Source organism: Marinomonas sp. 15G6-16, assembly GCF_055809555.1.
Genome location: NZ_CM147916.1, coordinates 57,672 through 519,044 on the forward strand (window position 1 = coordinate 57,672; position 461,373 = coordinate 519,044).

Annotated in this window: 408 protein-coding genes, 31 tRNA genes, 4 rRNA genes, 2 other RNA genes and 3 pseudogenes (2 of these 448 running past the window's edge); 164 read left to right on the forward strand and 284 right to left on the reverse strand. The window is 42.3% G+C overall.

Going from position 1 to position 461,373, the window contains the following annotated elements:
- Nucleotides 1-270: the 3' portion of an AI-2E family transporter gene (locus AC0L46_RS00275; RefSeq protein ID WP_473504905.1), read on the forward strand. It extends 789 nt beyond the left edge of the window; 270 of the gene's 1,059 nt are visible here — the last part of the coding sequence; the start codon falls outside the window, past its left edge; it ends in the stop codon at nt 268-270.
- A 152-nt stretch (nt 271-422) separates the two neighbouring features.
- Nucleotides 423-1,574: an MFS transporter gene (locus tag AC0L46_RS00280; RefSeq protein ID WP_473504907.1), complete on the forward strand. Its 1,152-nt coding sequence runs from the start codon at nt 423-425 to the stop codon at nt 1,572-1,574.
- 10 nt (nt 1,575-1,584) lie between these two features.
- Here the strand turns inward: AC0L46_RS00280 and AC0L46_RS00285 are convergent, their stop codons facing one another.
- On the reverse strand, nt 1,585-2,463 hold the full coding sequence (locus tag AC0L46_RS00285; protein ID WP_414681802.1) for a LysR family transcriptional regulator: 879 nt from the start codon (nt 2,461-2,463) through the stop codon (nt 1,585-1,587).
- A 93-nt stretch (nt 2,464-2,556) separates the two neighbouring features.
- Between AC0L46_RS00285 and leuC the strand changes: the two genes are divergently transcribed.
- The 5 genes from leuC (at nt 2,557) to hpf (ending at nt 7,636) form a co-directional block, all read left to right on the forward strand.
- A complete protein-coding gene (leuC, locus tag AC0L46_RS00290; RefSeq protein ID WP_473504909.1) occupies nt 2,557-3,984 on the forward strand; it encodes a 3-isopropylmalate dehydratase large subunit in 1,428 nt (475 codons plus the stop codon).
- Nucleotides 3,985-3,995: 11 nt separating this feature from the next.
- Nucleotides 3,996-4,646, forward strand: a complete 651-nt coding sequence (gene leuD / locus AC0L46_RS00295; RefSeq protein ID WP_473504911.1) for a 3-isopropylmalate dehydratase small subunit — start codon at nt 3,996-3,998, stop codon at nt 4,644-4,646.
- A gap of 30 nt (nt 4,647-4,676) precedes the next feature.
- Nucleotides 4,677-5,756, forward strand: coding sequence for a 3-isopropylmalate dehydrogenase (leuB, locus tag AC0L46_RS00300; protein ID WP_473504913.1), 1,080 nt, complete (start codon nt 4,677-4,679; stop codon nt 5,754-5,756).
- A gap of 80 nt (nt 5,757-5,836) precedes the next feature.
- Nucleotides 5,837-6,955, forward strand: coding sequence for an aspartate-semialdehyde dehydrogenase (gene asd, locus AC0L46_RS00305; RefSeq protein ID WP_473504915.1), 1,119 nt, complete (start codon nt 5,837-5,839; stop codon nt 6,953-6,955).
- Nucleotides 6,956-7,243: 288 nt separating this feature from the next.
- On the forward strand, nt 7,244-7,636 hold the full coding sequence (hpf, locus tag AC0L46_RS00310) for a ribosome hibernation-promoting factor, HPF/YfiA family (RefSeq protein ID WP_414681797.1): 393 nt from the start codon (nt 7,244-7,246) through the stop codon (nt 7,634-7,636).
- Between the two features lie 66 nt (nt 7,637-7,702).
- Here hpf and AC0L46_RS00315 read toward each other — a convergent pair whose 3' ends face one another.
- A complete protein-coding gene (locus AC0L46_RS00315; RefSeq protein ID WP_473504917.1) occupies nt 7,703-9,349 on the reverse strand; it encodes a SulP family inorganic anion transporter in 1,647 nt (548 codons plus the stop codon).
- A gap of 115 nt (nt 9,350-9,464) precedes the next feature.
- Complete coding sequence (gene rne / locus AC0L46_RS00320; protein WP_473504919.1) at nt 9,465-12,659, reverse strand: ribonuclease E; 3,195 nt, start codon at nt 12,657-12,659, stop codon at nt 9,465-9,467.
- A gap of 476 nt (nt 12,660-13,135) precedes the next feature.
- Here rne and rluC point away from each other — a divergent pair, with 476 nt between their 5' ends.
- The 6 genes from rluC to AC0L46_RS00350 all read left to right on the forward strand — a co-directional run bounded on the left by rluC (nt 13,136) and on the right by AC0L46_RS00350 (nt 17,908).
- On the forward strand, nt 13,136-14,104 hold the full coding sequence (gene rluC, locus AC0L46_RS00325; RefSeq protein ID WP_473504921.1) for a 23S rRNA pseudouridine(955/2504/2580) synthase RluC: 969 nt from the start codon (nt 13,136-13,138) through the stop codon (nt 14,102-14,104).
- Between the two features lie 213 nt (nt 14,105-14,317).
- Nucleotides 14,318-15,784, forward strand: a complete 1,467-nt coding sequence (locus AC0L46_RS00330) for an anion permease (protein WP_473504923.1) — start codon at nt 14,318-14,320, stop codon at nt 15,782-15,784.
- A gap of 109 nt (nt 15,785-15,893) precedes the next feature.
- Nucleotides 15,894-16,355, forward strand: a complete 462-nt coding sequence (locus tag AC0L46_RS00335; protein ID WP_473504924.1) for a hypothetical protein — start codon at nt 15,894-15,896, stop codon at nt 16,353-16,355.
- A 44-nt stretch (nt 16,356-16,399) separates the two neighbouring features.
- A complete protein-coding gene (locus tag AC0L46_RS00340) occupies nt 16,400-17,149 on the forward strand; it encodes a CLCA_X family protein (RefSeq protein WP_473504926.1) in 750 nt (249 codons plus the stop codon).
- 148 nt (nt 17,150-17,297) lie between these two features.
- Nucleotides 17,298-17,480: a type II toxin-antitoxin system HicA family toxin gene (locus AC0L46_RS00345; RefSeq protein ID WP_473504928.1), complete on the forward strand. Its 183-nt coding sequence runs from the start codon at nt 17,298-17,300 to the stop codon at nt 17,478-17,480.
- Between the two features lie 23 nt (nt 17,481-17,503).
- Nucleotides 17,504-17,908 carry a type II toxin-antitoxin system HicB family antitoxin gene (locus tag AC0L46_RS00350; RefSeq protein WP_473504930.1) on the forward strand — a complete coding sequence of 135 codons (405 nt, stop codon included), beginning with the start codon at nt 17,504-17,506 and terminating at the stop codon, nt 17,906-17,908.
- A gap of 32 nt (nt 17,909-17,940) precedes the next feature.
- Here AC0L46_RS00350 and AC0L46_RS00355 read toward each other — a convergent pair whose 3' ends face one another.
- The 4 genes from AC0L46_RS00355 to glyA form a co-directional block, all read right to left on the reverse strand.
- A complete protein-coding gene (locus AC0L46_RS00355; protein WP_473504932.1) occupies nt 17,941-19,203 on the reverse strand; it encodes a hypothetical protein in 1,263 nt (420 codons plus the stop codon).
- A gap of 124 nt (nt 19,204-19,327) precedes the next feature.
- A complete protein-coding gene (gene gcvP, locus AC0L46_RS00360; RefSeq protein WP_473504934.1) occupies nt 19,328-22,192 on the reverse strand; it encodes an aminomethyl-transferring glycine dehydrogenase in 2,865 nt (954 codons plus the stop codon).
- Between the two features lie 81 nt (nt 22,193-22,273).
- The gene (gcvH, locus tag AC0L46_RS00365) at nt 22,274-22,657 is read right to left on the reverse strand and encodes a glycine cleavage system protein GcvH (protein ID WP_317004045.1); all 384 of its coding nucleotides are present in this window, start codon (nt 22,655-22,657) and stop codon (nt 22,274-22,276) included.
- A 58-nt stretch (nt 22,658-22,715) separates the two neighbouring features.
- Nucleotides 22,716-23,993 carry a serine hydroxymethyltransferase gene (gene glyA, locus AC0L46_RS00370; protein ID WP_414682773.1) on the reverse strand — a complete coding sequence of 426 codons (1,278 nt, stop codon included), beginning with the start codon at nt 23,991-23,993 and terminating at the stop codon, nt 22,716-22,718.
- 368 nt (nt 23,994-24,361) lie between these two features.
- Here glyA and gcvT point away from each other — a divergent pair, with 368 nt between their 5' ends.
- The 4 genes from gcvT (at nt 24,362) to AC0L46_RS00390 (ending at nt 28,003) form a co-directional block, all read left to right on the forward strand.
- Nucleotides 24,362-25,462, forward strand: coding sequence for a glycine cleavage system aminomethyltransferase GcvT (gcvT, locus tag AC0L46_RS00375; protein WP_473504936.1), 1,101 nt, complete (start codon nt 24,362-24,364; stop codon nt 25,460-25,462).
- A 140-nt stretch (nt 25,463-25,602) separates the two neighbouring features.
- Nucleotides 25,603-26,142, forward strand: coding sequence for an elongation factor P hydroxylase (locus AC0L46_RS00380; RefSeq protein ID WP_414682775.1), 540 nt, complete (start codon nt 25,603-25,605; stop codon nt 26,140-26,142).
- Entirely contained in the window at nt 26,123-27,259 is a 1,137-nt protein-coding gene (locus AC0L46_RS00385; protein WP_473504939.1) for a 4-phosphoerythronate dehydrogenase, read from the forward strand. The genes AC0L46_RS00380 and AC0L46_RS00385 overlap by 20 nt, the downstream gene beginning before the upstream one ends.
- Nucleotides 27,260-27,280: 21 nt before the next feature.
- The gene (locus tag AC0L46_RS00390; protein ID WP_414682777.1) at nt 27,281-28,003 is read left to right on the forward strand and encodes a flagellar brake protein; all 723 of its coding nucleotides are present in this window, start codon (nt 27,281-27,283) and stop codon (nt 28,001-28,003) included.
- Nucleotides 28,004-28,083: 80 nt separating this feature from the next.
- Here AC0L46_RS00390 and htpX read toward each other — a convergent pair whose 3' ends face one another.
- The 3 genes from htpX to AC0L46_RS00405 all read right to left on the reverse strand — a co-directional run bounded on the left by htpX (nt 28,084) and on the right by AC0L46_RS00405 (nt 31,233).
- Nucleotides 28,084-28,962, reverse strand: coding sequence for a protease HtpX (htpX, locus tag AC0L46_RS00395; RefSeq protein WP_473504941.1), 879 nt, complete (start codon nt 28,960-28,962; stop codon nt 28,084-28,086).
- Nucleotides 28,963-29,306: 344 nt separating this feature from the next.
- On the reverse strand, nt 29,307-30,527 hold the full coding sequence (locus tag AC0L46_RS00400) for a pyridoxal phosphate-dependent aminotransferase (RefSeq protein ID WP_414682779.1): 1,221 nt from the start codon (nt 30,525-30,527) through the stop codon (nt 29,307-29,309).
- A gap of 136 nt (nt 30,528-30,663) precedes the next feature.
- Nucleotides 30,664-31,233 carry a YajG family lipoprotein gene (locus AC0L46_RS00405; RefSeq protein WP_473504943.1) on the reverse strand — a complete coding sequence of 190 codons (570 nt, stop codon included), beginning with the start codon at nt 31,231-31,233 and terminating at the stop codon, nt 30,664-30,666.
- A 131-nt stretch (nt 31,234-31,364) separates the two neighbouring features.
- Between AC0L46_RS00405 and AC0L46_RS00410 the strand changes: the two genes are divergently transcribed.
- The 27 genes from AC0L46_RS00410 to AC0L46_RS00540 all read left to right on the forward strand — a co-directional run bounded on the left by AC0L46_RS00410 (nt 31,365) and on the right by AC0L46_RS00540 (nt 51,124).
- A tRNA-Glu gene (locus AC0L46_RS00410) sits at nt 31,365-31,440 on the forward strand.
- A 76-nt stretch (nt 31,441-31,516) separates the two neighbouring features.
- Nucleotides 31,517-31,591: transfer RNA gene (locus AC0L46_RS00415), tRNA-Gly, on the forward strand.
- Between the two features lie 61 nt (nt 31,592-31,652).
- Nucleotides 31,653-31,728 (forward strand) — tRNA-Glu (locus AC0L46_RS00420).
- 67 nt (nt 31,729-31,795) lie between these two features.
- Nucleotides 31,796-31,870 (forward strand) — tRNA-Gly (locus tag AC0L46_RS00425).
- Nucleotides 31,871-31,931: 61 nt separating this feature from the next.
- Nucleotides 31,932-32,007, forward strand: a tRNA-Glu gene (locus AC0L46_RS00430).
- 67 nt (nt 32,008-32,074) lie between these two features.
- Nucleotides 32,075-32,149: transfer RNA gene (locus tag AC0L46_RS00435), tRNA-Gly, on the forward strand.
- A 61-nt stretch (nt 32,150-32,210) separates the two neighbouring features.
- Nucleotides 32,211-32,286: transfer RNA gene (locus AC0L46_RS00440), tRNA-Glu, on the forward strand.
- A gap of 67 nt (nt 32,287-32,353) precedes the next feature.
- Nucleotides 32,354-32,428 (forward strand) — tRNA-Gly (locus AC0L46_RS00445).
- Nucleotides 32,429-32,489: 61 nt separating this feature from the next.
- Nucleotides 32,490-32,565: transfer RNA gene (locus AC0L46_RS00450), tRNA-Glu, on the forward strand.
- Nucleotides 32,566-32,631: 66 nt separating this feature from the next.
- Nucleotides 32,632-32,707, forward strand: a tRNA-Glu gene (locus tag AC0L46_RS00455).
- Nucleotides 32,708-32,775: 68 nt separating this feature from the next.
- Nucleotides 32,776-32,850 (forward strand) — tRNA-Gly (locus AC0L46_RS00460).
- Between the two features lie 18 nt (nt 32,851-32,868).
- Nucleotides 32,869-32,944: transfer RNA gene (locus AC0L46_RS00465), tRNA-Glu, on the forward strand.
- A gap of 70 nt (nt 32,945-33,014) precedes the next feature.
- Nucleotides 33,015-33,815 (forward strand): aminodeoxychorismate lyase, encoded by an 801-nt coding sequence (gene pabC, locus AC0L46_RS00470; protein WP_473504945.1) that lies wholly within the window; start codon nt 33,015-33,017, stop codon nt 33,813-33,815.
- A gap of 13 nt (nt 33,816-33,828) precedes the next feature.
- Nucleotides 33,829-34,860, forward strand: a complete 1,032-nt coding sequence (mltG, locus tag AC0L46_RS00475) for an endolytic transglycosylase MltG (protein ID WP_473504947.1) — start codon at nt 33,829-33,831, stop codon at nt 34,858-34,860.
- 11 nt (nt 34,861-34,871) lie between these two features.
- On the forward strand, nt 34,872-35,513 hold the full coding sequence (gene tmk, locus AC0L46_RS00480) for a dTMP kinase (RefSeq protein WP_473504949.1): 642 nt from the start codon (nt 34,872-34,874) through the stop codon (nt 35,511-35,513).
- On the forward strand, nt 35,510-36,448 hold the full coding sequence (holB, locus tag AC0L46_RS00485) for a DNA polymerase III subunit delta' (protein WP_473504951.1): 939 nt from the start codon (nt 35,510-35,512) through the stop codon (nt 36,446-36,448). The genes tmk and holB overlap by 4 nt, the downstream gene beginning before the upstream one ends.
- A 7-nt stretch (nt 36,449-36,455) precedes the next feature.
- A complete protein-coding gene (locus tag AC0L46_RS00490; RefSeq protein ID WP_473504953.1) occupies nt 36,456-37,262 on the forward strand; it encodes a TatD family hydrolase in 807 nt (268 codons plus the stop codon).
- 192 nt (nt 37,263-37,454) lie between these two features.
- The gene (locus AC0L46_RS00495) at nt 37,455-39,893 is read left to right on the forward strand and encodes a Lon protease family protein (RefSeq protein WP_473504955.1); all 2,439 of its coding nucleotides are present in this window, start codon (nt 37,455-37,457) and stop codon (nt 39,891-39,893) included.
- Nucleotides 39,894-40,460: 567 nt separating this feature from the next.
- Nucleotides 40,461-40,892 carry a cytochrome b562 gene (locus AC0L46_RS00500; RefSeq protein ID WP_414682787.1) on the forward strand — a complete coding sequence of 144 codons (432 nt, stop codon included), beginning with the start codon at nt 40,461-40,463 and terminating at the stop codon, nt 40,890-40,892.
- 61 nt (nt 40,893-40,953) lie between these two features.
- Complete coding sequence (locus AC0L46_RS00505; RefSeq protein ID WP_473504957.1) at nt 40,954-41,319, forward strand: hypothetical protein; 366 nt, start codon at nt 40,954-40,956, stop codon at nt 41,317-41,319.
- A 107-nt stretch (nt 41,320-41,426) separates the two neighbouring features.
- The gene (locus AC0L46_RS00510) at nt 41,427-42,488 is read left to right on the forward strand and encodes an AraC family transcriptional regulator (protein ID WP_414682789.1); all 1,062 of its coding nucleotides are present in this window, start codon (nt 41,427-41,429) and stop codon (nt 42,486-42,488) included.
- A gap of 157 nt (nt 42,489-42,645) precedes the next feature.
- Nucleotides 42,646-44,406 carry an acyl-CoA dehydrogenase gene (locus tag AC0L46_RS00515; protein WP_473504960.1) on the forward strand — a complete coding sequence of 587 codons (1,761 nt, stop codon included), beginning with the start codon at nt 42,646-42,648 and terminating at the stop codon, nt 44,404-44,406.
- A 50-nt stretch (nt 44,407-44,456) separates the two neighbouring features.
- Nucleotides 44,457-46,106 carry an electron transfer flavoprotein-ubiquinone oxidoreductase gene (locus AC0L46_RS00520; protein WP_473504962.1) on the forward strand — a complete coding sequence of 550 codons (1,650 nt, stop codon included), beginning with the start codon at nt 44,457-44,459 and terminating at the stop codon, nt 46,104-46,106.
- A 186-nt stretch (nt 46,107-46,292) separates the two neighbouring features.
- The gene (locus tag AC0L46_RS00525) at nt 46,293-46,742 is read left to right on the forward strand and encodes a YaiI/YqxD family protein (RefSeq protein ID WP_317004020.1); all 450 of its coding nucleotides are present in this window, start codon (nt 46,293-46,295) and stop codon (nt 46,740-46,742) included.
- A gap of 90 nt (nt 46,743-46,832) precedes the next feature.
- Nucleotides 46,833-48,122, forward strand: a complete 1,290-nt coding sequence (locus AC0L46_RS00530; RefSeq protein WP_473504964.1) for an NAD(P)/FAD-dependent oxidoreductase — start codon at nt 46,833-46,835, stop codon at nt 48,120-48,122.
- Between the two features lie 210 nt (nt 48,123-48,332).
- The gene (locus AC0L46_RS00535) at nt 48,333-49,478 is read left to right on the forward strand and encodes an MFS transporter (RefSeq protein WP_473504966.1); all 1,146 of its coding nucleotides are present in this window, start codon (nt 48,333-48,335) and stop codon (nt 49,476-49,478) included.
- A gap of 80 nt (nt 49,479-49,558) precedes the next feature.
- Nucleotides 49,559-51,124, forward strand: a complete 1,566-nt coding sequence (locus AC0L46_RS00540; RefSeq protein WP_473504968.1) for a sensor domain-containing diguanylate cyclase — start codon at nt 49,559-49,561, stop codon at nt 51,122-51,124.
- Nucleotides 51,125-51,319: 195 nt separating this feature from the next.
- On the opposite strand, the gene yjjG is transcribed toward AC0L46_RS00540, so the two are convergent.
- From yjjG to AC0L46_RS00575, 7 genes and pseudogenes are all read right to left on the reverse strand, one after another.
- Nucleotides 51,320-52,000, reverse strand: coding sequence for a pyrimidine 5'-nucleotidase (gene yjjG, locus AC0L46_RS00545; protein ID WP_473504970.1), 681 nt, complete (start codon nt 51,998-52,000; stop codon nt 51,320-51,322).
- 32 nt (nt 52,001-52,032) lie between these two features.
- Nucleotides 52,033-52,581, reverse strand: coding sequence for an inosine/xanthosine triphosphatase (gene yjjX / locus AC0L46_RS00550; protein WP_473504972.1), 549 nt, complete (start codon nt 52,579-52,581; stop codon nt 52,033-52,035).
- Nucleotides 52,582-52,667: 86 nt separating this feature from the next.
- Nucleotides 52,668-53,768, reverse strand: a complete 1,101-nt coding sequence (gene aroC, locus AC0L46_RS00555; protein WP_414682797.1) for a chorismate synthase — start codon at nt 53,766-53,768, stop codon at nt 52,668-52,670.
- Between the two features lie 3 nt (nt 53,769-53,771).
- A pseudogene (prmB, locus tag AC0L46_RS00560) lies at nt 53,772-54,685 on the reverse strand (50S ribosomal protein L3 N(5)-glutamine methyltransferase).
- 65 nt (nt 54,686-54,750) lie between these two features.
- Nucleotides 54,751-55,530, reverse strand: coding sequence for a hypothetical protein (locus AC0L46_RS00565; protein ID WP_473504974.1), 780 nt, complete (start codon nt 55,528-55,530; stop codon nt 54,751-54,753).
- A gap of 196 nt (nt 55,531-55,726) precedes the next feature.
- Nucleotides 55,727-56,509, reverse strand: coding sequence for a signal peptide peptidase SppA (gene sppA / locus AC0L46_RS00570; RefSeq protein WP_473504976.1), 783 nt, complete (start codon nt 56,507-56,509; stop codon nt 55,727-55,729).
- Nucleotides 56,510-56,769: 260 nt separating this feature from the next.
- Nucleotides 56,770-57,414 carry an HAD-IIIA family hydrolase gene (locus tag AC0L46_RS00575; protein ID WP_473504978.1) on the reverse strand — a complete coding sequence of 215 codons (645 nt, stop codon included), beginning with the start codon at nt 57,412-57,414 and terminating at the stop codon, nt 56,770-56,772.
- 67 nt (nt 57,415-57,481) lie between these two features.
- On the opposite strand from AC0L46_RS00575, the gene AC0L46_RS00580 reads away from it, so the two are divergent.
- Complete coding sequence (locus AC0L46_RS00580) at nt 57,482-57,901, forward strand: MaoC family dehydratase (protein ID WP_414682802.1); 420 nt, start codon at nt 57,482-57,484, stop codon at nt 57,899-57,901.
- A 549-nt stretch (nt 57,902-58,450) separates the two neighbouring features.
- A complete protein-coding gene (locus AC0L46_RS00585; protein ID WP_414682804.1) occupies nt 58,451-59,044 on the forward strand; it encodes a CBS domain-containing protein in 594 nt (197 codons plus the stop codon).
- A 326-nt stretch (nt 59,045-59,370) separates the two neighbouring features.
- Here AC0L46_RS00585 and tusA read toward each other — a convergent pair whose 3' ends face one another.
- Both tusA and AC0L46_RS00595 read right to left on the reverse strand, forming a co-directional pair.
- On the reverse strand, nt 59,371-59,604 hold the full coding sequence (gene tusA / locus AC0L46_RS00590; RefSeq protein WP_473504981.1) for a sulfurtransferase TusA: 234 nt from the start codon (nt 59,602-59,604) through the stop codon (nt 59,371-59,373).
- 50 nt (nt 59,605-59,654) lie between these two features.
- A complete protein-coding gene (locus tag AC0L46_RS00595; RefSeq protein ID WP_473504983.1) occupies nt 59,655-60,239 on the reverse strand; it encodes an alpha/beta family hydrolase in 585 nt (194 codons plus the stop codon).
- 174 nt (nt 60,240-60,413) lie between these two features.
- Between AC0L46_RS00595 and hemN the strand changes: the two genes are divergently transcribed.
- The 3 genes from hemN to AC0L46_RS00610 are packed head-to-tail and all read left to right on the forward strand — an operon-like array spanning nt 60,414 to nt 63,135.
- Nucleotides 60,414-61,784 carry an oxygen-independent coproporphyrinogen III oxidase gene (gene hemN, locus AC0L46_RS00600; RefSeq protein WP_473504985.1) on the forward strand — a complete coding sequence of 457 codons (1,371 nt, stop codon included), beginning with the start codon at nt 60,414-60,416 and terminating at the stop codon, nt 61,782-61,784.
- A 21-nt stretch (nt 61,785-61,805) separates the two neighbouring features.
- Nucleotides 61,806-62,567: a fumarate/nitrate reduction transcriptional regulator Fnr gene (gene fnr / locus AC0L46_RS00605; RefSeq protein WP_414682808.1), complete on the forward strand. Its 762-nt coding sequence runs from the start codon at nt 61,806-61,808 to the stop codon at nt 62,565-62,567.
- A gap of 25 nt (nt 62,568-62,592) precedes the next feature.
- Nucleotides 62,593-63,135, forward strand: coding sequence for an adenine phosphoribosyltransferase (locus tag AC0L46_RS00610; RefSeq protein ID WP_317003995.1), 543 nt, complete (start codon nt 62,593-62,595; stop codon nt 63,133-63,135).
- Between the two features lie 70 nt (nt 63,136-63,205).
- Here the strand turns inward: AC0L46_RS00610 and AC0L46_RS00615 are convergent, their stop codons facing one another.
- From AC0L46_RS00615 to AC0L46_RS00630, 4 genes are all read right to left on the reverse strand, one after another.
- Entirely contained in the window at nt 63,206-63,772 is a 567-nt protein-coding gene (locus tag AC0L46_RS00615) for a YfaZ family outer membrane protein (protein WP_473504987.1), read from the reverse strand.
- Nucleotides 63,773-63,782: 10 nt separating this feature from the next.
- Entirely contained in the window at nt 63,783-64,622 is an 840-nt protein-coding gene (gene ttcA, locus AC0L46_RS00620) for a tRNA 2-thiocytidine(32) synthetase TtcA (RefSeq protein WP_414682338.1), read from the reverse strand.
- Between the two features lie 111 nt (nt 64,623-64,733).
- Nucleotides 64,734-65,246, reverse strand: coding sequence for a SprT family zinc-dependent metalloprotease (locus AC0L46_RS00625; RefSeq protein WP_473504990.1), 513 nt, complete (start codon nt 65,244-65,246; stop codon nt 64,734-64,736).
- Nucleotides 65,237-67,003 carry a RecQ family ATP-dependent DNA helicase gene (locus tag AC0L46_RS00630; RefSeq protein ID WP_473504992.1) on the reverse strand — a complete coding sequence of 589 codons (1,767 nt, stop codon included), beginning with the start codon at nt 67,001-67,003 and terminating at the stop codon, nt 65,237-65,239. The genes AC0L46_RS00625 and AC0L46_RS00630 overlap by 10 nt, the downstream gene beginning before the upstream one ends.
- Before the next feature lie 96 nt (nt 67,004-67,099).
- Here AC0L46_RS00630 and AC0L46_RS00635 point away from each other — a divergent pair, with 96 nt between their 5' ends.
- The gene (locus tag AC0L46_RS00635; protein WP_317003989.1) at nt 67,100-67,741 is read left to right on the forward strand and encodes a YecA/YgfB family protein; all 642 of its coding nucleotides are present in this window, start codon (nt 67,100-67,102) and stop codon (nt 67,739-67,741) included.
- A 43-nt stretch (nt 67,742-67,784) separates the two neighbouring features.
- Here the strand turns inward: AC0L46_RS00635 and AC0L46_RS00640 are convergent, their stop codons facing one another.
- The 7 genes from AC0L46_RS00640 to AC0L46_RS00670 form a co-directional block, all read right to left on the reverse strand.
- Nucleotides 67,785-68,930, reverse strand: coding sequence for a SpoIIE family protein phosphatase (locus AC0L46_RS00640; protein WP_473504994.1), 1,146 nt, complete (start codon nt 68,928-68,930; stop codon nt 67,785-67,787).
- Nucleotides 68,931-68,942: 12 nt separating this feature from the next.
- Nucleotides 68,943-69,245, reverse strand: a complete 303-nt coding sequence (locus AC0L46_RS00645) for an STAS domain-containing protein (RefSeq protein ID WP_473504996.1) — start codon at nt 69,243-69,245, stop codon at nt 68,943-68,945.
- Nucleotides 69,246-69,266: 21 nt separating this feature from the next.
- Entirely contained in the window at nt 69,267-69,491 is a 225-nt protein-coding gene (locus AC0L46_RS00650; RefSeq protein WP_473504998.1) for a BolA/IbaG family iron-sulfur metabolism protein, read from the reverse strand.
- A 97-nt stretch (nt 69,492-69,588) separates the two neighbouring features.
- Nucleotides 69,589-73,008, reverse strand: coding sequence for an SbcC/MukB-like Walker B domain-containing protein (locus AC0L46_RS00655; protein ID WP_473505000.1), 3,420 nt, complete (start codon nt 73,006-73,008; stop codon nt 69,589-69,591).
- Nucleotides 73,009-73,017: 9 nt separating this feature from the next.
- A complete protein-coding gene (locus AC0L46_RS00660) occupies nt 73,018-73,662 on the reverse strand; it encodes a DUF4194 domain-containing protein (RefSeq protein ID WP_317003981.1) in 645 nt (214 codons plus the stop codon).
- Nucleotides 73,655-75,052, reverse strand: a complete 1,398-nt coding sequence (locus AC0L46_RS00665; protein WP_473505002.1) for a Wadjet anti-phage system protein JetA family protein — start codon at nt 75,050-75,052, stop codon at nt 73,655-73,657. The genes AC0L46_RS00660 and AC0L46_RS00665 overlap by 8 nt, the downstream gene beginning before the upstream one ends.
- A gap of 38 nt (nt 75,053-75,090) precedes the next feature.
- Complete coding sequence (locus AC0L46_RS00670; protein WP_473505004.1) at nt 75,091-75,498, reverse strand: sirohydrochlorin chelatase; 408 nt, start codon at nt 75,496-75,498, stop codon at nt 75,091-75,093.
- 179 nt (nt 75,499-75,677) lie between these two features.
- On the opposite strand from AC0L46_RS00670, the gene AC0L46_RS00675 reads away from it, so the two are divergent.
- Nucleotides 75,678-76,571 carry a TIGR01777 family oxidoreductase gene (locus tag AC0L46_RS00675; protein WP_473505006.1) on the forward strand — a complete coding sequence of 298 codons (894 nt, stop codon included), beginning with the start codon at nt 75,678-75,680 and terminating at the stop codon, nt 76,569-76,571.
- 45 nt (nt 76,572-76,616) lie between these two features.
- Here the strand turns inward: AC0L46_RS00675 and AC0L46_RS00680 are convergent, their stop codons facing one another.
- The 5 genes from AC0L46_RS00680 to AC0L46_RS00700 form a co-directional block, all read right to left on the reverse strand.
- Nucleotides 76,617-77,084: a DNA topoisomerase family protein gene (locus AC0L46_RS00680; RefSeq protein ID WP_473505008.1), complete on the reverse strand. Its 468-nt coding sequence runs from the start codon at nt 77,082-77,084 to the stop codon at nt 76,617-76,619.
- Between the two features lie 5 nt (nt 77,085-77,089).
- The gene (locus tag AC0L46_RS00685; protein WP_414682350.1) at nt 77,090-77,434 is read right to left on the reverse strand and encodes a hypothetical protein; all 345 of its coding nucleotides are present in this window, start codon (nt 77,432-77,434) and stop codon (nt 77,090-77,092) included.
- Nucleotides 77,435-77,480: 46 nt separating this feature from the next.
- Complete coding sequence (hemH, locus tag AC0L46_RS00690; protein ID WP_473505010.1) at nt 77,481-79,190, reverse strand: ferrochelatase; 1,710 nt, start codon at nt 79,188-79,190, stop codon at nt 77,481-77,483.
- 96 nt (nt 79,191-79,286) lie between these two features.
- Entirely contained in the window at nt 79,287-80,087 is an 801-nt protein-coding gene (locus tag AC0L46_RS00695; RefSeq protein ID WP_473505012.1) for a TSUP family transporter, read from the reverse strand.
- A 97-nt stretch (nt 80,088-80,184) separates the two neighbouring features.
- Nucleotides 80,185-81,120 (reverse strand): chemotaxis protein CheV, encoded by a 936-nt coding sequence (locus AC0L46_RS00700; RefSeq protein ID WP_414682354.1) that lies wholly within the window; start codon nt 81,118-81,120, stop codon nt 80,185-80,187.
- 252 nt (nt 81,121-81,372) lie between these two features.
- Here AC0L46_RS00700 and AC0L46_RS00705 point away from each other — a divergent pair, with 252 nt between their 5' ends.
- Complete coding sequence (locus AC0L46_RS00705; protein WP_473505014.1) at nt 81,373-82,158, forward strand: TatD family hydrolase; 786 nt, start codon at nt 81,373-81,375, stop codon at nt 82,156-82,158.
- Between the two features lie 26 nt (nt 82,159-82,184).
- On the opposite strand, the gene AC0L46_RS00710 is transcribed toward AC0L46_RS00705, so the two are convergent.
- Genes AC0L46_RS00710 through AC0L46_RS00720 form a run of 3 tightly spaced genes read right to left on the reverse strand, consistent with a single transcriptional unit; the run spans nt 82,185 to nt 87,703 of the window.
- Nucleotides 82,185-84,530: a DNA polymerase II gene (locus tag AC0L46_RS00710; RefSeq protein WP_473505016.1), complete on the reverse strand. Its 2,346-nt coding sequence runs from the start codon at nt 84,528-84,530 to the stop codon at nt 82,185-82,187.
- A 33-nt stretch (nt 84,531-84,563) separates the two neighbouring features.
- Nucleotides 84,564-87,023 (reverse strand): ABC transporter permease, encoded by a 2,460-nt coding sequence (locus AC0L46_RS00715; RefSeq protein WP_473505018.1) that lies wholly within the window; start codon nt 87,021-87,023, stop codon nt 84,564-84,566.
- Nucleotides 87,020-87,703, reverse strand: coding sequence for an ABC transporter ATP-binding protein (locus AC0L46_RS00720; protein ID WP_473505021.1), 684 nt, complete (start codon nt 87,701-87,703; stop codon nt 87,020-87,022). The genes AC0L46_RS00715 and AC0L46_RS00720 overlap by 4 nt, the downstream gene beginning before the upstream one ends.
- Before the next feature lie 112 nt (nt 87,704-87,815).
- Here AC0L46_RS00720 and AC0L46_RS00725 point away from each other — a divergent pair, with 112 nt between their 5' ends.
- The 3 genes from AC0L46_RS00725 to AC0L46_RS00735 are packed head-to-tail and all read left to right on the forward strand — an operon-like array spanning nt 87,816 to nt 90,040.
- Nucleotides 87,816-88,358 (forward strand): arylesterase, encoded by a 543-nt coding sequence (locus tag AC0L46_RS00725; protein ID WP_473505023.1) that lies wholly within the window; start codon nt 87,816-87,818, stop codon nt 88,356-88,358.
- Between the two features lie 3 nt (nt 88,359-88,361).
- A complete protein-coding gene (locus tag AC0L46_RS00730; protein ID WP_473505025.1) occupies nt 88,362-89,300 on the forward strand; it encodes a D-2-hydroxyacid dehydrogenase in 939 nt (312 codons plus the stop codon).
- Nucleotides 89,301-89,308: 8 nt separating this feature from the next.
- Entirely contained in the window at nt 89,309-90,040 is a 732-nt protein-coding gene (locus tag AC0L46_RS00735) for a pseudouridine synthase (protein WP_473505027.1), read from the forward strand.
- Here the strand turns inward: AC0L46_RS00735 and AC0L46_RS00740 are convergent.
- Nucleotides 90,006-90,560 carry a GNAT family N-acetyltransferase gene (locus tag AC0L46_RS00740; protein WP_473505029.1) on the reverse strand — a complete coding sequence of 185 codons (555 nt, stop codon included), beginning with the start codon at nt 90,558-90,560 and terminating at the stop codon, nt 90,006-90,008. The two genes, AC0L46_RS00735 and AC0L46_RS00740, sit on opposite strands and share 35 nt — an antisense overlap.
- A 146-nt stretch (nt 90,561-90,706) precedes the next feature.
- Between AC0L46_RS00740 and AC0L46_RS00745 the strand changes: the two genes are divergently transcribed.
- From AC0L46_RS00745 to AC0L46_RS00755, 3 genes are all read left to right on the forward strand, one after another.
- Nucleotides 90,707-91,051 carry an SUI1 family translation initiation factor gene (locus AC0L46_RS00745; RefSeq protein ID WP_473505031.1) on the forward strand — a complete coding sequence of 115 codons (345 nt, stop codon included), beginning with the start codon at nt 90,707-90,709 and terminating at the stop codon, nt 91,049-91,051.
- Between the two features lie 131 nt (nt 91,052-91,182).
- The gene (locus tag AC0L46_RS00750; protein WP_414682364.1) at nt 91,183-92,193 is read left to right on the forward strand and encodes a GGDEF domain-containing protein; all 1,011 of its coding nucleotides are present in this window, start codon (nt 91,183-91,185) and stop codon (nt 92,191-92,193) included.
- Nucleotides 92,194-92,217: 24 nt separating this feature from the next.
- Nucleotides 92,218-92,628 (forward strand): acyl-CoA thioesterase, encoded by a 411-nt coding sequence (locus AC0L46_RS00755; RefSeq protein WP_473505034.1) that lies wholly within the window; start codon nt 92,218-92,220, stop codon nt 92,626-92,628.
- A 200-nt stretch (nt 92,629-92,828) separates the two neighbouring features.
- On the opposite strand, the gene AC0L46_RS00760 is transcribed toward AC0L46_RS00755, so the two are convergent.
- A tRNA-Ser gene (locus AC0L46_RS00760) sits at nt 92,829-92,916 on the reverse strand.
- 93 nt (nt 92,917-93,009) lie between these two features.
- Nucleotides 93,010-93,576 carry a nitroreductase family protein gene (locus AC0L46_RS00765; RefSeq protein ID WP_473505036.1) on the reverse strand — a complete coding sequence of 189 codons (567 nt, stop codon included), beginning with the start codon at nt 93,574-93,576 and terminating at the stop codon, nt 93,010-93,012.
- 112 nt (nt 93,577-93,688) lie between these two features.
- Between AC0L46_RS00765 and AC0L46_RS00770 the strand changes: the two genes are divergently transcribed.
- Entirely contained in the window at nt 93,689-95,215 is a 1,527-nt protein-coding gene (locus AC0L46_RS00770; protein WP_473505038.1) for a hypothetical protein, read from the forward strand.
- Between the two features lie 32 nt (nt 95,216-95,247).
- Here the strand turns inward: AC0L46_RS00770 and nadA are convergent, their stop codons facing one another.
- The 14 genes from nadA to AC0L46_RS00840 form a co-directional block, all read right to left on the reverse strand.
- Nucleotides 95,248-96,291, reverse strand: a complete 1,044-nt coding sequence (gene nadA, locus AC0L46_RS00775) for a quinolinate synthase NadA (RefSeq protein ID WP_473505040.1) — start codon at nt 96,289-96,291, stop codon at nt 95,248-95,250.
- 41 nt (nt 96,292-96,332) lie between these two features.
- A tRNA-Lys gene (locus AC0L46_RS00780) sits at nt 96,333-96,408 on the reverse strand.
- A 26-nt stretch (nt 96,409-96,434) separates the two neighbouring features.
- A tRNA-Lys gene (locus AC0L46_RS00785) sits at nt 96,435-96,510 on the reverse strand.
- Between the two features lie 41 nt (nt 96,511-96,551).
- A complete protein-coding gene (gene ybgF / locus AC0L46_RS00790; RefSeq protein ID WP_473505042.1) occupies nt 96,552-97,337 on the reverse strand; it encodes a tol-pal system protein YbgF in 786 nt (261 codons plus the stop codon).
- Nucleotides 97,334-97,930, reverse strand: a complete 597-nt coding sequence (pal, locus tag AC0L46_RS00795) for a peptidoglycan-associated lipoprotein Pal (protein WP_473505044.1) — start codon at nt 97,928-97,930, stop codon at nt 97,334-97,336. Before pal ends, ybgF begins: the two co-directional genes overlap by 4 nt.
- A gap of 19 nt (nt 97,931-97,949) precedes the next feature.
- Nucleotides 97,950-99,248, reverse strand: coding sequence for a Tol-Pal system beta propeller repeat protein TolB (gene tolB / locus AC0L46_RS00800; protein ID WP_473505046.1), 1,299 nt, complete (start codon nt 99,246-99,248; stop codon nt 97,950-97,952).
- Nucleotides 99,249-100,211, reverse strand: coding sequence for a cell envelope integrity protein TolA (gene tolA / locus AC0L46_RS00805; RefSeq protein ID WP_473505048.1), 963 nt, complete (start codon nt 100,209-100,211; stop codon nt 99,249-99,251).
- The gene (gene tolR / locus AC0L46_RS00810; protein WP_414682373.1) at nt 100,211-100,639 is read right to left on the reverse strand and encodes a protein TolR; all 429 of its coding nucleotides are present in this window, start codon (nt 100,637-100,639) and stop codon (nt 100,211-100,213) included. The genes tolA and tolR overlap by 1 nt, the downstream gene beginning before the upstream one ends.
- Nucleotides 100,639-101,319, reverse strand: coding sequence for a protein TolQ (gene tolQ, locus AC0L46_RS00815; RefSeq protein WP_473505050.1), 681 nt, complete (start codon nt 101,317-101,319; stop codon nt 100,639-100,641). Before tolQ ends, tolR begins: the two co-directional genes overlap by 1 nt.
- 9 nt (nt 101,320-101,328) lie before the next feature.
- Entirely contained in the window at nt 101,329-102,342 is a 1,014-nt protein-coding gene (gene ruvB, locus AC0L46_RS00820) for a Holliday junction branch migration DNA helicase RuvB (protein ID WP_414682375.1), read from the reverse strand.
- A 3-nt stretch (nt 102,343-102,345) separates the two neighbouring features.
- Nucleotides 102,346-102,948, reverse strand: a complete 603-nt coding sequence (gene ruvA, locus AC0L46_RS00825) for a Holliday junction branch migration protein RuvA (protein ID WP_473505052.1) — start codon at nt 102,946-102,948, stop codon at nt 102,346-102,348.
- Entirely contained in the window at nt 102,945-103,502 is a 558-nt protein-coding gene (ruvC, locus tag AC0L46_RS00830; RefSeq protein ID WP_473505054.1) for a crossover junction endodeoxyribonuclease RuvC, read from the reverse strand. Before ruvC ends, ruvA begins: the two co-directional genes overlap by 4 nt.
- Before the next feature lie 160 nt (nt 103,503-103,662).
- Nucleotides 103,663-105,432, reverse strand: a complete 1,770-nt coding sequence (aspS, locus tag AC0L46_RS00835; RefSeq protein WP_473505056.1) for an aspartate--tRNA ligase — start codon at nt 105,430-105,432, stop codon at nt 103,663-103,665.
- A 214-nt stretch (nt 105,433-105,646) separates the two neighbouring features.
- Nucleotides 105,647-106,132 (reverse strand): GreA/GreB family elongation factor, encoded by a 486-nt coding sequence (locus AC0L46_RS00840; protein WP_473505058.1) that lies wholly within the window; start codon nt 106,130-106,132, stop codon nt 105,647-105,649.
- 185 nt (nt 106,133-106,317) lie between these two features.
- On the opposite strand from AC0L46_RS00840, the gene AC0L46_RS00845 reads away from it, so the two are divergent.
- Together AC0L46_RS00845 and AC0L46_RS00850 are read left to right on the forward strand one after the other, a co-directional pair.
- On the forward strand, nt 106,318-106,755 hold the full coding sequence (locus AC0L46_RS00845) for a MarR family winged helix-turn-helix transcriptional regulator (RefSeq protein WP_473505060.1): 438 nt from the start codon (nt 106,318-106,320) through the stop codon (nt 106,753-106,755).
- A gap of 10 nt (nt 106,756-106,765) precedes the next feature.
- Nucleotides 106,766-107,509 carry a siderophore-interacting protein gene (locus AC0L46_RS00850; protein ID WP_473505062.1) on the forward strand — a complete coding sequence of 248 codons (744 nt, stop codon included), beginning with the start codon at nt 106,766-106,768 and terminating at the stop codon, nt 107,507-107,509.
- 89 nt (nt 107,510-107,598) lie between these two features.
- On the opposite strand, the gene cysN is transcribed toward AC0L46_RS00850, so the two are convergent.
- From cysN to AC0L46_RS00865, 3 genes are all read right to left on the reverse strand, one after another.
- A complete protein-coding gene (gene cysN, locus AC0L46_RS00855) occupies nt 107,599-109,212 on the reverse strand; it encodes a sulfate adenylyltransferase subunit CysN (protein ID WP_473505064.1) in 1,614 nt (537 codons plus the stop codon).
- Between the two features lie 14 nt (nt 109,213-109,226).
- On the reverse strand, nt 109,227-110,132 hold the full coding sequence (cysD, locus tag AC0L46_RS00860) for a sulfate adenylyltransferase subunit CysD (protein WP_347983226.1): 906 nt from the start codon (nt 110,130-110,132) through the stop codon (nt 109,227-109,229).
- Nucleotides 110,133-110,365: 233 nt separating this feature from the next.
- Nucleotides 110,366-111,307, reverse strand: a complete 942-nt coding sequence (locus tag AC0L46_RS00865) for a hypothetical protein (RefSeq protein ID WP_473505066.1) — start codon at nt 111,305-111,307, stop codon at nt 110,366-110,368.
- Between the two features lie 157 nt (nt 111,308-111,464).
- Here AC0L46_RS00865 and AC0L46_RS00870 point away from each other — a divergent pair, with 157 nt between their 5' ends.
- Entirely contained in the window at nt 111,465-112,049 is a 585-nt protein-coding gene (locus AC0L46_RS00870) for a superoxide dismutase (protein WP_414682384.1), read from the forward strand.
- A 97-nt stretch (nt 112,050-112,146) separates the two neighbouring features.
- Here AC0L46_RS00870 and efpL read toward each other — a convergent pair whose 3' ends face one another.
- Nucleotides 112,147-112,713: an elongation factor P-like protein EfpL gene (gene efpL / locus AC0L46_RS00875; protein WP_414682385.1), complete on the reverse strand. Its 567-nt coding sequence runs from the start codon at nt 112,711-112,713 to the stop codon at nt 112,147-112,149.
- Nucleotides 112,714-112,818: 105 nt separating this feature from the next.
- A complete protein-coding gene (locus AC0L46_RS00880; protein ID WP_414682386.1) occupies nt 112,819-113,973 on the reverse strand; it encodes a M14 family metallopeptidase in 1,155 nt (384 codons plus the stop codon).
- Nucleotides 113,974-114,010: 37 nt separating this feature from the next.
- Here AC0L46_RS00880 and AC0L46_RS00885 point away from each other — a divergent pair, with 37 nt between their 5' ends.
- A complete protein-coding gene (locus AC0L46_RS00885) occupies nt 114,011-114,523 on the forward strand; it encodes a hypothetical protein (protein WP_473505068.1) in 513 nt (170 codons plus the stop codon).
- Here AC0L46_RS00885 and AC0L46_RS00890 read toward each other — a convergent pair.
- The 3 genes from AC0L46_RS00890 to AC0L46_RS00900 all read right to left on the reverse strand — a co-directional run bounded on the left by AC0L46_RS00890 (nt 114,520) and on the right by AC0L46_RS00900 (nt 118,100).
- Complete coding sequence (locus AC0L46_RS00890) at nt 114,520-115,131, reverse strand: MarC family protein (RefSeq protein WP_414682388.1); 612 nt, start codon at nt 115,129-115,131, stop codon at nt 114,520-114,522. The two genes, AC0L46_RS00885 and AC0L46_RS00890, sit on opposite strands and share 4 nt — an antisense overlap.
- A 77-nt stretch (nt 115,132-115,208) precedes the next feature.
- Nucleotides 115,209-115,733 (reverse strand): peroxiredoxin family protein, encoded by a 525-nt coding sequence (locus AC0L46_RS00895; protein ID WP_473505070.1) that lies wholly within the window; start codon nt 115,731-115,733, stop codon nt 115,209-115,211.
- A 450-nt stretch (nt 115,734-116,183) separates the two neighbouring features.
- Nucleotides 116,184-118,100: an ATP-binding cassette domain-containing protein gene (locus AC0L46_RS00900; protein WP_473505072.1), complete on the reverse strand. Its 1,917-nt coding sequence runs from the start codon at nt 118,098-118,100 to the stop codon at nt 116,184-116,186.
- Between the two features lie 250 nt (nt 118,101-118,350).
- On the opposite strand from AC0L46_RS00900, the gene AC0L46_RS00905 reads away from it, so the two are divergent.
- The gene (locus AC0L46_RS00905; RefSeq protein WP_473505074.1) at nt 118,351-119,445 is read left to right on the forward strand and encodes an efflux RND transporter periplasmic adaptor subunit; all 1,095 of its coding nucleotides are present in this window, start codon (nt 118,351-118,353) and stop codon (nt 119,443-119,445) included.
- A 12-nt stretch (nt 119,446-119,457) separates the two neighbouring features.
- Nucleotides 119,458-122,619: an efflux RND transporter permease subunit gene (locus tag AC0L46_RS00910; protein ID WP_473505076.1), complete on the forward strand. Its 3,162-nt coding sequence runs from the start codon at nt 119,458-119,460 to the stop codon at nt 122,617-122,619.
- Nucleotides 122,620-122,684: 65 nt separating this feature from the next.
- Here AC0L46_RS00910 and purF read toward each other — a convergent pair whose 3' ends face one another.
- From purF to AC0L46_RS00980, 14 genes are all read right to left on the reverse strand, one after another.
- Nucleotides 122,685-124,193: an amidophosphoribosyltransferase gene (gene purF, locus AC0L46_RS00915; RefSeq protein ID WP_414682393.1), complete on the reverse strand. Its 1,509-nt coding sequence runs from the start codon at nt 124,191-124,193 to the stop codon at nt 122,685-122,687.
- 76 nt (nt 124,194-124,269) lie between these two features.
- Entirely contained in the window at nt 124,270-124,803 is a 534-nt protein-coding gene (locus tag AC0L46_RS00920; protein ID WP_414682394.1) for a CvpA family protein, read from the reverse strand.
- Nucleotides 124,804-124,877: 74 nt separating this feature from the next.
- Nucleotides 124,878-125,459 carry an SPOR domain-containing protein gene (locus AC0L46_RS00925; protein ID WP_473505078.1) on the reverse strand — a complete coding sequence of 194 codons (582 nt, stop codon included), beginning with the start codon at nt 125,457-125,459 and terminating at the stop codon, nt 124,878-124,880.
- Nucleotides 125,460-125,462: 3 nt separating this feature from the next.
- A complete protein-coding gene (folC, locus tag AC0L46_RS00930) occupies nt 125,463-126,719 on the reverse strand; it encodes a bifunctional tetrahydrofolate synthase/dihydrofolate synthase (protein WP_473505080.1) in 1,257 nt (418 codons plus the stop codon).
- Nucleotides 126,720-126,723: 4 nt separating this feature from the next.
- Nucleotides 126,724-127,590, reverse strand: coding sequence for an acetyl-CoA carboxylase, carboxyltransferase subunit beta (gene accD / locus AC0L46_RS00935; RefSeq protein ID WP_473505082.1), 867 nt, complete (start codon nt 127,588-127,590; stop codon nt 126,724-126,726).
- Between the two features lie 31 nt (nt 127,591-127,621).
- Complete coding sequence (gene trpA, locus AC0L46_RS00940) at nt 127,622-128,428, reverse strand: tryptophan synthase subunit alpha (RefSeq protein ID WP_473505084.1); 807 nt, start codon at nt 128,426-128,428, stop codon at nt 127,622-127,624.
- On the reverse strand, nt 128,425-129,636 hold the full coding sequence (trpB, locus tag AC0L46_RS00945; RefSeq protein WP_473505086.1) for a tryptophan synthase subunit beta: 1,212 nt from the start codon (nt 129,634-129,636) through the stop codon (nt 128,425-128,427). The genes trpA and trpB overlap by 4 nt, the downstream gene beginning before the upstream one ends.
- Complete coding sequence (locus AC0L46_RS00950; RefSeq protein WP_473505088.1) at nt 129,629-130,246, reverse strand: phosphoribosylanthranilate isomerase; 618 nt, start codon at nt 130,244-130,246, stop codon at nt 129,629-129,631. Before AC0L46_RS00950 ends, trpB begins: the two co-directional genes overlap by 8 nt.
- The gene (truA, locus tag AC0L46_RS00955) at nt 130,230-131,054 is read right to left on the reverse strand and encodes a tRNA pseudouridine(38-40) synthase TruA (RefSeq protein ID WP_473505090.1); all 825 of its coding nucleotides are present in this window, start codon (nt 131,052-131,054) and stop codon (nt 130,230-130,232) included. Before truA ends, AC0L46_RS00950 begins: the two co-directional genes overlap by 17 nt.
- Nucleotides 131,047-133,254: a motility hub landmark protein FimV gene (locus AC0L46_RS00960; protein ID WP_473505092.1), complete on the reverse strand. Its 2,208-nt coding sequence runs from the start codon at nt 133,252-133,254 to the stop codon at nt 131,047-131,049. Before AC0L46_RS00960 ends, truA begins: the two co-directional genes overlap by 8 nt.
- A gap of 148 nt (nt 133,255-133,402) precedes the next feature.
- The gene (locus tag AC0L46_RS00965) at nt 133,403-134,137 is read right to left on the reverse strand and encodes an EAL domain-containing protein (protein WP_473505094.1); all 735 of its coding nucleotides are present in this window, start codon (nt 134,135-134,137) and stop codon (nt 133,403-133,405) included.
- Nucleotides 134,138-134,295: 158 nt separating this feature from the next.
- A complete protein-coding gene (groL, locus tag AC0L46_RS00970) occupies nt 134,296-135,942 on the reverse strand; it encodes a chaperonin GroEL (RefSeq protein ID WP_414682404.1) in 1,647 nt (548 codons plus the stop codon).
- Nucleotides 135,943-136,002: 60 nt separating this feature from the next.
- Complete coding sequence (locus AC0L46_RS00975) at nt 136,003-136,293, reverse strand: co-chaperone GroES (RefSeq protein ID WP_317005984.1); 291 nt, start codon at nt 136,291-136,293, stop codon at nt 136,003-136,005.
- 129 nt (nt 136,294-136,422) lie between these two features.
- Nucleotides 136,423-136,893 (reverse strand): FxsA family protein, encoded by a 471-nt coding sequence (locus AC0L46_RS00980; RefSeq protein ID WP_317003875.1) that lies wholly within the window; start codon nt 136,891-136,893, stop codon nt 136,423-136,425.
- 60 nt (nt 136,894-136,953) lie between these two features.
- On the opposite strand from AC0L46_RS00980, the gene AC0L46_RS00985 reads away from it, so the two are divergent.
- Nucleotides 136,954-137,274 (forward strand): MGMT family protein, encoded by a 321-nt coding sequence (locus AC0L46_RS00985; RefSeq protein ID WP_473505097.1) that lies wholly within the window; start codon nt 136,954-136,956, stop codon nt 137,272-137,274.
- A 61-nt stretch (nt 137,275-137,335) separates the two neighbouring features.
- On the opposite strand, the gene AC0L46_RS00990 is transcribed toward AC0L46_RS00985, so the two are convergent.
- Nucleotides 137,336-137,821, reverse strand: a complete 486-nt coding sequence (locus AC0L46_RS00990; RefSeq protein WP_317003872.1) for a YajQ family cyclic di-GMP-binding protein — start codon at nt 137,819-137,821, stop codon at nt 137,336-137,338.
- Nucleotides 137,822-137,905: 84 nt separating this feature from the next.
- Here AC0L46_RS00990 and AC0L46_RS00995 point away from each other — a divergent pair, with 84 nt between their 5' ends.
- A complete protein-coding gene (locus AC0L46_RS00995; RefSeq protein ID WP_473505099.1) occupies nt 137,906-138,856 on the forward strand; it encodes a ketopantoate reductase family protein in 951 nt (316 codons plus the stop codon).
- Nucleotides 138,857-138,922: 66 nt separating this feature from the next.
- On the opposite strand, the gene AC0L46_RS01000 is transcribed toward AC0L46_RS00995, so the two are convergent.
- The 3 genes from AC0L46_RS01000 to AC0L46_RS01010 form a co-directional block, all read right to left on the reverse strand.
- On the reverse strand, nt 138,923-139,756 hold the full coding sequence (locus tag AC0L46_RS01000) for a CvfB family protein (RefSeq protein WP_473505101.1): 834 nt from the start codon (nt 139,754-139,756) through the stop codon (nt 138,923-138,925).
- A gap of 79 nt (nt 139,757-139,835) precedes the next feature.
- Nucleotides 139,836-140,396, reverse strand: a complete 561-nt coding sequence (locus tag AC0L46_RS01005; RefSeq protein WP_317003869.1) for a DUF1415 domain-containing protein — start codon at nt 140,394-140,396, stop codon at nt 139,836-139,838.
- Nucleotides 140,397-140,565: 169 nt separating this feature from the next.
- Complete coding sequence (locus AC0L46_RS01010) at nt 140,566-141,411, reverse strand: polysaccharide lyase family 7 protein (RefSeq protein WP_473505103.1); 846 nt, start codon at nt 141,409-141,411, stop codon at nt 140,566-140,568.
- A 254-nt stretch (nt 141,412-141,665) separates the two neighbouring features.
- Here AC0L46_RS01010 and AC0L46_RS01015 point away from each other — a divergent pair, with 254 nt between their 5' ends.
- The gene (locus AC0L46_RS01015) at nt 141,666-142,889 is read left to right on the forward strand and encodes a DEAD/DEAH box helicase (RefSeq protein ID WP_473505105.1); all 1,224 of its coding nucleotides are present in this window, start codon (nt 141,666-141,668) and stop codon (nt 142,887-142,889) included.
- A gap of 109 nt (nt 142,890-142,998) precedes the next feature.
- On the opposite strand, the gene ribA is transcribed toward AC0L46_RS01015, so the two are convergent.
- Together ribA and AC0L46_RS01025 are read right to left on the reverse strand one after the other, a co-directional pair.
- A complete protein-coding gene (gene ribA, locus AC0L46_RS01020) occupies nt 142,999-143,607 on the reverse strand; it encodes a GTP cyclohydrolase II (protein ID WP_414682411.1) in 609 nt (202 codons plus the stop codon).
- A 96-nt stretch (nt 143,608-143,703) separates the two neighbouring features.
- On the reverse strand, nt 143,704-144,177 hold the full coding sequence (locus AC0L46_RS01025) for an Lrp/AsnC family transcriptional regulator (protein ID WP_414682412.1): 474 nt from the start codon (nt 144,175-144,177) through the stop codon (nt 143,704-143,706).
- Between the two features lie 194 nt (nt 144,178-144,371).
- On the opposite strand from AC0L46_RS01025, the gene leuA reads away from it, so the two are divergent.
- Nucleotides 144,372-146,021 (forward strand): 2-isopropylmalate synthase, encoded by a 1,650-nt coding sequence (gene leuA, locus AC0L46_RS01030; protein WP_473505107.1) that lies wholly within the window; start codon nt 144,372-144,374, stop codon nt 146,019-146,021.
- A gap of 96 nt (nt 146,022-146,117) precedes the next feature.
- On the opposite strand, the gene AC0L46_RS01035 is transcribed toward leuA, so the two are convergent.
- From AC0L46_RS01035 to AC0L46_RS01045, 3 genes are all read right to left on the reverse strand, one after another.
- Complete coding sequence (locus AC0L46_RS01035; RefSeq protein ID WP_473505109.1) at nt 146,118-147,041, reverse strand: GGDEF domain-containing response regulator; 924 nt, start codon at nt 147,039-147,041, stop codon at nt 146,118-146,120.
- A complete protein-coding gene (locus tag AC0L46_RS01040) occupies nt 147,038-151,513 on the reverse strand; it encodes a PAS domain S-box protein (protein ID WP_473505111.1) in 4,476 nt (1,491 codons plus the stop codon). The genes AC0L46_RS01035 and AC0L46_RS01040 overlap by 4 nt, the downstream gene beginning before the upstream one ends.
- Nucleotides 151,514-151,646: 133 nt before the next feature.
- A complete protein-coding gene (locus AC0L46_RS01045; RefSeq protein ID WP_473505113.1) occupies nt 151,647-151,898 on the reverse strand; it encodes a hypothetical protein in 252 nt (83 codons plus the stop codon).
- Nucleotides 151,899-152,161: 263 nt separating this feature from the next.
- On the opposite strand from AC0L46_RS01045, the gene AC0L46_RS01050 reads away from it, so the two are divergent.
- The 4 genes from AC0L46_RS01050 (at nt 152,162) to AC0L46_RS01065 (ending at nt 156,437) form a co-directional block, all read left to right on the forward strand.
- Nucleotides 152,162-152,563, forward strand: coding sequence for a GFA family protein (locus AC0L46_RS01050; RefSeq protein ID WP_414682417.1), 402 nt, complete (start codon nt 152,162-152,164; stop codon nt 152,561-152,563).
- A gap of 58 nt (nt 152,564-152,621) precedes the next feature.
- Nucleotides 152,622-152,993, forward strand: coding sequence for a methionine-R-sulfoxide reductase (locus AC0L46_RS01055; RefSeq protein ID WP_473505115.1), 372 nt, complete (start codon nt 152,622-152,624; stop codon nt 152,991-152,993).
- A 479-nt stretch (nt 152,994-153,472) separates the two neighbouring features.
- Nucleotides 153,473-153,922, forward strand: a complete 450-nt coding sequence (locus AC0L46_RS01060) for a MerR family transcriptional regulator (RefSeq protein WP_414682419.1) — start codon at nt 153,473-153,475, stop codon at nt 153,920-153,922.
- Nucleotides 153,909-156,437 (forward strand): heavy metal translocating P-type ATPase, encoded by a 2,529-nt coding sequence (locus AC0L46_RS01065; protein WP_473505117.1) that lies wholly within the window; start codon nt 153,909-153,911, stop codon nt 156,435-156,437. Before AC0L46_RS01060 ends, AC0L46_RS01065 begins: the two co-directional genes overlap by 14 nt.
- Before the next feature lie 136 nt (nt 156,438-156,573).
- Here the strand turns inward: AC0L46_RS01065 and AC0L46_RS01070 are convergent, their stop codons facing one another.
- From AC0L46_RS01070 to ffs, 7 genes are all read right to left on the reverse strand, one after another.
- Nucleotides 156,574-157,017 (reverse strand): DUF411 domain-containing protein, encoded by a 444-nt coding sequence (locus AC0L46_RS01070; RefSeq protein ID WP_473505119.1) that lies wholly within the window; start codon nt 157,015-157,017, stop codon nt 156,574-156,576.
- Nucleotides 157,018-157,291: 274 nt separating this feature from the next.
- Nucleotides 157,292-157,639 (reverse strand): copper resistance CopC family protein, encoded by a 348-nt coding sequence (locus AC0L46_RS01075; protein WP_473505121.1) that lies wholly within the window; start codon nt 157,637-157,639, stop codon nt 157,292-157,294.
- Nucleotides 157,640-157,650: 11 nt separating this feature from the next.
- Nucleotides 157,651-160,785: an efflux RND transporter permease subunit gene (locus AC0L46_RS01080; RefSeq protein ID WP_473505123.1), complete on the reverse strand. Its 3,135-nt coding sequence runs from the start codon at nt 160,783-160,785 to the stop codon at nt 157,651-157,653.
- A gap of 3 nt (nt 160,786-160,788) precedes the next feature.
- On the reverse strand, nt 160,789-162,336 hold the full coding sequence (locus AC0L46_RS01085; RefSeq protein WP_473505125.1) for an efflux RND transporter periplasmic adaptor subunit: 1,548 nt from the start codon (nt 162,334-162,336) through the stop codon (nt 160,789-160,791).
- On the reverse strand, nt 162,333-163,718 hold the full coding sequence (locus AC0L46_RS01090; RefSeq protein ID WP_473505127.1) for a TolC family protein: 1,386 nt from the start codon (nt 163,716-163,718) through the stop codon (nt 162,333-162,335). The genes AC0L46_RS01085 and AC0L46_RS01090 overlap by 4 nt, the downstream gene beginning before the upstream one ends.
- A gap of 91 nt (nt 163,719-163,809) precedes the next feature.
- Nucleotides 163,810-164,223, reverse strand: a complete 414-nt coding sequence (locus AC0L46_RS01095) for a hypothetical protein (protein WP_473505129.1) — start codon at nt 164,221-164,223, stop codon at nt 163,810-163,812.
- A gap of 338 nt (nt 164,224-164,561) precedes the next feature.
- Nucleotides 164,562-164,658, reverse strand: an RNA gene (gene ffs, locus AC0L46_RS01100) — signal recognition particle sRNA small type.
- Nucleotides 164,659-164,902: 244 nt separating this feature from the next.
- Here ffs and hisI point away from each other — a divergent pair.
- The 3 genes from hisI (at nt 164,903) to AC0L46_RS01115 (ending at nt 168,079) form a co-directional block, all read left to right on the forward strand.
- Nucleotides 164,903-165,310: a phosphoribosyl-AMP cyclohydrolase gene (gene hisI, locus AC0L46_RS01105; RefSeq protein WP_473505131.1), complete on the forward strand. Its 408-nt coding sequence runs from the start codon at nt 164,903-164,905 to the stop codon at nt 165,308-165,310.
- A 269-nt stretch (nt 165,311-165,579) separates the two neighbouring features.
- Entirely contained in the window at nt 165,580-167,247 is a 1,668-nt protein-coding gene (locus AC0L46_RS01110) for a methyl-accepting chemotaxis protein (RefSeq protein WP_473505133.1), read from the forward strand.
- Nucleotides 167,248-167,326: 79 nt separating this feature from the next.
- Nucleotides 167,327-168,079 (forward strand): class II glutamine amidotransferase, encoded by a 753-nt coding sequence (locus tag AC0L46_RS01115; RefSeq protein ID WP_473505135.1) that lies wholly within the window; start codon nt 167,327-167,329, stop codon nt 168,077-168,079.
- Here the strand turns inward: AC0L46_RS01115 and AC0L46_RS01120 are convergent.
- The 9 genes from AC0L46_RS01120 to AC0L46_RS01160 form a co-directional block, all read right to left on the reverse strand.
- Entirely contained in the window at nt 168,076-168,342 is a 267-nt protein-coding gene (locus AC0L46_RS01120; protein WP_473505137.1) for an amphi-Trp domain-containing protein, read from the reverse strand. The two genes, AC0L46_RS01115 and AC0L46_RS01120, sit on opposite strands and share 4 nt — an antisense overlap.
- A gap of 5 nt (nt 168,343-168,347) precedes the next feature.
- Nucleotides 168,348-169,673, reverse strand: a complete 1,326-nt coding sequence (locus tag AC0L46_RS01125) for a metallophosphoesterase (RefSeq protein ID WP_473505139.1) — start codon at nt 169,671-169,673, stop codon at nt 168,348-168,350.
- Nucleotides 169,674-169,699: 26 nt separating this feature from the next.
- Nucleotides 169,700-170,383, reverse strand: a complete 684-nt coding sequence (locus AC0L46_RS01130; RefSeq protein ID WP_473505141.1) for a histidine phosphatase family protein — start codon at nt 170,381-170,383, stop codon at nt 169,700-169,702.
- Entirely contained in the window at nt 170,380-171,492 is a 1,113-nt protein-coding gene (locus tag AC0L46_RS01135) for an HprK-related kinase B (RefSeq protein WP_473505143.1), read from the reverse strand. The genes AC0L46_RS01130 and AC0L46_RS01135 overlap by 4 nt, the downstream gene beginning before the upstream one ends.
- Nucleotides 171,493-171,495: 3 nt before the next feature.
- Nucleotides 171,496-172,404, reverse strand: a complete 909-nt coding sequence (locus tag AC0L46_RS01140) for a GAK system ATP-grasp enzyme (protein ID WP_473505145.1) — start codon at nt 172,402-172,404, stop codon at nt 171,496-171,498.
- Nucleotides 172,394-174,031, reverse strand: a complete 1,638-nt coding sequence (locus tag AC0L46_RS01145; protein ID WP_473505147.1) for a phosphotransferase — start codon at nt 174,029-174,031, stop codon at nt 172,394-172,396. Before AC0L46_RS01145 ends, AC0L46_RS01140 begins: the two co-directional genes overlap by 11 nt.
- 111 nt (nt 174,032-174,142) lie before the next feature.
- Nucleotides 174,143-175,105, reverse strand: coding sequence for an isopenicillin N synthase family dioxygenase (locus AC0L46_RS01150; protein ID WP_473505149.1), 963 nt, complete (start codon nt 175,103-175,105; stop codon nt 174,143-174,145).
- Between the two features lie 18 nt (nt 175,106-175,123).
- The gene (locus AC0L46_RS01155; RefSeq protein WP_473505151.1) at nt 175,124-177,433 is read right to left on the reverse strand and encodes an ATP-dependent helicase; all 2,310 of its coding nucleotides are present in this window, start codon (nt 177,431-177,433) and stop codon (nt 175,124-175,126) included.
- Between the two features lie 11 nt (nt 177,434-177,444).
- Nucleotides 177,445-178,587, reverse strand: a complete 1,143-nt coding sequence (locus AC0L46_RS01160) for a succinylglutamate desuccinylase/aspartoacylase family protein (RefSeq protein WP_473505153.1) — start codon at nt 178,585-178,587, stop codon at nt 177,445-177,447.
- 171 nt (nt 178,588-178,758) lie between these two features.
- Here AC0L46_RS01160 and AC0L46_RS01165 point away from each other — a divergent pair, with 171 nt between their 5' ends.
- The 3 genes from AC0L46_RS01165 (at nt 178,759) to AC0L46_RS01175 (ending at nt 182,396) form a co-directional block, all read left to right on the forward strand.
- The gene (locus tag AC0L46_RS01165; RefSeq protein ID WP_473505155.1) at nt 178,759-179,955 is read left to right on the forward strand and encodes an ABC transporter substrate-binding protein; all 1,197 of its coding nucleotides are present in this window, start codon (nt 178,759-178,761) and stop codon (nt 179,953-179,955) included.
- 85 nt (nt 179,956-180,040) lie between these two features.
- Entirely contained in the window at nt 180,041-181,813 is a 1,773-nt protein-coding gene (locus AC0L46_RS01170) for an ABC transporter permease (protein WP_473505157.1), read from the forward strand.
- Nucleotides 181,761-182,396, forward strand: coding sequence for an ATP-binding cassette domain-containing protein (locus AC0L46_RS01175; protein WP_473505159.1), 636 nt, complete (start codon nt 181,761-181,763; stop codon nt 182,394-182,396). Before AC0L46_RS01170 ends, AC0L46_RS01175 begins: the two co-directional genes overlap by 53 nt.
- Nucleotides 182,397-182,669: 273 nt before the next feature.
- Here the strand turns inward: AC0L46_RS01175 and rrf (AC0L46_RS01180) are convergent.
- The 7 genes from rrf (AC0L46_RS01180) to AC0L46_RS01210 all read right to left on the reverse strand — a co-directional run bounded on the left by rrf (AC0L46_RS01180) (nt 182,670) and on the right by AC0L46_RS01210 (nt 192,062).
- Nucleotides 182,670-182,784 (reverse strand): 5S ribosomal RNA (gene rrf, locus AC0L46_RS01180).
- Nucleotides 182,785-182,863: 79 nt separating this feature from the next.
- Nucleotides 182,864-182,978, reverse strand: a 5S ribosomal RNA gene (rrf, locus tag AC0L46_RS01185).
- A gap of 130 nt (nt 182,979-183,108) precedes the next feature.
- Nucleotides 183,109-185,992 (reverse strand): 23S ribosomal RNA (locus AC0L46_RS01190).
- A 398-nt stretch (nt 185,993-186,390) separates the two neighbouring features.
- Nucleotides 186,391-187,929: ribosomal RNA gene (locus tag AC0L46_RS01195) — 16S ribosomal RNA — on the reverse strand.
- Together the 16S, 23S and 5S rRNA genes form the textbook arrangement of a ribosomal RNA operon.
- A gap of 323 nt (nt 187,930-188,252) precedes the next feature.
- On the reverse strand, nt 188,253-189,770 hold the full coding sequence (locus AC0L46_RS01200; RefSeq protein ID WP_473505161.1) for a fumarate hydratase: 1,518 nt from the start codon (nt 189,768-189,770) through the stop codon (nt 188,253-188,255).
- Between the two features lie 161 nt (nt 189,771-189,931).
- Nucleotides 189,932-191,512 carry a DUF2786 domain-containing protein gene (locus tag AC0L46_RS01205; RefSeq protein ID WP_473505163.1) on the reverse strand — a complete coding sequence of 527 codons (1,581 nt, stop codon included), beginning with the start codon at nt 191,510-191,512 and terminating at the stop codon, nt 189,932-189,934.
- A 226-nt stretch (nt 191,513-191,738) separates the two neighbouring features.
- Nucleotides 191,739-192,062, reverse strand: coding sequence for an HIT domain-containing protein (locus AC0L46_RS01210; protein WP_473505165.1), 324 nt, complete (start codon nt 192,060-192,062; stop codon nt 191,739-191,741).
- A gap of 87 nt (nt 192,063-192,149) precedes the next feature.
- Between AC0L46_RS01210 and AC0L46_RS01215 the strand changes: the two genes are divergently transcribed.
- The 4 genes from AC0L46_RS01215 to wrbA all read left to right on the forward strand — a co-directional run bounded on the left by AC0L46_RS01215 (nt 192,150) and on the right by wrbA (nt 195,834).
- On the forward strand, nt 192,150-193,019 hold the full coding sequence (locus tag AC0L46_RS01215) for an SMP-30/gluconolactonase/LRE family protein (protein WP_473505167.1): 870 nt from the start codon (nt 192,150-192,152) through the stop codon (nt 193,017-193,019).
- 31 nt (nt 193,020-193,050) lie between these two features.
- Nucleotides 193,051-194,775 carry a proline--tRNA ligase gene (locus AC0L46_RS01220; RefSeq protein ID WP_473505169.1) on the forward strand — a complete coding sequence of 575 codons (1,725 nt, stop codon included), beginning with the start codon at nt 193,051-193,053 and terminating at the stop codon, nt 194,773-194,775.
- Between the two features lie 115 nt (nt 194,776-194,890).
- Entirely contained in the window at nt 194,891-195,235 is a 345-nt protein-coding gene (gene arsC, locus AC0L46_RS01225) for an arsenate reductase (glutaredoxin) (RefSeq protein WP_414682103.1), read from the forward strand.
- Nucleotides 195,232-195,834 carry an NAD(P)H:quinone oxidoreductase gene (gene wrbA / locus AC0L46_RS01230; RefSeq protein ID WP_473505172.1) on the forward strand — a complete coding sequence of 201 codons (603 nt, stop codon included), beginning with the start codon at nt 195,232-195,234 and terminating at the stop codon, nt 195,832-195,834. The genes arsC and wrbA overlap by 4 nt, the downstream gene beginning before the upstream one ends.
- A 90-nt stretch (nt 195,835-195,924) precedes the next feature.
- Here wrbA and cysB read toward each other — a convergent pair whose 3' ends face one another.
- A complete protein-coding gene (cysB, locus tag AC0L46_RS01235; protein WP_473505174.1) occupies nt 195,925-196,899 on the reverse strand; it encodes an HTH-type transcriptional regulator CysB in 975 nt (324 codons plus the stop codon).
- Between the two features lie 108 nt (nt 196,900-197,007).
- Between cysB and AC0L46_RS01240 the strand changes: the two genes are divergently transcribed.
- Both AC0L46_RS01240 and AC0L46_RS01245 read left to right on the forward strand, forming a co-directional pair.
- Entirely contained in the window at nt 197,008-197,769 is a 762-nt protein-coding gene (locus AC0L46_RS01240; RefSeq protein ID WP_473505176.1) for a sulfite exporter TauE/SafE family protein, read from the forward strand.
- Between the two features lie 95 nt (nt 197,770-197,864).
- Nucleotides 197,865-198,941: a 3-deoxy-7-phosphoheptulonate synthase gene (locus AC0L46_RS01245; RefSeq protein WP_414682099.1), complete on the forward strand. Its 1,077-nt coding sequence runs from the start codon at nt 197,865-197,867 to the stop codon at nt 198,939-198,941.
- An 81-nt stretch (nt 198,942-199,022) separates the two neighbouring features.
- On the opposite strand, the gene nfuA is transcribed toward AC0L46_RS01245, so the two are convergent.
- Nucleotides 199,023-199,604 carry a Fe-S biogenesis protein NfuA gene (nfuA, locus tag AC0L46_RS01250; protein WP_414682098.1) on the reverse strand — a complete coding sequence of 194 codons (582 nt, stop codon included), beginning with the start codon at nt 199,602-199,604 and terminating at the stop codon, nt 199,023-199,025.
- A gap of 244 nt (nt 199,605-199,848) precedes the next feature.
- Between nfuA and AC0L46_RS01255 the strand changes: the two genes are divergently transcribed.
- From AC0L46_RS01255 to fusA, 4 genes and pseudogenes are all read left to right on the forward strand, one after another.
- Nucleotides 199,849-201,510: a nitrite/sulfite reductase gene (locus AC0L46_RS01255; protein WP_473505179.1), complete on the forward strand. Its 1,662-nt coding sequence runs from the start codon at nt 199,849-199,851 to the stop codon at nt 201,508-201,510.
- On the forward strand, nt 201,494-201,970 hold the full coding sequence (locus tag AC0L46_RS01260; protein WP_317003813.1) for a DUF934 domain-containing protein: 477 nt from the start codon (nt 201,494-201,496) through the stop codon (nt 201,968-201,970). Before AC0L46_RS01255 ends, AC0L46_RS01260 begins: the two co-directional genes overlap by 17 nt.
- Before the next feature lie 149 nt (nt 201,971-202,119).
- Nucleotides 202,120-202,785, forward strand: coding sequence for a TIGR04211 family SH3 domain-containing protein (locus AC0L46_RS01265; RefSeq protein WP_473505181.1), 666 nt, complete (start codon nt 202,120-202,122; stop codon nt 202,783-202,785).
- 327 nt (nt 202,786-203,112) lie between these two features.
- Nucleotides 203,113-205,204 (forward strand): annotated as a pseudogene (gene fusA / locus AC0L46_RS01270) (elongation factor G).
- A gap of 149 nt (nt 205,205-205,353) precedes the next feature.
- Here fusA and AC0L46_RS01275 read toward each other — a convergent pair.
- The 10 genes and pseudogenes from AC0L46_RS01275 to AC0L46_RS01320 all read right to left on the reverse strand — a co-directional run bounded on the left by AC0L46_RS01275 (nt 205,354) and on the right by AC0L46_RS01320 (nt 216,827).
- Entirely contained in the window at nt 205,354-206,409 is a 1,056-nt protein-coding gene (locus tag AC0L46_RS01275; RefSeq protein ID WP_473505183.1) for an aldo/keto reductase, read from the reverse strand.
- Between the two features lie 120 nt (nt 206,410-206,529).
- Complete coding sequence (locus tag AC0L46_RS01280; RefSeq protein ID WP_473505185.1) at nt 206,530-207,717, reverse strand: cytochrome-c peroxidase; 1,188 nt, start codon at nt 207,715-207,717, stop codon at nt 206,530-206,532.
- Between the two features lie 163 nt (nt 207,718-207,880).
- Nucleotides 207,881-208,138 (reverse strand): cell division topological specificity factor MinE, encoded by a 258-nt coding sequence (minE, locus tag AC0L46_RS01285; RefSeq protein ID WP_414682092.1) that lies wholly within the window; start codon nt 208,136-208,138, stop codon nt 207,881-207,883.
- Between the two features lies 1 nt (nt 208,139).
- Nucleotides 208,140-208,948 (reverse strand): annotated as a pseudogene (minD, locus tag AC0L46_RS01290) (septum site-determining protein MinD).
- Nucleotides 208,949-209,002: 54 nt separating this feature from the next.
- Nucleotides 209,003-209,614, reverse strand: a complete 612-nt coding sequence (gene minC / locus AC0L46_RS01295; RefSeq protein WP_473505187.1) for a septum site-determining protein MinC — start codon at nt 209,612-209,614, stop codon at nt 209,003-209,005.
- A gap of 423 nt (nt 209,615-210,037) precedes the next feature.
- Nucleotides 210,038-213,733: an AAA family ATPase gene (locus tag AC0L46_RS01300; protein WP_473505189.1), complete on the reverse strand. Its 3,696-nt coding sequence runs from the start codon at nt 213,731-213,733 to the stop codon at nt 210,038-210,040.
- The gene (locus AC0L46_RS01305) at nt 213,730-215,130 is read right to left on the reverse strand and encodes an exonuclease SbcCD subunit D C-terminal domain-containing protein (RefSeq protein WP_473505191.1); all 1,401 of its coding nucleotides are present in this window, start codon (nt 215,128-215,130) and stop codon (nt 213,730-213,732) included. The genes AC0L46_RS01300 and AC0L46_RS01305 overlap by 4 nt, the downstream gene beginning before the upstream one ends.
- Nucleotides 215,131-215,255: 125 nt before the next feature.
- Nucleotides 215,256-215,846: a YrbL family protein gene (locus AC0L46_RS01310; protein WP_414682086.1), complete on the reverse strand. Its 591-nt coding sequence runs from the start codon at nt 215,844-215,846 to the stop codon at nt 215,256-215,258.
- A gap of 151 nt (nt 215,847-215,997) precedes the next feature.
- Nucleotides 215,998-216,381: a hypothetical protein gene (locus AC0L46_RS01315; protein WP_473505193.1), complete on the reverse strand. Its 384-nt coding sequence runs from the start codon at nt 216,379-216,381 to the stop codon at nt 215,998-216,000.
- The gene (locus tag AC0L46_RS01320) at nt 216,378-216,827 is read right to left on the reverse strand and encodes a 2Fe-2S iron-sulfur cluster binding domain-containing protein (RefSeq protein ID WP_473505195.1); all 450 of its coding nucleotides are present in this window, start codon (nt 216,825-216,827) and stop codon (nt 216,378-216,380) included. The genes AC0L46_RS01315 and AC0L46_RS01320 overlap by 4 nt, the downstream gene beginning before the upstream one ends.
- A 171-nt stretch (nt 216,828-216,998) precedes the next feature.
- Here AC0L46_RS01320 and gloA point away from each other — a divergent pair, with 171 nt between their 5' ends.
- Entirely contained in the window at nt 216,999-217,526 is a 528-nt protein-coding gene (gloA, locus tag AC0L46_RS01325; protein WP_473505197.1) for a lactoylglutathione lyase, read from the forward strand.
- Nucleotides 217,527-217,625: 99 nt separating this feature from the next.
- Here the strand turns inward: gloA and AC0L46_RS01330 are convergent, their stop codons facing one another.
- The 3 genes from AC0L46_RS01330 to gorA all read right to left on the reverse strand — a co-directional run bounded on the left by AC0L46_RS01330 (nt 217,626) and on the right by gorA (nt 221,919).
- On the reverse strand, nt 217,626-219,101 hold the full coding sequence (locus AC0L46_RS01330) for an aminoacyl-histidine dipeptidase (protein WP_473505199.1): 1,476 nt from the start codon (nt 219,099-219,101) through the stop codon (nt 217,626-217,628).
- Between the two features lie 183 nt (nt 219,102-219,284).
- Nucleotides 219,285-220,307: a polysaccharide lyase family 7 protein gene (locus AC0L46_RS01335; RefSeq protein ID WP_473505201.1), complete on the reverse strand. Its 1,023-nt coding sequence runs from the start codon at nt 220,305-220,307 to the stop codon at nt 219,285-219,287.
- Between the two features lie 235 nt (nt 220,308-220,542).
- Nucleotides 220,543-221,919 carry a glutathione-disulfide reductase gene (gorA, locus tag AC0L46_RS01340; RefSeq protein WP_473505203.1) on the reverse strand — a complete coding sequence of 459 codons (1,377 nt, stop codon included), beginning with the start codon at nt 221,917-221,919 and terminating at the stop codon, nt 220,543-220,545.
- 183 nt (nt 221,920-222,102) lie between these two features.
- Here gorA and xthA point away from each other — a divergent pair, with 183 nt between their 5' ends.
- Both xthA and AC0L46_RS01350 read left to right on the forward strand, forming a co-directional pair.
- Complete coding sequence (xthA, locus tag AC0L46_RS01345; protein ID WP_473505205.1) at nt 222,103-222,915, forward strand: exodeoxyribonuclease III; 813 nt, start codon at nt 222,103-222,105, stop codon at nt 222,913-222,915.
- A 180-nt stretch (nt 222,916-223,095) separates the two neighbouring features.
- Nucleotides 223,096-223,410, forward strand: a complete 315-nt coding sequence (locus AC0L46_RS01350; protein WP_414681924.1) for an ArsR/SmtB family transcription factor — start codon at nt 223,096-223,098, stop codon at nt 223,408-223,410.
- A 64-nt stretch (nt 223,411-223,474) separates the two neighbouring features.
- Here AC0L46_RS01350 and AC0L46_RS01355 read toward each other — a convergent pair whose 3' ends face one another.
- The 8 genes from AC0L46_RS01355 to sbcB form a co-directional block, all read right to left on the reverse strand.
- On the reverse strand, nt 223,475-224,314 hold the full coding sequence (locus AC0L46_RS01355) for a DNA ligase (protein ID WP_473505207.1): 840 nt from the start codon (nt 224,312-224,314) through the stop codon (nt 223,475-223,477).
- A 196-nt stretch (nt 224,315-224,510) separates the two neighbouring features.
- Nucleotides 224,511-226,439, reverse strand: a complete 1,929-nt coding sequence (gene htpG / locus AC0L46_RS01360) for a molecular chaperone HtpG (RefSeq protein WP_473505209.1) — start codon at nt 226,437-226,439, stop codon at nt 224,511-224,513.
- Nucleotides 226,440-226,612: 173 nt separating this feature from the next.
- Nucleotides 226,613-227,314, reverse strand: coding sequence for an O-methyltransferase (locus tag AC0L46_RS01365; protein WP_473505211.1), 702 nt, complete (start codon nt 227,312-227,314; stop codon nt 226,613-226,615).
- A complete protein-coding gene (locus AC0L46_RS01370; protein WP_414681928.1) occupies nt 227,304-228,035 on the reverse strand; it encodes a DUF599 domain-containing protein in 732 nt (243 codons plus the stop codon). The genes AC0L46_RS01365 and AC0L46_RS01370 overlap by 11 nt, the downstream gene beginning before the upstream one ends.
- 268 nt (nt 228,036-228,303) lie before the next feature.
- A complete protein-coding gene (pyrC, locus tag AC0L46_RS01375) occupies nt 228,304-229,341 on the reverse strand; it encodes a dihydroorotase (RefSeq protein WP_473507075.1) in 1,038 nt (345 codons plus the stop codon).
- A gap of 154 nt (nt 229,342-229,495) precedes the next feature.
- Nucleotides 229,496-231,340 (reverse strand): DEAD/DEAH box helicase, encoded by a 1,845-nt coding sequence (locus AC0L46_RS01380; RefSeq protein ID WP_414681929.1) that lies wholly within the window; start codon nt 231,338-231,340, stop codon nt 229,496-229,498.
- A 174-nt stretch (nt 231,341-231,514) separates the two neighbouring features.
- Entirely contained in the window at nt 231,515-232,552 is a 1,038-nt protein-coding gene (locus AC0L46_RS01385; RefSeq protein ID WP_473505213.1) for an AI-2E family transporter, read from the reverse strand.
- 9 nt (nt 232,553-232,561) lie between these two features.
- Nucleotides 232,562-234,016, reverse strand: coding sequence for an exodeoxyribonuclease I (gene sbcB / locus AC0L46_RS01390; protein ID WP_473505215.1), 1,455 nt, complete (start codon nt 234,014-234,016; stop codon nt 232,562-232,564).
- A gap of 93 nt (nt 234,017-234,109) precedes the next feature.
- Between sbcB and AC0L46_RS01395 the strand changes: the two genes are divergently transcribed.
- Nucleotides 234,110-234,622, forward strand: a complete 513-nt coding sequence (locus tag AC0L46_RS01395) for a YchJ family protein (protein WP_317003785.1) — start codon at nt 234,110-234,112, stop codon at nt 234,620-234,622.
- 1 nt (nt 234,623) lies between these two features.
- On the opposite strand, the gene AC0L46_RS01400 is transcribed toward AC0L46_RS01395, so the two are convergent.
- From AC0L46_RS01400 to AC0L46_RS01410, 3 genes are read right to left on the reverse strand one after another with little or no spacing between them, the layout of a single operon-like run.
- Nucleotides 234,624-235,670: an HD domain-containing phosphohydrolase gene (locus AC0L46_RS01400; RefSeq protein ID WP_473507077.1), complete on the reverse strand. Its 1,047-nt coding sequence runs from the start codon at nt 235,668-235,670 to the stop codon at nt 234,624-234,626.
- Between the two features lie 21 nt (nt 235,671-235,691).
- Nucleotides 235,692-238,052, reverse strand: a complete 2,361-nt coding sequence (locus AC0L46_RS01405) for an ATP-binding protein (RefSeq protein ID WP_473505217.1) — start codon at nt 238,050-238,052, stop codon at nt 235,692-235,694.
- Between the two features lie 6 nt (nt 238,053-238,058).
- The gene (locus AC0L46_RS01410; protein WP_473505219.1) at nt 238,059-238,562 is read right to left on the reverse strand and encodes a putative pterin-binding protein; all 504 of its coding nucleotides are present in this window, start codon (nt 238,560-238,562) and stop codon (nt 238,059-238,061) included.
- Between the two features lie 308 nt (nt 238,563-238,870).
- Between AC0L46_RS01410 and dusA the strand changes: the two genes are divergently transcribed.
- From dusA to AC0L46_RS01430, 4 genes are all read left to right on the forward strand, one after another.
- Nucleotides 238,871-239,908 (forward strand): tRNA dihydrouridine(20/20a) synthase DusA, encoded by a 1,038-nt coding sequence (gene dusA / locus AC0L46_RS01415; protein ID WP_473505221.1) that lies wholly within the window; start codon nt 238,871-238,873, stop codon nt 239,906-239,908.
- A 4-nt stretch (nt 239,909-239,912) separates the two neighbouring features.
- Nucleotides 239,913-240,863: a transaldolase gene (tal, locus tag AC0L46_RS01420; protein WP_473505223.1), complete on the forward strand. Its 951-nt coding sequence runs from the start codon at nt 239,913-239,915 to the stop codon at nt 240,861-240,863.
- 113 nt (nt 240,864-240,976) lie between these two features.
- Nucleotides 240,977-241,489 carry a sugar O-acetyltransferase gene (locus AC0L46_RS01425; RefSeq protein WP_473505225.1) on the forward strand — a complete coding sequence of 171 codons (513 nt, stop codon included), beginning with the start codon at nt 240,977-240,979 and terminating at the stop codon, nt 241,487-241,489.
- A 174-nt stretch (nt 241,490-241,663) separates the two neighbouring features.
- On the forward strand, nt 241,664-242,782 hold the full coding sequence (locus tag AC0L46_RS01430) for a PQQ-dependent sugar dehydrogenase (RefSeq protein ID WP_473505227.1): 1,119 nt from the start codon (nt 241,664-241,666) through the stop codon (nt 242,780-242,782).
- A gap of 104 nt (nt 242,783-242,886) precedes the next feature.
- Here AC0L46_RS01430 and AC0L46_RS01435 read toward each other — a convergent pair whose 3' ends face one another.
- Nucleotides 242,887-243,699 (reverse strand): MlaA family lipoprotein, encoded by an 813-nt coding sequence (locus tag AC0L46_RS01435; RefSeq protein ID WP_473505229.1) that lies wholly within the window; start codon nt 243,697-243,699, stop codon nt 242,887-242,889.
- Between the two features lie 65 nt (nt 243,700-243,764).
- Nucleotides 243,765-247,622, reverse strand: a complete 3,858-nt coding sequence (gene hrpA, locus AC0L46_RS01440; RefSeq protein WP_473507079.1) for an ATP-dependent RNA helicase HrpA — start codon at nt 247,620-247,622, stop codon at nt 243,765-243,767.
- A gap of 246 nt (nt 247,623-247,868) precedes the next feature.
- Between hrpA and cysK the strand changes: the two genes are divergently transcribed.
- Nucleotides 247,869-248,834 carry a cysteine synthase A gene (gene cysK, locus AC0L46_RS01445; RefSeq protein WP_473505231.1) on the forward strand — a complete coding sequence of 322 codons (966 nt, stop codon included), beginning with the start codon at nt 247,869-247,871 and terminating at the stop codon, nt 248,832-248,834.
- Nucleotides 248,835-248,921: 87 nt separating this feature from the next.
- Here the strand turns inward: cysK and AC0L46_RS01450 are convergent, their stop codons facing one another.
- The 4 genes from AC0L46_RS01450 to AC0L46_RS01465 all read right to left on the reverse strand — a co-directional run bounded on the left by AC0L46_RS01450 (nt 248,922) and on the right by AC0L46_RS01465 (nt 250,687).
- Nucleotides 248,922-249,170 carry a hypothetical protein gene (locus AC0L46_RS01450; RefSeq protein ID WP_317004114.1) on the reverse strand — a complete coding sequence of 83 codons (249 nt, stop codon included), beginning with the start codon at nt 249,168-249,170 and terminating at the stop codon, nt 248,922-248,924.
- An 84-nt stretch (nt 249,171-249,254) separates the two neighbouring features.
- On the reverse strand, nt 249,255-249,791 hold the full coding sequence (locus AC0L46_RS01455; RefSeq protein WP_473505233.1) for a DUF924 family protein: 537 nt from the start codon (nt 249,789-249,791) through the stop codon (nt 249,255-249,257).
- Nucleotides 249,773-250,366, reverse strand: coding sequence for a cysteine hydrolase family protein (locus AC0L46_RS01460; RefSeq protein WP_473505235.1), 594 nt, complete (start codon nt 250,364-250,366; stop codon nt 249,773-249,775). Before AC0L46_RS01460 ends, AC0L46_RS01455 begins: the two co-directional genes overlap by 19 nt.
- 138 nt (nt 250,367-250,504) lie before the next feature.
- Nucleotides 250,505-250,687, reverse strand: a complete 183-nt coding sequence (locus AC0L46_RS01465; RefSeq protein WP_414682071.1) for an SEC-C metal-binding domain-containing protein — start codon at nt 250,685-250,687, stop codon at nt 250,505-250,507.
- Between the two features lie 344 nt (nt 250,688-251,031).
- On the opposite strand from AC0L46_RS01465, the gene AC0L46_RS01470 reads away from it, so the two are divergent.
- Genes AC0L46_RS01470 through AC0L46_RS01480 form a run of 3 tightly spaced genes read left to right on the forward strand, consistent with a single transcriptional unit; the run spans nt 251,032 to nt 253,881 of the window.
- Entirely contained in the window at nt 251,032-252,051 is a 1,020-nt protein-coding gene (locus AC0L46_RS01470; RefSeq protein WP_473505237.1) for an ABC transporter substrate-binding protein, read from the forward strand.
- A 9-nt stretch (nt 252,052-252,060) separates the two neighbouring features.
- On the forward strand, nt 252,061-253,560 hold the full coding sequence (locus tag AC0L46_RS01475) for an ATP-binding cassette domain-containing protein (protein WP_473505239.1): 1,500 nt from the start codon (nt 252,061-252,063) through the stop codon (nt 253,558-253,560).
- A gap of 18 nt (nt 253,561-253,578) precedes the next feature.
- Nucleotides 253,579-253,881, forward strand: a complete 303-nt coding sequence (locus AC0L46_RS01480; RefSeq protein ID WP_473505241.1) for a hypothetical protein — start codon at nt 253,579-253,581, stop codon at nt 253,879-253,881.
- Nucleotides 253,882-253,942: 61 nt separating this feature from the next.
- On the opposite strand, the gene AC0L46_RS01485 is transcribed toward AC0L46_RS01480, so the two are convergent.
- The 13 genes from AC0L46_RS01485 to AC0L46_RS01545 form a co-directional block, all read right to left on the reverse strand.
- Complete coding sequence (locus AC0L46_RS01485; protein WP_473505243.1) at nt 253,943-254,287, reverse strand: type II toxin-antitoxin system HicB family antitoxin; 345 nt, start codon at nt 254,285-254,287, stop codon at nt 253,943-253,945.
- A complete protein-coding gene (locus AC0L46_RS01490; RefSeq protein ID WP_473505245.1) occupies nt 254,284-254,532 on the reverse strand; it encodes a type II toxin-antitoxin system HicA family toxin in 249 nt (82 codons plus the stop codon). The genes AC0L46_RS01485 and AC0L46_RS01490 overlap by 4 nt, the downstream gene beginning before the upstream one ends.
- A gap of 259 nt (nt 254,533-254,791) precedes the next feature.
- Nucleotides 254,792-257,206, reverse strand: coding sequence for an AAA family ATPase (locus AC0L46_RS01495; RefSeq protein WP_473505247.1), 2,415 nt, complete (start codon nt 257,204-257,206; stop codon nt 254,792-254,794).
- Between the two features lie 221 nt (nt 257,207-257,427).
- Entirely contained in the window at nt 257,428-258,213 is a 786-nt protein-coding gene (locus AC0L46_RS01500; RefSeq protein ID WP_473505249.1) for a class II glutamine amidotransferase, read from the reverse strand.
- On the reverse strand, nt 258,206-260,083 hold the full coding sequence (locus AC0L46_RS01505; protein ID WP_473505251.1) for a VWA domain-containing protein: 1,878 nt from the start codon (nt 260,081-260,083) through the stop codon (nt 258,206-258,208). Before AC0L46_RS01505 ends, AC0L46_RS01500 begins: the two co-directional genes overlap by 8 nt.
- Before the next feature lie 50 nt (nt 260,084-260,133).
- A complete protein-coding gene (locus tag AC0L46_RS01510) occupies nt 260,134-260,613 on the reverse strand; it encodes a YcgN family cysteine cluster protein (RefSeq protein WP_473505253.1) in 480 nt (159 codons plus the stop codon).
- Between the two features lie 34 nt (nt 260,614-260,647).
- The gene (locus tag AC0L46_RS01515; protein ID WP_414682062.1) at nt 260,648-260,941 is read right to left on the reverse strand and encodes a YcgL domain-containing protein; all 294 of its coding nucleotides are present in this window, start codon (nt 260,939-260,941) and stop codon (nt 260,648-260,650) included.
- Between the two features lie 27 nt (nt 260,942-260,968).
- Nucleotides 260,969-262,111 carry a ribonuclease D gene (gene rnd / locus AC0L46_RS01520; protein WP_473505255.1) on the reverse strand — a complete coding sequence of 381 codons (1,143 nt, stop codon included), beginning with the start codon at nt 262,109-262,111 and terminating at the stop codon, nt 260,969-260,971.
- A gap of 1 nt (nt 262,112) precedes the next feature.
- The gene (gene recR / locus AC0L46_RS01525) at nt 262,113-262,706 is read right to left on the reverse strand and encodes a recombination mediator RecR (RefSeq protein ID WP_414682060.1); all 594 of its coding nucleotides are present in this window, start codon (nt 262,704-262,706) and stop codon (nt 262,113-262,115) included.
- 9 nt (nt 262,707-262,715) lie between these two features.
- Nucleotides 262,716-263,042: a YbaB/EbfC family nucleoid-associated protein gene (locus AC0L46_RS01530; protein WP_317004130.1), complete on the reverse strand. Its 327-nt coding sequence runs from the start codon at nt 263,040-263,042 to the stop codon at nt 262,716-262,718.
- Nucleotides 263,043-263,056: 14 nt separating this feature from the next.
- A complete protein-coding gene (gene dnaX, locus AC0L46_RS01535) occupies nt 263,057-265,333 on the reverse strand; it encodes a DNA polymerase III subunit gamma/tau (RefSeq protein ID WP_473505258.1) in 2,277 nt (758 codons plus the stop codon).
- A 182-nt stretch (nt 265,334-265,515) separates the two neighbouring features.
- The gene (gene trhO, locus AC0L46_RS01540; protein ID WP_473505260.1) at nt 265,516-266,511 is read right to left on the reverse strand and encodes an oxygen-dependent tRNA uridine(34) hydroxylase TrhO; all 996 of its coding nucleotides are present in this window, start codon (nt 266,509-266,511) and stop codon (nt 265,516-265,518) included.
- Between the two features lie 136 nt (nt 266,512-266,647).
- Entirely contained in the window at nt 266,648-267,340 is a 693-nt protein-coding gene (locus AC0L46_RS01545; protein WP_473505262.1) for a 2OG-Fe(II) oxygenase, read from the reverse strand.
- 90 nt (nt 267,341-267,430) lie between these two features.
- Between AC0L46_RS01545 and radD the strand changes: the two genes are divergently transcribed.
- Nucleotides 267,431-269,188, forward strand: coding sequence for a DNA repair helicase RadD (radD, locus tag AC0L46_RS01550; protein WP_473505264.1), 1,758 nt, complete (start codon nt 267,431-267,433; stop codon nt 269,186-269,188).
- On the opposite strand, the gene AC0L46_RS01555 is transcribed toward radD, so the two are convergent.
- Together AC0L46_RS01555 and AC0L46_RS01560 are read right to left on the reverse strand one after the other, a co-directional pair.
- A complete protein-coding gene (locus AC0L46_RS01555) occupies nt 269,181-269,780 on the reverse strand; it encodes a TetR/AcrR family transcriptional regulator (RefSeq protein ID WP_473505265.1) in 600 nt (199 codons plus the stop codon). The two genes, radD and AC0L46_RS01555, sit on opposite strands and share 8 nt — an antisense overlap.
- A gap of 85 nt (nt 269,781-269,865) precedes the next feature.
- Complete coding sequence (locus tag AC0L46_RS01560; RefSeq protein WP_473505267.1) at nt 269,866-270,630, reverse strand: DUF1499 domain-containing protein; 765 nt, start codon at nt 270,628-270,630, stop codon at nt 269,866-269,868.
- Between the two features lie 407 nt (nt 270,631-271,037).
- Between AC0L46_RS01560 and AC0L46_RS01565 the strand changes: the two genes are divergently transcribed.
- Nucleotides 271,038-271,622, forward strand: a complete 585-nt coding sequence (locus tag AC0L46_RS01565) for a tRNA-uridine aminocarboxypropyltransferase (RefSeq protein ID WP_473505269.1) — start codon at nt 271,038-271,040, stop codon at nt 271,620-271,622.
- Between the two features lie 70 nt (nt 271,623-271,692).
- Here the strand turns inward: AC0L46_RS01565 and AC0L46_RS01570 are convergent, their stop codons facing one another.
- Nucleotides 271,693-272,151, reverse strand: a complete 459-nt coding sequence (locus tag AC0L46_RS01570; protein WP_473505271.1) for a DUF2947 family protein — start codon at nt 272,149-272,151, stop codon at nt 271,693-271,695.
- A 143-nt stretch (nt 272,152-272,294) separates the two neighbouring features.
- On the opposite strand from AC0L46_RS01570, the gene AC0L46_RS01575 reads away from it, so the two are divergent.
- Together AC0L46_RS01575 and AC0L46_RS01580 are read left to right on the forward strand one after the other, a co-directional pair.
- Entirely contained in the window at nt 272,295-272,486 is a 192-nt protein-coding gene (locus tag AC0L46_RS01575; protein ID WP_473505273.1) for a hypothetical protein, read from the forward strand.
- Nucleotides 272,487-272,624: 138 nt separating this feature from the next.
- Entirely contained in the window at nt 272,625-273,272 is a 648-nt protein-coding gene (locus tag AC0L46_RS01580; protein WP_473505275.1) for an HAD family hydrolase, read from the forward strand.
- On the opposite strand, the gene AC0L46_RS01585 is transcribed toward AC0L46_RS01580, so the two are convergent.
- Entirely contained in the window at nt 273,265-274,293 is a 1,029-nt protein-coding gene (locus tag AC0L46_RS01585; RefSeq protein ID WP_414682048.1) for a nucleoid-associated protein, read from the reverse strand. The two genes, AC0L46_RS01580 and AC0L46_RS01585, sit on opposite strands and share 8 nt — an antisense overlap.
- Nucleotides 274,294-274,381: 88 nt before the next feature.
- Here AC0L46_RS01585 and AC0L46_RS01590 point away from each other — a divergent pair, with 88 nt between their 5' ends.
- From AC0L46_RS01590 to AC0L46_RS01600, 3 genes are all read left to right on the forward strand, one after another.
- Nucleotides 274,382-274,696, forward strand: coding sequence for a hypothetical protein (locus tag AC0L46_RS01590; protein ID WP_473505277.1), 315 nt, complete (start codon nt 274,382-274,384; stop codon nt 274,694-274,696).
- Between the two features lie 90 nt (nt 274,697-274,786).
- Nucleotides 274,787-275,209: a VOC family protein gene (locus AC0L46_RS01595; protein ID WP_473505279.1), complete on the forward strand. Its 423-nt coding sequence runs from the start codon at nt 274,787-274,789 to the stop codon at nt 275,207-275,209.
- 122 nt (nt 275,210-275,331) lie between these two features.
- Nucleotides 275,332-275,955 (forward strand): OmpA family protein, encoded by a 624-nt coding sequence (locus AC0L46_RS01600; protein WP_473505281.1) that lies wholly within the window; start codon nt 275,332-275,334, stop codon nt 275,953-275,955.
- A 56-nt stretch (nt 275,956-276,011) separates the two neighbouring features.
- On the opposite strand, the gene AC0L46_RS01605 is transcribed toward AC0L46_RS01600, so the two are convergent.
- Nucleotides 276,012-276,794, reverse strand: coding sequence for an SDR family NAD(P)-dependent oxidoreductase (locus AC0L46_RS01605; protein ID WP_473505283.1), 783 nt, complete (start codon nt 276,792-276,794; stop codon nt 276,012-276,014).
- Nucleotides 276,795-277,008: 214 nt separating this feature from the next.
- On the opposite strand from AC0L46_RS01605, the gene AC0L46_RS01610 reads away from it, so the two are divergent.
- Nucleotides 277,009-277,812 carry a FadR/GntR family transcriptional regulator gene (locus tag AC0L46_RS01610; protein ID WP_473505285.1) on the forward strand — a complete coding sequence of 268 codons (804 nt, stop codon included), beginning with the start codon at nt 277,009-277,011 and terminating at the stop codon, nt 277,810-277,812.
- A 290-nt stretch (nt 277,813-278,102) separates the two neighbouring features.
- Here the strand turns inward: AC0L46_RS01610 and AC0L46_RS01615 are convergent, their stop codons facing one another.
- From AC0L46_RS01615 to AC0L46_RS01645, 7 genes are all read right to left on the reverse strand, one after another.
- On the reverse strand, nt 278,103-279,857 hold the full coding sequence (locus AC0L46_RS01615; protein WP_414682043.1) for a sodium:solute symporter family transporter: 1,755 nt from the start codon (nt 279,855-279,857) through the stop codon (nt 278,103-278,105).
- Nucleotides 279,858-280,315: 458 nt separating this feature from the next.
- A complete protein-coding gene (locus AC0L46_RS01620) occupies nt 280,316-282,469 on the reverse strand; it encodes a heparinase II/III domain-containing protein (RefSeq protein WP_473505287.1) in 2,154 nt (717 codons plus the stop codon).
- Nucleotides 282,470-282,473: 4 nt separating this feature from the next.
- Complete coding sequence (locus tag AC0L46_RS01625) at nt 282,474-284,618, reverse strand: heparinase II/III domain-containing protein (RefSeq protein WP_473505289.1); 2,145 nt, start codon at nt 284,616-284,618, stop codon at nt 282,474-282,476.
- 347 nt (nt 284,619-284,965) lie between these two features.
- Complete coding sequence (locus AC0L46_RS01630; RefSeq protein WP_473507081.1) at nt 284,966-286,168, reverse strand: GGDEF domain-containing protein; 1,203 nt, start codon at nt 286,166-286,168, stop codon at nt 284,966-284,968.
- Between the two features lie 128 nt (nt 286,169-286,296).
- The gene (locus tag AC0L46_RS01635) at nt 286,297-286,929 is read right to left on the reverse strand and encodes a hypothetical protein (protein ID WP_414682039.1); all 633 of its coding nucleotides are present in this window, start codon (nt 286,927-286,929) and stop codon (nt 286,297-286,299) included.
- The gene (locus AC0L46_RS01640; protein WP_414682038.1) at nt 286,930-287,283 is read right to left on the reverse strand and encodes a response regulator; all 354 of its coding nucleotides are present in this window, start codon (nt 287,281-287,283) and stop codon (nt 286,930-286,932) included. It lies immediately after the preceding gene.
- 183 nt (nt 287,284-287,466) lie between these two features.
- Entirely contained in the window at nt 287,467-288,597 is a 1,131-nt protein-coding gene (locus tag AC0L46_RS01645) for a BaiN/RdsA family NAD(P)/FAD-dependent oxidoreductase (protein ID WP_473507083.1), read from the reverse strand.
- Between the two features lie 398 nt (nt 288,598-288,995).
- On the opposite strand from AC0L46_RS01645, the gene AC0L46_RS01650 reads away from it, so the two are divergent.
- The 6 genes from AC0L46_RS01650 to AC0L46_RS01675 all read left to right on the forward strand — a co-directional run bounded on the left by AC0L46_RS01650 (nt 288,996) and on the right by AC0L46_RS01675 (nt 296,995).
- On the forward strand, nt 288,996-289,577 hold the full coding sequence (locus tag AC0L46_RS01650) for a hypothetical protein (RefSeq protein ID WP_473505292.1): 582 nt from the start codon (nt 288,996-288,998) through the stop codon (nt 289,575-289,577).
- A 125-nt stretch (nt 289,578-289,702) separates the two neighbouring features.
- Nucleotides 289,703-290,998 (forward strand): imelysin family protein, encoded by a 1,296-nt coding sequence (locus tag AC0L46_RS01655; RefSeq protein WP_473505294.1) that lies wholly within the window; start codon nt 289,703-289,705, stop codon nt 290,996-290,998.
- An 80-nt stretch (nt 290,999-291,078) separates the two neighbouring features.
- Nucleotides 291,079-292,461, forward strand: coding sequence for a di-heme oxidoreductase family protein (locus AC0L46_RS01660; RefSeq protein ID WP_473505296.1), 1,383 nt, complete (start codon nt 291,079-291,081; stop codon nt 292,459-292,461).
- Nucleotides 292,461-293,519: an imelysin family protein gene (locus AC0L46_RS01665; RefSeq protein ID WP_473505297.1), complete on the forward strand. Its 1,059-nt coding sequence runs from the start codon at nt 292,461-292,463 to the stop codon at nt 293,517-293,519. Before AC0L46_RS01660 ends, AC0L46_RS01665 begins: the two co-directional genes overlap by 1 nt.
- 2 nt (nt 293,520-293,521) lie before the next feature.
- Nucleotides 293,522-294,631 (forward strand): DUF1513 domain-containing protein, encoded by a 1,110-nt coding sequence (locus tag AC0L46_RS01670; protein ID WP_473505299.1) that lies wholly within the window; start codon nt 293,522-293,524, stop codon nt 294,629-294,631.
- A gap of 279 nt (nt 294,632-294,910) precedes the next feature.
- Nucleotides 294,911-296,995 carry an EAL domain-containing protein gene (locus tag AC0L46_RS01675; RefSeq protein ID WP_473505301.1) on the forward strand — a complete coding sequence of 695 codons (2,085 nt, stop codon included), beginning with the start codon at nt 294,911-294,913 and terminating at the stop codon, nt 296,993-296,995.
- A gap of 94 nt (nt 296,996-297,089) precedes the next feature.
- On the opposite strand, the gene AC0L46_RS01680 is transcribed toward AC0L46_RS01675, so the two are convergent.
- The 4 genes from AC0L46_RS01680 to AC0L46_RS01695 form a co-directional block, all read right to left on the reverse strand.
- Entirely contained in the window at nt 297,090-298,382 is a 1,293-nt protein-coding gene (locus tag AC0L46_RS01680; RefSeq protein ID WP_473505303.1) for an OmpP1/FadL family transporter, read from the reverse strand.
- 263 nt (nt 298,383-298,645) lie between these two features.
- Nucleotides 298,646-298,722: transfer RNA gene (locus AC0L46_RS01685), tRNA-Asp, on the reverse strand.
- Between the two features lie 267 nt (nt 298,723-298,989).
- Nucleotides 298,990-299,850, reverse strand: coding sequence for a formyltetrahydrofolate deformylase (gene purU, locus AC0L46_RS01690; protein WP_414682028.1), 861 nt, complete (start codon nt 299,848-299,850; stop codon nt 298,990-298,992).
- A 102-nt stretch (nt 299,851-299,952) separates the two neighbouring features.
- Nucleotides 299,953-302,250: a DUF1989 domain-containing protein gene (locus tag AC0L46_RS01695; protein WP_473505305.1), complete on the reverse strand. Its 2,298-nt coding sequence runs from the start codon at nt 302,248-302,250 to the stop codon at nt 299,953-299,955.
- A 288-nt stretch (nt 302,251-302,538) separates the two neighbouring features.
- On the opposite strand from AC0L46_RS01695, the gene AC0L46_RS01700 reads away from it, so the two are divergent.
- The 5 genes from AC0L46_RS01700 to AC0L46_RS01720 all read left to right on the forward strand — a co-directional run bounded on the left by AC0L46_RS01700 (nt 302,539) and on the right by AC0L46_RS01720 (nt 307,917).
- Nucleotides 302,539-303,696 (forward strand): sensor histidine kinase, encoded by a 1,158-nt coding sequence (locus tag AC0L46_RS01700; RefSeq protein ID WP_473505307.1) that lies wholly within the window; start codon nt 302,539-302,541, stop codon nt 303,694-303,696.
- Complete coding sequence (locus tag AC0L46_RS01705; protein ID WP_473505310.1) at nt 303,693-304,367, forward strand: response regulator; 675 nt, start codon at nt 303,693-303,695, stop codon at nt 304,365-304,367. Before AC0L46_RS01700 ends, AC0L46_RS01705 begins: the two co-directional genes overlap by 4 nt.
- 72 nt (nt 304,368-304,439) lie before the next feature.
- Entirely contained in the window at nt 304,440-305,156 is a 717-nt protein-coding gene (locus AC0L46_RS01710; protein ID WP_473505312.1) for a PAS domain-containing protein, read from the forward strand.
- A 268-nt stretch (nt 305,157-305,424) separates the two neighbouring features.
- On the forward strand, nt 305,425-306,771 hold the full coding sequence (locus AC0L46_RS01715; protein WP_473505314.1) for a flavin-containing monooxygenase: 1,347 nt from the start codon (nt 305,425-305,427) through the stop codon (nt 306,769-306,771).
- A gap of 120 nt (nt 306,772-306,891) precedes the next feature.
- On the forward strand, nt 306,892-307,917 hold the full coding sequence (locus AC0L46_RS01720) for a methyl-accepting chemotaxis protein (protein WP_414682022.1): 1,026 nt from the start codon (nt 306,892-306,894) through the stop codon (nt 307,915-307,917).
- Between the two features lie 97 nt (nt 307,918-308,014).
- Here AC0L46_RS01720 and AC0L46_RS01725 read toward each other — a convergent pair whose 3' ends face one another.
- The 10 genes from AC0L46_RS01725 to purU (AC0L46_RS01770) all read right to left on the reverse strand — a co-directional run bounded on the left by AC0L46_RS01725 (nt 308,015) and on the right by purU (AC0L46_RS01770) (nt 318,906).
- Nucleotides 308,015-309,028, reverse strand: a complete 1,014-nt coding sequence (locus AC0L46_RS01725; RefSeq protein WP_414682021.1) for a heme-dependent oxidative N-demethylase family protein — start codon at nt 309,026-309,028, stop codon at nt 308,015-308,017.
- A 10-nt stretch (nt 309,029-309,038) separates the two neighbouring features.
- On the reverse strand, nt 309,039-309,992 hold the full coding sequence (locus AC0L46_RS01730; protein ID WP_473505317.1) for a PDR/VanB family oxidoreductase: 954 nt from the start codon (nt 309,990-309,992) through the stop codon (nt 309,039-309,041).
- The gene (locus AC0L46_RS01735) at nt 309,992-310,519 is read right to left on the reverse strand and encodes a dimethylamine monooxygenase subunit DmmA family protein (protein WP_473505319.1); all 528 of its coding nucleotides are present in this window, start codon (nt 310,517-310,519) and stop codon (nt 309,992-309,994) included. The genes AC0L46_RS01730 and AC0L46_RS01735 overlap by 1 nt, the downstream gene beginning before the upstream one ends.
- Nucleotides 310,520-310,578: 59 nt before the next feature.
- Nucleotides 310,579-311,709, reverse strand: coding sequence for an aminomethyl transferase family protein (locus tag AC0L46_RS01740; RefSeq protein WP_414682018.1), 1,131 nt, complete (start codon nt 311,707-311,709; stop codon nt 310,579-310,581).
- Nucleotides 311,710-312,048: 339 nt separating this feature from the next.
- Nucleotides 312,049-312,642 carry a sarcosine oxidase subunit gamma gene (locus tag AC0L46_RS01745; protein ID WP_473505321.1) on the reverse strand — a complete coding sequence of 198 codons (594 nt, stop codon included), beginning with the start codon at nt 312,640-312,642 and terminating at the stop codon, nt 312,049-312,051.
- A gap of 1 nt (nt 312,643) precedes the next feature.
- Complete coding sequence (locus AC0L46_RS01750) at nt 312,644-315,559, reverse strand: FAD-dependent oxidoreductase (protein ID WP_473505323.1); 2,916 nt, start codon at nt 315,557-315,559, stop codon at nt 312,644-312,646.
- A complete protein-coding gene (locus tag AC0L46_RS01755; protein ID WP_473505325.1) occupies nt 315,556-315,864 on the reverse strand; it encodes a sarcosine oxidase subunit delta in 309 nt (102 codons plus the stop codon). Before AC0L46_RS01755 ends, AC0L46_RS01750 begins: the two co-directional genes overlap by 4 nt.
- A 10-nt stretch (nt 315,865-315,874) precedes the next feature.
- Nucleotides 315,875-317,122: an FAD-dependent oxidoreductase gene (locus AC0L46_RS01760; RefSeq protein ID WP_317004198.1), complete on the reverse strand. Its 1,248-nt coding sequence runs from the start codon at nt 317,120-317,122 to the stop codon at nt 315,875-315,877.
- Nucleotides 317,123-317,157: 35 nt separating this feature from the next.
- Nucleotides 317,158-318,030: a bifunctional methylenetetrahydrofolate dehydrogenase/methenyltetrahydrofolate cyclohydrolase FolD gene (gene folD / locus AC0L46_RS01765; RefSeq protein WP_317004199.1), complete on the reverse strand. Its 873-nt coding sequence runs from the start codon at nt 318,028-318,030 to the stop codon at nt 317,158-317,160.
- Nucleotides 318,031-318,045: 15 nt separating this feature from the next.
- Nucleotides 318,046-318,906 carry a formyltetrahydrofolate deformylase gene (gene purU / locus AC0L46_RS01770; protein WP_414682014.1) on the reverse strand — a complete coding sequence of 287 codons (861 nt, stop codon included), beginning with the start codon at nt 318,904-318,906 and terminating at the stop codon, nt 318,046-318,048.
- 173 nt (nt 318,907-319,079) lie between these two features.
- Here purU (AC0L46_RS01770) and AC0L46_RS01775 point away from each other — a divergent pair, with 173 nt between their 5' ends.
- Nucleotides 319,080-319,838, forward strand: a complete 759-nt coding sequence (locus AC0L46_RS01775) for an IclR family transcriptional regulator (RefSeq protein ID WP_414682013.1) — start codon at nt 319,080-319,082, stop codon at nt 319,836-319,838.
- 41 nt (nt 319,839-319,879) lie between these two features.
- On the opposite strand, the gene AC0L46_RS01780 is transcribed toward AC0L46_RS01775, so the two are convergent.
- The 6 genes from AC0L46_RS01780 to AC0L46_RS01805 form a co-directional block, all read right to left on the reverse strand.
- Complete coding sequence (locus AC0L46_RS01780; RefSeq protein WP_473507085.1) at nt 319,880-321,346, reverse strand: NAD-dependent succinate-semialdehyde dehydrogenase; 1,467 nt, start codon at nt 321,344-321,346, stop codon at nt 319,880-319,882.
- Between the two features lie 250 nt (nt 321,347-321,596).
- Complete coding sequence (locus tag AC0L46_RS01785; protein ID WP_473505328.1) at nt 321,597-323,087, reverse strand: aldehyde dehydrogenase; 1,491 nt, start codon at nt 323,085-323,087, stop codon at nt 321,597-321,599.
- A 21-nt stretch (nt 323,088-323,108) separates the two neighbouring features.
- Nucleotides 323,109-324,143 (reverse strand): LLM class flavin-dependent oxidoreductase, encoded by a 1,035-nt coding sequence (locus AC0L46_RS01790; protein ID WP_414682011.1) that lies wholly within the window; start codon nt 324,141-324,143, stop codon nt 323,109-323,111.
- Nucleotides 324,140-325,048 carry a flavin reductase family protein gene (locus tag AC0L46_RS01795; RefSeq protein WP_473505331.1) on the reverse strand — a complete coding sequence of 303 codons (909 nt, stop codon included), beginning with the start codon at nt 325,046-325,048 and terminating at the stop codon, nt 324,140-324,142. The genes AC0L46_RS01790 and AC0L46_RS01795 overlap by 4 nt, the downstream gene beginning before the upstream one ends.
- Nucleotides 325,035-325,874: an alpha/beta fold hydrolase gene (locus tag AC0L46_RS01800; RefSeq protein WP_473505333.1), complete on the reverse strand. Its 840-nt coding sequence runs from the start codon at nt 325,872-325,874 to the stop codon at nt 325,035-325,037. Before AC0L46_RS01800 ends, AC0L46_RS01795 begins: the two co-directional genes overlap by 14 nt.
- Complete coding sequence (locus AC0L46_RS01805; protein WP_414682008.1) at nt 325,846-326,445, reverse strand: amino acid synthesis family protein; 600 nt, start codon at nt 326,443-326,445, stop codon at nt 325,846-325,848. The genes AC0L46_RS01800 and AC0L46_RS01805 overlap by 29 nt, the downstream gene beginning before the upstream one ends.
- Before the next feature lie 154 nt (nt 326,446-326,599).
- Between AC0L46_RS01805 and AC0L46_RS01810 the strand changes: the two genes are divergently transcribed.
- The 8 genes from AC0L46_RS01810 (at nt 326,600) to AC0L46_RS01845 (ending at nt 333,545) form a co-directional block, all read left to right on the forward strand.
- Nucleotides 326,600-327,262: a GntR family transcriptional regulator gene (locus AC0L46_RS01810; RefSeq protein WP_414682007.1), complete on the forward strand. Its 663-nt coding sequence runs from the start codon at nt 326,600-326,602 to the stop codon at nt 327,260-327,262.
- Nucleotides 327,259-327,651 (forward strand): carboxymuconolactone decarboxylase family protein, encoded by a 393-nt coding sequence (locus AC0L46_RS01815; RefSeq protein WP_414682006.1) that lies wholly within the window; start codon nt 327,259-327,261, stop codon nt 327,649-327,651. Before AC0L46_RS01810 ends, AC0L46_RS01815 begins: the two co-directional genes overlap by 4 nt.
- Before the next feature lie 16 nt (nt 327,652-327,667).
- The gene (locus tag AC0L46_RS01820) at nt 327,668-327,967 is read left to right on the forward strand and encodes a DUF1330 domain-containing protein (protein ID WP_414682005.1); all 300 of its coding nucleotides are present in this window, start codon (nt 327,668-327,670) and stop codon (nt 327,965-327,967) included.
- A 328-nt stretch (nt 327,968-328,295) separates the two neighbouring features.
- Nucleotides 328,296-329,312 (forward strand): ABC transporter substrate-binding protein, encoded by a 1,017-nt coding sequence (locus tag AC0L46_RS01825; RefSeq protein WP_473505337.1) that lies wholly within the window; start codon nt 328,296-328,298, stop codon nt 329,310-329,312.
- 75 nt (nt 329,313-329,387) lie between these two features.
- Nucleotides 329,388-330,239: an ABC transporter permease gene (locus tag AC0L46_RS01830; protein ID WP_473505339.1), complete on the forward strand. Its 852-nt coding sequence runs from the start codon at nt 329,388-329,390 to the stop codon at nt 330,237-330,239.
- Between the two features lies 1 nt (nt 330,240).
- The gene (locus AC0L46_RS01835; protein ID WP_473505341.1) at nt 330,241-331,047 is read left to right on the forward strand and encodes an ABC transporter permease; all 807 of its coding nucleotides are present in this window, start codon (nt 330,241-330,243) and stop codon (nt 331,045-331,047) included.
- A gap of 20 nt (nt 331,048-331,067) precedes the next feature.
- Nucleotides 331,068-332,198: an ABC transporter ATP-binding protein gene (locus AC0L46_RS01840; RefSeq protein WP_473505343.1), complete on the forward strand. Its 1,131-nt coding sequence runs from the start codon at nt 331,068-331,070 to the stop codon at nt 332,196-332,198.
- A gap of 258 nt (nt 332,199-332,456) precedes the next feature.
- Nucleotides 332,457-333,545: a hypothetical protein gene (locus tag AC0L46_RS01845; RefSeq protein WP_473505345.1), complete on the forward strand. Its 1,089-nt coding sequence runs from the start codon at nt 332,457-332,459 to the stop codon at nt 333,543-333,545.
- A 119-nt stretch (nt 333,546-333,664) separates the two neighbouring features.
- Here AC0L46_RS01845 and AC0L46_RS01850 read toward each other — a convergent pair whose 3' ends face one another.
- From AC0L46_RS01850 to glnT, 5 genes are all read right to left on the reverse strand, one after another.
- On the reverse strand, nt 333,665-334,918 hold the full coding sequence (locus AC0L46_RS01850) for an ammonium transporter (RefSeq protein ID WP_473505347.1): 1,254 nt from the start codon (nt 334,916-334,918) through the stop codon (nt 333,665-333,667).
- A 99-nt stretch (nt 334,919-335,017) separates the two neighbouring features.
- Entirely contained in the window at nt 335,018-336,346 is a 1,329-nt protein-coding gene (locus AC0L46_RS01855) for an FMN-binding glutamate synthase family protein (protein WP_414681998.1), read from the reverse strand.
- Between the two features lie 18 nt (nt 336,347-336,364).
- Complete coding sequence (locus AC0L46_RS01860) at nt 336,365-337,048, reverse strand: GltB/FmdC/FwdC-like GXGXG domain-containing protein (RefSeq protein ID WP_317004203.1); 684 nt, start codon at nt 337,046-337,048, stop codon at nt 336,365-336,367.
- 14 nt (nt 337,049-337,062) lie between these two features.
- Nucleotides 337,063-337,962 carry a class II glutamine amidotransferase gene (locus AC0L46_RS01865; RefSeq protein WP_414681996.1) on the reverse strand — a complete coding sequence of 300 codons (900 nt, stop codon included), beginning with the start codon at nt 337,960-337,962 and terminating at the stop codon, nt 337,063-337,065.
- 44 nt (nt 337,963-338,006) lie between these two features.
- On the reverse strand, nt 338,007-339,341 hold the full coding sequence (glnT, locus tag AC0L46_RS01870; protein WP_414681995.1) for a type III glutamate--ammonia ligase: 1,335 nt from the start codon (nt 339,339-339,341) through the stop codon (nt 338,007-338,009).
- A gap of 240 nt (nt 339,342-339,581) precedes the next feature.
- On the opposite strand from glnT, the gene AC0L46_RS01875 reads away from it, so the two are divergent.
- The 8 genes from AC0L46_RS01875 (at nt 339,582) to AC0L46_RS01910 (ending at nt 347,037) form a co-directional block, all read left to right on the forward strand.
- Nucleotides 339,582-340,238 carry a helix-turn-helix domain-containing protein gene (locus AC0L46_RS01875; protein WP_414681994.1) on the forward strand — a complete coding sequence of 219 codons (657 nt, stop codon included), beginning with the start codon at nt 339,582-339,584 and terminating at the stop codon, nt 340,236-340,238.
- Nucleotides 340,239-340,524: 286 nt separating this feature from the next.
- A complete protein-coding gene (locus tag AC0L46_RS01880) occupies nt 340,525-341,313 on the forward strand; it encodes a DeoR/GlpR family DNA-binding transcription regulator (protein ID WP_473505350.1) in 789 nt (262 codons plus the stop codon).
- Nucleotides 341,310-342,311, forward strand: a complete 1,002-nt coding sequence (locus tag AC0L46_RS01885) for an ABC transporter ATP-binding protein (RefSeq protein ID WP_473505352.1) — start codon at nt 341,310-341,312, stop codon at nt 342,309-342,311. The genes AC0L46_RS01880 and AC0L46_RS01885 overlap by 4 nt, the downstream gene beginning before the upstream one ends.
- Nucleotides 342,312-342,345: 34 nt before the next feature.
- Nucleotides 342,346-343,629: an ABC transporter substrate-binding protein gene (locus AC0L46_RS01890; RefSeq protein ID WP_473505354.1), complete on the forward strand. Its 1,284-nt coding sequence runs from the start codon at nt 342,346-342,348 to the stop codon at nt 343,627-343,629.
- A 100-nt stretch (nt 343,630-343,729) separates the two neighbouring features.
- Complete coding sequence (locus AC0L46_RS01895; RefSeq protein ID WP_414681990.1) at nt 343,730-344,593, forward strand: carbohydrate ABC transporter permease; 864 nt, start codon at nt 343,730-343,732, stop codon at nt 344,591-344,593.
- A 23-nt stretch (nt 344,594-344,616) separates the two neighbouring features.
- The gene (locus tag AC0L46_RS01900; RefSeq protein ID WP_414681989.1) at nt 344,617-345,426 is read left to right on the forward strand and encodes a carbohydrate ABC transporter permease; all 810 of its coding nucleotides are present in this window, start codon (nt 344,617-344,619) and stop codon (nt 345,424-345,426) included.
- Entirely contained in the window at nt 345,426-346,262 is an 837-nt protein-coding gene (locus AC0L46_RS01905; RefSeq protein WP_473505357.1) for an endonuclease/exonuclease/phosphatase family protein, read from the forward strand. Before AC0L46_RS01900 ends, AC0L46_RS01905 begins: the two co-directional genes overlap by 1 nt.
- A gap of 4 nt (nt 346,263-346,266) precedes the next feature.
- Nucleotides 346,267-347,037 carry an HAD-IIB family hydrolase gene (locus AC0L46_RS01910; RefSeq protein WP_414681986.1) on the forward strand — a complete coding sequence of 257 codons (771 nt, stop codon included), beginning with the start codon at nt 346,267-346,269 and terminating at the stop codon, nt 347,035-347,037.
- A 70-nt stretch (nt 347,038-347,107) separates the two neighbouring features.
- Here AC0L46_RS01910 and AC0L46_RS01915 read toward each other — a convergent pair whose 3' ends face one another.
- Together AC0L46_RS01915 and AC0L46_RS01920 are read right to left on the reverse strand one after the other, a co-directional pair.
- Nucleotides 347,108-347,980 carry a DMT family transporter gene (locus AC0L46_RS01915; RefSeq protein WP_414681985.1) on the reverse strand — a complete coding sequence of 291 codons (873 nt, stop codon included), beginning with the start codon at nt 347,978-347,980 and terminating at the stop codon, nt 347,108-347,110.
- A gap of 169 nt (nt 347,981-348,149) precedes the next feature.
- On the reverse strand, nt 348,150-348,755 hold the full coding sequence (locus AC0L46_RS01920; protein ID WP_473505361.1) for a TetR/AcrR family transcriptional regulator: 606 nt from the start codon (nt 348,753-348,755) through the stop codon (nt 348,150-348,152).
- Nucleotides 348,756-349,028: 273 nt separating this feature from the next.
- Between AC0L46_RS01920 and AC0L46_RS01925 the strand changes: the two genes are divergently transcribed.
- From AC0L46_RS01925 to AC0L46_RS01935, 3 genes are read left to right on the forward strand one after another with little or no spacing between them, the layout of a single operon-like run.
- A complete protein-coding gene (locus AC0L46_RS01925; protein ID WP_473505363.1) occupies nt 349,029-350,252 on the forward strand; it encodes an efflux RND transporter periplasmic adaptor subunit in 1,224 nt (407 codons plus the stop codon).
- 3 nt (nt 350,253-350,255) lie between these two features.
- Complete coding sequence (locus tag AC0L46_RS01930; RefSeq protein ID WP_473505365.1) at nt 350,256-353,369, forward strand: multidrug efflux RND transporter permease subunit; 3,114 nt, start codon at nt 350,256-350,258, stop codon at nt 353,367-353,369.
- A complete protein-coding gene (locus tag AC0L46_RS01935) occupies nt 353,366-354,763 on the forward strand; it encodes an efflux transporter outer membrane subunit (protein WP_473505367.1) in 1,398 nt (465 codons plus the stop codon). The genes AC0L46_RS01930 and AC0L46_RS01935 overlap by 4 nt, the downstream gene beginning before the upstream one ends.
- 374 nt (nt 354,764-355,137) lie before the next feature.
- Here AC0L46_RS01935 and AC0L46_RS01940 read toward each other — a convergent pair.
- From AC0L46_RS01940 to thrS, 21 genes are all read right to left on the reverse strand, one after another.
- Nucleotides 355,138-355,213, reverse strand: a tRNA-Val gene (locus AC0L46_RS01940).
- A 137-nt stretch (nt 355,214-355,350) separates the two neighbouring features.
- A tRNA-Asp gene (locus tag AC0L46_RS01945) sits at nt 355,351-355,427 on the reverse strand.
- Nucleotides 355,428-355,462: 35 nt separating this feature from the next.
- Nucleotides 355,463-355,538, reverse strand: a tRNA-Val gene (locus AC0L46_RS01950).
- A gap of 138 nt (nt 355,539-355,676) precedes the next feature.
- Nucleotides 355,677-355,753, reverse strand: a tRNA-Asp gene (locus AC0L46_RS01955).
- 52 nt (nt 355,754-355,805) lie between these two features.
- Nucleotides 355,806-355,881 (reverse strand) — tRNA-Val (locus AC0L46_RS01960).
- Nucleotides 355,882-355,934: 53 nt separating this feature from the next.
- Nucleotides 355,935-356,011: transfer RNA gene (locus AC0L46_RS01965), tRNA-Asp, on the reverse strand.
- 52 nt (nt 356,012-356,063) lie between these two features.
- Nucleotides 356,064-356,139: transfer RNA gene (locus AC0L46_RS01970), tRNA-Val, on the reverse strand.
- Nucleotides 356,140-356,184: 45 nt separating this feature from the next.
- Nucleotides 356,185-356,261, reverse strand: a tRNA-Asp gene (locus AC0L46_RS01975).
- Between the two features lie 52 nt (nt 356,262-356,313).
- Nucleotides 356,314-356,389: transfer RNA gene (locus AC0L46_RS01980), tRNA-Val, on the reverse strand.
- Nucleotides 356,390-356,408: 19 nt separating this feature from the next.
- Nucleotides 356,409-356,484, reverse strand: a tRNA-Thr gene (locus AC0L46_RS01985).
- Between the two features lie 41 nt (nt 356,485-356,525).
- Nucleotides 356,526-356,601, reverse strand: a tRNA-Thr gene (locus AC0L46_RS01990).
- Between the two features lie 46 nt (nt 356,602-356,647).
- Nucleotides 356,648-356,723: transfer RNA gene (locus AC0L46_RS01995), tRNA-Thr, on the reverse strand.
- Nucleotides 356,724-356,788: 65 nt separating this feature from the next.
- Nucleotides 356,789-356,864, reverse strand: a tRNA-Thr gene (locus AC0L46_RS02000).
- 13 nt (nt 356,865-356,877) lie between these two features.
- Nucleotides 356,878-356,954, reverse strand: a tRNA-Pro gene (locus tag AC0L46_RS02005).
- 302 nt (nt 356,955-357,256) lie between these two features.
- On the reverse strand, nt 357,257-357,553 hold the full coding sequence (locus AC0L46_RS02010; RefSeq protein WP_414682539.1) for an integration host factor subunit alpha: 297 nt from the start codon (nt 357,551-357,553) through the stop codon (nt 357,257-357,259).
- 4 nt (nt 357,554-357,557) lie between these two features.
- The gene (gene pheT, locus AC0L46_RS02015; RefSeq protein WP_473505369.1) at nt 357,558-359,942 is read right to left on the reverse strand and encodes a phenylalanine--tRNA ligase subunit beta; all 2,385 of its coding nucleotides are present in this window, start codon (nt 359,940-359,942) and stop codon (nt 357,558-357,560) included.
- Nucleotides 359,943-359,964: 22 nt separating this feature from the next.
- Complete coding sequence (pheS, locus tag AC0L46_RS02020) at nt 359,965-360,960, reverse strand: phenylalanine--tRNA ligase subunit alpha (RefSeq protein WP_414682537.1); 996 nt, start codon at nt 360,958-360,960, stop codon at nt 359,965-359,967.
- A gap of 128 nt (nt 360,961-361,088) precedes the next feature.
- Nucleotides 361,089-361,445 carry a 50S ribosomal protein L20 gene (rplT, locus tag AC0L46_RS02025; RefSeq protein ID WP_024023333.1) on the reverse strand — a complete coding sequence of 119 codons (357 nt, stop codon included), beginning with the start codon at nt 361,443-361,445 and terminating at the stop codon, nt 361,089-361,091.
- Nucleotides 361,446-361,491: 46 nt separating this feature from the next.
- Nucleotides 361,492-361,686: a 50S ribosomal protein L35 gene (gene rpmI, locus AC0L46_RS02030; protein ID WP_317004231.1), complete on the reverse strand. Its 195-nt coding sequence runs from the start codon at nt 361,684-361,686 to the stop codon at nt 361,492-361,494.
- Nucleotides 361,687-361,749: 63 nt separating this feature from the next.
- On the reverse strand, nt 361,750-362,295 hold the full coding sequence (infC, locus tag AC0L46_RS02035) for a translation initiation factor IF-3 (protein ID WP_414682544.1): 546 nt from the start codon (nt 362,293-362,295) through the stop codon (nt 361,750-361,752).
- On the reverse strand, nt 362,292-364,229 hold the full coding sequence (gene thrS, locus AC0L46_RS02040) for a threonine--tRNA ligase (RefSeq protein ID WP_473505372.1): 1,938 nt from the start codon (nt 364,227-364,229) through the stop codon (nt 362,292-362,294). The genes infC and thrS overlap by 4 nt, the downstream gene beginning before the upstream one ends.
- A gap of 239 nt (nt 364,230-364,468) precedes the next feature.
- On the opposite strand from thrS, the gene AC0L46_RS02045 reads away from it, so the two are divergent.
- From AC0L46_RS02045 to AC0L46_RS02055, 3 genes are all read left to right on the forward strand, one after another.
- Complete coding sequence (locus AC0L46_RS02045; RefSeq protein WP_473505374.1) at nt 364,469-365,095, forward strand: O-methyltransferase; 627 nt, start codon at nt 364,469-364,471, stop codon at nt 365,093-365,095.
- 94 nt (nt 365,096-365,189) lie between these two features.
- On the forward strand, nt 365,190-365,657 hold the full coding sequence (locus AC0L46_RS02050; RefSeq protein WP_473505376.1) for a GIY-YIG nuclease family protein: 468 nt from the start codon (nt 365,190-365,192) through the stop codon (nt 365,655-365,657).
- A gap of 74 nt (nt 365,658-365,731) precedes the next feature.
- On the forward strand, nt 365,732-365,887 hold the full coding sequence (locus AC0L46_RS02055; RefSeq protein WP_473505378.1) for a hypothetical protein: 156 nt from the start codon (nt 365,732-365,734) through the stop codon (nt 365,885-365,887).
- An 86-nt stretch (nt 365,888-365,973) separates the two neighbouring features.
- Here AC0L46_RS02055 and AC0L46_RS02060 read toward each other — a convergent pair whose 3' ends face one another.
- The 5 genes from AC0L46_RS02060 to AC0L46_RS02080 all read right to left on the reverse strand — a co-directional run bounded on the left by AC0L46_RS02060 (nt 365,974) and on the right by AC0L46_RS02080 (nt 368,776).
- Entirely contained in the window at nt 365,974-367,152 is a 1,179-nt protein-coding gene (locus AC0L46_RS02060) for a class II 3-deoxy-7-phosphoheptulonate synthase (protein ID WP_473505380.1), read from the reverse strand.
- Nucleotides 367,121-367,321, reverse strand: a complete 201-nt coding sequence (locus tag AC0L46_RS02065) for a 3-deoxy-7-phosphoheptulonate synthase (protein WP_473505382.1) — start codon at nt 367,319-367,321, stop codon at nt 367,121-367,123. The genes AC0L46_RS02060 and AC0L46_RS02065 overlap by 32 nt, the downstream gene beginning before the upstream one ends.
- A 40-nt stretch (nt 367,322-367,361) precedes the next feature.
- Nucleotides 367,362-367,973 (reverse strand): helix-turn-helix domain-containing protein, encoded by a 612-nt coding sequence (locus AC0L46_RS02070; RefSeq protein ID WP_414682533.1) that lies wholly within the window; start codon nt 367,971-367,973, stop codon nt 367,362-367,364.
- Between the two features lie 71 nt (nt 367,974-368,044).
- Nucleotides 368,045-368,473 carry a protein tyrosine phosphatase family protein gene (locus tag AC0L46_RS02075; RefSeq protein ID WP_473505384.1) on the reverse strand — a complete coding sequence of 143 codons (429 nt, stop codon included), beginning with the start codon at nt 368,471-368,473 and terminating at the stop codon, nt 368,045-368,047.
- Between the two features lie 24 nt (nt 368,474-368,497).
- Nucleotides 368,498-368,776 carry a peptidylprolyl isomerase gene (locus AC0L46_RS02080; RefSeq protein WP_414682531.1) on the reverse strand — a complete coding sequence of 93 codons (279 nt, stop codon included), beginning with the start codon at nt 368,774-368,776 and terminating at the stop codon, nt 368,498-368,500.
- A gap of 127 nt (nt 368,777-368,903) precedes the next feature.
- On the opposite strand from AC0L46_RS02080, the gene AC0L46_RS02085 reads away from it, so the two are divergent.
- The gene (locus AC0L46_RS02085) at nt 368,904-369,701 is read left to right on the forward strand and encodes a response regulator transcription factor (protein ID WP_414682530.1); all 798 of its coding nucleotides are present in this window, start codon (nt 368,904-368,906) and stop codon (nt 369,699-369,701) included.
- 43 nt (nt 369,702-369,744) lie between these two features.
- Here the strand turns inward: AC0L46_RS02085 and mutT are convergent, their stop codons facing one another.
- The 33 genes from mutT to tsaE form a co-directional block, all read right to left on the reverse strand.
- Complete coding sequence (gene mutT / locus AC0L46_RS02090; RefSeq protein ID WP_473505387.1) at nt 369,745-370,131, reverse strand: 8-oxo-dGTP diphosphatase MutT; 387 nt, start codon at nt 370,129-370,131, stop codon at nt 369,745-369,747.
- Nucleotides 370,131-371,351, reverse strand: coding sequence for a bifunctional glutamate N-acetyltransferase/amino-acid acetyltransferase ArgJ (gene argJ / locus AC0L46_RS02095; RefSeq protein ID WP_473505389.1), 1,221 nt, complete (start codon nt 371,349-371,351; stop codon nt 370,131-370,133). Before argJ ends, mutT begins: the two co-directional genes overlap by 1 nt.
- Before the next feature lie 15 nt (nt 371,352-371,366).
- Nucleotides 371,367-374,069 carry a preprotein translocase subunit SecA gene (secA, locus tag AC0L46_RS02100; protein WP_473505391.1) on the reverse strand — a complete coding sequence of 901 codons (2,703 nt, stop codon included), beginning with the start codon at nt 374,067-374,069 and terminating at the stop codon, nt 371,367-371,369.
- 146 nt (nt 374,070-374,215) lie between these two features.
- On the reverse strand, nt 374,216-375,133 hold the full coding sequence (gene lpxC / locus AC0L46_RS02105) for a UDP-3-O-acyl-N-acetylglucosamine deacetylase (RefSeq protein WP_414682526.1): 918 nt from the start codon (nt 375,131-375,133) through the stop codon (nt 374,216-374,218).
- Between the two features lie 106 nt (nt 375,134-375,239).
- Nucleotides 375,240-376,472: a cell division protein FtsZ gene (gene ftsZ / locus AC0L46_RS02110; RefSeq protein ID WP_473505394.1), complete on the reverse strand. Its 1,233-nt coding sequence runs from the start codon at nt 376,470-376,472 to the stop codon at nt 375,240-375,242.
- A gap of 40 nt (nt 376,473-376,512) precedes the next feature.
- A complete protein-coding gene (gene ftsA, locus AC0L46_RS02115) occupies nt 376,513-377,784 on the reverse strand; it encodes a cell division protein FtsA (protein WP_414682524.1) in 1,272 nt (423 codons plus the stop codon).
- 73 nt (nt 377,785-377,857) lie between these two features.
- Nucleotides 377,858-378,505 (reverse strand): cell division protein FtsQ/DivIB, encoded by a 648-nt coding sequence (locus tag AC0L46_RS02120; protein WP_473505396.1) that lies wholly within the window; start codon nt 378,503-378,505, stop codon nt 377,858-377,860.
- 36 nt (nt 378,506-378,541) lie between these two features.
- Nucleotides 378,542-379,495 (reverse strand): D-alanine--D-alanine ligase, encoded by a 954-nt coding sequence (locus tag AC0L46_RS02125; RefSeq protein WP_473505398.1) that lies wholly within the window; start codon nt 379,493-379,495, stop codon nt 378,542-378,544.
- A gap of 1 nt (nt 379,496) precedes the next feature.
- On the reverse strand, nt 379,497-380,918 hold the full coding sequence (gene murC, locus AC0L46_RS02130) for a UDP-N-acetylmuramate--L-alanine ligase (RefSeq protein ID WP_473507087.1): 1,422 nt from the start codon (nt 380,916-380,918) through the stop codon (nt 379,497-379,499).
- Nucleotides 380,918-381,988 (reverse strand): undecaprenyldiphospho-muramoylpentapeptide beta-N-acetylglucosaminyltransferase, encoded by a 1,071-nt coding sequence (gene murG / locus AC0L46_RS02135; protein WP_473505400.1) that lies wholly within the window; start codon nt 381,986-381,988, stop codon nt 380,918-380,920. Before murG ends, murC begins: the two co-directional genes overlap by 1 nt.
- Entirely contained in the window at nt 381,985-383,190 is a 1,206-nt protein-coding gene (gene ftsW, locus AC0L46_RS02140; RefSeq protein ID WP_414682520.1) for a putative lipid II flippase FtsW, read from the reverse strand. The genes murG and ftsW overlap by 4 nt, the downstream gene beginning before the upstream one ends.
- Entirely contained in the window at nt 383,187-384,536 is a 1,350-nt protein-coding gene (gene murD / locus AC0L46_RS02145; RefSeq protein ID WP_473505402.1) for a UDP-N-acetylmuramoyl-L-alanine--D-glutamate ligase, read from the reverse strand. Before murD ends, ftsW begins: the two co-directional genes overlap by 4 nt.
- Nucleotides 384,537-384,545: 9 nt before the next feature.
- Nucleotides 384,546-385,628: a phospho-N-acetylmuramoyl-pentapeptide-transferase gene (gene mraY / locus AC0L46_RS02150; RefSeq protein ID WP_414682518.1), complete on the reverse strand. Its 1,083-nt coding sequence runs from the start codon at nt 385,626-385,628 to the stop codon at nt 384,546-384,548.
- An 18-nt stretch (nt 385,629-385,646) separates the two neighbouring features.
- Nucleotides 385,647-386,990: a UDP-N-acetylmuramoyl-tripeptide--D-alanyl-D-alanine ligase gene (locus AC0L46_RS02155; protein ID WP_473505404.1), complete on the reverse strand. Its 1,344-nt coding sequence runs from the start codon at nt 386,988-386,990 to the stop codon at nt 385,647-385,649.
- A complete protein-coding gene (locus AC0L46_RS02160) occupies nt 386,980-388,449 on the reverse strand; it encodes a UDP-N-acetylmuramoyl-L-alanyl-D-glutamate--2,6-diaminopimelate ligase (protein ID WP_473505406.1) in 1,470 nt (489 codons plus the stop codon). Before AC0L46_RS02160 ends, AC0L46_RS02155 begins: the two co-directional genes overlap by 11 nt.
- Nucleotides 388,450-390,216, reverse strand: a complete 1,767-nt coding sequence (locus AC0L46_RS02165; protein ID WP_473505408.1) for a peptidoglycan D,D-transpeptidase FtsI family protein — start codon at nt 390,214-390,216, stop codon at nt 388,450-388,452.
- A complete protein-coding gene (ftsL, locus tag AC0L46_RS02170) occupies nt 390,213-390,491 on the reverse strand; it encodes a cell division protein FtsL (protein WP_473505410.1) in 279 nt (92 codons plus the stop codon). Before ftsL ends, AC0L46_RS02165 begins: the two co-directional genes overlap by 4 nt.
- Nucleotides 390,484-391,422, reverse strand: a complete 939-nt coding sequence (gene rsmH / locus AC0L46_RS02175; RefSeq protein ID WP_414682513.1) for a 16S rRNA (cytosine(1402)-N(4))-methyltransferase RsmH — start codon at nt 391,420-391,422, stop codon at nt 390,484-390,486. Before rsmH ends, ftsL begins: the two co-directional genes overlap by 8 nt.
- On the reverse strand, nt 391,419-391,874 hold the full coding sequence (gene mraZ / locus AC0L46_RS02180; RefSeq protein ID WP_317004256.1) for a division/cell wall cluster transcriptional repressor MraZ: 456 nt from the start codon (nt 391,872-391,874) through the stop codon (nt 391,419-391,421). Before mraZ ends, rsmH begins: the two co-directional genes overlap by 4 nt.
- Before the next feature lie 295 nt (nt 391,875-392,169).
- An RNA gene (rnpB, locus tag AC0L46_RS02185) (RNase P RNA component class A) lies at nt 392,170-392,518 on the reverse strand.
- Nucleotides 392,519-392,592: 74 nt separating this feature from the next.
- Nucleotides 392,593-393,900, reverse strand: coding sequence for a HAMP domain-containing sensor histidine kinase (locus AC0L46_RS02190; RefSeq protein ID WP_414682512.1), 1,308 nt, complete (start codon nt 393,898-393,900; stop codon nt 392,593-392,595).
- 6 nt (nt 393,901-393,906) lie between these two features.
- On the reverse strand, nt 393,907-394,605 hold the full coding sequence (locus tag AC0L46_RS02195; protein ID WP_414682511.1) for a response regulator transcription factor: 699 nt from the start codon (nt 394,603-394,605) through the stop codon (nt 393,907-393,909).
- A 211-nt stretch (nt 394,606-394,816) separates the two neighbouring features.
- Nucleotides 394,817-396,115 (reverse strand): adenylosuccinate synthase, encoded by a 1,299-nt coding sequence (locus AC0L46_RS02200; protein ID WP_473507089.1) that lies wholly within the window; start codon nt 396,113-396,115, stop codon nt 394,817-394,819.
- Between the two features lie 38 nt (nt 396,116-396,153).
- Nucleotides 396,154-397,329 (reverse strand): ATP phosphoribosyltransferase regulatory subunit, encoded by a 1,176-nt coding sequence (locus AC0L46_RS02205; protein WP_473505413.1) that lies wholly within the window; start codon nt 397,327-397,329, stop codon nt 396,154-396,156.
- Between the two features lie 12 nt (nt 397,330-397,341).
- Complete coding sequence (locus AC0L46_RS02210; RefSeq protein ID WP_473505415.1) at nt 397,342-397,539, reverse strand: DUF2065 family protein; 198 nt, start codon at nt 397,537-397,539, stop codon at nt 397,342-397,344.
- 115 nt (nt 397,540-397,654) lie between these two features.
- Nucleotides 397,655-398,536, reverse strand: a complete 882-nt coding sequence (gene hflC / locus AC0L46_RS02215; RefSeq protein WP_317004260.1) for a protease modulator HflC — start codon at nt 398,534-398,536, stop codon at nt 397,655-397,657.
- Nucleotides 398,536-399,783 carry an FtsH protease activity modulator HflK gene (gene hflK, locus AC0L46_RS02220; protein WP_473505417.1) on the reverse strand — a complete coding sequence of 416 codons (1,248 nt, stop codon included), beginning with the start codon at nt 399,781-399,783 and terminating at the stop codon, nt 398,536-398,538. The genes hflC and hflK overlap by 1 nt, the downstream gene beginning before the upstream one ends.
- 39 nt (nt 399,784-399,822) lie before the next feature.
- Nucleotides 399,823-401,112, reverse strand: a complete 1,290-nt coding sequence (gene hflX, locus AC0L46_RS02225; RefSeq protein ID WP_414682507.1) for a ribosome rescue GTPase HflX — start codon at nt 401,110-401,112, stop codon at nt 399,823-399,825.
- Between the two features lie 35 nt (nt 401,113-401,147).
- Complete coding sequence (gene hfq, locus AC0L46_RS02230; protein WP_317004263.1) at nt 401,148-401,393, reverse strand: RNA chaperone Hfq; 246 nt, start codon at nt 401,391-401,393, stop codon at nt 401,148-401,150.
- 89 nt (nt 401,394-401,482) lie between these two features.
- Complete coding sequence (gene miaA / locus AC0L46_RS02235) at nt 401,483-402,415, reverse strand: tRNA (adenosine(37)-N6)-dimethylallyltransferase MiaA (protein WP_473505420.1); 933 nt, start codon at nt 402,413-402,415, stop codon at nt 401,483-401,485.
- Between the two features lies 1 nt (nt 402,416).
- Nucleotides 402,417-404,342 carry a DNA mismatch repair endonuclease MutL gene (mutL, locus tag AC0L46_RS02240; RefSeq protein ID WP_473505422.1) on the reverse strand — a complete coding sequence of 642 codons (1,926 nt, stop codon included), beginning with the start codon at nt 404,340-404,342 and terminating at the stop codon, nt 402,417-402,419.
- A 54-nt stretch (nt 404,343-404,396) separates the two neighbouring features.
- A complete protein-coding gene (locus tag AC0L46_RS02245; protein WP_414682504.1) occupies nt 404,397-405,725 on the reverse strand; it encodes an N-acetylmuramoyl-L-alanine amidase in 1,329 nt (442 codons plus the stop codon).
- Nucleotides 405,726-405,829: 104 nt separating this feature from the next.
- Nucleotides 405,830-406,282, reverse strand: a complete 453-nt coding sequence (gene tsaE, locus AC0L46_RS02250; RefSeq protein WP_473505424.1) for a tRNA (adenosine(37)-N6)-threonylcarbamoyltransferase complex ATPase subunit type 1 TsaE — start codon at nt 406,280-406,282, stop codon at nt 405,830-405,832.
- 155 nt (nt 406,283-406,437) lie between these two features.
- On the opposite strand from tsaE, the gene AC0L46_RS02255 reads away from it, so the two are divergent.
- Nucleotides 406,438-407,187 carry a sulfite exporter TauE/SafE family protein gene (locus AC0L46_RS02255; protein ID WP_473505425.1) on the forward strand — a complete coding sequence of 250 codons (750 nt, stop codon included), beginning with the start codon at nt 406,438-406,440 and terminating at the stop codon, nt 407,185-407,187.
- Between the two features lie 11 nt (nt 407,188-407,198).
- On the opposite strand, the gene orn is transcribed toward AC0L46_RS02255, so the two are convergent.
- The gene (gene orn / locus AC0L46_RS02260) at nt 407,199-407,753 is read right to left on the reverse strand and encodes an oligoribonuclease (RefSeq protein ID WP_414682501.1); all 555 of its coding nucleotides are present in this window, start codon (nt 407,751-407,753) and stop codon (nt 407,199-407,201) included.
- Nucleotides 407,754-407,827: 74 nt separating this feature from the next.
- Between orn and rsgA the strand changes: the two genes are divergently transcribed.
- Nucleotides 407,828-408,862, forward strand: a complete 1,035-nt coding sequence (gene rsgA / locus AC0L46_RS02265; protein ID WP_473505427.1) for a small ribosomal subunit biogenesis GTPase RsgA — start codon at nt 407,828-407,830, stop codon at nt 408,860-408,862.
- Here rsgA and AC0L46_RS02270 read toward each other — a convergent pair.
- Both AC0L46_RS02270 and motA read right to left on the reverse strand, forming a co-directional pair.
- Nucleotides 408,859-409,767, reverse strand: a complete 909-nt coding sequence (locus AC0L46_RS02270; RefSeq protein WP_414682499.1) for a flagellar motor protein MotB — start codon at nt 409,765-409,767, stop codon at nt 408,859-408,861. The genes rsgA and AC0L46_RS02270 overlap by 4 nt on opposite strands.
- 33 nt (nt 409,768-409,800) lie before the next feature.
- The gene (motA, locus tag AC0L46_RS02275; RefSeq protein WP_473505429.1) at nt 409,801-410,655 is read right to left on the reverse strand and encodes a flagellar motor stator protein MotA; all 855 of its coding nucleotides are present in this window, start codon (nt 410,653-410,655) and stop codon (nt 409,801-409,803) included.
- Between the two features lie 252 nt (nt 410,656-410,907).
- Here motA and AC0L46_RS02280 point away from each other — a divergent pair, with 252 nt between their 5' ends.
- Entirely contained in the window at nt 410,908-412,257 is a 1,350-nt protein-coding gene (locus AC0L46_RS02280) for an HDOD domain-containing protein (protein WP_473505431.1), read from the forward strand.
- A gap of 24 nt (nt 412,258-412,281) precedes the next feature.
- Nucleotides 412,282-413,166, forward strand: coding sequence for an archaetidylserine decarboxylase (asd, locus tag AC0L46_RS02285; RefSeq protein WP_473505433.1), 885 nt, complete (start codon nt 412,282-412,284; stop codon nt 413,164-413,166).
- Between the two features lie 49 nt (nt 413,167-413,215).
- On the opposite strand, the gene AC0L46_RS02290 is transcribed toward asd (AC0L46_RS02285), so the two are convergent.
- The 7 genes from AC0L46_RS02290 to queA form a co-directional block, all read right to left on the reverse strand.
- Nucleotides 413,216-414,432 (reverse strand): IS3 family transposase gene (locus tag AC0L46_RS02290; RefSeq protein WP_473503218.1). Its coding sequence is split into 2 segments (ribosomal slippage): nt 413,216-414,087 and nt 414,087-414,432, totalling 1,218 coding nucleotides; the frame shifts between segments, so codons are not numbered across the junction.
- A 114-nt stretch (nt 414,433-414,546) separates the two neighbouring features.
- The gene (locus AC0L46_RS02295) at nt 414,547-415,560 is read right to left on the reverse strand and encodes a serine hydrolase domain-containing protein (RefSeq protein ID WP_473507091.1); all 1,014 of its coding nucleotides are present in this window, start codon (nt 415,558-415,560) and stop codon (nt 414,547-414,549) included.
- 75 nt (nt 415,561-415,635) lie between these two features.
- Nucleotides 415,636-416,550 (reverse strand): protein translocase subunit SecF, encoded by a 915-nt coding sequence (gene secF / locus AC0L46_RS02300; protein ID WP_414682495.1) that lies wholly within the window; start codon nt 416,548-416,550, stop codon nt 415,636-415,638.
- Nucleotides 416,551-416,559: 9 nt separating this feature from the next.
- A complete protein-coding gene (secD, locus tag AC0L46_RS02305) occupies nt 416,560-418,413 on the reverse strand; it encodes a protein translocase subunit SecD (RefSeq protein ID WP_473505435.1) in 1,854 nt (617 codons plus the stop codon).
- Nucleotides 418,414-418,503: 90 nt separating this feature from the next.
- Nucleotides 418,504-418,830 carry a preprotein translocase subunit YajC gene (gene yajC / locus AC0L46_RS02310; RefSeq protein ID WP_012070335.1) on the reverse strand — a complete coding sequence of 109 codons (327 nt, stop codon included), beginning with the start codon at nt 418,828-418,830 and terminating at the stop codon, nt 418,504-418,506.
- A gap of 76 nt (nt 418,831-418,906) precedes the next feature.
- Complete coding sequence (gene tgt / locus AC0L46_RS02315; RefSeq protein WP_473507093.1) at nt 418,907-420,025, reverse strand: tRNA guanosine(34) transglycosylase Tgt; 1,119 nt, start codon at nt 420,023-420,025, stop codon at nt 418,907-418,909.
- A gap of 32 nt (nt 420,026-420,057) precedes the next feature.
- A complete protein-coding gene (gene queA, locus AC0L46_RS02320; RefSeq protein ID WP_414682493.1) occupies nt 420,058-421,119 on the reverse strand; it encodes a tRNA preQ1(34) S-adenosylmethionine ribosyltransferase-isomerase QueA in 1,062 nt (353 codons plus the stop codon).
- Nucleotides 421,120-421,276: 157 nt separating this feature from the next.
- Here queA and AC0L46_RS02325 point away from each other — a divergent pair.
- A tRNA-Leu gene (locus AC0L46_RS02325) sits at nt 421,277-421,361 on the forward strand.
- A gap of 100 nt (nt 421,362-421,461) precedes the next feature.
- The gene (locus AC0L46_RS02330) at nt 421,462-421,650 is read left to right on the forward strand and encodes a DUF2986 domain-containing protein (protein WP_414682492.1); all 189 of its coding nucleotides are present in this window, start codon (nt 421,462-421,464) and stop codon (nt 421,648-421,650) included.
- A gap of 35 nt (nt 421,651-421,685) precedes the next feature.
- Here the strand turns inward: AC0L46_RS02330 and AC0L46_RS02335 are convergent, their stop codons facing one another.
- The 5 genes from AC0L46_RS02335 to AC0L46_RS02355 form a co-directional block, all read right to left on the reverse strand.
- Nucleotides 421,686-422,039, reverse strand: coding sequence for a VOC family protein (locus tag AC0L46_RS02335; protein ID WP_473505438.1), 354 nt, complete (start codon nt 422,037-422,039; stop codon nt 421,686-421,688).
- Between the two features lie 7 nt (nt 422,040-422,046).
- Nucleotides 422,047-422,934 carry an EamA family transporter gene (locus AC0L46_RS02340; RefSeq protein ID WP_473505440.1) on the reverse strand — a complete coding sequence of 296 codons (888 nt, stop codon included), beginning with the start codon at nt 422,932-422,934 and terminating at the stop codon, nt 422,047-422,049.
- Nucleotides 422,935-423,075: 141 nt separating this feature from the next.
- A complete protein-coding gene (locus tag AC0L46_RS02345; RefSeq protein WP_473505442.1) occupies nt 423,076-424,077 on the reverse strand; it encodes a pirin family protein in 1,002 nt (333 codons plus the stop codon).
- 166 nt (nt 424,078-424,243) lie between these two features.
- Nucleotides 424,244-425,356 (reverse strand): choline metabolism transcriptional regulator GbdR, encoded by a 1,113-nt coding sequence (gene gbdR, locus AC0L46_RS02350; RefSeq protein ID WP_473505444.1) that lies wholly within the window; start codon nt 425,354-425,356, stop codon nt 424,244-424,246.
- Between the two features lie 297 nt (nt 425,357-425,653).
- A complete protein-coding gene (locus AC0L46_RS02355; protein ID WP_414682487.1) occupies nt 425,654-426,781 on the reverse strand; it encodes an FAD-binding oxidoreductase in 1,128 nt (375 codons plus the stop codon).
- A gap of 264 nt (nt 426,782-427,045) precedes the next feature.
- Here AC0L46_RS02355 and AC0L46_RS02360 point away from each other — a divergent pair, with 264 nt between their 5' ends.
- Entirely contained in the window at nt 427,046-428,320 is a 1,275-nt protein-coding gene (locus AC0L46_RS02360; RefSeq protein ID WP_414682486.1) for an aromatic ring-hydroxylating oxygenase subunit alpha, read from the forward strand.
- Between the two features lie 109 nt (nt 428,321-428,429).
- Here AC0L46_RS02360 and pssA read toward each other — a convergent pair whose 3' ends face one another.
- Nucleotides 428,430-429,767: a CDP-diacylglycerol--serine O-phosphatidyltransferase gene (gene pssA, locus AC0L46_RS02365; RefSeq protein WP_473505447.1), complete on the reverse strand. Its 1,338-nt coding sequence runs from the start codon at nt 429,765-429,767 to the stop codon at nt 428,430-428,432.
- Between the two features lie 404 nt (nt 429,768-430,171).
- Between pssA and AC0L46_RS02370 the strand changes: the two genes are divergently transcribed.
- The 3 genes from AC0L46_RS02370 to AC0L46_RS02380 all read left to right on the forward strand — a co-directional run bounded on the left by AC0L46_RS02370 (nt 430,172) and on the right by AC0L46_RS02380 (nt 434,999).
- Nucleotides 430,172-431,875 carry a transporter substrate-binding domain-containing protein gene (locus AC0L46_RS02370; RefSeq protein WP_473505449.1) on the forward strand — a complete coding sequence of 568 codons (1,704 nt, stop codon included), beginning with the start codon at nt 430,172-430,174 and terminating at the stop codon, nt 431,873-431,875.
- On the forward strand, nt 431,872-433,287 hold the full coding sequence (locus tag AC0L46_RS02375; protein ID WP_473505451.1) for a sigma-54-dependent transcriptional regulator: 1,416 nt from the start codon (nt 431,872-431,874) through the stop codon (nt 433,285-433,287). Before AC0L46_RS02370 ends, AC0L46_RS02375 begins: the two co-directional genes overlap by 4 nt.
- Before the next feature lie 458 nt (nt 433,288-433,745).
- On the forward strand, nt 433,746-434,999 hold the full coding sequence (locus AC0L46_RS02380) for a dicarboxylate/amino acid:cation symporter (protein ID WP_414682482.1): 1,254 nt from the start codon (nt 433,746-433,748) through the stop codon (nt 434,997-434,999).
- A 112-nt stretch (nt 435,000-435,111) separates the two neighbouring features.
- Here the strand turns inward: AC0L46_RS02380 and AC0L46_RS02385 are convergent, their stop codons facing one another.
- Nucleotides 435,112-435,477, reverse strand: a complete 366-nt coding sequence (locus AC0L46_RS02385; protein WP_473505453.1) for an MmcQ/YjbR family DNA-binding protein — start codon at nt 435,475-435,477, stop codon at nt 435,112-435,114.
- A 30-nt stretch (nt 435,478-435,507) separates the two neighbouring features.
- Nucleotides 435,508-436,557: a hypothetical protein gene (locus AC0L46_RS02390; protein WP_473505455.1), complete on the reverse strand. Its 1,050-nt coding sequence runs from the start codon at nt 436,555-436,557 to the stop codon at nt 435,508-435,510.
- Nucleotides 436,558-436,734: 177 nt separating this feature from the next.
- Here AC0L46_RS02390 and AC0L46_RS02395 point away from each other — a divergent pair, with 177 nt between their 5' ends.
- Entirely contained in the window at nt 436,735-436,995 is a 261-nt protein-coding gene (locus tag AC0L46_RS02395; RefSeq protein ID WP_473505457.1) for a YrhK family protein, read from the forward strand.
- A 6-nt stretch (nt 436,996-437,001) separates the two neighbouring features.
- Here the strand turns inward: AC0L46_RS02395 and AC0L46_RS02400 are convergent, their stop codons facing one another.
- The 4 genes from AC0L46_RS02400 to AC0L46_RS02415 all read right to left on the reverse strand — a co-directional run bounded on the left by AC0L46_RS02400 (nt 437,002) and on the right by AC0L46_RS02415 (nt 441,021).
- Nucleotides 437,002-437,520: a DUF2867 domain-containing protein gene (locus AC0L46_RS02400; RefSeq protein WP_473505459.1), complete on the reverse strand. Its 519-nt coding sequence runs from the start codon at nt 437,518-437,520 to the stop codon at nt 437,002-437,004.
- Between the two features lie 62 nt (nt 437,521-437,582).
- A complete protein-coding gene (locus AC0L46_RS02405) occupies nt 437,583-438,488 on the reverse strand; it encodes a DMT family transporter (protein WP_414682477.1) in 906 nt (301 codons plus the stop codon).
- Nucleotides 438,489-438,713: 225 nt separating this feature from the next.
- Nucleotides 438,714-440,228 (reverse strand): alanine/glycine:cation symporter family protein, encoded by a 1,515-nt coding sequence (locus AC0L46_RS02410; protein ID WP_473505461.1) that lies wholly within the window; start codon nt 440,226-440,228, stop codon nt 438,714-438,716.
- Between the two features lie 313 nt (nt 440,229-440,541).
- Nucleotides 440,542-441,021, reverse strand: coding sequence for a DUF2798 domain-containing protein (locus AC0L46_RS02415; RefSeq protein ID WP_473505463.1), 480 nt, complete (start codon nt 441,019-441,021; stop codon nt 440,542-440,544).
- 102 nt (nt 441,022-441,123) lie between these two features.
- Between AC0L46_RS02415 and AC0L46_RS02420 the strand changes: the two genes are divergently transcribed.
- Nucleotides 441,124-441,555, forward strand: a complete 432-nt coding sequence (locus AC0L46_RS02420; RefSeq protein ID WP_473505465.1) for a MarR family winged helix-turn-helix transcriptional regulator — start codon at nt 441,124-441,126, stop codon at nt 441,553-441,555.
- 102 nt (nt 441,556-441,657) lie between these two features.
- Here the strand turns inward: AC0L46_RS02420 and AC0L46_RS02425 are convergent, their stop codons facing one another.
- Together AC0L46_RS02425 and AC0L46_RS02430 are read right to left on the reverse strand one after the other, a co-directional pair.
- The gene (locus AC0L46_RS02425; RefSeq protein WP_473505467.1) at nt 441,658-442,668 is read right to left on the reverse strand and encodes a hypothetical protein; all 1,011 of its coding nucleotides are present in this window, start codon (nt 442,666-442,668) and stop codon (nt 441,658-441,660) included.
- A 68-nt stretch (nt 442,669-442,736) separates the two neighbouring features.
- Nucleotides 442,737-443,636, reverse strand: a complete 900-nt coding sequence (locus tag AC0L46_RS02430) for a LysR family transcriptional regulator (protein ID WP_473505469.1) — start codon at nt 443,634-443,636, stop codon at nt 442,737-442,739.
- Nucleotides 443,637-443,756: 120 nt separating this feature from the next.
- On the opposite strand from AC0L46_RS02430, the gene AC0L46_RS02435 reads away from it, so the two are divergent.
- Nucleotides 443,757-444,827: an NAD(P)/FAD-dependent oxidoreductase gene (locus AC0L46_RS02435; RefSeq protein WP_473505471.1), complete on the forward strand. Its 1,071-nt coding sequence runs from the start codon at nt 443,757-443,759 to the stop codon at nt 444,825-444,827.
- Between the two features lie 147 nt (nt 444,828-444,974).
- On the opposite strand, the gene AC0L46_RS02440 is transcribed toward AC0L46_RS02435, so the two are convergent.
- Nucleotides 444,975-446,579 (reverse strand): amidohydrolase, encoded by a 1,605-nt coding sequence (locus AC0L46_RS02440; protein ID WP_473505473.1) that lies wholly within the window; start codon nt 446,577-446,579, stop codon nt 444,975-444,977.
- Between the two features lie 257 nt (nt 446,580-446,836).
- The gene (locus AC0L46_RS02445) at nt 446,837-447,628 is read right to left on the reverse strand and encodes a C-type lectin-like domain-containing protein (protein WP_473505475.1); all 792 of its coding nucleotides are present in this window, start codon (nt 447,626-447,628) and stop codon (nt 446,837-446,839) included.
- A gap of 469 nt (nt 447,629-448,097) precedes the next feature.
- On the opposite strand from AC0L46_RS02445, the gene AC0L46_RS02450 reads away from it, so the two are divergent.
- Nucleotides 448,098-448,760, forward strand: a complete 663-nt coding sequence (locus AC0L46_RS02450) for a TetR/AcrR family transcriptional regulator (RefSeq protein WP_473505477.1) — start codon at nt 448,098-448,100, stop codon at nt 448,758-448,760.
- Between the two features lie 215 nt (nt 448,761-448,975).
- On the forward strand, nt 448,976-449,746 hold the full coding sequence (locus AC0L46_RS02455) for a carotenoid biosynthesis protein (RefSeq protein WP_473505479.1): 771 nt from the start codon (nt 448,976-448,978) through the stop codon (nt 449,744-449,746).
- A 302-nt stretch (nt 449,747-450,048) separates the two neighbouring features.
- On the opposite strand, the gene AC0L46_RS02460 is transcribed toward AC0L46_RS02455, so the two are convergent.
- From AC0L46_RS02460 to xdhA, 4 genes are all read right to left on the reverse strand, one after another.
- On the reverse strand, nt 450,049-450,696 hold the full coding sequence (locus AC0L46_RS02460; RefSeq protein ID WP_473505481.1) for a hypothetical protein: 648 nt from the start codon (nt 450,694-450,696) through the stop codon (nt 450,049-450,051).
- 339 nt (nt 450,697-451,035) lie between these two features.
- On the reverse strand, nt 451,036-451,932 hold the full coding sequence (xdhC, locus tag AC0L46_RS02465; protein ID WP_473505483.1) for a xanthine dehydrogenase accessory protein XdhC: 897 nt from the start codon (nt 451,930-451,932) through the stop codon (nt 451,036-451,038).
- 11 nt (nt 451,933-451,943) lie between these two features.
- Complete coding sequence (xdhB, locus tag AC0L46_RS02470; protein ID WP_473505485.1) at nt 451,944-454,334, reverse strand: xanthine dehydrogenase molybdopterin binding subunit; 2,391 nt, start codon at nt 454,332-454,334, stop codon at nt 451,944-451,946.
- Nucleotides 454,327-455,847: a xanthine dehydrogenase small subunit gene (gene xdhA, locus AC0L46_RS02475; protein WP_473505487.1), complete on the reverse strand. Its 1,521-nt coding sequence runs from the start codon at nt 455,845-455,847 to the stop codon at nt 454,327-454,329. The genes xdhB and xdhA overlap by 8 nt, the downstream gene beginning before the upstream one ends.
- A gap of 252 nt (nt 455,848-456,099) precedes the next feature.
- On the opposite strand from xdhA, the gene AC0L46_RS02480 reads away from it, so the two are divergent.
- Nucleotides 456,100-456,351, forward strand: a complete 252-nt coding sequence (locus tag AC0L46_RS02480) for a type II toxin-antitoxin system Phd/YefM family antitoxin (RefSeq protein WP_473505489.1) — start codon at nt 456,100-456,102, stop codon at nt 456,349-456,351.
- The gene (locus AC0L46_RS02485) at nt 456,341-456,628 is read left to right on the forward strand and encodes a type II toxin-antitoxin system RelE family toxin (RefSeq protein WP_473505491.1); all 288 of its coding nucleotides are present in this window, start codon (nt 456,341-456,343) and stop codon (nt 456,626-456,628) included. Before AC0L46_RS02480 ends, AC0L46_RS02485 begins: the two co-directional genes overlap by 11 nt.
- 9 nt (nt 456,629-456,637) lie before the next feature.
- Here AC0L46_RS02485 and AC0L46_RS02490 read toward each other — a convergent pair whose 3' ends face one another.
- Together AC0L46_RS02490 and AC0L46_RS02495 are read right to left on the reverse strand one after the other, a co-directional pair.
- The gene (locus AC0L46_RS02490) at nt 456,638-457,519 is read right to left on the reverse strand and encodes a hypothetical protein (protein WP_473505493.1); all 882 of its coding nucleotides are present in this window, start codon (nt 457,517-457,519) and stop codon (nt 456,638-456,640) included.
- 37 nt (nt 457,520-457,556) lie between these two features.
- Complete coding sequence (locus AC0L46_RS02495; protein WP_473505495.1) at nt 457,557-458,780, reverse strand: MFS transporter; 1,224 nt, start codon at nt 458,778-458,780, stop codon at nt 457,557-457,559.
- A gap of 239 nt (nt 458,781-459,019) precedes the next feature.
- Here AC0L46_RS02495 and AC0L46_RS02500 point away from each other — a divergent pair, with 239 nt between their 5' ends.
- From AC0L46_RS02500 to AC0L46_RS02510, 3 genes are all read left to right on the forward strand, one after another.
- Entirely contained in the window at nt 459,020-459,571 is a 552-nt protein-coding gene (locus AC0L46_RS02500) for a ricin-type beta-trefoil lectin domain protein (RefSeq protein WP_473505497.1), read from the forward strand.
- Nucleotides 459,572-459,891: 320 nt separating this feature from the next.
- Nucleotides 459,892-460,887 carry an ABC transporter substrate-binding protein gene (locus AC0L46_RS02505; RefSeq protein WP_473505499.1) on the forward strand — a complete coding sequence of 332 codons (996 nt, stop codon included), beginning with the start codon at nt 459,892-459,894 and terminating at the stop codon, nt 460,885-460,887.
- Between the two features lie 5 nt (nt 460,888-460,892).
- Nucleotides 460,893-461,373: the 5' portion of an ABC transporter ATP-binding protein gene (locus AC0L46_RS02510; protein ID WP_473505501.1), read on the forward strand. 329 nt of this gene lie beyond the right edge of the window; 481 of the gene's 810 nt are visible here — the first part of the coding sequence; its start codon is at nt 460,893-460,895; its stop codon lies off the right edge, out of view.

Genomic DNA, 461,373 nt, shown 5'->3' on the forward strand with positions numbered 1-461,373 from the left:
GTGGTGTTAGTAGCATTTTATCAATATGGAACAGGCAATGAATTTCTCTATGTTGTTGCTGCATATCTAGTTGTTCAGGCATTAGATGGTAACGTATTGGTGCCTTTGCTATTTTCTGAAGCGGTGAATCTTCACCCACTGGCGATTATTGTGGCGGTTTTGTTTTTCGGTGGTGTATGGGGGTTCTGGGGGATTTTCTTCGCAATTCCTTTAGCAACCTTGGTGAAAGCCATTATTAATGCTTGGCCAGATCAAGAAGCACTCAACTAGATCAAAATGTTCGCTCAATATGCCTGCTTGAAATAAAGAATGAAATAGCAGGCATTTAGTTTTGGTATCTAGCATACTGAAATTTTCTTGTTTTCCTGTAATCTGTATTATCAGCTTTTGCACCTATCGTATGTACTTTCTCGGAGCCACTCATGTTTGCTAAGAATGCACGCCCAATCGCTTGGCCATTGTTTTTCTTTTATTTTTTCTTTTGTGCTCTGATTGGGGTAATGATGCCTTATATTTCGGTTTACTATAAATCGATAGGGCTAACGGCATCGGAAATCGGTCGTTTAATGTCTACTTTTACCTTGTCTGGTATTCTCATTCCTCACTTTTGGGGCTGGTTGACCACTAAAGTCGGTTTGCCGAAACGTGTGCTTCAAATTGCAGTGTTAGGGTGCTTTTTTGCTGTTATTCCCTTTAATTGGAGTGATCAATTTACTACTCTATGGTTGCTAACATGTTTGATGGCCCTGTTCTATTCTGCTTTGTTACCGATGACAGACTCTCTTGCTGTAAGAAGTATTCGACATCTGGATGTTCCATATACTCGACTGCGCGTGGGTGGTTCTATTGGGTATCTGCTTGCCGTCGCAGGTGCGGGCTTTTTAATCGGGCATTTTGGTGTTTTGGTTGTTATTCCTTTGATGTGTACTTTTATTGGTTTGGCCGCAGCAACCACCTTTTTTGTTAAAGAGCAGGCTTATGAAGTCAATACTCAAAAAGAGACAACTTCTTTTCTAACTCTGCTTAAAGGGCGTGAGTCAATTCTGTTTTTTGTGTTGGCTTTTTTAGCTTTTATGTCACACGCGCCATTTAATGTTTTCTTTGCTGTGCATTTATCGGATGTTGGTTATAGCGGTGAACATATTGGTTTGTTGATTGCATTAGGTGTGATTATTGAAATCATCCTATTTCTATTCTTCGGAAATGCCATCAAGCGATTAGATGTGGTTCATCTGGTGATTATATGCTTCGTTTTCGGCATTATTCGTTGGTTTTTGGTCGGTTGGTTTGCTTCTGTTTTATGGATTCTGATTTTTACTCAACTTCTCCATTGTATTACGTTCGCTTTATTTCACATGGTGTCGATTGAGCAAATTCGTCGTCTTTTCCCAGAACGCTATTCAGGGCAAGGCCAAGCCATGTACAGTGCTTTCGCCATCGGTTTAGGTGGTGGATTGGGTATGGTAATAGCAGGGTACTTATGGGAATGGGCTGGCGGCGCATGGGTATTTACTGCAGCGTCTGGCATCAGTGCATTAGCTCTAGTTATCTTGTTGCTTCATCAGCGTCGTTAACGAGTTACAGTCAGCGAATGACCTCGTTCTTGAGTAGCTCGATAAAAGCAAGGGCTGCTCGGCTTAAGGTTTTTTGCTTGTGATGAATGACTCCAAGCTTTCTTTCCACGTTTAAGTCAGGAAGGTTTAATACCGCCAGTTTATCATCAACAAGTGTGGAAGGTAGTAATGACCACCCCCAGCCGATACCCACAAGCATGGCCAGAGTCTCTAGGTTGTTTGTGTTCATCCTCACTTGTGGCTTTAAGCCTTGCTTGCCAAAAACTTGCTCGGCAATCTGTCTTGTGAAGGTGTTTTTATTTGGTAGTACGCAGGCATGTTGCGCCAGTTCCATTAAACTCAGGTTTTTTATTTTGGCCAAAGGGTGATCTTTGCTAACCACACAGGTTAGAGGGTCAGACCAAATCGGCAAAGATTCAATTAACGGGTTTTCTTTATGGGAAAGGGTAATGATGCCTAATTCCGCTCGGCCTTTTAGAACATCTTGATAGGCTTCTTCAGATTGAGAGAAATCAATTTCTAGTTGTGCGCTTGGAAAGTCTTCTTGGAAGCGCTTTAGTGATTTTGGTAAACGTCGTAAGCCAACATGGTGGCTGGTGGAAATTCTAAGCTCACCACTGACATCTTGCATTTGTAGTGACATGCTGCGTTTGATGTCTTGAAGGTCTTCAGCCATTTTTCTGGCTTTAGGCAATAAACGTATGCCTGCTTCGGTCAATTGGACTTGGCGTCCAATCCTGTCAAAGAGTTGCACTCCTAAATTACTTTCCAGTGCCGCGACGCGCTTACTAATAGCGGGCTGTGTCACGAAAAGCTGTGATGCAGCATGAGAAAAAGAGCCTGTTTCGGCCACTTTAATGAAGGTAATGAGTTCAGCGATGTCTATCATTCCAAAAAATTATCCAAAATATGAAAAATATGAATTTGAGTAATTTAAGCCAAAGATTTAGGATAGCGCAATAAGATTTTTAGGAGAGAACTTATGTCAGGTAAAACCCTTTATGACAAGTTGTGGGATAGCCACCTTGTGCAACAACGAGATGACGGCAGTGCCTTAATCTATATCGATTTACAATTACTTCATGAAGTGACGTCACCTCAAGCATTTGAAGGTTTACGCTTAGCTGGGCGTAAGCCTTGGAGAATCTCTTCAAGCTTAGCAACACCAGACCATAACGTACCAACCACTAAAGTTGAACGTGTGTCAGGTGTGGACGGAATTGAAGATCCTGTGTCTAAAATTCAGGTGACAACGTTAGATGACAACTGTAACGAATTCGGCATCACCGAATTTGATATGAAAGACATTCGCCAAGGGATCGTACACGTTGTTGGGCCAGAACAAGGTGCGACGCTTCCTGGCATGACAGTTGTTTGTGGTGACTCTCATACTTCGACTCACGGTGCTTTTGGTGCCTTGGCGCATGGTATTGGTACTTCTGAGGTGGAGCACGTATTAGCGACTCAGTGTTTGGTACAAAAGAAAAGCCGTAACATGTTAGTTCGTGTCGACGGTGAATTGTCGCCTTGGGTTTCGGCTAAAGACGTTGTACTTGCGATTATCGGTGCAATCGGTACAGCGGGCGGTACAGGTTATGCGATTGAGTTTGGTGGTACTGGTATTCAATCTTTGTCTATGGAAGGCCGTATGACGGTTTGTAATATGGCGATTGAAGCGGGTGCTCGCGTGGGCTTGATTGCGGTGGATGATACCACTATCAACTATGTTAAAGGTCGTCCTTACGCGCCAAAAGGTGAACAGTGGGAAATGGCTGTTGAAGCATGGAAAGACCTTGTTTCTGATAAAGACGCGCAATTTGATGAAGTGGTTATTATCAAAGCAGAAGACATTAAACCTCAAGTGACTTGGGGAACCTCTCCAGAAATGGTGATTGCGATTGATGAAGCCATTCCCCGCCCTGAAGATCAAGCCGATCCAGTGAAAAAAGAAGGTTATGCTCGAGCTTGGAAGTACATGGGCTTAGAAGGCAAAACAACATTGGCTGACGTGACACTTGACCGAGTCTTTATCGGGTCTTGTACGAACTCTCGTATTGAAGATTTGCGCATTGCGGCAGATGTAGTCAAAGGACGCAAAGTGGCTTCTACGCTTAAGCAAGCGATTGTTGTGCCTGGTTCCGGCTTGGTAAAAGCACAAGCTGAAAAAGAAGGCTTACATCATATATTTGAAGAAGCTGGATTAGAGTGGCGTGAGCCTGGTTGTTCTATGTGTTTGGCAATGAATGCAGACAAGTTGGGAGCAGGTGAGCATTGTGCGTCTACTTCCAACCGAAACTTTGAAGGTCGTCAAGGTTTTGGTGGTCGCACTCATTTGGTTAGCCCTGCAATGGCTGCCGCAGCGGCAATCGCTGGTCATTTCGTTGATGTTAACGAGTTTGTTAAACACTAAAAGGAGAAAGTATGCGTCCATTTACTCAGCACACAGGTTTAGCCGCTCCTTTGGATTTGGCAAACGTCGATACAGACATGATTATCCCAAAGCAGTTCTTGAAATCCATCAAGCGCACAGGCTTTGGGAAGAACTTATTTGATGAACTTCGCTACCAAGATGAAGGTCAGCCAGATCAATCTTGTGAAGGCCGACCTTTGCGAGAAGAATTTGTATTAAATCAGCCTCGTTATTCTGGCTCGAGTGTTTTGTTGGCTCGCCAGAACTTTGGATGTGGCTCTAGTCGTGAACATGCGCCTTGGGCTTTAGATGATTACGGCTTCCGTTCTATTATTGCGCCAAGTTTTGCCGATATTTTTTACAACAACTGTTTCAAGAATGGCTTGCTTCCTATTGTGTTGCAAGCAGAAGAGATTGATCAGTTATTTGCTGAAGTGGCGGCAAAAGAAGGCGCTCAAATAACGATTGATTTGGAAAAACAAACAGTAACGTCGCCATCGGGTGCAAGTTTTGAATTTCCAGTAGATAACTTCCGTAAGCACTGTTTGTTGAACGGTCTGGACGATATCGGTTTAACGTTGCAGCAAGATTCCGCTATTCGTCGTTACGAAGAAAAACGCATGAATGAAGCGCCGTGGCTTTTCTTGTCACGAGAGAAATAACAATTAAGACATTAGCTTGAAGGATTTGAGATGAGTAAGAACGTATTAGTGTTACCTGGTGATGGTATTGGTCCAGAGATTGTTGCACAAGCTGTGCGTGTATTGGATGCAGTGAACGAGCAGTATTCTTTGGATATTAAGCATGAAAGCGCTTTGGTTGGTGGTTCTGCTTACGATGAAACGGGTTCACCATTACCTGAGGCAACGCTAGACAAAGCAAAAGCTGCGGATGCTATTTTGCTTGGTGCTGTTGGCGGCCCTAAATGGGACGGTTTAGACATGGCGGTTCGTCCAGAAAAAGGTCTATTAGGTTTACGCTCTAACCTAGAGCTTTTCTCTAACCTTCGCCCAGCTATTTTGTACCCACAATTGGCGGAAGCGTCGAGCCTGAAACCAGAAATTGTTGCGGGTTTGGACATCTTGATTGTTCGTGAATTAACAGGCGGTATTTACTTTGGCCAACCTCGTGGTATTCGCACATTGGAAAATGGCGAGCGCGAAGGATTCAATACCTATGTTTATAACGAATCTGAAATTCGCCGTATTGGTCGTTCCGCATTTGAAGCGGCTCGCCAACGTGGTAAGCGTGTGTGTTCTATTGACAAATCTAACGTACTGGAAGTGACCGTACTTTGGAAAGAAATCATGGAAGAAGTGGCGAAAGAGTATCCTGATGTCGAATTGACTCATATGCTAGTAGATAATGCTGCAATGCAGCTTGTTCGTGCGCCAAAACAGTTTGATGTAATGGTTACTGGCAACATGTTTGGTGATATCCTATCTGACGCTGCCGCAATGCTAACAGGCTCTATTGGTATGTTGCCGTCGGCTTCTTTAAATGCAGAAGGTCGTGGTATGTACGAACCTTGTCATGGTTCTGCGCCAGACATTGCAGGTAAAGGTATTGCGAACCCATTGGCGACGATTTTATCGGTTGCCATGATGTTGCGTTATTCTTTGGATGCCAAAGAAGCAGCTGATGCCATCGAAGCAGCGGTAAGCAAGGTTCTAGATTTAGGTTTAAGAACAGCAGATATTGCATCAGATGGATGCGAAACAGTCAGTACGCAAGCCATGGGCGACGCGGTATTGGCAGCATTAAAAGCTTAATATTAAAACAATATTAGGTGTTTTCACTCGGGATATTGCTCTTGGTATGAGTGACCCCACAAAAAAAGGTAGAGATAACCATGTCAAAACAAACTGTAGGTTTAGTCGGCTGGCGCGGAATGGTTGGTTCCGTGTTGATGCAACGTATGCGAGAAGAAAACGACTTTGATCATATTGATCCAGTCTTTTTCACTACTTCTCAAACGGGGCAGAAAGGGCCAGAAATTGGTAAAGATATTCCATTACTTCAAGATGCAACAGATATTGAAGCCTTGAAAAAGATGGACATTATTATTACCTGCCAAGGTGGCGATTATACCAAGGCGATTTACCCACAGTTACGTTCTGCTGGTTGGAATGGTTACTGGATTGATGCGGCATCTTCATTGCGTATGGATAAAGACGCAATCATCGTTCTTGACCCAGTTAACCAAAACGTCATCAAGCAAGGCTTGAAAGATGGCGTAAAAACCTTTGCTGGTGGTAACTGTACCGTAAGTTTGATGATGTTGGCTCTCGGCGGCTTATTTGAAAAAGGCCATATTGAGTGGATGACGTCTATGACGTACCAAGCGGCTTCTGGCGGCGGTGCACGTCACATGCGCGAACTCATTAATCAAATGGGTATGTTGCAAGGATCAGTGGCTTCTGAGCTTGCTGATCCTGCTAGCGCTATTTTAGATATCGACCGCAAAGTAGCGGAACAAATGCGTTCTAATACGATGCCGGTTGATCAATTTGGTGTGCCTTTAGCCGGTAGCTTGATTCCATACATTGATTCTCAGTTAGACAATGGTCAAAGCCGAGAAGAGTGGAAAGCACAAGCGGAAACTAACAAGATCCTTGGTAATACAGGTTCTATTATCCCTGTTGATGGTTTGTGTGTGCGTATCGGTGCCATGCGTTGCCATAGCCAAGCCTTCACTATCAAATTGAATAAAGACATTCCAGTTGCAGATATCGAAGGAATTCTTGCTCAACATAACGATTGGGTGAGTGTGGTTCCTAATGATAAAGAAGCAACCATGGCGCGTTTAACGCCAACAGCAGCAACAGGCACTTTGGACATTCCAGTTGGTCGTATTCGTAAATTGAATATGGGGCCTGAATACATCAGTGCTTTCTCTGTGGGTGATCAGCTATTATGGGGCGCAGCAGAGCCTCTGCGTCGTATGCTAAAAATTCTACTAGAAGATTAATTCTCTAGTTATTTTTTACTTTAAAAAGCACCTTTCGGGGTGCTTTTTTTTGCCTGAAAACTTTTAAAATTAATCTGTGCAAATTATGAAAAGCTTTGCTAACTTGAATAAGGTAAGTCTTTGTTAACTTTTCCTAAAGATAACGTAAGGTTTTATGATTTCGAACAATATTTTACGCACTTACCATTGAAAAGCCTTCAAAAGGGCCATAGATTATTTATATAGACTTAGCAGGAGGAACATTAATTTATTTAGCAAAACAACTGACTCAATAAAAGGAAACTTTCTATGTATACATTGAACATTAGTGGTCATCACGTACAATCTGGTGAAGAAGTCCAAGCAGTCGTTAAAGAAAAAATGGATCATTTATCTCGTATCAACAATCAAATTACGAGTATCAAAGTGATTCTAAATACCGAAAAACATGAGATTCATGAATTAATTGTCGAAGCCAGTGTGCATATTCCTGGTCATGATCTTTTTGCAACAGTTAAAACGGATAAACAGCTTAAACCGGCACTTGATCTTTTAGTTGGTAAATTGGAGAAGCAACTGATTAAGCACAAAGCTAAACACTCCGGCCGCCAGCATCATATTAACGCCCATGATGTTGAAACACCTTTTGAGCGTCAGCAGCAAGCAGAGTTTGATGAGCTGGTAGAGCGCGAAGTTATTTAAATTTTTTGATCTAGGATAAGCCTCGCATTGCGAGGCTTTTTTGTGTCCAGTGTTTTTAGGGGGTTATTAAGAAAGGTTATTAACGGCAAGTAGTAGAGCTGAGTGTCTAGAATCACAAAAAGCATTATGTGGTAGACGTTTTGATACGCCTAATTTTTCTAAGCGTTCTGTGGTTTGTCCGTTAGGGCTGAAGATATAAACAGCACAGTTGGCTTCTACTGCATCTTTAATGGCATTTTCCAATGCTAAGCTGATGGTGAGGTCCATCATAGGAACCGCACTTAGGTCTAATACCACAGCTTTATAATTGTGGATTCTATTATGATGTTTAGCGATTGCTTTACTTGCCCCAAAGATCATTGGGCCAGAGAGATAAAATAGCAAAACACGACCATCGGCTTGATCCAGTAATTCCCTTTCTTCTTCTGTGAGCAAAATGTCATCATCAGCATCGCTAATGGCTTTGACGTTACCAGATTGAAGGCGACTTAATTTCTCAATAGTCATGATGTTGGCAATAAAGACGCCAATACCCACAGCAACCATAAGGTCAACGAACACGGTTAATGCCATCACACCATACATGATGATAGTAGGGGAGAGAGCCACCTTATGGGCGCGTTTTAAGAAGCTCCAGTCAAGAATGTTAAGACCAACATAAAGTGCAATGCCCGCCAAAACAGCCATTGGAATTGGGCTGATTAATTGAGAAGCCCCAAGTACGACAAGCAATAATATAAACGCACGTGTGATGGCGGCAAGAGGAGATTTACCTCCTGTTTGGATATTCACAACCGTACCCATCGTTGCCCCAGCACCAGGTAGGCCGCCTAAAAAGCCTGATGTTAAGTTTGCTATTCCTTGGCCAATCAATTCACGATTAGAATCGTGCTCTTTACGAGTCAGGCTGTCTGCTATGACGGCAGTTAATAGAGTATCGATACAACCTAGTGTTCCTAGAACCAAGCCATCAATGATCATTTCAACTAGGACGGAAGTTTCAAAATGTGGCCATTGAATAGAAGGTAAGCCGGATGGGATCAAACCAATTCGTCGAACATCATCGTTATCAAATAAAATAATTGAAACAAGCGTAATGGCTACTAAGGCAACCAGTTGTGGGGGAACATAACGACGCCACTTTTTAGGTAGATAAAACAATACGCCAAGGGTTAATAGACCTAAGAATAACTCTGAAAAATGCAGGTTCAAAATTAAGCTTGGTAGTGCGCTTATTGTTCCCATAACACCACCTGCTGGAGAAGGGTGCCCTAAGAAAGGCGCTAACTGCAATACGATGAGAATAACGCCAATCCCAGACATAAAGCCTGAAATTACACTATAGGGCATTAAAGTGATGTATTTTCCGAGTTTCAAATAACCAAGTGTTATTTGAAATAATCCTGCAATCATGACAACCGTAAAAGCCATTGCCAGCCCGCCTTCTGGGCTGTTGGCGATCATGCTGGTTAGCACGGCTGTCATAATAACTGTCATCGGGCCGGTTGGTTCCGAGATTAAGCTAGTTGAGCCACCAAAAACAGCAGCAAAGAAACCAACCAGAATGGCACCCCATAATCCGGCTTCTGCACCTGCACCTGACGCTACACCAAAAGCGAGAGCAAGCGGGAGGGAGACGATGGCTGTTGTGGCACCGCCAAACAAATCACCAACTAGGTTCCAATCTTTAAATCGAGAAAAATCAATGACCATTAGGTTTTACCTGTGCATTCTGTATGTTCATATGAATACATTGAAGTATCTATTTTCAGTTGCTAAAGAGCCCGCATGGGCGGGCTCTTTACTCAGTCTAAGTAGATAAAGAAAATTATTCTACATTAGAGTCTGAGGCAGTTTCTGCACCGTTATCTTCGCGGGCTAATCTTGGGTCGTTTTTCACTCGACCAGTATTAGCACGTCGACGAGAGGTGTTTGCCTTACGCTTTTCTTCTTGCTCTAAGCGTAGCTTTTCTTGCTGTGCAAGAATAGCTGCTGGTAGTTCAACAGGTGCTTTCACTTCTGCTGTAGGTGTTACTGCTGGTTTTCCGCGACCACGACGAGGTGTGCGAACAGGCTTCTTAGTTTCAGAAGCTGTAACAGTGTTTTCTACAGGAGCAGTAGCGCTGTCTGCCATTTCGGCTGGCTCACTTGCTGCATTTTTTACAGGAGCTTCTTCAGTTACTTCAACGGCAGGCGTCTCAGCTTTTGGTGCTTCTGTTTCTACTGTTTCGACAACAGGTGCTTCTTCCTTGACAGCTTCTACTTTAGGCTCTTCAGCTTTTTGAGCTTCAACTACTGGGGCTTCTTTAGTAACCTCTACCTTTGCCTCTTCCGCTTTTGAAGCTTCAGGCGCTGGTATTTCTTCCTTGGTAGTTTCCGCTTTTGAAGCTTCAGGCGCTGGTATTTCTTCCTTGGTAGTTTCTGCTTTTGGCTCTTCTACTTTTGGAGTTTCGATCACAGCATCTGCAGCTTCTTTAGGTGCTTCAGTTTCTGTTGTCTCTTCGCTGTGTTGCTGAGTGGCTTCCACTTTACTCATTTGAGCTTTAACCGACATTTTAGGTTTAGTCGCTTTGGCTTGAGGCTTAGCTTCTGGCTCAGGTGCGGATTCTTCAATCGTTTTTTCTGATGCAACAGCTTCTTCTACTGTAGCTTCTACAGTCGAAGTGGGTTCTGATTTTTGCGTTACGTTATCCGCTTCTTTCTCAACTTTCTCGTTTGTATTCTCAGTTGTTTCTTGAGTGTTTACTTCGTCTTTTTGTGGACGACGAGAGCGACGAGAACGGCGAGAGCGACGTTGTGGCTCATCAGTGCTTTCATTGTTTTCTGTTAATGTGTTTTTAGCGGCTTCCACTAGAGCGGCATCTTCTTGCTCTTGTAGTTTTGCTGCTTCTAAAGCTTCATCTTTTAACTTGCCACTGCGACGACGGTTATCGTTGCGTTCACGTTTGCGCTCTTTTACTTCGGGAACGTCTTTCGCCTTAGGTTGCTGACGAGGAGTTTTAACCGCTGCTTCTTGCTTTTCAACTTTTGAATCTAAGTTGTCTTGCTTATTGTTGCGGTTATTTCGACGGTTGTTTCCTTTCGTGCCAGCTTCTGCCTGTTCTCTGCGAGATTGGCGAGTAGAGCGGTTTTGGCTCTTTTCTGTCGCGTTATTATCACGATCAGAGTTTTGGTGCTTCACGTTACGCTTATTGCGGTTGCTACGATTGCCAGTAGTTTTACTTGTAGTGCGATCATTTTGTGATGAAGACGTTTTTGTATTTGCTTTTGGCGAGCTTGTTTTGCTCTTCTGTTTAGGTGATTGCTTGCTAGAAGCATCCCCGAACAAAGCTGTCAAAATACGAGTGAAAAGACCTGGCTTTTTCGCTTTAGGAGCACTGCTTTGTGTCGCTGCAGGTGTTTCTGTATGCGCTGGAGCCGGTGACTTCGGTGCAATACTTGTTACTGCAGCTTGTGGGCGAACGTTTTCACTTGTTTGGCGAGGCTCATACGGTGGCTGCTCTGGTGTTTCAACCAATGTGTAGCTGTTCTCATTCTGAGAAACAACTGTACTGTCATCACGAATACGCTCTACTTCAAAGTGCGGTGTTTCCATGTGCGGATTCGGCACAAGAATGATATGCACGTGATTACGTTTTTCGATCTTCGCGATGTTAGTACGTTTCTCGTTTAGCAAGAAAGTAGCAACAGAAACAGGCAATACGGCGCGGATTTGAGCTGTGCGCTCTTTTGCACACTCTTCTTCGATAAGACGTAAAACAGAAAGGGCAAGAGATTCAACATCACGAATGAAGCCTTGACCGTTACAGCGTGGACAAACGATACCGCTGGTTTCACCAAGAGAAGGGCGCAAGCGTTGGCGAGACATTTCAAGTAAGCCAAAGCGAGAAATGCGGCCAATCTGAACGCGTGCGCGATCGGCTTCAAGCGCGTTCTTCATGCGGTTTTCAACTTCTTTTTGGTTACGCACTGGCGTCATATCGATAAAGTCGATAACCACCAAGCCACCAATATCTCGTAGACGCAATTGGCGAGCAATTTCGTCTGCGGCTTCTAAGTTGGTTTGTAGTGCTGTTTCTTCAATGTCTCCGCCTTTGGTTGCGCGAGCGGAGTTGATGTCGATAGAAACCAAGGCTTCGGTTGGGTCAATAACGATTGAGCCACCAGAAGGTAGGCGTACTTCACGTTGGAAAGCTGTTTCGATCTGAGTTTCGATCTGGAAACGGTTAAACAAAGGCGTGGAGTCTGTGTACATTTTGATGCGCGACTTAAAGTGCGGCATAACTTGCATAACGAAGTTAATGGCATCTTGATAAGCGTCTTTTTCATCAATCAGTACTTCACCAATGTCTTCGCGCAAGTAATCACGAATGGCGCGGATAACAATGTTACTTTCTTGATAAATTAAAAATGGTGCAGGCTTTTCTGAAGCGGCTTTGGTGATGGAGTTCCAAAGTGTATCAAGGTAGTCCAAATCCCATTGTAGTTCTTCAGTAGAGCGACCAACGCCAGCCGTACGAACAATCAAACCACCGTTTTCTGGTGTATTAAGGCCGGACATTGCTTCTTTTAGATGAGATCTGTCATCACCATCGATGCGACGAGAAATGCCACCAGCACGAGGATTATTCGGCATCAAAACTAGGTAACGACCTGCTAGGCTAACAAAAGTCGTTAGTGCAGCGCCTTTGTTGCCACGCTCTTCTTTATCCACTTGCACGATAACTTCTTGACCTTCGCTTAACACATCTTTGATGTTAACTCGGCCTTCGTGATTGGATTTTTTAGAGAAGTAAGTTTTGGAGATTTCTTTAAGAGGAAGGAAGCCATGACGTTCTGCGCCAAAATCAACAAATGCCGCTTCAAGACTCGGTTCGATACGAGTAATTCGGCCTTTATAAATGTTGGATTTCTTTTGTTCGCGAGAACCGGATTCGATATCTAGATCGTATAGACGTTGACCGTCTACAAGGGCGACGCGCAACTCTTCTTGTTGAGTTGCATTTATTAACATTCTAATCATTGTATGTGTGAACTCTGTTAGCGCTGATACGAAAAGAGTCACTGCAGCGATAGGTAACCATTAATCAATCTGACTCAGCTTTAGAGCAAGTCATTCAGTCTTTTCTGGCAAGAGGAGTACGCGATTCGTTTATTTTTTTGGATTAAACGCTTTGTGCGGTTCGCTGCCTTGATGAATACTAAATAGTCTCTTTTAACCGGTCTCGTTTCTTTGCTTTTATGAAACAACGCGAACGCGCGGTCGAGCAATATAATGAGAATTCCTTCCACTGAAGCGGATTTTTCCGAATCATGCGGTTTATTATTTAAGATTAACTGTTACAGAGGTAAGATAGGGGCCAAAGTGTCGCTTCGGCAGTGTTCATTCAATTCTTGCATCTTATCTTCGAGGTGTTTTGTTGCCTCTTACCCTTTGCGAATGTGAATATAACAGTAAAAACTAAGTGCTTCAATTATAAAGGAAACCAATCTTTGATTATGTCGGACTCAGAACAGAATTTAGCAGAGCGTCCCGCAGTTCGCTACGTCACAATTGACGATAATAATGAGGGCCAACGAATTGATAATTTTTTGGTGACCTTTTTGAAAGGTGTACCGAAAGGGAAAATCTACAACTTGCTTAGAAAAGGCGAAATTCGTGTTAACAAAAAGCGAACTAAGCCAGATTACCGTCTTCAAAATGAAGATATAGTTCGTATCGCGCCGATTGTGATTGCGCCAGAGTCAGAAAAGCCTGTTTTGTCGGAACGACTAAAAAGCGAAATTGAGTCACGAATTGTTTATGAAGACAAAGGGTTAATTGTCGTTAATAAACCATCGGGCTTGGCTGTTCATGGTGGTAGTGGTTTGAGTTTTGGGCTAGTTGAAGTCATTCGACAAATGCGACCTTTAGAAAAGTTCGTTGAGCTTGTTCATCGACTGGACCGTGATACGTCTGGTCTTATCATGATTGCAAAAAAGCGAGCGGTATTGAAAGAGCTGCATACTGCTTTGCGAGAAAAAGAAGGCGTGCAAAAAACATATCTCGCTTTGGTATATGGCAGTTGGCCAAAACGTAAACTTCAGGTGAATGCGCCACTACTAAAGAACGAGCTAAAATCTGGCGAACGTATTGTGAAAGTTCACACTGATGGCAAAGAGAGTCTGACGCGGTTTAAGCTGGTTCGTCAGTTTGAAGGCTACAGCTTAGTTGAGTGTGAGCCTGTGACAGGTCGAACTCATCAAATTCGAGTACACACATTGCATGCGGGCTATCCAATTGTGGGTGACGACAAGTATTCGCCAGCCGAGTCATTAAAAGAAACAAAGGTGCTTGGCTTTAAGCGTTTATGCCTACATGCAACGCGATTAGACATTATGTTGAATGGCGAACGCATGTTGTTCGAAGCGCCGCTTGATAAAGAATGGCAAGACTTGATGAGCAATAAACTCGTTTCAGCTTTCTAAAAAAACATATCCGCTAGACCTATCTATAATTCAATAAAGAAGACTTGCTCAATGCAGGTCTTTTTTTGTGCAACTCAACCCCTTTGGTTTTCCATGATATAGGTCATCACTGATTAAAAAACGGAAGAGTAACATGGTAGTCAGGCTATTTAAGGCGTGTTTTCTTGTGCTTTAAATAAGTAAGAGAATCGTTTAATGACTAGGATGATTAAAATGAAAGTCTCTGATGTTCGTGCTGTTCCTGGGTTTATTTCTGTTGCTACTATTTTACTTATTTGGTTTGTCGTTCCAGTACCTGATGGTGTGACCGAGAATGCTTGGCATTTATTGGCTTTATTTGTTGGAACTGTGGTCGCCATTATTGGCAAGGCCATGCCGATTGGCGCTATTGCTGTTCTCGCCATTACGCTTGTTGCATTCACTGGCGTAACCAATGACAACCCGTCTGGAGCGATCAAAGATGCTTTAAGTGGTTTTTCCAATTCTCTTATCTGGTTAATTGGTATTGCCATCATTATTTCCAGAGGCTTAGTCAAAACAGGCTTAGGGAATCGGATTGGCTATTACTTCATTACCTTATTTGGCAAGAAAACCATTGGGATTGGTTATGCGTTGGCTTTATCTGAGTTAGTTATTGCGCCAGTGACACCGAGCAATACGGCGCGCGGTGGCGGCATTATTCACCCCATTATGAAATCCATTGCCACAAGCTTTGGTTCTTCTCCTGATGATGGAACATCTCGAAAAATTGGACATTATCTCGCGTTGGTGAGTTACCACATTAACCCAATTACGTCCGCTATGTTCATTACTGCAACGGCACCAAACCCTTTGGTGGTTAAACTTATTGCCGATGCAACAGGTGCAAACATAAGTATCACTTGGGGAACATGGGCGTTGGCCGCTTTATTACCCGGTTTGGTTTGTATCGCTTTGGTGCCTTTGGTTGTGTATGCGATTTACCCACCGGAAATTAAAAGTACACCAGATGCAAAAGATTACGCCTCATCTAAACTGGCCGAAATGGGGCCTATGTCTTATGGCGAGAAAGTCATGGTTGGTGTGTTTTCCTTATTGTTGATTCTCTGGGCTGGCGTGCCTGCTATGTTATTTGGTTCTGATTACGCGGTGAACACAACCGCTGTGGCGTTTTTGGGGTTGTCTATTTTGCTCATAACAGGCGTTTTGAGCTGGGAAGATGTGCTCAAGGAAAAATCTGCTTGGGACACTGTGGTTTGGTTCTCTGCCTTAGTGATGATGGCAACTTTTTTAAATACGCTTGGATTAGTTAGTTGGTTTTCTTCTGTTGTAGAAAGCAATATTGCGCATTTTGGTTTTGATTGGAGCGTGTCTGTGGTGATTCTAGTAGCCGTGTATTTCTACGCCCATTACTTCTTTGCCAGTACGACGGCTCATATTACTGCCATGTTTGCAGCTTTCTATGCCGCAGGTTTGGCGCTTGGCGCGCCGCCTTTGTATTTAGGGTTATTGTTAGCTGGTGCTTCTTCTTTAATGATGTCTCTTACTCATTACGCTACAGGGACGTCACCGATCGTATTTGGTTCAGGTTATGTGTCCATGGAAAACTGGTGGGCAATGGGCTTTATCATGAGTGTTGTTAACTTACTTGTTTGGGGTGTTGTCGGTGGGCTTTGGTGGAAAGTTTTGGGTTATTGGTAAATCCCTAAAGATGAGATTTAAATGTGCATTTTATCGCTCATTGTTGTTCTGACTTTTAGAATGGTTTTAACTAGAGCATATAAAAAGCGAATGAATTAAGACGGAATTTATGAAAAAACTACTCCTAAGAAAACTGCAATCTTTGACCGCTATTTTAGTGTTGAACACATTGCCTGCTGGAGTTGCCCAAGCCAGTGTTAGCTATGAATCCGAAGTGGCTCAAGCACGGGTGTTATCAGATGATCGCAGAAATACCTTAAAACAAGACCTTCAAGAAGACCCATTAAAGTGTTTGTATCTTGAAAATACACTGGCTTATGTTCAAAAACATCAGGATAAGCCCTTGAGCCATCAGCATCAGTTGGCTTTAACTCTTATTGAAGAAGCTTACCAAGATGATTTGGACACCTTGCTAGATCATTATGAATCCGAGTTGGAATCGGCTGTTTCGGCTAACGATGAATCTCGTATCCATAGCGCCAAGAATTGGGCAGAACAAGAAATAGCCGTGCTGAAAGAAATGCGAAGTGCTAAAATTGCGGAATTTAACCAACAATTCAGCGTCTCTTGAGTTTTAAGTAAAGGCTGAGACGGTTATTCACTCCGAGACTTTGCATGTTATCTGATCCACCCAATTTTAGTTTCGTTACGATTCGCCGTCAGTTTGATTTTCGTGGCATCGAGATGGGCCGTTGGGTGACGCCTGAAGAAAGAGATCGCGCGGCGGTCAATTTCCACCAAGCTTTACACGACTTAATGGATGCTTTGCAAGGCCCTGAACATCTTATCTCTCTACGAGGAACACTTGGGCTTCAGTTTGGAAAAGGCGGACAGCGTGGTGTAGCGGCTCACTATATGCCAGCGACTCGACAACTGGCCTTGGCTAAAAATGCTGGCGCAGGGAGCTTGGCCCATGAATGGTTCCACGCTTTCGATCATTACATGGGCGATAAAATGTTTCACTTCGCTTCATCCTCCAGCTTTGCATCCAATAACTGGCTGCAAGAATCCGATTCAAGCAATATCAAATCTCACCCGCTAAATACACTTCTGGCTGACTGCTTCAAAAGCATCTTACTCAGCTCAGATGGAAACGACACCAGCGAACTTTTTCAAGCTTCTAAACGAATCGATGAAAAACACAATATTTTCTACTACTCCAAACCAGAAGAAATGTGCGCCCGCGCGTTTGAAGCCTTTGTAGAAGACGCCAAACCAGCGAGTCGATTTCTCGTAAAAGGCAGCAAATACTCAGAAGAAGCCAAAGCTGGACTTTATCCGCAAGGGCGGCAACGTGAAGCTATTAACCAAGCTTTTAGCAACTATTTTTACCTACTTGGTGGAGCGCTCAACCGAGAAGTATAGAGGCTTATCAAAGTAGAGTTATTGGGGTTATAGTTTTTTTCTTGCGACTATTATTGAATAATAAATAAGTTCAATTGTTGGTTTGGGGTTATTGGGGTTATCTTTATAGTTAGGTTCATGGATGAATAAACAACATAAGGACTTGATCATGAAGAGCCGAGAGGTCATTCAAATGTTAATACAGGATGGCTGGTGCGAAGTTCGAACGAAGGGAAGTCATGTTCAGTTCAAACATCCAACCAAAAAAGGTACGGTAACAGTACCGCATCCTAAAGCAGATATTCCTGTTGGTACGTTTAGAAATATACAAAAGCAAGCTCAATTACCTTAAGCATTCTTTTAGAGGAATACTCCATGAAATATCCAGTTGTTTTGCATACCGATGATGGCGTCAACTATGGTGTTACTGTACCAGATGTTGCAGGATGCTTTACCGCGGGTAAGAATCATGATGAAGCATTAGATATGGCGGTGGAAGCTATTTTTCTCCATTTAGAAAGCTTACTAGAAGAAGGTGAAGATATTCCAAAAGCGAACACCATCACTTTTCATCAAAACAACCCAGACTACAAGGATGGGATTTGGGCCATTGTCGATGTCGATATCACGCCATTATTAGGGAAGAGTGAAAAAATTAACGTCACATTACCACATCTGCTCATTAGCAAAATTGATCGAGCTGTCTCAAGTAACCCAAGGTACAAATCCCGCTCAGGCTTTTTAGCTGAAGCATCAAAAAAAGCATTGGAGCTAGCATAAAAAATGAGCCATTTGGCTCGTTTTTTATCGGACTAACTTTGTTTTCCCTGAATGGCTTTCATCATTAATGCCATTCCGCTAATACTTGGTAAATCTGAGTTAGCAGAGCTTCCATCAATATGATCTGAGAAGATTTTCTCAATAATGATCTTTTCTTGATCTCCTTCAATTTGATTGTTTTGCTTCATAGCGAGGTAAGTCTGAATTTGCATTGCTTTATTTTCAGAGAATTGAGCATACTTAGTTCTTGCAGAAGCTGTAGCCATGCAATACCTAGCAATCCATATACCGGGTAGGGCAGTAATAGTGACCCCCATTAAAATCATGAAAGCTTTTAAGCCTTCTGAAATAGCTTCTCCAGTAATGAGCTTGTTTAATGAAGACCCTGCATCAAAGTATGATTGAACAACGATACTTTCAGCCCAGAAGGTAAGAAGGAGGGCGATAGTTGAAGTGAGGATTAATTTGTATACCGAAGATTTTGCTTCATTTTGCTTGTTTCGCCAATAAACCACGGCTTCTTTACTGGCAATATGCTCCCGGAAGTTGGCGATTGTAGTATCTACAACCTCTTTGCCTTTATCTAGTGCTTGTTGTAATTGCCTTTTATGCTCAGGAATATCTTTACTTTCAAATTCTCTTAAAAGGCGAACAATACGACCTCGAGTACCTAATATCTCATCGTTTTGCTCATTGTGTAGCTCTAATAAATCCTGATAAAAAATCCCTGTTTTTTCTTCAATCTCAGCTTCTATACTAACTTCCTTATTGATTTTTTCTCTTGTGGCAATGCCTTTGCAAAATTGCTTGAAAGAGTCATTCCTTACTGCAGCTGTTTGATGGTGTAAATTAATTTTTAATTGATCTAACCCTGTATAACTGTTTCGATTTTCGCCTAATAGGCCAATTATAAAAGCATTCATTAGATGTTCTTTGTCTAAATCGCATTCCTCTATAGCTTTGGCAAAAGGAGAGTCTGGAGGGAAGAGAAGACCATTTGGGTATAAAGCTCTCTCAAGAAGAGAGCTTAAACTAATAGAAACTTCCTTTTCGATAATAATTTGAGGTCCTTGAAAAGTATTATCTTGTTTTAAGATTTGATGGTTTTTGAGCTCTTCATATATACTTTTTTTTAGATTTTTAGCCAAAAGTAAAAGTTGTTTGGCTGCAGTGGTTTGATATAGGTGTATTAATTCATCACAGAATTCATCAAGCTTTTCAAGTGATCTAAAGATTCGTCTATATCCTTGTAGTTTTAATGAAATTTGCTTTTCTAATTTTAATTGTGTTTCCACTTTTCACATCCTTGCTTAGACATCGACTTTATTTATATGGTCTTTGAATCAAGATATCAAATATTTGAGAGATAAGACAAAAAACGAGCCATTTGGCTCGTTTTTAGTTTCAGCTTATAAAGCTTTAGTCTTCATAGCTGTCTATTGGTGGGCATTCGCAGAACAAGTTGCGGTCGCCGTAGACGTTGTCGATGCGTCCTACAGGTGGCCAGTATTTGCGTGCTTTGATCCAAGGTAATGGGTAAGCAGCGTCTTTACGAGAGTAGCCATGTTCCCAATCGATATCTAAAAGGCTATCCGCTGTGTGCGGTGCGTTTACTAATGGGTTATCTTCTAGCGTCCATTCGCCTGATTGAACCTTGCTGATTTCGTTGCGAATTTGAATCATGGCATCGCAGAAACGATCCAATTCTTCTAAGTTCTCAGACTCTGTTGGTTCTATCATCAAGGTGCCCGCAACAGGGAATGACATGGTTGGCGCATGGAAGCCGAAATCCATTAGACGCTTAGCGATGTCTTCTTCACTGATGCCTGACTCGGCTTTCAATGGGCGAATGTCGATAATACATTCGTGGGCCACTGTGTCGTTTTTGCCTGTGTAAAGCACTGGGTAATGTTCGCCAAGGCGTTTAGCAATGTAGTTAGCGTTCAAAATGGCGTTGTAGGTTGCATCACGCAGACCTTTGTCGCCCATCATTTTGATGTACATCCAAGTGATTACAAGAATGCTTGCGCTACCGTAAGGCGCGGCGGAAACGGCGCCATGTTGTTCTTCCATTCCCATAACAGGTGTAACCGCATGACCCGGTAAGAAAGGCGCAAGATGAGATTTGACACCAATTGGGCCCATGCCAGGGCCACCGCCACCATGAGGAATACAGAATGTTTTATGTAAGTTAAGGTGAGAAACGTCACCACCAAATGCGCCTGGAGGCGCAACGCCTACCAGTGCGTTTAAGTTAGCACCATCGATGTAAACTTGTCCGCCAAATTTGTGAACGATGTCACACACTTCGCGAATATGTTCTTCAAATACACCGTGCGTTGAAGGGTAGGTTGCCATGATGCAGCTAAGTTGCTCTGCGTGTTTTTCTGCTTTTTCAGCCAGATCAACCAAATCAATATTGCCATCTTCATCGCATTTAACGATAACAACTTTCATGCCCGCTAGTGCAGCAGACGCTGGGTTTGTTCCGTGAGCAGAGCTAGGGATCAAGCAGATATTTCGCTCATTGTCGCCGCGAGATTTGTGGTATTTATCAATCGCGATTAGGCCTGCGTATTCACCTTGTGCGCCTGAGTTTGGCTGCAGTGAGATGGTGTCATAGCCAGTTGCTTTCGCCAGCATGTCGATCAATTCTTGTAGCAGAGCATGATAACCGCTTACTTGGTTATTTGGTGCAAATGGGTGAATGCGACCAAATTCCGCCCAAGTGACAGGAATCATTTCTGATGCTGCGTTTAGCTTCATTGTACAAGAGCCAAGCGGAATCATGCTTTGGTTCAAGGCGATGTCTTTTACTTCTAATTGATGCATGTAACGCATCAATTCTGTTTCGCTGTGATGACTGTTGAAAACAGGGTGCGTCAAAATGTCGTCTTGGCGAAGTAGGGAAGTGTCAAAGCCATAAGAAGCATCAGAGCCAATCACGTCTTCTAGTGTTAGTGTTGCACCAAAGCATTCTGCTAAATCGATTAGATCGTTTGGCGTAATGGTTTCATTTAAAGAGACAGAAATTTGCGCATCAGACACTTTATAGAAGTTCATCAACTTGCTTTCGCCTTTGGCGATAATGCTGTCTGTTTGGCTTCCTGTGTTAACAATAACTGTATCGAAGTAGCTAGCGTTGGTTGTTAAGCCTTGTTTCTGAACGGCTTTAGCAAAGCAATCTGTTAGAGCAGCAACGCGGCTTGCAATTTTTTTAAGGCCAGCTGGACCATGATAAACCGCATAGAATCCCGCCATCATGGCCAGTAAGGCTTGAGCGGTACAAATATTCGATGTGGCTTTTTCACGACGAATATGTTGCTCGCGTGTTTGCATCGCCATACGCAATGCTGGTTTGCCGTGGCTGTCTTTAGAGACTCCGATCACTCGACCTGGCATAGAGCGTTTGAATGCGTCTTTTGTTGCTAAGAAAGCAGCGTGTGGACCACCGAATCCCATTGGAACGCCAAAGCGTTGTGCGCTACCGAAAACAATGTCTGCGCCCATGTCGCCTGGGGACTTAAGTAGAACCAATGACAAAAGGTCAACGGCGATACTGACTAATGCGCCTTGTTCGTGAGCTTCGGCAATCACAGAAGATAAATCCGTTACTGCACCGTCGATACCTGGGTATTGGAAAATAGCACCGAATACATCGTGGTTAGCAAAGTTGGCGATGTCATCCACAATCACATCAATGTTGAGTAATTCTGCTCGTGTTTTAATGACATCGATTGTTTGTGGTAAGCAATGATCTGCGACAAACAGGGAATCGTTCTTTTTACGATTCGAGCGCTTCATTAATGTCATGGCTTCTGCTGCCGCAGTAGCTTCGTCCAACAAAGATGCGTTGGAGATTTCCATGCCAGTAAGATCAATAACAACCTGTTGGAAGTTCAATAGTGCTTCCAATCGGCCTTGAGAAATTTCTGGTTGGTAAGGTGTGTAAGCCGTGTACCAGCCTGGGTTTTCTAATAGGTTTCTTAAAATAGGGGAAGGAACGTGCGTATCGTGGTAGCCCATACCGATAAATGAACGTGCAACCTTGTTTTTTTCAGCAATGGCTTTCAGCTGAATAAGAGCATCGCTTTCGCTAACGGGTTCTGCAGATAAATCTAGATTTGCTTGACGAATGGCTTGAGGGACAGTCTTGTCTATTAATTCAGAAAGAGAACTGCGTCCAATGGTTGCGAGTATTTTTTCTTGCTCTGCAGCGTCTGGGCCAATGTGTCTAGCCATAAATTCGTCGTTGTTTAACAAATCGCGGATGCACGAAGTCATAGTTTTACCTATTTAAGAAGCTATATAAAAAACGGGGGAGATATGCTCTCTTACAGAAGGGTAAAAGAGCATACAGAGATACTATTCGATTGAGTCGGCGTAGCCTGTTGCATCAAGCAATTTGTCAAGATCAGCGCTATCGCTCAACTTAACTTTGGCAATCCATGCGCCTTCAAAAGGAGATTCGTTGATTAGCTCAGGGGCATCATCAAGCGCTTCATTTACTTCAATGATTTCACCATTTACTGGTGCGTAAATATCAGAAGCGGCTTTAACTGATTCAACAAGAGAAAATTGCTCTTTTGCTGTTACTTCTGCGCCAACTTCTGGCAGCTCAACATAAACTACGTCGCCAAGTAAGTCTTGTGCATGATCAGTGATACCAATCGTTACTGTGCCGTCACCGTTGTCTAATACCCACTCATGAGAGTCAGCGTATTTTAGATTTTCTGGGATAGTGCTCATTAGATTTCTGCCTCTTATAAAAAAATAGCCAAGAGAGAAGGCTCTTGGCTATATGATTTTAGCGATAAAGTGGGAAGCGCGCGCAAAGCTCTTTTACTTCTGCAAGTACACGAGCTTCAACTTCTGGATTGCCTTCTGGCATAGCAACCAAACCATCTAGAACATCACTGATTAGATGACCAACTTTCTCGAATTCCTCAACACCAAAGCCGCGAGAAGTAGCTGCAGGTGTACCGATACGAATACCAGATGTGATCATTGGTTTTTCAGTATCAAACGGAATGCCGTTTTTGTTACAAGTGATACCAGCACGTTCTAGTGCTTTATCCACTACGTTACCTTTCAAACCTTTTGGACGTAGGTCAACCAACATTAGGTGGTTGTCTGTTCCGCCAGTGACGATGTCGCAGCCACGTTCGATCATGACAGCGGCCAAAGCTTTTGCATTAGCAACAACTTGGTCAATGTACACTTTAAACTCAGGTTTAAGCGCTTCACCGAAAGCCACTGCTTTACCAGCGATAACGTGCATCAACGGGCCACCTTGGTAACCAGGGAAAACCGCTGAGTTGATTTTCTTACCAAGATCTAGATCGTTGGAAAGAATCATACCGCCACGAGGACCGCGCAATGTTTTGTGTGTCGTTGTCGTAACAATGTGTGCGTATGGTAGTGGAGATGGGTGCGCACCAGTGGCAACAAGACCAGCGATGTGAGCCATATCAACAAAAAGATAAGCACCAACTTTGTCAGCGATTTCACGGAAACGTTTGAAATCGATAACACGAGGAATAGCAGAACCACCAGCGATGATCATTTTTGGCTTGCACTCTAGTGCTTGTGCTTCAATGGCATCGTAATCGATCAATAGTGTTTCTGGGTTAACTTGGTATTGTACAGCGTTGAACCATTTACCCGACTGTGCTGGTGGCGCACCGTGAGTTAAGTGACCGCCGGCGTCTAAAGACATACCAAGGATAGTGTCACCTGGCTGAAGCAGTGCAAGCATAACGGCACCGTTTGCTTGAGCGCCAGAGTGTGGTTGAACGTTTGCGAATTCACAGTTAAAAAGCTGCTTAGCACGGTCGATAGCAAGCTGCTCTGTTACATCAACTGCTTCACAACCACCGTAGTAACGACGGTTTGGGTAGCCTTCAGCGTACTTATTAGTAAGTACAGAACCTTGCGCTTCTAAAACCGCTTTAGAGGTAATGTTTTCAGATGCGATTAATTCAATGCCAGTTTCTTGACGTTCTTGCTCTTCAACAATTGTCGCGAAAAGTTCTGGATCTCGTTCAGCTAGGGTTTGGCTGAAAAAGGCTTCGGTGTTGGCCATGGAAAATTCCTCTTAAATAAACATGTATGCCCAAAAGACAATGAGTCGTGCATATAATAACACTATGGCAGTCTAAGGTGATGAAAAAAGATCATCTTTCCACGAGCGTCAGTCATTGTCCGGTTTACGTCATTTTGAGGCTATCATAATAAAAAAGTTTCCAATTGGAAACAGCGCTTCGCATCGAATTGCTAAGTTTTTTATTGGAAATACTTAACCGTTCGATCAGGTTTTGCTTGTATTTGGCCGTATTTTTATTGTTTTCTCTATTAAACTGGGCTCGAATACTTGTCATGTTGGTTTGTTTTTAGATACTCTGTTTCCAATCGGAAACAAACACTATCAATATTCAATTTAAGGTTTTTTCTATGAAACGTACTGCCTTGTATGGTCAGCACCTTGATTCTGGTGCAAGAATGGTTGAATTCGCTGGTTATGAAATGCCTGTTCAATATCCTTTGGGTGTAATGAAAGAGCATTTATGGGTTCGTGAAAATGCTGGCCTATTTGACGTGTCTCACATGGGGCAAGTGATTTTAAAGGGTGAAAACGTTAAAACTGCACTTGAGCAGATTCTGCCTGTTGATGTTTTAGATTTGCCTGTTGGTATGCAACGCTACGGTATGTTCACAACAGCGGAAGGCGGCATTACCGATGACCTTATGTTTGCTAACTGGGGTGATGATGTCTTTATGGTGGTAAACGCTGCTTGTAAAGAACAAGACATTGCCTATTTAAAATCGTCTTTAGGTGGATGTGATATTGAAGTGATTGAAGACAGGGCTTTGTTGGCAATTCAGGGGCCAAAAGCTCGTGATGTTTTTGCTCGACTCGTTCCTGATGCTGCCACAATGACATTTATGCAAAGTCTTAAGTTTGATTGGCAAGGTGTTGAAATTTGGGTGAGTTGTTCTGGCTACACAGGCGAAGATGGTTATGAAGTATCTGTGCCGAATGATAAAGCGGAAGACTTTGCTAAGGCTTTGCTCGCTTTTGACGAAGTAGAGTGGATTGGTCTTGGTGCTCGCGACTCATTAAGACTTGAAGCGGGCTTGTGTTTGTATGGTCACGACATTGATACCAATACAACGCCGATCGAAGCGTCGCTTAATTGGGCAATTCAAAAAGTTCGCCGTTTAGATGGTGAGCGTGCAGGTGGTTTTCCTGGTGCCGACGTTATTTTGCCGCAATTTGCTGATAAACCTAAGAAGAAGCGTGTCGGTTATTTGGTGGAAGGCCGAGCGCCTGTTCGTGAAGGTGTCGAAATTATCGATTCAGAAGGCGAAGTGCAGGGCGTTGTAACAAGCGGCGGATTCTCACCAACCTTGTCTCAACCGATAGTCATGGCTTATGTGTCTACTGAAATTCTAGGCGATGAGAAACCTTTGTTTGCCAGTGTTCGTGGCAAAAGCATTCCTTTGAAGCAAGTGTCTATGCCTTTTGTCCCATCAAGATACTTCCGCGGCTAACACTCTTTTGTTTTCTAGGTGTGGGAAGTTTGCGGCTTCTCACATTTAAAGCTGAATCATAAAAATACGTTATGTAAGTTTTCTTTACATAGCGTATTTTTATTTCTTATGTGATAATTATTTCCTTTTGGAGTCTTTCATTGGCAAGTGCAAAACAGCTTGTGGAGGCTTTTGACGCCTATTTCCTTTCAAGTTTTAATACCTGTCTTGTTGGTGGGGCGGATGAGCCACTTTATGTTCCAGCGAAATCCAATGCTCCCGCTGTTATTTATTTTCGCAGTGATTATGTTTCCAGTGCTTTACATGAAATAAGTCATTGGTGTATCGCCGGTCACGAGAGAAGGCAGTTAGAGGATTACGGATATTGGTATAATCCAGATACCCGAGATCTCTTCTCTCAAAAAGAGTTTGAAAGTGTAGAAGTGAAACCTCAGGCCATTGAGTGTATTTTTCATTGGGTTTTAGGGCTGCGTTTTAGAGTTAGTGTTGATAATTTGTCTTTGCCAGATTATGACGCACAGCATTTTGAGTGTGCTGTTATGGCGCAGGTCGAGCGTTATTTGATTTCTGGTCTACCACAACGAGCTCGCTCATTTTCAATGTACTTATTGTCTCAGCGTTGTCCTGATGCGATTTTTGATGAGTTTTTAAAACAACAATATGAAGATTATTGTAGATGAAAACATGCCTAATGCTGCGCTTTTATTCTCGCACTTAGGAAATGTTGAACTGGTTAATGGTCGTACATTAACTCGTGAACAAGTGAAAGATGTTGATGTATTGTTAGTTCGATCTGTTACCAAGGTCACTAAAGATCTGTTAGAAGGCAGTCGAGTGCAGTTTGTTGGGAGCGCGACCATTGGTGTTGACCATATCGACTTGGATTACTTGCAAGAAGCAGGGATTACCTTCAGTAATGCTCCGGGATGTAATGCAGAAGCTGTTGCAGATTATGTTTTTAGTGGTTTAAGTTATTTGCATTTGTCGAAGAAGCTTAATTGGCTGGGTAAGAAAATCGGTGTCATTGGTTATGGTAATGTAGGCAAAAAAGTCTACAGTCGATTCGCCGCCATGGGATGCCAAGTATGCGTTTATGATCCATTTAAAGAAGAGACAAGTAGCGATATTAACTTTACTTCTTTAGAAGGTGTATTGGCTTGTAATGTTATTTCTTTGCACGCACCGCTCACAAAAAGTGGCTCTCATCCAACTCAAGGAATGTTGGGTGAAGCAGAGCTAAATGCTCTCAATGCAGGTGTCACCATTATTTCTGCGGGGCGAGGCGGTGTCATTGATGAATCCGCTTTATTCAAGCTTCACGAGCGTTTGGATGGCGATTTAAATCTAATACTAGATGTATGGCAAGATGAGCCCAATATTAATCAAGAGCTTATGTCTCTTGTTGATATTGCGACACCACATATTGCTGGCTACAGTAAGCAAGGCCGTGAGAAAGGCTCTTGGATGGTGTATAAAGCGTTATGCGAACATTTAGGTATCGCGGCTGATATCGATGAGAACGACGCCATTAGTTCGGGCTGGTGTGCTTCTCTTGAGGCAGCCACAGGTCGTACAGATGAAGAAGTATTGGCTCGCAGTATGCATGCTATATATGATGTAGCGAGAGACGACGCAAGATTGCGCTTTAAATATCGAGAAGCGAAAGAAAAAAACGTATTTGATTGGTTGCGAAAGTGTTATGTAGAAAGAGACGAGTTCAATACTTGTTCAATTAAACATAGCAATAACGATGTACTTAGCCTTTTGGGCTCAGCCGGTTTTGTGATTAACAATTAATAAAGAATTTAAGGTAGGTGCATGGCTGGAGTAATGCAGGTTGATCTAGGTGAACTAGAGGTACCAATAGGGACAAATGTACAAATAGAGTTCATATCACCACCTGGGCGCTATACGGTAAAAGTTCTTGGCAATATCCCTGGAAACTCATTGATATTGTCTTGCCCTAGAATTAATGGCAAAAACATTCTCGTCCGAGAGAGTCAGATAGTTAATATCAGGCTAATGTTAAGTACCCATGTTTGTGCTTTTGCCAGTAAAATCGCAAAAAGTTATCTTGAGCCTGCTGCTCATATTCATGTTGCTTACCCAAGTTATGTTGAAACTTCGGAAGTTCGTCAGACGGCAAGAGTTGAAACACGCCTTATCTCTAACGTAGAACCTAATAAGACGAAAACCTCCATAAAAGAAGCATCATCCGCCATTCTTGTTGATTTAAGCCTTGGTGGGGCGAAATTAGTTTCTAAAGAGGACTTTGGCGCAGTTAACCAGACTATGAGTTTGGCGTGCAATATGAAGGTTGGTCCTTACAGTCATATTTTGAAGGTTGAATGTGAGATACGCTCTCAAGAAATACAGATGCTTGAGCAAGTTCAGGCAAGTATGGTTGATAATGATTTCTTGGCGCGCATGGGAGTAGAGTATTTTTATGTGTATGGCATTCGTTTCTTGGATGTAGGGAAAGAAGCTGGCATTCCACTAACGGCCTATATTTTGGAAACTATTCGAAATAAAACCAAGTAGTTCTAGTCGTTCATAATCTCTTTAAATAAAAAACGCCAATATCACAGATATTGGCGTTTTTGTTTTTCATAGCGAATCTATTACAAAGCTTGTAGGGCTTTGATTCGATCTTTAATTGGTGGGTGGCTAGAAAATAGCTCGCCTAATGTTGGTGTTTTGCCTCGGCGGATGCCAAAAGCTAACATTGAGTCTGGCATGTGCGTTTGCTCATGCTCTTGTTGTAGGCGCGCTAAGGCTGCAATCATTGCGCCTTTGCCTGCCAGTCTTGCTCCGGCTTCATCGGCTCTAAATTCGCGGTAACGAGAAAACCACATGACAATCATAGAGGCAAGAATGCCGAAAATGACCTCGAAAACAAATGTAGCAATGTAATAGCCCCAGCCTACAGAGCCTTCGTTGTCGTCTTTGCGTAGGAATTGATCGACCGCATAAGCTGCTATGCGAGCAAAAAACATAACGAAAGTGTTTACCACGCCTTGAATCAAAGACAAGGTAATCATGTCGCCGTTTGCTACGTGACCAATTTCGTGACCAAGAACGGCTTTAATCTCGTCTGGTGAGAAACGGTCCATCATGCCGCTAGAAACCGCCACAAGCGCTGCGTTTTTATTCCAGCCTGTCGCAAAAGCATTTGCGTCGTGGGAAGGAAAAATGGCGACCTCAGGCATCTTAATGTTCGCTTTGTCTGAAAGCTCTTTCACTGTATCAAGTAGCCAAACCTCTTTATGGTTTCGTGGTTGTTCGATAACCACAGCGCCAGAGCCTTTTTTGGCCATGAACTTAGAAAGAAGAAGAGAAACAAAGCTTCCAGCAAAACCAAATACACCGCAAAAAATCAATAAAGATGTGAAGTCTAGACCATTGCTGGTCATGTAGCCGTTAACACCTAAAAGACTCAATACAACGCCTGCCACCACCATGATGGCTAAGTTTGTCAGTAAAAACAGAATGATGCGCATAGCTATGCTCCTTAATAAACTGTTAAGGAGCATAGTAGGGCTTTATTGGATTATTTCAAGAGGTGAGAGTGCTAGGGAAGGTGCGAACAAGTCCACTGGCTTCAGCGTGTGGATAAACCTTTATTATTCGAGGCAAGCTTCGCAGTCCAATATGAACATATTGGCAAGAAGCTTAACAAAGAATAAAAAGCGTTTAGCTCACGCCCTTCGGGTCTTTCAGAGAAACGGTCTCTCTGCGTTAAGAGTGATTGAAAGGTATTAACATTCCTGCTCACTCTTGCCTTGATAGACCGTTTCTCAGATAAGACTGAAGTTCAGAAGACTTAATCGCACCTTCCCTAGGTTTAACGCTTCCTTAATCTGCCTAAAAATGCATCAAAGCGCTCCATAGCAGGAGCCAGTTCTTCTATATGAGGCAAGAAGACAAATCGTACGTGATCAGGTGTCGGCCAGTTAAATCCTGTGCCTTGTACAATAAGAACTTTTTCTTCCTGTAAGAATTGCAGTACCAGATCCATGTCGTTTTGTATTTGATAGACTTTTGGGTCTAGTCTAGGAAACAGATAAAGAGCGCCTTCTGGTTTGTGGCAGTGGACACCAGGAATGGCATCTAGAGCTTCCCACGCTACTTTGCGTTGTTCATAGAAGCGGCCGCCAGGAACGATAAGCTCATTAATGCTTTGATAGCCACCAAGAGCGGTTTGTACGGCATGTTGAGCCGGAACGTTCGCGCAAAGTCGCATTGAGCTTAGAATATCTAAGCCTTCGATATAATCTTGGATGCCGCTGCGATCACCCGTGATGGTCATCCAGCCAGAACGAAAACCAGCCGTCCGATACACTTTTGATAAGCCGCCAAATGTTACACAAGGTGCTCGGCCTTCGGTGAGTGTGGCTGTTGGAATATGCTGTGCGCCGTCATAAAGTATTTTGTCGTATATTTCATCAGAGAAAATCAGTAAGTTGTGCTCTTCTGCCAAATTAACAATAGACTCTAAAACTTCTTTTTCATAAACCGCGCCAGTAGGGTTGTTCGGGTTGATAATGACAATGGCTTTGGTTTTGTTGGAGATCTTTGCGCGAATGTCGTTGATATCTGGCTGCCAGCCTGCGCCTTCATCACATAGGTAATGTCTTACATAGCCGCCAGACAAAGTTGCCGCAGCAGTCCATAACGGATAGTCAGGAGCAGGGATGAGGATTTCGTCGCCATCATTAAGTAAACCTTGCATCGCCATCACAATCAGTTCACTGACGCCATTGCCCATCCACACATGATTTACATCGACAGATTTGATTCCCAGTGCTTGGTATTTTTGCATGACCGCTTTTCTGGCTGAGAATAATCCTTTTGAATCGCAGTAACCTTGTGATGTTGGTAGGTTGCGAATGACATCTACAAGTATTTCATCAGGAGCTTCAAAACCAAATGGCGCTGGGTTGCCAATGTTGAGCTTTAAAATACGTTGGCCTTCATCTTCCATTCGCATGGCTTCTTTTAAAACAGGTCCGCGGATTTCGTAACAAATATTGGCAAGTTTGTTTGATTTAAGAATTTGCACCATTTAATCCTTATTAAATTTGAGCAGAAGAAGTCGTGTTCAACTGAGTCTGAGTATATTGGAAGTGACTGTTTAAGTTGTAAGTTACAATAATGCCTCTTCACGTCCAATACATGAAGAGGCATTTTAGGTGTGAAGCTTATTTTAGTAAGGTGATGATGTTCGGATCACTTAGAAGGCGGTTAACGGTTTGGCTGGCAAGGTCATTCATATCGTCTTCTATTGCTTGTTGATATGGCATGGTGCCGTATTCTCTAACTTTTTGAGAGCCATAGTTTGCTTTATAAGTTTGACCTTTGGCTGCTAGAGTTGTTTTTAGCTCAAAATCTAAAGTAGCAATGGTTTTTAACGCTTCTACTTTTGTGGTGTAGCTCATCTTTGTAATTTCGATTTGCAAATCAGCTGCAGGCATTACACCTTGATCTGGAGTGAAGCCCAAATCACGTAAACCTTTAAGGACACTTTCTTTTACGCTTGCGGCAACATCATTGTTCGCATATATGTCTGCACGTTCATTAAGACCTGTTTTTATAGAACCCACTGTTGTGGTTAATTTAGTGCTGGTGGAGACGTTGATCACTCGATCGTTGGAGAGGGTGTTTGTACTTATTTCTGGTTGTGGGCTAATGCTTATGTAATGTGTTGTGGAGCACCCAGCTAATAAAAGAGCAGAAAGGGATAAGGTTAAAAAAAGTTGTTTGTTTAGCATACAAGCTCCAATCCAATTGATTTTAAAAGCGACTTTTCTTCTAAGTTGCTTAAATTAATAAAAAAAACTATTGATTTTATGATGAGTAACAGTAATATACGCACCCGCTCACACAGCAAGATTGTTACGTTGTCCCATTCGTCTAGAGGCCTAGGACACCGCCCTTTCACGGCGGTAACAGGGGTTCGAACCCCCTATGGGACGCCATTCTTTCATACGGTTGGTTGTTAGTTTACCTAGTTTTCTCTGAATGAGAAGGTTTTGTGTGAGAAGTATTATTGTTGCGGGAATAGCTCAGTGGTAGAGCACAACCTTGCCAAGGTTGGGGTCGCGAGTTCGAGCCTCGTTTCCCGCTCCATCTTATTAAACGTATTGTTAAATAAGGTGAATGTTTTACAGTTTTCATAAAACTGATTTGCGTCCCATTCGTCTAGAGGTCTAGGACACCGCCCTTTCACGGCGGTAACAGGGGTTCGAACCCCCTATGGGACGCCACTATTTTTGATGTTCTTTTTTGATAAAAGAGCAAGTGTTACCCGAATAGAGTAGGGCAACATGCAATGCGGGAATAGCTCAGTGGTAGAGCACAACCTTGCCAAGGTTGGGGTCGCGAGTTCGAGCCTCGTTTCCCGCTCCATCTTATTCAACCTATTGTTAGATAAGATGATTGTTTTACAGTTTTCACAAAACTGATTTGCGTCCCATTCGTCTAGAGGTCTAGGACACCGCCCTTTCACGGCGGTAACAGGGGTTCGAACCCCCTATGGGACGCCACTATTTTTGATGTTCTTTTTTGATAAAAGAGCAAGTGTTACCCGAATAGAGTAGGGCAACATGCAATGCGGGAATAGCTCAGTGGTAGAGCACAACCTTGCCAAGGTTGGGGTCGCGAGTTCGAGCCTCGTTTCCCGCTCCATCTTATTAAACGTATTGTTAAATAAGGTGATTGTTTTACAGTTTTTATAAAACTGATTTGCGTCCCATTCGTCTAGAGGTCTAGGACACCGCCCTTTCACGGCGGTAACAGGGGTTCGAACCCCCTATGGGACGCCACTATTTTTGATGTTCTTTTTAATAAAAGAACAATATGTTACCTGAATAGAGTAGGGCAGCATGCAATGCGGGAATAGCTCAGTGGTAGAGCACAACCTTGCCAAGGTTGGGGTCGCGAGTTCGAGCCTCGTTTCCCGCTCCATCTTATTTAACTTATTGTTAGGTAAGATGAATAGTTTACAGTTTTCATAAAACTGATTTGCGTCCCATTCGTCTAGAGGTCTAGGACACCGCCCTTTCACGGCGGTAACAGGGGTTCGAACCCCCTATGGGACGCCACTTTCTTTCATTAAGAATGTGCTTGTTATTTGAATTGAGTTTACAGTTTTCACAAAACTGATTTGCGTCCCATTCGTCTAGAGGTCTAGGACACCGCCCTTTCACGGCGGTAACAGGGGTTCGAACCCCCTATGGGACGCCACTATTTTTGATGTTCTTTTATGATAAAAGAGCAATGTGTTACCTGAATAGAGTAGGGCAACATGCAATGCGGGAATAGCTCAGTGGTAGAGCACAACCTTGCCAAGGTTGGGGTCGCGAGTTCGAGCCTCGTTTCCCGCTCCATTTCCGTATTTTGAATACGTCCCATTCGTCTAGAGGTCTAGGACACCGCCCTTTCACGGCGGTAACAGGGGTTCGAACCCCCTATGGGACGCCATCTTCTTTTTGTTTCAAGCATGTCTTTTTTTACGCTATCATAGCTAACCTGTTTTTTTGAGTTTTTAGCCATGATTTGGTTTGTCAATTACAAGTCTGATACCACTCTTACGGTTACTGATCGTGGTTTAGCTTACGGTGATGGTGTTTTTGAAACCATCTCAGCAACGTCCAGGTCTTTATTACACATCGACGATCATCTATCTCGCCTTTATCGTGGTTTAACAAAGCTGGGGATGCCTTTCTCGGAAGATCAAAAGCAAAATCTCTGCACTTTCTTGTACTCTAGTATTCTGCCTTTGATCAAAAGTGACTCTGTTGTCAAAATTATGGTCACACGAGGTGAAGGGGGAAGAGGTTATTTACCTCCTGAAAATTGTCTTCATACTGTTATTATCGGTATCCTTCCTGCGCCAGACTATGAAACCCAGCGGCAAAAAGGGGTTAGCCTATCCGTTTCACCTGTTCCTGTAAGTGAGAACCGTTTTTTAGCCGGAATAAAGCATTTGAATCGCTTAGAAAATGTCATGGCAAAACAGTTTTTAATGAAAAGTGATTTTGAAGCCATCATGCTAAACAATAACGATGAAGTCGTTGAATGCATTCAGAGTAATATATTTTGGCTGAGCCAAGGTGTTCTGTACACGCCGTCGCTTGCGACATCCGGTGTTCAGGGTACTTTTCGCAAATATCTTATTGAAAACCAAGAGCAATATTTAATTCAAATTGGTCAATTTCCACTCTCTGATTTACTAAACGCCGATGAAGTGTTCATCACCAACAGTTTAATGGGCATTGTGCCTGTCACTCATATCGCGGGGAAATCTTTTCCAATTGGAATGGATACCCGAAAATTACAAACTTTAATGTAAGCTAAGGATGGGCATGAAGTTCATTAAATGGTTTTATCGTGTTGTCTTTCTTCTCGTCACCTTAGCTGCTGTCGCAGCGGGCTATTTTTATTCCTCTGTAACCACTCCTATTGGTGAAACATCCATAAAATCGTTTGAAGTAAAGGCAGGGGATACTTTCTATCAATTAGGTTACAAATTGAATGCCAGCGAGTTGATTGAGTATCCTTTTTTAACTCGTATCGTCTCTAAATTGCATCCTGAATGGACTCCAAAGGTTGGGCAATATGCTATTGAACCTGAAATGAACCTGCTTGATATTATGGCTCTGTTTGATTCTGGTAAGTCTATTTTCTATTCGATCACGCTTTTAGAAGGCAAAAACACTCAAGAGTTTCTTGGCGCCATGAAAGCTAAAGGCAATATTAAAATGACGCTGCTTGGTTTATCAAATGAAGAGATTGCAGAAAAAGTTGGTTTAGACGTACCTCATCCAGAAGGACAGTTCTTTGCCAATACTTACCGTTATCATGAAGGTGATACGGATGTCAGTATATTGAAACACTCTCATGCTTTGTTGCGTTCAACACTCAATGAGTTATGGGAGCAAAAAGCAGAAAATTTACCTTATAAAAATGCTTATGAAGCTTTGATTATGGCTTCAATCATTGAAAAAGAAACAGGTGTGCCTGAAGAGCGGAGTTTGATTGCTCAAGTATTCATCAGTCGCTTGGAAAAAGGCATGCGCTTACAAACAGACCCAACGGTAATTTATGGCTTGGGAGATGCTTTTTCGGGCAATTTAACACGCAAAGGCTTACAGGACTCATCGCCTTATAATACATATCGCGTTTATGGTTTACCGCCAACGCCGATTGCCAATGTGGGTCGTGAAGCCATTGCAGCAGCATTAAATCCTGAAGCCACCAAAGCTTTGTACTTTGTTGCTAAAGGAGACGGCACACATGCCTTTTCTAATACACTTCAAGAGCATAATCGTGCCGTTAGAAAATATCAGTTTAAGCGTCGTGAAGACTATCGTTCTACTCCAGAAGCAGTGAAATAGAGGTGTTACAAATGAGAGGCAAATTTATTTCATTAGAAGGTGGAGAAGGCAGCGGTAAAACGACGGCTATCCAATACATTAAAGAATGGCTTGAAGCGCAAGACATTCCCTATTTAATGACTCGCGAACCTGGCGGTACGCCTTTGGCAGAAGATATTCGTCAGCTTATCTTAAGCCCACGAGAGGAAAGCGTGAATGACACGACTGAACTCTTATTGGTTTTTGCTGCAAGAGCCCAGCATTTGGCAGAAAAAATTTGCCCAGCTTTAGAAAAGGGCATTTGGGTTATCAGTGATCGTTTTTTAGATTCTAGCTATGTGTATCAAGGTAAAGCCCGTGGCGGTGATACAAGCGTACTGGATCAACTATCTGAATGGGTGGTTGGAGAGAATAAACCTGATGCCACATTGTTGCTGGATATTTCTGTGGAGCAGGGACAAGAGCGAGTTCAGCAACGTAAGCACCAAGACCGCTTAGATAAAGAATCTATAGATTTTCACCAAAAAGTTCGTGATGGCTTTTTAGAACGTGCGGCAATTGAGCCAGAGCGAGTCAAAATCATTGATGCAAGCCTTCCTTTAGAAGCGGTACAGACGCAAATTGAAACCCAATTAGTTGCATTACAAACAATGTGGTCAGGTGAAAATAAATGACTGACTTGCCGCATTGGTTAAAGCCTTGTTTACAGCAAGTGCAAGTGCTTAAAAAGTCCAAAACTTTATCTCATGCTTTATTGGTTACGGGTGCTGATGGTGTAGGGCAAGAGCAGCTCGCGCAAGAAATTGTAAAAGATTTAATGTGTGAGAGTGACCAAGGCAATGCTTGTGGTTATTGTCATTCTTGTCAGTTGATGGCTGCGGATACACACCCTGACTTTCGTATATTAGACGGTGAAGCTGGTAGCATCAAAGTGGATCAAGTTCGTCAATTGGTCACTCAAATCAGTCAAAAACCTCAGGTTGGAAAGAGTAAAGTCATATTGATTACTCATGCCCAGGCCATGAATATCAACGCGGCGAATGCAGTATTAAAAGCATTGGAAGAGCCTTCCGCCGGTACTTACTTTATTTTGACCAGCTCTCACTCTACGAGCCTTTTACCGACGATTAGAAGTCGATGTTTATTGGTTAATGTGCCAACACCTAGTTTGACAGAAGTGAAGCAGTGGCTCATGTCTCAAGCGGATGGTGAAGAGGCCAGCAGGTTATTTTGGCTGACAACACAACCCTACAGGCTTTTGGCTATTCAACACCAAGGAAAGGTGAAGCTTTATAGTAATTTGCTTGAACAGCTGCAAAACATGTTTGAAAACACCGCTTCAATTAATGATGTCCTAAAGGGGTTAGACAGTAAAAATTTTGAAGACTATTGCAATGGCTTGGCGGCCATTGTGCACCAATGCATTTGCCATTCGACAGGAATGAAGCTTGATGAATCTCTGTCTCAAATTTATTCGATACTGATAGCGAGACTTGGCATTCAAGGCTTAATGACGCGCTATCAAGCATTGCAAAAGTTGAAGTCAGACCTTCAAAAAACAAATTTGAACCCCATAATGCAACTTACACACGAATTAAATCAATGGTAGAACAACTATGCTAATCGACACCCACTGTCATCTTGATATGCTTGATTTGACACCTTATAACAACGACCTTAATGCCGCCATTGATGCTGCTTACGAGAAAGGCGTTAGACAATTATTAAGTATTTCTGTCGACTTAGAAAAAATGGACACTATCCTTGGCTTCACAAAACGCGATGGGGTGTATGCAAGCTGTGGTGTGCACCCTTTACAAACAGAAGGTTTGATTACTGACGATGCGGTTCTAAGAAAATACGCTCAAGACAGCAAGGTGATTGCTATTGGGGAAACAGGTCTTGATTACTTCTATGAAACGTCTGAAGAGGCCCATGAAGCTCAAAAAGTCAGCTTCATGCATCATTTGAAGTTGGCGGGAGAATTAGATCTTCCTGTGATTGTTCATACGCGCAGCGCAAAACAGGATACATTGGATTTAATTAAGCAATATGGCAATCGTAATACTGCTGGGGTTTTGCATTGTTTCACTGAAGATTATGATATGGCCAAAGCAGCGTTAGATGAAAACTACCTTATTTCTATCTCTGGCATAGTGACCTTTAAAACCGCAGAAGACCTAAAAGAAACAGTCAGAAAACTCCCATTGGATTCACTTATTGTTGAAACCGATTCGCCATATCTGGCTCCAGTGCCTTATCGTGGTAAGAAAAACGAGCCTAAGTACGTTTCAGAAGTGGCGCAATACGTCGCGGATTTAAAAGGAATCCGTTATGAAGCTTTGTTGGAAGCAACAGCAGAGAACTTCCAACGTGTTTTCAAAAGAGCGTTACCAGAGAATCAATTAAAAATTCACGCATAATTGGTAGGGACGCAACTAAATAGCTTAATCAATAATGTTTGAGGAATCGCATTTCCAACGTAGGCGAAATGCGATAGGAGTGTTAGTCTCAACATATTGTATTTATTAAATAATATTGAAAGGAGAAAACCCTCCTTTCGCAGGCCGCTTTGTCTTGTCTATGGCTTGTCTAAAATAAAAGGAAACTTATTGATGTCGAACATGGTTACCTCTCTTCCATACCAAGCTCTTTCTGCCAAAGTCCCGAATGACCATTTGCCTTTTAAAACATTAAACGACATTGAACCGCTAAGCGGTATTTTAGGCCAAGAGCGGGCTGTAGAAGCAATACAGTTTGGTGTGGCGATGCAGCGCCCTGGTTATAACATTTTTGCTATGGGCGACTCAGGAACGGGTCGCTCTTCTTATGTGCTCAATTATTTAAAAAGTGAAGCAAAGCGTCGCCCAGCGCCTAATGAATGGGCTTACGTTAATAATTTTACGGAAAGCCATCGCCCTAAAGCCATTGAGTTTGCGCCTGGCCTGGCCAGTGTTTTTGAACAAGAAATTCGCACTTTGATTGATGGCTTAATGGCGACTTTTCCAGCCGCTTTTGAAAACGCTTCGTATCAGCAGCAAAAGAGTGTGATCGATAGAGCGTTCAACGACCAATACGAAGCGGCTATTAATAAGGTTGAGAGAATATCGGGGAAAATTGGCGTGGCCATGTTCCGTGATGCTTCCTCTGTTAGCTTTGCACCAATGAAAGATGGCAAAGCATTGGAAGAGAATGAGTTTGCCGCTTTAACAGATGAAGAGCGAGATGCTTTCCAAGAAGGTGTTTCGACGCTGGAAGGCTTGCTTAACGAAGAGCTATTAGGTCTACCTCAGTGGAAACGTGCGACTTATGAGCAAATTCGTCAGCTTAATTTAGACACAGTCAAAGAAGCATTAGACCCGTTAACCTCTGGTTTATTTGAAAAATACAAAGACGATGCAGAAATCACTGCTTATCTTACAGAGTTTAGAGCGGATTTAGACAAAACGATCATTGATCAGATGGCTGATGATAAAGCGTCGGAAAATCGTGATGAAATTGGTCGTCGCCAGTTTTATGAAGATTTATATTTACCGAATATCGCCATGCGTCATGAGACGGACGGCGGACAACCTGTTGTTTATGAACCTCACCCAACTTATCGAAACCTTTTTGGCCAAGTAGAGCACAGCAGTGACCAAGGTATGCTGATTACCAGTTATCGCTTAATTCGATCTGGAAGTTTGCATGCAGCCAATGGCGGTTATTTGATTTTGGACGCTGAGAAGCTTCTAACAGATCATTATCTATGGGAAGCACTTAAACGTGCGCTTAAGAGTAAAACATTAAAAATTGAGCATCCATATGCTGATATGGGCTTAATGAATACCATGACATTGTCACCACAAGACTTGCCGTTACAGGTGAAAGTGGTCTTGATTGGTGCGCGCGATATTTATTATTTGTTGCAGGATGCAGATCCAGATTTTCAGGAGATGTTTCGTGTTTTAGTGGATTTTGATGATACATTAAAACGCTCTAAAGAATCTGAATTATCCTTTGCTCGCTTAATGAAAGACCGTGTTGATAAAGAAGAGTATGCCAATGTCACTCGTGATGGTGTTGCCGCTCTAATTGAATACAGTAGCCGTTTAGCTGAGCACCAAAGAGAAATGGCCGCAAAGATCGGAGATGTCTTTGAGTTGTTAGGCGAGGCAGATTTTGTCCGTCAAATGGCCAAGGATACTGAAATCACCTCGACTCATATTAGCCGTGCTCTGAAAGCCAAAAAGCATCGTACTGGTCGAGTCAGTGAGAAGATCATCGAAGAGATCATTGAAGGCACGGTTTTGTTAGAAAGCGATGGTTATGCCGTTGGTAAAATCAATGGTTTAACCGTTATGCAGATTGGTGACAGCAGCTTTGGCGCGCCAGCTCGTATTTCAACAACGGTTTATCCAGGTGGCAAAGGCATTATAGATATCGAACGAGAGTCGAATCTAGGGCAAAACATTCACTCTAAAGGTGTTTTGATCTTGTCCGGTTATTTGGGGAATAAATATGCTCAGCGTTTTCCTTTAGATATTTCAGCTTCCATCGCGATGGAGCAAAGCTATGGTTACGTCGATGGTGATAGTGCTTCTACCGCGGAACTTTGCTGTTTGCTTTCAGCCTTGATACAAGTTCCATTACGCCAAGATCTTGCTATCACTGGTTCATTAAACCAATACGGTGAAGTCCAAGCGATTGGTGGTGTGAATGAAAAAATAGAAGGTTTCTTTAATGTGTGTAATGCACGAGGACTAACTGGAAATCAAGGCGTTATTATTCCTAAATCAAATGCCAACAATTTAATGTTAAATGATGAAATTATCGACGCTGTGAAAGCAGGGCAGTTTCATGTTTATGCGATTTCCACAGCGGATGAAGCATTGCATTTATTGACTGGTATTGAGCCTGGTGTGGCAAACGATGAGGGTGAATACCCAGAAGGAAGCTTGTCTGCCAAAGTGATTGAGCGTTTAGAGGAAATTGCCAATCTAGGTGAAGAAGAGGAAGAATCTGAAGAAGACGATTCTGAATCAGAGGCAAAATCAAAACAATCTAAGAAATAAGCTTTACGTTTTAATTCGCTAATTCAAATCCATCAGAGAACCAATGGTATCCATTAATGTTTGCCATTGGTTCTCTTGATTACTTGGGCTTCACAATCTGAGTTTACTAGTGAATAAACCGTGTAATACAAATCACTGGATTTCACGTATACATAACTCGCCACTTCCTTGCGTTTGCTTGGCAAATGCTTTTTCAGTATCAGTGCACTTCGAAACGTCTTACCACCGACATAGCTTTGAGCGCTTTTATCTGACGCCTGTTTTGCATCAAAGTCAGCGCATTCTGCGAATGCGAAGTTAGCAAATCCTAAGCATGTTACGAAAATTAAAATACATTTAGAACTTAAAATACTAAACTCCTGTGAACAACCATTGAATTATTTTATCCTAAGAAAGTCGAAGGATACATGAAACACAATAATCTTGATGGTGTCATAAAAAGTTTCATGCTGGAAAGTAGCTAATAACGACAGTATAAAGTGTATATTTTCTATATCGTGCTACTTTAGATAATATTTTTCCAGATAAATAAGCCATCTTATTTGTATTTTTTATATGGAGTGTTCTATGAATAAAGCTTTCTTTGCAGCAGCGACTTTGTCTCTGGCATTCTCATCAAGCGCTTTTGCTCATGGTGCATGTGGTCATACAGATTTACATGGCTATATGATTGGCATTAAAGATGAATTGAAACTCTTGTCTTCAGATGTGAAAGCAGGAAACAATGATGAAGCGGCAGGTAGAATCGATCATATCGTTGGGTACCTTGAAAAGTCTCATGATGTGATTCCGCATCAATTTAGCAGTGATCACCTTGAAGGTGCTGAGCTTGAAGAGAAGACGGCTGAATACAAAAAAGTGTTAGATGACACAATTGAAGTATTTAATAACTTGGAAGTGGCTTTGGCTTCTAATGATTCAGCGGAAGTTAGAAGGTTATTTGGCCGAATTGGCGAACAAAGAAACATAGGTCATCGGGCCTTTAAAGAAGATTGCTAACGCTGCTAGATGACCTAGCTTAAATTCACTGCTACAATGCGCGCGATAAAGAGAGGATAATATGGCTCGTGTTAAAAAATCGCGCAGTATGCGCGGAAAACTTGGTAAAACTGGCTCAAAAGAGATGATGAAGGAGCAGAATAAAGCTCGAAAAGCTTCTGCCACCCGTCGTTTCGCAACCAAAAAAGCGAAAGAACGCAAAGAGCAAGCTCATAAAAAGCTTGAAAGACTAGGCTTGCTTCCTGCAAAAGAAGAAGCGGCTCCTGCAGTTCGTCCACGTCGATTTGTTTTTGTAAAACCAGTGGATGAACAAGAAGAGAAGGCAAAGAAAGAAGCTGAAGCAATGAAGCTGTCAAACGGCATCAACCCTGATACTGAAGAGTTGTCTGTTAATGAATTATTATCTGCTTTCAGTGAAGAAATCTAAGTAAATAATAGATTATCGAAAAGGCTGCATATGTATGTGGCCTTTTTTTATGTTAAAAAGTACCTGTTATTAAAGATTAATCGATTACGTTATATAAGGTAGTGACTGTGAAAGCATCTGTTCCTATGTCGAGTGTTCGTTATCTGCTTAAGGCTGTTGAAGATCAAGGCTTAGATCGCCAAGCTGTGCTTGATAGCTTGGAAATAACACAAGATGAAATAGAGCAAAACGATTCATTTTCAGCCTATCGATATGGCATGCTTTACCAAAAAATCATGTGGCTAATGCAAGATGAGTCCTTTGGCATGCTAAGTGGCGGTAAGGTGCCAAACGGTACATTTAGAATGATGTGCCTTTGCATTATTCACGCTAAGAGCCTTTCCCATGCCTTATATCGTTGCAGTGACTTTTATGAAATCTGCCGAGGTCCAACCGTTAAGCCCGTATTGATCAAAAAAGGGCGATTTGCTCTGGTGACGTTTGCTCCGATTGATGCATCAGTGGGAGACGTAAATTCTTTAGTTACAGCAGAATCAAAAGAACAGATTCGAACCACGCTTTCTATGTGGCATCACTTTATCTGTTGGCTTATTGGTCGTCGCTTAAGCCTTAAGGCTGCCTACTTCACCAGTGAAAGACCAGACGATGTGGAATATTACAAAACCCTGTTTCAGTCAGAAGTGAAGTTTAACCAACATGCCAACGCGTTGGTTTTCCCTGCAAGTTATTTAGATATGCCCATTGTGCAAACCGAAGACAGTTTAAGGGGCTTTTTAAAAACAGCGCCTTATCAATTGATGGTCATGGTTGAAAATGACAACAGTCTTAAATCACAAGTGATGGCCATGTTAGGGAAAGACTTCTCAAGAGAAATGCCCAGTGCTGATGAAGTCGCCAGTGCTCTGAATATGAGCGTATCAACCTTACGTCGCCGCTTAAATGATGAGGATACGTCTTATCAGCATATCAAAGACGAGTGCCGTAAAGAGGCTGCGATTACTTATATGAACGCACCTAGGCTCAGTATTAATGATATTGCTGCTTTAATGGGGTTTGATGAGCCAAGTGCATTTTTCCGTTCTTTTAAAAAGTGGACGGGGATGACGCCAGGTGAATACCGTAAAAGCGAAGAGTATTTGAAGTTTGGCAAATCCATAAAGCAGTCATAGCTTTGAAGCGTTAACCTCCTCACATTTTTAATCATCAATAATCAGGCCTTGAATGTTTTTGTCAGAAATATAGGCCTGAATTGTTATTGAGAGATACGCTTTATTTTTTCATTCTATAGGTATACATCCGCTCGGATAATTAACCGGAGAATAAAAAATGAGCGAATACCTATACCCTACAAATGACATTTTATTTAGCTTGTCTTCAGTGGCTAACATTCAGCGACTCACTCCTTATTTAGAAGACGCGATTGATACAGACCTTTTGGAAGCCATATTAGGTGAAGCAGGGAAACTTGCTGAACAGGTAATTGCACCTATTAATCGTAGCGGAGACCAAGAAGGTTCACGCGTTGAATCTGGCGAAGTCTACGAAGCTAAAGGTTTTAAAGAGGCCTTTAAAGCATATTCCGAAGGTGGTTGGATTGGTCTTTCTGGCGATCCTCAATATGGCGGACAAGGGCTTCCTTCTTGCATTGCTACAGCGGTTAATGAAGGTGTTCAAGCAGCTAACCTTGCTTTCTCGCTTTGCCCTTTATTGAGCTTGGGGGCGATTGAAGCAATCAGCCTCCATGCTAACGATGAATTAAAAAATCAATACTTACCTAAAATGTTAGCAGGTGAATGGGCTGGAACCATGAACCTTACAGAGCCTGCTGCCGGTTCGGATTTGGCGGTAATTGCGAGTAAAGCGATTCCGGATGGTGATGTGTATCGCATAAAAGGTCAAAAGATATTCATCACTTGGGGTGATCATCAAATGAGCGACAATATCATCCATTTGGTTTTGGCAAGATTACCCAATGCCCCTGAAGGCGTAAAAGGCATTTCCCTTTTTATTGTTCCTAAATTTATCTTGGATAACAACGGTGAACCTGCTCAACGAAACGACGTTCAAGTGGTTTCCGTTGAGCATAAAATGGGGATTCATGCATCGCCAACTTGTGTTATGAGCTTCGGAGAAAAAGAGGGTGCTGTTGGTTACCTTGTTGGTCAAGAGAACGAAGGCATTAAAGCCATGTTTACCATGATGAATAATGCGCGCCAAGGTGTCGGCTTACAAGGTTTGGCAATTGCAGAGCGCGCTTATCAGCAAGCATTGTCTTATGCGAAAGAGCGTAAGCAAGGCATGAAAGCAGATAAGTCAGGAAAAGCAGCGATCATTGAACATCCTGATGTTCTTCGTATGTTAATGACAATGAAGTCACAAATTGATGCGATGCGTTCATTAATTTATGTTGCTGCAGTCGAAAACGATTTATCGCATTTTGCGACAGGTGAGCAGAAGCAAGATTCTATTGAAAGAACGGCTTTGTACACTCCAATCGTAAAAGGCTGGATCACTGAGCAAGCTCAAGAAATTACATCCTTAGCCATTCAAGTTCATGGTGGCATGGGATTTATTGAAGAAACAGGCGTTGCACAGCATGCTCGTGATGCCCGAATTCTGCCTATTTATGAAGGAACCAATGGTATACAGGCGATCGATCTGATTGGAAGAAAACTGTATTCAGACAAAGGTAAGGCCATGGCGTCTTTGCTTGAAGAAATAGAAGCAGAGTTAAAAGAGTCAACCAGTGTTCATGCAGATAAAGTTAAAGCGGTACTGCATCAAGCAAAACGTGCCACTGAATATTGCTTATCCTCTATGCAAAAGAATCCAGTGTTAGGTACAGGCTTGGCTTACTCTTACATGATGTTAATGGGATATTTAATTGGTGCTTGGTTGCAACTACGTGCTGTACAGCTTAGTAAACAGGAAGGAAGCCAATTAGATGACACTCAGAAAAAGTCTTGGGAGCATTCTGTTTCATTTTACTGTGATCATATTTTACCTAGAGCTGGTGCATACTTTGATTCCATTGAGCGTGGTCAGTCATCTATAGATGACTTAGATGAAAACAGTTTCAACAGATAAATAGCACAACACATTATAAAAATAATAATGCCGTTTTTTTAGGAGGCAGTATGACAGACAGAGAAGTAATGGAATTTGATGTTGTGATCGTTGGTGGCGGCCCAGCTGGGTTGTCGGCAGCTTGTCGAATTATGCAAAGAGCAAAAGCCGAAGAGAAAGAAATTAGTGTTTGTCTTGTTGAGAAAGGCTCAGAGATTGGAGCTCACATCTTATCTGGCGCTGTAGTTGATAAAAAAGCCCTTGCTGAGTTATTCCCTGATTGGGAAGCAATGGGAGCGCCTTTGCATACAGCGGTTAATATTGATGAGTTGCATTGGTTAAACTCAGAGTCTGACTCTAAGCAGTTAAGCAATTGGATGATTCCGAAAACATTACATAACGATGGGAATTACATTATTAGTCTTGGAAACCTTTCCCGTTGGTTAGCTGAACAGGCTGAAGAGTTAGGTGTTGAAGTCTTCCCCGGTTTTTCTGCGGCTCACCTCGCTTATGATGAGGAAGGCAATGTTGAAGGCATTATTACTGGTGATATGGGACTTGCAGAAGACGGTTCACAAAAAGACGGCTTTATGCCCGGTATGTTATTAAAAGCAAAATACACTATTTTTTCAGAGGGCTGTCGAGGCCATCTAGGCAAAGAGCTGATTGTTCGCTTTGAATTGGATAAGAATAAAGCGCCACAGCATTATGGGCTTGGAATCAAAGAGCTTTGGGATGTGCCTGAGTCTGAAAGCAAACCTGGCACTGTGATTCATACGGCTGGTTGGCCATTAGGCAAAGAAGCTGGCGGTGGTGGCTTTTTATATCATCTAGAAAATAACCAAGTGGTTGTTGGCTTGATTGTTGATTTGAACTACAAAAACCCACACATCAGCCCGTATGACGAGTTTCAACGTTACAAGCATCATCCACTCATTTCACAGCATTTGAAGGGCGCGAAGCGTGTCTCTTATGGCGCTCGTGCGATTGCCAAAGGTGGTTGGTCATCTTTGCCTAAAATGAGTTTCCCTGGTGGTTTAATTATTGGTTGTGATGCGGGGACGTTAAACCCAGCGAAAATCAAAGGAACGCACACAGCCATGAAAAGCGGTATGTTAGCCGCAGAAACTGTTTTCGAAGCCTTGCAAAAAGAAACACCACCAGCAGAATTGGCTCATTTTGATGAAGTATTACGCAATTCTTGGTTAGGTGAAGAACTAGAACAAGCGCGTAACTTTGTCCCTGTGATGCATAAATTAGGGACTTTCTGGGGCGGAGCCTACAACTGGCTAGACCAAAACCTTTTCTCTGGTCGCTTACCTTTCACCTTTAATGATATGGAACCTGATTATGCTTGTATGGAGTCGACTGAAACACATAAGGCGCCAGAGTATAAAAAGCCAGATGGCTTGTTAAGCTTTGATAAATTGTCTTCTGTGTTTTTATCCAATACAAACCATGAAGAAGATCAGCCTTGTCACTTGCAATTAAAGGATGCAAACATTCCTATTCAAAGTAACTTGGTGAAATTTAATGAGCCTGCTCAACGGTATTGCCCGGCAGGGGTTTATGAAGTTGTTCAGTCGGAAGGTGAATCAATTTTTCAGATTAACTCTCAGAACTGCATTCACTGCAAAACCTGCGACATTAAAGACCCAGCTCAAAATATTACTTGGGTAACACCGGAAGGTTCTGGTGGGCCAAACTATCCAAATATGTAATAAAGGTGTTTGTGTTTGTTCTTGAGTTTTAGCGATGCATCTTAGAAGCTAAAGATGGATAGGAATGACTCAAAATAGTATCTAAAGCAAACAGGTCACGAGCATGTGACCTGTTTGTTCACATTCATCACTGGATTTCAGAATTAGCCTGATTAATAATGATGCCCTACCAAAAAGGGGAACACTATGCGCTTATGGGTTGATGCTGACGCCTGTCCAAATGTGATAAAAACCATTCTTTTTCGCGCAGCCGAACGTACGCAAATTCAATGTATTCTTGTCGCTAACCAAGCGATTTCCATTCCGCCTTCTAAATGGATTGAACGTAGAGTTGTAAGCTCAGGGTTTGATGTGGCAGACGACTATATTGTTGATAATATTGATTCTACTGATTTGGTAGTTACTGCTGATATTCCTTTGGCTTCTGATGTCATAGAAAAGGGCGCTTTAGCCATTAACCCTCGTGGTGAGCTTTATACCAAAGAAAATATTAAGCAGCGTCTTGGAATGCGAGATTTCATGGAGCAGATGCGTTCGTCGGGCGTGCAAATGGGTGGGCCTTCATCTTTCAGTCAACAAGATCGAATGGCATTTGCCAATACATTAGATAAACTATTAGCACAAAGAATAAAGTAGGTTTTAGTTTTCCATTTTTGACGTAGACCTATCTGGAAAGTGTTCTATGAATATTTTCCAGATTATTCAACGTTTATTAGGTGAGTTCATATGAAAAAAATCGTAGTGGTAGGCGGCGGTGCAGGTGGCTTGGAGTTAGTAACCAAGCTAGGACATGCATACGGTAAAAAACGCCAAGCAGAAGTGGTGTTGATTGATAGAAGCCAAACACACATTTGGAAGCCATTATTGCATGAAGTAGCGACAGGTTCTTTAGACATCAATAACGACGGACTCAACTACCGAGCTCATGCTGCTAAACATCATTATCAGTTTCAACTCGGTAATTTGATGGGTGTAGACCCAGAAGCAAGAACCTTAACACTGGATTCTTTGTCAGATGATATGGGGCATATTGTTTTACCTGAACGTACGATCAGTTATGACATTTTAATTATGGCAGTTGGCAGTGTCAGTAATGATTTTGGCACGCCAGGTGTGGTTGATCATTGCTATTTCTTAGACTCTCACAAACAAGCCGAGCGTTTTCAGCAAGCTTTGTTGAATCAGTTCTTGCGAGTTCATCAAGAAGGCTCTGATGCAAAATTAAAGCTTGCGATTGTTGGCGGTGGCGCAACCGGTGTGGAATTGTCAGCCGAACTTTTTCATGTGGCGGATATGTTAAAAGCCTATGGCATGCCAGAAATGTCAGGGAAACGCGTTCATGTTCAACTAATTGAGGCAGGTCCTCGTATTCTGCCTGCTTTGCCTGAGCGCATTGCTTTCTTGGCCACTAAAGAATTGAAACGATTGGGCGTAACTGTCAGCCAAGACACTCGAGTTGTACGAGCTTACGATGGTGGTTTTCAAACAGCTGATGAGAAAACGATTGATGCGGATTTAATGATTTGGGCCGCAGGTGTAAAAGCACCGGACTTTGTTGCCAATATAGAAGGTTTAGAGACAACGAGAACCAACCAAATACTTGTTAAAGGCACTCTGCAATCAACGACGTTTGACAATTTATATGTCATTGGTGATTGCTGTGCATGCAAACAAGCAGATGGTTCTTTTGTTCCACCTCGCGCGCAATCCGCTCACCAAATGGCGTCTTTGGTTTTTGATAACATCAAAGCCTCTTTCTTGAGTGAGCCTTTAAAAGAATACACTTACAAAGATTATGGCTCATTGGTTAACTTGAGCCGTTATAGCACGGTAGGAAACTTAATGGGGAATTTGATGGGAGGCTCTATGTTTATTGAAGGGCGTATTGCCCGTTTTGTTTATGTATCCCTGTATCGACTCCATCTAATCGCTATTCATGGTTGGTTCAAAGCAACGGTCATTATGGCAGCACAGAAGATAGGGAAAGTCGTTAAGCCGAAATTGAAATTGCATTAATCTTTTTGCTAACTGATTAAAAGCCGAGACTTCTATCTCGGCTTTTTTTGGCTTTCTCGTTTTCATCTGCTTTAGCGGCCTTTTAGAAGTAATTCATTCTCAACTGCTGTAATATACCGCCATCAAAATTAGGTCGAAGTTTACTTGTGATTCCATGACTTAAAGCCTCATACAAAATGTTTTTTCCTTTTTTATTATATCGGAGTAATTATGCTTGCTTATCAGTGGGGAGTATTCGCCATTGCCCTTGGTACTTTTGGTATCGGTACAACCGAGTTTATGCCAATGGGCTTACTTCCTGTTATTGCTGATGGTGTTGGCGCGTCGATTCCAACTGCAGGTTTATTAATCAGTGCTTATGCAATCGGTGTCATGTTTGGTGCGCCTTTAGTGACTTTGTTTTTAAGTAGATACAGTCACAAAACGGCATTGCTGGCGCTTATGTCTGTTTTCGTACTGGGTAATGTTTTGTCTGCTTTAGCGATCAATTATGAAACGCTGCTGTTCTCAAGAGTCATTACCAGTCTTGCTCATGGTGCTTTTTTTGGTATTGGCGCGGTTGTTGCTATGAATTTAGCGCCATATCACAAAAAAGGCTCTGCAGTTGCATCTATCTTTTTGGGATTAACCATTGCCAACATTGTGGGCGTTCCTATTACCACGTGGTTAGGTCAAACATTTGATTGGCGTGTGGCTTTTGCTGTCACAGCGGTTTTAGGTTTAGTTGCGATATTTGGTATTAGCCGCAGTTTGCCTGCCATGCCTCCAGCCGAAAAAGTGAATGTGAGAAGTGAGTTAAATGCCATTATGCAACCGGCTGCATTAAGAGCGTTTGCGACAACAGTAATGTGTGCAAGCTCAATGTTCACTCTATATACCTACATCACACCCATTATGCAGACTTTGGCTCAGGCTTCAGATAATGCTGTTGCATCAATGTTGATGCTGACAGGAATCGGTTTCACATTGGGTAATTACATAAGCGGCAAAATTACGGATAAGTCCCCAGATATGGCTTTATTTGTTTTTCTTGGGCTACAAGTCCTTGTACTGCTGATGTTCCGTTTTTCGGCTACGTCGGTAATCGGAGCAGGGATTACCACTTTATTATGGGGAACGGTAATTTTTGGAAGTGGGCCACCATTACAAATGCAAGTAATGAAGATAGCAGAAAAGGCCCCAGGACTAGCGTCATCTATTAATATAGGTGCGTTTAACTTAGGTAATGCTGTTGGTGCTGCGGTAGGTGGCTTAGTCATTAGTATTGGCTTTGGTTATGAATGGTTGCCGATGTTCGCCGCTTTATTATCCTTTTTCGCTTTACTAATGGTTTTCATTAATAGGAAAGTTAGCTAAGGTTGAAAGTATTCTCTTTTCATCTACGTCATGGTTAAGTTAAACCATCATGATACATTTTAAGTTGTATAGGTATTCATGTGACTGCGTTAAAACGAAATTTCTTAAAGCTCAATAGGTTAATACTTTTTACGGCTTTAACCGCCACTGTAATTACCTTCATAAACAGCCTTTATTCGAATTATCAAGTTCAAAAAGAGCAACTCATTCAGCAGACTATGAATGTAAATACGGCATATGCAAAAAAACTGTCTGATACTACAGAGCTTTTCATCAATTCTTCCCAACAACAGCTGACCTATATTGCCAATAGATCTGCAGCTTATATCACAAACAGTGAACGCCTTACTGAAAATGCGCATTTACTAAGAAATCAAACGGATACTTTTGACTCTGTTGTGATTGTAAACAATCAAGGGGTTGTACTTTCAGTTTCCCCAGAAACGCTAAACCTATTAGGGAAGCAACTGAAATCAGTACAAACATTAAAAACGTTACAGGCACAGGCCTCTTCGATCAGCGATCCTTTCGTGTCTCAATCTGATAATTTATTAGTCGTTTTGTCTGAGCCAATTTTTGACTCGGGGCAAAATTACTTAGGCTATGTAGCAGGAACTATTTACCTTAAGACAGATAATCTACTTAGCAAAATATTAGGTCAGCATTACTATCGAAATGGCTCTTATGTTTATGTTGTCGACTCAAATAAGAAATTTCTTTATCACCCAAATAAAGCATTAATTGGAACGTATGCTACGAGCTATCCAGAGATGGATGACATCTTAAATAGTGAAGAGGGTGGTTTGTTGCTTCAAAATTCTCAAGGGCAGACGATGCTAGCTGGGTATGCAAAAATCCCAAGCTCTGGCTGGACTATCATTACTCAAAGCCCCATTGAGTCAACATTACTCCCGCTTACAGGTATTATGAAAAAAGTACTGATGCGTACTTTGCCAATGGCTTTGGCTGTTTTTCTTTTCATTTGGGTATTTGCTAGAGCAATCTCAAGACCACTCCAACAATTGGCAGATAAAACAAAGCAACTTGATAGTCCGTCAGCGGGTAGCGATATTGAAAAAATAAACTCTTGGTATGTTGAGAGTTTGAGCCTTAAAAAAGCCATTTTAAGTGGAATGAAATTACTTAATTCACAAATAGGTCAATTACAGCATGATGTAAAAACGGACCCATTAACTGATGCAAGTAATCGCCGAGCATTTCAATTAAAGCTTGAACAGTTGGCGATATTGGATACGCCATTTTCCATACTGGCTGTAGACATCGATTATTTTAAAAAAATTAACGACAATTATGGTCATAAAGCTGGCGATGACGTTTTGAAAGAAATGGTTCAAATCATGAAATCTGCTTGCAGAGATGGCGATATGGTTGCCAGAACTGGTGGCGAAGAATTTATATTGGTTCTAAAAGACTGCCCAATAAAAGATGCTTTTTCTTATGCGGAGCGTTTACGCATAACGATTGCTGATAAAGCATTTGAAAACATTGGGCATATCACAGTGTCGATTGGTGTGGGCTCTTGGACAACAGAATCAGTATCTATTGAAAAAACACTTTCATCGGCCGATGAAGCGCTGTACAAAGCAAAACGGGAAGGTCGCAACCGTTCAGTTATTGCAGAATAGTCTGTAAACATTTCATCATAGAACCAAGGGCGTCGTTATTTATTAAGATACCTTTGGTTAATTTATCCTAGATTTTAAATAGAAGTTTGCCCATAAAAGGCTATTAACTCTTATTATACTATTTCCGATAATAACATTTATCGGAAGTAAGAGGTCAATACATTCAACTCTTGCTCGCTCAAGTTTCTTAACTGTTTATAGGCTTTTAAAATGCACCAACAAATCGCCTAAACAGCTTACTTCTAGATTTGGTTGGATTTTTTCATCCTGTTCTTTGTTATGAGTGTTCAACCAGCAAGTATCAAAGCCAAAGTTATTTCCCCCTAGGATGTCGGACTCTAATGTATCGCCAACCATGAGCACATTGGATTTAACTGGCAATCCCATTTTCTCATGAGCGTACTGGAAAATATCTCTGTGAGGTTTGGCAACGCCGACTAATTCAGAAATAACCAACAATGAGAAATACGGTTTAAAATGGGTTCGCTCTAAGCGTATTTGCTGTAACTTCGCAAAACCATTAGTGATAATCCCCATTTTAATCTTCTGACTGTCTAAATATTGGACAAGTTCTAATGCACCTTCTAGTGGTTCGCAGATCTCAGCCATAGAGTCCAAAAATTCATTATTGAGTGTGTTTGCGCTCACGCCAAGCTTTTGACTCCAATGCTCAAAGCGTTGTGTTTGAAGCTGGTCGGCTGTGATTTCTTGATTTTGGTATTTCACCCACAATGGCTTATTTATGCTTTGGTAGCTTTCGAAATCGGCTTGAGTGAATCTGATGTCGTACTTCAAAAACATGGCTTGTAGACCGGAGAAATTATCAAAATGAAATAATGTCTCGTCGGCGTCAAATAGAACCCATTGATACGGCATATTAATTATCTCTTTATCATGTGTTGAATCAGTTAAAAGTGTGTTGGGTGTAAGATAGGCGCTAAAGCCAGAATAAGAGCTTGGGTGTAAATACTTTCTCTTGTTGCGGCATTGTTCGTGAGCAAGCCAATGGCCCCCATTTTTTGTCGAATATTTGAGGTATTAAATAACTCATCCATTATGGGGCCCAACTCTTCACCACTTTGCAGGCGCTGGTAAATACTCTGTGGGAGAGGAAGGTTTGCGGAACGGCCTGTAAAGAGTTTACCGCTTGAGTCTACGATAGCCACATAAGCGAAGGTTGCCGCGCCCTCCTCAAATTTATCCACGCCACCTTCCATTGCCACAAAGAAAATACGCTTAGATTCTACGGCGTGATTGCTATGGCAAAACGTTGCACGATTCTGTGCGCCTAATCGTGTTTCCGCTTCAGTTAAAGGTTGCTCAGGCACACCGGATGGCGCAGCTTGGCCCAAGCACTCAATGATTGAGTCTTTAAAAACAGCGCTGAACGCCTGTTTGGCTGCGTTTATTTTAACGGGATTTTGTGAGCCCACAACAATATGGATGGTGTCCGTCATTATCAAAGCCTTTTTAAAACGATTTGTTTAATGAATAAAAAAGCCGCATCCAAATAGATGCGGCTTTGTTTTCAAGCATGATATGTTTAATCAACTTGGCCTTTAATAATAGGCGTTGAGCAAATGACATCTGCGTTTTGTGCTCTGTGTCGCATTAAGTGATCAATCAAGGTAATGGCCAGCATTGCTTCAGCAATAGGCGTTGCGCGAATCCCAACACAAGGATCGTGGCGACCCTTTGTAACTACTTCGATTTGCTCGCCATTGCGATTAATGCTTTTGCCAGGAATCGTAATGCTTGAGGTTGGCTTGAGAGCCATGTTCACAATAATATCTTGGCCTGATGAAATACCACCCAAAATGCCACCTGCATGGTTACTTAAAAAGCCTTCTGGCGTCATTTCGTCACGATGTTCGCTGCCTTTTTGTTCAATGACATCAAAGCCATCACCAATTTCGACACCTTTAACCGCATTGATGCTCATCATGGCTTTCGCAATATCCGCATCTAAACGATCAAAAACTGGTTCGCCCAATCCAGGCATGATGTTTTTTGCAATTACAGTAATTTTTGCACCAACGGAATCTTGTTGGCGACGTAAATTGGTCATGTATTCTTCTAAGGCTGGTACCGCATCTGGATCTGGGCTAAAGAAGCTATTGTTATAAACTTGGCTGAGGTCTTTCACTTCCAGTTTGATGGGACCAAGCTGAGACAGAAACCCTTGAATTTCAATACCAAATTGTTGTTTTAAATATTTCTTAGCGATAGCACCCGCTGCGACTCGCATTGCGGTTTCTCTTGCTGAAGAACGGCCGCCGCCACGATAATCACGAAAACCATATTTCTGGTCGTAAGTGTAATCGGCATGAGCTGGGCGGAAAGTATCTGCAATGTTGCCATAATCTTTTGAGCGCTGATCTGTGTTTTCAATTAACAGACCGATTGGTGTCCCTGTGGTTTTGCCTTCAAAAACACCAGAAAGAATTTTAACCTCGTCAGGCTCACGACGTTGAGTTGTGTGTTTGGACGTACCTGGCTTACGAAGGTCTAAGTCTTTTTGTAGATCCGCTTCTGAAATTTCAATGCCTGGAGGGCAGCCATCAATAATGGCTCCCAATGCTAGACCGTGACTTTCACCAAAGGTGGTAACTTTAAAAAGAGTTCCGAATGTATTGCCTGACATAAGTTATTTTTGCTCTTGTAATAGTTTGCTTAATTCTTCTTTTGTTAGAATGAAAACGCCATTTCCACCCTGCTCTAATTCTACCCACATAAATGGTGTATCCGGGTAGGCTTCTTGTAATGCGTTTTCTGTATTTCCTACTTCGTATACTAATATACCGTCATCTTGCAGATAATTCGCCACTTGAGATAAAAATTTATGAGTAAAATCCAGTCCGTCATGTCCTGATGTTAACGCCAATTCAGGTTCGTTATGAAACTCTTCTGGCGCACTGGCGAAATCATCTGCATCAACATAAGGAGGGTTACAAATAATTAGATCGTATTGCTTATCTGGCAAACCTGTAAACATATCAGAATGAATCGCGCTCACTCTGTCTTCCACCTGATGGCGCACTATATTGTCATTAGCAACAATCAAGGCTTGTTCACTGATGTCTGTAATGTCGACTTGAGCATCCTCGAACGTGAGTGCGGCAGCAATTCCTAAGCAACCAGAACCGGTACACATATCCAAAATATTGAATGGGTACTGTTTTAACCATGGAGAGAACTCACTTTCTAATAACGCCATAATAGGAGAGCGAGGAATTAATGTGTCTTTGGTGACTTTAAATGGCAGTCCCATAAACCAGGCTTCACCTAATATATAAGGCAATGGCTCTCGTTTTGTTATGCGAGTATGCACGCATTTTAAGATGCGTTTTTTTCATCAATAGTGAGTGCGCAATCTAGCATATCGCGATCAAAGTCTAACGGTAGTTTTAGGGTTCCCATGACAAGCTGAACCGCTTCATCCCAAGCGTTGTCTGTACCGTGCCCGTAAAATAAGTTGGCATTCTGAAAACGGCTGAATGTCCACCGGATAAAGTCTTTGATTGTTGATAAATCACGAATGGCTGATTGATTTTTGCTCATGTTCTCTCTTAATAAGAATGCGCTAAATATAAAGGGCGCATTATAGCGACTATTTCTCTGTGCCTCTATCTTTGTGTGCCTCTATCTTTGTGTTCCTCTGCTTGGCTTTGAAGAGCCTGAACAGACGAAGATAAGCTTTTTAATGTGTTCGTGATTTGCGCCCAATTTTGTTCTTCCTGCTTATTAGATTCTTCTTTTAAGCGAGCAATTTCGTTGAATGCGTGCTGTTTCTCTTCCAGTGCTTGGGTCAATTTATTGTCCAGTTTGGCTAGATCTACTTCTCTTTGTGACAAGTTAAGTCGAAGCTCAGTGCTCTCCTCTCTTTCTTGTTCAAGTTGCTTTGTTAGTACTTGATTTTGAGCCACTAGAGTTTGGTTTTTTTGTTCGAGTAATAAAGCTTGCTGTTCTAGTTCAAGGACTTTTCGTTCTGCACTAGCGAGCCGTTCTTCAATTTCTTCATGCGCTTGCTGAAGCTCAACCAAGGCGCTAGATAACGATAAATAACCACCTTCTGTAGCATTTTGTTTTTGTATTTGATGTTTTTCAAGATCTGCGGCTTTTTCATCGAGAAGTATTCTAAAACTCTTGGTTATATTTCTTGATAAGTTCTTAAAGGCTGGCAATAGCAATGCATCTAAATCTTTAAACTCATGTTCTTGCTGCTCTTTGTACATGCCTTCCCATTCAGCAATCGCCTTCATGAGAGTTGTATTGGAACAGCGTCGACCGTCTTTGCTTAAGAAGAAGTCTGCGACCCTTGGAATATTTGGGAAACTGTTTCTTTCAAGAAGCTCCCAGCATGCTTGGTGGATTTCTTCATTCGAAATGTTCGCTTTTCGGGCCATGGAATTGCCTAAATTTAATTAAAATAAATAAGATAATTATTTTATCAAATATATCTTTTAATGGAAACTTACTGACGTTCGCCCTCTGCTTGTCTTTTTCTCTAACAAATTAAACTGACAAACCTGGTACTAGGCATTGGGTAGCAACAGGCAATAAAAAAGCTCCCGAAGGAGCTTTTATGATTACAGCTAGAATTTATTGAATGCTGCTTGTGTTGATTATTTTGGTCGCCATTTCAACGCCCAATTCTTTCGCAAGCTCTTTCCAAGATTCTTGCTTAGGTGCATACACAACAGGTTTGGCATTTGGGAAGCGCTGCTTTAATAAATTCTGCACACTTGCTAGACCATCAATAAGACCAATTTTGACCGCTTGCTGGCCAGTAAACACCATTCCACTAAACACATCGTCTGTGATGGTTAATCTATCACCGCGACCTTCTTTGACCGCATCAATGAACTGTTGATGGGTTTCATCTAACACGGCTTGCCATTTATCCTTTGCTTCCTCTGTCATTGGTACAAAAGGATCAAGGAAAGCTTTGTTTCTACCAGCAGTAAAAGTACGACGCTCAACACCTATTTTTTCAAGCAAGCCACTCGCATCAAAACCAGAAGAAATTACCCCAATAGAACCCACAAGGCTGGCTTTATTTGCATAGATTTCAGTGGCGGCCGCCGCAATGTAATAACCTCCTGACGCAGCCATATCTTCAACAACGACAATGATAGGCGTGTCCGGATAGTTTTCCTTTTTCTCTTGAATAGCATCATAAATGATGCCGGAATGTACAGGGCTGCCGCCAGGGCTGTTCATCTCAATAACCACGGCAGTTAATTGCGGATTGCGATACGCACTATCAATCAAACCTACAAATTCATACGACTCAATATCTGAATCCGCTCCGATCACACCGCGCATGGGAATAACAGCAACGACATCCCCTTCAAATCCAACTTCCGGTAGGTTAGACCGCATAATCCACGTGGATATCACCGTGATCGTAATGGCCAAAGCGAATAATCGAAAAAATATTTTCCAACGTCTCGCTCTTCGTTTTTCAACAATGTTTTCGCTTAAGGTTTTTTCAAGTAGAGACCAAATTTCTTTATTTGGATCGGCCAGGTTTTCAGTAGCCTCTACTGCCTCTTTAGGTTTTTCAGCTTCTTTTTTTGAGCGCTATCTATATCTTGCTCGTGAGATTTTTTTTGATCTTCGTCTTCCGTCCAAGCCATTTTCTATAATCCTAAAATATCTAATAGTTCATCAAAGTTGCTAATTAGCGCATGTGGCCGACAAGCTTGCAAACGAACTGTTTCATGAGCGCCATAAGTGACTCCTACGCTTTTCATCCCAGCATTTGTTGCCATGTTCAGGTCGTATTCTGTATCTCCAACCATGATTGCTTGATCTGGCGTTAACTTAAGTTCTGCCAACAATTCTTCTAGCATTAGAGGATGTGGCTTTGATTGCGTCTCATCTGCGCATCGAGTAGCGATGAAATAATCCTTGGTTCCTGTAAGTCCCATTACTCTCTCTAAGCCTCGACGGCTTTTTCCCGTCGCAACGGCTAACTTAATATTGGCGTTTTGGAGTTTGTTCAAGGTGTCAATAACACCTTCATACGCATTGGGCGGAGTTTGGTCTTTTGCCACATAAGTTTGCTTGTAATGCTCGATAATTGTATTGCGCTCAACAATGGGCAATTCAGGCCAAATAACCTGAACCGCTTTATCAAGTGATAAACCAATGATGTTTTTAACGTCTTCTTTATTGCGATCTGGTGCGCCAGCTAATTGCGCTGCGTGCAGCATACTTTGACAAATTGTGTCGATAGAATCATATAAGGTACCGTCCCAATCAAAAATCACCAACTTAACCATAGATACCTCTTAAGAATAATGTGGCGAAAGTGTACCATAGCGTTAAATTGCAATATAAGGATAGGTAATGACTTCTGGATACACATTAGAACAACTTTCCATTGACCAAAGTGTTGAGTACCGCAAAATTGTCACTCAGGCTGATGTACAAGCTTTTGCAGATGTAACGGGCGACACTAACCCTGTTCACTTGGATGCTGAGTATGCGGCAACAACATCATTTGGGCAGCCCATTGCTCATGGCATGTTAACGGCTGGTTTTATTTCTGCCGCTATTGGCACAAAACTACCTGGGCCAGGCTGTATTTATCTTGAGCAAACACTGAAATTTCGCTCGCCTGTTTTTGTCGGCCAAGAAGTTGTCACTACCGTTACAGTAACAGACATCAATGAGCGTCGACGCCGTGCTACTCTTAAAACAGTTTGTGAATGCGAAGGTAAAGTTGTTGTTACAGGTGAAGCAACGATCATGCTTCCAGCTGCTTAACAAGATATAGATATATGCATTAAAAGAGCCTTTTTGGGCTCTTTTTTCTTTTTATAGCAATAAGAAAGCGTTGAGTTTTAACATTAAAAGTGGAAAGAAAGGTCATTTATAAAAAATAACTAGGATTTAAAAAGCGGCAGGCATATATTAAATGAAGTAGTTTTCTACTTAACATATAAAGGTTTGCCATAACTATGACTGCTCAACTTCTAATGATCATTGCCGTGATTTTATCGTCTTTATTGACGATATCTCAGCGTGCGAATGCTCAGGAAGTAAGCCAGTTGCGATGGTTAGAACCTAGTGTAGAGCAGCGTTTTAATGAAGTCATTGCGCCAGATCAAGAGTTAGACTCTGACAATAATTTTATAGCTTCATCTTTTAGTATTAGAAAACGTTTTTTCGAACTTACTAGTACACTCTCCTCTTACTATTACTTTCCCAACAAAGAAAGCATTAATAGTAATATTAGTCCAAGGGCTCCCCCGTTTTCATTGATATAACTCACCCATATTTCACATTCATTTATTTTTTTAATGGGGTTTTACTATGAAAACACTTACTTATGTTTCTACAAAAAGCGTTAACGACCTTACTTGGCCTGCAGTAATCGAGAATATTACTATTTACTCATCCGCACTATCTGTATTTACAGACTTTGATAAAGCCGGCCCAAGGGTGATTGAAGCAAATACTCGTGCAGATGTACTTGTAAAACTAATGAAGAAAGAACATGTCCGCATGAAAATCGTTGTTGATGAAGACAACCACTTTGTTGGTATTATTAGTTTAGAAGACTTGTCTGAAGACGCTCTCATTAAAATGGTTGCTGAAGGCTATAAACGATCTGAGCTTATGGTTGCTGACTTAATGAGACCAAAAGAAGAGCTACTTGCGTTGTCTTATTCATCCCTAAAAAATTCAGACATAGAGTCTCTTTTGTACAGCCAAAGAGAAAACCCTCTTCAGCACTTGCTGGTTATTGATGAAAACACAAAGACAATTCGTGGTCTGATTTCATCTAATGACATTGTACGTCAGTTGAGATTAGACGTTGATGTTGCTTTTTCTAGCTTCGAGCACACATACCACAGTGCGATTCTAGGGCAAAAGTTTCAAGCAAAAAGACTTAAAGTTGCTTAAGGAAGGTGCGAATAAGTCTTCTAAACTTCAGTCTTATCAGAGAAACGGTCTATCAAGGCAAGAGTGAGTAGGAATGTTAATACCTTTCAATCACTCTTAACGCAGAGAGGGTGTTTCTCTGAAAGACCCGAAGGGCGTGAGCTAAACACTTTTTATTCTTTGTTAAGCTTCTTGCCAATATGTTCATATTGGACTGCGAAACTTGCCTCGAATAATAAAGGTTTATCCACACGCTGAAGCCAGTGGACTTGTTCGTACCTTCCTTAACATTTAAACGTGGTTTTTGCCCTTTAAATGCCTTCATATAAAAATATGAAGGCATTTTTTTAGCTCTGCTTCTTTTCTATCCAGTAGAAAAAGGTGTCACCTTCTTGCTCTTGATTGACCAGCGTATGGCCTAGAAACTGGCAAAACTTTGGGATATCGCGTGTTGTTGATGGATCAGTAGCAATTACTTTAAGTACATCTTTCGCACCTATTTTTCGCATTTCAACATGCAACATCATTACTGGCTCTGGACAAAGTAAGCCTGTTGCATCAAACACTGCTTGGTATTCCATATAAATCCTCTTTTATCGATCTTCTTCAAATAGGTTAAATGTAAAACGGCTTACAGAATATCGATAAGCCAAGTTTGTGTAATATCAGCCATATTCGAAATGGTTTCAGTGGCTGTTTTATTGTATTTCTTTAGCACTTTAAAATCATGGTCAGCACCTTCAATCCAAACAATGTTGACATTTTCAGGCAGTGATTGCTGCTTAACCCAATCATAAGAACCAAGTTGATCTCGTGTTCCTTGGATAATCAAGCAAGGAACTTCCATATTCTCAAGGAAAGAAAGTCTGTGTTTTTCAGGCTTACCAGCTGGATAAAAAGGAAAACCAAAGCAAACAACCGCCTTTACCATAGGCTCTTTCGACAACTGTGCAGCAACACGTCCTCCCATTGATTTCCCAGCAACAACACAAGCAACTTCATTTTTTATACAGTCGGAGAATTCTGGAATAAGGCGCTTAAAAGGTGGCGGCGGCCTTTTCTTTCCCGTGCTTTCCACTTCCTGCATATAAGAAAAAGTGACGGGGATAATGGGCTGATTCATTTTGGCTGAAATCGCGTTACCTAGATCATTTAAGAAGGTATTGCTGTGGCCCGCACCAGCACCATGAGCGAGATATAAAGGTATATTTTTCATGAATTTATGCACTAAAAATTAAGTTATCGTGATTATAAGAGCGCTTGAGGCCTTATCCAATCTTATTTAGAGACTGATTTTATTTTTACAGAGATGGCATATCTTGACCTGTGTCAGAAAAAGCCCCAGACCATAGGAGTAAACTGCTATTAGAAATTTTAATAGGAATACAACATGATTTGGGATTCTTCTCTTATTAATAAATACGATTTGGCAGGACCTAGATACACATCCTACCCAACGGCGCCGCAGTTTGATTCTGGTATCAGTAAGATTGCCTTAATAGACAAGATGATGATGCCTTCAGATAAAGCGTTGAGCCTTTATTTTCATATCCCATTCTGTGCGCATCTTTGTTATTACTGCGCATGTAATAAGATTGTGACGAAGCAGTATGAAAAAGGCGCAGAATATGTCGAACTTCTTGGTGAGGAAATGAGGCTTCGCAGTCTGATGCTCGACCATTCTAAAAAAGTTACACAATTGCACTTTGGAGGAGGCACACCTACCTTTTTGACAGAGGATCTGATTAGAGATTTATTCAAAACAATAAACCAGTATTTCAACCTAGTGAATGATGGCTCACAAGATTACAGCATCGAAATCGACCCAAGAGAAGTGACCTCCTCTAAGTTAAAACTGCTAACTGAAATGGGCATAAATCGAATTAGTATTGGCGTTCAAGACTTTGACAACAAAGTACAAGAGGCGATTCATCGAGTTCAATCTCTTGAAACCGTTTCTCAATTGGTTGAAGACGCCCGTGCAATGAATATTAAATCTATAAACTTTGATTTGATCTATGGTCTTCCCTATCAATCTCTTGATGGTTTCAGAGATACCCTAGATAAAGTCATTGCATTATCGCCTGATCGCATTTCTTTGTTTAATTATGCTCATCTGCCTGAAAGGTTTAGATCACAAAAAAGGATACCTGAAGATAGCCTTCCTATTCCGAGCATCAAAGTGCAGTTGCTAAGAATGAGCATTGAGTATCTTATCGATGCGGGTTATGAGTACATAGGAATGGATCACTTTGCAAAACCTAATGACAGTCTTGCAAAAGCACAAAAGCAGGGCTTATTGCAAAGAAACTTCCAAGGCTATACAACTCACGCTGGAACTGATTTAGTGGCATTTGGTGTGTCTGCCATCAGCGATCTAAGTGGTGTTTACATCCAAAACCATACTGATTTAAGCCTATATCGAAGTAGTATTGAAAAAGGCCAATTGGCGATTAGTCGAGGCTATATCAGTGATTCTGATGACCGTATTCGCCATCAAGTTATTATGACCCTTATTTCTCAATTTGAATTAAATACTACGACAATTGAGCAAAAGAATAATATTAGATTTTTTGAATATTTCTCAAAAGAGGTAGATAATCTTACCTCAATGATTGAAGACGGTATGATTGAAATACAGGACAATGGAATGCAGACCATTATCCGAGTGACAGAACGTGGTAGATTACTTATTCGCTGTATTTGTATGGTTTTCGATAAGTACCTAAACAACAATATAAAATACTCAAAAGTTATATAACATCAGGTCAGGGAGATTCACATGTCAGTAACACACGCACAGACACGATTTAATAGTACACTTACGTCTCAATGTCAGAATTGTAGCCTAAGTGCACTTTGCCTTCCGATCGCTTTAGCTGATGAGGATATCAATAAACTAGATCAAATTATTGAGCGCAAAAAGCCATTAAAAAAAGGTGACTTTTTATTTCGCCAAGGTGAAAAATTTGATTCTGTTTATGCTGTACGTTCAGGTACATTGAAAACTTTCAACATAACGTCCGTTGGTGAAGAGCAGATCACAGGCTTTTATTGCCCTAGTGAGTTGGTTGGCTTAAGTGGCGTGGATTCAGATACCTATCCAGTTTCTGCCAAAGCGCTTGAAACCACAACAGTTTGTGAGATTCCTTTTACTCATTTAGAAGAACTATCTGCCCAAATTCCTTCTTTGAGACATCAGTTATTTAAGGTAATGAGTCGAAAAATATCGGATGATCAACAGATGATGGTCTTACTAGGGAAGAAAAATGCCGATGAAAAAGTCGCATCCTTCTTATTGAATCTGTCCAATCGATTTAAAAAGCGTGGTTACTCTGCCAGTGCGTTTCGACTTTCTATGTCTCGTGGCGAAATCGGAAACTACTTAGGTTTAGCTGTTGAAACCGTAAGTCGAGTGATTACTCGCTTTCAAAAAAATGAGCTAATTCATGTTGATGGTAAAGAGATTGAGATAGTCAATTTCCCTGAAATGCAAAAACTCGTTGGGATTGCGAGTGATTGTGGTAAAATCGCCAACATTTGATAAATAAATTAAGGCGTTACTGAATATGCTCTACGATGATTTTTACGTTAAGTCACTAATCCAAACAGTAGAAGACTGGCCAAAAGAAGGCATCAGCTTCCGTGATATTACTCCTATCTTTAGTGACCCTAAAGGAATGAGAATGGTCGTTGATGCCTACGTTCACCGCTACATGTCCTCTGATATTTCTCATATTGCTTGTATTGATGCTCGTGGTTTTTTGATTGCTGCAGTATTGGCCTATGAGCTGCAAAAGCCTCTTATCCTGATTCGCAAGAAAGGAAAACTCCCAGGTAAAACTGTTTCTCAAGCTTACGCTTTAGAATACGGTGAAGCTGAGCTTGAAATACAAGAAGGCGCGGTAAAAGCTGGCGATAATGTACTTTTGTTCGATGATTTAATTGCAACAGGTGGTACTTTGTTTGCCGCTATTAAATTGCTAACTGGACAAGGTGCGACAATCAAAGAAGTCGCTGCAATTATCGATTTACCAGATTTAGGTGGTAGTGAAAAATTACGTGAAAGTGACGTACCTGTTTTTAGTCTTTGTGCGTACGATGGCGATTGATATAAACGTTTAATCTCCAATAAAAAAGGTGGCTAGAGCCACCTTTTTTATTGCTCAGAAGTCTACTTACTTAAAAGTCGACGTTGGCACCAACAGAGAAGCCTTTGTTAATTTCTGCGCGGCTATTATCGTCGTATACAACCACGGTGTTTGCATAACTAATGTAAGCTCGAGCATTGCGCATTGTCATATACTCAAGACGGAAGTCATATGTGTATGTATGATTTAAGTTAGAAAATGACAATACCTCAGGTGAGTAATATAAGGAGCCGTAAATGCTCAAACGGTTTGCCTGTTGAAGTGTATAGCGGTACCAACCACCTAAGCCTAATGCAATTGAGACCTCATCGTTACTTCCAACATTGGTATCAATAATGGATAAACGGGCACCAACACCGACTTCCAAAGGTCCATTTCCACCTTCTGAGTCTTGAACGGTCAAACCCACATGGGCAGTAGAGCTATCTGTGTCAAGATCATTGGTAACGCCAGCATTTAAACCAAAGGACCCCATATCTAAATTGACATCGCCTTTCACTGTTTCGTTGGTCAAACTCACACCAGCAGTTGAGGCATGAACAAATGAACCACCTAAAAGGCCGACAGTTAATAATAGAGTTTTATATGTAAGATTCATTTCTATCATCCTATAGAGAAATAATGTTTAAGCGGTTCATAGCGTCTTCAGCTTTTTTCAAACCTTTAAAGTCAAATAATTCAGTGTCTGCCATATGTGATGGCACAACATTCTGCATGGCCGTGAACATTGAATCTGTTCTGCCTGGGTATTCTTTTTCCCACTGTTGAAGCATATCTTTCACAACTTGTCGTTGTAAGTTTTCCTGAGAGCCACAAAGGTTACATGGGATAATTGGGTATTCTTTCATTATTGAAAAGGCTTCAATATCCTTTTCTTTGCAATAAGCAAGTGGTCTTATAACAACATGTTTTCCATCATCACTGAGTAACTTTGGTGGCATAGATTTGAGTTTGCCGCCAAAAAACATGTTTAAGAATAAAGTTTCAAGAATGTCATCTCTGTGGTGGCCAAGTGCGATTTTGGTTGCACCAATTTCTTCAGCAAAACCATACAGTGATCCTCGTCTTAAACGAGAGCACAGACCACATGTAGTCTTACCTTCAGGGACAATCTCTTTAACAATACTATAAGTATCTCGTTCTAGAATATGGAAATCTACACCAACCTCTTCTAGATAAGCAGGTAGTATATGCTCTGGAAAGCCAGGTTGTTTTTGATCTAAATTGACCGCAACAATACTAAAGTTGATCGGCGCACTGGCTTGAAGATTTCGAAGGATCTCAAGCATAGTATAAGAGTCTTTACCGCCAGACAAACACACCATAACTTTATCGCCATCTTCAATCATATTGAAATCAGCAATAGCCTGACCTGTCAGCCTGCGAAGGCGTTTTTGGAGCTTGTTAAGCTCGAGCTTTTCTTTAGGTTTAGTCGATAAATCCATCATATATACACTGCAAATAAAACGCCATGATTCTACTATAACAATAGTTTTTTCGCATTAAAAATGAAAGACATAAGCAAAAGTGCATGAAAAATCCTACTTCCTAAGGCAAACCTAGCATTGAACAGATGGACTTTTAAACTCTAATTTGGATTTACAAATTTTACAGATGTATTCCGTGCCTTTTTCAGCTCGATTATGACGACGCTGTGTAAATTGATGCTTACTGCATTTACATATGTATTCATAGCTGACTTTAGGTTTAGGGACTTCGAAAGTGTGTGTCCTACTTGGTTGAATACCAAATACTTTTGACATAACAGCTTGCCACTCTTTGCCATGGGGTCTGACCGTGCTTCCATATATTTGAAACACAATAATGTGAGCTACTTCATGAGGGACTACTGTATCCAGAAACTCAGTAGGATTTTGGGAATACATGAAATAATTGAAACGCACTTCGTTTTTTTGGAGATGCGCCGTACCTGCCGCCCTTCCCCTTTGCTTAAGATTACAGCTAGAGCGTTTAAAATGATGATTGAAAAAATGATCTGCTTTATCAAAGCAGCGGTTCATTTCCTCAATGACAGCATTCAATGCATGAAGGTTTTCAGAGTTTAAGGACATAAGGCATTATCTTTTTCAGCCTCCTCTTGATGAATAATATCAATAAGAGTATCGGCAAATCTCGACACTCGCTCTTTAGAAAGCCCCGTTAAGCGACTTAAAGATGCTACCGTTTTTGGCTTATGTGTGCAGATGAGTCTGAGCTGAGAATCGCTCAAATCGAACGTATCTTGGCCTTGTTTCCAAGCAAGTACCTTATGCCAACGTATATGATCGGCACCTAACTCCGTTTCGTTTAAAGTCGGATAATAATGTTCACTAGGTAGAATTATTTGGGTGTTACCTTTCAAAATATCACGCGCTTTTTCATTAATATGTACAGTAAATACTTGAGACTGTCCTAATGATATGAATTCATAGGCAATCAAATGACGAATCACAGATTTCCATTGGGCTTCTGTTAGTTCTTTGCCTTTGCCAAAAACGCTTAATGATTTAGCATTTGCCGCATTCGTAGATTTATTTGTTTTGCCTAACAAAATACCGATTAAAACAGAGAAACTTTGCAGACCTTTGGTGTGGTAAATCAATGACAACATTTTTTGGCAAGCAATGGTCATATTTTGTTCTGACTTAGACGAAAGACATCGATCACAATGACCACAGGCATCAGAATCTTCGTCGAAATGAGATAAAACATTTTGTCTTCTACAGCCTCTGGCTTCTAACAGCTGAAATAAAGCCACCAAGCTCTGTCTTTCATTTTCAGACACATACGTTTGCTGCGATATTAGCTGTTGAGCCTGTAACATATCTTGCAAACCATAGAGAAGTAGCGCTTTTGCAGGCTTACCATCACGTCCAGCACGACCAACCTCCTGAAAATACGCTTCTGGACTGTTGGGTAAATCTAAATGAATGACAAAACGAACATGAGAAATATCGATTCCCATACCATATGCTGTCGTCGCCACCATGATAGTACCGTGTTGCGTGGCGAAGGCTTGATGATTCCTTTCTTTAGATTCTTCTGCCATTGCAGCATGATAACTTAAACTAGAAAAACCTAGATGATTTAACCATTCTGAAAGCTCTTCTGTTTTCTTTCTGGAACGACAATAAATAATACCGGTTTCTCCCGGCACTTCATGGTGAAGAAAGTAAAGAATTTGCTGCTTAGATTTTCTCTTCTGAGCAATATGGAGGTGAATATTAGAGCGGTCAAAGCTATTTTTCAGAACTAGGCAGTCATTAAGCTGCAATGACTCTTGAATACTCCCAATGGTTTTATTATCCACCGTTCCTGTTAAGGCTATTAAAGGGACATCAGAAAAGTCTGCCTTTAGCTGACCAAGTTGGCTGTATTCAGGTCTAAAAGAGCCACCCCACTGAGAAATACAATGGGCTTCATCAATTGCAAATAAAGAAATATCAAAGCTATGTAGGAAGCCTATTACAGATGGCTGAACGAGTTTTTCGGGTGACAAGTACAATAAATCAATGTGATTGTGACGTAGTGCCCAAATTAAATCGTCTTGCTCACCTGGATTTAAGGTTGAATTTAAAAACCTGGCTTGAATCCCTTTTTTATTCAGTGCTTCAACTTGTTGTGACATAAGCGACAACAAAGGGCTAATAATTACAGCCACGCCTTTTCGCATTAATCCTGCCGCTTGATAGACTAGAGATTTCCCACCGCCAGTAGGAGCGGCAAGCAATACGTCTTGCCCTGAACACAAGGCATCAATCGCCTGTTCCTGCAATGGTCGGAATTCGTTATAGCCTAAGCGAGAAAGGGTTTGCATCTTTAAATTCATTATCGAATTATCTCTTAACTCTGAGTTTTCTGCATCGATTTTTCTGCTTCTTTTCGCTAGAATCAAACACTTAATCTGTATTAGGAATGAATTAACATGGCACACCAACCTCTTGATGATCTTGAATTAGAAACATTAGAAAACTTTTTGGAATCGGATCAAGTTCATGAGGAATGTCAAAACTTTGTTATGGCACATGGCTTTTTGACCGCTTTGGCTATTTGTCCTGCCAATCTTACTGAAGACAAATGGCTTCCAGTTGTATTTGAAGACACGCCTCAGTTTCAGAATGAGAAAGAAGAGAAGCAAATTACCCAATATCTATCCCGTTTGTATTTAGACATTCAGAAAGAGCTTGAGTCAGAAGATGGCTTTTTAGTTCCATGCGAACTTGAAATGGGATCAACACCAGACGAATTAAGTGAATTACAAGAATGGGCCTCTGGGTTTATGGAAGGCGTATTTATGACTGAATCACATTGGTTTGAGTCAGAAAAAGAAGAAGTTGTCGCAGAATTATTATTGCCAGTAATGGTAGCGTCAGATCTTTTTGATGATGAGGAAGTTTCGCAAATACGGGCCAGTGAAAAACTCACAAGCTCATGCATCGCGCAAATTCCTGAGGTAGTCACAGACTTATTTCTTGTACTTCGAACTGAGCCGGAAAAACGCCCATTTCCAAAAGCGTCACCGAAGCCAAAAGGTAATAAAGGTAAAAAGCACAACAATAAAAAGTAATAAGATATAACGAGGTTGAGCCTACCAAATAATATTGTCTTATTTAGTGGGCTCTTCTTAGTGATACCAAAGTAATATCGTCGAATTGCTCAGATTCTCCTAAATGATCAACCAATCTCTTTTCAACTTTCTTTTGTGCTTCAACTAGGTCTTCTTCACCATAAGCCTCAATGATGAGCTCGTTCACTTTCTCTTCGCCTAACATTAGGCTTTGATGATTTTTTAATTCCAAAACACCATCAGACAAGATAACGAGAGTGTCACCTTGGTCTAGTTTCTCGTTTTGCAAAATGGATTCAAACTCAGAAGAAGGCAATACACCTAACGGCATGTGAATAGAGGTTAATGGCTGTATTTCACCTGTCGACCGTCTTATAAGCGCATTAGGCATTCCACCACCCCAATATTGAATCTCACCATTCGGGGAAATAAGCATCAGATATCCCGCACAAAACATATAGTCAGGAAGAATACCTAAAAGTATTTGATTAATACGTAACCCCAACTCGCTAACACTTGTCAGGTTTTCGACTGCATCAAAAAAAGCCTGCATGACAGGTAAGGCACCAATGGAAGCGGGTAAACCATGACCTGTAAAATCGCCGACAAAGACCAATCGAGCATCATCTGAGCGAGTCTTAACTAAGGCCAAATCACCATTAAAAATGGCTGCCGATAATCGCGTAATGGCAAGATGCTCTGAGTTCTTCTCACTTCTCATCTGAATATGGTTCAAGACCTGATGAGCCATTTCATGTTCACGTTCAATAACTTTTTGGAAATACGTAAGTGTTCTGTTTTTGCGGTACATCTCCTTCATCAACTCAACATGACGCATATGAGTTTTAAAGCGAATGTTGAACAAAACTTCATTGAAAGGCTTAGAAAGAAAATCGTCGGCACCAACCTGAAAACACTTATCCATCATGATGTCAGAGGTATGAGAAGCGAGCACAATAATAGGGATAAAGCGGCTTCCTGCCATTTGCTTTAACTGTTGAATTAGATCAAAGCCGCTCCCACCTTTTAAGATAATATCAAGCGTGATTATATCTGGAGCGTATGTTGAAAAGGCGTCAATTGCTTCTTCATAAGTAGCAACTGACTTCACTTGAATATCTAACTTTTCAGCACATAAAGAAACAATTTCACGATAAACGGGTTCACTGTCTACGCATAATAATTTCATCGTGCTTAGCCCTTAATGAATATCAAAGCGCTTATCAAAGCGGGAAATCATTAAAATATTCTTGATAAAGTCATTTGCGCCTTTCAACTCAATGCTGCTTTCTGCATCAATCGAATTTCGCATACTTAACAACATACCTAATGCAGCACTGTCCAAATATTCGACCATGCTCATATCAATAATGTAACTTTTATAGACTTTACCTAAATTCGAGTAAGCGTCTCTAAACTCGTTAAATAAAGAGAAATCAAAACTGCCGACTATGGTAATCGTCACTGTTTCTACAGAATCATTTGTGTGAACTGAAATACTCATAAAATACTAGGGCTATGCGCCCTATTCCCCTCCGTGGCATTTTGGAGATATTGGAGCAACAGATTGACGCTCCTCCCATTCACTGACTGTATAAAGATGCATTGCAAGCGCATGGATTTTTGCCATTTCAGCTTGCAAGGTACCATAAATAAGCTGGTGACGCTGAACCAATCGCTTCCCTTCAAATGCATTACTTACTAAAACAAGCTTAAAGTGAGATTCGCTCCCTTCCGGTACATTATGCATATAACTCTCATTTTCGAGAGTCATATGATAAACATCGAAGTTGTCTCTAATGGACTGGTCAATTTGTGACTGTATTATCATGCTATCTATTTCTCTATTATGCGCTGGTGAGCAAGGTATCATCAGATTGACCGTTTAAGAGAATCTGCCCTTTTTCTTTAGGGTAAGCAACATCAATTGAAACGGCACCGCCTTCTCGCCATACACTGATAATCGTGTCCATATTCGCAGCCATTACAGCTCGTTTATCATCTGGAGCTGCGGCAATCACCTGTAAACCAATATCTTTCATAAAGCCCATACAAGTGGATGTTTTAACCATATCGATTTTGTTGAAAGCTTCATCGAACATAGCCAAAGAGAAGCCACCGACGATTTCACCTTCCATTGTTTCATGCAATCGATAAGTCGTAGACAAAGCAGCCGCAATCGCCAAATAGAATGGGATTTGGTGCTCACCACCAGAACCAGTCTGAATACGCTGGCTTAAGGTGGTCTTCTTGTTACCTTCCAAGTCTAATATATCGACTTCAAAGTTATAGAACTTACGGTAATCCGCTAAATCCTGTTGCTTCTCTTCATCTGAAATCAACTCTTGAATGGCTGATATCGCACGAACATGCTCAGGATCATCACTCATTTTAGGGTCAAATAATCCACCTACATTGGCTTGGTCTTGTGTGCTAAAACGCTCAACAAGATCAAGAATGTCTTTCATATCACCATTTGGATAGTAGCGGAACTGATAAACTTCCTGGTTAAACGGGCGGCGTTTAAGGCTGCCATTTAACTCACGTATAATGTGTGCTACTTGATCCAAAGAGTCTTTCAATTTAGACACATAATCAGAACGGAAGGTTTCTTCTGCTTCTCGACGAGCCAATTCTGCACGTTTAGCGTATTTGGCTAATTCTGTTTCGCTAAGAACATCTATTTGATAAGAAACATAATGTTCAAACTCTTCAAACTTAGACTCTAAGTAATCCAGCTGAGTGTCATTATCAAGATTCGCTTGATGATATTTCGCATAATGATCAGCCACTTCTTTTCGGACCTTCTGATCAAAACTGCGGGCTTTCTCATTGGCTTTTTCAGCTCGGCTAATTGCTTCTTTATAGATAGCAGCACCACTTACCATACTGCTTTCTAGTAACGAATAACGCTCACTCGCGAACTCAGCATCGTAGTTAGGGTGAGAAGTCAGGCGATTACGTTCTTCATCTAACGCTGACAGCGCAGAGCTCAATTGGCTCTTCTGAGAGTTTAACGCACCAAACTGTTCAGAAATTTGCTGACGTTCTCGATCCAGTTTTTTCTGTTCTAATTCGATGACCGCAATGCGCTCTTTTAGCTCATCAATACGTTCTTGAAGATCAGTATCATCATGCTTTTGAAGCTGTTCAATTTCCGCTTCAATGGCTTCTAGTTCTTGGTTCATTCGAGTAATGCTATGTCCCGCATTACCCAAGCTTTCCACATCAAATTGATTGTTCGCCATAACGCGACCAAGTAAGGAATCCGCTTGCTCAAGTCGCTGGTCTGCTTTCAAAAAGCTCATGAGTTCTGAACTTAACGTGGCGAGTTGCTTTTCACGAGAATCGCGCATGCCTTCTGTGTTTATGCCGACCATCATATGAGGGACAGAACGTATAGTAGAAATCGTACCCGCCAACTTCAACATACCATCGGCTGTCATAGCGCTGTCTTCTCTTAACAATTCACGCTCTGTATCAACCGGTTTAATGCCACCTAATCGACGATTTAAATAAGCCTGAGCATGATCATTATTGCAGCGTATAAAGCGCAATGTTGAATTTCTATCGCCACGGCTTAACCACAAACGGGTTTGCGTTGTATCAACAACACGACACCCCATTAATTGGCGACGGTGGGCACGGAAGATACGAATAGATTCTTCCGCGTCTTCAGGTTCTACAATCAATGCTTCACGTTGAGCGCCCAAATACCCTTCGATTGCATCTTGCCACTTTCTGTCTGTGACTTCTGCTAAATGGCTCAAAGGCGTTGCTGTGATATTGGCATCTTTTAGCAAGGCAATAAGGCGTTTAGTATTTTGAGAAAGTGGACTAACGCCACCTTTAAGAGAAGAAACATCTGACTCTAACTGCTTGCACTCATCTTTCAAGTTCAAGATCGTACGATTCAGCTCAGACCTTTGTCCAAACACAAGCGACTTTTCTTTATCCAAAATGGCATTCAGAGAGCTTAACTTTTGCGTGAGAGGTTTTAAGTTACCTTCTATTTTTCCGTTCTCTGAAATCAGCCCCTCAAATGAAGCAAATTCGTCTATTAGAGCAATTGCCTCTTTCGATAAGACATCTTTGAACGCAGTAAGCGAAGATAATAACAAGGTTAATTGACGGGCTTGTAAAACAGCTTTTTGATCTTGCTGGCCCTGCAAAACGAGCAATTTTTTATTTTGCTCCAGTTGCTGCAGTTTTAAACCAACATCAGAGTGTTCATATTGTTGCTCAAATCGAAGTAACTGACTCTGCAGCTGCTTTAACAGACTCGCTTGAGTTGTTAACTCTTCTTCAATCTCTTCTTCACGTTCTTTTTGTAACTCATACTGATCTTGGATTTCGTCTTGTTTACTGCCAAGCTCATCAAAACGTGCTTCGGTTGCAATCCATTGGTAATTGATCGCGCTTTGTTCTTGTTGATGTTTCTTATCGCAGTCTTGCTGAATCAATTTTAAATCATCAATACGCTTAGAAACTTCCAAAGTTTTGGCTTCTAACTGACGATATTCGTTCAAGGATTTTTGGTAAGCACCCACTTGAAGAGGCGCTTCTGCTAGAACAAAATCCTGCACAAAACGTGTTGGTGACGCAATAGGCACAAATTTCAATGCGTTTTTGAAATTCTTTAAGAAGGAGTCGAGCGTAATCAGCTGCTCTGAACTAGGGCTTAACTCTTCAAGGTAGCGATTAATGTACTGCGTTGCCGATGCGCTGCCTGATTTAATGTATGGATCAAGGCAAATCTTTTTAATCGATTCACGCACTTCAATCCAAGGCTTTGCTTTGTAACTTTTCCCTTCCACTACATCAATGAAATCGGTTTTTCTTGCGCCGTAATTTGGCAATACAAAACGACCTAAAATGTCTTCTTCTGGTGAAGCAAGAGAAGCACTTAATGCCAAGCCAACACTGGACTCTTTTCCTGTGATGCTGTCTTCAAAAACAAGGGCAAGATAACAAGTCGCATCTTGTCTTGGTTGTGTACCGAATACCTTTGCATTGGCTTGGCCTGAGTCAATCATACCCAAAATATAGGAGCGAATGCTTCGACCACTTGCCTTACCGTCATTGGCGCTGGCGTTGTAGTTTAAATGGCGTTTACTTGCGCCAGTTAACACAGTTTGAATAGCATCAAGCAAAGAAGACTTACCGGAACCTGTCGGCCCAATGATAGCGGTGTTGCCGCGAATCTCGATCTCTTCTGCACCAAGTAGGTACCAATTCACTAATACGATTCGATTTAGCTTTTTCATATTTAGGCCCTATTCTTGGTTTGCATCTTGTGTTGTTTCAAAATCAGAATCCGAGTCGATATCGTCTTCATCTGGATCCGCACCGTTAAATGATTCTAACTGTCTCAAATAGGCCTCTGTCACGATCAATCGAACAACAGGCGTGATATTAATCATTTGATTTTTACTGTCGTCTTCATAAGATTTGCCTCGTATCAAAACACCATGACGACTAAATAAAGCCAATATTTCTTTAAAGCGAGTTTCACTTGGAATTTCACGTTTAACTAGCTGAACAAAGCGGTCTAAAATCGTATGAGTATTGGTTGCAACAAAACCATTATCGACTTCGAAGTTTTCAATCTTCTCTTCGTAAATTTGACGAAGTACCAATAAAAACAGCGTTTCTTCGGTTTTCAATCGAACAAAGGCTTCTCGTTGAACCGGTAATACACCAGCCAAACGCTCATTTTCATTGATGTAAAGCTTCATACCTAAGGCATCAAACAAGCGATCAAAATACTCTTGATACGCTTCTAGCAATAAATAATGTTTTCGCTGCCCATGCTTATATGCGCTCGCGAATTGGTTCGCCAAAACAAAATTTGCTGTTTGTTGAAACTCTTGAGCGTCTTTCCCAGACTCTTCAACAACCTTTTTTAATTCTTTAAGCATTCGCTTTACTCCTACGTACCACTTTAAATTCGCGACATTCAACGAATTCATGTACATCCAAATACTCGTTGGTGAAGTGTATTTCAAATAAGTCTTCTAGCTTTTTCGCGCTCACACCGAGTGACCCTATGTAACGCAAATGATCAAAACAAACGAAGTCTTCAACGGACTCGATCGTAAACTCAAGAATATGTTTAGTATCCGCCGTAGCCATTTGTTTTTCTAAATAAGTTTGCATCTTAGGCACTGTAACTTGACGTGCCTCATGAAAGCGTCGCTGTTGATCACGTATTTTGATCGCATCAGCCGACACTTCAGCTGGCGTCATCACTCTTGGCGGTGGTGGCTCTCTACGCTTTGTTGGTTGTGCGGCCGAAGCCATTCCAACAAAACGAGCACCCACCACGTTTTTCAAAACGGGTAATGTCTCGAACTTGGCAACGTCTGAAATGATGCCAGAAATTTTGTTCGCCATACCAGGTCGAGAACTATCCATATAGCGTGCCGTATCTGCCGCTCGTTTTTCTAAGCGATAACGGTATTCGTCAATTCTCTCTAAGCGTTGCTCGATATTCGTGAATGTTTGAATAATATCTCGGCAATCTTTTTCAACCATGATTTCCGCTTCTGCCATGCTGATTAATTGCTGATCGGCATAACATTGCGCAACCTGATCCATCGTTTCAGGGTTCGATAAAAAGTCCTGAGTCAATTCTAGAATCTGACGACGGAAGCGAAACGGGTTGTTACTTGTCTTAATGGTTTTGTAGTCGGCAATTAAAATGCCTTCGACAAACAAATCAAAGAAACCAGCGACAATGGTTTTAGGGTCGCGGCTTGCAAAAAGCTCTTTCTGAAGGCTTCTGATACCCAATAATATTTGGTTAAGGTGCGCAGAGAAATCACGAGATGCTTCAGCCGATTGGCGTAAAGTCACACCACGCTCTTTAGGATATTTGGTAACGGATTCTAAGTTACTTAAAATACTTAAAACCGTAGCACCGTAATTGCGCTTGCCATGACGGCTGATTTCAACCAGTGACCGCAATAGCATTGAAATTTGAGGTGTCATTAAAACGCTGACACGATAGAGCTCTTGCTCTTCAACCAACCAGCCGGTATTTACCAGTCTGTGATAAATTCTTAATGCATAATCGTGAATGGTTTTTGGTGAATCAAAAGACTCTTTTTGTTCATCGTGCCATGAGAAGGTATCTACTTTGTGTAATGTATCTTCAATTGATTCAATGATAGTTGATTTATCTTTAATTGGATCTTCTGCATGATCGTAGAAAATTTCAGCAAGATCGGTTAAAACCGCTTCAATTAACGCCCTATTTGAGCCACTTAATGCCTGAAAAATCTCATCAGGAAGATGTTTAAATAACATTAATTCGACTCCATGAATCAATTAAAAGTCTCAACATACTAAGCCTTACCCAAATGCTGAGCAATGGCCGTTTGAATAGCATTTTGCACCAAGGTATCTTCGCCTATGGGAGGAAGCAGTTTGATCTCTAAATCACTGCGCTGCAAAGCTTCAATTTGAGAAGGAACGTCTTTTCTTAAGTGACGACCAACAGCCAAGAAAAGTGGCAATACCGCTACTCGTTTCACATTACTGCTTAATGCTGCAATAGCATCTTCCAATGTCGGAGTCGTCAGCTCCATGTAGGCTAAGCTGGAATTGTCTGCACCGTACATTTGGCTGATTTGTGAATATAATGATTCAAACGGTTCTTTCCAAAGAGGGTCAGGACTTCCATGTGCAAGAAGTATGATGTGATCGTATTCTTTGCGTAGCATTCTGATACCTAAAGTTTTTTGACAATTCATTTTAGCCATCCTATTGCAGAAAAAGAAGGTGCAGATAAAAAAACCTGCAAATCTATTGGATGATTTTGACAAAAAATAGCCAATATTCGTGTTCGGTTAAAAAAATCGAGAAAGCATTGATCTTATTTCGTTTTTTATCCGTATAAATTTAGAAAAACCATCGATGGAGAATGGACACAATGGTAATTCTATTATCTGGTGCAACGGGATTTATCGGACGCGTTTTGCGTCAGCGATTACTAGAAAATAATCACAAGATTTACGCATTAGTTAGAAAGGAAAAATCGGATATCGATTCAGGTATAGAGCAAGTTACGATTGATAGATTAAATTCGATAGACGTTGAATTTGATGTGTTCATTAATCTTGCAGGCGAAAATATTGCCGCTAAACCTTGGACTAAAAAACGAAAACAGGTTCTTTATTCAAGCCGAGTAGATTTGACAGAAGAAATACGAAAAAACCTTAAACACCCGCCAAAACGGGTTATCTCTATGTCTGCCATTGGTTTCTATGGCACAACAAGTACCGGCATTTATGATGAGAACACCACTCCAACCCCAAGTTTTACACATGATTTATGCAAAGCATGGGAAAATGCTGCTTTGCAATTTTCAAGCGACGTAACCAGTGTCGTAATCTTTCGTTTAGGTGTGGTTCTTGGACTTGGCGGCGCACTAGATAAAATGCGCCTTCCTTTCAAACTTGGTTTAGGCGGCCCAATCGCAGGAGGAAAGCAATGGCTGTCTTGGGTTCATATTGACGATGTTCTAAAAGCCATCATGGAAGCAATGACAGACTCTAGTTATAACGGTGTTTACAATCTTGTGTCACCACAATTTACAGATCAAAAATCCTTCGCTTTAAATTATGGACAGTCTCTTAAACGCCCTGCTTTTATACCAACGCCAAAATGGCTGATGACTTTGCTCTTGGGTGAAATGGCGAATCTACTAACAGAGGGCGCAAAAATTACACCTTATAGATTAGAGCAGAAAGGCTTTAAATTTGAATTCAGCCACTTAGACAAAGCATTAAAAGATATTGAGGAAAAATATCAGGCCAGCTCGTAGCTTACACAGACTTCTTACGCAGAACGGGCAAGCCTTTATCGTCATTTAAAGTGTTGGTGCATTTGGGATATTGAATACAGCCCCAAAAGTAACCGTTTTTACTTTTTTTCTAATTAGGTAATGACCACAAGCCCTGCAAGGATATTTCTTTGTGCTAGATGGTACGCCTTTATCGTCTTCGACTGTTACTTGGCAATCGGGGTAGTTTGAGCATCCCCAGAAGATATTGTCTTTAAAGGTTTTTCTTCGTAATGGAGAATGACAGGAGGGGCACAAATAGCGTTTCGCCCTAACCGGTTTTCCATCTTCGTTATTGGCGGTGTAGTCACAACTTGGATAAGACTCACACCCCCAAAACTCCCCTTTGCTACCTTGTTTCAACACCAACAGGCTTTCACATTTAGGGCATCGATAACGAACTTTAGCGGCTTTGATATGTGCGTCACTTTGCTCTAGGAATTCTTGCTCCCAGTTTGTGACTTTGTATGGTTGTTTCTCATCATCATTCCGCACAGATATTACTCTTTGTCCTTAAAACAAAGGACATTATCTTCTTTACAGTTTTCGTCCACTATTTCTTTGATTTTAGCGGCACCGTTACGTGCACCTTCCGCTGCAGCAGTTCCAATTTCCTTCATTGCATCCAGTGCCGCTTTACCCGCTTCTTTTGTTTCGTCTGGTATTTCGTCACTTAACTCAGAGGCTTTATCGGAAACTCCATCCGCTACCTCAGAAGAAGTGCTCTTTGTCTTTTCCCATAAGCTTGAAGCACCGCTTTTCACTTTTTCCCACATTGTTTCTTCTGCATGAGCAACAGACGAAAGAAAAACAAGAGAAATACAGATGATTTTGATTGTTTTCATAATAACCTTCACTTTTAAAAAGCCGCTCATTTTAGTTTTGCAGCGACTACTTTAATGTTTTCAACCAATCAGAAAGTTCATTCACGCCTTTTAAGCTTTGTAATTGCGGATAATTTGACAAAGCATCTTCTGCAACTTGCTCATGCTCCCAGGTGCTATGATAAGGAATATGAACAGCTTGAGCACCTAGATCCAGAATAGGCAAAATATCCGACTTCAATGAATTTCCTACCATTAAAAATTGCTCAGTCGAGATTTTGTGTCGCTCTAATATCTGACGGTACGATTCTTCCGTTTTTTCACTTACTACTTCGATGATATCGAAATAATCAGCAATGCCAGAGCGGGCCAGTTTACTTTCTTGATCAAGAAGATCGCCTTTTGTGATCACAAGCAACTTAAACTTTCCTTTCAACTCTTGAAGCACGGCTTCGATGTTCGGAAGTAACTCAACAGGTGATGCCAACATGCATTTGGCCAGTTGTATGATTTCATGTATCTCACTGCCGGACACTCGGCCTTCGGTTAATTCAATCGCGGTTTCAATCATAGAAAGCGTAAAGCCTTTCACGCCATAACCAAAGTTTTCTAAGTTACTTACTTGGATTTCTGCCAAGTGAGAGCGAATGTAGCTTTCTTCATGATAAGGCAAAAGCAGTTTAATAAACTCGTCCTGAGCATGGATAAAGATGTCTTCATTGCGCCAAAGTGTATCGTCGGCATCAAAAGCAATGGTGTTTATATTGCTATTTATTACGGTCATTTCATGTCCATTGTTGTGTGTTTTTTCAATTAAGTCCATGTATAAAGCGACTTGATCTGGAGACTCATTCAAAGCAGGAATATAGTCAAAAGCCTGACCGCCATTGGTTTCGAAGATTTCGCCTAATTCTAAAGAGACTTCTTCTAGGGTTTCAATACAATCAATTGAAAACGCAGGACTGATCACATTGATTCGCTTGGTCCCCATCGATGGCAAGGCTGTTAAAGTTGCATCGGCATAAGGTTTCAACCACTCTTCACGACCAAATCGAGATTGATAAACATGAGTCCACTCACTGTCTTCAAGCCCTAATTTTTCCGCCACCAGCTTACTGGTCGTTTCACAGCGACGAGCGTAAGGATCGCCATTTGTTACGTAACGCTTTGGAATGCCGTGATATGAAAACACCAAGTGACGACGTTCGCCTTGTTTGCTCCATTGAGCCTTAACTGAATTCGCCAAAGCCTCAATGTATAAAGGGTGATCCGCATAATCATGGATTAGCTGTAACGATGGCCAATGAGGACAGCGCTTTAAGGAAGACATTAATCGATCATAAGCAGCAGCTGTTGTCGTAGCGGAGAACTGAGGATACATTGGCAAGACTAAAATATTGTCTACGCCTTGTTCTCTTAATTTTTGAGCCGCGCTATCCACGCTCGGATTGCCGTAAGTCATTGCTAGTTCAACAGGAACTGATTGTCCTGTTTTTTGCAACAAAGCTGTTTTGAGGTTTTCTTTTAAACGGTCACTTAGCACCAGTAATGGTGAACCCTCTTCCATCCAAACTTGTTGATAAACCTTAGCTACTTTAGGCGGACGCAAAGTCAAAATAATTAGGTTTAAGATTGGCTTCCAAAGTAAAGGGTTTAAGTCAACTACTCGCGGGTCAGATAAAAACGCCTTTAAGAAACGGCGTACTTCTGGCGTTGTTGGCGCATCTGGCGTCCCTAAATTAATCATCAATACGCCATAGTTACTCGTTTTGCTCATGTCATACCTTTCATTCAATTATTTTGATTCAGCAACAGCATTATGTTTGCCATTATAAACTATAAAAACAGAGGTGATATTGAAAAAACTTAGTACTCAACTCACCCACATTCGAACCAGTGAACACACAAGGAATACGATAGTACTGATGTATAAGACCACTCTGTCTAAGTTATTTCCTCGTTTGTAGCAAAACCAGTGAAAAAACCAATAGCTAATTACCAACACAGCGAATGAGGGCAAATGAATGGCTCCTACAAAACCAGATAAACCAAATTGATTAAAAGGCTGGGCTGGGTAAATAAAGCCCACCATGGCAGCAATAGAGGTAAAAATGGCAAAACCTAGAATGGTGCCTTCAATGTTCTTTTCAGGGTTACCGCTATTCATATGAAGAAGCTGCCCCATCACTCGACCACAGTTGCCAGCGAGTAGCGAAATCACACCAAAACCTAAACCAATAGGAATGTAAGCGACTCTATTCATTTGGCGAGGGGCAATTTGGATCGACCGCAAAGTGAAGATCATAAGTAAGATTGCGAAGATAGCGACCAAGAGAAAAAATACATTAAAGGTCACGAAGTTGATCAGAGATAATAACTGAGCCCCGATTATGCCTCCCATAGCGAAACCAGGTGCAAAATTAATCATGTGCTGAAAATCCACCTGCCCTTTTTGCATCGCTCGAATCCAGGCATGTAAATGAGCTGGAATAAAGGCAACGAAGCAAGTGGCAATCACTGGCAGCATTACCTCTTCAAAGGAAACATCAAACAAAGGGAGAAAGAAATAAAAAGAAGGCAAAGCAATAAGAGCAGGAGCACATCGAATAAGGCTGCTAACAGCGCCGGCTACAGAGCCAATTAAAACCAATAACAAACACCATTCTAGTATCATAAAACAGCAAACTCAGCTTAAACACATTTCAAACAATATCGACAAAAATAAAAAAAGCAGACAAAAGCCTGCTTTTCTAATGATTCAAAGAAAGACACTAATCGCGGTATACGACGCTGCGAATCCTTTCTTGAATTAAGGTTGCTAACTTATCAGGCTGAAACTTAGATAAGAAGTCATCACAACCAACCTTCTGAACCATTGCCTTATTAAAACTACCACTTAAAGAAGTATGAAGAACAATATGAAGGTCTTTTAAACGTGGATCTTCACGCACTTCTCTTGTTAGACGATAGCCATCCATTTCTGGCATCTCTGCGTCAGTGATCATCATCAAAAGTTTTTCTGGAACGATTTCCCCACTATCTGCCCATTTCTTGAGCTTCTCGAGGCCTCGTTTACCGTCTGTAGCCGTATGAACCTTGATCCCCATGAAATCCAGAGTAGATTGACACTGAGCCAAACCAACAGAGGAATCATCAACTACTAATACTTCTAAGCCTTTAGCAAGAGAAAGTAAGTCTTCATCAATAACATCATCGCTGACAGTACTATCGTATGGTGCAATTTCAGCCAAAACTTTCTCAACATCAATAATCTCAACAATACGCTCATTAACTCGAGTAATGGCTGTTAAATAATGTTGACGGCCTGTTCCATCTGGCGGTGGTAAGATTTCATTCCAGTTCATGTTAATAATGCGATCAACATCACCTACCATAAAACCTTGGACTGTATTGTTGTACTCTGTAACGATCAGATTAGATGGCTTAGTGCGGTCTATCGGCTTCATACCAATAGACTCAGATAAATCAATAACAGGAATGGTTCTACCTCGAAAATGTGTAACACCCGCAACTGAAGGGTGTCTATGAGGCATAAGATTGAGCCTAGGAAGTTGTACTACTTCTTGAACCTTAAACACGTTGATTGCAAACATTTGCATTCCACCAAGACGGAACATAAGCAGTTCCAATCGGTTTTCGCCTACCAACTTGGTTCTTTGGTCTACAGCTTCTAACATGCTCGCCATATTTTACTCCAAACGTTTTTCTAAATGATGCTTAGATCCATTATAACCATGATATTGCATTCAGCTATGAGTTACAGTATTTTTTTGCGACAAAACAGGTGTTTAGTGTCTTACCAAATAGCTTAAACTCTTAAAGCTTAACATTTATTTATTTTTTATCACCTCAATCTACAAGAAATGCGAGCCTATTTTGCTCTATTTCGTAACACTGACTTTCACTTTAAAAACACAACACAACAAGACGAGTAATTTATGATCGATATCGGCGTCAACATCAACCATAGTTTTCTTCTGGATAACCTAGAGCAGACCCTAACTGAAATGCGAGAAGTTGGCGTTAACGGCATGATTTGTATTGCATCAGATTTAGACGAAAGCAAATTAGTACAAAAATTAGGGCAAAAGCACACTGAAATTTGGAACACCCTTGGTTGTCATCCTCATCAAGCAAAAACCTGGAGCAAAAGCAGTAAAGCGGATTTCTCCAAGCTTATCCAAACAGCAAAGCCTATCGCCATTGGAGAAACAGGGCTCGATTTCAACCGTAATTACTCTACACAAGATGAACAGTTTTATGCTTTTGATGAGCAGATCGAATTGGCACTCGAACATAATTTACCGCTTTATTTGCATGAAAGAGATGCTCATACAGATATGCTTGAACGACTTAGGCGACATCCAGAGTTGGCAAAGAAGTCGATAATCCATTGTTTTACAGGCAACCAAGAAGAGCTGAATAATTATCTAGATTTAGGACTTTATATTGGCATTACTGGTTGGGTATGCGACGAGCGTCGAGGCGCTGACTTGCAGGCTTCAGTTCCACATATTCCATTAGACAAATTGTTAATCGAAACCGACGCACCTTATTTGCTGCCAAGGAATATTCGACCAAGACCTAAGAAAAACCACCCAAAATACTTGCCTTGGGTCGCCATGGAAGTTGCTCGTTTAAAAGGTATAACATTAGAAGAGTTAACCTTAAATACTAATAAAAATACCGAGACTGCCTTTGGTATTGAGCTTAAAAGCACATGAGTTTTTGTGGCTGCTAACAGTAAAAGCTACAAAAGTGAGATTTGCTGAGAAAGAATGCTTTCCATATTAGTGTGGAAGAACGGCAGGATGCTCTCAGCGATTGGCTCAATTTGCTTCTCTATGTAATGTTCATAATCTAAATGCACTAAATCATCCGTGGTTTCATAGGGAATCACGCCTGTTATCTGGTACACATAGTAGACTCGCTTCCGTCCTTTATCATATTCGAGCGGTTGTCCAAGTTCAGACCGCTTCTGATCAATAATCGCAGCGGCTCGGACGTGAGGCGGTTTGTTCTTTGTATAAGAAGACAAGGGGCGGCTTAACTGCTTGCTGTAAACCAAAAGCTCGTCGTACTGCCCTGCTCTTAACTTTTCAATCGTGTCTTGAATGTATGGAATGGGGTTTTCATCGTTAAAGATTTTCTCAAACAAAGTTCGCTGAAACTGTCTCGCTAATGGCGTCCAGTCACTTCTGGCGGCTTCCAACCCTTTAAAGACTAATTTCCCTTTTGAACGTCCAGCGTAACGCTTCTTACTGCCTTCCTCTTGGCCTCGAATTGTGGGCATAAAGAAGCGATCATAAACTTGTTCGAATTCGAGCTCTAAATAAGAGTTTAACTGAGCATAGTCACTGCACCATTGCTGCAAACATGAATTCATGTCTGCACAAAGCTGCTCACCAAATAATTGCGGGTCAACCTGCGTATCATTCAAGGTTACAAATAAAGAATCTGTATCGCCATAAATCACTTTAGCGCCACGCTCTTCAATCCAGGCTTTGGTTCTTGCTAACAACTCATGGCCGCGCATGGTAATAGAGCTGGCTAATTCAGCATGATAAAAACGACAAACGTTGGAACCTAAAACGCCGTAAAAAGAGTTCATTATGATTTTAATGGCGTAACTTAAAATATCATTGTGAGTTCTTTTGGCTTCCTCTCTTGCTTGAGCAAGCTCAGAGATAAGGTCTGGTAGAATGGCTTTTTCTCTATCAAAGCTCGCGCCCAAAAAGCCAGGAACAAATCGGTTGTTAATTGCGTTTGATCCTTTGTTTCCCTCGTGTTGGGCAGAAACTCGCGCTAATGGATCAATATGAAAGGTGCGAATAATACTTGGATACAGACTTTTAAAATCAAACACCAAGACATTCTTATAAAGCCCTGGAATAGAAGACATTACAAAGCCGCCAGGACTGGGTACAAAATCCTCATCGCGCCAAGCCGGAGCAACAAAACCAGCTTTATGTAAACGAGGCAAATAAAGGTTTTCAAACGAAGCAACCGAGCCGCCCGGTTGTTCTAAAGGAATCCCTGTTAGGTCAACACGAGTTTGTTGTAGCTCAATTAATTTGAGTTTTTCAAAGATTCTTAACACCAAATCACAATCTTGCAAGTTATAGGCAACAAAAGCGTTTAAGTCTTCTTTGTGCAAGCGCTCTATTTCTTGCCAACGATCACCACCGTGCAATAGCTTGCTGTCGTCTAAAATTTCTTTGCTGACATTGTTTAGACTGTATGACTCAAAATGATAGCCGCCCACTTTTAGTAAAGTGATGCCATCTAACGCCACTCGCCCCGGAATACTAATAAAATATCGCCCTTGATTATCAGACGATCGAATGTTCCAACTTTCACCATTTACGCCAAATGCTGGTCGAATCCCTAATATCTGACAGCGTTGATCAATAAACTGCAGATCAAAGCCAATTAAATTCCAACCAATAAAAATATCGGGAGAATGGGTTCTCACATATCGCATAAAGGCCAATAGCAAACTTTTTTCGTCGGAAAAAGCATGAACCAACTCGGTATCAACAGGGTTCTTTGTGACAACGAAGGCGATGCGTTGGTCTTTTGCGGTAATACCAATGGATAATAAGGTATTCGTGGAAACCGAGGTTTCAATATCCAAGGACCAAACCTTCCAATCTGGACGCCAATCACCCGCAATAATTTTGGCTTGGCGATAGACTTGATTCGCCGTATCAGGAACACCAATGAACCGAACAGAGCCTCGAATATTACGTTCCATTAAATAGCGATTATGGGCTTTAATGTCTTCTTCAAAAACGGAAAAACCATTTCGCTTCACTAAGTTCACCATTTGCTGGTGGATAGTCAGACTATGGCTTTGAATAATAGTAATGGGGGCATTATCAAAAGATCGAAACTGGGATTCAGTACATTGAACCCCAGCAACGTCATTAGGAAGGCTATCGAATGGTGCATCAGTGAAAAAAACACTTTGTTGCTTGTCCGGTAGAACCTTAACGGTTCCTTCCGGTGTTTTAATAAAGAGGCTCATTTCTATCTGGCCGCCTACTTCACGAGTATGGCGGCTGACGATATAGCCATGCTTTTCTACAAACATTCAAACAACCCAGATTAATGAAAAAGTACCTAATTATAACCCACGCAATAAAAGCATGGGCGGCACTTTTAACACAGTCCTGCTGGCAAATATACCAATGGTTGAAATCACACCAACACCGATTAATGGGCCAAATAGCCACAAAGACAAATGGAAGCTTGGAGCGGTATTAAATACAAACACCTGCAACCCATACAGACAAGCCTCAGCGCCAATGGCGGCTATCAATCCAGAGAAGAAGCCAAGCGCACCAAACTCAACAAACAAGGCTTGTCTTACCAATGAACTTTTCGCCCCCAACACTCGAAGTAATGCGCCTTCTTCCAACCTTTCTTCCAATGTGGATCGCACACTGGCGAGCAGCACCAAAGCGCCAGCACTTAGAATACAAAGTAAAACCAATTGGATCGCTTGAGATAGCTGTCCGATGATCGTTTGTATCTGCTTCAAGATATCGCCTACGTTTAAAATAGACACGGTTGGGAATTGCGACATCGCACGATAGAAAGGCTGAGCAGACTCATCGCTAATAAATAAACTGCTCACAAAGTTCGCTGGATAATCTTCTAAAGCACTTTTAGGTAAAATGAGATAGAAGTTAGGCTGCATAGAACCCCAATCAACCGTGCGAACAGACGTAATCGGCAAGGTAACAACATTACCACCAATGTTGATGGTTAATTCATCTCCAAGGGAAAGGTTCGCTTCTTTAGCCGCTTCCTGTTCAACAGACAATCCTTCTGCGCTGAAATCGCCAGCTACTAATTCATTCCCTTCACCAAGCGTATCAGACCAAGTGAGATTTAACTCACGCTCAAATAATTCTGGCTCACCTCGAGCTTCTGGATAAAGGTCTTGAACCAAGTCTTCATTAACCGCAGTAACGCGGCCACGAACCATAGGGTACCAGTCAGATTTCTCAACATTAAGCTGAGTTGTCTCATTATTGATTTGCTCGATTTGGTTGGCTTGAACATTAAACAAATAATGATTCGGAGCGTCTTCTGGTAACTGTTGCTGCCAATCGGCAATCAAGCTTGATTTAATCCCGATCAAGATCAGAGTCAGCATGATAATTAGAGTGAAAACCAGAAGCTGAAACAAATTTGGAACTAAGCGGCGATACAAAGAAGCCAAGCCAATTTGCCAACCACTGGTTGCACCAGAAGTAAGCGAGCGCCCTAGTCTGAAAGCCAACCAACCAATTCCAGCAACTAACAAACTAATGCCAGCAATCACTACTGTCATAATGCTTGGCAGCAAAATACCATTGGTATAAAGGCACATCAAACCATACATACCAATAAAACCAATGACATAAACAAACAAGGTGTTTTGTTCAATTTTGGCATTGGGTTGCAGCACGGATAATGGCGAGATTTTTATTAGTCTCATCATAAGTGGCAAACAAAATACCAACATGGAAATAAAACCAGTTGCGGCACCTAACCACAAACGATCGACAGAAGGCGCAGGCAAACTGGTTGAAACCAAGCTAGATAACAAGGAAGCGATAATCTCCTGTATTCCCCAACCAATTCCAAGACCAATAAGCGCCCCAACAATTAACAAGGCGAATAATTGCTGAGCAAATATTCGCGTTAATAATTTCGGCGTGGCACCAAGTGTTTTTAGGATCGCAACTTGCATTAGGTGGCGTTTAACAAAACGAGCAGAAGCAAGCGCCATAGCAACACCCGACATAACAACGGCTAACGTACCAGCAAGCAATAAGAAAGATTCTGCACGACCAATAGTGTCGCCAATACGTTCGCCACGCTGAGCAGGAGTTTGCCAACGCTGTCCGTCTTCAAGTTGTGGTTTAACCCATTCTTCGTATTCTGATAAAGCTTCTCTGTCGCCAGCTAGCAATAACGAATAACGAACGCGGCTGCCTGGGATAATGACATTGGTAGCAGCAAGGTCTTGTATATTCATTACCGCACGCGGGGAGATAGCGAAAGCGGATGTGCTGGACCCAGGGTCTCTTACGAGATAATTGGAAACGGTTAATGAAGCTTCACCTACTTCTACTTCATCACCAATGCTGATGTTTAGCAAACTAGCGAGTCTGGATGATACCCAAACTTCGCCTTGCTTAGGGGAATCTGCTGTACTTTTTCCTGTACCGAACAAGGTGTCATCAACAAGATAAGCGCCTCGTAGCGGGTAATTATCACTCACCGCACTAAGCTGAGATAATTGGAGAGAGTCTTTAGCGAACATCATGGTAGTAAAAGAAGTTCGCTCAGCTTGCTCTAACGATAAGCTCCGAGCTTCCTGCTTCCATTCATCTGAAATAAGCTCATCTGATCGAATTAAACGATCGGCCGCCAAAAGGTTGGCAGATTCTTGCTCAAAAGAAAGTTGCAGACGATCAATAAAAAGCCCAATCGAGGTGACTGTGCTCACTGAAATAATAAGCGCCATGAGAAGTGTGATTAAATCCCCACTTCGGATGTCTCTTAACATCAAACGAAACGTAAAACTCATAGCGATTTTTCCGTAAGCTGACCCGCAGACATGACCAATTGACGGTCGCACATTTTCGCAAGCTCATTATCGTGAGTTACCATCACCAGAGTGGTTCCCTGTGATTTGTTTAAATCAAACAAGAGCTCAATAATCAGATTGCCGTTTTCTTCATCAAGGTTCCCTGTTGGTTCATCCGCGAATAGGATTTTAGGCTGAGAAGCAAAGGCTCTTGCAATGGCAACACGCTGTTGCTCACCGCCCGATAATTGATTTGGATAATGAGTTAATCGGTGAGACAAGCCTACTTTCTCTAACAAGGCTTCTGCTTTCTTGCGAGCGTTTTTGTCACCTTTTAATTCTGCTGGCAACATGACGTTTTCTATTGCCTGCAAACTAGGCAAAAGGTGGAAGGATTGGAAGACAAAGCCAACATACTGCCCGCGTATTAATGCTCGCTTTTCTTCGCTTTGGTCAGAGAAAGGTTGATCGTAAAGAGTGATGTCTCCTAATGTATTAACATCTAAACCTGCCAACAATCCTAATAATGTTGATTTACCTGAACCGGAAGAACCTACGATTGCCACAGATTGGCCTTCCATAATTTCCATATTTATTCCTTTCAATATGGTTAAATTCCCTGTATTCGAAGTTACTGTATGCGTTAGATTAGTAACTTTAATCGCGGTACTCTTTGCCATGCTGTTTCACTCTATAAGGTTTAATATGTTTATAAAAAGACACTTCGTACTATTCTGTACAATAACATTTCTCTTCATTAGCTCATTTGCTTCGGCGTCTACGTTATTGGTTATGGGCGATAGTCTTAGTGCAGCCTATAACTTACGACAACAAGATGGTTGGGTTAGTTTACTAGAAAAGCAACTTTCTCAATCAAACCCTGAAATAAAGGTTGTAAACGCTAGTGTCAGTGGAGAAACCACTCAAGGCGGCCTTTCTCGTTTCCCTGCTTTATTAGAAAGCCACAAACCAACATGGATCATTCTTGAGTTGGGTGCTAATGATGCATTACGAGGTTACCCTCTAAATCAGACCACAATCAATCTTGAAACCATGGTTGAGCGGGCTCATCAAGCGAATTCTAGCGTTTTACTCATTGGTAATCAGATTCCTCAGAATTATGGAAAACGCTATACAGAGATGTTTTTTAATTTATACAAAGACATCGCAGAAAAATACAATCTAGCTTATTTACCCTTTATGCTTCAAGATGTTGCGCTGAATAAAGAGCTGATGCAAAACGATGGAATTCACCCAAATGCCAAAGGGCAACCCATCGTACTAAAGAACATATTGCCTCACTTAGAAACACTTTTAGAAAAAAATAAGGAATAGACTATGAAAGCGGTTTTTTTAGACAGAGGTTCATTCCCCGACTCCATCAATATTGAATTGCCAGCGCAAATTAGCGAAGTAGTTGAATACCAAAACACACAACCAGAACAATTAGCAGAGCGCATCAAAGACGCTGATATCGTCTTAACCAACAAAATTGTGCTGAACGCAGACGCGATTCAAAAAGCTTCTAACCTGAAGCTGATTCAAGTTATGGCAACGGGCGTTAACAATGTGGATGCAAACGCCTTTCATGAAAAAGGTATTGCGATACAAAATGTTGAAGGCTACTCAGTTAACAGTGTTCCTGAGCATACATTTTCAATGCTCCTCGCCCTAAGAAGGAACCTTGTTTCGTATATCCAAGATGTGAAAGCGGGCAAGTGGTCGAGCTCTGAACATTTTTGTTTTTTGGATTACCCAATAAAAGATCTACACGATACCAACATGGTTATTATTGGTGGCGGTTCTTTAGGAAAAAGAGTCGGTGAAATAGCAAAAGCGTTTGGCATGAAGGTTACCTTTGCAGAACGCAAAGGAGCGAAAGAGCTTCGGACTGGTTACACAGAGTTTGAAAGCGCTTTAAAAGTAGCTGATGTTATCAGCATAAACTGTCCATTAACCGAAGAGACTAAAAACTTAATCAGCGATGCTGAATTCGCTTTAATGAAACCAAGCGCCCTGCTGCTTAATATCAGTCGTGGTGGAATCGTTGATGAACACGCATTGCTTAACGCATTCAAACAGCAAGCGATTTCCGGTGCCGCTTTTGATGTTGCTACACAAGAGCCGATGCCATTAGAGCACCCGCTACATCAATTAGCTGAGTATCCCAATTTTCTACTGACACCTCATATTGCATGGGCGAGTCATGAAGCCATGGAAACATTGGTTCGTATTGCTGTCCAAAAAATTGCGGCTTTTGTCGAAGCCAATAAGTAGAACATAGAATGACATTAGAGATTTTGTATCAGGATGATTATCTGGTTGCCGTCAACAAACCGGCTGGATTACTGGTTCATCGAACCCATTTAGCCAAAGAGGAAGAAGACGCCGTCGTTCAAAGGTTAAGGGATCAAACGGGGAAATGGGTGTTTCCTGTTCATCGGTTGGATAGAGGAACATCTGGCGTTTTGGTCATGGCATTTAGCCCTGAAATGGCAAGAAATCTATCAGTGCAATTTTCTGAATCTCAAACTAACAAAACATATCATTGTTTAGTTCGTGGTTTTTGTGATCCCGCAGGCACCATAGATTACCCTTTAGCCAAGCTAAATGAGCAAAAAGGTCGTTCTCGATTTAAAATTGAAGGAACAGAAAAGGAGGCTGAGACGAAATTTGTCTGCTTAACACGCTATCAAGCCCCGATTCCGGTTAGTCGATATCAAAGCATGCGTGTAAGTTGGTTGGAAGTGACACCAAAGCAAGGGCGAAAGCATCAGATAAGAAGACATTTTAAACACTTGTTGAATCCATTGGTTGGTGATTCTTGTTACGGTTGTCGACACATTAACAAAGCTCTTAAAGCCGAATGGCCGGAGCACTTTAGATTAATGCTTCATGCGTCGCATCTCGAATTCACTCATCCAGTGACAGAGCAAAAACTTATGATAAGCGCTCCTTTGAGTGATCAAATAATCGATATGCTTAATTTGCTAGCGCCTCATGAAGTTCCACTATAGGCATCAGAGCGTTAACGTCTTCTGATGCAGCCCATTTAAAAACCAAACTATCGTGTATGTCAGGGTCAAAGTTAATGCTGTTTTCTTGTCGTTCACTGACATGAAAGCCACAAGACATTAACACTTTCATTGATGCATTATTATGGTCCGCCACCTGTGCATACACTTCTGTAATTCCATAGCTGGCCCATAACATCAACAAGCGCTTCAATACGAATCTGGCAATTCCTCGATTAGTAAATTCATTGGCAACACGATAAGACACTTCCATAGTCCGCTGTTTTGCATCCAACACTTGGCCACTGAAACGACCAATTAACTCTCCGCTGGGCAAAACCACCAGATACTGTAGATTTTTAAACCTCCCATTGAGTAAATATCTAAAATAGTTCTCTGTTTGCTTACGCAAAACGTGTTTTGGCAAAAACTGAGAAAACCATCTTCTATTTCGAAACTCGAAAAGAAGAATGCTGTTAAGGTCTGCTTCTGTTGCTTGCCGGATAATTAATGATCTTTTCATATCGAAACACATGCCCCACATAAAGGATTACCTTCTAGCTTAGTGCAGATATGCGATAAATGCAGAAGATTACGCCTTTTTAACTGAATCCCCTTCTCCTAAATGGTAAAATCTATAAGACAATACAGTGTTATAAGGTATCATTCATGAAGAAGCGAAATTTAGTCTACTCAACGGATCAAGGGCGCTTATGTCCAGGTTGTGAACATTCAGTAGAAGACTGCCAATGTAAGAATGAGCAAGTCATTGGTGATGGCAAAGTACTCATTTCTTTAGAAACAAAAGGCAGAAAAGGCAAAGGTGTTACTGTTATTAAGGGCCTGCCTATTACACAAGACGAGCTAAAAAAACTGGGCAAAAAACTGAAAACCCAATGCGGCACTGGCGGTGCAGTTAAAGACGGCCAAATAGAAATACAAGGCGATCAACGCCAACAAATTAAAGTCATGCTTGAAAAGGAAGGCTATTCAAGCAAATTCAATGGCGGCTAATGTTGTTTTTCATAATGAAAACCATGGCATCTATAGTAAAGAAACTGAAGTGATACAGACAAATCAAGCGTTATTAACTATGATGGAACTAATCTCCTTTAATAAAAAACAAGGTTACAGCAGAGGCGCGAATGTTCCAGCATAATAAGCAACAAGCAGATCATTTAATGCGGTCAGCCATTCCTTTAATGGAGAAATTGGATATTCCACCAACGCCCTATAATTATGGGATTTGGTATGAGTACGCCTCCAACAGAACACCTGAATTGAACAAAGTTGTTGATACCGCTTTACGTCGATTCGGCAGCTTACCTGCATTTGTTTCTCAGGAGCTATTTAGCGAGTTTTTATTGTCTGAAGAGTTTCAGCACGCCCATCGACAAGGCCCTGTATTAAAACAACTCACGGATAACCTAGAATCTGAATCTGGCCAAGTTACTGATGAATTAACTCAGTTTTCCAAAATGCTTAGCCAGGGAAAGAAGGCCTTAAAAAACACCAAGGACACAAATCAAATTGAACGTATCGCTTCATTGCTCGAATTAAATACGTTCAAAATGAATCGAGTTGTTGAGCACTTCAATGACTCATTGGTATCTGCTCAAGAAGAGCTAGCAACATTGAGAGCAGAACTAGCAGACGCAAAACAAAGCACTGAATTAGATCCTATGACCTTGTTGGCTAATGAAAAAGGCTTTGAGCGCACACTCTTCTCGTTAGTGCCTTATGCCGAAGATGATTTAACTCTATTGATGATTGACATAGATGATCTAGGTAGCATTAATCAGGAATACACTAAAAAAGCCGGTACCTCTCTTATTCGTTACATAGCAAAGCTCTTACGAAGCTTATTACCAGAAGGTGGTTTTCTTGCACGCTTCCAAGGTGGACGATATGCCATGCTACTCAGTGAGACAGAGCTAAGCGAGGCAGCAGAACTGGCTGAGCACATACGTCATCAAGTTTCCATACAGAAAATACGTTACAAACAATCTAAAGTGCCTTTACGTCAGGTTACAGTATCTATTGGTTTGGGAACTCTATTTGGAAATGAAAGCCCTAACGACCTCATTGAGAAAGCTCAACATTACTTAGTATTTGCCAAACGGTCTGGCAAAAACTGCGTTACGCATCACGAATAAAGACTTTTGTTTTAAGGTAACAACATGCCAAAACCCTCAAGCCAAGCACACTGCACTTTGTTTCAAGTGCGTGACTACGAATGTGATATGCAAGGCATAGTAAATAACGCGGTCTATCAAAATTATTTAGAACACGCCCGCCATCAATTTATCAAAACCAAAGGACTAGACTTCGCCGAAATTACCAAACAAGGTATACATCTCGTCCTAATCAAAGCTGAGCTTGACTACAAGCGCTCACTGCAAAGCAGTGATGAGTTTTACATTCAAACCAGCGCAGAAAGAATCTCAAAACTAAAACTGGCTTTTAATCAGAGTGTATACAGAGCAAAAGACGATCAACTTATGCTGCAAGCCAAAATGACAGTGACATCCACCACCAAAGAAGGTCGACCAGTTGTGTTTGAGCAAGCTGACGTGCTGCTGACTAATTAAGTCCGTAGTATCAAAAGATAGTTTTTTAAAAATGAAAGCACCACAACGCCCTACCTTACCCCTTAATTAGATATAAGCAAAACATTGAGTAAGAGAAATAAAAAAGCCGAATAGACATAAATCTATTCGGCTTCTATTGATGTACTTTTTTCAGTACAAGATCAAGACTTAACTCTAACATCTTAATCTTTAAGGAATAATGGCGGTGAGCAAGAGATTCGAACTCTTGATGCCTTTCGACATACACGCTTTCCAGGCGTGCTCCTTCGGCCACTCGGACAGCTCACCAAAACAAATAAATACGCTCTGCGTAATTTGTGCGCGTATTTTAGAGAGCAATACTTTAGATTGCAACTTGTTTTGTAAAATAAACCTTAAGAATTAATCTCTTACCCATTCTAGACGTTCACTGAGCTTTGTGTCGGTAACAATATTACCGGCTTTTTCCGGTGTGCCAGCATAGATCAAGCCAATGATTTGGTCATTTTGCTCTAACCCAAGAAGTTCTTTTGTCTTTTCGGTAAAACAAGCAGATCCGCTACGCCACATCCCACCATAACCGAGCGCACTTAATCCAAGCAGAACTTGTTGAGCCGCTGCAGACGATGCCATAACTTGTTCAACTTCAGGAACTTTCGGATGCTCTTGTATGCGAGCGTAAACCAGTAGAACAGCAGGTGCACGAAAGGCTTTTTTGATAAAAGCCTCTTCTTTACTTTCAGGCATAGATACGACTTCAGATAAAGCATGATGCCAGTATATTTGACCTAACTTTGCTCTCCCTTCACCTTCATAAATACGGAAGCGCCATGGTTTTAAGTTGCCGTGATCTGCTGCACGACTTGCTGCATCAAGAATAGATTCCCATTCACTTTGCGTTGGAGCTGGCGCATTTAGTAGCGGTTGGGATACACGATTACGCATGAATGTTATAAATTCTTTACTCATAAGACATTGAATTCCGTTAATATGATGGGATTGCAGAAAGCAAGTATACTGTTTTATTACGCCTAAACAATAATGGATATCATGCCCATTTTTCTTGGGTCTAGGGGGAATTATGCCAAAGTGGCTTATCTGGACATTGCTAGAGCTCACGACTTTTCTTATGCTGGCTAATTTAACCTTTTTATGGCTTTCTCACCGCCTAAATAAAGACATTCAGAAACAAGAGCAAGAACCTGTAGACTCCAAAGATAGCGAGGCTAATAATACAGCTTCTGCGGATTTATCAGATAATACTAAAGCTTTTAAGCGCTTAGCACACTTCCTTGATCAACAGATAAGCCATGCTGCAGCCATGCTCAGTCCAAAGCAAGAGAATCAGCATGAAACAAATACTTTAAAGTTATGGGGAACCATTTTAAGAGCTGAGCGCGCTATTGTTTTAAATCAAGCCAGTGAGCAGCCAAAACCAATTCTAAACCGCTTTCTTGCTAACTTACTCTATGCGATATCCACCGCAAAGTTACAAACAGCGGACCCAGAGGAGTTACAGCAAAACCTAAAGGACATGGAGGATGAGTTCTTTCAATCTTCCGAGTTGCTCATCACGAAAGAGTCCTTATCAAAGAACCAAATGCTGCTGAACGAAGATTTACGCAACAACATTGATCGGGCTAATAAACGCATTAAGCAAATGGGCATTAAGATTGCGGAACAACAAAGACTGCAAATAGAAATTGATGAATTACAGAGAAAAATAAAAGCCTTAGAAGCCACTCAAAAGTTACATGCAGATGACTTTCCTGAGATTCAGGCTCACTTGCATGAAACACAAAATCAAAAAGCACATACAAAAAGCGCAACCTTCAAGCAAATATCCTCTCTTAACAACCTGTCTAATCGCCAGCAAATGGTAATTGAGCAGCTAAAAATTAAAATTGATCAAGCAAGAAAAAGCCAAGGTTCTGGCGATAGCATTGAGTCGCAAAAAATTGCTATAGCAAAAATGGAAAGATTAGCCGAAGAGTCACAAACAATCATCCTGCAATTAGAAGCGGAAATGGAGACTTCAAACTTATCAATTGCCTCTCTAAGACAAGACATTAATGCTAAGGATGAAAAACTTGCCGAGCTAGAGAAAATGCTCTCGCGCAGCAACGAAACAGCGATTGGAAATCTTCAAAACCTCCATGCCAGTCGGAAAGAGACATTAGGCTCTCTACGTGATGACTTAAATATCGCTCTAGAAAGCAACTCAAGTGAGAACTTAATTGAGCAAGATAAAGACACAAAAATGCTAGAGCGGCTTCTACAAGAGTCTGAGACCTGTGTTACTTTGTTGGCTCAGGAGCTAGAAACTGCCGAAGAAGAAAACAATCAATTAAAAGAAAAAGTGAATGCTCTCGCTAAAACAAACAGCGGAGAAACGCCACAAGAACACAGAGAGCTTCTAGAACAGCGAGAGAAAAATAGAACCCTAGTGGAACAAACAACCAGCCTAAAGAATCAGTTACTAAACTCAAAATCAAGTAAAGACCTTCAAGGGTTACGCGTAGAATATAATAAGAAGAGTTTAGAGTGTGATCGCCTACAATTGGCGTTTGCAGACCTAGAAATGAAATATCTAGGGACTCTTAATTAAGAGCCCCTACTCTAATAATGCATAAGATTGATTTAGGCGTTAAAGTCCAACATGCGCTGTAATGGAATAAGAGCCTTCGCTCTTGTTTCTTCTGGTACGTGGATTTCACCTAAATTGTTTTTAAGCGAATCTCGCAGCATTTCCAAGCTATTAAGCGCCATCCAAGGACAATGAGCACAACTTCTGCAACTTGCACCTGAGCCTGCCGTCGGTGCTTCAACGAAGCGTTTATCCGGAGATGCTTGCTTCATTTTATAGAAAATCCCTCTATCTGTTGCAACGATGAAGGTACTGTTTGTCATTTGCTTAGAGGCATTTAGCAATTGCGAAGTGGAACCTACTACGTCTGCCACCTCTACAACAGATTCTGGTGACTCAGGATGAACAAGTACAGCGGCATCTGGATAAATGGCTTTTAAATCTAAAATACCTTTAGCTTTAAACTCTTCATGAACGATGCAAGCACCATCCCAAAGAATCATATCTGCACCTGTTTCACGTTGAATATATCCACCCAAATGCTGATCAGGTGCCCAAATAATCTTTTCACCCTGCTCAACTAAATGATTAACAACATCAAGTGCAATACTTGAAGTGACAACCCAATCAGCGCGAGCCTTAACCGCGGCTGAAGTATTGGCGTAAACAACGACTTTTCTGTCTGGGTGCTGATCGCAAAAAGCAGAAAACTCATCGATTGGACAACCAATATCTAAAGAGCAAGTTGCTTCTAATGTGGGCATTAAAATAGTTTTTTCAGGGCTTAAAATTTTAGCCGTTTCCCCCATGAATTTAACACCAGCTACCACCAGTGTTTGTGCTTCATGATTAGCGCCAAAGCGAGCCATCTCTAAGGAGTCTGCAATAATACCGCCCGTTTCTTCTGCCAACTCTTGAATCGCATCCTCTGTGTAATAGTGAGCGACTAAGGCAGTATTTTTTTGCTTAAGTAAAAACTTGATCTCATTACGAATTTGTTCATTATCTAAAGACTCTTTCTGCAAGTTCTTCTCAGCAGAAAATAAATGCTTTTGAACGGTTTCGCGCAAGGCAGCTTTATTAAGAAGATCGGACATATCATTACCCCTTAAGAAACTGGGAGTGGAATGAGTGTTTTTGGTGGGTCGTACTGGATTCGAACCAGTGACCAATTGATTAAAAGTCAACTGCTCTACCAACTGAGCTAACGACCCAAAAATCACAAAAAGGAATTAAACGTTGGTGGGTCGTACTGGATTCGAACCAGTGACCAATTGATTAAAAGTCAACTGCTCTACCAACTGAGCTAACGACCCAACGGGTTGCGTATATTACAGAGCCCGTTGAGGATTGCAAGCTATTTAATTTTACTTAAGTAACCTGACGCTAACTTAGCAGCTTTACTTTCAGGAAAACGACCGATGACATCTTGTAAATAAGACCTAGCCTTTGCTGAGTCCCCAAGTTGGTCATTGACTGTTCCAAGCTTATACAAAGAGTCTGGTTCTTTACTGTGACCAGGAAACTTTTGAATGACGGTTGAAAAAGCGTTGATTGCTTCAACTGACTTCCCTTGCACTAATTTGACTTCACCCAACCAATAATAACCATTACCGGTTAATGTGTTATTTGGGTAATCTCGTACAAACTGGGCAAAAGCAGTTTCAGACTCATCAAACTTACGTTCACGAATAAAATTATAAGCTTCGTTGTACGCTTGTTTAGCTTGTTCTGTTGGCGGTTGTAAAACAACAGGGGCTAGTGGCGATATTGGCGCACTAACAGTGGGTCGCTCTTGTGTAACGGGAGTCACTACAGGAGCCGGCGCTGTTTGCTCAACTGGCGAGCTAGAGGCAGCCTGTCTATTGATAGATGATGTCATAAGCAGAGACAAGCGCTTATCAAGATCGATATAACGGTCTCGCTGACTTTCTTTCATCAGTTTTAATTCATGCCCCTGCTCTTCTAACTGGCCTCGTAAACTTTGCACTTCCTGTTGTAATGTTTCCAACTGGAAAAGTAACTCAGCGGCAGCAGCGGGAGATAATGCAGTTCTGGCTTGTTGAGTTTCGGCCATTGCAAATGGCGCTGTAAAACACAGCGCCATTGCAACAGAACGAATCTTTACTTTTCTAAAGATCATTTTTCGTAACGCACTTCAACTCGACGGTTTAACTGCCAAGCATTATCTTCGTGACCAAATGCTACAGGCACTTCTTCACCAAAGCTTACAGTTTCAATTTGAGATGCAGCAACGCCTTGAATAGTCAAATAACGGCTGATTGCTTTAGCACGACGCTCACCAAGAGCCATGTTGTATTCACGAGTACCACGCTCATCAGCATGGCCTTCTAATACGATACGTGCGTCTGGATTAGCAACTAGGAATTCAGCGTGTTTAGCCAAAGCTTCACGAGATTCAGGACGTACGATGGACTTATCAAAATCAAAGTAGAATACAGTTTCAACACCAGCCAAAGAAGCCATAGCATCTACAGCGGCATCAGCTGCAGCTTCCGCATCTTCAACAATAACACTAGTTAGAGCACCGTCTTCACCAGCACCAAACGCTTGATCAGAACTACCTGCTGTAGTGCCGTCAGTTTGTTCAGTTGAACTAGCTGCATCTTCTGCAACAGTTGATGAATCCGTTTCTGTCGCTGTTGTACTACAACCTGCAATCCAAGCTGCAGATAAACCGATAACAGCAAACTTACCTAATTTGTTTACGCTCATTATTAACTCCTCAATGTCTTTATTTGAAATACGGAGACCAAGATGGTTCACGCACATCACCTTCAGCTGATGGTAACCTATATTTAACCAGCCCATCAACGGATACTACAGCTAAGATACCCTTTCCTTGATAGGTTGTGGCATACATCACCATGCTACCGTTTGGCGCAATACTTGGTGATTCGTCTAAGTAAGTCTCTGTGAGAATTTGAACTCGGCCTGTTTTCATATCCTGCAGAGCAATATGATAATTACCGTCGTTCTTCTGAACCGTTACAAGATATCTTCCATCTGGCGTCATACTTGCTCTGGTATTTAGATCACCTTCAAAAGTGACCCTCTCTACACGCTTACTATTTACATCTAGTCGATAAATTTGCGGATTACCGCCTCGATCAGATGTGAATACTATTCCTTTACCATCGGGTTCCCAGCTTGGTTCTGTATCAATAGAGTAATGATTTGTCATTCTCTGTAGTTTCTGGGTTGCGATGTCTAAAGTATAAATCTCTGGGTTATTATCCTTGGATAATACTAAAGCAAGTTTCTTACCATCTGGTGACCATGCTGGTGCACCATTTAAGCCTCTAAACTGTGCAATCTGCTGGCGTTTGCCTGTTGCTAGCTCTTGAATAAAAATATTTGGGCGTCTATTTCTAAACATTACATAAGCAATATTTTTTCCATCACGGCTCCATGACGGTGACAAAATTGGCTCTTTTGACTCTACAACCACTTGAGGTCGGTGTCCATCGGCATCAGCAACTTGCAGTCTAAATAAAGGTGCAGTTTTATCGCCTTCAGCGGTGACATACAAAATTCTGGTACTAAATGCCCCTTTTGTTCCTGTTAACAACTCATAAACTTTGTCACTAATATAATGGGCGGCATCACGAAAGTTTCTTGCCCCAACATCAATGGAAGCATGTTTTTGAACTGGTTTTTGGCTCAATACATTCAGCAATTCAAAACCTATACGATATTGACCATTTGCTAATTTTTGAACTGAACCAATTACAACATAATCACTTTTTAAGAGACGCCAGTCTCTATAATACACATCAGCTTCTTTTGAGGGCATGCTGAGCATACTAGACCTTGGAATAGCCTGAAATAAGCCACTTCGGGTTAAGTCAGCCTCTACAATTTGAGCAATATCTTCTGGTAATGCATCAACACCTTCATAACCAAAAGGCACAACAGCGATAGGCAATAATTGATCCGCTCCGCTGGTAATCTCAATAACAAGTTGTGCTTTAGCGGTATTTATAAAAAGTAAGCAAGTAAATAAAACGCTTAACCATTGTTTTAACATCATTTAATTTCTCAAATCTTGCGGGTTAAAAATTAAGTCTATTTGACGAAAGTTCCGTTCGAATGTATAAGAATCAACATCCGCCAGCTCTTCAATGCGTCCAACTTTGTACACAGCATCTACGGCTCTTTGATCGAATAGAGCATCACCACTGCCTTTTGTTACTTGTGTGTCTCTTACTTCACCGTTCGGTAAAAAGTATATTCTTAATTGGGTTTTCATCCCATTTCTAGCATTCGGTGGACGATTCCACACAGATGTAATTCGGCTATTAATCAAGCTACTAATAGACTGAACCATTTGCGCTTCTTCCGCTGCTCGTAACCGTTCTTGCTCTGCCGCAGCTGCTTGTGCTGCCGCCTCTTCCGCTTGCTTTTTCTCTTCAGCTAACCTAGCGGCTTCTGCTTGTCTTTTTTGTTCTTCATCAGCCAACCTCTCAGCCTCAGCTTGACGTATAAGCTCTTGCTCTTTGCGTTTTCTTTCTTCTTCCGCCTGTTTTTCTAAACGCTGCTTTTCTCGCTCTTTTTCTTGCGCCAGACGCTTTTTCTCATTCTCTTGTTCGAGGCGTTTCTGCTCAGCAGCCTGTTGCCTTTCTTTTTCTTTTCTTACTGCAGCCTCTGCAGCTTCACGCTCTTTAACTCGTTTAGCTTGAGCAAGCTGTTTTTCTCTGGCTTCTAAAGCTTTCTGTTCAGCTTCTTTTTTACGCTTCTGTTCTGCTTCTTGCTTTCTTTTAGCTGCGGCATTTGCAGCTTGTTGCTTAGCTGCTCTTTCTTCCGCTTCACGCTTGCCAATAATCGTATCCGAAATATCAATTACTGTTGCGTTGACAATAACAGGACGCTTAGGCTGTTGCTTTTCATCATCACTAAAATCAACCGCCACGACGCCTGCTACTAAAATAACAGCATGTAAGCCAACAGCTAATAATACCGGAAGCCCGTAGCTATCATCTTTTAGCCATTTCATTATTTTGTATCCGGCTCAGTGACCAAACCAACATTTGGTGCACCTGCCGCCTGCAAAGCGACCATCAACCCAACAACATCACCATACGGCACATTTTTATCACCTCGAACTAACACTGCCATCGTTGGGTTTTGCGACAATACTTTTCGCACTCTATCCTGCAAAAGCTCTAAACCGATTGACTCTTGCTGGCCACCAACATCCAAATAAAACTGTCCCTTTGAATCCACAGAAGCAATCATGACATCACTTTCTGTATCTTGTATAGGCGCCGCATTTGCATTTGGCAATTCAACATCAACACCTTGAGTCAACATTGGTGCAGTAATCATAAAGATAACCAATAACACCAACATGACATCAATGTAGGGTACGACATTGATTTCAGCCATAGGCTTTCTTTTATTTCTTCTTCTAGAGCGAGCCACTATACAGCTCCTCCCTCTCTAACGTGCACTTTACGATGTAATATACTTGTAAATTCATCGGCAAAGTTTTCATAGCTAGACGCCAAAGATTCTGACGTTGCAGAAAAACGGTTATATGCAATCACAGCAGGAATTGCAGCTGCTAGACCAATAGCCGTTGCAATAAGAGCCTCAGCAATACCTGGGGCCACAGTGGCCAATGTTGCTTGCTGAACCTCAGCCAAGCCGATAAAAGAGTGCATAATCCCCCAAACGGTACCAAACAAACCAACATATGGGCTTGTAGAGCCAACTGTTGCTAAAAATGGAAGATGCTGATCAAGCTTCTCTTCTTCCTTATATAAAGCCACTCGCATAACACGTTGAATACCATCCATAACCGCATCTGGATCAACGTTTTGATTCTGTCTTAATCGAGTAAATTCTTTGATACCTGATGTGAAAATAGTCTCAATGCCTTCAACTTTTCTCCCATCCTGCGTCAGCTTTCTGTAAAGCTGACTAAGATCAATACCAGACCAAAATTGATCTTCAAATTCACCACGCACTTTTTTGGCTTTTTTAAGAACACGGACTCGTTGAAATATTACAACCCATGAAAAAATTGAAGCCGATAGTAAAATCAACATAACAAGTTGAACTACGATACTGGCGCTGGCGATAAGTCCCCAAATTGACATTATTAACCTCTATTTAAAGTCCGAAGGTAACTGGTAATTAAAATGTTCGTATGCACGCTTTGTAACTTGACGCCCTCTTGGCGTTCTAATAATAAATCCTTGCTGAATCAAAAATGGCTCAATGACGTCTTCAATTGTATCTTTGTCTTCACCTAAGGCTGCTGACACACTATCCAAACCAACCGGTCTGCCGTCAAATTTTTCTATCATAGTCAACAACATACGTCGGTCTAAATGATCAAAACCTTGATTATCTACACTTAACATATCTAGCGCTCTTTGAGCAACTTTTTGTCCAACTAATGTTTCACCACTCACTTGAGCAACGTCACGCACACGACGCAAAAGTCTATTGGCTATTCGCGGTGTTCCTCGAGAACGTCTTGCCACTTCAAAGCTACCAGAGTCGTCGAGCGTCATCCCCATTTTGCCCGCAGATCGCGTCACAATAGTGGTTAATGACTCAACATCATAAAACTCAAGTCGCTGCACAATCCCAAAACGATCTCGCAAAGGGGATGTAAGCAAACCAGCTCGTGTTGTAGCTCCGACAAGTGTAAAAGGCGGGAGTTCAATTTTTATTGATCTCGCAGCAGGGCCTTCACCTATCATAATATCCAGCTGATAATCTTCCATTGCTGGGTATAAAACTTCTTCTATTGCAGGGCTCAATCGATGAATTTCATCAATAAATAAGATATCACCTTCGTTCAAATTGGTTAGAAGCGCAGCTAAATCTCCTGCTCTTTCTAAAACTGGGCCAGATGTCGTCTTAACTTCAGCTCCCATTTCGTTGCCAATAATATTGGCTAAGGTTGTCTTACCCAATCCAGGAGGCCCAAAAATCAATGTGTGGTCGAGAGGTTCTTCTCTTTGCCTAGCGGCTTGAATAAAAATTTCCATTTGCTCACGAACAACTGGCTGCCCGATATATTCCGATAAAGCCTGAGGCCGAATAGCACGATCTATCTGTTTGTCATTCCCTTTTAGCTCTGCTGAGATGATACGATCTTGTTCAATCATATTTTATTTCCTTAACATCCCTTGCAATGCTGCCTTAATCACCTCTTCACTGCTGGCAGAATCCATTGGAATGCTCGCAATAGCTTTAGCTGCTTCTTGAGGCTTGTAACCAAGAGAAATAAGCGCAGCTTCTGCTTCTTGTCGAGGGTCGGCTTGTACTTGACGCAAAACAGTTGGTGCGGAAAACAAATCGTTTTTAGCTGCTTGGCCGAGTTTATCTCTAAGTTCAATAATCAAACGTTCTGCCGTTTTCTTACCAACGCCAGGAATCTTGGTTAAGGCGGTTACATCTGAATCCTGAACATTGGCAACCAACTCTTCAGACGACATACTAGACAAGATCGCAAGCGCCATCTTAGGGCCAATACCATTCACTTTAATAAGCACTCTAAATAAAGCTCTCTCGCTTTTATCCATAAATCCATAAAGAGTTTGAGAGTCTTCTTTCACCAAAAAGTGCGTAAACAAGGTTACTTGACCACCTAATTGAGGAAGGTCATAAATCGTTGTCATAGAGGCGCTGATTTCATACCCAACGCCATTAACATCAACCAACAACTCTGGTGGTGTTTTTTCTACCAAAGTTCCAACAATTCTTCCTATCACAGAGCTTTCCTTACATCTTGTTCTGTCCAGCGTTTAGAGGAGCGCCCTGCTCGCTTGCCAACGCCATATTCTAGGCCACCAGAGGTTCGAGTGTTTGCATGGCATAACGCAATGGCCAAAGCATCGGCGGCATCGGCTTGGGGCTTTGATGATAATTGCAATAACATTTGAACCATCAACTGAACCTGCTCCTTGTTAGCGTTACCATTACCAACGACAGACTGTTTCACTCGTCGAGCCGCATATTCATGCACATCCAACTCTTGAATGGAAGCGGCAACAATTGCAGCACCTCTAGCTTGACCAAGCTTTAATGCTGAATTTGCGTTCTTTGCTAAAAACACTTCTTCAATCGCAAATTCATTCGGTTTGTATTCATCCAATAAAGCAGAAACATTGTTAAAAATATGCTTAAGCCTAACCGATAAAGCTTCATCAGGAAGACGAATACAACCACTGTTAACATAAACTGTTTTTCCATTCACAACATCAAGGATGCCGAAACCAGTAATGCGAGAACCTGGGTCAATCGCTAATATTCTAGTGACGCTCATGTTTTTCTCTATTCTCTTTGTTACTGTATATTTCAACAGCCCTTTCGTAAGTATGCAATCTATAAATAAAAAAAGGCCGCTAATCAGCGGCCTTTTACGATTTTTTTGCAGTCCTTTAACATAACTGACTGTTTTTAATCAGCTTAAAGAAGAAAAGAGTCTACTCTGCGACTGGTTTTCTTACTCGAATACTCAATTCTTTTAGCTGTTTCTCGCTAACTTCCCCCGGTGCTTGAGTTAACAAACAAGTCGCGCTTTGCGTTTTAGGGAAAGCAATTACATCACGAATAGATTGTGAACCAGTCATCAACATAACCAGACGATCAAGACCGAATGCTAAGCCGCCATGTGGTGGCGCACCAAACTTAAGCGCATCCAATAAGAAGCCAAATTTCTCTTCTTGCTCTTCTTTAGAAATATTTAGCAATTCGAAAACAGACTCTTGCATATCTGATTGGTGAATACGGATAGAACCACCACCAAGCTCAGTACCATTAAGAACCATGTCGTATGCTTGAGACAAAGCCGTCAATGGATTTGCTTTCAACTCTTCTGGAGAGCAAGAAGGCGCTGTAAATGGATGGTGAATCGCTGTAATGCCGCCATCACTTGTTTCTTCAAACATTGGGAAATCAACAACCCAAAGAGGCGCCCACTCGCAAGTGTAAAGATCCATGTCTTCACCCAACTTGCAACGCAACGCACCAAGCGCTTCATTTACAACTTTTTCAGAGTCTGCACCGAAGAAAATCAAATCGCCGTCTTGAGCATCAAGACGAGTCAAAAGTGCTTCACGTACTTCAACTGGCAAGAACTTAACGATCGGAGATTGCAAACCTTCTTCAAGGTTAGACTTATCGTTTACCTTGATGTAAGCCAAGCCTTTCGCGCCATAAATGCCAACAAACTTAGTGTAGTCATCAATTTGCTTACGAGTAAGTGCGTTACCACCAGGCACTTTAAGTGCAGCAACACGACCTTTTGGATCAGTTGCTGGGCCAGAGAAGACTTTGAAATCTACGCCTGCCATCAAATCAGAAACTGTTACGATTGTTAGCGGAATACGAAGGTCTGGCTTATCGCTACCGTATGTTTCCATTGCTTCTGAATAAGGCATACGAGGGAAGGACCCTAGATCGACATTCAATAGCTCTTTAAACAAACCGGTAATCATTTCTTCTGTCATACCCATGATCTGCTCTTCAGACATGAAAGAAGTTTCAATATCAACCTGAGTAAATTCTGGCTGACGATCGGCACGTAAATCTTCGTCACGGAAACATTTTGCGATTTGGTAGTAACGGTCAAAACCAGACACCATCAACAACTGCTTAAACAACTGTGGAGACTGAGGAAGCGCGAAAAAACTACCTTGCTGCGTACGGCTTGGTACCAAATAGTCACGTGCACCTTCAGGTGTCGCACGAGTCAAAATCGGCGTTTCAATATCTAAGAAACCATTATCATCTAAGTAACGACGTAATACAGAGGTCACTTTAGAGCGGAAACGCATTTTAGCTTGAACTTCAGGGCGACGAAGGTCGATAAAGCGGTTTTTCAAACGAACGTCTTCACCAACATTCTGATGATCATCCAATTGAAATGGTGGTGTTTGCGCTACGTTTAAGATTTCTAGTTCAGTACCAAGAACTTCGATTTCACCCGTATTCATATTTGGGTTAACTGTTCCTTCAGGACGAGCACGAACCAAACCTTTTAATTGCACAACAAATTCATTACGCACGCTATCAGCAAGAGCAAAGCTATCAGCACGATCAGGATCAAAAACAACCTGAGTGATACCTTCACGGTCACGAACGTCTAAGAAAATAACACCACCGTGGTCACGACGACGATGAACCCAACCGCATAAGGTAATTTCTTGTGAAATATTAGAAGCATTTAACTCGCCGCAATAATGGCTGCGCATAATTTCTTTCCTATTACTGTCTCAGTAAGAGAGTGATGTGTTCTTAGGGTGTTTTCTGTTAATTCAGCCAATGTTACCGACATCAACTTATGCAATAAACAGAAGAACGGAATATTTTAAGGCAAAGCATTATATGCGAACAGAGTCCGACTCTCTAGGGGTTGCGTAAAATTTGTCTATGACAAGCTTTGCTCATTTGCTTAGCGGTGAAATTTTAATCTATTTGCTCTATTTCATAGGTCATCTTCAGGCCATTTTGAGAAAGAACAACTTCCTCACCGCACTCCTTTCCTATCAAAGCTTTCCCGACAGGACTGGATAAGGTAACTACTAAAACTTTACTGCCGTTTATTTCGACGGAAAGCCCGCCCGCACATGGCGCAACATAAAAACACTTAGCCAATACCAAATCCGCATCAATAGGAATCAGTTTAACCAAGCTCCATAAATCCACATTATCCCGACTTACCGTTACCTCTTTCTTTTCAAATGCCAACCAATCTTTCTCGCACTCAATAACTCGCTGTGATTGCCCATGAGCCAAATAAGATGCTTCCAACCCAAATGTGTCATATTTATTTTCAGCAACACTCTCTTCATTTGTTGCGGCTTCATGAGCCTGCTTTGCCGCCCATTTAGCATTTTCAAAGCGACTTAATAACGCAGATTGAATCGCCTGATGAACCTCAACTTTGTTCATACATTCTCACCTAAATACATTCGCAGACATTGTAGTGATTCAAATTAAGAATAAAAGCCTCTAAAGCGACTTACTGTAATCATGGAAGAAATATGTCTTTTTCAACAAACGATGAAATCTAAGTTGACAGTGTCAACTATAAAAAATTATATTGATAAGCATTCTCATTAAGGAGATATTCAATTATGAAAGAGGCCATTGCAGAAGCATTACATCAGCTCATTCACGGCCACCGAAACCAAATGAGGTCTCTCAACACAAGTTCTGGTATCTCGATTCCCGTCAATCATATTCGATCTTTGAAATGCATCGACAAAATACCTAACTGCAGTGCAAGAGATATTGCTCGTAAGCTCTCTCTTGATAAGTCACAAATCACTCGAGTTTTGAAAGATCTTGTTTTGGAAGGTTACGTCGAAAAACATCCAGATCCAAATAACCATAGAAGCCAATTATTAACGTTAACTAAACATGGAGAAGCTCTGCTCATCAAACTAAGCGACTTGCACCATCAAAGTATAGAAGCAATGACCGCAGGTCTAAACGACCAACAGATAGCAGATTTCATAAAGATTTCAGAAACGATGATAAGCAATCTTCGCAAATCAATCGAAAACAATTAAGGAGACCAAAATGAGCAAGCCACAACCTAGAGAGCTTATCGTTATTAAAAAAGACCAAATCTCGCCTAATATGTTGCGCATTACGTTAGGCGGGCCAAAGATGAGTAACTTCCCCGAAAATCAGGAAAGTGGCTATGTAAAACTCATTTTCCCAAACGGCGATTCAAAACCTTTATTACGAACTTACACCATCCGACATCAACGGAATAACGAAATTGATATCGACTTTATGCTTCATCAAGATGGCGGCCCTGCATCGACTTGGGCACAACAGTCACAAATCAATGATGCCATAATGATTGGAGGCCCAGGCCCAAAGAAAATGATTGCTCAACCCACTGATTGGCACTTGCTCGTTGGAGACATGACCGCCCTTCCAGCAATTAGCGTTAACTTAGAGCAACTGCCTGCTAATGCGAAAGGCTACGCCGTGATTGAAGTTGTGAGTGCCGATGACATACTGGATTTAAAACATCCAAAAGGTGTCGAGATGAAATGGATTATCAATACTCATCCAGGTGAAGACAGCGCCAGTCTATTAAATGAGGTTAAATCACTTCCATGGCTGGATGGAAAAGTCTCCGCATGGGTAGCTTGCGAATTTAGCAGTATGAAATCTTTGCGCCATTTTCTTAAAAAAGAAAAAGCACTTAGCCATGACTCTTTATATATTTCAAGTTATTGGAAATTAGGCAGCAACGAAGACCAGCACAAAATGGTAAAACGCAATGATGCCGAAGAAGAGATGATATAAAACAAAAAACCGGCTTCGCTGCAGGGCTCCACTATAAAAGTGAATTCCTGTCGCTAAGCCGGTTTTTACAACGCTTTTATTTTAAAACGTTATAGTCGAACGCTCTCAATTACCAAATCAACTACGTCATCCAATGAAGTTTCTGTAATCTCAGAATCAGCGATGGATGAATCCGCAACAAGGAAAGCAACACCTGTTTGACGAACTAATTGAGCTTCCGCTTCAGTCGCATCCGCTTTCACTAATGCCACAATACCTTGACGTAAGAGTAATCGCTCTAATGCATCAGATTTAGCCAATACATCAGCAGACAAGGCAATAACCGCTGGTTTCTGACCAAGGCGCGCTGCACGATCTTCCGCACTGACAATAGTATCCGCATCTAGCTCAGCAACAGCCTCTTCAACCATCCCGGCACCAACGGTGACGTTGGTCAGGCGGTCGATAATAACCAACGCACCAGTCAAACGACTGTTTTGGTATTCATCAAACGCAACAGGCGCATCAAATTGAATCACGCAATCGCCAATACCGTTAAGCTCAAGCGAATCAATGTCGCTTTTCTCTAACGTATTTACATCTACGCGGTGGTTAAAGTGATGCACCTTACCCGGAACGGTTTGCGTGCCTAGCTTAAAGTCATAAAGCTTACCAGGAACCAAAGCCTGATCCGCCATCCACACAACGGATGCTCTTAAAGTAGAAGCGATTAGAGGCTCATTTTCTGGGTGTGACAACATATCGCCACGACTGATGTCGATTTCATCTTCCAATGTAATCGTCACGGCTTGACCAGCTTTAGCCGATGCTAAGTTACCGTCGTAAGTTACAATCTCAGCAACTTTGGACTTTTTACCAGAAGGCAAAGCAACAATCTCATCACCCGGTTTCACAACACCAGCTGCGATGGTTCCAGAAAAACCACGGAAATCTAGGTTTGGACGATTCACATATTGAACAGGCAGACGGAAAGAATCTTTCTTAACATTACGGTTAATCTGAACCGTTTCCAAAATCGCCATCAAAGGCAAACCTTTGTACCAAGGCGTGCTTTCAGAAGCATTCACTACGTTATCGCCACGTAATGCAGACATTGGCACAAACTGAATATCTTCAGGTTTGCGATCGCCAAGCTGGTCTACAAACGCAAGGTAGTCTGACTGAATTTCATTGTATTTAGCTTCAGAGAAATCCACCAAATCCATTTTGTTAACCGCCACAACAACATGCTTAATGCCAAGTAAAGCGGCAATATAAGAGTGGCGACGCGTTTGTGTTTGTACACCGTAACGAGCATCAATCAAGATAATAGCAAGGTCACAAGTAGACGCACCGGTTGCCATGTTACGTGTGTATTGCTCGTGTCCCGGTGTATCAGCAATAATGAATTTACGCTTTTCGGTAGAGAAATAACGGTAAGCTACATCGATCGTGATGCCCTGCTCACGCTCAGCTTGAAGACCATCAACCAATAAGGCTAAATCAACTTCTTCACCTTGAGTTCCTGACTTTTTACTGTCACGTTTAACTGCATCCAAATGATCTTCATAAATCAATTTAGAGTCATGTAGCAAACGACCAATTAACGTACTTTTACCGTCGTCTACGTTGCCACAAGTAAGAAGGCGCAGTAGATCTTTTTCTTCATGTTGTTTCAAATAGCCAAGTATGTCTTGGCTGATCAATTCTGACTGGTGAGACATTCTTTACTCCAAACTTAGAAATAGCCCTGTTTCTTCTTCTCTTCCATTGATCCCGAAGAATCATGGTCAATCATGCGCCCTTGGCGTTCTGAACTGGTTGTCAGTAGCATTTCCTGAATGATCTCAGGCAAAGTTGCTGCTTCTGATTCAACCGCTCCAGTTAACGGATAACAGCCAAGTGTACGGAAACGAACAGACTTCATTTCAGGCGTTTCACCATTAAGAGGCATACGTTCATCATCAACCATGATAAGAGTGCCATCACGCTCAACAACAGGACGTTCAGCAGAGAAGTAAAGAGGAACAATTGGAATACTCTCTAGATAAATGTATTGCCAAATATCCAATTCTGTCCAGTTAGACAATGGGAAAACACGAATACTTTCGCCTTTATTTACTTTGCCGTTGTAGATATTCCAAAGCTCTGGGCGTTGGTTTTTAGGGTCCCAACGATGTTGCTTATCACGGAAAGAATAAACACGCTCTTTCGCACGAGATTTTTCTTCATCACGACGAGCGCCACCAAATGCGGCGTCAAAACCGTATTTATCCAAAGCTTGCTTTAAACCTTGAGTTTTCATCACATCGGTATGTTTAGAGCTGCCGTGTGTGAAAGGGCCAATGCCTTGAGCGATACCTTCTTGGTTCTGGTGAACAATAAGCTCTAATCCAAGCTTCGCGACCAACTCATCACGAAACTTAATCATTTCTTTAAATTTCCAGCCAGTATCAACATGCATTAAAGGAAACGGTGGTTTACCTGGATAAAATGCTTTCATAGCAAGATGCAGCATTACCGCTGAATCTTTACCGATAGAATAAAGCATTACTGGATTATCAAATTCTGCAGCCACTTCACGAATAATATGAATACTTTCCGCTTCCAGTTGCTTTAAGTGAGTTAACCTTTCCTCAGTCATAATTCCTCATCTCTGTTGTAAGGATTGTGTATCTGTAAACTATAACATGCCTTTAAGTTATAAAAAGACTCATATTTAGACTTTAGTTGAATATGCATATTAAAAATATGATTAACCAACCGAAAGAACAAAAAATCACACCCAAAGCCACTAATCTTGGACAGAGTTTCTTATTTCAGACACAAAAAAGGCCGAACAATCGGCCTTTAAGAGTTTTTTTAGATAACGCTCACTTATTCAGCATTCAATTGCTGCTCAAGCATGAGTTGATTAATTTGCTTACGCAGACGAATGATTTCACTGTTTACCTGCGTTCTAAATGCATCGCTAGAGTCAATCGCATCCTGATGGCTGGCTAAAGTTTGCTTCACTGTCACCAAGTCTGCATCACTTATATTCGATGCTTTGTCGTCAAATGCGGCCACTTCATTTTGAAGAGCTACTAACTCTTGCTGAATTTTGCTTAGCGCGGCTGTTTGACTAACCACAGCACTATCCAAAGCCTCAACCTGCTCTTCTTGAGCAATTATTTTGCTATCCACTTCATTTAAGGTTGCACCTTGCTGCTCTTGCATTTCCGTTACATTTTTCACTGCACCGTCTAACGAAGCCACATTAGGAACAAGCTTGTTGTAACCTGCTTCGATGTCATTAAAAGTATCAGACTGAATAGCAATACGTTTAGACTGAACAGATAAAGTATCCTTCAATGAGGCGACTTGTTTCTCCAGTTCTTCTAGCGTTTTATTGTTGTTGGCAATCGCTGTGCGATTTCTATCGTAAGCAACAGCCCACAATTTACGAATTTCGCTATCATGCTCTTTTAGGGTTTCTTCTAATGTCTGACCTTGTTTGTTAGCCGAAACATCCGCTGCAAGCAATTGGTGGTCAAGATTCTGTATTTCTGTCTTGGCACCATAAACTTCATTGCGCAATTGCATATTTTGTTGCCACAGCCAAAAACCACCACCTGCGGCGGCCAACAAGACAATCAAAATCAACAAGTAAACGCCTAGTAAATTTGCCTTTTTATGCACAACATTAGGCGCGTGCTTTGGTTGCGCTTGGGTAGGAATAGACCGAGCTTTAGGCGTCGCCATAGTCGGTCTTCTTTCGCTGACTTCATCTTGATCCAGAGTCAGGCTTGGGATCTCAACATCATCATCTCTTCGCATGGAAATCTTATATAGTCGTTATTAACAAAAATTATGGAAAATCGTCCGAGAACAATTCTAAAGAATATTATCTTAACTTGTTCGGTGCTACTATATAAGCACCATTAACTGCTTGATAACAAGCATTTTTCGTTAATATAAAGCAAGGAGAATTGAAATGTCTTTTGAATTACCAGCCCTTCCTTATGCTAAAGATGCTCTTGAGCCTCACATGTCTGTGGAAACTCTTGAATACCATCACGGTAAGCATCACAACACTTATGTTGTGAAATTGAACGGCTTAGTTCCTGGTTCTGAATACGAAAACAAATCACTTGAAGAGATCATTACATCTGCTCCTGCTGGTCCTGTTTTCAATAACGCAGCACAAATCTGGAACCACACTTTTTTCTGGAACAGCTTAAGCCCTAATGGCGGCGGCGAGCCAACTGGCGCTCTTGCAGATGCCATTAACGCTAAATGGGGTTCTTTCGCTAAGTTCCAAGAAGCGTTTAATGACAAAGCAGTCAACAACTTTGGCGCTAGCTGGACTTGGTTGGTTAAGAATGCTGACGGCTCTCTAGATATTATCAACACTAGCAATGCAGAAACACCGCTGACAAGCGACCAAACTGCAATCCTAACTGTTGATCTATGGGAACACGCTTACTACATTGATTACCGCAATGTACGTCCTGACTACCTTAAAGGTTTCTGGGCACTAGCTAACTGGGAATTTGCGGCAGCAAACTTCTCAGCTTAAGGCCTTTCAGACGTTTTATTAAAACGTTCATAAGACCAGTCAAAAAAAACGCGGCTTTTAAGCCGCGTTTTTTTATTCAAATTTAAAGCCTAAGCACTTAAGCACGGCCAGCAAATTTACGCTCTTCAACATTAACCTTAATTAGATCACCCGTAGAAATATGCTCCGGCACCTGAACGGTTGCACCAGTCGACAATTTCGCGGGTTTAGTACGAGAGGTTGCAGAAGCACCTTTGATAGACGGATCTGTTTCAACCACTTCTAACTCAACATTAGTAGGCAATTCAATTGCTACAGGCACATCGTTTACCAAGACTACTTGAATACCTGCAGTACTTTCGTTGAAGAACAATACTTCCTCTTCAATCGACGCTGTATTCAAGTTATAAGGCGTGTAATCTTCATTATCCATGAAGACGTACTCATCGCCATCAGAATAAGAGTACATCACAGGTCTACGAATAAGATCAGCCAGATTGATCATGTCTGAATCTTTAAAGGTTTCATCCAGCTTTCGACCTGATACCACATCGTACATGCGCATGCGGTAAAGACTTCCACCTGCACGACCTTGTGGAACTGAGCGCTCAATAGCTCTTACAATGTATGTTTTACCATCGTAATCAATCGCCATATTTCTTTTAATTTCACTCGCCTTAGGCATCTTCTCTCATCCTAAAAATAACGTTTTATAAAATGTAAAAATGAGTCTTCACTCATCTATTAACGCCCCGAAGGGCTTTAATGCTATTTGTGCTTTTTAGCAGCATTAATCATCTGCTTTCATGTGAGCACTGTTGATCACTTGATGAATAGGATAAAGCACATCCGCTCCTAAAATCTTAGCACGCTCAGGTGACCAACCAACTATTTCGTCTGGTAGATTCTGGTTGTCTTTAAACGGCATTTCCAAAGTAAAAGACAGGCAATTATAAGTTTCACCAACCCACTTCGTTGCCACCGTAAGATTGGCCTCACCAAATTGATCTGGCGTATAACCAATTTCTGTTTGAAAGTCTGGGCTGACAGCAGTAAAGGCGTCTTTAAACAAAGTCTCCATTGCAGCCATCCGATCATCAAAAGATGGAACACCTTGGCAACCGTCTACAAAGTTTACAGGTAAGGCTTCATCACCATGAATGTCTAAAAACATGTCGACACCTGTTTCAGCCATTTTTTTCTGAACAGCCAATACTTCAGGGCTAAATTCTGGCGTTGGATTTTTCCACTCGCGATTCAAGTTCACACCTTTCGAATTCACTCGTAAATTACCTAATACCGCGCCATCTGGGTTCATATTTGGCACAACATAAAAACGACATTGTTTTAGCAAAGAACGCGCAATGGGGTGAGACTCATCAAACAATCGCTCTAACAAGCCCTCGATGAACCATTCCGCCATGGTCTCACCTGGATGCTGACGAGCAATGATCCAAATGTTTTTTGCTAAGCCTTGGGTTTTGCTGACTTCCAACAAAGTAATATCACGCCCTTCTGCGGTTTCACCTAAATGATCGGTAATACAATCTTCATGGCTTGCCGCCCAAGAAATCATGTCTAAGTGACGCTCATAGCTGTAAGGCGCAAAGTAAGCATAATAAACACTATCTTGCTCAGGTTGATGAGAAATCACCAATTTGCCATCAACATATTCTGTAGGAACACGGAACCAGTATTCACGATCATAAGAAGCAACCGCTTCATAATTTACCCAACCATCAGGGTAAGCGGCATCACTGGCATTTTCGAAATGGATCACGCATTGTTCACCCATTCCGCCTTGTAAACGAAAATAAAACCATTGGAGGAATTTAGAGTTTGTATCATTAGGGATCTTTACTCTAATATTGTCCGGCTCCGACGCATTTATAACGGAGATGTTACCGCCATCAAACGCACTACTGATCTTGATTCGGCTGGTCATTTATTCTTCCTTAACAATCAAACATTGGTTCTAAATTATGGCAAGTTTACCTATATTCATGACGGCTGTCGCCAACTCTTCCGACGAGCCCGCTTTCCCATTACTTTTTACTTGGTCTACTCATGGTGCTCAGGTTAAAGAAGTGCTCGTTATTCCAGATGACGAATGGCTAGAAAACCACACTATCGAACCTAACGCCCATGATTTGGACGAGCAGCAACTCCATGAATTTGGTTTTGAAGCCAGCGATATCTTAGCTGAGTGGATTAATGAATTTGATACAGATGTTGTTTACGGACTAGAGCCTGAAGAACTTAACCACCTTATCGAAGCCACTTACGATATAAAAGGTTTAGAGCCGAGCTTTGAGGTTCAAAGCATTCACTCCTGGTTTGAAGAGCGTGACGTAAATCTAAACGATGCCTTTTTAGAACAAGGTCAAACAACGCCACTGCACTTACTACCGCCTGATGAGCTAGTCATACAGCTATTACAAATTGCCGTGGAGCATGGACTTATCGACCAAAACGATATTCCGCCAATCGATTAAAGCGCGGCAACGGTGTGTGTAATCAAACTGCGCACACCGTTCACCAGCATTTGCACAGACATCATCAATAACAACATTCCCATTAACCTTTCTAGTGCAGCCAAGCCTTTTTCTTTTAATAAGCGATTCAGCAAAGGTGCCATGGCTAGAATCACAACCGAAATCCCCCACGCCGCCAAAACAGAAATCAGCAATGAATTCTGTTCTTCAGGGAAACTTTTTACCATAACCAATAGCGTAGCCAAGGTTGACGGCCCAGCTAACATAGGAATAGAAATAGGCACTATGAATGGCTCTACAACATTGGTTTTCTCTTGACTTAACGCAGAAGGAAAAATCATTTTCAACGCGATGACAAACAAGACAACGCCACCAGCAATAGAAATAGACTCTGTTTCAAGGTGCAAGACTTTCAAAAACTCAGCGCCAAAAAATAAGAAAGCCACCAAGATTAAAAGGCCAATCAAACCGTCACGTATCACAATTTGATATTGTCGCTTCTGTGCAACCCCTTTCATAACGGACAATAGAATGGGGATATTTCCAAATGGATCAATTACAAAAAGAAATAATAGGGTTGCAGAAAGGATTGAAAATTCATTCGTCATTAGTATAGCCAGTTAAACTTATTAAAAATAAAACAGTTAGAACAGACAAATAAACGCCTGCTCTAATCAGATTGCTTTTATACCACCGTGCCTCTTGGTGGACGCTCTTTATTGATGGTAAATACCATGCCATCTAATAGTTCTCCAAGATCAGGGCGAGCTGATGGGCCATTAGAAATAGCCACGATTTGAACCGTCCCGTCTGGACGTAAACAAAATACCGCAGGCTCTGCAAACAAACCATCGGCCTCATTTGGGCTCAGTGGTTCACTAATATACAGACCTAATTTACGCATCTCATCTTCTGACAATTCGCAAGCGACAGGAAAGGTCCAACCAAACTCAGCAATATCCGCTTGTGCTTTCTCACGAGAATCCGCCGATACTGTCATAATACTAAAGCCAGCATCATGCCAAGCTGTTTGCATTTGTTCCAGGGTGTTCAGATATTTTTTACATCGGGCACAATGCTTACCACGATACACAATAACTAATTGCCATTTTCCAGACGCGTTTCCAATTTCAACTTTCTCACCACTGTCTACAGACAATGCCGAAAAGGAAGGAAAAGTAACGCCAGCACTCACTTTTGAACCACTCATAAGACATACCTTTTTTATAATAATTTATTGACATGTACAGTCTTTCAAATTTACTGCAGAAAACAACCTAGACAATAGGCTTATTCACTCTTTGCTTGCTTGTTGAAAATCCACCATTGTAAGGTTTAAAGAGCGACTTCCTTGTCGCTCTTTATCAATATCTAAACATTGCTGCTTTGAAGTCTAGGGAAGGTGCGAACAAGTCCACTGGCTTCAGCGTGTGGATAAACCTTTATTATTCGAGGCAAGCTTCGCAGTCCAATATGAACATATTAGCAAGAAGCTTAACAAAGAATAAAAAGTGTTTAGCCCACGCCCTTCGGGTCTTTCAGAGAAACGGCCTCTCTGCGTTAAGAGTGATTGAAAGGTATTAACATTCCTGCTCACTCTTGCCTTGATAGACCGTTTCTCTGATAAGGCTGAAGTTCAGAAGACTTAATCGCACCTTCCCTAGCCGTTTTGCATTTCTTCAAGTTCAAGCCAACGCTCCATTGTGGATTCAAGCTCCTGCTCTTTGTTAGCCATTTCCGCCAAAGTATTCTGAACTTTTTCTTTGTCTCCAGAGTAAAAGTCAGCCGAGCTTGTGATCTCATTTAATGAGGCAATTTCAGCTTCTAGCTTGGCAATGGTTTCCGGCATCAAGTCAAATTCACGCTGCATTTTGTAGCTGAGCTTCGCTTTTGGTTTAGCGGCAGCTTTTGCTTCAACAACAGGTTCTTTTTTTTCAGCCACTTTAGCTTTGCTTTTCGGCTCATCTGTTTGCGATGTTGATTCCGTTGGGAATTTACCGCCTTGGCGAATCCAGTCTTGATAACCACCAACATATTCTTTCACATGACCATCACCCTCAAAGGCAATGACACTGGTGACAACGTTATCAAGGAAAGAACGGTCGTGACTTACCAACAACAAGGTGCCGTCATAATTCATTAACAGTTCTTCCAATAACTCCAATGTTTCCACATCTAAGTCGTTGGTTGGCTCATCCATTACCAATAAGTTAGCTGGTTTAGTAAAAAGCTTTGCTAATAAAACACGGTTACGCTCACCACCCGAAAGCGCTTTGATTGGTGTTCGAGCACGCTCAGGAGGGAATAAGAAATCACCAAGATAGCCAATAACGTGTTTGTTCTGGCCATTAATCTCAATAACATCTTTGCCTTCGCCCACGTTTTCAGCAACCGTTTGCTCAGGATCTAGCTGTTCACGCAACTGGTCGAAGTAAGCGACGTTTAATTTCGTTCCTTGACGCACTTCCCCTGTTGTTGGCTGAAGGTTGCCTAATAAGATTTTTAGGAAGGTACTTTTACCGCAACCATTTGGACCGATCAATCCGATACGGTCACCACGATTCACCATAAAGTCCATTGGGCGTAAAATAACTTTATCCTCAAAGGAGTGACTAACTTGAGTAAACTCTGCCACCAACTTACCGGACTTCTCTTTCGTCTCAATTGCCATTTTGGCATTACCTTGACGATTGATTCTTTGTGACCTTTCTTCACGCAAGGCTTTTAAAGCTCGTACTCGGCCTTCGTTACGGGTACGTCGCGCTTTAATCCCCTGACGAATCCATACTTCTTCTTCAGCAAGACGCTTATCAAATAAAGCATTTGCGCGCTCTTCTTCTTCCAGTAGCTTTTCTTTAAAGACAAGAAACTCATGAATGCTGCCGCTAAAAGAAAGTAAATTACCGCGGTCTAATTCAACGATACGGTTTGCTAATTTTTCGAGGAAACGACGGTCATGGGTAATAAAAAGAATCAAACCACGGAATTGCTGAAGCTGTTGCTCCATCCACTCAATCGTTGGCACATCCAAATGGTTAGTTGGCTCGTCAAGTAGTAAAACATCTGGATTCGAAATCAATGCTTGCGCCAAAATAACACGACGACGCCAACCACCGGATAATTCCGACATCAATTTATCAGCCGGTAAAGCCAATCGTTGAATCATGTGATTCACTCTTTGCTCTAAATCCCAGCCTTGAACTTTATCCAACTCAGTTTGAATTTCACCTAGCTCATCTGAGTGGTCATTTTCCATGTCTTCTAAAAGCTTGAAATAACGAGCCATTAGCTCGTGAGCTTGACCTGCACCCTCACTCACCACTTCTCGAACGGTTTTTTCATTCGCTTCAGGCAGCTCTTGAGGTAGTTGAGCGACCTTCATACCGCCTTCAATTCGAACCACACCTTCGTCTGGAATTTGCTCCCCAGATACAATTTTCAAAAAGGTGGATTTACCAGCGCCATTACGACCGATAATAGCAACACGCTCTCCAGCTTCCGCTGAAAAACTGATTTTTGACAACAGCGGATTATGCCCAAAAGCAACACTGATCTGTTCTAACGACAATAGACTCATATCTATCCATATAATGTAAAAATTTTGTGGCGATATAGTATCACTCTTCTAACAAAAGAATCAGCACATACCCATACCTAGGCATCTAAAAATAGTTAATCTAAAGGCAATAAAATAAACATTTAACAAGCAGCGTCATTAACTCAGATAATAACCTAGATATAATCCTGACAATTCTTGAAGAAAAGCAGATCATTAGCCATTATCTAAGAAAACAATTCATTATAAATTTTCATTTATGGAGCCTTAAATGGAGCTAAAAAATAAAGTAGGACCCATCACTGCTGTTGTTGTAACCGCTATCGCAGTAGGTTGGATGCTCATTGGTGGAAATGGCGTTACGGTTAGCCCTTCCGAATCAAGCCAAACAAACAATACGATTTCCAGCCAAACAGCAGAGTCCAAACTTATTTATTCCGTTCAAGCAAAAACATTGACGGCTCGTACCATTGAAATGCATTTGCCGCTTAGTGGCACAACAGAAGCGGATGAAACCTTATCTTTGATTAATACCTATCCGGGTAGAATCACCAATTTGCCAATCGAAAAAGGTTCCTTTGTCAAAAAAGGAACACCTCTTTTACAAATTGATACTCGAACACTAAAAGCCGAAATCGACCAAGCTAAGCTGCTAGTCAAACAAAGAACATTAGAGCTAGAGGGAGTTAAGCAGTTAGCCGCCAACAATTACTCTTCTAAGGTGAGTTTGGCCCAAGCAGAAACCGAATTAGCCAGCGCGAAGTCAGCAGAGCGTCGACTATTGGTCGATTTAGAGAATGCCACTCTTACTGCGCCCTTCTCCGGTATTTTAAACACATTAGATGTTCAAGAAGGCCAAGTCATTGCCGCTGGTGACGCCATCGGCACATTAGTCTCTTTGAATCCAATTAAGGTGAGCGTGAACATACCTCAGAACAAGATTCAGCAAATCAAACTCGGCACACCCGGAGAGATTCGACTTGAATCAGGCTACGAAGCCGAAGGTTTTGTTTCTTATATAAATACAACTGCCAATGCAGCAAGCCGAACCATTACTGTCGAAATACAAGTAGATAACCCAGATAACGTTATTCCGGCTGGATTAACCGCAGCGGTTGATTTCATCATCGACGAACAAAAGGCGCATGCATTTTCACCTGCATTACTCACGTTAGATGATGCTGGAAATACGGCGATCAAAACCATCGATATTAATAATCGAGTAGTGATTTCTCCAGTGACTATTGTGAAATCTGAGCGAGACCAAGTATGGGTCAGCGGCCTACCTGATAATGTGAATATTATTACTGTTGGACAAGGTTTTGTGTCTGCTGGTGATAAAATTGACGCACATTACAAAGACTAAGGAGTCTCAGCCATGCAAACTTTGATTGAGGCGGCCTTAGCTCGCTCCAGAACCGTAATGATGTTCTTTGTCCTAATACTTGTTATGGGCGTTGTATCTTACATCGAAATAGCCAAAGAAAATGACCCAGACATTACTATTCCCCTTGCCTATGTTTCTGTCTCCTTAGAAGGTATCTCACCAGAAGACGCCGACAGCTTATTAGTCCATCCTTTGGAAAAAGAGCTGAAAGGGCTCGAAGGTTTAAAGGAATTAAAATCGACCGCTTCTGAAGGGCATGCTTCTATTATTTTGGAATTTGAGTCTGGCGTAGACATAGATCAAGCTATTATTGATGCGAAAGACAAAGTCGATCGAGCGAAAAGCGAATTACCTGATGATGCAGAAGAACCCACCGTAACAGAAATCAATTTATCGACGTTTCCCGTATTACGAGTCAACCTATCAGGTAATGTAGATTTCGCGACTTTAAGCCGCACAGCGAAGAACCTTCAAGACGCTATTGAAGCGGTTGATGGTGTTTTGGAAGCGGCTATTAGTGGTGACCGTGATCAGCAAGCGCAAATCATTATTCGCCCAGAACAACTTGAATCCTATAATTTATCTCTCACAGATGTTGCCAATTTTGTCTCAGGCAATAATCGACTTGTCGCTGCAGGTAACCTTGATACTGGCGCGGGCCGCTTTTCTCTAAAAGTCCCAGGCCTGCTTAAAACCAAAGAAGACATTCTCAACTTACCGATTAAAGCAGAAGGCGATCAAGTTGTTCTATTAGGTGATATTGCAACGGGTGAACTCACCTTTGAAGACCCAAGCAGCTATGCTCGAGTTGAAGGTAAACGCAGTATCAGCTTAGCAGTATCAAAACGCGTCGGCGAAAACATTATCGAAACCATTGAAGCGGTAAAAGAGGTTATCGCGTCTGAAAGTGAGCAATGGCCAGAAAATCTTGAATACAACTTAACCGGCGATAAATCGACCGATATAGAAACCTCTTTAAACGATCTGTTCAATAATGTCTTAGCGGCAACGCTCTTGGTGATGATTGTGATTGTCTGGGCTCTCGGTATTCGCAGCGCTCTACTGGTCGGTTTGGCGATTCCTGGTGCTTTTCTATCTGGTATTTTGTTATTGGATTTACAAGGCTACACCATCAATATGGTTGTCTTGTTTGCCTTGATACTCAGTGTCGGCATGTTGGTTGACGGCGCCATTGTAGTTACAGAATACGCGGATCGAAAGTTAGCCGAAGGCGCATCGAAACGACAAGCGTACAGTGAAGCTGCAAAACGTATGGCTTGGCCAATTACGGCTTCGACAGCAACCACGCTTGCTGTTTTTATGCCTTTGCTCTTCTGGCCTGATATTGTTGGCGAGTTCATGAAATTCATGCCAATCACCATTATCGCAACACTGGCCTCCTCACTGGTAATGGCATTGATTGTACTTCCTACCATTGGCTCCATGATTGGTAAGAAAGGCGCTTACAGTGAAAAAACGTTACATGCTATGCGCATTACGGAAAGCGGCGACTTAACTGAACTGACGGGACCGACTGGTTTTTATGGAAGAATGCTAACCCGTTTAGTCGAGCGACCAATTTGGGTATTGATGTTCACCATTACCCTCCTTATTAGTGTGTTCATGATTTATGGAAAGTTTGGTAAAGGAGTTGAATTCTTCCCTAACATAGAACCGGAATCTGCCAACTTGGAAATACGAGCCCGTGGCGATCTATCTCTTGATGAAAAAGACGATTTAGTCAAACAGGTTGAGCTACAACTTATTGGTACTCCTGAATTAAAAAGCATAGTGACAACTTCCTACGCAACACCCGGAAATAACGCATCGCCCGATAGCATAGGCTCGATCAGCTTGGAATTTGTTGATTGGTACCAGCGTGAGCCAGCGAGCATCATCCTGGATCGCATTCGCGAAAGGACGAAGCAAATCCCTGGGATTGAAGTGAGCGCAGAAAAAGAGCAAGGCGGCCCACAATCTGGTGCAGATATTCAATTACAGCTTACTTCTAATTACTCGGAAGCGCTCTATTTAGCAGCAGATGAAATCAGTAAAAAGTTGCTTGAAAGAGAAGAAATCGTCACGGTCAATGACGATCGTTCCTTAGACGGAATTGAATGGCGTATTGATATTAATCGAGCTGAAGCAAGTCGCTATGGTGTTGATGTTAATAGCCTTGGCAATGTTATTAAACTGGTTACCACGGGCATTACATTAAGTGATTTTTTACCAGAAGGCGCGGATGACAAAATAGACATTGTCTTGCGCTATCCAGTCAATCAACGTAGCTTAGATCAACTTGATCAGTTACAGATACCAACGAATCAAGGAAGCATTCCTGCGAGCAATTTCATTACTCGTTATGCCGCTCCAAAACAAGGTGTAATCAATCGTACAGACGGTAAAAAAGCCGTTCAAATTGATGCTGACGTAAAAGACGGTTTAGTCGTTGATGAAATCATTAAAGCCATTAAAGTTGAATTGGACAACGCCAATATCGACAAAACCGTCAGTTATGAATTCCGAGGTAATACCGAAGAACAGCAAAAATCGATGGTCTTTTTGTTGAAAGCTTTTGGGGTTGCCTTCTTCATCATGGCGATCATTCTTGTCACCCAATTTAACAATTTCTTCCAATGCTTATTGATATTGAGTGCGGTTGTCTTTTCAACCATGGGTGTCTTCATCGGGCTCATGCTTAAAGGTCAGCCTTTTGGTGTTGTTATGAGTGGTGTTGGAGTCATCGCCTTAGCCGGTATTGTAGTCAACAACAACATTGTATTGATTGATACCTTTAATGGTTTACGCAAGCAAGGGATGATGGTGCGTGAAGCAGCGATTCGTACGGGAGTTCAACGCCTGCGCCCTGTTATGTTAACTACGATCACAACCGTGCTTGGGCTAATCCCGATGGTGTTTCAGTTAAACATAGACTTAACACATCAATCATTAAGTGTTGGTGCTCCTTCTGCTCAATGGTGGACACAACTTTCTACCGCTATTGCTGGTGGATTGACGTTTGCTACGCCACTGACGCTGATCTTAACACCTTGCTTGTTAGTACTTGGCTATCGTAGAAAAGAAAGAAAACAGCTTGAAGCTCTTCAACAGGAAACTACCTCGAACGTTTCACCTATTAACTCTCTAGAATAAAGCCCTCCCCTAGAAACAACAAAGCCAAGCATAATGCTTGGCTTTGTTTTTAAGCAATAAGAATGTTACATAGGATGCATCATATCACTTGCTTGCACGTCTTCTATCGCAGACTTGTTGGAGTCATTACGAACACCTTCTAGACCTGCCAAATAATCACTGTCTATATTACCAGCAATGTAAGTTGCATCGAATACAGAAGTATCAAACTCACGTACATCAGAGTGCTTTTCGTCAATACATGCATCAATCAAATCAGGTAAGTCTTGGAAAATTAACTTATCTGCGCCAATCAATTCACAAATCTGATCCACATCGCGATTGTGAGCGATTAACTCTTGTGCTGCCGGCATATCAATACCGTAAACATTTGGGTAACGAACTTCAGGAGCAGCCGAAGCAATGTAAACTTTTTTAGCACCTGCTTCACGAGCCATCTCGATAATTTCTTTACTGGTTGTACCGCGAACGATGGAGTCATCAACCAATAAAACTGTTTTGTCTTTAAACTCAAATGGCACTGGGTTTAATTTCTGACGTACCGATTTTTTACGAACTGCCTGACCAGGCATGATAAAGGTACGACCGATATAACGGTTCTTAACCAAACCTTCACGGAAAGGAATGTTTAGCGCTTGTGCGATTTGAAGAGCCGCTGTTCGGCTCGTATCGGGAATAGGAATAACCACATCAATATCATGATTCACCCACTCACGTTGGATTTTCGCAGCTAAACGATCTCCCATGTTAATACGTGCTTTGTAAACTGAAATTGAATCAATGACGGTATCAGGACGAGCAAAATAAACGTATTCAAACAAACAAGGACGCGCAGGTTTCTTCGGTGTGCACTGACGAACATGAACTTTATGGTTCACATCAAAGAAAATCGCCTCACCAGGTAAAACATCGCGCTCAATTTTGAAACCAGCAGCATCAAGAGCAACACTTTCAGATGCCACCATGTACTCAATGCCCGTATCAGTTTGTCGAGAACCATAAATCAACGGGCGAATGCCATCAGGGTCACGGAAAGCTAAAATACCATAGCCTGTGATCAAGGCAACTACCGCATAACCACCTTCAATACGATTGTAAACACGCTCTAAAGCATTAAAGATATCTTCTGGATTAGGAACTAACTTGCCTTCTTCATGAAGTTCATGAGCTAAAACGTTCACCAACACTTCGGAATCAGACGTGGTATTAATGTGACGTAAGTCAGATTCAAATACTTCACGCTTTAATTTCGCTGTGTTTGTTAAGTTGCCGTTATGTGCAAGAGAAATTCCGTAAGGAGAGTTAACGTAGAAAGGTTGTGCTTCTGCTGAACTAGATGTTCCTGCAGTCGGATAGCGAACATGTCCTATGCCGATATTACCTAGCAATTTTTTCATATGGCGAGTACGGAATACTTCACTCACAGGACCATTATCTTTACGCAAAAATAAACGGCCATTGTGACTGGTTACCATGCCCGCAGCATCTTGCCCACGATGCTGAAGAAGCGTTAACGCATCAAAAATTGACTGGTTAACTATGGACGTGCCAACGACACCAACGATACCACACATGTTATAGATCCTCGTGTTGGGGAATTACGGTAAACACCGTAAGAAATCTTAACTTATTTTATTGCCACTAAAGCAACTAACTACCAAGAACACGATCCATGAGAGTCGAATCCATAAGATCCGAACTCTTGCCTAACATTTCACGTGTCCATTCATTCAACTGTCCCAATTGAGGAATCAACTGCGACGATTTCCAAAATTCTGCTTGCTCTATCGCTGGGCTCAAACTGAGCAAAGACACAAAAGCGACAACAATTAAGCTGCCTCGAGCAAAACCAAATAGCATACCCAAAACTCTGTCTGTACTAGACAAGCCAGTCACCTGAATCAATGAACTGAGTAAAAAGCTTACCAATACACCAGAAATCAATGAAGCAATAAACAAAGAAACAAACGAGACGATATAGCGAATGCGGTCATCTTGTACTTGATCAACCAGTAAAACCTGCATTTGATCAGAGAATTTGATTGCCACTACGAAGGCAACAACCCAAGTTAAAAGAGATAAAACCTCCTTCACAAACCCTCTTTTTAAGCTAAGTAGAGTAGAAAGAACCACTACTGCAACAATTAGCCAATCCAGTGTCGACATCGAGTTTACCTGTTCCATGAATACCTCTAAAAATCGCTGCGGAGTTTAACAGAACAGCAATATATTCCAAATACTGAAAACTAAAAGCTTGTTTAATTCGTAGAAAATTTTACAACGATACCGGACAAGCTGAATTTGCTTTTGATCTCGTTTCTAATCTTTTCAGATGTTTCTCTTTTAAACTCTGGCCCGACAAATACCTTATACAAACTATTTGCCGTTGTGCTGTAAGCGTCATAATTTGCCTGTTTAAGCTTTTCAACCAAGCGAGTCGCGTTATCTTTACTCTTAAAACTGGCGATCTGCACAACCCAACGATCCGCGACCACTTTAGGTGCTGGCTTTTCTACAACAACCTTTTGTGCTGGCTTAGCCGTTGCTTTGGGCGCAGCCTGTTTTATTGGTTCATCAACATCTTTTGCTGTTTTCGGAACAGGAATAAGGCTAATTTCTTGAGGCTCTTTCTGATCTTCCGATGATTCAATCGGTAAGGTATCTACAGGTTGAACAGGGGCAATTTTTAACGCAGGAAACTCTGGCGGCTCACTTACTTGAACCTGAACATCTAACTCAGGTGGACGCTCACCGTCTAAAATAAGAGGCAAAATAATCGCAGCTGAAAGCACCATAATACTGGCACCAATAAGTCTGTAGGTTATGGTTCTATCAATCATAAATCACTCTCTTGATTGGCTAATAGCCAAATAATCTGAGACGGTTATAAAGGAGCCAAACACAATGACGGAGCGTTCTTCTAATTTTGCTTTAGCGATAGCTGAATCAAACGCCTCAGCAACCGAAGAAAAAGCTTTAACATGGGACTCAAGATTAGAAGCACTAACAATTACTTGATCAGCAAGTTCCTTACCTTTAGATCCTCTTGGGCCTTCTAAATCACAACAAAACCAACTCGAAAAGCTATTTGATAAATGCTTCACAACACTTGAGATGTCTTTGTCTTTTAGCATGCCACAAACAGCAATCGGAGGCTTAGGGAATTGTTTTATTCTCTGAGCAAGCTCAATGGCTGCTTCCGGATTATGAGCTACATCAATAAAGACATCTGGAATACTTGCTACTTTTTGAAAACGCCCTGTCAACTGCGCTGTTTTGAAAAGCGTAATAAGATCGTCTTGGGAAGGCTTCATTCCCATAAAGACTAATATAGCAAGAACGGTAGCGGCATTTTGTAAAGGAAGCGAAGGAATAGGTAAATCTGTATATTGCAAACTAGAACCATTCCATGACCAGCTTGATTCGCTGGCTAGGAAGTGAAAGTCCTGACCTTTTTGTCGTAAATCAGCACCAACTTGTAAGGCGGTTTTCGCAATGGATTTTGGCGGAGTTAGCACACCACTGATCAACAATTTGTCTTTTCTAGCTATCCCTGCTTTTTCTTGTGCAATAACCTCAAGGTCATTCCCCAACCAATCCGTATGATCCAAAGAAATAGACGTAATAACCGCCACATCTGTGTCTATCATATTGACGGAGTCCAACCTTCCACCTAACCCTACTTCAAGAACCCAGTAATCTAGCTCAGATTGATCGAACACCCATAAAGCGGCAAGAGTACTAAATTCAAAGTAAGTTAAAGGAATGTCCCCTCTTGCTGCCTCAATTACTTCAAACGCCTGACATATCAAGTCGTCTTCACAAGGCGTGTTGTTTAAAGCAATTCGTTCATTGAAGGCTATAAAATGAGGAGAGGTATAGGTTCCGACAGAATGTTTTTGGGAACACAAATACTGAGTTAACATGGCACAAGTTGAACCTTTGCCATTGGTACCAGCCACGGTAATGACTTTGCACTTTGGACGGGAGAGATTTAGGCGAGATAAAACCTCATTCCCTCTATCCAGACCTAACTCAATTTCAGAGGGATGCTGGCTTTCAATATATGAAAGCCAGCTTGATAATGACCTTTGAGTCATTTAATTAAGCAACCTTGTTCGTCAGTATCGATAGGATGTTATGTAAACGATCACGCATTTCTGAACGTTTAATAATCATATCCAATGCGCCCTTATCTAATAAGAACTCACTACGCTGGAAACCTTCAGGTAGTTTTTCACGAACAGTTTGCTCGATAACACGAGGACCTGCGAAACCAATCAAAGCATTTGGCTCGGCAACGTTCAAATCACCCAACATAGCCAAAGAAGCCGACACACCACCAAATACTGGATCTGTCATAACAGAGATATAAGGAATACCTTCTTGCTTCATGCGCTCTAAACCAGCACTGGTTTTCGCCATTTGCATCAAAGAAATCAATGCCTCTTGCATACGAGCACCACCACTTGCAGAGAAGCAAATTAGAGGGATTCGTTTTTCTAAACAAACATTCACAGCTTGAATGAAACGTTCGCCAACAATTGCCCCCATAGAGCCGCCTAAGAAATTAAATTCAAAAGCAACAGCCACAACTGGCATACCATTTAGTGCACCTTGCATGGCGATCAATGCATCTTTTTCGCCTGTTTTCTTTTGAGCATCAGCAAGACGATCTTTATAACGTTTTGAATCTTTGAACTTCAATTTATCTTCAGGCTCAAGATCGGCTGCGATTTCATAGCGGCCTTCTTTATCTAAGAAGATATCTAGACGACGTCGAGCACTAACACGAAGGTGATGCTCACACTTAGGACAAACGTCCAAGTTCTTCTCTAATTCTGGGCGGTACAATACGTTTTCGCATTTTGGGCATTTCTTCCATAAGCCTTCAGGAACAGAGCCTGATGTGCCGCGTTTCGATTCACTGCGCACAATGGAAGGTACAAACTTATCTAGCCAACTACTCATTTTTTTCTCCACATTACTTGTTTGCTGCCGCTTAAGCGTCCATTTCACTACGCATTGGTGCCAAAATAGCGCCTAAAGCGTCAGCTATATATTCTTTTTCTCTGTCTTTATTTTCCGCAATAGCATTTACTAAAACACTGCCAACAATGACGCCATCGGCGCACTTACTAACAGCAGCAGCGGTTTTAGCATCTCGAATTCCGAAACCAACACCAATCGGCAAATCAGTTACGGTGCGCAATGAATCAACATGATTTTTGACGCTATCGACATCTAATTCGGCGGAACCCGTTACACCTTTAACAGAAACGTAATACACATAACCTGATGCTAGATCACAAATTTTCTTAGCGCGTTCAGGTGTCGTTGTCGGTGATAACAAATAAATCAGATCAATTTCATTCTGCTGGAAGCATTCTACTACATCTGCCGCCTCTTCTGGAGTCAGATCGACTAATAAAATGCCATCAACACCAGCTTTATTTGCTGCGTCGGCAAATGCTTGATATCCAAAAAACTCGATTGGATTCAAATACCCCATCAATACAATTGGCGTGTCTTTATCTGTCTCACGAAAATCCGCAATGATCTGCAAAACTTTCTTAACACTTGTGCCAGCAGCTAAGCTACGCTCACACGCCAATTGGATAACTGGACCATCTGCCATTGGATCTGAAAACGGCATTCCGATTTCAATCACATCAGCACCAGAAGCCACTAAAGAATGCATCATTGAAACAGTATAACCCGGTGCTGGATCTCCCGCGGTAATATACGGAATGAGCGCCTTTTTACCAGACTTTTTTAAATTTTCAAAACATTGTTTTATGCGGCTCATACTTCTATCCCATCTAATTCTGCAACAGTAAGAATATCCTTATCACCACGACCAGAAAGGTTAATTACAACAATTTGATCTTTTTCCATTGTCGCAGCCAATTTCATACCGTAAGCAACAGCATGACTTGATTCCAAGGCCGGCATAATTCCTTCTAAGCGAGTTAAATCGCGGAACCCCTCCATTGCTTCATCGTCATTGATCGCCACATAATTTGCACGGCCGATATCTTTCAACCAAGCATGCTCAGGACCAACACCTGGGTAATCCAAGCCTGCAGAAATAGAGTGCGTGCCTATGATTTGACCATCATCGTCTGCCATCACATAAGTTCGATTACCATGCAATACACCTGGACGCCCTGCACTTAAAGGTGCAGCATGTCGACCAGTTTCAATTCCATCACCGCCGGCTTCAACACCGTACATCGCCACACTTTCATCTTCGATAAAAGGATGGAACATACCTATTGCATTTGAACCGCCGCCGACGCAAGCCACAACAGCATCTGGCAGTCGTCCTTCATGCGCAATACACTGAGCTTTTGTTTCACGCCCAATAACTGCCTGAAAGTCTCTAACTAATTTAGGATAAGGATGAGGGCCAGCCGCAGTACCAATAATATAGAAAGTGTCGTCTACATTGCCTACCCAATAACGCATGGCTTCGTTTAATGCATCTTTAAGTGTTTTTGTACCTGACTCAACAGACACCACTTCCGCACCAAGCAATTTCATTCGATAAACATTCAAAGACTGTCGGCGAACGTCTTCAGCCCCCATGAAAACCTTACACTTCAAACCTAAACGCGCAGCAACAGTTGCGGAAGCAACACCATGCTGACCAGCGCCAGTTTCGGCAATAATATTTGGCTTACCCATATGTTTGGCCAATAACGCCTGACCAATTGTGTTGTTTATTTTATGGGCGCCTGTGTGATTTAAATCTTCACGTTTTAGATAAATTTTTGCTCCGCCTGCTTTTTCAGTCAGACGTTCTGCAAAATACAGTGGTGATGGACGACCAACGTAGTGTGCTAAATCATAATCAAACGCAGCTTGAAATTCAGCGTCTTTAGATAAGCGATCGTACATTTTCGCAAGATCATCCAATGCAGACATAAGGGTTTCGGATACAAATACCCCACCATACGCACCAAAGCGACCATGAGAATCAGGTAAATCTAGATTAATATCTTTGCTATCCACATTTTGCTCCACTAATAAATTTTTGAACCTTGCTTTCGCTTTTGATGCCTTTAGATAACTCTACGCCACCACTTACATCAACAGCGTAAGGTGAAACTTGCTCTACTGCTTCGGCAATATTTTCCGGAGTTAAACCGCCAGCTAAGACTATTGGCTTCGATAGTTCTTCTGGAATTAAGCTCCAATCAAACTGCTCCCCTGTACCCCCCGGAACGCCTGGTTTATAGGCATCCAGCAATATAGCCATTGCCGTTGAGTACTGATCAACCAACGCGGCAATGTCATCACCTTCCTTTACTCGCAAAGCTTTCATATAAGGGCGATTATATGAAGCGCATTCTACCTCATTTTCGGAGCCATGAAACTGAATAACCCAGCGAGAGTTTTCACCCACAACAGAATCAATAATGGAGACATCTGCATCAACAAATAATGCAACAGGAGTAACAAATGGAGGTAACTGTGAAACTATGACGTTCGCCACATCAGGAGGAACATATCTTGGGCTCTTTTCATAAAATACAAAACCCAAAGCGTCAGCACCATGTCGACACGCCATTAACGCATCGTCTATGTTTGTAATACCACAAATCTTAACGCGGCAAGTCATAAGGAGGCTCTTCTATGTAAGGTAAAAAATGAGGACCTAAAGGGGCTGTCGGTACATTAAAGGATTCTGGGTATTGTGCATCAACAAAATAAAGCCCATCTGGTGGTGCCGTAATTCCTCCTTGACAACGATCCTTTGCTTCTAAAACATCTTTTGCCCAAGATACAGGTTTTTCTCCTGCACCAATCGTCATGAGCACACCAGCAAAATTTCTAATCATATGATGCAAGAAGGCATTAGCTCGAACATCTAAAACAATGTACTGCCCTAATTTCTGAACATTAAAGTTTAATACTGTTCTAATTGGCGTATTGGCCTGACATCCTACGGCACGAAAAGAAGTGAAATCATGAGTTCCCAAAAACACTTTAGCCGCTTCTTTCATCGCATCGGAATCAAGCTTTTTATAAGTCCAAGTCACGCCTTTTGCCAGAATCGCAGGACGAAGATCTGAGGAATAAATAACATATCGATAACGTCTGCTCACAGCACTAAAGCGAGCATGAAAATCATCTGAGACATTACGAGCAGCAACTACGGAGATATCGGATGGAAGGTAAGTATTAACCCCTAATGTCCATGCTCGCTCATTCCGCTCTACGTCTGTTTCAAAATGAACCACTTGAGCACTTGCATGAACACCAGAATCAGTACGGCCAGCACAAATCACCTTTACCGGATGATTTGTGATAACCGCCAATGCTTTTTCTAAATTCTCTTGAACACTTGGAATACCAAATTTTTGCGCCTGCCAGCCCTTGTAGGCTGAGCCATTATATTCAACAACGAGTACAACTTTTTTAGTCACTTGGGAACATTCGCTCCATCATATTTTGCGCTTCAGCAATTTGTTTTTCATTACCCGACTCAACAACATCTTCTAGGATGACGCGCGCGCCCTCTTCATCTCCCATATCCATATAAGCTCGAGCTAAATCCAATTTAGTTGCCACTTCATCACCACTGGCGTCAAAGAAGTCAAATTCCTCTTCATCATCACTGACTTCTTTATCTTCCGCCGCTTCAGCTTCACCAAAGGCAGGCACTTCAATTTCATCATCAGTTGATTGAGCTTCAGCAAGCGTTTCTTCAATAGAACTAGCAAGAGAATCGTTTGGAATACCACTAAAAATAGCGGACTCATCAACATCTGTTTGCTCAGAATCATCCAGCAGATTAGACACAAAAGACGCTTCTTCACTGCTTATGTCATCATCAGAATCAGTTAAAGCATCAATGTCTTCAGGTTCCATAGTAGGAATATCAGCAACAAACTCTTCTAAGTCACTTTCTTCATTCAGATCTATCGATGGCTCAGGTAAGTCATCAGTCTGTTCAAAAGAAGCGAACACATCTTCGTCAGTTTCTTCTTCCTCTGTAGCACTTTCTAATTCAGTCTCTGGGTCTTCTGAAAAATCTGTATCTTCATTGACAACTAGTTCAGGTTCATCAGCAGAAGAGAAGCCATCATCAAAAGAATCAAAGTGATCGATATCCTCATCTTCATCTGCCACATCAAAATCAAAAGCAAATGGATCTTCTTCTTGCACATCATCTTCTGAATCTGCTGTATCAACCACCTGATCTGCGATTACTGGTGCGGCTACAGCAGCGGAAGCCGTCGCTGTAGAAAGATCAAACTCGTCTTTTTTCGTAGCAGTAGACTCATCTACCACTTTTCCTGAGCGACGCATGATCAAGCCGATTAAAAATCCAAAGAGCAATAAAACCACTGCACCGATGGACACAATAATAGGATTGCCAAATATTTTATTAACTAAAGAATCCGCTTCCGCTTGCTCTTTTTCACGGCGGATCTGATCTGCTTCTAATAACTGATCAACTGTATTTTTCTGCTCTTGTAACGCCTGTTGAGCACTAGCGAATTGTTGCTGTAAATCGGCTAGCTGTTTATCTTTTAGAGTAATCAATCGCTCTAGGGTTGCCAGTTGTTCATTTAACTCACCTAACTGACTAGAAAGCTCACCCTTCTCTCGTTGCTCTTTATCTAACAACTCTTGAGAGGCTGAAAGTTCAGTCTGTAATGCATTGATTGTGGCATCGCTGGCTTCACCAGTATTTGAACTCGCCGTGCTCTCTGACAATAAACTTTGCCCTGAGGACAAGGTCAATTTATCTTCAGATGCTTCAGCTGCCGTCGCTGCCGCTTTGGCATTCGCTTGAGTATTAAGCTGAGCTTGCTCAACACTGCCTGTATTATTAGAGGCTTTTAAAGCCATCCAAGCATCATGTTGACGCTGAAACTCTTCTTGCGAAATGGTTCTGTTGAAGAGTGCTATTTGCTCCTGTGTTGGAAGTCTTAAAATAGCCCCTTCTTTTAAAAGGTTAATATTTTCTGAATAAAACGCATCTTTATTGAGGGCTTGAATCGCCATCATAGTTTGATAGATGGTTAATTGATTGGTAGGACGATTTTGATCAGCAATAGACCAAAGCGTGTTTCCTTTTGCAACGTCTAATTGTCTTGCTGGAGACAGTTTCTCTGCCTCAACTGTAGCGTCTCGAAAAACAGAGCCTGTTCCAGAAGCAGCTTCTGTGACGCTTGAGTCAGAAACTTGTGCTGCTTGAATCACTTCTTCTTGTGATTTTTCAACTAGAGCAGACTGATTGAGTGGTGTTTGATACTCTCTAACGACTTGGCCACTTGGCCAGCGTGCAGCCAAAATAAAGTGCAGCTCATCAGCTTCCAATGGCGTTACTGAAGAAACCTCAACAACAAGCTCTCCATTTTCACGAGCCACTTCAAAACTCAATTGAGATAGTACTCTGGTCGGAGAAAACCCTGCTTGACGGAACTCACTCTCACTACCCAAACGAATCAGAATATCGTCACTTGTTAAGGCGCCGACATCAGAAAGTTCAATTCGACCACGATAAGGTTCATCCAAATTTGATTGAGAGGTTAACTCACCCAACTCCAATGCGTAACTGTTAGAAACATACAAGGCTCCTGAAACAGCAATACTAATGAGGGTTTTTCTGAGCATAATCTTCCCTTTATTTACAAAATATGGACGCGAATATATTAACAAGTATCTTACACAGGTAAGCATTTATCAATAGCTTTAGAATCAATGGTTTGCACTATAGTAAGGTGAAGCACTAAAAAGTCATTTTTAATGGTTAAGAAGCCCATTAATAATTCAAAAAACGATCGCGATAGTAAAAGCCCTGAACAAAATCCGCACCTATCGATCGAGCAAAAAGCACATCTTCTTCACTCTCAATTCCTTCCAAGACTACCTTTTTCCCAGTCACATGAGCAAAATCTATTATCTTAGAAACAAACACCATGAAGTTAACATCTGCACGCTTTTGCAAAACATACCTATCTAGCTTAATCCATTCCACTAATTGCAACACAGAAACCGACAACATTGACTTAGGGTTACACAAATCATCTAACGCAGTTTTTATCTGTAACTTATCGAATACCTCAATCATGGATAGACTCATAATAGCGTCACTCATCTCTGAGTTTTCGATAAGTTCAACCACAACCCTCTCTCGCCCAGTTTGCTCGATCAATTTAATAAAAGGATTATCTTCTTCTTTTTGGCCTGAAGCATAAAATGCATCCTGATCAAGATTAACAAAAACTTTCTGCTGTTTTGATAAATGATCAAATTGAATTTTTTTCTGAGCAAGCTCAACTTGAAACAAGGATAACGGGCTGTCATGCAAAGAAGCATACACATAATCAGGACGAATAAACTTTCCATTAGAATCTTTAAACCGTGACAAAGCCTCGTAAGCAAAAGTATCTCCTGTTTTCAGCTCAACAATAGGCTGATACTCGACACCAAAGCGCTTAGCCTCTAACAGCTCCAATAAAATTTCTTGCGAAACATGCCCCATCAAAACAACCACCTAAAAAAGAATGAATCTCATTAAAGGTTGTAGATTACAAAAAACGCAACCAAATGACTATAATTTTCTTTTATTTCATACAGTTAATAAAAATAAAGCCAAATAAAAAAGCCCCGCTTACGCGAGGCTTTCTTAAGTAGCTCTGGGTTAGAGAGGGATCACATCATCCCGCCCATGCCACCCATACCGCCCATGCCACCCATATCAGGCATGCCAGCAGATTCTTCTTTCGGCAGTTCAGCAATCATTGCTTCAGTTGTGATCATTAGACCAGCAACAGATGCCGCGGCTTGAAGTGCAGAACGTGTCACTTTCGCTGGATCTAGGATACCCATTTCCAACATGTCGCCGTATTCGCCAGTCGCAGCGTTGTAACCATAGTTACCTTCGCCTTGCTTAACTTTATCGACAACAACAGAGGCTTCATCACCTGCGTTAGTTACGATTTGACGCATTGGCGCTTCCATCGCACGTAGAGCAAGAGCGATACCAACATTTTGATCTTCGTTATCACCTTGCAGGTCGATAACTTTTGTCAAAGCGCGAACAAGCGCAACACCACCACCCGCAACAACACCTTCTTCAACCGCTGCACGAGTAGCGTGAAGAGCGTCGTCTACACGAGCTTTTTTCTCTTTCATTGCCACTTCAGTTGCTGCACCAATCTTAATAACAGCAACACCGCCCGCTAATTTAGCAACGCGCTCTTGAAGTTTTTCTTTGTCGTATTCAGAAGAAGAGTTCGCAATTTCTGCACGAATTTGCTCAACACGACCTTTGATGTTTGACTCAACGCCAGCACCATCAACAATCGTTGTACTTTCTTTTGTCAAAGTAACACGCTTAGCCGTACCTAGTTGCTCAAGAGTAGTGCCTTCAAGCGTCATACCTACTTCTTCAGATACAACCGTCGCACCTGTTAGAATTGCGATATCTTCTAACATTGCTTTACGACGATCACCAAAGCCAGGCGCTTTAGCTGCTGCAACTTTAACGATTCCGCGCATGCTGTTAACAACCAAGGTTGCCAATGCTTCGCCCTCAACATCTTCAGCGATGATCAATAATGGGCGAGATGCTTTTGCAACACCTTCCAATACTGGTAGCAAATCACGGATGTTAGAGATTTTTTTGTCAACCAAAAGAATGAATGGGTTTTCTAATTCCGCACTCATAGTTTCTTGGTTATTAATGAAGTAAGGAGATAGGTAGCCGCGATCAAACTGCATACCTTCAACTACTGCAAGCTCATCATCGAAGCCTGAACCTTCTTCAACCGTAATAACACCTTCTTTACCAACACGCTCCATTGCTTCTGCAATGATCTTACCAACAGACGCATCAGAGTTAGCTGAAATAGTACCAACTTGCTCAACTGCTTTGGTATCTGCACAAGGTGTAGACAATGCTGCGATTTCTTTTACAACCGCTTCAGCTGCTTTATCGATACCGCGTTTAAGATCCATTGGGTTACGACCTGCAGCAACAGACTTAAGACCTTCCGTTACTAGCGCTTGAGCCAAAACAGTTGCTGTTGTTGTACCGTCACCTGCTACATCATTTGCTTGTGATGCAACTTCTTTAACCATTTGAGCGCCCATATTTTCGAACTTATTTTCTAGTTCGATTTCTTTCGCTACGGTTACGCCGTCTTTTGTCACAAGTGGTGAACCAAAAGATTTTTCAATAACAACGTTACGGCCTTTAGGCCCAAGAGTCACCTTAACGGCGTCTGCAAGAACGTTTACGCCTTTCAACATTTGTTGACGAGCGCTGTCTCCGAATTTAACTTCTTTAGCTGACATTCTGTAATACCTTTAAACTGTTTTAAATGTTACAAATCGAATATGAACTACAAAGAGAAACTAGGCTTCAACAATGCCGTAGATTTCTTCTTCTTTCATAATAAGTAGTTCTTCACCATTGATCTTCACTGTTTGACCAGAGTATTGACCAAACAACACAGTGTCACCAACGTTAACAGCAAGCGCTCTTACGTCACCGTTGGATTGAATACGACCAGTGCCTACAGCCAAAACCTCGCCTTGCGTAGGTTTTTCTGTTGCAGATCCAGGTAGAACGATACCAGATGCGGTTGTTGTCTCTTCTTCTTTACGGCGAACAACGACACGATCGTGCAAAGGACGAATATTCATCAATCATTTTCTCCAATTTAAAACAATACCAGGAATCCCCTGGCAGGACTTATCTCGCTTACAAGCGAGAATCTCTATCGAGCTTCTATATACGGTTAGTAATTTGGAATTCAACCCACCAAATTAAAATTATTTTTTATCTATTAAATCATTTTCTTCATTCACGTATTCACCCTCAATGATTTCGCCATTTTCTTCTGATGAATAAGCTTGGCCACCTCGCCACTGAGTGCTTTTCGCCATCATGGAACTAATGAATTTCACAATAAGTCCAGCAGCAAACAATTTTCTCAATGGAGGAACTAGCAACAAAGCACCCATAGCATCAGTAACAAATCCAGGAATTAATAAACACAAACCAGCAAAAATAAGCATCAAGCCTTCCGCGACTTCCGATGCAGGCAATTCGCCACGGCGCATTTTCTCTTGAGCTTTTAAGGAGGTTTCTAAACCCTGCTTACGGATCAGTGTCACACCTAAAATAGCAGTAAGGAATACCAAACCAATTGTTGCTAACGCCCCTATTTCACTGCCAACTTGAATTAACACAGTCATTTCAACGATAGGAACCAAAATAAATATTAATAGAGCAAATCTCATGAAAACCTTCTTTGTTTTATGCTTAAATCCAACAATTAACTTCTATCTATGGGCAAACCAGTGACTAATCAAGCAATGGAGCACTTTAAATCTCAAGTACTGCTTATTTTGAGTGAAATCCCCTCAGGAGAATACATCAGCTATGGTGAACTTGCTAAGCAAGCAGGGTTTCCTGGCTACGCAAGACAAGTTGGCAGATTAATGAAACTTTTACCTAAGGACACTAAGCTCCCTTGGTTTCGAGTGGTTAATTCACAAAGAAAAATCAGCTTCGCAGAGAACACTGACGCTTACTTGAGGCAGCGAACAAAACTTGAAGACGAAGGTTGGGTAATCGTTGGAAACAAGCTGATGATCAATGATTTGACCAACCACAAGTAAAAAGAGAGAGGATAAAAGGAGCGCTAATTACAGCCCTCCTTTCGTAACAAGAATTTAGAAATTAATCTCTAAAGTTGGTAAATTGTACTGGCTGAGCAAGATCAGCGCCGCGCAGCAACGCCATAACTTGTTGCAAGTCATCACGTTTTTTTCCAGTCACACGAAGTTGATCGCCTTGAATTTGAGCCTGAACTTTAATCTTGCTCTCTTTAATCATTTTAACGATTTTTTTAGCTTCGTCCGTCTCAAGACCCTCTTTCATTCTTACTGCTTGAGAGGCACGCATGTTGCCTTTTTCCACGGCTTCTTTTTCTAAACTTTTTAAATCTATACCACGCTTAACCAGTTTTTGATTCAAAATGTCAGACATTTGACGAAGTTGAGGCTCAGCCTCTGCTTCCATTACGACACTTGATTTGTCTTTAACTTCGTAACTTGCCTTAACACCTTTGAAATCATAACGTGTTGTAATTTCTCTATTGGCTTGATCAACTGCATTGCTGACTTCGTGCCAATCTAGCTCAGAAACGACATCAAATGATGGCATTTTTTTACTCCTTTGCATTTCCAATCATGTATTTTTGGAGCGATAATAGCAGGGATTGAAACAAAATACCTAATGGAACCTATTATGAAGAATACACCTTGGCTTATCGTAGGTGCCGGTGCTATAGGCCTTTTCTGGGCCTGTAAGCTACAAGCGCTCGGTCACAAAGTACATCTCGTATATCGTTCAGAAAACCCAGGAAAAAAAATCACATTAGATTCCCTACCGGATACCACGGAGCAAAATGAAAGCATTCGATCCGAGCATAAGATCAAAAGCTTTACCGCCCAAAAACTTTTAGAGCAAGACAGCATCGAAAACTACAACAAAGTCATGTTGTGCACTAAATCCTTCGATTTAAAAAGCGCTTTCCTGCAAATCGCATCAAAAGTATCGGAAGACGCCAATATTGCATGCCTATGTAACGGCATAGGCGCACAAGACGAACTACAAAATACCTTATCGGAAAACCAAACTTTATGGGCTGGCGTAACAAGTGAAGGTGTTTTAAAACTAGACTCCAACCACGTAAAACATACTGGCCTTGGGGACACTTACTTTGGTCAATGGACGCCCACCGATCCTGCTCGCATATTTCCATTGAGTCATTTGACTGTCGCTAACATACACCAAAAAATCATCGAAAAACTTGCAGTCAATGCCACCATAAACCCCATGACAGCACTCTTCTCAATGCATAACGGCGACATTTTAAACGAAGAATATAAGCCGTTGCTTGAGGCAATAACCGATGAATTGGCTGGTGTCTTCTCTCATTCCAAATTTGATTATGTGGAACAAAGTCAGCACTTAACTTCCGATAATTTAAAGAATCGCGTGAATACCATCGCCCAACTCACTCGACTCAATCGCTCTTCAATGTACGAAGACATAAGACAAGATCGCCCGACAGAAAATGAGTTTATTTCTGGTTTTTTAATCAAAAACAGCCCCATCGAACTACCCATTCAAGAGTTACTCTACAAGGGTATCGCCTTCCCAGAGCAACGCGAAGAAAGCAAAAAAAGCTACTAAGTCTTACTTAGTAGCTTCTCATTCGCAGACAAAAGCATCTTCGACAGAATCAAACAATAGACCGAACTAGAGTTTGGTTACTTTTTCTTTTGTTAGCAAAATTTTCTTATCTTTATAAAGTGCACCTAAAGCTTTTTTGTATGTTGCTTTACTGACTTTAAACACAGCATAAATGGCTTCTGGTGAAGCTTTATCCGTTAAAGGTGATTCTCCACCTTGTGCATCAAGGTAATCCAGAACATCATCTAAAATGTTACGAACTTTTTTATAGCCTACTTCCTGAAGACTCAAATCTATCTTGCCGTCTTCACGCATTTGCTTAATAAAGCCGGTAGTTTTCTCTCCTTTTCGCAACTGCCTAAAAGCATCTTCAAAAAACAGAACGCCCCAGAATCGATTATCGATAACACACTTGAAACCGATATTGGTTTTATCACCAATCACAATAGACACTTTATCGCCCACACGATAAGGCGCTTCTTCTCTGTTTAGCAGCGCATCGACCTTTGTCGTTGCGACAATTCGATTGGTAATATTATCCAAGTAGATAAAAAGTAAATGGGTTTCGCCCTCTTCTACTCGGTTTTTTTGCTGACTAAAAGGCACAAGTAAATCTTTAGGCAAACCCCAATCAAAAAAAGCGCCTACTTGATTCACTGCCACCGCTGTTAATGCGGCAAACTCACCAACCTGCGCCTTAGGGAAATCGGTTGTTGCAATCAGCTTGTCATCTGAATCCAGATAAACAAAGACTTCAATCTCTTGGTCTAAGGTAATATTTTTAGGAACATAGCGTTTCGGCAATAGAATTTCGCCCAGCTCTTCTGCATCCAGATAAACACCGAAATCTTTCTCTTTAACGACTCTTAATGTGTTTAAGCGCCCAATTTGTGTAGCCATAATTTCTCCGGCAAATATTTTTTTCGCACTATACGCACTTCACAAGTAAGCGCAACAGGAACGCTTTTAGATTCTAAAATCAGTCATCATTCGCTTTCATACAATTTGCAAACATATCATCTAACTTAGCTTTGCCAAGGGATTCCATTTTATCAATATTTTGATTTGGTATTTCAGAGGTATCACCATAAAACTCAATGGCTTTATCTAAGCTATTTTCTCTTAATAGATGCAGCATAGGATAAGGCGAGCGATTTGTATAATTCGATACGTCATCTGGCTCAGCACCAGAAAAACAATAATCAGGGTGAAAAGTAGCAAGCTGATAAACGCCTTCACAACCTTGATCAAACATCAGGTCTTCTGCTGTCTCGACAAAATCCAAATAGCGATGAAATCCTTTAAATAAAGTAGGAAAAATCAGCAAGGTAGTTTCCGTTTCAGGGTGCTCATCCAGCCATTGAACTTCTGCCATTAACTCCTCTAAAGCCACTTCCACTTTTTTGGAGCGAAGCACAACAAAACGAACACTTTCCTTCTCCACTTCGCGCTTGGCAAATGGGCAAACATTCAATGCCACAATAAAATCTTTAACCCAACTCGTCGTTTGAGCAATGACTAATTCATCTGATAGCAACATAGCGCATCTTCTTATTAAATTATTTTAAGGTATTTTAGAGCAAAGCTTAGGGAGGGTCTAACATCAATGCCTGAAAGCATGAGCAAATAAAGAAAAGAAGGTAAAAAAGGCTAAAAAGAAAATGGCTACTTTCATGCGATATGAAAGTAGCCATTACTTAAAACACTAACTATTTGTTCTCGATTTTGTACTCAAGAGACTTGAAGTGAACTTCACTGGTACCGTTTTTAAATTGGTTATACACGCCTGCTTTGAAGTAGCTGTGCAAATGTTTCCAGTAGCTAATGTCATGATTAACTTTCGTTTCACCGTTTACATTTATAAGCATTTTAGAATTACCGACTACGATATCAAAATGCGTTGGCGCTTTAGGATCAACCGGCCCCAAATCTAATTTGATGTAAGCATTCTTACATTCAGTCGTTCCTTTGTTACCACTCTTCGAGCCACAATCTACAGCATTGTTTTTGATAATTGCCCAATAATGGTCTTTTTTACCACTACGTTCAGCTTCATAGACAACACGCATTAGTGGATGAGGTATGTAACCTTCACCGCTCGTTCCGCGAGGACTTTCGCCATTACCACTGTTATGCACTTGCAAGAAAGTCATAGCGTCATTTTTGGATTCACTATTTTTCACAGACTCGCGAGGATTGATTGGCATCAAGTCAGCAGTAAGGTGATAGAAAGTGTTCGGTAAAGACGTATCGAAGTTATCAAGAATGCGAACTTCACTACGGTTTTTATAACCCGTCATGTTAAAAACAAGAGACTCGGTCGCTTTATCCACATAAAAGTGCTCACTCACAACACCCGTAAAATCGCTGTCAGTTGCTACTTCACTCTTATTACCGGATTTACCATTAGGGTCGGATACTTGCAGTTTTGATTCCGCTAGAATTGGCTGATATTGACTGTACTCAACAGGTGCAACACGATCTACAGCGAACGCGGAACCACTAACTAAGATGGCAGTAGCAATGCTACTCATTTTGATTAAATTAAGATTCATTGGGTAATCCCCTATTTATTTTTATTAATTTCTTGTGCCTAGCCATTCATCATACAAATAAATTTGACCGACAACTAGAAGCAATTAAAAAATTTTATGTAGCTTTTTGCATCTTGATGAAGATTTATGGATTCTGGTGGGCTTTCAATTTCGCAAACAAGGAAAACAGGGTATCATTCACAGCTACTTATTTAAGCCCTTTGAAATGACATGCGAACCAAGTCATTTTATTTATCCTGCTACAGAGAACTTACATGTCATTTGCTGAATTAGATCTGGATTTCACCATAGAACAAGCCATTAGCGACTTAGGCTTTGAAGAAGCAACAGAAATCCAAGAACAAGCTATCCCAATTGCACTTGATGGTTCAGACCTTCTTGCAACAGCACCAACAGGAACAGGAAAAACCATCGCTTTTTGCGCACCTGCAGTCCAGCATATTCTTGATCGCGATGAACAATCCACAACTGCGCCAAAAGTACTCATTCTTGCGCCAAGCCGTGAACTTGCTCGTCAGATTTTTAATGTGGTTGAGCAATTAACACAGCACACACGTATAGCCTCACAGCTCATTATTGGTGGCACACCTTATGGTATGCAGCAACAGCAACTTAGTGAGCCGTGCGACATTTTGGTTGCAACACCAGGAAGATTAGTAGAACTCGACGAGAAACAGTGGCTTGATTTAAGTGACGTATCTTACTTTGTTATCGACGAAGCAGATCGCATGCTAGACATGGGCTTTGTTAATGCAATTAATCACTTAGCAAAAGAGCTGCCACAAGAACACCAAACACTGATGTTTTCCGCCACATTGGAAGGCGAAAAAATGGGGCGTTTTGCCAGTGCTTTACTGAAGAGTGACACACAGCAAGTTCGCCTAGGTGAATCTTCTCGCACAGTACCGAACCAAATCCGCCAAATCGCTTATCGTGTGGACAACGAAGAACATAAAGAAGCCGTACTAAAGCACTTATTGACGCAAGAGCGTGTACAGCAAGCCGTATTGTTTGTTTCAAACCGTGAGCACGTAGATGTGTGGGTACAGCGTGTTCGTAACATGAATCTAATGTGTGACGGATTGCATGGCGAAATGAAACAAGGCGATCGCAGCGAACATATGAAGCAAATGAAGCGCGGGCGTTTGCAAGTGTTAGTCGCAACCGATGTTGCCTCTCGTGGTATCGATCTCCCTGAAATCAACACAGTGATTAATTTACGACTACCTCGCAAAGCAGATTCTTACATTCACCGCGCTGGCCGAGCATCTCGCGAAGGCGCACCTGGCGATTGCATATCTTTAATTGATATCAACGATCTACCAATGATTGAAAAGATTCAGCGATTCATGCAAGCCAATATAAAATTTGGTCGAATTGAAGGCCTTGAACCTAAAACAAAAACACGCTCACCAAGTGCTAAGAAAGGCAAAAAGAAGAAAGCGCTGGCTAAGTCAGCCAAGAAAAGCGCCAAGTAATCTTTTGATCATTCAGCGAATAGCTCAAAATTGCTAACATAAAAATCAATAAAAAAGGCAATCTTATGATTGCCTTTTTTATTACTCTAAAACACTGAATTTCAGTGCTTTAATCAAATTTCAAAGTATGCAGTTTACGCTTAGCTTTTGTCTCTAAATACTGACGATTGTGTTGATTAACATGCACTTTCGTTGGCACTAGCTCAGCGACGTCAATACCATTATCCGTCAGCTGTTGAGCTTTATCTGGATTATTCGTCAATAATCTAACTTTAGAAACTCCCAATGCTTCAAGCATCTTGGCAGCAATACCAAAATCGCGGCCATCATCAGGCAAATGCAACATTTCATTCGCTTGATAAGTATCATAACCTTGATCTTGTAGAGCATAGGCTTCTAGCTTGGCATACAAACCAATTCCTCGGCCTTCTTGGCGCAAATACAGAATGTAGCCACCTTCTTCATTAATGCGATCAATCGCCTCATCTAACTGTTCACCACAGTCACAACGACCAGAGCCAAAGATATCGCCAGTCAAACATTCAGAATGCAACCGTACCAATGGAACATAATCTTCTGCTTTAGGCTCTTCACCTTTAAAGTAAATCCCTATATGTTCTTTACCAGAATCATCTCCATCAAAGGAAATAAACTCGGCCATCACGTCTCCCGCCCTCACAGGAATCATTACCTGACGCTTAATTGTTAAATCACTCATACTGCTTCTCTTTATAGGGACTTTTATTCAATCGATCGTCCATTTATTAGGTCATAACTTCATAATTCAATGGGCAGTTATAGTATAACATTTAATTCACAGTAAATGCTTTAGTGGTAAAGCCGTACTTTCTTTTACGCTACGCAACAAAAAACTGGACTGAACACCTGTAACACCAGGGATGCGTGTTAGTTTTCCTAATAGAAAATCATGGTAAGTTTCCATGTCCTCCACCACAACTTCCAATAAATAGTCACAATTCTGCCCCGTCACCAAGTTACAGTTTCGAACTTCAGGGAAATCATTTACTTCTTCTTCAAAAACGCTAAATCGATCAGGCGTGTGTCTATCCATGCTAATTTGAAGAAATGCTGTCAGCTTCAATCCCAAACTAGAGCGTTTTAAAATGGTTACTTTTCGGTCAATTACTCCACTTTCTTCTAATGCCTTCACTCTTCGCAAACAAGGAGAGGCAGAAAGTCCTACACGATCCGCTAACTCCTGATTTGTTAAGCTAGAATCTTGCTGTAATTCTTGCAATATATTCAAATCAATTTTATCAAAGCCCATATCAATAAACCTTAATTACCAAAATTATTAATTTATACGCAATATAATGCCATAAATATTGATTTATTCATAAAAAACGCAATCTTTTACTAAACAAAATTCGTTATGATAGACACATAACAAAGCACTTACCCAAGTGCACTTACATTAAAAAATTGAGCTTATCCGCTCTACCAATGAAGAAGGGAAAGATCATGACATCTTTTGACCATACTAAGTACACGCCATTTAAATCCGTCGATATTAAAAATCGCACTTGGCCAGACCAAGAAATCACAGCCGCTCCAATTTGGTCTAGTGTGGATCTGCGCGACGGTAATCAGGCATTAGTAGAGCCAATGACGGTAGAACAAAAGAAACAATTTTTCGCCCTACTTGTTGATGTTGGTTTTAAAGAAATTGAAGTCGGGTTCCCTGCTGCCTCTCAATTGGATTTTGATTTTGTACGTTGGTTGATTGAAGAAGACCAAGTACCTGACGATGTTTACATTCAAGTATTGACTCAAGCTCGCCCAGAATTGATCGAGCGCACTTATGAGTCGTTGAAAGGTGCGAAAAAAGCCATAGTCCATGTTTATAACTCAACATCTAAAACACAGCGTGAGCAAGTTTTCCGCCTAGACAAAGACGGCATCAAAGACATTGCGGTAAAAGGTGCTCAATGCGTGAAAGATCATGCTGCGAAACACCCTGAAACAGAATGGGTTTTCCAATACTCGCCTGAGAGTTTCACAGGCACTGAGACAGATTATGCTATTGAAGTCGTTGACGCTGTTGCCGACGTTTGGCAACCAACCCCAGAAAACAAGATCATCATCAACTTGCCAGCAACCGTTGAAGTCGCAACACCGAATCGCTTTGCTGATCAAATTGAATACTTCTGCCGCAACGTAAAACAGCGTGACAGCATGATCATCAGTTTGCACACACACAACGACCGAGGTTGTGGTGTCGCAGCGGCAGAGCTTGGGTTGATGGCTGGTGCTGATCGTATCGAAGGTACATTGCTTGGTAATGGCGAGCGTACAGGTAATATGGATGTTGTAACCATGGCTATGAATATGTACAGCCAAGGCATTGATCCTAAATTAGCATTGGGAGATATGGACCGCATCATCAGTGTTGTTCAAGCTTGTACTTTGTTACAAGTTCACCCTCGCCATCCGTACGCAGGTGAATTGGTCTTTACAGCTTTCTCTGGCTCTCACCAAGACGCTATTAAGAAATGTTTGGCAAACCAAACAGACGACAAACCTTGGGATGTGGCTTACTTGCCAATCGACCCTCGTGATGTTGGCCGTAGTTATCAAGAAGTCATCCGTGTAAACAGCCAATCCGGCAAAGGCGGTGTTGCTTATACTCTTGAGCAAGAATATGGCCTAGCATTACCTCGTTGGTTACAGGTTGAATTTAGCCCATTAGTGCAGAAATTTGCTGAAGAAGATGGCGGTGTTGTTGACGCTGAATCAATGAAGAAGTTGTTCGAAACAAGCTTCATGACTGGCGAAACACCATTCAAATTAGGTAAATATGACTTAACCAAAGATGATGTTGATACAGTAAACGCTCAACTTATCGGCAAAAACGGTAACGTGAGTATTTCAGGTGACGGCAATGGTGCTTTGTCTGCTTTCAGTGAGGCATTGGGTAAACACTTTGATATGCGAATTGATATTATCCAATACCAAGAACATGCATTGACAGTGGGCAGTGATTCACAAGCTATCGCCTATGTTCAAGCAAACATCAATGGTGACCGCTTCAACGGCGTAGCAATAGATAACGATATCGTATCCGCTTCTATTCAAGCCTTGTTAGCAACGGTAAACCAAAAAGTAGCTTAGCCTTTACTTTTCTCAATAAACGAAAAGTATCAATAAACAAAAAAGCCGAAACATCATGTTTCGGCTTTTTTATGAGCTGTAAGACACATATTGCTTTTATTGATATTCAACCACTTTGTTTCGACCAGTATTCTTCGCTTCGTATAAAGCCGTATCCGCATGCTTTAAGACTTCCATTTTAGTATCTTTAGAATAATGCCCTTCAAAGATAGTGAAGCCGATACTCGCTGTTACAGAAATAACCATTTCTTCATGCAAAACTGGCTTTTCTTCAACCACATGACGACAACGCTCAAAAATATCAAAAGCCTCATCTTCACTAATATCAGGAAGAATAATACCAAATTCTTCCCCACCTAAACGCCCTACCAGATCCACGTCTCTTAGGTTTTTCTTGATCCGATCAACCACCTCGACTAAAACTTCATCTCCGGCAGCATGCCCGTAGGTGTCATTGATTGCTTTGAACTTGTCTAGATCAAAAATGGCGAACGCTAAGCCATTACTGTTCTCTTCTATTGAAGACATTTCGCTTTCTAATACAGACTCAAAAGCACGACGATTACTAGCACCTGTTAAAAAGTCAGTAGAAGCGATCTTTTCAAGTTTTTCATTCATATCGACTAAACGGCGTCTCATATCTGAAATCCGCTTCATCGCCAGCATTTTAGCTACTAGGATTTTCTGACTAATCGGCTTAATAAGATAATCATCACCACCAGCCCAAATTCCTTGTTCTACGTCGTTGTCATTGGCGCTGGCACTCAGAAATATGATGGGAAACCATTCTTGCTTTTCTTTCTCTTGAATGTCTCGAATGGCTTTTACCGCCTCGAAACCATTCATTTGAGGCATTTGCACATCGATTAAAATCAAATCGAGGTCATGAGAGTGACGTATGTATTGCTCAATTGCTTCTTGCCCATTTTGAGCCTCTACAACTTGATAGCCCAATTTACCCAAATATAACTTTAAAAGTAGACGATCCGTGTTTGTATCATCAACAATCAATACCTTCATAAATCCGCCATCATGCTCTGAAGCTCATTTTTCACCTGCTGATACATTGCACTTAATTCCTGTGTTTTAAGTACAAAATCAGGTACGTCGCCATTACGAGCTTCTTGCTCAAGCTGGGCTGCCATCGTGGACAACGAAATAGCGCCTACGTTTTGACTAATCGACTTAAGACTATGAGACACTTGAGCCACACTCTCGCAATCCATGACCAACATATCGTTTAGAGACACCATAATTGGCTCTGCGTCCCCAAAAAAAGCGTCTATTAGTAAAGTAAAATCATTACCTAGCAATTGTTTTAAATCATTCAGTACTGTCTTATCAATCACAACATCTGATACGGATTCAAAAGCTGAGCTTGCTACAGGAGCATTTTCATTCCCCAGATTACTTAAATCCCGTTTACTATCTGGCAGCCATTTGTTCAACATTTCAATAAACTCCTTCTGCTTGAATGGCTTCGGCACCAAACCATCGCCACCAGCCCGAAAAACTTCTGATAGCGCCTCTTGTTGAACATCTGCCGTCAACGCGAGAATAGGTACTCTTACCTTCTGACTATTTTTTTCTGCTTGCCTAATACTACGCATTGCAGCCAACCCATCCATAACAGGCATGTGTAAATCCATAAAAATCAAATCTGGCTGGTGCTGCTTCCACATAGCAACACCAATAGCACCATTTTCAGCTTCAATAATGTCAAACCCCATCTTGCTCAAAATGCCACAAGCTACTGCCATGTTAGCTTTCATGTCTTCAACAACCAGTATCAAGCCTTGCTTGGTGTTTTTTCTATTGTTGTGAGACTCAACATCACCATCCGCCTCACTCCAATTATCATAAGCAATCTGATGACCGAGCAAATCTTCTGATACGGCTTGAATCAGTCCTTGTTTAAGAACAGATCCACTCATCGGTTTTGGAATACAAACATTCACTCCAGCGGCCGACAAAGCATCTTGAGACAAAAAGTCAGCGGATGAAGTCATTAAAATAGTCGGCTTGTAGTTAGATACACTGATATTCCGAATAAGTTTCGAAAGCATTAAGCCGTCTAACTCGGGCATCATATAATCTAGAACAATAATCTGATACGGCACGCCTATTTTAATTGCTTGCTCTATTCTGGCGAGACCATCTAATGGATCTACTTCTATATCGGCATGAATGTCGCAGGCTTTAAGCTGGTTCTTCAGTATAGTTAAATTAGTTTCATTATCATCTATCACCAAGGTTTTTTTCGCGACCAGCAACGCCTCATCATCCATCTTTTCAATGTTAGAAATAGCATGACTCTCTGGTAAAGATAAGGTTACGGTAAATGTAGAACCAACACCCTCTTCACTAGACAAAGAAATATTCCCTCCCATTAATCCTGCCAGTTGCTTTGTAATAGCTAACCCCAGCCCTGTTCCACCAAATTTACGTGTTGTGGAGCTGTCAGCCTGAACAAAAGCATTGAATAAATGAGGCTGAATCTCTTCGGCAATGCCCACGCCCGTATCAATCACGCTCATACTAATAGCCGCAATACCTTGGGAATCCATATTCCCTTTGATAGACACTAAAACATGGCCCGTGTGAGTAAACTTAATAGCATTACTTACTAAGTTAATGAGAACTTGTTTAATTCGAAATGCATCACCGACAACAAAACGTGGACAACTGTTATCAAACTCGATGAGCAAATCTATGCCTTTCTCTTCTGCTTTCAACATTAAGAGACGCGCCACGTCGTAAACGATTTTCTCTAAGTTGAAGTCTTCTCTTTCAATTGAAAGATGGCCTGCTTCTATTTTCGAAAAGTCCAATATGCCATTAATTAGCTCTAAAAGACTTTCTCCAGAGTCTCTTAATACCGCAAGGTTTTGTCTTTGTTCTGAGTCTAAGGAAGTATCTGCTAATAATTCCGCCATCCCCAATACACCATTAAGAGGCGTTCGGATTTCATGGCTCATGGTGGCAAGGAAGTCGCTCTTAGCTTTACTCGCTGAAATGGCTCGATCACTGGCTTCACGCAATACGACTTCGGTTTCTTTTCGAGAGGTAATATCCATGTTAACCCCAACGATGTGAGAAGGCTCTCCAGCTTTATCATAGATAATGGTCGCATTCGATTTTAAGTAACGTAGCTGGCCATCTTGTCGAATGATTTTGAAGTCCGTATCCAAGTGATCTGATTGATCAAGTGCATTGTCATTATTGATGAAATATCCACCATCTTCCCCCTTATTCACAAAAGCGCTTTTTAAACGTTCTCTATCCTCAGGGTAAACACACTCTGTCCAAACTTGATAAGGCGGCTTCCGCTCTTCTTTATTGAAGCCATACAAACGATACATCCAATCATCCCAGTGAAGAGTATTGTTTTTCAAATCCACTTCCCACACACCGATGCCTGCTGTGTCCGTGGCGATTGATAAACGCAAATGCGTGTCTATCATTTTTTGTTCAACTTCCAATCGCTCACTAACGTCTCTTACATGGCCAATGTAACCGCCAAAGCTCCCATCAGAGTTATGAATCATGCTGCCAATGGTTTCAGAATGAAAAACATTGCCTTCGCTATTTTTGTAACTCACTCTATAACGATTAAGGACATCCTGAGAGGTTTGATCATAAGCCGCTCCCTTTTCAACAAAGTCATTTTCTTCCGCATAGAGCATTTGCGTGCTCTTACCAATAACATCGTCTTCCTGATAACCAAACAACTCAGAAAAAGCAGGGTTGACCATTTTAATTTTACGATCGTTACCAACCAATATGATCGCTTCGGGGGCATGGACAAATAGGGATTCGAACAAAGATTTTTGTTCAACAAGCTCTTTCTCTTTTTGAATTTGCTCTGTTTTGTCTTGGAAAGAGATAACAACCCCTTCCACTTCCCCAGACTCAGAACGCATGGCAACACAAGTGTATTCACAGACAAAAACCGAACCGCCTCGCTTATTAAAATACTCACCTCTTGCCGAACAACTTTTACCATTCAGTAAACTATTCTGGATTGGGTTCTCGTCTAGAGAAAATGGCTGACCGTCTTTGTCACGATGGGAAAGCAATTCAATCACATTACGTGAAAGCAACTCTTCCACAGAGTAGCCTAAAATATGGCAAGCAGCTGAGTTAGCAAATGTAATATTGCCACTTATATCAACGCCAAAAATACCTTCATGTACGGCTTCTAGGATCAGTCGTTGCTGCTGTGTCACAACACTCAGGTTTAATTCGTCTTGATGTCGAGTAATCTCATTGCCAACCCACTGCGATAGCAACTTCATCACTTCATAGTCATCATCACCGAAAGGTTGTGATTTAGGGTCAGGGCTTGAAAAATTCAGCGTTCCCCAACGCTTTCCTGCCACATATACAACAATCCCTATATAGGCTTCTAATCCAAAACTCTTATAGCAAGGGTGTTCTTTGATATCACTTATGGCCGTATGAAAATACGAGGTAGGAGCATCGCTCTTAAGAGTATGAATGCAATATGTTCCATCCAAGTCAAACCTTGCTCCAGGTAAGACTTCACCGCCTGGGGTTTGACTGTATTCAACATAATAATCATCGCCTTCAATGCGACTAATTAAGCCTATGGGTAAAGAGAATTGCTCAACACCCACTTGTAGAATATTTTGCAGCTTTTCATCATGCGACAAGTCAAAATTGGCCGTTACTTCATGGAGCCTTTTTAACGTATTCAAGGTTCGCTTTTGGGAAGTAATATCCTGCATGTACAAATACAGTCCTGTTACTTCCCCATTTTTAATCCTTGGAACATACGAGGCATTGATAAATCTCAACTCACCATCAGCACCTTGCTCTAAGGCATACTCAAATTTAACAGGAACACCAGATAAAGCCTTCCTTACATAATCTTCTGTCGCGCTGCAAATTTCTTCAGGTATAGCGTCTTTTACATAAGTACCAACGGCATCTTTTTTGGACAGTGAAAATCGTTGAGCATAAGCATCGTTAATAAATTCATAGCGTAGCTCTTGATCTACCAATGCAATGTAAGTCGGAATTTTATTATTCAACCTAAGAAGGTCTGTATGGCTCACTTGATCAGGGTCTGACTGCTGATCTGAAGAACCCGTTTTGGAAGAAAGCAATGAAGAAATGATACTAGTAAGAGAAACAAGATGTTTATCAAAGCCCTCTAAATCGAGTGGACACGAACGATCACTTAACACAATTAGGCTTGCATCAACATCTGCTAAAGGCTCTATAACGCAGCAAGATATAGCCTTCCCTTCTAAGGGATAAATTGTTTTCAGAGCAGGATCTTCAGCCTTTAAACAACGAATGGCAGGCAAGGAATACAGGGCTTTGAAAATACCTATTAACTCATCAGATGAAATGTCATGAATGCCACCAGAAAAGACAATAGACTCAGAATTAGAAGCGACTCCCACACAGGAAGCCCCTAAAAGAGACTTTGCAACTTTTAAAGAAGCAACTAAACCTTCCATTTGCTCATCCTTTTATTATTAGTTAACAGGCAATACGCGATACAAAACCCTCTTAAAGCAAGGCTCGCTTTCTGTATTGTTTTCTATAAAACATAACAGAAATCGGAATATTTGCGCCTTAAGACACAATTTTTTACGGAAGTAGTTTATCTACTAAAATGCAATCATTCGTCTCGTTGCGGCTTGCTTTCACCTTATCGATGATCTTTTGAGCCGCCTCCTTCTTACTAGAGCTTATGTATTTGGTATCAACTATTTTTTCAGCCTTCTCCAGATAAGAGTTCAATTCTGGAGTACAGATATCCTCAATCGCTAGAGCATTTGAAGACATCAGAACAGCAAGGCTTGGAAGAAGAACAAAAGAAAAGGAAAATTTAAAACGCATAAGATATACCTAGATAAAAGTCTCAACAAAAATGTACTCGAAAAATTAGATCATAGGCTAAGATAAAGATAAACCTAAAGCGTTCTTTTATAGTGCTTTTTATGGCAATCATAGCTTCTTCTTATAGTAGAAAAGGACGCTATAAAAACAGCAAAAGAAACAAGCTTCATCTTTATTGCACATATCCCTGATACATTTTGAATATTATATCTTTTATAGGTAAGTTTAAGGTTCATAAGAATAATCAGAAAGAGGAATGAATTATGTTAACGGGCAGCTGTTTATGTGGTGGTATTCAATACGAAATTCAAAGTGAACTAGGCGACATCATGCAATGCCATTGTCAAAATTGCCGTAAGGCTAATGGCGCCGCTTTCGCAGCAAATGCAGGCATTCCAACAAATGCATTTAGCTTACTTAAAGGACAAGAATTAGTCAGCGAATATGAATCAACACCAGGTGTTTTCCGTGTATTCTGTCAGCGCTGCGCTTCGCCTTTATACAGTCGTCGACCAAGCATGCCAGACATTCTTCGCTTAAGAATTGGCACACTTGATACCAAAATAGATAAAACACCTTCTTTTCACATTTTTGTTGATTCAAAAGCAGAATGGCACAACATTTGTGACGACATTCCACAACACAAAGAATTTCCCACTAGCTAGTATTAAAAGCAAAACGCTATTAAATACTTTCTAATAATGGAATAAGAGATAGATTCACATGAGCAACTCATACAACAAATTAACCCCTGCTGAGGCCAGTGTTATTCTCGACAAAGGTACCGAACGACCGTTTACAGGGGAATACACTGACACAATGACAAAGGGCTTATACCTTTGCCGCCAATGTGATGCGCCGCTCTATACTTCTGAACACAAGTTCATATCACATTGTGGCTGGCCAAGCTTTGATGATCAGATAGAAAGCGCCGTAAAACGCGTTCCAGATGCAGATGGACGACGTACGGAAATTGTTTGTGCAAACTGCGAAGGTCATCTAGGGCATGTTTTTGAAGGCGAAAGGCTGACTGCCAACAATATCCGTCACTGTGTAAACTCCATTTCAATGAAATTTATAAGTAACGAAACTTAAAACCACCACCATATTTATTGGCGCATTCAAACCCTGAATGCGCCAATTCTGTATAGCTAATCGGTATCTTGATTGAACTATAAGCTGGCCGCTTCCCAGCAATCAATTTTTTACAAGTGCCTTTCAATTCTACTTGCATGAAAGTTATTACAACTGTTCGAACCACTCACCATATTGTCTAACCAAAGTTAAATTGTGCCACTTTACTTTGTGAGCGCCATATTAAACAAACACAAGCCTAACTTGACGTATGTCCTACACACATGTTGTAGACTCTGCTTGGTCATCAATACTTATGATCACTTAAGGAGAGTGAAATGAATTGCTGTAATAAGCCACCTAAGGGCGGCACTACGAACCTCTCCCTTTTTATAAAAATGGTACTGGTCATGCTGGTCGTTATTCTGACCCTTGCCTATCTGTTTGGATAAATTTTCCTGACCCATAAAGCTGATTTCAACTTTATAGAGGAGTACAAGATGTTAACCACAGAAATCGCCAGATTAGTGGGTGTCACCCCGGAGACGGTGCGTTTTTACACGCGCAAGAAACTGCTCCAAGCCAGCAAAAATCCCACTAATGGCTATAAAGAATATGATCAAAGCGCAGTTGAGCGCTTACGCTTTATCAACCATGCCCGCAGCATTGGTTTTAGCCTAAAGCAAATTACCGACATTATAGAGCAGTCGGAACAAGGCACTTCTCCCTGCCCTAAGGTCAGAAGTTTGTTGCAAGAGCAGATCCAGCAAACGAAGCAAAAAATTGCCCAATACCAGCAACATTTAGCCCTAATGGAAGCAACTTACCAAAGCTGGCAAGGTCAGCCAGATACCATTCCTGATGGCAAAGCCATCTGCTGTTTGATTGAAGAATGGTCTGATAAACACCCAGCAGCCATAACAAAGGAGGTGGAAAATGAGCAAGTATAACCATACCTTGGCGCTTGCAGGCGTACGTTGTCAAAACTGTGTTAATAAGCTCACCGCAGCCCTGAAAGCCAGTGACGAGAATGTTGAGCTCAATATTAATGCAGAGAAAACCCTGCTTACACTCACTACAGAATTAGGCATCGACGAGGCCATTGCCATTGTTCAGTCCTGCGGCTATCAGGCAAGTCTTGTTGCGCCCTCAGAACAGCCAGCGCAACAGGACAATACTGATCAAATAATCGATAGCAACCAATCACGCCCTAGCAACACCAGCTCAAGCATCAAGCTTGCGTTATTGAATGTCACTTGTGCAGGCTGTGTTAACACCATAGAAAAAGCCCTGACAAAGCTTTCCGGTGTAGATGAGGTAAGCATCAATTTTGCCGCTCGCACCGCTTCGGTGGATACGCAATTACCAGCCAGCCAACTCATTCAAGCCATTCAAGCAGTGGGTTACGATGGTCACGAAATTATCGATGAAGAGGCAGAAGCCAGCCAAAAAGACAGCCGCGAAGCAGCTCTGTACCAACAAAAGCTTAAACACAGTGTGATGGGCTTAGGAGTCGGTGTACCGCTGATGCTTTACGGGCTTTTAGGCGGCCCCATGTCTGTAGACTCCAGTTTGCAGCAAGGCATTTGGTTCCTGGTCGGGATCATTACCTTTATGATTCTGTGGTTATCGGGCCAACACTTTTATCGTGGCGCTTGGAAAGCGTTTGTCCACCGTAGTGCCAACATGGACTCCCTAATCGCCCTAGGCACAGGTACCGCCTGGCTGTATTCCATGGTCGTGGTTTTGGCATCTAGCCATTTACCCGCTGAAGCCAGACACCTGTATTTTGAAGCGACCGCGATGATCCTTGGCCTCATCAATTTAGGGCAAGCCTTTGAATTAAAAGCTCGAGGACGTACCTCAGACGCCATCAAACGTCTGCTTAACCTGAAAGTAAAAACCGCCACAGTGATACGTGACGGTAAAGAACAAATTCTGCCCGTAGAGCAAGTCATGCTGGGCGATCAGATTCGCGTCAAAGCCGGTGAAAAAATCCCAGTGGATGGTGAAATCATGAGTGGCCATACCAGTGTGGATGAAGCCATGTTAAGTGGCGAACCTATCCCAGTGGAGAAACAAGCGGGCAGTAGAGTTTCTGCAGGCAGCATTAATGGTCAAGGTAGCTTTATTTTTGAGGCGCAAAAAGTTGGCAATGACACCCTGCTCTCACAAATCATTGCCATGGTGTCCAGAGCGCAAAACTCTAAGCCGCCCATTAGCCACCTTGCCGATCGTGTGTCAGCAATCTTCGTCCCCAGCGTGATGATTATAGCCATTATCACGGCCCTCGCTTGGTACAACTTAGGGCCACACCCCGCCTTGGTGTATATGCTGATTGCCGCGACCTCCGTGTTGATCATCGCCTGCCCTTGCGCCCTAGGTTTAGCAACCCCTATTTCCTCCATGATAGGCGTGGGTAAAGCAGCAGAATTTGGCGGCTTAATACGCAATGGTGAAGCCCTGCAAAAGGCCAGCGAGCTTGATGTCATCTTGCTCGATAAAACGGGCACCATTACCCAAGGCAAGCCACAGGTCAGCCATTTTCAGGCTCTGGGTGATGACACGATCATCTTGCCCCTCGTCAAGAGCCTAGAACAAGGAGCTAATCACCCCCTTGCCAATGCCTTGATAGCCTATGTACAAGATACAGCAAGCAACAGTTCCCTCGTGGAACTGAGTGGTTTTGAATCTCATACCGGCTTAGGGGTATCGGCCTTTTACCAACAGCAAAAGCTGCTGTTAGGTAACAACAAAATGATGCGTCAATTTGATATCGACATCTCTGCGGTTGAGACTCAAGCCCAGAGCTGGCAAGCCCAAGCCAATACTTTGGTGTATTTCGCCATGGACCAAAAGCTACAAGCCATATTCGCTATTAATGACCCCATTCGCGATGATTCACTTGAGGCCATCAGCCGCTTTAAGCGCCGTGGTATTCGTGTCGTCATGCTGACCGGTGACAACCCACAAACGGCCGCCGCTGTCGCTAAAAGCGCGAATATAGAAGAGTATTACGCTGAACTAATGCCTGCCGACAAACTCAACTGGCTCAGCCATTTTCAGCAACAACAACTAAAAGTGGCCATGGTCGGAGACGGCATAAACGATGCTCCGGCTTTAGCTCAAGCCGATGTGGGCTTTGCCATTGGCAGCGGAACAGATGTTGCCATTGAAAGTGCCGATATTACTTTGATGAGAAGTTCTTTGCATGGGGTGTCAGACATTATTGATATCAGCCATGCGACGATTAAAAACATTCGCCAAAATCTCTGGGGCGCCTTTGTTTATAATGCCCTCGGTATACCAATTGCGGCAGGGGTGTTATTTCCAATCACAGGTTGGTTATTAAGCCCCATTATTGCAGGTGTTGCCATGTCACTTTCCTCCATCACAGTAGTGAGCAACGCTAACCGCTTACGGCTTTATCAACCCGCTAACCTACAAGCTAGGGTTAAGGAGTAAATTATGTGGATCAATATTTTTGGTGCGCTGTTAATTGTGGCGATTATCTGGTGGTTTTGGGGGAAATAAATCACTTTGCATAATACTAGGCCACTAGATTCAAATGAATCTAGTGGCCTAAATGGTAAGTAAAATCTTAATAGCCTTGATAAAGGCCTATCTTCCCTTGGGAACTAAACTTAACCACATTAAAACCTCGGTAAGCTTCCCCTTGTGGTGCCATACCCGGCGAATACCTTGGCATCGCAGGTACCGCTAAACCCGCTATATCATCGGGCTTTTCAGCCAATAAGCGTACTATCTCTTGGGGTGGCACATGCCCTTCTATCACATAGCCTTGTACCTGTGCCGTATGACAAGACTGCAACTGCATGGGCATACCAGCATCTCGCTTAAGTGATGACCAATCATCGCTATGGTGAATATTAACCTGAAAGCCCTGCTCTTCCATTAATGCGGCCCATTTTACACAGCAACTACAGCTTGGTGACTTATAAATGTCCATCACAGGTTGTGCTAATAAATTAGCGCTCATGAGTGCGAGCGTTGCGACCACGGCAATATTTTTTATCTTTTTCATCATTACTCCTAGTCTTTATTCTTTATTTTAAGGTTAGTTGTAACCGACTTTGCTCACTTGTCAAAAACAGATAACTGCCCTTAACCTGCCAAGTAAAGGCGACGGTTTGATCTGGCACTATTATTGACCTACTGGAGCTGCTTGCTAGCCCCAACAGTCCAGCTAATTAACTCATGGACATTAAGTTGTGCTTAATTCTCAGCCAAGGCTTTTATTTGAATATTTCACCTACTTGTCATAAGTATCAAACCGCCTCTCTACTCACGATCAATCTTTAATGCTGCATGAAACTAAAATCACCTTTCATCACATGCCCATCGCCCCCCAGAGCCTTCCATTCAACTCGGTAGGTATCTGGCTTAATACTCGGCAAAGCTAATTGAAAGTGTTGTTGTGCAGGAGCTTTACGGTCAAGCTTAAGAGGAATTGGGACACCATTAGAGGCAATAACCTTAAGGCTCATCACTCGCATCGGTTGTTTAAAATGTAGCTCTACCTTTTCTGCCTGCGCCATCAGCATGGCGCCATCCTTTGGAACAGTCATCGTCATCATTCCATGAGCTAAAGCATTAACAGAGGATACTAAAGCCACAGAGATCATTAACAGTTTAAATTTATTCATAATCTTTTCCTTTAAAGTGAGTTCGAATGAGTTAGAGAGGATTTTTTCCATAGAAAGTACACAACAGGTAGCACCAGCAGTGTTAACACCACCGCACTGACCATGCCACCGACCATAGGCGCGGCAATGCGACTCATTACTTCTGAGCCCGTACCTGTGCCGTATAAAATGGGCAATAAGCCAATAATGATCGATGCGGCGGTCATCATCACCGGACGCACCCGCATGCCAGCACCATGCAATACCGCATGGTAAAGAGTCTCGATTCTTGGTGATAAACCTTTGTCCGCGCATTTGCCTAGGGTTTCATCCCAGGCTTGATTTAAATACACCAACATAATGACGCCTATTTCTACCGCGACACCGGCCAAGGCGATAAAACCAACCCCAACGGCAACTGAGAAATTAAAGCCAGACAAGTACATCAGCCAAATACTGCCAACCATGGCAAATGGCAGGGTGCCCATAATGATGGCCACTTCCGATAGATTGCGGAAATTGATGTACAGCAACACTATAATGATCAGTAGGGTAAAAGGCACTACATAGGTCAACTTGGCTTTTGCCCGCTGCATGTATTCGTATTGTCCAGACCAGTTCAATGAGTAGCCTGCGGGCAACTGCACTTGCTCAGCGACAATCTGCTGGGCATTTTCTACATAGCGACCGATATCTACGCCTTCAATGTCCACAAAGGTCCAGCCATTTAGCCGCGCATTCTCACTTTTCAGCCCGGGAGGCCCCTCTTCCACATAGACCTCGGCAATATCTCCTAACGCTATCCTTAATCCGTTCGGGGTAACGATAGGCAAAAGGCTAAGCTGCTCTGGGGAGTCGCGATAGGCTTGCGGATAGCGCACATTAACCGGATATCGCTCCAAGCCTTCAACGGTATTGGTCACATTCATACCGCCAACAGCCGATGAAATGATTTGCTGCACATCTTGAATATTCATGCCATAACGTGAAGCTTTCTGACGATTGATATCCACCTTAACGTAGCGTCCACCAGCTACCCGTTCCGAATACACAGATGCTGTGCCCTCGACGGGCTTAAGGATTTTTTCAAGTTGCTGGCCTATACCTTGGATGACAGTTAAGTCTGGACCAGCAATTTTAATCCCCACCGGAGTTTTAATCCCCGTTGCCAGCATATCGATACGAGTTTTAATGGGCATTACCCAAGCATTGGTAATGCCCGGAATCTTCACTATTTCATCCAGCTGCTGCTTGATTTTGTCGCCGGTCATACCTTCTCGCCACTGAGACTGAGGCTTTAACTGGATAAAGGTTTCAATCATGGTCAGGGGGGCAGGGTCGGTTGCGGTTTCCGCACGCCCTACTTTACCAAACGCTGTTTCTACCTCTGGAAGCGTCATAATCAGCTTATTCGTTTGCTGCAACACCTGACGTGCTTGGCCAATGGATATGCCCGGGTAGGCCGTTGGCATGTACATCAAGTCGCCCTCGTCTAAATTAGGAATAAACTCACTGCCTAATTTATTCAATGGCCACATACCAACGAAAAATACCATGATCGCCAACAGCAAGGTGGTTTTGGGATAATGCAAGGCTGCTTTTAAGGCTGGCATATAGACAGCCACCAGAGCACGATTAATCGGATTCTTGTGTTCCGACACGACTTTGCCGCGAACAAAATAGCCCATAAGTACTGGCACCAAGGTAATAGCTAACGCCGCCGACGCTGCCATAGCATAAGTTTTGGTGTAGGCCAGCGGCCCAAACATCCGTCCTTCCTGAGACTCCAACGTAAATACCGGCACAAAACTCACAGTAATAATCAGCAAGCCAAAGAATAAAGCTGGTCCGACTTCCGTTGCTGCCTTAGTGACAATTTGCCAACGGTTTTCCTTGGTCATCTCAACTTTCTCCATATGCTTATGGAGGTTCTCTATCATTACTATGGCACCATCAATCATGGCACCAATGGCAATGGCTATGCCGCCCAGCGACATGATATTGGCGTTAATACCTTGCCAATGCATAACAATGAAGGCCGTTACAATACCAACTGGCAAACTGATAATCGCTACTAAGGAAGAACGCACATGAAATAAAAACACCATGCAGACCAGTGCTACCACGAGAAATTCTTCCAGCAGTTTGGTCCATAAATTATTGACGGCACGGTCGATCAGTCCTGAGCGGTCGTAAACCGTAACCACTTCCACACCGTCCGGTAAGCTCGACTTTAAGCTCTCCAGCTTTGCTTTGACCCCGGCAATGGTTTGTTGTGCGTTTTCGCCAAAGCGCATCACCACAACACCGCCAACCGTTTCACCTTCACCATTCAGTTCCGCTAATCCGCGACGCATTTGCGGGCCAATGCCCACCTCAGCAACATCTTTAATGGTCAACGGCGTGCCACTGGCACTGACCCCTAGCGGAATCGCCTCAATATCTTCAATGCTCTGAATGTACCCAGAGGCACGTACCATATATTCCGCTTCCGCCATCTCAATGACCGAGGCACCCACCTCTTGGTTGCCCCTTTTGATGGCATTTTGGATATGACTTAGGGGCATATTGAGTGCCCGCAGTTTGTCTGGGCTAACACTGACTTGATATTGTTTCACCATGCCGCCGATGGGAGCCACTTCAGAAACTCCCGGCACCGTTTGCAACTCATACTTTAAGAACCAGTCTTGTAACGACCTCAACTGGGCAAGATCAAGGCTGCCTGTCCTATCGATTAAGGCGTACAAATAAACCCAACCGACACCTGTGGCATCTGGGCCTAACTGGGCTTTGGCATTACTCGGTAATGAGGGCGCGACCTGACTCAAGTATTCTAAAACACGGCTACGGGCCCAATACATATCAGTATTTTCATCAAAAATGACGTAAACATACGAATCGCCAAAAAATGAATAACCACGCACAGTTTGCGCGCCAGGCACTGACAGCATTGCTGTGGTTAAAGGGTAAGTAACCTGATCCTCTACAACCTGTGGCGCTTGGCCAGGGTAGCTGGTCTTAATAATGACTTGCACATCAGACAAATCTGGAATGGCATCAACCGGGGTGTTTTTTAAGGAATACAGCCCGACCGCCACCAACATCATACTGGCCAACAACACCATAAAGCGATTATGGATAGACCATCGAATAATTGCAGCTATCATGAATTACTCCTGCTCGCCACTAGCGGTTAAATAGTCACTGACCACAAACTCAACACTGCTCTCTCGAGTGATTTCAAGTTGTAAATCTTTACCAACAGGCAGTTCACTTGGCTCCAGCCAATCCGCCAGTGCAAAGTCCATGGTCATCTTCGGCCAGCCCCAATCCGCTATCGCTGCATGATCAACATTCAGCACACGCTTAGCGACATCAATGTCATTGATTTTCGCTGCCACCCACACCACATCATTGACTGGTGCTGCATGGTTTGCGTCATCATGTTTTGCCGACTTATCAGCCATTGTCATCTGATTATCCGGCATGATATTCATGCGTTTAAAATCTGAGCTTTTGCTGGATTCAGAGTCCAATAGGAACTGAGCCGAGGTGACCACTTCATCGCCTAATGCCAGCCCTTGTAATATCTCTACATAGTCATCCCCGAAGGCGCCGGTTTGTACGGCGATGGATTTAAAACGCCCTTCTCCTAGCGCCAGCACCACGCGATCTTGGACACCACCACGAATTAGTGCAGCTTTTTCAACCAAGAGCTTTGACTCTGACGACACCGCTTTAATACGCACATGAGCAAACATATCGGGTTTCAATAACTGCTCGCTATTATCTAAGCGAATGCGTACCTGAAGGGTGCGATTTTTGGCGTTTAAAGTGGGGTAAATAAAATCAACTTGGCTATGAAAGACGCGCCCTGGTAGGAAGTCCATTTTTGCTTCTACCGACTGACCAACTGAAACCAGCTGTGATTGTCTTTCAAACACTTCAGCTTCTAGCCACACCTCACTGAGGTCGGCGATCGACATTAGCGTGGTACCGGGCTTGATGTAAAAACCATCCTGAATGCCTAAGTTATCTATCACCCCACTTTGTGGGGCATAAAAACGAATGGTTTGCGACACACGACGCTTTGACTTAAGGGTGCGAATAAAATCACTGGGCACATGCAAAGCTTTAAGCCTTTCTTCTGTTGCTTTCATCATGCGTTGATCTTTACGACCTAAGGCAAATAAGTACTCTTCTTGTGCATTCACTAACGTGGGTGAATAGAGATCAAACAATGCTTCTCCCTGCGCCACGTAATCACCATTTGATTTCACAAAGCTTTTCTCTACCCAACCTTCTACCCGCGGATGGATATGAGTGATCTTGTCATTGTTATAGGTTAAATACCCAACTGTGCTGATATTAGGCTTAAGTACCCCTTGAAAGGCCTCACTGGTTCGTACACCTAAATTGTTCACTACTTCTGGCGAGATTGTCACCGTTCCTGGGCTACTCTTAGCACCGGACTCATTCGCGTAAAAAGGGATGAGATCCATACCCATTGGCGATTTACCCGGTTTGTCTCGTCGATAATTTGGGTCCATTGGTGCTACCCAATACAAGGGATCTTCCTCAGTGGCTGAGCCGCTAGAGTCTGAGTCCACGGTATGTTCAGCTATTTTCCCCGACACAACTGAAGGTAAAAAATGGTAACCAGCAACAGAAAGCACACCACCTAAAATAAACACTCCGATAAAATTCATCACTTTCATTTGCTCACCTCTTCTGCAGCGCTCGCCAATACATAGTTCAATTCAGCCAAACGCTTTAAGCGCTCGACTCGGATAGCCAGTAATTCAATTTGGGCATTTAAAATAGCAATGCGCGCCTGAACCACCTCGGTAAAAAAGCCGTCATTACTGGTGTAGGCATTCAGTGTGGTTTGTGCACTTTGCTGATAACTCGGAATGAGTTGGTGCTGGAACAGCTCGACTCGCCCCTGCAATAATTCAATGTCTGAGGTAAGGGTGAGATACTTTGAGCGTAATTCGTTAAGGACTAATTGTTTTTCTGAAACGATAGCCTCGACTTTTAACGCCGCAGCTTTAACTTGAGCGTCTTGATTCCGAGAGGAAAATATTGGCAGGCTGACACTGGCAACCACCGAGGCCAGATCGGCTCGACTATTACCACTTAGGTCATCACCCCGATAGCCATAGCCTAAACTGATACCCCATTGCGGCTCGTATTGTTGTTCAGCAAGGGCTTTGTCTACTTGTGCGATAGACGATCGTGCCTCTACCATTTGCACCATTGGGTGTTGGCTCAAACGTCTCATTAACACTTCAGAGGATGACGTCTGCACAGTGGAAAAAGAACGATTTAGGGACTCAACACTATTAACGTCTAGTCCAATAGGTGTGCTCGCCACTGCGGAGGAGGACGACTGAATATATTGCGATAGCTTGAATAGCGCACTACGTTTACCCTGTTCTAGCTCTGCTAACCTATGATCGAGCTTGATCAATTCTAATTCAGAGCGCACTAAGTCTTGCTGTTTAGCCGCACCATAGGCTGAGCTATAGCTACTTTCCACCACATTATGGAGTTGTTCAAAAAGTTTTTTATTTCTCAATACCAGCTTAATACTTTGCTCATATTGATAAGCCGTTAGCCATAACTTAGACACCTCCATGGTCAAAATGGCTCGGCGATTATCCCGCTCTAGGGGTAACTGATCCCCCTGAACACTATATTTTTCCGCCATTAATCGCAAAGTATCGCCAGCGGGAAAAGTTTGCGAGATCGAGAAACTCAGTTGCGTCATAGCTTCTTGATTAAAATCAAAGCTATCCGTTGGCATATTTAATAAACCAAGATTGACCTTAGGGTCCGGTAAGGCTGTCGCCCCTTGGCTTAGCGCTCGTAACGCCGCTTCTCGATGCAAACTAGAGTCAAGCCATTCATCTTCGCTAATGGCTTTGTTCACAGCTTCTTCCAGCGTTAATTTAGTGCTATCCGCCACTGCAGGAAGTACGGCAATTAAAGGTAACACCAATAAATAGCGTAAATAGCCCAATCTGCTCGCCATTGAGCAAGGCTGATCAGCGCTCTGTGAATCACCCCAGAGAGCCAAAAAATTGTTTTTGGTCATTGTGTTTCATACTCATTTTTAAATTCATAACAACTCAGCGCAAAGTAGCGCAAAGTAGCGCAAAGTAGCGCAATAAGCGTAAACAGAGAATTTAAGAAATGACTATAGGGGGAAAGTAAGGGGTACTTGGGTGGGCAGAAGTATAACTTTGCGTGGGGAGTAAAGTGTGCACCGCAAAGAAGGTATCAGAGGAGTTAATGTAACCTAACAGCAGACCTGAAAAGGCACTACAGTGGCTATCCAAACAGTCTTGATGAGAGTGATCCATTGTCATGGCCGCACAATCAAGCATGTTTTCTGGCTGACATGCGATATCGCCAATGGACATATCATGGTCAGCTTGTGTCATAGTATGAACAGACATAGTGCCCATACTGTCACTGGTCATCATCATGCTATTGGTGGTCATTGCCATAGAAAATAAAGCCAGCATAAGCAGCACTAAGCAGACGAAACCACGCCTTCTTAATGACTTATTGATTTTATGCTCTTGATCTACAAACATGGAAATTCTCTCTGACAAGTAGCCGGACTATATAAAATAGCAAGCGAGTCTGCAAGGGAATTAAACTGACAAACAATTAATCTTAACAATCACGGGGTATTCGATACCTGTAGGGAGTGATTCAAATAGAATAATTGATAAAGAGTGGTTTAGATGAAAACAGCCATCAAGCGCTAACACCCTTCCATACACAATTGCCTCAGCATTTATCTAACACTAAGAATACTTGAATTTTTTTGTTTGAAATTATGAAAGCTATGATTTTATATATATCTATTCTGCAAATTGAAATCTAAAAATATGTCTTTTAATTTACAGGGAGGAAAATTAGGTGGTATCTCCACCAGCCACACCTCGGCACACAAGGCCACCGCTGTGGCTGCTTCCTTCCGGACCTGACCAAATTCACGGTTTATTGTTGCGAGGGGACCAGCAGAGACACCATAAAGGAGGCCTGTTGACCTTGGGGCGCAATTATACGCAGCCTTTTCGTAAAATCAACCAACTTGCCTCTATTTTTCAAATACTTAAAAAAATCTCCTAATCTTGATCAGCAAACTCTCTCTTCAAAAATCAGCTTATATGTTTTCAATGTTAGCATGTAACATTTTAAGTGAGCTTACGGTAAGATACTCGCCATTAACCACATAGACATTCTTCCTGAGAGTAAGGCAACCCAATGAGTTTAAAAGAATACGAAAACCTCCCTAAAGGCGAAAAGCTGCCTTTAGAAACCATTCTAGCTAACCTAAAAACAGATAATTCAGGACTCATCGCAGCCATAGCTCAGCAACATGATACTGGTGAAGTTTTAATGCTTGCTTATATGAACGAGAAATCGATTCGCGAGACATTGGAAACAGGACAGGTATGTTACTGGTCTCGCTCTCGTCAAACCTACTGGCGTAAAGGGGAAAGCTCTGGACATAGGCAATCTTTAGTCTCTATGTCGTTTGATTGTGATGGGGATTGCATACTATTAAAAGTTGATCAAAAAGGGCCTGCCTGCCATACCAATCGACGTAATTGCTTCTTCTTTAAAGTCGAAGAAGGTAATGTTGTCATTGCGACAGAGCCAAACAAATAAACGAAAGCACCAAAATGGCGCCTCAATGCTTCACCTTAGTATTATGGTGCCATTCTAGTGCAAACCAGCCAATTCCCTGTACTATTTCGAAAACTTCCCCTCTAAAAAACGATCAAATATTGTGCATAGCTTTCAGGTATAAGGTATAAATCAAATGAAAGTTGCAATATGTAAAGACATTAAGCAAGTTTGTAACTCTATGTAAATTAGACGGCATAAATATTGCTAGTTAATTAACTCCTATCACAAACCATCCTCTAGGTTTATATATGATTAACATAACAGTACGCACCAAAATTTTATCTCTCATCGCATTGTTTTCTATCGTTATTGTTGGCATGGGAATCAGCTCTGCTTTTTCTAGTAAATCCGTTTCATCCGAGCTGCAAAATCTTTCTTACCAAAGTTTGCAACTTATGAAAAACCTAGAAAAAAGCCGCCAACTACTACTTCAACAGTCAGTTGAGTTTGAACGAGGTTTCTTCCAAGTATCCATTGCCAAATCATTGGGAGGTTATGGCGTTGAGCAAGTGGCCGAGTCTGAAACAAAGTTTAAAACCTACACAGAAGAGCTTTTGATTAGCATCAAAAATGTTAAGAACATCCTCTCGACTATGCCTGAGAATGCAGGCTTAAATAACTTGTTAGAGCAAATTAATGCTCTTGAAGAGCAGCAAGCTGTCTTTCTCGAATCCAGTATAGAAACATACAGCTGGTGGACTAAACTCAAAACCATGCAAGCCAATAAGGCAAGACGCGTAGCAGATGAAAGTTTGCTATCAGTTAATGCCCAAATGGAAACAATCATCACATCTATAGATGAATACAACAGCACAGTTGCTAAAAACCAAAGCAATAAACTGGATCAGACTATTTATACAAGCGGCGCCATTGCAGCCGTTCTCATTTTAGTTGGTATTGTTATTAGCTTAGTGATTGTAAACGGTATTTGTGGCCCACTTATTAAAGCAGTGAAAAGAGCTGAAGACATCGCCTCTGGAGAGCTCATAGATTCAAGTACAAACAGTAACCGTAAAGACGAAATAGGCATGCTTGAAGTTGCTATGGATAAGCTCGTTGTTCAACTAAGAAGCATCCTTCATGATGTGGCACAATCTAGCTCTATGCTGACTAATGCAGCTAACGATTTGAATAAAATCACAGATGAATCATCTAAAATGGTTGATCAACAACAAGAAGAGACAAACTTAATCTCCCAAGCAATCCAAGAAATACAAAGCACAGCGGTTCATGTTTCAGAATCAACAGCCGACGCAAGTTTGGCCGCTCATGACGCAGAAACAGCAGCAAATCAAGGCTCTGACATTGTTACGCAAACCATCAACAGCATAGAGGAACTGGCTGCTGAAATTTCTAGTTCGGCAAATACAATCAATGAACTGCAGTCAAACACCAACGAAATCAGTAATATTTTGAATGTGATTTTAGGCATTGCAGAACAAACAAACCTACTGGCTCTGAATGCTGCAATAGAAGCCGCTCGAGCAGGTGAACAAGGAAGAGGCTTTGCGGTTGTAGCGGACGAAGTTCGTCACCTAGCGAAGAACACGCAAGATGCTACACAAGAAATAGAGAAAATGATTCTTGTCTTACAGAACGGAACATCCTCTGCAGTGGCGGCTATGACATCAAGCCACCAGCGCTCTACTGATGCAGTGAATCAAGTAAAACATGAAGAAGAGTCTCTAAGTAATATCAACCAATCAGTCACAAAAATCCGCGACATGAACGACAGAATATCGGCTACAACAGAAGAACAAGCTTCCGTTACAGCCGAAGTGGGACGCAACATCTCGAACATCACAGATATAACGAAAAAAACAACGCAATCAATTCATTCAATCAGCCAATCTGCAGAACAATTAGCGACTTTAGCGTCTCAGTTATCCTCCAAGATCAGCTATTTCAATGTATAAAACTACCGTATAATTTACTCAACATTAACATTGCAAAAGGAAGCCAAATGCTTCCTTTTTTGTGATTAGGAGAAAAGGCATGTGCCGTTGGATGGCCTATCAAGGTGACAGTGTTTACCTTGAATCACTACTTTTTGAACAAGAACATTCTCTAGTGCATCAAAGCCTCAGTGCAAAGAAATCTGAAGTCACCGTGAATGCCGATGGGTTCGGATTAGGTTGGTACGATGAAAGAGAAGAACCAGGCTTGTATCACGAGATACTACCCGCTTGGAGTGACTGCAATTTAAAAAGTTTAGCACGACATATCCGCAGTGGATTATTCTTTGCTCATGTTCGCGCCTCTACAGGGACAGCAACCAACCGTTCAAATTGCCATCCCTTTAGCTATAAAAATTGGTTGTTTATGCATAATGGCCAAATTGGTGAATATGAATCCTTACGCTGGCAACTAGATCGTTTAATTCCGGAATACTTGTATAACGAGCGACGTGGTGCGACCGATTCAGAAGTGATATTTCTACTCATGATTGCGAACGGTTTGGAAACCAATCCAGAGCAAGCAATTACTGACACACTGGCACAAATCCTCAACATCATGAAGAGCAAAAACATCAAAGAGGCGTTTCGATTCACTTCTGTTCTATCTGATGGCACAGACATGATTGCCGTTCGTTTTTCTAGTGATGAGCAATGCCCTAGCCTTTATTGCAAAAAGTTTGACGATCACATAAAAGAACAGAGATTACCAAATCACCCCTCTTCCAGCTCTATTAAAAATGGCGGTCTAAACCGCCATTTTTTGTTCAAAGGAAAGAATAACCTGTATTAGCTCTCTATTTTGGGGGGCTTTTTACTGAGTGTTTTTGGTGTTTTTTCCCAGCGAACTTTAATATCAAACTGCTGACGATCATCTTCATCTGACGCGGTCACTTTTACGTACAAAAGACCTTGAGGCCCTAAAGACAAAGTTCCCTTGTCATCAGAAAACTCTAGCTTCCCTTTCCCTAACCCTTTTGAGATTGCTTTGAGTAAATCCTGAATGTCCGATGGATTTAATAAAGCCTCATGTTTAAATTCGGTTTTCGATTTCATCTCAGTCACTCATATATTTTTTTAAGTTCGTCAGGGCGCATAATTTTAGCAGTTGGATAATCGCAACTCAGGCCAATCACACCTTGCTTCTTGCTAATTAACGTTGCTCCAATACCAAAACCGTCTAGCCCTTCTTGCTGTCTAGAATGCTCATCCAATGTAATGTCAGCTTCAATATGAATTAACCCTTTTTTAACGGTAATTCGCTGACCGTGTTGGCGGTTAACATGACCTTGAACAACAAAATGAATGCCTGCTTTATGAACCGCGTTCACGCCTCTTTCAGTCAAAGGCAAATCGGCATCACGGTATTTGGTTCTAAAGGTGTTGGCGATGGAACTGTAATAAAAGCCGAATAAATCCATGTGCTTCAAATTACGGTGAAATGCTTTATTGGCGTATGAGATTCCGTTTTTCAGTAACAGCTCTCCCATTGCATCATCCAAGCCAGCATGCAGGAACAAAAACGATCCACGTCGCTCGACCAGTTTCATTTTTTTGAAAAACCAATGAAACTCGCCTTTTTTATGCAAAAACAATTTCTCACACTGTAGAGAAGCCGCATACACATGACGTAGAGTCAAACCCGCCGCTTCACAGTGTTTTTCAAAGCTTTTGGTCTTTGAATGCATTTTATGCACTTCACGTTCGATACCTTCTGCCGTCAAAATACCTGCGGCATGATAAGGAAATTCTTTAAACCATTTATCATCGGGAAACAACGCTTTGCGACAAGTGTCTTCATCAGGGATTTTTTTGTCCCATTTAGTGCCATCTAAATATTGATCAAAAACTTCTTTAAAAAGCGGCACGACTTTTTTCCCCATACGGACAAAAAAGTGCTGATTACCTATGTTTTGTTTCTTGCGTTTTAAGGCCAACAATCCCATAAGCAGACGTAAATCGTGGTTTCCTGCCAACAGAGTCACACGAGCATTCAGCTTATATAAATGCTTAATGCTTCGTAACAAAGAAAGATTACTTGGCCCTTTATCTAAACAATCTCCACCAATAATGATTTCTGCACGGCGACCTTCTTTGGTCAATTTTAAGTGCTGTAAGCCGGGCTTTTTTTGAATCACAACACCAGCAGAAATTAACGACGCTTCAAACGCGTTCGCATCAGCATGAGGATCTGAAATAAAGACAACCGGTCGATTAGGCCATTTTAATTTTCGCTTATTAAACTTCTTAGGCACTTCTGTCGAGAGTCTCGCTGTCGCATTGTATGACGTGTTATCTTGCGGCCAAGCGGACCACTCAGTAGGCAATCTTGAAATAATCTCAGCATGCTCTTTTCGAGCCGAAATTTTAGGTAATTGCGTTTGCATTATAAAAGCCTCCCATTATGGCGCTATTAATCTGGCACATCTTGAATCTGGCGCTGTTTCCAATCCCCAAAGATCTGACGCGGCGCTTGATTCTCGACGAACTCCAAAACCACTGGATGCCCGTAAAACATGCTAAGTTTCTTAATATCATTAAATTGAATCGCATTAAGGTGGCAAGCTGCATGACGAAATGCTGCTCCATGCCCAATAAATAACTTAATGCTTTCCCCTGCTTTTTCTTGCCAAGCCGTGATCTGCTTAGCCACTCTTTCACCCGCTTGATTCAAAGATTCCGCGCCATCAAAAGGCAAACAGTAATAGCTGTCTGATTTCCAATCTTTAGGCGGAACATCAAATCTAGGGTCAAGTGCCAACACTCGTTCGATTTCTTCAATCGTCAAGTTAGCGACAGCTCCCACACTTCGTTCGCACAAATCAAATGTACTTTGGATGCTTGGCGGACTTGTAAAAAAATCTTTTAATTCATCGATATAGATTTCGGCTGTTTGAAAAGCTCGCAACAAGGTAGAAGACGCCACGATAGGCTCAACTGTATGCCCTGTTTCCTTTAACCATTCAGCAAATAATCTAGCCTGACGTCGCACTTCTTCCGCCCCTTCCGCTGTTAAAGGGAAAGGCTGTAACGCGCTTGGCACTTGGCTTAACTGCTCATAAGCACCATGACGAATTAAGGCAAACTTAGCGCTCATAATGCATCCAGATTTTCAATCAGTTCAAAGGCTTTATCAAAATCGATGCCACCAACAAGACGGAAAACACGCACGCCATTTAATGCTGCACAATAAGTTTCTAGGGACTCACAAGCATGCAAGTCAACAAACAAGCCTGAGTTGTCTTGGTAGAAAGGGCCAGGACGCTTGCGCAAGCCTTCAATCACTTCTGGCTCAAGAGTAAGATCAACTAGCTCTAAGCGTGTTTCATCACTTGAAGAGAAAGACCAATCGAGCATGATTAAGTTAGCTAACTTGCCTGACAAAGCCACTCTGTCTGGGCCATATTCATCTTCAATTTGCACATCGTATTTTTCTTCCAATACCCACAAATCAGATGGCGCCATTTCAAGCAATTGTTGCTGGCGATCTTCAGCCAAAATATGACACAACCGATTTTGATGCGAATGCAATAAAGTACCAGGATTAACTCTAGGTAACTTAGCGACACCAACGGCTTCAACTGAGTCCCCAATATTGCGCATTAGAATACGATCATTGGTGATAAACTGACGCGTATTATCTTCTAGACAACGCAGCATTAAAGTAGATTTACCACCGCCAGATCCCGCCGCAATTGCCGTCACGTTACCGTTCACAGAAAAGCCTGACGCATGCCCTAACAAGCTGCCTTCGCGAAGGTGAAGATTGATAAATTGGTTATTAATAAAGTTAATAATTTGCGCCATATTCGCTGAACATGGACCAACAGCCATAGGCTTTTCAACTCTTTGCAATAGAGTCATACCAGTTTTGAATTTCTTGATCCAACGACCGGTAAACACACCCTCGTCAGAAAAAACGTCTAGGTAGCCTTCTTTCTTACCTTGTTTACCTGCTTCTCTTGGCACATCAATCCAAGGAGCTGATTGAGCAATCTCTTCATGCTCAACAGCATAAACATCAACACTGTATTCACCTGTTGAAGGCTGAGTGTAGCTTTTATAATAGGACTTCAGCTCATCCAAAATGTCGGTGTTATTGGTATAAACCCGTACAGTTAAAGCACCAAAAAATAACTTAGCTTGGTTTTCACATTGAGCCATGAGTGTATTCAACAGCTTCTCATTCAATGGTTCATTCATCATCAGTTACTTTCCTTCAATGGTTCTTAACACGTAATTGGCATAAGCTTCTGCAGCATCGAGGTTACAACCATCTAATGCACCTTTAAAACCACCAAACGCCGATACTTCAAATACCACAGGACCTTGGTCTGTTAACGCAATATCAACCGTTGTGAAGCTCATATCGAAACACGCCTGTGCACGTCGCCCAAGCTCAATTAAGTCATCGTCAGCTTCGAACAATTCATAACGTCCACCACTGTGAATTGTTGTATTCCACGCATCAGAATTGGCAACGCGAGCATAAGTACAAAAATACTCACCACCGATGAAAACCATCCCCAAATCACGACCGTTTAAATTCAAGGCTTGCTGAATATAAAAAAGCGACTGAGTTTCTTTGTACTCTTCCAACTGAGCACGAACCGATTCGTCACTGTCTTCTTCGCGTAAAAACACCATGCCACGCGCTTTGGTTGAATAAAGTGGCTTCAAAATAGCCGAACCAAACTCGCGAACAACATCAAATGCCAAATCTACCGATTCTGTGACACGCGTTTTCGGCATTGGGATATTTCCCTGTTGCAATGCCAAAGTACCACTCAAGCGGTTAATCAGTTTCCCCATGCTTGCTGTTGGACTAAACACAGGCACGCCAAGAGATTCCAAATGGGACAACATATGAATTCTGTCTTCTGTACTTGGCGCATAAACCTGACTGATTTTTTTCACAATCAGGCCGTCTAATTCCGTCAGATCCAATCCGTTGCAATAGACTTTATTCGTGTCTAGATGCAGCTCAAAATCGCTCATATCCATAACAGCACGGAACCCTGTTTTGGCTTCTAAACGATCAGCCAACACTTCCGTAGACCATTTACCGGGAACACCTATCACTCCGATTTTCAATCGCTGTTCAGATTTATTCAGCATACAATTCCTTAAAGGGAAGTTTGAAATTAAGTTCTTTTTCTGCAGGCAAATCAGCCAAATGTTCTAGTAAATAACGAGCACGTAAATGCATACGCGATGCCAGTTTTTTATCGAATATAAAACGCGTGGAAGTCGCAAATGAACGAGCCAAACCAGCCGCCAAACGCAATTCGAATGTTTCATCACCTTGTCTTTTGGCAAAGCGTCGACCAAATTGATAGATCTGAATAGCACTTTGCATCATCAGTTTTCGAGTCGATCCACTTAATACTTGCAAGCGGTAAATCGACACCATCAGAACCGATATGTCTTGGACATAATCAAAATAAGAAGCGCGATGAAGGTCGATAAAATAGATACGTCGCTCAATTTCATCATAAATGATGTTATCTAAATTGAAGTCGCCATGAATCAAAACTGAAAAAGGTGCGCGCCATCTCGGCTCTTTTTCTTCAACAACTCGAATCAGTTTTTTAAAGCTCGGCGAAACATAGCCGCAAATGCGACGTTCTGGCGTGAAAAAATCTGGGTGAACAGCCATGCTATCTGCGATGCGCTTATCTAATTGCCGCATAAACTTCGCGTCGCAATGCTCTGCTGTCATCGTTGATTTCCAAGAGCGATTTAATGTTTTGAAAAGAGCCGACAAAGCAACATCAAGTGTGTCCTTTTCTTCATTTAAGAAAAGCTTCTCAAAGGTTTTTCCCGCTAAATGCTCTATCAGAAGCGCAGATGATTGACCGTTTTTAGTTGAATGCGCCAATACATCTGGCGCGATATCAGGATCAACCTCACGCCACGTTTTCACGCCTTCTACTTCTTCCGCTAACTTATCGTGATCGCCCTCCTTGTAAACAGCAAGGATGCCTTTACCAGATTCATTTTTATGGGATATTGCGGCGATTGCGCTGCCTGATCGAGTTAAAGCAAGGCGCTTCACTTTCAAATCATTCAAGCTGTAATTTAAAGAAGATGCGGTGTCTCGTAAGTGATCATAATTCTGCAAACTGACCACTTGACCTAAATCCGCTTTAATCAAAGACTCGCCGACAATAGCAAGCTGCTTAATCGCGCACTTTAAAGCGTAATTCACCAAAATGGAGGACTGTAATTCGGAGTCTTTCAGCGTTTCTTTGGAATCCAATGTCAGTGACTGAATATCATCGTACAAAGCAAGCATTCCCTGTGTGCGACGACCTAACTTAATCCCTGTTCGACGCTGAGATTCTCCCAAACCTAACTTAACAAGGTTCAATGAACGATCAATACGACGGATTAATTTACGACACAAGGAAGCACTAGGATGCTCATAAGACTGATCTAGAGTGCCTTCATGCACACAATCAAAATAACAATGGGAAATATTGTCTAGCGCATCCGCTAATGATCGAATTGCTTCGATACGAACCACATAAGCTGTACCAGATTTACGGCGTTTGATGCTATTAGCACATTCGATCTCAATCTTTTCACGTAAGGTTTGTACATAACCACGACGCGCTTGAATACGAGGCAAAATATTTAACGAAGCCGTTTTAAAAAAGAGGTCAGTCAGGTGATAGTGTTTTTCTACTTCATTGACTAGAAAGTAAAGATTCTCTTGGATAGCCAAGGGATGTGATGACATAAAATTATTTACCGTAAGACTATGTACTTACTGTAGCATTTTTCCGTCATTTTGAAAGTTACCGTTCTATGACATTTTCATGAACACAGAACGGCTAAGCTATTGAAATAATTACGTCTGGTTCGACTCTTTGTCACGATAAGAATACGTTGCATCCAAACGTGCTTTAATCCAATCGCCACTTAATATTGGCTCATACTTGGCTGGATTGGCTTTTGTCGCACAAGTTGGCACGCAAGCCACTTCCGTTTCATAGTCTGGTTCAACAAAGAAAGGGAAAGAGTAACGGTGCACGTCTTCGGCAGATGCACGAACTCGGTGCGCAGTTGAAACGTATTCATCATTCGTCCAATGCTGCATTAGGTCACCAATATTCACCACAATGGCATTTTCAATCGGTGTTGCATCGACCCACTCTCCTTGGCGATTTTTCACCTGTAAACCACCAATGTCATCTTGTAACAACAAGGTGACACAACCATAGTCGGTATGTGCTCCCGCACCATTATCATGATCATTTTGAGGACGTGGTGGATAATGGATCATTCGCAACACTGTCACATGATCTGTAAAACCCTTGGTAAAGAAATTATCTTCAAGAGACAAAGCTTGCGCCATGGCTGTAAGCACTTTATGCGCGACACCAAAAGCTTCCACATAATAATCCTGTAAAACCTCTACCGTTCTAGGATCGCTAGGGTTTTGGTTCGGCCCATACATGCTTGGGTATTTCGCAGCCAATGGATGATCTTCTGGAAACTCCAGCGCCATATCGAACGTTTCTTTCCAGTCTGCATGACCATTTTCATCAAGCTGTTCTTCACCGATCTTGCCGTAGCCTCGGTGATTTTTGCTTTTTGCAATGTCGATGGCTTCTTTTTCAGCTTGAGGTAAAGCAAAGAAACGTTTCGCTTCACGCATCAAGGCTTTCATTAAACTGCTTGGAATGCTGGTGTTTACAAGGTAAAAAAAGCCAATTTCGCGACAAGCTTTGTCTAAAAGTTGGATTTCTTTCTGGCGAATAGAAGGCGTTTCATGAGTTAGTTTTTCTAAATCTATCAATGGAATAGACACAGTGTTCTCCTTTTAAAATCAGGTTCGTGAAGATAGCTTTATCAAGGTCGTGTACTTCGGATTAAAACGTTTTAATCCTTGTTCACCGAAATCCACACAAATCATTTGCTTACCATCTTGCTCCTGCCTTACAACAACGCCTTGACCATATTGATCATGACGCACCTTGTCTCCTGATTTTAAAAGGCTCTCTTCTTCTACACGAGAGCGAAACGCTAGTTTGGGTGATGATAAAACCTTACTTAAATAATGCTGAAAAACACTTCCTTTCGAAGTATCAATCGGCTCAGCATCATTGCAACCATTATGCCAATTTTTATCAATCAATTGAACAACATAGGGCTGAGATTCAAACACAAAACGCGATAAAGACAAACTTTTTAAATTGGCTCTTGGAATGTCTCCTCGCTTTAAAATCGTGGTTTCATCCTTCGTTGGCGTTTCCAATAAAACCAACTTTTGCCGTGCACGAGTAATGGCCACATAGAATAATCTACGTTCTGACGCCATGGCCTGAGCAGCCTGTTTATCAATACTGCTTAAATCCTCATCATAATAAGGAAAACGCCCTTCCCTTAATCCTGATAAAAGCACTTGATCAAATTCCAGACCTTTAGACTTATGAATCGTCATCAAATGAACGCCATGGCTCTCATCTACTTGGCGTTCATTAAGCTGAGATAATTGAGACAAAATACTTTCCGCGTCTCCACCAACACCTCGAACATAAGCCATAAAGGCATCGCAGGTGGCGATTTTCTCTTGTGTCTGGATGTCTTTATTACTGGTGCTTTCAAAGTAACGATAAATACCCAGCTTTTCTAAGGTATGCGCCAAGCCTTGAGCAGGGTCCGATCGATAAATTGTTAAACTGCGTAACCAATCCGCTCGTTCATAAAGCTTCTTCGCCCGCCAGCCATCATTTGAATCTCCCAAATTTTCAATAATCTGAGGAAGTAAATGCGGAGATTGTTTGGCTTGTTGAATCAGTGTTTTTCGCTGCGCAACAGAACCACCTAAACTAGGAACCGTGAGCAAATATTCAATATCGTCAGCATGAAAAAAGGCACTTGGATTTTCTAATCCGCCAGCCATCACAGCAAGGTAAGCCATTAACATGCGAATCTGGCGATTTTCCAATAAAGGAGAATCACCATGCAGTTGATACGGAACGCCTTTATGCATCAATGCCAGTTGAATCGGCACCATATCGCTGTATAAACGCACCAAAACAGCGGTGTCATGGAGTTTTTTTCCTTCTTCCAACCAAGCTTTTAACTCACCAAGCAATGCTTTGCCTATTTTAGGCGCACGAGCAAATGACACTCGTGTTGATGCGCCGGCACCAATTACCATCGCCTTAGAATCATTTTCACTGATCACGCTCGATGCCATTAGGCCAACCGTATGCCCAAAGCGAAAACTGGTACTCAGAGGATAGTGTTCAACTGCTTCAAAATCCGCATCAAATTGAGTCGCCATAATCTCAGGACTGGCGCCACGCCATTCATAAATACATTGCTGCACATCACCCACAATCATCCATTGGCACGGCGTTAGATAAAGCGTTTTAAGCAGCTCATATTGGCAAGGGTTAATGTCCTGAAATTCATCAATCAATAAATAACGAAACTCAGGCACTAAACCTCGAATTTGTATTTTTTGAGACTCATCAAGTCCCTTTAATAAGTCATAAGGATCACTTAATAGATCCGCAAAAAAACGTATGTTGTTACGTTTTCGAAGTGCTTCTAACTCATCGTATAACGCAGGAAAAAACTGGCGCTCTTTTGACCAACCTAAAGCATCAAAAACTTCCTTTGGGGCTTTATCTGAAGCTTTCACCTGATCAATAAAAAGCAGTACATCTTCCAGCCAGTCTTTCTCATCTTGAATGGCAACTTTTTCGCCTTTGCGAATAAGTCGCTGTAATGCCTCACGTAGCATTTTGACTAGACTAAAATCGTCCGTAAGCAATTTGGCTGGCGCCAACCAACCCTGTTGCTCTAGGCGGCGACAAAGCTTCATACCAAACGAATGAAACGTCATTACACTCGGCGAGCGTAAATGCCCCGAATTCATTAAATGCTTACTTAAACGTTCAGAGAACTCTTCTTGGGCGCTTTTGTTGAACATAAAAACGCCAATATGAGAAGGGTCAACACCTTGCGCTAAAAGGTGCTCTATTCGAGAAATTAAAGTGGTTGTTTTCCCTGCACCAGCAACAGCGATCACTTTTGCTGGAGTCATTAAGTCATGTTTCACAACGCGTAGCTGCTCATCGGTCAACGAAGATTGCAGCTCAGATTTGTCCTGTGCTTGAGTCAAAATAATGGAGCCTAATCTTCAAATAAGTGACCAATTTCACGAAAAGCAAGATGTTCTCTACCTGCAATTTTCGCAATAGACTCGCCACAAACGACCAAACGACGCTGTACTCTCGCGAAGAAAACACCATTTGTTCTGGAAACCAGAGGGTAACTGGATGACTCAATATCGTCATCCATTAAATTTACTACCTCACCAATCACTTCACCTTCTTCCACTTCATCGCCAATGGATTTGTGATAACAAACAATTCCAGCGCAAGGTGCTTTTACCAAATCCATCGCATCAAGAGGGTAATATTCCACTTGGCGATCATCAATTTCAGGTTCTTCACCATCAATAACGCCACGCAAAACTAGGTAATCAAATAAAGCGGATGCATCTTGATGAGCAAACTCATTAGAAATATCATTTTCACCACGCAATTCTAATGTTAGTGAACGGCTCCCCCAAGGCATTAGATGCGCATAATGGGCTTTCAATTCACGCCAAACACTGACGTTTGTTTCATCAAAAGAAGAAGCGCCAGTATTTAGCTCAGATAGACCGACTTTGGCACCTAATAACGCCAACAAGGGTTTAAAGTAATCTTCAAATTCTTGTGCCACATAAGCATGCATGGAAGCTTCGCCAGAGCAATGTAAATCAATAATCTCATCAGCATCCATCGACAGGGCCAGCAAGGTTTTCTTCATGCCTTGAAGCTCAGTATTTTCAGGCAATAAAGCAAGCTCTTGATGAATTGCACGACGCACCAATGACACATTTTCTAACGTATCACCTTTGATTTCACCCTTAACACGCTTTTCGACTTTGCTGCCTAACTGAGGCCAATTACGGTTAAAATTCCCACCACCATCGGAAAAAGCAAAACGCCCTGGAATATACCCATGGAAATTCTGGGCTAATCCTATTGGGTTCGCCACAGGAACAATGATGACTTCACCTTTAATCAAACCGGCTTCATCCGCTTTTTTCAGCATCTTAATCAATCGATTTAAAACTAAAAAACCAGGCCATTCATCAGCATGAAGACCTGCTTGAAAATAGACTTTAGGACGAGCACCCGCTTCACCAAAATGATGCGCTTTTAAGGTTCTTTGAGTGCCTGGTGTTGCGCTAGGTAAGACGTGGGAATAAATTTGAGAAGACATAACACTCCGAAAACGATTAAGACCAACTCAGCTTATTTTGAGCTTGCGATATAGTACGCTAAAAAAACACACGAATAAAAAACTTATTAAAAATCATCAAAATACTGTAAGAAATAGAACTATATAGACGTCTAATGTTCTATAGTAAAAGCAAACACAGAAGGAAAAATAATGAAAAGAGCATTAACCTTGGCCTTGTCAGCCATACTCACTGTATCTAGTTTCTCAGCCAATGCCGCTTGGCAAGACACTCTTGACGACGCAAAAGGCCAAACCGTCTACTTCAATGCATGGGGCGGAGCAGATAACATTAATGCATATATTCAGTGGGCCGCCAAACGAATCAAAGATGAATATGACGTCACGTTAAAGCACGTAAAACTGACTGACACTTCCGATGCCGTCAGCCGTGTATTAGCGGAAAAAGCCGCCAACAAGCACAATAAAGGCTCGGTCGATTTAATCTGGATTAATGGCGAAAACTTTCGCGCCATGAAAGACAACGACCTGCTGTTTGGTCCTTTTAGCCAAACATTACCCAACTATTCAGCATTCGTGGATGAAAACGCTCGCCAAAGTTTAACGCAAGATTTCGGCACCCCAGTAGATGGCATGGAATCTCCTTGGGGCATGGCACAAATCGTTTTTATATATGATACAGAAACACTTAAAAATCCACCAAAATCCATGCAGCAGCTTTTAGCCTATGCCAAAGCCAATCCTGGCCGTATTACCTACCCAGAGCCGCCTCAATATTTAGGCGTGACATTTCTAAAACAAGCACTATACGAAACCAGCATTAACAAAAAGGTTCTTTCCCAACCCGTCGACACAGTCGATTTCAATGGGATTACAGAGCCTTTGTGGGCCTATCTTGATGAACTTCATCAGGTAGCTTGGCGTGGCGGTCAGAATTTTCCATCCAGTGCCGAAGAAATGATGCGCTTAGTCGATGATCAAGAAATTGATATCGCGATCAACTTCGATATTTCTGGAGCGTCCGTACAAATTGATCAAGGCAATTTACCTGACACGGTTCGCACCTACGTATTTGAAAATGGCACCATTGGTAATACTCATTTCTTGGCGATCCCTTACAACAGTGGGGTAAAATCAGGCGCACAAGTGGTTGCCAACTTTTTCCTATCTCCTGAAGCACAGATTTACAAACAAACTCCAACGGTTTGGGGCGATTTAAGCGTGTTGTCTTATGATAAATTGTCCGCAGAAGATCAGGCAAAATTTGATAATCTACCAAGGGGTATTGCTACACTAAGCATCGAAGAACTTGGCGACACACTCCCAGAACCCCATAGTAGCTGGGTAGAAGCGCTCGAAAAAGAATGGCGTAAACGCTACGCTAAGTAATCTTTCACAGAGTAGAGTGGCGATTTAAAACCGCTCTACTTTGAAAAATAAATTTCGTTTTAAACGCAAACTATTAAGATCAAAAATGCCACTCAAACACACCAAATGGATTACTGTTTTTATTGCCTTATTTCTGGTCTTACCCATTTTTATGGGACTGATTGGCACCTTGTTACCCGCTTTTCAGTTTTTTCCACCATTAGGCGAATACACATTTTCTCTTGATCCGTGGCGAAATATGCTTTCACAAGGTGAATTTTATGCCAGTTTAAAACTCACCTTAATATCAGGTATTGGCGGACCTCTACTGTCTCTCTGGTTGGCTTTATCATTATTAGCTTGGGGCTACCAACGCCCCTTCTTTAAAAAAATAGAAACACTTTTATCCCCTATCCTTGCCATTCCCCATGCCGCCATTGCCATTGGCTTATTATTTTTACTCAGCCCATCAGGTTGGCTAATACGCCTCTTTAGTCCTTGGCTTACAGGGTTTGAAAGACCACCAAATTGGATCACAGTTCAAGACCCTTACTCTTTATCTCTCGTGTTCGCTCTGGTCATCAAAGAAATGCCTTATTTGCTGTTTGTGATGATGGCAGCTATGAAAAGCATTCAAGCCAGAGAAACAATACAAGCCTGCCAAGCTTTAGGTTACGGGCGCCTCACTTTATGGCGCAAAGTGCTAATACCGCAACTTTACCCCATTATTCGTTTACCTATATTTATTGTGGTTGCTTTTAGCTTAACTGTAGTGGATTTGGCTTTAGTGATTGGGCCAAATACTCCTTCTACCTTAGCGGTGACACTTTACCGTTGGTTCAATGATCCCGATTTATCCATGCGCCTTATGGGCAGCGCGGGCGCTGTGTTCCTTATGCTGGTGATTGTGTTCACTCTGGCAGGCTGGGAAATCATGCATAAATTACTCAGCCATCTCACCCGTTATGAACGCAGTAATGGAAGACGCTGTGGCTTCTCAGACAATTTACTTGGCAGCGGAGTGGTACTTGGTTCAATCACACTATTGAGTGCATTTTCCGCTTTGCTTCTTTTACCATTATGGTCCGTTGCAAAGCGCTGGCGCTTCCCTGATGCACTACCATCCACATGGACATGGGATAACATTGAGCGAGCCGCTCCACTTTTGCTCGAACTAACCAGTAATACACTTATTATTGCAGTAATCGCCACACTCATTGCCAGTGTCTTTAGTCTTGTTATGCTAGAAATTAAACGCTTAAGTTCGGCAAAATCTGCAACACCCTCCGAGTATCACGCCTTTGACTGGCTCATTTATGTGCCCATATTACTGCCACAAATAGGCTTTTTGTTTGGACTCCATGTTTTACTGATTTACCTCGACTTAAATGGCAGCTTATGCGCCATCATCGCCTTGCACCTCATGTATGTTTTACCTTATGTTTATCTCACATTAAAAGGGCCTTATTTAGCCTATAATGAACAATATCTACAACAAGCAAATCGTCTGAATTATCACCCATGGCGACATTATGTAACCATAAAACTGGCCATGCTAAGACCCGCACTATTCACCGCATTTGCCATGGGTTTTTCGGTCAGTATCGCTCAATATCTGCCCACTCTGATTGCTGGCGAAGGACGACACAGCACACTAACCACAGAAGCCGTCGCACTTGCGGCCTCTGGAGATCGTAAAAAAGTCGGCAGCATGGCCCTTTTACAGGCCCTATTTCCAGTTATCGTATTTTGGTTTGCGCAGGTCATCCCTTCTCGATGGACCAAATGGCGACTAACCATAAAATGCTTTTTAGTAAGGATAAAAAATGCTCAGCGTAAACGCTTTTACTCTATCCACAAAAAACAAAGTACTCATTAAAGACTTGAGTTTCACCATTGAAAACGGTCAAGTACTATCGCTAATGGGGCCAAGTGGTATTGGTAAATCGAGCTTATTACATTATCTAAGTGGCACACTGTCGCCAACATTAACCGCCACAGGTGACGTACATTTAGACAGCAAGACATTGCATAAACAAAGTATACAAGCGCGTAAAGTCGGCTTATTACAGCAAATGCCGCTGCTTTTTCCTCATATGAGCATTCTGGAAAACTTACTGTTTGCCATCCCTCCAGAAATCAAAAAGCAAGAGCGACAAGAATTGGCCTACCAAGCGCTGGAAAAGCTGAACATGCCAGATAAAGCCCATTCATTACCTAAGCAACTCTCTGGCGGACAACAAGCCCGTGTTGCTCTATTGCGGACCCTATTAGCCAAGCCTGACTTTTTACTGTTAGACGAGCCTTTCAGTAAACTTGATCCAGCATTAAGACGAGATGTGAGAGCCTTTGTTCTCGCCGAGATAAGACACGCAAACATTCCAGCTCTACTGGTAACTCACGACGCCGAAGACGCCAAAGCCATGGAAGGGAAATGTTTGGAAATAGAAGCCGCAATTTAATTCCCTACATATCGATACAAGCAACCAAAACAGTCTATTAAAACCTTATCTCATGTGATGTTTTTATAGACTACAGCAAAAAAGCCCTGACAACATAAGCTATCAGGGCTTCTCTCAGTTATAAGCTTAACGATGCTTATCCCCTTTGCGGGACGAACCACTCTCACATGCGTATCTGCAATAAAAAAACTCACGTGAATCATTTTAATATCTAGGGTTCTGTAACGAAAAAACCCGCTCTGCGTCAGCAGAGCGGGCTTCTCTTTATTTAAATCTTGATAACGACCTACTCTCACATGGGATCTCCCACACTACCATCGGCGATGGCGCTTTTCACTTCTGAGTTCGGGATGGGATCAGGTGGTTCAACGCCTCTATGATCATCAAGAAAACTGGTTTGTTCCGTTAGAAACTGTCTAATGGAATCAATTTTCTACTAGCCAATATCAGGCCAGATTTAATTATAAACTTGACGACGACCTACTCTCACATGGGATCTCCCACACTACCATCGGCGATGGCGCTTTTCACTTCTGAGTTCGGGATGGGATCAGGTGGTTCAACGCCTCTATGATCGTCAAGCAATTCGGTTGCGTTTTCACGCGAATACGTTGCTTGGATCTTTAACAATTCATTTTGAAATAACGTGTATCAAGGTTAAACCAGCTTTTGGTTTGTATCGTAATATGTGTAAAAACCACTTTGGTGTTATATGGTCAAGCCTCACGAGCAATTAGTATTGGTTAGCTCAATGCCTCACAGCACTTACACACCCAACCTATCAACGTCCTAGTCTCGAACGGCTCTTTAGGGGACTTATGTCCCAGTGAGATCTTATCTTGAGGGAGGCTTCCCGCTTAGATGCTTTCAGCGGTTATCCCGTCCGAACATAGCTACCCGGCAATGCCACTGGCGTGACAACCGGAACACCAGAGGTTCGTCCACTCCGGTCCTCTCGTACTAGGAGCAGCTCCTCTCAAATCTCAAACGTCCACGGCAGATAGGGACCGAACTGTCTCACGACGTTCTAAACCCAGCTCGCGTACCACTTTAAATGGCGAACAGCCATACCCTTGGGACCGGCTTCAGCCCCAGGATGTGATGAGCCGACATCGAGGTGCCAAACACCGCCGTCGATGTGAACTCTTGGGCGGTATCAGCCTGTTATCCCCGGAGTACCTTTTATCCGTTGAGCGATGGCCCTTCCATACAGAACCACCGGATCACTAAGACCTACTTTCGTACCTGCTCGACGTGTCTGTCTCGCAGTTAAGCGTGCTTTTGCCTTTACACTCTATGCATGATTTCCGACCATGCTGAGCACACCTTCGTGCTCCTCCGTTACTCTTTGGGAGGAGACCGCCCCAGTCAAACTACCCACCACACAGTGTCCTCGATCCAGATAATGGACCTGAGTTAGAACCTCAAACATACCAGGGTGGTATTTCAAGATTGGCTCCAATAAGACTGGCGTCCTATCTTCAAAGCCTCCCACCTATCCTACACAAGTAGGTTCAAAGTTCACTGTGAAGCTATAGTAAAGGTTCACGGGGTCTTTCCGTCTAGCCGCGGATACACAGCATCTTCACTGCGATTTCAATTTCACTGAGTCTCGGGTGGAGACAGTGTGGCCATCGTTACGCCATTCGTGCAGGTCGGAACTTACCCGACAAGGAATTTCGCTACCTTAGGACCGTTATAGTTACGGCCGCCGTTTACTTGGGCTTCGATCAAGAGCTTCGCCGAAGCTAACCCCATCAATTAACCTTCAAGCACCGGGCAGGCGTCACACCCTATACGTCCACTTTCGTGTTTGCAGAGTGCTGTGTTTTTAATAAACAGTCGCAGCCACCTGGTATCTTCGACCGATCAATGCTTACGGAGCAAGTCCTTCACACTAACCGGCGTACCTTCTCCCGAAGTTACGGTACCATTTTGCCTAGTTCCTTCACCCGAGTTCTCTCAAGCGCCTTGGTATTCTCTACCTGACCACCTGTGTCGGTTTGGGGTACGGTTCGATCATATCTGAAGCTTAGAAGTTTTTCCTGGAAGCATGGCATCAACCACTTCGCCCAAAAGAGGGCTCGTCGTCAGTTCTCGGTCTTAAAGGGACCCGGATTTGCCTAAGTCCCAAACCTACCGCCTTAAACACAGACAACCATCGCTGTGCTGGCCTAGCCTTCTCCGTCTCTCCATCGCAATATGTACGAGTACAGGAATATTAACCTGTTTCCCATCGACTACGCATTTCTGCCTCGCCTTAGGGGCCGACTCACCCTGCCCTGATTAACATGGGACAGGAAACCTTGGTCTTCCGGCGGGGGAGTTTTTCACTCCCCTTATCGTTACTCATGTCAACATTCGCACTTCTGATACCTCCAGCCTGCCTTACAGCTTGACCTTCAACGGCTTACAGAACGCTCCTCTACCATGCGTATAAATACGCATCCGTAGCTTCGGTGTACAGTTTAGCCCCGTTATATCTTCCGCGCAGGCCGACTCGACTAGTGAGCTATTACGCTTTCTTTAAAGGATGGCTGCTTCTAAGCCAACCTCCTAGCTGTCTAAGCCTTCCCACATCGTTTCCCACTTAACTGTAACTTTGGGACCTTAGCTGACGGTCTGGGTTGTTTCCCTTTCCACGACGGACGTTAGCACCCGCCGTGTGTCTCCCGTAATTGCACTCATTGGTATTCGGAGTTTGCATGGGGTTGGTAAGTCGGGATGACCCCCTAGCCCAAACAGTGCTCTACCCCCAATGGTGAGATACGAGGCGCTACCTAAATAGCTTTCGAGGAGAACCAGCTATCTCCGAGCTTGATTAGCCTTTCACTCCTATCCACAAGTCATCCCCGGACTTTTCAACGTACGTGGGTTCGGTCCTCCAGTTAGTGTTACCCAACCTTCAACCTGCTCATGGATAGATCGCCCGGTTTCGGGTCTATTCCCAGCAACTAAACGCCCTATTAAGACTCGGTTTCCCTACGGCTCCGCTAATCGCTTAACCTTGCTACTGAAAATAAGTCGTTGACCCATTATACAAAAGGTACGCAGTCACGGAACAAGTCCGCTCCCACTGCTTGTACGTACACGGTTTCAGGATCTATTTCACTCCCCTCACAGGGGTTCTTTTCGCCTTTCCCTCACGGTACTGGTTCACTATCGGTCAGTCAGGAGTATTTAGCCTTGGAGGATGGTCCCCCCATATTCAGACAGGATAACACGTGTCCCGTCCTACTCGTTTTCATTGAAATGGCGTTTTCGTATACGGGGCTATCACCCACTATGGCGACCCTTTCCAGAGTCTTCTACTAACACCAAATCAACTTAAGGGCTAATCCCCTTTCGCTCGCCGCTACTTAGGGAATCTCGGTTGATTTCTTTTCCTCCGGGTACTTAGATGTTTCAGTTCCCCGGGTTCGCCTCGTTAAGCTATGTATTCACTTAACGATACCCGCAAGCGGGTGGGTTTCCCCATTCGGAAATCTCGGGATCAAAGTTTGTTTATCAACTCCCCCGAGCTTATCGCAGATTACCACGTCCTTCATCGCCTCTGACTGCCAAGGCATCCACCGTGCACGCTTGGTCACTTGACCATATAACCCAAAATAGTTTCGGATCACATACCTAAGGAGCTTTTGTCTCTCCTAAGGATTTACGATAATAGAAGTCACTAGGTTAAAGTGAGCTTCCACCGGTTTAACGCTTGATTCATCGTTATTTCAAAATTTGAATTGTTAAAGAGCATTCCCAAGCTATCTTAGGAAAAGGAAAAACACCTATAAAAGCAGCTTCCCTCAAATCGTGGAGGCGAATTATAGAGATATAAATCTTCTAGTCAAGCACTTCCAATCAGATTTTTAAGATTATATTTCAGAACAAATGTAAGCCAAAAATATATCTTTAAAACTAAAAAAGGCCGCTATAAGCGACCTTTTTATTTAAAAATAAAATCAGATAATTTGTGTGAACGCTCACCAGAGCTTCTATCGTTTAAGGAGGTGATCCAGCCCCAGGTTCCCCTAGGGCTACCTTGTTACGACTTCACCCCAGTCATTGACCACTCCGTGGTAACCGCCATCCCGAAGGTTAAGCTAGCTACTTCTGGAGCAATCAACTCCCATGGTGTGACGGGCGGTGTGTACAAGGCCCGGGAACGTATTCACCGTGGCATTCTGATCCACGATTACTAGCGATTCCGACTTCATGGAGTCGAGTTGCAGACTCCAATCCGGACTACGACGTACTTTATGGGATTCGCTCACTATCGCTAGCTCGCAGCCCTTTGTATACGCCATTGTAGCACGTGTGTAGCCCTACTCGTAAGGGCCATGATGACTTGACGTCGTCCCCACCTTCCTCCGGTTTGTCACCGGCAGTCTCCTTAAAGTTCTCAGCATAACCTGCTAGCAAGTAAGGATAAGGGTTGCGCTCGTTACGGGACTTAACCCAACATTTCACAACACGAGCTGACGACAGCCATGCAGCACCTGTCTCATAGTTCCCGAAGGCACCAAAGCATCTCTGCTAAGTTCTATGGATGTCAAGAGTAGGTAAGGTTCTTCGCGTTGCTTCGAATTAAACCACATGCTCCACCGCTTGTGCGGGCCCCCGTCAATTCATTTGAGTTTTAACCTTGCGGCCGTACTCCCCAGGCGGTCTACTTATTGCGTTAGCTGCGCCACTAAGTCATTACAACCCAACGGCTAGTAGACATCGTTTACGGCGTGGACTACCAGGGTATCTAATCCTGTTTGCTCCCCACGCTTTCGCACCTCAGTGTCAGTATCAGTCCAGAGTGTCGCCTTCGCCACTGATGTTCCTTCCTATATCTACGCATTTCACCGCTACACAGGAAATTCCACACCCCTCTACCGTACTCTAGCCTGCCAGTATCCGGTGCCATTCCAAGGTTGAGCCCTGGGATTTCACATCAGACTTAACAAACCACCTACGCGCGCTTTACGCCCAGTAATTCCGATTAACGCTTGCACCCTCTGTATTACCGCGGCTGCTGGCACAGAGTTAGCCGGTGCTTCTTCTGGAGCTAACGTCAAAATGATTTGGTATTAACAAATCACCCTTCCTCACTCCTGAAAGTGCTTTACAACCCTAAGGCCTTCTTCACACACGCGGCATGGCTGGATCAGGCTTGCGCCCATTGTCCAATATTCCCCACTGCTGCCTCCCGTAGGAGTCTGGGCCGTGTCTCAGTCCCAGTGTGACTGGTCATCCTCTCAGACCAGTTAGAGATCGTCGCCTTGGTGAGCCTTTACCCCACCAACTAGCTAATCTCACGCAGGCTCATCTAATAGCGGAAGGTCCTAAGATCCCCTCCTTTCCCCCTAAGGGCGTATGCGGTATTAGCATGCGTTTCCACATGTTGTCCCCCTCTACTAGGCAGATTCCTACGCGTTACTCACCCGTCCGCCGCTCGACGCCTGATAGCAAGCTATCATCGTTTCCGCTCGACTTGCATGTGTTAAGCCTGCCGCCAGCGTTCAATCTGAGCCATGATCAAACTCTTCAGTTAAAAAGTTTGCTTACTCAAGTATCGAAACACTAACAATTTACTTATAAAGCGAATTGACGTGTTTGACGTCTCGTAAGACTTCAATTTTTTTGATCAACTTACTAACTAAAAGTCAGCAGCCGATCTTCTGAAGTCTCCAGCGAGCGCCCACACAAATTATCTGTTTAAATTCTTAAAGAGCAGAATCAGGCATATCGCCTGACCGAGGAGCGTATAATACAGATTAAAAATTACGATGCAACACCTTCCCTAGCAAAAAAACAAAAAAAGGCCGCATTTTATATTGCGGCCTTTTAAGATCATTTCTTTTTCAACGGATTCGCTTATTTAATTTCTAGGGCTTGCTCTTCTATACGAGCTTTCCATTCTGCCGGACCTGTAATGTGAACCGAGGTTCCTTCAGAATCAACAGCAACAGTGACAGGCATATCAACGACATCAAATTCGTAGATGGCTTCCATCCCAAGTTCTGGGAAAGCAATTACATCTGCTTTCTTAATCGCTTTTGAAACCAAATACGCAGCCCCACCCACAGCCATAAGATAAACAGCATCGAACTCTTTAATCGCTTCAATCGCAATAGGACCACGCTCAGATTTACCTATCATGCCAAGCAAACCTGTTTCGTCCAAAATAGTACGAGTAAACTTATCCATACGAGTCGCCGTTGTTGGGCCAGCGGGACCAACTGCTTCGTCTCTAACAGGGTCAACAGGCCCTACGTAATAAATAAAGCGTCCTTTTAGGTCAACTGGTAGCTCTTCGCCATTCGCCAGCATCTCTACCATTTTCTTATGGGCTGCATCACGACCTGTTAGCATTTTGCCATTTAACAAAATAGTTTCGCCTGGCTGCCACTCTTTTACCTGCTCTGGTGTGATTTCGTTCAAATTCACTCGACGAACGCTCTCACCCACTTCCCAAGTAATTTCTGGCCAGTCATCCAATGATGGTGGCACCAAGTCCGCAGGACCAGAACCATCCAATACAAAATGCGCATGGCGGGTTGCCGCGCAGTTAGGAATCATTGCAACAGGAAGTGAAGCCGCATGTGTTGGGTAATCCATGATTTTGACATCCAGTACGGTTGTCAAACCACCAAGACCTTGAGCACCAATACCTAAATTGTTTACTTCTTCAAAGATTGCCAAGCGCAATTCTTCTACACGATTTCTTGGACCACGAGCCTTTAGCTCATGGATATCAATTGGCTCCATCAAAGACTCTTTCGCCATGACCATGGCTTTCTCTGCGGTACCGCCAATACCAATACCTAACATACCTGGTGGACACCAGCCCGCGCCCATTGTTGGTACTGTTTTCTTAACCCACTCAACGATATCGTCCGATGGGTTTAACATGGCCAGTTTAGATTTGTTCTCAGAACCGCCACCTTTCGCTGCCACGTGTACTTCTACCGTGTCACCAGGAACGATCTCCATATGAATCACCGCAGGTGTATTGTCTTTGGTGTTTTTACGAGCACCAGCAGGATCATCTAGAATAGAAGCACGCAACACATTGTCTGGATGCAAGTAAGCACGGCGCACACCTTCATTAATCATGTCGGTAACGCTTTTACTACTTTCCCACTGAACATTCATGCCGACCTTAACAAAAACAGTCACAATACCCGTATCCTGACAAATAGGGCGTTTACCTTCGGCACACATTCTTGAGTTAATTAGGATTTGCGCCATAGCATCTTTGGCGGCTTTACTCTCTTCTCTTTCATATGCGTCATGTACCGCATTAACAAAATCCAGAGGGTGATAATAAGATATAAACTGTAACGCATCCGCTACACTGTCAATCAAATCATCTTCTTTAATAATGCTCATACTTCTCTCCTGCTGAGGATTATGATTATCTCGAATGGGAAATGGTAAAAGATGCAGGCAAGCAAAGGAAGTATTAAGGTAGTTTTTAACAAAATATACCCCCTATCAATCAAATGAATAGGAGGTATATATGAAAGCAAAACAAATGATTTGATTAAGTATTAGCGGCTCATTTTTTGCTCATGATTATCAGATTTAGGTTTCTGTACAGAATGTTGAATATACTCTTCCAAAATCTCAGCTGTAAACTTCTCGCGCTCCGACAAAGATGAAATGCGCTCCGCCTCCCAATTAATCAGGCGAATAAAAACAGAGTACTTTTTAATGAAGCCATAGCCAATATCTCGAACACCAACCCCATTAGAATCCATCAGATAAATAACCTGCTCTAAACTCTTCTGAGTTTCAAACTGCCCACCCTCACTCGCTGCGATAAGCAATCGCTGAATTCGCTGGATTGGGTTTTCAGATGGTCTAGCATCTTTTTTCGACGAACTAGACACCAAAAACTTATCCAACATCTTCTCTGTGTGCTCTTCACGCTCATGCACATCCTCGATAAGCGCCGACTCTCTCTCCAGCAACCGAATAAACAGACTCTTGTTTTTAATATCAGAGAATTCCAAGTCTTTAAGAGAAAGACCATTTTCACTCATAATACTAATTACTTTTTCATAAGAAGACATAGCTTCATCACCAACAGAAACAGCTAATGCCAACTCTCGACGAAGCTCATGCATAATTTTCGCCGCACGATAATCTTCTTTACGCTGCAAATGCTGCTGAAGAGACTCTTTCGCTTTCTCTAAATCTTGAGTGATCGCATCGTAACCCTGAACTGCCTCTTGCTCATCTCGTAAGCAAGCCATACGAACATTAGTGCAGCGCGCCTCCCAAGCTTCATAAGACTTCGCTCTCGCCTGAAACGCCCTTTCTATTGCCTCTTCAAAACTTTGTTCAATCCTCGCTCGCTCAGCTCGTTCTTGAACTTCATCTTGCTCATGCTCATAGCGCTTCTGCTTTTTAGATTGTAGATTTTCTTGAGCCAGAGAAAGCTGAGTGTTAAGCGCCTCAATATTAGATTGAACTTTCACTTCATCAAAGTTCGCAAGCTTTTCATAAACCTTGGACCAGTAGCCATCTTCCACAAAAGGAATATTTGGATCGCTGGCAGCGTATTGTGTTTTTAACGTCTCTGTGAATTCAGCATTGTTTGAACGAAAAACTTCTGTTGCATTAATGACATTATCACCAGATGACGAATAATTTACCGTATCAACTTCATCATTGGCTTCTGCCGCACACTCATTTACAACTTCTTCGCTATCCAAAACCGGTTCGTTTTCCATACTTTCGCTACTCGTCAAGTCCACTTCAGAATTCGCATCCAACTCACTCTCTACTTCTGCATTGTCTAATTCGCTTTCAAACAAATCATCAACAGTTTCTTCAAGATCATCGAGAATCGTTCGAGCAGATTCATAAGCTCGACTTGGATCATTATTTTTTTCACTAAAGCGACGTTGGTAAACAGAAGGTTCGGAAGGAGTCTGCACGGAAGTTTGTTTAGCGTATCGAGGAGCTGCACCACCCCAACTAACACGATAAAGTGTAGAACGGTCACACAACTGAAGAATTGGCAGCTCTCGCTGAGCTATTTGATATTGCCTAATCAATGACTCTGCATGGCGTAGCGCCACAGTAGATTCACTCGAGTTGGTCGATGTTGCTAAATTCAGCAATTTAACAACCTTCTGTATAGCCTTCTTCCTTCTGCGTACGCTCATAAAACAGACTTTCCAAATTGACTAAATATCATCCTAATAGAATACCAATCTTAAGCTTATTTCAATAGTAAAGATCAGCGCCGTCACCTAATGAAACCAAATCATCACTTAGTAATGATTGAACCTTTTGCAAAATCTTGGCCAAGTTTTCTTCCGTGTACGCAACAGCAGGAAACTTGCCTCACATAGGCCCCGGCCAACACAAATCAGTTGAGTAACGCACTATATGATGAAGGTGCAATTGAGGCACCTGATTGCCGAGGGCGGCAACATTTAGCTTGGTAGCAGAAAAAGCATCATGCAAAATTTCTGACAGCAAACAACTCTCAGCCATTAATCGCTGACGATCCTCCTCAACAAGCTGATAAATCTCAGTAATATGGTTACGTTGAGGGATCAAAATAAACCAAGGAAACTGAGCATCATTCATTAACCTCAACTGACACAATGAAAAACACCCAACCAACACAGAATCGCGCTCTAAAACTGGATCTAACTCAAACATCTTTATACATTCCCACTTTACAAAAAAGGCTTTCATAAGCACTATAGCACCCTCAATTTTAAAATCACTGAGAGACTTGGAGCTCGCATGACAACAATGCAATGTGTCTTGGATGCACAAGCGAAATTAGCTGAATGCCCACGTTGGGACGAAACAACTCAAACTCTATATTTTGTTGATATCGATTCCTTTAAGCTGCATGCCTACAACACCCAATCAGAAACATTGTCATCACGCACCTTTGATGAAGAAATAGGCTGTTTCTCTTTGAGCAAAAATGGTGGATTTATTGCTGCATTCCGATCAGGTGTTTACACATTCCCTGACTTCGAAGCCCCATTAGAACCTTACTGGCTCGCTACATACGATCAAAAAACAACACGCTTTAATGACGGCCGTTGTGACGCGAAAGGCCGCTTTCTTGCCGGAACAATGTATTCACCAAAAGATGCATTTAAAGGCGCGCTACATCAGTTCAGCCAAGGCCAAGAAAAGCTTATCGACCAAGCTGCCTGGACATCAAATGGACTTGCTTTCTCTCCTGATAGCAAAACCATGTACTATTCTGACACGCCGAATCACGTGGTTTATCAATTTGATTACGACCTTGAAACAGGCTCAGCAACAAATAAACGAGTCTTCATTGAATTTCCTCGCGGCAATGGTCGTCCAGATGGCGCCGCAGTGGATGCTGAAGGAAACTACTGGTCTGCTTTATATCAAGGCCAACGCGTCGTAAAAATAAGCCCCGAAGGGAACATTTTAGAAGAGTATCCCGTACCTGCAACCTACCCAACTATGGTAGCATTTGGCGGCAAAGACATGAGCACCTTATTCGTGACCACATGTCGATCAGCCCAAACAGAAGAAGAATTAAAAGAATTCCCCCAAGCTGGCGGGATCTTTGCCATTACAGTTAATACCAAAGGCCAACACGAAGCAAAATTTGCTGGCTAATCATACAACCTAAAAAATAGACAAGACTATCATGCGCGCAAGCAATTATTTATTTTCTACCCTACGTGATGCTCCAACCGATGCAGTCGTAACCAGCCACCAGCTTATGGTTCGTGCCGGCATGATTCGCCAGCTTTCTAAAGGCTTATACACTTGGCTACCAACGGGACTAAAAGTACTTCGTAAAGTCGAGAACATTGTCCGTGAAGAAATGGAAAAAGCGGGCTCACTGGAAGTCATGATGCCGGGAGTTCAACCTGCTGAATTATGGCAAGAGACTGGCCGCTGGCAGAAATACGGTGCCGAATTACTTCGTCTGCAAGATCGTCATGGTCGCGATTATTGCCTTGGACCAACTCACGAAGAAGTCATCACAGATCTTGCTCGCAATGAACTGACTAGCTACAAGCAACTACCAATGAACTTCTTCCAGATCCAAACAAAGTTCCGCGATGAAGTTCGCCCGCGTTTTGGCGTTATGCGCTCTCGCGAGTTCTGCATGAAAGACGCTTATTCATTCCATGTTAATGAAGAGTCATTGCATGAGACCTACGAGGTAATGCATAAAGCCTACTGCAACGTATTTGATCGAATCGGCCTAGACTACCGTCCAGTACTGGCAGACACAGGCAGCATTGGCGGTGCGTACTCACATGAATTCCATGTACTTGCAGATTCTGGTGAAGATGACATTGCGTTCAGTGATGCTTCTGATTTCGCAGCCAACGTAGAACTTGCAGAGGCAGTTTGCTTAAAGTCAAAAGCCGATGCACCAACACAAGAATTGACTGAAGTTTTAACGCCAGACTGCAAAACAATCCAACAGGTTGCTGAATTCCTTAAGCTAGATGTCACTCAGACAGTGAAAACCATGTTGGTAAAAGGTCTAGATGAAAACGGGCAAGCGACCATTGTTGCTCTTGTATTGCGCGGCGATCACAACATCAATGAATTGAAAGTAGAAAAGCTTGAAGGCATTGTTTCTCCTTTTGAATTTGCCGATGAAGCTGACATCATCAACAAGATTGGTTGCGCACCTGGCTCAATTGGCCCTAAAGACTTAAAAGAGAAAGGCATTCGTATTATTGCTGACCGCTCAGCAGCCGTTATGTCAGATTTCTGTGCTGGCGCAAACAAAGATGACTATCACTTAACTGGCTTAAACTGGGAAAGAGACTGCCCAGATTTTGAAATAGCCGATTTACGCAACGTTGTCGAAGGTGATCCATCTCCAGACGGCAAAGGCACAATCGTCATCAAACGCGGCATCGAAGTCGGTCACATTTTCCAATTGGGCCAACAGTATGCAGAAGCCTTAAAAGCAACCGTACTAGATGAAAACGGCAAAGCCCAAGTAATGCACATGGGCTGTTACGGAATCGGTGTTTCTCGTATTGTTGCTGCAGCCATTGAGCAGAACTTTGATGAGAAAGGTATCTTGTGGCCAGAAAGCATCACGCCTTTTGACATTGTGATTGTTGCCATGAATTACGATAAATCCGAAGCCGTCCGTAACGAATGTGATCGCTTATATTCTGAGCTGAAAGCAAAAGGCCTAGATGTATTGCTGGATGATCGTAAAGAACGCCCTGGTGTGAAATTCGCTGATTGCGAGTTACTTGGCATTCCACATCGCCTTGTTGTCGGTGATAAAGGCTTAGCAAATGGCACACTCGAATACAAGAATCGCACTCAAGGTGAAAACGAAGACGTTGCAACCGCTGACGCTGTCGACTTCATTTTAAACAAAAAATAAACCGCACCACTTTACTCAAGCCACCTCATAAATTGAGACTGGCTTGAGTAAATTTCCATAACGCTCACTTATTCCCTTCATAAGCGGACAAAACCACAATAAATAGGAAGCCAATATGACCACTATTTACCACAACCCGCGATGCTCTAAATCCCGTCAAACTCTGCAACTATTAGAAGAGTACAACATTCAACCTGACGTTCGCCTCTATCTCCAAGAACCACCAAGCGTTGACGAGCTTAAGCGCATTCTAAATCTGCTTGATATGTCACCTTTAGAGCTAATGAGAACAAAAGAAGCCCTCTACAAAGAACTTGGACTCAACAAAGACTCCAGTGATGAAGAACGACTTCAAGCCATGCATCAGAACCCAAAACTCATTGAGCGCCCTATTGTCATTCATAACGATCAAGCCAAACTCGGCCGACCTCCAGAAAATGTTTTGGAATTATTCAAATGAGTGAATCACCTTATGTATTGATTTTATTCTATAGCCGCCATGGTTCCATTGCCGAAATGGCCAAACACATTGCCAGAGGTACCAATAAAGTAAGCAATATAGAAGTAAAAATTCGCCAAGTTCCTGATGTCGCTGTAACAACTCAGACAGCACAACCAGAACTGCCTGACGAAGGCGCTCCATATTGCACATTAGAAGAACTATCTAATTGCTCTGGCCTTGCCCTCGGTTCTCCATCCTACTTTGGTAGCATGGCTGCACCTTTAAAGCATTTCATCGACCAAACCTCTACACTGTGGCTTACAGGACAACTAATAGACAAACCTGCCTGCGGTTTTACCAGCGCAAGCACCATGCATGGCGGTCAAGAACAATGCCTACATAGCATGATGACACCTCTATTGCATCATGGAATGATTTGGGTCGGACTACCCTATAAGAATAAAGAACTGATTAGCACCACCACTGGCGGAACGCCTTATGGTGCAAGCCATTTAGCCAACAACACCAGTGAAGTTAGCCTTTCAGAAGAAGAAAAAGCCTTATGCGAAGCCCAAGGTCAACGCATCGCAGAAATGGCACTTAAACTTAAGAAGTAACACCTTTCTTCTCGCATAAAAAAACTACGACCTTTTCGGAGTCGTAGTTTTTATTCACCAATACCTTGAAGTTAAATAGCGATAAAATGCCTAGTATCTCGGCAACTCAATATCTTTGAACAATAGCTCAACATCTTGGCGATTAGGTGCTTCCATCGCTGCCACAACTAAGTCTTTTGTTAAATGAGGTGCGAAAGACTCAATAAACTTATACATATAGCCGCGGATAAAAGTATTATTTCGAATCCCTATTTTAGTACAACTATCCTCAAATAAATGCGATGCATCTAAGGCTACTAAATCTGAATCTTGTTCTTTGTCATAAGCCATAGAAGCCACAATACCCACACCTAGCCCCAGACGAACATAGGTTTTGATCACATCAGAATCAGCAGCTGTGAAAACCACATTAGGGCTTAAGTCAGCATCTTGGAAAGCCTGATCCAACTGCGAGCGCCCCGTAAAACCAAACACATAAGTTACGATCGGATATTCAGCCAAAGCTTCTAGGGTGAGTTTTTTCGTTTTTGCCAAAGGATGATTTTTTGGCACAACCACAGATCGATTCCACGTATAGCAAGGCAACATGACCAAATTACCAAACTGTTCTAACGCTTCAGTGGCAATCGCAAAATCCACAACACCATCATTCGACATTTCTGCAATCTGCATCGGCGTACCTTGATGCATATGCAAAGTCACATCTGGATAACCTTCGATAAACTGGTTGATCACTTTAGGTAAAGCGTATCTCGCTTGAGTGTGAGTAGTGGCGATATCAAGAGAGCCTTTGCGCTCATCGCTAAACTCTTTTGCAACACGCTTAATGTTTTGCGTTTGATTCAACACTTCACCAGCCAACTCTATGATTTTTTCACCTGCTGGCGTTATATGCGTTAAATGCTTCCCACTACGTGCAAAGACCTCAACACCCAATTCGTCTTCCAACAGACGAATCTGCTTACTAACACCTGGTTGCGAGGTGTATAAGCTTTGCGCTGTCGCCGAGACATTTAAATCGTGACGCGCGACTTCCCATATATACCTAAGCTGTTGTAGTTTCATCGTCTGCCTTATTCTAAAAAGAGTTAAAAACATAATAAAATATTACTTTATAGAATAGTAAAAAACCTCTAATGTTGCCAGCTTAAATAACTTCTATATGGTTTTCGAATGGATTTTCTTTGGTACATTTTTGCTGGTGCAGCTGTCGGTTTAGCAGTGGGCATTACTGGTGTTGGCGGTGGCTCTTTGATGACCCCCCTACTTTTGCTATTTGGCTTTCCTCCTCATATCGCCATCGGTACAGATTTAATGTATGCAGGCATAGCTAAAAGCACAGGCGTTGTCATGCACGCTAAACGAGGCAATGTAAATTGGAGAATTGTCTTTGCAATGGCTGCAGGAAGCATTCCGGCATCTTTTCTTACCATATGGGCTTTGTCAAAATTTGAGAAGCCAGATCACTATCAAGAAATATTAACTGGCCTTTTAGGGTTAATGCTTGTCATGACTGCCATTGTGATTTTGTTTCGATCCAAGCTCACTAAAACACTGAGCTTTGACTTCAGCGCACAACAAAGCTCAAAAATCATTTTTGTATGCGGTATCGCTCTAGGTGCTTTAGTAACACTCACTTCTGTCGGTGCTGGCGCATTAGGCACAGCCATTATGATGATTTTATTCCCCGTGATGCAAGCAAAAAACATTGTCGGAACCGACCTAGCTCACGCCGTCCCTCTTACGCTGGTTGCTGGTATCGGACACTTATTCTTAGGCAATGTGGATTACACTCTGCTCGCTGCTTTATTAATTGGATCTATACCTACTATTTATGTAGGAACACGTATTGCGAGCTATGTGTCGAACCGTATATTGCAACCCGTACTTGCAACTGCCCTTTTTGCTTTTGGCGTTAAGTATCTTTTTTTCTAAAAAGCAAAAAAACTGACCAATTACGGTTCATTCACAGCGAAAAACACGATATTGTAAGCCGCTACAAATAAAAGCGATAAACAGGAAAAACCTCAATGAGTAACGCACGTCTTGAAGACTTAAATATTGCCTCTTTTACTTCCTTGGTTACACCAAGTGAATTGAAAGCTGAGCTGCCCGTTAGCGATAGCATTAGCAGCCATGTTGCAGAATCCCGCGAGATCATCAAAAACATCATGGACGGTAAAGATCACCGCCTAGCAATTGTTATTGGCCCATGCTCTATCCATGACCCTGCAGCAGCACTTGATTATGCGAAGCGCCTAAAAAAATTGGCGGTTGAACTAGACGATACTCTTTATATTATTATGCGTGCTTATTTTGAGAAGCCTCGTACTACTGTTGGCTGGAAAGGTTTGATCAATGATCCAAATCTAGACGGTACATTTGATATTGATAAAGGCATTCGTATTGGTCGCAAATTATTAATTGATTTAGCTGAACTTGGCCTTCCTTTGGCAACAGAAGCTTTGGATCCAATCTCACCACAATACATTCAAGACTTAATCAGCTGGTCTGCTATTGGCGCTCGTACAACTGAATCGCAAACTCACCGTGAAATGGCTTCAGGCCTTTCTGGCCCTGTCGGATTCAAAAACGGCACAGATGGTTCAATGACAGTTGCTGTTAACGCCATGCAATCTGTTTCTCACCCTCACTCTTTCCTTGGTATTAATGAAGTTGGTCAAGTCAGCATTGTTAACACGAAAGGAAATGCATACGGTCACCTTGTTCTACGTGGTGGCAATGGCTTACCAAACTATGACGCCGCTAACATTGCGTTGAGTGAAAAAGCATTAACCGCTGCAAACTTGAAGCACAACATCATGGTCGATTGCTCTCATGAGAACTCGAACAAGAAACCAGAAAAACAAGTTACTGTCGCAGAAGATTCAACACAGCAAATTCTTGATGGTAACAACTCCATCATGGGCTTAATGATTGAAAGCAACATTGGCTGGGGCAACCAAAAAGTGCCTGCCGATCTGAAAGACTTGGAATATGGTGTGTCTATCACTGATGCTTGCATTGACTGGGAAACAACTGAAAAGTCGTTGACCACTATGGCAAACGCTTTACGTGACGTTCTTCCAAAACGTCAGCGTTCGTAAATTTTCTACTTTGCAATAAAAAAGGTAATCGAGAAATCGATTACCTTTTTTTGTTTTAACCATACAGTGTATAGCCAGATATTACATGAAAGCGTTATCTGTCACGGTATGATCAGTAGAATCTTTAACCGCGGTAAGGCCAGGCACTTTCTCAATCAGTGTCTTCTCAACACCTTCTTTCAAAGTCAAATCAACAGCACTACAACCTTGGCAACCACCGCCGAATTTAAGGATTGCCACTTCGCCATCAATCACCTCAACCAAGCTTACTTCGCCACCGTGTGCAGCCAAACCTGGGTTGATTTCTGAATACAATACATAGTTGATTTGATCTTCAATTGGACTGTCTGCCGTTACCTTAGGCATCTTAGCATTTGGCGCTTTGATGGTTAGCTGACCGCCCATTTTTTCTGTTGCGTAATCAACAAAAGCCTCATCTAAGAAGTTTACAGACATTTTTTCTATATAAACTTTCAACTTAGGTAAGTTTAAAATTTCATCTGTTTCATTTACTTCATCTGGTCTGCAATAAGCAAGACAAGTTTCAGCGTAAGGCGTACCCGGTTGCTGAATAAAGATTCGCACAGCGATCCCTTCCACTCCTTGCTTTTCCAGCAATGAAGACAAGTATTCTTGGGCACCATCCGTAATTGTAATATTCATAATAACCCTTTCTAAATCTATATAACGATTGATGCCTGTATATTACCGCAGATGCCCAACAATTCCAAAGACCAAGTAAAAAACTAAGGTATTTTTCCTTTATTTAAAAAGCCAATTGATAACTCTTCACCTCAATAAGCCTTATTAGAAAAACCGCTAAAGATATAGGTAAATATTCATTTTTAGTATAAAGGATGTTTGCTAATATACGTCCATCAAAATTTATCAATCACGGTTCCTAACTATGTATCAATATGACGCCATAGACCAACAGCTTGTTGAAGAACGTGTCGCTCAATTTCGCGACCAAACACGCCGTTATCTTGCGAAAGAATTAAGCGAAGAAGCCTTCTTGCCTTTGCGCCTTCAAAATGGATTGTATGTTCAGCGCTACGCACCAATGTTACGTATCGCTATTCCATATGGCATGCTTTCTAGTACTCAATTACGCAAACTAGCAGATATCAGCTGCCGATATGACAGATCATACGGACACTTTAGTACACGTCAGAACTTGCAATTGAACTGGCCTAAACTAGAAGATGTGCCAGACATTCTAGCAGAGTTAGCCGAAGTACAAATGCATGCGGTACAAACCAGTGGTAACTGTATTCGTAACACCACAACTGACCAATATGCTGGTGTGATTGCTGATGAAGTGGTTGACCCTCGCCCTTACTGTGAGCTAATTCGCCAATGGTCTACATTCCACCCAGAATTTGCTTTCTTACCACGTAAATTCAAAATCGCTGTAAACGCAACAGAATCTGCGGACCGAGCTGCAACACAAGTTCACGACATTGGTTTGCACATTAAGAAAAACGACGCGGGTGAAATTGGTTTCAAAGTAATCGTTGGTGGTGGCTTGGGCCGTACACCAATGGTTGGCGTAACGATTTGCGAATTTATTCCTCGCCAAGACTTATTGACTTACCTCGACGCTATCCTTCGTGTTTATAACCAAACAGGAAACCGTCAGAACAAGTACAAAGCTCGTATTAAAATCTTAGTAAAAGCACTAGGTATTGATGAATTCCGTAAGCGCGTCGATGCTGAATGGGCTCACTTAAAAGGAACAGAAAGCACGGTTCCTATGGCGGAATTTGATCGTTTAGCAAGCTTCTTCTCTGAGCCAGCTTACGAAAACTTAGGAAACAATCCTGCTAGCCTAACAAGCAAATTGTCTGAGAGTGCTGGTTTTGCTCGCTGGTATGAGCGCAATACTTTTGCTCACAAAAAAGCAGGCTACCGAATTGTTACTCTTACGCTGAAAAAGGCAGGCCAAGCACCTGGTGATGCAACAGCAGATCAAATGCAAAAAGCTGCGGATCTTGCCGATAAGTTTAGCTTCGGCGAGCTACGCGTAAGTCACGAACAAAACCTAGTCCTATCGGATGTTCGTCAAGATCAACTTGCTGAATTGTGGGATGCTGCAAAAGAAGCAGGTTTCGCAACGCCGACCTTAGGCTTGTTAACTGACATGATTTGCTGCCCTGGTGGTGACTTCTGTGCTCTTGCCAATGCGAAATCCATCCCGATTGCAGCACAAATTCAAGACACGTTTAACGATCTAGATTACCTTTATGATCTAGGTGAAATTGACCTTAACATTTCAGGCTGTATGAATGCTTGTGGTCACCACCACGTTGGTAATCTAGGCATATTGGGTGTAGATAAAAAAGGCGAAGAGTTCTACCAAGTTTCCATCGGTGGTGCTTCTGGACACGATGCCAGCATAGGTAAAATCTTAGGGCCTTCCTTTGCTCAAGAAGAGATTAGCGGTGTTATTCAAAAGCTAATGGATGTTTATGTTAGCAACCGTTCAGAAGACGAGCGCTTCATCGACACTTATCGCCGTATTGGCATCACACCATTTAAAGAGGCCGCTTATGCCAAAGCTAATTAAAAACGGTGAAATCATCGACAATGCTTATGTTTGGTTAGACAGCAATGAACAAGAAGTGGTACCAAACGGTATCGTTTCTGTTCAAAAATGGCTAGCTGAAAAAGACACCATTGGTTCAGTTGCAGGCATTTGGCTTGATGCTGGCGACGGTGTGGAATGCTTAAGCGACATCAACCTAGATCAATTTGAAGTCATTGGCATCAATTTTCCAGCGTTTGCAGATGGCCGCGGATTCAGCTACGCACGCCTTTTAAAAGAGAGATTGAATTACCAAGGTGAAATTAGAGCCTTAGGTAACTTCATCCCAGATCAATTAGGTTATCTTTTAAGAGTTGGATTCAACAGCTTCCAGTTTAACGAAGATGTAGATTTGGAAAAGGCGTTAGATTTACATCGCCCTTTCTCTGTCGCTTACCAAGGTGACGTTGCTGATCCACGACCTATTTTCTTGCGTCGATAGGCAACTAACTCCGACCTACAAAGCAAAAGCTTTACAATAAAATATCCATAAAAGGCCATTACGATGGCCTTTTTCTATTGCGTATTGCACCACTCCTGATTATCGTTACTAAATAACTCAAAGTGATTGATTTGCTGAAGGAACTTAATGTGTCTAGAAAATGTGTCACTAGCCTATTAGCTGGCCTACTACTCTCCACCTCTGTTTACGCTGAAACTGTCTATGTCTCTGATATTCAATTTGTTGCTATTCGAGAAGGCCTCGATAACAGCACAAGAGCGGTAGAAAGAGGATTAAAAAGCGGAACACCATTAGAAATTCTCGAAAGAAGCGAAGGCTACAGCAAGGTTCGCACTCCTAGCGGTAATGAAGGCTGGGTAGCTGATTACTTCCTTAGTGAAGACACAGTAACTAGAGATAAAATGAGCGCCCTACAGAGCCAAGTTAATCGAGTCACGGAAAGCAGAAACGACATTGCAAACACGCTCAAAGCAAGCCAACAAAAAATCCAAGAGCTCATTCAAGAGAACACTCAGCTAAAAAACAACAACAGCGCATTGGAGCAAGAACTCAGCGACCTTGCAGAGATCTCCGAAAAAGCCAAAGAGATTGTCTCTAAAAATGAAACCATCAGTTACGAAATGGCCAGCCTAAGACAGCGTACTAATGCTGCAGTGACACAAGCGAATCAGCTACAGAAATCCAATGATCAAAGATGGTTTATTATTGGTGCTGGAACCCTCTTTGGCGGACTATTCTTAGGCATCCTACTACCATCCTTACGCCGCAAAAAAGCAGGTACAGGTTCTTGGTAACAAGAACACTTATGAAGTAAAACCTCAGCCTCTTTAGTTACAAATAATCCAACAATTAAAGAGGCTAAAGCCTATTTTTAAATCCAACTCTTGTTTATTCCGCTAAAAACCCAGTACAGCACGGGCAAAAGCAAAGTTTTAGCCTCTCATTTACTCTGTTTTTGGCACTTAAAAAACATTTATGCGTTATTTCTAGAATGCTTTTCACAGCCCCCTTTCTTTAATCCTATAAAATATAATAGAATAGCGCGAAATACTTGGCCACAAATGTAAAAAGCCTTGTATAATAGCGCGCAAATTTCGTCCTCAATTATTTAGAGTAATGTAATGGCTGACTTATCAAAATACAGAAACATCGGTATTTTTGCTCACGTTGACGCGGGTAAAACTACTACCACAGAACGTATTCTTAAACTTACCGGTATGATCCACAAACTCGGTGAAGTACATGAAGGTGAGTCAACTACTGACTTCATGGAACAAGAAGCAGAACGTGGTATTACTATCCAATCAGCAGCAGTAACATGTTTCTGGAAAGACCATCGTTTTAACGTTATCGACACACCTGGACACGTTGACTTCACAGTAGAAGTATACCGCTCCCTTAAAGTTCTTGACGGTGGTGTTGGTGTATTCTGTGGTTCTGGTGGTGTTGAACCACAATCAGAAACAAACTGGCGCTACGCAAACGAGTCAGAAGTAGCTCGTTTGATCTTCGTAAACAAACTAGACCGTCTAGGCGCTAGCTTCTACCGCGTTACTAAACAAGTTGAAGACGTACTAGGTGCGACGCCTCTTATCATGGTATTGCCAATTGGTACTGAAGACGAATTCGTAGGTGTTGTTGACCTTCTAAGCCGTAAAGCTTACGTTTGGGATGATTCTGGCCAGCCAGAAAACTACAGCATCGAAGATGTTCCTGCGAGACATGGTTGATCAGGTAGAAGAATACCGTGAGAAACTAATCGAAACTGCAGTTGAACAAGACGACGACATCATGATGGCCTACATGGATGGCGAAGAGCCTTCTATGGAAGACATCAAACGTTGTATCCGTACTGGTACACGTGATCTTGCTTTCTTCCCTACTTACTGTGGTTCTGCCTTCAAAAACAAAGGCATGCAACTTCTTCTTGACGCAGTAGTTGACTACCTACCTAGCCCAACAGATGTTGTTCCACAAGATCTTACTGACGAAGAAGGTAATCCAAACGGCGAGAAAGCGCTTGTTGACGCTAACGAACCTTTCAAAGCTCTTGCTTTCAAAATCATGGATGACCGTTTCGGTGCCTTGACTTTCGTACGTGTTTACTCTGGTAAACTGAACAAAGGCGATACGATCCTAAACAGCTTCACAGGTAAAACTGAGCGTGTTGGTCGTATGGTGGAAATGCAAGCGGATGACCGTAAAGAAATCAACTCAGCACAAGCTGGTGATATCCTTGCAATCGTTGGTATGAAAAACGTACAAACTGGTCACACTCTTTGTGATCCTAAGCACCCATGTACTCTTGAAGCGATGGTTTTCCCTGAGCCAGTAATCTCTATCTCTGTTACTCCTAAAGATAAAGGTGGTAACGAGAAAATGGGTATCGCGATCGGTAAAATGGTTGCAGAAGATCCAACTTTCCGCGTAGAAACTGACCAAGATTCTGGTGAGACTATCCTTCGCGGTATGGGTGAACTTCACCTAGATATCAAAGTAGACATCTTGAAGCGTACCTACGGCGTAGACCTAATTGTTGGTCAGCCTCAGGTTGCTTACCGTGAAACGATCACGAAAGAAGTTGAAGATACTTACACGCACAAGAAACAATCTGGTGGTTCTGGTCAATTCGGTAAGATCGATTACCGTATCAAACCAGGTGAGCTAGGTTCTGGCTTCACTTTCTCTTCTTCTGTTGTGGGCGGTAACGTACCAAAAGAATTCTTCCCAGCAGTAGAAAAAGGCTTTAAGTCTATGATGGAAGAAGGTGTTCTAGCTGGCTTCCCAGTACTAGACGTTGAAGTTGAGTTGTTCGACGGTGGATTCCACGCAGTTGACTCCTCTGCTATTGCCTTCGAAATCGCTGCTAAAGGCGCTTTCCGTCAGTCTATCCCGAAAGCTGGTCCTCAGTTGATCGAGCCTATCATGAAGGTTGACGTGTTCACTCCTGATGATCACGTTGGTGATGTTATCGGTGACCTTAACCGTCGTCGCGGCATGATCAAAGACCAAGAGAAAGGCGTAACTGGCGTACGCATTAAAGCAGACGTTCCTCTTTCTGAAATGTTTGGTTACATCAGTTCTCTACGTACAATGACATCTGGTCGTGGTCAGTTCTCTATGGAGTTCTCTCACTACCTACCATGTCCTGCAAACGTAGCAGAAACAGTAATCGCAGCTCAAAAAGAGAAGAAAGAAAAAGAAAAGAACTAATTTCTGATTCTCTTTCTCTTCAAAAAAACCCGATGCATCGCATCGGGTTTTTTTATGCTTTCTAAAAATTGGGCACAAAAAAAGAGCACCCAAAAAGCACTCTTTAGTTCTCGAAATAACCTAGGGAAGGTACGAACACGTCCTGGATATTAAAACGGCACAGGATACTCCCGAAATACAGACATAACATCCGCAAGAACCTCATCAGACAAAGCCAAGTCAAAAGCACTCATATCTTCTTTCAACTGTTCTAATGAAGTCGCACCAACAATGGTTGAACTTACACCATCAACCTGATCACACCAAGCCAAAGCCAACTGAGCCGCACTCAAGCCATGCTTCTTGGCAACCTCAACATATCCAGCAACCGCTTTCTCTACTTGTTGAGTATCGCGGAACAGACCATTGCGCTGCGCAAAGCTCCAACGACTACCTTCAGGGCGAGCACCACCAAGATACTTGCCTGTTAACGCACCCGCAGCCAAAGGTGACCAAGGTAAATAGGCAACGTCTTCATGAACGCAATTTTCAATCAAATACGGCCAGTCTTTCGCATGTAATAAGCTAAACTCATTTTGAATCGAAGCCACTCTTGGCAAGTTATACTTATCACTTAAGCGAATGTATTCATTAATTCCCCAAGTGCTGTCATCAGACAAACCAAAATGGCGAATTTTCCCTGCTTTAATGCACTTAGCAATGCCTTGCAAAATATCAAGCATTTGAGCCGAGTGGGCATCACGATCCACATTAGAAAACGAAATATGACCTGGAAAATGCTTCGCAAAATGCGGTGTCGTACGATTTGGCCAATGAAGTTGGTATAAGTCAATGTAATCTGTTTGCAAGCGCTTCAAAGAAGCATCAACAGCAGCGACAACAGCATCACCCGTAATTGGTCCGCCATCACGAATATAGTGTAAACCCGGACCAGCAATTTTCGTTGCCAAGATCATTTCGCCACGACGAGACGCATTACGAGATAGCCAGTCACCAATGATGGTTTCTGTTTTTCCATAGGATTCAGGAGTCGGTGGAACAGAATACATTTCGGCGGTATCAAAGAAATTAATACCGTTTGCTAAGGCATATTCAATTTGAATATCAGCATCAGCCTGATTATTTTGAGTACCCCATGTCATGGTGCCCAAACAAACTCGAGAGACCTCTAAGCCTGTTCGACCAAGTGGCGAATATTTCATCATTTATGTCCTTTATATTTGAGTGACACATTAAAAGCGCCACAAAATAAATCAAAGGATCAATGTAATAAAATTTTCGCCATCAAGCCAGTTTTATCAATGAAAACAATAAGGAGCTTAACTTTAAGGTTTCGATTCCAACAAGGGTTCATATCGCTTGTCTGTTAATGTTTTCAAGAAAGCAACAATGGCATCCACTCTTTGATCTGGTAAAGCTGGGCCTACTTCTAAGTCCGCAAAGTCTATATTCTCTGCCACCTCAGGTTCACCCCAGGGCTTCCCCGTTTCAGGATTAATGGTGCGAGTTGGATTGTTGTATTTATCGTAAAATAGAACCACTGTACGTAAATCCTGAAACACACCGTTATGCATATAAGGCCCTGTGACCGCGACATTCCTCAAGGAAGGCACTTTGAACTTACCTGCTTGAGACGGGTCTGTAATCTCTGGATGATCCAATAACCCTTGATCAATTAAGCCATTATTGTGAGCCGTTAAAGGCGCATTGGCAGGCACACCTATGTTGCGATACTCAAAGTTTGTAAAGGTTTCTTGATCATAAAATGGAGAAGGATTTAATTGATGACAAGCATTGCAATTCGTAAACTGCTGAGAGAAGAATAATGTCTTACCCAACTCTTCTTCTGGTGTAAATTTATCCTCGCCACGCAATACACGGTCGTATTTTGAATCAAAAGGCATAAATAGAGCCGTTTTTTCAAAAGTGGCAATCGCATCCGCAATGGCGACATAACCCTTCTCTGAGTCTTCTAAAATTCCGTCACCGTATAAATCATTAAACAATGACACATATCGCTGATTTTCTTTTACTCTATCAACAACCGCAGCCCCATCAGGCAACGCCATTTCCAGAGAATTCACAAACGGCCCTTGTGCTTGCTCCACTAGATCAGACGATCGGCCATCTAAAAATTGACCACCACGATATTCACCATCTTTCATACGATGAAATGGCGGGGAAAAAGCCGCATAAGCTGCCGTCGGTGTATTACGAGTTCCTACCGATTGGCCATCACTACCCAATGAAACCGCACCAGAAAAAACATCGTTTCTTCTATCGACAAAGCCATTCGCAATATCGTGACAAGTCGCACAGGATTGATTCCTCTCTTTTGATAGATTTGTATCAAAGAACAATTGAGAGCCTAAAAGCGCTTTAGGGTCTGTAAGCGGAATCGGAAGTTCGTGGGTAGCTTTAGTGGCTTTAGGTTGAGGAGCAACCTGCTTAGGTTCACTGCATGCAGAAAGAAATAGAGAAACGGCAATCACACCAAGAGAAAAGCGTAGCATTGTATTTTAGCCATCAAATAAATAAGTCGTGGAATAATACACCCATGCCGAATTTGAGTAAAACGCGGACAATTATTCTCATTAACTTAGACGTAAAAAAAGCGCCCAACTAGATCCAAATCAAGAAAATAGTGAGGCGCTTTCTCAGTGCAAGACGAAAAGTTTAATTCTGATCAGGCAAGGTAACATTCAACTCTAGCACCGAGCAATCGTCAGTGTTATCAAGCTGTATTTGGACATCTTCACTGCCAATTTGCACGTACTTACGGATAACATCAATAATCTCTTGCTGCATCTGAGGTAAGTAATCAGGCTGATGTCGCTTAGTACGCTCGTGAGCCACAATAATTTGCAAACGGTCTTTTGCTACAGAAGCCGAACTAGGTGAATTTTTACTTTTAAAGTAATCAAAAATGCCCACTCTAACCTCCTAACAAACGTTTTATAAAACCTTTCTTCTGAACAGTCAAAAAGCGTAAAGGACGCTCTTCACCCATCAGACGGTCTACTGCATCCATGTACGCTTGGCCCGCTTCAGATTCTGTATCCAAAATAACAGGAGCGCCTTGGTTTGATGCTTTAAGCACGGCTTCCGATTCAGGAATCACACCTAACAAAGGAATCGCTAAAATGTCTTCAACATCAGAAACACTCAACATCTCACCTAGCTCAACACGCTCAGGATGATAACGAGTCAATAATAAGAACTCTTCGATTGGCTCAGCACCCTCTTCTGCTCGTTTAGACTTGCTTTGCAAGATACCAAGAATACGGTCAGAGTCACGAACAGATGACACTTCAGGATTGGTCACTACGATTGCAGCATCAGCAAAATACAAGGCCATTTGAGCGCCTTTTTCGATTCCTGCTGGCGAATCACAGATGATGTAATCAAATTCTTTAGAAAGCTCTTCCAAGACTTCCTGAACACCTTCTATTGTTAAGGCGTCTTTATCACGAGTCTGAGACGCTGGAAGGATATACAAATCCTTAGTGCGTTTATCCTTAATCAGGGCTTGCGTTAAAGTTGCTTCCTTGTTGATGACGTTTACAAAATCATAAACAACACGGCGCTCACACCCCATAATCAAATCAAGATTTCGTAAGCCCACATCAAAATCGATAATGACGGTTTTATGCCCTTTCAACGCAATACCAGTACCAATTGCTGCACTGGATGTTGTCTTGCCGACCCCCCTTTTCCTGAGGTGACCACTATAATTTTTGCCAATGTTATATCCCCCGATAACCCCAAACAGAGTACATCAAAATAATCTAATAAATACTAAAGCGGTGTAATTTCCAAACTATCGTCAACTAATAGCACTTGAGCGCTATCTTTCCAAACAATATCTTGCAACGCATCGCTCAACATAAAATTGCCTGCGATTGAAACCAGTTCAGCCTCCATACTCTTACAAAAAATTCGTGCTTCTGTATCTCCTTTTACACCAGCCAAAGCTCGGCCTCGTAATGGGCCATACACATGAATGTTGCCATCGGCCAAAACCTCTGCCCCTGCACTGACTTGAGCTAAAATAATCAAATCGCCTTCCGCGTAAACTTGTTGACCAGAACGAATTGGCTTAGTGACAACTTTAGTTGCTTGAGGCACTAAACGCTCTTCCACAACTGTTTTTACAACGACATCTGGACTTACTTCTTCTTTTACTTCTGGCACGGTTTGTATCGCCCGCGCTTTGCTGGCAGGCAATAATGGAATGCTAACTGAGCCTTTCCACACAGGTAAATTTTCAGGATGACAACGCCAACCGATAACGCCAAGCCCAAGAGTACTCACCGAGCGAATTAAAGCTTCAAATTCATCTAGGGTAATGCCGCGCTTCATTTTTGAAATATCAATAATGATAGGAGCCTGATTAAAAAAATGTGGCACCTGTTCAATTTTTTCTTTAGGTGAAAAGTAATGTCATCTAGCGAAAATGTCTGAACTTCTAACAATATTGTCGTAACAACACTTCCTTTGAGTTGGAAGCCTGAGTCTGCCATGCAAACAGTCCTTTTTTTAAATTCTTTAGTACGGCTAATTCGTATAAAAGACACGAATCATCTTGATTAGCATACAGAAATCTATTCTATCAAGCTGAATGATTAAAGAAAGACACCAAAACAGAGTCTTTACACTCTCTCAAATATTGGCCTTGCTCTCTAATAGTGCCAAGAATAACGCATAATGCTCAATAATAAACTAAACTTTAACCATTTGATTTGTTTAAATTTTTACAACTTACTTACATACTTGTTCCCATTAATCTGGGGAAAACTTTTGCACCATAAAAAACCGTTGTAAAAATGATGTTTAATCCGCCGAATGTACAGCAAATTCAGGTGCTAAACGACTCACACCTAAGCCACTTTGCTTCGTCAGCTTAATTTGCACAGGAATACGTTCTTTTAATGCACTAATATGGCTGATAATTCCAATGGTCTTCCCTGAGGAATGTAAGTTATCCAAAGCATCTAAAGCAGACTCTAATGTTTCACTGTCCAAAGTGCCAAATCCTTCATCCAAAAACAAAGAGTCGATACTGGTTTTATGGGAAACCAAATCAGAAAGTGCCAACGCTAACGCCAAGCTCACCAAGAAAGATTCTCCGCCAGACAAGGTTTTTGTGTCCCGAGATGCATTTGCTTGCCAAGTATCCACCACGGCCAATGACAAAGCCTCTTCCTGTCTTTTCAGCTGATAACGACGATGTAACACATTCAGATGCTGATTTGCCAAATATACCAAATGATCCAAAGTCAGGCTTTGCGCAAAACGTCGGAATTTCGCACCATCCGAAGAACCTATCAAATGATTTAATCGTTCAAGATGAACCACTTCTTCCCGCAAAATTCGCAATTCTTCTACAGACGCTTTTGCTTGCTCTCGACGCTGCTTTTCCTCTTCAATCTTATTCGCTACTTCCCCCCAATTACGATTAAGCAATTGTCGCTGATTTTCTAATTGCTCAACCAACGCAGATAACTCCTCAAGAGAGTTTGTGTCTATTACATCACTTATGGGTTTGTTATTAATGTGTGACGCTAAAGAAGCTTCCGCCTGCTTTAGCAATGCAGCTTGTCGCGTGTTTACATCCTTTAATTCGCTATAAGTCTGTTGCAAAGCAATAAGCTCATCATGAGATAAACACGCCATCTTCCAGGATGAAACATCTTCAAAACCTTTCTCTTTAAGCACACCTTGCCAAGCAGACTCTGCCGTTTCCAATTCAGCTTTTAGAGCTTGCAAAGATTTATCAAGCGCCTTCAACGTCGCCTCTGATGCAGCCAATGTTTTCTGAATCTGTTCGTGCTCTTTTGAAAGAGAATCTAATGCTGATCGGCTGGATTCTAAAGACGCCTGAGCATCAGAACGATATTGAGCAAGTGTTTTCTCACCTAACTTTTCAAAAAGACTCTTATCAATCGCTGCCAGTTCATTTTTCAAATCAGTTAGTTGAACTTGTATTTGCTCTAGCTCTACAGCATTGTCACTCACACGTGATTCTAACGACGTGATTTCATAACCTAACTGGTCAACTTGCTGGCGCTGTATATCAAGGTTGTTCTTGGCCGCTCTCCATGACTGCAAAGAAGTCTGCAATGCCAGCAAAGAATCACTCAAAGGCGATACGAGATATTTTTCTGGAACACCTGCAGATTGAATGGAAGCCATTAAAGATTGAGCAACCCGATCTTTTTCTTGAGTGATTTTCTGCTGCTCATCCAATTTGCTATCAAAAGATTGACGGAGCAATCGACCTTGAGATTCTTGCTGCTGAAGTTGCAATTCTATATTCTGCAGCTCAGCCTTCACGTTATTAAACTCTTCTTCCAAAACCAATCGCTGCTGATGCTTCTCCAAAACAGCCTTGTTGGTTTCAGTCACTTGAATCCAATCTTTTTGCACGGCTTCCACTGTCGCTTTTACCGCCGTTTCTTCAAGCACTTCGACCGCATTAATTGCCAAACGATTTAATAGCGTAAACAGTGATGCTTCTAAATCCGCCAAGGCTGCTATTAAGGATTGTCTCTGCTCAAGACGCACTTCTTTTTCGCTGGCGGATACTTTCTGGTCAGACTTTAACGCCAAACCGGATTGCTTAAGCGCTTCCAATTCAGCTTGTAAAGCGTCCAATCTTTGCTGATTTTCAACATTGGTTGCTTGATGCAAGGCATGACCTAAATCATGTTCGGTAGAACCACACAAAGGACAGTGATCACGCTCATTTAAATTTTCTCTTAGTGTATTTAGCGCGACAATGTGGCGCTCTGCATCCACCAGCTTGGTAAGATCTAAACAATGATGGCTTTTCTCTTTATAGGCTTTTCGCTGTTGTGAAAGCTGCTCTTCTTGTTGAATGACTTTGTTTTCCAACGCTTGAATCGTGTCATTCAGATTACCAAGTTCAATTTGCTTCGCTTGATACAGTTGATATTGTTGAACAAGTTCTTGAGCTTTCTGCTGCCTTAAATCTAATTCACGAACATGTTCTTGCCACTCATTCAATTCACGGCCGGAGGAAAGATGTAAATAGTCTGCAAGGGTATTTTTTAGCTGTTTTTCCAAATTAGCGACAAGGCTACTTTGTTGCTCTTTTTGATCTTTACTGGCGGCAAAAGTTTTAAGTGCTGCGTCTAGCGCATTTTTCGATGTGGCAATATCAGCCGCCAAATTCATTAGAGCTTGATCTTGCGTCTGAATAGAGTCTTGTTGGTATTGCCAGTTTGATAGCTGAGCTTCTATTTGCTCAGGCGCTTGCCATTCTGACAAGCTAGCTTCACTCTGCTGACAGAGTAATTTCCCCTGCTTGAGCTTTTCTTTTAAAGCCTCTAACTCTTTTGAGCTAGATTGATGCTTTTGATTAAGCTCTTCGTGGCGCTTGTTAACGCCAATTAACTGCTCATTAATATTTTCACGGCGAGAAACCAAAGGTTGAATAACATTGGTTACTTCGTCATTCAGCTTTTCCCATTGTTGAGCTTGCTCATCATGCGCCAACTTAGAGGCTTTCACCTGCCCTTCAAGCATTTCGGCAGTGGCGGCTTGCTCTGTTTGTTGCTGAAGTGCTACGGCTTTTTCTTGCTCAAGCTCAGTTGCTCGCTTGACCATTTTCGTCAGCTCGTCATATTGAGACTGCAAACTATTGGCCGTTTCCGCTTTATTCAATAAAACTAATTTAGGCTGAAAGTTTTCTAGCGCAGCGATAGCATCCAAACTTTGCTGTTGAGTTTGTGCCAATTGTTTCGTTAGATGAGACTCTGTTTGACGCCACTCTAAACTTTGCTGATGCTCCTTGAAACTCTGAACAAGCGTTTCATCCTGCCCTTCATATTCCTTTTCTTTCTGAACCAAAGTATCAAGTTCATCATTGCTTAGTAATTTCCGCTGGGCATTAATGGCTTCTAATTGGGTGATTTTTACCTTTTCAGTTTTGTGCTTTTCGAAAACCCATTTAGAAACCTGCCCATAAATTTCTGTACCGGTAAGTTCTTCCAATAACTCAGCACGATCGTTCGCTGAGGCATTTAGGAAAGCAGAAAATCCACCTTGCGCCAGCAACATGGATTTAGTGAATCGAGAAAAGTCCAAACCGGTAATTTCTGCGATTTTATCGATTTTCTCATTGATTTTAGTGGTGATAATCGTGCCGTCACGCTCACACAATTCACAAGTCATTGGTTGCAATTTACCATCGCTGCTGCCTCGCGCACGACGCTGCCCCCAAAAAGCTCGATAGCCTTTGCCTTTTATTTCAAATTCCACTTCCGCAAGGCATTCTGCCGTATGGCGCGTCATCAACTCGTTTTGACTAGGAGAGACTTTCAAACGAGGCGTTTCATGATACAAAGCCAAACAAATCGCATCGAGCAAGGTAGACTTACCAGCGCCTGTTGGCCCAACAATGGCAAAAACACCAGCGTCATCAAAAGGCTCTTTGGTAAAATCAATTTTCCACTCACCTTTTAATGAATTTAGATTTTTCAGTCGAAGCTTACAAATTTTCATGCTTGCTCCTCTTCATGACTTTCACTGTCTTCTTCACTGTTCTTTTTGGCCTTTTCTGAATGCGCGGTTTCACTCACTTCGGCATCGTCAGATAACCCATTTTGAGACTCTTCCATTTCAGCAAGACAAACATGAAATAGTTTTGTTAATGTCTTCGCTTCTTCCTGTTCAATGTCCAAGTTAGCTTGCAGGCTTTTCTCAAAAACATCGCCAACCGTTAACTCAGACAAGGTTTGGCGAGATTCAAAAGCGTCGGTCTTTTTTTCCAAAGCGCTTTTTCGCATCACTCGCAGCAGTTCAATCGGTTTATCGTCGATCACTTCCATTATGCGTTTCTGTACATCGCTCAAATAATCATCCGCAATGATAGTCACCTCTAACCAAAGTGTCTGACCTGACTCTAAACCTTTTACAAAACCTTGTTCATTAAGCTGCTTTGTCACCTCTTTTAAACTTCCTTTCAGGCTCGCCATTGGCTGGAACATAGGAATATTTACTAATTGAATCGGCTCTATTTTGTTTTCTTCAAGCTCACTAGCGAAAAGATCTCCCATTACAGGAAGCTCTTTCTCCTCTGGCTCTTCCACAAATAAATCCGTATCAAGAATCACAAGCGTTTTGTCTCGCCCTAATTCGTCAAAGCTCAATGGAATTGGCGAGCCGCTATAGCGAAAGCGACCATCTTTGGTAATCGCCTGCGCACGGTGAATATGACCAAGGGCAAGATAATCAAAGGCAGGAAATACAGACGTTGGCAAGGCTTCTAACGTTCCCACATAAAGATCACGGACCGATTCACTGACTTGGCCACCCATCGCAGTAAGGTGACCCGTTCCAATAATCGGCACAGGGGTTTTCAATGTTTTATTCTTCTCACAAGCAAGCAGGTAAACTTGCTGATAAAAATCACTTATGTGTTGCAGCAATCCCATTTTCTTATCTTGCTCTGATTGACCAGACAGACTCTTCATCACATCTTTAGGGCGAAGATAAGGCACAGCACAAACCCAAGCAGCGATCTCACCTTGCTTGTTCATCAATGGAATAACATGGGATTCAATATCATCAAGGTTAGCTTGACTGGAAACTTGTGTATCTAGATAAGAAAGGAGACTTTTAGATTCATTGAGCATACTCACAGAATCATGATTTCCAGCCACAATGACTAGCTGACAGGCTCGTGCTTTCATATCTAACACAAGCTGATGATACATTTCACGGGCATAACTTGGCGGTGAGCCAGTATCAAAAATATCACCAGCCACAATCACCGCATCAATACCTTCTTTGTCCACCAGCGCCAACAACCAATCGATAAAAGCTCTATGCTCATCACGGCGGGACTTCCCCATAAAATGCTGACCAAGATGCCAATCAGAGGTGTGTAGGATTTTCATGCATCACCTATTCAGAAATAAAATATGAAAGGTAGCAATAGTAAGGAAGTGGAAGTGCGATACAAGGGATTATTAAAGTTATTCATATAGAAGAGGTATGAATAACCTTAAAGATAGAGACAAATCTAGCGATATGGTGTCAATAAAGGAAACACATTTTTATACTTACCAAACCATTTTCTAAGTCTTCTGTTCCACATTCTTTCAATTTTCTTTCTTCCAAAATAGGCAAAATGGCAAATTGGAATAAAGTCATTGTGGCCAACACCATCAATTACTTTCAAGTGAAAATCTGTTTCGCTATTTTTTTGTAACAAAATATTAGATGGGTTCAAATCTCTGTATATGATGTTTTGCTCCCATAGGTGTTGCTTCAACTCCTCTAGTGCATACGCTATATAATTATTGATTTCTGGGATATCTTGCTTCAAATAAAAATCAATCGACTTTGAAATTTTCCCATCACAATCGCGCACTAAGTTAAACACAGCACCTAAGCCAAAATTTGTTTCTTCTGTCTTAACAAAGGGAACAACATACTCCCAACTCGCGCCAACTTTCTCTAAATGTTTAAAATAACGAATTTCACGAGTTTGATTTTTCAAAGGGCTAGTCGGATGTAAAATTTTGACGCATTGGTTTTGTTTCATTGGATGTTGGTAACAACTTCTAATCACCCCTTTACCTATCAATAAGTTGTCATCAAGCTCTAACATAATAACCTCACCCAAAAACCATACATTAAATTCATATAATCTTCATTTTAAAGTAATGGTTTTGTCATGAACAGCCATAGCAGATATGTTTTTAAAGTTATAAAGCGCCGAAAAAAGCAATAATTCAGTATATTTAACAAACTACAAAAAACTAACGAACAAAATGTAATTGTGAGGTTCGGATTCTAAAAGGACGAAGCGCTTGCTCCCAATCCTTTTCAGGTAAGTTTTGACCGTGATAAATAATATGTAATGACGTGCCTGATTCAGCGACCACCTTATTTAGAAAGGTAACGAAAGCCTCATCTTCTAATGGATGGCATAGACTTCCAGCAGCAAGTTTAAAAAATGCCACTTTTTGAGTAACAATTTCTCCTAAAGCCTCACGCCAATAAGGCTCAAACACACCATTATCAGCAGAAGACACAACCAGAACAGGAAAAGCACTCAAATCCATTTCATAAAGCAGGCGCCCTTTTCTTACGCCTGATAAAGTCTGAACACCTAATGAGTCGTTAATCGCAAACGCTTTCACTTTTTGCCACTCAGTCTTAGAAAACGCACTTCTCTGTAAAATAACTTTAAGCGGCGCACGGCTTGATTTAATGCCATGCATTCAACAAAGTGGTGTGCTTTAGATGCAGATACGAACACTCGATCGCCAAAGGAGTCATCACTTGGACCTAACAGCGTTATTTCAACGTTAGAGTCATCGAGCGAATTCAAAGCCAAAATAGAAAACTCAACAGAAGCGGCAGGCGTTTGTGTACTTAACGCCATATCAGAAGATATCGATGTTTGGCAGGATAAAAGAGATTCACAGTTATTCAGGTCATAAAGACGACATGCACCGCAGGCCCCTGCTCGGCAACCGTAACGGACATCCGCACCCTGAGCTAACAAAGACGACAACAAATTGTCTCCAGTTTCTGCAGCGAAGACATCCGCATCTAATTTCACCGTCAATTCGTGAGAGTCCATTACCTCAACCTAACCAAATTATGATCTTGATATTATGCCACACTCTGATCATCGAACCGCTTTTAAAACTGCATTAGGATGTTTAAATTCAGGCTATAGATGATTACCATAGAGCTCACTATTTCACGCATCTCTATTTAGATTCTATTCACTTTCATCAAGGATTGTACGATGTCTAGCTATAACGAATCCCAAGAAGAAATCTCTCAAGCCACTGAGGGCTATGTCATGCAACAAACCATGTTGCGCATTAAAGACCCAGCTGTGTCGTTAGAGTTTTATCAAAAAGTATTAGGCATGAAGCTATTGGGAAAATACGACTTCCCAGCGATGCAATTTACGCTTTACTTCTTAGGCTATGAAAACGAAATACCAGAAGGCGACGATAAAACCAAAACCGAATGGGTTTTCCGTCGTCCTGCCTTAATTGAGCTGACTCATAACTGGGGCAGCGAGAAGGATGACAACTTCCCAGGTTATCACAATGGCAATGAAGACCCACGCGGCTTTGGACACATAGGCATTAGCGTACCAGACGTGTATGCGGCCAGTGAACGCTTTGCCAAATACGATGTGGAGTTTGTAAAGAAACCAGACGATGGTTCAATGAAAGGATTAGCTTTCATTAGAGACCCAGATGGTTATTGGATTGAGATCCTATCCGCAGAAGGCATTACGGATATTATTCTCTCCCAATAACAGATACTTGAGTCACAATAGAAAATATTTAAAAAAGGGAGCCGTACTATCAGCTCCCTTTTTCTTGGTTGTCGCAGGCATACTTACGACTAATCTACTCTAAGCCGCCTTCGGTGTGGACGCCAGCAAGGCCACGAGCAATCGCCAGAAATCCCCTACGGAATCAATTTCCATGCGTTCCGTCGGTGAGTGAGCGCCTCGAATGTTCGGGCCAAAAGACACCATTTCCATACCAGCGTATTTTGCACCAATGATGCCGCACTCTAACCCTGCGTGAATCACTTTCACATTGGCTTCTTGTCCCATCACTTCTTTATGAACATCAAGAAAATGCTTGAGCAAACCCGCATTTGGGTCTGGTCTCCACCCCGGATAACCATTTTCTAAATTCACATCCGCATGAATTAATGAAAAAGCCGATTTCGCCACATGAGCAAGATGTTCAACCGCAGAATCCACTAAAGAACGTACCAGCAAACAAGCATCAAATACCTTTTCGCCGTCTTTGGAGTTCTTAAGATTAATCACACCAAGGTTACAAGATGTCTCTGTCACGCCGTCCAAATCTGCGCTCATTCTATGTACACCATGAGGCGCGCAATAAATAGCGCTCAACAAAGCGTCTTTAGAATCGGCTTCCAATTCAGAGTCCACTTCTGAGGAAACAAGAGAAAACCGTAACTTAGGTTCGGTACTAACAAATTCAGCCTGAGTGCGTCTTTCAAATTCAGTAACAAAGGCAAATAGCTTGGCTTCGTCAGTGGCATTTACATTAATGGTCGCGCTGGCATCACGAGAAATAGCATTACGTAAAGTGCCGCCAGTAAAACCACTCAGCCCAAAATCACATTCTTCTTTGAGCAGATTTAATAAACGGATCAACAAGACATTCGCGCTCGCACGACCTTTATGGATGTCTAATCCAGAATGGCCACCACGCAAACCAGAAACAACAATCTCAAAGGCTTTTTTATCCCCCGTCACGGGCAACGCCTTGTAATGTTTTTCTATGTTGATATCAACACCACCGGCACAACCAATGTACACATCGCCATGATCTTCGGAGTCTAAATTCAGTAAGATTTTGCCTTTTAAAATACCTTCTTCTAACTGCAAAGCACCACGTAAACTGGTTTCTTCTTCTATGGTAAAAAGCGCTTCAATTGGCCCGTGAACCAAGTCCGTCGATTCCAATACCGCCATCGCCGCCGCAACACCGATACCATTGTCTGCGCCCAGTGTTGTGCCTGTCGCATGAACCCAACCATCAATAACCTGAGTCACGATTGGGTCTTTAGTGAAATCATGATCCACATCGGCGTCTTTCTGCGCCACCATATCCAAATGGCCTTGTAACACAACGGTTTCTCTGTCTTCCATGCCTTGCGATGCGCCTTTACGAATCAAAAGGTTTCCAGCAGGGTCAACATAGGTTTCTAACCCTAAAGACGTCGCCCATTGAATAAGATGATCTCTCAACTGTGCTTCGTAATAAGAGGGTCTTGGAGTATTACATAAGGTTTGAAAATGTCGCCAAATCGCACTGGGTTGTAAGGTATTCAATACTTGGTTCATGGAGCTCCCTTCAAATCGTTAAAACAATATGAAAACAACAGTAAAGAAGAGCAAGGATTGAAGCAATCGAAATAAAGATAGGACTGATAGAGAAAACGTATGTGTGAGGTTTCACTCCTAGTGAGATATGAAAAAGCCCAGATCAATCTGGGCTTTTTCATTTAACGAAGTATTGTCGTTAGATTACTGATTCAGTTCTAGTTTGTAGAAAGTGGCTTGCGTATAATCGCCTGCTTCTACTCCACGGTTCATACAACCAGAAGAACCTTGATTACACTGATTATAAGCACCGGCTTTAAAATACATCCAATCTTGTGCGTAACTGCGATCAAAATTTTCTCTACCTGGATAAGGCTTGCTTAGGTCTACAGAGAAAGTGACCACTTTTTCGTCAGCTTCTCCGATGTCACGTTTGAACGTAAGGTTCATAATATTCCCCACTACGTTCACATCGTATTCAATCAGCTCACCCAGTGCGATACCGTCTTGCGGATCTGCATCTGCTTTAGTGAGATTGTTCTTGCCGAACACATCGTGACGAATGTCTGTACGATCTTTTTTATTTTCTGGGTTCGTTTCATAAGTCCAGAAAACACTACCATGTTCATGGTTTGGCATTTTACGATAGAAGATTTTCAACGGTTCATTTTTAGAACCATGAATCTGACCAATAACCACGGCATGAGCACCAATCTTTTTATCATTACCACTGGTACTAACCGCATCAACCGTCAATGCAGCACTGAGTTGACCACCAATAGCGCCAAAGTCTTTTGCATTCTTATGGGCCGCTACGGCAAAGTTCGTTAAAGGTGCGCTGTATGTGTACGCATTTTCCACATCCAACATGGCGCGCAATTCACTGCGAGTGTTTTTACTGTTTGGCGTGGTTGGGCCTGTGTTTGGTGCGGCAAAGACAACAGCACCCGTTTCTGAATTAGTGTAAAACCATTCAGGATGAACGTATGGGTAATTCACATAGTTTAAACGGTCTGCGGTGATTTCCATTTCCTTACCTTTTCGAGCTTCGGTTCTGTCACCGATAGGTAAGTTAATCTTCCACTTTTTCATGTCGAAGTTTTCAGCAGGCGCTTTAGAAGGGTCCAGTTTACTAGCAAGTTCTGCTTGGTAATCTGTCATAGTTACCGCAATAGCGGATTGAGAAAGTACAATTGCACTGATAGCGAGCACGAGAGCTTTTTTCATCTTCGTCTTCCTATTTTATTGTTATGTAAGAAGTTTTTATTTAAAAAGTATTAGAATTAATCCAATTCGATCAATACTGAACTCATTATGTATTAATCATACAAATAAGTGAACCAATATTACATTGATAAATGTCAGTAAAAACAATCTCGTCATATCACTCTATAATCTGCACAAATCACCCATAAAAAAGGCGCTTTTCAGCGCCTTTCATAACTCAATAAGAAAGCGGATTTTATTTGCGTTCTTTCAAAGCATTGGCCGAGAAAGTAACAAACTCTTCTGCACTCGTTGGGTGAACACCAACAGTGGCGTCGAAGTCCGCTTTTGTCGCACCCGCTTTAATGGCAATACCCAAACCTTGAATGATCTCGCCAGAGTAGTCGCCTACCATGTGAGCACCGATCACTTTATCGTCAGCGTTGTTGACCAATAACTTCATCAAGGAGCGTGTTGTTGCGCCACTCAAGGTATGCTTCATTGCACGGAAGTCTGTTTGGTATACACGGAAGTCGATACCGCGGGCTTCCGCTTCTTGCTCAGATAAACCTACAGTGCCAATCGCTGGTTGACTAAATACCGCAGTTGGAATGTTGTCGTAGTCAAAATCGACTTCTTTTCCATCAAACCAATAATCAATCAAAGCCATGGCTTCTTTGATCGCAACAGGAGTCAATTGGATCTTGTCTGTCACATCACCTAGTGCAAAGACACTATCCGCAGTTGTCTGAAAGTTATTATTTACTTTAACTGCGCCGTTTTTACCGAACTCAACGCCCGCTTTTTCTAGATCTAATGAAGCAACGTTTGGCACACGACCTGTTGCATACAAAATCAAACCAAAGCTTTCAGAGCTTCCATCTTTAAAGTGCACCAGACGCTCACCATTTGGATCATCAGCATCCAATAATTCAATACGCTCAACGTCTGTATTTAATCGAACATCAATACCTGACTTCGCGTATTCTTCACTGGCAAAAGCGCGAACATCTTCATCAAAACCGCGCAATAATTGATCGCCACGATACGCCAAAGAAGTATCCACTCCTAAACCATTCAAAATACCCGCAAACTCAACAGCAATGTAACCACCACCAACAACCAAGGCTTTACCCGGTAAAGATTCCAGATAAAACATCTCGTTCGAGCTAACAACCAAATCACTGCCTGGAAACTCTGGAATGAAAGGCTTTGCGCCCACAGCGATCAAAATACGTTCCGCCGTGTAAGTTTTACCACCGACAACAACAGTATGGGCATCAACAAAACTTGCGTAACCAGAAATAACCTCTACTCCAGCGTTCCCAAGCATGTTGCCGTAAATGCCGTTCAAACGTTCGATTTCTTTCGTTTTATTGTCTCTTAATACAGACCAATCAAACTTTGTACCTTCGTTTGACCAACCAAAGCCTGCTGCTTCACCAAAACCATGACCGTATTCAGAAGCATAAACAAACAATTTTTTTGGCACGCAACCAATATTCACACAGGTTCCGCCCAAAGCGCTGCCTTCGGCAACTGCTACTTTATAACCTTTTGACGCTGCGACACGGCTGGCACGTACGCCACCAGAACCTGCACCAATAACAAATAAATCGTACTGATAAGCCATTTAAGCTCTCCAATGTTTGTTTATTAAAATTATCCCCTGAGTGTAACAGGGGTTTTTGAAAATGTTAAAAACAATGACTTTATTAGCATGATCAAAAAAACTAACTAATTCTAACGAGTTAACCGCTTTATGAGTTTGTAACATCTAGGTATGATTAAGGAAATTCAACACGGAATGATTATCATGAAGTTCGTCTCTTTTAATATTAATGGTTTACGTGCTCGACCACATCAAATAGAAGCATTAGTAGAAAAACACTCGCCAGATGTCATTGGCCTACAAGAAATTAAAGTGCATGACGATGCCTTTCCCCATGAAATCCCTGAATCCGTTGGTTATCACGCTTATTATTACGGTCAAAAATCCCATTACGGCGTCGCCATTTTCAGTAAACAAGAAGCGACTAAAGTCGAGTATGGTTTTCCTGATGATGAAGAAGATGCACAACGCCGAATGATCATTGCCACCTTTGATACACCTAAAGGACCGGTAAAAGTTCTTAATGGTTATTTCCCACAAGGTGAAAGCCGTGACCACGAGACAAAATTCCCTGCAAAACGAAAATTTTATTCGGATTTAATGGAATACCTTGCCTCTCATTCTCCTGATGAAAAAATCATTGTCATGGGAGACATCAATATTTCTCCGACAGACCTAGATATCGGTATTGGTGAGCCAAACGCAAAACGCTGGTTAAAAACAGGGAAATGTAGCTTCTTACCAGAAGAGAGAGAATGGTTTACAACACTTGCAAATTGGGGACTAACGGACACTTACCGCAAGCTTAATCCAGAGAAAAACGATCGTTTTAGCTGGTTTGATTATCGCTCTAAAGGCTTTGATGATACGCCAAAACGAGGGTTGAGAATCGATGTTATTATGTCTTCAAATGGCTTAACACCTCATTTACAAGATGCCGACGTTGATTATGATTTAAGAGGCTTAGAAAAGCCTTCCGATCACGCACCAATTTGGACAACTTTTGACTTAAATTAGGTCGAGTTTTGAAAAGCGACAGCTGATCAAAAAACAAACAAATCTACGTAGTGTACGCCTTGCTTGATGAGAACAACTATTAACCGCGACTACCCCCAGATTTATCCACAGACAATGTGGATGGTTTGTTTATAGCTTAAAGCCCAATATAAAGCAGCGAAAATTAAAGTGAGCAGAATTATGGTAAACAAAACACTCTCAATGGAAGAGATGCTAACACAATCATCCCAAGCCGCTGGCTTCTTAAAAGCCTTGAGTAATGAAAATCGCCTTATGATTTTGTGCTATTTATTAGATAAAGAATTATCTGTAACAGCACTAAATGAAAAGCTGCCTTTAAGCCAATCCGCTCTTTCTCAACACCTTGCAGTGCTGAGAAAAGACGGCTTGGTTAACACTAGGCGAGAGTCACAAACTATTTTCTATAGCTTAGGAGATGAGAGAGTTAAGACGTTAATTCAAACACTGCATGGCTTATTCTGCCCGTCTCTATAAATCTCAACAACTCTTCCAATTACAGCTGTATAAAAAACTCGCACTAACCAAGGCCTCAAAGCCACTAATAGCCTTGGTTTCGAGGTCTTAAATAACTCGCAAACCTCGGCACTCCTCGATCCGTAAAGCCATGATATTTATAGGTTATGTAATCACCTATTTTAGGGGGTGAACGTCTTTCTTCATCGGAAAAGCCACTACCGATTTTAAAACGTATACCTGACGGCATTTCTACTAAAATAGAACCCATCATGCCATCGTATTTCCCTGAGCCATTTAGGATCTCAATCACCTTTGCTTCCGCGTCCATGTGCGGCTTTAGCTTCAACAAATTATCAGTACGCCCACTTTCAAAGCGTGCAAGCTTACGATGTAAGATTAGCCCTTCCGCACCTTGCTTTACATAATCCTCTAAAAGTTGCTGAAGCGCCTGATTACTTGATACTGAAATTTGCTTAATAGGAACCACATGGGGCAAATCTAGACTGTTAACTATCTGTGTATAACGCTGATAGCGTGCTTCGAACGTCATGACTTTTTCTTCATCTGGCGCATCAAACACCATATAACGGATTTTCTGCCACTCATTGTCAATTGGGGTATTTTTACTTACCGTCGACATAATAAATTGAAAGTCATTTCGTTTAGACCAAAGCTCGCCATCCAACCACACATTCGGCAACTTTTCGATAAACCAATTGGGCGCATGAATGGTATTTCCTTGACGAGAAACCAGAGCCGTTCCAGTCCAAATAGCACGCACGCCGTCGTATTTCTCACTGACTAAATATTGCCTAACATCCGTGCTTTCAGAATAAACACTTGCCAGTTGAACATCAGGATTTGCAAACAAAAAGAAAGGGAAGTAACAGAGAAAGAGTAGTAAGCAGTTTTTAAGCTTCATGATTCAGTCCTTTGATATCTGAGTTTAAAATTGCATTCCGTCTTAGTATTTTCCGTAACACTAATTGACCGAACGAATCTTTACGCTAAACGATTTTATTTTAGGAAGCAAACCTTCCGACTTCTAAAAATAAAAAGGCCCGTATTCGTTTCCAAATACGGGCCTTGATTATAAAGAAAGTAAGCTTTCTTTTCGCTTATTTGCTCAGTTGGACAATTAGCTTATTCATACGGCTAACAAAAGTCGCAGGATCTTCTAATTGACCACCTTCAGACAAAGTAGCTTGTTCAAACAACAGCCAAGCCATGTCTGCAAAACGATCTTCATCAGACTCTTCATTCATCTTAGCAACAATCGGGTGATCTGGATTCACCTCCAATGTTGGCTTAGAGTCAGGAAGCTGCTGACCAGCTTGCTCAAGTAAGCGACGCATTTGCAAGCCCATGTCATGCTCACCCACCACTAAACATGCAGGAGAGTTTGTTAAGCGAGCCGTTGAGTTCACTCCAGCTACTTTCTCTTCTAGCACAGTTTTCATGCGGTCAAGCAATGGTTTAATTTGCTCCGCTTTCTCTTCTTTTTCTTTCTTCTCTTCTTCGTTTTCTTGATCTGTTAAATCAAGTTTGCCTTTGGTTACATCTTGGAAAGACTTACCTTCAAACTCTTGCAGAGACGACATCATCCATTCGTCAATGCGATCACTTAACAGTAGAACTTCATAACCTTTCTTGCGAAGAATTTCTAAATGCGGGCTGTTTTTCGCCGTGTTATGGCTTTCCGCATAGATGTAATAGATTTTGTCTTGGCCTTCGCTCATACGTTCAATGTATTGAGCCAAAGAAACTGTTTGCTCAGGCGCATCTGTCTCTGTCGTACTGAAGCGCAATAGAGCTGCAATTTTATCTTTGTTGCCCATGTCATCAGCAGGACCTTCCTTGATGACATTACCGAACTCGTTCCAGAATTTTTGGTAATCTTCTGGCTCGTTTTTCGACATTTTGCTAAGCATATCTAATACACGCTTAGTCAATGCAGAGCGCATAGAATCTACCGCATTGTCGTTCTGCAAAATTTCGCGAGACACGTTCAAAGACAAATCGTTAGAATCCACAACACCTTTTACGAATCGCATGTACGGAGGAAGGAACGCTTCCGCTTCATCCATAATGAACACACGCTGAACGTACAATTTCAGCCCACGCTGCATATCACGATTCCAAAGATCGTAAGGTGCTTTCGATGGGATATAAAGCAAGCTGCTGTATTCTAATTTACCTTCTACCTTGTTGTGTGACCATTTCAAAGGCTCTTGGTAGTCGTGAGAAATATGCTTGTAAAACTCTTGGTATTCTTCATCTGTCACTTCATTACGAGGACGAGTCCATAGAGCTTTCGCAGAGTTCACTGCTTCAAATTCAGGTGCTTTGGTTTCGTCTACTGGCTTAGGATTGCCCTCTTCATCCATTTCTGGGTAAACAGGCTTTTCCATTTCAACTGGAATAGAAATGTGATCTGAATATTTAGTCACCAAAGAACGTAGACGGAAGTTATCCGCAAAGTCTTTCTCATCAGACTTCAAATGCAATGTAATGCGCGTACCACGAGTGGCTTTGTCGATGTTTTCAATAGTGAATTCACCAGAACCATCAGACACCCAGCAAACCGCTTCGCTTTCTGCTGCGCCTGCACGACGTGTTTCAACCGTTACTTTATCCGCAACAATAAAAGCAGAATAAAAACCAACACCAAATTGGCCAATCAATTGGCTGTCTTTTTTCTGATCGCCGCTCAATTGCTCTAGGAAAGAAGAAGTACCAGATTTAGCAATCGTACCTAAGTTAGTAATGGCTTCTTCACGAGACATACCCACACCATTATCATCAATGATGACAGTGCCAGCGTCTTTATCAAATTCAATACGAACACGTAAGTTAGGGTCTTCAGCGAGAAGGTCTGCGTTAGCGACAGACTCAAAGCGTAGCTTGTCTACTGCGTCAGACGCGTTAGAGATAAGCTCTCTTAGAAAGATTTCTTTGTTTGAGTACAAAGAATGGATCATCAAATGAAGTAGTTGTTTTACTTCCGTTTGGAATCCTAACGTTTCTTTTTGAGTATCAGTTGCCATGTTATAGCTTGCTCCTATTTGAATGAACCTTTGAACCAAGTCCAAAGGTGTATTTCTTTTCACTTGTGCTCCATAAATAAAGCCTCTTGAAGCAATTTCAAGAGGCTGATGAATCAAAAAAAGGAAAAAGTCACAATAAATTTATGGGTAATGTGAAAAATGCAGGAATGTCATTATTTTTTTCGAACGATGGTTAGGCCATCGCCTATTGGCAGAAGAGATAATTCCACGTCATTATCTTGGTGAATGATTTGATTTAGCTCGCGCACGATACAAGTGTCTTTATCGGTAAAAGACTCGTCAGCCACATTCCCCCACCAAAGCGTGTTATCGATTACAATGCATCCACCCGCTCGAATCAGCTTTTTGCTCAAATGATAATACGCTACCAAGTTCTGCTTATCGGCATCAATAAACACAAAATCAAATGTCTCTGCTTGAGACTCAAGAAAAGACTCCATCACCGGCAAGGCTTTTTCACAATACGTCGTCACTCTATCTCTAACGCCCGCTTGCTCTAAATAGTTCGTAGCAATGTCCAGCCACATTTGTTTCTTTTCGATCGCGATTAAACAAGCCTCTTCTGGCATTGCCATCGCCATCGATAAAGTGCTGTAACCTGTAAACACACCCACTTCTAAAATTTTCTTTGGCGCTTGCAACTTAACCAACAAAGCAAGAAATTGCCCAACTTCAGGAGAAAGCTGCATTCTCGCCATATGGTATTGAGCGGTTTCTCGTCTTAACGCAGTCAATATTTCCGACTCTCGCACAGAAACATCAATCAAATATTGATATAAATTATCGTCTACTTTAACCGTACGATTAACCGGCTTATTATCTTCAGAAACAGGCTTTGGAAAATTAGGAAGCATGAGATTTTATAACCAGTCCACGGCTTAATGTTTTAAAGGTTTTGGAACGGAATTCTCGACGATAAAGAACAGCCACAATCATCAAGCTCGCCGCCATACAAAAATACGGGCTAAGAAACCAACCACAAAACGCCATTGCGAAATAATAGGCTCTTAATCCATAGTTAAATTGGTTGGCCGCAAGACTACAAATCTGTGCCATATGATTCGCATACAACTCTCGCTCGCTTTCTTCGATTCCTCGCTCCGTTGCTAAAGGCGCACTTCCCACCAACACAGAGCAAAAATTGTACTGTCGAACAGACCAAGTAAAGGTAAAAAAGGCATAAGCAAAAATCACCACCAAAACGATGATTTTCAATTCCCATTCTTGCTGACTCATTGGCGCTAACAAATAAAAATCAGAAAGAATACCTAAAGCTTTTTCAGAATAATTAAACGCGGTAAACAGGCCAGCAATAATCAACAAGCTACTGGAAGCAAAGAATAAGCTGCTGCGCTCTAAATTTGCCATAACCGATGCATCTGCAATTCGGTTATCTCGTCTTAATAAACGAGACATCCACGCAAGCCTAAATTGATGCAACACACTCACCAAACAGGCGCGTCGTTTGGAATTATATTGAGCAAATAAAGCATACCCCCACCAGCAGGCAAAAAAGAAAAAAAGCGTGACAAGATCTAAGGTGTTGAGCAATAAAGAAACTGAATGATTTTCCATCAATTAACTCCGTTTCAGCGGGGGATTTTCAAAGCCTCATTAGAGCATTTTTTGCCTTATATGTCCCTGATTAACATTATAAAAACAGCAGAATATTAGGGATTTAACGCCAATTAAAACACTGCCAAATGTATGACAAATAAACCTATTTGCCTTTTATTTCCCATAAAAAAACTGAACCACTCAATGAATCAGCTCATGAGTTAAGTTCAGTTTTTATTGAGCGCGTTTTCATTACGCCCAGTTTGTTTTTAACAGTCGCTACTTGTTATTTGCCTTTCAATTTCCAAGCAACAGGTTTACCTGCAAAAAATGGCACAATCGGCTCACCATTTGGCAGAGTAATACTGGTTGGCACTTCCCAAGACTCACGTACTAGAGTTACCGTTTCTGTATTACGAGGCAAGCCATAGAAGTCCGCACCATAAAGGCTGGCAAAACCTTCCAGCTTATCTAACGCATCAAGCTCATCAAACACTTGCGTGTACAGTTCTAATGCAGACCAAGCACTGTAACAACCAGCACAACCACAATCTGATTCTTTACGCTCTTTTGTATGAGGCGCTGAATCCGTACCAAGGAAGAACTTAGGTGAACCTGATTTCACCGCAGCGCGCAATGCTTCTTGGTGAGTGCTGCGCTTCAACACTGGCAAACAATAGTTATGCGGACGCATACCGCCATCCAACATGTCATTACGATTTAACAACAAATGTTGTGGTGTAATGGTTGCAGCAACCCCTTCTCGCGCAGACATAACAAATTCTGCCGCGTCTTTTGTGGTGATATGTTCAAACACCACTTTTAAATTCGGCACACGCTCAACAATATTGACCATGTGCTGATCAATGAATTCTTTCTCACGATCAAAAATATCTATGTGCTTTTGCGTCACTTCACCATGAATCAATAACAACATATCATTGTCGGCCAAGGCTTCAAATACTGGGTAAAGGGATTCAAGGGAGTTCACACCAGAATCTGAATTAGTTGTTGCTCCAGCCGGGTACATTTTTGCAGCCAAGACACCGGCTTTTTTCGCGTCTTTAATGTCTTGAACGCTGGTTTTATCCGTAAGGTAAATCGTCATGATCGGAGTAAACGAACTGCCCTCTGGACGCGCTGCCAAGATGCGTTCTTTATAACTCAATGCAAGGTCTGCAGTCGTCACAGGTGGGACTAGGTTTGGCATCACCACTGCACGTTCAAAACAACGAGCGGTTGCAGGAACAGTCTCAAGTAACATGTCCTGATCACGAAAATGTAAATGCCAATCGTCTGGCTTGATTATAGTAATTTCGTTCATCATTGGCCTTTTTGGTTGGGAAGGGAAAAAGCAGGAGCATATTACCAGAATCTACTAAGAAGTAGCAGCGCCAAATACCCTACTCTTTAGACATAAAAAAACCGAATCTTCAAAAGATTCGGTTTTTATGGTTATCAAGTATTAACTTAACGAATTAACTGTCTTTGCGAGGTGCTCTTGGACGACGGTCACCGCGATTATTATCACGACCACGGCCACCACCTGAACGGCCGCCAGGGCGACGGTCACCAGAAGGACGCTTGCGAGATGGTGATGCTGCACGCTTGTTCAGCTCATCTGCATTTTCCAACTTAGCAATATCAGTACGCTGACCACAAATACGAGTTTTGCTTAGCTTACCTAACACACCTGAATCCAAGTTTGTTGGCAAGTCTACTGTTGCAAAATCTTCGTAGATTTCAATGTGACCAATGTAACGGCTTTCAATTTCAGCTTCGTTTGCAATCGCACCAACAATGTTACCAGGCTTAACACCTGCACTGTAGCCAACTTGAACTACGTAACGCGTCATTGACGTATTTGGATCGTCTTTTAACGGCATAGCTTCCGCAGTTACCGGACGAACTTTACGTTCACGAGGTGCACGATCGCCACGGTCACCGCGAGAGTTCTCACGATCATCACGACGCTCTCTGCGCTCTTGGCGAACTTCCATTTCAGATAGCAACAATGGTGTTTTACCTTGTGCCATATGAGCCAAAGCAGCGGCCATTTTCAATGGATCCACTTCATTTTCTTTCTGGTAGCTTTGAACAAGCTCTAGGAAGAAATCAAGGTTTTCATTATCCATTGCATCAGTGATACGTTGCTTGAAACGACCAACGCGCTGAGCGTTAATGTCAGAAGCTGTAGGCAATGTCATACTTTCGATTGGCTGACGTGTTGCACGCTCAATGGCTTGCAACATACGACGCTCACGATGCGCAACAAACAAAATTGCAGTACCAGAACGACCCGCACGACCAGTACGACCAATACGGTGAACATAAGACTCTGTATCGTATGGAATGTCGTAGTTTACAACGTGGCTAACACGCTCTACATCCAAACCACGAGCCACAACGTCAGTCGCAACAAGAATGTCGATTTGACCTTTTTTGATACGTTCAACGGTACGCTCACGTAAATTCTGGCTGATATCACCATTTAGCGCTTCACAAGCGTGACCACGAGCTGTTAGCTTTTCAGCTAATTCAACTGTTGCCGCTTTCGTACGAACGAAGATGATCATGCCATCGTGTTCGTTCATCTCAAGAATACGAGTCAAAGCATCTAGCTTATGCAAGCCACTTACAGGCCAGTATTTTTGAGTGATGGTTGTTGCCGTCGATGTTTTAGTAACAATCTTAACTTCTTTTGGATTATTCAAATGACGATTTGCCACCTGACGAATCACTGAAGGCATTGTTGCAGAGAACAAAGCGATCTGACGAGTTGGCGGAGTTTGTTCAAGAACCCACTCAACGTCATCGATAAAGCCCATGCGTAACATTTCATCAGCTTCATCGAGAACTAGGGCTTTAAGGCCTTCTAGCTTCAATGTTTTACGACGAATGTGATCCATAACACGACCAGGTGTACCAACAACAACTTGCACACCACGTCTTAGTTGGCGAAGTTGAGTGTCGTAAGACATGCCGCCGTAAATAGGCAGAACATGAAAATCTGGAAGGTTACGTGCGTAACTTTGAAATGCTTCAGAAACCTGAATAGCAAGTTCACGGGTTGGAGCCAAGACAAGTAATTGGGTCGTTTTATCTGTAACATCAATGCGAGACAACAGCGGTAGCGCGAACGCTGCTGTCTTACCAGTACCCGTCTGCGCTTGCCCCAAAAGGTCTCGACCTTCTAATAGATATGGAATACTTTGCGCTTGGATAGCAGATGGTTGCTCGTAACCTAAGTCAGCAACCGCTTTAAGAACAGGGGCGATTAAACCCAACGAATCAAATGTAGGCTGAGTATCAGCATCAGACATGTAAATTAGTACCTTTTTTTGGTGAGGATAAGGCCTGTAATCATTTACATGCCTTAATAAAATTCTCTAGAAATTCTCGGAGGAAAACCGATTGCGAAGTATATACAATAAAACCGAAATAAGCTAGGAAGTATTAGAAATAAGATAGACTCATTGACAACATAAACCTGCCAACTAACTTTTCTCATCCTCGACTTTAGAATCAAGTAATACAGCTAACCAATGCATTTTAGGATTGGCTTCAAATGCCAGTTTCATAATGATGGTCAATGGAATTGAAAGCAGCATACCAACAGGGCCGAATACCCATCCCCAAAGTAATAAAGAAAGAAAAACCACCAAAGTAGATAAACCTAATCCTCGTCCCATATAACGAGGCTCGATTACATTACCGACAATTAAGTTAACCAGTACAAACGCACCAGCAACCAACCCAGCAGATAAACTGCCCAGCTGAACAAAAGCCAACAAGATGGCTGGCACTGCCGCAATAATAGAACCTATATTAGGAACAAAGTTTAAAAGGAAAGCACACACACCCCACAATATTGGGAAGTCCACACCTAAAACCCACATACAAAAGGTAATCAGCACGCCCGTTAGGATACTGAGTAAAGTTTTAATGACTAGGTAACGATTTACTGATTTGACAAAGGACTCTAAATTATCCATCGACTTAGGATTATCGTTAAAAGCCAATGAAAGCTTTTTAGGTAACTCAACCGCTTCAAATAAAATAAAAATCACGATCATCACCACCAACACCAGGTTGGTTAGCACGCCACCTAATCCTCTTAACGCATTTGCAACCATCTGCATTAAAGAAGAAGGGTCAACATAACCTTTAACTTGGTCATAAGAAATCTGCAGCCCGAAACCATTAACCACCTGAATCAAGTTAGACATTTCTTCTGCGAAACGGGTTTTGTAATTAGGAAGCTGACTGGAGAAATTATCCAAAGACGCCCCAACCAAAACAGCAACAGAACTAATGCCAAACAATATGAGCATCACAACCAACAGAATAGAAAGCCAGGTTGGGACATTCCGGCGGCGTAAGCTAGACATAGCGGGTGCGCAAATAATAGCGATAAAAACAGACAACATAAAAGGGACAACTATTTGAGAAGCTTCTTTTAATGCTGCGATAATGATAACAAAGGCAGCCAAGCCAACCAGCCAATAAAGCCCTTTATTATGTTGTTCGTTCATACCAATTCCTTACAAAGCTATTGGGTAAATACTCTGAGCGTAATCCGCCAAATCTTGCAGCATGATTTGCTTCATTGCAGGCAAATCAGGTGTTTGAGCAATATGATTAAGTCGATCGAAATACTGGTCCATTGTAATTGAGCCGCCACCGTCTTTTTCAAGCAGACGAATTTGTCGATACTCTTCCCATTCCATTCTTTGTTGCTCGCTGAGCTGTTCTGGGTAATTACGCCCAATATAGCGCATCAACATTTCCGGCAAACGACGATCATCAAACGACATAGCCAATTCAGATAAAGCGTGCGGTGGGGTTGAACGAATCGTCTCCATACGCGCTTTATCTTCACGAGAAAAGAAACCACCCGAATACAACATTACATCAGGATCTTTTAAGATCGGACGTTCTTCTTGCATGAATACAGAGCTGAGTTTTACTGCAAGCTCAGTGTGCCCTTTAATCATGGCAAGATTATGACGACACACAGCCCCATCTAATCCAAGACGTTTTACTACCGCTTCGTCTTTCAGAAACGTTGCCGGAGCAACCGCAGGCGAGCGGTTATAATGAATCACCTTCAATGGCAACCGTTCAAGATCACCCAACTCTTCTTGACGAGTAAACACTCGATGACGAATTTCATCCACACTCAAATCAATTAAAGGTTGAGCGTCAGCCATCAAATCATAAACAATCACGCCGTTTTTATTCGTTGGATGAGGTGCAATCGGCACAACAAAAGCAGAATAATGCTTTGCTTGCCCGAACATACCAGAGATATGTAGAAAAGGTTTTAAACGCGCAACATCAATAAACTGTTGTAATTCATGCTTTTGGCGCATTTTGAAGTAATAATTGAATAACTTAGGATGTTTTTCTCGAATTAATTTAGCTATTTCAATCGTGCCATAGACATCAGAAAGCGCATCATGGGCTTGCTCATGGGCAATATCGTTCGCCTTCGTCAGAGCTTCAAGTTTCATGGAAACCTGACCGTTTTCATCTTTTGGCCAAACAATTCCCTCTGGACGCATTGCATAGGTCATACGAACTAAATCGATCACATCCCAACGGGAGCAGTTGTTTTGCCATTCTCTTGCATAAGGGTCAATGAAGTTACGATAAAAGCCGTAACGAACCACTTCGTCATCAAAGCGAATTGTGTTGTAGCCAAGTGCACAAGTGCCAGGCAAAGACAATTCGGCTTCTACTGCTTGCATAAACTCAGCTTCACACAAACCTTCTCGGTTCGCGTCTTGCGGGCTAATCCCAGTTAACAAACAGGCTTCTGGCTGAGGAAGAACATCCTCCGCCAATCGGCAGTAAAACATAATAGGTTCGCCGATGGGGTTAAAATCAAGATCTGTTCGAATCCCAGCAAATTGCATTGGGCGATCTTTCGCAGGGTCCGTTCCGGTTGTTTCAAAATCAAACCAAAAAAATGAAGTAGGGCCCGATGAGGTCACAAATAATTCCTGTTAGCCATTAAATAAAAAGGTATTATACGCACCTTAAAGTTTATTTGTTAAAGCGTATTTGGCGATGAGAGGAGTTTATCTATGCCAATCCCGGTAAATTGTCCGTGTGGTACAAGCAGGCCTTATGAAATGTGTTGTGGTATGTACCACAATAACCCAGGCACTGCGCCAACAGCAGAAACACTTATGCGTTCTCGTTATACTGCTTTCGCCATTCGCAATTTCGAATACATTGCGGCAACGCAAAAACTGAAAGAAGCACCAGATCAAACAGCTGCCGACATTGAAGACAGCAATGACCACACACAATGGATCAAACTGGAAATTAACAGCACGGAAGACGGCCTAGAAAAAGACAAAACAGGCGTTGTTGCTTTTTCAGCGCACTTTAAAGAGGGCAAACACATTGGCCGCCTGAGCGAGCGTTCGATTTTTAAAAAGGTAAAAGGTCAGTGGTTTTACATTGCTGGTGAGCATGAGGTTCAAAAAAATACACCTCTTGTTAACTCAGCCGAAATGAACATTGGCCGCAACGATCCATGTTTATGCGGCTCAGGAAAAAAATACAAAAAGTGCTGCGCAGTAAATCACTAAATCAATGAGCTACTGCACTCCATTTTTCTTTAATATCACGTAACTCTTCTTCTATGGATAAGAAACATTCAACGAGATGCGGATCGAAATGTTTATTTGCATCTTGTTTTATGTGCGCAAACGCTTCTTCAATAGACCAACTCCGCTTGTAAGACCGTTCCATTGTTAGAGCATCAAATACGTCTGCGATCGCAACAATACGAGCCGCCAATGGAATTTCATCGCCAGCAAGTCCAGATGGATAGCCGGAACCATCCCATTTCTCATGATGATTAAGCGCGACTTCGGCTGCCAACTTAAATAAAGGCGCTTCGCTTTTCTCTAAAATCTGATGACCTATGGTTGTGTGCTGACGCATGACATCCCACTCACCCTCCGTCAATTTATTAGGAGATTTTAAAATCGAATCTGGGATTCCAACTTTTCCCGTATCATGCATGGGCGCAGCTAATTTGAGTAACTCAACGTCTCTCGAACTCCAACCCAATTTTTTAGCAAGCGCCGCACTGTAATCTGCCATACGCCACATATGTATTCCAGTATCTGTGTCGTTCAACTGCCCTACTTCTGCAATCATACCAACAGCAGAGCGCAGAGCATCATCCAACTCTTTGGTTCTACGCTTTATCAGCTCTTTATTGCGTAAATGTATTTCAGCAAGCTTTAGATGAGCAGCTACACGTGACAAGGTTGTTAAAGGAGTGATGGGTTTAGTGATAAAATCTACACATCCTACACTAAAACCTTTTTGCTCATGTTGGGCATCGGTTACAGCCGTTAAGAAAATAACAGGGATATCCTGTGTTTTAGGTGATGCTTTTAATCTTTCACACACTTCAAAGCCATTCATTTCAGGCATCATAATGTCTAATAGAATAATATCTGGCAAAGATCGATTGACGATATCCAAAGCAATCTTGCCGCTCTTCGCTATCTGCACATGATAGTTATCCGATAAAATATCTTTCAAGACATCAATATTTTCAGGCACATCATCAACAATCAAAACTCGCTTTAAAGGCGAATCCTTTTCTATGCTTTCAATCACACTGTTCAAAGTAATTTCCTTTTAACTTGCTTTAAAAACAAGTTGTTTGTATTTTTCAATCTTAGATAAAGCGTCATAATAATCATAACTACAGATGTCTCTCACTGCTTCTTCAAGAAGATTAATATGATCACACTCCGCATTCATTTCTATTATTTTCTTTATCAACTCTTCAGACTCAGACCTTCCCTCTTGGAGCATCCCTTCCAGAGAAGTTAAGTCTTTCTCAATTAACCCTAAATCCATTTTCTCTTCTTTATCAGAAGGCAGTAGAAGAGATTTAATTCTCTCCATCAAAACATTCGGATTTAATGGTTTAAACAAAACATCATCAAAATAAAAATCAACGCCACTTTCATTGACTTTAATAACGTCTGCGGTCAATACGAGAATTGGAGGCCTTTCATTTAATAATTTCTCATGGATTTTCTTACTCGACTCGTAACCATCCATAACAGGCATTCTAATATCCATAATAATCAGGTCGTAATCAGCGGAAATCACTTTTTCATAAGCTTTTTTCCCATTATCAACCCAGTCAATTAACCCACCTTTCTTTTCTAAAATTGCAGTAACTATGCTCGCATTTGTTTTATTATCTTCAGCTAAAAGGATTCGCTTACCTTGAAGCGTTTTGTCTTCATCTTCTTTCTTTTTACTTTCTTTATGACAAGCCGTAAGCGTTTCTTTTTTATTAAACTCCGCACATATATTTTTAGGCGTAACTAGATCTGTGCTCAAAATATCTTTTTTCTGTTCACCATCAAGATTAAAAAAGACCCCATTACTTTTTAGAAAAGTCTCAGCATCTTTAGGCAAACCTGCCGTTTCTTGCAACCATTGGAAATCAACCAAAACAGGAGATTTTGAAAAGCAAGCTTCACTAGAGCCGTAAATAAAAACATTATCAGAGCAAGTGGCATTAACCGTTTCAATTGTTCTCACATCTTCTTGGATAACCGATATTTCACAAGAAACTGGAGAATGAGTAGTGTCTGGATGATATGGAATAGATACCGTAAACACAGTGCCTGAAACGCTTGAGGTTTCATAACTTATACTACCCCCAAGAAGATCAAGTAGTTTTTTCGTGATACTAAGACCCAAGCCAGTTCCGCCATACAAACGAGTCGTGCTGCTATCTGCTTGTTGAAAAACATCAAACACATTAACACCCTCGCTAATACCTATACCTGTATCTTTTACGGTGATAATAAGATTCTGGTTTTCTTTTAAAGCAAGTCTAACATCCACAAAACCTGACTCAGTGAACTTAATCGCATTACCAATAATATTAATTAGTATTTGCTCTAATCGTGCTTTATCTCCAATTAAAACCTCATGAATAGAAAAGTCTCGACTTATACTAAATCTAAGCCCTTTCTTTCTAGCTGAATGAAAGTGAATTTGATAAACATGCTCTAGTACATCATCAATATGATAAGGTGCTTTCTCTAAACTCATCAGACCTGAGTCTACTTTTGAAAAATCTAAAATTTCATTAATAATAGAAAGTAAACTGTTTGCCGACTTTTGGATCTTATTGACCTTTTCTCTATTCTTATCATCAATATCACCGCTCAATAACAAATGACTAAAGCCAATAATCGAGTTCATCGGTGTTCTTATCTCATGACTCATCGTCGCCAAAAATTCACTCTTAGCCATTAATGCTTTTTTGGTAGATTCAACAGCCTCTTTTAGTTCAACAGTCAGTTTCTGGGATTTTTGATAAGAGCGCCTTACCAAGCTCAACTGTTTAAAAAGCAAGTAGATGATAAACATTACCGAGACAGTAAGAAGACCAATTAAACTACCAAGGTATAAGAGAAGGTTGATCGAGTTTTCTCTATTTCTTTCTTTTTCCTTAGATCTGAAACCCAATGTCTCCAAGATAAAAGCTTCTGTTTTATCAATCAGCAAATCGTTTTCATTAAGCAAGTAGGTAACATCTATTCGTGCATCGTCAGAAAAAACAACCACATCCATTTCATCTAACTTATTCCGAATCACCTCTAAAATTCCTACAGCATTAGGCGAGCGGTTAAAAAGAGCCTTTAGCTTCCCATTTCTTAAAATATTTATTCGGCTGTACAAAATCTCGAAGCTCAACTGAGTTTCTTCTAAATTTTCATTCGAATAATCTTCCTCCAATACACGAAGAGACTCTTTAAAGTTCATCAGCTCCTTATCAAGCTGATAAGAAGCCCATAAAGCATCCTCTTCCGCGGCCGACATGATCTTTTTTTGATGTTTGTAGAGTTCCGAGAAAACCAGAATAGAAAAAACCATGAAGACAAGCGCAACACTCGCCAACCAGAACAAAGGCTGTACTTTTTTGCTGGCGAGTACTCTGAAAATATTCAGAAAAGAGTTTCGCATCAAATGCTACTCAACATTGATGGATTTGATTTGCCAAACGGAACGATTGTAAATAACTTCGTTATTTAAACTCGCATCTTGATCAAACGGATAAAGAATAAAAAGAGGCCCTTTGTCCCTCACTCTCATAGCTTTACCGTTCATATCCATGGCTAAAATAACATCATGCTCATAACCGTCCTGAACTGGCACCAAAGCACTGTAGTCATTTAACGCTTTTACCGACAGGGTCTCAGATTGAGAACCAACCGCTTCCATTAACGATCTTAAATATGGCCCTTGATAGAGATTAGATCCTTCACTCCAAGGCGTCTTTGTTTGGCGATCAACCATCCCCAAATCTACCAACATTTTACGGTCAAACTCAGCGGTTCCTTCTGCAGTGTTTGTATTTAAAATATTACCCGTCACGGTCAAAATGACCTTTCCTGTTGGAGTCGGTAATGCCTGCACAGCAGAAACAAAACACAACCCCAAAACAATGCCAACACCGCGTAATAACTGCTTCATAAATCACACCTTAACTACATTTTGAAATCGAATTGCATTATAGGTAAAACTGGCAGAATTAAAGCTCTACTTTACGAAACACTACGCTTATTACACCAAGCACAACAAAGACAGGAAGGTTAGATACAAAAAAACTTACACGACTTACCACATCGATTGATGCAACAATGAGGAAACAGCTAAAAAGCTCTCAATATCTCATTTTCTTTCTAAAGTAGCGAGCGTCACCTCTTAGAATCCCTAGGCTTTTATGACATAATTGAGAGATTATTTTTCAACTGTATTTTCGACCATAAAAGACCAATTTAATGACAGACGACAAAGTCATAGAAAGCAATTCAAAGCCTTTGAAATCAAGCGATTCACTAGATAGACGCTTCTCCATTGCACCCATGATGGACTGGACGACATCCGATTACCGAGTTTTCGCGAGAACACTGACTAAGCAAACCCTACTTTATACCGAGATGGTGACATCAGGCGCCTTATTGCATGGCAATCACCCAGAACGCTTTTTACGTTACGATGATTGCGAGCACCCTATTGCTTTGCAGCTAGGCGGTTCTGACGCGAAGGATCTGGGTAAGTGCGCCAAAATGGCAGAGCAAGCAGGTTTTGAGGAAGTAAACTTAAATGCAGGTTGTCCAAGCGATCGCGTGCAAAACAGCTTAATTGGTGCTTGTTTGATGGCGCACCCTGAAAAAGTCAAAGATGCAATGAAAGCCATGCAAGACGCTTGCGATTTGCCTGTCACGATTAAACATAGAATTGGTTTAGACGATGAAGAATCCTATGATTTTGTTCGTGACTTTGTGGGTGAAATCGCCACAACAGGTGTGACGACTTTTATTGTTCATGCACGCAATGCCATTTTGCAAGGTTTGAGTCCGAAAGAAAATCGCGAAGTGCCACCATTGAAGTACCATTATGTACATCAGCTAAAACAAGACTTTCCAGACCTTGAAATCATTATAAATGGCGGCATAAAGACCATAGAAGAAAGCCAAGAACAATTAACCAAGGTCGACGGCGTTATGGTTGGTCGTGAGGCTTATCACAATCCTTGGCTATTAAGCCAAGTTGATGAAGCCTTGTTTCATGGCCAAGCTCTAGTAACAGATCGCTACCAAGCGTTAGAAGCATTCGTTCCTTATGTGGAACGTAAACTGAATGAAGGCGAACGCCTTTTGCATCTGACTCGACACATTTTAGGCATTTTTCAAGGAGAAGCTGGCGGAAAACAGTTCCGTCGATATTTGTCCGAAAAAGGTCATAAAGCGGATGCTACAATTAATGTACTATTAGAAGCCATTGATTTGGTCAAACACCATCAACACAAAGGATAAGACAATGAGTAATAAGTTATCTCAATTAAAAGAATTCACGACCATTGTGGCCGATACAGGTGATATCACAGCAATCAAAGATTTTTTACCAGAAGATGCGACAACAAACCCATCTTTGATGCTAAAAGCAGCACAAATCCCTGAATACGCTCCTTTCCTAGAGCAAGCCGTTGCTTGGGCGAAAACACAAAGCAATGATAAAGAGCAGCAAATTCTAGACGCTGGCGATAAGCTTGCTGTTATCGTTGGTACTGAAATTCTTAAATACGTACCAGGCCGCATTTCGACAGAAGTAGATGCACGCTTGTCTTTTGACAAAGACGCTACATTAGCAAAAGCGCGTAAACTGATCGCACTTTATGAAGAAGCTGGCGTTTCTCGTGATCGTGTATTGATCAAAGCGGCTTCTACTTGGGAAGGCATCAAAGCGGCTGAAGAATTAGAAAAAGAAGGCATCAACTGTAACCTAACGCTACTGTTCTCTTTCGCTCAAGCCCAAGCTTGTGCTGAAGCTGGCGTTTACCTGATCTCTCCTTTTGTTGGCCGTATTCTTGACTGGTACAAAAAATCGACTGGCGAAGACTACACAGCGGAAACGGATCCAGGTGTGGTTTCTGTGACTGAGATCTACAACTACTACAAAGAGCACGGTTACAACACAGTGGTTATGGGCGCAAGCTTCCGTAACATTGGCGAAATTGAGCAGCTTGCCGGTTGTGATCGCCTAACGATTAGCCCTGCGCTACTAGAAGAGTTGAAGAAAGACGAAGGCAAACTAGAGCGTAAACTGGTTCCTGCAAGCGACATCAAACCTGCACCTGCAGCAATCACAGAAGCGGCTTTCCGCTGGGCCATGAACGAAGATGCTATGGCAACTGAAAAACTGTCTGAAGGCATCCGTAACTTTGCCGTTGATCAGCGTAAGCTAGAAGTGACCTTGGCTTCTATGCTGTAAGCTTCGCTTTCATCATAAATAAGCTGTTTAGAAAACGCGGTTCACCAAACATGAACCGCGTTTTTTATTTGAGCTTTTTATTTGAGAGTCTTATTTAAACAATAGGAACGAACATGACTGAATTTAAAAAGATGATCCGTGGTGAGTCTTTTAATGGTATCGACACCGATCTGCGCTTGCGCAGAGAAGCCGCTCGCCTTGCCTGCGCCAAATTTAATGCCCATCCAAGCAAAGGCAACTTACGCCATGTTACGCGCCTCTTTGCCGAATTTGGTAGTGTGGTGATTGAACCGGGTTTTCAGTGTGATTATGGCTCTCAAATTCACATTGGCGACAAGGTCTACATTAATTTCCATTGTGTGTTTTTAGACAGCGCTCCCATTCATATTGGCAACAATGTGCTCATTGGACCCGGTGCACATTTTTATACTGTGGATCACCCAAGAGAAGCCGAACAACGTATTACTGGCGCCTGCTTCGCAAAACCGATTAACATTGGCAATAATGTCTGGATTGGTGGCGGCGCTAAAATTTTGCCTGGCATCACCATACAAGATAACGCCATTATTGGTGCCAATGCTGTTGTCACACGAGACGTTAAGCAAAATGAGCGCTTTGTAGGCTAAAGACTAAAAACAAACAGCAAATTCTTGCTTATTTAAGACACTTCAGACCACCGCCATGAACACTTCATTCAACTAGGTAAGCAATCTGCAATTGCAGAGGAAGTCTTTCCCTACGCCCTATTTCCTATGCGTTTTTCGCTATACTAGACAAACATTCGCGGGAGAGGTCGCCATATGAAAATTTGGATACTATTTTTAGCCAGCTTCATGGTGCTAAATGCTAACGCCTCAAATGCTGTCATTGTTGACGATTCACTGAATATTAAACAAGTAACGCAATTTGATGGCACGCCATGGGGTATTGCGCTACTTAATGATCAAGAAGCTATTATCACCATACAAAAAGGTGAGGCTTATCGAGTAAATTTAAGCACAGGCAATAAACAACGTCTTACAGGCTTACCAAGTGTTGATAATAAAGGCCAAGGTGGTTTATTAGATGTGGCTATATCGCCTGATTTTAACAATCAAGCTTGGTTGTATTTCACCTATGCTAAACCTTCTAATGAAGGCGCTCGAACAACATTAGCCAGAGCCATTTTATCGAACAATGGCTTAAGCCAATGGGAAGATTTGCTGGTAACAGAATCCGCATCACCATTTACAAGGCATTACGGCGGTCGCATTGCTTTTGATGATAAAGGCCATGTGTTTTTCTCTATCGGTGACAGAGGCGTGCGAGAAAACGCACAAGACTTAACCAATCATGCTGGTGCTATTCTTCGTTTGAACTTAAATGGACAAGTACCGGCAGACAATCCGTTTGTCTCTCATGCCAATATTAAGAATGAGATATGGAGCTACGGTCACAGGAACCCCCAAGGCTTGTTTTATGACCAAAGTACACAAACTCTTTGGTCAAACGAACATGGTCCAAAAGGCGGTGATGAAATAAACCTAATTCGTCCAGCGGCGAATTATGGTTGGCCCATTGTCTCTTATGGTAAGGAATACTCTAGCTCAGAGAGCATAGGTGAAGGTACAACGAAAGACGGCATAGACAATCCAGCTAAAGTGTTTATCCCTTCTATCGCGCCAAGCAGCCTGCTTCGATACCAAGGCATGTTGTTTTCCAATTGGAATGGAGATTTTCTATCGACGGCATTGGCATTAAGACATTTGAATAAAGTGAAAATTGCCGAAAATGGTGAAACGACAGAAACACGTTACTTAGAAAATTTAGCGGAACGCCTTCGCTCTATTGCACAAGATTCAGAAGGTGCGCTTTATATCGGAACAGATTCGGGAAAACTCTTAAAAATTACTTTAGCGAGTCATGTGTCTTTGAAGTAGCTTTTACTTAGAAAAGAGCTAAAAACAAAAGTGCTAAAAAAGGCCTGCTTTTATTATTGAAAGCAGGCCTTTTTCACAATTAATTGTACTGTTTTGAAATTGACTTACTCAGCCCAACTTCCACCAGCGTCGTCTTCCCAAGAGTCATCACCCCAGCTGCCTTCTTCATCGCCCCAGCTATCGTCGCCCCAACTATCATCATCAACACTTTCATCCGCTGATTGATTTTGTTTAGCAGGCACATTGCCGTCGTACACTTCAAAAGCTCGGGTCTGCAAATACACATCACGAATAAAGCTGTATCTATCACCAAAAATTAATGATTCAGCGCTTAACAAACGAGCACGAGTTTCAACAACGTCTAGCGCCAAAGTGGCGAGATACTCTTCATTAGTTAAATCTAAAAATAACTCTTCTCCGTCCTCATAGGCCGTATAATCCACCACTAAACCAGCGCTATCGCGCAATGTGGAAGGCCCAAAGAATGGCAAAACCAAATAAGGCCCAGACGAAACGCCCCAGTAACCTAAAGTCTGACCAAAATCTTCATCGTATTCTTTTAAACCAAGTTCACTGGCCACATCGAAGATGCCAAACCAGCCTGCCGTGCTGTTAATCACAAAGCGCCAAGTAGAAGACGCTGTGCCGTCCCATTTACCTTGCAATAAGTTATTAACGATATTGCTGATCTCTCCCAAATTCGAGAAAAAATTCGTAACGCCTTTTTGAACTGGCGTTGGCGTCACAGCCTTATAACCCTGTGCAACTGGCTTTAATATCGCACCATCAAGCGTATCGTTAAAGGTGAACATGGCACGATTGAAACCTTCCCATGGATCTTCTTCCGTAGCAGCAAAGTTCGGCTGAGAGAAGATCAACAAAAAACTCAAAAACACAGAACCCATTACTTTAAACATTTCACTGTCCTTAATTCATCACTTGTCACATAGCATCAGACTTGAAGCACTCAGCGCTAGACAAATCAAACTAACTTTTTCACTTCTTGCCACTGTTTAGAAAGTCGCTTATCAGAAATAGGCTCTAATGTACCAACAGATTGAGCAAACAAAGAAATACGATATTCTTCTAGCATCCAACGGTACTTCACTAATTCTGGGTCGTATAGTGTTTTCTCGTCGTGGGCTTTCTTCTGTCTTATGTAAGTTTGCCAAAGGCCTTCTAATTCAGACACATAAGCGTTCTCTTTGTTCAAATGATTTTGAAAGCGCTCTAAACGTACCTCAATACCTTTGAAGTAACGGGGCAATTGCCCAAGCCAAAAGATGGGCGTATTACCAATAAAACCAGGGTAAATCAGCTCACCTAGTTGAAGTTTGATGTCGCCATAAATTCGAGTCCAAGGCAATGGAATACTTCCCTTCATCTTCTTCGCCACACCTTGATAAGACGACAACACACGATAAAGCTGCTCTGCCATCTCATTCGCCACGGTAATCAGATTCGATTTATGGGCCGAGACACTTTGCTCGAACTCAGCTTTTGTCCTCGGTAAAGCACGCCCATCTAAAAACACCTTGTCTAAAATGGCATTCAACAAGTCTTCTAATAAAAGCTCTTTCTTGCCGATGGGAGCAAAAATCAGCATAGACTCTTTAAGGTGCGGCAGATTCTTTTGCAGATAACGCATTTCTTTATTGAGCGTTAATTTCAATAAAGTAATCACACCTTTTCTGTGGGTTTCGATGGCGGTATTTTGGTCATCAAACATTTTCAATGAAACCTTCTCACCATCCGCAACTAACGCTGGAAACGCCGTCACCTTAATGCCCGCTTGCTTGATTTCTTGGCGTTCAGGAATGTCTTGATCTGGCCAAGCGGTTAAGTCTTCTTGCTCATGCTGTTTCGTACCAAACTTAGCAAAGCTCTCTTCAACCAAATCACTAAACTGATTCTGTAATTGACCAAGATCTTTCCCTACACCAAGAATCTTCCCGCGCTCATCCACCACTTCTAAATTCAAAGTAAGATGGGAATCCAATTTCTCCGCATTCCACTCGTTCAATGGAATATCAATCAGAGTTTCACGTTTAATTTGCAAGCTGAGTTGTTCTAACAAATCTCCTTTGTCTTTGGAAAGATTCGGATAAATACGGTCAACAAACTGCGGAATCGGTACAAAACGACGACGTAAGGCTTTCGGCAAAGAGCGTAACAAGGCTTCACATCTTTCTTTAATAAAACCAGGAACCGCCCAACCTAAATCTTCCAAACTGAGCTGTCTTAACAAACCAACAGGCACTTTCAGCGTCGCACCATCAGTTGCTTTGCCAGGGTCAAATTTATAATCGATCGGCAGCGCCACACCATTCAAACCGAAGGAGTCTGGAAACGCCACGTCATCAACATTCACATCTTGGTTGATTAAATCTTCCCGCGTCATCACTAAAGCATCAGGAGACTTTTTAACAAAATATTCTAGGCTTTTGAGATTACGAACATCCGCTGGCAAGCGTTTATCATAGAAGGCAAATACGGCTTCATCATCAACTAAAATGTCTCGCGTACGCAATTTGGCTTCTTGTGTTTCCAGTGTTTCCACCAAGGCTTTGTTCTTGCGATAAAAAGCCAATTTAGTTCGCAATTCACCTTCCACCAAACCAGAACGAATGAAGATTTCACGAGCTTCTTCTGGATTAACATGACCGTAATCAATTCGACGTTTAGCCACTATCACCAAACCATAAAGCGACACTTGCTCACTCGCCATGATTCGACCTTGGTTACGCTCAAAGTGCGGATCAAAGTATTGACGCTTTACAAAAGGCGCCGCGTACTCTTCGATCCAAGCCGGATCAATTCTGGCTGTCACCCGCGCATACAGCTTACTGGTTTCCACCAGTTCCGCCGCCATAATCCACTGCGGCGGCTTTTTAAACAGCATAGAACCCGGAAAGATAGACAACTTGCGAGAGCGACACCCCAACATTTCTTTGCTGTCTTCCATTTTGTTCGCCACTTGCGTAAACAAACCCGCTAACAAGGATCGGTGAATTGCTTCATAATGGCGCTCTTCGTGCTGCACTTCTTTAAAGCCCAGTTGTTTACAAGCAATCATGATTTGTCGATGAATGTCACGCCATTCCCGCATTCGCATGAAATTCAAAAACTGCTTGCGGCAATATTGGCGAAGTTGATTCTGGGACAAAGCTTGACGCTGAGCCTCAAAACGCTCCCACAAATTCAAGAAAACCGCGAAATCCGAGTCTTCATCTTTGTCTACGGCATGAGCTTGGTCTGACTGGGTTTTCTTATCTTGCGGACGCTCCCTTGGATCAGGAACCGATAAAGCACTGACAATGATTGCGACTTCTTTCAAAACACTGTGTTTTTCTGCTGCGATCAAGATTCGCCCTAGCTTTGGATCAATCGGCAATTTAGCAAGCTGGCGACCAATGGGCGTTAAACGATCTTTAAATAAAGCCCCTAATTCCGTCAAAGCACGATAACCATCGTTGATCATGCGTTTTTCTGGCATTTCAACAAAAGGAAATTTCTCAACAGCACCGAGTTTCAAGTTCGCCATTTGCAGAATAACCGACGCCAAATTGGTACGGAATATTTCTGGATCCGTAAATTCTGGGCGACTTTCAAAATCTGCCTCATCATAAAGACGAATACAAATACCATCGGCAACACGACCACATCGCCCAGCTCTTTGGTTGGCACTGGCTTGGCTGACTTTTTCAATCGGTAATTGCTGAACCTTTGAACGCACACTGTAACGGCTGATTCGCGCCAAACCGGGATCAATCACATAACGAATACCAGGAACTGTTAAAGAAGTTTCTGCGACGTTCGTTGATAACACGATTCGACGTCCACCATGGGATTTAAAGATTCGCTGCTGCTCACTGGCGCTTAATCTTGCGTACAAAGGCAACACTTCGGTAGAACGCAATTCAGCTCGGCGTAAAATCTCAGCGGTTTCACGAATCTCTCGTTCACCCGGCAAAAACACCAAAATATCACCCGCGCCGCGATAACCAGATTGTCGCTCTTCGGCTATCAAGAGCTCAACCGCATCAAGCACGCCCTGCTCCATACTTTGATCTTCATCCAGCTCTTCGGAGTCAGACTTACTCAACAAAGGCTGGTAACGGATTTCAACAGGATAAGTTCGACCAGAAACCTCAATGATTGGGGCGTTATTAAAGTGTTCTGAAAAACGCTCAACGTCGATGGTTGCAGAGGTTACAATCACCTTCAAATCAGGGCGAGCTGCCAATACTTGCTTCAAATACCCCAACAGAAAATCAATGTTTAAACTACGCTCGTGAGCTTCATCTATGATGATTGTGTCGTATTTGTATAAAAACTTATCTTGTTGAATTTCCGCGAGAAGAATACCGTCCGTCATTAACTTGATGAGCGTTTCTTCATTACTCTCATCATTAAAGCGCACTTGAAAACCAACTTGTTCCCCAAGCTTCACTTGCAACTCGTCACTAATGCGCTCTGCCACACTGCGTGCAGCGATTCGTCTTGGTTGAGTATGACCAATTACACCTGCAATACCGCGCCCTGCTTGCAGACACATTTTAGGTAATTGCGTGGTTTTACCAGAGCCGGTTTCACCCGCAATAATGACAACTTGGTTGTCTTGAATCGCCTTGATGATTTCATCAGCACGAGCTGCAACCGGTAAGCTTTCGTCATAAGTGACTTTCGGTAAACAAGCCAATCTGGCTTGATATAAAGCATTCGACTTTTCCGTCATGGCAGACAATTCATTCGCCATTCGATCACTGGGTAAACCGTCTTTTTGACGTTTCGCTAACTGGGTTTTTTTACGGACAATAAGATGACGATCACGTGTCATCACTGCATGATTTTCCATGGTATCTAAAAAGGTATCCTGTCTAATTGGGCGCTTACGTCGCTGAGCACTTTCACTTATAAGTGCTGCGTTTTATACAAACATGGCTTAATAACTTAGCGTCGCGCGTCGCTTCTATCTATATAGTTGGAAATTCTAACATTAATCCCCATCAAGAGGTTATAGTGAAACCAATATGCTGCGACGATAGGCAGCAATCATTCAACGACCAATAAAAAAGGAAGTGGTATGTCTAACCAAGTATTTGAAGATAACTCTCTTACCATCGGCAATACGCCTTTAGTACGTTTAAACCGCATAGGTAATGGCAACATCTGGGCGAAGCTAGAGTCGCGTAACCCAGCCTTTTCTGTGAAATGCCGTATCGGTGCAAACATGGTTTGGGACGCTGAAAAGAAAGGCATTTTGACCAAAGGCAAATCCATTGTTGAAGCATCAAGTGGTAACACAGGCATTGCCTTATGTTTCGTTGCTGCGTCTCGCGGTTACCCAATTACCATTACTATGCCATCGAGCATGAGTATTGAACGTCGCCAAGTCATGAAAGCACTTGGTGCCAATATTGTTTTAACTGAGCCAGCAAAAGGCATGAAAGGCGCCATTGCGAAAGCAGAAGAAATTGCTCAAGACGACAATTTCGTACACCTTCAGCAATTTGAAAACGCAGCAAACCCAGAAATTCATGAAAAAACCACTGGTCCAGAAATCTGGCAAGACACAAATGGCGAAATTGATGTTTTAGTAGCTGGCGTAGGAACAGGCGGCACCATTACAGGCGTAAGTCGTTACATTAAAAACACACAGGGCAAAGCCATCACCAGTGTTGCGGTAGAGCCAACCACCTCGCCAGTTATTACACAGACAATGAATGGTGAAGACCCAACACCAGCGCCTCATAAAATCCAAGGCATCGGTGCGGGATTCATTCCTAAAAACCTAGATTTATCTATCATTGACCGTGTTGAGCAAGTCTCTAATGAAGATGCCATTGCTATGGCAAAACGCTTAATGCGTGAGGAAGGCATTTTGTGCGGTATTTCTTGTGGTGCGGCGGTTGTCGCTGCAGAGCGTTTAAGCCAAGAAGCCGATTTTAAAGATAAAAAAATCGTCGTTGTATTGCCGGATTCAGGCGAACGCTACTTGTCTACTGCCTTATTTGAAGGCGAATTTACGGACAACGAACTGGTTCAGTAAAGCTTTTTATGACATACAAAAATCCCGCTTAGGCAAAAGCTTAAGCGGGATTTTTTTACTATAAGCGAAAGAGTGAGAGTCTTTTGCTTAATGGGTTTTCTTTGTACCGTAACGAACCATGTCTTTGCCGTTCTCGAATACTTCTTCTGTTACCCAACGCCCCAATACTAATTGCTGTTTATCATCTAACACAGCAACAAACGGACGACCATCACTATTACTTCTTGCTAAGGCAACACCAGCAACGTTTTCTAATCCCAAAGTGCCCATCTCAATGACACGCAAAAAAGCTTCAAGTTCTTCGAGCGTCAGTATCACATCGTTATCATTAATCATTCTATCTACTCTGTTACATCAATAATGGCGCTAGGATAACAGCAATCGAAGCGCGATAAAAACGACAAAAGCAACTTAATGAACTCAAAAGCTTGAGCCTTCTTGCTTGAGAAATTCAACTTCTTCTGGTGTTGATACTCGCCCTAAAATCGCATTTCGATGAGGATAGCGATCGAATCTATCGATGATAACCTTGTGTTTATGTTCAAATTCTAAATTACTTTCATTACCTAAAGATTCAAACAGCTTCACAGCCTCCATGTGAATCTGTTTTGATTCACTGTGCATAAAAGGCATGTATAAGAAGCTCCGCTCCGCTGTAGCTAATTCTGTATCAAAGCCTTTCGAGATAGCAAACTGAGCTAATGCCAAACCTAAAGCATCACATGCAAACGACTCCGGTTTATCGCGATAAATGTTTCGTGAAAATTGATCAAGAATAATGACTTCAGCAAGACTACCCAATGCTGTCTCTCGCCAACTAAACAGCTCTCCGGCTTTGGCCTGCTCATGCAGTGAACCAAAACGCCTTTGGATCATGGCATCAAATGCAGTGTCTTTTTGCCACCAGTGCTTGGGCTCCAGCTCAGTAAACCAGAAGTCTATGATGTCTTTGTACATTGATCTTCTCCACTTACTATTCGCTTCAAGACTTCTTCAGCCTTTAATATATGAGCATACTCACCTTGTAAATTCGCAAGAGACATATTGTGAACCGTCTCCGCTGTTTGCAATTGACCTCTAAAGTCTTTCATATCAAAGGTATAAGTAGCATCAGAAACAACAAAGGTTTTATAACCCAAATTACCTGACATTCTCGCGGTCGCTTCAACAGAGTTGTTTGTTATCACCCCCACAATGACGACCTCAGATATGCTTCTCTCTTGCAGATAACCATCAAGGTTTGTTCGGATAAACGCGTTGTTCGTGTCTTTTTCTATAACATCTTCAGAATCCAAAGGCATGGCAAATTGTTTAAAATCATTCCCTGCAGTGCCTGGGAAGTATTTTGATTCTGGCTCAGTCGACATGTGCTTGATGTGCAAAATCGGCAGTTTCTTGGCTCGCCAGTTTTTCAGCAAGGTTTGGATTTTATCTTCCGCTTCTGGGTTATTTCGAACACCCCAACTAGGATCGTCTATCGCATTTTGCAGATCGATAAGCATTAACAAAGGATTCGTCGTGTCAAAATTCATAATGAATACCTGTAGGGTTCAATTAATAAATCAGAGATTATGAGCTGGAATGATAAATAAAAGTGGGAGTGTCATTGTCTTCTGCAATGCAGAATAAAGCCCTTCTTTTTATGAAACAAAAAGAAGGGCTAGAAACAGCTAGGCGTTCTTACCACAGCATTTTTTGTATTTTTTACCGTTGCCGCAAATGCAAGGATCGTTACGACCAATTTTTGGCTGGTCACGTTTAACTGGAGCAACAGGGGCGCAGCAACTAGAGCTACTGCAGCAGCTATCTTCAACTGAGTTAGAAGCGTCTACGGATTCATGATTGCTAGTCATAATTTGAAAATACCTTAAAAAATTTAAAACAGTCTATTTCGTAATGAAGGACACAAATAAGCGGAACAATTCTCATTGATCCGATTTCGGAGAATTGTACCCTATTCTACCAATTACAACACGCAGGTGATTCTAAATAGATTCGCTCTTAATCGAGATGATCAATTCATTTATGAGCTTTGACGAATCTCATCTTCATTTAAAAGAGAAAGCGCAGCTTATTTGCTCCTGCTTGTACAAAATGGCTTCTTTATTTAGTTCGAAACGATCTTGAACACTGGTTTAATATTCTTTTATTTTATATATAATTCGTGCTTAATTTTTCAACTTCCCGGAGTGCTCTAATGTCCCGAATCATAACCCTGATGACTTTGCTTTTGTGTGGCTTTAGCAACGTAGCAAACGCAGCCAAAGATAGTCTTGAAATTGGTTACATGCCGATCATCCCAATTTCTCAAGCCTTTATTATTTTGGAAAATGACACTTTAGAAGACACAGGTGTCAGTGACCCTGAATTGTTCCAGTTCCAAAATGGCCCAGCCATTGTTCAAGCTTTATTAGCTGGTCAGTTAGATGTTGCCTATCTTGGTATTGGGCCAGCAATGGTTGCTCGCGCGAAAGGCGCAGACATTAAAGTTGTCGCTTCAAACATTGTTGAGCAAATCAGCATGGTGGCTTTGGGTAATTTGTCTCCTTACTTTGAAAATGGCGATGCGAAAACAGCCTTTGCTCGTTTCAAAGCAGACCAAGGCCGTAAAGCGGTAATTTCTACTTTCCCAAGAGGCTCTGTGCCAGAAACCGTATTGCAGTATTGGTTACAAAAACAACTTGGCATGAGCAGTGACGACATCACGCAAAACATCGATATCATTTACCAAGGCGCGGCTCAGGTACAACAAGCCCTAATGACAGAAGCCGTCGATGGCGCAGCGATTTTAGAGCCGGTTGTAAGCATTATTAGTGACAAAAAATCGGATGCCAAAGTAGTGGCTTCTGGTTCTGGTATGTTCCCTCATCAGCCAGGTGCGGTAATGGTTGTGCGCGAAGCATTAATCAATGAACAGCCCGAACTCGTCAAAGCTTTAGTAAAAGCGCACATTGCTGCTACCGCTAAGTTGCGTAACAACCCAGAAGAAGCGGTGAAGGCTGTTGGCAAATACGTTGGTGGCGGTCGCTTGCCTGCGAAAATTACGCTAACCGCTTTGAAAAACTCACACGATCAGTTTGAAGCGAACCCGAATGCCATCATCGACGGCACTCGCACCATGCATGATTTCCAAGCGAGCCAAGGCACACTTAAAGTAAGTGTCGATCTTGATGCCTTGTTTGATGTTCGTTTTTACAACGATTTAACTCAGGAGTAATCCAGTATCATGGCATTAGAATCTCACCCTTTAACACGCTCTCGATCAGGGCGTGCCTTATTGGGCGTTATTGGTGTAGCGGCATTTGTACTACTTTGGAAATACGCTCAAGCCGCAGGCTGGGCAGCAGCTGGCACCATACCAGACCCTTTTCGATTGCCACAAGCATTGATCGATGAGTGGTCATCAGACCGTTTAGTTCCAGCCATTCTGTCCAGTTTGGTTCACTATGTTTGGGGTTTAGCCATTGGTACTTCCCTTGGCTTTTTAGTGGGAACATTAGCCGCCTCTTCTTCTTTGTTGGATGCGCTACATGCTTGGTTAGCACGAATTCTTCGCCCTATTCCACCTTTGGCTTGGGTTGTATTTGCCATTGCTTGGTTCAAAGTCAGCCATGCAGGTGCAGCCTTCGTTATTGCCATCGGCGTGTTCTGGGTAAATTACTTTGCGACTTACTCTGCAGTGCGCAATGTGGATTCCCGCTTTTATGAACTGGCTCGTGCTTTTGGTCAAAACGGACACTTGCGCCAAGCGCTTCAAGTAACCTTGCCGGGCGCCGCAACAGGAATTTTCTCTGGTATTCGAACCGGCATTGGACAAGCTTGGATGACACTCATCGCCGCTGAATTGTTGGGCGTTCCGGGCATGGGACAAGAAATGAATTCCGCCGCTGGTGTCGGTGCTTATGAAGTCGTTGTAGTTTACATGCTGATTATTTCTCTGGTTTACACCTTGAGCGATACTCTATTTGGTTTCATTGAAAAAGCGAGTGCTGACATGGCGTCCATCTTAAATATCGAAGACTTAAGTTATCACTATGGTAACAATCCAAATCCTGTTTTTGCTGGCTTAAACCTTCGCATGGAAGACGGCGAATTCATCGCGGTTGTCGGTGGCTCTGGTGTTGGTAAATCCACCCTATTGCGCTGTGTAGCAGGTTTGGCTACCGCCAGCCATGGCAGCATTGAACTTCATGTTGAAGAAGACGACACAAGACGATCTCGTGGCGTGGTGTTTCAAGATGGTCGTTTAATGCCTTGGCGAAAATTACGCAGCAACGTGGCTTACGGCCTAAAAGGACTTAAGCTAACAGCGGAAGAAAAACGCGAGCGCGTAGACGAAGTCTTAAAGCTAGCACGCCTTGAAGAACTGGCTGAGCGCTGGCCTCATCAGTTGTCTGGCGGACAAGTCCAACGTGGCGGCATTGCCAGAGCATTAGCGGTTAAGCCTCACTTATTATTAATGGATGAGCCTTTTAGTGCGGTAGATGCCATTACTCGCCATCATCTGCAAGATCAGCTATTAACCATTTGGGAACAGACTCAAAAAGCCGTGATGTTTATCACTCACGATATTGAAGAAGCCGTGTATTTAGCAGACCGTGTCATTGTGCTTTCTGGCTCGCCTGCGAACATAGTGTTAGATCAAAAAATCGAACTGCCTCGTCCACGCCATCGCGGCACAGACACGCTGCAAAAATTGGCTCAAGACATCGCAAACGCACTTTAATTGAAAAAGGATATTGGTATGGCGGTTACTCAATTATTAATACACGCACCAACAGTCGATGCGCTAAAACGCGCTCAGAATAACGCTCGTAATTTACTGAAATTAGAATCCGATGCTCAAGTAGAAATCGTCGTTAATGGCCCAGCGGCCGCATTAGCCGTTACCTTAAATGACGAGGATATTTTGAGTAGATTAGTGATTTGTCGTAATAGCCTTCAAGCGCAAGCGCTTTCCGCTCAGGACAATGTGAAGCAAGTCGACGCAGCGGTTCAATACATTGCTCATCAGCAAATAAAAGGTTGGCCTTACATGCGAGCGTAAGACCTCTGGTCGGTGAATGGTGATGTGTGTAAGAGAGAATATATAAAAGCCAAGGAAGGCTTTAATTATCTAAACGGTGTGAATTTGCTATTTTTTCTCGAATCGCATCACAAACAAAAGCATTTAAACTCTGCCCTTCAGCTGCAACCACCGCTTCTCGATGTAAAGCTTCGCCTGTTCTGATATTAAACGATCCCTTACAAGGCTTTTGAGGAATCCGCTCCAGTTCCTTACAAGTTAAAAGGTATTCATCGACCGAACGACGAAATTCAACATCAAGCTCTTTCAATGTCGTTGCTTCGTACGTAACAAGGTCACGAATAAAAGCAAGCTTACCAAATAGCGTGTTGCTTTCCAGATCTGGCTCAATCGTGCCGAAATAGTCTTTATATTGTAGATATTTCATAACCAACCTTCTTCAAGCAAATGCACTTTAATTGAATTTAAAGCACCACCTTTTAACTCATTTTCAGGATGAGGTTTATGTAGCAACAAGATCGTATCTTTGTCTTTATGATAAAAACGAACCCTCGAACCCGCCATTTCTTTTTTTTCATAGCCAAGTTGAATTAACAAAGTTACTAAATCACTCCAAGGAAAAACTTTTCTGGCAGATCGAAGCTTTTCCATTAGCTTTTCTTGCTTACCCATAGCGCTTCTTCTTTCATCCTGAAAATAAAAGTATAGATGTCCACCCTAACCCAAGCAACTATTTTTAGTTGCTTGGGTTAGGGTGATTTGAAAGTAGGGTTGTATTTAGTTTCTAGAAGCAACGATGCCCAAAGATCTGAGCTCAATGGCTTATGTTTTTCTTATTTATGGTTTTACAGATACAAAAGTGCAGTGTTTGATGCCCCACTCACCGGAACTTTAGAAGCGCAGCGGAAAACTAATTGATAACATGTGTTTGTTAAGCATTTTCGACTCCTATACTTTGAAGTAATGCCGAATACTGATCTGGATCTTTTGCTTTAATTTTGCTTAATATAAAACTTGCCGTAGTCTTCATCTCAGGAACATCAATAGGCAAAACACTTCTCTCAAAGACGCCTTCTAAATGAGAAAACTCATTGTTAATACGATCCGTTAATGATGCAGCTAATACATCATCTCCGAAAAAACGCGCTAACTTGTCATCTTTTTCTACAGCATTGGGATATTTATAGTACAAGAACGCCTCAAGAAACTTACGAGCATTATTCCCAAAATTGTAGTAACAATCATGATTTTCATTACTCTCACTCGATGCATGCGCGCATTTATAAATCTGATGAAACAAATAATTAAACTCTGTGACGTAGTCTTTAAGATATCGAGGCATCAATGTAATGTTACTGCCTTGATCAGTTCTAGTAATGATAAAGTATTGAGACTGCTTTTTGTTCATAGCACCGGGAAGGCGCTTCAGATACTTCAGAAAATCCAGATTATGAGTCGAAATAAATAACTGTTTAAAACGATCACGCTCCTTGACCTCACCGCTGTCTTCATATTTCTCTGGTGTCACAATCGCAGCATTAATAAGGCTGTAGACAAAAAATATATGGTTCGCATCTAAGCTTGATATAGGATCATCAATCCAGATTATAGGTTGATTTCCTTTAGTCTCAATGTCTTCAAGCTTGGCCATGAAATAACAGAAAGCAATCAGGCTACATTCACCCTCACTAAGATGGAATGCTTTATTGCCGTTTCGGGTTACCTCAAACCTGTATCCAAATGACGCGTCTCCAGCTGTTTCTTCAATGGCTTCAAGAGAGAGATACTGATGGCCGAAAAAATTATTCAAATAATCGTTTACCCTATCAGCTCCTTTACTTTCATCTTTTAACTGAGCCTTCAAGTCAGATATTATTCCCCGTTTCGCCTCAACTTTCTCTTCTAAGGTGTTTTTTGCCTCTTCCGCTTCGCCCATGACCTTATTAAGTCGCTCAATAGCCGCACTCTCATCTCCATACTTAATGTCGTTTATGAATGTAAATACTTCATGTAAGCGGAGAGCTGTAAGAGCTGCCGATTGGTCGACGCTAAGCGAAGCGGTAAACTGGTTTGACTCATTTCTGAGTTCCTCAAACGAATCTCTAATAGAGTTCAAACCCTCTTCAACCGATTTAGGTACTTTAAATTCAAAGGGGGTAAATATATCATCCCTTCGTTTTTCAACCTGTTCCTGTATTGAGATCAGGCTCTCACGGTACTGTGCTGATAGGATCGTTAACAGTTCTCTCAGCGAATCCAAATCAGATGTGAAGTTAGAGTAAAAATCAGAGCTTTTGATATTTAGCAGGCTCGCAATTTGAGACTGCTCACGTTCAATAGATACAAGCAGTGCTTCCAATGCGTGACGAAGTTCTTCAGATTCTTGGTTAAAATGCTTATCCAGCTTGTCCCACAAATCCTCTGGAAGATCACTCCCACAAAATGCGCACTTAGCTTTTTTCTCTTGATGATGCCCACGGCCAGTCCTCACCCAAGAGGCTAAAACAGCATCGTTTAGTAACTCCTGAATTGGATCAGATGCTTGAATCTTTTTTTCAATTAATTCTTTAGCTTTTTCAGTGATCGCATTGTATTGAAGGTTAAATTCTGATGATTCTGAAACTTCCGGTTTAGACTCTTCTCTGAGAAGGTCGTGCAACTTACCTACATGCTCATCAGAAAGCGGAGAATAAGTATCTTCATTAACAGTTAAGATGTCTTCTTCTATTCTATTGACATTGTAGTTTGCATCACCAAAAATTTTATTGTGCTTGATTCCGGTGACTTCCTTATTGGCTTTATCACGTAACTTACCTCTCAATTCTGTTACTTTGTTGTCATATTCTTTTAGAGCTACCTCAGATTTTTCTTTAGCCTTGAGGAGCTCTCCCTCTAATCCTGACTGACTTTCTTCGCTCCCCAACTCAGCTTCGCACTTCTCAATTTCTTCCTCAATTCTTGCATTCTCTTCACCCAAGATGGCGAACGAATTGATGGTATGTTCATCATCAACGATGAAACGGAGATTGTCTCGGACAAAATCCTCATTGAAAACACGAATGACTTGACCATGGTCACTTAATAAGTTTTGAGTGACAATGCCACCACCATCAAAAGACAGTTGAAATTCAGGTGAGCTATATTTATCTGATATCGTACCTGTCTCAAGAGCTCTAAAGATCCTTGAGAGTGTTGTTTTACCAGAGTAGTTGCGGCCATATAGAATATTTAGTCTTTTAAATTCTGCAATATTATTACCAGCATCTCGAATAGATGATGACCACCGAAAATCATCATAGACCGCCATACTTTTAATTAAGTCTATTTTTCTTATATGTCTGCTCATACATGTCCTTTTTGATGATGCCTAACATTTTTAATCGATCGTATGCACACTTACACATTTTCGAAACTGTTTTATCGTCCTGTAAAGCAGGGGTTATAAAATCACTACTAGCGCTATTAATAAAACCGGAATCTGGAAAAGCGAGCTGTCGGAATAAATTCCGACCTACCAAAGTCAGATATTTTCAAAAACCTTCCCTTTGAAAAATGGAGAAGGAGCAATCAAAGCCCCGCTTTAATCTGGCAGACGACTTCACCGCCGTCGAAGACGCAAAGCTCTCCTTCTTCCATTTGTTCCCATTTTTCATCTTGAGTGAGAGGCTGGGTGGCGATGACGGTGACGATGTCTTTGTCTGTGGTAACTTCTTTGAAGTCGATGATGACGTCTTCGTCCGATAAGGTTGCTTTTTTAAAGGGTGCTCGGCGGGTGATCCAATGAAGTTTGGTGGTGCAGAAGCAATATAATTTGTCGCCATCGGAAAGCATCATATTGAATACGCCACGGGCTTTTAGTTGCAAAGCCAGTTCAGATAAAGCACCAGAGAGCATTTCTAGAGAAGGTTCATTTTCACCAAATCGCGATTGCAGTTGCTCTATGATCCAGCAGAAAGCTCGCTCTGAATCTGTGCTGCCAAGCGGGTGATGAGCAGAAACTGGCAAAGCCATTGCGTCTTCCAGTTGTCCATTGTGAGCGTATGACCACGTTTTCCCCCAAAGCAAACGGCTAAAAGGATGCGTGTTTAATAAACAAACTCCTCCAACATTGGCTTGGCGGATGTGACTGATAACAATGTCGCACTTTAATGAGGTGCTGCTGATGATTTCTGCCATGTCTGAATCAGCGCTTGGTCTTGGGTCATGAATCGACCAAACATCGCCATCGCGGTACATGGCCATTCCCCAGCCATCTTTATGTGGCCCTGTTCGACCGCCACGGGCGCGTAATCCTGAAAAACTAAAACATATATCCGTTGGCACATTCGCGCTCATGCCTAATAACTCACACATCGTTTACTTCATCGCCTTTTTTTGATTTATTTTTCTTCGCTAGTCGGTACAAGAAAATACCGCCACCGATAATAACTATGGCGCCTAAGTTCAAGGCAACATACATCATCCACTCTGTTGTGGATAATCCACCCGCTTCCTCCTGTGTTTGCTCGGTTTCTAGCGCTTCTGTTATCTCATTATTGGTATCTGGCAATGCGGGTTCTGTTTCACCTTCCACTTCATTCACAACAGTAATCGCAGGTGGAACAAGAATTGGCATAACATCTCGATTGGAAGACGGCACAGGTGTCACCAAAAGCCCTTGTGGCACTTCGTCTCCTAATTGAACCGTCGCAGCGCTTTCCCCTTCGCGGTCAAAGTGCCAATAAGGCGCCCAATAATCAAAACGCATTCCAGTCTGTGTCACACCAATCAATCTGGCTCTGACTTTAGCGTGTTGATCTGCGGCGACTGGAACCACTTTTTCCCAGTATCCTTGGCCAATCAGTGGCATCAGCTCTGTTTGTATGGCACCACTCTCGTCAGTAAATTCGATCTGAACATTAGAGCGCATCACATTGAGCTTCAAATTCACGGGTTTTGCTGAAAAAGTCACCAAATTACTGCCTGAGCTCATGCCTTCAAACTCAATTCCGGGATGAACTGCAAAGTATTGGGTCAATTGGCGAGAAAAAGTTTTTCCATCAATTTCAGTGGTTAGTTCATAGTTTCCGGCTTCACGAATACCTTCGATACTCTGTTTAAACTGGCTGTTTCTTTTAGGAATCGCATTAGAAAAAACGACGTCTTTGTTTTCTCCGTTTAGACGCGACAGAGTTTGCTTAACGCTTAGCAAGTTCAATATGTCTTCGTCTTGAATCAATATGTTGTTTTGAAACAATCCTACTGTGGAATAAATAGGCTCATTTTGAAAAACCACCGGAGCCACTTTGGTTACTTGTGCGCTCAGGTCAGTAATAACTCGAATGCTGCTTCGCTCTAAATCCACATTACTGATTTGCCATTCACCCGAATCAGGTTCAGTTATAGTGATCAAAGTATAATGATTGGATGCGGCAACCGAGGTGTTACCGCCATTTACCAAAGACAGAATCTGCCCATTTGGTTTCAATATATGAGGCTGGATGCCATTTTCGTGGAAGACAACCAGTGTTAACTCTTCAATCGCATCGTCTACAAGGAAACGGTTACCATCGAATGGTAGTTCATCAGAAGGCGCTGCCTGCGTAAAAATACGGTCGAATGTGTCTAATAAATCTTCAGGAATCGCTACTTCCGTGTGTGTTGCGTCTGTTCTGAGAGAGAGTGTTTCAAGCAGCTCTTTGTCCGTATAACCTGTCATGGAAATGGTATGAAGATGAATCCCTTGTGACTCTAGCTCACTGGTTAATTCATTTAAAATGCGATTACGAGATGCTTGGTTAATCGCATCATCAAGGCTGATGTCCACCATGCCGTCTGTCACAAGAATCCAATGCTGATTAAAACCAGGCTCAAGATCGTTGCTGCTTGGTGTTTCTAACAATACTTTGATAATGGCTTCTAAATCAGTTTGAACGTCTTGCGTCACATAACTATCGACATAGCTGGCCAGTTTCGCCTTGGTGTTTTTATTGACAAGAGATTCAGGTAATAAAACGCGCGGGGCTTCACCAAACAGCCAAATCCCCAGTGTGGCTTCTTCTTCGGGAGCAAGGTTGGAAATAAGGCGCAAGGCTTCTGAGGTAAGTTTGTCTGGATCACTGATAAGCATGCTGCCAGAGGCATCAACAATGACACGAAATTGCGTATCAGCCTGACTGATGGGAGCCCAAAACAATAAGGCCGCGGAGAAAAACAACACAGTATTTACTTTCAACCACTTCACGTTTGCGAACTCCTTGAACTACTTTGCTGACATTAGCGACCACTGTTGATTTAGGTTAGATCATAAGGCTCCGGCATGCCATGAACCCATTTTATAATATAGGTGTCCCATTCCTCTTCTTCGACCGTGTTTTCATTCACCGCGTAGTGCTTAACGGTTAAACCTTGGCGAAGCATTTCTTTGCCGCTACCAACAACCAAAGGGTGCCAGTTCGGTAACTCTTTCGTTTCATGTAATACTCGGTAGCTACAGGTATCTGGCAGCCACTGAAATTCGTCAATCTTATCTGGCGTCAGTGTAATACAACCCGGCACTTTAGATTGACGAGTCTCATAAACTTTACACTGGCTCGTACCAACGTCTAACTGATGACAAGAAAGCGTGGTATAAAAAATCTCGTCTGTTTCTTCATCTTGTAGCTTTTGTAAACAACACTTCCCACAGCCATCACAAATGGATTCCCACTCATCTGGAGACATATTCTCCAGTGGTGTAGTTTTCCAAAATGGCTCAAAACGCTTTGCAATCATAATGTCTAATAACCGTCGTTTTTAGCAAGTACTGTTAGTAAACAGATTCTGTGGGTGTTTTATACAAATCTAGCAAGTAGTCGTCTTTCGCTGGAGGCATTTGCAAATAAAAGCCTTTTTCGCGAATCGCCTCAGTGACCTTTTCCGGTGTCGTTCGTGCAAGCTTACTTTCACTCGTCAGCAACATGGTCATGGCGCTTACACCTTTACCAAAGCGCGCCATCAAGTCTTCTGGGATGTCTTTCAAGCCGACCTTTTTTTCAACGTATAGATACATTCCGTCATGCTTTGAAGAACGAAAAACTTCTACTATTAAATGCTGTTTCATAATTTACTCTGGGCGGTTTACGCCATGTTAGGGCTTTTTAAATTGTTCTAGTATTGGATTGATAATTGTATCCCGTCGCCAGCCTGTCATCGCTGGATTCGTCCAATCCATTGCACTGCCATCAAATAAATGACGAACCAAAGGGTCTAGTAATTTGCGCTTCAGCATGGCTTCTGGTGCGATTTGTAATTCTGCTGCTCGCTCACGAACGAAGGCTTTAATCTTCTTGCTTAACTCACCCGTTTGAGAAGGCAAAGGCATTTCTAATGGCAATTGGTATTCGTCTTCTGGCAGCTCTTTTACCAAAGCAACATTTTGCAAAATGACATCGCCGTATAAGCGATGTTGTCGCCCAGTTAGCTCTTCCGCTTCCGAAATGGCTTTATGGTGAGTCGGCAAAATTTTAGATAACGACCATAATGTGCGATCTTTCAGAATCTGCCCTTTCGGCACATCTTCTTTTCGAGCTTGCTCATCTCGCCAGATAAACAGCAAACGCAACAAAGTCAGCCCTTCAGGAGACAAACGCCATGCTGTCTTCACATTCGACCAGTTTTGCTCTGGATCAGAATTCATCTTGTATTGCCATTTCAACGACTCACCGTCTTCAATGGCCCACTCAAGCATATTCTTCTCTTGTAAACGGGCAATTTGCAAAGGGTACACCTTGGCCAAATACACCACATCCAAAGCAGCGTAACGCTTTTGAGCATCGGTTAATGGGCGTTGAGTCCAGTCAGAGCGAGTTTCGTCTTTCGTTACTTCAATCTGTAAATATTCATGAATTAGCTTCACATAACTCAAAGACCATTGACCGCTCGCGTAGGCTTCACCAATTTGCGTGTCGTAAAAAGGCATAGGTAAAACGCCTAATAAGCGGTCGAATACATCCAAGTCTTCTGAACAAGCATGGAACACTTTCATGACATCTGGGTTGACCATCAAGGCTTTCAATGGCGCCCATTCATCAATGTTTAAAGGATCAATCAGTACGGCTTTGTCGCCTTCACTGATTTGAATAAGCCCTGTAATGGGGAAATAAGTGGAACGTCGAATGAACTCGGTATCAACCGCAATAACCGGCAGTTGCGCCCAATAGTCACACCAGCTCAATAGAGATTCGTTATCCGCTACCCAAATAATATTCAGAGCATCATCTTGATCATTCATACTAAAGTGTTTTCCGTCCCTCTAACGCTAACGCCAGAGTGTTTCCATCAACGTATTCCAACTCGCCGCCCATAGGAACGCCATGAGCAATACGACTCACGTTGATGTTCAATGTTTTTAGTTTCTCAGCAATATAATGGCAAGTCGCCTCACCTTCTACCGTTGAGTTGGTGGCAATAATCACTTCTTCTACTTTGTTGTGTTGAACCAAAGCTTCCAAGCGATCCAAGCCTAATTCTTCTGGGCCAATGCCATCAATCGGAGACAAATGCCCTAGCAAAACGAAATAACGCCCTGAAAAACTACCCGCCGATTCAATCGCTATGACATCTGCAGGGGTTTCAACAATACAAAGGCGTGTCGCATCTCGTTCTGTGTCCTGACAAATCTGACATTCCGTTTCTTCTGTCAATGTACGACAGCTTGAGCAACGCCCGACTTTATCGAGCGCTTCTCGTAATGCTTCTGCCAGTCTATCTGCCCCTTGATGATCACGTTCCAATAAATACAGCGCCATTTTCTGAGCCGATCTAGGCCCAACACCTGGCAAGCAACGCAATGATTCAATCAGTTCTTTAATTAAGGGACTAAACAAAGCAAACTCCTAGAAAGGCATTTTGAAGCCTGGTGGCAAAGACATACCTGCTGTCGCTGCTGCCATTTTTTCTTTCTGACCAACTTCAATGTTGCGAACAGCATCGTTGACCGCTGCAGCAATTAAGTCTTCTAGCATTTCTTTATCGTCTTCAAACAAAGAGTCATCGATAGAAACACGTTTTACATCATGACGACCTGTCATCACGATTTTAACAAGACCTGCACCGGCTTGGCCTTCCACTTCCATATTGGCAACTTCTTCTTGCGCCTTCTGCATGTTTTCTTGCATCTGCTGCGCTTGGCGCATCATGTTACCCATACCACCTTTAAACATAACTTTCTCTCCAATTAAGCTTTAACTTTTACAGTATCATAAACCAATTGTGCGCCCATCGTTGTCGATAAAGCCTGCACAACTGGGTGTGAATTCAAATGTTCTATTGCAACTTGCAAGGCTTCTGCCCGTTTACTTGCTGCAAATTCTTCTGCCGTAACACCGGTTGTATCTTCTACCGTGTCGATAATCAAAGGCACTGTCATAGCGAAGAAATCGCCCAAAGCACCTTGAATTTGCTCGTAACGCGTTTGATTCAACATATGCCCATATTCCAGTGGTACTTCTAAACGAACGCCATGATCGCTTGCATCCACTAAGCTGGAATTCATTAATATATTCTGTACCAATCCAGTTAAAGGTAAACGCGGCGCCACCAGCCACCAGAGCTTCATGGTTAGCTCATTATAGTGGTTCAATTCTGGCAACGGCATTCCCAATGCCGGCTGAGCTATTGTATCTGGCACTTTTGACAGACGTAAGTCAGGCCCGTTGCTCTCTTGTTGAACTTCTTCTTCAATCGCTTCAAGAGAATCAGCACTTAAAGCATCAACCAAATCCGCTGCAGGGTTATAAGGGTCTACAACATCTGCAATGGCTCTTTCTTCCGCTTCTTCCTCATTTTCATCGTCAAGATCTTGAGGCTCTTCCGCAAACGCTTCTTCTTTTACAACGAAAGGTTTGACCGTTTCTGGAACCGCTTGTTCAACTAATTCAGTGGAGTTCGGCTCTTTGTTAAGTTCTTCTTTCGGCTCTAAAGATTCGCTTTTAGCGTGTTCAACAGGTTGAGTTATTTCTTCAACAATTTCCTCTGAAGGCTCAATATGCACTTCTGGCGTTTCAGGCTCAATATGCACTTCTGGCGTTTCAGGCTCAATATACACTTCTGGCGTTTCAGGCTCTGCTGACACTTCTGGTTCTTCTGTGTACTCAGAGTCGCTATTTACAATTTCTGATTCTTCAGGCGCCTCTTCCCAAGGCGGGCGAGCTTCTGGCGATAATTCAACAGATTTGCTAGTTTCTGCAGCGGCTTCATCCGATTCTTCTAATTGAGTAGGCGTTTCTACCTCAATTTGCGCTGTTTTTTTTTCTGCTTCGTTGTTTGTTGCTTCAGGTTCTTCTGAATAAGTCGAAGCCGCTTCGCCTGCCGTAGGTGCACTAACAACAGGAACAGCCGACATATCATGGCTGACCGTCATAGGAGGCGCAGGACGAAACGCAATCAGCCTTAACATAAGCATTTCAAAACCTGCACGAACCGAATGAGCAAGATGCAAGTCACGGCGACCAATGAGCAAGCTTTGATACATAACCTGTATCTCTTCAGAACTCACATTTTGCGCTATGGCTTTGATTCGAGACAAATCCCCTAGCTGATCCAATAACGCACCTGGCACTTGCTGCTCAATCGCGACACGGTGCAAACACTCTAATAAGCTGCCACAAATCGCCGTAAAATCTGGTTGATAATCCGCCAATTGTTCGATTCGAGATAAAACATCGGCGGCATTTTTAGATGCCACACTTTCTAATAAATCCAATATTTGAGTTTGGTTCACCAAGCCAAGCATGGACGTCACGCCAGATTCAGAAATGCTGCCATTACCAAAAGCAATCGCTTGATCCGTCAAACTTAACGCATCACGCATACTGCCATTGGCAGCTTGACCAATTTGCCACAACGCGGGTTGGTCAAACGTCACTTGCTCTGTTGTCAAAACCGTTTGTAGATAATCCACCACTCGCTGCGGCGACATATTTTTCAAATTAAACTGCAAACAACGAGATAAAATAGTGACAGGAAGTTTTTGCGGATCAGTTGTCGCTAATAAGAATTTAACGTGCGCTGGTGGCTCTTCCAATGTTTTCAGCAAAGCATTGAAAGAATGCGTCGACAGCATGTGTACTTCGTCTATTAGATAAACCTTGAAGCGGCCGCGAGTCGGTGCGTATTGAACGTTTTCCAATAACTCTCGTGTGTCTTCAACCTTGGTACGAGAAGCCGCATCGACCTCAATCAAGTCAACAAATCGACCTTCGACTATTTCGCGACAACTGTCACAGGTCCCACAAGGTTCTGGAGAAATTCCATTGGTTTCACAGTTTAAGCATTTGGCAAAAATACGTGCAATGGTGGTTTTACCGACACCACGAGTTCCAGTAAACAAATACGCGTGATGCAAACGCTGTTGACGCAACGCATTCACCAACGCCTGAAGTACGTGATCTTGCCCTGCCATTTCTAGGAAGGTTTGCGGGCGCCATTTGCGTGCTAAAACTTGATAACTCATGATGGATTCTGGCTAATAAAAAGCGATTTTTTATTGTACGGTAGTCGGAGCAATTTCGAAACCACTCTTCGTATCTTGTGTGGCATGTATTCAGAGGAAATTACAAAAAAAATTCACTATAAAGATCAATAGTTTGGATTTAAACCAAAATCGCCCGACAAGGTCGAGCGATTTTTTAAGGGCTAGTTTACTTTCGCTTCACGTATCTTACGCTGGCGTTCTTTTTCCAGCGCTTTTTCTAAGCGATGCTTTTCTACCGCACTCAAAACTTCCGCTCCAATGTGTTCTTCACCGCGGGAGCGAGCCAGTTGCACTTGGCGCTCACGCTCAACAAAACGCTGACGCTGCTCGTCGGTGAATTTATCAAAGCAATGAACGCAGCTCACACCTTGTGTGTAACGCTCGTCTTGCTTTTCTTCTTCAGTGATTGGCATACGACAAGCGTGACATTGGTCGTATTCACCTTTTTCTAAATCGTGGTTCACAGATACTCGGTTATCAAAAACAAAGCACTCGCCTTCCCACATGGTTTCTTCTTTTGGCACTTCTTCTAAGTATTTTAGAATACCGCCTTCAAGGTGATAAACCTCTTCAAAACCTTGTTCAAGCATGTAAGCAGTAGATTTTTCACAGCGAATACCGCCGGTACAAAACATAGCTACTTTCTTTTGCTTTTTCGGGTCCATGTTTTCTTTAACGTAACCTGGGAATTCACGGAAGGTTTCAGTTTTTGGGTTAACTGCGTTTTTAAATGTGCCGATTTGCACTTCATAATCGTTACGCGTATCAACCAAAACCACATCAGGATCAGAAATAAGATCGTTCCAGTCTTTCGGCTTCACATAAGTTCCAACCACGCGTTTTGGGTCAATACCTTCAACGCCCATGGTCACGATTTCTTTCTTCAATTTAACCTTTGTTCGATAGAAAGGCATGTCTTCGTCATAAGACTCTTTCGACACAATATTGTCTAAACCAGGTTGTTTGTCTAACCAAGCCAGCAAGGTATCAATACCTTCACGAGAACCTGCCACTGTTCCATTAATGCCTTCGCTCGCAAGCAACAAGGTGCCACGAATACCATTATCTTCTAATGTTTTCTGTAATGGTTCACGAATGGATTCAAAATTAGGAAGGTCAACAAATTTATAAAGGGCACAAACAACAACTTTCGACATTTTCTATCTCCTATGCGATCTGGAACGTAAAACCAGAGCAATTAAACAAGGCGCGCATTATAGAGATTTATAAGGTATTTTTCGAGGCTGTTTTGACAAAAAATACCCTTTTCATCATAAGATCAAAAACATGACCCTACTGATCTGGATCGAGGCTTTTCCCTGTGGTGTTATTAACTCGAAACCAACCCGCAATACTGTGCCGAGTTCGATGCGCCACAACCACTTCATGATAAAAGCATTCACTTAGAAATATTGCCAAACGACCTTTTTTAGGAAAGAAACGGCCGACTTCGATGTCGGGATCATGTTCATCGTAAATCACCAATTCACCGCCGTCACCCTCTTGCCAATCTTCATTCAAATACAAAACAGTAGACAGAACACGGTTACTTTCGCCTTTGAAAGCGTCCACGTGTTTCTCATAAAAAGCGCCTTTTTCATAACGGGCAAAATGGGCTTCATAATCAAATAAGCCAATAAAAAGGTGGCGATTTAGCGCCACGCGCAAGCTTTCCATTACTTTCAAGAAGTCTGTTCTGATCGGTTTATCAGGGTCAATCCATTGAATGTAATCACGTCGAGCGTCTTGCAATATTTGGTGATCTTGCTTGCGCCCAACACCTGCCAACTGCATTTGAACATTTTCAATGTTTTCCGCTTCATCGACTAACGCCTGAGTAAAATCCGCAGAAAAGAAGTCATCCTGAATACTCCAACCTTTGGTTCTCAAATCCATTAAGAGGTTTGCAAAAGGCTCTTCTCGGCTAAATACCGGAATAGAGTTTTCTACATAAAGTTTTTTTACTGACCAAGTGTCGACAGGCATAGATAGATTAATCACTTCTAAAAGGGCAAAATTAACAAGACGGTTATATTACTTTAGCTCCTCATTTAACACACTAAGATTTCAACACTTATGACTCAGCCTTTTGTATTACGGGATTATCAAAGCCAAGCGGTCGAATCCTCTCTTGCTCATTTTCGTAATACAGACGACCCAGCCGTCATTGTTTTACCTACCGGCGCGGGTAAGAGCTTAGTAATTGCTGAGTTGAGTCGATTAGCCAAAGGCCGTGTTCTTTGTCTTGCCCATGTCAAAGAGCTAGTAGAACAAAATCACGCCAAATTTTTAGCAACAGGGTTTTCTGCGGGAATTTTCTCTGCCGGCCTGAACCAGAAAAGCAGTACAGAAAAAACCACCTTCGCCAGCATTCAATCTATCGCCGCAAATCTAGAGAACTTCCAAGAAGCCATGAGCTTAATCATTATTGATGAGTGCCATCGAGTTGGTATGGAAGAAAGCGGCCAATACAACAAAACACTGGCGCATTTTCGGGCTCTCAAACCCAATGTGAAAATTCTAGGGCTGACTGCAACACCTTATCGCTTAGGCTCTGGTTGGATCTATCAAAATCATTATCATGGCTATACTCGTCAATGCTCTAACAGTATTTTCAAAAAATGTATTTTTGAATTACCGCTCCAGCACATGGTGAAAAATGGCTATTTAACGCCACCGATTCATTATGATGCCGCCGTTGCTCATTATGACTTTAGCCTTTTAACCGAAAGCCTAGATGGTGAACAAAACACCGATGACATTGCGCTCAACGAGTTGATACATAAACATCCCAGAGTCACGCAGGCAGTAACAGAGCAAATCATTCAACTTAGTCAAAACAGACAAGGTGTGATGATTTTTGCCGCCACTATCGATCACGCAAAAGAAATCGTCGGTTACTTGCCGGCAAATGAAACTGCTTTAATTACAGGCAAAACCAAACTCAAAGAAAGAGATGCTTTAATTGAGTCTTTTAAAGCAAAGAAGATCAAATATCTTGTTAACGTTTCTGTTCTGACCACTGGGTTTGATGCACCTCATGTGGATGTGATCGCCATTCTACGACCAACACAATCCATTAGTTTATTTCAGCAGATTGTCGGTCGAGGATTAAGACTGAGCCCTGGAAAAAAGGACTGTTTGGTATTGGATTACACCAACAATGGCTACAACATATTTCAACCTGAAATTGGCGAGAAGAAACCAACACAAGACTCTGTCGCTGTGCAGATTCATTGTCCTGTGTGTGATTTCGCAAATACATTTTGGGGAAGAAAGGACGCAGAAGGAAATATCCTTGAACACTTCGGTCGCCGTTGCCACGGATTAATTGATTTGCCGGATGGCGAAGAACAATGCACATATCGCTTTCGCTTTAAACGCTGCCCACACTGCAATGAAGAAAATGACATTGCCGCTCGACAGTGCCAACATTGCGCAGAAAAACTCATTGATCCAGATGATCTATTAAGAAGCGCGTTAAACCTAAAAAACAATAAGGTCTTACGCTGCGCAGACATTACGCCAGAAATAATATGGAAGGACAAAAGTCTTAAAATAACCTATCACGACGAAGATGGGCTGACACTTTCCGAAACCTTTCGTTTCAACTATAAAAAAGCACGCCAGTCGTTTAATGATCTGTTCAGCAGAAGAATCGCCAATGGCAGCCAATCTATTCAATTCGATACATTAGAAGAAGTAGAAAGATTTTTACCCTACCTGCCCGCTCCAGACTTCGTTATCGCCAAAAAGCAAAAGCAGCATTGGCAAGTAACAGAACGCTTGTTTGATTATCAAGGCCCCTATCGAAAAGCCAATGAGCTTAATTAGTAGATGATTTTCGACTTTTAAGGGCATTTCGATAAGACATTTCAAACGGCAAATTTAAGCGTTTTAGTTGATCGATTGCATGCTTTCCTAATTCCCCTTTTGGCACGCCGTTTAATAAAATATGCCAGTAGTTCGCAATCATATTGTCACTAAAAATAGCAGCGGTTTGCTCATCTACGCCAACTTGCTTGAAGCGTTTACTAATACCTTCTGAAATCACCATCATTTGGCTCGTATGAAAACCGCCTTTCGCCAAGCTATCCAATAGAACTAGCCTTGTAAACTCAGCGTATTCGTCATAAAACTCAAATAACATTTGGGCCGTTTGAAGCAAATAATCAATCGGTGAAGCGCAAGCTTTTTGCGCCACAACAGCTTCTCGCAAAGCCGCATCCATTTCATCGAAGAAAATATCTTTTACTAGGGAGAGTTTATCTGGAAAGTGAACAAACAAAGTGCCGACCGCAATACCGGCTTGAGTACTTAAATAGCGTGTACTCGTAGCTTCTATACCTTGTTTTAAGAAAGCATCTTTAGCAACCGCTTTGATTTTAGATCGTGTATTGGCTTTTTGCTGTTGACGAAGACTCACCTATCTCTCTCCCTTATGCTGAATACTTAGAGAGTCTAGCTTGTCTTATTTTTAATGACGAGAGTTTTCAATAATCCTAGATAAATTACCGAACAGAACTCATTTTTGGCATGAAGGATTTGTTAAGGGATTCAGATAAGTCTTTCATAAAGTCGCGAATTCGTTCTGCGTTTACGCCAAAATCACCGCCACCCGTTCTGGAACTGGAACGCATGTCCACACGGACTTGGTCATCTTCGACCTGCATAACACGAATCACAACATCATCACGGAAGCCAAAGACAGGCGTTCGAGCAGTCGCTTCAATAACACCGACTTGAGAATAGTTAGCCACGACTTCCCAATCTCTTTTTTCCACAAGTTCAGAAATGGCTAAGTAAACATTTGCTTTATCGAGGCGCGTAAATAAAGGCTGTATTTCGGGATAATATTTGTGCTGAATAGAGGCAAAACCTTCATCGTAGCTAACATCATTTTCTTTCGTCTTACGAATAAAACTGACATTCATGTACGAAGGCGGCGTATCTATGTCTGTCGTAATATCATTAATCTTTGGCAACCCTGACTTCTGCACGTAAAACACAATCCACATTGAGCTATAAACAAGTGAAACTGTCAGTACCAAAATGAAAAAACGCTGACCCGCAATATTATTTTCTTTCCGGCACACCCCTAATGAACCAATGGCTAAAACAGACAAAATCAAAGAGGCAAAAACACTTTCCCTTAACATGGTGAAGCCAGTCGAAGGCTCAAAAAGCCCAACTCGCACACCTGCAATGGAAATAAATGCCATACATCCTACAAGCATCAGAAGGATATACAGCACCGGAGAGATATAACGACTCATAAATAACTCATAGTGCAAAAATAATATTGAACACAATATCGCGTGTTGCAGCCAACGAACAGGAGTAAAGGGGAGGTTTCTACTCATTCCTTTGTATTTGCATATTTTTGGTCAAGATTACGTTAAACACCTAATACTTAAACGTAATTTTTCAAAATTCGGCTACCCAATATGTTTTAATAGGAGTAACCGAGTTTTGTAGGGATTTAAGAGATAATCCCAATAATATCGACCGTCAACTTACACTCTACTTCTTCAACTATTAGACCTATTAAGCAAGCATCAAATTCATGGCATCCAACCTTAAACTACATTGTGTCGACATTCTTCGCGAGCGATGCAAACAAGAATCCATGAGACCTTTCCAAGCACGAGGATCAAATCTTGTTCGGTGTCCACATTGCTTGATGTCTGAAGATGCATGCTTTTGCCATTTAAGAAATACTGGCTCTTCACCTGTCGAATTTATCTTACTGTTTCACCGAGATGAGATTCACAAACCCACCAATAGCGGACGACTGATCGCAGATTTATTCCCAGATGATACAAAAGCCTATATCTGGAGTCGTACGGAGCCATCGGAGCCTTTGCTTGAACACCTCAATAAAGTACAAGGAAATTGCACCATTCTTTTTCCAAATACTGATACAGCGAAAGCTCAAGAAAGAGAACTCAGAACCGTTGCGCCTTTAAGCAACACAACACAAAAGCACACTTTTATCATTCTGGATGGTACATGGAAGCAGGCCAGCAAAATGTTTCACCAGAGTAAATGGCTAAAGCATATTCCACACTTTGAAGTGAGCAGTGAGGCAAAACGCTCTTTTCTTGTGAGACATTCTAGCCACAAAATGCAATTTGCAACGGCTGAAGTCACCGCAATGCTCTTAGACACACTCGGCCACTTAGAACAAAGCCAAAAGCTGCTTCACTACTACCAAGCTTTTAATAAACGGTGTCTTAATAGCCGCAGAAGATATGAAGCGCCATAAAACAGCGCTCAAAAATGAAAGAAAATTACAAAATAGAAAAACACGAGTTAAGACGTTCTCAATAACAAATTCACCCATCCATTAGAGTGAAACTGTGCTGCCTGTTTCTTCTTTTTCCAACCAAAACAGGACCATTATCAAGAAACAAGAATGCCTTCCATGTTCGTTTAAAAACGCTCCATGAAAGCTCAAATACTAATTCATTGTGGCAGCAAAAAAAGACGGTTGTATCCTCTCCCCAATTCGCAAAATGCGTCAGTAATTCCTCTGGCAATTCCACTTGCTCACTATCCCACGAATTTTCCCATTGAGCCTTTATTAACGTAGCTTTGGAAGATTCTGAAGCCAACCAATCTTGGTCTGTAAAATGATCTGGATGAAGTTGATCAGAGCTAATGTAATCCCGCCAAATTTGACCCGCTCTCTGCTCACTTAATAGATGTATTTTATCCAAATCGTCTTTTTCAACTTTTGGATCATTGCGTTTAAAAATCCAACTTTTTGAGAAGCTTTCTAATGGTTGATACAAGCTGATTTCCTTAACAAATTCTAATGATGAAAAAAACTAACCTTAAGCGTGAAAAAGGATCGTTTGCCGAATATCACAAGTCTATTTAATATTGAAAACGTTGTAATAAAACAACATTTTAATAAACCAAACAGGAGAATATCATGGACTCTCAAGAACAATATGAAGCACTTTTAGCAAAATGGGGCTTTGAAGACACTGGTGCTGCTGACTATGCTCGCCGTCAAAAACGTGCTCGCCAAGTAAAAGCAGTTGTTGCTTTCTTTAAAACAACAATAAGCGCTATTAAAAAGACCAGCGATCGCCCACAACACCTAAGCCAAGCAAACCTATAATTCCATAGATACAGTCTATAATTATATCGTAAATCACGACTTTAAAGGGGAGAAAAATAATAAAACTCCCTCCCTTTCCTTTCTTAAACATCTTCAAATTCGTTATGATCTAAACTCACTCACAACGAAGTTTATTTTATGCCTCACTTCTATAAAGCAATCATTTTTGACTGCGATGGCGTCATTGTTGACACAGAAACCATGTCTAACAATATTTACACCTCAATGCTGCGTGATCAAGGTTTGGATATAGACAAAAAGACACTTCTCGAGCAATTTACAGGCTTTACAAACCAAGAAACCATGCGTAACGCAGAAAGACTACTCGGCCGTGCTTTACCTGAAAACTTTGATCAAGAATATCGAGAACAATTCCACCAAATGATCATGACTCAACTTGAACCCATTTCAGGAGTCAGAGAGCTACTTCAGAAAATACCCACTCCAGTTGCGATGGCGACCAATGCTCGACGCCTTGAAATGGATTTAAAGCTAAACAAAATACAACTAATTGACACCTTCTCCGTTCGATTTTGTGTAGAAGATGTTAAGCACGGAAAGCCTGCGCCAGATCTATATTTAAAAGCAGCTCAAGCACTAAATGTCGCTCCTGAAGATTGCATCGTTATTGAAGACTCAGTAACTGGCATCAAAGCTGGGTGCGCAGCAGGTATGAAGGTTTTCGCTTATAGCGCGGAAATGGATCAAGCAACTCAGACGGCTGCGGGTGCAACCGCCTGTTTTGACTCTATGAGTGATTTGGAAATATTGCTCGGTCTTAGTTAGAAACAGACTGCAGTTGTTTAAGCAGACTCTTTGGTAGATCCTTGATAACCAAGGTTCCTGAGTCTGCATCAAACACAACAGACTCTCCTAACAATTCACTGTCAAAACTTAAAGTCAAAGCACGAGAACTGCCCGATAAGCGAGTCAGCTTTTTTAGAGCCGCTTTCTCAACAAAAATCTCTTTCTCCATTTTAAAGCTATCTGAATCTGCAATTTCTAAAAACTTATTTGCTTGCTCAATAGAAAAACGAGACTCAACTTCAGAAGCAATCGATTTAATCTCAAGAGGCTCGCGATCTTCCGCTCTCGCCTGACAATGCTCGGAAACTACTTTTTTAAAGTCATTTGCCTGCTTAGACGGCAAGCCTTCAGATTGGCAAAACGCTGATGTTAGGTCCACTAATTTACGCGTCTCTTTTGCTGCAACTTTAGGCTCATCACAACCAATGAACTGAGTAAAATACTCACTTTCAAATTTAGGTGCACGACCAAAACGAAAAGCAATATATCGCCCTTCATCTCCCCCTTGCCAAGCGGTCAAATTGATACGCAATGCCATATGCAATTTTTCCATTTCAATTTGCTCAACTTGAGACAAGCTAAGGTCAGCACCTAGACCGATCCCCTGCTTACGCTTCAACATAACAATGTATAAAAAGTGGGTATCATGTAGCTCGTAATGGTTAAACCACAACAAGCCACCACCCGCTTCTTCTACTGGCTCAAGATGCTTCAAATATTCCGCTGCACATTCTTTTGTAAACGCAGAAAAATCCAAAAATGCATTATCTTTAAAATACTTAGTAAGCAAGGCTGGAAGCTGCGCTCCTTCTTCACTCCCTTGAGGGTTGGCAAATCGCCCTGTGTTCATTCCAGAGCGATTAAATAGATTCGTCACCTGAGCAGAAAGCGCTTCAGCTTGTCCATCAACAGGGTTCTCATTAGGACGTGCAATTAATATTGCCTTACGTTCGCCTTCATGTTTTTGAATCTCATGCACAATTAAGTTGCTAATAGACACCAGCTACCTCTTACGTTTAATATGAATAATTAATGGTCAACTCTAAAACCACATCGTTTTAAAACAGGATTCACCTCAACCAAACACTATGATAAAACCTAAGACAACGAAAAAAGACACACGGAAAGAGCTTGAGTCTTTAGTAGATCAATTTATCAAAGCAAAGGGAGAGATCCAGCAAATCGACATGGGCGAGTCTGGCCTAGTTGATGGAAAGTATAACACGAGCCACATGGGCTTTAGCGAGCCCAAAAAAGAGCGTACGCCATTAAATCATGTTGTTGCCGCTTTACAGCAAAAAAAGAAACCATCCCCTCCTACGCCTTTACCCAAGAAAAAGCCGAAAAAGAAAATTATCTATGACGACTTCGGCGACCCAATCAGATGGGTTTGGGAAGAATAAGAATAAATTATTGATATTCCATAATACCTTTGTGTTGCATTCTGTAGGCTGATTAAATAGGTACACAGTTTAAGCAGATAGGAATTTATTATGTCCATAAAATACTTGCACGCTATGATCAGGACAAATAAACCAGAAGAAAGTCACACCTTTTACACCAAAGGATTAGGTTTAATAGAAACCAAACGAAAAGATAATGAAAAAGGCCAGTTCACTCTTATTTATTACGCCACAGAGCATGGCGCACCAGAGATAGAGCTTACACATAACTGGGGTGAACAAAGCTACTCGAATGGCAATCAATTCGGCCATTTAGCTTTCGAAGTGGATAATATTTATCAAACATGCGACCATCTTCAGTCTATGGATGTTATAATATTACGTCCACCAAGAGATGGACGCATGGCCTTTGTTAAAGATCCAAACAACATTTCCATTGAGCTACTTCAAAAAGGAGAGCCTCTTGAAATCGCTGAGCCTTGGATTTCTATGGAGAATATTGGAAGCTGGTAGTTACATTTCATTACAAATTAGCTTTCTATGCCGAACAAAGCTACAAAAAGGGGCTAGCTAGCTTGTCGGGCTTTCATTAACCTTTAATTATCAGGTTTATTTATAAAGAGTGGTAATCGATCATGAGCACTATTACAAAAGTTATTAGCTTTGGAATATTGTTTGCGTTTAGTCATTTAGCTTCAGCTGAAAGCTTGTACGCATCAAAAGTACAGCCACGTCTTTCAGATGAAGACAGAGATGGCGTTATTGCTGCTAGGGACCTATGCCCAGATACACCTATTGGTTCAGCAGTAGACAACAATGGTTGCTCAAGCCAGACAACTAAGCTTCTTTCAGTAGAATTAAATATTCTATTTGATTCCGGTAAAGCTGATATCCACCCTCGCTTTTACTCTGAGCTTAAAGAGCTGGCTTCCTTCTTAAAAAGCCACCCAACAAGCACAGTTATTATTGAAGGCCATACTGACGATAGAGGCTCTGAAGAGTTAAACAAAACACTGTCCCAAAAACGAGCAACAGCGATCGCAGACGTTTTAGTAGATAGCTTTAGAATTAAGCAAGAAAGAGTAAAAGGTATTGGGTATGGCGAAAGCCGACCAATCAGCGATAATGATACAGAAGCAGGTCGTGAGAAAAACCGTCGAGTTGTAGCTGAAGTGATTGCAGAACAACAATTCGCAAATAAGCGCTGGACTATTTATAGTGTCGACACTAGTGCAAATACAGCTTTAAATAATAGATAAAAGAGAAAAGAGGTATTTCCCCCCTTTTCTACTTTATTCTTCAACCTATCTTTAAATCATGGGCACATCTGTCCACCATTAACATCAAGTATTTGCCCTGTAATGTAACCACTACAATTATGCGAAGCAAAAAACGCAAACGATGGGGCGAGCTCTTCTGATTCAGCGAAGCGCCCAAAAGCAATGCTTCCCGCAATTTTATCTTTTAACTCATCACTTTTATCGGCATGAAATAGCGTATCAACTGTACCTGGCGATACAATATTGAATCGGATGCCATCTTTTGTATATTCCTTAACCCAGTTTCGATGAATATTATGCAACCATGCTTTTGAGGCTGCATAAACTCCAGCTCCTAAGCCACCACCTTCTCGCCCCGCAATGGACCCAGTACTAATCACACATGCCGTCTTACCGGATTCTGCAGCTGAAGCCCGCAAATATGGAATGGAATATTTTGTTGTCATCAATACAGAGCGGGCGTTTAAGTCCATTACATGATCATAAAAGTCATCATCCATCAACTCCAGACTCGAACGACCACCCAAACCACCAGCATTATTAATAAGTACATCCATTCCACCAAATCTATCAATAAACGATTCGACCATTTTTTTACATTCAGTACTTTTGGTTAAATCTGAAGGGATGAAAAAAACACTATCAGCCTTTCCTAATGCCGTTAGCTCATTTATCACTTTATCTGCAGCAGCATTTTGAGAGCGACTATTAATAGCAACCTTCGCTCCAGACTGTACAAACAATTTAGCCACAGCCAAACCAATACCGGCCGTTGAACCCGTTACCAAAACTCTTTTTCCAGCTAAGTCACTAAACATCACCTTCTCCTTTTTCCAACAATAGTATGAATATAAAATGTACAGCGCACCTTTTACAAGCGGCCTTCCCAGAGAAGACCCAACAAGATAAAGAAAAAAATTACAGTTAACAAGTCGAAAATATAGGAAATAAGCCAATTTTCAGTTCAACTTTCTTTAAATTCATAAAAAAAAACACATAAATGTGTTAAAATTACTGAATAGACATTAAAACTTGAGCCAAAAGCCATTTAAACAATCGCCTCCAATGCTGGAAATGAAGGACACCATGACTAATAATAATAATTTTTCAAGCATCTCTACATCATCAAGAAGCTTACATGTACAGGTTGCTCGCAGTATTGCACGCCGAATTTTATCTGGAGAATTAGCCCAGGGTTCTATCGTTCCAAATGAAATGACCCTCTGTTCCCAATTTGGCGTTAGTCGAACAGCTTTAAGAGAAGCCATCAAACTTCTCACCTCAAAAGGATTACTAGAGTCACGCCCAAAGATTGGAACAAAAGTTGTAAACAGAGCTTATTGGAACTTTCTAGATCCACAAATGATTGAGTGGATGGATGGCCTTAGCGACTCAAAAGTATTCTGTAGTCAGTTTTTAGGACTTAGAAGAGCCGTTGAGCCTGAAGCATGTGCATTAGCTGCGGTGAATGCAACACCAGAGCAAAGGGATGAGCTTTCTAAAACCTTTGAGCAAATGGTGAAAATTACGAAAAACTTTAACCAAGAAGCATGGACTGAAGTAGACCTAAACTTTCATCGATTAATTTTTAACTCTACGAACAATGATTTTTACCTTCCGTTCGGAAACATTCTGACTACTATGTTTAAAACCTTCATCATCCACTCTTCAAAAGATGGTGATGTCTGTTTAAATGAACATCGTTTGATATACGAAGCGATTATGGCAGGAAACAGCAAAGAAGCTCGAGAAGCGTCACAAGATCACCTTCAATCAGGTAAGCACCGACTACCAGATGAACCCCTGACTGTTCCAGTGACAGCAGCAGTAAACTGATAAGTAAATAGCTCTCTCAGAGTTGATTCTTAACTCTCAGCCCCACCAATAACTCAAATACAAAGAACAACATCGTCAGACATTCTCCTGACGATGCAAAGAAGCAATCCTTTCCTGAAAACCACCAAACTTATTCCCTTTCATAATATCTCTTTCTGCTTTTTTCATCTCTAAAGCCATACCCCATCAGAGCGCGCAAAGAATCGAAAGCAAAAAAAGAGGCATAACAATTTAATTGTTATACCTCTTGGAAACTAATATTTTAGTTTAACTGGTGTTATTAAGTCTGCTTAAGCTTCCGCTTCTACAGAGTCATCAACAGCCTTAACTAACAACAAGCCAACTGCTAATACGATCACACCACATAGTAGGAACACAGCGCGCCCCCATAGCGGGTTAGGAATAATACACATACCCATTACACCAACACCAGCGATGGCAATTAATGTACCAAGCATCTTACGTTGCTTGTTATCCAATGCTTTTTGTTCACTACCTTCAGAAACCAAAGGAGTCGCCAAATTATTGAAGAATAAATCAACATCACGTTGACGCTCTTCACTAAGAGGCTTGTAGAACAAGACAGACAATACAAAGAATCCGCCAGTGAAAACAATGTGAGCCAATAGACCAATGGCAACTTTAGAGTCAGACCATTCACGCTTAGTTAACTCTTCAAGCCCAAATACGTTCTGCACAAGTTCTGGAGTGATAACAAAGCCAACGTAGTAAGACACCAAGCCACCTACAACCAATGTACCCCAACCAGCCCAATCAGGTGTTTTCTTAATAAAGAAACCTAAGAAAGCAGGAATTGTCATAGGGAAACCAATCAACGCACCTACGTACATCATGGTGTCGAACAAGCTCAACCCTTTCAAAGAGTTAATGAACAAGGCGATCAAGATAATAGCGATACCGAAGAAAGTAGATGTTAGCTTTGATACAAACACCAACTCTGTTTCAGCTGCTTTTGGACGTAAAATTGTTTGATAGAAGTTCTTTACAAAAATACCTGAGTTACGGTTAAGACCAGAGTCCATAGAGGACATAGTTGCAGCAAACATCGCAGCAATCAGTAGTCCAACCATACCTACTGGCATGTATTCTTGAACAAAGTACAAGTATGAGAAGTCTGCTGCTTTACTACCTTGCTCAGGATAGATAGCGGCTAAATCAACACCCTGACCCGCTAAGAACCAACTAGGCATAAACCAAATTAGAGGACCCATTGTCATAAGCACACAAGCTAACAGCGCTGCTTTTCTAGCATTGTTAGAGTCTTTTGCTGCCAAATAACGGTAAGCATTCAACATGTTGTTTGTGATACTGAACTGCTTGAAGAAAATGAATATAGCCCAGATACCGAAGATGCTTAGGTAATTTAAGTTATTACCCGTTAGGAATGATCCACCTTCATCTGTAGGGAAGTTAGCAATGATCTCACTAACACCACCGCCTTGAACAATAGCCACAACAGCACATGTTACGGTTACCGCCATGATAATGACCATTTGCATGAAGTCAGAGGCAATAACGGCCCAAGAGCCACCTGTTACAGACATCACCAAGACTACAAGACCTGTAACCCAGATGGTTGTAACCATATCAAAGCCGAAGATACTAGAAGCAATGATAGCCAATGCATTCAACCAAACACCAGCCGATACAACACTATTTGGCATACTAGACCAAGTAAAAACTTGCTCATTTTTCGCACCAAATCGCATACGAATGGCTTCAATAACGGTAATTACACGAAGCTGTCTAAATTTAGGAGCAAAATACAAGTAGTTCATTAAGTAACCAAATGCATTCGCAACAAAGATAACAGCGACCGCAAAACCATCGTTATATGCTTTACCGGCTGCCCCTGTAAATGTCCAAGCACTGAACTGTGTCATAAACGCAGTTGCACCAACCATCCACCACAACATATTACCGCCACCACGGAAATAATCACTTGTTGTACTGGTGAAAGTTCTAAACATCCAACCAATGGCAATTAAGAATAAAAAATATATTCCGACGATAAGAATATCCACATCACTATCCTTTTATTTTTGTAATATTGCTAGCTATCACATGATTTAAAAAACCCCACAATACAAGTCGTAAAGCGGGAATAACCAATTCAACCAGACACTTCAAATCAACTTGCCAACACCAAATCGAGCAGTGAATTACAGCAAGATGACCCTGGATCAAAATTGAAAATCTTTAAAATCTTTTCTACTTCAAGGCCAAGGCGACCGAAAGTCGTGAACTTGTACTTTTATAATAAAATAGTACAAATAAAAAACACTCGAGAGCAAGACATTTTTCCCTGAATACCGAGCCTTTTTGATACAAATCAGCTCAATAATCTCAGGCTTTTACACAATGATACAAAACACAAATATTAGAGTGAGTTTTCGCTCATTGTTCTAGATAAAAACCAACTTATCTTATGATAAGTTGGTTTACCCTAATCACTCTATTTAAGAGTTAAATCCATTATTAATTAGAGTGCTGAAAAAGCACCTTTCCAACTAAACACACCATGGCTCGTTGAAATCGTGTGCTCATTGCTTTGCTCACCAGCACTTCTATTTGAAACCCCGAAACGATATACAGAGCCAGTAACAGTTTTGATTTCAATCACTGTACCGTCTGCATTCTCAGCTAGAACTTCAATTTCAGACACCAGACCTCGAGCCCCATCTGAAGCCTCTATCGACTCATTAAAATAGCCATGAGTTTCTAATACAGAAGCAAAAACATGATTACTACCAGACTGTCTTAAGATAAAAGCAGGCTCCGCACGCAAGTTGAAATCAGGATCATTCGCACCGATACGAGTAAAGATAACTTCACCACCTTTTGGCGCAGTCGAAATAAGGCTGTAATAGCTGCTGTCATGCAACCAGCTAACCAAAGCACTGCCTTCAACCTTTCCTTCTCCTGTCTTCCATAAATGCTGGTAGCCATTATCCGCACCTAAAGGAGAAAGCTTAGCCGGGATACTGTAGTCAAAATCTGTACGAATGATTTGTCCTTTGAAATGGAACGGCAAGTCATACTCATGCTCTTCATCAGATAAAATTCGATAGACATCAATAACCAATGGCTTCTCGAACTCTTCAATGTCCGCAACCAAAATACTTCGCTGCATTGTGACACCGTCATAATAATCTTCAATTATGGCGCTGGCACCTTGCAACTTAGTGTCTTCCACTTCAAAGAAATGCTTTTGACCAAACTTAGTTTCCGCCAATGCAGTATTGAATTTATTCTGAGTTTTTTGATCAACAACCACCGTATTATGCGCAACAGTCTGCTTACAGTAGGTTTTATTCTCTGGAATATAACGACCACCAAATTTAGGTTCAACATTCACCCAACGACCAAAACCGTAATCCTGCAAAACCTCATGTCCACGGTTAAACACACTCATATGTAAACCATCATAATGCCCATGATCTAATGCAGAGTGATATTGATGATCTGAGCCATGCTGACCAAACCATAACAACACCATGGTGTCGTCTTCTTCAGAGTCACGATGACGAAGAATACTTACGCCACCTTTTTCGCCTTTTGGCCCATCACTCAAGAAAATACTGCCCCAAGAGAAAGGTTTAATTTCTTTGGCAGTTAAGACTGCGGTAGATAATGCCGCACCAGAGGTATGAATCCATACATCTTGCTGATGGTTCGCCATACTGATAAGCGTGTCATTTTGCTCATAGCGCTGAAAACAAACACTTGTGGCAATAATTACACCTTCATCATTAATACTGATTGTCTTAGAGGAATCATTAAGCGCTGGCAAACTACCGTCAGGGAAAGCTGTCGCCATCACAGCATAAGAAGTCGTTTTGATAACCGAGTTGTTATATTCGTAAATCTTCAACTCAGGTTGACGACGCTCAATCGTTTCTGCGAATAAAAAGATGGGGCGCAAGGAAAAGCGATGATAATAAGGCCCTTCCATATAATAACCGTCAGGAGAGAACAAATTATCCAATTGAGCTAAAAAGCCACCACTAGTACGGTCTAACTTCAAACCGTAAAGCGCTTTATCAACAGACTCTTGATCCCCAATGGCATAACCACAAATACCAACAGCAGCCACAGCCCATAAGCCATGATTGTGAACAATGTCGAAGTCTTTACCGTAAGTGACAACGAACATGTGAATCATTGGTTTAAACAAGTTCTCAGTAATCAGCGTTCGCTCATCATCCGTTAACGTGTGGTAAACACAGCTGTATGCACAAGAGGCATAAAGCATCCACATATTTTCATTCAATGTTTGATGGAAAAGCTTGCCCGGAGGGTTTGAGTCACGACTTGTATTGTCTTCTAATTCTGGATAAACATGCGCGTATTTCGTCAATATGGTCACAATGTAGTCACGATACACATCGCTCTTTGTGATCAAAAATAAGCGCGCAGCAATGTCCATAATAATATAGTTCTGCTTATGACGATTATGCTCGTAACCGCCCGCTTCGCCTTGTTTAGTCGGCACTTCAACACCAACACTGTCCATGTAAGCTTTCACTTTCGCCATATCGCGACGTAAGCCTCGACCCAGCAAAGAATCTTTTTCTAGCTCTTCTGCCAATACCGCCGCTTCATCAAAGCTTAGTAATAATGGTTGGTAACTCATATTCTTATTCTCCTTCAGCTGGACAGATGTTTAATGAATAGAACCCTGTCCAACGATATTCAGCGCCACCAAATTCAAGCTGGTGCTCAGTACTTTCTTGGCAATCTAGTTGGTTACTCACCATCAAGATAAAGATTGCATCATTGGATGTAATCTCAACAACAGAGCCCAAGTCGTTATGGCCAATCACTTTAATGTTTGAAATCTTGCCTCGAGCATTTGTTGATTGCTCAAACTCTTCATTGAAATAGCCATGAGTTTCCAAAACAGACGCAAATAAAGTGGTGCCGCCTTGACTACGTAGTGTAAAGCCAGAATCATTTCGTAAATTGAAGCTAGGATCCGCAGCGCCGACAGTCGTGAAAATCACTTCATTGGATTTATTTGAGCTTGTACCCAACCAAGAGTAATACGCATTACCTTGCAACCAACTCACTAGAGCACTTTCTGGCGCACTGCCAGAAGCTAGCTTCCATAAATGCTGGTAACCATTGTCTGCGCCTAATGGCTCTAATTCAGCGCATGATGTATAAGTGAAGTTCGTTCTGACAATTTGACCTGCATATTGATGGGAATAATCGTAACTATGCTCTGTGTCCGTTTTTAAACGGAACAAATCAATCAACAATGGCGCTTCAAAGTGTTCATCATTCAACAAAAACGCGCTTCGTTGCATTTTCACATCATCGTAATGATCGTTCGCAAAAGCACTTACGCCTAAACAAGTTTCATCGTCACCAACAAAAAAGTGCGGGATCCCGTGAACACTGTCTGCTTTATCTACATCAAAATTGTTTTGAGTTTTCTGATCGACTGTCACTATATTGTGTGCAATCGTTTGACGGGCGTAGGATTTATTCTCATCCAAATAGCGGCCGCCAAATTTAGGTTCAACATTAACCCAACGAGCAAAGCCGTATTCTTTCAATACCTCTTGGCCACGGTTAAAAAATGTGATGCCAAGCGTATCAAAATGACCATGTCCCATGCCGTGTTGGCCATAGTTCATGTTCAATTGCGCGATATCGTTATTTGCTCCTTGAAGACGCAAGAACCCTTGAGCCCCCTTATCACCTTCTGCACCTTCATTTAATTCGATACTAGGCCAATAAGGAACGACGATATCACCGGATTTTTCTGCTTTTTCATGTTCATTCGATAGAGACAAACCACACGCATGCAACCAAACTTCACCTTGAAGCTCAGCCATACCAACAATATTTTCGTCGCAACCATAATGCTCAGCCAATACGCTAACAGCCACTTGTACGCCAGCGTCTGTAATTCCCATACTACGAGAAGCGTCATTTAGTGCTGGAAACTTACCGTTTGGATAAGCTGTAGCAAGCAAAGCTTTCACCGTTCGACCGATAACGCCATCTTTGTATGCGTAAATATCCACTTCAGGCATATGACGATGCAGTATTTCAGCAAAAACACAAGTTGGGTAAATGGCATAACGATGGTAATAAGGGCCTTCAATGTAATAGCCCGCTGGAGAGAAAAGCTGCGAAATTTGGGCAAGGAAACCACCTGTTTCATTATTTGCCATGCCATAAACCGCTTTATCTAGGTATTCGCGCTTACCGATTACCAAACCACAAATACCCACTGCCGCGACAGCCCAAATACCGTGATTATGAATACGGTCAAAGTCATGACCATATTTAACAGTAAACATGTCCAACATAGGGTCAAACAACTTATCAACAATATGATTTCGCTGTTCTTCTGTCATTTCATGGGATACGCAGGAATATGCCAAGCTACTAAACATCAACCAGCAATGTTCATTGAGTATTTGGTGAAATAATCGACCGGTAGGATTGGTGTTTTTTTGAACGTGGAAGCCGAAAGTAAGGTATTTATCGGCATAGAGAGAAAGTAATTCGATGACGAAGTCGGCATACTTTTTTTCTTTTGTTACAAGAAATAGGTTACCCGCCAAATGCATGTACTTGTAGTTTTGCTTATGGCGATTATGCTCGTAGCCACCAGCTTCACCATGACCAGGCACTTCTAATGGCAAACGCATAAATGCATCAACTTGTTCTTGATTGCCGGCTATGGTTTTCCCCATCAAACTGGAATGCCCGACCTGAGCCTGCAATAAATTAAGCTCATCACACGTAAATAATACTGATTGCATGTACATCGTCTCCATCACTAAATTCGTATTTATTTTAATTTGCGCATAATAAAAGCATACCGCGACTCGCCCTAACCATTGGCAAGCCCCGGTATGCTTTTATTAACTTAGTGCTTATTAATGCTATTATAATACAAAAAAATCAATCCAACAGCAAATACAAGATAGCAAACAACTGCTATAGATCTATGAAAATCACAATTTAGTAATAGAAGAAAATTCTGTGATGCAAAGAAACTTTGATAAAAAGCAGCCTAATCATTGCCGCATGCATGACTCGAAAAAGCCAACATAGCCTTAGCGGACTCTCAACTCACTACAAAAACCACTCTCAACAGTCACCGGAGCTACTTTTCGGAATACATTTCCTTATCTGCAAGATGAATCAACTCATCGAGATTATGGCCATCATTAGGATAACAAGCATGACCAATTGAAGCTGAAATGGAGATAACATCTGAATCACATAGAAAAGGAGACGATATTTTAGACTTCAGTGTTTCAATATAATCACCAGGAGTGGCCTCCTTACGAATAACAAGAAACTCATCTCCACCAATCCTGAAAGCCGAGTCATCTTCTGACAAACAACTCTTTATACGCTGAGAGATTTTAATAAGTACTTTATCGCCAAACTGATGGCCAAACTGATCATTAATCTCTTTAAATTTATTTAAATCAACGAAAAACAAAGAAAGCCCCACACCACTAGCCTTCAAGCCTTCAGCATCCATCTCACGCTTGTATCCATCAAACTTCTTCATCAGAAAAGAGCGGCTAAACAGCCCCGTAAGCTCATCATGGCTCGCCATGTAGCTTAACTTTTCAAAGCTCATTTTCCACTCAATCAAGCTCGAAATAAGGTCCCTGATTTTAGTGACTGTTTTTCCAAAACTTACATCAAGGATGTGCTCTGAGCTCTTCACAAACTCAACAACGCCTTTTATGTTTTTATCTGAAAAATCCACCAAAAAGAGATTCGTTTTATATTCATTCCCTAGACTCTCCACCATTTCGGCAAGACTCTCCCCTTCAAACTCTTTATGCTGTATGAGCTTCTCACAACGCTTAAGCACCGCACTATTATTATCTTTAGGATAGCGAAACCCTTCCCCTTCTTTTAAGAAGGAGAACTTAATAGATATAGAGCTCACATTCCAAGAGATATCATCGATCAAGCTTGCGATAAAGCCTTCCAGACTGACACTTAAATCCGAGGCTTTTTTGAAATAATTACGCTCAATAGTTAATAAAGACTCGTTCACACGAATCTGCTTTTCTCTTTTAACTAGCGACGTATAATCAACAATACGAATAAGAATACCGACCTTATCTTTCAACGGAGAAATCAGCGTAGAGATATGAAGAGGCAACCGAACAGAAGCCTCCTTATTTCGATACAAAGGCAAGATATTCTTATGAATTTTATGAGAAAGAATGCGACTTAATGATGAGCTCATTGCATTATCAATAGAATCTAGAAGCTGCTCCGAGATATCCCCCAAAAAAACAGCGTCCAGTGTTTTATTCAAATAATCTTCTGTTTGCATCACACCATGATCTAAAACCCAGTCATTGAGGTATACAATCTTACCTTCTGGGCTAAGGATAATGATGCCGCCTTCTATACTTCCAAATGATGAAAGCAAAACATCAATCGGTATCAGGTCTTTCATCATTACGCTTCTTCCAAACCTTTAAGGTAGTCTTGTAACGTGCTTTTGAAAGTGCCATTTTCTGTTAAGTCGATAACAAACACCAAATGACCAGACAAGTCACGGCTCTTCAAACTAAAGTCAATTTTCAAAAGCATAACAACTACTTCCAAATCACTTTTGGAAATAAGCTGCTCCATCAACAATTTGGGGCGCGTGTTAAATGTGTCAGGAAGCATAGTACTTAATGGCTTATTAAGAATATTAGAGATAGTCGATAAGCAATTATTTAAAAGAATATTTCCCAATTCAGACAAAGCTTCTTCTTCCAGCTCAGCATCAACCTCTACATCAAGCTCATCGCCTTCTCCTAGCATGACATTTACAAGATCAAGGCTGCGAGATTCAGGAAAAAGCAACGCTGCTTTACCAGCGAAGAAGCCAGAAAAAGACTGACTGACACCTGTCAACGAATTAGGCAGTCTTTCTTCGAAAGCATTCGTCGCTTCTTCTAACGACAAAAACTCTAGCATCGGGACTTTTAACACGACTTCTTCATTGGCTATCTGAGATAAGGACGCTGCAGACTTACCGACACCAATATTGACAAGCTCTACGACAAGGTCAAACTCATCTTCAGATAAAAAATCACTCATTTACACACCTACAACTTTAGCAAGTTCTTCTGGCTTAGCTGGCTTTGCTATGAAATCGATTCCCATTGAGATAGCCCTATCTTTGATAGCGTCCTGAATGTTTGCTGTAACAAGCGTCTGCTTTATTTTTGGGTAATCCTTCAACAAAACTTCGGCCAATTCGAGACCGTTTCTATCCGGCATATTGTAATCGATCAGTGCAAGATCAATGCTCTTTTCCTGTAAAAGTAACTCGGCTGCATCTGCGCTTGCCGCTTCACTAATTTCAAGGGAGTCATCCAGTCGCTTTAAGCTTTTAGATAAAGCAAGGCGACTTACCTTACTGTCATCAACTAATAAAATCTTTAATGGCATAACAACTCCTCAATAAAATGCCTAACATTAGGTTATGGAGTCATAATACGGAATTCACCCAAGATTAAGTCAGGTATTGATAGGGAGTTTTGTTACTGTTTGTCGTGGATTGTATCTTTCGTTACAAAGCTAGAAGCATTAAAGAACTACCATATTTGAAGTCATTCAAACTCCCAGCACAAATCAAACATACTGACCTGCACAATAGCCACTCGCCCACGCCCATTGAAAGTTATAGCCACCGAGCCAGCCTGTCACATCAAGCACTTCCCCAATAAAATAAAGTCCTTTTTGCTTCTGAGACTCAAAAGTCTTTGAAGACACTTCACTGGTATTCACACCACCAAGAGTCACTTCTGCAGTTCGATAACCCTCAGTACCGTTTGGCGCAATATCAAAGTCTGTCAAATAGTTATGTAAGGATTCAATTTGTTGATTCGATGTTTGTGCTGAGCGCTCGTTTAACCATGTAAACTCCTTTTTAACCAGCTCAACCAAGCGCTTTGGGAGCGTATTAGACAGTACACTTTCAAAGCTTTTCTTAGGCGTATTTTGGCGAACAGCCAGTAAATCATCTAGCGACATATTAGGAGCAATATTAATTGAAAGCTCTTCTCCAGGCTGCCAGAAATTCGTAATCTGAAGTATTGATGGACCACTCACCCCACGATGAGTAAACAGCATCGGTTCTTGAAAAGTCGTTCCGCCAGCAGAAGCGGCAATATCACAAGCAATACCTGATAGTTCAGAAAATTGCGCCTTTCTGTCCGGCTGCACTGTAATCGGTACCAAACTTGCCCGAGTTGGTAAAATTTCGTGCCCCACTTGCTTAGCGACATCATAACCAAAGCCAGTCGCACCCTTTGTAGGAATCGATAAACCACCTGTTGCAACAACCAATGAACGACAAACAAAAGTCCCTTGAGACGTACTCACAAGAATGTCATCAGTTCGATAATCTATTGAATGAATCTTAGTATTTAGCTTTATTTCAGCACCAGACCATTCCAACTCAGTCATCAAAATACTCAGTAAATCTTTTGCAGAATGTTGACAGAATAATTGGCCGGGCGTTTTCTCAACATACTCAAGTCCATGACGATCAACCAAATCAACAAAGTCTTGTGATGAAAAGCGGCGAAGTGCAGAAATACAAAAATGAGGGTTATCAGATAAGAAATGTTTTGGGGCAGCATCTATATTAGTAAAATTGCAACGCCCTCCGCCGGACATCAAGATTTTCTTTCCAGCCTTATTTGAATGATCCAAGACCAGCACTTTTTTACCACGATAGCCTGCGGTCGCGGCACACATTAAACCTGAAGCACCAGCACCAATCACCACAACATCAACTTTATCCACAACTTACCTCATCACTTAAATGTGGCTGCATTATAGAGCCTCAGTTTAACTTTTACACTGGATTGCGACGCTTTTCTCTAAACAGCATCAAGCAATTCGAAAAACAAAATATTGTCCACAAAATCCGTTAAGAAGGCTGTGGGAATCATAAAATACTCCTTTTAATTCAATAAGATAAATAAAATCAAACATTTATTAAAAAATATTTACAGAAAACAAAAAGCAAATAGAAGCAAGAGCCAATGCAAAAAAACAGCAAATATTTCAAAAAAGATCTATACAAAAAAACTGTATAATTATACAGTACTGTATAAACAAACAGTAAATATTGGTTTTTAAAGGATATGATTATGATCACTATCAAAGCCCCTATTCGCAGAACTCACAAAGTGACACTCGTCGCAATTATAGCGCTTGCTTTGTATGCGCCAGCAAAAGACGTCATTGATATCATAAGCAAGCATTTTTCTAAGCAAACCATTCAAATAGTTGATGCTTCTTTTGGAACCAACATGCCATGGCAAGAAGAAAGCGCCTCTTTTCTAAAAGTAAGCAACAATGCTCAATCAACACTATCTAGATCACAAGTCATCTACACGAAATTACGTCTAAGTAACCCAACAGCAGAAGTAAAAACATATCGTAAAATTTGGCTAAACTTCACTCACGAAAATGGTGATCAGGAATACACAACTGACTACACACTATACAACACAGAAACACGCCAACGCTTAATAGGCCAATCAATTGAGCTTGGACCAAACAGCTCGATAGATGTTATTGCTGCCTACCGATTCATTCCAAGCTATAAAAATAAGTCTCCAGTTACAATGAGCGTTTCTTGGGAAGGGCAAAGCCTGCTGAGAGACAAAGCATGCGAATACAACCTTCATAACGCATCGAACACTCGATTTCATTACCAATGCGACTAAATTCATTCGCTCGATATGAAAAGAAACAATGAAATAAAAAAGATAAGAATGTAAGCAATGCTTCGTTGATAATCGTTTTCATTTCTAATATGATGATTTCACAAACTAATATTGGAGCTCGAAACATGAAACGATTGTTAACCCCTATCGCAATCTGCGTTGCCGGTGCAATGCTTACAGCGTGTGGCCCAGCGGCAGTAAAAAATGAGTCTAGCAAAGTAACAGCGGATGCTGTTGTTGTTCATTATGCTGATATTGCTGAAGCGATTTACAGTGACTCTTTGTCTACAGCAAAGACTTTACGTTCAACAATCGATACATTCCTAGACAAGCCTACAGAAGCCAACTTGCAAGCTGCTCGTACTGCTTGGATTGCAGCTCGCGCACCTTACCAGCAAAGTGAAGTTTACCGTTTTGGTAATGCCATCGTTGATGACTGGGAAGGTAAAGTAAACGCTTGGCCACTAGATGAAGGTCTTATCGATTACGTTTCTCAAGACAGCTATGGCTCTGAGTCTGATTTGAACCCTCTATATTCAGCAAATGTTATTGCGTCTACTAGCCTAACAATTGGCGGCCAAACAGTAGATACAACAAACATCACTCCAGACTTGATTGCTAATACTTTACAAGAAGCAGATGGTGTTGAAGCGAACGTTGCAAGCGGTTACCACGCAATTGAGTTTTTACTTTGGGGCCAAGATCTACATGGTACTAATCCTGGTGCCGGTGAACGCCCAGCCACAGATTTCGACCTAGAAAACTGCACAAACGGAAACTGTGACCGTCGTCGTGATTACCTAATGGCAGCTACTGATTTGCTTATCTCTGATTTAGAAGAAATGGCAAACAACTGGAAAGAAGGCGGCGCAGCTCGTGTTGCTCTACTAGAGCAATCTACTGATGAAGGTCTTGCAACAATACTAACAGGTATGGGTAGCTTGGCTTACGGTGAGCTTGGTGGCGAAAGAACCAAACTTGGTTTGATGCTACATGATCCAGAAGAAGAACATGATTGCTTCTCTGATAATACTCATTGGTCTCACTACCATGATGCGCAAGGCATTAAAAATGTTTACTTAGGTGAATACAAGCGTGTAGACGGCAGCTGGGTTAAAGGCCCATCTCTATCTAAGCTGATTGCTCAAGAAGACATTGCACTAGACCTTGAGATGAAAGCTAAGTTGGAAACAACAGAAGCTGCAGCACAAGCTATGGTTGAAGCCGCTGAACATGGCCAGACATTCGATGTGTTGATTGCAATGAACAACACCGCAGGCAACCAATTGGTTCAAACATTTGTTGATTCATTAGTTGATGAAACTCGTGTAACTGAAGAGATCATCCACCACTTAGACCTTCAAGGTATCGCTTTAGAAGGTTCTGATAGTTTGGATAACCCAAGCGCGGTATTTGAATAATACCGCAACCCCTACATAATAATTAAATGGGGTGCATGGAAGGATCTGTCATTTAGTCAGTTAATGGTATTTGTCTATTTATGACACACAAGTTAAAAGCAATAAACTTTAGTATAGCTGGCATCATTGCCAGCTTTTTTTATTTCCAGAACGACGCTTTTGCCAACACCTATTCAAATCCCATTTCAGGCATAAAGCTGGAAGATAAACTCGACTTCAAAATCGGAGAATCTGTCTTTCAAAAATTTTGGGTCCCTTCACCTTCTTCAACCACAGCAAGCGATGGTTTAGGCCCTCTCTATAACACTCGATCTTGCAACAATTGCCACATTAATAACGGGCGAGGCCACGCCCCTGCAGCAGGAATAAGTGGAGCTTCAGTACCTTCCTTTTTAATTCGTTTCGGAAGAGCTTACGAAGAACTCTCACCGGTAGCCGATTTTATTTATCCAAAGATTGGAGACCGCCATTATGGCAGTCAGTTTCAAGGCCATAGCGTTCAGGGAATTCAGCCTGAAGGTGACTATTACCTCTCATATGACCTTCGCATAGAAACACTAGCAGACGGCACAGAAGTAGAGTTAAGAAAACCCAAGCTTCATTGGACAGCTCTCAATTATGGAAACTTAGAGGATAGTACTGGAATTAGCCTTTTGGTTGCCCCAGCACTGGTTGGAATGGGTTTATTGGATAATATTCCGGGTGCTACAATTGCAGCCAATGCTGACCCTGATGACAAAAATAAAGACGGTATTAGCGGTCGTATCAATTGGATCCCTGACGGAAATAATGGGAAAACAATTGGACGCTTTGGCTACAAAGCTTCTACCCCAAGTGTTAGCTTTCAAAACCAACAAGCATTTAATATTGATTTGGGATTATCCACTCCAATTCACCCTGCTCCATCTGGTGATTGCACCACACTTCAAGAAGAGTGTATGGCAAGCCCAAATGGCAACAGTGAACATTTGGGTAACCTAGAGGTTGATAAGCAACAATCGGATTTAGTTGATCTTTTTGTTTCTTTATCCTCACCGCCCGCCATGCGTAATCTTGGCGACTCCACTTTCAGAGAGGGAAAAACAATCTTTGATAATGGAGGTTGTGCAAGTTGCCATATCCCCAAAATGGAAACTGGTGAACATGCAACGTTTGAAGCACTTGAAAACCGAACATTCTATCCTTTCACGGACATGCTACTGCACGATATGGGACCAGAATTAGCAAGCGGTTTTCCAAGTTTCTCCGCAACACCAAGCGAATGGCGTACAGCGCCGTTATGGGGAATTGGTTTATCTCATAAAGTCTCTGGAAGACAAGGTTTCCTTCACGACGGACGAGCAAGGACAATAGAAGAAGCCATTCTATGGCATGGCGGAGAAGCAAAACAGAGTCAACAGTTTTACAAACAATTAACTAAAGAACACCGACAAAAACTTATTTACTTTTTGGAGTCGCTTTAATGAAATATTTCCCGAAGTTTGTTGCTTTAGCCGTTAGCGTAACCTTTCCCTTAATCGCATCGGCAGGCCAATGGGAAGGCCCTCTTAATGGCATAGTCGATAAAGTTGTCAAACAAGGCTATGAATCTTACTCTATCTCTGCCGAAGCCCTACAAAAGTCCAGCCATGAATTTTGCGTCTCTCCTTCAGAAACAAACCTCAACTTGGCCCAACAAGCCTTTAAAGAAAACGCCTTAGATTGGCAACAAGTCCAATGGCTTAACTTTGGCCCTGTAACCTACTTCATGCGCTATTACGCTTTTGAGTATTGGCCAGACAAAAAAGGCGTTACTCAACGTCAATTAAGAGCATTAAGCCAAGGCGACCCATCCATCATGGACGCACCTAAGTTTTGGACTTCTGCCAGTATCGCTGTACGTGGTTTAACCGCTATTGAAAGTCTTCTTTATCACCCAGATTTCGACCCAATGAATTCAACCAGTCATTGTAGTTTGTTAGAGCGCGTTGCAGATCACCATCTAGAAAGCGCAAAAGCAGTCGCACAGCAATGGCAAGAAAGCAAAGCGCAAGATTGGGTATTTGATGAAGAAGGCATGGGATTTGATCCAGAAGAAGTTGCACTAGAGCAATTTCTTCAGCAATGGATTGAGCACATGTCTGCGGTCAAAGACTCCAAACTAGAAACTCCAATTGGTTATAATGGCCGCGAGAACTTAAAGTTAGCTGAGTTCTACCGCAGCGATTTGTCGCTACAGACAATGCAAAAGAATTTGAAATCATACCGTGAAATTTATCACTCAGGTTCACCTTCTTTATTTGACATAGCCAAACAACGTAATCCGGTCGTGGCAGATCAACTAGAGCAGCAGCTAATTGAAAACGTTAAATTATCTTTGCAACTGCCAAGCAATTTCTTTAAATCAGATATGCCACAAGAAGAGAAAGTTGCGCTTGCGAAACCTTTAGTGAAATCCATTTCTAGCAGCCAATCTTACCTGTCTAGCTTAGTCACCTCTCTAGGCTTTCAAATTGGCTTCAATAGCCGAGACGGAGACTAATCATGCTATCCAGAAGAGCATTTTTAGCATTAAGCAGTGCAATAGCCACAACACCTGCTTGGGCAAGCTTGCTACCAGCGGGTAACCATGGTGCTGTTTATGCTTCAGCTTATTCTCTAAATGATAAAGAACACTTTTTTGGTTTGTTCGATACCCAAGGCGCTTTACTCTGGAAAGCTCAATTGCCAGAGCGAGCCCACGCTCCTGTGGTTCACCCAAGCAATGCCATTGTTGGCATTGTGGCTCGTCGCCCTGGTTTTTACATTGATTTCTTTGACATGACTTCTCAGCAAAAAATCACTCGCTTAGAACCAACGAAAGACCATCATTTTTATGGCCATGCGCTTTTCACTTCAGATGGAAAGAAGCTTATAACTCAAGAAAACCATTACCCTTCAGGCCAAGGAAAAACCTTCATTCGTGAATGGCCTTCTTTAAAAGTTTTAGAAAGCTATAACAGCAATGGTATTGGTCCTCACGAAGCTGTGTTCTTTAACGATGAAGTACTTGTAATTGCTAATGGCGGCCAAAGAACACACCCTGACAATGACCGTATCGTAATGAACTTGGAGACAATGCAACCAAACGTTACCTATATGTCATTAAAAGACGGAAGTGTCATCAACTCATTTACCCATGATGATCCCAACCATCATCAACTGAGCATTCGACATCTAGATGTTAACCCTGATGGCTTAGTCGCACTTGCCTTCCAATATCAGGGTGAAATTTGGGAACCCGTTCCACTTGTTGCTTTGTCTCATATCAACAGCAATAAGATGGAATATTTAACCATTCCAGAACCTGTTCGAATCCGCTTTAAACAGTACTGTGGCAGCGCATGTTTTGACTCAAGCGGTAAAGTGCTGGCAATCAGTACACCTCGTGGAGGCTTAGTGGCTTATTGGGAAGTAGAAAGCAAAACATTCTTAGGCATCAAAAATTGTCGCGATGTTTGTGGTTTAGCGCCATCAGGTAAAGCCCATGAATTCATTTTAACCAGTGGTACTGGCCATATTATTCGCCACAACCCTGTTAATGGTGACGCTGCTTTACTGGAAAAACACGAAGAAAAACACTGGGATAACCACTTAGCTCAAATCATTACCTAGTTTTTCAGACAAACCACAAAACTAGCGTAGTCAAGCGTACTCTTTTTAGGTAATGTCTATAGGAAGCTGCAAATACCTGCAGTTTCCTATTTAGCATTATGAAGTTGGATAATGTTTATTACATTCCTTAAAAATTATTTTTTAGTTGATTCCAATCAACCCTTTGGCAAAAACCATAAGCCCTTTCAGCAAAGTGCGCTTAGAATTTTGCTCGCCCTTACCACTATCATTTTTGCTATTTCCGAGCTTCATTCTCTTTTCTCTTCGGAAGGAGGAATCATGCTCGGAACCAATAGCATTTATCTTGTGATACTTATTGGCCTTATTGGTTTAAGTACCAAGCACACTCAAGTCACGGCCGTACTCTTCACTTTAACACTCATTACAAGCAGCTTTTTATTACTTACTCTTAGCGATGAAATTGATGCGAAAAAATACGCCATTATCTCATTGTACTCTCTGCCTTTAATCACTAGATTGCTCTTTAGCTTTAGGGCTTCTCTTGTGGCTATGGCGATTAATATTTTTCCGTTTTATCTGATAGTTAGCGAGTATTTAGCTCAAACCAACATTAGCTCGACACCATCATTTTATTTCCAGCTACTGACCTTTTTCACACTTAATTTAGGCCTACCTCTCGCTGTTTCAAGGATCATTTACACCCTAGAAAACAACGCTAAACAGATGCAATCTCTTTATCAAAAGCTGAATGACAACTACGCTTTATATGAAGAGTTTTTTGAAAACACAGGCACCCCAACATTGCTTTGCGATCAGTATGGAAAGCTTTTAAAAGCAAACCAATTGTCTCGTGAGCTACTAACAGATAATCAAATATCCAACTTTTCAGATTCAAAAATATCAGATTGGCTGTCTCCTGTTGCCAACAATGGAAAGTTTTTCTGGCAATCGAATGTTGCCCAATGCACTCTCAAACACAATCCAGAAACTCACATTGAAGTACGAAGAGCAACGCTAGACAGACACGGCCACTATGTTTTACATCTACAAAACACAACAGAGTTAAGAGCGATACAACAAGAATTAGAGTATACGCAGCAGACAAACAGTCGATTAACGCATTTTGATTTACTGACTCGACTTCCGAACCATAGAAACTTTTGCCGTCAGGTAAATGAACGAATTAGCGCAAAAGACACTCACCTTACAGGTGCGATGTTTATTATACGTATTTGCCAATTTAAGCTGCTGAACAAGCAATATGGCAAAGACAACGCCAACAGAGTCATTTTGAATTTTGCAAAGGCTCTGCAAGGAAATCTATCAGAACAAGCTATCATCAGCCGATTACGCGGGGTTAAATTCGCTTGTTTTATTCCATTAAATCAAACTCACTTAATACAAAAAAACCTTACCACTTTAATACGCTCTGTACTGCCTAAGCAGCTATCCATTGATGGCAACCGTCTAAATATGGACTATCAGGTAGGCATCGCTTATTACCAAACAGATGGAAAAACGGCAGAAACACTACTAGAGCATTGTGAAATGGCTCTTGAGTATTCAAGCAGTACAGATCGCTTTTCTTATTACAATTACGATCTAGAAAGCAAACTCATTGGGGAGCACAAGCTTAGCTTAAAACTCAGCTCTGCAATTAAAAACAAAGAAATCAAAATATGGCTACAACCACAAGTCACTCAAAATGCTCAAATTTGCTCATTTGAGGCTTTAGCACGATGGAAAAACGGCAACCAATTCGTTTCTCCTGTTGTATTCATTAGCATTGCAGAAAAGTTAGGGCTGCTCCCTCTTCTTGCTGAGAACCTAGTAACAGAGTTAGTTAGCACTTTAAGTGAATGGCATAAAGAACATATTTATACGCCAATTGCCTTCAATTTAGCAGGACAAGAGCTAATGAATGACAGCTTCTTCGCCTTATTAATGAGCTTAATTTCAGACAAACCTTGGCTTAGTGAATTACTGGAATTAGAAATCACTGAAACCAGCTATGTTATGACCAATCCACTCATTCATAAGCGCTTACGAAGCCTATCTCAGTTCGGGTTCTCGATTGCTATTGATGACTTTGGTACAGGGCAAGCATCACTCGGACAGCTTGTTGATATTCCAGCAAACATACTCAAAATAGACCGACGCTTCATTGCGCCATTACCAAATGATCAACGTCATCTTGATATTGTGAAGTCGACTATACAACTGGCAGAATCATTGGATATGAAAGTCATTGCAGAAGGCATTGAAACCAAAGAACAAGCCAATCTGCTTATCGCTCTCGGTTGTCATACTTTGCAGGGATATTACTTTGGTAAACCATCTCCCTTGTCAGACTGGACGAATAAAAACCACGAAAAAGCCAAAGAGCTTCGAATGGTTTATTAAGTTCGTATAATCGCCTCACCAAACTTAATTTAAACATAAAAAAACCAGAACTTAACAAGCTCTGGTTTTTTTTATGAAAGTATTGCTTATAAAACTAGAACGACATGTTCATTGCCAAAGAGAAGACATTAGCTGAGGATTCATAATCCGCTTCCAAGCTACCACGATTTTCATCCTCACCTGCAGCGGTTCGACTCACAGATACATCGTCAATCATCACATGTGTATAAGCGAATGTTAGAGAAGTCATATCGTTAACGCTATAGGTTCCGCCGAATGACAACCAAGTACGATCGCCATCTGGCGTACGAGCCGAACGATACTCATCCGTCACAGGTGAATAATCAATAGCAACACCGGTGCGTAGTATCAACTTATCTGAATAGTCATAAGTCAAACCCACTGAATAAAACCACTGATCTTCAAAGTCAAAGGTAAGAACAGAATCATCCTGATCACTATCAAAATCAATTCTCAACTCATCCATAGAGCCCCAGCCAGTTCGCATTGCTGTGAGACCAAGAGTAAGCTTTTTAGTCAGTTCTTGATCTAAACTAATTGTTAGAACAGAAGGGAAAGTTAAAGAGTCTGACACCGTGGTATCAAATAATGTCTGCCCATAAGAATTATTCAAGGTATCTACATTTGTATAAGTGACATCCCCTTCAAAATCAAAATCCACTTCGCTACGATAACCAACACCAATCCGAGTCCCTTTAACTGGTTCAAATAAAGCCCCTAGACTATAGCCATAACCAGTTGCATCGGCTTCAATATAACCATCACCCTCACCGTTAGGGAGAGAAGCATTACCAACGGCTGACGCCAATACCACATCAGCTTGATGTAGCTGCACACTGGCACCAACTGAAAGCTTTTCATTTAAGCGATGCGCTAAGGAAAAGCTCAATGCAATATCTTGAATACTGGTTTCTGTCGCATGAAAACGACCAGCCCATTCGTCACCATAATCCCCAGAAAGACCATAAGGCACATTCAAAGAAATGCCGGCCACAGTACTATCCGATAAAGGCTTAGCGAAATAAATTGAAGGAACAAGCGTATCGTTAACAGAATCTGTAGACGAAGTCGCTGAAGTTGCCGTTAAATCCGTGCCATTTGTCGCTTCTGTTACTGTTGCCTCCATACTCGGCATAACATACGCGCCGGAGACATAGACCGTTGTTTCGGTAGCATTTAGAAATAAGGCAGGGTTCCAATAGCTAAAGGATATATCTGCACCGGAAGCCGCCGCTCCTGCAAGAGCAGTACCAGATGCAGTAGCACTATGGTCATTAAGAGCGAAACCTGCCGAATTGGCTGAAGACGCCACAGCCACAGAGGCTGCCACGAGACTCGCTTTAAAGAAAACTTTTGAGGTGGTCATAATAAGCTCCATTGTTATTTTTATTAGGAAAATTATTTTTTAATCATCAAACCAGTTATACGCTTCCATTATAGAAGCCTATAGAATGATATTACCAGTAAGTATGACTAAAGGAATACAATATTTAACAAATATTACTCCACAAAAGAACAGAATGTGGAGATAACAGAGAAAATAAAAACAAAATAGAATTATGACGATATGGGGAAATATAAGAATATAGATAAACTGACTTTACCTGTGACTAACTTAGGTAAAGAAAATGGCGGAATGGACGGGACTCGAACCCGCGACCCCCTGCGTGACAGGCAGGTATTCTAACCAACTGAACTACCACTCCAACACATTTAAGCTTTTTGCTTATTTACATAAGCACTACTGCTTTTAAGTAGTGAGTTTTTCAAGATTGCCTCTCAAAACTTGGAGCGCATTATATACGAACTTCCTTTTAGATCAACTATTTATTTAAAATAAATAATTGGGCGATACACTCGGTCAGCTGTGACCGTCCAACAATCACACATTCCTTCAAAGTCACTTCCTGTAGCTTTAAACGAAAAAGGAAGAGCGCATTAGCACCTCTTCCTTTTAAGAGCAGGATTCTACGTTATTTGAAAACGACTGTTTTATTGCCGTACATAAACACTCGGTGTTCAAGGTGTAAACGCACAGCCGTTGCCAATGCCACGGTTTCCGTGTCTCGCCCAACCGCAACCAAACGCTCTGGAGAGAAGCTATGATCTACAGGCTGCACTGATTGCTCAATGATCGGCCCTTCATCCAAATCAGAGGTAACATAATGGGCAGTTGCACCAATCAACTTAACACCTCGAACATGGGCTTGATGATAAGGTTTTGCACCTTTAAATCCTGGCAAGAAAGAGTGATGTATATTGATCGCTCGGCCATGAAGTTGCTTACACAAACCATCAGACAAGATCTGCATATAACGCGCAAGGACGATTAAATCTGTCTTCGTTTCCTCAACAATCGCCATTAACGCTGCTTCTTGCTCAAGTTTGTTTTCTTTATTCACTGGCAAATGAACAAAGCGAATACCTTCTCGTTCTGCCATAGGACGAAGGTCTTTATGATTCGACACAATGGCAGTAATCTCCATTGGCAATTCACCTTTACGGTGTCGATATAGCAAATCATCTAAACAGTGATCAAATTTACTAACCATCAACAACACACGCATTGGTGTAGCGGCATCGGACAGCTCCCATTCCATGTTGAAAGGCTGCACTTTGGCATCAAAACCTTCGCGAACTTTATCAAGCGTTGTCTCGGCAGATTCAATACGGCACACAGCACGCATGAAGAAACGCTTATTTTCTTCATCATCGTATTGATGCATCTCCGATATATAGCAACCAAGATCCGCCAAATAAGATGAAACCGATGCAACAATTCCGCTCGTTGCATCACAAGTGGCTTTTAACACAAACTCTTTTGATTCAGACATAAACAATACTTCTCAGGCATTTCAAATAATAAGTAAGAACGCAAAAATAGAAGCAGCTCTACATATGCGTGGTAAATGAGTTGAGTAAACGCTAGTTCACGCTTAACTTCGAACTCTTGTTCTCTCAGGATCATAAAATGGCAAAGTCGTTACCTCTGCTTTAATACGCTTTTTATGACCATCCAATTGACCTATCTCGACTTCCGTTCCCGGTTCAACAAAACCGGGCGCCATACGGCACATGGCAATCTGTTTTTTCAGCAACGGCGAGTAAATCGAGCTTGTCACCACACCCACTGGGAATCGCCCATTAAATACTTGATCCCCATGACTCACTAAATCGTTATCATGGATAAAAAGGCCGACCAATCGGTGGCGACTTGCTGGTGTTTGTAATTCAATGGCTTTGCGACCGACAAAGTCCTCCTCTTGTGTTTTCAATGGTGTAGTAAAGCCGATGCCCGCTTCGAATGGGTTCGTCTCAGCATTAAATTCGTGTTCCGCAAAAATCAGCCCTGCTTCAACACGCAACATATCCAGCGCGTCGAATCCCATAGGTGCAATGCCGAATTCCTGACCCGCTTGCCAAATCGCATCCCACACAGCTGGAGCATCATTTGGGTGACACCAAACTTCAAAGCCCAATTCCCCTGTGTAACCTGTTCGAGAAACCATTAACGGAATACCGTCTTCAGCGCCCAATCTACCAACTAAAAAGTGGAACCATTTAAGCTCCGTCAATTCGGTTTGATGTTCTGGTGTCCAGATCAACGACGCCAACAAGGCTCGACTGTTCGGCCCTTGCACCGCCACATTGTGTATTTGGTCTGTAGACTCACGAATTGTCACTCGATGACCTGTTTTCTGCGCAAGCTCTCGCAACCAAACTAAGCTATAAGCATCACCGCATATCCAACGAAACGCTTGCTCTCCTAATCGGAACAAGGTGCCATCATCTATCATGCCGCCCGTTTCATGACACATTGCTGAATACACAACTTCGTTGACCGACATACGTCGTACATTTCGAGTTAAGGCAAGCTGCAAAAAAGCTTCTGCGTCTGGCCCTAGAATCTCCATCTTGCGCAAAGGAGAAAGGTCGATCATGGCGACTTTTTCTCGGCAAGCAAGGTACTCTGTTTTTGCTCCCCAATTATCATAATGAGAGGCTACCCAGTAACCTTTGTATTCTGTGAACTGTTTCGTTAATGCGGCAATGCGAGGATGAAAGCCTGTTTGCTTAGTCATGCGTGTCAATTCCTGTGGCGTAAGTCGATGCCCAATAGAGCGTGGAAATTCAGAATCTGCGTCGTAAACGCGAACATGTATATCCGTTGGATTCCAACCATTAGCTGGGTCCATATCATCAGGACAAGCGGTTGATACACACAAAAGATCACGAGCCGCTCGCAGCAGAATATAATCTCCTGCAGAGGAAAATGGCTCTTGTGAGGTGATCAAGCCACAGCTGCTCGCTTGTGTATTAAAGAAGAAATTAATGGCTGGCCAGCCAAAACGAGGCGCCACACCATATTCAGATACAGCATTGTTAATGTTGTCTGTGCAGTTAACATGACCGAAAACACCATGATCTTCATAGAATTTCGAGTTACAGGCATACAAAAAACTGTCATGTCGGCCGACCGTATCTTGCACCAGTTCCAACATAGTCTTTTGATAAGCATCTTGAAACTTAGAATGCAGCCCGGGTGTTGGGGTTGTGCGACCATCTGTTGTTCGGGTGCCAGCAGCATCAATGATCACTTCTCGACCCTGTTGCAGAGCGTCGTAATCAAAAGCGACAAAATCCGAACATTGCTTCCCTTCTACATCGATGATTTGTATCCACTCACCTTTTTTCACAAGGTAGCTTCTCGCCGAACATCGAGGCACTCTGATGTCCTGAACTGGTTCAGCAAGGGGCGCAGGCAAATCATAGTAATCCGATTGACTCACCAAGTGATGAGCCACTAACAGCTCAGTGATGGGGTTCTGTTCATCAACCAGCATATCCTCACCACAGCACAAGACGACAACAGTGACGTCTTCATCAAAGTATAAAGTCGGCAACTCGCTACTCGTAAAAGCATAGGCTTGCTGAAGTAAATCTAAGGAGATATTCCAGCTGTCTAACTGCGCGATTAATCGTTCAGATGAAGCATTACTCTGTTCCATTTGAGCAAGAGCCTGCTTTGCTGGAGCTCTATCGTAAGGCATTTTTTTAGGCTGACCGTCCTGAGCTAAAACCAATAACTCACAACTTTGCAGCCCATCAAATGAGCTTATCTCAAGTGATTCTCCTGCTTTAACATGCAACCTTAATGCGCTTTGCCCAATCACTCTGTGCTCTCTGATTGGGCCCGCTTCATGTGTATCTTGATGACATTGCTGCAAATTCATCTTTTATTTCCTACCAACAATAGTATGTTCATCAGCTCTCGAATCGACCTGAAATGATGCTTAAAAAAGATGTAAGAATCATCTTGGTGCGCTTTGCAATACACTGAAACGCGCGCTTAAATTATTCTCAACAGTTAAAAATATTTACCTATAGTGCTTTGCCACACAATGCTCAGGAAGGAGTAAGACCAATGGAGTAAGCTTCAATACCCACAATAAAAAGCAACCACTTGGCACACTAACTGCTTGGTCAAAGATCAGTTCACATTGGAAACGGTTGAGTACTCAATGCCTAATTCACTCTCTTTGCTACTGCATAATAGCTTCTCTACTTTTTTCCCTAAAAAGGTAAAAGTAGAGAAAAAAGAAGCAATGGAAAGCTTTGACCACCTAATATTGGATCTTGCTTTAAGTGATGACATAGACCACACCTTGCGCACAGCACTCAAAGACATCCAAAGCTACATTCGAGAAAAACTGGATTCTGATGTTTTTGTGCTAAGCCCTAAAACTCAGAACAACCAATGGCTATTTGCCAAAAGTGTGGCTTCTGTACCAAGTATTCTAAGTAAAATTAATAAGCAACATCCCAAAGTAATATTTCAACATAGACTAGCCTCACCAAAAGACACATCAACATTGTCTAGTCACGTTAGTGTTATTCAATATGGGAAAAATACCCCTTCAACCAAGGAAAGCACTTTACTCACTTTGGTCTTTGCCAGTCAGAAACCATCTGATGAAAAGATTCAGTTTCATTTAGAAAAAGTCATTTACACCCTAGAGAAAGGCTTAAGTGCTTGGCATAAACAACAGACCAAAATGCAAAGTGTTGTTGATGAGATTAATGCCAATTATGCAGCTGAATTACACGACACACTTGCTCAAACATTAGGATACCTAAGAATCAAAACCTGCAGTTTGGCAAAGGAATGTCAGAATTTTGAAGGTTCGTCCATTAGTGACACCAGTGCAGAAATCGCCTCTCAAGTGAAATTGGCTTACCGTCAGGCACGAGACATTATTACCACATCACGCACTAAGCTTGAGTCGGAAAACCTCATCAAGCTAATCAGTAACGCCATTGAAGATTTTGAACTTCGTTCCAGCATCGTTTTCGAGTTCGATAATCGCCTAAAAGGTGATCTGCACACGCCAGATGATGGACAAGTGCTCTACATTGTCCGTGAAGCACTCAGTAATACCATACGCCACGCTCAAGCCAGCCACGCCAGGGTTCTGATCCAACATCAGGACGATGGCCGCATCTTGATCCGCGTAGAAGACAATGGAAAAGGTATACAAGAAAATGGAAAGCGTCATGACAGCTTCGGACTCAGAATCATGCACGAACGGGCTGAAAAAATATCAGCCTCTCTTACCATTAATAAACGACAAGGCGGAGGCACTCGAATTGATCTGAGTCTTCCGGAGGTAAACGAATGATAGGACATGAAACAACAAAAGTTGTTGTATTAGATGACCATCCACTTTTTCGACGCGGTCTTGTAGAACTATTAAATAGCCACCCAGATTTTCAAGTGATGGCAGATTATGATGATGGTTTTGAGTTTTTAAAGTCGCCCTACCCAACTCAAATCGACTTACTGCTCCTCGATTTACACATGCCAAAAATCTCAGGCATCGACACCTTAAAAAAAGTTCGAGCACTGCAAAATCAACTCAAAGTCGTCATTATTACCGCTTCTGAAGACAGCTCTGAGTTATTTGAAGCCATTACTCTTGGGGCAAATGGTTATTTGCTAAAAGACTCCAGCCCAGACGCCATCCTCAGTCAATTAGGAACTGTACTGCAAGGTGACATTGCGATTGATGCAACAGGCGTCACCATGCTGGCGAAACACATCAGCGAAGGGAACAATACCGCCTCACCAGTAAGCCATGAAGATGATGCCTTTGAACTGACTGAGCGCGAAAAACAAACCCTACAGTTAATTACCCAAGGCATGAGTAATAAGCTCATCGCCCGTGAATTAGGCATCAGTGACGGAACAGTGAAAGTCTACGTAAAAAACCTATTAAGGAAGCTTAATTTAGGGTCAAGACTTGAACTGGCTGCATGGGCTCACGCCAGCCATAATTTCCAGTCGGAGTGACCCTATGATCGGATTGGATTTCTTATTTCCTCAGAGAAAAAAGCAAAAGCATCACGCTACCAAGAACCTGATGTGGTTTTAAACAGCTTAAACGATGCTATTTTAGTGTTGGATCATCACTACAGCATTCAGCATTTTAATACCTGCTGGTCGAATATGATCAAGCGCAGTACCAAGCATATTATCGATTCGCTATTCATCGATTACATACATCCTGAAGATCAAGCTAAATGGAGAGATGCGATTCAATCTATCCCAAAAAAGCTCACTCCGACCCAACTCACGCTACGGATTCTCACGCCAGATCAAGAAATAAAATGGTTTGAAGCACAACTACAGCAGCTCAATCCACAGCAAATATTTCCTATCACAATGACATTGAGTGATGTCACAAGGAAAACGCAGCAACATGAAATACGTAAGGCCGGCCATCGAAATCTGGCAGGCTTAGTGAGTCGCATGCCAGCTATTTTGTATCGCGGCCTAAATAACACCAAATGGACAATGGAATACATCAGCGATGGTTGCTTTGAACTCACGGGATACCATCCAGAACAGTTGATCAACCAGACGCAGTTTTCATTCGGCGACTTAATTCACCCAGAAGATGCGCAAAGCGTCTGGGAAGAAGTACAAATCGCCATACAAGAACAACGCTACTTTGATTTGTCCTATCGCCTGCGTCATGTTGATGGCCATTACAATCGAGTCACTGAAAAAGGCCAAGGAATTTATTCTCAAAGCGGAGATGTACTGAGTATCGAAGGCATTATTTTGCAAGTGTCATGAACATAGAAAACACAGATCAAGCAAGGGGTAGCGCACAAAGAAGCATCACGCTCGCTATTCGTGCATTAAATTAGGGTCATTGGAGTTTATTAAAAGCGTTTTATTTTGGGAAAAGGTCAGTACAGAGTCAGTTAGGTGCGAGAAACTACTCACATCTACCTACTTTTACTTATCCTTTATGAGGAATTTCAGCATTACGAAATAATTCTTACTCTGTTGGTATATCCATTTTTCATACAACACAGTTTACAGAAATCAGGAGAATTAGATGTCAAAACGTATTGCTATTATCGGTGCCGGTCCAAGTGGTTTAGCACAACTACGCGCATTTCAATCTGCTCAGGCAAAAGGTGCCAACATCCCTGATATGGTCTGCTTTGAAAAACAACAAGATTGGGGCGGACAATGGAATTACACATGGCGAACAGGTCTTGATGAAAACGGTGAACCTGTTCATAGCAGTATGTATCGCTACTTATGGTCTAACGGCCCAAAAGAATGTCTTGAATTTGCTGACTACAGTTTTGAAGAGCATTTCGGCAAAGCCATTGCGTCTTATCCTCCTCGTGAAGTTTTATGGGATTACATTAAAGGACGTGTTGAAAAAGCCGATGTTCGAAAATACATTCGCTTTAATACCGCGGTTCGTAGTGTCACTTTTGATGAAGCAACAGAACTGTTCACAGTGACTGTGCATGATCACACAAAAGACAGCATTTACTCTGAAATTTTTGACCACGTAGTGGTTGCATCTGGCCACTTTTCTACACCAAAAACACCTTATTTCCCTGGTTTCGAAAGTTTTGGTGGTCGCATTCTTCATGCCCATGATTTCCGTGATGCACTTGAATTCAAAGGCAAAGACATCCTGATTGTCGGTAGCAGCTATTCAGCAGAAGATGTCGGTTCTCAATGTTACAAATATGGCGTAAAAAGCATCACCTCTTGTTACCGTACTGCGCCAATGGGCTTCAAATGGCCTGACAACTGGGAAGAAAAACCTCTACTGGAAAAAGTAGATGGCGACATGGCCTTTTTCGCAGACGGCACATCCAAACACATTGACGCCATCATCTTATGTACCGGCTATCTTCATCACTTCCCATTCTTACCAGAATCACTATGCCTTAAAACAGACAACCGCTTATGGCCGCTTGACCTTTATAAAGGCGTTGCATGGGAAAGCAATCCAAAACTTTTCTACCTAGGCATGCAAGACCAGTGGTACACATTCAACATGTTTGATGCCCAAGCTTGGTACGTTCGCGACCTCATTATGGGCCGCATTGAGATGCCAGAAACCAAAGAAGAAATGCAGAAACATAGCCAAATGTGGCGTGAACGTGAACTGACATTAGAAACAGCCGAGGAAATGTTCACCTTCCAAGGTGACTATATTTTAGAGCTCATCGAAGCGACGGATTACCCGACTTTTGATATTGAAGGTGTGCGCCAAACATTCCTTGAATGGAAGCACCATAAAAAAGACGACATCATGGGATTCCGTAACCACGCCTACCGCTCTTTGATGACAGGTACTATGTCACCTGTACACCACACGCCATGGATTGATGCTTTAGATGATTCGCTCGAGGCGTACCTGAATGAGAAATAGAGTAACAAACTAACCCGCGTTAAAAACCGATTAAATCTTTAATCGGTTTTTGCGTTTCTAGCACTTGATGATTATGGGGCTGAATTCAGCGATTTTTATTCACTAACAAAGGACTTTCATATGCCATTTTTTAAAAGTTCAACACCGGACCTGACAAATATAGAAAAAGCATTCGATGCCATAGTCAGCAACCAGTCGATTGACTCTGAACTTCACGCCGGCCAGAAGACCGATTTGTATAAATCGATCGTTAACAAAATGCAGGCGCTATGGAATAACAAAAAAGCGGAAGAACAAGGTTACCAGAAAAAAATCGCTTCTTTAGAAGCCGAGCTAGCGCAAACTCAGATTGAATTATCGAATTCAAAATCTGAGCTCGCTGAGGCCAATCAACATATCGAAACCTTGAATCAAAGTTTAGTCGAACACTCAGAAATAAAAGAAGCACACCAACTGCTCATACAGAATCAAAGCGCGTGGGAACTTGCTCAAAAAGTCATTTCTGAGGGCTATTGGGATCTAAAGGTGATCGACGGCGACCCAGACAACGAAGCCAACTTAATCACTTGGTCGAGCAAATTCAGAGAACTAATTGGTTATTCGAAAGAAGAATTCCCAGACGGATGGGATAGCTTTTTTGCCGTCGCCCACCCTGACGACCTAAAAGGCACAATGGACGCTTTTGGTGAACTAATGGAAAGCACAGATCCAGATTATCAGTACGTGACTGAATACCGAATGAAACACAAAAATGGCGAGTACATTTGGTTTCGTGAACGTGGAGCCTGCCTAAGAGACGAGAATGGCACTTTACTCAGAGTGGTTGGAGGGGCAAGTGACATCTCGGTTGAGAAAGAAACTGAACGCGCTCAAACGAAAGAGTACGAACAAATGAAATCCAATTACGAACAAATATCCCATATCGTAGGTGTCATCACGAACATTTCCAGCGGCACTAATTTACTGGCGTTGAATGCGGCTATTGAAGCAGCTCGCGCAGGCGATGCTGGCCGAGGTTTTGCTGTGGTTGCCAATGAAGTAAAGCAGCTTGCCACACAAACTCAAGATGCCACTCAACAAATCCAAGCCATGTTAGATTCCAGCCAACAATCAATGAGTGCACGCAGTCACAATCAAGACAATTAACTTTCCAAGGCGGTTAATTTATCAAAGCCATTAATCTGCATAAAATTACGCCGCATTTAATGCGGCGCAGTTTACCCTTTAGCATTACCAAAAAATCTTATTGATCAAACTGTGACAACCAATCTACCAACATACCGTGATAGCGAGTCAGACCTTTGTAATCAATGATTTCAGGTGGTAATGAACGCATCGTACGATGAATTCTCTTCGCCCACTGAGGGTTAGTCACCAGATCTTCCATACTGATCAAATAGGTTCGAATATTCATCATTAAAGCGTTGCTTCGTGGCATACGATCAAACACTTGCAGCTCGACTCTGAGATACACTTTTTCACCAATATTGTCCGGTGTCACCGTGGTTCTATCCGCTCCCCAACTAGGATATGTCTCTGGAGAAGTGTCCATTCTTGGATTAATTGTAAGCGTCCAATTCAAACGGCGCGTTGGTTGCTTTTGAGGAATCGACATCAAGAATTTTAAAGCACGATCGATAATCCCTTCACTATGAACAAATGGCACAGGACCATGCCATTGCGCAAAGCTCATCCCAACATCAAACGCCAAAGACCAATCCGCTGGGCAAGTAATTAAGCCAGCATCCATGAAAAGGTTATTTTCACGCTGATCCATTAACGCCAAATCCCCTTGCACCTGTTTACCAATGTAAGCAAGCGGTGGTTCAGGCAAGGTGCTGGAATCACCAAAGGTAAAATGATCTTTTCGATTCAATAGGCGGTTATGCCAAAACCACTGATCACCCTGTTTTTCAAGACTGAAATAATCAGGGTAGTCTTTGGACAAAGAATGCATGGTGACATCAATTAAATCCCAGCAAGCAAGATCCATATGAGGCAACATCAAGCAACTTGCAGGTCGCTCTTTCATTACCATTTCACGCTCTGCCATTTCTGAAAGATAGTGTTCATCTATGTCGTAAAAGTACTCGAACACTGAACCTGGGCCATCTTTTGGCTGATGCGGTTCAATGTTGACTGAATATCGGTATTCATCTTCTGGAAACGGGAAAGGAAAACGTGCAATGGCTTCCTTGGAGTTACAATAGGTAAAATCATCCCGAAAAGTCTGAACGGGCTTCGGTGCTAATCGCATTTCAACTCTCCTACAAATCTAAAACTAATGATGGGCCAGTTGCTCGCGAGACACAGGGCATAATGCACTTCTTACTCGCTTTCTCGTCAGCGCTCAAAAATTCGTCTCTGTGCTCAATATCGCCATCCAATACGGAAACAAAACAGCGACCACAAACACCACCTCGACAAGAGCTTTCAATAGGGACTTCCGCAGCTTCCAGTGTTTCTAAAATGCTGCTATCGGCTTTAACGTGTAGTGTCACGCCCGACTTGCTCAATTCAATATCAAACGGCTTACCAGGTTCTGGGGCTTTAAAGGCTTCGAAATGAATCGCTTCTCTTGGCCAACCTAACGCTTCGGCCGTTTCTAACACACCATCAATCAAGCTTTGTGGCCCACAAATATAAACATGTGTGCCAACAGGCTGATCAGACAAAATGTCGGTCAAATTACCACGTACGCCTTGATCAGAGTCATAACAAAACAAGCGGTTTCCTAGCTGGCTTTCAAGCTCATCTCGATAAGCGCCTGTCTTACTGCTATGAAACATATAATGCATTTCAACGGTTTCTTCAGACTGCAAAAGCTGAGGAATATAAGACATGAATGGCGTCACTCCGACACCACCGGCAATCAGAATGTGTTTTTTTGCTCCCCAATAAGGCGCAAACAAATTACTTGGCGGCGTGATAGATAAAATGTCGCCTTCTTTCACAACACTGTGCATAAAGACAGAACCGCCACGGGATTCTTCTTGTAGGCGAACTGAAATCTTATAGCATGAAGCATCGTTCGGATTGCTGACGAGGGAATAAGCATTACGCATTACTGCCTCTTCGCTTTTCATCGTCACAACCACATGGGAGCCAGCTGAAAAAGCGAGTAAATCGTCATCCTTTTCAGCGACTAAGGTAAATTCTCGAATGGCAGGCGCTACTTCTTTAATCGCACTCACCTTGACAGGAATGGTGTAGTTACTCATTACAGCGCCTCCTTCTCAGGAATTTCAGTAGGGTCTTCAGCGTTAATGTTTAAACCAACATAAGCACCATGAGCGCGGGAGAAATGATCGCGAACTAACAATAGCAAGCCACAACCCTGACAATGGATTGGTGTCTCAACAATGTCTTCCATAACGGTGTAACAATGGGTACAAAACACCCTTCTTGCAGAGGAAGCAGGTTCATTCAACTTCACCTGTTCAGACATAAACCCAGCACCCAGTGCAAACTGATGTATGTCCCACAAAAAAGCCTCTGAACCAAAGACATAGATTTTGGACGACATTGGCAGGCTTGCCATCGCGTTAAGCAAAGCTTGAGGAGGAAGCTTTTCACTTCCTTCTGTCGCCCAATCACTTAAACTAAAATGCAGCACTGTTTTTTTGTCTGCCTCCAACTTCTCGGATACCTCTGTCATGGCATCAGATCGACCCTCTTCCCCTACAAACAGACTCATGCTCGCAGTAAGATCAATCTCCACGGGTTGATAGCTAGGCTTACTTTTCACCTCGGACCCCCATTATCTTCTCCCACTTAATCCAAGACTCATTGTTAAAAATGAATCAATTAATCTTTCACAGTACGTTTTTTCTTCTCTGGATCGTCAAACGGTAACGAATGAGCAATAGCAGAAGTACTGAGGCTGCCTTTCACTTCTAAAGGAGCGCCCTGCTCAGCATAAGCAACATCAAAACGAGCAATGGCCATGGATTTTTTCGTCAAAGGCGAGTACATAGCACAGGTAATAACACCCACTTCTTTGCCATCTGCCCAAAGGGTATCGCCAGCCGCTGCAGCACTGTCTCCTTCCAGTAAAACGCCAAAGATCTTAAAGCGCTCTTTACCTTGCAGACGGAAGTGCTCAGCCGCACCGCGGAATTCTGTTTTGTCTTTGGATACAGTGAAGTCCAATCCCAACTCCCACAAAGTATCCCCTGCAGGCTCATTTTCAAATGGGTAAACTTCAGAGTTATCATCAGGGAAAAATAACAGGCTACTTTCAACTCGAAGCATATCCAAGGCTAGGAAGCAGCAAGGCTTGATTCCCATTGGTGCACCGTCTTCTAAAATCTTGTCCCAAATCGCTGTCACATCCGCTGCTTTACAGAAAATTTCGTAACCACGTTCACCTGTATAACCCGTGCGAGAGATCATCACTGGGTAGCCAAATAAGCGAGTTTGCATGTGGTGGAAATAAGGCAATGTACGAACTTCTGGAATGTATTTTTCTAAGAAATCAACCGCCAATGGGCCTTGTAGGGAAATATCATGCAGATCATCATCAAATAAGATCGCCACTTGTAGACCTTGCGCCGCACAAGTCAGCATTTCATAACCACGGCCAGCGCCATGCACCACCATAAAAGCATTTGGGCCAGTACGATAAATAATGCAATCGTCAACAAACTTACCCTGATCATCCAGCATAGAAGCGTAAACAGATTTTCCAGGATACAATTTGGACACATCACGAGTCGTCGCATAATCAATCAGCTTTTCAGCGTGCGGCCCTACGTAATGTACTTTTTTAAGACCAGAAACATCCATTAAGCCAGCTTTTGTGCGTATGGTTTCGTACGAGCTTTCTACGCTAGCTTCATAAGTCCACGCGGTTTCCATGCCATTCCAATCTTCTAAGGTTGAACCCAATGCAACGTGTCGTGATGCTAGGGCTGTTCGACGCCATGAATTTGCCATAGTGTAGGTTTCCTTTTTATTGAGTTTCAGTAAGTATATCCTTCACTTTACAGAGCCAATTCGAGATTAGAAATACCTCCTTAGCACTACTCCTAAAGGGTAATGATAAAATATATTTATCAATTAAAATCAATAAGTTATAGAAATAAAGAGTGTTGTTTAAGGGGGTAACCAAATAAGGATTCACCGCATTTAAAGCAGCATTTTTTAGGTGACAGAAAAAGAGCAAAACAACTTAAAAGATTACAATCAAAATAGAGTGTCTATCTGAAAATACAGGAAAGAAAAGAAGGGAAAATAAAGCCGCTTTTACAAAGTAAAAGCGGCTAGTAGAAAGGATTAAAATTCTTGCGCAGCGTCTATCAGAGCATCCCAAAGGTGCTGAGAACTAGACACATCACTGCACAGTAAATAACGATCCGAAACGCTATCAGAAGCTGACACGTTCACAATAATGCCATTCACTCGTGCAATAGAGGTTTGCGCTATGCAGCCTGCAGCGAACTTATCATGAGACAAATCAACACCACACACTTTTGCAAACATCTGCGAGCCAAGTGTTCCTGATATTTCAAACATCCCATGACTGTGCTGACAATAAAGTCGATAAACGTCTGCTAAGCCTTGAGACATTTGCTCAAGAAGAAAAATACTGTTTGATAGCTCCCCTGTTAAATCCACCAGCCAAAACTCTGTTTTACTCAAGCGTAAAACCCAAAGCCCTGCTTCCGAAAGAATCGCTTGGTTAGGCGCACTAGGAAAGTTAACGCCTTGACTGGTCAGAAACGCTTCCACGCCCACACCACGAAAGCCAACTCGGCTTTTTGTGGTGCTGTCTTGCAACTGAATAGAGCTTTGGTAGCCCGAAGGCAAAAGAGAAAATACCTGGCTCTGACGAGATTCCGCACTTTCACTTACAATAAATTCAGCCATCTTACGCTACCTCCTGACGAGCACCTGTTGGGTCATAGAAAGGCAAAGCAACAACCGTTGCCCACACTTCCTGACCATTAATGCGAATAGGGAAATTCTTGCCTTCATCTTGTTGTTCAATGCCAACAAATGCCAAACCGATATAAGCATCCAGTGTTGGAGAATACTCACATGAAGTCACATTCCCTGTAATATTTGCATCATTTCCTGCGGCATCTAAAACAATGTGGCCTTCTTCTGGTTTTGGAGAAAGCTTATCCAATGTAAAACCAACCAATTTACGCGTCTGCTGACGAGCCATCACAATGTCTACTGAGCGGCTGCCCACATAAAATGGTTTCTTACGTGCAATCGCCCAATCCAATGATAATTCACCCGGATGAGACATACCGTCCGTATCTTGGCTGACAATGATATGTCCCTTTTCAAGACGCAATAAACGCTGTGTTTCCACACCAAATGGGCGTATATCAAAGGCTTTACCAGCCGCCATTAACTCATCCCAGATTTTCAGAGCAAACAAGGTTGGCATGTGAACTTCATAACCTAACTCACCCACAAAACCGACTCGCATTAATCGCACTGGCATGCCATCAATGCTGCCTTCTCGGTAACCCAAGTAAGGGAAAGCTTCATTTGATAAATCCACATCCGTACAGACTTTTTCAAGTACTTTACGAGCCAAAGGTCCTGCGATGTTGACCGCTGAAAAAGCTGACGTCACATTGGCAATGTCCACTTTCAAACGCCATTGAGCATTCCACTTTGTCATCTCACGATAAACAGCGTCGACACCGCCAGTTGTCGCAGTAACATAAAAATGATCTTCAGCAATACGACACGCCACACCATCATCAACAACAACACCTTGCTCATTGGTCAAAACCGCGTAACGGGTTTTACCAACTGGCTGCTTAAGGAAAGCGAAAGTGTACATGCGGTTCATAAATTCTGCGGCATCAGGGCCACGCAATTCAATGCCACCTAACGTACTCACATCGATAATGCCAACCGCATTACGAACGGCCATGGCTTCTTGTTTGATCCACTCGCTTCGCTTGTCTTTAGAACCATAAAAAGCCGGACGACGCCATGCACCGGCAGGAATCATGTGCGCTCCCAACTCAAGGTGTCTCTTATGCATTGGCGTGTAACGATGAGGGTTAAAAATACGACCTGCAATGTTCGCCAATTTCTCAGGAACAAAAGGTGGACGAGCCGTCGTCACGCCTGTTTCGCTAACAGTACGCTGTGTTGCCTTCGCCACCAAACGCGCCGTCGGCAAAGCTGAATGACGACCTTGAGAAGGCCCCATTCCAACCGTAGAAAAACGCTTCACCAACTGAATATCACGATAACCTAAACGGGTCGCATTGATAATGTCTTTGGCTTGTAAGTCTTCATCCAAATCAACAAACTCTTTGCCTTTTGGATGTTTAAAAATAGGCCAATCAAAGTTGGTGTTTTTAGTACAAGTCACCGTTTCAAACGGCTTATCTGCCAAACCTAATACAACCAGCATTTCTTGCGCTGCTCTTTGGCCGTCTTTCATTACAGCGTCCAAATCATGAACACCGTTCACAGAGCCTGCGATAGCAACACCTTTCGGCAAACCTGTTAATGTGAAACGAGCGCTGGCATCGTCGTATTGAAGCTTTGCGCCACCCTGACACAAAAGCTGATAAGTTGGCATATAACCAGCTGACATGCAGAGTAAGTCACATGGAATCGTGACGCCATTGCGAGCGACCTTACCTTGCTCAGCAATAGAATGGACTCGAACCGCCGCCAAATGCTTTTTATCATGACTTGAAACCGCTTCAAACACGGTCGAGTTAGTTTTAATAGCGATGCCTAATGACTTCGCCATGTCGGATAATTCCGATGACGCGCCTTCTTTACGCATATCAACAATCAAAGACACCGTGACACCTTGTTGCGCCATTTCAATCGCAGCCAAGTAACCGTCATCGTTTCCTGTTAACACAACCGCTCGATCACCCGGTTTGATCGCATAATGCTTCATCAAACGCATCGCTGCGCTGGACATCACCACGCCAGGAAGGTCGTTATTGCGGAAAACAACATGCTGCTCGAAGGCACCAGAAGCCACAATACATTGCTTCGCTCGGATTTTATGCATTCGCTTGCCTTGAATAACAGGCAAATAATTGTCTGCGAACCAAGCATTACAAACCGCTTCAGTCATTACTTGAATGTTTGGATGTTGCTCAACCTTGGCAACCAAAGACTGTAACGTGCTTTCTGCCAAGCCGCCTTCAGCATCAAATCTGTGGTAAGTAAGCGCACCGCCAAGCTGCTTATTTTCATCAATCAAGATGACTTTAGCTCCCGCTTCTGCCGCTTGAATGGCTGCCGCTAAACCGGCAGGGCCAGCACCAACAACCGCAAGATCGCAAAAACCATAAGCTTTATCGTAATAGCTAGGTCGGAAAGTTAAATCGGCAAAGCCTAATCCTGCTTTTTTACGAATGAAGGGTTCCCACTTATCCCAAATCCCTTTTGGCTTATAAAACGCACGGTAATAAAAACCTACTGGCATAAAACGCCCTGCGTAACCTAACTTATCATCAGCATCGTCTTCTAACGTGCCAGAATAGTTTTGGCCAAACACGCACATGCCTTTTTTGATGTCTGTTCTATCTGCCAAGACATTCGGTTCTTCAGGCAACTGAACAAGCGTATTTGCATCTTGTCCCGCCATGGTTAATGGCGCTCGTGGTCGATGGTATTTAAAGGAGCGAGACATAAGCCATTGATCATTCGCGATCAAAGCGCTGGCAATGGTGTCACCTTCAAAGCCCATATAACGATAGTCTTCAAATTCGAAATTGATCTTTTTATTACGATTAATTAACGACCCCATTGGGGCAGGCAAACGGTCTAAAGCACTCATGCTCTTCCCTCCTGAAGGTTTTCACCCTGTTCAAAATCGACTCTGTCTTGATACAACTCAGATGGATCATAGGTTCGTAAAATTTCATCGCTCGCTGTGTGACGCTCAGCAATAAACCAGTAGCCAGAAGGTGAATGAAACCACCATTCTTGAATCACTTTGATTGTGTTATCAGAGTAAAAAACGTAATCGGCCCACTCTTTGTCACTGCAGGTTTTATGGTTAGGCATTTCTTTCACTTCACCGCCGTAGACAAATTCGGTGATGTTTCTAGGGCCATTTAATGGACAAGTCATTAATTTCATTTCGATCCTCCTAGTGACTAGCGGCCGTCGCGCCCATTTCATTGACTTGGCGGAAAACATCAAAGCGATCCATAGCAAAAGGCGCAATCAAATCTGGCACCTTACCGCCATTTGCAACCAATTCAGCCATGGTTTTCCCGCAGATTGGCGTCGCCTTAAATCCCCACGTTCCCCAGCCAGCATCAAGGTAATAATTCTCTACTGGGCTTAACCCCATTATTGGGCTGTAATCTGATGTCATATCTGTAATACCAGCCCATTGACGCATTAGCTTAAGGTTCGCCATGAAAGGAAACATTTCTACCGCACTGGCTAATAGGCTTTCTTTTAAATCCAAAGTGGAACGAGTATTGTACAAAGGATAAGGATCCGATCCGCCACCGAAGACGATTTCTCCACGGCCAGTTTGCTGCACATAGCAATGCAAAGCAGAGGAACTGACTAATGGATCTAAGAATGGTTTTACAGGTTGAGTCACCATGGCTTGCAACGGATACGTCGTAATTGGCATCTTAATGCCGGCCATCGCCGCCACAATGGAACTGTGACCAGCAACCGCTTGAACCACACAACCACAACTCACCTTGCCACGATTGGTCTCTACGCCAACGACTTTCCCATGATCAACAGTAACGCCTGTCACTTCGGTTAATTGGTGCAATTCAACGCCACGTTGAGTCGCGCCTTTTGCGTAACCCCAAGCAACCGCATCGTGTCGAGCGGTTGCCCCATCAATATGCCAAAGACCCGCTAAAATAGGCATGTCAGCTGGGTTCATGTTCAAGGTAGGAACCAACTCTTTGATTTGCTTCGGATCGATCAATTCAGTACGACCACCAAAGTGCTTATTCACTTCCGTACGCTGACGGAATGAACGCACTGTGGCATCTGTGTGAGCAAGTGTCAGTTGGCCACGAGACGAATACATAATGTTGAAGTCAAATTCGTTAGATAGCCCCTGAAAGAGATCAACCGATTGCTTGTAGAATTTTACCCCTTCAGACGTTAAATAGTTAGATCGAATCACCGCCGTATTACGAGCCGTGTTCCCTCCACCTAAGTAGCCTTTTTCCAAAATAGCGACATTAGTAATACCGTGATATTTCGCTAGATAATAAGCCGTTGCCACGCCATGACCACCGCCGCCAATGATGACCACATCATAATGGCGTTTTAGCTCGGTCGGTGTTGGCAAGTCCGCATCTTTCTCAAATGGATAATCATTGGAAAGACCATATTTCAACAGAGAAAATGGCATAGCAGAGATCCTCTTTTAAATCGTGTATAACCGGCTTAATGCGAAATGTTCATTAATCGTTTCGCAGCCACTAGAGTATTTTTCATCAAACAAGCAATGGTCATGGGTCCTACACCACCAGGAACCGGTGTAATGGCCTGACACATGGGCGCGACTTTGTCGTAATCCACATCGCCGACTAATTTACGTTTACCATCAAGTTCAATCGCATTGATACCAACATCAATCACAACCGCACCGGGTTTAATCCAAGCATCGTCCACCAGCTTAGGCACACCCACAGCAGCGACTACAATGTCCGCCATGCGGCTAATTTCGCTCGCGTTTGGCGTTCGAGAATGCACAACTGTGATGGTGCAGTTTGCTTGTAATAAAAGGTTCGCCATGGGTTTACCAACGATATTTGATCGACCCACAATCACCGCATGCTTACCAGACAAATCACCTAATTCTCGCTGTAGCATTTCCAGACAACCTAATGGAGTACAAGGAATCAAATCCGCTTGCCCTGTGCCTAACAAACCGACATTCACTGGATGAAATCCATCCACGTCTTTTTGCGGTGAAATCAAACGGATAATACGTTCTTCTGATAAATGCTTAGGAAGAGGTAACTGAACTAAAATGCCATGTACTTCATCGTCTTGGTTCAACGCTTCGACCACTGCGTCTAATTCTTCTTGGCTACAATCTGCCGACATACGCTTTTCAATAGAACGAATGCCCGCTTGCTCAGCTCGTCGAATCTTGTTGCGCACATAAACACCACTGGCAGGGTCGTCTCCCACTAGCACAACAGCCAAACCTGGCGCTGCATGTCCGGCTTCACACATTTGCTGTACTTCTAATCGAACTTCTTCAACTAGATCGTCTGCCACACTTTTACCGTCAATGACCTTGAACGTCATGTTTGCTCTCCTCAATTATTTAAAAACAACGGTTTTGTTACCGTACATAAACACCCGATTTTCTAGGTGCAGACGCACTGCGGTAGCAAGAGCAACGGTTTCTGTATCACGACCCACTGCCACCAAACGATCTGGCGAGAACGTATGATCAACAGGCTGAACCGATTGAGAAATGATTGGCCCTTCGTCTAAGTCAGATGTCACATAATGGGCCGTAGCGCCAATCAACTTCACACCTCGCTCATGGGCTTGGTGATAAGGCTTGGCACCTTTAAATCCAGGTAGGAAAGAATGGTGAATATTAATCGCTCGGCCGTTGAGTTCTTTACATAGGCCATCTGAAAGAATTTGCATGTAACGAGCTAAAACGATCAAATCGGTTTTGGTTTCTTTCACTATGTCCAACAAAGCCGCCTCTTGTTCTAGCTTGTTTTCTTTATTGACAGGCAAATGTACAAAGCGGATACCTTCACGTTCAGCCATTGGGCGCAAATCTTTATGGTTAGACACAATGGCGGTAATTTCCATTGGCAACTCGCCTTTACGATGGCGGTACAATAAGTCGTCCAAGCAATGATCAAATTTACTGACCATCAATAAAACACGCATAGGGGATGCTGTATCCGTCATATCCCACTCCATATTGAATGGAGCCACTTGTGCGTCAAAACCTGCTCGAACTGTATCTAAGCTCGTTTCTGCAGATTCGATGCGACACACTGCACGCATAAAAAAGCGTTTATTTTCTTCATCATCGTATTGATGCATTTCTGCGATATAACAGCCTAAGTCTGCTAGGTAAGACGTCACGGAAGCCACAATTCCACTCGTTGCATCACAAGCCGCTTTAAGAACAAACTCTTTTGATTCAGACATTTTTTCTCCTAGAGCACTTTATTAATGAATAAAAGTCATAAATTGATTTGTTTATTTACAGTAAATTAAATATATTCTTAAGAAATAGTTATGACAATAACTTAACCAAATAAAAGCTCATATCTCACAATTTAATTCATATAGTAAAAATACATTTGTATTTGGATAAAAAGATGACGAAGACAACAGAGTATCAAGTACCCGCTTTAGTAAGAGGCCTGCACATTATCGAACTATTCGATGCCAACCATCGTGTATTAAGCACTCAAGACTTCGCAGATCAGCTTGGCGTGAGTGCTTCATCAACTTACCGAATCGTACAAACCTTGCTAGATAGAGGGTATTTAAAAAAAGTCGCACGCAACGCCTATGAACTAGGTCCGCAGATAGTGTCCCGTGGTTTTGCTTATTTGGCGGGGAAAGATTTAATCGACGTGGCTGCACCACATTTGAATCAGCTCAGAGATGAGACTTCTATTTCTTGTCATTTGGCGATACGGGATGGACTGGATACGCTCTATATCTATCGAGCCCAAGCCTCACAAAGACTGTCCGTTAATATCCCGCTAGGAACTCGGCTACCCTGTCACACTAGCGCAATGGGACGAGTTTTATTGCAGCAACTGAGTGATATCGAGTTCAGTGCTATTTATCAAACCCAGCAGCTAGACATGCACCCTCATCCGCATCCGCAAACCATCGCGGAACTAAAGCGTTTGTTAAAAGATGAATGGCAGCAAGGTTACTCTAGCAATCGCTCGGACAACGCCACCGCCATCGCCGCACCAATCCATAATTACATGGGAAAAGTAGTCGCCGCGATCAACATTTCCGGCGCCGACCAAGTGATGAATGATCCAGAGAAGTTTGAAGAGACAAAAAACCAATTGTTGAAAACGGCAAAAGCCATCTCACAAGTAGTTCCCATTTAAGGGAACTACTTCATAGGCATTCGTTTTATTGGCTAAGACGGTTAAATATCCCCTAAACAAACATATTTCATTTCTAGATAATCCTCTAAACCATACTTAGAGCCTTCTCGTCCTTGGCCTGACTCTTTAACACCACCAAAAGGAATCACTTCAGAGCTGATGGCCGTCTCGTTTACGCCAACCATGCCGTAATCTAAACGCTCACTGATTAGCCATGAACGAGATTGATCTTTCGTAAACAAATACGCAGCCAAACCAAACTCCGTATCATTGGCCATGGCGACTGCCTCTTCTTCTGTATCAAACCGAAAAATAGGAGCAACAGGCCCAAAAACTTCTTCCTTGGCGATACGCATACTTTGATCTGCATCTCGAATCACGGTTGGTTGGAAAAAATAGCCCTCTTCTGCTCCGCTATTAGCACCACCAGCCGTTAACTTAGCCCCTTTGCTCAGGGCGTCTTCCACAAGTGAAGAAACATTTTCAACAGCAATTCGAGTTATAAGCGGCCCCATGGTAGTTTTTTCAGCAAGGCCATTTCCGACAACAAAAGCCTGCACTTTTTCCGTATATTTGCTGACGAACTCTTCATAAACACCACTTTGAACAAGAATACGGTTAGCACAAATACAGGTTTGACCCGCATTACGAAATTTAGCGGCTAAGGCACCTTCAACGGCTTTATCCATATCAGCATCGTCAAACACCAATACTGGCGCATTCCCTCCTAATTCCATTGATGTACGTTTGACTGTTTGAGCGGCCTGAGCCATCAGAATTTTTCCAACTCGAGTAGAACCAGTAAAAGTGACTTTTTTAACTAATGAGTGCCCTGTTAATTGCTCTCCTATCTCTGCTGCTGCAACGCCTGTAACCACATTAAACAGGCCGTTTGGAATGCCTGCGCGCTGAGCCAGCTCGGCCAAAGCAAGAGCGGACAATGGTGTTTCCGCGGCTGGCTTTAAGACAATAGAACAGCCAGCCGCTAAAGCAGGAGCCACCTTTCGAGTAATCATAGCCACAGGAAAATTCCATGGTGTAATGGCACCCACAACCCCAATAGGTTGCTTAATAACAAGTGAACGACGGTCTGTACTTGTACTAGGTAAAACATCCCCATATATGCGCTTCGCTTCTTCAGCAAACCATTCTATATACGACGCTCCATAGATAACTTCTCCTCGAGCTTCGGCAAATATTTTGCCTTGTTCAAGCGTCATAATTTTGGCCAAATCATCTTTATTTTCCATGACCAAATCGAACCACTTCCGCAACACTGCCGACTTTTCTTTTGGTGTCTTTTTAGACCAAACCGCCATGGCATCGTGCGCAAGCTCAATTGCTTGTTTGGTTTCTTTACCGCCCAAATCAGCCACTCGAGCAATGACTTCATTAGAGGCAGGATTAACCACATCAAACTCAGCACCATTCTCAGCGGAAACCCACTGACCATTAATAAAACCCTGTGTTTTTAAAAGGCTAGTATCACTTAACATCTGTTCGATCATCATATTCTCCTAGGCGAAATGCCAAGCCTCAGAAATACATGAGCTTATTGGCACGGACTCGCAGACTGAGCCGCCTTACATTTATTTTGGGGATTTTTAAGGTCTCTTATCTCGCTACTGCAACCCTTAACGAGATCAACTTGTACTTTGAGCCAAATGCTTTATTGAAATAACAACAATGCACTCTAGGTGATGCCTACATCACCTAGACAACATTGAAAACGATTAATGAAGCTGAATTTGGAATTATCTAACGCATAACAAATGGGTTAGACATAGGTTCACTTGACGTACTAATCCAGGTGGTTCGTACTCGTATATAGTCTTGAATCGCTTGAATACCAGCCTCACGACCATAACCAGATTGGTTTACACCGCCAAAAGGTGCCATGTAAGACACAGCTCGATAAGTATTCACCCAACAAATACCAGACTGAATTTTTTGCGACACGCGTAAAGCTTTAGAAAGGTTCTCGGTAAATAATCCAGACCCTAGACCAAATTCAGAATCATTAGCTAAGGCAATGGCTTCTTCCTCTGTATCAAAGCAGGCTATTGATAAAACTGGACCAAACATCTCAACGTGCAAGGTTTCAACATCATGGTTAGGACATTCCACAATCGTCGGAGCAAAATAGTAGTCTGAACCCAACTCAGGTAAACGAGTTCCGCCCATTAAAATCTTGCCTCCTTGCTCAACCGCTTTAGCCAGCGCGGCTTCTATGGTCTCTACCTGAGCCAATGTACATAACGGCCCAATGTGAGAAGTGGAATCAAGAGGGTCGCCAACACAGATCTGAGCGGTTCGCTCTAACAGTTTGTCACGCAAGATAGGGTAAAAATCACGCTGAACATAAACTCGAGAACCAGCGACACAAGATTGCCCAGACGCCCCAAAATTACCGGCAATAATACCGTTAACCGCACTTTCTAAATTGGCATCATTAAAAACAAGAATGGGCGATTTTCCTCCCAATTCGAGAGAAGTGACCGCAAAATTATTCGCTGTGTTACGAACAACATGCTTCGCCGTTTCAGGGCCACCCGTAAATGCAAGCCTGTCTATATCTGGATGAGATGTTAGAGGTATCGCACAGCCTTTAGCGTCACCTGTAATTACTGAAACCACGCCTTTAGGAAAGCCAGCTGCTTGTATCAACTTAGCAAATTCCAAAATAGCAGCAGGGGCAATTTCAGATGCTTTAATAATTACACTGCAACCTGCCGCTAATGCTGGAGCAAGTTTTGTCGCTGTCAAAAACATTTGAGCATTCCACGGCACAACCGCAGCAACGACCCCAATAGGTTCAGGCTTAGTAAAGACATGCATATCAGGCTTATCAATAGGAAACGTATGCCCTTCTATCTTATCGGCCAAACCAGCGTAATAACGGTAATAATTCGCAACATATTTAGCTTGAGATTGCGTTTCTGCTGCTAACTTCCCGCTGTCCGTTGTTTCGACTGCACCCAATGCTTGAGAGTTCAGCTCTAATTGATCTGCCAACTTACACATTAATTGGCCACGGGCGGTTGCACTCAACCCTGCCCATTCAGGATCTGATAACGCACGACGAGCGGCTTTCACAGCTCGATCCACATCTTCTGGCTCAGCGCAGGCAAACGTCGCCCACTTTTCACCTGTGGCTGGATTTATTGTTGGCATTACATTGCCTGCAGCGCCTTCAACCCACTCATTATCAATAAAAAGGGAGTAGTGAGGTAATGTTAGTTTTGACATACGACTGACTTCTCTAAATTTTTAGTTAAATGCGGGCATCACTTCGTCAATGAATCGGCGCAGTGAAGCTTCTTTTTCAACTCGGCTCATACTTGAATCACTCCAATAAGAAAATTCGTCATAGCCTAGATCTTCATAATATTTCAGACGTTCGATGATTTGTTTTGACGTGCCTATCATCAAATCCTTACGAATAGCATCACGCTTATAAAATGGGTGATTGTCTATTTCTTCTTGGCTCAACGCTTCAATTAAACCTTGATTAATCGGACGTTCATTTTTGAACCAAGCACCAAAGTAGCAGTAAAACTCATGCAGTTTACGAGCCGCTTGCGCCAACTCTGCTTCATCATTTGAAACATAAGCATGCTGTAGAATCATGATCTTGGTGCGCTTATCGTACTTGGTACAAGCTTCTTTGTATTTTTCAATAAGCGACTCTACTTCTTCGATGCCTTGCCACAATGGGGTAACTTGCACATTACAATCCTGACTCACGGCAAACTCATGACTATTAATATCTCGAGCTGCAACCCAAATTGGAGGGCCATCTTCAGTCAAAGGTTTTGGAGATGATGTGGTTTTAGGGAAGCTATAATGCTTACTATCTTGAGCATAATCCCCTTTCCACAAACCTTTAATCGCAGGAACCATTTCTCTTAAGCATTCACCTGCTTGCCATGCGTCAATGCCACCAGGCACCATACGTTCGTACTCAAAACTATAAGCACCGCGAGCAATGCCTAATTCCAAACGGCCACCAGTGACAAGATCTGTCATTGCGGCTTCACCAGCGAGCTTAATTGGGTGCCAAAATGGTGCGACTACCGTACCTGTCCCCAGTCGAACATTTTTAGTTTGGTGCGCTATATCAATCAAATTTAAAAATGGGTTAGGCGCAATAGTAAAATCCATACCATGATGTTCACCTGTCCATATCGTCGTCATGCCACCTTCGTCCGCCATTTTACAAAGAGATAAAAACTCCTCATAAAGCTCAGCTTGACGTTGCTGTTCGTTAACGCGCTCCATATGAGCGAACAATGAAAACTTCATCGAACATCTCCTTCTACTTCATTGCCAAAATACAAACGAAATACACCATTTTTCTTCTCGCTAACAAAACGACTGACCATGGACGTCAGGTCTGCAGAAGCAAACGACAACTTCGGCAAGTCACCTAAAGGAACATACTCATACCCTTCCGGTGCTGTTTGTTCAGCATGTTCTACCCGATAAAAAGCAACAAAGTTGCCAGTTTGAGCTTTTTCATACACTGAAAATGCCTGACCAATCTCATAGCCTCCGCCTAAATTAAGCATAAATTGCTCCAAAGACGCCCGAGACCCTTTATCCGCCGAAACATCAACGGTCGGCAACTGATACCCTGCTGCTGTTTTTTGCACTAACAACTTGTCTGAAGATTCAATGAGCCCACCAACACGAGCACATTTACCATGAGCCATTTCTTCTGCTTTATGCTCCATTCCTAAGCTAAAGTAACCGCCTTTGGCATAACCCAAACCAAACTTTTCAGTTGTATTAAATGACTCTACTTTGCCAACCAGCATAAGATGATCACCGGCTGATATTTTCTCAAATGCAGAACATGAAAAGTGTGTCACGGCATCACGAATCAGTGGCGTTCCAAACTCATCTTCAAACCAATCAACTTGTGCAAATCTATCCTCTTTCGAGCCAGCAAAAGTATTGGAAACATCCTGTTGGTCTTCTGCAAGAATGCTCACAGCAAAGTGTTCACACTGCTCAAATACGTCAAAGCTAGACAGTTTATTCGCAGGGCAAACCAGCAAAAGCGGAGGATCCATGGATACTGATGTAAAAGAATTGGCTGTAAACCCTACTTTTTCTCCAGTTTTACTCACCGCAGTAACGACCGTAATGCCGGTCATAAAAGAACCAAATGCATTACGTAAGGCTCGGGGATCATTCGTACTCATGGGAAACTTCCTCTATAGAGTTAATACTCTGTTGAAAAAACTTAACAATTGCTGAATTGATTTCTTGATAATGAGTCATAGGAGCCATATGCCGAGCCCCTTCAACAAGGTAGCATTCGCCTTCTGGACAAAGCTTTGCCATTGCTTCAGACATTTCTGCTGTCGAGTTTGGGTCTCCTCGGCCAGTTAAAAACAAAGCAGGAACATTAAGTGCTCGAAGCTCTGAATCTTCAGGTCCGTCGTTCAAGCAAAATACTTCATAAGCCTGTCGATAACCGTCTAGCGAAGCTTGCTCCAACCACTCACGACAAAATTGAGCGTTTTGGACATCCTCACCTTTTAATGGAAAATCAAACCAACGCTTTATAGGTGCAGTAATGTTTTCACTCGTAATGTTTTCTTTTATCTGCATCACTCGGTGCTGGACAGCTTCTTTTGCCTTTTCTGACCGACGAAACACAGAGTTCATCGCAATGACACCAGAACATTTTGATGGGTAACGAATGGCAAAATTAAGCGCGATCATAGACCCCATAGAATGCCCTGCAATCACTACAGGAAATACGACATCACTCTCAATCCAACGAGCCAACACATCAGTGTAATCACTTATATTCTGGCACTCTGGAAAAAGATCACTTTCGCCATGACCAGGCATATCTACTGCATAAACAGTAAAATGCTCAGCCAACACACTCATTTGGTTTAACCATGCTTCCAGCCTTAATCCAACACCATGAATTAGAACCAGAGACGGGCCATTCCCCATCTTCACATAAGCTAAACCTTGCGATGATTTAAACCGCTGCGGGATTGTCGATATCATGCCCTAACTCCTTAAGCTCTTGATATCTATCACCAATTCGGTGATGAGGTCGCCCACCTGTTGCACCACCTAACACCACAACAATTTCGTCATCTCTTGGAGCATCACAAATATTAAATTGCAGCGTTAAATAGTGAGATCGACGGCCACCATCATTTTTATCCATCATAGGAACGGCGATAGCAGCATTTGCAGGGCCACGAGTGTTAGAGAAAGATAAGAAAGATTTTGCTTCGACAGCTTCACGGTAGAAATTGCCAAAATGTAATGTATGAATAAGAGCAGATGCGTGCTCAATTTCACCATCCAAACCAACTACAGCCGCTTTACCAAATGCTTCAATGTTTTCTGCACCACCAGCTATTTCACAAATACGATCCGTCAGCAACTTGCCTAACTGAGGGCCATACTCCAGCACTAAAGGTCTTAAGTCTTCAACATAACGACCAGCCCACGGATTTTTGACCACAGCAGCAGCAGCAAACATGCGCAAAGGTTTGTCAGCTTCTTTGAATCCTTCAATTAAGGTTTCTTCTTCAAAACAGACTATTTTTCGAATCTCTAAACTCATAACGATTTCCTAAAGCTCAACAATGATGAATAAATTAACTTTGTAGTATGGTATACCATATGATATAAACATAAACATACTATCTTTTATAGTTCAACCAATATTGTGCTAATATGTGAAAAAATATTTTTTTAGAAAAAGGACAAATAATCTAATGCAAAAGGTTGAACGCCCAAAAACCCTCAAGGAAACCGCACTAACAACATTACGAGATGCCATTACAAGTAACTCATTAAAACCAGGCACGCGCTTGGTTGAACGAAACTTATGCGAAACCATGGGAGTAAGCCGAACGGTTGTACGGGAATGCATTCGACATTTGGAAAGTGAGAGATTGGTAAAAGGTATTCCTAATTCAGGATTTGTTGTCGCCTCTATCAGTGACTCAGAAGCTCGTGAAATATATGAAATTCGTGCTTTATTAGAAAGCACCGCTGTTAAAGCTTGTAGCGAAGTCATTACCCCTGAAATCATTACTGAGCTTTATAGATTGCATGATGAAATTGCACTACACCTTCAAAAAGATGACATTAAAAATGCTCTAAAACTCACAACAAGTTTCTACGAACTCATTTTCAAAACCGCCGAAAAGCATGTTGCATGGGTATTGGTTGAGCAGTTGAATTCCAGAATATCTCGTTTAAGAGCATTCACTCTAAGTGCTCGAGGCCGAAAAACAGCGGGTCCAAAAGATCTATACGACATGGTTAAGGCTCTTGAGGAACACAACCCTGAAGCCGCTGTAGAAATATGCGAGCGCCATTTACGCGAAGCCTATGAAATAGCGACACACATAGATAAAGGAAACGATGTATGAACAAAGAACGATTTGAATTAGGCCTTTCAAAGCGCAAAGCAACCCTTGGTAATGAGTATGTTGAGCGCAACCTAAAAAAAGCAGACGCGTTTAACCTTCCCTTTCAAGAAGCGATGACAGAATGGTGTTGGGGATTCGGATGGGGCGATGAAACGATCGATGCCAAAACTCGCTCGATGATGAACTTAACCATGATTGCAGCATTAGGCAAAATGGAAGAATGGGAGCTTCACTTAAATGGCGCCATCAATAATGGCGTAAGCGTTGAAGAAATACGCGCTATTCTGCATACCATTGCAATCTATTGTGGTGTTCCACAGGGCGTTGAATGCTTCCGTATAGCGCGAGCATTATTAACGGAAAAAGGTTTATTAGAACCCAATGAATAATATTTAGGAGGTCAAGATGAAAGGTTATTGGATTGCACATGTCCAAGTTGAAAATATCGACCAATACGAGGCGTACCTTGCTGAAGCTCCTTCTGCCTTAAGTGCATTTGGCGCTCGCATGCTTTCCCGCGGAGAGGACTTTACTGTGTTAGAGGGAGCAAACCCTACGCCCACTCGTGCTGTTGTATTTGAATTTGACAGTTATGAGACGGCTTTGGCTTGCTATCACTCTGACGCCTACCAACATGCCCGACAGCATCGCCTTTCTTGTAGTAATGCCACCGTACTTATTCTAAAAGGCCTTCCTCAAATTTAATTTTTTTATAACGGCTTGCCTCTGTGCAGTCGTTATATTACCGCTTTACCTACCTGCTTCTTTTTTTCCTTTACCCTCTCGCTACCTGCCTTCTTTTGCTTGGTTTTTTGCCAAATTCCGCTTGTTGCTCATCAATCGCAACATCAACTTTTTACTTGTGAATAAATCCACACGATATGAAAAAAGTGTAAAAGCAGCTTGACCATATTATGGAATACCATAATATGGTAGATCTCTAGTGTGTTTTTTAACCAATAAAAATCACTGATAGAAAGAGACTAAAAAGACGAAAAGCTATCCATAATTAAAAAGTAAAAGGAACATAAAAATGAACAAACGATTTAAAAGTGGCATTCTAGCGTTCGCTATTAGCATTACGGCAACAGCAATTCATGCAAACGAGTCAATGAACTTTGTAAGTTGGGGCGGCTCCACTCAAGAAGCGCAACAACAAGCATGGGCGATGCCTTTTACAGCTAGTACAGACATAAAAGTAATACAAGATGGCCCAACAGATTACGGCAAGCTAAAAGCCATGGTTGAGAGCGGTAACGTTCAATGGGATCTTGTAGATGTTGAAGCTGATTTTGCTTATCGTGCTGCAAGTGAAGGGCTACTTGAACCATTAGACTTTTCCATCATTGACACTACCCATATCGATCCTAGGTTCGTATCTGATTATGGTATCGGCTCTTTCTATTTCTCTTTCATTCTCGCCTACAACAAAAGTCAAATATCTGGTGAACCTACTTCTTGGGAACAATTATTTGATTTAGAAAACTACCCTGGAAAACGTGCTCTGTATAAATGGCCAAGCCCTGGTGTTCTTGAAATGGCACTTATTGCTGACGGAGTAAAAGCCGACGAACTCTACCCTCTTGATCTAGATCGAGCCTTCACAAAGCTAGACTCAATTAAAGATAAAATCATTTGGTGGGGTGGTGGTGCTCAATCACAACAATTACTGGCTTCTGGTGAAGCATCAATGGGTATGTTTTGGAACGGGCGTGTTTTCTCATTACAAGAAGATGGTCTTCCTATTGGCGTAAGCTGGGAAAATAATCTCGTCATGTCAGACTTCTTAGTCATTCCTAAAGGCGCAAAAAACAAAGATGCTGCGATGAAGTTCTTAGCTTACTCAACAAGCGCACAAGGACAAGCTGACTTTGCAACCATGACGGCTTACTCCCCTATTAACACTCAAAGTAGCGAGCTCATCGATCAAGGTATTAATGCTTACCTTCCTACAAGCTACTCAGAAGACCAAGTTTCCTTAGACTACAAATATTGGGCAGAGCATGGCCAAGAGATCAGTACTCGCTGGAACAACTGGTTACTGAAATAACACAGTGATTTACCCCTTTCCATTTTAATTAAACACTGAGCAAGCGATTGCTCAGTGTCTTTAAAGGTAAAAACTATGTTTTTAAGTACTTCTCATCGTAAGCCAAAAGGTATTTTGCTTCTCTTACCTATTTTGCTTTTTTTAGGGATTTTTTTTCTCATCCCCTTAATTGGGTTACTCATTAAAAGTGTGACTGAACCCTCGTTAGGATTAGGCAACTTTTCAGAACTCCTCGCGACATCAACCTACATACAGGTCCTTGGGAATACATTCTTAGTGGCCACTCTAGTGACACTGTTTGCCATTTTATTAGGTTTCCCTCTTGCATGGTGCATAACCCTTTTTCCAAAAGGATGGGGAAGATTGCTACTGAATATTGTTCTGCTTTCAATGTGGACTAGCTTATTAGCTCGTACCTACTCATGGTTAGTATTACTGCAGTCTTCAGGCGTCCTGAATAAAGTACTTATGGGGATAGGCATCATAGACCAGCCTCTTGAACTAGTGCATAACCTAGCCGGCGTCATTATTGGCATGACTTATATAATGATTCCGTTTGTCGTCTTACCGCTACAAGCTTCTATGAGCACTATTGACCCAATGATTTTGCAAGCCGCATCCGTTTGTGGCGCACCTGCTAGAACAGTCTTTTTCCGTGTTTTCATCCCTTTATGCAAACCAGGAATTTTCTCTGGAGCGTTAATGGTTTTCGTGATGTCCCTCGGTTATTACGTGACACCAGCATTGCTAGGGGGAGTTAGCAACATGATGCTTCCTGAGTTCATTGTTCAGCAAATTCAAAACTTTTTAAATTGGGGAATTGCAAGCGCCTCAGCTTCTATTCTTATTTTGGTGACCTTAGTGATGTTCTATATCTATCTAAAAATCCAAACCGATTCTCCAACTTCATCTAACACAGGAGACTAGTATGTTATTAACTCAACAGTCGATGGGTTGGAAACTTAAGTCCACTCTTTACTTCATCACAGGGGCTATTGCGTCATTTTTAGCATTACCTATATTTTTTATCGTTGCACTTTCGTTCGGTTCTTCTCAATGGTTAGTATTCCCTCCACCACATTGGACGACAAAATGGTATGAACGCTTTTTTGAAAACCCTCAATGGATTGAATCCGCTCTCACTAGCTTACAAGTCGCTCTTATTACTTCTATTTTAGCGACATTGATTGCATTACCTGCATCGTTTGCCTTAGTAAGAGGGAAATTTGCCGGACGTGATTACCTGTACAGTTTGTTCACTCTGCCCATGATAGTCCCAGTGGTGATCATTGCTGTTGCCACCTACAGCATGTTTCTCAGTTTAGGCCTAACTGGTACCTTGGTCGCCTTTATCATTAGTCATGTCATTGTGGCTTTACCTTTCGCAATCATCTCTATCATTAACTCATTAAAGTTATTTGATAAATCCATTGAAGACGCAGCCGTGATTTGCGGTGCAAACCGACTGTACGCCATTTTTAAGGTTACTTTTCCGACCATCAAACCAGGCATTTTTTCAGGTGCTTTATTTGCGTTTCTAGTGTCTTGGGACGAAGTCGTCATCAGCGTCATGATGGCCAGCCCAGAGTTGCAAACTCTACCTGTAAAAATGTGGTCTACCTTACGTCAGGACCTGACTCCTGTCATCGCAGTGGCTTCTACCCTACTTATTCTTCTTTCTATATTGATCATGCTTGTCTCAAATACTTTACAGAAGCGTAGCCAACAGGCTTAACGCTTAGGAGCTTTTTATCTATGTTAACTCAGCAAAATTCATCCGCATTGGTTACGCTAAAACAACTTAACAAAGAGTACGGAGAGTTCACTGCCGTCAACCACATCAACCTTGATATAGAAAAAGGAGAGTTTCTCACCTTCTTAGGATCCAGTGGTTCAGGGAAAAGCACGACACTTTCTATGATTGCAGGATTTGAAACACCCACATCAGGAGAAATACGTCTTAATGATAAATCATTAATCGAGGTGCCATCCCACAAGCGTGGCATTGGCATGGTTTTCCAGCATTACTCTTTATTTCCACATATGAATGTTCGGGACAACATTGGCTTTCCTTTGGATATTCGCAAGGTTCCAAAACAAGAACGAGATAAAAAAGTAGACGACATCTTAAAACTGGTACAGCTAACCGACTTTGCTGATCGCCGACCTAGCATGCTTTCAGGCGGTCAAAAGCAACGTGTCGCTATTGCTCGCGCACTTGTTTATGAACCTGAAATTCTACTAATGGATGAACCATTAGGCGCTTTAGACAAAAAGCTGCGAGAAGACCTACAAGATGAGTTACGTCAAATTCATAAGCGACTTGGCATTACAATCATTTATGTCACCCATGATCAAGATGAAGCCATGCGATTATCTGAGCGAATTGCTATCTTCAAGGAAGGCGAAATTATTGGATTAGGCTCAGGAAAAGACTTGTACAACACTCCTCCTAACGCTTTTGTGGCGTCATTTTTAGGAAACTCCAACTTCTTAAAAGTTAAAATAGTTTCAGAGACCGAAGCGCAGTTCGAACAACAAACATTAAAACTAAAAAAACCAGCCACACCGATTCCAGATCAAGCTGATGCGTTAGTCATGATTCGCCCAGAAAACATCTATGTATTATCGAAAGAGCAAGCAGAACAAGAGCCATTAGCAAGTGATATTAATCAGATTAGCGCAACGGTTGAAGAAACAGTCTTCCTTGGAGAAAGCTACACCTGTTCACTTATCACTTCATCGGGACAACGTATTATGGGGAAAATAGTAGCCAGAGAACATTCCGAGATTGCGCCTGGCAGTGAAGTATATGTTCGTTGGTCAACTCAGCATTGCTGCGTTTATGACAACTGGAATGAGCAAGACATAACAAAAGCCAGCTAAACAAAATGTTCGCCTCTGGGAGCTTCGGCTCCCTTTTTTATCTATTTTACAGAGATTAAATTAAATGCTACTGGCCATACTATAAACTCAAAATAGTGCTGAATATCCCCAAAATATACAAGCAGTACCAATCAGTTACCTCAATAATCTATCATACTCAGGATATAACTGAGTTGATGGTTCGAAACACCATATTGATGAACTATCGTTATTTTATGGTAATTTAGTCCAATTCTAGGATTGATATATGGAGTTGAAATGAAAGGGATCATAAATGATGACAAAATCTCTGATTTTAGAGATTTAGTTAACTCTAATTCACAATTCGTTTATCAGATATTCAAAGACAAAGATGGAAAAAACCTTTTCCACCTTGTCTGCTCTTGTATGGATTGGATTAGCGTATCAGTTCGACATTTGGAGAATGCACCTGAATTCCATTCAAATATAGATGTTAAATGCATGCAGCTCTATTCTTTCATATCTTCTATCGATCTTATTTCTGAGTCTGTTAAACAGCTGCACAGAGTATTCGTGAATGAGAAAACCGACCCCTTCAAAGGTGACAAGAAGTGCTTTCAAAAACGCATATTTGAGCAAGATGATGATCGCTATTTTAAAACAATAAGAGCTTGTTTTGGCGCTCATCCTACCGACCTAAGAATAAACGAATCAAAGCGGTTCGCCAGCTGGCCCTTTGAGAGTCATATCAATCACTCCGACTTAACCGTTCATTTATACAGCAGAGAGATTGACCAAGATGATCTAGCATTACATCTTCACATAAGTGAGCTCATTGAGTTTCTTACTATCCGATACAATTACCTCAATATAATCGCTGACAAGATACAGAGCTTATTTAAAGAATATCGAACTGCTCTTTCAAATCAAATCATTGAGACTAAAGCCGATCCTCTAGAACAACTCTATGTTCTTAAAGTTGAATCAAAAAAGCGATTAGATAACGAGTATTATAATGGTGAAATTGAAGACCTGATTATGATTTTTGAAGCAGAAGTGACCGATGCTAATCTTGCGTTTTTGGCCGATTCATATAGAAAATCACTCCTACCTGCTATTGAAGAAATTAAAGTAAATCTTCAATCAATTAATATTGTTGATTTAAAGAGGAATTCTGATGTCAGACATAGTTCACCTATTAGTAAAGAGTTAAGCTATGAACTCCAAAAGTTCCACTCTTGGATATATTCAAACAGATACGACCCTCTTCTTGATTATTACATTGAACGTTTAAATGCCGTTACTAATAACAAATTTCAGTTTAGTAAGAGAGATGATCGAAAGCTTACGCTTCTTAAAGTGAAACTGATGTTAGTCGCTGAATAGCTATGATTATTGAGAGCCCCATCCTTTAAATTAAATACAAAAAAGCCCCTAAACGGGGCTTTCATTGTTTGTTGCACTTAGGGGGGCGCAACATAATAGTAGTCTTTATATAAACACTACTATTTGGTCTCTTGACCAAACTCTGGGTAAGCGTGCATACCACATTCGTGCATATCCATGCCTTCAAGCTCTTCTTCTTCGCTGACTCGAAGTCCCATCACTTTCTTAATAACCCACAAAGAAACCAAAGTAGCGCTGAACATCCAAACAAAGGTACAAACAGTACCAATCAGTTGTCCCATGAAAGTGGCATCGTCATTGGAAATCAACACAGCGAAAATTCCCCAGATGCCAGCAGCACCATGAACTGAAATCGCGCCTACAGGATCATCTATTTTCAGCTTATCCAACAACAAGACAGAGAAAACAACCACAACACCACCAATTGCACCGACTAAAGAAGCAACAGTTGCTGAAGGTGCTAATGGCTCTGCGGTAATTGCAACAAGACCTGCTAATGCACCGTTAATTGTCATTGTTAAGTCTGTTTTGCCAAACAATGCTCGAGCCAATAATGCAGCAACGATCATACCCGCTGCGGCAGCCGCATTGGTATTAACGAAGATCTTTGCAACAGCATTCGCTTCTTCCACATTAGAGATTTTTAACTCAGAACCACCATTGAAGCCGAACCACCCCATCCAAAGAATAAACATACCAAGAGTTGCTAAAGGTAAGTTTGCTCCTGGAATAGCGCGTACTTCGCCATTTTTTCCGTATCGCCCTTTACGCGGTCCAACCATAAGCACAGCTGCTAATGCGGCTGCAGCACCGACCATATGAACCACCACAGAACCTGCGAAATCTTGGAAACCCAATTGATCTAAGAACCCACCGCCCCACTTCCAGTAACCTTCTACCGGATAAATAACAGCAACCATGACTACGGCAAACACAAGGAATGGCCATAAGCGCATACGTTCAGCAACGGCACCAGAAACAATCGACATAGTGGCTGCAGCAAACACGGCTTGGAAAATAAAATCAGCCATTGTTGAGTAATATGGCGCACCTTCTCCAGAAGTCACATCCGCTACGCTATTGTCTCCACCTAAGAAGAAATCTAGACCTGGAATGTAAGCACTAACTGGATTAGCTGGGTACATGACGTTGTAACCCACTACCAAGTAAACAAAACACGCAACACCATATAAAAGAGCATTTTTGTTCAAAATCTCAACGGTATTTTTACCCCTAACCAGACCTGCTTCCAACATGGCAAAGCCTGCTGCCATCCACATAACCAAAGCAGTACACATTAAGAAATAAAACGTGTCTAAGGCGTAACTCACCTCAATGACCATATCTCCCATAAAACACCTCTACTAAAAAATTAAATGCGCGATATAGACGCTCTACAATTAAAAAAGCCACACATTAAGCATGGCTGAATAACACTTTATTGACCGAACTTAGTACTGTTGACCAGGAATCCAAGTCGTACCCGCTAATGGCACACGAGCCATGGCTGCGGCTTCCACATTGAGTGCCACAAGATCTTCTGGCTCCAAGTTGCGTAAGTCGTTTTTACCACATGCACGAGCCAAAGTTTGCGCTTCTAGAGTCAATACTCGTAAGTAGTTCGCTAAGCGATTACCCGCTGCAACAGGGTCAAGACGCTTCATCAGTTCAGGGTCTTGAGTCGAAATACCAGCAGGGTCTTTGCCTTCTTGGTAATCGTCGTAGAAGCCAGCCGCTGAGCCAATTTTCTGGTAGTCTTCTTCCCATCTTGGATCATTACAACCAAGCGCAACCAAAGCCGCTGTACCAATTGCAACCGCATCAGCGCCCAACGCCATACATTTCGCTACGTCTGCACCGTTACGGATACCACCCGATACAATCAACTGAACTTTACGATGCATGCCCATTTCTTGTAAGGCTTGAACCGCTTGAGGAATCGCTGCCATAGTTGGAATACCAACGTGTTCGATAAACACATCTTGAGTGGCCGCTGTACCGCCTTGCATACCGTCAACAACAATGACATCAGCTCCGGCTTTTACCGCCAATTTCACATCATAATAAGTACGAGTTGCACCTACTTTGATGTAAATCGGCACCTGCCAATCTGTAATCTCACGAAGCTCTTGAATCTTGATCGCCAAGTCATCTGGACCTGTCCAATCTGGGTGACGACAAGCAGAACGCTGGTCAATACCTTTTGGTAGGTTACGCATTTGCGCAACACGATCGGTGATTTTTTGACCAAGCAACATACCGCCGCCACCTGGTTTTGCGCCTTGTCCTAATACCACTTCAATGGCATCGGCTTTGCGCAAATCGTCTGGGTTCATGCCATAACGAGAAGGCAAGTATTGATAAACAAGGTGTTTTGACTGACCGCGCTCTTCTGGCGTCATACCGCCGTCACCAGTCGTTGTGGATGTTCCTGCAATAGAAGCACCTCGACCCAAAGCTTCTTTCGCATTGGCAGATAAGGCACCAAAACTCATGCCCGCAATGGTTACAGGAATGTCTAATTTAATTGGTTTTTTCGCGAAGCGATCACCTAGTACCACAGAGGTATTACAGGTTTCTCGATAACCTTCTAATGGATAACGAGACATACTGGCACCCAAAAACAATAAGTCATCAAAATGAGGGACTTTGCGTTTTGCACCAAAACCACGGATATCGTAAATGCCGGTATCTGCTGCTCTGCGGATTTCTGCCATAGTGGCACGGTCGAAAGTAGCGGATTCTTTTAGGCTGTCATTTCTTTTGCTGTCATTACTCATGATTCTAACCTCGTAAACTTAGTATGCTGATGCGTTATCCACTTTAAATGTGTAAAGCTGACGCGCTGATCCATAGCGTTTAAAAGAAGCAACGTCTTCTTCCACACCGGCTTTAGCAAGCAATCCGCTTAACTCTTCAACGTGCTCTGGGCGCATTTCTTTTTCGATACAATCAGCGCCTAGAGATTTCACCGTACCTTTCACATAAATATGTACTTCATACAGTGAGTCACCTAACGCTTCACCCGCGTCACCGCACACAACTAAAGAACCTGACTGTCCCATGAAACAACTCATGTGACCGACACTTCCTTTTACAACAATGTCCACGCCTTTCATTGAAATACCACAGCGTGCACCAGCATTACCTTCAATCACCAACAAACCGCCTTGAGCAGTAGCACCCGCCGCTTGCGACGCATCGCCTTTCACTCGAACCACACCAGACATCATGTTTTCTGCAACGCCTTGACCTGCGTTACCATGCACCGTGACATTGGCTGACTTGTTCATACCAGCACAAAAATAACCAGCATGTCCTTGAATCGCCACATTCACCGGTGCATCCAAACCCACCGCAAGGTTGTGACTGCCCTTTGGGTTAGTCACCGTCCAATCCTTTTCTGTCAATGTTGACGCTTGCTCATGGAGAGCTTGGTTAAGTTCACGAACCGAGGTTGTAGCCAAATCAAATTCTTTCATTCTTTGCTCTCCTATTACTTGCGTTCCCAGATGTAAAATGTCGCTGGCTCTGGTTCCCAGACAGTCGCGTTCTCAATACCAGGTAAAGAGGCTAAAGCTTGATACTCTGATGCCATGGCAACATAGTCTTCCGTTTCAGCCAAAACCGCTGGTTTACAGGCAATAGGATCGCGCATTACGGCAAAGCCGTCTTTTGTACCAATGGTGAAAGTAAAGAAGCCATCTAGGTCTTTTAACGCATTTTCCAAAGCTGTCTGCAAAGAGTCGCCATTGTTCAAACGCCACGTTAAATAACCCGCAGCCACTTCAGAATCGTTCTCTGTTTCAAAAGTAATGCCTTCACGCTTTAGACGATCACGCAAACGGTTGTGGTTCGATAGTGAACCGTTGTGAACAAGGCAAAGGTCAGAACCAGTTGAGAAAGGGTGACTACCTTCCATCGTCACAGCGGATTCAGTCGCCATACGAGTGTGACCAATAATGTGGCTGCCTTTCATGCGGCTTAAGCTGAACTTAGAAGTAATGTTTTCAGGCAAACCTACTTCTTTTAAGATCTCAATGGATTGGCCCGCACTTAAAATCAACACGTCTGATGCATTAGCGCCTAGCCACTCTCTTACGCTCGCTTCGCTTGCTTCCAGTTTAAGCACAGCAACATTGGCGTTTTGCATCCATTCAATAGCGCAACCTAAAGCGCCAGTTAAGGACTCAGTTAGACCAGCCCAATCGTAATCTTCCTTTGGGTGTCTTAACGTAAACTTCACCCAATCACCGGTAACATCATCACCGTAAATAGCAAAGCCAGCACTGTCTGGACCACGATCCGTCATGGCAATCAGCATAGGCTCAAACAGCTCACCTAATTTGTTCTCATATTTATCATTTTTAAGATAAAGACCTACTATTCCACACATGGGCGAAACCTCTATTCAATTTAATTGCTGTAAAAAGATGATGATTAGAAAAACTCTGCGTATTTCGCCACTTCCCAATCAGAAACATGGCGCTGGTATTCACCCCACTCTGCACGCTTCACATTTAAGAACTCGGCAACAATGTCACTTCCCATTGCTTCAACAAACACTGTGTCTTTTTCTAGCTCATCCAAGGCATCGCCCAAGTTTTGAGGCAGAATAGAAATGTTTTTCGCAATGATTTCTTCTAGGGAAAGATCGTATAAGTTGATGTTCATTGGCTCGCCTGGATCCAGCTCACGCTCAATGCCATCCATGCCAGCGGCAATAAGAGCAGCGTGTACTAAATATGGGTTACAACCAGAATCAGGGAGGCGGAACTCCAAACGACCATAAGGAACACGAACCAAAGCAGAACGGTTGTTATCGCCGTAACATTCGTAAGCAGGCGCCCATGTTGCACCAGAGCTGTTGCCGCCTACGACAAGACGCTTGTAAGAGTTAACGGTTGGAGCGGCAAACGCACAAATCGCCTTAGCGTGTGCCAGAATACCAGCGGTAAAGTGATAAGCCATTTTCGACAAGCCCATTCCATGCTTATCGCTGTCATCGTTGAATAAATTCTTACCAGATTCATCTGTGATGGATAAATGGAAGTGCATACCATTACCTGTTTTATCTGCAGCAGGTTTTGGCATGAAGGAACAAATCATTCCCATGTCGTTCGCAATTTCACCAGCGGCCATACGTACAAAAGTAAAGCGGTCAGCTGATTCCAATGCATCGCCGTAGGTGTAATTGATTTCAAATTGGCCGTTAGCATCTTCGTGGTCAATTTGGTAAACATCAAAATCAACCGCTTGAAGCGATTCCACAAGGCGCTCAAGGAAAGTACGAGAACGAGACAAGCCTTTATAGTCATAACATGGCTTCGCCAAGGTATCCGAGCTGTCTACTGGCAATAATTCACCACGCTCACCTTTTTTAAACAGATAGAACTCAGGCTCTAAACCTGTGTTCAGCGTCCAACCTTTTTCGTCTAAACGCTTCAGTTGTTTTTTCAATACAACACGAGAACAATATGGATGTTGCTCACCGTTTACGTAGCCGTCACACGCCATGCGAGCGTAACCTGGCTGCCAAGGAACAATGCTTAAAGTAGAAAGGTCGCCTCGTGCTAAAAAGTCTGGGCCATGTGGTTCCATAGCAAGACCCGATACAGCGAAACCAGCGAAACCAGCACCTGTATTCACCACATCAAAAATATTTTTTGCCGGAACAGATTTCGTCTTCGCAACACCGTGGATGTCCACAAACTGAGCTAAAACGTATTTAATCTGATTGTCTTTCAAAAAGTTTTCTACTTCATTGGCTTGCATTGCATGTCTCCTAAGTAAGTTCCACAACCTATAAGAATTACGAAAGTTAAGTAATTTCTACTTACCTAATGTATTTCTCGTAGGGAAAGTATTATTCTCTTAAAGAAAGCAAAACGCTTGCCAATAAATTAACTGAAAGGAATTTATTTTTCCTGATAGGAATTAAGTCACTAAATTCAAGGGATTCGGAAAAAGTAAATCTGCTATAATTAGACAAAGGAAATGATAAGGCCCCTTCAAATGAAAAAAGATGCACCATCTAGGCACATACAAGCCCTCAAAAAGGGCGAAATAAGTCATGAGCGTACTGGGTCACCGCGCTTACGACTGGAAGATTACATTGCGATGCAGGTAAAGCGTAAACGCATGGCACAAGATTTAAAGATTGCAGACGTCGCAAGAATTGCGAAGTTGAGCCAAGGAATGGTGAGTAAAATAGAAAATGCGCAAGTGTCCACCAGCTTAGACACGTTAGGTCGACTCTGTGATGCGATCGGTCTGTCTATTTCACAGCTCTTTGCAGACTATGACCGCCCTGAAGGCGATGCACAGCATACAAAGTCTGGTCAAGGAATGGAGGTGGTTCGAAGAGGAACAGAAAAAGGCCATACATATCACTTGTTGAATTACACAAGAGGCGAAACTCAACTGGTCGAACCTTTTTTAATCACAATGGATGATGCCAGTGAAATCTTCCCGACCTTTTCACACCCTGGTCAGGAATTTATCTACATATTAGAAGGTGAGATTATGTACCGTCACGGTAATAAGCTTTATCACCTAGAACAGGGCGACTCTCTATCATTCGACTCAGGCATCCCTCATGGACCTGAAGTACTTTTAAAGGTGCCAATCAAGCTTTTGTCTTTTATCACTCACAGTGGTCAGGACAATTAATCATTAAAAGGGCTTTATCTCATTCAATAAAGCCCTTTTTTTATTAGCACAAGTTAGCCACTTCTTAGACGTATTTTTCCCAACCAATACATCGCGCGCGCCCAGCAAACTCGACCTCCTTTCCCTCATACGTTCATAAACAATAACACCAGCCAATTTAGCCCAGATATTCATCCGACACAGAAATTCCAACATTAATTAGAAATGCAACGAAACTGTAAACAAACCTTCATACGAAACCAATACTATTTCGAACAACAAGATTTAGCGCACTTTAAGGTTTCGTATGATAGAAGAAATATCAGAAAGACAAGAAGAGATTCTTAGTTTACTTAAACGTCATGGTGGAAAAATTTCCAGTGCAGAGCTCACTGAACACTTTGACGTGTCTGTTCAAACGATCCGTAAAGACCTACATATGCTTAGTGAGCTGGCTTTAGTAAAACGGATCCATGGCGGCATTTGCCTACCTGTACAAAGCAATAATTTGTCTTTTTCTAATCGACAAATTATTCACTTGGAAGAAAAGAAAGAGATCGCCAGCAAGCTGGTTGAATATCTGCCGGAAGGTTGCAGCATATTTTTGGGCATAGGCACCACGCCAGAACAAATTGCTCGCCATCTTATCCATCATCCTGGACTCACGGTGATTACCAATAATCTAAATGCGGCCATTGCCTTATGTGAGAACCCCAATATCGAAACACACATGGTTGGTGGCCGCATTCGTGCCACGGATCAGGACGTGGTAGGAGAAGATGCCACCCATTACTTTCGAAAGTTTCAGGTCAATTTTGGTATTTGTGGCGTAGGCGGTATTTCTAATTCTGGTGATTTACTCGACTTCTCTCCAGAAGAATCCCATCTGTCCCAAGCCATTTTAGAAAATTGTGAACAACGATTGTTAGTGGCAGACCATCATAAATTCGAGCGCAGCGCGCCGGTAAAAAGCAGTCATTTGAAATGCATCGACATCTTCTTCACCGATCAAATATCCAATGAATTAAATCAACTTTGCCAACAATTAGGTGTGAAAGTTGAGTTATCAAACGATGAACCTCTGAGGGCATTATGAGTTTTTTAAGTATCACTAATTTAAGCAAGGAATATGCTCATCACTGTGTCGTGGACGATATCAATTTCACCATAGAGCAAGGCGAATTTCTGTCTTTGCTTGGCCCAAGCGGTTGCGGAAAGTCAACTACCTTGAACATGATTGCGGGTCTTGAATCGCCCACAATGGGTCAAATTCATCTTGGAAATAAAGACATCACTCACCTTCCACCAGGAAAGCGTGAGTTGTCTATGGTGTTTCAGTCGTACGCGCTTTTTCCACACCTCTCCGTTAAGGAAAACATCTTATTTGGCTTGAAAGCACGCCGTGTGGACAAGCAAGAACAAATTAAGCGACTAAAACACGCCATTGAGTTAGTGAGCTTAGAAGAACACCTTAACAAAAAACCTAGCCAGCTCTCTGGTGGGCAATGCCAACGGGTGGCGCTGGCAAGAAGTATTGCTTCTCAAGCCCCTCTTTGTCTGATGGACGAACCCCTTTCAAACCTAGACACAAAGCTGCGCAATGAAATGCGTAACGAATTACGTCACCTGCAAAAGTCGTTAGGTTTGACTGTGGTGTACGTCACCCATGACCAGATTGAAGCTATGAGTATGGCAGACAAAATCATCTTACTTAACCAAGGCAAAGTTGAGCAACAAGGCTCTCCAGAAAGCTTTTATCAAGCACCTGAATCTACCTTTGTTGCCAGCTTTATTGGTCATCCACCAATGAACCTGATGACAGGTCATGAACATATCATCGGCGTCAGACCTGAGCACATAGAAGTTCAAGAAGTTGGTCACAAGGCAAAGATCAACAGCTGCGATTACCAAGGTGCGGCCACCATTATCAATGTCGACGTGATAGAGGGGCCATTTAAAGGCTCAAAAGATATTCAACTGTCCCTAATGGGTAAACACCAACTAACAGAAGGAAGCCACTTAAACATTAATTGGTCCGAGCAAGAGCAACATCTGTTTTCCAAATCCACTGGCAAGCGTATTGCCAGTCTATAACATCGTTAAAATCAACCTGAAAGGAGCTACTGCAATGCGTTCAAACATTAAAAAACTTCTTACTTTAGGAGCGATAGGGCTGAGTTTTTCGGCTCTTGTACAAGCTAAAACAGAATTAACCATGTATTACCCAGTGTCTGTTGGTGGCGCTTTAACCAAAGTCGTTGACTCTATTGTTGACGATTTTGAACACCAAAACCCAGATATTGATGTAAAAGCCATTTATGCGGGCAACTACAACGATGCACGAGTAAAAGCTTTAGCGGCACTAAACAGCGGAAAGCCTGCGCAATTATCCGTGATGTTCTCCATTGATGTGCATGAGCTAATGGGGCTAGACGCCATTGTGCCTTTTGATGATGTGATCTCTACGTCTGAAGAGCGTCAGTGGCTAAAGAGTTTTCACCCAGCATTGATGGAAAATGGCATTGTTGATGGTAAAACCTACGGTATTCCTTTCCAGCGCTCTACCATTGTCATGTACTACAACAAAGACATGTTCCGTGCTGCTGGCCTTGATCCAAACAAAGCCCCTAGCAGCTGGGAAGAGCTGGTTGAAATGGGTAAAAAGCTTACCAAGAAAGACAGCAATGGAAATGTCACACAATGGGGTGCAATGATCCCATCTACAGGTTATCCGTATTGGATGTTTGGCGCACTGGCAAAAGAAAAAGGTCATAAGCTAATGAACCAAGCGGGTAACAAAACCTACTTCAATGACCCTAAAGCCATTGCCGCATTAGAGTTCTGGAAAGACTTGGGCAACAAGCATCAAATCATGCCAAAAGGAATGATTGAATGGGGAACCTTGCGCCAAAACTTCTTAGAAGAAAAAACCGCCATCATGTGGCATTCAACAGGTAACCTAACTGCTGTAAAAAACGCCGCTAAGTTTGACTTCGGTGTGGCAATGCTACCAGCCGATGAAGAGCGAGGTTCACCAACAGGTGGCGGTAACTTCTACCTGTTTAAAAATGCTTCTGCAGAAGAAAAGCAAGCTGCTCTTAAGCTCGTTAAATTTATGACATCACCACAGCAAGCAGCGAAGTGGAGCATAGAAACAGGCTATATGGGCATCAGCCCTGCGGCTTATCAAACGAAAGAGTTGACCAAGTATGTGGAGTCTTTCCCACCAGCGGCAGTTGCTCGTGACCAACTAAAATACGCAACAGCGGAGCTATCAACACACCAATCAGGTCGTGTCAGAAAGCTGTTAGATGATGCGATTCAATCCGTACTAAATGGCCAGCAAGATGCCGAAGAAGCATTAACAGCGGCGCAAAAACAAGCGGATCGAATCCTATCTCGTTACCGTTAACTCTCGTTACTATGAAGTCTTGCTAACGTTAAAACTTACTAGCGTTACATGACATTCTGAACACAACGGGGCTAGCACTAGCCCCGTATTGGAATGACTTATGTTTAAAACCTATAAAGCTCAAGCTTGGTTACTTTTAGCACCAGCGCTCATTCTTTTAGTTGCCTTCACCTATCTGCCTATAGGCAATACCCTTTGGCGCAGTGTATTTGGCTTTGGTGTACAAATGGGAGACCTAGCTAGCAGCGAGAACTATGCACGTTTACTTGATGATCCCGTTTTCTGGGAAGTCTTAAAGAACAGTGCTCTGTATGCTGTGATCACAGTGCCTGCTTCTATATTTTTTGCTCTCATCATGGCACTTTGGGTGAATGGAAAAATCGCTGGCACAGGCTTTATGCGACTTTCCTTCTTTACCCCAACCATGTTGCCAATGATCTCTGTCGCTAACATTTGGTTGCTCTTTTATAGTTCTGAAATTGGTCTATTTAATGCCATCTTGGGCTGGTTTGGTTGGTCTGGTGTGAATTGGTTAGGCAATCCAGATACCGCCCTTTACAGCCTAATGACCATGACCATTTGGAAAGAAGCAGGATTCTTTATGATCTTCTATCTTGCTGCACTACAAACCATCTCGCCAGATTTATATAAGGCCGCGAAAACCGAGAATGCTTCAAGCTTATACATTTTCCGACGCATTACTTTTCCTTTGCTTATGCCAACAACCCTGTTTGTCTTTGTGAACGCGCTATTAAACTCGTTCAAGCTGATTGACCACCTGTTCATCCTCACTAAAGGTGGGCCGAACAATGCCACCAATCTCCTGCTTTATTACATCTATGAGAACTCTTTCGCCTTTTTCGATACCGCCTACGCATCCGCACTGACAGTCGTGCTGCTGCTGATATTGATTGTGATGGCACTCATACAATTCGGTGTGATTGAACGTCGCATCCACTATTAACCACCAAACAACCGAGATTGATAATGAATAAAACACTGACTCTTTTATCTTCTAGTATTGCTTTGGTATTAGCATTTCTGTGGATATTCCCTTTGCTGTACGCCTTTTGGGCGGCTTTTCATAGCTCCGAATACACAACGAGTTTTTCTTTGTTTGCCCCATTGGAGCTAGGGAACTTTAAAAAGGCTTGGTCTCAAGCGCCTTTTGTCAGCTACATGTTCAATACTTTTGCCATCAGCCTTTTAACACTGGCGGGGCAACTCATTGTCTGTACTTTGGCCGCTTACGCATTAGCTCGCATTCAATTCAACGGACGAGCACTGGTCTTTAGCCTGATCATTATGCAATTGATGGTGACACCTGAAATACTCATTGTGGAGAACTATCAAACCTTAGCTCAACTTCATGCCATTGATACCTATTTTGCGGTCGCGATTCCTTACGTTGCCAGTGCCTTTGGTATTTTCTTATTGCGTCAAAGCTTTAAGACCATTCCTATCGACCTAGAAAATGCGGCAAAACTGGAAGGATGTAATCTTTTACAAATCATTTGGAAAGTCTATGTGCCTCTTGCCAAGCCAACTTATGTGGCTTATGCCTTAGTGTCCATTAGCACACATTGGAATAATTTCTTATGGCCTTTAATCGCCACAAACACAGAAAATAGCCGCCCACTCACCGTTGGTTTGTCTATTTTTGGTGCGCCAGAATCTGGTGTAGATTGGGCCATCATTTGTGCTGGAACCCTCATATCCATTGGGCCGCTTCTGCTCATGTTTATCGTCTTTCAGCGTCAATTCATTCAGTCATTTATGCATGCAGGGATAAAGTAATGCGCTTACTCAGTTGGAACATTCAATCCACAAAAGGATGCGATGGTGTATTCAATATACATCGAATTATCGATGTCATTAAGGCGTTTGGAGAGCTCGATGTGATCTGCTTGCAGGAAGTCTCTAGAAACATACAAGCCTACAATGACGACGACCAAAAACAGCTTTTCGAAGACGCTTTTGAAGGCTACCACAGTGTTTGGTCAACCGGTTTTAGTCGCCCTTTAGCCAATGGCAAGTGCCAAGAATTCGGCAATCTAACGCTCGTAAAGCAAGGCAAACTTTTAGATCAGCGTATCCATCAGTTACCAGCCCCTTATGTGTCTCCCGCGATACAAATTCCGAGAACCATTGCTGAAGCCGTCATTTCCTATAAAGGCAACAGCATCACCCTATTAAACACGCACCTTGCTTATCACTCAGAGTTCGAGTCGGCACAGCAAATTGAGCACCTCACTAAGCTTCGAGATCAGATTCTCTCTCACCAAAAGCCACCAGCCTCTCAACTCAATGATGCTTATCTCCTCGCCCAAAGAGGCCAGCACGTCTTATTATGTGGCGACCTTAATGTTGACTTGAACAGCGCCAAATACACAAGAATGACCAGTGAAATGGCATGGTTGGATGCGGCAGAAATCCCATTAAAAAACACCAACTCTTCACAACGTCAGCCAACGTGTGGCGTCTTTGATACAGACCTATGGCCAGACGGCGCCCATGTTCGAGACTACTTCCTTTGCTCCTCTGGACTTCACAATCAGATAACAACCTTTGACGTAAACACCTTAACCATGGCGTCCGATCATCAACCTATTTGCTTAACTTTAAAAGATTAAAACCATGACACAGAACCCAAAAAGCTTACCTAAAACCCTAGCTAACCCTATTAAAGTCCTATTCACAGATGTGGACGATACCTTGACCCTTAATGGAGAAATCCCGCTTCAAACCATCCAGTCATTACACACGCTAAGACAGAACAATATTCTTGTTATTCCGGTTACTGGAGCCAGCGCAGGATGGTGTGACTGCCTACTCAAGACGCTTCCGATAAAATACATCATTGGTGAAAATGGGGCTTTTTTTATGACACAGGAAGAGCGCGGTCATACTCGATTAACTCATTTAAAAGACCCAAAAGAAGTAGAAAGTGATTTAGAAAAACTCAAATCATTGGCCAATCAGCTGAACAGCAATTTCCCAGACATTAGCTTTACACAGGATCAAGACTTCCGAATCACCGATGTTGCATTAGACATAGGGCAAGCGGTTCAAGTGGATTTTTCCGATGCAAAACGAGCCACCCAATGGTTAAAAGAAAAAGGCGTGAATGCGAAACTCAGCTCCATTCATATCAATACTTGGATTGGCGACTACAACAAAGCCACAGGGGCTTTAGCTTGGCTGAAAGCACATGACATTTCTCTTGAGGAAACGGCGTTTATAGGCGACTCCAGCAATGATGAAGCCATGTTCCAAGCCATTCCCCTCTCCATTGGTGTTGCTAATGTTGAAAGATTTCTCCCGACACTGACCCATAAACCCAATTACATCACACAAGAAAAAGGGGGATTAGGTTTCGTTGAACTTGCTAACTCGCTGGTTTCTTAACATTAGCAAGACACTGACAAATAAGTAACAGCTTTTATTAAGTAGAATTAAGCTGTTACTCGTTGGAGGGTTACTGACTTAAACGCAAGATCAAAATACCCGCAAGTGCCGCAAGCAGCCCCAAGATTTCTTGGCGGCTGAACACTTCTTTTAGAAACACTCGCGAATACAACAAAATAATCAAAATATTCATTGCAGCAATCGCTGACACCAAGCCTGTCGTTCCGATAGCAAAAGCGGACAATATAGCCATCATTCCCGCCACATTGGTTAAACCGATCAGCATCCCACATCCGAACGTTTTTGCACCAGACCAATGTGGTGCAACATCATTCCCATTACGATCGGTAATACGACGGTTCTTCAACCAGCCAACCGCAAACAGAAAACTGCCAAAGCCAAACATCAGTGTTAATGTCGCAAACATATCCGAATCTAAACGGGTAGATTGCTTCCCAAACACATCGTTCAAAGCAAAACATAAGGCGGCAAGTAAGCCCCATTGCGCCCCTTGTAAATTACGGAAGGAAATATCATTTGAATAACGTATGGTATAAAGCCCAATAAAAATAACGATAAAACCGATAAACTGTTGCGTGGTGAGTGTTTCGTTCCAGAACAAAAAAGCCATCAAAACGACAAATAAAGGTGGCAAGCCTGACAGCACACTAATAAGAGACGCCTTCCCGACTGAAAAGCCTTTATGCAATGCCGCATTTGCAGCAAAAGAGCCAAAGCCCATCGCCAAACCCACAGCAACATGAGCCCATGTATACCACTGCTGATCCAACAGCCACATCGCAATCGAGCTAATAACAAAGCCGACAAAAAACACACCACATAACATTAAATTCCGGTTAATGTTTTTTTGCGATGTCCATTGATACATCACTCCTCTCATGCCAAAAAATAGAGCGGCTAACAGCGCATAAACAATCCACATAATTTACTCCTTAAATTACTCTAAAAGGCACAAGAAGGTTCACCAACAAGGAAAGCGGGTTCACAGACTTTAAACGAGGAACCATTGTACAGAGTTATTTACAAAATGCTGTAGCTGAGCAATCCGGATATTAGCACCCGTTCCGCTAAAAGAATTATGTCTTTTTACTCTATTTAGTAGTGACTGATTGGCTATTTTCAGGCGCTAAAAACTTAGATACGGCTTCCAGTGAAGACCAAGATTTATGAAACGCATCCTTTAAACTAATGTCTGTCTGCAACCAAAGCTCAATACCAGACCAACAACTGGATAACAAAATATCCGATAATATATTCATAGAAAAAACGGATGAATTGGGGCACTTTTTCGAGAGAATCGAGCTTAACTCATCTCGCATCTTAACCATTCTCGCCAACCTTATCTGGCTCACTCTTGGATGATTCTTAACCACTTCCTGTGCAACGACAAGCTCAGGCCGATGAGGCTCTAACATCAAAGTATGCTCCTGCATAAACTCACGTAAGCAATCAATGTATTCCCCTTCACTGGCGAGAAACCTATCAACCATCTCTGTAGGAATCTGCATTTCAGGCCCCATAAGAGCGGCTTCTTTGTTCGGATAATAATTAAAAAAGGTTCTTTGACTAATTCCAAGGTGAAGACTGATATCTAAAGTAGTGACGTTATCAAACCCTTCTTTATTGACTAGCTCTAAAGTCGCTTGCTGGATGTCTTGAGCCGTCTGCAGGCGTCTACGCTCGCGCAGATTTGACATAATTTTCTCTCTTATTGAATGATTGTGATGTTCTCCATCTCACGCCAAAAGGCATGACGAGCACATTATCTGAAAGAATTCTGGTTATAACAACTTTCTCGTTCAAAAGTTTACTTTAAAGACTTGCATGTTTTTTCACACATTCATGCACTTAACGTAAACTTTGCATATTGTGCAATTAAGCTCAATTCCCTACCATACTTTTTATGATCCGCACCCTGCATAAATTGTAAGAGAAGCTCCAAATTACGACCTAACCAAGGAAATCAATTAATGAAAAATGACAAAAAGTACTGGTTTAAACAAAGCCTTTTAGTTATCGCTCTAATTGCGTCTCAAGGCGTGAAAGCTGAAGGACCACCAGCGGGTGGCCCACCAACCGCGCAATCTCGCTCTGTTGGTATTATTGAAGTCGAGCAACAAAGTGTCCCTATCATTGTTGAATTACCAGGCCGCTCTGTGGCTTATGAACAAGCCAATATCAGGCCGCGTGTTGAAGGTGTGGTCATCGAGAAACTTTATGAGCCGGGTAAACTCGTTGAAAAAGGCACACCTTTATTCCAACTAGACGATTCAACGTATCAGGCCAGTGTCGCTACCTATGAAGCCTCCGTTGCCGAAGCGGAAGCGGATTTGCCTGTTAAGCAAGCTGCTTATGATAGAGCGAAGAAACTGGAAGGCTCTGGCTACACTTCCGACGATGTGGATTCAGCAAAATCCTCCTTAGCATCGGCTAAAGCCACACTACAATCCGCAGAAGCAGCGTTGAAATATGCTCGCACACAACTTAGCTGGACCACCATCACAGCGCCGATCCAAGGCATTGTTGATGTGTCTGATGTATCACTAGGGGATTTAGTCACAGCGGGGCAAAGCGATAACTTAACCACAGTTACAACCCTAGACCCTATCTATGTCGATATGGTGGCGCCGGTTGCGGAAGTGTTAAAAATGCGTCGTAACATCGAAAAAGGACTGGTACAAGAAGGTCAAAAACTCTCCGCGACGTTACAGCTAAGCAATGGTGAAACCTACCAAGGCACGGGTATGCTTGTGTCTTCTTCCCCTACCGTATCGACTAGCACAGGTGTGGTGACTGCACGTTTTCAGTTCGATAACCCTGATCATGTGATTCTGCCAGGAATGTTCATTCAAGGTACCTTGCAACCTGGTACTCAACAGGCTTATTTAATTCCACAAAGAGCCGGCACTCACGGTGCTGATGGCAAGTTGTCAGTATTTGTTGTGAACAGTGAAGGCAAAGCTGAAATTGTTAAACTCGATACCCTAGGAAGTTACAACAACAATTGGATTGTGACATCCGGCTTAACAGCTCACCAACAGCTGATAGCTGATGGTCAGAAAAATCTAGTGGAAGGCAGCGACGTTGACCCTGTGTTGGTGACCATCCAACAAGATGGCACCACTGTTGATGTTGATTCTGCTGATTCTTCAGCCTCAGCACACAGTGCGCAGATGACTCAGCTGGAGAAGTAAACCATGACTCAGTTTTTTATCCATCGACCTGTTTTTGCCTGGGTATTGGCAATCACGGTGATGATTATCGGTGCCTTTGGCTTACAAAGTCTGGCCATTTCACAATACCCAGAAGTTGCCCCAACCTCGGTGAACATTAATGCCACTTATTCTGGTGCCTCAGGTGAAATTGTCGCGAACTCAGTGACCTCGGTAATTGAAGACGGTATGACAGACCTTGACGGTTTGCTGTACATGACCTCGACTTCTAGTGAAGGCAGTTCCAGTATATCCCTAACCTTTGACAGTGCGGTTGACCCAGACATTGCACAAGTACAGGTGCAAAATAAGTTACAGCTGGTGGAAGGCTCTTTGCCAACGGCTGTGACCAGCACAGGGATTTCGGTTACCCGCTCTAGCAGCAGTATTTTATTGGTGGGTGGTTTAGTCTCCACTGATGGCAAATATTCAGATGTCGCCTTGGGTAATTTATTTTCTGACAAGATGCAAAAACAGCTGGAACGCCTTGAAGGGGTGGGTGATGTTAACTTGTTCGGTAGTGAATATGCGATGCGTGTTTGGTTAGACCCAAGCAAACTGTATCAATATTCCCTAACACCAAGTGATGTGACCGACGCTATCAGTAGCCAAAACACTAACGTCACCGTTGGTTCCTTGGGTGCGACGCCAAGTGTTGAAGGTCAGCAGACTAAGATCTTGCTAAAAACACGTTCACAACTGACGTCTGTCAGCGATTTTGAAAACATTGTCTTGATGACGAACGATGATGGTTCCTCGGTCTTTTTAAGCGATGTGGCCAGAATTGAGCTTGATAACGATGACTACGATGTTACCTCCATTTACAACAACTACAACGCGGTGGGCTTTGGTGTTAACTTGTCTACCGGTGCGAACGCGGTAGAAACTTCAGAGCGCGTTCACAGTACCATTTCTCAGTTGTCAGAAGGTCTTCCTCAAGGCATAGAAGTTGTTTATTCCTACGACACAACACCTTTCATCGAAAAGTCCATTACGCAAATTTTCCATACCTTGATCGAAGCCATTGCTTTGGTATTTATCGTTATCTTGGTGTTTTTGCAAAGCTGGCGAGCCACCTTAATTCCTACAATCGTGGTGCCAATTGTATTATTGGGAACCTTTGCCATTCTGGAAGCAGCGGGTCTAACTCTTAATACTCTCACCATGTTCGCGCTAGTACTGGCCATCGGCTTATTGGTGGATGACGCCATCGTCGTGGTCGAAAACGTTGAGCGTATCATGGAAGAAGAAAACCTAAGCGCCTTAGCGGCCACCGAAAAAAGTATGAAAGAGATTTCCTCTGCTTTGGTGGGCATAGTGATAGTGCTGTCATCGGTATTCTTACCTATGGCCTTTATGAGCGGCTCAACGGGGATTATATATCGCCAGTTCTCGGTGACCATTATTTCCGCTATGGTGTTGTCTCTGTTCGTGGCGCTTATCTTAACCCCGGCCATGTGTGCCACCTTGCTAAAACCGTCCCATGGTAAGCCTAAAAACGTTGCAGCGCGCACCTTCAACAAGGCGTTTGACCGTTTAAACCTGAACTACTCTGGTAGCGTTGCACGCTTCCTGAAAAGACCTTTCCGAATGCTGTTATCGGTTGCACTAATCGGTATTGCCTGTAACTACTTATACCAGCAGCTGCCTTCTAGCTTTGTCCCAACAGAAGACCAAAGTATTCTGATGGCCACAGTGTCTTTGCCAGAAAATGCCACTCGCGCACAAACCACTAAGACTGCGACCGCCCTCAAAGATTACCTATTGAATGAACAAGGTGATTACGTTGAAGGTGTGTTCTCACCTATTGGTTACAGCTTTGATGGCAGCGGCCAAAACAAAGCCATGGCGTTTGTTAAACTAAAAGATATTTCCGAGCGTCCTAATAAATCGGCTGCACAAATTGCTGCTGAGGCCAACGGACACTTTGGTAGCGGTCGTTATGGACAGGTTCTGTTCTTGCAACCTCCGGCTATCCAAGGTCTGGGAACGTCTAATGGTTTCCAAATGTACCTGATTGACCGTGGTAACAATGGTATTGAAGCCTTACAGCAACAAGCTCAAAAGCTTGCGGCTGACGCCCAGCAGTCGGGGCTAGTGACTGCCGTACGAGGCTTTGATGCCAACACAGCCACTCAGCTGACCATGGACATTAATGCTCAGCAAGCCCAAGCATTTGGCCTAAGTCTGTCTGATATTAATGACAACTTATCTATCATTTTTGGTGGCGAATATGTCAACGATTTCGTTCTAGATGGCAAGCTTCGGAACGTTCGAGTCAAGGGCGACCAAGAACACCGCATGCAGCCGGTTGATATTAACGATTGGTACATGCGCAACAGTGACAACGAAATGGTGCCAATGGCCGCCTTCAGCCAACAAGTTTGGGGGGAAACCATCACCACGCTTTACCACCATAATGGTGAAATAGCGATTTCTTTAGAAGGTTCTGCCGCACCCGGTGCGACCTCTGGGGAAGCCATGGATGAAATGGCCCGCTTGGTTGAAAATCTTGGTCCTGATTACGATTACGCTTGGGCAGGATTGTCTTACCAAGAGCAAATTGCCGGTGACCAAGAACTCATCTTGTATCTGCTCTCTGCAGTTGTGGTATTCCTTGCACTTGCGGCGCTTTATGAAAGTTGGTCAGTACCTTTGGCTGTGATTCTGGCGGTGCCGATCAGTGTTCTTGGTGCGCTATTAGCCACTTGGATATTTGGTCAGTCCAATGATGTTTACTTCAAAGTCGGTATGTTGACCACCATAGGTCTAGCGGCCCGTAACGCGATTCTGATCATTGAGTTTGCTGAAAGCATGCGACAGCAAGGCACAGACATTGTGGAAGCCATTATTACCGCTGCCAAAATGCGTTTGCGCCCTATTCTGATGACTACATTCGCCTTTGCATTCGGTGTTTTACCTTTAGCAACCGCCGATGGCACTGGGGCTAACGCCCAGAATTCCATTGGTACTGGCATGCTTGGTGGTATCGTGTTCTCGGCAATTTTCGGCATCCTGATGGTGCCCGTCTTATACCTCGCCATTATGAAGATTGTTGATATGGTGAAAAGTATCGGCAAGAAGGAAACAGTAAAATGATGAATTTATTAAAAATAGCGCCCTTCATATTGTTAACCGGTTGTGCTGCGGTGGGTCCTGATTGGGAAGCGCCAACAACAAAGTTGGAAAGTACCTTTGTGAGCGGTGAAAGCAGCAGCATTAACGATGTGGCCTACCAAGCTTGGTGGCGAGAGTTTAATGACCCAACCCTGACCGCTTTAGTAGAAAAAGGTTTCGAGCAAAACCTAAGCATTTTGCAAGCGAAGGAACGTATCCGTGAAGCCAATGCCCTATTGCGTGAAACAGGTATTAACTCTGCTTTAGATGGTTCTTTGTTCTATGACAGATTACGTTCTGGGGGACAAAACGTGTCGACCTCAACCAGTTCCAGCGCGAGTTTAGACGCTGAATTTGTTATCGACTTATTTGGTGGCATTCGCCGCGAGCAAGAAGCGGCTCAAGCCTATTTGGCCGCTGCTCAGGCCGATATCGGCACAGAGCGTTTGGCTTGGTTAGCAGAGCTAATTGAGAAGTATGCGGATGCCCGCTACTACCAGAAAGCCGCTGAGCTAACAGAGGCAACCATTAATACTCGCCAAGACACTCTAGCCATTACCCAAAGACAATTGGATAACGGCTTGTCTACCCATTATGAGTTGGCCGAAATAAAAGCCGCGTTACAAACCGCTCAAGCGGACCTACCGGGTTATCAGGCCCAGTATCAAGCAGCGGTCTTTGCCTTAGCAACCTTGATGGATGAACCGGCTAAGCAGATCTTGGGAACCATGGAGTCCAGCGCGGATCAGCTAATCCTGCCCACAACGATTGCCACAGGCATTCCAGCAGACTTGCTGCGTAATCGTCCTGACATTCGCTACTACGAAGCTATCTTGCATCAACAAGTGGCAAAAACCGGGGCAGAAGAAGCCGATCTTTACCCTTCTATCAGCTTAACTGGCTCGGTCTCTCATGCCGATTCTGCCGATAGCTGGAGCTTTGGCCCTTCTATTTCGCTAGGCCTGTTTAATCGCGGCTTACTCAAAGCACAACGTGATGCACAGATTTCTGCTGCTAATCAGGCTGAGATTGACTGGCGTTCCAGCGTACAAGATGCTGTGGAAGATGTGCATGTTGCCCAATCCAACTTCACCTTGTACTTACAACAATCTGAGTTGTTAAAGCAAGCAGCAGAGTCCTACAGTACCGCGCTAGAGCTTGGGCATAATAACTTCAAGAATGGCGCCATGACCTTGCTTGACTTGTTGGATACCGTCCGCTCCGAAGCCAGCACGCAAATCAGTGCGGCTTCCGCTCGCAATACTGCCCTGCAAGAATGGGCAGCCTTGCAAATAGCCATTGGTGCTGGGGCAGGATTTGCAGATCTAGAACAAAACAGTGAAGAAACGAAGGTAGAAACGGTCGCTCAACCTTAAGTACAACAGACTTAGTAAGCTACCCAAAAACGGAAAAGCGTTTACGCGCTTTTCCGTTTTTTTGTGCTCTATAATTTATAAATTTCATTACTTACTCAGGTTACATACTGAAGAATACTTAGTGCAAGTATCACACGTCACCAGCAGACCATTAAAAGTATACAAACAAAGACAAGTGGAATTAGGAAAGAATATTAAAAGCAGCTAGGAAGGGTGTTAAAGATCTTTAATCAATACTTAAAAATACACAAGGTACGACATATTATCTGCGTAAGATAAGATTCAATATTGAGCTTTATGATTGATTTAAAAATGAAGGAATATATAAAAACAGTTTTTAGGACAAGGAGTATAAGAAGATTAATAACCTAGAATGGTGGGTGTGGAGAGGTTCGAACTCCCGACATTCGCCTTGTAAGGGCGACGCTCTCCCAACTGAGCTACACACCCATATAGTTTTACATCTTTAGGTAGATGAGGAGCTCTTAACTCCAAATATCGATGTAACTTGTAAGAAAGAATTCCAACATAGCAACATACCCGTTTTAAACTTTCTTGCTACCATTTACTTACAGTTTAATAAGTAATGGCGGAATGGACGGGACTCGAACCCGCGACCCCCTGCGTGACAGGCAGGTATTCTAACCAACTGAACTACCACTCCGTTTTCATAGGTTCTTTAGCCACTTCCTTATTAAGTGGTGGGTGTGGAGAGGTTCGAACTCCCGACATTCGCCTTGTAAGGGCGACGCTCTCCCAACTGAGCTACACACCCGTCATAATTTAACATCTTACTAGATGTGGAGTTTGAACTCCCGGTGTCTTGCGCCTTGCTAGGAAACGAATCTCCCAACTGAGCTACACACCCGCTTTAAGCTTTCTTACTACCAGTTACTTACAGCTTAATAAGTAATGGCGGAATGGACGGGACTCGAACCCGCGACCCCCTGCGTGACAGGCAGGTATTCTAACCAACTGAACTACCACTCCAACACAATCTAAATCTTTTACTTATCTTTCAATAAGCCCACTGTTTAGTAAGTGGTGGGTGTGGAGAGGTTCGAACTCCCGACATTCGCCTTGTAAGGGCGACGCTCTCCCAACTGAGCTACACACCCATCATAGTGATGGTATTACTAGCCAACTTACTTTTCACATTAACCAAAGTAAGTGGCGGAATGGACGGGACTCGAACCCGCGACCCCCTGCGTGACAGGCAGGTATTCTAACCAACTGAACTACCACTCCAACACAATCTAAATCTTTTACTTATCTTTCAATAAGCCCACTGTTTAGTAAGTGGTGGGTGTGGAGAGGTTCGAACTCCCGACATTCGCCTTGTAAGGGCGACGCTCTCCCAACTGAGCTACACACCCGCTCTAAGCTTTATTAGTACCAGTTACTTACAGCTTAATAAGTAATGGCGGAATGGACGGGACTCGAACCCGCGACCCCCTGCGTGACAGGCAGGTATTCTAACCAACTGAACTACCACTCCAACACAATCTAAATCTTTTACTTATCTTTCAATAAGCCCACTGTTTAGTAAGTGGTGGGTGTGGAGAGGTTCGAACTCCCGACATTCGCCTTGTAAGGGCGACGCTCTCCCAACTGAGCTACACACCCATTCTCATTTAGCCTTTAATGGTGCCGCCACCAAGAGTCGAACTCGGGACCCTCTGATTACAAGTCAGATGCTCTACCAACTGAGCTATAGCGGCTAAACGCTAAATCAAATTTTCAATTACTCTAAGAGTAAAAGTGGTGCCGCCACCAAGAGTCGAACTCGGGACCCTCTGATTACAAGTCAGATGCTCTACCAACTGAGCTATAGCGGCATTACATAACGCAGTTTACTTTTATATGACACATCTTAAATTAAGATGGTGCCGCCACCAAGAGTCGAACTCGGGACCCTCTGATTACAAGTCAGATGCTCTACCAACTGAGCTATAGCGGCTTTAATAAAAGCAAAATCTTTTTTTATTTCTAATCTTTAAAAGAAAAGAAACTTTGACCAAGTAATGGTGCCGCCACCAAGAGTCGAACTCGGGACCCTCTGATTACAAGTCAGATGCTCTACCAACTGAGCTATAGCGGCTAAACTATTTTCTTGGTCGGGACGGCAGGATTTGAACCTGCGACCACTAGCACCCCATGCTAGTGCGCTACCAGGCTGCGCTACGCCCCGAAACCAACAACAACTCTGTCGTTGTCAGCGGGTGCGTATATTACTATAACGAATTGAAAAGGGAAGAGTTTTATAACTTTTTTTTAAATTAAATCATGTAAGTTAGACCTAACAGATAAATTGGTTATTCTCTGATCTAAATACCCTCATCAACAAACCAACAACCTCAAATAAACCTCTTGTTCGTTAAATACTAAAGCCACCCCACAAAAAATAAGCAGCCTTTCACAAGCGAGATAAAAATAAAGCTGCCCCAATAAAAAAGCCACCTTAAAGGTGGCTTTTAAAAGAGAGAAACTAAATCACTCTTGCATATAATCTTCTACTTTTGACTTAAGCTTTTGCCCTGGCCTAAAGGTAACAACTGTACGCGCTGTAATTGGGATCTCTTCCCCCGTTTTTGGGTTTCGACCAGGTCGCTGACTCTTTTCACGAACTTCAAAATTACCAAAGCCCGATAACTTCACTTGCTGCCTTTCAACAAGTGAATGGCGTACGACATCAAAAAAACCTTCAACAAGATCTTTTGCGTCCTTTTTACTTAGACCAATAGTATCTACTAAATTTTCAGCAAGGTCCGCTTTTGTCAACGATCCCATAAATCTATCCCCTTACAACGGCTCCCAACTGCTCAGCCAAGGCTGTTACAGTCTGTTCGACAGAGTTGTTTACTTCTTCATCACTAAGAGTGTGTGAAGGATGCTGCCACGTCAAGCCCAAAGCGACACTTTTTTTCGTTTCATCAATCCCTTGCCCCTGATAAACATCAAAAACCAAGACATTTTTAAAGCCTTCCCCAGCAGAGCTAACAATCACTCGCTCTAGCTCACTGACAGGAACAGACCTATCAACAAGTAAAGCAAGGTCTCGACGAACCTCTGGGAAGCGAGAAACCGCTTTGTATTCAGGCAAAGTCGCATTAAGCACTGCGTTCAATGCAATATCAAATACATAGATAGGCTGATTCGCCCCCAATGTTTTAGATAGTTGCGGATGAAGCTCACCCATAAGACCAACAAACTGACCGTCAATATAAATATCAGCCGAACGACCTGGATGCAGGAACTCACACGCTGAACGCTCATAAGTTGGCTGACCGCCATTATTTAGCTCAAACAACGCCTCAACATGCGCCTTCAAATCATAAAAGTCTACTTTTTCACTACCGTGATACCAAGCTTCAGGGTGGCGACTACCTGCAATAAGACCAGAAATCTGTTGCTGTTGATCGAGATCCTCTAACGCTTCTACAGAACCAATAAAACGACGCCCAGTTTCGAACAAACGAACACGAGACTGTTGACGGTTTTGGTTATATAAATACGCTCTCACAAGCCCAGGAATCAGACTTGGTCGCATTACACCCATATCAGCAGAAATTGGATTCTCTAAAGGTACGGGCTCAATCTCTGGTAAAAATTGCTTACTAAGCACAGGATCAATAAAGCTATAAGTTACAGCCTCTTGATAACCCTGAGAGACCAAGGTCGCACGTAAAGCTTGAATTGGCGTTTTACCTTCTGACAAAGGAGTGAAGTTCACTGCTGCCTGAGGCATAGAAGAAGGCAGATTGTCATAGCCATAAATACGCGCTACTTCTTCAATCAAATCCGCTTCAATCGCAATATCAAAACGATGAGACGGCGACTTAACAGTCCAAACTTCGTCATTTACTTCAAGCATTTCCAAACCAAGGCGTGTCAGAATATCTGTCACAAGCTCTTTTTCAATGGAAATCGCTAAATATTGATCTAGCTTTTTACGACGCAAAGTAACAACGGCGGCATCTGGAAGAGACTCTTCATTCACCGTATGGGTTACTGCACCAGCTTGTCCACCAGCAATCTCGAGGATCAGAGCCGTAGCACGTTCAATTGCTTTCTCTTGCAGACTTGCATCGACACCACGCTCAAAACGATGAGAAGAGTCTGTATGCAAACCATAAGAGCGTGCTTTACCCGCCAATGCGATAGGAGCAAAAAAAGCACTCTCTAGGAAAACATCTGTTGTTTCAGCGTTTACACCAGAGCCTTCACCACCCATAACACCGGCAATGGCTAATGGCGCTTTCTCATCGGCAATCACCAATGTATCTTCACGAAGAGAGATTTCCTGGCCATCTAGCAAGACGATTTTTTCGTCAGCCGTTGCCATTCGAACAACAATGGATTCTGACAAATTAGCCAAATCAAATGCGTGCATTGGTTGACCCAATTCAAGCATGACATAGTTCGTAATATCGACAATAGGATCAATAGAACGAATTCCGCTTCGGCGAAGTTTTTCAACCATCCATAAAGGCGTTTGTGCTGTGACGTTAACACCACGAATAACACGCCCTAAATAACGTGGACACGCTTCTACAGCATCAACACGAACAGGGAATGTGTCTTCGATAGAAACATCAACAGCCACTATATCAACAGGTGTAAGGTCGACTTTATTTAATACACCTACTTCGCGTGCTAGTCCGGCTAGGCTTAAACAATCACTTCTATTTGGCGTCAGATCAACATCGATAATTTTATCATCAAGGCCTAACACCTCACGGAAATCTGCACCTGTCGCCAATGACAAAGGCAATTCCATAATACCGTCGTTGTCATCACTCACACCTAACTCAGATGCTGAGCACAACATACCAAAAGATTCTACTTGGCGTAGCTTGGCTTTCTTAATCTTGAAGTCAGCCCCTAATACCGCGCCGATTTTTGCAAAAGGAATTTTAATTCCTGGTCGTGCATTTGGTGCGCCACAAACAACTTGAAAAATATCTGCGCCGTCTGACACTTGGCAAACTTGAAGCTTGTCAGCATTCGGATGTGGATCCGCACTGATAATTTCACCCACTACCACACCAGAAAATTCAGAGGCAACAGGTAGAACCTCATCAACTTCAAGACCAGCCATGGTTATCTGAGCCACCAAATCATCACTACTGATGCTTGGATTGACCCACTCTCTTAGCCAATTCTCACTGATTTTCATAAAAACATCCTAGATCGACTGGTTACTTGAATTGCTTAAGGAAACGTAAATCGTTTTCAAAGAACATACGAAGGTCATCCACTTTGTAGCGCAACATAGCAAAACGCTCGACACCCATACCAAAGGCAAAACCAGTATATTTTTCAGAATCGATCCCAGACATCTCAAGCACTTTAGGGTGGACCATGCCACAACCCAATACTTCCAACCAAGATTCCTCACCTTTACTGTTTGTACGCATGATATCGACTTCAATAGAAGGCTCAGTAAAAGGGAAATAGCTAGGACGGAATCGCACCTTTAAATCATCTTCAAAGAAGACATTCAGAAACTCCTGCAGAATTCCTTTCAAATCAGCAAAAGAAATATTCTCATCAATTAGCAAACCTTCTACTTGATGGAACATCGGAGTATGCGTCTGATCTGAATCACAACGATAAACTCTGCCAGGACAAATAATTCGGATCGGTGGCTGCGTTTTTTCCATCGTACGTACTTGAACAGGAGATGTATGCGTTCTCAGTACGGTAGTTGGATTAAAATAAAATGTATCCTGCATTGCGCGCGCAGGATGGTGCGCAGGAATATTTAACGCTTCGAAGTTATGATAATCATCTTCGATTTCTGGGCCTGCCGCCACATCAAAACCAATGCCACGGAAAAACGTTTCAATACGCTCCATGGTTCTAGTAACTGGGTGCAAACCACCCACTTCTTGCCCTTTTCCAGACAAAGATATATCAATCGTTTCGTTAGCAAGCTTGGCATTTAAAGCGGCTTTTTCTAGACCAGCTTTACGCTCAGTAATTTTTTCTTGAACTTGCCCTTTGGCTTCATTCACCATTTGGCCAAACTTTGGTCGTTCCTCTGCAGAAACATTACCAAGCTGTTTCAACAAAGCGGTAAGAGCGCCCTTTTTACCTAAATAATGTACTCGAACATCATCTAGCGCGGACTCACTCTCAGATGCAGCTACTGCGCTTAACGCATCAGCAAGAATCTGCTTTAGGTTCTCCATTTATACACTCCAAAAAATAAAATAGGGGAAGAGCGCTAGCTCTTCCCCTATCAAAGACTGCATTGAGTTACTCGTTCTATTAAGACGGAATCTTTCAAGATCGACTCACTCTAAGGCTACGTCAGAAATTAAGCCAAGCTTGCTTTCGCTTTTTCAACGATAGCAGCAAAAACTTCTTTCTCGTACACAGCTAGGTCAGCCAAAACCTTACGGTCAATTTCGATTGCAGCTTTTTTCAAGCCAGCAATGAAACGGCTGTAAGATAGACCATTGATACGTGCAGCAGCGTTGATACGAGCAATCCACAATGCGCGGAATTGACGTTTACGCTGACGACGGTCACGGTACTGATACTGACCAGCTTTGATGACTGCTTGTTTAGCTACACGAAATACACGGCTACGTGCACCGTAGTAACCTTTAGCTTGCTTTAAAATCTTCTTGTGACGGCGACGAGCCTGAACACCACGTTTTACGCGAGGCATAATATAAACCTTATACTAATAAATTAATAAACTAAAAAATTGGGACTTAAATGTATGGCAACATGCGTGTGATTAACGCTTTGTCGCTAGCAGCGATGCTCTTCATTGCACGAAGATGACGCTTACGCTTAGTCGATTTCTTAGTCAAAATGTGACTAGTATGAGACTGCTTATGTTTAAAACCATTCGCGGTACGTTTGAAGCGCTTAGATGCGCCACTGTGTGACTTAATTTTGGACATGATAAAACCACTCTCGCATTCGTTAATGTTAATGTAATTTTTTAATAGCTAAGCTATTTAAAATTACTTCTTCTTTTTGGGGCCTAGCACCATAGTCAATTGACGACCTTCCATTTTCGCAGCTTGCTCTACTGCACCATATTCCTCTAAGTCTTGAGCGACTCGATTCATAAGTTGCATACCAAGCTCCTGATGGGCCATTTCACGACCGCGGTATCGTAATGACACCTTAGCCTTATCCCCGCCTTCAAGGAAACGTATCAGGTTGCGGAGTTTTACCTGATAATCCCCTTCCTCCGTCCCTGGACGGAATTTCATTTCTTTTACCTGAATCTGCTTTGCATTTTTCTTTTGAGCGGCTTTTGCTTTCTTCAGCTCAAAAATATGCTTACCGTAGTCCATTATTTTACAAACAATTGGATCTGAGTCAGTAATTTGCACTAAATCAAGGCTTGCTTCTTGAGCAGCTTTGAGCGCTTCCTCAATCGAAACAACACCAATTTGTTCACCATCAGCCGCGATTAAACGTACTTCGGTGGCGCGAATGTTCTCGTTGATTTGAGGACGCTGCTTGTTAGCGGCACGCCCACGATTAGTATTACCTTTTATAGCTCTATCTCCATTTCTTGTTTACGGCTACGGCGAGCAACTTCTGCGTGAAGCAAATCTTCAAAATCAGAAATACTCATCACTCCAAGATCTTCACCTGTTCGAGTTCGAACGGCTACTTGTTGTTGCTCAACTTCTTTATCACCAACAACGATCATATATGGAATTCGTTGAATAGTATGCTCGCGGATTTTAAACCCGATCTTCTCGTTTCTCAAGTCAAGTTTTGCTCTAAAGCCACTTGAGTTCAATCTTTTTTCCAAATCGGCACAATATTCGGCTTGTCGATCGGTAATATTCATGATCATCACCTGTTCAGGCGCCAACCAAAGCGGGAACGAACCTTCCGACTCTTCGATTAGAATACCAATAAATCGCTCAAGAGAACCTACTATTGCACGGTGTAACATAACAGGCGTTTGACGCGAACCATCTTCTGATACAAATTGCGCACTCAAACGAGTTGGCATTGAGAAATCTACCTGAATCGTACCACATTGCCATACTCGGCCAATGGCGTCTTTCAAAGAGAACTCAATCTTAGGGCCATAGAAAGCCCCTTCACCTGGCAATTCTTCCCAATCCAATCCTGCTGCATCTAACGCATCCGCCAACGCTTTTTCTGACTTATCCCACACCTCATCAGAACCAACGCGCTGTTCAGGACGAGTTGAAAGACGATAAATCACATTATCAAAACCAAAATCGGCATACACTTCATGCAACAAACGAATAAACTCAGATACTTCACTCTGTATTTGGTCTTCTGTGACAAAAATATGACCATCATCTTGTACGAAATTACGCACACGCATAATACCGTGTAAAGCACCAGATGGTTCATTACGGTGACAAGAGCCAAACTCCGCCATACGGAATGGCAGGTCTCGGTAACTCTTTAATCCCTGATTATATACTTGCACATGACATGGGCAGTTCATCGGTTTCACTGCGTAATCGCGGTTCTCCGAATGCGTTGTAAACATGTTTTCTTGATATTTCCCCCAGTGCCCTGATTTTTCCCAAAGAACACGGTCAACAATCTGTGGCGTTTTAACTTCTTTGTAGTCATTATCAAGCTGTTTCTGACGCAAATATTGCTCAATAACTTGGTATAGGTGCCAACCTTTAGGGTGCCAAAAAACCATACCTGGCGCTTCTTCCTGAACATGAAAAAGGTCCAGTTTTTTACCTAATTTACGGTGATCTCGCTTTTCAGCTTCTTCGATTCGAGTTAGATATGCTTTTAACTCTTTCTTGTCATTCCACGCTGTACCGTAAATACGCTGCAACTGTTCATTATTAGAGTCACCACGCCAGTACGCACCTGCCAGCTTCATCAATTTAAAATGACGCAAAACACGAGTATTAGGAACGTGAGGACCACGACACATATCCAAATATTCTTCGTGATGATACAAACCAACTTCTGTTGTTGATTCATCCATATCATCAATAAGGGAAACCTTGTAAGTCTCACCACGCTCAGAAAACAACTGACGAGCTTCAGCAACCGGTGTCATTTTCTTAACAACATCGTAATCCGTTTTCACTAATTCAGCGATGCGTTTTTCAATTGCGGCTAAGTCTTCTGGTGTGAAAGGACGTTCGTACGCGATATCGTAATAAAAGCCTTCACTAATCACAGGTCCTATGGCCATTTGCGCCGTTGGATACAATTGTTTTACTGCGTGCCCAACAAGGTGAGCAAAAGAGTGACGAATGATTTCAACACCGTCTAGGTCCTTCCCCGTCACTATGCTTAATTCAGCATCATCAGAGATTAATTCACACGCATCAACAAGTTGTCCATTAATACGCCCTGCTACCGTTGCTTTAGCAAGACCAGGGCCGATATCTTCGGCAACTTGCATAACAGTAACTGGATTAGAAAAAGAGCGTTGGCTGCCATCAGGCAAAGTAATTACAGGCATTTTATTCCCCTATCGGAGTCAGTGGTGCTCCATACTAAAGAGCACATGTAAATTTCAGCGCATAACCTACCATTTTTCTATTATTCATGCGAATCAAATTTAAATAAGACTTTTTAGTGCATGTAATGGTCATCTATAAAAATCAAGCCTTTTTTCTCCTTTTCAGGCATAGACATTCTCTGTACTGAGAGTAAAATTGCCATCCGTTTCATGAATACTTTAATTGACTAATAAAACCTATGGCTCTTGATAATCTTGACGACTACTGTATTGAGACAACTCAATCAGAACCAGACCTTTTGCTTGAGCTGGTTGAAAAAACCTACTCTGACATGGGCTATCCAAATAAACTGTCAGGTAAAACCATAGGACGTACATTAAAGCTTTTAGCAAAAATCGCCCAACCAAAACGTGCCCTAGAAATTGGCATGTTTACAGGCTACTCAGCCCTTTCCATTGCGGAAGGCATGCCTGTTAATGGTGAGCTGATTTGCTGTGAAACCAATCCAAGAGCGATTGAATTCGCCCAGTCTTTTTTTGATCGTAGTGAGCATGGAAAGAAAATCAATGCTATTTTTGGACCCGCTCTTGATACGATAAATTCCTTGGAAGGGGAATTCGACTTTGTCTTTATCGATGCAGATAAGCGCAACTATTTGAATTACTACGAAGCAGTATTGCCTCTTGTAAAATCAGGCGGCCTCATCATCATCGATAACTCCCTATGGCAAGGGCGCGTTCTAGACCCTAAAGAAAACAGCGACATTGCTGTCGACCAAGTCAACCGCTTAATCGCGCAAGACAACAGAGTCGAGAATGTCCATTTAAATGTTCGTGACGGTCTCAATATCGTCGTAAAACACTAACCCTATTTTTTATAGAACCCTCTCACCTTTGGGTTTCCTTAGGTGATAGGGTTTTATTTGCTATTTAAAAGATACTAGTTAAGAGGCAACGATTTTGGTCGTTTTTAAAATCACAAATAATATCTCTGGAAAGCATTATATTGGCACTTCCTTTAACAGTGGATTCCAGCGTTTTGAGCAATATGTTGAAGCAACAAACGAAGGCTTAGACTTTCCTTTGTACAATGACATCAGGGAGAGTGGCATTGAAGCTTTTATTGTTGAAGAACTTTTTGAAACCAGCGACAAACAAGAGCTGTATGAATTGGAAACAGATTACATTTCAATTTATAACGGTGAAAGCCTACGTGGTTACAAAATTGCTCAAACAGCAGAAAAGTCAGTCAACCTAAATCTTGGCAAAAAGGCATTATTTGACGCAAACGGCGTATCCACAGCAGAGCAACCTAAAAAAACACGAAAAGCAGCGGTAAAAAAACCGTTGAGCTACCAAAGAAAACGGTTGAAGCCACACCAACAGCCAAATCTTTCTTTGGTGAGCTTATCAGTGAAGAGAGACTAGATGCACCTGCTGAGAAAGTAGCCGACAAAAAGAAACCTGTCACTCGTACAAAGAGTAAAGCTAGCATTCAAAAGATGCTGAACGAAGCAGAGAGAGCATCAAAGAAAGAGCGCGAAGAGAAACTAAAGCTACAGCAACAAGCTGAAGCGGAAGAAATGGCTCTTATCATGGCAAAGATTGACGTAACATCTAAATCAGCTACTTCCGCTTTCAGAAAGCGTAAAGGCTAACTTAAGGCTCTACCACTCCTTTCAAAACAAAAAAATCCCCGATTAAAAGCACATTAATCGGGGATTTTTCGTTTATCGAGCTAGACTTAAGCTCTTGCTTTCTTCAATGTCTCAGAAATCATAAACGCCAATTCCAAAGACTGGTCTGCATTCAAGCGAGGATCACAATGTGTATGGTATCGATCAGCAAGGTCGGCCTCTGTCACTTCAAAGGAGCCACCAATACATTCCGTCACATTTTGGCCTGTCATTTCAAAATGCACACCACCGGCATAAGTACCTTCTGCATTATGCACTTGGAAAAATTGCTGCACTTCTTTTAATACATCATCGACACGACGAGTCTTATAGCCAGTTGATGCTTTCACCGTATTGCCGTGCATAGGATCACTACTCCAAACAACTTGCTTCCCTTCTCTCTGGATAGCTTGGATTAGCTTAGGCATTCCATCTTCAACTTTATCAGCCCCCATTCGAACAATTACATTCAAACGACCAGCTTCATTTTCTGGGTTTAGCACATCACACAAACGCACCAAATCTTCAGGATCCATAGAAGGGCCAGCCTTCACCCCAATCGGATTTTTAACACCGCGTAAAAACTCAACATGAGCACCATCCAACTGACGAGTACGATCACCAATCCACAACATATGAGCAGAACAATCGTACCAGTCACCAGTTAAGCTATCCTGGCGCGTAAGAGCTTGTTCGTATGGCAATAACAAAGCTTCATGAGAAGTATAAAACTCTGTTTCTTTTAGTTGAGCCAAACCAGAACCGACTCCACAAGCTTCCATAAACTGCAACGCATCATCAATTTTCCCTGCCACACCATGGAAGCGATCGCCCACTGGACTAGCATTTAAAAAGTCTAAGTTCCACTGATGCACTTGATGCAAATCGGCAAAGCCACCTTGAGCGAAAGCGCGAAGTAAATTCATTGTTGAAGCGCTTTGATTATAAACTTGGATTAAACGCTCAGGATCTGGAACTCGTGCCTCTTCGGTAAATTCAATACCATTAATAATGTCACCACGGTAGCTTGGCAATTCAACACCATTAACCGTTTCCATTCCCGCAGATCTCGGCTTAGCGAACTGTCCAGCCATACGACCCACTTTAACCACTGGACACTTACCTGCATAAGTAAGCACAACAGCCATTTGCAACATAACTTTAAAAGTGTCACGAATATTATTCGCATGGAATTCAGCAAAGCTTTCAGCGCAATCACCAACCCTGCAATAAAAATGACTGGCCATTCGCCACTTGTGCCAATGCTTTTTTAAGCTGACGAGCTTCACCTGCAAAAACAAGAGGAGGCATTTTTCCTAACGTCGCTTCAACCTGAGATAAATGCGCTGCGCTAGGATAAACCGGCTGCTGTAATGCCGTTTTTTCTCTCCAACTTGCTAACTCCCACTCTTTCATAATTATTCTTAACCTTTTTTCATATTATTGTTTAATATTCTCAACGGGCTACAACCCAAAGTATTTCGGCATCTTTTGGGGACAAAGACACCACCGCATGCCCCATAGTGGCATCATAATACACACTATCCCCTTCTTTTAATTCAATTGGCTCATAGAGCTCAGAGAAAAAATTAATTTTACCGTCTAAAACCAAAAGAAATTCTTCTCCATCATGACGCACCCACTCTTTAAATTCATTAAAAGATCGAGCTCGCACCTTAGTTTTAAAAGGCACCATCTTCTTACGACTAATAGAGTAATTTAACAACTCATGCTCATAAGTTGCTGTTGGGTGAGGCTCTCCTTTTCCTTTTCGCGTGATGTCTCTACGACCAGCAATCGAGTACTCACTTGCCTCAACAAAAAGCTGCGGCAAATCCATCTCCAAACCATTTATTAATTTCTGAACAATGGTAAAGCTAGGGGACACCTGATCGTTTTCAATTTTAGACAAGGTTGAACGCGCAATGCCAGTTCTCTTTCCAACCTCTTCTAACGTCCAACCTTTCGCCAGACGTATCTCTTTAACCCGCTTTCCAAGCTCTAAAGGCTCAACAAAACGATCTGGGTCAGATGCGGTGGCAGTTTCTAATGAAGGACGACTAACCATAATATTCCAATACTACTTTTTAAAATTTAACCTTACTCAAAAACCAACAACCCAAATACACTTCTAAAGTACTATTTCTTCGCCAAAGGCTCCATCGCAGCAGAACAACGAGACAAATCAAAGCCTTTCTCTGATACTTGGGAAACCAACTTTTGATACCCTTCACCTTGAGCATTTTTCATCAATACCCACAAAACAGATGAACGAGTACCCGTTCGGCAAAATGCGAGGGTTTTCTCACCTTCTACCAAGGCATCACTTTGACCATCTACATGCGCCTGAGAAAGCTTAGGCAGCTCGATAGGGTTACTAACGTATTTCATACCAAGCATTTCCACTGCAACACGAATACTCTCTGCCGAAGGCTGATCATCAGATTCACCATCCGGCCGATTATTAATAATTTTCTCAAACCCCTGTTTCTTTAATTCGGATAAGTCTTCTCTCAATAATTGAGGAGAAACAAAATAAAATTCATCAATCTGAACCACATTACTCATCACAATATCCTCATAAAACCTAGTTTAAGAACGGTATAAAACTTTAATCAGGTGAAAACCAAACTGCGTTTTCACAGGGCCCTGAACTTTCAATAAAGGCCCATTAAAAACAGCCTTATCAAAAGCGGCAACCATATCCCCTTTTCTAAATTCGCCCAAGTCCCCACCTTTTTTCCCAGACGGGCAAGTCGAAAATTGTTTCGCTAACTTATAGAAATCAGCTCCTTTGTCTAACTTTGCTTTGATCGACTCAGCTTCAGACTTAGTTTTCACTAAAATATGACACGCACTTGCAGTGGACATCAACACTCCCATCTTTGAAACACTATAGATAAAACATGGTAACCCATTTAGTATATTGGAATTAACTAAAAATATAATGGATACTGTATTTAGTTGTATAAGTATCAATAAGTAGGCGATTTCATAAATGAGCAATTACGAAGCAATTAACGACCTTTCTTTTCTTCTTGTGGAACCTTCTGACACTCAAAGAAAAATTATCGTTAAGGCACTACAAGAAGCTGGTATCAAACAAATTGAGTGCGTAAATAGTATCCAAGAAACAATGGACACTCTATCTTCTTTCCCGCCAGACCTTGTTATTTCCTCAATGTATTTACCTGACGGCTCAGCCAATGACTTAATCGATCGCATACGCTCCAATGAGGAAACCGAGGGGCAATGCTTCATGCTTATTTCAAGCGAACGCAATAAAGAACACCTTGAGCACCTAAGACAATCTGGTGTTCTTGCGATTTTACCAAAACCATTCAGTCTTAAAGACTTACAGCGAGCAATTCACGCTACTCTAGATCTCATAATTGAAGAAGAAATAGACCTAGAAATGTTTGACCCTAGAACACTCAGGGTACTTGTAACAGATGACAGTCTTATGGCAAGGAAACACATCAGCAAAACTCTTAACACTATGGGCATTGAAGACATTGAATTTGCTGAAAACGGTAAAGAGGCAATAGAAATTTTAAGTCAAAGCGAATTTGATTTAATTATCACTGACTACAATATGCCTGAAATGGATGGCAAAGAACTTACTGATGCAGTACGACAAACACCTGAATGGGCTCACCTCCCTATTCTAATGGTCAGCTCGAATTCAGAAGACAGTCAATTAGCGAACATCGCTCAAGAAGGCGTCGATGCAATTTGTGGCAAACCGTTTGAACCAAGTGTTGTAAGGAAGCTCCTAGCTCAAATTTTGAACTAAAAAAAGAGCTTCATATTGAAGCTCTTTTTTTGACTTTAAATAACTAAACATTCGACATTAAGTCATCCACTACTTCCTGATTCGCCTCAGGAAAGTCATAGGAAGATAAAGTCGAAATAGGCGCCCAACGAACCTTTTGGCCTTCTTTTCCTACAGGATCACCTTCAAAACCTGTAACCCGATAAAAAAGGAGTTGAACCTTTTTATCACCGTAATCATGAGAAATCTCCTTAAAGAAAGAGCACTCTGTTACAGAGATATCACATTCTTCTTTCAACTCTCGAACCAAAGCTATCTCAGCAGACTCTGAAGGCTCGCATTTTCCTCCAGGAAACTCCCATAAACCTCCTTGGTCCTGATCACTCTTTCTCAAAGCAATAAAAACAAGGTCATCTCTCAAAATAATACCGACTGCTACTCTAATTAACATTAGGTGCGGTACTCAGCATTAATAGTGACATATTCATGAGAGAAATCTGTCGTCCAAACCACATCAGATTCCTTACCCATACCTAAATCAACGCAAATATGGATCTCATCTGGCGCCATGGCGTTTTTGCCATGCTCTTCCAAATAGTCAGGTGACCGACCACCATCTCGTGCAATCTCGAAGCCATTAATATGCAATTGAACTTTATCAACATCTAGATTCTCAACGCCTGCACGACCAACTACAGCCAAAATTCGGCCCCAGTTTGGATCTGAAGCGAAAAGCGCCGTTTTTACCAATGGTGAGTGTGCGATTTCAAATGCGGTTTTAGTCGCATCTTGTTGCTCAACAGCACCAACAACCTCAACCGTCACAAACTTAGTCGCACCCTCGCCATCCCTTACGATTGCGTGAGCAAGTTCTTGCATGACTTCCGTAAAAGCTGAGATAAAGGCTTGCGTCAAAGGCTCATCAATAGACGAGAGTTTAGCATTACCCGCCATTCCAGTAGCGACAGCAATACAAGAATCATTAGTCGACGTGTCACTATCAACTGTAATGCGGTTAAAGCTCTTATTCACAACATCTTTCAGTATACTGTGAAGTAAATCTTCATCCATTGAAATATCGCTGAACACATAACCCAACATGGTTGCCATATTAGGGCGAATCATGCCTGCACCTTTCGAAATCCCCGCGACAGTATAAGTACGGCCTTCAAATTCAAAGGTACGTACGGAGCCTTTTGGCAAGGTATCAGTGGTCATAATACCAACGCCTGCCGCATTCCAATTACCCGCAGATAAATTAGCAATCGCCGCAGGTATCGCATCAATGATTCTATTTACTGGTAAAGGCTCACCAATTACACCCGTTGAGAAAGGCAAAATAGCGTCAACATCAACACCTACTTGAAGTGCTAACGCGTCACAAGTCTTTAATGTATTTTCAAGCCCTGACTTTCCAGTACCGGCGTTAGCATTGCCTGTATTAACAAGCAAATATCGACTGTTTGTCGTGCTTAGATGCTTCTGACAAATACGAACTGGCGCAGCGCAAAAAGCATTTTGAGTAAACACACCTGCAACGGAAGCACCTTCACACAATTCAAAAAGGACAAGGTCTTTTTTGTTTGCTTTTTTAATACCCGCTTCCGCAACACCAATTCTCACACCTTTAACTTCAGGTATGAAAGGGAAATCATGCAACCCTACAGCCATTTAAATGCTCTCCAATTAAACCAGACGACCGTGACATTGTTTGTATTTCTTACCAGAGCCACAAGGACAAGGCTCATTTCGACCTACTTTAGGGTACTCAGCGCTATCATCAGACGATGAATCCGATTCATTCGATAATGAATCTACAGAGTTGTGAACCATGTCCATTTTAGTTTTTTCTTCTTGCTGACGACGAGCTTCTTCGATTTTTTCAGCTTCGTCTGCAGACTGTATTTTCACTCTCGTGATAATTTGAATAACTTCAAATTTAATCTGGCTTAATAAGCCTTGGAACAATTCAAACGCTTCACGCTTATATTCTTGCTTCGGATTTTTCTGAGCATAACCACGTAAATGAATACCTTGGCGCAGCATGTCCATAGTTTGCAAATGCTCTTTCCAAAGAGTATCAAGCACTTGAAGCAATACTTGCTTCTCAAATGATCTAAATGCAGGAGCGCCAGCAATCTCTTCTTTTTCCTTATGATTAGCAATCACACTATCAAGAATCTTCTGACGAAGTGGCTCTTCATAAAGTTTTTTATCTTCTTCAACCCACTGTGCAATAGGCAAGTCTAAGCTGAATTCATTGCGCAACTTCTCTTCCAGACCAGCAAGATCCCACATATCAAAGATACTTTGAGGCGGTATAAACTCATCAATCAAGTCAGAAATAACTTCTTCTCTCATCGCTGCAATAGCTTCAGACAAGTCATCAGAAACCATCATATCAAAGCGCTGAGTATAAATTACTTGCCTTTGATCATTAGCAACATCATCGTATTCTAATAACTGTTTACGAATATCGAAGTTACGACCTTCCACTTTACGCTGAGCTTTTTCAATCGCGTTAGAAACCATCTTATGCTCAATGGCTTCACCTTTTTCCATACCAAGTGCCATCATCATTTTCTTGATGCGATCTGACATGAAAATTCGCATTAGATTATCTTCTAAAGATAAGTAGAAACGAGATGAACCCACATCACCTTGACGACCTGCACGGCCACGCAACTGATTATCTATACGGCGAGACTCATGACGCTCTGTACCGATAATATGCAAACCACCTGCAGCCAAAACTGCTTCATTACGCGATTTCCAATCAGCTTTAAGTGCATCAATACTTTCTTGGCTAGCGCCTTCACCTAGTTGAGCTAACTCAACTTGCAAATTACCACCAAGAACAATATCGGTACCACGTCCAGCCATGTTAGTTGCAATAGTTACCGCACCAGGGCGACCAGCATCGGCAACGATCTCAGCTTCTCGCTCATGCTGCTTAGCATTCAACACATTATGCTTTACGTTCTTTTTGTTGAGGTAGTTTGACAACAACTCAGAATATTCAATCGAAGCCGTACCAACAAGCACAGGACGCCCTTGATTAACCACTTCTTCAATGTCTAATACGATCGCTTCAAATTTGTCTTCAGTAGACATATAAATCAAATCATTGAAGTCTTTACGCTGAACTTGGCGATTAGTAGGAATAACAACAACAGACAAACCATAAATTTGCTGAAACTCAAAAGCTTCAGTGTCTGCCGTTCCCGTCATACCTGACAGTTTTTCGTATAAACGGAAATAGTTCTGGAAGGTTGTTGAAGCCAGAGTCTGACTTTCAGCCTGAATAGTAACGCCTTCCTTTGCTTCAACTGCTTGATGAATACCTTCGGACCAACGGCGTCCAGCCATAGTACGCCCAGTATGCTCATCAACGATGACAATTTGGTCACCTTGAATAACATAATCAACGTTTTTCTTGAAAATAACATGCGCTTTCAAACAAGCATGAACATGATGAAGCAAAGACAAGTTCGCAGCCGCATAAAGACTCTCACCTTCACCTAGCATGCCTTGCTCTACTAACCAACCTTCTACAAAAGAGTGACCGTCTTCAGTTAATTCAATGCTACGCTGAGACTCATCATAAACATAATGGCCTGTTGCTTCAGCTTCTGTTTCTTCTTGCTTAACAAGCAAAGGTGCCAGTTCATTGATTCGGCGATACTGCTCTGAACTATCCTCAACCGCACCAGAAATAATAAGCGGCGTTCTAGCCTCATCAATAAGAATGGAATCCACCTCATCGACAACAGAGAAATTCAATTCACGCTGCACACGATCTTCTAAACGAAAAACCATGTTGTCACGTAAATAATCAAAACCAAATTCGTTGTTGGTACCATAGGTAATGTCGCATAAATAGGCCGCTTTTTTGTCTTCTCGATCCTGCCCAGAAAAAACAACACCGACGCTCATGTCTAAGAACTCGTAAAGCGGTCTCATCCAATTCGCATCACGCTTTGCCAAATAGTCATTCACGGTAACAACATGAACACCTTTTGATGATAAAGCGTTCAAGTATACGGCTAGGGTCGCAACCAGTGTTTTACCTTCACCAGTACGCATCTCTGCGATACGACCTTCATTAAGTACCATACCGCCGATAAGCTGCACATCGAAATGGCGCATACCCATAACTCGACGACTGCCCTCTCGAACAACCGCAAAAGCTTCTGGCAAAATAGAATCTAATGATGCTCCGGCATTAATACGCTCACGAAACTCACCCGTTTTTGCTGCCAAATCATCATCAGACAATCCTTTTAAAGATTCTTCAAGTTGATTGATTTGTGAAACAACTTTTCTATATCGTTTAACTTCTCGGTCATTCTTTGTACCGATAATTTTTTTAATTACAGTTCCTAACATCTTGAACTCAACGTAGCCAATTAGTAATAAACACAGTCTATCATGGTAATGTGTGACAAAACATGAAATATCAAGGACCTATATACAAAAAAACCAGACATAATGTCTGGTTTTTTATAATTCGATCAAGTTTTCAACACTAGCAACTAGGCATTTGCAAAAACTGAATCCGTATAAGAAATAGGGTCAGCTTGCGCTTCATCTTCAAAGACAACATATTCCCAAGCATCTTGTTGCTCAAGCAATGCCAACAACAATTTGTTGTTTAATGCGTGTCCAGATTTGTAAGCTTTATATTCACCAATCAAACTATGACCTAGCAAATAAAGATCACCAATAGCATCCAAAACTTTGTGACGCACTAGCTCATCTCTGTAACGTAAACCTTCGTCATTTAATACTCTAAAATCATCAAGAACGATTGCATTTTCCATGTTCGCACCGCGAGCAAGGTTATTATTCTTGAAGTATTCAAGATCTTTCATAAAACCGAATGTTCTTGCACGACTGATTTCTTTGACAAAGGTAGTTGTCGAGAAATCAAATGAAGTACTTTGAACGTCTTCACCAATTGCAGGGTGCTGAAAATCAATTGTAAAAGACAAACGGAAGCAAGAATGAGGTTCTAATGAAGCAAACTTATCGCCTTCCTCTACTTTAATTGGCTTTTTAACTCTGATGAATTTCTTAGGTGCGTTTTGAGCTTCCAACCCAGCAGATTGCAACAAAAATACAAAAGGACTCGCACTGCCATCCATCAAAGGAACTTCACTAGCACTCACTTCAACATAGGCATTATCAACACCTAAGCCAGCCATTGCAGATAATAAGTGCTCCACAGTACTAACTTTGACATCACCCTGACATAAAGCCGTAGCAAAATTGGTTGATCCTACCGATCGAGCATCACCAGGAATTTCTACAACAGGATCCAAGTCTGTACGAACAAATACAATGCCAGTATTTACAGGTGCTGGTTTAAGTGTCAAATACACTTTCTCACCAGAGTGTAAACCGACTCCAGTTGCTCGAATAATGTTTTTTAGTGTGTGTTGGCGTACCATTATATTCCTACAATTTTATGACTGGATACTAATCTTTGCAAAATAGTATCAACAAGCTCTTGATTATACAATCCAACATACTGATATTGCATTGTTTTTGCGCAAACTAGTCAGCTTGTCTACGCAAAAATGCTGGAATGTCCAAATACGATAATTTATCGCCACTTGACGCTTCAGAAGAATCAGCAGACTCTACTTTTTCATTCAAGCTTTTCTCTACCACTTCAACCTTTGCCTTAGGCAATGATTGAGGCTCAGGCTGAGACTCTACAACTTGAGGAGCTTCTACACTCTCCACTACAGACTCAGGCTTTGCCGTTACTGGCTGAGAGACAACAGATTCACCAACAGCAGACTTCATTTCAACTGCAGGACGACCCTCTAAACCAGTTGCAACCACCGTGACTCGCATTTCATCACCAACATTAGGATCAATTGCACAACCAATCACGACAGTAGCATCTTCCGATGCATATTCTTCAATAATGCCACCAACCTCAGTAAACTCAGACAGACCCACTTCTTCGTTTGCTGTGATGTTTACCAGTACGCCTCGCGCACCTTTAAGATTAATGTCTTCCAATAATGGGTTATGTATCGCAGCTTCTGCCGCAACCCTTGCTCTATCATCACCTGACGCAGAACCCGTCCCCATCATTGCCATTCCCATCTCAGACATCACCGTTCTTACATCGGCGAAGTCAACGTTGATAAGACCTGGGCGCATAATCAAGTCTGTAATACCTTGAACAGCATTAAACAGAACATTGTTCGCTTCACCAAACGCCTTCAACAATGAAATATTCTTACCTAGTACTGGAAGAAGACGCTCATTTGGCACTGTAATTAATGAATCGACATTTTCTCGTAATTCTTTAACTCCTTCTTCAGCAACTTTCGCTCGACGGCGACCTTCAAAAGGAAAAGGCTTAGTTACTACAGCAACAGTCAATATGCCTAACTCACGAGCAACCTTAGCAATCACAGGGGCTGCACCCGTTCCTGTACCGCCACCCATGCCGGCTGTGATAAACACCATGTCGGCACCAGTTAGCAAATGTGTAATCTTCTCTTGATCTTCTAAAGCTGAGTCTCGCCCAACCTCAGGATTTGCACCAGCTCCAAGCCCTTTAGTAATGGCTGAGCCCAATTGCAAAGAAACTCCAGTATCAAAACCAACTAATGCTTTAGAGTCAGTATTGGCACAAATAAACTCGACGCCTTCCAGGCGATTCTGCAACATATGACGAACAGCATTACCGCCGCCACCGCCAACACCAATTACTTTAATAACAGCATTATCGGACAAATTATCTTCTGCTAGATCAAAGACACTCATGGGCTTATCGCTCCTTAAATAAATTCATAATCAATTCTGACTAGATATAACTCTGAAACCAGTGTTTTAATTTCTGCCATGCCTTCGTTGCACTGAAAGATGGTTCAGTTTCCTTAGGTGCCAGAATTGATGTTTCTCGTTTAGTTTTCGTCTTAGACATCGTCCGCTTCGAGATTTCAGTTACTTCGGTCTCTTTACTACCATAAGCCAATAATCCAACACTTGTTGAATATATAGGGTTATCGACAATGTCAGACATTCCTTTAGTACAATCTGGTACAGATAATCGAATTGGCATCTGAAAAACTTTCTCAGCCAAGTCAGCAGCGCCTTCCATAAGCGACGTACCACCAGTAATTACAATACCTGCAGGGATTCTCTCTGCGTAACCACTACGCCTTAACTCATCCAGAATTAAGGTATAAATTTCTTCATATCTCGCCTCAACCACCTCTGTCAGGGTATGACGAGTGATTGATCTTGGTTGGCGGTCACCAACACTTGGCACCTGCAAAACTTGATCTGCAGACACCATAGATGACATTGCACAGGCGTATTTCACCTTTATCTCCTCAGCATGCTGAGTCGGTGTGCGCAACGCCATGGAAATATCATTTGTTACTTGATCACCAGCCACAGGTACGACAGCCGTGTGATGCAATGCGCCATCAATCCAGACCGCAATATCTGATGTGCCAGCACCAATATCGATCAAACAAACACCTAAATCTTTTTCATCTTCACTTAATGAAGAATCACTAGAAGCGAGCTGAGAAAGAATGACGCCATCAACACCTAAGCCACAGCGCTTAATGCACTTTTCTACATTCATAACCGCATTAACGGCACCTGAAATAAGATGAACATTTGCTTCAAGACGAACACCAGACATACCTAAAGGGTCTTTAATCCCTTCTTGAGAGTCTATGTGGTATTCCTGTGGAAGGATATGGAGAACGCGTTGATCGGATGAAATTGGAACAGCTTGCGCTGCGTCTATCACTCTTTCTATATCTTCTTGCTGAACTTCACCGTTCTTAACGGCAACAATGCCGTGAGAGTTCAAGCTACGAATATGACTACCCGCCACACTGACATACACAGAATGAATATTACATCCTGCCATCAACTCAGCTTCTTCAACTGCTCGCTGAATAGATTGCACAGTGGATTCAATATTTATAACAACGCCACGCTTCATACCTTTGGCGCTATGAGAGCCAATACCGACAATTTCCAAACTACCATCAGCCAGTACTTCACCAACTAAACAGATAACTTTTGATGTGCCTACATCCAAACCGACTATCATTTCACCTTCCCGGTATTGCGTGTTTTATAACTACTGATGTTTGTGTTTATAAATAACAACAAACAAGTTAATGTCACTCTTTTGCTTTCCAACCTACTGCCACACCATGAGGGTAGCGAGCATCGACTGACGTAATTTGATCTATTCTACCCGATAAATCACTTTTATACACCGCTATAAAGCGCTGTAATCTCTCTAAAACTTCCTCTCTACCCAGCTTTACGACTATGCCGTTGGTAAAGGTAACATTCCAAGCACCTCGAGGTTCTAAAGTTAGTGTAAAAATCCGCAAAGAAGTTGCAGCCAACACCTGACTAATTAAACCAAACTGCTCAAGCACAACATCACTTGTGCCATCTGGGCCATATAAACGAGGAAGTGGCAGATCTGGAATCTGATTAGGTCTAATCACCACAGAAGATGTTGAGATCAACTGTCGATCGTGCCAGTATGCGAGCGGAGTGTACTCATGAACAAGCACCTGCAATATATTTGGCCAAACTTTACGTACTTCTGCACTTTCAACCCACTCAGGCGACCTTGCAAGATCCAAAGCATCTGCTACAGAAAGACTTAACAGACTCTCGCCTAACAATTCAGAATAATGCGCTTCAAGCTCAGCTTCCGTAACATAATTCAAATCCCCTTCTATCTCGATTTTTTGAATAGCAAACCAAGTAACGGGAGAGTTTTCATCCTGAAAAGTGGCAACCAATATCAATAAAATCGCCCCTATAAGCGCCGCTATCCTCATAAATCAATCACGCTCTGCTTTTCCCCAAGCATCTATGACAATTTTCTCAACCAATGAAGGGTAATCAATCCCAACATGATTAGCTGCCATAGGGACAAGACTGTGAGTCGTCATACCCGGAGCTGTATTAACTTCCAACACCCAAAATACACCAGCCTGATCACGCATAATGTCTACACGCCCCCAACCAGAACAACCCAACGAACGATAAGCATCTAAAGCAAGCATTTGCAGTTCGTTTTCATCATCTTCATTCAAACCACAAGGCAATAAATATTGCGTATCTTCCGCTATATATTTAGCCTCATAATCATACAGCTTGTGATCTGGCGATGCCTTCAAGCCAATTGCAGGGTAAGCAACATCATCAATGATTGTGACAGTAAACTCAGGCCCATCAACAAACTCTTCAACCAACACATCAGAGTCGTATTCAAGTGCTTTTAGAAGTGCTTCATCCAACTCTTCGCGATTACTTGCTTTATTAATTCCTATTGTTGAACCCTCTCTAGAAGGCTTCACTATCATAGGATAAGACATACTTTCTTCGATAACGTTCGCATCAACTTGATCAACAAACGATAAATAAGCCGGTGTTGGTATGCCAATACCATTCCAAAAGCGCTTGGTTAAAACCTTGTCCATCGCTAAACCACACGCTAACGGCGAGCTTCCTGTGTAGGGCTTACCTAACATCTCCAGCAAAGCTTGAACTCGGCCATCTTCACCTTCTCCACCGTGGAGTGCTATAAACGCCAAATCAAACTCTATAGATTGAAGCTGCTTCACTGGGTCTAAACTTGCATTTTCGCCATACAAATCAAGGCCAATCACCTGATAACCTTTTGATTTAAGACCTTCAACAACGAGCGGACCACTTTGCAAAGACACTTCACGCTCTGCAGAACGCCCACCGTAGATAACAGCAATGACCAATTCTTTTAATGACTTTGACATATCAAATACCGCTTACTGACAATTTTTTAGACACAGCACCAATATCCCCAGCACCTTGCGTAATTAACAAATCCCCTTCTCGCAAAACATTACTCAAAATCGAACGTAAGTCAGATTCACCACCCACATGAATAGGATCAACATTACCGCGCTGACGGATACTGCCACACAAAGACCGGCTATCAGCGCCATTAATCGGCGTTTCACCCGCTGCATAAACATCTAACAATAAGAGCACATCGACTTGCGATAAAACACGTACAAAGTCTTCATACAAATCTCGAGTACGAGTATAGCGATGAGGCTGATAAACCATAACCAAACGTTTTTCTGGCCACCCTCCCCGAATAGCTTTAATCGTCGCCAACACTTCACTTGGGTGATGACCATAATCATCGACAAACATCACTTCGGAACCATTAGGAAGCGCCAACGGCTTCTGCTCCTGAAAACGACGTCCAACACCTTCAAAGCCCATCAATCCAGCTTGAATAGCGCTTGCGTCAACACCAAGATCCGTCGCAACAGCAATTGTCGACAGAGCATTCAAAACATTATGTCGTCCCGGCATAGGTAAACGAATCTTCAATGGTTCACCTTCTGGTCGATGCGCCAAAAACTCACAATAACGACCAGTTTGAACAATGTCAGTCGCATAAAAGTCAGCTTGCTGCTCAATACCATACGTCAATACAGGACGACTCAATGAAGGAAGTATCTCTCGTACATTCTCGTCATCTACACACAACACAGCCAAACCATAAAACGGCAAGTTATGTATGAACTCCACAAAAGTATGTTTTACTTTTTCAAAGTCACCATCATAAGTGTCCATGTGATCTTCATCGATATTCGTCACAATGACAGTTTGAGGCTGTAAGTGAAGGAATGAAGCATCACTTTCATCAGCCTCGGCCACAAGATAAGAGCTACTACCTAATTGCGCATTTGCACCAGCACTGGTTAAGCGACCACCAATGACAAAAGTAGGCGCTTCGCCTGTCGCCGCTAAAATGGACGCCATTAAGCTCGTTGTTGTTGTTTTACCATGAGTTCCCGCCACAGCAATACCATGTCGGTAGCGCATCAATTCAGCCAACATTTCTGCTCTACGAACAATTGGAATGCGATGCTCTTTACCCCAAATAATCTCTGGGTTTTCCTCATTAATGGCTGTCGAAACAACAATAACGTGAGCGTCATAGACATTTTCTTCCAAATGCCCCAAATACACCTTAATCCCTAACTCTTCTAAACGCTCAGTCACCGCTGAGGATTTTAAATCAGAGCCAGAAACTTGATAACCTTGGTTATGTAACACTTCCGCGATACCACACATTCCAACACCGCCAATACCGATGAAATGGATATTTTGAATGCGGCGCATAGTTGGAATATCGTATTGTGTCTTCTGATCAATCATCATTTTATTAACCTTAAACAGTGTGCAACCACATCTTGTGTTGCATTAGGGTGAGCCACCGCTTTCGCTTGCTCGCCCATTTTTATTAATGCTTCTTCGTTTTCAACAAACTCAGAAAGTAAAGATAGAATTTTTTCACAGGTCAGTTGTGGCTGAGGCAGCAAATACGCCCCGCCTACTTTCTCTAAATAACGGGCATTCTCTGTCTGATGATCATCAATTGCAAAAGGATATGGAATCAAAATAGAAGGCAAACCAGCGACCGCCAACTCACTGACCGTCATAGCACCAGCACGACACAGAACAATATCCGCCCAATAATACGCTTGATCCATATTATCCAAATACGGCTCAACCCTCGCCTCAACATTGACATTTTGATATAAAGCTTTAACTTCATCAAAATTTCGTACACCTGTTTGATGCCAAACATCCAAACGCTGAGAAAAAGACCAATTAGCCAATACCTGCGGCATCACATCATTAATTGCTTTCGCACCTAAGCTTCCACCGACAACCAACAACCGTAATGGACGTGCTGCATTTTCTCTGGCAATACGAACTTGCTGCTGCAATATATCGTTCCGAATTGGGTTACCGACACTCAAAGCATTGGGCAGAGCGCCATCAAAAGCTTGCAACTTCAAAGTAGCCATTTTTGACAATAATTTGTTTGTGGTTCCTGCAACCGCATTTTGCTCATGAATCACCAATGGGATTCTTAACAGCTTAGCTGCTACACCACCAGGGCCGGCAACAAACCCACCCATCCCTAACACAACATCAGGTTTTGTTTTTTGCAAAACAGCAACAGCTTGACCAATAGCATGCAAGACTCTAAATGGCGCAGCTAGCAGCCCTAACAAGCCCTTACCTCTTACACCTTTAATTGACAAAGAATGCAGGCGAATATCATGTTCCGCGACAAGCTTTTCTTCCATCCCACCTTTTGATCCAAGCCACTCAACATCCAGACCTTTATCAATAAAAGCATGAGCACAAGCTAGAGCAGGATAAATATGTCCGCCAGTTCCGCCGGCCATCACAATAACTTTTTTAGTAGCACTCATTCTGCTCTCTCTTCTTGACTGTCACTTTCTAAATTGGCGTCCGTGACACCCAGTTCCTTTTCAGCACGACGATTTTCTACATCAACTCGAGCAACCACAAACAGGCTACCCAAAGTGATAATCAGACTACTACCACCGTAGCTGATTAAAGGTAGTGTTAGTCCTTTTGTTGGCAAGAAGCCGGTATTCACACCGATATTAATAATAACTTGAGCTAAAATAAGAATCGCAAAACCAAAGCACATGTAAGCAGCAAAAGGTCGCGATAAAGTCATGGCTTTTCGGCCTATTTTAAACGCTCGCCCAACCATGACCGCAAACAAAAGAATCAGCAGCAAACCACCCAACATACCGGTTTCTTCGACCCAAATTGAAAACACAAAATCGGTATGCGCCTCAGGCAAATAGGAAAGCTTCTGAACACTATTCCCCAAACCAAGACCAAACCACTCGCCACGCCCATATGCGATAAGCGCCTGACTTAGCTGATAGCCTTCATTAAAAGGATCCGCCCAAGGATCAATGAAATTCATCAAGCGCTTTAAACGATAACTTTCAGATATCGCCACCACGCCTAACATAGACACAGCACCTACCATCAAAAGCAAAAACTGGTATAGAGGCGCTCCACCTAAGAATAACAACACCATCACAGTGCCGAGCAACACAACCGACGCCCCGAAGTCTGGTTCAAGCAATAAAAACAGCAAGAAAACACTGCAAAGACAAAGAGGAAGAAAGAAACCAATCCAACCTTCTCTCACTCGGTCAGCACGTCGCACCAAATAACCAGACATATAAACCACCATACAAACCTTCGCGACTTCCGAGGCTTGTAGGTTAAACACCACTAAATTAATCCAACGGCGGCTACCGTTTACACTCTTCCCGATGCCTGGCACCAAAACCAATATCAACAAAATAAGAGACAATCCCATCATCAGGATGCCCCATTTTTGCAATTGACTAGTAGGTAAAGACAACAAAATCCAACCGAATACCAAACCAAGAACCAAGTACAAGGTCTGGCGTATCATGAAGAAATAAGGGTGACCGTGAATACTTTCTGACACAGAAATGGAAGCACTGGATACCATGACAATACCCAACGCCAAAATAGACACCACAGAAGATAAGAAAATAGCATCGATACGAGAAAGTTCTCGCCAAGAAACCCGGTCAAACATGTTTAACCATGTCATAAGGCAGTAACCAAGTTTACAAAGTGCTCACCGCGCGCTTCATAATTTTTATACATATCCAAACTAGCGCAGGCCGGTGAAAAAAGAACTACATCGCCTTCTTTTACCGTCGAAGAAATATCATGAATAATTTCATCCAATGTCTCAAAGCGCTTAATCTCAGTATTTGAAGACAATGCCGTCGCAATGTTATTCGCGTCTTTACCAAACAAATAAACCGTACGAACAAAATCAGATACAGGCTTTTTCAAGTCACTGAAGTCCGCCCCTTTCCCCTCACCGCCAGCAATAAGAGCAATGTTTTTATGTGTCGTGGAGCCAAGACCTTGCAAAGCAGCAAGAGTTGCACCAACGTTTGTGCCTTTGGAGTCATTAATAAACGTGGCTCCACGGTAAGTACGAACACTTTCACAGCGATGTGGCAAACCACCAAATTCCGCTAAAACCTTAGCAACTGCCTCTGACCGCACATCCACACCCAACAATTCCAACATAGCTAGTGCAGCCAAAATATTTGCGTAATTATGCGTACCCTTTAATGCAATTTGAGAAGTGTGGTACAAGCGCTCGACACCACGACACAACCAAGCGCCATCACCATCTTTCAACATCCCAAACTCTTTTAGGTCTGGGCTTTTTGTCGTGAAAGCACGCACAGGAGTCGCTTCTGCAAGCAAAGGCGCCGTCAAAATATCTTGCTTGTTGCAAACCGCCGCTTTACAGCCTCGATATACTCTTTGTTTTACGCGCTGATACTCGTAAAAATCAGTATAACGATCCATATGATCTTCAGAGACATTTAAAAGACAAGCCACATCCGCTTGCAAAGCAGGTGTTGTTTCAAGCTGAAAGCTAGATAATTCCAATACATAATAATCCGTACCGGAAGAAAGGAGATCCAAAGCAGGCAATCCTAAATTACCACCTGCTTTAACATTTTTTCCGCATGCCTGAAGTAACAAAGCCACCAAGGTAGTGACTGTGCTTTTGGCATTTGAGCCTGTAATAGCGACGAACGGTGCGTCCACATAATCGCGAAACAAATCAATATCGCCTCGCATAGCCACACCCTTTTCGGCTAAACGAGACAAAACAGGCGTCCGCAATGCAATACCAGGGCTAACGTACAATTCTGTTACACCAAGGGTTTCAAGTACCGCTAAATCACCTGTCAAAATACGATCTTCTGGACAAAGCAGTTTTGCCTGCTCCAATCCTGGAGGGTTCTCACGAGAATCCACCACATAAAAATCAATTCCCTTGCTAGCTAAAAAGCGTACACAAGATAAACCTGTCGCCCCCAAGCCAACAACGGCTCTTACTCGATCTGACCCGATCAACGACATTTAAAACTCCTAACGTACTTTTAAGGTAGCGAAACCAATCAAAACAAGGCAAACAGTAATAATCCAAAAGCGCACAATAACTTTAGGCTCTGCCCAGCCTTTTAACTCAAAATGATGATGTATTGGCGCCATTCTAAAAATTCTGCGTTTTGTTAACTTATAGGAGGCAACTTGCAAGATTACAGACACAGTTTCCATGACGAAAACACCGCCCATAATAAACAACACCAACTCTTGACGAACGATAACTGCAATCACACCCAGCGCTGCACCAAGTGCCAAGGAACCTACATCGCCCATAAAGATTTGCGCTGGGTATGTGTTAAACCACAAAAAGCCCAATCCAGCGCCCGCCAAAGCGGCACAAAATACAAGTAACTCACCCGAACCATGCACATAAGGGATTAGCAAATACTCAGAAAAACGAACGTTACCGGTTAAATAAGCAAACACACCTAACGCGCCACCTACGAGTACCGTAGGCAAAATTGCTAAACCGTCTAGGCCGTCAGTAAGGTTGACTGCATTACTGGTTCCGACAATAACAAAATAAGTAAGTACAATAAAAAACGCACCTAAAGGAATAGCCACATCTTTAAACAAAGGAACTATCAGTGCGGTTTCAGCTGGTGTACTGGCTGTGTAATACAAATAAAACGCTGCTGCCAAACCGAATACACTTTGCCAAAAATATTTCCAACGGCTAGGCAAACCTCGAGAGTTTTTTTCAACAACTTTTCGATAGTCATCAACCCAACCAACAACACCAAAAGCCAACATTACTAGCAAAACAACCCACACATATTGATTGGTTAAATCACCCCACAAAAGCGTACTGACCGTGATGGAGAAAATAATTAATGCTCCACCCATCGTTGGCGTACCGGCTTTGGATAAATGGGATTGCGGGCCGTCATCTCGAACAGCTTGTCCAATTTGCAAACGCTGCAATAAAACAATTACTTTATTGCCGATTAAAAGAGAGATAACTAACGCAGTGAGCACACCCAAAATGGCTCGAAGAGACAAATAATTAAACACTGCAAAAAAAGTGTGATACTTACTTAAATAAGTCGCCAGCAAAAGTAACATTGGTCAGGAACATCCTAATTATTTTAATGCTTCAATAACATTTTCCATTTTAGCGGAGCGAGAGCCCTTCACTAAAATGGCGTGATTTCTTCCAAGCGAACAAACTAACGCTGCCGCTTCCTCATGTGAATTACACAACTTTGCATCACCGCCCTTTTCCATAAAAGCAGTTCCTGCCACGCCTGCAACGGCACCAACACAAATCAAACAAGAAATACCTTTTTCTTTAGCGTATAAACCTAGATCTCGATGGACGGCTTCCTGTCGTTCGCCAAGCTCTCCTAACGCTCCCAAAATCAGCCATGTTTTATCAACTGACTGCATAGCAAGCACATCAATTGCGGCCTCTACAGATGTTGGGCTGGCATTGTAACAATCATTAATTAAGAGAGCTTCATTTTTTGTTCTAAGGCGCTCTAATCGCCCAGAAACATGCACTGGAGATGCCAATTTTTGCACCGCATCATGGAAACTCATACCTGTTGCCATTAAAGCCAACACAACCGCCATACCATTGGCAATTTGATGTTTACCTGCACTTGCTATAAATACAGACAGCACTTCACCTTGATAGCAAAACTTTGCCTGACTAGATTCAGCGCTTAGCTCTAAATCAAAAGCATAAAGATCCGCAGACTCACCGAAACCAAAAGACAAAACAGGACGCGAACCAGCCAACTCACACCAATAAGGATAAAAACCATCATCAGAATTTAGAATGATTGTCGCATCAGGATGAGCGCCAGAGATCAAACACCCCTTTTCCTTAGCAATGCCCTCAAGACTCCCAAAACCTTCAAAGTGACTACCACTTGCATTGGTTAAAATCACCACATCTGGAAAAGCAATCTCAGCCAATCGCTCGATTTCACCCGGAATACTGGTTCCTGTTTCTACCACAGCAACATCATGAAAAGACGCTAAACCTAACAAAGTTTGCGGCACACCTATTTGATTGTTCAAATTGGCCTGCGTTTTTAACACTTTTTGATCGGTAAAGGATTGTGCCAACCAATCTTTTACAGTTGTTTTACCATTACTGCCTGTAATACAAACAACTGCCCCTTTAAAAGCGTCTCGTACCAAGCGCGCAATACGTCCGTACGCAACTTTAGTATCTGTCACTTTGACATAAGATTCGACATCCACATCACGATCAACCAACACGCCAACCACACCAGAATCCATCGCAGCGGCAGCATAGTCATGACCATCAAAACGCTCACCTTTTAATGCGACAAACAAACAACCATTCGATATTTTTCGAGTATCTGTTACTACCAACTGAATGCTTTGATTCGGGCCAACCAACTCACCATTACAAGCCGCCGCGATATCTGCCAGAGTAAGATCAACCAACATAAGCTTCCAACGCCTTTAAGGCTTCCTCTTTATCATCAAAATGGTGCTTCACGCCCTGAATATCCTGATAGTTTTCATGCCCTTTACCAGCAATGAGAATCACATCATGGACATCTGCAGAGGCGATGGCTTTGCTAATTGCCACACGACGGTCAAATTCAAGGCAGAACCTCTTATCATCAGATTCAACTTCCGATAAAACATCAGAAAAAATTTGCTCCATTGACTCTGTTCTTGGGTTGTCAGATGTTAACCAAACATAATCCGCATTAGACAATGCCGCCGACATCATCAAGGGCCGTTTACCCCTATCACGATCACCACCGCAACCAAAAACACAAATAAGCCGACCATTGGTATGTTCTTTTACTGCTTGCAATGCAACCACCAATGCATCAGAGGTATGAGCGAAATCCACAACAACAAGAGGAGCACTCGCCACTTCTACTTTGTCCATTCGACCTGGTGCGCCTCGCAATTTCGACACACCTTCGATAAGAAGTGCTTTATCACTCGTTTGATACCAAAGACTCGCCAAGGCTGCCAAGGCATTTTGCACATTAAAGCGCCCCAACAAAGGAAGCTCGACATAGCTTTCCCCTTCAGGATGGCACAGCACAAAATGAAAACCAGAAGTATCAAGCACTAGATCCTTTGCGTAAAAATCCGCCAATACATTTTCAGCACTATAATAATGACAACTCGAATTCAGCGCGGCCTTTGTCATAAAAGTGGCGTACTCATCATCAAGACAGAAAACAGAATGGGTCAGTGTTGGAAAAGTAAATAAACGCTGCTTGGCCAAAGCATAAGAGTTCATATCACCATGATAATCAAGATGATCACGAGACAAGTTTGAAAACACAGCCGTTTGAAAAGGAACCCCTTCAATTCGCCCTTGATCCAAAGCATGCGAAGACGCCTCAAAAGCAACAAACTCCACACCAGAGTCAGCCATTTCAATAAGTGTTCGATGAAGAGACAACAAATCTGGAGTAGTTTGTTTCGCCTCTTGCAGATTATCTAATGCGCCAACACCGAAAGTTCCCACCAAGCCGCTCTTTAAACCAGAATACTGTGCCAGCTGCGCCATATAGAAACAAATAGACGACTTGCCATTGGTGCCTGTAACAGCCACCATTTGCTTAGGCATAGCTCCAAAAAACTGCTGTAAACAAGCGACTAAAAGTTTGGCAGGATCTTCAACCGAGATAAGCTCAATTTTGTCATGATCCAAATCTATATTATTCGGAACAACAGCAACGCGACAGCCAAGAGAAGCAACATTATCTAAGTAGTCCCAGCCATTAGAGTTCACTCCCGGTAAAGCAAAAAAGACAGTCTCTTCATTTACTTTTCGGCTATCTGTTTCAACAAGATTATAAAACGCAGAATGCGAGTTATCTCCAATAGAGAAACCCGCTAAAGTAAGTAACTGCTCATGAGAGAATTGGACCATTTAACCACCTTGTACGACTTGAAGAGGGACAGTTTTCTTCGGCTCCAAACGTACTTCTCTAAGACCTTCCGGTAAGTCAGGGTAGATATTCAATGTTGTCAAAGCCCCTTCCATGACTCGAGAAAATACTGGCGCCGCTACTTCACCACCGTAATATTCTCGCCCTTTAGGGTCATTTATCATGACAACCATTGCTAAGCGCGGATTAGACGCTGGAGCAACACCCGCAAACAAGGCAATGTATTGATCATATTCATAACCTTTCGAGCCAACTTTGTGAACCGTACCTGTTTTTCCCGCCACTCGGTAACCTGGAATCTGAGCCGCTTTACCAGACCCTTTTTGAACAACAGCCTCCATCATTTTGACCACATCTTTAGCGACCTTACGAGGAATCACTTGCTTACCATTAGCAGGAGAATCTTGTTTAAAAAGCGTTACAGGAACACGATAGCCATCGTTCGCTAACGTCATGTAAGCCTGCGCCAACTGTAAAGTCGATACAGACAAACCATAACCATAAGACAAGGTTGCAATTTCAGATGGATGCCATTTAGGGTGCGACGGAAGTACACCAGACGCTTCACCAGGAAAGCCTATTCCTACAGGAGAGCCGATACCAAGTTCATAATCCATATTCCATATAGCATCTTGAGGCAAAGAAAGTGCTATTTTTGAAGCACCAACGTTACTCGACTTAATGAGCAGTTTCTCAAAATCCATATCGCCGTAGTTAGTCGCATCACGGATAGTAAAGCGACCAAAACGCAAATAACCTGGCGACGTATTAATCGTCGTTTCCGTGGTGTATTGCCCAGACATCAGAGCCGTTGCAATGGTAAAAGGCTTCATAGTTGAACCAGGTTCAAACAAATCGATTACCGCTCTATTTCGTAACTCTTCGTATTCCAGCTTAGATCTATCATTCGGGTTATAAGAAGGCTGATTCACCATCGCCAAAATCTCTCCCGTTTTTACATCTAGAATAACAGCCGATGCAGAAGTTGCACGATGCTCAGTTACTGCTGCTTTTAACTCTCGATAAGCCAAATATTGCAGTCTAAGATCGACACTCAACTCTATATTTTCACCAGGGTGCTCTGTCTCATCAACACCGATTCCGCGAATGATATTTCCTGAAAGATCCTTAACATAACTGCGACGTCCCGGCTCACCTTGCAATGCTCGGTCATACGCCAACTCGATCCCTTCTTGGCCTTTATCATCAATATTGGTAAAGCCAACCACATGGGAAGCCACCTCACCAGCAGGATAAAAGCGCTTATATTCTTTCGTTTTTGTAACACCGACCACTTTCGCAGCCATGATAGCGTCCGCCTCATGAGGCGAAATTTGACGACGCAAATACATAAAAGAGCGTTTTTTGTTTGCTTCGAATTTTTCTTGCAACCAAGCACGCCCAACGCCCATCACTTCGGCGAGGCGTGTGATTTCTTGCTCTGGCCCAGAGTTCGTAGATGGATCACGCTCTAGCTTCCAAAGCGCTCTAGGGTTAGCCACTACCGTCCAAGTTGGTGTACTAACCGCCAAAGGCTCGCCACGACGATCTAAAATCATGCCGCGAGTGGCAGGAATAGACTCTGTTCTTACCGCTCTAATTTCACCTTGGTTCTGTAGAAAATCTCTATCAACAACCGTCAGATAAAAGAGTCGCCCGCCCGCGACAAGAAACAACATCAGAGCGATAAGATAAACAAATCTAAAGCGCCATTTGGCTGGGGTGTAAACACTATTTTCAGTACTCATGGTTTTACTATTACCAATTCATCCGGTGAAGGTGAGTGCATATTTAAATTTCTAATTGCCGACTGTTCTAAACGGCTCGGCTGAGTAAGAGCACTTTGTTCAAGTAACAACTGCCCCCATTTCACTTCGTAATCCACTTCGCTTTGCTTCAATGCTTGAAGGTAAGAAAAGTTTTTTCTGAAGTCGTAAACTTGAATAACGACCGCTACAGAAACGATCGCCAAGATCAAAACACAGACGATAAATATCAAAGGCGAAAAAGTCGGCCTAATCACTTACTCGCTCCAAAACTCTTAACACCGCGCTTCGAGACCGAACATTCTCACTCACTTCAGATTGAGACGGTTTAATGGCCTTCCCTACTGTTTTGAATTTGATGTTGAGATGTGCGTTCTGAATAGGTAAATGCCTTGGCAACTCAGGCCCTTTGGCTTTTAACTTCATAAAGCGTTTAACAATACGATCTTCAAGAGAATGGAAACTGATGACAGCCAATCGTCCGCCAACTTTTAAGGCTTCAGCAGCGGCATCAAGCCCTAACTCCAAATCACCAAGCTCGTTATTGATGTAAATACGAATACCCTGAAAAGCTCGTGTCGCAGGATTTTTGCCTTTCTCCCACGCAGGATTGGCTTCTGCTACGATTTTCGATAATTGAAGGGTGGTTAAAATAGGTGTGTGTGCACGGTATTCACAAATGGCTTTTGCAATACGACGAGAGAATCGTTCTTCACCGTATTGATACATAACATCTGCAATCTCTTTTTCTTTTGCCACAGCGATCCACTCTGCTGCACTCATTCCCTCATTAGGGTTCATGCGCATATCAAGCGGACCATCATTCATAAAACTAAAGCCGCGTTCAGCGTCATCAATTTGAGGTGAAGAAACCCCCAAATCCATCATCACGCCGTCAACTCTATCCACTCCGAACACATTAGGAATTTGTGTCGCCATATTGGCAAAACTGTCTTGCACAATAGAAAAGCGAGGATCTTCTTGCTCTAGCTGTTTACCATGCTCTATTGCCACAGGATCTTTATCAAAACCAAGCAAGCGACCTTCTTTCAGTCTATTTAGCACTAAACGAGTGTGCCCACCTCGGCCGAAAGTACCATCGACATAAAGGCCGTTCTCGTCAGTCACTAGCATATCGACGGACTCATGAAGCATGACGCTTATGTGTTCTGCCATCGTATTTGTCATAAAGAAATATCCATCATGGTTTCTATTTGTAGATCCTCAAGCGCGTCTTGAGCCAAGTAATCTTCACGTTGTGCTTCCCACTCTTCGTAGCTCCAGATCTCTAACTTCTTACCTTGACCAAGAATCGTGAGCTTTTTATCTAAGCGAGCAAACTCTCGAAGTGGCGCTGGCAACAAAATACGCCCTGCTTTATCCACCTCTAAATCTGTTGCATGACCAACAAGTAAACGCTGAAGCCGCCTGGCTTGAGGCTGAAATGTCGGCAACTTGTCTAATTTTTGTTGAATTAAATCCCACTCAGATAAGGGATAAAGCAACAAACATCTGGACACTGGATCAATTGTGACGACGACACCTTCATCGTCGTATTGAGCTAATTCATCACGCAAACGTGCAGGGAGCGACATACGCCCCTTCACATCAACGCTTACTTGATGAATCCCTCTGAACACAATTAAATCCCACTTATAGACACTTCATCCCACAATTTAACACTTTTTTATCAAAATAGTAAAAAAATATTAGTAGAAAATAGAAAAACGGGGACAACGGATATAAAAACACCGCTAAGAAGCGGTGTTTTTATAAGTTTTTTCGTTTAAAGACAGTTAAATAGAAAAATCAGTAGAAAATTGAGAGTGAACAGAAAACACAGACACAAAAAAGCCGAAAGCAATATAAATTAGCCTTCTGACAATTTAAATTAGAGATTGGAGAAAAAAGATTTACCATGGGAAGAGAGAAAAAATTGCAAGTTGGCCGATAAGCCGGGTTCTGTCGTGGACAGTCATTCATCTAATCCGTACATCACTGCACGTCTCTAGCAACCTACCCGAACTCAGCGCGGGTCACGCCAAAGAGTTCCTATTTGGTCTTGCTTCAAGTGGGGTTTACCATGCCACGAACTGTTACCAGTCGCGCGGTGCGCTCTTACCGCACCATTTCAACCTTACCGGCAGTAAACTGCTTAGGCGGTATATTTTCTGCTGCACTTTCCGTAGGCTCACGCCCCCCAGGCGTTACCTGGCACTTTACCCTGCGAAGCCCGGACTTTCCTCCCCTCAATATATTGAGCGGCGACTGCCTAGCCAACTTGCGAGGCGCATCTTACTTACCTAGTACAACAATAACAAGCTCTTTTTCTGACGACCGCAGAAAAAGCCAAGCCAATCATGCCACAGGCAACTGAAAACAAACTTCTAAACCACCTTCTTCGCGGTTTCGAGCTGAAATAGTTCCTTTATGGGCTCGAATAATACGCTGCGAAATAGTGAGCCCTACACCAAAACCACCACTATTTGCCTCACGCGCTTCAGATGACCTATAAAAAGCATGGAAGATTTTTTCCAGTTTATCCTCAGAAACACCTGGCCCGTTATCTCGAACATAGATAAAAGCAGAACCCGATTTTTCTTCAGTAACCACCTCAATCTCACCACCCTCACCTGCATAGAAACAGGCATTTCGCAGAACGTTTTCTATCGCATGACGTAACTGAAGAGGATCGCCCAATATGGTTTTTGGAAAACGACCAGATTTGGTAACAGAGATTCCTTTCAACTGACTCTCAAAACTAACATCGTCCACAATATCATCAAGCCATTCTTGAAAGTTCATTTGCTCTTTTAGAAGCGAAGCCGCTTCTAAGCGACTCAAAGTTAACACTTGCCCGATCAATTCATCCAACTCATGCAACTCGGTACGAATCCGACATAAATAGCCTTTTTGAGCTTCAATGGCGTATTTGTCTTCAGCAATTGTTAGGGCAACTTCAATGCGCGCCAAAGGAGTTCTTAGCTCATGAGACACATCTCGCATCAAACGCTCTTTAGATGATAAAAGCGTCTCAATACGAACGGCCATTTCATTAAATTCTTGAGCCAACTTACCAATCGCATCACGGCGTCGAGCTAATTTATCTTCCACCCTCGCCGTCATATCGCCTTGACCGAAAGAGCGCGCCACTCGTTGTAATTTAAGCAACGGACCCAAAAGCCAATAAGCCAATACCCCGCTCGACACAAACAAACCCAACAAAGAAAACCCAACTACAGCTTCCGGCGCCAAAGAATCAATCTTTGGGTCCGGCTTAAAGATCAGCAGATATTGAACATTATTCCCACCAATCACCTGTATAAACTGACTATGCAAAAAGTCAGCGGCTGGACGACTCGTTGAATCATTCGTATTTTGCTCTCTAAAATTACGAGGCAATGATTTAAGAAGCGGCCGACCATTTTCTTGATAAAGGTAAATCGTCCCAGACAACCTTTTTTCTGCTTTTTCAACTTCAGTCTCCAGAGACTTCAGCCCAAACTTTTCATACCCTGCAACCAACTGAACACCAACATCTCCCAAGACATCCGCTGACACTTGATTGCGTTTCTGAATAAACTGCACCATCCCCAAGCCAATACTGACAACAACAATATTGGACAACAGCACAACAAGAAACACGCGTAGAAAAGTATTCTTCATAAAAGCTTAAGCGCCTTGCTCATTTGACACAAAAATATAGCCAACACCGCGAACCGTCTTAATTCTAGGGTCGCCCGTTTCTAAATTACCAATTTTCTTACGCAAATTACTAATATGCATATCCAAACTACGATCATACATAGTTAATTTACGACCAAGCGCTTTTTCTGAAAGCTCTTGTTTTGTTAATACTTGACCTGGCGCCATCAACATACACTCTAATAATGTGTATTCAGACGTTGTCAGCTCAACCAACTCACCTTCCAAGTAAACCGTACGATCTTTGCGGCGCAGCAAAACACCAGACAAATCGATATCTGCCGTTGGATCATCTTCACGCTCTTGGCTTGCACGACGCAAGATTGCTTTAATACGTGCCAACAATTCTCTCGGATTAAATGGTTTAGACAAATAATCATCTGCTCCCATTTCCAGTCCAAGAATGCGGTCAATATCATCGCCTTTTGCGGTTAGCATAATAACGGGAACAGCACTCTTATTTCGAATTTGCTTTAATGTTTCGAAGCCATCTAGTTCAGGCATCATCACATCCAGAATGATAATATCTGGCATATCTGCTGCCATTAACTCTAGCGCCTCACGACCATTCCAAGCGTGGGCCACTTCATAACCTTCACCATCAAAGTATTCTTTAATTAAATCCGATAAACGAGCATCATCATCAGCAAGTAATAACTTTACCATCACTCTTCCCTCTTATTTTTTCAATTATTTAGTAGGCAGTTAGATCGCCGTAAATTCAATTGTAAATATTACCTTAGCAGCGAATAAACTCGTCCCCCTCTTTTCACTCTATTTACAAAGAATACTAATATGATGAACTTAACAGACCACAAAAAACAAAAAAGCCGCAATAAAGCGGCTTTTATAATCATTACGAACGACTTTTAATCAATTATTGATTAAAAGGGTCGCGGATAACAATCGTCTCATTTCGATCTGGACCTGTTGAAATAATATCAACAGGAATCCCAACCTGCTCTTCTAGGAAACGAATATAGTCTTGAGCATTTTTAGGCAATGCTTCAAAGTTTTCCGCCCCAACTGTGGATTCAGTCCAACCTGGCAACTCAACATAAACAGGCTTCGCTTGCTCGTAACCTTCACTATCAACAAGTGAACCAGCAACCGGCTTATCTTCTGCATCTGTATAAGACACACAAACTTTGATTACTGAAGAACCATCCAGCACGTCAAGTTTAGTCAAACACATGCCAGATACTGAGTTAATTTGAACCGCATGACGCAAAGCAACAGCATCAAACCAACCACAGCGACGAGAACGACCCGTTGTCGCACCAAATTCATGGCCGCGAGTACCTAAGCGCTCACCATCTTCATCGAACAATTCTGTTGGGAAAGGACCAGAACCAACACGTGTTGTGTAGGCTTTCGTAATACCCAATACATAATCCAAGTACAAAGGACCAAAACCAGTACCAGCAGGCGCGCCGCCAGCAGTAGTGTTAGATGATGTAACGTATGGATAAGTACCGTGGTCAACATCCAACAATGAACCTTGAGCACCTTCAAACATGATGTTCGCGCCAGACTTACGCAAATCATGCAGTAAAGTAATTGTATCGGCAACCATTGGGCGCAAGAACTCTGCCATTTCTAGACCAGCAGCGTAAACCTCATCATAAGAAATCGGCTCAACTTTGTGATACTGAGTTAGTACAAAGTTGTAGTATTCAAGCACTTCTTTAAGCTTGCTTGCAAAGCGCTCAGAATCTAGCAAATCGCCAACACGAATAGCACGTCGCGCTACTTTATCTTCATAAGCAGGCCCGATACCACGACCAGTTGTACCGATTTTCTTTTCGCCTTTAGCAAGCTCACGAGCCTGATCAATAGCAATGTGGTAAGGAAGAATCAAAGGACAAGCCGCACTGATTTTCAAGCGATCTACAGCAGGAACACCTTGCTCAAGAAGTTCAAGTACTTCTTTCTGCAACGCTTCAGGCGATAGCACAACACCATTACCAATGATGCATTGAACACCTTCACGCAAAATACCTGATGGTATTAAATGCAAAACTGTTTTCTTACCATCGATAACCAAGGTATGACCAGCGTTGTGTCCACCTTGAAAACGCACTACCGCAGCAACGTCTTCAGTCAACAAATCAACAACTTTACCTTTACCTTCATCACCCCATTGAGTGCCTAGAATAACAACATTTTTACCCATAATTTCAGGTCTCATTTAGATAGTTCTTAAAGAAAGTTCTAGTTTTTAATTGGCACTAACTGCCAAACACCGTCAACAAAATCCAGCTTAAACTCTGCTTCACTTGAATAAAGGTCGTCTAAAACCTCAACGACGCGATAGCCTTCCGCGCGCAAAGTGTTAATTTTCTGCCAAAGTGCGTCACTTGTACAAACAGGCGACAAAACCATTTTTGGCTTATCTACCACAACATCTGTTAAAGCCACTAAAGCCTTCACATCGGTACTAAAGCCTGTAGCAGGACGAGATCGACCAAAAACCTGACCGATATTATTATATCGCCCACCTCGAGCTATGGCATTACCATGACCAGGAACATAAGCAGCAAAAACAACACCAGTATGATAACTGTAAGAAACCAAATCGCTTAAGTCGAAATGCAAACCCACTTCTGGAAAACGCTGACAAACAACATTACTCAAGGTTTCCAACAATGCAATTGCACCATCAATTGAGTCACTTACACCACTCAATAATGTCGTTGCTCGCTCTAATACTTCTTTACCGCCACATAAACGAGGCAAACCAACCAACCATTGCTTTTGTTGATCAGGTAAAGACAATCCTTCTACAAATCGATCAAGTTCAGGCAAGTCTTTGGTTTTATACAACTCAATTAACTTACCTTCATCTGTTTTATCAAGATGACAAGCAGCAAGCACGCCACTAACAACATCTACATGCCCTAAATCAAGGACAAGATTAGGAAGCCCAGCAGCGGAAAGCGTTTGCAACATCAAAGACAAAACTTCGATATCACTTTCAACACCACCATGACCATAAATTTCTGCGCCTAACTGAATAGGGCTACGAGTACCATCTAAACCTGCGGGTACCGTTCTTAATACACTGCCACAATAACTCAATCGTTTAACACCCTCACCTTTTAGGCAATGAGCATCAATACGAGCCACTTGAGAAGTAAAATCGGCACGAATACCTAAAAGACGACCAGATAATTGGTCAATTACTTTAAAGGTTTCAATTTCTAGGTCTGAGCCTGCGCCTGTGAGAAGTGAATCCAGGTACTCTAAAAGAGGAGGTATTACTAGATGGTATCCCCAACTTTCATGGAGATTAAGCAGAGTTCTTCTAAGGTGTTCAATTTTAGCCGCCTGTACTGGCAACGCTTCATCGACTCCCTCAGGAAGCAACCAGCGATCTGCTAATGTCATTAAATTATCCTCTTAGCGTCGTGTCAGCAAAAGAAGTATTAACCCAAGAATCATACTAACCATACCCAGAATACGTAAATTTAAATCTGAGCTCACGATTGCTTTCTTCATTATTTCTCGCCATAGCTTTGGAGCGAGAAAAGGCAAAAAGCCCTCGACGATCAATAAAAGGCTGACGCCAACCAACAGCGACTGCAGCAATTCTTGCATAGATTCTCTTTATTTTGACCATTAAAAAACCGGGCCATGCCCGGTTTGCGTAATAGTACCATGTTTCCTATTTTAACAAATAGGCCTCATGTACGATTATTAATGAATATCCACTCTATTTGGCAGCACTATTTGTAGAGCTGTTCAAATATTTGAAGAATTCACTGTCTGGTTCTAGGACAAACAAGTCACTATTACCATTAAAGCTCTCACGGTATGCCTGAAGGCTACGGTAAAACTCGTAGAACTCAGGATCCTGCGTGTAAACGTTAGAGTAAATCGCTGCTGCTTTCGCATCACCGTCACCACGAATCATTTCCGCGTCACGCTGAGCTTCCGCTTCTAGTACAACTTGCTGACGATCTGCGTCGGCACGTATACCTTCTGCAAGCTCCAAACCTTTCGATCTGTGTTCACGAGCTTCACGCTCACGCTCCGTTCTCATTCGCTGATAAACAGATTCACTTACATCTGGCGGAAGATCAATACGCTTCACTCGTATATCAACAATCGAAATACCTAGCTCATTCTGAGCAACAATATTTAGATCATCACGCAATTCAGTCATTAACTGGTCACGTTCACCAGACACAACTTCGTGCATAGTTCTTTCGCCAAACTTATTTCTAAGCCCTGTATCTACTCGAGAAGACAATACACGGTTAGCAACGATTTCATCACCAGATGTTGCCTGATAGAACTTAGCTACGGAATCAATTTTCCATTTCACGTAAGAATCAACAATAACTGCCTTTTTCTCTAGCGTTAAATAACGCTGAGGACGAGAATCCATTGTTAAAATTCGAGCATCGAATTTCTTAACTTCATTCATAACAGGCAATTTAAAGTGAAGGCCAGGCTGAACATCTTCCTGAACAATTTCACCAAACTTAAGCACTACTGCTCGTTCCGTTTCTTTCACAACGAACAACGTCTGTGAAGCAAACAAAATACCGAGAAGAACAACAAATAAAACTGAAAAAGAAAAGCTTTTCATTAGTTTCGGCCCTCTCTACGAACAGTGGAACTTTGACGTTTACGAATTTCTTCAATAACTTGATCCGTTAACGACCCGATATTTGTGGAACCAATCACACTAGAATCAGAAGATGCTGCACGCTGCTTCATTAATTGATCCAAAGGAAGGTACATCATGTTATTCCCACCTTCGGTGTCAACAACAACCTTGTTCACATCTTTGTAAACGGATTCCATTGTTTCGATATACAAACGACGACGAGTTACGTCAGGCGCTTTTGTATATTCACGGTATAAACGATCAAAACGATCTGCCTGACCACTTGCACGAGCTACGATTTCAGAGCGGTAAGCTTCAGCTTCCTCTCGAATACGTTGAGCACGACCACGAGCTTCAGGAATAATACCATTAGCGTAAGATTCAGCTTCGTTACGTACACGTAACTCATCCTCTTTTGCTTTGATTACATCATCAAATGCTTCTTGAACCTGTGTTGGCGCTTGAGTGTTTTCAACGTTAACTTTTGAAATCAACAAACCAGTACCGTAAGCGCTGCTGTAATCTTGAATACGAGCCTTAACTTCTGTCGCCAATAACTCACGACCTTCTGTTAAGATTTGATCCATTTCAGAACTACCAACAACGTGACGAAGCGCACTTTCTGTAATCTGAGCCAAAGACTCTTCAGGACTACGAACATTCACCAAAAAGTCTTTAGGCTCTTGAACGGAATACTGTACAGAAACACCCACTTCGACAATCGCATCATCAACTGTCAGCATTAATGCTTTGTGATCATGGGAACGAACTTTCGTTACATTCACTTTGCTCACACTGTCAATTAGCGGCGGATTCCAATGCAACCCAGGTAAAACAGTAGAGTGATATTCACCTAAACGAAAAACAACACCACGTTCCTGTTGGTCAACCTGATAGATACCTGTTGCAGCCCATAGCGCACCAATAGCAATCAAAGCAATAGCAATCAAACTACCACCAAATTTGCCAGACATGCCTGAACCACCACCATTGGAGCCACTCGACTTACGAGTTTTCTTCACCCCAAACATATCCATCAACTTTCGAAAGGCTTCATCAAGATCTGGCGGACCTTGTTCTTTCCCACCAGACGGACGACCCCAAGGATCATTGCTATTGTTGGTATCTTTATCACGACCTTCGTCAGGGCGCCCAGCACCATTATTACGGTTTTTATCTGGATTCCATGGGTCATTGTCGTTATTACCCGGTTCATTCCAGGCCATACTGCATCTCCACTTTATTTTAATGATAATCCGGTAAAACTATGCGGCAACTATCTGATCTTCAGACATGCCTGCACGAGCCAAAATCTGTAAATAATCTTTCTTAGGCAACTTAACTTCAAGTATAGAATGCCCTTCTTCATCGAAACGCTCTGCCTTTACAGCACCATGCTCAAAAAGCATTGCTCTGAGACGACCATACTTGTTTGACAAAGAAAGCGTCTCACTAAAAACGTCCTCCGCCAAAAGCTCTGCGATCGCTTGCTGCAACAAGTCAAGCCCTCGCCCATCACGAGCAGACAACCAAACTCGATAAGGGTTCCCGTCGGCGTCTCTATCTATACGAGGCTCACCGGTAGGAAGTGCATCAATTTTATTAAAAACTTTTAATGTTGGAACTTCGTTGGCACCAATTTCTTCCAGAACAGAGTCAACATGAGTCATATTTTCATCACGAGCAATGTCCGCAGCATCAACCACGTGCAACAACAAATCGGCCTCTGACGACTCTTTTAGAGTTGCCTGAAAAGCTTTGATCAAACGGTGAGGCAATTGACGAATAAACCCAACTGTATCCGCTAAAATAATGGTTCCAACTTGCTCGATGTCTAAACGTCTTAACGTGGGATCCAAAGTCGCAAACAGCTGGTCAGCCGCATACACCTCTGCTCCAGTAACATGATTAAACAAGGTAGATTTGCCTGCATTCGTATAACCAACTAATGAGACCGTCGGTATTGCAGAGCGGGAACGTGAGCGACGATTTTGATCTCGTTGAGAACCAACTTTATCCAATCGCTTTTGAATAGATTTAATTCGCTCTCGTAGCAAGCGTCGGTCAGTTTCAAGCTGAGTTTCACCCGGCCCACGCATACCTATACCGCCTTTCTGGCGCTCTAAGTGAGTCCAACCACGAATTAGGCGTGTTGACATATGCTGCAACTGAGCAAGCTCCACCTGCAACTTACCTTCATGGGTTCGTGCACGTTGAGCAAAGATATCCAAAATAAGTCCTGTGCGATCAAGCACACGACATTTTAAAATACTTTCTAGATTTCGTTCTTGAGAAGGCGATAAAGCATGATCAAAAAGCACAATTTCTGCTTCTTCTCGATCAACAATTTCTTTAATTTCTGCGAGTTTACCAGTACCAACAAAGTATCTAGCATCAGGACGCTGACGAGACCCCGAAACAACTGCAACAGGATCCGCGCCGGCGGAAATAGCAAGCTCAACAAACTCTTCTGGTCCATATGTTTCACCTTGAACATGAAAATCGATATGAACCAATACAGCTAGATCACCGCTATCAGGGCGTTCAAAAAACAATATAATATTCCTCTGTTTGTCTTAATGCAGACAAACTACTCAACATCATCTTCTGGTTGATCAGGAGATGGAACACGGATAGTACGAGAAGGCACAACAGTCGAAATTGCGTGCTTATAAACCATTTGACTAACTGTATTCTTTAACAAAATGACGAATTGATCGAATGACTCAATTTGACCTTGAAGTTTAATTCCATTAACAAGAAAGATAGAAACAGGCACTCTTTCTTTGCGTAGAACATTTAGATAAGGGTCTTGTAATGATTGCCCTTTTGACATTGGAATCTCCTTAAGTATGCGTAAAATTTTAAATTAAATACCGATAAAACAATATTGTAGATACTACACCAAATTTTTAAGTATTTCCCCTATATAATCCTGCTTTCTATATAATTCAAGGCCTCTGAAACAAGATCTTTCGATAAACTATCGAAAATCATCAAATCCTCCCAACCTCGTAGCCAAGTTAGCTGTCTCTTCGCCAGTTGACGGGAAGCAACAACTCCCTTAAAGATAGCATCATCTAGAGAATCCACACCGTCCAAATGCTGCCACAGCTGTCGATAGCCAACACAACGCATAGAAGGCATGTCGATCGATAAGTCACCGCGGTGATAAAAATGCTCCACTTCCGCCAAAAAGCCTTGCTCCATCATTTCATCAAACCTTTGCTCAATCCGTTGATGAAGGATACTTCGCTCTTTGGGCATAACCGCCATATTAATCATTTCAAATGGCATAGAAGCAGCTTCTTGCTCAGCCCAAAACTGTGTCATCGTCTTACCTGTCAAACGATACACTTCTATCGCTCTTTGCAATCTCTGAGGGTCGTTAGGGTGAATTCTAAGAGCTGCCTCAGGATCAATCGTTTGCAAATATTCATGCAAAGCTGGCCAGCCTTTTTCGGCTGCCTCTGCTTCTATTTCAGCTCGCACCTGAACATCAGCCGTCGGCATTTCTGCCAAGCCCTTCTGCAAAGCGTTAAAATACATCATGGTACCGCCGACAAGCAGAGGCGTTTTCCCTTTTGATACAATATCAGCAACTTCTTTAACAGCATCAGAGACAAAATCAGCCGCTGAATAGGACTCTAACGGATCAATAATATCAATCAAGCGATGAGGTGCTCTTGCTAATAAGTCGGCATCAGGTTTCGCTGTACCTATGTCCATTCCTTTATAAACCAACGCCGAATCAACACTGATAATTTCATAATTGTGATGCTGAGCCAGCTCGACAGCCAACCCAGTTTTTCCTGAAGCCGTCGGCCCCATCAAACAAACCACATGCGGTTTTGCCATTTTATCGCCCTCTCAGAAAGAGTTTATCCAAGTCCGACATACTCAAATGCGCCCAAGTCGGCCGACCATGATTACATTGCCCGCTTCGCTCTGTTACCTCCATATCACGGAGCAAGCTGTTCATTTCGGTAATAGTTAACTTACGGTTTGCCCTAACAGCACCATGACAAGCCATAGAAGCCATCAACTCATTGGCTCGTGACTCCATAAGATCAGACACACCATTAGCAGATAGGTCACTGATCACATCCCGAACCAAACCTTCAACATCACCTCGAATCAAGATTACCGGAACTTCCCGAACCATGACGCTTTCTAATCCTGTTCTTTCTACTCTAAAACCAAAAGATTCAAAAACCTGTCCACTCTCTTCTACAAGATCCGCTTCACTTTGAGAAACCGAAATGCTAATAGGTACTAATAAAGGCTGAGAGGCGATATTTTTTTGGTAAAACGCATTTTTCATTCGCTCATACACAATTCGCTCATGGGCCGCATGCATATCAACTAAAATCAAGCCCTGCTCACTCTCAGACAAAATATAAACGCCATGCAACTGAGCAACAGCAAAACCCAAAGGCGGAACCGCTTGATAATCCCCTTTATGCTCAAAAGCACTTAAATCATTGTTGCCTGCCCCCCCCATTCCCAATGAGCCAGATGGAGCTACTTCTTTAATTTCGCCTGTTTCAGGATCAATCTGCTCTGTTTGAGACGCATATTCTTGCGCATATCCAGAAAGTCGCCCCATTCCTTCCAACTGCCCACGCACTTCGGATGAACCAAAAGAATTAGACGCAGGTCTCATCCAATCCATTCCCGCTGTCGCAGAGCGATTAGATAAAGGCAAAGCCGATTGCTCAGTGATTTCAGGTTCAGAACTTACTGTTTCCTGAATACCGGTTGGCGCAGCATCCGATTCAGGGCGGACATCTGCAATGGCTTTGTGTATACGACTAAATAAAAAGTCATGCACTAAACGGCCATCACGAAAGCGCACTTCATGTTTCGTTGGATGCACATTCACATCCACTGTAGAAGGATCTAATTCAAGGTACAAAACAAAGGTAGGATGACGACCATTATACAAGACATCTCGGTAAGCTTGGCGTACAGCATGTGCCACTAACTTATCTTTCACCACTCGTCCATTGACAAAAAAGTATTGTAGGTCTGCTTGAGATCGTGAAAACGTCGGCAAACCAATCCACCCCCATAAACGCAAGCCTGCCGCTTCGACATCAAGGGTTAACGAGTTCTCTATAAACTTCTTACCTAACAAAGTCGCCAACCGATGCTCCGCATGAAGCTGATCTGTCACAGGGCGTAAATCATAAACCTGCTTACCATTATGACTTAATCGAAAACCCGTCTCATAACGACTCAACGCAAGGCGTTTCACCACTTCTTCTAAATGGCCAAACTCGGTTTTTTCTGTTCGCAAAAACTTACGGCGAGCAGGCGTGTTAAAAAACAAATCACGCACATCAATGGTTGTACCTTGAGGATGGGAAGCTGGACGAACCGCCGCCGCCATATCTTTGCCTTCTGCCTCAACACGCCAAGCTTCCGTTTCACCTTCCGCTTGAGACGTTAGATGCATTCGAGAGACAGAGCTAATACTCGCCAGTGCTTCACCACGAAACCCTAGCGTACGAACCGCCTCTAAATCATCAAGCGTAATTATTTTGCTAGTTGCATGGCGACTCAACGCCAAAGACAAGTCATCTTTAACAATACCTGTGCCATTATCACGAATTTTAATACGGCGAACTCCGCCTTGCTCCACATCGATATCAAGTTGTGAAGCACCTGCGTCCAGACTATTTTCAAGCAATTCTTTTACAACAGAAGCTGGACGCTCAACCACCTCACCCGCTGCAATTTGGTTCGCTAAACGCGGTGATAAAAGATTAATTCTTTTCATGAACGACCTTTAAATTGAAAAACTTTCGATTAAAAATCCAAAGTCATATTAGATTTAGCCGGCAGGAATGACGAGTTTCTGACCAATCCAGATCACATCATTTTTCAGCTTATTTGTTTGTCGCAAAACCCCTAAAGAAACATTATTACGACGCGCGATCTCAGATAATGTATCGCCTTTTTGAACGGCATAGACATAATCAGATCGCTTTGTTTGTTTCCACGCAAGCAAGGTACCGTCTGGTGCATTTTTGGTAAAATAGTCCACAACACCTGTCGCAATAGACGCCGCCAACTTCACTCGATAAGTACGGCTTGATAAATTCTTTGCTTCTGTTTTATTGGAAACAAACCCTGTTTCAATCAATATAGATGGTATATCAGGCGACTTCAAAACAACAAAACCGGCTTGCTGAACACTGTCTTTGTGCAATACAGCAACACCTTTCATTTCACCTAAAACACTTTCACCTATATTAAGGCTCATTTGAATCGTCGAGTTCATCGACATATCAAGCAACACTTCAGCTAATAGCTGATCTTTGTCATCCAAAGAAATACCACCAACTAAATCTACCGAATTCTCTTGCTGAGCCAACCAACGCCCCATTTCCGAACTCTTACCGCTTAACGACAACGCCCACACCGAAGCGCCCCTCGCACTGGATTTCGTAAAAGCATCCGCATGAATAGACACCATTAGATCCGCATTGGCTTCTCGCGCCACTCGAGAGCGATCACGTAAAGGCAAGTAAATATCCGTAGAACGAGTCAATACCGCTTTGAAACCGTCAACAGCATTTATTCGGTTCGCAAGCTCTTTCGCGATAGACAAAACAATATCTTTCTCACGTACTTTATATTGCCCCAAAGCACCTGGGTCTTTACCACCGTGTCCTGGGTCGATAGCAATGACAATATCACGCTTCTCTTTAGCCAAATTCGTCAAACTTTTAACAACAGTAGCAGGCTTGCGCTGACCGTATTCAAGCTCGATCAAAATTCTAGGACCATAAGTGTCATTCGCCGCTAATACAGTACTTTTCGCTTTTGCAGACTGAGTCAAATCCAACACAAATCGCCCACCACTTTCACGGCGAGCATAACGCACACGAGTCAAGACATCGGAAGAAAGACCAGACAATACATCAGATGCAGAAGGGCTGAGTTCGGCATCTGTTATATCCAATACGATTCGATCTGGGTTAGAAAGAGGAAAAAGTCGATGATCAGAAGCACCTGACAATTCAAATACCAAGCGTGTCACTCCTTCTTGCTGAGCGACACGAATATCTCTAACTTCTGCAGCAATTGCATTCAGAGACACAAAAGACAGAATCAGATAAATAAAAACATTAAGACAAGTACGAAATTTAGTATGCATATCAGACAGCTAGCTAGAATATCTGTCACACTATAACTGCTGATCAAGTTGATCTCAATCCTGCTTATAGTAAAGACATTGATACATCAAGAAACCCAATCACCTCACAAAGATACTAAAGCGGCTGACGCTTTTTCTGTTTTCGCTTCTACCAAAACGTGTCGCCCTTCTTTAATTCGATCAATAGAAACAATAAAGTCAGCTTCTGGAAGCACACCAACACCCATTTCAGCCCATTCAATTAAACATAAACAGGAATCTGAAAAATAATCACGAATCCCCATATATTCTAGCTCTTCAGGGTCCGACACTCGATACAAGTCAAAATGAAACGCTTCTATATTCGCCACATCATAAGGCTCAACAATCGTATAAGTTGGGCTTTTAACAGGACCATCATAGCCAAGGCCACGCAAAACACCTCGAACAAATGTCGTTTTCCCCATTCCTAAATCGCCTTCAAGGAAAACAACGCCACCTTTTTTCAATGAAGAAGCAAAGGATTCCCCAAGCTGAACCATGGCATCTTCACCATAAACATCTTTCTCTATTCGCATTAAATCTTCATCCTCTCTCCGTTACCGCGGAGTATTACAACAATGAAACAATTCTATTACATAAGCCTTTTTAAACCAGCATCAATGAATCATAATCTGGCTAAATTCGCCCTCTAGTTAAAAAAACATCAAAAACAACAAATAAAAGGTCATTTATGGATTGGCTGCTCATATTACTGATTGCATTTGCCGTGTTAATAACAGGTATATCAAAAGGCGGATTTTCAGGTGCCTTTGGCGTTATCGCCGTTCCACTCATATCACTACAAACATCACCCACACTCGCCGCCGCCATCATGCTACCCATTCTCTGTGTCATGGACATTTTCGCCGTACAAAAGTTCTGGAAAAAGTGGAATACAGAACAACTCATAAAATGCATTCCAGCAGCCATTGTTGGCATCATTATCGGTGGCCTCACAGCGTCTTGGTTTTCTGTTGAGTGGCTTAAAATAATGGTTGGTGTCATTGCCATCGGCTTCACAATCAACTCTTGGCCAAGAAAGAACAAAAGCTCTCGACTAAAACCCTTGAATGCACTTGCTGGGAAATTCTGGTGTGCTTTAGGTGGCTTTACAAGTTTTATTGCCCACGCCGGTGGCCCACCAATGAGCGTTTATTTACTCAAAACACAATTAGACAAAACACAATACGTGGCAACCGCTGCTGTCATCTTTGCTGCCGTCAATTATGTCAAACTCATTCCTTACGGATTACTTGGCCAACTCAATACCACAAACATTCTGCTGTCGTTAAGTTTTACACCTATTGCTTATTTAGGCGTTCAGTTAGGTGCTTGGCTACACTATAAAATACCAACCGAACGCTTTTTTAAGTTCATCTACTTTTTTCTATTTGTAACAGGAGTAAAACTTATTTGGGATGGCACTTCTGCTCTTTTCTAAAATTTATAAAACTAAACAGCATCCAAACCAAACATGGTTTTACGGTAATGTTTAAGCTCGCCAATGGATTCCAAAATATCGTCCATTGCCAAATGAGAACCAGATTTAGAAAAACCTTCCAATGCTTCAGGTTTCCAGCGTTTAGCCAATTCTTTCACCGTGCTTACATCAAGGTAACGGTAATGAAAAAAGCGTTCTAATTCTGGCATGTAGCGATATAAAAAGCGGCGATCTTGACCAACACTATTCCCACAAATAGGCGACGCGCCAGCTGGTACATATTGCGCCAGAAATTCAATCGTTTCTTTTTCCGCCTGTTCCATACTGATAGTCGAAGACAAGACTCGCGCAGTTAATCCAGAATTCCCATGATGCTGAGTACACCATTCATCCATTGCGTCCATGACCGCTTTATCCTGATGGATTGCCAAACTTGGGCCTTTCCCTAACACGTTCAAATGTTTATCTGTAACAACCGTCGCAATCTCGATAATAGTGTCTGTTTCAGGATCCAAACCCGTCATTTCTAGGTCAATCCACACTAAATTCTCTTCATTTACGCTCATAATCTTCCAAATCCTTTATTATCAATGCCAAGCATTATACTCTATGCGCCTTAATATAGGACCAGACGAAACGAATGTCGAAGCGAAAACTTACCAAACAACAAACTTGGCGAATCGAAAGAATTCAAAAAGAACGCGTTGAGCGCACAAAAAAACGCAGTGATATTGCCGAAGAGCTACTACAGTCATCCGACCTTGGACCTGAAACGTCAGGCATCATCATTTCTCATTTTGGCACTCAGGTGGAAGTTGAAGGTACGCAAGCGCCCTTTATTGGCGTTTCTACACGCTGTAACTTACGCGCAAATTTAGGACAACTCGTCACAGGCGATAAAGTTGTCTGGCGCCCAAAGCAAAATGAAGGTGGTGTCGTTGTTGCCACAACACAGCGTCACACGTCACTAAGCCGCCCAGATATGCATGGCCGCCTCAAACCCGTTGCAGCAAACATAGACCATATTGTCGTGGTTATCGCAGCTGAACCGGTTGCGCACGCCAACCTTATCGACCGCTACTTGGTCGCCGCCGAAACCGTTGGCATTCCTCCTGTCATTCTATTAAACAAATGCGACCTAATAGACGACAAAAACAGGGATGAGCTAAACCAATTATTAAGCACCTACGAAGCGCTAGACTATAAAATCATTCGCACTTCTACCAAAGATCAAAAAGGCATGGAGTCTCTTTATAATTTCTTAGAAGACAAAACAAGCGTCTTTGTTGGTCAATCTGGCGTGGGCAAATCCTCGCTAATCGGCACCCTTCTTCCAGACATAGACATCAGCGTTGGTGAGTTATCACAGAAAAGAAAGAAAGGTGTTCATACGACAACTACCGCTCGTTTGTTCCACATGCCAAAAGGCGGTGACTTGATCGACTCACCAGGAATACGTGAGTTTGGCTTATGGCATATTTCTGAGGATGAACTATTAAACGGCTTTATTGAGTTTCGCCCACATATCGGCTATTGCCGTTTCAGAGATTGCGCCCATGAAAAGGAGCCTGGTTGCGCTATTCTAGAAGCCTTAGAAAAAGGTGAAATTACAGAGCACCGTTTTCAAAGCTTTTTACGTATCAAACAATCCATCAGAGAAAACCACGCCTTTTAAAAAACGCTTTCTGGGGCTAAATCTAACTCAGATTGAGTGCCAGGATTGCCAAAGTTTCGGCGATTCTGGTCCAGCATTTTCTTATAAGCATCATCTGTTAACAATGTAATACTAATCCGTCGATTTTCTGCACTGTCTGTATCAAAACGGTTGTACGGCACACTGTCTGCCAAGCCGATAACTTGAGCTATCCTTCGATCCTCAACACCACCTTCTTCCAATATCCGGCGAGCAGCATTGGCTCTTAATGCAGAAAGATCCCAATTATCTAAACTTTGAGGGTCATTAAACTGAGACGAATCCGTATGCCCTGTAATAACGATGGGGTTTTGCACCTTATTAAACAAAGGCGACATACTCAGCAAGGTGTTTTCAATATCTGGCATCATACGCGCGCTACCACGTTCAAACATGGGCTTATCTGGACTATCCAATAACGTGATACGCACACCAAGTGGTGTGATCTCAATGCGCAAATTATTCTCTTGTGACAAAACAATATTACTTTTCTCCAATTCCTCTTGGAGCAAGTCGTTAATACTGTTGGCCTCATCTGCCTCAGCACCATTCCCAAGTGCATTGTCATTAATCGGCACATCCGTACTGCCAGGCTCAGGTAATTGGGCATCAAGCTTTTTGTCTTTACTCTTGGCAGGACTCCCACCAAGATCAATGGGATTAGCACTATACCCCGCCGTAGAAGCACCCAAAGGATCTTGAAAATAACCTTCGATGCTTGCCAGCTCTTCTGGGCTGGCAACACTCAGCAACCACAACACCAAGAACAAGGCCATCATAGCCAAAGCAAAATCAGCCAAAGCTATCTTCCAAGCGCCGCCGTGATGACCGCCCTTTTTGATCTTTTTGACTCGACGAATGACCAAACCTTGAGAACCTACGGCCACATCATATCTCCGTTAATTCGGCAAAAATTCATCTTAACGATACTGCTTTAATTCAATAGACAATTCGGCAAAGCTTGGTCGCATATCTGGCGGAAGTAATTTACGCCCAGTCTCTACCGCTACCGGAGGCGGATAACCTGAAACAATCGAATTCAAACAAGCTTTAACACATAAATAAGCCTTCAGTTCATGAGCACCTAAATTCTCCAAATGGGAAGCTGCAGGGCCGACAAAGCCATAACCAAAAAAGATACCCAAAAATGTTCCAACCAAGGCTGCCGCCACATGAGCCCCAATTTCTTCCAAAGGCCCACCAATTGATCCCATCGTAATAACGATCCCCAGCACTGCTGCCACAATACCGAAACCAGGCAAACCTTCTGCAACACGGGTTAACGCATGACTCGGAGCAACAAGCTCTTCTTGTATTTGCTCTATTTCATTATCCATGATGGCTTCTATTTCATGGGAAGGAAGGCCTGTTAATGTGAATATGCGGTAGTTGTCTGTTAGGAACTCAACCAATTCATGGTCTCGAATAACATCAGGGAAACGCTTAAAAAGCTCGCTTGTAAAAGGCGATTCGATGTCCTCCTCAATAGACAAAAAGCCATTTTGTCGGCTTTTCTGAAAGAGGCTGTACATGACACCTAACAGCTGCAAATAAAATCTTTTATTATGTCGGCTACCTGAAAACACTTGCGGCAGCATGGTAAGAACTTTCTTTTGAACTATAAATGGGTTGGCCACCATAAAGGCGCCTAGCGCTGCGCCACAAATAATAATCACTTCAAACGGCTGCCATAAGGCTAAAATGCTGCCATGAGATGCCAGATAACCAGAAACAACACTGATGATGACAATTAGAACGCCTGCTATTGCAAACATATTCCGTTCCTTAATAATGACAAAGTATGCTCTCACTTCAATATACAGTATGATGAATGAGATCAAAATATTAGAACGCCTCAACATACATAAACAATCAGGTCACTAATGTAACTAGCTATGAAAGACAAGTCACCTTTTGGCCTAAATGAATGGCTTCATTTTCTTAAAGAAAAAAAATTTCCAGTTCAAGCTGTAAATTTATCGAGACTCAAAACTCAACTAAAAAGAACTGAAGACACGCTTGACGGGATGCAAGCAAACATAGCGTCAGAGCCGTTACTTGCGTTCGCTATTTTGAACGAAGCAAACCGAACTCTATCCAACAAAAACAGTGAAATTAAAACCCCTTTTCACGCAGCCGCTTTGGTTGGTACAAATCGCATCACCAAACTGTTTTCTCGCTTCGAAGCCTACGAAATAACAAAGCGCTCGCCACCAAATCTCATCGCTTTTTTATCAGAAGTACAAACAAGTTACGAAGCGGCATCAATGGCAAGATTTTGGACAATTCAGAAGATTTCTGGTCACGAAGACGATATTTTTTGGACAACATTGTTCCGAGATGCAGCAAGGTGGCTGTTATGGTTTTACGCTTACCCTGTGATGGAAGCCATCACAAAAAAAATCAGACAAGGTGAACAAGCCAGTAAAGTAGAAAAAAGCATCCTAGGCTGCCGAATTGATGAAATCACAGTGCATTTATGTACTTATTGGAAAACTCCCAGCAAGATCATTGAGTCTTTTCTAAGCAAGCATATTCCTAACAAGAAAGAGATGCAGACACTCGCTCATTTAGCACATCACCCTGATGAATTGCCCGGCTTCATTGAGGACAAAAAGCTGACTATTCTGGCGAACAACCCTCTTATTTATTCTTACTGCGCGACAAAGGTCGCTCATGATGCAAACCTTTTAGGCTGGGATTCAAAAAACCTCTCGTTTTTCTATCGAGTGGTTGCCACCTCAATGCACAAGCATCTAGGGGATGTTATTCAAACCGCCCATAGATCCAGCACAGAAGCGGCCAGACACTATAATTTAAAAGGCAAAATACCACTTGCTCTGCAACTTATTGATCCAGACTTGTTTACGCACAAACAAAAATCCCCTATAAAAGTTGTGCCGCCTTCGACTCACCTCACACAACTCAAGCAAGCACTTAATCAACAAATTCACTTTGCGATAAAGCAAAAAGCAAACTTGGCTTTAAAAGCCATTAAGCACGAAATCCCTAACACTCAATCTTGTATTATCTTTAAATACTCCTTTGGGAAAGTCTCTCCGCTTTACCAATCTGGTTACAGCGTAGACACCATTAAATCCATACAATGGAATGCGCCGTCTAGCGTCTTCGATAAGCTAAAAAATAAAAAATCTGCTGTTCACTTATTTGGAGTAAAATTAAAAAGTCTGTTAAGTGAACTCCCTCATCAAGCAGGACAAATCATAGAAAAGAATAGCCACTTATTTTTAGCCTCAACCTTATCAACAGAAAATGAGATGATGATATTTTGGCTTGAAGCGGGCTCCGAGTTTGATGAGAACGACTTTAAAAAACTTAAACAAATTGTGTCTTTAACAAGCCACAAAACACACTAATGAAAATTAATCAGGAAAAACAAAGTGACTAAAGACCAACTGTTTGCCTTTGCACAACATATTACCCCTCAAAAAACCTTATCTCGCGTTATAGGAAAAATAGCTGAGTGCGAAAATAATTGGGTAAAAAACACATTCATTAGTCAATTTGTAAAAAAATACCAAGTCGATATGTCAGAAGCCGTCAACAGCGACGAACTATCTTATCGCAACTTCAACGACTTTTTTACTCGCGCTATTCGTCCAGAATTACGCCCAATTTGTGATGAAGACAAGAGCATCGCCTGCCCAGCAGACGGCGCAATCAGCCAACTAGGCAACATCGAACACGGCACAATCTTCCAAGCTAAAGGCCATCACTACAGCCTAACAACATTACTTGGTGGCGACGCTTCATTGTCTGATCAATTCCTTGGCGGTACTTTCGCAACAGTTTATCTATCACCAAAAGACTATCATCGTGTTCACATGCCACTAACCGGCAAACTAACTAAGATGATTCACGTTCCGGGCAAATTATTCTCTGTAAACAAAGTCACAGCAGAACAAATACCAAACGTATTCGCTCGAAATGAACGTACAGTTTGCTTGTTCGAGACAGAAGCCGGCCCAATGGCTGTCATTTTGGTAGGTGCTATGATTGTCGCCAGTATCGAAACCGTTTGGGCAGGACAAGTCACGCCATTCAATAAAAACGTTGTAACTTGGGACTACAAAGCGCTCAATAATATTGAACTACAGAAAGGCGAAGAAATGGGTCGATTCAAACTAGGCTCAACAGCGATTGTGCTATTCGGAAAAGACGCAATCAAATGGGAAGAGTCTCTAGCAGCTGAAACACCAACTCAAATGGGTATGAAATTCGGCGAAACATTAAGCAAAGCCCAAGACAAAGAAGCAGCAGAATAACGCTCTTCTTACTGACTAGTCCTGATATAGGTTGACACTTATTCTGGTTCTAAAACGCTCGATGAACCTCATCGGGCGTTTTGTATTTTAAGGCCATATGTGGCCGACTCTTATTATAACTTTCTACCGACTCCGATACTATCAGCCTAGCTTCATGCAGATCCCTCGGCTTAACGATTAAGTACTCATTCTTAATGATGCCATTGACTCTCTCAGCTAGAGCATTCTGATAGCAATCGTAACCATCTGTCATCGAGCACTGAACTCCATGCTTTTCATGGAGCTGTTGATATTGTTTAGAGCAATATTGAAGCCCTCGATCTGAGTGATGCACGAGCAATTGAGCCTTTCTCGTTCGTTCTTTTAAAGCATTTTTGTAGGCTTTAATGACTGCATCCGTTCGTAAGGTATCGTCTACGTGATATCCCACTATTTTTCGCGACCAAGCATCTGTAATCAAACTGAGATACGCATCGCCATTTTGGGTAGGAACATAAGTAATGTCAGCCACCCATAGCTGTTCAGGTCCACTTGCCTTTATCTGACGCTCACCATCTTTAATCAGGTTTGGATGGCAATAAAAACGGTGATGACTCTGTGTGGTTTTATGGTATGAGCGCCTTACTTTAACCAATAAACGCGCCTCCCTAAGCACTCTAAATAAGCGGTCTCGACCAATATAACACTGGTGCTCCAAGCCGAGCTTATGTTGAAGCTTTCTTGTACCCATTCGAGGATGCTTTAAACGAATGAGCTGTACTTGATTTACCACATCATTGTTTAAGTCGTCTTCTTGTTTAGTTAGCAAGCAGCGTTTGTAATAAGCTTGTCTTGTGATACCAAGATAGCGACAACATTCAATAACGCTAAAACCATCTACTTTCTTTTCTTGGATCGTTTGGCAAGCGGCTTTTTTGACACGCTTACTCCGTAATCACGCTTTAAAACCATGATCATGTGCTCAAAGAACTCAGCCTTTCTCTTAGCCTCAACCAGCTCAGTTTCAAGCGCTTTAATTCGTTGCTCTGGGGTAAGCTCATTTGTCTCATTCATAAGATCTCCTTTTGGATGCAAAGGTGAAGCACCTTGCTCCCAATTTAGTCGACCATGCTTTCGAAGCCAAATCAAAACAGTTGACCGGCCCTGAATGCCATATTTACTTTGAGCTTGTTTATAGGTCAACTCGCCTTTTTCTACTTGATCAACAACGGCTAATTTAAAGGCGAAGGAATAGTCACGCTGTGTACGCTTAGGTGTTGTAGTCATTGCACTCTCCAATTGAAGTATTGAAAAGTGACAACCTTATTTAGGACGGGTCATACTCAATTAAAAAAGTCTGCCTAGGCAGACTTTTTTAATGCGTTTTTTCTCAAAAGATAATTACTGACTATCTCTTACAGCAGGAATAATATCCGCGCTAACCATGCTATGTAACAAGTCTCGATAACCGGTTCGTCCAGAGGGTAAATTCTCATCAGAAGTGATAGCGACAGTTAGCTCTAAATTAGGGAAGACATAAATCATTTGTCCACCGTATCCCCAACCATAATAACCCTGCTCACCTGCAAAGGTTTGTATAAACCATCCATAACCATATTGCCCTCGATGAAAACGAGAATGAGTTCTTGGCGTCCAACTTTCCTCAATCCACTGCTCTGATATCAAGCGCTTACCAGACTGAGTCACTCCACCACGTTGATACAACTCCCCAAAAGCCAACAAAGAAGATGGCGTCATACCAACTTGATTTCCACCCATTGGGATTCCTTGCGGGTCCGTTTCCCAACTCTGGATTCTCACACCAGAACCTTTCAACCATTGATTAGCAAGGCGATAAGTATGCTGACCGCTTTCCCGCATAACGATGGCAGACAGCAAATGCGTGTTCGCCGTTGAATATTGCATATCACCACCGACTTCTTCGACAAACGGCCACGACAATGCCGTTTTCACCCAATTATCACTGACAACCCAACGGCCGTAATTACGCCCAGAAGTACGCTCCAAGCCCGCTTGCATGGAAAGTAAATGGCCAACACGAATCTCCTCTAAACGAGGATCGAAATTTTCTGGTAACTGATCTTTCAATAAAGAGACAACAGCCTGATCAACGCCATCAATCACACCGCGGTCAATCGCCATACCGACAATGGCAGACATCACAGACTTTGAAGCCGATTTAATATTCGCTACCGCTTTTATATCAGCGCCATTGTAAGCTTTTGCCCACACAAGCTTTCCTTTGTGCGCGATGTGAACGGTTTTAATATTCGAAAAGCTTTCAGCGGTTTTATCCATCTCGTCGAAATCTAAAGCAAAAACCTGCAGACTGAAAACCAACGATAATGAAAGCAACACAAAACGCATAGAAACACCCTTTAAAATTTCATCCATCAATGCACTAACCATAATGACATAAAAAAGCCTGCATTAAGCAGGCTCTTTTAGCAAAAATGTAAGAAGGTGATTCTAAGGAAGTTCGTCTTCCAACTCTTCTTTTGGTGCTGGCACCAAGTCTTCTCTCTTCACATCCATTGCAAGCAACAAGTTAGCCGCCACAAAGATAGAAGAGTAAGTACCTATGATGATACCCACCAATAAGGCCATTGAGAAGTTATGGATCGCTTCACCACCTGCGACAAACAAAACCACCAAGACAAACAAGGTTGTCAAAGAAGTGATTAAAGTACGACCTAAGGTTTGGTTAATGGACTCATTCACCAAGTCATAAGGCGTCGTATCTCGCATGATACGGAAGTTTTCACGAATACGGTCACACACAACAATGGTGTCATTCAAAGAATAACCCACAACAGCAAGCAAAGCCGCTAGTACAGTCAGGTCAAACTCCACTTCAAACAAAGAGAAGAAACCTAACGTAATGATGACGTCATGCGTCAAAGCGATAACAGAAGCAACCGAGAACTTAAATTGGAAGCGAACTGCAACATAACCCATCACAATAAGCAGCGCGAGCAACATGCCCATACCACCTTGTTCACGAAGCTCTTCACCTACTTGTGCACCAACAAACTCAGAGCGCTGTAAAACAACATCAACCTCACCGTTATTCCGTAATGTTGATAAAACCTCATCACCTAATGTTGGTGTATAAGCGTTTGCCATACGAACCACAATGTCAGTCGGTGAACCAAAGCTCTGAACCACCACATCGTCATAGCCACTTTGGCCAAGCAATTCACGGATATCGTCCAATTTAGGCGCTTCTTCGTATGCGACTTCAATCAGCGTTCCGCCAGTAAAATCTAAACCGAACTGTAAGCCTTTCGTGGCCAATGCACCGATAGAAATTAAAATCAGCACCAATGAAAAAGCCGCTACGACTTTACGCATTGCCATAAATGGAATATTTGTCACTTTCATGGCGCTCTCCTAAATATACAGTTTCTTGTTTTTACGGCCGCCATACACAAGATTCACTTGCGCGCGCGTCACTACAATAGCCGTAAACATGGAAGTAATAATACCGAGCGATAACGTCACCGCGAAGCCTTTGACAGGGCCAGTACCAACGGCGAACAAAATAACAGCAACCAGCAAGGTTGTGATATTGGCATCAAAAATGGTTGTAAATGCGCGGTTAAAGCCTGCATGTATTGCCTGCTGACTCGGCGTACCATTTGCCAATTCCTCTTTAATCCTTGAGAAAATCAACACGTTTGCATCCACCGCCATACCCATGGTTAATACAATACCGGCAATACCTGGCAAAGTAAGGGTTGCAGAAAGCAAAGACATACACGCCATCAGCAAAACAATATTTAAAGCCAGTGAGATATTGGCAAAAATACCGAACACTTTGTAGTAAACCAGCATGAAGAGCATAACTACCAATAAACCAATTTGTGCAGAGCTCACACCTAACTTGATGTTTTCAGCACCTAAGCTTGGCCCGATCGTACGCTCTTCTACAAAATACATAGGCGCCGCCAAGGCTCCAGCACGAAGCAATAACGCAAGCTCAGAAGACTCTCGAGGACTGTCTAACCCTGTAATACGGAAAGAGTTACCTAGCGTTGTTTGAATCGTTGCCAATGAGATAATACCCTTCTCACTGTAACTGCGACGCACTTCTTCAAAAGTGCCATCTTCTTGTTCTACAACACGCGTACGTGCTTTATGCTCGATGAAAACAACCGCCATATTACGACCAACAGCGGAGCGCGTAACTTTCGTCATTTGCTTGCCGCCTTTGGAATCAAGGCTGATGTTTACTTGAGGCTGACCGTTTTCATCAAAAGAAGAACTCGCGTCAGAAACACTTTCACCTGTCGTAATAAGGTCACGCTCTAAACGTGCCGTACGACCGCTGCCATCACGGAATGTCAGTGTTTCAATATCTGCACCACTGTCATCCAATCCAGCTTCTAAACGAAACTCAAGGTTGGCTGTCGCACCGATAATACGTTTCGCTGCCGCAGTATCTTGAACGCCTGGCAACTCAACCACGATGCGATTACTACCTTGGCGTTGAACCAATGGCTCAGCAACACCAAGCTCATTTACACGGTTACGCAAGGTTGTCAGGTTTTGCTGTAATGCATAAACCTCAATTTCTTTAGTCTCAGCTTCGGTGAAGGCAACATCTAGATAAAAATCATCACCTTCTTGACGAGTATCGTAACGGTATTCAGAGAAATCGTCTTTCAACAGGTTTTCTGCCAAAGACAAATCTGACTCTTGCAAGAATCGAATCGAAAGCACACCGTTTTCAACAGCCACGCTACGGTAACGAATACGATCAGAACGTAACGCCGCCTTCATCTCACTTGATGTTACTTCAAGACGCTGCTTAAGCGCCGCTGGCGTGTCAACTTCTAACAAGAAGTGAACACCACCACGCAAATCAAGGCCTAACTTAGCCGGACCAGCACCTAAAGAGGCTAACCAATCAGGCGTTGTTGGCACCAAATTCAATGCCGTTACAAAGTCTTCACCCAGTGCAGCAGACACAACAGGTTTTGCTGCAAGTTGGTCCTCACCACTATTAAAGCGCAAGGTACCGCCAGCAGAGGTAAGCTCTGCTTCTTTTAATTCTATATTCGCTTTTGCAAGGGCGTTTTTAGCCTGCTCTAGCGTTTGTTCATCAACGACGGAAGTTGTTTTTTGAGCAGACAGTTGTAGCGCTGGATCATCTGGATAAAGATTTGGGAAGGCATAAAGTAGCCCCAAAGCCAAAACAAGAAGAATTAGCAAATACTTCCACAAGGGGTACTTGTTAAGCATGTAAAATCCTTTAAACCTGAAAAATAAAATGGATCAATTAAAGAAGAAAAGCGCCTACTGTTTAAAAACAGAGGCGCTTCTCCAAGAAGGTTAAATTGACTTTAACGTTCCTTTTGGTAGTACTGCTGCAACAGAAGACTTTTGAAATTTCATTTCAATGCCTTCAGAAACTTCTAGCACAACGTAGTTATCATCTACTTTAGATACTTTACCTAACACGCCACCGCCTGTTACTACTTCAGTACCTTTCGCTAAAGAAGCAATCAAGTTTTTATGCTCTTTGGCACGTTTTGCTTGTGGGCGCCACATAAGGAAGTAAAAAATAACAACGAAACCTGCAAGCAATACAAGGTTAAAAATACCTGCATCGGCAGGTGCGCCACCTTCAGCATACGCTGGTGAGATCAATGCGATCATGGGATTAACTCTCCAATGGTTTATGAAACTTTCGTGTTTTTCTTATCAAATAGAGGAAAACCACATTTTTTGTTTATTATTCACTCAAAGCAGGCGTTTCTAAGCCACGCTTTGCATAAAACTCATCAACAAAGGCGTCAAATCTACCTTCATCGAGCGCCAGACGCAATCCCGCCATGAGTGTTTGATAATATCGTAAGTTATGAATGGTATTTAATTGTGCACCAACCATTTCCTGACACTTATCTAAATGATGTAGATAAGACCGAGAAAAGTTTTTACAAGTGTAGCAATCACATTCTTTATCTAAAGGCCCAGTATCATGACGATATTGAGCGTTACGAATACGCACAACACCTTCAGAAGTAAATAAATGACCGTTACGAGCATTTCGTGTTGGCATAACGCAGTCAAACATATCGACACCACGACGCACACCTTCGACCAAATCTTCTGGCTTACCAACCCCCATCAAGTAACGAGGTTTGTCTTCTGGCATTTTTGGCGTTGTATGATCCAACACCTTCATCATTTCTTCTTTTGGCTCACCAACAGAAAGGCCACCGATTGCGTAACCATCAAAGCCGATATCAACCAAACCTTCTAAAGATTCATCACGCAAGTTTTCATACATGCTGCCTTGAATAATTCCAAACAAAGCGGACGGGCTGTCGCCATGTTCATCTTTAGAACGTTTCGCCCAACGCAAACTCATACGCATCGATTTTGCCGCCACTTCTGGCGTCGCTGGATACGGCGTACATTCGTCGAAAATCATTACGATATCGGAACCAAGATCTCTTTGAACCTGCATGGAAATTTCAGGACTCAAAAACACTTTAGAACCATTAATAGGAGAACGGAAACTCACGCCCTCTTCGGTAATTTTTCGCATTTCCCCCAAAGAGAAAACCTGAAAACCACCGGAGTCGGTCAAAATAGGTTTTTTCCATTGGGTAAAGTCATGCAAGTCGCCATGAGCTTTAATCACTTCCGTACCTGGGCGAAGCCACAAATGGAATGTGTTACCCAAAATAATATCCGCACCGATTTCTTCGATGTGTTTGGTTAACATACCTTTCACTGTGCCGTAGGTTCCTACTGGCATAAACGCTGGCGTTTCAACTTTACCGCGAGGAAAAGTTAAGGTCGCACGACGCGCTTTCCCTGAGGTTTTGTGAAGTTCAAAATCCATAAAACATTCTGGACGCTTATCAGACATTCGTCTTATTCCTCACTTTGCGGGCCTTTCGCCTGCGCATTTCGTGTAATAAACATGGCATCGCCATAACTAAAAAATCGGTATTTTTGCTCAACGGCTTCTCGATAAGCAGACATCACATGATCGTACCCAGCAAAAGCGCTAATCAACATAATGAGCGTTGATTCCGGCAGATGGAAATTGGTGATCAGAGCATCTACTGTTTTAAATTCGTAACCAGGATAAATAAATATGCTCGTATCATCCTGCATAGGCGCAATTTCGCCACTTTGACTGGCTGACTCAAGACTACGTACGCTAGTCGTTCCAACCGCAATCACTCGCCCACCGTTGGCTTTCGTCGCTTTCACTTGATCAACAACCGCTTGATCCACTTCAACGTATTCAGCGTGCATAATATGATCTTCCACATTATCCACCTTCATCGGCTGAAAAGTGCCAGCACCAACATGCAAGGTAACAAACGCCACATCTACGCCTTTGGCTTTTATCTTTTCTAACAAAGCATCATCAAAATGCAAACCTGCCGTCGGCGCTGCCACCGCACCAGGCTTTTGGTTATAAACCGTTTGATAACGCTCCTGATCACTTTCTTCATCAGGGCGCTCAATATAAGGCGGCAAAGGCATGTGTCCAACGCGAGACAATACATCCAACACTGGCTCTTCAAAAACAAGATGGAACAAGGCACCAGAACGACCAATCATTGTCGCCTCTATTTGCTCACCTTTATCTTGTCCTAAAAAGATCTTGCTGTTTTCTTTTGGCGATTTGCTAGCACGAACATGAGCCAAGGCTTCATTCGTCGCAACAACGCGCTCGACCAAAATCTCCACTTTACCGCCAGATTCTTTCTGACCAAATACACGAGCAGGAATAACACGAGTGTTGTTAAACACCATCAGATCGCCTGGCTGAACAAGCTCTAACACATCAGGAAACTGACGATGGGCAAGCTCACCACTCGGGCCATCAAGATGCAACAATCGGCTAGCGGTTCTGTCCGGTGTTGGATAATTCGCTATCAACGAATCGGGTAAATCAAAGTGATAATCGGAAACGAGCATGAAAAGAAAACTACCTAGAAAAAACGACCCAGCATTTTATCGAAAAACCACATAAAAAGGTACTTCCAAGAGACATCTCTTAAAAAGATAAAAAATAACACGCACAACCGTTGACATATATTCAAATTCCCCTAGAATACGCCTCACCTTTTTCAAGGCCAGTGTGGTGGAATTGGTAGACACGACGGATTCAAAATCCGTTGCCGAAAGGCGTGGCGGTTCGAGTCCGCCTACTGGTACCAACATGAAAAAAGCCCTGATCGATGATCAGGGCTTTTTTTTCGTTCCTCGAATGACCTTCTTGGATATTACAATAGACCATTAAATCATTTAGGAACAAGTATGAACCGCCGTAAGAAAATCAAAAGCATTTTGACGAAGAAGTCTAAACGCGCCAACTTGAAAGAAAACCCAAAAAAGGCGAAGCCTAAGTACATTTCAAAAGCAGAACGCGCCAAGATGGAAGCAGAAGAATCAAGTGTTGTAGAAAGTTCTGAGCCTTCAGCCGACACATCAGAAGACAACACCTAATAGATAAATAGCACCCTACTCTATTCAGGTTTGATCTAATTAACCTTGCTCCAAACCGCCCATTCATTTCCGCATGGATCAAGGAAATGAAAGCGACGACCTCCGGGAAACTCGAAAATCACTTGCTCTATATGACCACCAAAAGCAGGTATTTTTTCAACTAAGGTTTCCAAATCATCGCTGTATAAAACCACCAATGCGGCACCCGTTTGAGGTCTCGAACAAAAATCGGCCTGAAAGAAACCACCGTCTAAACCAGCATTTTTAAACGCGGTATATTCTTGACCAAAATCTTCAAACCCCCAACCAAACACATCACGAAAAAAGGCCTTGTTTAATACCAAATCACGAGCAGGCAACTCTACGTAATTAATTTTTGTCGATTCCATCAAAACCTCACTTTATGGTTGAACTCACTACCAAGATCACACTCGCCACAATCATAGCACCGCCTAACCATTGCTGCTTGGTAACGCGCTCCGCAAAACGCTTCTTAGAAAAATACAAAGTACCTAGTATTTCCACTTGGCCTAATGTTTTTACTAAAGCGGGATTCATCAAAGCAAACGCCGTAAACCATGCAATCGAGCCCAAAGAACTGAATACACCTACTTTTGCACTCAACATAAGATTCTTTCTTATTGACGCAAGTAAATCTCTTTCTTTAACCATCTGTATCCCGCACAAAATAACCGATTGAAGCGCCAAAACATAAAATAAAGTCACACCCGCACTGGTAATAATAGATCCCTGCAATGAATGACTAGCAAGGGAAGCGGTTACTGTACTCAAGGCAAAACAAAAGCCACTGCCCAAACCAAAAAGCAATGAAGTATCTTTATGAACCTGCTTGATATTTTGCCATTTCACACTCATCACAAATGCGCCAATCACCCCCAAAGCCACCCCCAACCAAGAGACTAAAGTCAGGGTAAAATCTAACAACACCAAACCAATCAATGCCGCTAATACTGCTTCGGTTTTTGCTAATAAAATGCCTAGCGTGAAACTGCCTGACTGAAACACCTTTAACATAAGATAGGTCGCAATAACTTGTGCAATAGCACACACACTAGCCGTCACCCAAAACAAACTATCACTAGGAAACTGAATCCAGCCAAAGGCAAAATAACAAATAATCAGATATAAACTAACAAGAGGTAGGCCGTACAAAGAACGGGACAAAGTAGCATGCAGAAAGCCAGTTTCACGGGCCAGAGTATTCTGATAAGCCGTCCGAATTGACTGACAGCCAGCCGCAAAAAGCGTGATAAAAATCCACATACCAAAACCCTACTAAAACCACAAAGCGGTAGCATGCAGAGATTTTTAGTATTTGTAAAAAGAATAAATCTTATTTTTAGCATTCTTAGAGGGAATACCAAAACATCCTTGTCTGGTAAAAGCTAATGCAACCGCATCACACTATTTTTCATCAGCGTATTTAGCGAAGCGACCTTCTTGCTTGTCATGAACTTGGTCGTGACGAGGCCAAGGCCAACCACCAAATTTGGTTTCTTGGTAATCATTAAAGGCTTGCTGCAATTCAGCTTTCGTGTTCATAACAAAAGGCCCATGTTGCTCAACAGGCTCACCTATCGGGCGGCCCTGTAACACCAAAAATCGAGCCGCTTTACCAAGATTCTTAAGCGTCACTTTATGATCACTTTTCAACACAAAGGCTTCATCAACACGACCTTTTTCACCATCTAATTCGGCCTCTTCACCTTCAAAGAAGTAAAGACTACGATTCAATCCTGATACCGCCGCAGGCAAATCCCACTCTGCATTTTCTGGCAAATCAATTATCCAAATAGCCACATGACTATCACTCTCAGCCGCCCACGAATTCGGAGGGCAAGGCGCAGCTTTGACATCATTCAATGTTCCTGCAACGATTTTGATCGACACTTGGTTACCTTGAGCATCCAGCTCTTTTACGACTGGCGTGTCTTCGTGCCACATCATAGTAAAATGCGGCGGCACCATTTTGTTTTTGCTAGGAAGATTCAGCCAGATTTGAAAAAGCTCAATAGGGTTATCGCTGTCTTCATTTAGCAGAGGGAACATTTCTGAATGCTGAACACCTGCTCCTGCGGTCATCCACTGGGTATCACCTTCTCCGTAACGACCAGCCGCACCCATCGAATCGGCATGATCAACCAAGCCTTTATTGACGACTGTGACTGTTTCGAAACCACGATGAGGATGAGCCGGAAAGCCTGGAACTTTTTTCCCGTGATACATTCTCCAATCGTCGATGCCTGCAAAGTCTTGACCCAACGCACGCCCTGCTAACGACTCAGCAGGCCCCATGCTTCCATCGCCTTTAGGGTATTTATCATTATGAAAAGCACAAAATAAAAAAGGATCAAACGTCGGCCAGAACATTTCCAGCGGAAGTCGTTTTAAAATAGCTGAACTCATTTGTCTTCTCCTACACGAAGCTATATTTCAATATGAGCATCATAGCACCACCCAAGAGATTAAATTTATACAGATATTTGGTCGAACTTATCGATTTTTTCAATGCAAAACACGAGGCATAAAAAAAGAGCTCAATGAGCTCTTTTCACTTGAACCTACACCTTAATCACATACTCACCGAGCCGTAACTTGGTTCAGAGTGTGATTGATTAAGTGCTTCTTGAGCATGAGGCATGTAAACAACAGCATCACCTTCTTCCGTTGTTCTAGGTTTCGTTGTTTCACCTTTCCAAGCGATTTTGCGTTCATCACGAGGTGAAACACCAATGTGTTTTCGATAACAACGACTAAAGTGCGGAGTAGAAATAAAGCCACAAGCCATCGATATCTCAACAATCGACATATTAGACTGTTTCAATAGTTTACGTGCCCTTTCAAGCCTTAGACGAAGGTAATAACGGGAAGGAGAACAATCTAAATGGCGATGGAACATACGCTCGATTTGGCGACGAGAAACATCAACAAAAGAAGCTAGCTCATCCAACTCGATAGGCTCTTCTAAGTTATTTTCCATTAACTCAATTACATCCACCAACTTAGGCGTACACATGCCCACACTGTTGAATTGGCGCATCGGCATACGCTGTTGATCAGATTCATTGCGAATACGGTCGCAAATAAACATATCAGAAATGGCGTTCGACAGGCGCGCGCCATGCTGTTTCGTCATCATATTCAAAAGCATGTCCATTGGCGCACTACCACCAGACGATGTCATACGATCACGATCCAAAGAAAACAGTCGATTATTGCAATTCACTTTCGGATAAGTTTCCTGCAATGCGGTTAAACATTCCCAGTGAACACTGCATTGATATCCATCCAATAAACCAGCATGAGCCAGCACATAAGCGCCGGTGCAAATCCCACCTAACTGAACACCTTTGCGGCTTTGCTTCATTAACCAAGAAACCTGTTTATTTGTATAAGTGCGAGTAATATCAACACCACCAGCAACAATAATCAGGTCAAAATCAACATTATCTTGAAGTGAAAAATCAGGCGTCAAACTCAAACCGTCACTGGCTACAACCGCACCGCCATCTTCTGAAATCAAACTCCAACTATAAAGTTCTTCAGCAGATAACTGGTTCGCCATACGCAACGGCTCAATTGCGGAAGCAAGAGCAATCATGGTGAAATGATCAAGCAACAAAAAGCCTATTTTAGTTGTTCCCTTCGCTTCAAAAGCCAGAGAAGAGTCTGTTGTCATTTCCATATTAATATCCCCATACGTGTGCCATTTACGTCTACTGCTTGGCGATGATTCATGTTCGATATTGCTATCTACTGTAAAAAAACATAAATCGAACAAAGCAAAATGCAGACCATTTATTAGACAACTTTTTTATTTTAAGGAAACTTAACGCTTTCCAGAGCCAGCAAGCAACTATCGACCTTATCGCCGACACCTCAAACTGGCACCACGCACTAATATAGATCAAGAATGCGCTTAAACTGAACGTATATTTAGAAAAAAATATTCTTATTCTGAAAAGCAATATAGCTCCCTAGTCTAATACTCAATCACAACATCGGATTTAGGCACAGTACAACAAGACAAAACATAACCCTCTTCAACGTCATCATCCGTAATGCCGCCATTATGATCCATCTGGGTTTCACCACTTTTCACCATAACTTTACAGGTACCACAAATTCCCATACCACAAGCTTTTGGAATCATGACATCTAATTTCGCGGCCGCTGTATGCAGGGTTTCACCTGCTGTCACTTGAACGCTTTTACCACTTCCGGAAAACTCAACACGCAACAAATCTTCTTGATTCACTGCTTCTGCTTCTGCTAACGCCACTTCAGCTTGCTCAATCGCATCTTCTACAGCACTCACAGGTGTTTCGCCGAAAGACTCTTCATGGTAATGAGACATATCAAAGCCTCGCGACTGCAGAAGCGCTTTAACCGCTTTCATATAAGGTGCAGGCCCACAACAGAAGATCTCTCGCTCCATAAAATCTGGCGAAATCATGTCTAACTTAGCGGCATCTAAATAGCCTCGATAACCTTGCCAAGGCAAGCCGTTCTCCATGCGCTCAACAATAAGGTACAAGCCGAAATTATCGAGGCGAGACGCCATGTGATCCAATTCTCTAGGGTAGATCACATCTCGCGGTGAACGAGCACTGTGAATAAAGGTAATATCCACATCGGCATTGGTATCAAACCACCAACGAGCCATAGACATCACAGGCGTGATCCCAACACCGCCAGACAAAAGCAGCACCTTGTCGGATGGGAAATCAATGCAATTGAAATTCCCTACTGGGCCATGCACAGCCAATTCAGAACCGACCGTCAAATTATCATGTAACCAGTTAGACACTTCACCACCAGCAACACGCTTCACTGTGATCGAAAAGCTGTAAGGCACAGAAGGAGAACTGGAAATCGTGTAGGAACGCATTACCTGTTTGTTTTCAATTTCTAATTCCAAGGTGACAAACTGCCCTGGCTTAAAAAAGAACATCACAGGCTGTTCAGCCATAAAACAAAAGGTGCGTACATCCCATGTTTCATGAATCACCTTCACGCAACGCACGTTATGTCGTCCATTCACCCAAGTCTGGGTATTCACGGGAGCTAAGTAATCCGCATTCACCAAAGGCGTAGAAGAGTCAGTCATAATAGGATCTCTTAAGTTAAATTCGTTATGGCACTGTTTCGAATCATTCTGGAGCCAGTTAATCAATCCAAGTTAACCCTAACCGACAATTTGTTGCTCATGGCAGCCAAACCTAGTCAGCACAAGACATAGAGAGTCGATTTATGTATCAACTCATGTCGTGAATGGTCATTTCCGACTAGTTTAATTGCGCCACTATAGCCTCGTAATCAAATGCGCTGAAAAGCAGTTCAATCAATCTTTTTGTCATGAAGGCCCAGAAAGATGAATCAACACGATCTCCTCAATGTTCGCCATGCTTCCGTTGATGAAGCAAAAACAGCCATGTCCGATATGCTGACTAAGCGTCTGAACCATTACTCATTAGATGCGCCGCTCTACAACGACCCACATATGTTCCGAGTCGACATGGAAGAAGTCTTTCAAAAAGAATGGCTGTTTGTTGGTATGACCAGTGAAATCCCTAAAAAAGGCGATTACATCACAGTAGAAGTTGGGCAAAACCCTGTTTTAGTGGTGCGCGACGCCGAAGGCAATGTGAACGCATTTCACAATACTTGCTCTCATCGTGGCTCATTAATTTGCACAGAACACAGAGGAAAAGTCGCCAACCTTGTTTGCCCTTATCACCAATGGACTTATGACTTAAAAGGCAATTTGCTTTTTGCTGGCACAGAAATGAATAAGGACTTCGACAAAGGGCAGCATGGGCTAAAACCCGCTTTTTGCAAAACCGCAGGCGGCTTTATTTTCGTTTGCCTTGGCAAAGAAGCACCAGATGATGGCTTTGACGATTTCCTAGACACTCTCGAAACCTACATGGAACCTTACGACGTGGAAAACACCAAGTTAGCGGTGGAATCTACCATGTATGAACGCGCTAACTGGAAACTGGTTTTAGAAAACAATCGTGAATGCTATCACTGCGTTGGCAGCCATCCTGAACTTCTCCAAACACTACTAGAAGAAGACGACACAGAAGACCCTAGAGCGTCAAAAAACTTCCTAGAATTACACGCTGACCAAGCAGCGAAATGGGATGCAGAAGGCATTCCGCATAAGCTCAAAAGCTTTGGCGAAGTGCAGCGCAACCGAATCGTGCGCATGCCTCTCAAGAAAGGCACTCAAGTTATGACCATTGACGGTCTAGCGGCTTGCACAAAAATGCTCGGACGCATTAAAAACAGAGAACTTGGCTCCATGCGTATTCTGCATTTACCTAACTCTTGGAATCACATGCAGTCTGACCATTTTATTGTTTTTCGCGTATTGCCCATTTCCGCTCAAGAAAGCCTTGTCACCACCAAATGGTTTGTCCACAAAGACGCAGTTGAAGGCGTAGACTACGACCCCGAAAACCTACGCAAAGTATGGGATGCAACCAATGAGCAAGACAAAGTCCTTGGTGAGCGTAACCAGCTTGGCATTAACTCCATCGGCTATCGACCTGGCCCTTATTCCGAAACCTACGAATTTGGCGTCATTAACTTCTTAAATTGGTACTCAAATACCATCAAGAAAAACCTGAAAACCAAATAGCTTTTCAAAGCCAGCAACCAAAAGCAAAAAGGCGAACTCATTCCAAATAAGTTCGCCTTTTTGTTTAGCTCTAAATGAATATAGCTCTAAAACAAGAGATTTAGCCGAGTTATAAAATTCGCTTTAGTAATCGGTCCATTCTAGTACGAACAACTTTTTTCAATAGACGCTGAATCTTCGATGGATAATCTTGCAATGCCTCTAATTGGCTGCATGAAGCAACCCGCTGAGTATGCTGAAAGATATTATCAAACTCCGCACTGAACTTTGCTTCTAGTCGTTTTTGAGGGTCTTTAATGAGCAAACCGTTTTCCAAATCTAACGACCAAGCCCTTGGATTAACATTGTTACCTGTCAGCAAAGTAGTTTTGCGGTCTACCCATATTCCTTTTAAATGGTAACTATTAGAGTCGTGCTTCCAGAGGTGAAGAGACAGAATTCCTGATTTCGTGTACTTCTCATTCACCACCGCAAACTTGCGCAAATTCATTTCATATAAATATGGCAAACCACCAATGGCTTTAAACGGTTGATCTGGGGCGATGTAAAAATCATTGGCGGTTTTATCGCCCACGACAATATCCACTTTCACGCCGCGCTTAATCGCTCGCTTTACTTCTCGTAAGATAGGTTTCGGGAAATTGAAATACGGCGTACATAAAACGATCTCTTCCTTCGCATTCGCCAGCAAAGCAAGAATCTGCTTATTGAGGAGGTTATTCCTTCGTCCCACACCGACCAAAGGCGTCACAGCAACATGCGCTTCTTCAATAGATTCTGGTTTAACTTTATAGGACGACTTACTCAAGGCGATACGGAATTTTCGAATCGATAATTTGATTTCTTTCGTACTTGGCAAATCAACCTGAGACAGGTTATGAACCGCCGATTGCTCGATCATGTCCTGTCGAACAAAATCCACCATGCAGTCAGCTAAATGTGCATGCTGAATAGTATGGTAGCGGTCAAAGCGGTAGCGGTCTTTATGATGTAAGTAGACGTTATTCAAACTGGCACCGGTATAAATCACAGTGTCATCAATCACAAAGCCTTTGAGGTGCAACACACCGAATACTTCTCGAGTACGAACTGGAACGCCATAAACTGGCACTGAGACGCCGTATTTCTCAGCATAAGCCTGATAAAACGCGGCGTTCCCCTTTGATTTTGCTGCGCCAACCAAACCTCGCTGAGCTCGATGCCAATCGACACACACAACTACATCTAGCTTAGGGTTTCGTAATTTGGCTTCATAAAGCGCTGCTAGCACTTCTCGCCCAGCGTCATCGTCTTCAAGATAGAGAGCAACAATATAGATTCGAGTGGTTGCCTTACGGATGGCTTCCAATAAATATTCACGAAAATGGCGAGCCGACTGCAGAACATCAAACTGTTCAGGGTCAACCGAAAAAGCGGGCAATGCGTCAACAGAATATCGAATGGACATGATACAGAGGTGCTACCTTTTTTAAACAACGGCGAACTGTAACAAATTTGTTTGTTGCGTGCTGTATGAATTCGTTAATAAAGTTATTCTCGTCTGATGACTCACACAACCTAAACCACTTGTTCCATTGGTCTAAACGCCAAACACATTCCTCACATCGACATTTTTCATAACGCAAAAATTTCTGTTTTTATTCAATGGGATGTACACTCCATTCATTAAAAACATAAGCCATTTCGTTCACACACAATAAATGTAGAAGAATGAGAACAAGGCTTTTATCCTATATAAATTGAACCGCTCCCATAAACGTGGGTCTATTTAATTGAAAATACGCCTTTACCCTTGTCATCGTTCACTTTCCAACGAGGCAGAAAACCTTTGGCAAGAACGATCAGAGTATTATGAAACAAACAATTAAGTCCCTATTCTCCTTGTTCTTTTTGGTATCCGTTTTGCTGCTAACGTCGATGGAGACTGTGGCAAAAGACATCACCTCGCCGCACTCCACAGTGTTAATCGGTGGCGATCACAATTATCCTCCTTATGAGTTTCTCAATGAACAAGGACAACCTGATGGCTACAACGTTGAACTGACGCGCGCCATTGCAGAAGTCATGGGCATGGACATCGATATACAGCTGAGCACTTGGGACAGTATGAGAACCAAGTTAACAGAAGGTGAGATCGACGTTCTTCAAGGTATGGTGTATTCCGAAGACCGAAATCAGGAGTTCGACTTCACGCCTCCTCACGCCATTATTAACCAGTCTATTTTTGCTCGAAAAGGCGAATCAAGAGTTTCTTCTTTATCTGCACTGACAAACAAAGAAGTCATAGTTCAGGAAGGCGGCATCATGCACGACTACCTGCTGCAACAGAATGTTCAAGCCACACTGATTCTGGTAGACACTCACGCTGCCGCCTTGCGAATGCTAGCGTCTGGCAAGCATGATTATGCCTTGGTTGCCAACTTACCTGGTCTTTATCTTGGTCGAGAACTTGAACTATCAAACATAACGCCCGTAGGAAAGCCCTTCGGCACGCTGGAATATGGCTACGCGCTTCCTAAAAATCACCCTCAATTATTAGCCCAATTCAGTGAAGGATTAGCCATTCTAAAAAATACCGGCCGCCAGCAAGCCCTCTACGAAAAATGGCTAGGCACTCTTGAAAAACCAAGTTTGCCTTGGGAGAAAATCGGGCTTTTTACTGGTATCGCCTCAGCCTTGTTGTTTCTTATTCTAAGCGGGATTGTGATATGGAACAGAATGCTAACTCGTCAAGTTTCCCTTAGAACCGACGAAATAAAACGACAACATGAACAATTAATCCAAGCCGATAAAATGACCTCGCTTGGTGTGTTAGTGGCAGGTGTCGCCCATGAGATTAATAATCCTAGTAGCCTACTTTTATTGAACTTACCCGTCATAAAAGAAATGTACCAAGACATGGAACCCATGCTAGAAGAGCGCTATCAAAACGAAGGTGATTTCGACTTTGCTGGGCTGACCTATAGTCGCCTACGAACGGAAATTCCAGCCATTTTGGATGACATGCTAGCCGGAACACAACGCATTCGTAGGATAGTAAACGACCTTCGAGATTTCGCTCATCAAAGGCCCGCAGACTCATACGAGAACGTAAACCTTAATGACGTTGTCGCTTTATCTGTCCGCCTTGTTGATAACACCATCCGAAAATCAACCAACCATTTTGAAACCCATTATGGGAGCCAATTGCCTTTATTTTTGGGCAACGCGCAACGAATAGAACAAGTCGTCATTAACCTTATTGTTAATGCTTGCCAAGCCCTAGATGACGCTAACAAAAGCATTAGCATTTCTACCTATTACCTTCAAAAAACCAACCGACTTTGCTTGGAAATATCCGACCAAGGCTGCGGTATAGATTCAAGCGATCTTCCTCGTCTTAGCGATCCTTTCTTCACCACAAAGCGCGAAGAAGGCGGCACAGGGCTTGGGCTATCCATATCCTCCAGCATCATTAATGATCACGGAGGCACACTGACATATACATCTGAACTGGGCCAAGGCACCAAAGCCTTAGTCTCACTGCCGGCAATTCATAGGGACCAATCGATATGAGCATAAGTAGTAACCCTGACTTTGGTATCCTAATGATAGATGACGAGGTGTCTTTTTTACGCAGCCTCAGCATCTCGTTGGAACGACATGGCTTTAACAACCTTCACCGCTGTCACGACAGTCGTGAGGCTATGGATATCATTTCCCAAAAACAAATTGGTTTAGTCTTGCTGGACCTAACCATGCCTTACATATCTGGCGAAACACTATTAAAAAAGATTGTTGAAGAATACCCAGACATCTCTGTCATCATTCTTAGTGGTCTAAATCAGCTAGAAACCGCGGTGAACTGCATACGCTTAGGCGCTTACGATTACTTTGTTAAAACAACGGAAGAAGACCGTTTAATCGAAGGTGTTAGCCGTGCCATCAGAATGAAAGAGATGCAAATTGAAAACCAGAAGATGCGCCAGAAGTTTCTATCTGGCACGCTCGAGCACCCTGAAGTTTTTTCCGAAATCATCACTCAAGATAAAAGCATGCACTCTGTTTTTCAGTATCTAGAGTCTGTTGCGATTAGCAACCAACCACTATTAATAGGCGGAGAAAGTGGCGTAGGAAAAGAGCAAATCGCCCATGCTGTTCATACCTTGAGCAACCGCCCTGGCCCTCTTATTTGTGTCAACGTAGCTGGCTTAGACGACAACGTGTTTGCAGACACGTTATTTGGTCATCATCGTGGCGCTTTTACAGGTGCAGACACAGCACGAGCAGGCATGATAGAACAAGCCGCTAACGGGACTTTGTTATTGGATGAAATTGGCGACCTGAGCTCAGCGTCGCAAATAAAGTTGTTACGACTTCTACAGGAAGGAGAATATTATCCTTTAGGAAGCGACCGGCCAAAACGCATCAAGGCAAGAGTCATTGTAGCGACCCATCAGGACCTAGAGAAAAAGCAGCAAACAGGAGAGTTTCGAAAAGACCTTTTCTATCGATTAAGAATCCACCACGTTGAGATTCCAGCCCTTCGTCACCGTAAACAAGACATCCCGTTACTCCTAGACTACTTTTTAACGGAAGCAGCGAAAGAACTGAACAAACGTAAGCCGACCATACCGAAAGAGCTATTAGTGTTATTGGCAAACTACCCTTTCCCTGGCAACGTCAGGGAGCTGAGAGCATTAGCTTATGACGCGATGAGTCAGCATAAAGCCAAAATCTTATCTATGGAAAGTTTCCGTCGTGCCTTAAACATGACATCCATTCCAGATGTAGACACACCTGAAAACCTGCTGTTTAAACCAGATATGCCATTGCCAACCTTACAAGAAACCAATGACTTACTCATCGAAGAAGCCATGCGTCGCTCGCAAGGAAATCAATCCATCGCTTCTCGATTACTCGGTATTTCTCAACCGGCATTAAGTAAACGCTTAAAGAAAAAAGAATCCGATAGCGACATTAGCTAGGGAAGACTTATTCGTAGCTTCCCTAGGCCTACCAAATGTTTGCTTAATCGCGTAAATATTTGTTCAAAATATCGTCAATTATGCAAACATTTCCCCTATAACCAAAGGAATAGCTATAACTATTATAGCCAAGCTAACTCTTTGTTTTTATTATAAAAACAAAATTACAAAGAATCATATATTCCTTTTGTTATACCCTTTAAGATCCTCGCAAAACCCTAAAAATCAAAAATAAATCCATATATTTCAATAGCTTATATTTTTTCAAATAAACTGGCACTGCTGTTGCTATGTATCAATATATGGAAGAAGTATGCAGACACCGATAAGACTCATTAAATGAGCTGAGTGCTTCATTTTAACAACAAGGCTGGTCGAGCAGATTCTCAATACCGAATCACTATTAATGGGACCCTAAAAAAAGATCCCTAATCATAACTATCGCAAAGGAAATAACTATGAGTACAGCAGAACAAACCACCCCTGGATTCTGGAAGGGCATGCCGCTCTGGAAAAAAATCTTAATTGGTATGGTGCTAGGTGTGATCGCAGGTTCGATCATGGGACCAAACGCAGAACTTTTAAAACCAATCGGTACTTTGTTCATTAACACAATCAAAATGTTGATCGTTCCTTTGGTCTTCTGTTCTTTGGTTGTGGGTGTTACTTCGATGGAAGACACTCGTAAAATGGGTCGTATTGGTCTTAAATCTGTTGTCCTTTACCTAGGCACAACAGCCGTTGCCATCAGCATCGGTCTTGGTTTAGGTATCTTCATGGCTCCAGGTGAAGGCATCAACATGACTGCAGGCGCAGCAGCACCTGTTGCAAAAGAAGCCCCGACTCTTATCCAAACACTATTGGCTTTGATTCCTCAAAACCCAATCAACGCACTAGCGTCTGGTAACATTCTACAAATCATCGTATTTGCTCTTGGTCTAGGTGTTGCTTTAACTCTTTGTGGCGAAAAAGCAAAGCCTGCTATTGCTGTATTCGAAAGCCTAGCTGAAGCAATGTACAAACTAACTGAACTTGTTATGAAGTTAGCGCCATACGGTATCTTCGGCTTAATGGCTTGGGTAACAGGCAAATACGGTTTAGACATCCTAATGCCTCTAATCAAAGTGGTTGCTGCGGTTTACATCGGTTGCATCATCCACGTTCTTGTTGTGCATTGTGGTTTGATCAGCACAGTTGCTCGCCTTAGCCCTGTAGGCTACTTGAAAGGCTTAATCGCTCCGGCTTCTGTTGCTTTCACGACAACAAGTAGTTCTGGCACGCTTCCTAGCACTATCAAAGCAGCACGCGAAGAACTGGGTGTTTCTAAAGGCATTTCAAGCTTTGTATTGCCACTTGGTGCGACAATCAACATGGACGGTACAGCACTTTACCAAGGTGTGTGTGCAATCTTCATCGCTCAAGCATTCGGCATTGATCTTTCTATGTCTGACTACATGCTTATCATTGCAACTTCAACACTAGCGTCTATCGGTACTGCGGGTGTTCCTGGTGCTGGCTTAATCATGTTGTCATTGGTTCTAACAACTGTTGGCTTGCCAATGGAAGGTCTAGCGATTGTTGCTGGTATCGACCGTATTCTTGATATGGCTCGTACAAGCGTTAACGTTTGTGGTGACTTGATGGTTTCTACCTTGGTTGCTAAAAGCGAAGGCGAATTAGATGAGTCTGTATACAACAAAAAAACAAGCTAGTTTTTAGTTATTACTAACTCATAAAAATGCCCTATTAGGCTTTGCTTAATAGGGCATTTTTTCGTCTCATGGTTACTCGATTCACAAAGCTTAAATCACATTTTCTCCGACTCTAGCCTTGATTCAGACCCAATTCTTTTTGTTTCTTTTTCGTCAAACCCAAAGACACAATACGATAAGATTCTTCAATGTAATACTTTAGCTCTTCGTCTAAATCTTTTGTCCCTTCAAACTGCTGAATCCATTTCATACCACGAGACGCAAGATAAGGCGCAGGCCTGTAACCCTCTTTATTGCGTAAAAACTCATAATTCAAATCAGACGTTTTAAAGGTGAACGCAGGCCCACCATCCTTATTCAAACCACCCACAGCAAACAACTTACCGCCAACCTTCCACACTTGAGAGTTTCCCCATTGCACAACGTGGGTTGTCACCGGCAAAGAGCCACAAAATTGATTGAACTCATCATAGGTCATACGTCTGTTCTCTTATTTATAAACTCTAGATTAGGGTTGGCTATTGGATAACATTTCTTTGAAGGCTGACAAAGGTCGACCACCGATAATCGTCAAGCGTGCTTCCATTTCTTTCAACCACTCCTCATCTTGCATCACTGAGTTTGGCAGTTTTGTATTAAGCTCGCTCTCGCCAATATAAAGCAATCCATCGATTAGCTCATCGACACCACTCTCTTGATAACCATAAGCACTCAAGCGCACTTTCGCCTTTGGCAAGACATCAAGGAAAGGAAGCTTCTTCGCTTCCGGTTGACTCGTCAGTAATAAGGAAGCCTCTTTCAATGAAGATAACGCCGCATTCGGTATTGATTCAGTGATCGGCCATACTGTGAAAACTTGTTCAGGATACGCTTGTTTCAACAACGTACCTAAAGGTAATGGCACACCTTCTGGCGCATTAGAAACATCTAGTAAATGAAAAGCACCAAATACCATGAGCACTTTTTCATTCAACTCCATCACATCGTGAGCGACGTTTAAAAAGCCTGCGGTTTTATTGTCTGCGGCGTTTTTCCAGTCAGAAGCTTCAGAAACCTCTTCCCAATAAAAAGGCGCTTCAGCCAACCAAACTCTTACTCGCTGATAATCCGCAACAGACAAGTTATAGCGCCTTACCGCCATAAAAAAATCGACATAGACGTCAGGCATCCAAGCGGTGAAAAACAAAGCATCACGACGCACTCTATCCAGAATACTGGCATCATCTGAATGACCGTTTAAGTAATCGTCTAGCGCTTTTTGATAGCGACTGTTGCCAAACTCAACCACTAGATGCTTTACCTCATCCAGAAAGCCGGGCTGCTCCAATAAACGAACATAGTCCGATATAACTTTTTCATTCCAATGGTAGTCACCCAGCATCACGACTTGATGAGTCTGAAACGCTCTATCAATCGCAGCCGAAAAGTCTTCTGCTGTGCTCATCCATTGCTCTGTCTCTTGTTTGTCCAACGCCCACTCGGCAGAATGAGGAATATAGTCACACCCAGACATAAACAATACCACTCCATAAATACATGCTTTCAGACGCCACAACATGAGTTTCCCTATGTTTATACTTTCAAAAGACCAATGATAATAATTCGTAAAAATCAGAACAATCCCTTACTGCTCACGGCATCATTCACTTTCCTTACTTTTTATACCCTAGAGAAAAGCCACTAAGCCCTCTAGTATCAAGTGCGAGAATACAAAAGCACTCAAAAGGAGAAAGCAATGAAGCAAGGGGTTGAATTGGATTTAGATATTGGCAGCGAACATATTGTCATACAGAGACGATACGAAGCACTCGGCGCCTTAAATGATTTACTTATCGCTATTTGGTTTCTCGTCGGCAGCTTCTTTTTCTTGAACGATTCCCTAGTTGAAAGCGGAACATGGCTGTTTATTGTGGGAAGCGCTCAACTGATCATCAAACCACTCATTAAACTCACAAGCTTAATTCATGTGGGAAAAGTGTCTCAAAAAGCCAAATGAGACAGGCTAGATACCAATAGATTTCGTCATTTTTTTCGCTATGATTTTATGGGCTGGCGCTACTGGAATCATATAAAGCTTGCCCAACCAGTTTTTCACATGAACGACAGTAGAAACCGTTATAAAGGTTGAGCCTGTAGAAGCATCTGTCTTTTTATGAATGGATAAAACAACACTAAGATGGTTGTCATCGTCTCCGAGCAACACCTCATTTTGGTCATTCTCAATGAGCGTAAAAATGCCAACTCGATCACCCGTTTTATAATCTGAACTTGGTTTGCTCTCATCCATTTCTGAGAACGCGCCTAAATCCTTAAGCCCAAACAAGCTAACAACACGATTCCTAAAAACCATCAATCGATCAAACCATTTAGGCGTCTGCTTCATCACTCGAAGAAATTGCTCCAATGGCGCCAAATCTGGATTGGTCGTTGGCATTTCCCAAGCATCGTAAAAACTCGCCCCACTGGCAATGGCTTGTATTTTACTCTGCTCTGGCAAAGCTACTTCTTTCGGTTCACTCATAATTTCATCCTTTAATGACTCACTCGCTGTGTCCATATTCGATCGCAAAAAACTAAAAAACCTTATGTATCTCGACGCTTTAACATAGGCGCTTTGACAGGAAGAAAAGTTCCTATCATGGTTCCAAGAATGATACACACCAACGCGACCAATAAACCAACCGTAACAGGCTCGCCAAACAAAGGCACCGCCATAACACTTGCCAGCAAAGGAACCAAGGCCATCAAAGCGCCCATTTTCGTTGCACCTAGTATGTGAACGGCTTTGCCATAACAAACAAACTGCACAGCAACCGCAATAACACCTTGATAGAAAGCTTGTAAGCCAATCATGCCATAAGAAACGCCCTGCAAAACATCAGGAATCAGGGTCAAATAATAAGGCGTGAAAATAAGCGTCGTGAAGGTAATCACACCCAATGTCACATGCCAAGGAACAAACTTCCAGCGTCTTAAAAGAACCGTAAAAATACCCCAGAAAAAACAGGCTGAAATAAAGCTAAAATCACCAATAACATAAGATACGCCAGAAAAGATGGTCTCTAGCAGCAAGATCAATATCCCGAAGCTACTAACACCAATTCCCATCCAAGCAAAACGAGACTGCCTTTCTCCCGCTAAAAAATACGCCAAAACCGCAATCATAATAGGCATAAGGCCCGGCAATAACAAAGCGCCATGAGTGGCTGGCGCATATTGAAAACCAAGAAAAGCAGACAGCGAATACGCCAAACCGCCAATGCAGCCAAGCACCATCATCTTCCACTGAAATATGGCTTTTCTGTTGATCCATATTGCTGGGCTAAACAGCACGAACGCCGTACCAAAGCGCACCATCATCATGTCGTATAAAGACAAGGACGCGAGAGACCCAGCACGGGAAATCAAAATAAACCCCGTCCAAATAAATACAGCGATTAAGGCAAATACATAGCCTTGTAGAACAGGCTTACCTAATGGATCTTTCATACCTTGTACCCAAACATTGTCTAATAGTTGATTAGACAGAATACATACCGAAGACAAATTAATACATCTGAATATTACTCTTGTGTCGGCAGAGGTAATCATTTCCATCTTGTTTGTCTATTTTAGGAAGCTAAAAACAAAAAAAGAGCCAGCCGTTTTCACGAGCTGACTCTTTTTTCATGCTGATTATCTGGTGTCAATCAGCTTGAATAGCTACGGCACACACTATTTTGTGTCTGCTTTCTTAGCTTGTTGTTCGTCGTAACGCTTTTCCCAAAACTCCGCGCCTTTAATGCCAAGCGCTTTAGGGTTGAAAGTGTAATCCGTCACGCCAGAAGCTTTTTGATCTTCGTAATCTTTTAGCGCTTTCATGGTTGGTTTTGCCATAAAGAAAATCGCAAGAATACCAACAATGTTCAGCCAAGCCATAAGACCAACACCAACATCGCCTAAGTTCCAAATGTAGCCAGCCGTATTCACCGTACCGTAAGCCACCATAAACATGATCAGCAACTTAACGACTGTCAGTGAAATGTTCACTTTTAGCGCTTTACGCAAGTAAGCTACGTTAGTTTCTGCGATGTAGTAATAAGCCAAAATCGTCGTAAACGCGAAGAAGAAAAGCGCAACCCCAACAAAGATAGGACCAACACTTCCAAAGACGCTCGCTAGTGCCATTTGTGTAAAGGCAGGCGAAGAGATAATGGTTGATGGATCAACGTTTTGTACAATGAACTGACCGTCAGCCAATGCGCCTTGCACGTTATATTGCTGAGTGATCAAGATCATCAACGCAGTTGCCGTACAAATAAACAAGGTATCAACGTAAACAGAAAAAGCTTGAACCAAACCTTGCTGAGCAGGATGCTGAACTTCTGCGGCAGCAGCGGCATGAGGGCCAGTGCCCTGACCTGCTTCATTTGAATAAACACCACGTTTCACACCCCAACCGATTGCAGCACCGAAGCCCGCTTGCGCTGTGAAAGCATCCGAGATGATCAAACCAAAGATGCCAGGAACCTTGTCAATATTCAGAAAGACAACGATCAAAGCCATCACAATGTAGCTTAATGCCATAAAAGGCACGACAACTTGAGTGAAGTTAGCGATACGCTTAATACCACCAAAAATGATGAAGGCTAATACAACCAAGATGATCGCCAACGCAACCAATTTAGTGGAGCCGACTTCACCAAATGAGCTAGAAACAAGCGTGCCTTCACCAAAAATTTGTACAACCGCATTACCAACAGAGTTTGCTTGAATGCCTGGAAGGAAAATACCGCAAGCCAAGATAGACGCAAGAGCAAACAAAACGCCTAACCAGCGAAAGCCAAGGCAACGCTCAAAGTAATAAGCTGGGCCACCACGGTATTGCCCGTTATCGCTTACTTTATAAAGTTGACCTAATGTTGATTCAGCATAAGCCGTACTTGCGCCTAGAAATGCTACAACCCACATCCAAAAAACAGCGCCAGGGCCACCAAAGCCAATAGCTGCTGCAACACCTGCGATGTTACCTACGCCAACACGACCAGATAAAGAAACCGCTAATGCTTGGAAAGATGAAATTCCTTTTTCCGACTCATTTGATTTAAAAAGCAGCGAACACATTTCTTTAAAGTGTCGTACTTGGGCGAAACGAGTCAAAACCGAATAAAACAGGCCTGCTCCTAGACATAGATAGATTAGAGCTGGGCTCCAAATGATCCCATTTAAGAAATCAATGAACTCTTGCATAGATAGTCCTCGAATAAATTAGCTCGATGAGCTTTATTAGTTGTTATTTTTTATCGATAAATTCTGTCATTTATCGCAAGCGGACATGGCAACTAAAGCACTATTCCATCTAAGCATTAGACGGAACAAAGTACTGCGATGCACCGCGGCGGTGCGAATCTAGCATGAAAAATAAGTCGGATCTATTAGAAAAACAACGAGAGGAATAAAAAACCTAAAAATAAAGCATTTTTAGGTTTAAACACTATAAAATTAAAGTTAAAAGGAGAGTAAGACTAACTGTTTAATATTTATCCACATTTAACACTTTCACTTAGCTGACCATAAATTTCTCAAGTCTTGGCTTTAATACCAGTGACATCGTTAACCCAATACACAAGCCAAAAGGCAAAGCAGCAAGAAAAGCCTGTTGCCATGTACTGATAAAAACATCGGCATTGGTAAACCCAGTTAAGTTTGCTGTGGTGCTAACGGCCAATATCGACTCCATTACGAAAGCCATACCAACACCCGTCAATACTTGGCGAAGCATGTTATGAGCATTAGGTAAGAGCTTCTCAAGGGACTTACTAATCATCGTCATAAACAACAAACCAGCAGGCGCCATGACCAAAACGGCAATGGCAAACGATGAAAGCCAATCAATAAAGAAACTCTCTCTGAAGCCCACATTTATGTAAGTCATGATTCCCGTCAGTGAGCCGCCAACAACGCTCACCAAACAAGCAATAACGAGAATTTTTTGATAAAGCGGCCTTTTCGCTGCATCCGTTTTCACTGTTGAATTTGTCATGTACTTCTCCTCAAATCTTGAATCGGCTTAATAATTAGTTGATAATAGCAACCATAATAAAACTAGATGACATTGTCAACTATATAGCTAAAGGTTTATATCATGTTCAAAGCCATCAATATCGAAGCGACGTTTCATTTGGCTCACGCCATTAAGCAACAACTCAATAACCAGCTGGTCATCCAAAATCTGGGCATTAGCCCTATGCATGTGCGGGTTTTAAAAATCATTGGGGAAATCCCCGGCTCAACGGCAATGGATATTGCAGCATTATTCAAACGAGACAAGGCGCAAATCACTCGCCTAGTAAACCACCTTATTGATCAAGAATTGATTACAAAAAAGCCTAACCCGAGCGATAAACGTAGTCAGTTTCTGGAATTAACCGCCACAGGAGCAGTCCTGCAAGAAAAGCTAAAAGCCTTATCAGATAAGATGGAAAGTAGGATGATTGAGGGAATCAAAGAAGAAGATCTGGAGATCTTTAGCCAAGTTGCTCAACAAATGAAAAACAACCTAATAGATCGTTTCTAATAGGTCTGATTTTTTCGGAGCGATGTAAATCTCAATAAGAAATTGATTCCCCTCAAAAAGACTTAAAGAGGAGAATCAACCTATGCCGTTCTCTTAGCTGTATTAGCCTTCGTACCCATCATACTGATCATCTTCGCGTATAGTGAAGACAATCTCGTGTAAGGCCTTTGTTTTAAACTCCTGCGTTTTACCGGCTTTGGTAATCCGAATGGTTTCATTGCCAATATAGCGATAAGCTGGCTCGCCATTAGGTGCACACTCTTTTAAAGGCCTTTCAACCATCACAAGGTGGTCTTGATCAATTTGGAATTCAATCTCAAAATCCCCTTGAGACGCTTTCATTTTAAGGGTCTTTCCGTAAGGTAATCCGAGTATGCTCTCACTTGCAGAGACCATATTTTCAACCGAACCCGTCATCGTCAAACCTTCACGATTAAAAACAGGATCAATCACAGCGCCATCCTTCGAGAAAACAAGGCAACTGTGTTGTGGCTCACCTTCACGCGGGATCATAACCGAGTAATCCACGGAATATTCAGGTGTGTGCAGCTTACCCCAATACCAATTCCGCTTCCCAGCGGATACCGGAACCTTACCCCAGTTGTGATCACGATAACCGCTGCCTTTGACTGCTGTTTCGATTCCATCTTTGATAAGTGTGCCTTCAACACGTCCTTGCGGAACAGCAATGGTCCAACCCATAGGAATCTGAGCTATTTCTTCGGGTGTTCTACCAACCACCCAAGCAGGAAAGTCTTTATAAAGTTTTAAATGAATACCGTGTCCATTACATAGAGCCTTAAGCTCAAAATGGTCACCTTGGTCAATACAAAAGTCATCACCAAGGTGAGCATCGCATTTTTCATAAGAGACGCTAACTTGATCTTCAGAATAACGGACAAGTTCACTGATTTCTCGTCCATCGGGTGCGTAAATATTTAGACGAACCGTCGGCTGTCGTGGTGACACTCGAGTATCATTAGTGGACCACATCACAACAACATGATCACCAGTATCCAACTCAGCATCGAAATACCACCATTCAAAATCCGTCTCCCGATTTTCCATCGGAAATTTCAGGTGCATAGCATCGTGTTTCAAAAAATCAGTCATATCTATCTCCTTTTAATGTCTGGGAAGAACCAGCTTTTCCTATAAGGTCGAAGCCTTCACAAAGTAATTCACTCAGATTTTCCCCTAAGCCCAACTATTATTCCTTGATATTCCTCACTCTTTAGGATTCTCAAGAAAGCCTGAATCTTTTCGGAGCGATGCAAATCTCCGTGCGTCACAATCCAGTTTGGAAAGTCCCACTGAATGTCTGGCAAGACGCGCTTTAATTTATCAAAGCGTGATGAGGCGTTACATTGCATAAACCCGATACCAATACCATCAAGGATAGCGCGCTCTAATATCTCACGGTTATTACTGGTGCATACCACTTGTTCGGGTGGCACGACGTCGTTAAACCATTTCACAATCCCTAAACGCTGTGGCGCATTGTCTATATATACAAACCTATGGTTTTTTAAACTTTGCTCATCATGCGGCGTACCCTGTTCATGCAAATAATCTTCATTAGCATACAAGCCGAAACTTATAGGAGTAAAAGGCAGAACAACGTAATCATCGTCTTGTGGCTTTGGGCCAGAACGAATCGCCACATGAGCCTGACCATATTCTAATTTCATCAACTCCGAACTGGTTAACCAACGAATTCGTATTTTGGGATGCTGGCGACTAAACATTTTTACCGCTGGCATCAAGAGTTCAGATAACGACTCTAACGAAGTTAAAATAAACTCGCCCTGCAACTCACCTTGTTGCCCCTTGGAACGAGTTGCAAAATCACTAAATTGCTCTTCCGTTAACTTTGCAACTCGCAATAAGTCTTCACCCACCTCTGTTAACTGATAACCTTTGGCGTCACGTAAAAAGACCTTCGAGCCCAACTCCTGCTCAATCACATCTAAGTGGCGAAGGATGGTTGCTCGATGCACGCCTAACGCCTTCGCAGCGCCGCTGATACTTCCAGTTTGAGCCACAAAATAGGCTGTTCTCACTTCACTCCAATGTTTCATAATACGTCAATTTCCCATAGCGTCTCTGTATCAAAATCGCACACATAGATACAATTTTTGCTCATTGTTGCAAATTTAACACAGTATAGAATAAGCTCATTACTTAAAAGAGGTCTTGGAATGAATACCACAACACATACACTTATCATTGGTGGCGGTTTCGCCGGCGCTACTGTTGCACAAACACTGGAAAAATCAGGCATAGCAACCACTCTAATCGACCTCAAAGACTACTTTGAAGTCACTATGGCTGTACTGCGTAACATCGCTGATTTTGAAAAAGTTCAAAATACGCCAAGGATTCGCTACACCGACTTTTTAACTGGTAACTTTGTCCAAGGCCGCATCAGTGAATTAACTGAAACAACAGCGACACTCGAAAACGGCGACACCTTCTCGTTTGAACAAGCCGTCATTGCGACAGGCTCAAGCTACCCTTCTTTTTCCGTTGCGAAATCTAACCAGGCATTCACCTTAGAAGCACGAAATGAAGAAATGAAAAACGCATCTGAGGCTTTAGCCAAATCCACATCAGCACTGATTATTGGCGGCGGTGTTGTAGGTGTCGAACTCGCTGGCGATATTGCCTATAGCCATCCCAACATGAAAGTCACACTCGCCAATTCCGGTGCAACCATATTGCCTAGTTACTCAGAAAAAACACAACGCAAAGCCACAGAGCAATTAAAATCCCTCGGTGTGAATATTGAATTGAACCGCTTTTATCAAGAACAAGACGGTGTTTATATCGACAAAAACACTGGCGACAAAATAACCGCAGACATCACTTATATGGCGGTTGGTGTCAAAGTCAATTCGGACTTTATGAAGCCACAGCTTGGTAACACACTGACCGAACAAGGCTTTATTAAAGTTGACGACCACTTTCAAGTGACAGGTACAACTTCTCTATGGGCAATCGGTGATGTGGCCGATTTGAAAGATTGGAAACTCGCAGCGACGGCAATACCACAAGGCAAAGAATTGGCCGCGACACTCATCGCCAAACAACAGGGCAAGAAAACCAAAGCGCACAAACCTATGCCTGAAATGGGACTTATCCCGATTGGACAGAAAAAAGGTGTCGCTCAAATACCGTTATTCGGCACAGTTACATGGAAACCGATTGTTAACTTTAAAAACAAAGACCTTCTGGTTAACTACGTTTTCAAAGGACTTGGAATAAAATAGTACGGCAGGTTTACTAAGACACCGATTTTGAAACACCTTAGGTGTCTTAGTAATACGTTCAGAGGCAAACAGTCTCATTTTTAAGTAAAGCGCCTAGCCCCAAACCAAGGTGAAATAAAGTTTAGGACATGACACGTCTGAATGCTTTTAGTCTAGCTGACCTTGTGAATACACGACTTCACCACCTGTCATGGTGAGCAGCGGCATTAGGTCGGCAATTTCATCTTCCTCAACCGTCAAATAATCCTTATCCAGCACCACTAAGTCGGCTAGTTTACCCACCTCAAGCGAGCCAATGTGTTGCTCCATAAAAAGCAATTCCGCATTATTTCGCGTGTGTGCTATCAAGGCTTGTTCTCGACTGACACGCTGATCTTCACTCCAACCAGACTTCGCCGCCACGTTGTCTCCTGTCACAACCCATTCAAGTGTTATAAAAGGTTGATACGGTGCAACAATGCCAGCATCCGATCCCAATCCCCATAAGGCACCCGATTTTGCGATACTGCCAATTCGAGGAGCATTGAGAACACTCACACTCATGCGAGCTTGGTTATGTACAGCAAAGGCAATACCAAGATCCGCCGCCCGAGCGATGTCTTCGTCTTTCATCCCATTGACATGCGCGAAAGTCCAACGAAGGTCCTTAACCTCTGGCACCTCAGCTGCGATATCTTCCACAAGATCAAGAAATTGAACCGCCATAACTTGGCTCATTACATGTTCGTGAACTGGCCAACCATTGCGAGCAGCGGCGAATGAAATCTGTGAAAACGGCCCCCAAACTTCCTCCTGCCAACGTTTTCTGTTGCGTGGATTGTCCGTAACAGGTGAATAAATATGCTCGCCTAACCCCAACAAACCAAACTGTTCATCATTTGAGCGAGGCAACACTGAATCCGATTCGATCATTTCTAACGCACTCGCTGTGGATTCAGCATCACGAGCGTTGTAACGCAATGTATGGAAAACTCGCAATGGCATATCAGCGCTTTTCGCAAAGGCCTCAAGTGGCGCCAGTTCACCTTCAGAAGGTCGTCCAACATCATAGACGGTTGTGAGACCGACACGGTTAAGCTCTTTCATGTAAGTACGGATCGCACTCTCATCAGAGCTTTTATTTCGCCAGCTAACGAGGTTAATGAACTCGCTAACCGTATCGCGCCCTTTAACTTGAGCCTGACCGCCATTGTCCATTTTCGCCAGTTCAAGCGCTTTGCTATTGGCAAAACCTTCTGAATAGCCGACCATCAAGAAAAGTGGATTATTTGGGGCAATCTCATCAAGCTCTTGTAAGCTAAATCCGCTATTGTCATCGAGAAACTGATTGTAGCTCCAGCCACCCATGACAGTGATCCACTTGCCTGCGTCCAGTTGCGCTGCCTTGTCACGGATTTTCTTCATGGCCTCAGCCCGTGAATCTATACCGTCGAGCCGAGCTTCTGTCTGAAAGTTCCAAACGCCTCGAATAAAATGAAGGTGGTTATCGATCAGTCCAGGAATGACCGTTTTCCCCTTAAGGTCTATGCGCTTTGTTTGCGCACCCATCAAAGACTCTGTCGCCTCGTTGCTGCCCACCGCCACTATTCGTCCGTCACGAATAGCCAAACTCTGAACAATGCTAAAATCCTTATCAACTGTTAAGATTTTCCCATTGGTAAACAGTGTGTCGGCACTTTGCGCAACCTCACTGCTCGCGCTCGCATTCATTGTCATAAAAATCGACAAGGCGAATAAGATTCGTTTTTTCATTTTAAAATATCCTATTACAAGATAAAGAAAGGCAATATTACTTTAGCCAAAAGCAGCAATAACCCTCACCAAACCATTCAAAATAATGAAAGTCTGTTTGTAATATTAGTAAACAAACCTAGGTAAACAACGCAATTTACAATACTTTAAATTAGGCATTAAAAAGCCCGCTGAATGCAGCAGGCTATGAAGTGAGGATAATTAGAGGCAGCCCTCAATTATTTTATAAGGTCACTTGTTAAAGCATTTAAATATATTTAGTTATTTGGCTTTTTATTATATTCAATTATAAAAGCATACCTTTTGCCACCAGTTCGCTCCATTCCAAACGTACCGGCATCGTCTGAAAAATCCCCCCATGTTGGTACAGGTTGATTTAGTTCTCCAAAACCAATCGTTCTTTGACTATGTTGTTCACCAGAATTATTCGGTTGCGTGTTATTACGTGGATCTTTATCGATGATGCCATCGTCTAAGTTTTGTGCCCAGTTTGTGTATTCCCATTTTTCGCCACTTAACCATTGCCAACCATCGATTGGCTCCACAGATGCATCGTGTTTAAACCCACCCAACATCGGCCCAATCATAATTTCGTAATGATTGGCTTTGCTTTTGCCTTCAACATATTTTGGAAATTTCCAGAAATATTTTTCGTCGTTAACTAGGCTAAACAAAAATGCATTTTCTTCTGGTGTAGTTATGGATGCCAAATAACCTCCAGCATCATCGGCTAAATAAGCTGCTTGATACCAATTCAGTGTTCCATTGGGCATATAAACTAATTCGTAATAATGGGTTTCACCATTAGTATTGGTAAATTCAACAATTGGTTTTCTTTCAATCGTCAAATCGGAAGGCAGTTGGTCCCACGTATAAAATATATACTTGGCATTAACGGTCAGTTCAATCTCATTAATAGTCACCGTTTGTGTATCAGCTGGTGAACCGTCACCCTGCCCCTTAATCTCATTCGTTGACTGAGTACAGGCACCCAAGAACATTGCCATACTCATTAAAGCACCTAGACTTAAAATCTTGGTTTTTTTCATAATCTCAATTCCCTCCTTTGCTTACCGCCATTCGTTTTACTAAAAAACTTGGTATATCTCTTATGGCTTTTCAACTATTTGGAAGTAAGAAGAAATTTAGCGAGGTGTAGCCATCCACCAATCAGTTTCCTCTCATTCCATGATGGGATTAATGTATTAGGAATCTGCACACCTTTCCAAGGCAAACAACGATAGTTTTGATCTGGCTCTAAGAAACATCGAAAAGACATCTCCAAATTCAAATAATACGTACAACACGCATTATTGAGGACATGAATTCTTAACTGCTTTATTTACCTTGCACAGGCTGCTTGCCTAACAAACCCGACAAAACCCAGAAATTGAGCCGATTCTGCGACCACAATTCGTCCTAGAGTATTGATTCACACCCAATATTAACCAACTGTTAAATTTAATTGATCTATATTAACCAACTGTTTAATATAGCGCTGAATGATATGAGGCAGTTATGAATAAAGCAGTTACCAAAAAGGCAAATACGCGTTCTGAACAACAGCGCGCTCAAGAAACCAAAGTGAAAATTCTGAATGCAGCGCTTTCAGAATTTGCCAAATCAGGGTTTGAAGGGGTATCTACACGAGCCATCGCCACCAAGGCTGGCGTAAATCACACTCTTATTCCTCACCATTTTGGTCCTAAAGATGAGCTTTGGAAGGCAACCGCGGAGTGGTTTTTTAATACCTACAACCAAGAATTTCTTAACCGTCATAAATCATTAAATGACGTAGTGCCAACAGACATGCTTCGCATCTACATACGAGATTTCATCGAATTCTGCGTTAACTTCCCTGATTTTTCTCGTTTTATGATGCAGGCAAATCAGGGGGACGAAGAGCGTTTAAATTGGCTTGTCGATCGCTTCCTTCGCTCTGGTTCTGATACCGAGCTAGGGGTGTTGAAACAAGCTCAAAAATTAGGGTTTATTCCGCAAGGTGATAGCCTGCACATACGCTACCTATTTATTGGCGCTGCAACGTCTATTTTTACATTCGCACCAGAGTTCTCTCGGCTCTCTGGTAAGAATCCATTTTCCCACACCATGATAGAACAGCATATTGATTACCTTTTCACACTATTCAGTACTCAGATGCCGCAATATAAGAAGGTATGACCAGATGACTAAGAAACTTGTAATGGCAGGGATTGGCTATTTAAACCATAGATGCAAATCGAAGTTATGAGCCAAGTTAATTTACATCATTCAATATGATCCTATAAATATGAGAAATTAAGATGAATAAATCAACATCAGGAAACAAGTTACATATCGCAAGATGGCTTTTGATAGGCCTCTATTTAATATCCATCATAGTCTTTGGTGGTCAGATGGAGCACAGTACAGGGCAGCTATTTTTACTTGGTTCTATCCTCGTATTAATGCACGCACCTAAAAGATATGGCTGGAAAGGTACATTCATATTTGTCGCTACCGCTTATATTATCAGCACCATTCTGGAAGATATGAGCATTCGCACAGGCTTCCCTTTTGGTAATTATCATTACACCCTTGGTGGATTGCATATTGATCAGGTTCCTGTTTTGGTTGGTCCTGTTTATATTGCGGTTGGATATATGTCATGGACAATTGGTTCGATCCTTCTTGATCACGCTGACAAACATCTGGATAAAAAATTCAACCTGATTGCATTGCCTGCTGTCAGTGCCTTTATTATGTGTCAGTTTGACTTAGTCCAAGACCCTCTCACTTCAACATTTGATGGCATTTGGATTTGGGAAAATGCTGGCGGTATCTTTGGTGTGCCACTGGTAAACTTCCTTGGTTGGTATCTAACCTGTTATGTATTCATGCAAATTTTTGCAATATATCTATCTAAAAATAGTCAGATCATTATTGAGACAGGCGATACTGAGAAAAAGTCATACTGGTTACAACCAGTCATTTTCTATTTATTGATTGGACTGTCTTACATCGGCCATTACCTGCATCAAATTAACAGTGACGAAGTAATCACAGACCTTGCGGGGAATGTGTGGGGTGTTGCTAATCTGCATGAAACAGCGGTTGGCATAATGTTATTTACTATGCTTTACAGCGTTGTATTAGCCACTGTTCGTTTATTTAAACCAAAAAATTAGCCGTTAAGGTTTTGACTATACGGTGAATTCGCCAGCTCTATTCACCGTATAGCAATGCTGAATTGCTCCTTCATAAACCAACTGATGTCCATGAGTCCATTTCTGAACATTTCCACAGACACTTCAAGGCGTATCGTCAATACGGATTTGCTGGCTTCTTGATTTAGGCATAAATCAACTCATTCTTGAGAAAGTGCACTGCAGTTATATACAGTGCACTTACACTCTCAAGTAAAAAACAAAAAGCCCTGGTATGACAGGTTTTTCAGGATTGGCAGCCTGTTAAATTTTTGACAAACATACTAGGAGCTTAATATTTTTTCTTTTAACTTTATAAACTCTTCTTCATTTATATCACCGTTATTTCTCAAAATAGATAGTTTATAAAGGTCTTCTGTTTTGTTTGAAGACCTTTTTATTAATGTTATTTTTTTAAAATTTAAATTTACTTTACCAGCTCTGAAAAAGAAGTTTGTTTCTAATATAGTTTTAAAAAACAATATAAATGTGCAATATAACGTAACCAGCCCAATTAAGATAAATACTAGAGTTACAACAGCAATTTCAGCTTCCATCTGACCTGACTGAGATAATATAAGCATGGAAAAAATTAATGCTATTTTGTAGATAATAAGTATAAGCTTTGAACATGAGGATACTATTTTTAAGTCATGGTTTTTTGTTGATAAGAATAATGATGTAATTATCAATATAAAAGGTAGTATCCCAAAAATAAAAACATTTGAAATAATCAGCACCAAAGACGAAAAAATTAGTTTTGCTTGATTTTTGGATTTTTCAGATAATCTTTCTTCTTTATAATTGATTTCTGTTGCTTTCAGAAAGGATGCATTGATTAAGTCGTAGAAATAGAATGTTATAGTTGATGTTATTATTGGCAATATTGCTATAAATATAACTGTATGACTGGAGCCATTTAAATTCGACATTATATTATAGGTCAATAGAAATATTCTTATTAATGTTGCCAGAAAGGTAGAGATGGTAATGCAGAGTATATAGTCAATAAATGAAAAATGACCATAAAAAAACTTCCTTAAAGCGAAGTAGGGAATTAGCGAAAGGAAAAAAACAATTACTAGGTTTTCAATGAATAGCGAAGAAAAGTAATACATTAATACTCCTTATTTTAAAAGGGTTAACCATCCGTTAGTCACTTTATTTTCATTCTATTAAGGAAAGCTAATCTAGCATGGGTTAATGAAGGTTTCCAGTGTCGATTTTCGTTTCAGATATGAATATCAGAGATGAAAACTGAGTTTTCAATGTCAGATCACGGTCGTTCCTCCCTCATCGTGACCTACGGTTTTTTGTTTTAAGCTGTTGTTGATTTCTTTCCACGTCAATCCAGTACGTTTTTTGGTTTCTGGTAGCCCTTGTTGGGTGAGTTGGATGATTTGTGCGGAGATGGAGATGGCGATTTCGAAGGGCTTTTTGCCTTCGATTTCAGGTAAGCCAACTGGGCTGTGGACGGAGTCGATTTCTGCTTGGCTGAATGAGGCGCTGGCGAGGCGTTTGCGGAATCGTAGTGCTTTGGTTTTGGAGCCGATGAGTCCGATGAATCGGCAGTCTTTGCGGTCTAGTAAGGCTTCGGTCAGTTGGTAATCCAGTGCGTGGTCGTGGGTCATGATAAGAGCAATTTCGTTTGCGCCCATTTTCTCTACGTGGTCCAGCATAGATTCGTACAAAAATGGTGTGACGTTGGTTGGTAAGCCTTTCACTTCTTGGTCTTGGGCGAGGTTGTCGCGGCTGTCTATCCAAGACACTTTAGCTTGCATGTTGCCCAACACATTAACCAAGGTAGAGGCCACATGTCCCATGCCGAAGATGGTGATTTTCGTTGCGGGTTCTGGGAAGTATTCCAACAGCACACTGACCGAACCGCCACAGCATTGGTTGGTTTTCGCGGCAAGAGGAAAATGCTCCAACAAGTGAGATGCGCCTGTGTGCTCCCCTTGCAACATGCCTCGGGCTTTTTGGCAGACAGCGTATTCCAACTGCCCGCCGCCTATGGTGTCGAAGGTGTGATCCGCGGTGATGATCATCTTGCTAGACGATTCTCTCGGCGCTGAACCTTGAGTGCCGATGACAGTGGCAATCACCCACGCTTGCCCTGCTTTTTCCACTTCGGCTAAGGCTTGAATCCAACTCATTGAAGACATCATAACTTGACTCCTTAGGCGCTTTTTTCTGTGGCGCTGTTCGGCACATCATTCGATTCGAAAAAAGCTTTCGCCGCTTGCATGCTGTAGAACACGGCTTCTGGCGTGGCTGGCACAGACAAAGGTGGCGAGAATGTGTGATCGCTCATGGCGGCACAAGCGTCTTTCAAAGCACACCAAACGGAAATGCCCAGCATTAACGGCGGCTCGCCCACGGCTTTAGAACGGTAAACCGACTCTTCACTGTTGGCGCGATCAAACAGCTTCACATTGAATTTCTCTGGCACATCCGCCGACGTTGGAATCTTGTAGTTGGCTGGGCTGTTGGTGGTAATGCGCCCTTTTTCATCCCAGCTTAATTCTTCCGAGGTGAGCCAGCCCATGCCTTGCACAAACGCCCCTTCGATTTGGCCAATATCAATGTCCGAGTTAATGGACGCGCCCACGTCATGAAGAATATCCACCTGAGTGACTTTGTATTCTCCCGTAAAGGTATCGACAACCACTTCCGCGACCGCTGCGCCATTGGCGTAATACAAGAACGGACGACCTTTGGCGGCTTTTCTGTCGTAGCCAATTTTCGGGGTTTTATAAAAGCCAGTAGACGAAAGCGACACGCGGTTCATATAAGCCAACTTCACGAATTCTGGGAAGCTCATGGTTTCTTTAGCAAGGGAAACCGTGTCGTCTTCAATGGCGAATTCCTCTGCCGCAATACCGAAGTGTTCCATGGCGAATTCTTGCAAACGGACTTTGATCGTTTGCGCTGCATCAAGTGCTGCCATGCCATTCAAATCCGTTCCAGCAGACGCGGCCGTTGGCGACGCGTTCGGTACTTTATCCGTACGAGTCGAGCCAACATTCACACGCTGATAATCAATACCAAAGGTTTTCGCGACGATCTGCGCCACTTTGGTGTACAAACCTTGGCCCATTTCCGTTCCGCCATGGCTCACGTGAACGCTGCCGTCCGTGTAAATATGAACCAAAGCGCCACCTTGGTTAAGGTGTTTTGAGGTAAAGGAAATACCAAATTTCACTGGCGTCAGCGCCAAGCCTTTTTTCACAAATGGGCTTTGCTTGTTGAATGCTTGAATGGCGCTACGACGAGCACGATAATCCGAGCTTTCTTCTAGCTCTTCCATCAGAGTCAGTAAGACATTTTCGTCCACTTCTTGGCCGTAAGGGGTTTTGCTTTTGCCATCTTGATAACAATTGAGCTTGCGAATATCCAAAGCGTCTTTGCCTACAGAACAGGCGATTTCTTCTACTACGGTTTCCGCAAGCAATACGCCTTTTGGCCCACCAAAACCACGGAAAGCCGTGTTCGATACTGTATGAGTTTTACCGCGATAACCGCTGATGCGAGCATTTGGTAAGAAGTAAGCGTTGTCCGCATGGAACATGGCGCGGTCGACAACACCGTCCGATAAATCCGCTGTACAGCCACATTTACCGACCATGTCGTATTCGGCGCTAAGAATTTCCCCTTCCTCTGAAAAGCCCACTTCGTAGCTGTTCCAAAAATCGTGGCGTTTACCCGTTTGCACCATGTCGTCTTGGCGTGGCATTCGGTATTTTACTGGACGACGATTACGAATCGCCAACACCGCCGCCATACAACCTAATACCGCCGCTTGAGATTCTTTACCGCCAAATCCACCGCCCATGCGCCGCACTTCGACCAAGACTTGCCCTACTGGCACGCCAAGCACTTTTGCCACCAGCTTTTGCACTTCCGCTGGATGCTGAGACGAAGCATAAACCACGACGCCGTTGTCTTCGGTTGGCGTGGCGACACTGATTTGTCCTTCCAAATAAAAGTGCTCTTGGCCTTTGATGTAAAGGTCAGATTTGATCTTACGAGGCGCAGACGCCATGGCCGCTGACACATCGCCACAAGAAATAGTGTGAGTTGGCAAAACGAACTCTTGGCGCGCTAAAGATTCTTTCGGATGCAAAGTGGCTTCGCGGGTTTTGTATTCTATTTCCGCTAATTCCACCGCTTGTTTCGCTGCACGAAAACTGGTCGCGGCCACCGCAAAAATAGGCTGACCAATGTAATGCACAAAATCGCCCGCTAAGAGTAAATCACCACTCAATACAGGCGACACATCGACTTCGCCAGGAATATCCGATTGCACAATCACGTCGATCACACCCGGATAAGCACGTACTTTTTCTAGATTAATACTGACAATGTCCGCGTGCGCTTCGGTGGATTTGCCTGTTGCCACGTGCAATTCGTTTGGCCATTCTGGCATGTCATCAATGTAGATGGCTTCGCCTGTTACATGTTTTTTCGCCGATTCATGAATCGGTTGTTTGAGTTTGTTGTTAAAGGTTTGTCCAGCGACCTTGGCATTGTCTTTTTGTATGGTTAAATCGTTTGGAAGCTTACGCATGAGACGCTCCTCCTTGCTGAGTACTTTGGCTAGTGTTGGACGTCAGTTCATAACCGAGGGAAGCGTCTGACACAGGATGACCAGAGAAAGTCGGAATCGAATGTCCATTCAATTCTAACCAAGCTTTTCGCACTAAGTTGCACGCCATATCGGAACGGTAACGAGCACTGGCGCGCATGTCGCTGAGTGGCGTCAATTCGTCTTTGAGAATCGCCAAGGCATTGGACAAGGTTTGCTCGTCATTCACGTCACTGTTGAGCAAAGCGGCTTCGGCCTTTTTCGCTCGAATCGGTGTGGCTGCCATGCCACCAAAGGCCAAACGAAGGTCGATGATTTTGCCTTCTGTCACGGCAAAACGAGTCGCTAACATGACGCTGGAAATGTCGTCTTCCATGCGTTTGGACACTTTATAAAAGCGATGGAAGTCGGCTAATGTAGCTAATTCCATGGTAAAAGACGCAATCACTTCGCCTTCCGTTAATACGGTTTGTTTGTAGCCTTGGTAGAAATCATGAATGCTAACCGTACGCTGGCTGCCATCCAAATTCACGATCTGAATGTCCGCATCAAATGCCAATAAAATGGGCGGCATATCGGCAATTGGGGAGGCATTCGCCACGTTGCCGCCGATGGTTCCGCGATTACGAATTTGGCGAGAAGCAATGCGCTCAAGAAGGTGATAAAGGTGCGGATAACGGGTTTTACTGAACTGCTCTAATTCGCTGTAAGTAACCGACGCGCCAATGGTCAATTGGGTGCCGTTGTCTTCAATCTTGATCAATTCATTGATTTGAGAGACATCAATCAGCACACCAAAGTCATGGAAACGCTGGGTATTTTCCAGCATCAAATCGGTTCCACCCGCAACCAAGGTAGCGTCTTTATGATCTGCTTTGATCGTTAAGAACTCAGCAAGCGTTTGAGGCTGAAAGTAATTGTTGGCGGCTTTCGCTTCGCCTTGCAAACTGGCGAGTTTGGCTTTGACGGATTCTGTGTTGTCTGCAAGATTTGACCAAGGTGAAGCCGTTTCATTTTGCATAGACAATCCAGCATCGATAATCGGGCGATAGCCAGTACAGCGGCATAAGTTACCAGAAATGGCATCACAAACGGATTCACGATCTATGGTTTTATCAGAGGCTTGGCTGTTTTCATAAAGGCTGGCGAGGGAGAGAATAATGCCCGGTGTGCAAAAACCACATTGGGAACCGTGATGCTCCACCATGGCTTGCTGAGCTGGGTGCAATTTGTCCGCATCAGAAAGGTATTCCACCGACACAACGTGTTTTCCGTCCAGCGATTGCACGGGCGTAATACAGGAGTTAAAGGTGGAATATTTCAACTCACCTTCTTCCAGTGCACCAACAAGAAGCGTACAGGCACCGCAATCACCCGAACCACACCCTTCTTTGGTGCCCGTTAAACCGCGTTTTTCTCGTAAATAACGTAGCGCAGAAAAGTCGCTAGGCAAGGTATTATCTTCTATCAGCTCATCATTCAGTACAAACTTCAAAGCACTCTCCTCAAAATTCTTTGATTAGATTATGCAAAAACTTGACCAATCGTACAAACTTTATTTTATTTCCCATTTCATGAATAAATAGTAGGCACTTATCTCTTTGCAAAATTCCAGCCGACCTCTTCATCGAGATTGCAAAACACACTTTTGTACTCTCGCTCTTCATACCTCTGAATTTAAAAGATAGCAAAAAGTAAAACTTAGATCTAAAATAAGCACTAAATAAAGCTCTTTTTAGGTGAAATCATGAGACAAATATTCGCGAATAACTCTGCTAGCATTTCCGAATTAAAGAAAAATCCTACCGCGCTATTGAATGAAGCTGATGGCGAAGCCATTGCTATACTCAATCACAACAAGCCTGCGGCTTATTTAGTACCTGCAGAAACGTACGAATACTTAATGGAAGTAATCGACGATATTGAACTATCTAAGATGGTTGCCGAACGCCGAGCAGACTTGTCCCAAGCGGTAGAAGTAAGCCTGAATGACTTATAAGCTTAAGTTCCTTCCTGTAGCGTTAAAAGAGTGGCGTAAATTAGCACCACCGATACAAGCGCAATTTAAGAAAAAACTCGCAGAGCGCTTGAACAACCCTCATGTTCCAGCATCCAAACTGCGTGGCTATGATGCTGTTTATAAGATAAAACTCAGAACATCAGGTTATCGATTGGCTTATGAAGTGATAGACGAGGAAGTTGTCGTTTATGTACTCGCCATCGGCAAGCGAGATAAAGATGCCATCTATAAGAAGCTTGCAGCACGACAGAAATAAAAATACAGATTAATCCTCTATTAACGGAAAGCCGGCAAAACCAACTCTCTTGTCACTTTCTTGCGCACCATATGTTGTTGCTTGATCAAGAATACCACTCATCCCTTGAATTCTTTGAAAAAGCTCTTCTATGTATTCATTAAATTCTTTTTCAAAATCTACAAAGCTTTTGTTTTGAAATTCATCATTAGAACTCTCATTTGGCATTTCCCCTTTAAATTCGCACCTGTAAGCAAGAACAAACATTTTCACACTACATTTCCAATCTTCCCGCTCATACCTTAACGAAGTTTCTGTATCTTCGGTTAATACAAACGATAAATTGGGGTTAGCGTAAATAACTATTAATAGTCTGAATACAAAGCTAAAGTTAGCCATAGCCTCATATAACCCATACTTCAAAAACACACTTTGATTTGCAGCTAAGTAACGGTTTAAATCACTCATTTTGTTGTAGTGTTTTACGACCAATGATCGATCAATGGAGTAACCTTCCTTCTTCCGTTTTTCATAAATTTCATCTTGTCCCTTTTTCCCCCTTTGATAACCAAATGTCGTTGGCAAGAAATACTGTCTATGCCAGAAACTAAAAGATTGGGAACAATCAAACACTTTTCTTTTTAATTCAATCAAGGCTTCTTTTTCGTACCTAATCAAGACCTCATTCGACCATTGCTCATCTTGTAATTTAATTAACCTTCTATTAGTTATTACTGCCCATATAGCTGAAATTAAAATTAATAGCTGAATAGCAACCGTCACGACTTCATACAGACTCATTTCAAAGCTAGTTGCACTTATATAAGCTCCACGCTGTAAAGAGACATACAGATAGCTACTGAGAGAAACACTAATTAGAACAACTATTAAAATCGCGATTAATTTAGCCATAAGACTCCCTTCAATATTTAAAACACTTTTACTAATATCAGTATGCTGTCTTTTTCAATCCCAACCAAACGCCGCCAAGACACGCCAACGTCAACATGATGACCAGCATGAGATTAAAGCCAATAAACTCAGCAACAGCGCCCATGAGGAAAGCGCCAACCGCTGGGCCACCAAGGGCAATCATGATCCAAATGCTCATCACTCGCCCACGGATTTCATTGTGCGTAGAAAGCTGAATTAATATTTGTGAACCTGTGCCAATGACGGTCATTAACAAACTGATTAAACAGATTAATCCACCAAGAATGAAAACAGGCGGTATCAATAAGATAGGAGCAATGGTCAGAGCGGTTCCCAGCATGGCTGCCATGATGAGTTTCATGAGTCGCTGTTTCTCACCTTTTTGACGAGCAATAAATAAAGCTCCAAGAATCGAACCTGCGCCAGAACAAGCCGTCAAAACAGCCAAATCATGTGGCTGACCTTGTGTGAAAGTACCTGATAATGCTGGCAAGAGCTCCATTAATGCCCGCCCTACTTGGCTGTTTACCAAGGTCATTAAGAGCATTAACAGAATAAATTCTGATTGATAAGCAAAGCGAAAGCCTTTTACTAAGTCTTCCAGTTTACTTTGTTTCTTCTCGCGCTTCGCGGGTGGTAAAGCGCTAAGGCGAGTGTTAAAAAGTACCGCTACCACAAAAGACAACGCACTGATAAGAAAGATGTATTCTGGAGCAATGATGGTTAATAACGCAGCAGCAATGGCGGGCGCAATCACCCGAGACGAATTAAATATAATGGCCCCTAAACCAACCGCATTCGGCAAGGTTTCTTGATCCACTAATCGAGGAATCAAAGACAAACGCAATGGCGAACCTGCAGACGCCACACAGCCAAAAATCAATCCCAATGAGATTAGACTAAACAAATTCGGAGAGAAAAAGACAAAAAGGCAAAACGCCACAAAAGCAATAAAAGATTGGCAAGAAAGCCAGATCAACATGCCCTTTCGTAAATCAATACGGTCTGACACAACACCAAAGAATGGCGTGATGATCAAGGTTGGAATCAACAACGCCGAGCTAATAATTCCCACCCAGAAAAAGGATTCCGTTTGCTCCCAAACCAACCAACCGAACATGAATCGTCCCATCCAAACGGCGAGCGTAGAAAACCAAGAAGCAAAAAAGTAATGACGATATTGAATGTGTTTTAAGGCAGAAAAATCAAATACAGATAACAATTTGTTTAGGTACAACATGGGCAGAATGCCTCAATTCAGAAAGGTTATATTCTTGTTTTACTTATCATAGCACCATCTTTCCGTTACCTTCACCAACAAAGCATTACTTACAGCAATATAAAAAAACAAAAGACTACAGGCGACCGTGACCATCATGAATTGGCTTGAGTAAAAGTAAGTAAATTCTATCTTTAAGGCCTGTAAAACCAGAAGGTCATTCTTTATATTTACTTTCACCTCATACCAAAGGATTTATTATGAAAAAGCTCACCTTTCTAACGAGTATGTTCTTTCTTCTGATCTTTCAGGCGTCACAAGCTTCCGCTGAAAAAGTAGAGATTACATTGGTCGATCAACTAAATGGCATTTTGAATGGTTACTGCTTTGATGTGGCTGGCGGCAATCGCAACATAGATATTTCCAAAGGTTTACAGACTCACACCTGCTATAGCTATCGCGGCGAGCTAGGGGAAGATCAGATTTTTGAAACAAGTCATCTTTCAGACAATCAACTCTATATGCCGAATTACGATGTTTGTGCGACGTTAACGGGTTTAGAAGCAGGAGCTAAATTAGGTCTCGCAACTTGTAACAACAGCGAACTGCAATCTATTTCGTTTTCGGACTCAGGTAAGATTAGCCCAGTTGCAGCACCTGATTTATGCCTAACAGCAGGAGAAGAAACACGCTTTGGTCGCGGCGGCACCTCTCAGCATCAAATCAAAACGCTTACATTAGAAGCTTGCAGTGATGATAAGTCTGCTTATCAAACATGGCGGACGCGCTCTTACGATGATGATCCAGTTTAAACAATAAACAGAATCTCACATCAAGCCCAAGCTTACAGCGAGAGAGCCTAATTAAGAAAAGGAGTCTGACGACTCCTTTTTTGTTTCCAACGTTTTCACCATGAAACGCCCGTCTCATTTTCATGCACCTTTTGTTTCATATCGACCATTTTAGTCGCACCAAAACAGTTCAAAACCAGATAAAAAAGCGCCACAATATTACATAAATTCTAATAAGCCATTGTTTTTATTGAATTTATAAAAATTGGAACAAATGTTGCTAAATATAATTAGACTGAAACAAAAGATTCTAAACCCCCTCACTCTGTTGGAGACTTTTTATGAAAGCAGTAATGAAAACCACTCTTCGTCTTTCTTTATTAGCAGGCTTAGTTGCAAGTGCCTCAGCCATGGCTGCAGATAAGGTGACATTTCAATTAGATTGGTTACCTGGTGGCGACAAAGCTCCTGTTTATGTCGGTATCCAACAAGGCTTTTTTGCTGATGAAGATTTGGAAGTAAAAATTGCCAGCGGTCGTGGTTCTACCGATGCATTAACAAAAATGGCAACAGGCCAGTCTGACATAGGCAGCTCAGACATTGGCGCGTTAATGGCAGCAAAAGCACAAGACAATGTGCCTGTCGTGGCGGTTCTTCCTTACTTTACTCAAGCTCCTCACGCATTTTTCGTATTAAAAGACAGCGGTATCAGCTCCATTACAGATTTGAAAGGGAAAAAAGTAGCGACATCGCCTTTCACTTCTTCTAATGCTTTCTTACCTTTGGTGTTAAAACAAAATGGTTTGGCTGAAGATGACATTCAACTTGTGAAATCTGATCCAGGTGCATTGTCTCCAATGATGATCACAGGCAACGCAGATGCCATCATCGCATGGGTAACAAACACGGCTTTGTTTGAGTCTCAAGCCGCTGGTGCAGGCAAAGAAATCATCGAAATGCCTTGGTCAAACTCAGGTCTATCACTTTACAGTTCGTCTCTATTAGCCTCTGAGAAGTTCCTAGAAGAACGCCCTGATGTGGCAAAACGCTTCATCAAAGCATTCGCTAAATCAATCGAGTTCTCTTATAAATACCCAGAAAAAGCCGGTATCGACCTTCACGAAATGGTGCCAGAAGTGGATGCTGACATTGTTGCCGCTCAGCTGAAAAGCATCACCAACTTGGTTTATAACGATGTGACTGAGAAAGATGGTGTGGGCAAATTCGATCCAGCGCGCATTCAGCAAACATGGGAATACGTTGCTGAAGCAAATGGTCTATCTGAGACTTCATTAGACCCTCAAACTACTGTAAACACAGCCTTCACTCCGGAGTAATTCAGATGGACAATAAGCCTCTTGAGAGCGAAAGCTCAACAGGTTCAGCTTATGTCAGCATGAAAGGCGTGGGTCATAAATATGACCCACGCCCTGATGCGGCAATGGCTGTGCAAAATATTGATCTTGATATTCACAGACATGAATTTGTCTCTGTGGTTGGGCCTTCTGGTTGTGGTAAATCCACTCTATTACGCATGGTTGCAGGCTTGTTAATCCCTTCTCATGGGGAAGTGTCGGTTTTCAATCGTCCTGTTACTGAACCTCGTGATGACGTAGGCATTGTGTTTCAGAAAGCAAACCTTCTGCCTTGGCTAACTGTACGCAAAAATGTCCTTTTCCCACTCAAACATAAATATGGCAGCTACAGCGCTTCGGACGAAAGAAGAGCCAACGAGCTCCTTGCAATGGCAGGTTTAACGCAATTCGCAGACAAGATGCCAGACGAGCTATCAGGCGGCATGCAGCAACGTGTTGGTATCGTTC

Bases quoted from the DNA above. Each gene is read 5' to 3' on its own strand.
- AC0L46_RS00905 (WP_473505074.1), top strand. From the start codon at position 118,351: ATGGAGCTAAAAAATAAAGTAGGACCCATCACTGCTGTTGTTGTAACC.
- AC0L46_RS01605 (WP_473505283.1), bottom strand. From the start codon at position 276,794: ATGTTTAGTGACTTAGCTGGAAAAAGAGTTTTGGTAACGGGTTCAACG.
- AC0L46_RS01890 (WP_473505354.1), top strand. From the start codon at position 342,346: ATGCGTTCAAACATTAAAAAACTTCTTACTTTAGGAGCGATAGGGCTG.
- AC0L46_RS00885 (WP_473505068.1), top strand. From the start codon at position 114,011: ATGGCAAGTTTACCTATATTCATGACGGCTGTCGCCAACTCTTCCGAC.
- nfuA (WP_414682098.1), bottom strand. From the start codon at position 199,604: ATGAATATTACAATTACGGATGGTGCCCAAGAATACTTGTCTTCATTG.
- mutT (WP_473505387.1), bottom strand. From the start codon at position 370,131: ATGTTAATTAGAGTAGCAGTCGGTATTATTTTGAGAGATGACCTTGTT.
- AC0L46_RS01175 (WP_473505159.1), top strand. From the start codon at position 181,761: ATGCTCAGCGTAAACGCTTTTACTCTATCCACAAAAAACAAAGTACTC.
- AC0L46_RS00730 (WP_473505025.1), top strand. From the start codon at position 88,362: ATGAAAGCGGTTTTTTTAGACAGAGGTTCATTCCCCGACTCCATCAAT.
- murC (WP_473507087.1), bottom strand. From the start codon at position 380,918: ATGATTGATCAGAAGACACAATACGATATTCCAACTATGCGCCGCATT.
- AC0L46_RS01115 (WP_473505135.1), top strand. From the start codon at position 167,327: ATGTGCCGTTGGATGGCCTATCAAGGTGACAGTGTTTACCTTGAATCA.
- AC0L46_RS01665 (WP_473505297.1), top strand. From the start codon at position 292,461: ATGAAATATTTCCCGAAGTTTGTTGCTTTAGCCGTTAGCGTAACCTTT.
- folD (WP_317004199.1), bottom strand. From the start codon at position 318,030: ATGACGTTCAAGGTCATTGACGGTAAAAGTGTGGCAGACGATCTAGTT.
- AC0L46_RS01700 (WP_473505307.1), top strand. From the start codon at position 302,539: ATGCCTAATTCACTCTCTTTGCTACTGCATAATAGCTTCTCTACTTTT.
- murD (WP_473505402.1), bottom strand. From the start codon at position 384,536: ATGTCGTTGATCGGGTCAGATCGAGTAAGAGCCGTTGTTGGCTTGGGG.
- AC0L46_RS01060 (WP_414682419.1), top strand. From the start codon at position 153,473: ATGTTAACCACAGAAATCGCCAGATTAGTGGGTGTCACCCCGGAGACG.
- AC0L46_RS00710 (WP_473505016.1), bottom strand. From the start codon at position 84,530: ATGTTTGTAGAAAAGCATGGCTATATCGTCAGCCGCCATACTCGTGAA.
- AC0L46_RS02205 (WP_473505413.1), bottom strand. From the start codon at position 397,329: ATGACATTAGCAGATCGCTGGTTGCTTCCTGAGGGAGTCGATGAAGCG.
- AC0L46_RS02375 (WP_473505451.1), top strand. From the start codon at position 431,872: ATGAGCATAAGTAGTAACCCTGACTTTGGTATCCTAATGATAGATGAC.
- AC0L46_RS01745 (WP_473505321.1), bottom strand. From the start codon at position 312,642: ATGGCTGAATTTATTGTAAGTGAAAGTGCGGAATCTCGTCAGAGCCAG.
- AC0L46_RS01925 (WP_473505363.1), top strand. From the start codon at position 349,029: ATGAAAAATGACAAAAAGTACTGGTTTAAACAAAGCCTTTTAGTTATC.
- AC0L46_RS01885 (WP_473505352.1), top strand. From the start codon at position 341,310: ATGAGTTTTTTAAGTATCACTAATTTAAGCAAGGAATATGCTCATCAC.
- fnr (WP_414682808.1), top strand. From the start codon at position 61,806: ATGTCAGTAACACACGCACAGACACGATTTAATAGTACACTTACGTCT.
- AC0L46_RS00725 (WP_473505023.1), top strand. From the start codon at position 87,816: ATGGGCGATAGTCTTAGTGCAGCCTATAACTTACGACAACAAGATGGT.
- AC0L46_RS01365 (WP_473505211.1), bottom strand. From the start codon at position 227,314: ATGCTTCCTAATTTTCCAAAGCCTGTTTCTGAAGATAATAAGCCGGTT.
- AC0L46_RS00400 (WP_414682779.1), bottom strand. From the start codon at position 30,527: ATGGTGCAAATTCTTAAATCAAACAAACTTGCCAATATTTGTTACGAA.
- AC0L46_RS02055 (WP_473505378.1), top strand. From the start codon at position 365,732: ATGCTGAACGAAGCAGAGAGAGCATCAAAGAAAGAGCGCGAAGAGAAA.
- AC0L46_RS01910 (WP_414681986.1), top strand. From the start codon at position 346,267: ATGACACAGAACCCAAAAAGCTTACCTAAAACCCTAGCTAACCCTATT.
- AC0L46_RS00390 (WP_414682777.1), top strand. From the start codon at position 27,281: ATGGCTGGAGTAATGCAGGTTGATCTAGGTGAACTAGAGGTACCAATA.
- AC0L46_RS01380 (WP_414681929.1), bottom strand. From the start codon at position 231,340: ATGTCTGATGCTGATACTCAGCCTACATTTGATTCGTTGGGTTTAATC.
- AC0L46_RS01255 (WP_473505179.1), top strand. From the start codon at position 199,849: ATGTATCAATATGACGCCATAGACCAACAGCTTGTTGAAGAACGTGTC.
- AC0L46_RS01460 (WP_473505235.1), bottom strand. From the start codon at position 250,366: ATGAATTTTGACACGACGAATCCTTTGTTAATGCTTATCGATCTGCAA.
- AC0L46_RS00650 (WP_473504998.1), bottom strand. From the start codon at position 69,491: ATGCATAATGTACCGGAAGGGAGCGAATCTCACTTTAAGCTTGTTTTA.
- AC0L46_RS01170 (WP_473505157.1), top strand. From the start codon at position 180,041: ATGCCACTCAAACACACCAAATGGATTACTGTTTTTATTGCCTTATTT.
- efpL (WP_414682385.1), bottom strand. From the start codon at position 112,713: ATGCCTAAGGCGAGTGAAATTAAAAGAAATATGGCGATTGATTACGAT.
- AC0L46_RS00385 (WP_473504939.1), top strand. From the start codon at position 26,123: ATGAAGATTATTGTAGATGAAAACATGCCTAATGCTGCGCTTTTATTC.
- AC0L46_RS00350 (WP_473504930.1), top strand. From the start codon at position 17,504: ATGAAATATCCAGTTGTTTTGCATACCGATGATGGCGTCAACTATGGT.
- rpmI (WP_317004231.1), bottom strand. From the start codon at position 361,686: ATGTCCAAAATTAAGTCACACAGTGGCGCATCTAAGCGCTTCAAACGT.
- AC0L46_RS01385 (WP_473505213.1), bottom strand. From the start codon at position 232,552: ATGAACGAACAACATAATAAAGGGCTTTATTGGCTGGTTGGCTTGGCT.
- AC0L46_RS02495 (WP_473505495.1), bottom strand. From the start codon at position 458,780: ATGTTGTACCTAAACAAATTGTTATCTGTATTTGATTTTTCTGCCTTA.
- dusA (WP_473505221.1), top strand. From the start codon at position 238,871: ATGACAGACGACAAAGTCATAGAAAGCAATTCAAAGCCTTTGAAATCA.
- AC0L46_RS00735 (WP_473505027.1), top strand. From the start codon at position 89,309: ATGACATTAGAGATTTTGTATCAGGATGATTATCTGGTTGCCGTCAAC.
- AC0L46_RS01310 (WP_414682086.1), bottom strand. From the start codon at position 215,846: ATGTTAGAGCTTGATGACAACTTATTGATAGGTAAAGGGGTGATTAGA.
- AC0L46_RS01090 (WP_473505127.1), bottom strand. From the start codon at position 163,718: ATGACCAAAAACAATTTTTTGGCTCTCTGGGGTGATTCACAGAGCGCT.
- AC0L46_RS02255 (WP_473505425.1), top strand. From the start codon at position 406,438: ATGGATTGGCTGCTCATATTACTGATTGCATTTGCCGTGTTAATAACA.
- AC0L46_RS00575 (WP_473504978.1), bottom strand. From the start codon at position 57,414: ATGGTTAAGTTGGTGATTTTTGATTGGGACGGTACCTTATATGATTCT.
- AC0L46_RS00610 (WP_317003995.1), top strand. From the start codon at position 62,593: ATGCTCTACGATGATTTTTACGTTAAGTCACTAATCCAAACAGTAGAA.
- AC0L46_RS01820 (WP_414682005.1), top strand. From the start codon at position 327,668: ATGAAAGGTTATTGGATTGCACATGTCCAAGTTGAAAATATCGACCAA.
- AC0L46_RS01305 (WP_473505191.1), bottom strand. From the start codon at position 215,130: ATGAAAATCCTACACACCTCTGATTGGCATCTTGGTCAGCATTTTATG.
- AC0L46_RS01715 (WP_473505314.1), top strand. From the start codon at position 305,425: ATGTCAAAACGTATTGCTATTATCGGTGCCGGTCCAAGTGGTTTAGCA.
- AC0L46_RS01075 (WP_473505121.1), bottom strand. From the start codon at position 157,639: ATGAATAAATTTAAACTGTTAATGATCTCTGTGGCTTTAGTATCCTCT.
- AC0L46_RS01755 (WP_473505325.1), bottom strand. From the start codon at position 315,864: ATGAAATTAATGACTTGTCCATTAAATGGCCCTAGAAACATCACCGAA.
- AC0L46_RS01930 (WP_473505365.1), top strand. From the start codon at position 350,256: ATGACTCAGTTTTTTATCCATCGACCTGTTTTTGCCTGGGTATTGGCA.
- AC0L46_RS01630 (WP_473507081.1), bottom strand. From the start codon at position 286,168: ATGCAAACAGAAGATTATTTGAATAAAACACTGGACGCTGTTTTTTTG.
- rluC (WP_473504921.1), top strand. From the start codon at position 13,136: ATGTCGGACTCAGAACAGAATTTAGCAGAGCGTCCCGCAGTTCGCTAC.
- AC0L46_RS01405 (WP_473505217.1), bottom strand. From the start codon at position 238,052: ATGCGAAACTCTTTTCTGAATATTTTCAGAGTACTCGCCAGCAAAAAA.
- trpA (WP_473505084.1), bottom strand. From the start codon at position 128,428: ATGAGCCGCATAAAACAATGTTTTGAAAATTTAAAAAAGTCTGGTAAA.
- AC0L46_RS01625 (WP_473505289.1), bottom strand. From the start codon at position 284,618: ATGCAATCAGTATTATTTACGTGTGATGAGCTTAATTTATTGCAGGCT.
- AC0L46_RS00850 (WP_473505062.1), top strand. From the start codon at position 106,766: ATGAGCAAGCCACAACCTAGAGAGCTTATCGTTATTAAAAAAGACCAA.
- AC0L46_RS01410 (WP_473505219.1), bottom strand. From the start codon at position 238,562: ATGAAGCAGTTATTACGCGGTGTTGGCATTGTTTTGGGGTTGTGTTTT.
- AC0L46_RS01045 (WP_473505113.1), bottom strand. From the start codon at position 151,898: ATGCGTTTTAAATTTTCCTTTTCTTTTGTTCTTCTTCCAAGCCTTGCT.
- AC0L46_RS02295 (WP_473507091.1), bottom strand. From the start codon at position 415,560: ATGGATGAAATTTTAAAGGGTGTTTCTATGCGTTTTGTGTTGCTTTCA.
- AC0L46_RS00890 (WP_414682388.1), bottom strand. From the start codon at position 115,131: ATGACGAATGAATTTTCAATCCTTTCTGCAACCCTATTATTTCTTTTT.
- glyA (WP_414682773.1), bottom strand. From the start codon at position 23,993: ATGGCCAACACCGAAGCCTTTTTCAGCCAAACCCTAGCTGAACGAGAT.
- glnT (WP_414681995.1), bottom strand. From the start codon at position 339,341: ATGCAAGCCAATGAAGTAGAAAACTTTTTGAAAGACAATCAGATTAAA.
- pheS (WP_414682537.1), bottom strand. From the start codon at position 360,960: ATGGAGAACCTAAAGCAGATTCTTGCTGATGCGTTAAGCGCAGTAGCT.
- AC0L46_RS00695 (WP_473505012.1), bottom strand. From the start codon at position 80,087: ATGATACTAGAATGGTGTTTGTTATTGGTTTTAATTGGCTCTGTAGCC.
- AC0L46_RS01905 (WP_473505357.1), top strand. From the start codon at position 345,426: ATGCGCTTACTCAGTTGGAACATTCAATCCACAAAAGGATGCGATGGT.
- AC0L46_RS01575 (WP_473505273.1), top strand. From the start codon at position 272,295: ATGGACTCTCAAGAACAATATGAAGCACTTTTAGCAAAATGGGGCTTT.
- AC0L46_RS01835 (WP_473505341.1), top strand. From the start codon at position 330,241: ATGTTATTAACTCAACAGTCGATGGGTTGGAAACTTAAGTCCACTCTT.
- AC0L46_RS01640 (WP_414682038.1), bottom strand. From the start codon at position 287,283: ATGCCATTAAAGATTTTATTAGTTGATGACAGTAAGGTAAGTCGCCTT.
- AC0L46_RS02395 (WP_473505457.1), top strand. From the start codon at position 436,735: ATGAAGCAAGGGGTTGAATTGGATTTAGATATTGGCAGCGAACATATT.
- AC0L46_RS00585 (WP_414682804.1), top strand. From the start codon at position 58,451: ATGAAAACACTTACTTATGTTTCTACAAAAAGCGTTAACGACCTTACT.
- mraY (WP_414682518.1), bottom strand. From the start codon at position 385,628: ATGTTACTTTTGCTGGCGACTTATTTAAGTAAGTATCACACTTTTTTT.
- tsaE (WP_473505424.1), bottom strand. From the start codon at position 406,282: ATGCGAATAGAGAAAGATGTTTATGGTGAAGATGCCATGGTTCAGCTT.
- AC0L46_RS01595 (WP_473505279.1), top strand. From the start codon at position 274,787: ATGTCCATAAAATACTTGCACGCTATGATCAGGACAAATAAACCAGAA.
- AC0L46_RS01860 (WP_317004203.1), bottom strand. From the start codon at position 337,048: ATGAAAGAATTTGATTTGGCTACAACCTCGGTTCGTGAACTTAACCAA.
- AC0L46_RS00520 (WP_473504962.1), top strand. From the start codon at position 44,457: ATGACAGACAGAGAAGTAATGGAATTTGATGTTGTGATCGTTGGTGGC.
- AC0L46_RS00640 (WP_473504994.1), bottom strand. From the start codon at position 68,930: ATGAAATTATTATGCGTAGACAGTGAACCCGTTTATCGTGAAATTGTT.
- AC0L46_RS02125 (WP_473505398.1), bottom strand. From the start codon at position 379,495: ATGTCAAAGTCATTAAAAGAATTGGTCATTGCTGTTATCTACGGTGGG.
- AC0L46_RS01130 (WP_473505141.1), bottom strand. From the start codon at position 170,383: ATGAGCGCTAAGTTTGCCTTAATTCGTCATGGTGCTTATGAGCAGTTA.
- AC0L46_RS01275 (WP_473505183.1), bottom strand. From the start codon at position 206,409: ATGATGAAATATTCGCCACTTGGTCGAACAGGCTTAGAGGTCTCTCGA.
- AC0L46_RS01780 (WP_473507085.1), bottom strand. From the start codon at position 321,346: ATGATCGAACAGATGTTAAGTGATACTAGCCTTTTAAAAACACAGGGT.
- AC0L46_RS02485 (WP_473505491.1), top strand. From the start codon at position 456,341: ATGACTTATAAGCTTAAGTTCCTTCCTGTAGCGTTAAAAGAGTGGCGT.
- AC0L46_RS01645 (WP_473507083.1), bottom strand. From the start codon at position 288,597: ATGTGTGCCGCGACCGCAGGCTATCGTGGTAAAAAAGTGCTGGTCTTG.
- AC0L46_RS01865 (WP_414681996.1), bottom strand. From the start codon at position 337,962: ATGTGTGGAATAGTAGGTCTTTATCTTAAAAATGATAAATATGAGAAC.
- AC0L46_RS01485 (WP_473505243.1), bottom strand. From the start codon at position 254,287: ATGAAATATCTACAATATAAAGACTATTTCGGCACGATTGAGCCAGAT.
- AC0L46_RS02500 (WP_473505497.1), top strand. From the start codon at position 459,020: ATGAAAAAGCTCACCTTTCTAACGAGTATGTTCTTTCTTCTGATCTTT.
- pabC (WP_473504945.1), top strand. From the start codon at position 33,015: ATGATTTGGTTTGTCAATTACAAGTCTGATACCACTCTTACGGTTACT.
- AC0L46_RS01165 (WP_473505155.1), top strand. From the start codon at position 178,759: ATGAAAAGAGCATTAACCTTGGCCTTGTCAGCCATACTCACTGTATCT.
- tolB (WP_473505046.1), bottom strand. From the start codon at position 99,248: ATGATGTTAAAACAATGGTTAAGCGTTTTATTTACTTGCTTACTTTTT.
- AC0L46_RS02085 (WP_414682530.1), top strand. From the start codon at position 368,904: ATGAGCAATTACGAAGCAATTAACGACCTTTCTTTTCTTCTTGTGGAA.
- hemH (WP_473505010.1), bottom strand. From the start codon at position 79,190: ATGAGCAAAACGAGTAACTATGGCGTATTGATGATTAATTTAGGGACG.
- AC0L46_RS01855 (WP_414681998.1), bottom strand. From the start codon at position 336,346: ATGAGTAATGACAGCAAAAGAAATGACAGCCTAAAAGAATCCGCTACT.
- rplT (WP_024023333.1), bottom strand. From the start codon at position 361,445: ATGCCTCGCGTAAAACGTGGTGTTCAGGCTCGTCGCCGTCACAAGAAG.
- AC0L46_RS01600 (WP_473505281.1), top strand. From the start codon at position 275,332: ATGAGCACTATTACAAAAGTTATTAGCTTTGGAATATTGTTTGCGTTT.
- AC0L46_RS00870 (WP_414682384.1), top strand. From the start codon at position 111,465: ATGTCTTTTGAATTACCAGCCCTTCCTTATGCTAAAGATGCTCTTGAG.
- hemN (WP_473504985.1), top strand. From the start codon at position 60,414: ATGATTTGGGATTCTTCTCTTATTAATAAATACGATTTGGCAGGACCT.
- AC0L46_RS00535 (WP_473504966.1), top strand. From the start codon at position 48,333: ATGCTTGCTTATCAGTGGGGAGTATTCGCCATTGCCCTTGGTACTTTT.
- AC0L46_RS01705 (WP_473505310.1), top strand. From the start codon at position 303,693: ATGATAGGACATGAAACAACAAAAGTTGTTGTATTAGATGACCATCCA.
- AC0L46_RS00705 (WP_473505014.1), top strand. From the start codon at position 81,373: ATGATCGATATCGGCGTCAACATCAACCATAGTTTTCTTCTGGATAAC.
- AC0L46_RS00580 (WP_414682802.1), top strand. From the start codon at position 57,482: ATGACTTCTGGATACACATTAGAACAACTTTCCATTGACCAAAGTGTT.
- tgt (WP_473507093.1), bottom strand. From the start codon at position 420,025: ATGGATTTTGAACTTCACAAAACCTCAGGGAAAGCGCGTCGTGCGACC.
- AC0L46_RS01635 (WP_414682039.1), bottom strand. From the start codon at position 286,929: ATGAGTGATTTTTTATCTGAAGATGAGTTTGACCTTGTCGTAGAGCTT.
- AC0L46_RS01580 (WP_473505275.1), top strand. From the start codon at position 272,625: ATGCCTCACTTCTATAAAGCAATCATTTTTGACTGCGATGGCGTCATT.
- AC0L46_RS01010 (WP_473505103.1), bottom strand. From the start codon at position 141,411: ATGAATCTTAATTTAATCAAAATGAGTAGCATTGCTACTGCCATCTTA.
- AC0L46_RS00720 (WP_473505021.1), bottom strand. From the start codon at position 87,703: ATGGCAAAGAGTACCGCGATTAAAGTTACTAATCTAACGCATACAGTA.
- leuD (WP_473504911.1), top strand. From the start codon at position 3,996: ATGCGTCCATTTACTCAGCACACAGGTTTAGCCGCTCCTTTGGATTTG.
- AC0L46_RS02400 (WP_473505459.1), bottom strand. From the start codon at position 437,520: ATGAGTGAACCGAAAGAAGTAGCTTTGCCAGAGCAGAGTAAAATACAA.
- secA (WP_473505391.1), bottom strand. From the start codon at position 374,069: ATGTTAGGAACTGTAATTAAAAAAATTATCGGTACAAAGAATGACCGA.
- arsC (WP_414682103.1), top strand. From the start codon at position 194,891: ATGACCACTATTTACCACAACCCGCGATGCTCTAAATCCCGTCAAACT.
- AC0L46_RS02505 (WP_473505499.1), top strand. From the start codon at position 459,892: ATGAAAGCAGTAATGAAAACCACTCTTCGTCTTTCTTTATTAGCAGGC.
- AC0L46_RS01725 (WP_414682021.1), bottom strand. From the start codon at position 309,028: ATGCGATTAGCACCGAAGCCCGTTCAGACTTTTCGGGATGATTTTACC.
- asd (WP_473504915.1), top strand. From the start codon at position 5,837: ATGTCAAAACAAACTGTAGGTTTAGTCGGCTGGCGCGGAATGGTTGGT.
- AC0L46_RS00315 (WP_473504917.1), bottom strand. From the start codon at position 9,349: ATGGTCATTGATTTTTCTCGATTTAAAGATTGGAACCTAGTTGGTGAT.
- AC0L46_RS01805 (WP_414682008.1), bottom strand. From the start codon at position 326,445: ATGAGTTTAGAGATTCGAAAAATAGTCTGTTTTGAAGAAGAAACCTTA.
- yjjG (WP_473504970.1), bottom strand. From the start codon at position 52,000: ATGCCGTATCAATGGGTTCTATTTGACGCCGACGAGACATTATTTCAT.
- AC0L46_RS01320 (WP_473505195.1), bottom strand. From the start codon at position 216,827: ATGGACTCTCACGAATTGACGGTGAAATTAGATGCGGATGTCTTCGCT.
- AC0L46_RS00625 (WP_473504990.1), bottom strand. From the start codon at position 65,246: ATGTCCTTAAACTCTGAAAACCTTCATGCATTGAATGCTGTCATTGAG.
- AC0L46_RS00740 (WP_473505029.1), bottom strand. From the start codon at position 90,560: ATGAAAAGATCATTAATTATCCGGCAAGCAACAGAAGCAGACCTTAAC.
- AC0L46_RS01335 (WP_473505201.1), bottom strand. From the start codon at position 220,307: ATGAAAAAAGCTCTCGTGCTCGCTATCAGTGCAATTGTACTTTCTCAA.
- AC0L46_RS00330 (WP_473504923.1), top strand. From the start codon at position 14,318: ATGAAAGTCTCTGATGTTCGTGCTGTTCCTGGGTTTATTTCTGTTGCT.
- AC0L46_RS01430 (WP_473505227.1), top strand. From the start codon at position 241,664: ATGAAAATTTGGATACTATTTTTAGCCAGCTTCATGGTGCTAAATGCT.
- hflC (WP_317004260.1), bottom strand. From the start codon at position 398,536: ATGAAAAGCTTTTCTTTTTCAGTTTTATTTGTTGTTCTTCTCGGTATT.
- gcvP (WP_473504934.1), bottom strand. From the start codon at position 22,192: ATGACTTCGTGCATCCGCGATTTGTTAAACAACGACGAATTTATGGCT.
- AC0L46_RS02445 (WP_473505475.1), bottom strand. From the start codon at position 447,628: ATGAAAAAAACCAAGATTTTAAGTCTAGGTGCTTTAATGAGTATGGCA.
- AC0L46_RS01840 (WP_473505343.1), top strand. From the start codon at position 331,068: ATGTTAACTCAGCAAAATTCATCCGCATTGGTTACGCTAAAACAACTT.
- wrbA (WP_473505172.1), top strand. From the start codon at position 195,232: ATGAGTGAATCACCTTATGTATTGATTTTATTCTATAGCCGCCATGGT.
- gcvH (WP_317004045.1), bottom strand. From the start codon at position 22,657: ATGAGCACTATCCCAGAAAATCTAAAATACGCTGACTCTCATGAGTGG.
- ftsZ (WP_473505394.1), bottom strand. From the start codon at position 376,472: ATGAGTGTCTTTGATCTAGCAGAAGATAATTTGTCCGATAATGCTGTT.
- AC0L46_RS02460 (WP_473505481.1), bottom strand. From the start codon at position 450,696: ATGTCGAATTTAAATGGCTCCAGTCATACAGTTATATTTATAGCAATA.
- AC0L46_RS02080 (WP_414682531.1), bottom strand. From the start codon at position 368,776: ATGTCCACTGCAAGTGCGTGTCATATTTTAGTGAAAACTAAGTCTGAA.
- AC0L46_RS02435 (WP_473505471.1), top strand. From the start codon at position 443,757: ATGAATACCACAACACATACACTTATCATTGGTGGCGGTTTCGCCGGC.
- leuC (WP_473504909.1), top strand. From the start codon at position 2,557: ATGTCAGGTAAAACCCTTTATGACAAGTTGTGGGATAGCCACCTTGTG.
- AC0L46_RS00490 (WP_473504953.1), top strand. From the start codon at position 36,456: ATGCTAATCGACACCCACTGTCATCTTGATATGCTTGATTTGACACCT.
- ftsW (WP_414682520.1), bottom strand. From the start codon at position 383,190: ATGACATGGTTAAACATGTTTGACCGGGTTTCTTGGCGAGAACTTTCT.
- AC0L46_RS00635 (WP_317003989.1), top strand. From the start codon at position 67,100: ATGGCACACCAACCTCTTGATGATCTTGAATTAGAAACATTAGAAAAC.
- AC0L46_RS01220 (WP_473505169.1), top strand. From the start codon at position 193,051: ATGCGCGCAAGCAATTATTTATTTTCTACCCTACGTGATGCTCCAACC.
- trhO (WP_473505260.1), bottom strand. From the start codon at position 266,511: ATGTCGAAAGTTGTTGTTTGTGCCCTTTATAAATTTGTTGACCTTCCT.
- AC0L46_RS00980 (WP_317003875.1), bottom strand. From the start codon at position 136,893: ATGAGATTTGCTCTATTAATATTTATTTTGGTTCCTATCGTTGAAATG.
- AC0L46_RS00525 (WP_317004020.1), top strand. From the start codon at position 46,293: ATGCGCTTATGGGTTGATGCTGACGCCTGTCCAAATGTGATAAAAACC.
- pheT (WP_473505369.1), bottom strand. From the start codon at position 359,942: ATGAAAATCAGTGAGAATTGGCTAAGAGAGTGGGTCAATCCAAGCATC.
- AC0L46_RS02490 (WP_473505493.1), bottom strand. From the start codon at position 457,519: ATGGCTAAATTAATCGCGATTTTAATAGTTGTTCTAATTAGTGTTTCT.
- AC0L46_RS01040 (WP_473505111.1), bottom strand. From the start codon at position 151,513: ATGGAAGGTTTAGTTGCTTCTTTAAAAGTTGCAAAGTCTCTTTTAGGG.
- AC0L46_RS00845 (WP_473505060.1), top strand. From the start codon at position 106,318: ATGAAAGAGGCCATTGCAGAAGCATTACATCAGCTCATTCACGGCCAC.
- dnaX (WP_473505258.1), bottom strand. From the start codon at position 265,333: ATGAGTTATCAAGTTTTAGCACGCAAATGGCGCCCGCAAACCTTCCTA.
- AC0L46_RS00660 (WP_317003981.1), bottom strand. From the start codon at position 73,662: ATGCTTAAAGAATTAAAAAAGGTTGTTGAAGAGTCTGGGAAAGACGCT.
- AC0L46_RS00685 (WP_414682350.1), bottom strand. From the start codon at position 77,434: ATGAAAACAATCAAAATCATCTGTATTTCTCTTGTTTTTCTTTCGTCT.
- AC0L46_RS02075 (WP_473505384.1), bottom strand. From the start codon at position 368,473: ATGAGTAATGTGGTTCAGATTGATGAATTTTATTTTGTTTCTCCTCAA.
- AC0L46_RS01880 (WP_473505350.1), top strand. From the start codon at position 340,525: ATGATAGAAGAAATATCAGAAAGACAAGAAGAGATTCTTAGTTTACTT.
- leuB (WP_473504913.1), top strand. From the start codon at position 4,677: ATGAGTAAGAACGTATTAGTGTTACCTGGTGATGGTATTGGTCCAGAG.
- AC0L46_RS00530 (WP_473504964.1), top strand. From the start codon at position 46,833: ATGAAAAAAATCGTAGTGGTAGGCGGCGGTGCAGGTGGCTTGGAGTTA.
- AC0L46_RS01085 (WP_473505125.1), bottom strand. From the start codon at position 162,336: ATGAAAGTGATGAATTTTATCGGAGTGTTTATTTTAGGTGGTGTGCTT.
- thrS (WP_473505372.1), bottom strand. From the start codon at position 364,229: ATGCCTGTAATTACTTTGCCTGATGGCAGCCAACGCTCTTTTTCTAAT.
- AC0L46_RS01650 (WP_473505292.1), top strand. From the start codon at position 288,996: ATGATCACTATCAAAGCCCCTATTCGCAGAACTCACAAAGTGACACTC.
- AC0L46_RS01050 (WP_414682417.1), top strand. From the start codon at position 152,162: ATGTTAACGGGCAGCTGTTTATGTGGTGGTATTCAATACGAAATTCAA.
- AC0L46_RS00495 (WP_473504955.1), top strand. From the start codon at position 37,455: ATGTCGAACATGGTTACCTCTCTTCCATACCAAGCTCTTTCTGCCAAA.
- AC0L46_RS01740 (WP_414682018.1), bottom strand. From the start codon at position 311,709: ATGGCAAATTCATGGCGTCGAACAGCCCTAGCATCACGACACGTTGCA.
- groL (WP_414682404.1), bottom strand. From the start codon at position 135,942: ATGTCAGCTAAAGAAGTTAAATTCGGAGACAGCGCTCGTCAACAAATG.
- AC0L46_RS00700 (WP_414682354.1), bottom strand. From the start codon at position 81,120: ATGGCGAGCATGTTAGAAGCTGTAGACCAAAGAACCAAGTTGGTAGGC.
- AC0L46_RS02070 (WP_414682533.1), bottom strand. From the start codon at position 367,973: ATGGTTAGTCGTCCTTCATTAGAAACTGCCACCGCATCTGACCCAGAT.
- AC0L46_RS02360 (WP_414682486.1), top strand. From the start codon at position 427,046: ATGAATCAACACGATCTCCTCAATGTTCGCCATGCTTCCGTTGATGAA.
- AC0L46_RS01210 (WP_473505165.1), bottom strand. From the start codon at position 192,062: ATGTTTGAGTTAGATCCAGTTTTAGAGCGCGATTCTGTGTTGGTTGGG.
- gcvT (WP_473504936.1), top strand. From the start codon at position 24,362: ATGAAACGTACTGCCTTGTATGGTCAGCACCTTGATTCTGGTGCAAGA.
- AC0L46_RS01845 (WP_473505345.1), top strand. From the start codon at position 332,457: ATGAAAGGGATCATAAATGATGACAAAATCTCTGATTTTAGAGATTTA.
- AC0L46_RS02425 (WP_473505467.1), bottom strand. From the start codon at position 442,668: ATGACTGATTTTTTGAAACACGATGCTATGCACCTGAAATTTCCGATG.
- rne (WP_473504919.1), bottom strand. From the start codon at position 12,659: ATGATTAGAATGTTAATAAATGCAACTCAACAAGAAGAGTTGCGCGTC.
- AC0L46_RS01095 (WP_473505129.1), bottom strand. From the start codon at position 164,223: ATGTTTGTAGATCAAGAGCATAAAATCAATAAGTCATTAAGAAGGCGT.
- AC0L46_RS02345 (WP_473505442.1), bottom strand. From the start codon at position 424,077: ATGAGTTCAGCTATTTTAAAACGACTTCCGCTGGAAATGTTCTGGCCG.
- AC0L46_RS01565 (WP_473505269.1), top strand. From the start codon at position 271,038: ATGTCTGAAGATGCATGCTTTTGCCATTTAAGAAATACTGGCTCTTCA.
- ruvB (WP_414682375.1), bottom strand. From the start codon at position 102,342: ATGATTGAACAAGATCGTATCATCTCAGCAGAGCTAAAAGGGAATGAC.
- AC0L46_RS01465 (WP_414682071.1), bottom strand. From the start codon at position 250,687: ATGACTAGCAATCATGAATCCGTAGACGCTTCTAACTCAGTTGAAGAT.
- AC0L46_RS00280 (WP_473504907.1), top strand. From the start codon at position 423: ATGTTTGCTAAGAATGCACGCCCAATCGCTTGGCCATTGTTTTTCTTT.
- hisI (WP_473505131.1), top strand. From the start codon at position 164,903: ATGAGTTTAAAAGAATACGAAAACCTCCCTAAAGGCGAAAAGCTGCCT.
- AC0L46_RS00285 (WP_414681802.1), bottom strand. From the start codon at position 2,463: ATGATAGACATCGCTGAACTCATTACCTTCATTAAAGTGGCCGAAACA.
- AC0L46_RS00750 (WP_414682364.1), top strand. From the start codon at position 91,183: ATGTTCCAGCATAATAAGCAACAAGCAGATCATTTAATGCGGTCAGCC.
- cysK (WP_473505231.1), top strand. From the start codon at position 247,869: ATGTCTAACCAAGTATTTGAAGATAACTCTCTTACCATCGGCAATACG.
- AC0L46_RS01395 (WP_317003785.1), top strand. From the start codon at position 234,110: ATGCCAATCCCGGTAAATTGTCCGTGTGGTACAAGCAGGCCTTATGAA.
- AC0L46_RS00655 (WP_473505000.1), bottom strand. From the start codon at position 73,008: ATGAAAAAGCTAAATCGAATCGTATTAGTGAATTGGTACCTACTTGGT.
- AC0L46_RS00715 (WP_473505018.1), bottom strand. From the start codon at position 87,023: ATGAGTTTTACGTTTCGTTTGATGTTAAGAGACATCCGAAGTGGGGAT.
- AC0L46_RS00630 (WP_473504992.1), bottom strand. From the start codon at position 67,003: ATGAATTTAAAGATGCAAACCCTTTCTCGCTTAGGCTATAACGAATTC.
- accD (WP_473505082.1), bottom strand. From the start codon at position 127,590: ATGAGTAGTTGGCTAGATAAGTTTGTACCTTCCATTGTGCGCAGTGAA.
- tolA (WP_473505048.1), bottom strand. From the start codon at position 100,211: ATGAAATGGCTAAAAGATGATAGCTACGGGCTTCCGGTATTATTAGCT.
- tusA (WP_473504981.1), bottom strand. From the start codon at position 59,604: ATGGAATACCAAGCAGTGTTTGATGCAACAGGCTTACTTTGTCCAGAG.
- AC0L46_RS01695 (WP_473505305.1), bottom strand. From the start codon at position 302,250: ATGAATTTGCAGCAATGTCATCAAGATACACATGAAGCGGGCCCAATC.
- AC0L46_RS02200 (WP_473507089.1), bottom strand. From the start codon at position 396,115: ATGGGTAAAAATGTTGTTATTCTAGGCACTCAATGGGGTGATGAAGGT.
- AC0L46_RS00910 (WP_473505076.1), top strand. From the start codon at position 119,458: ATGCAAACTTTGATTGAGGCGGCCTTAGCTCGCTCCAGAACCGTAATG.
- AC0L46_RS01470 (WP_473505237.1), top strand. From the start codon at position 251,032: ATGTCCCGAATCATAACCCTGATGACTTTGCTTTTGTGTGGCTTTAGC.
- xthA (WP_473505205.1), top strand. From the start codon at position 222,103: ATGAAGTTCGTCTCTTTTAATATTAATGGTTTACGTGCTCGACCACAT.
- AC0L46_RS01675 (WP_473505301.1), top strand. From the start codon at position 294,911: ATGCTCGGAACCAATAGCATTTATCTTGTGATACTTATTGGCCTTATT.
- AC0L46_RS02370 (WP_473505449.1), top strand. From the start codon at position 430,172: ATGAAACAAACAATTAAGTCCCTATTCTCCTTGTTCTTTTTGGTATCC.
- yajC (WP_012070335.1), bottom strand. From the start codon at position 418,830: ATGATCGCATTGATCTCACCAGCGTATGCTGAAGGTGGCGCACCTGCC.
- AC0L46_RS01330 (WP_473505199.1), bottom strand. From the start codon at position 219,101: ATGAACCAAGTATTGAATACCTTACAACCCAGTGCGATTTGGCGACAT.
- AC0L46_RS01655 (WP_473505294.1), top strand. From the start codon at position 289,703: ATGAAACGATTGTTAACCCCTATCGCAATCTGCGTTGCCGGTGCAATG.
- purU (WP_414682028.1), bottom strand. From the start codon at position 299,850: ATGTCTGAATCAAAAGAGTTTGTGTTAAAAGCCACTTGTGATGCAACG.
- AC0L46_RS00895 (WP_473505070.1), bottom strand. From the start codon at position 115,733: ATGAGTGGTTCAAAAGTGAGTGCTGGCGTTACTTTTCCTTCCTTTTCG.
- hflK (WP_473505417.1), bottom strand. From the start codon at position 399,783: ATGGCCTGGAATGAACCGGGTAATAACGACAATGACCCATGGAATCCA.
- cysD (WP_347983226.1), bottom strand. From the start codon at position 110,132: ATGACTGAGGAAAGGTTAACTCACTTAAAGCAACTGGAAGCGGAAAGT.
- AC0L46_RS01590 (WP_473505277.1), top strand. From the start codon at position 274,382: ATGATAAAACCTAAGACAACGAAAAAAGACACACGGAAAGAGCTTGAG.
- AC0L46_RS01055 (WP_473505115.1), top strand. From the start codon at position 152,622: ATGAGCAACTCATACAACAAATTAACCCCTGCTGAGGCCAGTGTTATT.
- AC0L46_RS01200 (WP_473505161.1), bottom strand. From the start codon at position 189,770: ATGAGCATTATTAAAGAAGATGATTTGATTGACAGTGTAGCGGATGCG.
- AC0L46_RS00745 (WP_473505031.1), top strand. From the start codon at position 90,707: ATGAAGAAGCGAAATTTAGTCTACTCAACGGATCAAGGGCGCTTATGT.
- cysN (WP_473505064.1), bottom strand. From the start codon at position 109,212: ATGTCTCACCAGTCAGAATTGATCAGCCAAGACATACTTGGCTATTTG.
- AC0L46_RS01135 (WP_473505143.1), bottom strand. From the start codon at position 171,492: ATGATGAATGAACCATTGAATGAGAAGCTGTTGAATACACTCATGGCT.
- AC0L46_RS02165 (WP_473505408.1), bottom strand. From the start codon at position 390,216: ATGAGTACTGAAAATAGTGTTTACACCCCAGCCAAATGGCGCTTTAGA.
- hrpA (WP_473507079.1), bottom strand. From the start codon at position 247,622: ATGACACGTGATCGTCATCTTATTGTCCGTAAAAAAACCCAGTTAGCG.
- AC0L46_RS02060 (WP_473505380.1), bottom strand. From the start codon at position 367,152: ATGGCCAGTCATTTTTATTGCAGGGTTGGTGATTGCGCTGAAAGCTTT.
- AC0L46_RS01895 (WP_414681990.1), top strand. From the start codon at position 343,730: ATGTTTAAAACCTATAAAGCTCAAGCTTGGTTACTTTTAGCACCAGCG.
- AC0L46_RS01125 (WP_473505139.1), bottom strand. From the start codon at position 169,673: ATGCAAACGCAATTACCTAAAATTTCGGCTCGAAAAGAGCATGCTGAG.
- AC0L46_RS00920 (WP_414682394.1), bottom strand. From the start codon at position 124,803: ATGGAACAGGTAAACTCGATGTCGACACTGGATTGGCTAATTGTTGCA.
- htpG (WP_473505209.1), bottom strand. From the start codon at position 226,439: ATGGCAACTGATACTCAAAAAGAAACGTTAGGATTCCAAACGGAAGTA.
- mutL (WP_473505422.1), bottom strand. From the start codon at position 404,342: ATGAAAAGAATTAATCTTTTATCACCGCGTTTAGCGAACCAAATTGCA.
- AC0L46_RS01875 (WP_414681994.1), top strand. From the start codon at position 339,582: ATGAAAAAAGATGCACCATCTAGGCACATACAAGCCCTCAAAAAGGGC.
- AC0L46_RS01935 (WP_473505367.1), top strand. From the start codon at position 353,366: ATGATGAATTTATTAAAAATAGCGCCCTTCATATTGTTAACCGGTTGT.
- AC0L46_RS00765 (WP_473505036.1), bottom strand. From the start codon at position 93,576: ATGAGTAAAGAATTTATAACATTCATGCGTAATCGTGTATCCCAACCG.
- AC0L46_RS00500 (WP_414682787.1), top strand. From the start codon at position 40,461: ATGAATAAAGCTTTCTTTGCAGCAGCGACTTTGTCTCTGGCATTCTCA.
- ftsA (WP_414682524.1), bottom strand. From the start codon at position 377,784: ATGATAGTCGGTTTGGATGTAGGCACATCAAAAGTTATCTGTTTAGTT.
- AC0L46_RS01080 (WP_473505123.1), bottom strand. From the start codon at position 160,785: ATGATAGCTGCAATTATTCGATGGTCTATCCATAATCGCTTTATGGTG.
- AC0L46_RS01825 (WP_473505337.1), top strand. From the start codon at position 328,296: ATGAACAAACGATTTAAAAGTGGCATTCTAGCGTTCGCTATTAGCATT.
- AC0L46_RS02420 (WP_473505465.1), top strand. From the start codon at position 441,124: ATGTTCAAAGCCATCAATATCGAAGCGACGTTTCATTTGGCTCACGCC.
- gbdR (WP_473505444.1), bottom strand. From the start codon at position 425,356: ATGGAAATGACAACAGACTCTTCTCTGGCTTTTGAAGCGAAGGGAACA.
- AC0L46_RS00565 (WP_473504974.1), bottom strand. From the start codon at position 55,530: ATGGCCCGAAAAGCGAACATTTCGAATGAAGAAATCCACCAAGCATGC.
- AC0L46_RS01720 (WP_414682022.1), top strand. From the start codon at position 306,892: ATGCCATTTTTTAAAAGTTCAACACCGGACCTGACAAATATAGAAAAA.
- AC0L46_RS01350 (WP_414681924.1), top strand. From the start codon at position 223,096: ATGGTAAACAAAACACTCTCAATGGAAGAGATGCTAACACAATCATCC.
- rsmH (WP_414682513.1), bottom strand. From the start codon at position 391,422: ATGACAAATACGATGGCAGAACACATAAGCGTCATGCTTCATGAGTCC.
- AC0L46_RS01480 (WP_473505241.1), top strand. From the start codon at position 253,579: ATGGCGGTTACTCAATTATTAATACACGCACCAACAGTCGATGCGCTA.
- purU (WP_414682014.1), bottom strand. From the start codon at position 318,906: ATGTCTGAATCAAAAGAGTTTGTTCTTAAAGCGGCTTGTGATGCAACG.
- AC0L46_RS01490 (WP_473505245.1), bottom strand. From the start codon at position 254,532: ATGGGTAAGCAAGAAAAGCTAATGGAAAAGCTTCGATCTGCCAGAAAA.
- AC0L46_RS00975 (WP_317005984.1), bottom strand. From the start codon at position 136,293: ATGAATATTCGTCCTTTGCACGATCGTGTCGTTGTTCGCCGTAAAGAA.
- AC0L46_RS01280 (WP_473505185.1), bottom strand. From the start codon at position 207,717: ATGCTACGCTTTTCTCTTGGTGTGATTGCCGTTTCTCTATTTCTTTCT.
- AC0L46_RS02410 (WP_473505461.1), bottom strand. From the start codon at position 440,228: ATGCAAGAGTTCATTGATTTCTTAAATGGGATCATTTGGAGCCCAGCT.
- AC0L46_RS01920 (WP_473505361.1), bottom strand. From the start codon at position 348,755: ATGTCAAATCTGCGCGAGCGTAGACGCCTGCAGACGGCTCAAGACATC.
- AC0L46_RS01260 (WP_317003813.1), top strand. From the start codon at position 201,494: ATGCCAAAGCTAATTAAAAACGGTGAAATCATCGACAATGCTTATGTT.
- pal (WP_473505044.1), bottom strand. From the start codon at position 97,930: ATGAGCGTAAACAAATTAGGTAAGTTTGCTGTTATCGGTTTATCTGCA.
- AC0L46_RS02480 (WP_473505489.1), top strand. From the start codon at position 456,100: ATGAGACAAATATTCGCGAATAACTCTGCTAGCATTTCCGAATTAAAG.
- AC0L46_RS00925 (WP_473505078.1), bottom strand. From the start codon at position 125,459: ATGATTGATAGAACCATAACCTACAGACTTATTGGTGCCAGTATTATG.
- ttcA (WP_414682338.1), bottom strand. From the start codon at position 64,622: ATGATGGATTTATCGACTAAACCTAAAGAAAAGCTCGAGCTTAACAAG.
- AC0L46_RS01670 (WP_473505299.1), top strand. From the start codon at position 293,522: ATGCTATCCAGAAGAGCATTTTTAGCATTAAGCAGTGCAATAGCCACA.
- yjjX (WP_473504972.1), bottom strand. From the start codon at position 52,581: ATGACGGACACCATCCATATTGTTGTGGGCTCACAAAATCCCGTTAAA.
- AC0L46_RS00345 (WP_473504928.1), top strand. From the start codon at position 17,298: ATGAAGAGCCGAGAGGTCATTCAAATGTTAATACAGGATGGCTGGTGC.
- AC0L46_RS01500 (WP_473505249.1), bottom strand. From the start codon at position 258,213: ATGTGTGAGTTATTAGGCATGAGCGCGAATGTGCCAACGGATATATGT.
- AC0L46_RS02450 (WP_473505477.1), top strand. From the start codon at position 448,098: ATGAATAAAGCAGTTACCAAAAAGGCAAATACGCGTTCTGAACAACAG.
- murG (WP_473505400.1), bottom strand. From the start codon at position 381,988: ATGAGTGCTACTAAAAAAGTTATTGTGATGGCCGGCGGAACTGGCGGA.
- tmk (WP_473504949.1), top strand. From the start codon at position 34,872: ATGAGAGGCAAATTTATTTCATTAGAAGGTGGAGAAGGCAGCGGTAAA.
- tolQ (WP_473505050.1), bottom strand. From the start codon at position 101,319: ATGTCAATTTGGGGACTTATCGCCAGCGCCAGTATCGTAGTTCAACTT.
- AC0L46_RS01815 (WP_414682006.1), top strand. From the start codon at position 327,259: ATGAACAAAGAACGATTTGAATTAGGCCTTTCAAAGCGCAAAGCAACC.
- AC0L46_RS02330 (WP_414682492.1), top strand. From the start codon at position 421,462: ATGAACCGCCGTAAGAAAATCAAAAGCATTTTGACGAAGAAGTCTAAA.
- AC0L46_RS00770 (WP_473505038.1), top strand. From the start codon at position 93,689: ATGCCAAAGTGGCTTATCTGGACATTGCTAGAGCTCACGACTTTTCTT.
- AC0L46_RS01915 (WP_414681985.1), bottom strand. From the start codon at position 347,980: ATGTGGATTGTTTATGCGCTGTTAGCCGCTCTATTTTTTGGCATGAGA.
- AC0L46_RS02195 (WP_414682511.1), bottom strand. From the start codon at position 394,605: ATGGTAAAGTTATTACTTGCTGATGATGATGCTCGTTTATCGGATTTA.
- nadA (WP_473505040.1), bottom strand. From the start codon at position 96,291: ATGTCCGATCTTCTTAATAAAGCTGCCTTGCGCGAAACCGTTCAAAAG.
- AC0L46_RS01760 (WP_317004198.1), bottom strand. From the start codon at position 317,122: ATGCCATTTTCTCTGTTGAAATATGGTCTTTCCAATGATTATCCATTT.
- AC0L46_RS01140 (WP_473505145.1), bottom strand. From the start codon at position 172,404: ATGCTGAATAAATCTGAACAGCGATTGAAAATCGGAGTGATAGGTGTT.
- AC0L46_RS00615 (WP_473504987.1), bottom strand. From the start codon at position 63,772: ATGAATCTTACATATAAAACTCTATTATTAACTGTCGGCCTTTTAGGT.
- AC0L46_RS02405 (WP_414682477.1), bottom strand. From the start codon at position 438,488: ATGAAAGATCCATTAGGTAAGCCTGTTCTACAAGGCTATGTATTTGCC.
- htpX (WP_473504941.1), bottom strand. From the start codon at position 28,962: ATGCGCATCATTCTGTTTTTACTGACAAACTTAGCCATCATGGTGGTG.
- AC0L46_RS00335 (WP_473504924.1), top strand. From the start codon at position 15,894: ATGAAAAAACTACTCCTAAGAAAACTGCAATCTTTGACCGCTATTTTA.
- AC0L46_RS01545 (WP_473505262.1), bottom strand. From the start codon at position 267,340: ATGCCTGTCGACACTTGGTCAGTAAAAAAACTTTATGTAGAAAACTCT.
- radD (WP_473505264.1), top strand. From the start codon at position 267,431: ATGACTCAGCCTTTTGTATTACGGGATTATCAAAGCCAAGCGGTCGAA.
- AC0L46_RS02430 (WP_473505469.1), bottom strand. From the start codon at position 443,636: ATGAAACATTGGAGTGAAGTGAGAACAGCCTATTTTGTGGCTCAAACT.
- ybgF (WP_473505042.1), bottom strand. From the start codon at position 97,337: ATGATCTTTAGAAAAGTAAAGATTCGTTCTGTTGCAATGGCGCTGTGT.
- xdhC (WP_473505483.1), bottom strand. From the start codon at position 451,932: ATGATGTCTTCAATGAGTTGGATTCAAGCCTTAGCCGAAGTGGAAAAA.
- purF (WP_414682393.1), bottom strand. From the start codon at position 124,193: ATGTGTGGTATCGTTGGTGTCGTTGGCACGTCCATAGTTAACCAGTCA.
- aspS (WP_473505056.1), bottom strand. From the start codon at position 105,432: ATGCGCAGCCATTATTGCGGCGAGTTAAATGCTTCTAATATTTCACAA.
- ribA (WP_414682411.1), bottom strand. From the start codon at position 143,607: ATGAGTGATTTAACAATTAAGCGTCAGGTAATGATTCCTGTGAGGGCG.
- AC0L46_RS01450 (WP_317004114.1), bottom strand. From the start codon at position 249,170: ATGATTAATGATAACGATGTGATACTGACGCTCGAAGAACTTGAAGCT.
- AC0L46_RS01785 (WP_473505328.1), bottom strand. From the start codon at position 323,087: ATGTCAAAACTAACATTACCTCACTACTCCCTTTTTATTGATAATGAG.
- AC0L46_RS02335 (WP_473505438.1), bottom strand. From the start codon at position 422,039: ATGGAATCGACAAAAATTAATTACGTAGAGTTGCCTGCTCGTGATTTG.
- AC0L46_RS00990 (WP_317003872.1), bottom strand. From the start codon at position 137,821: ATGCCATCATTTGATGTCGTTTCTGAGCTAGATTGGCACGAAGTCAGC.
- AC0L46_RS01120 (WP_473505137.1), bottom strand. From the start codon at position 168,342: ATGAAATCGAAAACCGAATTTAAACATGAGGCTTTATTAAATCCATCG.
- AC0L46_RS01495 (WP_473505247.1), bottom strand. From the start codon at position 257,206: ATGAGCAGACATATAAGAAAAATAGACTTAATTAAAAGTATGGCGGTC.
- secF (WP_414682495.1), bottom strand. From the start codon at position 416,550: ATGAAAGTGACAAATATTCCATTTATGGCAATGCGTAAAGTCGTAGCG.
- AC0L46_RS02210 (WP_473505415.1), bottom strand. From the start codon at position 397,539: ATGCAAGAATTGCTGCAGTCGCTGTTGGTTGGCGTCAGCCTTTTATTG.
- orn (WP_414682501.1), bottom strand. From the start codon at position 407,753: ATGAGCGTAAATGAAGAGAATTTAGTGTGGATTGACCTAGAAATGACG.
- AC0L46_RS02355 (WP_414682487.1), bottom strand. From the start codon at position 426,781: ATGACTGACTCTTCTACGCCTTTGGTGAATGCGGATTACTTAGCTCCC.
- AC0L46_RS02385 (WP_473505453.1), bottom strand. From the start codon at position 435,477: ATGACCTATGATGAGTTCAATCAATTTTGTGGCTCTTTGCCGGTGACA.
- AC0L46_RS01850 (WP_473505347.1), bottom strand. From the start codon at position 334,918: ATGGGAGATATGGTCATTGAGGTGAGTTACGCCTTAGACACGTTTTAT.
- tal (WP_473505223.1), top strand. From the start codon at position 239,913: ATGAGTAATAAGTTATCTCAATTAAAAGAATTCACGACCATTGTGGCC.
- AC0L46_RS00950 (WP_473505088.1), bottom strand. From the start codon at position 130,246: ATGACTTGCCGCGTTAAGATTTGTGGTATTACAAACATAGACGATGCG.
- AC0L46_RS01560 (WP_473505267.1), bottom strand. From the start codon at position 270,630: ATGAGTCGTTATATCTCTCCGGTGCTGTATATCCTTCTGATGCTTGTA.
- AC0L46_RS01775 (WP_414682013.1), top strand. From the start codon at position 319,080: ATGACGAAGACAACAGAGTATCAAGTACCCGCTTTAGTAAGAGGCCTG.
- gloA (WP_473505197.1), top strand. From the start codon at position 216,999: ATGTCTAGCTATAACGAATCCCAAGAAGAAATCTCTCAAGCCACTGAG.
- AC0L46_RS02245 (WP_414682504.1), bottom strand. From the start codon at position 405,725: ATGCATACTAAATTTCGTACTTGTCTTAATGTTTTTATTTATCTGATT.
- AC0L46_RS02440 (WP_473505473.1), bottom strand. From the start codon at position 446,579: ATGAAAAAACGAATCTTATTCGCCTTGTCGATTTTTATGACAATGAAT.
- AC0L46_RS02160 (WP_473505406.1), bottom strand. From the start codon at position 388,449: ATGGTCCAATTCTCTCATGAGCAGTTACTTACTTTAGCGGGTTTCTCT.
- hpf (WP_414681797.1), top strand. From the start codon at position 7,244: ATGTATACATTGAACATTAGTGGTCATCACGTACAATCTGGTGAAGAA.
- AC0L46_RS00340 (WP_473504926.1), top strand. From the start codon at position 16,400: ATGTTATCTGATCCACCCAATTTTAGTTTCGTTACGATTCGCCGTCAG.
- mltG (WP_473504947.1), top strand. From the start codon at position 33,829: ATGAAGTTCATTAAATGGTTTTATCGTGTTGTCTTTCTTCTCGTCACC.
- AC0L46_RS01900 (WP_414681989.1), top strand. From the start codon at position 344,617: ATGAATAAAACACTGACTCTTTTATCTTCTAGTATTGCTTTGGTATTA.
- AC0L46_RS01000 (WP_473505101.1), bottom strand. From the start codon at position 139,756: ATGGCTACACAAATTGGGCGCTTAAACACATTAAGAGTCGTTAAAGAG.
- AC0L46_RS02380 (WP_414682482.1), top strand. From the start codon at position 433,746: ATGAGTACAGCAGAACAAACCACCCCTGGATTCTGGAAGGGCATGCCG.
- AC0L46_RS01145 (WP_473505147.1), bottom strand. From the start codon at position 174,031: ATGTCATCACATCCCTTGGCTATCCAAGAGAATCTTTACTTTCTAGTC.
- pyrC (WP_473507075.1), bottom strand. From the start codon at position 229,341: ATGAACGAAATTACTATAATCAAGCCAGACGATTGGCATTTACATTTT.
- AC0L46_RS01830 (WP_473505339.1), top strand. From the start codon at position 329,388: ATGTTTTTAAGTACTTCTCATCGTAAGCCAAAAGGTATTTTGCTTCTC.
- AC0L46_RS00670 (WP_473505004.1), bottom strand. From the start codon at position 75,498: ATGAATTGTCAAAAAACTTTAGGTATCAGAATGCTACGCAAAGAATAC.
- AC0L46_RS01680 (WP_473505303.1), bottom strand. From the start codon at position 298,382: ATGACCACCTCAAAAGTTTTCTTTAAAGCGAGTCTCGTGGCAGCCTCT.
- leuA (WP_473505107.1), top strand. From the start codon at position 144,372: ATGACATCTTTTGACCATACTAAGTACACGCCATTTAAATCCGTCGAT.
- rsgA (WP_473505427.1), top strand. From the start codon at position 407,828: ATGTCGAAGCGAAAACTTACCAAACAACAAACTTGGCGAATCGAAAGA.
- AC0L46_RS02455 (WP_473505479.1), top strand. From the start codon at position 448,976: ATGGAGCACAGTACAGGGCAGCTATTTTTACTTGGTTCTATCCTCGTA.
- ruvC (WP_473505054.1), bottom strand. From the start codon at position 103,502: ATGAGCGTCACTAGAATATTAGCGATTGACCCAGGTTCTCGCATTACT.
- AC0L46_RS01370 (WP_414681928.1), bottom strand. From the start codon at position 228,035: ATGGAAAATCATTCAGTTTCTTTATTGCTCAACACCTTAGATCTTGTC.
- AC0L46_RS00900 (WP_473505072.1), bottom strand. From the start codon at position 118,100: ATGAGTCTATTGTCGTTAGAACAGATCAGTGTTGCTTTTGGGCATAAT.
- AC0L46_RS00960 (WP_473505092.1), bottom strand. From the start codon at position 133,254: ATGCTCAGAAAAACCCTCATTAGTATTGCTGTTTCAGGAGCCTTGTAT.
- AC0L46_RS02280 (WP_473505431.1), top strand. From the start codon at position 410,908: ATGCAAGCAAACATAGCGTCAGAGCCGTTACTTGCGTTCGCTATTTTG.
- AC0L46_RS01660 (WP_473505296.1), top strand. From the start codon at position 291,079: ATGACACACAAGTTAAAAGCAATAAACTTTAGTATAGCTGGCATCATT.
- AC0L46_RS00645 (WP_473504996.1), bottom strand. From the start codon at position 69,245: ATGAGTATTTCAGTTCACACAAATGATTCTGTAGAAACAGTGACGATT.
- AC0L46_RS01025 (WP_414682412.1), bottom strand. From the start codon at position 144,177: ATGGGCTTTGATAAAATTGATTTGAATATATTGCAAGAATTACAGCAA.
- AC0L46_RS02010 (WP_414682539.1), bottom strand. From the start codon at position 357,553: ATGGGATCGTTGACAAAAGCGGACCTTGCTGAAAATTTAGTAGATACT.
- AC0L46_RS01515 (WP_414682062.1), bottom strand. From the start codon at position 260,941: ATGAAACAGCATTTAATAGTAGAAGTTTTTCGTTCTTCAAAGCATGAC.
- AC0L46_RS01425 (WP_473505225.1), top strand. From the start codon at position 240,977: ATGACTGAATTTAAAAAGATGATCCGTGGTGAGTCTTTTAATGGTATC.
- AC0L46_RS02155 (WP_473505404.1), bottom strand. From the start codon at position 386,990: ATGTTGGTTGATCTTACTCTGGCAGATATCGCGGCGGCTTGTAATGGT.
- secD (WP_473505435.1), bottom strand. From the start codon at position 418,413: ATGCTTAACAAGTACCCCTTGTGGAAGTATTTGCTAATTCTTCTTGTT.
- AC0L46_RS02415 (WP_473505463.1), bottom strand. From the start codon at position 441,021: ATGACAAATTCAACAGTGAAAACGGATGCAGCGAAAAGGCCGCTTTAT.
- AC0L46_RS01355 (WP_473505207.1), bottom strand. From the start codon at position 224,314: ATGAAGCTTAAAAACTGCTTACTACTCTTTCTCTGTTACTTCCCTTTC.
- AC0L46_RS01005 (WP_317003869.1), bottom strand. From the start codon at position 140,396: ATGTTGCTATCAGATGAATTAGTCATTGCTCAAACGACGAGTTGGGTT.
- AC0L46_RS02045 (WP_473505374.1), top strand. From the start codon at position 364,469: ATGGCTCTTGATAATCTTGACGACTACTGTATTGAGACAACTCAATCA.
- folC (WP_473505080.1), bottom strand. From the start codon at position 126,719: ATGACTCAAAGGTCATTATCAAGCTGGCTTTCATATATTGAAAGCCAG.
- AC0L46_RS01015 (WP_473505105.1), top strand. From the start codon at position 141,666: ATGTCATTTGCTGAATTAGATCTGGATTTCACCATAGAACAAGCCATT.
- gorA (WP_473505203.1), bottom strand. From the start codon at position 221,919: ATGGCTTATCAGTACGATTTATTTGTTATTGGTGCAGGTTCTGGTGGC.
- holB (WP_473504951.1), top strand. From the start codon at position 35,510: ATGACTGACTTGCCGCATTGGTTAAAGCCTTGTTTACAGCAAGTGCAA.
- AC0L46_RS00840 (WP_473505058.1), bottom strand. From the start codon at position 106,132: ATGAACAAAGTTGAGGTTCATCAGGCGATTCAATCTGCGTTATTAAGT.
- AC0L46_RS01475 (WP_473505239.1), top strand. From the start codon at position 252,061: ATGGCATTAGAATCTCACCCTTTAACACGCTCTCGATCAGGGCGTGCC.
- AC0L46_RS01110 (WP_473505133.1), top strand. From the start codon at position 165,580: ATGATTAACATAACAGTACGCACCAAAATTTTATCTCTCATCGCATTG.
- AC0L46_RS02390 (WP_473505455.1), bottom strand. From the start codon at position 436,557: ATGTTGTGGCGTCTGAAAGCATGTATTTATGGAGTGGTATTGTTTATG.
- AC0L46_RS01795 (WP_473505331.1), bottom strand. From the start codon at position 325,048: ATGAGTACGAATGATCCCCGAGCCTTACGTAATGCATTTGGTTCTTTT.
- AC0L46_RS01435 (WP_473505229.1), bottom strand. From the start codon at position 243,699: ATGTTTAAAGTAATGGGTTCTGTGTTTTTGAGTTTTTTGTTGATCTTC.
- AC0L46_RS00880 (WP_414682386.1), bottom strand. From the start codon at position 113,973: ATGACCAGCCGAATCAAGATCAGTAGTGCGTTTGATGGCGGTAACATC.
- AC0L46_RS00515 (WP_473504960.1), top strand. From the start codon at position 42,646: ATGAGCGAATACCTATACCCTACAAATGACATTTTATTTAGCTTGTCT.
- AC0L46_RS02340 (WP_473505440.1), bottom strand. From the start codon at position 422,934: ATGTGGATTTTTATCACGCTTTTTGCGGCTGGCTGTCAGTCAATTCGG.
- sppA (WP_473504976.1), bottom strand. From the start codon at position 56,509: ATGCGGTCTAACCTACCGGAAGTTGGATTTGAAGGGGATGTCGTTGCT.
- AC0L46_RS01455 (WP_473505233.1), bottom strand. From the start codon at position 249,791: ATGTACAAAGACATCATAGACTTCTGGTTTACTGAGCTGGAGCCCAAG.
- AC0L46_RS02190 (WP_414682512.1), bottom strand. From the start codon at position 393,900: ATGAAGAATACTTTTCTACGCGTGTTTCTTGTTGTGCTGTTGTCCAAT.
- AC0L46_RS01510 (WP_473505253.1), bottom strand. From the start codon at position 260,613: ATGATTGCAAAGCGTTTTGAGCCATTTTGGAAAACTACACCACTGGAG.
- AC0L46_RS01065 (WP_473505117.1), top strand. From the start codon at position 153,909: ATGAGCAAGTATAACCATACCTTGGCGCTTGCAGGCGTACGTTGTCAA.
- AC0L46_RS00405 (WP_473504943.1), bottom strand. From the start codon at position 31,233: ATGCTAAACAAACAACTTTTTTTAACCTTATCCCTTTCTGCTCTTTTA.
- AC0L46_RS01530 (WP_317004130.1), bottom strand. From the start codon at position 263,042: ATGTTTAAAGGTGGTATGGGTAACATGATGCGCCAAGCGCAGCAGATG.
- AC0L46_RS01790 (WP_414682011.1), bottom strand. From the start codon at position 324,143: ATGAAGTTTTCATTGTTCGCTCATATGGAGCGCGTTAACGAACAGCAA.
- AC0L46_RS01620 (WP_473505287.1), bottom strand. From the start codon at position 282,469: ATGAGTTACCAACCATTATTACTAAGCTTTGATGAAGCGGCGGTATTG.
- AC0L46_RS00995 (WP_473505099.1), top strand. From the start codon at position 137,906: ATGAAGAATACACCTTGGCTTATCGTAGGTGCCGGTGCTATAGGCCTT.
- argJ (WP_473505389.1), bottom strand. From the start codon at position 371,351: ATGGCTGTAGGGTTGCATGATTTCCCTTTCATACCTGAAGTTAAAGGT.
- AC0L46_RS01215 (WP_473505167.1), top strand. From the start codon at position 192,150: ATGACAACAATGCAATGTGTCTTGGATGCACAAGCGAAATTAGCTGAA.
- aroC (WP_414682797.1), bottom strand. From the start codon at position 53,768: ATGTCAGGCAATACATTCGGAACTCTTTTTAAAGTTACCACCTTTGGT.
- AC0L46_RS00675 (WP_473505006.1), top strand. From the start codon at position 75,678: ATGGTAATTCTATTATCTGGTGCAACGGGATTTATCGGACGCGTTTTG.
- AC0L46_RS01245 (WP_414682099.1), top strand. From the start codon at position 197,865: ATGAGTAACGCACGTCTTGAAGACTTAAATATTGCCTCTTTTACTTCC.
- AC0L46_RS02065 (WP_473505382.1), bottom strand. From the start codon at position 367,321: ATGAAAGAGTGGGAGTTAGCAAGTTGGAGAGAAAAAACGGCATTACAG.
- rnd (WP_473505255.1), bottom strand. From the start codon at position 262,111: ATGAATGATCAAGATGATGCTCTGAATATTATTTGGGTAGCGGATAAC.
- AC0L46_RS01070 (WP_473505119.1), bottom strand. From the start codon at position 157,017: ATGAAAAAGATAAAAAATATTGCCGTGGTCGCAACGCTCGCACTCATG.
- AC0L46_RS01160 (WP_473505153.1), bottom strand. From the start codon at position 178,587: ATGTCTTCTCAAATTTATTCCCACGTCTTACCTAGCGCAACACCAGGC.
- motA (WP_473505429.1), bottom strand. From the start codon at position 410,655: ATGTTTGCAATAGCAGGCGTTCTAATTGTCATCATCAGTGTTGTTTCT.
- AC0L46_RS00595 (WP_473504983.1), bottom strand. From the start codon at position 60,239: ATGAAAAATATACCTTTATATCTCGCTCATGGTGCTGGTGCGGGCCAC.
- AC0L46_RS00865 (WP_473505066.1), bottom strand. From the start codon at position 111,307: ATGCGAAGAGATGATGATGTTGAGATCCCAAGCCTGACTCTGGATCAA.
- cysB (WP_473505174.1), bottom strand. From the start codon at position 196,899: ATGAAACTACAACAGCTTAGGTATATATGGGAAGTCGCGCGTCACGAT.
- AC0L46_RS01730 (WP_473505317.1), bottom strand. From the start codon at position 309,992: ATGAGTAACTACACCATTCCTGTCAAGGTGAGTGCGATTAAAGAAGTA.
- hfq (WP_317004263.1), bottom strand. From the start codon at position 401,393: ATGTCAAAAGGGCAATCATTACAAGACCCTTATCTAAATGTTCTACGC.
- AC0L46_RS01240 (WP_473505176.1), top strand. From the start codon at position 197,008: ATGGATTTTCTTTGGTACATTTTTGCTGGTGCAGCTGTCGGTTTAGCA.
- AC0L46_RS00755 (WP_473505034.1), top strand. From the start codon at position 92,218: ATGCCAAAACCCTCAAGCCAAGCACACTGCACTTTGTTTCAAGTGCGT.
- AC0L46_RS01810 (WP_414682007.1), top strand. From the start codon at position 326,600: ATGCAAAAGGTTGAACGCCCAAAAACCCTCAAGGAAACCGCACTAACA.
- AC0L46_RS01035 (WP_473505109.1), bottom strand. From the start codon at position 147,041: ATGAAGGTATTGATTGTTGATGATACAAACACGGATCGTCTACTTTTA.
- AC0L46_RS01300 (WP_473505189.1), bottom strand. From the start codon at position 213,733: ATGAAAATTTGTAAGCTTCGACTGAAAAATCTAAATTCATTAAAAGGT.
- lpxC (WP_414682526.1), bottom strand. From the start codon at position 375,133: ATGGTACGCCAACACACACTAAAAAACATTATTCGAGCAACTGGAGTC.
- xdhB (WP_473505485.1), bottom strand. From the start codon at position 454,334: ATGCGTAAGCTTCCAAACGATTTAACCATACAAAAAGACAATGCCAAG.
- AC0L46_RS00665 (WP_473505002.1), bottom strand. From the start codon at position 75,052: ATGTTATTTAAACATCTTCCTGATGAGATTTTTCAGGCATTAAGTGGC.
- pssA (WP_473505447.1), bottom strand. From the start codon at position 429,767: ATGTCCATTCGATATTCTGTTGACGCATTGCCCGCTTTTTCGGTTGAC.
- AC0L46_RS01750 (WP_473505323.1), bottom strand. From the start codon at position 315,559: ATGAGTGCTTTAGACCGTTTGCCTGCCCCAATGGGGTCGTTAATTAAT.
- AC0L46_RS00505 (WP_473504957.1), top strand. From the start codon at position 40,954: ATGGCTCGTGTTAAAAAATCGCGCAGTATGCGCGGAAAACTTGGTAAA.
- AC0L46_RS01800 (WP_473505333.1), bottom strand. From the start codon at position 325,874: ATGATATCGACAATCCCGCAGCGGTTTAAATCATCGCAAGGTTTAGCT.
- miaA (WP_473505420.1), bottom strand. From the start codon at position 402,415: ATGGCAAAACCGCATGTGGTTTGTTTGATGGGGCCGACGGCTTCAGGA.
- queA (WP_414682493.1), bottom strand. From the start codon at position 421,119: ATGCTCGTTTCCGATTATCACTTTGATTTACCCGATTCGTTGATAGCG.